The sequence below is a fragment of the Candidatus Limnocylindrales bacterium genome (assembly GCA_035626395.1).
In the GTDB taxonomy this organism is placed as follows: Bacteria; Desulfobacterota; Binatia; order UBA1149; family CAITLU01; genus DASPNH01.
The window spans coordinates 59,358-520,730 of the sequence record DASPNR010000002.1; the positions used below are offsets into that span (position 1 = coordinate 59,358).

A 461,373-nucleotide genomic window follows, 5' to 3' on the forward strand; every position below is an offset into this window, starting at 1 on the left:
TTCTCGCAGGCGCCGCTGTCGGTGCCGCAGGACGCGGTCGACAACAACCTGCCGCTGCAGATCTCGACGCGCTTCATCCTGAGCCCGTACAGCAACTACGTGCAGATGGCGACGACCGTCGAGAACATCGGCGCGACCGATCTGGAGCTCTACGTCGGCGACTTCATCAATCCGAGCGGCCAGCTCGAGCCGTTTGGTCCGGGCCAGGGCTACGGCGAGACGCTCATCCGCAACGGCGGCAGCTCCGCCTCGAGAGGACAGACCCTCGACTTCCTGGCGTTCCAGGGACAGTTCGACGCCGCGGGCGTCACTTACGGACTGGTGTTCCCGTCGACGTCGCCCGGCGGCGGCCTGTTGACGCGCAACACCAGCGCGTTCTCGCAGTCGGGCGTGTTTGCCTGGCTCAACAACCAGAACCTGTTCGACACCTTGTTCAACGATCCCGACGACAAGCCGCCGGGGACGTTCGAGGTTCCTGCTGGCGGCGAAAACACGCTGCGCCGGTGGTTCGTCATCGGCGAGACGGTGGCCGACGTGACCAAGGTGCGGACCGAGCTGTTCCTGCAGGACAAGGGCGCCGTGCAGGGGACGATCACGGTCGACGGGATTCCAGTTGCGGGCGCGCACGTCACGCTCGTCAACAATGATGCGAACTACGAAAACGCATGTCCGACCGGCGACAACTGCGTCAACGTCTTCTCCTCGACGCTGACCGACGAAGCCGGCTTCTATCGCATGTACGCCCCGGCCGGGCGTTATCGCGTCGCGGTTCGCTCCAAGGGAGCGCCGTTCGAGGGCAACCTTGCCGTTCCCACCGAGCACGCGTTCGACATCGAGTACAAAAAGACCGCCCTGCTGGACGTGGATCTGCCGGGGACGGCGACCGTTTCGGTTTCGGTCACGGATCAGGACAGCAATCCGGTGCCCGCCAAGGTCTCCATCGTCGGCGTGCCGGCCGCACCCGATCCCCTCAACACCGAGATGACAAAAGGCCTGGTCGCCATGGTCGGACGCTATTTCGGCTGGCCCGTCGAGGACAAGGGCGACATCTTCGGACTCGCCGACGTACGCTTCGCGGACGCCAGCGGCAGCACGGGCGATTTCCAGCTCGAGCCCGGCACGTATCAGGTCGTCACCTCGCGCGGCTACGAGTACGACGTCGACAGCCAGACCCTGGTCGTGGCCGCCGGGGATGACGTGAACGTTTCGGCGCAGGTCCGCCGCGTCATCGACACCACGGGCTTCGTCTCCATCGACACGCACGTGCACATGCTCAACAGCCCCGACAGCGCCGTCTCGCGCGAGCGCCGAATCCTGACGATGATCGCCGAAGGCGTCGATTTCTTCGCCAACACCGACCACGATTTCGTCCACGAACTCTCCGACGAGATCGCGGCGATGGGCGTGGGCAGCCTGATCGCCAATGCTCCCGCGCAGGAGATCACCACCAGCCAGTACGGCCACTTCAATACCTGGCCGATGACCGTCAATCCTGCCGAGGTCGACGGCGGCGCGCTGGACTGGGGGCGGGCAGGCGAGGTCAACGGCGCCGGCTATCCCAGCGACGGTAGCTACGATCTGTCGCCGGCGGAGATCTTCGGATCGTTCAATCCGGCCACGCAGGTGATTCAGATCAACCACTTCAACAGTGGCACGCTCGGGCACTTCAACTCGCTCGGCATCGACACCGATGCGGTGCCGCCGACATCGGCGACGACGGCCTACCGGTGCGTGGGCGGCAGCTTCGATGGAAATCCCTGCGAGATCCGCATCTGCCTGGCGGGCGCCAACGACGGCAACACGTGCACCGGCGCCGGTGATTGCCCCGGCGGCACCTGCTCGAGTCCGTCCTTCGGCCGCACCTGCCCAAGCGGCACGTGCATGCCCGCCGGACATCCCAACCAGTACCTGCGCCTGGACCCGGCCATCACCAATACGTTCGACGACGGGTTCACCGCGCTGGAGGTCTGGATCGAGGCCGGCCGCAGCCAGACCGATCTGCTGCGCAGCGACAACATGTCCGACTGGTTCAACCTGCTGAACCAGGGCATCTACAAGGCGGGCGTGGCCGATTCGGACACGCACAATTCGGCGGCCGTGCAGGCCGGCGGCCCTCGCACGTTCGTGGCGTCGCCGACCGACGACCCGGCCTCGATCGACGCCACCGTGCTCGCTGGCAACGTCAATGGCATGCGGGCCATCGGCACCAACGGTCCGTTCCTGGAGGTCACGCTCAAGAACAACTCCGGCGGTACCGCCACGCATGCCCTCGGCTCCTCGCGCACGGTGGAGTTCGACGGCGGCGGCACCGACAGCATCGATATCCACGTGGAGTCGCCGACGTGGGCCGAGTACGACCGCATCGAGATCTACGTGAACGCGGTGCCGTCGTGTAAGTCGCAGTGGACGTTCATGGGCGTGGTCAATCCGTCCTCGTGCACCGTTGCGCCGACGATGACGCTCAACAAGGGAACGGGGTTCACCGTCACCACCGCCACCGGCGCCTTCGGTGTCGGGCAGAGGCTGGTGACCGACGTCAACGTCCCGCTGACCGTCGCGGCCGACAGCTGGGTCGTCGTGGTGGTGCGCGGAACCGATGGCGTCTCGCATCCACTGTTCCCGATGCAGCCCCAGGACCTCGACGATGCCGGCAACACCACGCTGGCGGCCCTGACCGACAACGGAGGTCCGCTGCCGTGGAACCTCAACGAGCTGGGCGCGCTGGCGCTGGCGTTCTCGAATCCGTTGTTCTTCGACGACGGCAACGGCGTCTGCGTCGGTGGAGGCACCTGCCCGGGACTGTGAGGCATCACGGCTGCGCTCGCGCCAGAACGCTGCTAGAAGAAGCGGGGGCCAATGCGCCCCCGCTTTTTTTGAACGAGGTGATCATGCGCAGAATGAAACACGCCGCAGCAGCCTGCGCGCTCGTGCTGCTGCTCGCAGTGCCCGTGGGTGCTGCAACGGGCAACCAGCCCAAGACGATTTTCGAACATGCCGGCAAGGCCTGGGCCGTAGGCCGGATCGCCATCGGCAAGCCCCTCAAGTTCCGTAAGGGCAGGCTGCACGTGTTCACTGGTCGCATCGTCGAGCTGGTGTCGGCGGCGCAGGGGGAACCGCGCAACATCATGCTCACGTACGAGGTTGCGTCCGACGAAATGGCCAACCCGTTCTTCAAGGGCGACGAGGAGTTCTTCGCGCCCATCGAGCTGCTGCCCGAACATTCATACTGGCGCGACAACCTGCCGCAGACGCCGCGCCACGCGGTCGCGGGCGGCCGGCGCAACGTCTTTCGCGGAGAGGAGATGGCCGAAGCCAAGCGCGTGCTGGCTCCGTTCCTGGAGGGGCGCAAGCTCAAGGGCAAACAGCGCGCTACGCACGAGATCGCAGCGGCGGCCGCGGCGCTGGACAGCTCCATCGTGCGCCTTCGGGAGGATGCGGCCCGGTTCCTGGCCGCGCATCCGACCCTGGGGCGCGACTTCTCCGATGCCGCGCGTCCTCACGTCGCCAAGTACCTGGCCAGTGCTGCGCCGACGGTCGAGCGGGCCGCGCTCATCGGCGCCATCGGGCAAGGCAAGGTCGAGGCCATGACCGGCGACCTCGAAGCGCTATCGAAGGGAAGCGACGCCGTGGCGGTGGCCGCGCTGGCGGCGCTCGAGGCCATGGGCAAGCCGACGCCGGTGGACCGCCTGTCGGCAATGACCGAGTCCAAGAGCACGGAGCTTCGCGTGTTCGGTGCCGAACGGCTGGGCAGGCTCGCCGCGCGCGACGCTGCCGCCCTCGAGCGGTCGATCAGGATGATCGGCCCCGACAACCCCGAGGCCGTTCGCATCGCTGCCGCGCGCGGCCTGGGCGCCAGCGGCGCCGCCGCGGCCGTCGAGCCTCTCGTCAAGGAAATGCGCCGCGGCGACGGAGCCAGTCGCGCGGCCGCCGAAGCGCTGGCGGCCATCGGCGGCGATCCGGCACACGGGGCGCTCAAATCGGCTTTGACCGAGGGGCGGGGGGAGACCGCCGCGGCCGCCGTGCACGGCCTGCGCAGGGTGCGCGGCTGCTCCGACTGCGGGAAGCTGCTGGCGCAGCAGCATGAGCAGCACCCGGAGCAGGGCGTACGCGACCTGATCGCGGTGGTGATGGAGATGCCGGTCGAGCACAAGCACTGACGAAGGGTCGCGTTCTTTGCGCCCGGTTAGCGATTCCATTAAGGTGCCGCGCTTCAACAGACGCCGATATGACACTTTACGACTACCCTGGTTGCCCATTCGGTAAGAAGGTCCGGATCGTCCTGGCCGAGAAGGAGCTTTCCTTCGATACCGTCATCGTCGATCTGGCCAAGGGCCAGCAGCGCGGGGAGGAATTCCGGCGCCTCAACCCGTTCGGCAAGGTGCCGGTCCTGGTCGATGAGGGTAGCGTCGTCTACGAGTCGACCATCATCAACGAGTACCTGAACGACGAGTATCCGCACGATCCCGAGCTCCTTCCCGAGGATTCGGGCGAGCGCGCGCGTGTGCGGCTGCTCGTCGACTTCGCCGATCGCGCCTTCACGCTTCCCTCGATGGCCATCGAGCGCGAGCTGGCGGCAGCCGAGCGCGACGAATCGAAGCTTTCGATGGCACGCGAAGCCGTCACCAAGTGCCTGACGGTTCTGGAGCGCGAGCTGGCGGGCAAGGAGTTCCTCTCCGAGCAGTTCTCGCTGGCCGACGTCGCGTTCGCACCGACACTGGTCCAACTCGACCGCCTGGGCATCGTCGTCGACGGCTCGCTGCCGAGCGTGCAGGCGTGGCGCGGTCGTCTGACGTCGCGTCCGAGCATCGGGAACCTGCTCAAGCTGGTGGCCTGAGACTGTGCGCCGTCCCGAAGATCTCACCTTCAGCGAGCGGATCTTCGTTCCCGAGGTCGTCCGCGGCCTGCTGGTGACGGGCCGCCGCTTCTGGCGCAACCTCTTCCTCCATATTGCGCATCAGTTCGGCATCGCACGCGGCACCGAAGCCTCGGTGACGCTGCAGTATCCCGAACAGTACCTGAAGTACGGCGCCGGTTACCGCGGCAGCCATCGTCTGACGCTCAAGGAGGACGGCTCGGTGCGCTGCACGGCCTGCTTCCTTTGCGCGACCGCGTGTCCCGCACGCTGCATCCATATCGAGGCGGGTGAGCATCCCGATCCGACGGTGGAGAAGTTCCCCGTGCGCTACGAGATCGATACTCTGCGCTGCATCTACTGCGGCTTCTGCGTCGAGGCCTGTCCGTGCGATGCGATCCGCATGGATACCTCCGTGCATCCTCGGGTGTCCGGCTACTCGCGTGAGGACTTCATCGAGGACAAGCAGATGCTCATGAGCCGCTCGATCACGATGCGCGAGAAGGGCGAGGATGTGCTGATGGAAGAGCAGATCGATCTCTACCAGCGCGCCAAGGCGGGCGAGGCCGTCGCCAGGTCGTGATCTTCTACTACCTGTGGCGCGAGGGCCTGCTGGCCCGGACGGACGGGGAGAAGCTGCGGTTCTTTCTGGGTCTGACGACCAACGCGCTGTTCCTTTCGCGTCGGCGCCCGCTCATCCGTTCCATTTCCTGGCCGGCCGCGCTGATTTCGCCGACGTACGCGCGCGCAGTCGCCGGCTGGCTACGCTACCGCGCCGATCTCTACGACGGCGCTGCCGGCTGAAGCGCAGACCCCTGGCCGAAGTGCCGGCGGGGTTGCGCCGACGGCTACCAATCGCGCCCGGCCGCGTTTAGGATGCCCGGCCAAGCGGACGCCCGGGTGGTCCGCCTCGAGGTTGACGAACATGGCTTTGACGTTTCAGCAGATGCTCGACGAGGCCAAGCGCCTCGTCCCGGAAGTGACGGCGGACGAGGTTCGCAAGCTGTCGGAAAGCAGCGACCCTCCCATCCTCATCGACGTGCGCGAGAAGGAAGAGTTCCGCGACGGCCATCTGGCCGGCGCGATGAGCATTCCGCGCGGGTTCCTGGAAATGCAGGTCGAAGGAAAGGTTCCCGACAAGGCCGCCCCCGTCATCGCCTACTGCCAGGGGGGCACGCGATCGCTGCTGGCCGGCCGCATTCTCAAGGAGATGGGGTACTCCGATGTCCGCTCGATGAGCGGCGGATTCGGCGCGTGGAAGAACGGCGGCTTCCCCTGGACGCAGGACCGCCAGTTCACGCAGGACCAACTCGCGCGCTACAGCCGCCACTTCCTGCTGAGCGAAGTCGGCGAGGCCGGGCAGGCACGGCTCCTGGACGCCAAGGTGTTGTGCCTGGGCGCGGGCGGTCTGGGCTCGCCGGTGGCGTTCTATCTGGCTGCGGCGGGCGTGGGCACGCTCGGTATCGTCGACAATGACGTCGTCGACGTCTCCAATCTGCAGCGCCAGATTCTGCACACCAACGATCGGGTCGGCATGCTCAAGACCGAGTCGGCGGCGATGACGCTCAAGGCGCTCAACCCCGACGTTCGCATCCACGAGCACCGGACGCGTCTGGACTCGTCGAACATCCTCGAGATCATCAAGGACTACGACATCATCGTCGACGGCTGCGACAACTTCCCCACGCGCTACCTGGTCAACGACGCCTGCGTCATGACGGGCAAGACGAACGTGCACGGCAGCATCTTCCAGTTCGAGGGGCAGGTCACCGTCTTCAAGCCGCACGAGGGGCCGTGCTATCGGTGCCTGTTCCCCGAGCCTCCGCCGCCGGGCATGGCTCCGAGCTGCGCGGAGGCCGGCGTGCTGGGCGTGCTGCCGGGGCTGGTCGGCTGCATCCAGGCATTGGAAACCATCAAGGTCATCCTCGGTGTGGGTTCGCCGCTGATCGGAAAGCTCGCGCACATCGAGACGCTCGGCATGGAAGTGCGGATCATGAATCTGCGCCGCGACCCGCAGTGTCCGGTCTGCGGGGAGAACCCGACGATTCACGAGCTGATCGACTACGAGGAGTTCTGCGGACTGCGCGCTCCCGCGGGCAGCGACCGCAATGCCGCCTGAGGCTCCGCCGGCCGCGTCGATCCTGTTCTTCCTGCGGCACGGCGAGACCGAATGGAATCGCCAGCGGCGCATCATGGGCGACATGGACATACCGCTCAGCCCGCGCGGCCGCGAGCAATGCCACGCCACGGCGAGGCTTCTTGACGGCTTCGGCATCGAGCGCATCCGCAGCAGCCCGCTGCTGCGTGCGCGGCAGACGGCTGAGATCGTGGCGCAGGCGCTGCACGTTCCGATCGAATTCGATGAGTCTCTGGTCGAGGTGCGGTTCGGGGAGTGGCAGGGCAAGACCTACGATGAGGTGCGCGCCGACGCCCGGTTCGTCTCGTTCGCATCCGATCCGGTCGCGCACGCCACGCCTGGCGGCGAGACCATCGCCGACGTGCAGGCGCGCGGCCTGGCGTGCGCCGGCAGCATCGCCGCCGGCGAGCGCGTCCTGCTGGTCAGCCACGGCGACATCATCCGCGCGGTGCTGTGCCACTACATGTCGATCCCGCTGAGCGAGTTTCGCCGCATCCGCATCGACAACTGTGGGCTGGCCGCGGTGTCGGTGACGGGGGACGTGGCGGTGGCGCAATTCGTCAATCTCCTCTCCGACGTGACGCGCGTGCTCGAGCCTGTGCACTGGGATCGGACGCCGCAAAAATGATGTTGACTCCCCCCCGCGACGCGGGCAGTTTCGGGGCGCTTCCGTGACCTCTGTCGAAGAACTCCAAGCCATCGCCAAAGAGCTGCGCATCGAATCGCTGCGGATGATCCACGCCGGCGGCTCGGGCCATCCGGGTGGCTCCCTGTCGGCCGCGGAGATCGCGGCGACGCTGTACTTTCGCGTTCTGCGCTACCGCGTGGGCAAGCCCGACGATCCCTCGCGCGACCGCTTCCTGATCTCCAAGGGGCACGGCGTGCCGGTGATCTATGCCGCGCTGGCTCGGGCTGGCTGCATTCCGCGGGACGAGCTCAAGACCCTTCGCCGCATCGACAGCCGCCTGCAGGGTCATCCCGACCACGTCCGCCTGCCGTACGTGGAGGCGGCCACGGGCTCGCTCGGGCAGGGCCTCTCGGTCGCGGTGGGAATGGCGCTGGCCGAGCGCCTCGATGCCAGGCACGACTATCGCGTCTACTGCCTGCTGGGCGATGGCGAGTTGCAGGCAGGACAGGTGTGGGAGGCTGCGATGGCGGCCTCCAAGTTCCGCCTGGCCAAGCTGACGGCCATCGTCGACTACAACAAGGTTCAGCTCGACGGCCACGTGCGCTCGGTGATGGATCTGGAGCCGCTGGCCGACAAATGGGCGGCGTTCGGTTGGAACGTCCAGCAGGTGGACGGCCATTCGGTCGAAGCGTTGATCGCCGCCTTCGATGCCGCCGACGCGCAGACCGAGCGGCCCGACGTCATCATCGCGCATACGGTCAAGGGCAAGGGCGTGTCGTTCATGGAAGACACGCACGCCTGGCACGGCAAGGCGCCCACCGATGAGGAGCTCGAGCGTGCGATCGCCGAGCTGGAGGCGGCCTAGTCATGGGCAAGGCAACCAGAGTCGCTTTCGGGGACGCGTTGCTGCGCATTGGCGCGACGCATCCGCGCGTGGTCGTGCTGGACGCGGATCTGGCCAGTTCGGTGCAGACCAAGAAGTTCGGCGACGCCTTTCCCGACCGTTTCTTTCAGGTCGGCATTGCCGAAGGCAACATGGTCGGTATGGCCGCAGGGATGGCGCTTTGCGGCCTCACGCCTTTTGCCGCCAGCTTCGCCTGCTTCCTGACGGGTCGCTTCGAACAGATCCGGATGTCGATCGGCTACAACAACGCCAACGTGCGGCTGGTCGGAACGCATTCGGGAATCGGCATCGGCGAGGACGGCTATTCGCAGATGGGCCTCGAGGACATCGCGCTGATGCGGTCGCTGCCGAACATGGTGGTGCTGCAGCCGGCCGACTGCCGCGAGGCCGAGCGCGCCACCGAGTTCCTCGCGGACTATGTCGGCGGCCCGGCGTACCTTCGCCTGACCAGGCAGAACGTCGACGACGTCAACGGCGAGGGCTACCGCTTCGAGTTCGGCAAGGGCGTCGAGATCCGCGACGGCAGCGACGTCACCATCGTCGCCTCGGGCGCGGTCGTCGGCGAGTCGATTCGTGCGGCCGAGCGGCTTGCCAAGGACGGCATCAGCGCCGGTGTCGTCAATCTGCACACGATCAAGCCGATCGACAGTGCGCTGCTGCTCAAACTGGCCGGCAAGACCGGACGCATCCTGACGGTCGAGGATCACGGCGTCACCGGCGGCGTCGGCGGTGCAGTCGTCGAGGCGCTGGCCGAAGTTCCCGACGTCGTCGTGAGGATCCACGGAGTTCACGGCTACGGCGAGTCCGGAACCGGTGCCGATCTGTACGCGAAACACGGACTCGACGAGGCGGGGATTGCCCGCGTCGCGAAGGAGTTTGTGTGGGCGGATCAGAAGCGCGCCAAAGCCCACGCCTGAACGCAGGCCGCCGATAGCGGCCGATCTGCGCTGATTTCGCAGGCCGCCGATAGCGGCCGATCTGCTTCGTTGCGCTCCTCGGGGCTCACTTCAGCGGGCCTCCAGCCCGCTTGCGTTCGCTCCTCGTCGCGCGCCTCGCATCTCGACCACTCTCGGCGCCTGTGTGCGCTTGCTTCAGGGCTTGGCGAACGCGGCCTGGTGGATCTGGCGGGCTTGGGCTCGGTATTTCTTTTCGTAGGCGCTGCAGGCGGGGTCGTCGGCCCGGCCTCGCCAGGGCTCTTCGGCCAAACCGCTTTCGGTCAGGCGCTGGCGGATCTCGCCGAATGCCGGTGTCACGTCCGTGGCGACGTAGATCCTTCCGCCAGGCCGCAGGGTGCGGTGGACGGCCTGGCAGAACTCCGGCGTGAAGAGGCGGCGTTTGTGATGGCGTTTCTTCCACCAGGGGTCGGGAAAATAGACGTGGTACGCGTCGATGGTCTGCGCTGCCAGGAGGTGGCTGACCATCCACCGCGCATCCGTGCACAGCATTCGCAGATTCGCCGGAAGCTCGCCGCGGCGCGCGGCGCGGGCCGGCGACGCGGCTCGGATCTCGATGCCAACGAACAACGTGTCCGGCTGCCGCCGCGCCGCCTCGATGAGGAAGCCGCAGTTGCCGGGGCCGATCTCGATCTCGATACGCGAAAGCTCCGGTGTCTGCGCGAGCCAGTGCTCGCGCTCGACGCTGAAAGGCCTCAGGGGCACGTCAGGAGGCGGGGAGCGCGGGCGTGCCCATGCCGATGGCAACCCAGATCGTCCACAGCGTCAGTCCCACCACCAGCCATGCGCCCACGACCAACCGCCGGACGCGGCCGTCGAGCACGGCATCTTCGATCGGGATCTCGGCTTCGTCCTCGCGAACGGTGCGAAGGCACAGTCCCATCGTCAGGTACACGCCGAAAAGGATGACGAGAAAGGCCAGCGACAGCTTGCCCGCCAGGGCATAGCCGATCCTGGCGAAATACTCGGCGCCGAGCGCCTGCTTGTACGGCGTCAGCCCCCAGGCGCCTGTCATCAGCGCCACGCCAAGTGCTCCGACGGCCAGCGGACTGTAGGCGCGGAACAGGGGCAGGAGGCTGCGTCGGCGCTCGGCTGCGGGTCGATCGCCGGCAGCGAGGAGCGGTGTGGCGATGGCAAGAAGCACGGTCGCGCCCAGGTGCACCGCGATGCCCGCCAGATGGGCCAGCAGCAACGGCCGCGACATGCGCCGCGCTTCTAACGCCCTCGATGGCGCATTGCAACGCAGTGTTGAAAACGCGTGGTTCCGGCCTTAGATAGCCGTATGGCAAAGCCCATCTTGACCACCAGGAAGTCTCCGGGTCTCGGCGAAATACGAGGCGACGCGGGAATGATCTCCGATGCGGTGGTCGTCACGCGCGTCGATGCCGCTCTGGCGTGGGCTCGCAAATACTCGATCTTCCCGTATCCCTTTGCCACCGCCTGCTGCGCGATGGAATTCATGTCGCTGTCGATGGCTCCCTATGACATCGACCGCTTCGGGGCGCTGCTTCCGCGCTTCACGCCGCGTCAGGCCGATCTGCTCATGGTCATCGGGACGGTCACCGTTCGCCAGGCGCCGATCCTCAAGCGCGTCTATGACCAGATGGCCGAGCCGAAGTGGGTGATGGCTTTCGGTGCCTGCGCTTCCACCGGTGGTTTCTACGACAACTACTCGACGCTTCCCGGCATCGATCGGGTCGTGCCCGTGGATGTGTACGTTGCCGGCTGCCCGCCGCGTCCCGAAGGCGTGATCGATGCGCTGATGGCGCTGCAGCGAAAGATCCAGGGCGAGCCGCAGGCGACCGCGTTCTCGTCGGTCGCAGCGGAGAGCTAGCCGAGAAATCCGTTCGACTGCGCCGCCGTTCGGCGCGAAGTGACAGCAACACGAGATGTTCCAGAAGGTACTGCTTCATTACCGCGACGTCCCGGACGGCCTCGTCGCGATCGACAAGTACATCGCCGACGGCGGCTACAAGACGGCGCGGCGCGTGCTGTCGGAGATGGCGCCGGACGCCATCGTGGCGGCGGTCAAGGAGTCCAACCTGCGCGGCCGCGGTGGCGCCGGATTCCCTACGGGCCTGAAATGGTCTTTCGTCGCCAAGAACACCGGCAAGCCCATCTACCTGCTCTGCAACGCCGATGAGAGTGAGCCCGGAACGTTCAAGGATCGCGACATCATCGAGAACGATCCTCATCAGCTTCTCGAAGGGATCATGATCTCGGCCTACGCGATCGGCTGCACCGACGCGTACATCTACATCCGCGGCGAGTTCGGTTACGGCGCCGAGGTGCTCAAGACGGCGATCGCCGAGGCCTATGCACAAGGCTTCCTCGGAACCAACGCTTTCGGCACCGGCAGGACGCTGCACATTCACCTGCATCGAGGAGCCGGCGCCTACATCTGCGGCGAGGAGACCGGACTCATCGAGTCGCTCGAAGGCAAGCGCGCGCACCCTCGCATCAAGCCGCCGTTTCCGGCGGTCTACGGGGTTTTCGGCTGCCCGACCATCGTCAACAACGTCGAGACGCTGGCCTGCGTGCGGCACATCCTCGAGCGCGGCGCCGACTGGTTCAAGGCGATCGGACCGGAATCCGGGCCGGGCCCCAAGCTCTACTGCGTCTCGGGCCACGTGCAGAAGCCGGGCGTCTACGAGCTGCCCATGGGCACGCCGCTTCGCGAGATCATCGAGGTGCACGCCGGTGGCATGCTGCCGGGACGCAAGCTCAAGGCCGTCATTCCCGGCGGCTCCTCGGTTCCCATTCTTCGCGGCGACGAGATCGACATAGCCATGGACTTCGACTCGGTTTCCAAGGCGGGCTCGATGCTGGGCTCGGCCGGCATCATCGTCATGGACGATTCGACCGACATGGTGGCGGCGTTGCGTCGCATCGCGCACTTCTACCATCACGAGTCCTGCGGGCAGTGCACGCCGTGCCGCGAAGGCACGGGATGGCTCGAGAAGATCCTGATCCGTCTGGACGAGGGCGAGGGCACGCCCGACGACATCCGCGTACTGGACAATGTCGCCAAGGGGATGCTCGGCACCACGATCTGCGTGCTCTCGGATGCGGCGGCCATGCCCGTGCGCAGCTTCCTGGCCAAGTTCGCCGACGAGTTCCGCTCGGCCGCCGGCAGGAGCGGCGGCGCGGCCGCAGCCTGACCGGCGCGAGGTAACGACAGCACCATGGCCACAGTCACCATCAACGGAGTCGTCGTCGAGGTCCCCGACGGCACCAACGTCGTGCGCGCCGCCGAGATGGCGGGCCAGGAAATCCCGCACTACTGCTACCACCCCGGGCTGTCCGTGGCGGGCAACTGCCGCATGTGCCTGATCGACATCAAGGCCATGTCGGCCAAGCAGCCCAATCCGCTGCCCAAGCTGCAGATCGGCTGCAACACCATAGTGGCCGACGGCATGGTGGTGGAGACCAACAATCCGCGCGTCGAAGAGGCGCGGCGCGGCGTCCTCGAGTTCCTGCTGATCAATCACCCCATCGACTGCCCGATCTGTGATCAGGCAGGGGAGTGCAAGCTGCAGGAATACTACATGGATTACGGCCGCTACGACTCGCGCATGCTGCTCGAGGAGAAGCAGCACAAGGGCAAGGCCATGCCGGTCGGGCCCGACATCATGCTCGACCAGGAGCGCTGCATCCTGTGCACGCGCTGCATCCGGTTCCTGGACGAGGTCACGCATACCCACGAGCTGGTGATGAAGGAGCGCGGCGACCACAGCGAGCTGGCGGCGGCCGAAGGGCGCCAGGTGGACAACGCCTACTCGGTCAACGTCGTCGACATCTGTCCGGTGGGCGCGCTGACCAGTCGCGAATTCCGATTCCAGGCGCGCGTCTGGTACCTGGACCGCACCAATTCGATCTGCCCGGGCTGCGCCAACGGCTGCAACATCGAGGTCCATTCGCGCGAAGGCCGAATCTACAGGCTCAAGCCGCGCGCCAACGAGAAGGTCAACGGCTACTGGATGTGCGACGACGGCCGCCGCACCTGGCACGGCGTGCACACCAACGACAGGCTGACCGCGAGCTACATGCGCAGCGGCGATGAGTTCGTCGAGGTCGATGCGCGCGAGGCTGCCACGGCCGCTGCGGGCGGGCTGAGCGAGTGCGGCAAGGTCGCCGTGGTCGCCTCGGCATCGTTGTCGATGGAGGAGGGGTTCCTGCTGCGGGCCATCGCGCGCCGGCTCGGCGGCGCGCCGTGCATCATCGTTTCGCCCGCAACATCCGACATTCCCGACGACGGCTTCCTGATCTCCAGCGACCGCCATCCCAACCGTGCCGGCCTGCTCGCGCTCGGCTTCGTCGAGCAGGCCTCGCTGCCGCCCGGCACCGACGGTGTCATCCTGGCGCGCGCCGACACGGTGGCCGACGACGAGAAGGCATGGGGCGATCTCCTCGAGAACATGCACGAAGTGCTGGTGGTCGACGATCACGTCGGCAAGAGCATGGCCTACGCCAACCAGGTGCTGGCAGTGGCCACGCACTTCGAGGCACCCGGCAGCTTCGTCAACCGGCGCCAGCGGCTGCAGGCTTTCGAAGGTGCCGTTCCTGCGCCGGGACGCGCGGTTGCCGGCTGGGAAGGCCTTGCCGATCTGCTGGCCGAGCTCGGCGGCCCGCGTTACGCCGACGTGCAGGAGATCTTCGCGGCCATGTGTCTCGAGCTGGGACTGACCGGCGTCGCGAGCCACCAGGATCTCGGCAGCAGCGGGGCGGTTCTGGACGACCTGCGGAGCACGCGCGCTTCGAGCGGCGCAGCGGCCGCTGCATCGCCGGCGCCCGCCTGATGCCGATGCGTCGCGGCCGCCGCGGCAGCGCTCAGAACGGCAGGCCCGTTCGAAACAGCAGCCAGTGCGCGGCGATCTCGCCGACCGCCACGACCAGCGCCGCGATGTAGAAGAGTCCGGTCGCGGCCATCGTCTGCGGTATCGCGAGTGTACGGCGGATGAGCTCGGCCAGCACCAGCGCGAGCGCCCACAGCGCCACGCGTGCAAACACGAGAATGCCGAAGCGTTCGCCGAATGCCGCCTGCAGGCCTGCATCGAAGGTGTCGCCGCCAAGCCAGACAACGGTGATGGCGAAAAAAATCGCGACGATTTCTGCACGAAGGCTCGCGCGATAGAACGCCGTCATCCTGTGCAGAGGCTGCAGATCCAGCCCGGTGTCGATCAGGTACCAGTGTCCGAGCAGCATCCCGGTCGAGGACGCGCCCGTGACGAACGCGCCGCTTAGTGCGGCAACAGCAAAGGCGATCGTTGCAGACACGCCTGCTCCGGCCGGAACGTGTGAAGCGGCGGTGATGGCGAGCGCGAGCAGCCCGAGCAGCGAGGCGATGGCGAAGGCGCGCGCACGCAGCCACGCCAGGTCCAGAAAAAGACTCACGAAATACACGCCCAGAACGGCGCTGAACGCGCACCACGACAGCAGCGCTGCAATGGTGACGGGTGCATCGGCGCCATAGGTGGCTCGCAGCGTTGCTTGTCCCGCCACCAGCAGCAGCGCGCACAGCAGGTAGACGGCGCAGGTCGATTTGTAGAAGCCACGCTCCATTTCGGCGAAGGGCGGCACCGCCATGGCAATGAGCCCGCCCACGGCGAGCTTGCCGAAAAGAAGCAGATACGTATGCGCAAAAAGTGCTTCCACCGCCGCGCACGCTAGTGGCGCCGCAGCGGCGATTCAACGCCGAGCACTGCATCGAAACGAGACAGTGCAATTTGCTCGGCTGCGAATTTCGCGTGATGCCGTGCGATGATCCGCGTCGTTGTCCGCAACCGCTGTCCACACCGCGCACGCGTTGCTGTGCCCTCATTGCACGGTCTGAACCGTCGTTCCGAGTTATCGACAGCGATTGCGACGCGTAACAAAAACGCTCGGCAGAACGCGTACCTCGCGCAAGCCATTGCAGAGCATGCTGTGCACGGCGGCGCAATTCTCGTTAGAAAATAACACTGCCGTCATTCGTCCTTGCCTGAGACCGTGCGGATTTGTACATCCCTCGTGTCGCGCGGGATGCGCAGCGGCGCTCTTCGGCGCAAGCCAAGACGTCGTCGCAGCACGGTGGGTGCAAGCAGAGCGCGGCGATCCGGACAAGCGAATCATTCAGGCGCCGGGCCCGCACGTCATGCCTTCCGGCGAGGGCACTCGTGTTGGCGGCGGCGGATCATGCGGACGTCCTTTGAGGCTGGGTAAGGGGTCGAGATGATTGGAAGCAATGATACGGAGCGACTTTGGACGCAGGCCTGCTCGTACATCGAGGAGCGGGTTTCGGAGAAGGATTTTCAGACGTGGATCCTGGAGCTCAACGCGCGGTCGTTCGACGGGGAGACGCTGACGCTGGAGGCTCCATTCGGACTTTTTCGTGACAGGGTGCGACAGTCCTTCCTGCCCGCCATCGAGACCGCGGTGGCAACGGCAGCGAAGAAGCCGTGCCGCGTCGTCGTTGTCGTCGGCCAGTACGGCATGGCCTCCAATGCGCACCGGCTGCGCACGACCAGCGCCGGCCCGGCGCGTGGCTGCGCACCGGCCGCCAAGGCGAAGCCGGTGCGCGAGAAGACCTTCGACAATTTTCTTGTCGGCGACGGCAACCGTCTCGCCTATCTCGGCGCGCGACAGCTCGCCGAAGGCAGCGCCGGCGAGTCCGGCAACCCTCTGTTCCTCTATGGCGGCGTCGGCCTCGGAAAGACGCACCTGCTGATGGCCATCGCGCACGCGCTGCGCGCCGCCGGCAAGCGCGTCCTCTACTACCAGGGCGAGGATTTCACCCGCCGGATGGTCGAGGCGCTGCAGGGCGGCCGCATGGAGTCGTTCCATCGCGAGTTCCGCGGCGCCGAAGCCCTGCTCATCGACGACGTGCAGTTCCTGTCGGGAAAGAAGCGCACGCAGCAGGAGCTCTACCACGTCTTCAACCTGTTGCACCAAGCGGGCAAGCCGATCGCGCTGGCCAGCGACCGTCCGCCCGATGAGCTCGAGAACCTGGAGCGCGGGCTGCACAGCCGCTTTGCCGGCGGCCTGCTCGCCGACCTCGGTCCGCTCGACCGCGATCTGCGCCTGCGCATTCTCAAGGGCAAGCTGTCGGAGTCGGGCATCAACCTCGACGACCACATCCTGGAGCGCCTGGCCGTGCAGCTGCAGGGCAGCGTGCGCGAGGTCGAAGGCCTGGTGTCGCGCCTGCGGGCGGCCAGCAACCACCAGACGATGCCGCTCGACGACGGCGTCGTCGAGACGATGATCACGCCGTACCTGGCACGGCGCGGACCCATCGATCTCGACGTGGTCATCGACACCGTGGCGTGGGTGCACGGGCTGACGCGCGACGAGCTGCTCTCGCGCGACCGCAGCCGCCGCGTGGCCTGGCCGCGCCACATCGCGGCCTACATGTGCCGCAAGCTGACGGCGGCATCGCTGCCCGAGATCGGGCACGCGCTCGGCGGCCGCAATCACACCTCCATCCTGCGCGCGGTTCGCTCGGTGGGCGAGCGGCAGTCGGGCGATCAGACCTTCGCAGCACGCCTGCAGCAGATGGAGAAGATGCTCGGAACCTCCCCGCAGCTGCGCGGCCGCGTGCAGCCCGCCACCTGACGGAATGGGGCCAGGTCTTGCTTTAGAGCATTCTGCTCTGATGCAAGACCTGGCCCCGCGAGCGTGAGGCACGCAAGCGACGGCCACCTCGCGCTGCCCGACGCCGAAGGGCCGCAGTGCGGCGCAACGATCGGTCCGCGGCGATGAGCGAGCGGCTCGCAACCCGCCACCCTCTCTGCTAGCAGGGACGCATGTCGCGCAAGATGGCGGGAGTCATCGACGAAGCCTCGCGCCTGGAGGCGCTGGCCATGTCGATCTACACGCGCCTTGCCGCCACCTTCCGCAACGAGCCCGAGCTGCACCGCTTCTGGATGTCGATGGCCCGTCACGAGGCGGGCCACGTCGGCGCGTTGGCCCTGCTCAAGACCCTGTTGTCGCAGTCCACCGATGATCTGCGCCTGGAGATCGACGACAGCGCCGCCGTCGAGGCCGCCGCGGTCATCGAGAGGCTGCACGAGGAAACCGCCGCGGCGGTGGACGTGGAGCGCGCCTTCGCGATCGCGCTCGAGCTCGAAAGCCTGGAGCTCGAGGACCTGGTGCTCGATCTCATCCACGTGCTCTCGGACCCCGCCGCGCGCGCGCAGGCCGAGCAGATGCTGCTTCACGACCTCAGCGACCTTTCGCTCATGATCGAGAAGCACTGCAGCGGCGACGACCTGCTCGCCAGGGCGGACGCCCTCGTCGAGAGCAGGGTGGGTGCGGGTCGGAGCGGATCGAGCTTCGTGCGCAAGTGCTGACGGCTGCGCCGCGCGTCACGATCATCGTCCTGAACTGGAACGGCGCCGAGCTGCTTCCCGACTGCCTGACCTCGCTACGACGGCAGACCTGCCAGGACTTCGAGCTGCTCCTCGTCGACAACGGCTCCACCGACGGCAGCGCCGAACTGGTGGCGCGCGACTTTCCCGAGGCGCGCCTGATCGCGCTGCCGGAGAACCGGGGCTTCTGCGGCGGCAACAACGTCGGCTTTCGCGAGGCGCGCGGCGAACTGATCCTGCTGCTCAACAACGATGCCGAGCTGCGCGAGGACTTCGTCGCCAACGTCATCGCCGCGGCCGATCTGGAACCGGACTTCGGCATGTTCGCCGCCAACGTGCGCATGTACGATCGACGCGAGGTCTTCGATTCCACCGGCCTGCTCGTCTACGCCGACGGCGTGTGCCGCTCGCGCGGCTGGCTCGAAAAGGACGTGGGGCAGTTCGACAGGGCCGACGAGGTGCTGGCTCCCAACGGCTGCGCGGCCGTCTACCGGCGCGCCATGCTCGACGACGTGGGCCTCTTCGACGAGGCCTACTTCGCGTACCTCGAAGACCTCGACCTCGGGCTGCGCGGGCAGTTGCGCGGCTGGCGCTGCCGCTACCTGCCCGGCGCCGTCGCCTACCACAAGAAGTCGATGACCAGCGGCTATCATTCCGCCTTCAAGGCCCATCTGGTCGAGCGCAACCGGATCTGGAACGCGGTGCGCCTGCTGCCGCTTCGCCTGCTGGCGCTCAGCCCGTTCTGGACGCTGGCGCGTTACGTGGCCCAGGGCTTTGCCGCCGCCAGCGGCCGCGGCATGTCGAGCACGTTCTCGCGCGACTACACGCGCGGACAGCTCGCCGGCATCCTGCTGCGCGCCTACGTGGAAGCGCTCGCACGCCTGCCCGAGGTGTGGCGCCAGAGGCAGGAGATCCAGGGGCGCAGAAAGCTAGGCGCTCTGGCGGTTTACGTGCTTCTTCGCAGGCACCGCTTGCCGCTTCTGGAGCTGGCCTTCAAGGATTAGCGAGCGCGGCCTTGCGCGCGGCCCGCTTGGCGGCCGTCTCGGCGACGACCAGCGTCTGGCGGGCCGAATCGGACTCGGGCGCGGCCGCCACCAGGCGCTGCGCGTACGTCCACGCCTCCTGCGCCCGGCCCGCATCCAGCAACAGGCGCGTGATGTTGGTCAGGGCACCGGTGTCTTCGGGCATCGCTTGGAGGTAGCGCTCGTAAACCCGTATTCCATACGCGACATCGCCGGCGGCGGCCTTGCGCTCGGCCAGATAGAACGCAGCGCGCGAGAAGGCTGCGTGGATCGACAGGGCGCGCTCGAACGCCGCGAACGATTCATCCCGGCGTCCCTGCGCCCACAGCCACAGGGCCAGGTCATACTGCGCCTTGGCCGAACGGGGCGATGCGGCCGCCGAGGCCGGGAAGTAGGTCGCCGCAGATTCCCACACGGCCGCGCGTGCCTGGAACTGCGCGAACAGGATGACGACGGCGGCGCCGGTGACCGCAGCGGCCACGGCAGCGCCGCGCGCGATTCGCGTGGCAATCCTTTCGACCAGCAGGCCCGCGGCCAGGCAAGGTCCGACCGAAGGCAGGAAGAGCAGCCGCTCGGCCATGATCGTGCCGGTGGGGAAGGCGATGTTGGCCGTCACAGCGAAGGCGACGGCGAACCAGCCGACGCAGAAGAACAGGCGAGGGTAGCGGCGCAGGCCCGCGGTCGCGGCGGCTCCGCTCGCCAGCAGCACCGCCAGCGCCACCGCGCCGGCCGCGGTCGTTGGATCGGTCTGTGCGAAGGAGCGGTCCGGCAGCAGCGGATGCGGCCAGAGCGTCAGGCGCGCGTACTCGAGCAGGACCGCCGATGCCTTCAGGATTCGCTGCACGAAAGGCTCGTAGGCCAGTGGATTGTCGACGTATTGCGGGGTGACGACCTGCTGCGCCAGCGGCAGCACGTGCAGCGCCCAGGCCGCGCCCGCCAATGTCGCGCCCGCCAGAGCCGGCCACAGCCGCACCTGTCGCGGGAACGCCAGGCGCGCGAGCACCAGCAGTCCGGGCAGGCAAAGCGCGCTCTCCTTCGAATGGAATGCCGCGTAGGCCGCGGCCGCGCTGATCGCGGCAATGGCCAGGGCCTGCCGCGGGCTGGCTCTCTCGTCGCCGCGGGCGGCGATTGCCACGAGCATCACGATCAGAACACCGAGCGCGGCAAGCAGCTCGGCCCGGCCCACCAGCGAGGCCACGGCATCGACATGCACCGGATGGACGGCGAAGATCGCTGCCGCGGCCGCCGCGCCCGGCGTCGCAAGGCCGATCCGTAGCGCGAGCTTCAGCACGAGCAGGCTGATCAGCGCCGACAGCGCGACGTTGGTCGCATGAAAGGCGGCGGGGGAACCGCCGCCCCAGAGCCGATCGACGTCGAGCGAGATCAGTGTCGCGTGGCGTCCGGTGCCCCAATGCCGCGTGGTCGCAAACGTCGACAGGCCCTCGCTCCAGAATGGAGCGCGATCGACGATGACGGCCTGGTCGTCGTAGACGAAGTCGAAGCCGATCGAAGGCGCGCCTGCCGCGATGGCCAGGCATGCGACGAGCAGGGCAGGCCAGATCCGCGAGAGCCGCCGCACGGGCGGATGCTAGGGCCCTGAGCAGGGGCGCGCAAACCTCGATGCCTTGCCGGCATGCGAGGCGCACGCTAAGGCTGCTTGCAGCGCGCCCTGGTCTGCACGGCTCAGCGGATCGGCAGCGGCTGCGTGAAGCAAACTGGACGACGCTCGGAGGCTGACGATGTCGGACCCATTTCTTTCCGCCCGCGAAGTGGCTGCCGCCATTGCCAGCGGCGACCTCGACCCTCTCGACGCCGTCGATACCTGCCTCGGCCGCATCGACCGTCTCAACCCTCAGCTCAACGCCGTCATCTGGCGCGACGACGAGGCGGCTCGCGAGCAGGCGCGCTCAGCCCGCGAGGCCGTGGCGCGCGGAGAGGCGCTCGGCCCGCTGCATGGTGTGCCCATTCCGATCAAGGATCTGACGGACGTGGCCGGCTGGCCGACCACCTACGGCTGTCGCGGCGCGCGCAGCCGCGTCGCGACGGTGACGGCGCACGTCGCGCAGGCGTTTCGCGATGCGGGCGCGATTTTGCTGTGCCGAACCAACACGCCCGAGTTCGGCACAGTCCCCGTCACCGAGAACGACTGCTATGGGCCCACGCGCAACCCGTGGAACCTGCAGCACACGCCCGGCGGCTCCAGCGGCGGCGCCTCGGCGGCCGTTGCCTCGGGAATGGTTCCCATCGCGCACGCCAATGACGGCGGCGGCTCGATCCGCATTCCCGCCTCGTGCACGGGCCTGGTCGGTCTGAAGCCGAGCCGCGGGCGCGTTCCGATGGGGCCGCTGGTCTCGGACGTCATGCACGGCGGCGCGGTCGAAGGCACGGTCACCCATACCGTCGCCGACACCGCCATCGCGCTGGATGTCATCGCGAGATTCGATCCTCACGCCTGGTACAACGCGCCGGCGCCCGAGCGTCCGTTCGCGCAGGAAGTGGGGCGCGATCCGGGCCGTCTGCGCATAGCGTTCACGACGGCGGCGCCGACCGGCGTGCCCGTTGCGCCCGAATGCATCGCCGCGGTCGAGAAGACGGCCGCACTGCTCGAAGGTCTCGGCCATCACGTCTTCGAAGGCGCCCCGAGCTGGCCCGAGCCCTCCGATGTGCTTCCCTCGTTCATGGTCGTCTGGAACACCGGCTCGGCCTACTGGGACGTCGCCGACTGGTCGGCCATCGAGCCACTCAACGCGGCGCTGCGCGCTCAGGCCGCTGCCATGGACAGCCTGACCTACGTCCGCGGCCTCCTGCACCTGCAGATCCTCAGCCGACAGATCGTCGGGAGCTGGGGGCGCGACTTCGATGTGCTGGTGACGCCGACCATTGCCACCGAGCCGCCGCGCATCGGCGAGCTGTGGGAAGGCATGGAGAACGATCCGTCGCTGCCGCTGATGCGAGCCGGAGACGTGTGCCCGTTCACGCCGCTCTTCAACGTGACCGGACAGCCCGCTGTATCGCTCCCCATGCATTGGAGCCGGACCTCGGGCCTTCCCATCGGCGTTCAGCTGGTTGGCGGTCCGTGGGCCGAGGGCCAGCTGCTGCGCGTGGCCGCGCAGCTCGAGCAGGCGGCGCCCTGGCGTGACAGGCGGCCGCCAGTGTCGTAGGCGCGTGCTGTATGTGCGGCCGGCGCGAGTGTCCGGGCGCGAAGCGGGAAGCGACGAGAACCGCGATCGTCGTCGTTGCCGGCCGCGGGACGTCCAGCGCGGCGGGTTGCTGCCCTGCGGCCGTCTGCTAGAGGAGTGCCCTGAGCGGCGCATGACAGCGCCGATTCCATCTTCCGCCCCCGTAGCTCAGGTGGATAGAGCACAGGATTCCTAATCCTGGGGCCGCAGGTTCGAGTCCTGCCGGGGGCATTTCTCCGCTCAGCTCGGCCAGTGTCGAGGAAGGCCGCCGGCCTCTTCCGACTGTGCAGGGCAGGGATTTTGATATGCGCGGGTTGCGCGGCTAGGGTGCCGCTGCTCGTCGCGAAATCGTCCGCTTACACGCAATTTGGAGGGGCTTACGTTGCACTCGCGAACACCATCGGCTCGTCGTTTCACCTACCTCTCCCTCTGCGCCGGGGCCGGCCTGGCCGGCCTGCTGGCCGTCTCCGCCGGCGGCTGCGGCGGAGGCGGCGACCGTTCCAACCCTCCGCTGCCCCAGGTGGTCATCGATGCCCTGGCCGAATACGTCGACGTCGGGCAGCGCTTCGTGCTCGATGCCAGCCGCTCCACCGATCCCAACGGCGAAGGCGACGACCTGCAGTTCCAGTGGCGCATCATCCAGGGCGGCGACGACACCGAGTTCGACGATCACTGCCGCGACGATTTCGACGTCATCTGCGAGACCAACAACGACCCGTGCAGCAACGATGCGACGCGGGTCTGCAACGACGACGACGACTGCACCATTCCCGGCGACTGCGTCGGCGGCGTGTGCGCCGACGATCCCGAAGACGAATGCGCGCGCGACACCGACTGCACCGACTTCGGCATCTGCCAGATCAACAGCGGCGACAGCTCGCCCGACTGCGCGACCGGAATCTGCGGAGTCGGGGAGGGTGACGAAGGCGAGAAGGTCACGTTCGTTGCCGACGTGCCCGGTCCCTTCACCGTGCGTGTGACCGCCATCGGTGACCGTTCCAACGGCACCGGCACGATCGTGCTGAACACGTTCCCGTCGCTGTACGTGGTCGGCTCGATTTTCGCGTTCGGCGGCACCGAAGGCGCGCTCATCGGCGAGCTCGAGGATGCCGAGGAGTTCGCGGCCGAAGCGATCAAGGGCGTCTCCAACCCCGAGGACGGAAGCATCGTCGTGATCGACGAGGACCTGGGCGTGCTGCGCGTCTTCGACCTGGAGACCGGCGAGATTCGCGGCGCCTTCGGCGAGACCGACACGTTCGTCGAGGATCCGGCGGCGCTGACGTTCCGGCAGACCAACGGCCGCCTCTACGTGGCCGAGTCGGACGGGGATACGCGCATCTTCGACGGCTCCACCGGCCTTCTCATCTCCGACTTCGGCAATGTCGGCGACTCGCCCGATGCGATGGTCTTCTCGCCCGTCAGCGGAGACCTGCTCGTCGTCAACGGCCAGCCCGGCAGCGGCGTGCGCGTGTTCGGCAACGGCGGCAATGCCAAGGGCGTCCTCGGCGACACCGACACCGCGGTCTCGCAGCCGGTCGATCTGGACTTCCTCGGCGATCCGCCGACCGATCTGCTGATCGCGGACGCGGCCGGCGACGTCATACGCTGCGACGTCGACGGCACAGACTGCGACTCCTTCGGCGACGTCGGCGCGATGCTCGCGCCCGGCAGCCCCAGCGCGATCGCGGCCAACCCCGCCTTCGCGTTCACGAACAACGACGTGATGATTGCCGATCCGGAGGGCGAGCGCGTGATCGCCTGCAACTCCGACGGCACTTCGTGCGGCACGTTCGGCGAGACCGACGAGATCGATTCGGAGTACCGCGACATCTTCTTCGCGCCGCCGGTGCTGCCGACCACGACGACGACCAACAGCACGACGACGACGACGCTCGAAGACTGAGCGGCGGCGGGCAGGGCCGTGGCGAGACGCGATCGCAGCTTCTTCGAGAAGCAGGAACGCGAGCAGCTCGCCCCCTACGCCATGCCATCGTCCGCCAGCCGCGGCCGCGCGCATCCGGAGCCCGAGCATCCGTTTCGCCTGGCGTTCCAGCGCGACCGCGACCGCATCATCCATTCGACGGCGTTTCGGCGCCTCGAGTACAAGACGCAGGTCTTCGTCAATCAGGAAGGCGACTACTACCGCACGCGCCTGACGCACACGATGGAGACGGCGCAGATCACGCGCACCGTGGCGCGGATCCTGGGCCTGAACCAGGACCTCGCCGAGGCGGTGGCGCTGGCGCATGACCTCGGTCACACGCCGTTCGGGCACGCCGGAGAGCACGTGCTCGCCGATCTGATGCGCGATCACGGCGGCTTCGACCACAACAGCCAGAGCCTGCGCATCGTCGAGGAGCTCGAGCAGCGCCATCCGCACTTCGACGGGCTCAACCTGAGCTACGAAGTGCGCGAAGGCATCGTCAAGCATTCGGGCCGCTACGACCGCCCGCGCGTGGCCGACTTCGACGCCGGCTCGGCGCCGCCGCTGGAGGCGCAGATCGTCGATTACTGCGACGAGATCGCCTACAACGCCCACGACATCGACGACGGCATCCAGTCGGGCCTCATCTCGCTCGAGGACCTGGAGGGCATCGAGCTGTGGGACCGCACCTACGACCGCATCAGGAAGGCCTTTCCGAAGGCCTCGCTCTCGGTGCTGCGCTACCAGGCGGTGCGCACGCTGATCGATGAGCTCACCACCGATCTGCTGGACGCCATCGAGGCGCGGATCCTCGAGCACGGCATCGAGACCATCGAGGACCTGCGCCGGGTCAAGCCGCACCTGGCCGGCCCGAGTCAGGCCATGGACGTCCAGGTCCGGCAGCTCAAGGCGCGGCTGATGGAGCGCCTCTATCAGCACCACCGCGTGCGGCGCATGACCGCCAAGGCCGGCCGCGTCATGCGGGCGCTGTTCGAGACGTACATGGAGGACCCGCACCAGATGCCGCCGCACATCACGGCGCGCGCCGGCGCCGGCGTCTCGATGGCGCGGGTCATCGCCGACTACATCGCCGGCATGACCGACCGCTTCGCTCTCGAAGAGCACGGCCGGCTCTTCGATCCGTTCCAGAAGGTCTAGCGGCGGCGGCCGCACCCGCCGGAACGTCCGGCGAGAGCAGCCGCGCGCGTCCGGCAGGGGACGCGCCTCGGCGCTCGCACTCGCGCGTTTCCCGAGGGATTCGCGTAGCCAAGACGACATAATACATCTTATCGGACGTAGCTGGTCGAGCCGGATTGCCCGGCGCCGGCACGGGCGGCCGTGCGATTGGAGCGTCGTTCTCGGCTCCGCGGCCGCCTTGGCCCGGCCCGCTGCAGGATTTGCCTGCCGGTGCGTCTGTAAGTGGCATCCGGCAGGTTCGCGTGTAACCGTCCGGGCCTCGCATGGATTCGTCGCTGGCTCTTGCGCTGACCGTGGGATTGCCCGCGATGACGGCCGCCGTGCAGTTGCTGCTCGCGCGCCACGTCGGTCGCTTCGGCGCGTGGGCCATGTTCGCGGCGGCGGTATCGGCGTTCGGGCTGTGCCTGGGCCTCTTCCAGTCCGAGGAAGTCGCAGCGTTTTCCGTGCCGTGGATCGCCGAGCTGGGAATCTTCTTCAGCTTGCGCGCCGACCGCTTCGGTCTGTTCTTCGCGATGCTGGTCTCCGGCGTGGGCGCGCTGGTGGCGGCGTATTCCTTCGCCTACGTCGCCGATCTGCCGCCGGCGCGGCTGGGCCGCTTCTACGCGGCGCTGACGGCCTTCATGACGGCCATGCTCGGTCTGGCCGTCTCCGACGACCTCCTGACTCTGGCGCTGTTCTGGGAAGCCACAAGCGTCACGTCCTGGATGCTGATCGGCTTCTGGTACGAGGACGACAACGCGCGCCGCGGCGCCAATGTGGCGCTGCAGGTCACCGCGCTGGGCGGCCTGGTGATGCTGGTCGGCTTCCTGGTCCTCGGCGGCGCGGCCGGCACGTTCTCGCTCCACCAGCTGGCCACGCACGCGCCGGCAGCGGCAGCGCTGCAGACGTCGGGATGGATCGATGCGGCCCTGGCGCTGATCCTGGTCGGCGTGCTCACCAAGTCGGCGCAGGTGCCGTTCCACTTCTGGCTGCCTGGGGCGATGGTCGCTCCCACGCCGGTCTCGACCTACCTGCATGCGGCAACCATGGTCAAGGCCGGCATCTTCCTGCTCGGCCGGCTCTGGCCCATCTTCGCCGACTCGCCCCTGTGGATGCCGGTGCTGACCGCCGTCGGGCTTGCGACGTTTCTCGTCGGTGCCTGGCAGGCGCTGCAGCAGGACGATCTGAAGGCCCTGCTCGCCCGCACCACCGTCTCGGCCCTCGGCATGTTCACCATGATGTACGGGCTCGGCCTGGCGGCGCAGGACTCGCTGCAACTGCTGGCCCACGCCACGTACAAGGGCTGCCTGTTCCTTTGCGCCGGCGTCATCGAGCACCACACCGGCACTCGCGATCTTCGACTGCTCGGCGGGCTGCGACGCGAGCTGCCGATCACCTTCGTCGCCGCTTTCGTCGGCGTGCTGGGCATCTGCGGGCTGCCGCCTGCCATCGGCTTCCATTCCAAGGAGTTGCTCTACGGCGGGTTGCTGGAGACGCACGCGCTCCCGGAAGGTTTTCGCATGGCGATCGTTGGAGCCGCCGTGATCGGGAATGCGTTGCTGGCCGCTGCCGGGCTGCGGTTGCTGGTCGGCAGCTTTCTCGGTGAGCGCGCCGCTCGCGGCCACGGCGCGCCTCACGGCAGCCACGGCGCCAGCGACGGCGCCAACGCCCTTCACGACGCACACCACGATGTTGCCGGCGCGCACGGCGAGCGTGCGCTTCTGTGGGCGCCGCCGCTGGTGCTGAGCGTGCTCTCGGTGGCGCTGTTCGCGCTCAGCGCCACGCCGGTTACCGAGCATCTGCTGCGCGCGACCTCCTCGACCACGGCCGAGCCCGTGCACGTGGCGCTGACTGCGCTGCACGCGGGGCCGCTGGCGCTGTCGGTGGCGACGCTGGTGCTGGCGCTGGCGATCTACGCCGGGCGCGACGCCATCGTCGCCCGCGTCGTCGGCGCCGCCGACGTGCCCTTCTCTCAGCGCCTGTGGGAGAGCGGCGTCAAGAAGCTTCTCGTCTTCGGAGACGCGTTCTCGCAGCGATGGCAGAACGGCTCGCTGCACTGGTACTTTTCGGCCACCCTGCTCTTCGCCGCCGCGCTGCCGCTGCTGGCGCTGAGCCGGACCGATCTCGCCGAGGACGCGGTGGCAATCTCGCTCGCCAACGTCGACCCCTATGGCGTGGTCGTGTGCCTGATGGCCGCGACGGCATCGATCGCCGTGGCCACCGCAAAGACGCGCCTGGCCGCGGCCATCGCGCTGACGGCCGTCGGCTTTCTGGTTGCCGCGATCTTCGTGGTGTACCGCTCGCCCGACATCGTGCTGACGCAGATCCTCATCGAGACCGTCTCGACCATCCTGGTGCTGCTCGTGCTGTTTCGCATGCCGCCGTTCCGCCCCGAGCCGATCGCGCCGCAGCGACGCGCGTGGAACCTCCTGGTGTCGGTGGCCGTGAGCGTGTCGGTGTTCGCGACGCTGCTGCTCGCCAGCAGCCCCTCGCTGCGCAGCGCCCGCACGATCGCCACCGAGTACCTCACGCGCAGCCTGCCCGAGGCCGGCGGCACCAACGTCGTCAACGTCATCATCGTCGACTTCCGCGCGCTCGACACCACGGGCGAGATCACGGTGCTCGTGGTCGTGGCACTGTGCGTGTGGGGCGTGCTGCACTCGCGCCGGAGCGCCGCGTGAGCCAGCTCGGGTCGCCGGTGCTGCGCACGGTGGCGCGCTTTGCCGTGCCGCTGTCCGTGCTCGTCTCGATCCGGATCTTCCTGCAGGGGCACGACCTGCCCGGCGGCGGCTTCATCGCCGGCGTCCTGGCCGCTGCCGCCGGCGCCATTCATCTGCTCGCGTTCGGAGCCGAAGGCGCGCGGCGATACCCGTGGTGGCGCCTGGCCGTCATCGGCCTGCTCGTGTCGCTCGGCACCGGCGCCGCCTCCTGGCTGCGCGGCGGCGCGTTCATGGACCACACGATCTGGGACTTTCACGCGCCGCTGCTCGGACACGTGCACCTTCCCACGGCAACGTTCTTCGATCTGGGCGTCTATCTGATCGTGCTCGGCACGCTCATGACGTTCTTCCTGGAGCTGGCGGAGGAATCCTGATGGAGCTGGTCATGGCGCTGCTGATCTCGGTGATGTTCGGCGCGGGGACGTACACGATCCTGCGTCCGAGCCTGATCCGCATCGTCATGGGGTTCGGGCTGTATGGAAACGCCGTCAACCTGCTGCTGATCACCTGCGGCGGCTATTCCTTGCAGCTGCAGGCTCCATTCGCCGGCGACGGCGCCGACCCTTCACGGCTGATGGATCCCCTGCCGCCCGACATCATCCTGACCGCCATCGTGATCAATTTCGCCGTCACCGCGTTCCTGCTGGTGCTCTGCTACTGCGTCTACCGGGACTGCGGCAGCGACGACCCCTCGCAGATCAGGACGCAGCCGGAGCCGCGGTGAACGAGCTGATCCTGCCGCTGCTGGTTCCGTTCGTGACGGCGCTCGTGCTGGCGCTCCTGCGCGGCCACCATGCACTGGAGCGCGTGCTCGCCATCCTCTCGACCGGCGGCCTGGCGCTGTTCGCCGCCTGGCTGCTGGTGACGGTGGATCGCAGCGGCCCTGCGGCGATGTTCGTCGGGGGCTGGCCGGCGCCCTACGGCATCGTCTTCGTCGCAGACCGGCTCTCGGCGCTGTTCCTGTTCGTGTCGCTGGCGGTGGCAACCGCGGTGCTCGTCTACAGCCTCTTCAGCCTGGACGAGCTGCGGCAGAACCACTTCTTCCATCCCTTCTTCCAGTTCACGCTGCTCGGCGTGAACTGGGCATTCCTGACAGGCGACCTCTTCAACCTGTTCGTCGCCTACGAGGTGATGCTGATCGGGTCCTACGGCGCCATGTCGGTAGGCGGCACGCGCGACCAGGTTCGCGAGACGATGAAGTACCTGGCCATCAACAGCATCGGCTCGGCCTGCTTCGTTATCGGCATCGGCCTGGTCTACGCGACCACCAGTGCGCTGAACATGGCCGACATCGCTGTTCGCAGTCAGGAGCTGGCCGGACCGCAGGCGGCGGTGCTGACGGCGGGTTCGATGTTCCTGCTCATCGTGTTCCTGATGAAGGCCGCCGCGTTCCCGGTGACGTTCTGGCTGCCCGACTCCTACCCGGTCGTGCCGCCGGGCGTGATCGGATACTTCGGCGGGCTGCTCACCAAGGTCGGCGTCTACTCTCTTCTGCGCGTGTTCGTGCTGGTGCTGCGCCAGCCCGGCCACGAGCTGGCGCTCGAGATCCTGCTGTTCCTGTCGGGCCTGACGATGTTCCTGGGCGTGGTCGGCGCGATGTGCCAGTGGGAGATGCGCCGCCTGCTGTCGTGGCACATCATCAGCCAGGTCGGCTACATGATCATGGGAATCGGCATGGCAGTCACCGGACGCGTCGCCGAGCTGGCGCTGGCCGGCACGATCCTGCACGTCGTGCACAACATGCTGGTGAAGTCCTCGCTCTTCCTGGTGGGCGGAATTCTCGAGCGCATTGCCGGATCGCAGCGGCTGCTCAAGCTCGGCGGGCTCCTCGACGCCGCGCCGTGGGCCGCCGCCACCTTCCTGCTGGCCGCGCTCTCGCTGGCGGGAATCCCCCCGTTCTCGGGCTTCCTCAGCAAGGTCGTCCTGCTGCAGGCCGGCGTCGCCGGCAATCACTGGGTGGTCGTTTCCGTCTCGGTCCTCACGAGCTTCCTGACCCTGTACTCGATGGCGAAGATCTGGACCTGGGCGTTCTGGCGAGGCGATCCTGGCGAGCTGCCGCGGTCGCGTGCGCCGTGGCCGATGCTGCCGCCCGTCCTGGCCCTGGTGCTGCTTTCGGTCGCAATCGGCGTGGGCGCGACGCCAGCATTGCGATTCGCCGGCGGCGCAGCGCGCGACCTCCTCGATTCGACGGCGTACGTCAACGCAGTGTTTCCGGACCGGCACCCGGTGCTGGCGGCCGTCGAGGAAGCGCCGTGATCCTGCGCATCGGGTACGCGCTGCGCTACCTGTCGATCTTCCTGCGCGCGCTGATCAAGGCGAACATCGACGTGGCCAGGGTCGTGCTGACGCCCGGCATGAATTTCCGCCCCGGCTTCCTGTGCGTGCCGATGAAGGCCGAAACCGACTTCGAGATCACCGTTCTCGCCAACTCGATCACCTTGACGCCGGGGACGATCACGGTCCACGTGGCGCGATCGCAGCGCGAGATCATCATCCATGCGCTCGACCTGGGCGACGACCCGCAAGCGGTCCGCGACGACGTCATGCAGACGCTGGAGGCCAACATCCTGGCGTTCACGCGGCCTCGCCGCAGCGCAGCCGAGGAGCGCGAACGGGCATGAGCCAGTGGCTGAAGCTTCTGCTCGAAGGATGCATGGTGCTGCACTTTGCGGCCATGGCTATGTGCATCTACCGCCTTGTCGCCGGCCCTCTCGCCGCCGATCGTGCCATCGCGCTGGACACGCTGACGATCGTCTTCATCGGCATCGTCTCCATCCTGTGCATCGCCTGGCAATCGACGCTGTACTTCGACGCGATCTGGATCCTGACGCTGGTCGGCTTTCTCGGATCGGCCGCCATCGCCCTGTACCTGGACCGCGGGAGGATCTTCTGATGGGCGCCGCCGTGGTGGAGATCCTGACGGCGCTGTGCCTGATCGGCGGCACCTTCTTCACCGTGGTGGCGTGCGTGGGGCTGGTGCGCCTGCCCGACATCTATTGCCGCATGCACGCTGCCGGCAAGGCCGGCACGCTCGGCGTTGCGCTGATGATCCTGGCCGTGGCGATCTGGTTCGCTGCCGCCGAGCCCGGCACCGCCGTGCGGGCGCTGCTGGCGATCCTTTTCCAGTTCTTCACCACGCCGGCCGCCACGCACGTGCTGTCGCGCGCCGCCTATCTCACCGGCTATCCCCGCTGCGAGCTCACCATCGTCGACGAGCTGCGCTCACACTTTCCTGCCCATCCCTTCCCTACGCGCGGCGAGGAGTGAGCGGGCGACTGCGCAGCTCGTGCGCGGCCAGCGCCGCCAGGATCGCGTAGCACGGCGCCACCGGCACCTTGAAGCGAGGGTCGCCGAACACGAGCAGCGGCACCGCGGCGCTGGCGGCCGTAACGGCTAGCAGCAGCCAGCAGCCGGCCTCCGCGCTCGGACGCGCCGCCGCGCGCCGCAGAGCCAGCACCGCTCCGGCAAGCGCCGCCAGCATGACGAGGCCGTAGTAGCCGTTGGAGATCCACGTCAGCGCCGTTCGCACGGACGGCGCCAGGAACGGGTCGGCGCCGTACGCCTCGACGGCCGCCAGACCGCCGGTGTCGTTGCGGTAGGTGAAAAACAGCTTGCGCAGGCTGAGCGCGGGCAGCTCGGCGATGTTCTCACTCGCCCACGCCAGCGCGCGCCGCGTCGTCTCGCGGTCGCGTGCCAGCTCCGCCTGCGGCCCCTGCACGTAGAACGCCTCGCTGTCGCAGTAGGACGAGAGATGGAAGTCGCCGGTGGCGCCCGGGTGGAAGCCGATGCACATGTTGTCGCCGCCATTGGTGGCCAGTGGAACGAAGGCGCCGAGCTCGCGCAGGTTGCGCAGCGTCCACGGCGTCAGCGCGATCGTCACGCCGAGGACCAGAGCCATCACGGCCGAGGCCGCGGTTCGGGCGCGGCGACGTGCCAGCAGCCAGGCCAGGGCGGCGGCGGGAATGGCCAGCACGACCTGAGGCCGCACCAGCGCGGCGGCGCCGAGCGCGGCTGCGGCCGCGACCTGCGGTGCTCCGGTCCGCGCGCGCGTCATCGCTGCCGCTTCGCAAGCAAGGAAGACGCTGAAGCAGGCGAGGTAGAGCGATTCGCTCAAGAGCGTTGCGCTGTACAGGACCAGGCTCGGCCAGCACGCGATGATCGCCCCGGCCCACGCCGCTGCCGCCGGCGCAATCATGCGCGCGGCAGCCGAGGCCACGGCCGCCGCCGTGATGCCGCCGAGCGCCGCCTGTGCAACGCCGGCCAGCAGCGGAAGCGCATCGTGCATGCCCAGAGAATCAGCCAGCCACTGCAGCGCTCCGAGCGCGTACGGATAGCCAGGGGGATAGTAGGCGGTGGGATGTCCGAACAGCGAGACGTAGCCGCGGCCGGCGGCGATGTTCTCGGCAAAGCTCTGGTAGAGCGCGGGATCGGACAGCCCCGCCGGCGGCCGATGCGCGTACAGCACCCACGCGGCACGCAGGAGGAATGCCGCCACGGCGCAGCTCCAGAGGGCGCGGCGCGTGGCGTCCGGATTCAATTCAGCTGGCTTTGAGCGCTTCGATGCGGCGTTCGATGGCGGCGCCGGGGGCTCCGGATCCTTCGATCTCCAGGAGCTTCTGCAGTGCCGCGATGGCCGCGGCCTTGTCGCCCGCCTTCTCGGCGATCCGCGCGCGGTCGTTGAGCGCCGCCTTGCGATAGGGGCCTTCGATCTCGGCCGCACGATCGAGCACCGGCGCCGCTTCGGCTGGCCTGCCCGCCTGCTCCAGCGCGTAGGCCTTGCCCATCAGCCCGATCTGCTCGAGGTAGTCCGTTTCGGCGTTGGGGATGAACTCGTCGTAGAGCTTGATCGCTTCGTCGTAGCGCCCGCCGTCGGCGGCGAGGTTGGCGCGATAGAGAACGGCCAGCGATGCGTACGGCCCCGCATTGGCGCGGTCGCCGACGCGGCTCAGGCTGGCATCGGCGGCGCTCGGCGAATCGAACTCCAGGTTGGAGACGGCGCTGTTGAAGTCGGTGGCTGCGCTCGAGCGCGACGAGGAGAGGTAGCCGGTGACGCCGGCGATCAGCGCGATGACGGCCACGATCGCGGCCGCGCTTCCGAAGACCTGCGTGCGGTTCCTGTCGACGTACTGGCGGGCCGACCCAAACGCCTCGAAGAACGGATCGGGCTCCTTGAGCTCCTTGCGATCGAACCTGTCGGATGCAGCCATGCCGCGCTAATTAAAGGGGGTGCCAGGCAAAGCCAAACCGCAGCTTGGCGTTCTCACTACATCTTGTACTTGAAGTCGCTGGGATCGAGCTTTTCGAGGATCTCGTCCCATTCCTCGGGTGCGACCTCCGAGAGGTCCTGAGTCACCGGAGTCTCCGGCTCGCCTTCGGCCTCGTCGCTGGCACGCGAGGCCTCGATGACGGCGCGGGCCACGAAGATGGGGCTCTGCGTGCGCAGCGCCAGCGAGATCGCGTCGCTCGGGCGCGAGTCCAGCGTATGGCGCCGACCCGCGATATGCAGGTCGATCGAAGCGTAGAACGTGTTGTCCTTGAGCTCGGTGACGACGATGCGCTCGACGGTGGCCCCCACCTCCTCGACGACCCGCTTGAGGAGATCGTGCGTCATCGGCCGTGCCATCTTGACGCCCTCCAGCTCGGTGGCCATCGAGGTGGCTTCGAGAAGACCGATCCAGATCGGCAGCGTCACCTCGTCCTTGTCGTCCTTGAGCACCACGATCGGAGTCTTGGTGAGCGGATCGAGCGTCACGCCCCCCACCGTCATGCGGACCAGGTCTTCCTTGGCGTTCACGTGGGCGAATTGTGGCCCGGTGCTCCCTGCCCGTCAACCCGACCGACGGCCCGGTGTCAGGTGTTGTCGGTCTCCTCTTCGGCCGTCTCTTCCTCGGCTTCGGGCGGAATGATGCGCACGCGCCGAACCGCGCGCGGCGTCGCATCCTGGACGACGAGCGTCACGCCGTGGCCGGCCGCCAGGCGCGCGCCGCGATTGGGCATTCCGCTCGCGAGCTTGTTGCACAGGCCGCCGATCGTGGTGACACCGTCGCTTTCCTCGAGCTCCAGATCCATCTCTCGATTGATGTCGCGGATCGGAAAGTCGCCGCGCACGCTGACCGAGCCGTCGCCGAGCTCGACCAGCGCCGGCTGCATGCCTTCCTGCTCGAAGACCTCGCCGACGAGCTCATCGACCAGATCCTCGAAGGTGACCAGCCCCGAGAGCAGCCCGTGCTCGTCGACGGCAATGGCGATGCGCTGATTGTCGTCGCGCATGTACAGCAACACCTCGATGGCCGGCACCGTCTCGGGAAAGGCCTTGACCGCCCGCAGCAGCTCGCGCAGCACGATGGTGTTGCCGCGCGACATGACGCCGAGCACGTCCTTGACGCTGACGTAGCCGACGACGTTGTCGAGGTCGCCTTCATACACCGGGATGCGCGAGCGCCGGCGCTCCAGGAGGAACTTGCGGATGTCCTCGGATGTCGCATCGATGTCCAGGGCATCGATGCGGTTGCGCGGCACGATGACCTCCGCCAGCGTCAGCTTGTCGAATTCCAGCGCACGCGAGGCAATCTCGCTGGCGTGCTCGTGGAGGGCGCCCGTTTCGGCGGCCTCCTCCACCATCTGCTGCAGCTCCTCGGTCGAGACGCGGGTCTCCATGAAGTCGGTGCGATCGGAGAACGGCCGCAGCACGAGGTTCGAGGTAGCCGTCAGCAGCCAGACCGCCGGGCGAGCCAGCCACGACAGCGCCAGCAGCGGCTTGGCCATCAGCAGCGCGTAGGCTTCGCCGCTGCGCAGCGCCAGGGACTTCGGCACCAGCTCCCCCAGCACCAGCGACAGGAACGAGATGACGGCGACCACGATCGCGAACGCGACGGTGTCGGCGCGCTCGCCGATCCAGGAAACGGTGGCCAGCACCGGCGACAGCTCGGCGGCGATGGTCGAGCCGCCGAAAGCGGCGGCGGCCGTGCCCACCACGGTAATGCCCACCTGAACGGTGGCCAGGAAGCGCTCGGGATTCTCCCGCAGGGATTCGAGGGCCGCGGCCCCGCCGCGCCCGAGGTCGACGAGCTGCTGCAGGCGCGTGCGGCGCAGCGAGACGATGGCGATTTCGGCCCCGGCAAAGACGCCGTTGGTCAGGATGAGGGCCAGGATGATGATGATTTCGCCGAGTATGGTGTGGCCTCTTACCGAGTGGGTCCGATCGTCTTCCGCTGCTTCCGGTTGCGGCAGGCGCAGCGGCTATCCTGCCGGCGGCGCCGGCGCGCTCAGCTCGTGATCAGGATGTCCACTACCTTGTATAGTTGGCGCAGATTGCGGCACTCTTCGACCACGTTGCAGTGCTTGCCGTAAAGATTCATCTCGCTGTCGCCGAAGCCCCACGTGGACTTGTTCTCGGGGTTCAGCCAGATGACCTGCTTGGCCCTCTCCTGCACGTCGCGCAGCACCCAGTCCTGGGGCGCATTGTAGTTGTTGCGTGCATCGCCGAGCACGATGACGGTGGTGCGGCTGTCGATGGCTTCGATGTGGTCACGATGGAACTGCGTGAACGCGCGCCCGAAATCGGAGTGCGCGTAGACGTTGACGACGTCTCCGTTGATCGCCTTGTGGATCGCGGTCTGGATGTCGTTGTCCTTGAACAGGCGCGTGACTTCGGCGATGTCGGCGACGAAAACGTAGCTGCGCACGCGCGAGTACATGTCCTGCAGCGAATGCACGAACTGCAGCATGAAGCGTGAGACGTTGCGCACCGAGTCGGAGACGTCGCACAGGATGATGACCTGCGGCCGCTCGCGGCGCCGGTCGTCGAAGCGGATGCGGAACGGGACGCCGCCGAACTCCATCGACCGCCGCAGGGTTCCCTTGACGTCGAGGCGCCCGCGCTTGGCGTGCTTGTAGCGCACCGCCATGACGTTCTTGAGGCGTCGCGCCAGCGCCGCCACCGCGTCGCGCATCTGCTTGATCTCGGTGGGAGACAGATAGTAGAAGCTCTTCTCCAGCAGCCGCTCGCGGTCCTTCTCGCGCTCCTCGGCGCGGTGCTGCTGCTCCTTGTCCAGGCGAAGCAGGCCCTTGAGCAGGTCGTTCAGGTCCTTTCCGCGCCGCTCCAGGTACTTGCGCATCTGGTCGAGCTCGCCATCGTCGGCGCCCTCCTCTCGCATGCGCTCCAGGATGCGGTCGAAGTCCGACTGCAGCTCCCCTGCCCCGATCATGTCGAGCATCTGCTTGCCCACACCCGGCGGCACGTAGTTGCTCTCCATCCGCGGCAGCTTTCCCGACTCCATGAGCTCGCGCAGCATGCGCTCGATCTCGCCGGAGTCCTGCAGCGCCAGCGCCTTGGCGAGGTCGGAAATGTCGAGCTCGCCGCTCTGCAGCATCTGCGCCAGGCGCTCGAGCATGTCGCGAAGCTGTTCCTCGGTCAGACCTTCGGCCGGCGTCGAGGCTGCTGCGTTGGCGCGCACGAGATCGCCGACGCCCGAGAAGAAGACGTCGAAAAGCTCATCGTAGACCGCGACGTCCGTGGTGCGCTTGACCATCGCCGCGCGCAGCGCGTTCTTGAAGTAGCCGCGATCGGCAAGGCCCGACAGGTGCACGGCACGCAGCGCATCCAGCGTCTCGGCGGTGGAGACGCGCACGCCGCTGCGCCGCAGCAGGCCCGCGAACTCGATGATGCGTTCTTCCAACGCGTCCTCCCCTAATGAAGGAGGTCTTTGGTGTCGGCCGGCGCCGGCGCCGGGGCAGCCGCTTCCTTGGCCTTCTGCGCAGCCTCCTGCTTGGCCACGAAGGACGTCAGCTCCTTCTCGGCCTTCCGAAGGTCGCCTTCGTACTTGGCGATGGTCGAAAGCGTGCTGCGCACGACGTCATCGCCCAGGCCCTTGGCGTTCATGATCACCAGAGCCTTTGCCCAATCGAGAGTCTCGGAGATGCTCGGCTGCTTCTTCAGATCGAGCTTGCGCAGGTTCTGGATGAGCGAGGTGATGTCGCCGGCCAGGCTCTCGGTGGCCTCGGGGACCTTGAGGCGAATGATCTCGAGCTCGAGATCCGGGCTCGGGAAGTCGATGTACAGGTGCAGGCAGCGGCGCTTGAGCGCGTCGGACATCTCGCGCGCGTTGTTGCTGGTCAGCACGACGATCGGGATGTGCACGGCCTCGATCGTGCCGAGCTCGGGAACGGTGACCTGGAAGTCCGACAGGATCTCGAGCAGGAAGGCCTCGAACTCGGCATCGGCCTTGTCGATCTCGTCGATCAGCAGCACCGTGCGCTGGGTCGACTGGATCGCCTGCAGCAGCGGCCGCGGCAGGATGAAGCGGTTGGAGAAGAAGACGTCGTCCTGGTTGGTGATGCGGTCGACCGCCTCCGACAAGGTGGCGGCGCCGGCGGTGATCTCGCTGATCTTGTCCTTGAGGACCTGGGTGTACAGGAGCTGCTTGGCGTACTCCCATTCGTAGAGAGCCTTGGCCTCGTCGATGCCTTCGTAGCACTGCATGCGGATCAGCCTGGCGTCAAGGCTGGAGGCCACGACCTTGGCCAGCTCGGTCTTGCCGACGCCGGCGGGCCCTTCCACCAGGAGCGGCTTGCCCAGGCGCGTGGCCAGGTAGACGACCGTGGCGATGTTGTTGTCGCAGATGTACTTCTGGCCGGCCAGGCGGCTGCGAACGTCCTCGATGGAAGAAAAAGCTGCGTCCAATGGAACCAATTCCCTACTCCCAAGCCGGGGTCAGGTCTTGCATTCGAGCATTCTCGGCATGCAGCGCTGATGCGGCGAAAACTGCGGCCGGACGCTAACATGCGACCCCGACGCGTTCCACCGGCCTCGCCGGTCGCGTCGCACGCCGCGTCTGCGCCCGCGGCACGTGTTCGTTATAGGGTCGCGTGATGTGCACCCTGGCTGTCTACCGCGGAGTCTCCAGCGCATTCCCGCTGATCGTGGCGGCCAACCGCGACGAGTTTCTCGGCCGGCCCGCCACGCCGCCGGCGCCGCTGGCCACCGATCCCGCCATCGTGGCCGGGCTCGATCTGCAAGCCGGCGGCACCTGGCTCGGCTGCCGCACCGACGGCAGCGCGCGAATCGTCGGCATCCTCAACCGGCGCCCCTCTGCCGACCACGCCGCCTCCGGACCGGGCGAGCTTTCGCGCGGCTCGCTGTGCATGGAGACGCTGCAGGCCGCTTCCGTCGACGAACTGCGCTCGCTGCCGCCGCAGCAGGCACGCCGCTACGGCGGATTCAGTCTGTTCGTCGCCGATCTGGCGCAGGCCTTCGTCATCGACAACGGCGAGGGCGGCGTGCGCGTGACCGAGCTGGGACCGGGGCTGTCGGTCCTGACCAATCTCGATGTCAACGACCCGCGCTGTCCGCGGCTGTGCAGCGCCACGCAGAAGTTCTCCGAGCTGCTGCCGCTCGTGGAGAAGGCGCAGTCGTGCGGGCTGCTGGTGCCGGCGCTGGCGCGGGTGCTGGCCGACCACGAAGGCAGCGTGCAGGCCGAAGGAGGCGCCGGCAGCGTCTTCGGCAGGATCTGCGTGCACGCCGGCGACTACGGGACGCGCTCCTCGTCGATGATCTTTGTCGGAGGTGACGGCAGCGTGCGCTATTTCCACGCCGAGGGGCATCCGTGCAAGGTCCCCTTCGCCGCCGTCCACTAGCGGCTCGAGCTCGTGGCGGCGCGCCCGCGTCCGCTCAGGCCTGGTCACCCGCCGAGCTGTCGATGCTCGAGTACCACCGCATCCCCCGCCACACGTAGTCGCTGCCCGAGATCACGCTGGCCACGCCGGTGGCGAAGAAGACGAAGCTCATGAGCCAGCCCCACGGGTCGATCCAGTCGGCCACGTCGAACAGCACCAGCGTGACGCACAGGAGCTGGAAGAAGGTCGTCATCTTGCCCCAGATCGACGGCGCCATCTCCATCGACTTGCCGACCACGGCCGCCGTCAGCAGGAAGCCGCCGAGGATGACGACGTCGCGCGTGATGACGACGATCATGAGCGGGCGCGGCACCTCGCCCATGATGCCGAGCGCGATGAACGAACTGACCACCAGCAGCTTGTCCGCCAGCGGGTCCATGTGCGCGCCGAGCTCGGTGCGCATGTCCCACATGCGAGCGATCATGCCGTCGACGGCATCGGTGAGACCCGCGACCATGTAGACGATCAGGGCCAGGCTGAACTGCTCTTCGACGAGAAGGGAGAGGAACAACGGGACGGCCAGGATGCGCGCCAGCGTCAGGGCGTTCGGGATGTTGAGCACGCCGGAGTTCACGTGGCTTTCGGTATCAGGCGTGGCGCAGCTCGTATCCTTCGGTTCCGACCATCGCGGCCAGCTGGCCGGCGCTTCGAGGGCTCAGCCACACGACGATGCGCGTGCCCTGCTCGTCCTCGGTCTCCTCTACTACACGGCCGTTCTGATACAGCCAAGCCCGCGTGCGCCCGTCCATGTGAGGAATGCGGATCGACAGCTTCTCCTCGCTCGGCGCGAACTCCTGCTCGAATCTGGCCAGCAGCTCCTGGCATCCCTCGCCTGTCACGGCCGACACACCGAAGGCGCCGGGCGGCAGCGAGGAGGCGCCATCGGAGGCGCGCAGGAGATCGATCTTGTTGTAGACGTCGATGCGCGGGCGACCGGCCGCGCCCAGCTCCTGCAGGATCGCCTCGACGACCTCGATGCGCGCCTGGCGATCGGGGCCGGCGGCGTCGATGACATGCACGATAAGGTCGGCCTCCACGACCTGCTCGAGAGTTCCCTTGAACGCCTCGACCAGCTCGTGCGGCAGCTTGGAGACGAAGCCGACGGTGTCGACAAGGATGATCGGCTTGCCGCCGGGAAGCTCGAGCCGGCGCACGGTCGTGTCGAGCGTGGCGAACAGCTGATTGGCCACGTACACGCCGGCGTCGGTCAGCCGGTTCATCAGAGAGGACTTGCCGGCATTGGTGTAGCCGACCAGCGCCACCGTCGGATACGGCACCGCTTCGCGCTCGCGGCGGTTGAGGCGGCGCGTTCGGTCCACCTCTTCCAGGCGCTCGCGCAGCTTGTCGATCCTGACGCGCACCTGGCGCCGGTCGCTCTCGAGCTGGGTCTCGCCGGGGCCGCGCATGGCCACGCCGGCGCGGATTCGCGAAAGGTGCGTCCACTGCCGCGTCAGTCGCGGCAGCAGGTACTGGAGCTGGGCCAGCTCCACCTGCAGCTTGCCGGCTCGCGTCTGCGCGCGAAGAGCGAAAATGTCCAGGATGAGCTGGCTGCGGTCAATGACCTTGATCTCGAGCGCCTTCTCGAGGTTGCGGCGCTGCGCCGGGGTCAGCGGATCGTCGAAGACGACGACGTCGATCTTCTCGTCCTTGACCAGCGTGGTCAGCTCCTCGACCTTGCCCTTGCCGATGCGAGTGGCCGGCGAGAGCTGGCGAAGCGTCTGCTTGAGCCTGGCCACGATCTCCAGGCCGGCCGTGTCCCCGAGCTGCGACAGCTCATCGAGCGAATCATCGGCGTGCTGGGAGTCCTGCCCCGCCCACACCAGGATGGCACGCTCGCGGCGGCGTGCCGTCAGATGCTCGCGCGGCGGACGGTTACCGTCCTGGCGAGGGCGCTCATCTTCCTGGTCGGGATCCTTTCGCGGCGGCTCGCCGTTGCCTGGAGGCTCCTCGCGTGCGGGCTCCTCGTCCTGCGGCTCCTCCTCGGGAACGACGTCGTCCTGCTCAGGCTCGGTCGGCTTCTGGTTCTCTTCCTCGTCTAGGTGTTCCACCGTTTCTCCCGGACCGGGTCTTCGAGTACGCCCTCGAAGCTAACGCATCCCTCGCCGAATAGCGCCTCGGCGATCTGGATCAACCCATCCGTGGGATCGACGCTGAGCTCGTCGGGCAATTCGATTTCGGTCTCGGTCGAGCCCCGTGCGACCACGTTGAGGTAGGAGCGGCAGGTGCCGCGGTTGCGCTCCAGCGCCGACTTGAGCTGCGCGAAAGCGTCCGGGCGCACGGCGCTCGAATCGACGCGCAGGCGGATGCGCTGCGCAGCCCTGCGGCGCGCCTGCGGCAGCGGGATCACTTCGTCGGCAATGATCTGCGCCTTGCGCGAATAGTCCGGGCCGGCTTCCTCGTCGCCGTGGCCGTCGCTCGCGCCGCCGCCTTCGCCGTACTCGAGGCGGCCCATGACGATGACCGGCTCGCGGCCGATGATGGCCGCTTCGCAGCGGCGGTAGCAGTCGGGCCACGCGATCACCTCGATCAGGCCGTCGCGGTCCTCCAGATTGAACGTGGCATAGCGTTCGCCCTTCTTGCTGTTCTTGCGCTTGACCGTGTTGGTGACGCCGGCGACGCGGACGGTCGAGCCGTCCTTGGTGCCGGCCAGGTCGGCGGTGCTGACGAAACGCATGAAGGCGTCGTGCGCGTAGCGGTCCAGCGGGTGTCCCGAGATGAAGAAGCCGACGGCATCGTGCTCGTAGGCCAGCACCTCGAGCGGCTCGAACTCGGGCACGCTCGGCAGCTCGGGCTCGGGCTGCGTGCTGGTGGTGCCGTTGCCGAAAAGGCCCATCTGACCGGCGGCAAGATCGCTGCGCACGCGCTCGGCCCAGGCTATCGCGCCGTCGAGGCCGGCAAGCAGCCGCGCGCGATGGGGATCGATGCTGGCCAGCGCGCCGGCCTTGATCAGGCTCTCGATGATCCTGCGCGTGATCTGCGTGCCGTCGGCGCGCATGCAGAAGTCGCCGAGCGAGGTGAACATCCCCTCCTCTCGCGCCGCCACGATGATCTCGATCGCCTTCTGTCCGACGCCCTTGACCGCTCCGAGGCCGAAACGGATGGCGTCCTCGCCCACCGTGAAGTCGGCCTTGCTGTGGTTGACGTCGGGCGGCAGCACCTTGATGCCGTGCTCGCGCGCGTCGGCCAGGTTCTTGTAGGTGGATTCGGCCGAATCCATCTCCAGCGTCAGCAGTGCCGCCAGGAACTCCTTCGGATGGTGAACCTTGAGCCAGGCGGTCTGGTAGGTGACCAGCGCGTAGGCCGCCGAGTGCGACTTGTTGAAGCCGTAGGCGGCGAACGTCTCCATCTGCTCGAAGATCTTGACCGCCTGCTCCTCGTTGCGGCCGATGGCCAGGGCGCGGTCCAGAAAGATCTTGCGCTCCTTCTGCATCGTCTCGAGCTTCTTCTTGCCCATCACGCGGCGCAGGTTGTCGGCCTGTCCGAGCGAGTAGCCGGCGTAGACCTGCGCGATCTGCATGACCTGTTCCTGGTAGACGATCACGCCGTAGGTATCGCGCAGGATCGGCTCCAGCGACGGATCCGGATAACGCACCTGCATCTTGCCGGCCTTGCGCTGGATGTACTCCTCGACCATGCCGCTATCGAGCGGGCCGGGACGGTAGAGAGCCAGCGCCGCGATCAGGTCCTCGAAGCAGCTCGGCTTCATGCGCGTCAGCAGCTTGCGCATTCCGCCGGACTCGAGCTGGAAGATGCCCACCGTGTCGCCGCGCGTGATCATGCGGTAAGGCGCGGGATCATCGAGCGGCAGGCGCGACATGTCCACGTCCCTGCCGGTGGACTCGCGCACGCGCCGCACGGCGTCCGCGATCAGCGTCAGCGTCTTCAGGCCGAGGAAGTCGAACTTGATCAGGCCGATGGCCTCGATGTCCGGGCCCGCGAACTGCGTGATGACCGAGCCGTCCTTGTCGACGTACAGCGGCACGTCCTCGACCAGCGGCCGGTCGGAGATGACGATGCCCGCGGCGTGCTTGGAGACGTGGCGCGCCAGGCCCTCGAGCTTGAGGGCGTACTCGAAGAGCTTGGCCTCGCGCTCGCCGCTGTCGCGGATCTCGCGCAGCTTGGGCTCCTGCTCCAGGGCGTCCTTGAGCTTGACGTCGCGTCCCTGCTTGGCGGCCGGGTACAGCTTGCAGATGCGGTCGGTCTCGCCGAACGAGAAGTCGAGCACGCGCCCCACGTCGCGCAGCGCCGCCTTCCCCTTCATCGTCCCGAACGTGATGATGTGCGCGACCTTGTCGTCGCCGTACTTCTCGCGCACGTACTTGATGACGTCGTCGCGCCGCTCGTAGCAGAAGTCGACGTCGATGTCGGGCATGCTGACGCGCTCGGGGTTCAGGAAGCGCTCGAACAGCAGATTGTAGGGGATCGGGTCGATGTCGGTTATCCGCATCGCATAGGAGACCAGGCTGCCGGCGGCCGACCCTCGCCCGGGCCCGACCGGGATTCCCTGCCCCTTGGCCCAGTTGATGAAGTCGGCGACGATCAGGAAGTAGCCCGCGAACTGCATCTGCTCGATCATCGCGATCTCGGATTCGAGTCGCTCGCGATAGACCGTTTCGTCGAGCTGCAGGCCGATCTCGCGCGCCGCCGCCAGCCGCTCCTCGAGGCCCGCGCGGGCCTGCTCGGCGAAGACGTCGTCGATGCGGCGTCCCTCCGGGACGGCGTAGACCGGAAACTTGTTGCGCCCGAACTCGAGCTCGACGTTGCAGCGCTCGGCCAGGCGCGCGGTCTCGTTGACCGCGTCGCGCGCGTGCGGGAACGCCGCCAGCATCTCTTCGCGGCCTTTGACGAAGAGCTGGTCGGTGCCGAATTTCCACCGGTCCTCGTCGATCAGGCGCTTGCCGGTCTGCACGCACAGCAGCACCTCGTGCGCGTGGTGGTCGTCGTGGTCGAGGTAGTGGCAGTCGTTGGTGGCCACCAGCGGAATGCCGATTTCGCGGGACCAGGGGATCAGGACATCGTTGACCTTCTGCTGCTCGGGCAGGTGGTTGTCCTGAATCTCGAGGTAGTAGCGGTCGCCGAAGATGGTCGAGTACTCCTCGATGGCCGCACGCGCGCGGTCGAGGCGGTCGGCGGTGATGGCGGTGGCGACCTCGCCCGCCAGGCAGCCCGACAGGCAGATCAGGCCCTCGTTCCACTCGCGCAGGATCTCCTTGTCGATGCGCGGTTTGTAGAAGAAGCCGTCCTTGTACGACTGCGAGACCAGGCGCGAGAGGTTCTTGTAGCCGATCTCGTTCATCGCCAGTAGGATCAGGTGGTTGTTCCCGGCGCGCTCGTAGTCGCTGCTGGCCACGGCGGTGCGCTCGGTGCGCGAGCGCGGCGCCACGTACACCTCGCAGCCGATGATCGGCTTGATGCCCGCATCCTTGGCCGACTTGTAGAAGTCGACGGTGCCGAACATGTTGCCGTGGTCGGTCATCGCCACCGACGTCAGCCCCAGGCCTTTGAGCTTGGGCATGAGGTCGGAGATCTTGTTGGCGCCGTCGAGGAGGCTGTACTGGGTGTGGAGATGGAGATGGACGAAGCTCACGGCCTGCGCAGGCTCCATCGAAACACGGCCTGAATCAAAAACGGCCGTGCGTAGGAGACGGCGCGGCCGCTGCGCCTTCGGCGCCGGCGGACAGACGCGCGGCCGTCGCTAGCGCGTCGCGGTTCCGGGCTCGGCCATCTTTCGATGCTGCTCGGCCAGGAGCGAGGCAGGGGCGACGTTGGCAAGCGTCGTCATGAGCTTATTGCTCCAGCCCGAGACGACCTCCTGCTCGCCCTTCATCATCGCTTCGAAGCCTTGCCGCGCAACGTCCGCGGGGTCGTCCTTGTCGCTGCTGCCTACGTAGGTGTCCATCATGTCGGCGCGCGCGAAGAAGTTCGTCTCGGTGGCACCCGGGATCAGGCAGGTGACGGTGACGCCGCTGTCCTTGAGCTCGTTTCGCAGCGCGAACGAGAAAGAGTTGAGAAATGCCTTGGTGCCGCCGTAGACCGCCTGGAACGTGCCCGGGATGTAGCCCGCCACCGAGCCGGTGATGAGGATTCGGCCGTGCGCTGCCGCGCGCATGCGGCGTCCGATCTTGTGAATGAGATAGACGGTGCCGGTGACGTTGGTGTCGATGACGTGACGGATGTCGTCGAATTCCTGGTCGAGAAAGGCGCGGCCGAGACCGTGTCCGGCATTGGCGAGCAACGCATCGACCTTTCTGTCGCCGACGGCCGCGCACAGCTCGTCGACCCCCTCGATCGTCGCCAGATCGATCTGCACCGCATCCACCGATGCCCCGAGGGCGCGCAGATTCTCCGCCGCATCCGGGACGCCCGCATCATCTGCGCCGATGACCAGGTCGAAGCCGCCTTCGGCGCAGCAGCGTGCGAGCTCGTAGCCGATGCCGCTCGATGCCCCGGTGATGAGTGCCAGTGGTTTTTGCGTGCCCATGCCCAGTCTCCTCGTCGACGTTTCAGGAATCGACGGGAGGCGCGCAGCGGCATTCGACTCGACCGAAGCTTTACGGCGTGGCGGTGTGGCGCCGCCGGCGAGCTTCACGCTCGTCCTGCCGGCAACGGTCGTGCCCGGCAGTGCTCACGCCGGGCACTGCAGCGGTACCGGCTGCCCCACCGCCCTGCGCAGAATCACCAAGGAATCCGTGGCCGTAACGGTGCCCGACTCGTTGACGTCGCAGACGCGCAGGTCGCAGTTGGAGCTCTGCACGGCAGCTTTCAGCACGAACAGGGCGTCGCCCGCCTTGGGCACGGTCGCGTTTAGCCTGGTCGGGATGCCGCACTGGTAGGCGATGCAGTCGGCCGAGCAGTAGTCGCCGGCCGTATAGAGGAGGTCACCGTCGTCGCAGGTCTCCGGTGCCTGCACCGCCAGGTTGCCGCACTCCGGGTCGCCGTCGTCGTCCAGGATGAAGCCGTGGCCGATGTTGCCCGCGTAGCCTCCGGGCAGGAGCTGGCCGCTGACCATCAAAAAGAACACCTCGATGCCCTCGTCGGCGGCATCGCCGAGGATCGGCACCGAGACGGTCTTGGGGGCCTCGCCGGCCGCAAAGCTCATCGCAACGTCGATGTCCTCGTAGTCGAGGCCGGCCGTTGCCGTGCCGGCCGTGGTCCGCACATTGAACGTCACCGTATGGTCGGTGGGCGTCACCGAGACCTCGATTTCGAGGTTCTTGGTCCCGTTGTCTCCCTCGCTGATGGAGGCGCTCGAAATGTAGACGCCCGGAAAGTCGGTGCTGTAGTCGAACAGCAGGATCTCACTGGTCGCCTGCGCGCCAAGGGTGGCCCCGCCCGTCGGATTGGTGAGCAGCAGGTCGATGGTCTGGTCGGCGCCGTCGGGTCCGTCGAGCACCAGAGGCACGTCGAACGACTTCAGGAACTCGCCGTCAGCGAACGTGAGCGTGCCCGACACGTCCGTGTAGTCGGCGGGCGCAGTGGCGGTGTCGGCCATCGTTGCGTACTGCACCGAGACCGTGCCGGTGGCACCGCCGCTGCGCGAGACGAGGACGGTGACGAAGCCCTGCTCCTCGTAGCCCAGGAACTTCATCTGCGAGAACTGCAGCACGCCGGCATCCTCGCCGGCATCGATGACGGCGCAGGGCGAGAACTCGGAGGTGTCGCCCTCGGGGCTGGTCGCGGTCGCGGTGACCACGGTGTCGGCGCTCGAAAAAGGCACCGTCGCCTCGATCAGGCCGATGCCGTCCTCGTCCGTCATGACGGTGGAGCTGCCGAGGTAGGTCTGACCTTCGCCAAAGCCGGAGGGGTCGCAGGCCGGGCTCGAGTAGAAGTCGATGTCGTAGGTGGTGGCGGGACGGCTGGAAAGCTTGCCCGCGATGTCGATGTCGGCGCCGACCACGAGCACCGACGTCAGCGCCGGCATGTTCTGCCGCTCGTTGGCGCCGGTGTCGCCGTCGCGCGAGTCGTCGGCGGAGAGATTCGTCGGATCCAGGTCCAGGCCCAGACCGCCGTTCGAGAAAATGGAGTTGCCGCGCATCTGGTTGTGCGTGCCGAACCAGACGAAGGCGCCGGAGTTGACGGCCCCGGCGATGATATTGCCCGCACCGGGCTCGATGCCGCCGACGATGTTCCCCGAGGCGCCGTAGTAGACGATGTTGAACCAGTTGCCGCGAAGCGTGGTGCCGTCGGCGGCCACGCCGATGCGGTTGCCCTGCACCAGGTTGTTGGTCGCGCCAGGGCCGCCGAAGACGATGCCGTAGTACTGGTTGGAAGCGATGATGTTGCCGGCGCCGGGATCGGTGCCGCCGATGACGTTGTCGGCGCTGTAGATCTCCAGCCCCGAATCGTCGTTGCCCATCGGCGTCTGCCCGTCGGCAGCAAGACCGATGATGTTGCCCTCGAAGACGTTGCCGGGCGCGTCGGCGTCGAGCGTGACGCCGCGATTGTTGCCGGAGAAGACGTTGCCGGCGCCCGGGGCGGTGCCGCCGATGAAGTTGCCAGTGGCCGAGATCAGGCGCAGAGCATAGCCGCCATTGGGAATGGCGGCGTTGCCGCTGATGTTGGTGCCGACGTAGTTGCCCTGGATCGTGTTGCCCTCGCCGCCGATGATGGCCATGCCTCCGCCGCCGGAGATGACGTTGCGGGCGCCGGCCTCGGTGCCGCCGATGGTGTTGTCGCTGCCGTAGATGCGGATTCCGCCGACCCCGCCGAGCGCGGCCGTTCCGGCGGCGTTGGTCCCGACGAGGTTGCCCTGCACGACGTGCATCGTTCCGCTGACGTCGATGCCGCCGCCGTTTCCCGAGACGAGGTTGCTCTCGCCGGCGGCGGCTCCGCCGATGAGGTTGGACTCGCCGTCGACCGAGATGCCGATTCCTGCGTTGCCAATCGCGACCATGCCGGTCACGTCGGTGCCGATGTAGTTGCCCTGCACCGTGTTGCCATCGCCGGAGGTCGCCAGTCCCGCGCCGTTGCCGGAGATGAGGTTCCTGGCAGCGGCGACATTGCCGCCGACGGTGTTGTCGTGGCCGTAGATACGGATGCCGGTCCCGCCGCCTTCCTCGAGCAGCGCCTCGGTGCCTGTGGCGTTGGTGCCGACGCGGTTGCCCTGGACAACGTTGTTGATCCCGTTGACATCGATTCCGCCGTTGTTGCCGGAGACCAGGTTGGCCGCGCCGGCGACCGTCCCGCCGATCGTGTTGGAGTCGCCGTGGACGACGATTCCGACGCCGCCGTTGCCGAACGCGATCGTGCCGGTGGGATCGGTGCCGATGTAGTTCGCCTCGATCAGGTTGTTCACCTGCCCCTCGCGAACGACGATGCCCGAATGCGTGTTGCCCGAAATCACGTTGCGGTCGCCGGCAAAGGTGCCGCCGATGAAGTTGCCGTCCGAATACACCTCGATGCCATGGTAGCTGTTCGGTATTGCGGCGGTGCCCGCGGCGTTGAGGCCGATGATGTTGCCGCGAATGCTGGTGCCTTCCGGATTCTCCGACTCCAGGCTGATGCCGCGCGCGTTCCCCGAGATCAGGTTGCCGCCGCCGGCGGCGTTGCTCCCGATCGAATTGCCCGCACCGAAGGAGCGGATCGCATAGCTGCCGTTGCCGATGGCGGCGGTGCCGGCAGGGTTGGTGCCGAAGTAGTTGCCGAGAATGTCGTTGCTGGTGGCGTTGGCACCAATCGTCATTCCGTTGCCGCCGTTGCCCGAGATGACGTTGCGATCGGCTGCCGTGCTGCCGCCAACGGTTCCGAAGCTGCCGTCGACGGCGATTCCCGTGCCCGTGTTGCCGGCGCCGCCGGCACCGGTGGAATCGAGGCCGATGTAGTTGGCCTCGACGACGAAGAGGGCGCCCTCCATGCGGACGCCGGTGGCGAACGCGTGAATCGCGAGCCCGCGCACGCTGCTCAGGTTGCCGACCAATCGAAGCCCCGTGCCGCCTGCGGTGGTGCCCTTGAGCGTCACCAGCGGAACGCCGGCATACCCGGGCTGGCTGGTGCCGTTGATGTCGACGGGCGTGGTCATGACCGGCAGCGAGGTTGCCGGAGTGATCACGCGCTGGCCCGCGGGAAGGTTGAAGCGGATCTCGTCGAACGCCGGCGTGGCGTTGGCGGCCGTCATGGCATTGCGCAGCGAGCCGGCGCCGGCGTCGAGGTTGTTGGTGACGGTGAAGACGACGGCTGCCGCCGGATGCGCGGCGACGAGCACGCCGATGGCGGCGGCAACGACGGCGAGGCGGATCGCGAATGCGGACATGTCGAGCTCCCCCCGGGCCGCATTCCGGGCGCGGCGCGAGCCGTGCTAGTGGCCGGAAATGGGACTTACGTCAATCCTGGCGCTGCCTGGCGCGGACGCTCGGCGGCTTCTTTACTGCCGGACCAGCCTTGCGAGCCCGCCGCAGCGACGCGACACGCCAAACTGGCCTGAGCTCTCCCGGCTGAATATGCTCTGGTTGTGTCGACCCGGATCGTCTCTGTGTTGTTATCCCTCCTGGCTGCGATTGGCGATCCTGCGCCCGCCGCGCAGGCGGATGATGCATCCGACAGCACGGCCGGTTCGACCGTTGTCACCACCTCGAGCACTTCGTCGAGCCAACCGTATATCGGTGCGCTCTTCGTCGAGTGCACCTACGACCTGCTCATCGGCGATGACACCGACGCGCGCTCGATGACGTTTGACGCTTTTGGGATGGGCAGCGAGACCTGTGCCCTGCCGCCCGATGGGCCGCTGGCGACGGCGTCGCTGGATTACGGCTACGGCGAGTACGGCTGGCGGTTTTCCATCGACGGAGTCCCGGGCGCGGTCGCCGCCGGCACGCGCCTGCTGAGGTGCGAGGGCACCGAGCTCATCAGCAAGTTCGACGATCCGCAGACGCTGTCGCTCGTCGACCTGATGGCGTGGAGCACGAGCGGGGAAGGAGCCGACGGTGCGCCGATCCTGCCGCCGCGTCTGTGCTTCGCCAATCTGGAATGCGACGGTGAGCCGTACGGGTTCCAATGGAAGGCTGACCCCGTGTGCGGTGACGCCGATTATGATGAGGAGATCGATGCCAGCGATGCGCTGCACGTCCTGCGCACCGCCGTCGGAACGTCCGCGTGCTCCCCGGTGCCGACATCATGCGACGGCGACGGTGACGGCGTGGTGACCAGCCCCGACTCGCTCATGGTTCTCCGCAAAGCCGTCGGTCTTCCCGTCGAGACTGCATGCCGGCGACCATGCCTCCCCGGCACGATCGGCCCACCGCAGTCAGTCCGATATTTCGATGTAATGCTGACGTCGACGATGCCGCTGTCATCGGTGCAGATCGAGGTCGACTATCAGGGGCCCGGCGGATTCATCGTTTCCAGCTTCCCACCGGACCCCGAATGCTACGGACCCAAGGGTGGGTTCTTTACCAGAGACGATGATGCGAACGTGCAGGCATCGCTGTCGGCGACAGCCGCCGGTGACCTTGCGCGCTGCCGTATGCAGACCACCGGCACGTTCCCGGTGCCCGCAGACTTCTCCATCACGGTGTCCGACGACGGCGTGCCGCTGGAGAACGCGGTCGAGGTGACGTCGATTGTTGCTTGGTGAGTTCTCCGCGACTCTCAGGCGAACGAGGAAACGGCGCGGCGTCTCGGCTTACGTCAGCGGTGCCGGCAGGCCTTCCCGGCTACTCCCACTCCACCGTTGCCGGCGGCTTCGTCGAAACGTCGTAGACGACCCGGTTCACCCCGCGCACCTCGTTCGCGATACGCGACGCCGTGCGCGCCAGCACCTCCGGCGGGAATCGGAACCAATCCGCGGTCATTCCGTCCTCGCTGACGATCGCACGCAGCGCGACGACCTGGTCGTAGGTGCGATAGTCCCCTTGCACGCCCACGGTCCGCACGGGCAAGAGAACGGCAAAGGCCTGCCAGATCTGGTCGTAGAGCCCGGCTCGGCGAATCTCGTCGATGAACACCGCGTCCGCTTCGCGCAGCGTGGCAAGCGACACTTCCTCGATCGGCCCGAGCACGCGCACGGCAAGCCCCGGACCCGGGAACGGATGGCGCCACAGCAGCTCGTGCGGCAGCCCCAACACCGCGCCCGCCGCTCGCACCTCGTCCTTGAACAGCTCGCGCAGCGGCTCGACCAGCGCCAGGTTCATCTTCTCCGGGAGGCCGCCGACGTTGTGGTGGCTCTTGATCGTGGCTGACGGTCCCTTGACGGACACCGACTCGATCACGTCCGGATACAGCGTCCCCTGCCCCAGGAACGTCGCCTTGGCGCGGCCCGCACGCGGCTTCAGCGCCGCCTCCTCGAAAACCTCGATGAACACGCGCCCGATCGTCTTGCGCTTCTGCTCGGGATCCTCGATCCCGCGCAGCGCTCCGAGGAAGCGCTGAGACGCGTCGACGTAGACGAAGTCGTCGCCGAAGCGCGGGCCGAGCATCTGGCGCACCTGCTCGGCCTCGTCCTTGCGCAGCAGGCCGTTGTTGACGAACACGCACGTGAGCTGTCCCGGCACCGCCTTCTCGATCAGCGCGGCGGTGACGGTCGAATCGACGCCGCCGCTGATGCCGCAGACCACCTGTCCGTCCCCGACCAGCGCCCGAATGCGCGCAACGGCCGACTCGACGTAGCTCTCCATCGTCCAGTCGGCCTTCAGGCCGCAGATGCGGAAGAGGAAGTTCTCGAGCACCTCACGGCCGCGCTTTGTATGGACGACCTCGGGATGGAACTGCACCGCGTACTGGCGCTTGCCCTTGTGACGAAGCGCGGCCAGCGGAGAGTTGCCGCTGCGCGCGATGGCTTCCCAGCCTTCCGGTAGCTTCTCGAGCCGGTCTCCGTGGCTCATCCAGACGGTGGTGGGCTCGCCGGCACCGAAGCCGTGGAAGAGATCCTCGTCCACGTCCACGTGCAGCTCGGCATAGCCGTACTCGCGATGCGCCGAGCGCGCGACCACACCGCCGCCGGCCACGCCCAGGATGCCCATGCCGTAGCAGATGCCGAGCAGCGGAACGCCCTGCTCGAAGATCGCCGGCGACGGCGACGGCGCGCCTTCGTCGTAGACGCTGGCCGGGCCGCCCGAGAGGATGATCGCCTGCGGCGCGAGCTGGCGGATCTTCTCGGCGGGGATGTTGAAAGGATGGATCTCGCAGTACACCCGCGCTTCGCGCACGCGGCGCGCGATGAGCTGGGTGTACTGGCTGCCGAAGTCGAGGATCAGGACCATCGACACTGGGCTACTCTCGCTGATAGTTGGGCGGCTCCTTGGTCATCGTCACATCGTGGACGTGGCTTTCGGAGAGGCCGGCCGGTGAGACGCGCATGAAGCGCGCCTTGCTGCGAAGCTCCTGGAGGCTGGCGGCGCCGATGTAGCCCATGCCGGCCTTCAGGCCGCCCACGAGCTGATGAAGGATCGGCGCGATGTTGCCCTTGTAGGGCACGCGCCCTTCGATGCCTTCGGGCACCAGCTTGATGTCCTCGGTCTCCTGCTGCGAGTAGCGGTCCTTGCTCTGGCCGCCGCGCATGGCCTCCAGAGATCCCATGCCGCGATAGACCTTGTAGGTGCGGCCCTGGTACAGCACCGTCTCGCCGGGACTTTCCTCGGTTCCGGCGAGCAGGCTGCCAATCATCGTGGCGCTCGCGCCGGCGGCGAGCGCCTTGGTGATGTCGCCGCTGTAGCGGATGCCGCCGTCGGCGATCACCGGGACGCCGGCCTTGTCGGCGGCTTCGCACGCGTCGGCAACGGCGGTGAGCTGAGGAATGCCGACGCCCGAGATCACGCGCGTCGTGCAGATCGAGCCCACCCCCATGCCGACCTTGATGCCGTCGGCGCCGGCGTCGATCAGTGCCTGCGTGCCCTCGCGCGTGGCCACGTTGCCACCGATCACCTGAAGCTCGGGAAATGTTTTCTTGATCTCGGCCACGGTCTCCAGAACGTTCTTGGAATGGCCGTGCGCCGTATCGACGGCGACCACGTCCACGCCCGCTTCGTACAGCGCACGCACGCGATCCTGCCGATCGGGGCCGACGCCGACGGCGGCGCCGACGAGCAATCGTCCGTGCGTGTCCTTGGAGGCGTTGGGAAACTCGATCGACTTCTGGATGTCCTTGACCGTGATCAGGCCTTGGAGCCGTCCTCCCTCGTCGACCACCAGCAGCTTCTCGATGCGGTGGCGGTGAAGCAGCGCCGTCGCATCCTCCATGCTGATGCCGGCTCGCGTGGTGATCAGCTCCTCGCTCGTCATCAGCTCGCTGACCGGGCGCGACAGATTGCGCTCGAAGCGCACGTCGCGGTTGGTCAGGATGCCGACCAGGCGTTTTCCCTCGATCACCGGAAGGCCGCTGATGCCATGCTGGCGCATGATCTCGAGCGCTTCCGACAGCGGCGCCTGCGGCTCGATGGTGACGGGATCGCGCACCATCCAGCTCTCGCTCTTCTTGACGCGCGCCACCATCGCCGCCTGCTCGACCACATCCAGGTTGCGATGGATGAAGCCGATGCCGCCCGAGCGCGCCATCGAGATGGCGGTGCGCGATTCGGTCACCGTGTCCATGGCCGCCGAGACGAGCGGGATGTTCAGACGGATCTTGCGCGTCAGCCGAGTGCCGACGTCCGCCTGCGCAGGAAGGATCGAAGAGGCTCCCGGGACGAGGAGAACGTCGTCGAAGGTAAGCGCCTCGCGCAGATTCTCCAGGGGTTCCATGTTCTCTTGTAGCCAGGCGGGCGCCGCGTTGCAAAGAATGCAAGACCCTTGCGCACAACTGCGAAGCACCACCCCGCATGCTGGCGGGTGGCGCTGGCCTCGAGCCGCGGTCGCGGGTCGGGTCGCACTGGCGCTGCAGCAGCGTTAGGGATCGCGGCGATGATTCGCAGCTACGACAACCTCGCGCCTCGCATCGCGTTCTCGGCGTGGGTCGCGCCGACGGCGGTCGTCGTCGGCGATGTGGAGATCGGCGAGGACTCCTCGATCTGGTACGGCTGCGTCGTGCGGGGCGACGTCTTCCACGTGCGCATCGGCGCGCGCACGAACGTGCAGGACATGACGGTCATCCATGTCACGCACGAGCGCTATCCCACCATCCTTCACGACGACATCACGGTCGGCCACCGCGCGGTGCTGCATGGCTGCACCGTCGAGAGCCGCGCTCTGATCGGAATCGGCGCCGTGGTTCTGGACCAGGCGGTGATCGGTGAAGGCGCGCTGGTCGCGGCAGGCTCGCTGGTGACGCCCTCGACCCGAGTGCCGTGCGGGATGATGGTGATGGGGGCGCCGGCGCGAGTCGTGCGCGAGGTAACAGACGCCGAACGCGCCTGGATGGCGGAATCCTCGCGGAATTACGTCGAGTACGCGCGACGGCACGCGGCGGCGGGCTGACGGCTCATGCGTCCCGCCGCGGGCCGACCGCTGCGTCCCCGTGCCGCCGAGTGCGGCACGACGGGAGGCGGCGCGCTTCGGCGCAGGCATTTCGGGTCTTCAACGGGAAGCGCCGCTTCGCATAGATCAATCTGCATTGCAGGTTGTCAGAGGGGTTCCCCCCGCCCATACTCCCCGCACCTTCACCGCCGGCAATGGCGCATCGTGCGGTGACTGCGAGGTGCAACATGTATCGGTCCGTTCCGAGCGCGCTTGGCGCTGCGCTCACCGTCCTTTGCTTCGCCACGCTCGCCGCCGCCGATGACACCGTCCAATGCGACGCCGCACGCATGCGTCTTGCCGGCCAGCACAGCTCCTGCCTGGTCAAGGCCGAGGCCGTGGCGCTGCTGAAGGGCGAGACCGCCGATACCAGCCAGTGCGAGAGCAAGTTCACGGCCAAGTGCAACAAGATCCTCGACAAGTACGGCAGCGCCTGCACGCCGCCGCAGGACTGCGCAAGTCTTGCCGAGACGGCATCGTGCGTGGCCGATGCGCTGCCGTTCCCCGCACCGACCACCACCACGACTCTTCCCCCCGACTGCGATGCGGCGGGCGATCCCGACGGAGACGGATTCGACGTCGCGGCGGGCGACTGCGACGAGTGCAGCGCCTCGGTCAACCCGGGCGCCTACGACTTTGGGCAGAACGGCGTCGACGACGACTGCGACGGCACCGCCGACAATGCGGCCGCTGCCTGCGACTCCGGCCTGCCGCTGCAGGACGTCGACCCGATGAACGCGGCCCGTGCCATCGAGCTTTGCCAGCAGACCACCGGGATGGAGCTGAAATGGGGCGTCCTGAATGCCCAGTATGTGCGCGCCAGCGGCGCGCCCTACTCCTCGACGCTGCAGAACGGCCTGATCGAGGTTTTCGGCGACAACGTCACTCCCAGGGCCGGCGTGCGCATGCTCGCGCTCTCTTCGGGAAATGCGCGCGACGCCGGCGATCCCGGTGCCTGCGGCTCCCATACCTGCACGCACAGCACCGGCGGGACGCCTCCGCCCGGTTTTCCGCAGTATGTGCCGGGTTGCCCCGTTGCCGCCAACATCAACGACGACGTCGCGCTCGAGGTCCAGCTGCGCGTGCCCACCAACGCCGCGGGCTTCCGGATCAAGCTCGACTTCTACACGTTCGATTATCCGGAGTGGGTCTGCACCCAGTACAACGACCAGTCCATCACGCTGGTCACCCCGTTCCCGCCGGGATCGATCAACGGCAACGTCAGCTTCGATGCGTCGGGAACGCCGGTCAGCGCCAACATGGCGATGCAGGTCTGCGCCGGCTGCCCGCAGGGAACCTCCGCGCTGTCCGGCACGGGTTTCGACACCTGGAGCGAGGCCGCTGCCACGGGCTGGCTGACGAGCCAGGCGCCGGTCACGCCGGGCAGCACGATGACGGTTCGACTGGCGATCTGGGATGCCGGCGACCAGGCGACGGACTCGACGGTCCTGCTGGACGCCTTCGAATGGATCGAGCAGGGACCGGTGAACGTGCAGACGACGCCGGCGCCGTGAACCGCCAGAGCCGTTGCCGTAGAGACGCCGACGCAAGCGCAGTGAACGGCCAGAGCCGGTTGGCGTGAACGGCATGAGCGCCCGTAAGGGCGACGCCGCCGACCTGGTGCAGCGGTCTTGCGGCGGAGATGGGCGCGCGCATCGCTGCCCGGCGCCGATTGCACCGGCGCCGTCACGCGCTCGATGCAGAACTCGGGTTGCCTGAAGCCGCCCCCTTTGCTCAAAGGGGCCGATGGGGATTCTTCAGTACGACACATTCCGCAAGCATCTGGCAGTCGCCGTGACGGCGGCGGTCGTCTTCCTTCTGAGCGGCGCGGCCGGCGCCGGGGCGGCAACGCCTCGCATCGTCAATGGCCTGGCGACGCATGACTTCCCGACCACGGGGGCGCTGCTGCACAGTGCCAGCGATCCCATCACGGCGACCAATGCCGGCGCCTGGTGCAGTGGAACGCTGATCGGCTGCAGCACGTTCCTGACGGCTGCCCACTGCGTCGAAGACAACGGCAATGCCGCCTACTACTGGGTCTATCTGCAGCACGGCGGCATCTACACGGTCGCCAGCATCACCTCGCACCCGCTCTACGACGGCTCCAGTGGCAACGACGTGGCCATCGTCAAGCTGGCCGAGCCGGTCGAAGGCATCGACCCGACGACCTTCAACTCCACGCACGATCTGGATGCGATGGGAGTGGGCCTGCCCGGCAGCATCGCCGGCTACGGGCAGACATCCGGCAGCGGCAACGATTACGGCATCAAGCGTCACGGCGACGTCGTCACCGCCGACTGCGATACCTCCGAGACCGACGGAGAGGGCAACGACCGCCTGGTGTGCTGGGATTTCGCCGATCCGGTCGGCGCGCCCGGCGAGGACTCCAACACCTGCAACGGGGATTCGGGGGGGCCGCTGTTCATGGAGTTCAGCGGCGTTACCGAAGTGGTCGGAGTGACCTCGGCCGGCTCCTCGGCCGATTGCCTCGCGCACGACCATAGCTGGGACGCCAGCGTGTACTTCAATCGCACGTTCATCCAGGCGCAGCTCGGCGTCGATTCGACCTCGACGTGCGGAGGCCTGCCGCCGGTCGGCGATGGCGACGTCACCGTCACGGCCGACTCGGGCACGCTCAGCAGCGGCAACACGAGCGACGCGCACATCGTGAGCATCGCGCCCAATTCCCAGCTGGCCCGCTTCACGTTCAACGGCGAGGACACCGGCAGCTTCAAGGCCAGTTTCTACGTGAAGGCAGGCTCGGGGGGCGCCGGCCCCGGCAACTTCGATTGCAAGGCCGACGGCGGCGTGGTGTTCGCGGCATGCGAGTTCGAGAACCCGACGCCTGGCGACTGGTCCATCGCGCTCGTGCGCAGCTCGGGCGCAGGTGACTACCAGATCACGACCACGCAGTTCGGCGGCGATCCGCCGATGTGCGGCAACAACGTCGTCGAAAGCGGAGAGGACTGCGACGGCACCTCCGATGATGCCTGCGACGGGTTGTGCAGCGGCTGCGCCTGCCCGGCGCCCATGTGCGGCAACAACGTCGTCGAGAGCGGCGAGGAATGCGATGGCACCTCCGATGACGCGTGCCCCGGGATGTGCCTGGGCGGCTGCAGCTGCGACGGCGGGTGCTCCGAGAGCGACCTCTACGGCCTCTCGATCTACTCGACTGCCGACAAGTTCCGCTACAAGGCGTACCTGTACGATCCCGCCGGCGAGTATGCGGGGCTCGATCCGCGCGAAGGCTTTGCGCTCTCGATCACCGACGGCGGCGGCACTGCATCGATGGAGATTCCCGGCGGCGACATTGGATGGCTCAAGTCGCAGCCGGATCTCGGCAAATACAAGTGGAAGGGCGACGGCAGCATCGACGGGCTGCTGCGCGTCAAGTTCCAGCGCAAGGCCGGGTTCCCCCACGACTATTGGCAGCTTCAGGTGAAGGGACGCGCGGTGCCCGGAGGCGGCGACATCGACGTGCTGGCGGTGCTGGACTACCTCCTCACCGTCGATGGCACGTGCCATACGGAAAGCTGGTAGCAGCCATGCTGACGCGCCGGCGGTTCTGGACTGGCTGCCAGCCCTGAGGAAACGTGTCGCGTGAACTGTCAGGCGGTGCGGCGGCCAGTGCCGGCGCACCGCCGAGCGCGGCGAATGCTCAAATGCAAGACCGGACCCCGGTTCAGGCCGGACGCATCTCCGCCGGAACGTCGCGCTTGAAGAAGTTGCGCGCGGCGCCGCTCTTGTTGCGCAGGTAGGTCGAGGCGCTCGAGGCCAGGCGCAGCAGGAAGCGCGGCTCGCGGATCATCAAACCGGCGATGCCGCGCAGGACGTCGTGGCGCTGGTAGAACGTGCGGTAGCATTGCTCGAAGTACGTCTCGAGGATGTCGACCGACAGGCCGTGCGGGACGAACACGAAGTTCATCGCGTTCATCTGCTCCCAGTTCTCCTCGAAATGCCCATGCTGGTGAATCGTCGGATAGGCCGGGGTTCCCGGGTACGGCGTGAACTTCGTGATCTGGGCCATGTCGAGCTCGACCGTCTTCAGGAAGTCGAGCGTCTCGGCCAGGCTGTCCAGGCCCTCGGTGGGATGACCGAGCATCACGTAACCCTTGGCACGGATGCCGGCGGCCCGTGTCATCCGCAGCGTTTCGCGCATCTTCGGGATCTTCACCTCGTGCTTGACGACCTGCAGGATGCGCTGGCTGCCCGACTCGATGCCGTAGTTGATCTGCCAGCAGCCCGCCCGCTTCATGAGCTGCAACGCGGGAAGGTCGAGGAGGTTGGGATGGCTGGCGCAGCTCCACGTGAAGCGGAAGCCGTTGGCCAGGAACGCCTCGCACATCGCGATGACGCGGTCCTTTCGCACCGTGAAGAGATCGTCGACGAACAGGATGTGCCGGACGCCGAGGCTCTCGAGGTGGCGGCACATCTCGACGATGTACTCGACGCTGTGCATGCGGCCCTTGCGGCCCGAGGTCGAGCGGTCGCAGAACGTGCACGAGAACGGACAGCCGCGGGAAGTGATCAGCGACGCCACCGGCGTTCGCGGGTAGCTGAACAGCGTTGGCGAATAGTGGTGCGGAAAGTCGGCGAGCAGGTCCCAGGCCGGCATCGGCAGGCTGTCGAGGTCATCGAGAAACGGCGCGCGCGGATTGGCCACCACTCGTCCCTCGGGGGTGCGATAGGCCAGGCCCTGCACCGTCTCGATGGCGGCGCCGTCTTCGAGCCGCTCGAGCAGGTCGAACAGCGAGCTCTCCCCTTCGCCGACGATGCCGTAGTCGATATCGGGAAACGCCTCGAGCGTTCGCTCGGGCACCGCGCTGACGTGCGCGCCGCCGACGATGGTGACGACCCCAGGAACGGCCGCCTTGACGCGCGCCGCGATGCGCGCGGCGTTGGTGACGGAAATCGTGGTCGCCGACAGGCCCAGGTAGTCGGGCCGAAGCGCGGCGATCTGCGCGCTGACCTCCTCCAGAGGCCGGCCCTGCTCCTTGGCGTCGAGCAGATGGACGTTGTAGCCCCTGGCGCGCGCGACCGCGGCAAGGATCAGCACGCCCATACCGGGAATGGTCTCCTCGCCTTTTCGCAGACCGTCCAGGCTGCGATCCCAGAAGATGTAGGGCGGCTCGCAAAAGACGATGGTCTTGCCGGCTTTGGGGGCAGGTGCGGTTGCCATCATCGGTCCTGGCTATACCACGCGGCCGGGCTGGCAACATCTTGCGTTGCGCAGGTCTCGCTGCGCGCGGCAGATGAGGAAAGGGCGTTTGTGCATGCCCGGGCCGCCTCGAAAGCAGCACGTTTCGCCTGCCGGCACGCCCGTGTAGATAGGCGCGATGGAGGTCCCTATGAAGCGCTCTTACCCACTGTTTGTCGCAACCGCCTTCTCGATGGCCCTGGCCGCCGGCTGTGCATCCAGCAATCGGCCGGCACCCGAAGAAGAAGCACCGCCGCCGCCGCGCGCGGCCTCGGAGTCCAAGGCTTCACGGGCGGAGGCGCCGGCCAGGCCGGCTCCGGCAGCCAAGAAAGGTACCGCGGCCGCACCCGCAACCGGCAAGCTCTCCCAGGTCAAGGTGGGAATGGGTGAGGTCGAAGTGCGTGACGTCATGGGGCCACCCGACAACGAGCAGACGTACACGACGGGCAAGCAGTTCATCCCCGGCTACGTCGGCAGCGACACCGAGCGCACCGAATGGATCTACCGCGGCGAAGGCCGGGTGGTGCTGGTGCGCAATCGATGGTCGGGAAAGCTCAAAGTCACTCGCGTGCTACCCGATCCGAACCAGTAGGACGATCGGCGCGCTTCCGACGGTCGGCGCGAACGGCTCAGCCGTGATCGCGCTGGCCGTGGGAAGCGCGGCGAGTCAGCCGTAGGCGCAGGGGCGTGCCGGTCAGATCGATCTCCTCGCGAAAGCACCGCTCCATGAACCTCTGATACTCCTCGGGCACCTGCGCGCGGTTGGTGAAGATGTTGATCGTCGGCGGCCGCACCGCCGTCTGCGTGCCGTAGAAGAACTTGGCGCGCCCGGCGCCGAGCACGGGCGGCTCGCGCCGCTCCACCGCCAGCTTGATCAAGCGATTCACCTCGACCGTAGGAATGCGGCGGTTGTGCGCGCGGTGCGCCCGATCGATCAGCCGAAACGCCTCGTCGACGCCGCGGCCCTGCTTGACCGACATCGCGGCGATCGGCACCGGAGCCAGCGTGGGGTAGCCGCCGCGAATCTGACGCTCGACCGCGGCGACGCGGCCGGGTTCGACCAGATCGATCTTGTTGAGCAGCAGCACGAGCGCCCTGCCCTCGCTCCAGGCGCGGCGCGCGATGCGCGCGTCCTGGTCGGTCAAGCCTTCCGTGGGCTCGATGAGGAGTGCGACGACATCGGCCCGGTCGATCGCCTCGATGGAGCGCCGCACGCTGATCCGCTCCACGCCCTCTTCCACCCGTGATGGCCTTCGCATTCCGGCGGTGTCGAGCAGCACGTAGCGACGGCCGCGGCGCTCGATCTCGATGTCCACGACGTCGCGTGTCGTGCCGGGACGGTCATCGACGAGCGAGAGCTCGGCGCCGGCCACGTGATTGAGCAGGGAGGACTTGCCGACGTTGGGCCGGCCGACGAAGGCGACGCGGATCGGGTGCGTGGCGGCAGCAGCCTCGGCCTCGGCGGCGTCGGCGTCGGTGACTTCGCCAGTGACGCGAACGGCTGTGCGATCCTCGCCGGCGCTGCCGTCGTCATCGCGGGCTTGGCCGCCGTCATCGCCGGCGCGGGCGTCGGCATCGTCGGTACGGGCATCGTCATCGTCGGTACGGGGATTGTCATCGCCAGCGCGGGCGTCGGCATCGTTGCCGCTGCCGTCGTCGTCGCCGGCTACGTCGTCGTCGCCGGCGCGGGCGCCGTCACGGCAGGCACCGGCGTCGTCATCGTCGGGGACTACGGCAGCATCGCCGCGCGGCTCCCGGGGGTTGTCCGCGCGAGCCAGCAGCTTGCGGGCCTCGTCGAGGATGGCCATCTGCAGGTCCGTCATGCCCTGGCCGTGCTCGGCCGAGATGGTCAGCGGCGGATCGATACCGAGCGCGCAGAATTCCAGCGCCGTCTGCTCGCCGGCGCGTCCCTCGGCCTTGTTGGCCACATAGATCACGGGAAGGCCGCTGCGCGACACGAGCTCGACGGTCTCGCGGTCGAGCGGGCTGAGGCCATCCTTCGCATCCAGCAGCACCACGAGCAGATCGCTTGCGCCGATCGCACGCACGGTGTGCTCGTGCACGCGATCGGCCAGTGCGATCGTCTGCTCGCCTCCGAGGCCGCCGGTGTCGACGAGATCGAGGTCGATACCGTCCCACGAGACGGGCTCGGCGATGGGATCGCGTGTGACGCCCGGCGTATCGAGCGTGATCGCACGTCGCTTGCGGATCAGGCGGTTGAACAGCGTCGACTTGCCGACGTTGGGGCGGCCGACGATGGCCACCCGGAGGCGACTCCTGCTCATCGGCAGCCAAGCCGCTTCGGCGACACGATGCGTCGTGTGTAGGAGGACATGAAGCAGTGGTGAACGAGAAGGCGGTCGATGTCCACTTGCAGGGGGTCGTCGACTCGAGCCTGGCCGATGGAAGCTGCGCTTCGACTCACGAACGCGTCGCGGCTCCACGTTCGAGCGCCAGCGCCGCCGTCGGCGCTGCCAGCCCGTCCCCAACGCAAGCGACGTCGCCCCGGCCGTTCTGGCTCCCCTTTCTGCCGCGAGCACGCCGCCCGAATGCGTTCGCTGTGCCGTCTGCCGCCTCAGGATGAGATGTGGAGGCGTTGCTGGCGCCGGTACGGCAGCTAGCGTCGAAGGAATCCGGCAGGCTGCGCACGGCGCCGCGTGCGGAGGGGAGACGCAAATGAGGAATGCGATTCAAGCATGGCGCGCGATGGTGCCCACCATCCTGGCGCTCCTGCTCATGGCCATGGGCGGCCCCGCCCTGGCGCAGACGAGCTCCGATACGATCGGCGGCATGGGCGAAGCGACCGGTCCCGGAACCGACGACCGTATCCATCCGCGCAACCCGAACCCGGCCGTCAACGAGGCCAACGACAAGGCGCGCGAGACGGTGCTCGAACAGAATCGGGGCGTGAACACGAACACCGACTCGGGCCGTCCGAGCAGTGGCGCAAGGGAAGCGGCCGAGAAGAAGGCGGCGCAGTAATCGAACGGGACCGCGCGTGTCGACGCACCCGACGAAGACGATCGACAGCTTCCGCCTCCGACGGCGACCCGCACCGTTCACGCGAGGATCGCAAACACCCAGGTACGCGCGCCGATAAAAGCCGCGCCTGGCCGCGCGCCCGTCACCGCCCGCTCAGAGCCCGAGTTCCTCCAGAAACCGCGGATCGTCCTGCCAGCCGGGCTTCACCTTGACGAACAGCTCGAGGAAGACCGGGCGGTCCAGCAACTCCTCGATGGTCTTGCGTGCCGCGACACCGACGGCCTTTATGCGCGCGCCGCCCTTGCCGACGATGATGCGCTTGGAGGATTCGCTGTCGGTGAAGATGGTGGCGGTGATCGAGGTGTGCTTCTTCTTATCCTCGAAGACATCGATGACCACGGCCACGCGATAGGGCAGTTCGCGCTCGAGCTGCAGGAACAGCTGCTCGCGCACCAGCTCGGCCACCAGGAAACGCTCGGTCTGATCGGTGACCTGGTCGGGCTCGAAGAAGAAGTCGGCCTGGGGGAGCCTCGACGCCAGCAGATCGAACAGCTGCGGCACCCCATCGCCCGTCTTGGCGCTGAGCGGAAAGATGTCGGCTCCCGGCACGAGCCTGGCCACCTCCTCCATGATCGGCAGGAGCTTGGGCTTGGCGGTGACATCGGTCTTGTTGATGACGACGACCGTGCGCGAGGGGTCGAGGTTCTCCGCCTCGATGCGATCGACGGTCCGGATGCCGCGCGTGCCGTCGATGACCCACAAGACGACGTCGGCCTCGCGCACACCGGCGCGAGCCTGCGCGTTCATGCGATCGTGCAGGAGGCCCTCGCTCTTGTGCAGCCCGGGCGTGTCGCAGAAGACGATCTGGATGTTGCCGCGCGTCTCGACGCCGAGCAGGCGCGTGCGCGTGGTCTGCGGCTTCGGAGTGGCGATGGCCAGCGGCCGGTCGAGGATGCGATTGAGCAGCGTCGACTTGCCGACGTTCGGTGCGCCGGCAATGGCCACGTAGCCGGCACGGCGAGGCGAAGAAGCTGGCGCGTCCTGGTCCGACATGCATTCTCCTCGAGCGCTATTGCGAGCGACCGCCCACGTCGCGGCGGCGTCGTTCAAGCACTGGTCTGCTTGTCCTGGCGACGCTTGATTTCGGCCACCGCCGCCTGCGCCGCCATCTGCTCGGCAGACTTGCGGTTGGGGCCTTCGCCCTGGGCAAGAGACTCGCTGCCGAGGCGGATCGCAACCTCGTAGTGGCGGGCATGATCGGGACCCGATACCGAGATGACCGTGTACGTGGGAGTGGTCCTGTACAGGCGCTGGGTCAGCTCCTGCAGCTCGGTCTTGTAGTCGGTGCCGGAGGGGACGGCGTTGGCGATCTGATCCGCGAAGGTACGCTCGACCACCGCGCGCGCCGCAGGATAACCGCCGTCCAGGAAGACGGCTGCCACCACCGCTTCGTAGCAGTCGGCCAGGATGCGCGACTTGTGCTTGCCGCCGCTGCGCGCCTCGCCCTTGCCCAGGCGGACCCAGCGCCCGAGATCGAGCTCGCGCGCCACGTGCGAGAGGCCGCGCGCACTGACGAGGGCGGCGCGCATGCGGGTCAGCTCGCCTTCGGTGCAGCCCGGGTGCTGGCGCATGATCAGGTCGGAGGCGGCCAGGTCCAGAACCGCATCGCCGAGGAACTCCAGCGTCTGATTGCTCTCGGCGGCCTCTTCGGTCGCGGCCGAGCTGTGCATCAGCGCGCGCTCCAGCAGCGTTCGGTCGTGGAACTTGTAGCCGAGCGCCTGTTCGAGCGATTCGACGTCGCCGGGCGGCTCGTGCTCGTCGTGATGCCTGGTCAAGCCAACGCCCCCGTCGCACGTCTCTGCACGTGGTCCCGCAGGTTCACGCGAGCGTCCCCGTCATCCGCTCGCCGTTGTCGCCGTCGATGCGGACTTCGGCCAGGCGGTTCATCCAGCGGTCGTCGGCATCGCACGTCACCGGCAGATAGTGCTCGGAGTACCCTTCGAGCGATGCCGATTCGGGACGGCGGCGGTTCTCGAACAGGACTCGCACGTTGCGGCCGACGAAGCGGCGGCGGTAGCGCGAGCGCAGGTCGCGGTCCAGCTCGCGCATCTGCCTTGCGCGCTCGTGCACGAGCGAATCGGGCAGCGGGCGCCAGCGCTTGGCGGCCGACGTCGAGCTGCGCTGCGAGTACGGGAAGACGTGCAGGTAGGAAAGGCCGAGGTCGCAAAGGAAGGCCGCGGTGTTGGCGTACTCCTGCTGCGTCTCGCCCGGAAAGCCCGTGAGCAGGTCGGTGCCGATGCAGACGTCCTCGCCGACGCGATCGCGCAGGCGCCGCAGCGCCGCAGCCGCTTCGGCGGCCGTGTAACGTCGCTTCATGCGCGACAGGACGCCGTCATCGGCCGACTGCAGCGGCACGTGGAAGTGCGGGCAGAACAGCGAGGAGTCGGCGACGACGTCGAGAAAGCGATCGGTCAGCTCGGGCGGGTCGACCGAGCTGATGCGCACGCGCAGCGGCGGACGGCGCTCGGCGATGCATTCGAGCAGCCATGCCAGGTCCACCGGCGGGTCGAGGTCGGCGCCGTAGCCGCCAAGATGGACGCCGGTGAGCACGACCTCGCGAAATCCCCGCGCGGCCAGGCGCTCGATCTCGTCGAGGACCACGCGCGCCTCTACGCTGCGGCTCTTGCCGCGCGCTACCGGCACGATGCAGAACGTACAGAACAGGTCGCAGCCTTCCTGGACCTTGACGAACGCGCGGCTGCGGCCCGAGAAGCTGCTGATGCCCAGCGTGGCCACATCGCGGGCGTGGCGCAGATCGGAGACGGCGATGGTCTCGGTCATCTCGCCGGCAACGGCCGCGAGCAGGTCGCCGAGGCGGCCGAGGCCGACCACGTAGTCGACGTACTCGAGCTCGGCGATGGAGGCCGGGCTGACCTGCGCGTAGCAGCCGGTCATGATCACGCGCGCCTTGGGATTGGTGCGGCGGGCGCGGCGCGCCAGGCGGCGCGAGTCGGAGTCGGCGCGGTCGGTGACGGTGCAGGAATTGACGACGTAGGCGTCGGCCTGCTCATCGAAGTCGACGCGATGCCAGCCCTTGTCGCCGATGAGCTTCTCCAGCACGGCGCTGTCGTACTGGTTCACCTTGCAGCCGAGGGTGGCGATGGCTACGCGCATGCGACGCCCTCCGAGGCGGTGCTCGCCGGCACCGACCGCTCGATCCAGCCTCCGCCGAGGACCTCCTCGCCGCGGTAGAAGACGACGGCCTGTCCGGGCGTCACCGCTTCCTGCGGCGCCTGAAAGCGCAGCTCGACGTGGTCGGCCGCCACGCGCGCGAGCACGGCAGGCACGGCGCGATGGCGATGGCGGATGCGCGCTTCCACGGCCTGGCCCTCTTCCAACGGCGCGCCGCCGATCCACCGCACGTCGCGTGCGATCAGCCCCGGGCGCAGGAGGTCGCGACGGGGGCCGACGGTGACGGTGCCGGAGGCGGCGTCGATGCGCGAGACATAGAGCGGCTCGGCCGCCGAAACACCGAGGCCCCGGCGCTGGCCGACGGTGAAGTGATGAATGCCGCGGTGGCGCCCGAGCGAGCGCCCCCGCTCGTCGACGATTTCGCCGGCCGCGCCGGCAACTCCACTCATGCGCTCGACCACGTCGGCGTAGCGGCCGTCGGGGACGAAGCAGATCTCCTGGCTCTCGGGCTTCTCGGCGGTGGCGATGCCGCGCGAGGCGGCGTACTCGCGCACTTCCTGCTTGGTCATGTCACCGACCGGGAAGAGCGTACGCGCGAGCTCGGCGGCCGTGATCTCGAACAGGAAATACGACTGGTCCTTGGAGGAATCGCGCGCCTTGAGGAGGCGCGGCCGGGCTTCGCGGTCAATGCGCGCGTAATGTCCCGTAGCGATCCACTCGGCGCCGAGCTCGGCGGCGCGCTGGCGCAGCGTCCCGAACTTGATCGAGCGGTTGCACAGGATGCACGGGCTCGGCGTGCGGCCGGCCAGGTACTCGGAGACGAACGGATCGATGACGCTGGCGCGAAACTGCGCGCGCATGTCGAAGACGTAGTGAGCGATGCCGAGACTTGCCGCCACGCGCTCGGCGTCCTGGAAGTCCTCGAGGCTGCAGCAGCCGCTCGAGCTGCCGCCCGGCCGCTCCTCGGCAAGACGCAACGAGATGCCGACGACCTCGTGGCCCTGCTCGGCCAGCAGCGCCGCGGCCACCGAGCTGTCCACGCCGCCGCTCATGGCGACGACGACGCGCGTGCCGGCAGCCGGCATCCGTGCGGCTCGCGCGTTCATGCCGCTGCCGCCGCCTTGCGCGCCGCCGTCAGCAGCGCGGATGCCAGTGCCTCGACGTCGTCGGCGGTGGTGGACCAGCCCATGCTGATGCGCAGCACGCCTCCGTAGTAGCGCGGCTCGATGCCGAGCGCGCGCATGACGTGCGAGGGCTCGGGAGACCCGGCGGCGCAGGCCGAGCCGGAGGAGATGCAGAAGCCTGCGAGATCCAGCGCCGCAATCAGCGAATCGGCGTTGCCATTGGCCACGGCGATCGTGAGCGTGTTGGCGAGGCCTTCGGGCGGAGTGATGCGCAGCAGGTCGATGTTGGCCGCCGCCAGCGTCGACCACAGGCTCTCGCGCAGCGCGCACAGGCGGCGGTGCTCGCTGTCCATGTCGGCCAGCGCCGCATCGGCGGCCGCGCCCATGGCGGCGGCGCCGATGACGTTGGGAGTGCCCGCGCGAAGGCTCCATTCCTGCGGGCCTCCGGTCAGCAGCGGCCGAAGCAGCGAGCGCATGCGCGGCGAGAGCATCAGGGCACCGATGCCCGGAGGCGAGCCGAACTTGTGACCGGACATCGCCAAAGAATCGATGCCGTCGCCGAGGCGCAGCTTCATGCGCCCGGCCGCCTGCGCGACGTCCAGATGCACGAGCGTGTCGGGCGCGCAGGCGCTCACGACGTCGTCGACATCCAGGACGTGGCCGCTCTCGCCGTTGGCCTGGCCCAGGCACAGCAGCGAGGGGCCGCGCGAGGTCAGCGCGGCGATCTCGTCGCGATCGTAGCAGCCGTCGCTGCGCGGCTGCAGGCGCACGATCGCCGTGCCCTGCTCTTCCAGCGCTGCCGCCGTTGCCAGCACCGAGTGATGCTCGATCTGCGAGGTGAGGATGGTGACTTGCGGCACCGCGGCGGCGACCGCACGCATCACGGTGTTGTTGGATTCGGTGGCACCCGAGGTGAAGACGACGTCGCGCGGCGCGCAGCCATCGGCGAGCTCGGCCACCGATCGCCGCGCCGCCTCCAGCGTCTGCCGCGCGCTGCGGCCGCGTGCGTGCATGCTCGAGGGATTGCCGCCCCCCTCCTCCATCCACGCCGTCATCGCCGCCGCGGCCTGCGGGCGCAGAAGGCTGCTGGCGTTGTAGTCGAAGTAGCCGCGCGGCTGCACGAGAAACCTTCTTCAGGCCCCGCTGCGACGGGCCTGCACGGGACGCGAGCGTCCGGCGCCGACGCGGCGGCGCGAGCCGGACAGCTCATCCTGCAGGAGCTTGTAGACGACGCTGTCGACCAGAGCCTGCCAGCTCGCCTCGACCACGTTATGCGAGACGCCCACTGTGCCCCAGCGGCGCGCGCCGTCGCCCGACTCGATCAGCACGCGCACGCGCGAGTCGGTGCCGGCCTTGCCGTCCAGGACGCGCACCTTGTAGTCGTGCAGCTGCACCTGCTCGATGGCCGGATAGAACTTGGTCAGCGCCTTGCGCAGCGCGCGGTCCAGGGCATTGACAGGGCCGTTGCCTTCGGCCGCCGTGTGCTCGATGGCTCCCTCGGGGCCTTCGATCATGACGGTGGCCTCGCAGACCGTCTCGCCGTCCTCGTGTCGCTTCTCGTCGATCACGCGAAAGCCGATCAGCTTGAAGAAGCGCTGGAAGGGATGGAGGTTGCGGCGCATCAGCAGCTCGAAGGACGCCTCGGCGCCCTCGAACTGGAAGCCCGAGTGCTCGAGGTCCTTGAGGTGCCCGAGAAGCGAGGCCAGCTCGTCGTGGCGGCCTTCGACCTCGATGCCGAACTGCTCGGCCTTGCTGACCACGTTGCTGCGGCCCGACAGGTCCGAGATCAGCACGCGCTGCTCGTTGCCGACGACCATCGGATCGATGTGCTCGTAGGTCTCGCGGTTCTTCCGAACGGCCGCGACGTGCAGGCCGCCCTTGTGCGCGAACGCGCTGCGGCCCACGTACGGCAGGCGCCGCTCCAGCTCCACGTTGGCCAACTCCGCGCAGAAGCGCGAGACCTCGGTAAGATGCGCGAGCTGGCTGTCGCTGACGCACTGGTAGCCGAGCTTGAGCTGCAGGTTCGGGATGATGGTGCACAAATTGGCGTTGCCGCAGCGCTCGCCGAAGCCGTTGATGGTTCCCTGCACCTGCACGGCGCCCGCCTCCACCGCAGCCAGGGAGTTGGCCACCGCGCAGCCCGAATCGTTGTGGCAGTGGATGCCGAGCGGCGTGCCGATTCCGGCAGCCTGGCGCGTGATCTCGGCGATGCGGCCCGGCAGGGAGCCGCCGCGAGTGTCGCAAAGGCACAGCAGGTCGGCGCCGGCCTCGGCGGCCGCCCGCAGGCACGACAGCGCGTACTGCGCATTGGCCTCGTAGCCGTCGAAGAAGTGCTCGGCGTCCAGGATGACGCGGTCGGTGCGGGACTTCAGGTACTCGACCGACTGCGCGATCAGCTCGAGGTTCTCCGCGAGCTCGATGCGCAGGTCCTCGTGCACGTGCATGTCCCAGGTCTTGGCCACGATCGTGACCACCGGCGTGTTCGCTTCCAGCAGCGCGGCGATGTTGGCGTCGTCGGCCGCCGGCCTGCCGGGACGCTTCGTCGACCCGAATGCCGCGATCTTCGCGTTGCGCAGGCGGACCTTCTTGATGTCGTCGAAGAACGCGGCATCGCGCGGGTTGGAGCCGGGCCAGCCGCCTTCGATCACTGCCACGCCGAGCTCGTCGAGCTTTTCGGCGACCGCGACCTTGTCGCGAACGGTATAGGTGACACCCTCTCCCTGCGTGCCGTCGCGCAGCGTGGTGTCGTAGATCTCGATGCAGCGCGCCGTCATGAAGCCGCCACGGGCTCGATGGCCCGCGCCTCCGGGCCGAGGAACGTCGAGTGCAGCGCGCGCACGGCCGGATCGACCTGCTCGGTGTCGACGACGACCGAGATCTTGATCTCGGAGGTCGTGATCATCTGAATGTTGATGCCTTCGGCCGCCAGCACCTCGAACATGCGCGCCGCCACGCCGGCGTGATTGCGCATGCCCAGTCCCACGACGGAAACCTTGGCCACCTTGGACTTGGCGTTGACGCCGCGCGCGCCGATCTTTCCCTGGATCTGCTCGCAGATCTTGCGCGTGGCCTCCAGGTCGTTCTGCGCCACGGTGAAGGTGACGTCGGTGCGCCCGCCGGCGCTGACGTTCTGCACGATCATGTCGATGATGATGCCGGCCTCGGCCAGAGGAACGAAGATGGAGGCGGCAAGGCCGGGGCTGTCGGGAACGCCCTCGATGGTCACCTTTGCCTGATCGCGCTCGAAGGCCACACCGGAAACAAGGATCTCTTCCATCGTCTCGTCCTCGGGTACCACCCAGGTTCCCTCACTGTCGTCGAAGCTGGAGCGTACGTGCACGCGCACCTGGTAGCGCTTGGCGCATTCCACCGAGCGAATCTGCAGGACCTTGGCGCCGAGGCTGGCCAGCTCGAGCATCTCATCGTAGCTGATCGTGTGAAGCTGGCGGGCGTCGGGGCACACGCGCGGATCGGTGGTGAAGACGCCGGTGACGTCGGTCAGGATCTCGCAGACGTCCGCTTCGAGCGCGGCTGCCAGCGCCACGGCGGTGGTATCGGAGCCGCCGCGCCCGAGCGTGGTGATGTTCTGATCGTCGTCGACGCCCTGGAAGCCGGCGACCACGGCCACGCAGCGCTCCTCGAAGGCCTGCTCGATTCGCGAGCAGTCGATCGAGCGAATCCGCGCGCGGCCGAAGCTCGAGTCGGTCTGGATCTGCACCTGGTGGCCGAGCAGCGAGATGGCGGGCACGCCGATGTCGTTCAGCGCCATGGCCAGGAGCGCGCAGGAGACCTGCTCGCCCGTGGAGACGAGCGAGTCCAGCTCGCGCGGATGCGGCTGCGGGGAGACCTGGCTTGCCAGCGCCAGCAGGCGATTGGTTTCGCCGGACATCGCCGAGGCGACGACCGCGATCTGGTTGCCCTCGTCGTAGTAACGCTTGATGCGCCTGGCGACCTCGTGGATGCGCTCGGGGCTGCCGACCGAGGTTCCTCCGTATTTCTGAACGATGCGGGTTGTGTCTGCCATGAGCGAGCCTGCCGCTCGCGCGGCTTCCTCCATCCCAACGCCCCTGAATTCCAGGCGAATCGACCTACTGTCGCCGGATTCGCAGGCGACTTCAATGCGCACGAGGCGCTCGGGCTGCGGACCGACGTAATAGTCCCACCACTCCACCAGCGTCACCGCCGGCGAGTCGACGGCGTCGAGCAGGCCGATGCTTTCGTAGACGCGCTCGGCGTCGTCTTCGGTCACGCCCGCGAGGCGGTAGAGATCGGCGTGGACGAAGCGCTGGCGGCCTTCCTCGTATTCGACCAGATAGACGAAGGTCGGGCTGCAGACCGCCGATGGATCGATACCGAGGCCGTCGGCCAGGCCGCGGGCCAGTACCGTCTTTCCCGCGCCGAGCTGGCCGACGATGCCGATGACGACGGGACCGCTCAGGGTCCTGCCGAGGACGCGGCCGAGCGCCTCGGTCTGTCGTTCGCTCGTGCTGCGAAGCTGGAGCCGGTGCTCGGTCTGACCGTGCTGCTCGCGCGACGGGGTCACCGCTCGGATAGCCTTGCCAGAACGGCGGGCAAGGCGTCGGCAACCTCGCCCGCCAGGAAGCCGGGACCGCCGGTGATGCGCGCCATCTCGTCGCCAGCGGCGCCGTGGGCGTAGACGGCAAGCCTGGCGGCGTCCAGGTCATCGAGAATGCGACCGGCCACAGCGCCGCAGATGCCGGCCAGAACGTCGCCCATGCCGGCGCAGGCCATGCCGGAGTTGCCGCTGCTGTTGATGGCCACCAGCTCGCCGTCGGTCACGATCGTGCCGGCGCCCTTGAGCACCAGGACACAGCGCAGGTCCCGCGCGGTGTTGATGGCGATGCCGAGACGGTCTGCTTGAACTTCCTCGATCGACCGGTTGACGAGGCGGGCCATCTCGCCGGGATGCGGAGTGAGGATGGGGAACGGCGCGTCGGGGCGACGCGCCAGCAGCGAGATGCGCTGCTCGTGGTGCAGTGCCGACAGGACGTTGAGCGCGTCGGCATCAAGAATCACCTGCCCTTTTGCCGCGCGCAGGATCTCCGAAACCGCCTCAACGGCGCCGGGGCCGGTGCCGAGGCCGGGCCCGGCAACGATGGCATCGAAGTCATCGAGCATCGCATGCAGGGCCCGCACCGAACCCGTCGAGATTTCGCCTGTTTCGCCGTCATCGACGAGCGCCCGCGTCATCGCTTCGGGAAGCGCCGCGGCAACGTCGGGCTGGACCGAGGCCGGTGTGGCCACGGTGACCAGGCCGGCGCCGGCGCGCAGGGCGCCGCGAGCGGCCAGGATGGCGGCGCCGGACTTGCCGGGCGACCCCGCCAGGATCAGCACGTGGCCGCGGTCGCCCTTGTGGGCCATCGGCGACAGCAGCGGCAGTGCGCCGGCCATCGTCGCTTCGTCCATCAGGGTCGCCACCGGCTGAAGGCCGACCTGGCGCGGCGGCAGCAGGCCGATGTCGACGACGTAGACACGGCCGGCGTGCGCGGGTCCCTCGCCGACGAACAGGCCCGGCTTGGCGGCGCCGATGGTGGCGGTGGCGCGGGCACGCACGGCCGCTCCGAGCGGCCGGCCGGTGTCGCAGCAGAGGCCCGAGGGAATGTCGGCGGCCAGGACTGGCAGGCGCGCGTCGTTGAGGTGCTGGATCAGGTCGGCGGTGGGGCCGGTGACGTCCTTGTCCAGGCCGGTGCCGAAGATGGCGTCGAGCACGAGCATGCCGTCGCGCGCGGCGGCATCGATGGCGTCGTCGGCACCGGAGGGATCGATCACGTGCCCGCCGAGCTGGCGCCAGCGCGTCAGGTTGGTGCAGGCGTCGGTACCGGCACGCGGCTCGCGGCCGATCATCGCCACCGTGCATTGCCAGCCTCGCGCCGTCAGCTCGCGCGCGACGACGAAGCCGTCGCCGCCGTTGCTGCCGCTGCCGGCGAGCACCAGCAGACGGCGCCGGTCGGCCGCGGCGGCGAGACCGGCAGAGGCAAGGCGCAGCGGGTCGGTCAGCAGCTGCACGATGGCTTCGCCGGCGCGCTCCATCAGATCGAGTCCGGCGGTGCCCGAGGCGATGGTCTTCTCGTCGAGCGCGCGCACGTCGGCGCGCGACAGGACGAAGGAGGCTGCGCTGGTCGGCTCGAGCATCAGGCGCGTTCCTGCGGGCGCGGCGGCGGCGCAGGCGCTTGCTGCTGGCGCGCGCGCACGCAGGTCTCGAGCATTTCCGCGGTGGCGCGCTCGATGCCGACCATGATCGCGCGGGCGACGATGCTGTGGCCGATGTTCAGCTCGACCATCTGTGGGATGGCCGCAATGGGAACGACGTTGCCGAGAGTCAGGCCGTGGCCGCCGTTGACCTGCAGGCCGCGCCGATGCGCGTGCGCCGCCGCCGACTGCAGGGCTTCGAGATGGCGTGCCACCGAGGCCGGAGCGGTGGCGTTGGCGTAGGCGCCGGTGTGCAGCTCGACGACGGTGGCGCCGACCTCGCCGGCGGCGTCGATCTCGCGCGCGTCGGGCTCGATGAAGAGGCTGACGGTGATGCCGGCCGCACGCATGCGCTCGATCATCGGGCGCAGCGTGCTTTCGCGGCCGGCCACGGCGAGGCCGCCTTCGGTGGTCAGCTCTTCGCGTCTTTCAGGAACGATGCAGACATCGTGCGGGCCGATCTCGCAGGCGAGGTCGGTCATGGCGGGCGTCGCTGCCACCTCCAGGTTCACCTTGGTCGTGACGAGCTTCATCAGCCGGCGGACGTCGTGCTCCTGGATGTGGCGGCGGTCTTCGCGAAGGTGGACGGTGATGCCGCCGGCGCCGCCGCGCTCGGCGGCGAGGGCCGCTTCGACCGGGTCGGGATAATCGACGCCGCGGGCCTGGCGGACGGTGGCGACGTGGTCGACGTTGACGCCGAGCCGGATGAGGGGAGGTTGGCTCATGGTCATGGGGTTGGGCGCTACCTGGAACCTGACCCATCAGGCGTTGGTTGTCGAGTTGCGACGCGGCGTTGCGCTGGCGCAAGGGGGCACGTCCGGTGCGGACGGGCATGCCGGTGTGGCACGGAAATGGACGTGGACCTCGTCGTCACGAGCATGAGCCTTCAGGTCGAGCTCGGCTGTCGTCGCACCAGTGTCGCGCCGCTGCCGCGCGGCCTCTCGCCGGGCATCCAGCCGCATGGCCGCGCTGGGATTCGGGAGCCAGGCACTGGAAGCCGATCAACCCTCCATGCATCGGACAGATCCGTGCGTTCGACACCGAACTCCATAGCGAAGATCTGCCGAAAAATCACGCCATCTCGCCAAGAGTCCGGCGCGTCCTTTGGCGTGTCCATGCTGTTTTGGCGGTTCTTTGACGCTCGCAGCTTCGGCGAACTTCGCGATCGTCGCTTCGGCGCGTTCTGATCTGCGTCGACCTTACGGGCCGCCGTCGCGGCGGCGTTTCGAGACTGACGCGGCCCCGCAAAGCGTCGTGCGGCGCGAGCATGTTCACTCGCCAAACCCCCCGCCGGTTTCGAAATGATCGTCGCGGCCTGCAGAACGCCGTGATCCTACTCGCTGGCCGTGGTCGATGGTTTATCGTGGAGGCGACCGAACCGCTGTGGGGGATCGTCCATGATCACGTTTCGGGCTGCCGCGAACGCCGCGTCCGTTGACCGCCGCATCCTCTCGACCGTCGTTGCCGTGTCCGCCGACCTGCGCATCCTGTCGACCTTCGCTGCCGCGCTCGCCGTCTCGAGCCTGCTCGCCCTCCGTCCCGCCTCCGCGGCAGCCGGGGTGCAGACCTCCGACCAGCAGCGCTGCATCAACGTCCTGAACAAGGCGGCACGGCGCGTGTCGACGGCGCAGGCAGCAGTCCAACGGGCCTGCCTTGCCGACGTCGCCGCGGGCAAAGCCGTCGATGCGGCTTCGTGCATCGAGGCCGATGCGAAGGGAAAGGTCGCCAAGGCTCGCGCCAAAGCGATGCTGCAGGCGGCGAAGAAGTGCTCGGAAACGCCGGCCTTCGCATACACGGGAGCTGATCAGGCGTCGGCCGCGGCGCAGAGCCAGCGCCTGGCGCTCCTGAACGATATGCTCGACTCCGGCTCCGGCCTCACGATTCTTTCCCGCGACGCCGACGCGGCTGCCGCCAAGTGCCAGAAGAAGGTCGTCAAGGCGGCCGATGTCTTCACCACCAAGGCCCTCGCCACCTTCAATGCCTGCAAGAAGGAGACGCTGGCGGCCGGCGCCACGGATGCCGTGGCTCTCGTCAGCGCCTGCGTGGACCCGATGCCATCGCTCGCCGACGATCCGGACGCCGCGCTCGGGGCGGCGGCCGCTCGCATGCTGAGCGCACGGACGACGTCATGCTCCACCGTCGATCTGCCCACCGCGTTTCCAGGTGCATGCGCCGCTGAGTCCACGGCCGATGAGTTCGATCGCTGCCTGCGACGGCGTGCGCTGTGCCGCGTGTGTCTTGCGCTCGACACGATGGACGCCCTCGGTGCAAGCTGCGATCTCGTCGATGACGCCGTCGCCAATGCGAGCTGCGGCGGAACCTCGACGACGACGCTGGCCTCGACCACGACCACCGCCCCTCCGACCTCCACGACCGTGCCGGTGACGACGACGCTGCCCACGACCACGACCCTCGCGCCCACCACCACCGTCACGACGACCTCGACGACCCTGCCGCCGGAGTTCATCGTCATCGCCGTCGGCGACACGGTATCCAACGGCGTGCCGGAGCCGGGCGCGGGCAACATCGAGACGGCAGGCTCTCAGGACTTCTTCGCGTTCTTCGCCGACTCCGGTGAGGAAGTGTTCTTCGACGAGCTGGGCGGCAACTTCATCCCGTGGCGAACCGAGGACGGCGGGGAGAATCCCGTCTTCGGCCTGACGCACCTCAATGGCGGCCAGCCCGGTCGCATCGTGCTGAGCCGCGGCGGCTGGTACCGCATCTTCGTCGGCAATCCCGGCGATCCGAACACCGGCACGTACAGCTTCAAGCTGTGGGCGGTGCCGGCCGACCACAGCTTCGCCATCGCCATCGGCGATACGGTCAGCAACGGCGTGCCGGGCAGCGGCGCCGGCAACATCGAGACGCCGGGCGTGCACGACCTCTATACGTTCGCGGGTACCGCCGGAGACGAGATTTTCTTTGACGAGCTGGCGCAGAGCGGGCTGCTGAACCATCCGCTCACGCTGCGCGATCCCGACGGCGACCTCGTGTTTCAGAACAACCTCGCCGGCGGCGACCCGGGACGCCTGACGCTGGAGCTGACCGGCACCTACACCGTCGACGTCGGCTCCCACACCAGCGATGCCGTGGGCACCTACTCGTTCAAGATCTGGGAAGTGCCGGCCGACCAGACGTTCGCGATAGCCATCGGCGAGATCGTCTCCAACGGAAGCCCTTCCTCGGGCGCCGGCAACATCGAGGTGCCGAGCACACGCGACTTCTACACGTTCACCGGGGCGGCGGGACAGGAAGTGTATTTCGATGAGCTGTCGCTTTCGGGACTCCTCAATCTCCCCTACCGGCTGCTCGATCCGAACGGCACGGTCGTCTTCAACAACAACCTCGGTGGCGGCGAGCCGGGGCGCCGCACGCTGACGCTGACGGGCACGTACACGCTCGAGGTCGGCACCGACACCAGCGATGCCACCGGAACCTACTCGCTGCGCATCCTGTCGGTTCCCGCTGACGACGAGTTCGCCATCGCCATCGGCGATACCGTCGCAAGCGGTGCTCCGATGAGCGGCGCCGGCACCATCGAAACGCCCGGGGCACACGACATCTACACGTTCACCGCATCGGCCGGAGAGGAGATCTACTTCGACGAGCTGTCTCAGTCCGGCCTGCTCAATCTGCCGTACGTGGTGACGGACGAGGACGGCGCCACCGTCTTCTCCAACAACCTGGCGGGCGGAGAGCCCGGGCGGCGCGTCCTGACTCGCGGCGGCACCTACACGATCGACGTCGGCTCGGACACGTCCGACGCGACCGGTACGTACTCGTTCCGGATTCTCGCGCAGCCTGCCGATGACACGAGCTCCATCTCCATCGGCGACGTCGTCAGCGATGGTTTCCCCGAGACCGGCGACGGCAACATCGAGGTTCCCGGCGCGCACGACATCTACACGTTCAGCGCGGCCGCCGGCGAAGTGGTCTACTTCGACGAGCTGAGCCAGACCGGGCTGCTCAACCTGCCCTATCTCGTCACCGACGAGGACGGCGCCACCGTGTTCTCGAACAACCTTGCCGGCGGCGAGCCGGGCCGGCGCGTGCTGACGCGCGGTGGCGAGTACACCGTCGACGTCGGATCGGACACTTCCGATGCCACCGGCACCTACTCGTTCACGATCCGCGATCAGCCCGACGACGACGTGACGGCGATCGAGATCGGCGATACCGTCAGCAACGGCTCGCCCGAGTCCGGCGACGGCAACATCGAGGTGCCCGGCGCACACGACCTGTACACGTTCGAAGCCGAGGCCGGCGACGTCGTCAATTTCCAGGAGGGCGCGTTCTCGGGCGTGCTCAACCTGCCATGGAAGTGCACGCATTCCAGCGGCACGGTCGTGTTCACCAACAACATCGGCGGGGCCAGTCCGGGCAACAAGACGCTGACGCAGGCCGGCACCTACACGATCGACGTCGGCTCCGACACCAGCGACGCCACCGGAACCTACGGCTTCACGATCACGCTCGTGCCGTAGGGAGCCGGCGGGCGCCGTACGGTTTGCTGCCGTTGGCGCGGCGAGTGGCCGCCCGCAGCGCCGACGCGTTGCCCGCAGCAGCCGGCAGCCGCCGTTCGCCCGGAGCAAACATGGCGGGTCGCCTGCAGTGCCGGGCCCGCCCGCGGCACGTCGCGCAGTTGCAGCGGTCGACAGCGCCCGGCGACCTTTGTACGTTCTGCGGCCATGAGCACGAACGCTGAGAAGGCATACGCCGTTTTTCAATCGTCGGTGGGTCAGGAAGAGGGCGTCGGCGAGTGGTTCGAGATCGATCAGGCTCGGATCAACCAATTTGCCGAGGTCACCAACGATCACCAGTTCATCCACGTCGATCCGGAAGCCGCCAAGTCGACGCCGTTCGGCACGACCATCGCGCACGGCTTTCTGACTCTGTCGATGCTGACCTGGCTGGACGCCTCGATCCCGAAGGATCCGGCGCGCTACTCGGGAATGGTCATGGGCGTCAACTACGGGTTCGAGAAGGTCCGCTTCGTCAGCCCGGTCAAGGTCGGCAAGCGCATTCGCTGCCGCAGCGTGCTGGCCAATGTCGAGCTGAAGGAGCCCTGGGTTCAGACGACGCGCACGATGACCGTGGAGATCGAGGGCGAATCCAAGCCGGCGCTGGTCGCCGACTGGATCACTCGCATCATGTACGGCTGAGCGTCGCGCTCAGCCCAGCACCGCTTCGATGGCAGCCGCGATCCTGCGTGCGTGCTCTTCGACCGCGCCCGTCTCCTCGCCTTCCACCATGACGCGAGCCAGCGGCTCGGTGCCCGAGAAGCGCACGAGCACGCGGCCGCGGCCGCCGAGCGCGCCTTCGGCCTCTGCGATGGCGCCGACGACGCTGGGGATGCTCGTCAGCTCCTTGCGCTCGCGCACCCGCAGGTTGATGAGCCGCTGCGGATACGGGCGGAAAACGCTCTTGAGCTCCGAGAGCGGTCTGCCCGAGACCTTCATGCACGTGAGCACGGTCAGCGCCGTCACCATGCCGTCGCCGGTCGTCGTGTGGCCGAGGCAGACGATGTGGCCGGACTGCTCGCCGCCCAGGATGAAGCCGCCTTCGATCATGCGCTCGACGACGTAGCGGTCGCCCACCGGCGTGCGCTCGAGCTTGATGCCCTGCTCGCGCAGCGCGACCTCCAGGCCGAAGTTCGACATCACGGTCGCGACGACCGTGTCGCTCGGCAGCTCGCCGCGCTTCTTCATCGACGTCGCCAGGATCGCGAGCACGTGGTCGCCGTCGACCTCCTCGCCCTTCTCGTCGACGAGAATGCAGCGGTCGGCGTCGCCGTCCAGCGCGATGCCGACGTCGGCGCCCATCGCACGGACCTCACGCGACAACGCGTCCACGTGCAGCGCGCCGACACCGTCGTTGATGTTGAGGCCGTCGGGCTTGACGCCGATGGCCGTCACCTCCGCGCCGAGCTCGGCCAGCACCACCGGCGCGATGCGGTGCGCGGCGCCGTGCGCGCAGTCGATGACGATGCGCAGCCCGTCCAGCGTCAGCTCGCGCGGAAGGACGTTCTTGAGGAAGACGTTGTAGCGGCCGCTGGCGTCGTCGATGCGCGTGACGCGGCCGATCTCGGTGGGCGCCGGACGTTCCTTGTCCACCGCCTCGCCGAACATCAGCGTCTCGATGTCGGCTTCGGCCGAGTCGGCCAGCTTGAAGCCGTCGGGCCCGAAGAACTTGATCCCGTTGTCCTGGAAGGGATTGTGCGAGGCCGAGATCGCCACGCCGGCGTCCGCGCGAAGGCTGCGCGTCAGGAATGCGATGCCCGGCGTGGGCATCGGCCCGACCAGCAGCACGTCCACGCCCATCGAGGTCAGGCCCGCGCACAGCGCCGTCTCGAACATGTAGCCCGAGATGCGCGTGTCCTTGCCGATGACGATCTTGTGGCGGCGCGGGCTTTCGGTGCGGAAGTGAAGGCCGACGGCGCGGCCAAGCCGCATCACCGTCTCGGGCGTCATCGGCTCCTGGTTGGCGACGCCGCGGATGCCGTCGGTCCCGAAGAGCTTTCGCTCGACGGCTGCGCCGCCCGAGCCGTTGCCCGAGGTCTTGCGCATCGGGCCGGCGGCCGCGCTGCCAGAGCCCGCGTTGCCGTCGCCGGCGCGCCCGCCGTTGCCCGACTTCGCGCCGGCCACCTTGCTCAGGCTCCTGCCGGCAACGCGCACCCGCTCGAGCGCAGGATCTCGTCGATCTCCTTGCCGTCCAGCACCTCGCGCTCGAGCAGAGCCGAGGCCATCTTGTGCAGCGCGTCCAGGTTCGACTTCAGGATCGACTTGGCGCGCGTGTAGGCGTCGCTGAGGATGTGCTTCACTTCCTCGTCGATGTTGCGCGCGGTGTCCTCGCTGTACTCGCGCTGCTGATGCAGCTCGAGGCCGAGGAACGGCTCGTCGGCCGGGCGCTTGAACATGACCGGGCCGAGGTTCTCGCTCATGCCCCACTCGCACACCATCTTGCGCGCCAGCTGCGTGGCCTTCTCGATGTCGTTGCCGGCGCCGGTGGTGATCTCGTTCAGCACCAGCTCCTCGGCCACGCGGCCGCCGTACAGGATGGCGAGCGTGTTGAGCAGGAACGCCCTTCCATACGAGTGACGGTCCTCCTCGGGTAGCTGCTGCGTCAGGCCGAGAGCCATGCCGCGCGGAATGATCGTCACCTTGTGCACCGGGTCGGCGCCCGGGAGCATCTTGGCGACCAGCGCGTGTCCGGACTCGTGGTAGGCGGTGTTGCGGCGCTCCTCTTCGGAGAGCACGAGGCTGCGGCGCTCGCTGCCCATCAGCACCTTGTCCTTGGCGTCCTCGAAGTTGCGCTGCACCACGGTGTCTCGCCCTTCGCGCGCCGCCAGCAGCGCCGCCTCGTTCACCAGATTCTCCAGGTCGGCGCCGGAGAACCCGGGCGTGGCCTTGGCGAGCTGCTCGAGGTCGACGTCGGGTGCCAGCGGCACCTTGCGGGTGTGGACCTTGAGGATGCCGGTGCGGCCGCGGACGTCGGGGCGCGGAACCACCACGCGCCGGTCGAAGCGTCCCGGGCGCAGCAGGGCCGGGTCGAGCACGTCGGGCCGGTTGGTGGCGGCCATCAGGATCACGCCTTCGTTCGACTCGAAGCCGTCCATCTCGACCAGGAGCTGGTTCAGGGTCTGCTCGCGCTCGTCGTGCCCGCCGCCCAGGCCCGCGCCGCGATGGCGGCCGACGGCGTCGATCTCGTCGATGAAGATGATGCAGGGCGCGTTCTTCTTGCCCTGCACGAACAGGTCGCGGACGCGGCTGGCGCCGACGCCGACGAACATCTCGACGAAGTCGGAGCCCGAGATGGAGAAGAACGGAACGCCGGCCTCGCCCGCCACGGCGCGCGCGAGCAGCGTCTTGCCCGTACCCGGCGAGCCGACCAGCAGCACGCCCTTGGGAATGCGGCCGCCCAGACGCGTGAACTTCTTCGGATCGCGCAGGAAGGAGATGATCTCTTCGAGCTCTTCTTTGGCTTCGTCGATGCCGGCCACGTCGCTGAACGTGACCTTGTTGGTGTGTTCGTTGAGCAGCTTGGCCCGGCTCTTGCCGAACGACATCGCCTTGCCGCCGCCCATCTGCATCTGGCGCATGAAGAAGATCCACACGCCCACCAGCAAAAGCATCGGGAACCACTGGACGAGCATGATCACGTACCAGGGATCCTCGGCTTCGGGCTTGACCGAGAACGGAATCTTCTTGTCGATGAAACGCTTGATGGCGTCTTCGGAGGGGCCGTAGCTGCGGAAATCGCGATCGTCGGAGAGCTGGCCGCGGATGAGCTCACCCTGAACGGTAACGTTGCGGACTTTGCCGGCGTCGACTTCGGCGATGAGGTCGCTGTAGCTGATCTCCTGATCGCGGATCTGCTGGGCCTGGAACATGTTGAACAGCAACACGACCATCAGGCCGAGGACGAGCCACAAGGCGAGGTTTCTGGAGAACTGATTCATGCGAAACGGCTGATCGCTTCCTTCTGTTGGCACCCGGCCGGTTCCGGAGTGCGTGGTTCAAACGCTCGGATTTTCTACGAATTCTGCGTGACGCGCCGCAACCTAACACGCCCCTTGCCAGGCGGCAACACGCTGGATTGCCCGCTGTCGTCGCTGCCGGCCGTGGCATCGATGTCGGTGCGCGCGCTGCGCAAGCGCCCATTCTCGCACCAGACGCGCACGCCAGGAAGATCCAATCCGGTTGCGCCACGGGAGCCGTCGACCAGGCTCATCAGTTGCTCGACGTAGCTGGCATCGGGCGTGTTCACGCTGCTTACGCGTCCGAGCCAGCGCTGCAGCACCCTCGCGCGCAATGCCTCGTCGGCCTCGAGAAGCGAAGGCAGATCCAACTCGGGCCTGACGCCGCCGCCGGAGCGCCGGCAGTATGCCTCCAGTCGAGTCGCCTCGCTCTCCAGATAGCGATGGTCGCGGCGCCAGTGCCGGGCCGTGTCCAGCAGGTGCGAGAGCGCCCCTTCGCCGAATGCGCGCTCGATGGCCGGAAGGACGGCCGTACGGAGTCGGCCGCGCGCATAGCGCTCGGCGACGTTGCTGGCATCGTCCGCCCACGACCGGCCCTGCTCGCGCAGCAGCTCGCGCAGGTCCTGGCGACGCTGCTCGAGAAGAGGCCGCAGCAGGTTGCCCGCCACCGTCTGCATGCCGGCCAGGCCGCCCGGTCCGGCACCGCGAAGGAATTTGAGCATGATCGTCTCGATCTGGTCGTCGGCCGTGTGCGCGAGCACGATCCAGCGTGCCGCCCGCTGCTGCGCCAATGCCGCCAGGGCCGCGTGACGCGCGCGGCGGCAGGCGTCCTCGCCGGCGTCATCCGGATGAACACGCAGCAGATGGAAGGGAAAGCCCGCGCGCGCGCTGGCGCCGGCGGCGAGCTGCTGCTCGCGCGCCGCTTCCGCCCGCAGACCGTGATCCACGCATGCTACCTCGACCTGCAGCCGCAGCGGCGCGGCAAGGAGCTCCAGAATCGTGAGCAACGCCATCGAGTCGCCGCCCCCCGACACGCCGGCAAGCAGGCGGCAATCCGCGGCGCCTGCCTCCTCGAGGCTCGCGCGTACGTCGGCCACGATACGAAACGAGCGGCGCGAAAGGCGGTTCCGATGCGGTAGCGACATCTCGCCTCATCTTGCCGGGCGCCGATGGGGCAAACGAACCGTTTCCATCCTGGCAAACGCCGCACTCCGCTGGCAGCATCGCTGCCATGCGCCGCCTGAGGACTTTGGCTCCTCTACTCATCCTTGCCGTCGTGGCGGTTCCCAGCCGCGGCCGCGGGGGCCGGCTCGAAACCACCGAAGGCGCCGCCGGCGGTCCCGTTCCGGCGGCCGTCGAGGTCGCCCCTGTTCCTTCCGCCGATCTGCCGGCAGTCGCGCCGGCAGCCGTTCCGGACGAGCAAGGAATACCGCCGGCCGTTACACGCGAGAAGATGAACACTCTGGCCGCCGAGCTGCGGCGCATCGCCAGCGCCCACGGGCCGGACAGCGTCATCCTGCAGACCAAGCTCATGATGCGCAGCATCGCAGCCGGGGCGGTCGGTCCGACCGAAGTTCGCGTGGCGGGGCCATCCGCACGCCTCGGCCCGGAGTATCTGGAGATCGATGTCGACACCGGCATCATTTTCGCCGAGCCGGAAACGACGCAGAACGGCCGCACCGACATGATCTGGCGCCAGGTTGCCGGACCCGTTCTCGAGGAAATGGTCTCTTTCAACCTGGAGCCGCACGGCCTGGAGCTGGTCTTCCTGTTCGGAGTGCAGCAGACGAACGAGGATCCCGATCCGGCCAAGCCTTCACGCTTCGAGCGGTTCTCGATCTGGCTGCCGGCCGACAAGCTGGAATCGGCGGCGACCGAGAACCATACGGCCGATGCCATCCGTGGCGCTGCCGTCTTCGGTCATCTCTCGGCAGTCGAAGGTCGCGATCACTGATTCGCAAACACCTGCGGCGTCGAAACTTTCCTTGACACCAGTCCTCTCCCGCAGTTAGGGTGCCCCGCCGCCCGGACTCCAGCCGGGCACCAACACCCAGGGGAGGGTCCACATGAAGAAGGTTCTTTCGCGCGGCGCCGCGGTTGCGGTGTCGCTCGCTTTCGCTTCGGTCGCCGGGGCCGCCGCCGACGGTCCGACCTACTGCAAAGATCACGCTGCGCCGACCATCACGGCGCCCACGGGCGGGTCGGTCGCCTGCCAGAGCGCCATCACCAAGGCGTCGCAGAAATTCGTCAAGGCGGTGGTCAAGACGCGCGGCAAGTGCATCCTGAAGCGCGACTACACCGCCTGCCCCAACACCAAGGACGACGAGAAGGTCGCCAAGGCGGCGATCAAGGCGCAGGAGACCATCGCAGCAGCCTGCGGCGATACCTCCGGCCTCGGCAGCTCCTATGACGGCGTCGGGGGCTCCGACGTCGGCAGTTGCACCCTCTCCCAGCATCATGGCACGGCCGAAGTCTTCGTCGGCCTGACCCACGGCATTCCGGCAAACATCGTCTCGGCCAACGAGGATTGCGGCGCGGAGATCGGCAAGGTTGCGCAGAAGACGCTGGCCTCGGTCCTGAAGGTCGTCGACAAGTGCATCGAGGGCAAGATCAAGGCCGGCGACACCGGCGACATCGGCGAGGCGTGCGTCGGCTCGATTTCCGGCGGCGTCATCACTGCGCCGACCGACGGCGACACGGACGCGGCGCTGGACGCCCTGTTCGCCAAGTCGAGCGCCAGCCTGATCGACGCGTGCGGATCCCTCTCCGAGGCCAACATCGTGGCCTTGACTGCCTGCCCCGGCGCAACCACGGCCGAGCACGTCGCGGAGTGCGTCACCTGCAGCGTGTTCGACGCGGTCAACGAGATCGTCGATCAGCAGTACGCCGAGACCGGCACGCTCGTCACGAATGGCGCCGGCGCCATTCAGACCGCCGTCGATGCGGCCGCCACCGGCGACAAGCTGCTCGTCCAGTCCGGCACCTACAACGAGAGCGTTCACATCCCGTCTGCGACCTGCAATGGCGGCGACAACGACGGCTTGTCCTGTCTCGGCGACAGCGAGTGTCCTGGCGGCGGCGTCTGCGAGTCGCCGGCCGACAACCTGGCCATCGTCGGCTGCGGCGCGGCTGCCGACAACCGCCCGGTCCTGGAGCCGCCGCTGATGGGCGCCGATCCGAACGGCATCACCGCGGCCGGTGTCGACGGCCTGCACTTTCAGGCCCTGGAGCTGCGCGGCTGGGACGAGAACGGCGTGTTCGCCACCAATGCCGACGGCATCAGCTTCCGCGACATCTACGGCGACGGCGCCACCGCCGATGACGACTTCAGCGTCTATGCGGTCTTCCCGGTTGTCAGCCGCAACGTCGTCGTCGAGGGCAGCGAGGTCATCAACGTCCGCGATGCCGGCATCTACGTCGGCCAGTCCGAGGACATCACGGTGCGATTCAACGACGTGCACGACAACGTCACCGGCATCGAGATCGAGAACAGCCTGACGGCCGATGTCTACGGCAACACCGCCACGGCGAACACCGGCGGCATCCTGTCGTTCAAGCTGCCTGGCCCGGCGATCCAGACGCACGGCTTCCACAACTTCTTCGACAACCTGTCGTACGCCAACAACACGCCGAACTTCGCCATCCCCGGCAGCACCGTGTCGGCGGTGCTTCCCGGCACCGGCTTCATGATCATCTCGGATGACGACTCGGTGTATCGCCACAACTTCCTGCGCGACAACGACACGTTCGGCTTCGCGATCCTGGATCAGGAGATCATCAACGTGCTGGTCGAGGGCCCGGGACCCTTCGAGCCGACCAGCCCGGATCAGGACACGGAGCGGCTGCAGTTCCGCAACAACAACGTGCGCGAGAACGGCGGGAATCCGGACCCGAGCACCGAGGAGTTCAACTCCTATGGCAACTGGGTCTTCGCGCTGAGCACGGACACCAACGGGACATGCTTCGAGGGATCGACCATCAATCCTACGTTCACGCTCCACGAGGGCTCGGAAGCGTTCCCGGATTGCCCGTAGGCCGAAAAGGGGGATTCACTTGATCAGGCTTTCGATTTCGAAGGCCGAGCGGCGGCGGGAAGTGCGACGAGCGCTTCCCGCCGCTCTCGTTGTGGCTCTGGCGGTGTCGGGGGGGATTGCGGCGCAGGCCGCTCCCCTTCCCTCCACGCGAGAGGACTTCGAGGCGCCCGGCACGCAGCCGCTGACCGTCACCGACAACTTCGCCGTGCCCTCCGATTGCACGCCGTGCCACTCCGACTACGGCTCGCCGCAGATCGAGCCGTACCGCAACTGGCAGGGCTCGATGATGGCGCAGTCCGGACGCGACCCGCTGATGTACGCGGCGATGGCGATCGCCAATCAGGATGCGCCGCACGCCGGCGAGACGTGCATCCGCTGCCACATGCCCAAGGGCTGGCTCGAAGGCCGCTCGGCGCCCGAAGATGCCACGGCCACGACGGCCGACGACCGCCAGGGCGTCCAGTGCAGCGTGTGCCATCGCCTCGTCGATCCCGTCGGCGGCGCCGGCTCTCCCGCCGAGGACGCAGCGATCCTGGGCGCGCTCACGCAGCCCGTGACGACGATCGGCAACGCGCAGATGGTCGTCGATCCGCAGCAGCGGCTGCGCGGCCCCTTCGACATCGTCGCCGACCTCGGCGGCAACCCGCATCCCAAGAGCACGCTGGTGTCGCCGTACCACGAGTCCTCGGAACTCTGCGGCACCTGCCACAACGTCAAGAACCCGCTCTTCACTCGCAACATGGGCGGCGAGTACGAGCTCAACACGTTCGATCTGGCCGGCGATCTCAGCCTGGCCTTCCCGGAGCAGTCGACCTACGACGAATGGCTCAACAGCCAGTACGCCACCACCGGCGTCTACGCGCCGCAGTTCGCGGGCGCCGGCGCGGGCGTCGAGGGCGACTACACCGTCTCGACCTGCCAGAGCTGCCACATGCCGCGCATTCCGGGCAAGGACGCCAGCACCGGCATCTTCCGGCAGAACATGCCCCTGCACAGCATGGTCGGCGCCAACACGTTCGTTCCGCGCATCATTCCGCTTCACCCGGCTTTCGGCGGCGAGGTGGACGCCGACATTCTCGAGCAGGGAGCGCAGGCCGCCGAAGAGATGCTGCGGCGGGCGGCGACGGTCTCGGCAACGATCGAGAACGGCAACCTGACGGTGCGCGTCACCAACGAGACCGGCCACAAGCTGCCGACGGGGTATCCCGAAGGGCGCCGCATGTGGCTGCAGGTGCGCGCATTCGACGCCGAGCGCAACGTCGTGCTGAGCTCGGGCCGATACTCCTTTGCCGATGCGACCATCGCCGGTTATGGCGCCCACCCGCTCGACGAGGACTACGATCCGCACCTTCAGGTCTGGGAAGCGCTGCACGGCATGAGCGAGGACGTGGCAGCAGCCGCGGGCCTCGATCCCGAAGCGGACTTCCACCTGATCCTCAACAACGTGCGCGAGAAGGACAACCGCATTCCGCCGCGCGGCTTCACCAACGCGGCCTACGCGGCGGTCGATGCGCATCCGATCGGCGACACCTTCGCCGATGGCCAGTACTGGGACGATGTCGTCTATCCCGTCGGACCCGACGCCGTCGCGGCCGAGGTGACGCTGTACTACCAGACCACCTCACGCGAATACGTCGAGTTCCTGCGCGACGAGAACATCACCAACGCTGCCGGGCCGATCCTTTTCGACCTGTGGGACCAGAACGGCCGGGCGGCGCCGGTGGAGATGGCCAGGGTCTTCGTCGAGACCGACGAGGCCGTCGTCGCCGCTTGCCGCAAGAACGTCGACAAGCTGCAGGCCAAGTACTTCAAGACGTATCTCGGCGCATGGTCGGCCTGCTACGCCACCGAGGCCGCCAGCCTCCCGTGCGACGAAGGCGCGGTCGAGGACAGCGTCGAGGCAGCCGCGGCCAGGGTGCAGGAGCGCCTCGGCGGCATTCGTGACAAGCGTTGCGCAGGAGCCAGCCTGACGCCGGCGAGCATCGGCCTGGGCAGTTACTGCCCGGCGCCCTGCTCCACCGTCGCGCTGTTCGACCTGAGCGACGTCGCCTCGTGCGCGATCTGCCTCTCCGAAGCGGTTGCCGATACCGCGCTGTCGTCGGCCTACGGCGTCGCGCCGCCGGAGGTGCCCGACAACGTCGACTTCGGGGCGCCGGCGCAGTGTCAGCGCAACCTGGCTGACGCGGCGACCCGACTGGCAGCGTCGTGGACACGAACGCTGACGCGATGCGAGGCGGGCAATGCCAACGGCACCAACGTGCCGCCGCTGGATTGCTCGTCCGATCCGACCGGGAAGATCGCGGCTGCGCAGGACAGTGCCGCCGCGCGCGTCGATCACTGCGAGTCGTTCACCAGCATCGAAGGATGCGCAGACGGCGCCGCCGACAACGCGGCCGCCTACCAGTGCATCGAGGACGCGCTCGGCGCGGTCGTGCCGGCGTTCGCGGAGGTAGCCTACCCATGAGCCGTGCAAGCAGCACCATTGCCCGAGCGGGAGTGGCCGTGCTCGCGCTCGCTTGTGGCGCGGGCGTCGCCCAGGCGCGGCCGACCTATTTCGACAACTTCAAGGCGCACTACGGGGTTGCCGAGGCGAGCAACCTCGACACGTGCGGCGTCTGCCACTTCCGCTTCACCGGATCGGGAGCGCGAAATTCCTTCGGCACCTCGGTGGAGCAGCAGCTGTATCTCGGCAAGTCGGTGGTGCAGTCGCTGACCGACGTCGAGAACGCCGACAGCGATGGCGACGGCTTCACCAACGCCCAGGAGATCATCGACTACATGACGTTGCCCGGTTTCAACTGCGACAACTTCATGCAGGCGGTGGGCGCACCCGCAGGCTATGACACGTACATCACGCCTCTGGTGGACAGCTGCCTGGAACCGCTGGACATCCGTGTCTCGCCCGACTCCGCCGTCCTCGTGGCGCTGGTAGGCAAGGTGAAGACGTTCGACATCGCCGTCTACAACAACGGCAGCGAGAACCCGCTGCAGATCAGCAGCTACGAGCTGGTCGCGGGCGCGCCGGCCAGCCTTTCGCTCAGCGGCCCGGCGGCGCCGCTGTCCATTCCGGTCGGTGGCAGCGAGATCATCCAGATCGTGTTCGCGCCGGCGTCGGCGGCCTTCTCGGATGCGACGCTGCGCATCTTCTCCGACGACCCCGATGAACCGACGCTGGATCTGCCGATCACGGCGATCTCGACGCCCGATGCCACGGCCGAAGGCGCGCTGCGCGCTCCGTGCTTCGAGACCATCGGCAAGGCGATGGCGCGCTACACGAAGGCGCACCTTCGCGAGTGGAACCGCTGCTACCTCGAGGAGCTGGCCGGTCGCGCGTGCGACACGGGCGCCCGCGAGCTGCGCCTGGCCAAGGCCGCCGAGAAGCTGGCCGCCGTCATTGGCGGCGCCAAGGACAAGACCTGCGCGGGCGCGGGCCTGACGCGCGCCAGCCTGGGCTTTCCCACGCAGTGCAGCGGCGGATGCAGCCAGATGAGCGTGAGCAGCATCTCCAACATCGGCCGGTGCCTGCAGTGCGTGCAGGACGAGGTCATGACCGAGTACCTGCGCGCCGGCATCGGCACCGGGCCGCCCGACCTTCCGCCCAACGTCATCGCGGGCGAGGACGCATTCGCCTGTCAGGAGCGCATCCTGCGCGATCTGCAGAAGGGCATGGCTCGCATCTATGCGTCGCTGAACGAGTGCGAGCTGGCTGCGGTGCTGGCCGATGCGGAGGAGGATCCCGATTGCCTGACGGCGCAGGCGGCGCAGATCGCCGAGCTGCGCGCGACGGTGGATGCGTCGGTCGACAAGTGCCTCGACACCACCGGTCTGCTCGGGTGCCGCTTCGAAGGCATGGATGCGGATCCGCTCTGTCTCGGCAACGCGGCCGAGGACCTGGCGAGCGAGCTCAGCCAGACGACCTTCGGCACATACGGCGAGGAATAGGCGCCGCGCGTTCAGCGCGGCACGGCAGTCATGAGCGGCGCGGGACGACGATGGTCGTTCCGTGCCGACAAAGCAGGTTCGGTGGCGGCGTACGTTTGCGGCGGCCACAAACAGACACGCCCCGGCTCTTTCGAGCCGAGGCGTGCTGTGTTCGGAGTTGCCTCGTCCTTAGGTCTTAGCTGAGCGCCGTGGCGACCTCGTCGAGCTTGGCCGACAGGTTGGTGCCAACGGAGGTCATGGCCGTGATGGCCGCGATCGAGATCAGAGCGGCAAGCAGGCCGTACTCAATCGCCGTCGCGCCAGTCTCGTCCTTCATGAATGCAACAAAACGTCCCATTTTTTTGTGTCCTTCTTTGTTTAGTGAAGCCGCGGAAGTCGTTCGTCCCTACGCTCCAGCTCGCTCCCGGACCCTATAAAGCAATCGCGGTGCCAACTGCGGCGGGCGTGGTAAGTCCCTGAAATTCCACGGCAGTCATTGCGGGCTGCCGGCCGGGCGCCGGTACAGGCATGAACGCGTGCGGGAAAGACGCTGCAGTTGGTGCGACAACCGTCCCGCACAAACGCGGGCTCGATCACGCATAGGTCTGAAGTGTGCGGCCATTCCGGCAGCGCTGACGGCGCCTGCATCGCACATGCTGGCGGTAAGGACGCCGCGGTGGCCGGCGCCCGTCGTTCGCGCCGGCATCTCCACGCATCGGCGAAACACCGGGGCCTGAAAACGACTTCGCCCCGGGCCGTTGCCGGCGCCGGGGCGAATGATCCGAGGCTGCAGGACAGCTCGGATCAGCTGAGGGTCGTTGCCGCCTCGTCGAGCTTTGCAGCCAGATTGGTTCCGACGCTGCTCATGGCCGTGATGGCCACTACGGAGATCAGAGCCGCCAGCAGGCCGTACTCGATCGCCGTCGCGCCGGACTCGTCGTTCCAGAATGCAATCCAATCTTTCATCTTTCTCCGGTCCTTCTTTGTTGATTGAAGCGACGAGGCGGCGCAGTGCCCGCCCCGGAACCTCGCGCCAACGAAAGCAAACCGAATGCCAGCAGGAACGGGGTCAGGTCTTCCGATCGAGCACTTCGACGCAGTGCGGAAAATGCTCCTGAGCAAGACTGACCCCGTGCCGTCGTGCCGTCAGTTGGTGTTGCGGATGAGGAAGGCCAGCAGCGGGTCGTAGACCTGGTTGTGCGACGGGTCGTCTTCGGCCGAGACGACGTCGATGTGCGCGTAGCCCTCGCTGACATAGGCCTCGAAGCCGCCCGCGACGCCGCCGTAGATCGTGTCGATCGCATCGGTCATGACGACGCGCGGGCCGCCGCTGCAGCTGGCCGCCGTGCATGGCGCGATGCTGAGCGCGAACGGCTCCCACGCCGCCATCGTCGGCGAGATGCCATTGCTGCCGCCGAAGGCGATGACCGGAATGTCGATGTCCGCGCCTTCGGTCAGGTTCTCGATGTCGGGCCGGCCGCGGCCGACCGACAGTGCCGAGGAATCCAGGCCGCCGGTAAAGCCGCCGGTGCCGACGATCAGCTCGGCCGTGACGCCGAGGCCCGAGGACGCGAAGTACCAGTCACCGATGTTGCGGTCGCCGGTGCGCACCATCGTCAGCACGCTCTCCATGCGCGAGATCTCCTTCTCCTGTCCGTTGACGTCGAAGGTGCTGCCCGGCGCGCCGTTGTCCGGCACCGCCAGAGGCGGCATCGGCCAGTCGATGCCCTTCCAGTAGCGGTACGGGTCGGTCGTGGAGGCGGCGGCGAGCAGGAACGTGCCGAAGTTGAGGTTCGGCCCGTTGTCCGAAAAGCCCATCGACGACATGAACGAGACCTCGGGCGAGTAATCGTCGTCGAGGAAGAAGCCCACGGTGGCCTCGGCGCTGCCGGCCGGCAGCAGGTCGAGCAGCGCAAGACCGGGCACCAGTTCGACGGCGGAGCCCGAGCCGTAGTCCACCTGCGCGATCGAGAGCGAATCGGGATGGCGCCGACCCTGCAGGCTGACGGCGTCGCCGACGGCGTGAATCTGCGGTGAGATGACGCCGCCGGCGAAAGCATCCACCGGCGGAACGCACTTGTTGGTCAACGCGCCCGCGGCAAGCGGCAGCGCGGCGCAGTCGGAATCGCCGTTAGGACAAGGCGTGCCGTCGTAGCAGCTGGCCGCGCCGGTGCGGATCGCGTGATAGAGGCCGCCGTCGGCCTTGGCGATGACGAAGTCGAGCGCGTCGTCGCTAGGCGGCCCGAGCGGCAGCGAGTCGCCATTGCCCTCGAACAGCACCAGGCCGTCGACCTTCTCGTATCCCGGTACCACCGGCACCCCCGGATCGAGGTCGGTGGCCGCGTAGCGCGCGCTGAACAGCGTTCCCAGCGAGTGGCCGCCGAGGAAGACGTTGGGACTGCTCGGCAGCGCGCGCGCCGCATCGATGACGGCATCGATGTCGTGGATGAACATGTTGTAGGTGAAGTTGGCGATGAAGGGGATGTCCTGCCCCTCATGGAACACCGCGCGGCGGCTGAGACGGTCATCGAGCGTCAGCCCGAGCTCCTGGCCGAAGTACCAGTCCAGCGCGAGCTGCGGATCGTCCTCGAGCTCGGCGAAATGCGCGCCCGCATCGTCTTCGAGCTGGTCGGTGCGGCGATCGAACGCCCACACCTCGAGCACGATGTTCCCGTCGGCCGCGGCCTTGGCCACCATCTTTTCCGCGACGATCTTCAGCGAATGCGCTCCGCCGGCGAAGCCTGGAACGAGCACCAGGACAGCATCCGGATCGCCCGCGCCCGGCGCGAAGTAGCGCACGTAGGACGCATTGTTGAGGTTGAAGATCGTGCTGCCGAACTGGCGGTACAGCGAGCCGCCGACCTCCACCGCGTTGGCCGGCGTGCCGTCGGGAGTGTGAGCGGGATCGGCCGAGCTCGGGATGCTGACCGACTGCGAGTCGGTCGGCCCGATCTGACACGTATTCGTGCAGGTGTCCTCGTTGACGCGGTTGCCGTCGTCGCAGGCTTCGCCGGCATCGACGACGTTGTTGCCGCACTCGGGCGTGCAGAAGTCCGCGATGTTGAACAGCGACCACGGCGACTCGTTGCCGAGCTGGCAGGTGCGCGGCGCGATCTCGTCGATGGCGTAGAACATCGCCTGCTCGGCCGCGTCCTGAGCGCAGGTGATCGCGCCGCCGATGGTCAGCGAGCCCCCGCAGTGCGCGCCAAAACCGAGCCCGCCCAGCATCTGCTCGACCGTGACCCCCTCGCAGTAGCCGGCGGCCTTGGTCAGCGACGCGGAGCCGATGGCTGCCGAGACTTTGCCATGAGCTTTGGGGCATGCCTTGGAGCTGTCGTCGTTGACGTAGCAGGAAGGCGGCTGCGGGAGCTGCGTGATGACGCGGTCGCCGGTCAGGCGGCACTCGAACAGGCTGCCGAGGCACGGCGCCATGTCCTTGGGCAGCTTCCCGAAGGGCTTGAACATCGTCTTGGCCAGCCCGCGCTGGCACGCCGCCAGCGCCGCCGGATCCCCGCTGGTGGCCGGGGAATCGGGACGGACGCTCAGGCAGGAGGTGGCCTGCGGATGCGTGCCGGTCAGGCCGGCGCGGTCCATCAGCTCGAACATGCGCGGAGAGAGGTCCTCGGCGAAGTCGGCCGCGCGGCAGCGCAGACGCGACATCACGCAGGCGATCGCCTGAGCGCGGTTGGTGATGGCGCCGCAGGAGTCCAGCAGGCGGCGAAAGCCGAGGCCGACGCTGGTGGAATAGTCATAGGGGCGAACCTGCTGGCACGAGCCGGCGATCTTCTCGCCCACGGCCGCCTCTCCCTCATCGAGCTTGTCGAGCGTGTTGCTGCAGTAGGCGACGGCCGGCCCGCTGCATGCCTCGAAGCTGCCTCCCGACAGCTCCTCCTCCAGAGCGCATGCGAGCAGCTTGTCGGAGCATTTCAGCAGCGAGTCGATGCGCTTCTTCAGAAGCGTCGCCGAGTTCTTCAGGAAGGCTTCCTGGCAGTCGACGTAGACGCTGCGGGCTCGCACCTGTGCATGCGCCGCCGGAGTGCAGACGAACAGAAAGGCCGCCGTGGCAAGCCACGCGGCCGTACGATGAATCCTCATGTGGGGTCCCTCCCTCCGAGCGCCAATGTTTCGCGCCGCCGCAGGGCTGTCAACGAAGTTCCGGGCATGCGACGCAAGGAAACGCTGCTCCGAACATCCAGGAGATACGCGCGCGTCTGGCTGACGTGCGCGCATCGCTGGCGGCGGCGCGGGCGCGGCCAGCGCGCGGGCGTCGTCGTCGCGGTGCTTGACAGAGCCGGATGAGGAGGGCCTACGCTAGTGCATCCACAGATTCACAGGCGTGGTCGCAGTCTGCGCCGGAGGCACGTCATGGCCCGCACGCACCGTAATCTTGGCCGCTTCTCGCTGGTTCTCGCCCTTGTCTCCTGCGTCGGCCTGTCGGCATTCGCGGTCGCCCAGGACGAGCCGCCGGTGCCGCGACGAAAGCTCCTGCGCGCCGAGGTCGCCAAGTTGCGCGGCGAGGTCGCGCGTCTGGCCAGCCAGCTCGACTATCTGCAGCGTAGCGAGCGGGGCGACGAGGACGGCGACGCCGGGCCCGAGCCGGGCATGCCGCCGAGCCCGGGCGGCTATCCCGTCTACGGCCTGTGCTCCGACCCGTGTTCCTACGATTCGGATGAGGACGGTCTCGGCGACTGCGAAGACCCCTGCCCCTGCGACCCGAACACCGCCGACGACGACAACGACGGCTATCCCGATTGCTACGATCCGTGCCCCGGCGAGACCGACAACGCATGCGCCGACCCATGCAAGCAGGACTCGGACGGCGATCAGGTCGGTGACTGCGAGGACCCGTGCCCCTACGATGCCAACAATGCCGATGACGACGGCGACGGCTGGGCCGACTGCTACGACCCGTGCACCGGCGACGCAGAAAATCACTGCATCGATCCGTGCCACTACGACTCCGACGGCGACGGCACCACCGACTGCGAAGACCCTTGCCCGTACGATCCCGCTGAATCCAAGGACAGCGACGAGGACGGCACGGCCGATTGTCAGGACCCCTGCCCCGATGACATCAGCAACGCCTGCAGCGACCCGTGCCAGACCGATCAGGACGGCGACGGCACCGACGACTGCTGGGATCCGTGCCCGTGGTATCCGACGGGTCCCGCAGGCGGTGAGAACGGCGGAGGCGGCACCACGGACGATTGGTGCTGGCCGTCGCCCATGGCGCTGCGCGCGCGCTGACCGGAACGATCGGCGCGGTACTAGCCACCTTGACGTTCCAAGATTGAATCCGGCAGCGGGCCGGGAACCGCCGCGATCGCCGCGGCGGGCGTCGTCGCGGCGGCCGTAGCGCAGGCGGACTCGCCGCGGCCCGATCCTGCGATGCGCGGCGGCCATTGCCGACGCGTCCGCCCGATGGCGGACGGAACTCCAGTACAGCCGGCCTATAGGCGGGGTGCGGCCGATGGGCAACGCCGACCTGCCGGTCGGCACGCCGCGGGTGTTGACACACGGCGGACATGCGGGCAAATCCACATGGGGGGCAACCGCGTGACTGGCGCAAAAACGACGTTATTCGGGAGAGGTTTCGTGACCAAACCAGGCAAATCGTGGCTGGCGGCGGCGGCATGGGTCGCTGTCGTCTTGTGTGCGCGACCGAGCACGGGCGAAGCGCAAGAATACGATCATCTCGAGTGCTACCGAACGCGGGAGCTCCGGCGTGGAGCTTGGTCGGCAAATGCTCACCTTCTCGACGTTCTGTCGCTCACGCCCGATCCGCGGTTCGCGGGAAACTTCTCCGATCACTCAGGCTGCCGGATCAAGGGCACACAGCCCACGGAAATCTGCACGCCAGTCGTCAAGTCCCCGAGCGAAGCGCCCGCCGGACCGAACCTGACCAACCGTCTCGCGTGCTATGCGATGGTGTGTCCGGCTCCATCCGGACATCAAGACATCACACTGACCAACCAGTTCGGCTCGGGCACGGCCACGCTGCGGCAAGCAGCAACCCGTCGAAAGAAGACGGTCCGATCGCTGTGCGTCCCGATTGAAGGGGCACTGCGATGAACGGCGCGAGATTGGAAATGGACGACTTCACTCGCTGCCGAATCTCGCGAGGCAGGATTCGGCCGCTGGTCCGCGTCGCTGCGGTTCTGGTTGTCGCGGCTGCCGCGTTTCCCGCCACCGCCATCGCCCAGCCTTACGATCACCTTGAATGTTACCGGCTGCGCGCGCGAGGCGACCAATGGACGGTGAATACCGGCCATGCCTCGGAGACTCTTACGCTGACGCCATCGGATATACCGCCGTTCGCGGTCGATGAAGGCTGCCGCCTGCTGCCGGTGCGCAATCCGCGTCCACGCCAGCTTTGCGTGCCGGTCGACAAGGCGCCGAGGCAGGCGCCGGCCGGGCAGGCCCTGTCCAACCTCTATGCCTGCTACTTCCTCGAATGCACGGAGAACGACGATCTCGATCTCAGTGTGACCACGCAGTTCGGCGCGGGCGCAATCGGGATTCGGCGTGACACCGAATATCGCAAGCTCTGCGTCCCAACGCAGCTGGGATCGTTCGCGACGACAACGACGAGCACGACGCTTTCGAGCACGACCACGGCACCGCCGTCCACGACAACGACCACGGCCCCGCCGACCACGACGACGACGACCACGACGACGACGACGACCACAACGACATCGGTGACGACGACGACCACGACGACGTCGACCACGACGACGACGCTGCCGGCGACCACGACGACCATCATCGTGACGACGACCGTGGAAACAGGCACCACGATCAAGGCCCCTACGACTTCGGTGACCAGCACGACGAGCGCCGAGTGCATCCCGTTTCCATGCAGGAACGGAGGTACGTTCGTGCACGACCTGTGCGTGTGTGAGTGCCCGCCAAAGATTTCGGGCAATGCGTGCGAGAACTACAACTGCAGCGCTGGTCACCAGGACGAAGGTTACTGTATCGGCGTAACGCGTGAGCAGTGTCAGGACGAAGCCGTCGCGGGGCAGTGTCCGCAAAAATGTCTCTGCTGAACGCGCTGACGCCTCGTGTGCCGGACCGTTTTGGTCGGCGGGCACCCGAGACGAGATCGACGGCAGTCCTTCAAGCATCCGCTCCGGGCTTGCGGCTGCTCCGTTCTGTAGCGGCGGACGTCGTCACGGAAGCTGCGGAATACGGAGTGGAAAGCGAGTGGCGATGGGTGGACTCGAACCACCGACCTAGGGATTATGAGGCCCTCGCTCTAACCGCCTGAGCTACATCGCCACAAAGCCGCGTTTTCTCGCCACCGCGGCGCTGGATGTCAAACGTTTCCGCGCGAGTGCGGCGTCGCGTGCCGCCGCCCTTGCGCATTGGCTGCCTGCCGTCGCGCGCGCAGGAACGAATGCCTGCCCGCGACGCCCGGCCCGCAGCATCGATATGGCTCCCCGCCACGATGTGGACCGTTTGATTCAGGACCCGACGCCGTTCTTCCCTGCCAGCATCTGCGCCAGCCGCTCGCGGTCGCCGAGAATCTCGAGCGCCGCATGGTAAGGGTCCTGCTCGCCCGCGGACACGCGCGCGAGCGTCGTTTGCACCGCTTCGTTCGCGGCGCCGCTGCGCAGCCGTCGCATCACTTCCTCTTCGCAGATCTCGAAGACCTCGGCGCGCAGCCGCCGCGCAACGACGTCGCGCTGCGGATGCTCCTTGCGAAACTCTCGGTGCGTCATCGCCGCGTCGAGCACGGCCTCGGTTCCTTCGCCCGCCGACGCCTTGGTCAGCAGCACCGGCACTTTCCATGCGTTCGAATCGTCCGCGCTCTTCAGCGCCAGCATCATCTCGAGCTCGGTGCGCATCCGCGTGGCGCCTTCGCGGTCGGCCTTGTTCACCACGAAGACGTCGGCGATCTCGAGCAGGCCGGCTTTCATCACCTGCACCGTGTCCCCGGCCTCGGGCACCAGGATCACGACGACGGTATCGGCGACTTCCATGATGTCGAGCTCGGTCTGGCCCACGCCAACGGTCTCGATGATGACGACATCCTTGCCCGAAGCGTCCATCAGCCGAGCCACGTCGCGTCCCGAGCGCGTCAGGCCGCCGTGGCTGCCGCGCGTGGAAAGGCTGCGAATGAAGACGCCTTCGTCGAGGAAATGGCGCTGCATGCGAATGCGGTCGCCGAGCACCGAACCGCCGGAGAACGGACTGGAAGGATCGATGGCCACGACGCCGACGGTCAGCCCTCGCTCGCGGCAGTGGCCGATGATCGCGCTCGTCATGGTGGACTTGCCGGCGCCGGGCGGGCCGGTCAGGCCGATCGTGAAGGCATGACCGCAGTGCTTGTAGATGCGCGACATCACCTCGGCGGTGTGCGCGGCGCGGTTCTCGACCAGCGTGATGAGGCGGGCCAGTGCCACGCGGTCGCCGGCGAGCGTGGCTTCGGCGAGCGCGTGTGGATCGCGGTTGCGCGTGGACATCGATGACCTTCGTCAATCCCGAATCGCTGAGTACCTATGCGCGGCAGTCCGCTTGGCGCTGGCGCATGCGACGGATCGTGTGCGCGGTCAGCCGCTCGGAGGCTTGGTCGCAGGGCACGGTGGCGCCTGTGGTGGCCGAGATCGTGGTGACGCGCTCGCCGCCGACGCCGCAGGTGACGATACAGTCGAAGACCGAAGCATCCAAACCGACGTTGAGCGCCACGCCGTGGTAGCTGACGCCGCGCGCGATGCGCAATCCTATGGACGCGATCTTGCCGCCGCCCGTCCAGATCCCTGCCGTTCCGGGATGACGCTCGCCGACGATGCCGTAGTCGCGGAGCGTGTCGAGCAGCGCGCCTTCGAGCAGGCAGACCCAGTCCTTGACGCCGACCCCGAGCTCCTCGATCGATACGATCGGATACATCACGACCTGGCCCGGGCCGTGGTAGGTGGCCCGCCCTCCCCGATCGCTGCGCGCAATGGTGATGCCGCGGCGGTGAAGCTCGGAGGGATCGGCCAACACGTCGGTGGCGGGCGCGTGACGGCCGAGCGTGATCGTCGGCGGATGCTCGACGACGACCAGCGTGTCCGGAACCTGTCCGCGCAGGCGGCGCTCGTGAAGCTCGAGCTGGCGAGCCAGGGCCGCTGCGTACTCGAGGCGCCCCCAATGCTCCACGCGAGGATCGGCCACGATGTTGGGATGGGCGACCTCGGACCGCATCGGCCGACCATAGCCAGCCGGTCCCCGGGCCTCAACTTGCAAGGAACACGCTCCTGGCCCCATTTCCGGACATGGCGCGGGCCCACTCCAATCTGATGCTGATCGTCGGCGCCTCGCTGCTGGCGCTGGGTATCGGCAACACGCTGCTGGGCCTTTCCAAGCTGCCCGAGTACCGCGCCAAGAAGCACGCCGCCGTGGCCATCGCCGGCGACAGCGCGCGACGCATGACGCAGGGAACGGCGGCCATCCTCGATCCGGCAACCGATGCGCAACTGCTCTTCGACAGCGCCTTTACCAAGTACGAGTACTACCGCGTCGTCCTTCGCGGCGGCATCTGGCTGACTGCGCTCGGGCTGATCCTGATCGGCGGCGTGACCGTCCGGCGAATCTTTGTGCGCACTGGTGCCGTACAAAGTTGACCACAGGAACGCGCAGCCTGTATCCTCCTCACGTTGGGTCGCCGGAGCGCCTGCTCATGCAGCAGGGTGGCGGGCGGCGGAGGTGTGGATGCGGCGAGGCTCTGGCCGGCTCGGCTCGGCAATACAATTCGTGTGCGCACAAGCGGGCGGCGGCCATCGCCTCTGCGGTCGCCGGGGTGCGCCGTGAAGCCGCGGCGCCGCTTCGAGTCCCGCTACGCCGATCTCGCCTATGCCCTGGATCGCGCGCTGACCGACTCACCGACGGCGCATGACTTCGGCCGCGCGGCCATCGACGTGCTGCGCCTGGCGCTGCGCCCGTCCTACGCCGGCCTGGTCTATCGCATGGAATCGGGCGATTTCCGCTGCGGCGATCTGGCCGTCAGCACCGATCTGCACGCTCTGCAGCAGGCGCTGTCGCGCGCGCCGCTCTCCTTCATCGCGAGGCCCCGAGCGCTGGTTCGCAGCGACGTCGGCGGCGCCGGCCTGGCCGACGTTGCCCTGGCCATGACGGCCGCAGCCTTCGAGGTGTGCTTCCCGCTGACGCTCGGCGCCGAGGTGCGTGGGGTGCTGGCCCTGGGGCCGCGCCAGGACCGCAGCCCGTATGCCGAGGAGGACCTCGAGCTGTGCTCGCGCATCGGCGCGCGCATTGCCGCCGTGGCCGGGCAGCAGAGCCTGCAGTCGGAAGTGGAAAAGCTGCGCAGCCTGGCCACGCGCCAGGAGCGCCTGGCGGCGGTCGGGGAGATGGCCGCGGGCCTGGCGCACGAGATCCGCAATCCCCTCGTTTCCATCCGCACCTTCACGCAGCTTCTTCCGGAGCGGTACGGAGACGAGGAATTCCGCTCAGGGTTTCTCGATCTGACGCTGGCCGAGATCGACCGCATCACCGCGCTGGTGGGCGAGCTGCTGAGCTTCGCGCGCCCGGCCGCCGGCGGCGACGCCGCCGAGGCCGTCGATATCGCCGAGTGCCTGGAGCGGACGTGCGCACTCCTGCGCAACCAGGCGCGCAGCGCCGGCGTCGCGCTCGATCTGGAACTCGAAGTCGGCCTGGGAGCCGCAGCCATCGAAGAGGACCGGCTGCGCCAGATCGTGCTGAACCTGATCGTCAATGCGATCCAGGCGTGCAACGGACGCGGGCGCGTGGTCGTCAGCGCCGGCCGCAGCGATCGCGCGCCGCACCTGACCTGCATCCGGGTGCGGGACGACGGGCCGGGAATGGCCGCCGAGGTTGCGGCGCGGGTCTTCGAGCCCTTCTTCACCACTCGCAGCGAAGGCACCGGGCTGGGCCTGGCGCTGGTCAAGCGCATCGTCGAAGACCACGGCGGACGCATCGGCGTCTCCACCACGCCCGGCGCCGGCGCGTGCTTCAGCGTCGAGCTCCCTATTGCGGCGGCCGTCGACACTGTGATCGGCGGCGTTGGGATCCATGGCTAGGATCGCGCTCGTAGAGGCGGGTGCCGGGACGGCTACGGCCGTGGAGGCCGTAGCCGCCGGTCACGAGCTCGTTGCGTGCTCGTTGTCTGCCGTTCCCGACGGCGTCGATCTGGCCATCGTCGACTACAACAGCACCGGGCCCGTCGATCGCGGCGCGCTGGCCGGCCTGGAGGGGCGCGTTCCGGTCCTGCTGCTGGTCGACAGGCGCATGTACGTCGCCGAAGGGCTCTACGACGCCGCCGCCGTGGCCGTGCTGCGCAAACCCTTCGATCTCTTCGAGCTGCGCCTGAAGATGCGCGGCCTTCTGATCAGCGCCATCGAAAGCGCCGAGCCGAGCCCGATTCCTCCTCCCCCCGGACCGCGACGAAGCACCGACAGCGTTCCGACGCTGGACTGGCTGACGCCGCCGCTGCTGCCGGCGGCTGCCGCGGCCACGATGGCGGCAGCACGCCGCATGGCGACGTCGCTGTGGATCGTGGGCGAGATGGGCAGCGGCCGCGAGCAGGTCGCCATTGCGTTCGCGCGCCGCCATCAGCCGGCGCTCGAGCTCGTCACCTGGTTTGCCGGGCAGTCGCTCGAGGAAGCGCTGGCCGGTTGTCGCGCCGCGAGCGCCGCGCTTTTCGTGCCCGACGTCGAGACGCGCGCGCTGTCCGAGCAGAAGCGTCTGGAGACGTATCTGGCGCGCAACCCCGACCGCTGCGTCATCGCCACCTCCGCCGACGATCCGGCCGAGGCCGTGGTGGGCGGCGCGATGTCGCGGCGCCTGTATCATCTGCTGGCGCGAGTCTGCGTGCGGCTCCCGGCATTGCGCGAGCGACGCGCAGACATCGCACCGCTGGCCGCCGCCATGGCCTCGGCCACCGCGGGCAAGGCCTTCGCCGGCATGCGCGTGCGCCTGGCACCGTCGGCCGTGGAGCGCCTGGAGCTGTATCCGTGGCCTGGCAACGTCAGCGAGCTCGAAGGCGTCATCGCACGCAGCGTCCTCGCTCGCGCCGCCACCGCCGGCGAGGGCGTGTGCATGATCGAGGCGGGGGATCTCGTCTTCTCGCCTGCCCTGTCGCCGGCCGAGCTGCCGGCTTCGGTGCCGGTGCCGCGCGCCGGCGTGGTGGTGGCGCTGCCGACGGCCGCACGAAAACAGGAAGACGCGAGCGAGACGGTCGCGGCTTCGCAGGGCAACGCCGCAGCCGCGGCGGCGACGGCCATCGAGCCGGTGCTGGCGGGCCTCGCCCACGACCTGCGCAATCCGATGGCCACTCTCAAGACGTTCGCATCGCTGGCGGCGGCCGGCGCGGTGGCCGGCGGCGGTGAGGACGCCGAGCTGGCGCGGCTGGCTGCGCAGGCGTGCACCCGCATCGACGATCATCTCGACCTGCTGCAGCGCTACTCCGATCTGCCCGACGGCAATCCTGCGGCAGTCGATCTGATTGCGGTCATGTCGGAGGCGATCCAGAGCGCCGGCATCGACGTGGAAGTGGGAGCGCGGCGCGCATTGTGGGCTCGCGTCGATCCGCATCACGCGCGCTTCATGGCCGAGGCGATGCTCGAGGAAGCGCGCGCGCGAATCGCCGCCGGCGAGCAGGCGTGGCTGGATACGACGCCCGGCGCGGCGCTGGAGCTGCGCGTGCCGCTGGGGACGGCGGCGGTGGAGAAGCTCGGCAAGTGGGTTCGCGGCCAGGCGCTGCCATGGCGTCTGGCGCTGGCGCGCGAGGTCGCGCGGCGAAGCGGTGGAGATGTGGATGTCAGCGCGAGCGGCGAGGAGCTGCGCGTGGTGTGGAAGGCGGTAGAGGCGGAGGAGCAGAGACATGGCGACCAAGCCGGTAGTGCTGATCGTCGACGACGAAGCCGGAGTTCGTGAGTCGGTAAGAATGGTCCTGAAGGATGCCTACGAGCCCGTGGCCGTGGCATCCGGCGAAGCGGCGCTCGAATTTCTCGGCGGCCGCTCCTGCGACCTGATCTTCCTGGACGTGCTGATGCCGGGCATCGATGGCCTGGAGACGCTCGAGCGCATCCGCGCCAGGGACACGCGCGTGGCGGTGGTGATGCTGACGGCGACCAAGACCGTCAAGACGGCCGTCACGGCGATGAAGCTCGGCGCCTTCGACTATCTGACCAAGCCCTTCGACATCGAGGAACTGCGCCTGGTGGCCGAGCGCGCCACCGAGAACGCGCGGCTGAAGCAGGAAGTCGAGGTGCTGCGCGAGGCGGTCGGCCAGCGCTACAGCTTCTCCAACATCGTCGGGCAGTCCGAGCCCATGCAGAAGGTGTTCAAGACCGTGGCGGCAGTGGCGCCGATGAAATCGACGGTGCTGATCACGGGCGAGTCGGGCACCGGCAAGGAGCTGATCGCTCGCGCCCTGCACTATCACAGCCCGCGCGCCAGCCGGCCGCTGGTGACGCTGAACTGCGCGGCGATTCCCGACAACCTCCTGGAGAGCGAGCTGTTCGGTCACGAGCGCGGCTCCTTCACCGACGCCGTCGACAAGAAGGTCGGACAGTTCGAGCTGGCGCATACCGGCACGATCTTCCTCGACGAGATCGGGGAGATGAGCGCGGGGCTGCAGGCCAAGCTGCTGCGCGTGCTGGAGGAGGGCGAGATCCAGCGCGTGGGTGCGCCGCGGCCGATGAAGGTGGACGTGCGCGTGGTCGCCGCGACCAACCGCAACCTCATCGAGAACATTGCCGCCGGCCGCTTCCGCAAGGACCTCTACTTCCGGCTCAACGTGGTGACGGTGGAGCTGCCGCCGCTGCGGGCGCGGCGCGACGACATCCCGCACCTGATCGCCTACTTCCTGACGCGCAAGAGCCGGGAGCTCGGCATTCCCCGCAAGGAGCTCGCGGCCGCCACCGCCGATCGCATGCTGCAGCATTCCTGGCCCGGCAACGTCCGGGAGCTCGAAAACGTCATCGAGCGCATGCTCGTGCTCAGCGGCGACTCCCCGGTGCTGACCACCGAGCACCTGCCGAGCGACATGGGCATGGAGCTGACCGGCGACGGCAATCGCGACACCGCCCTGCAGGTGCTCTCCGGACTGAAGACGCTCTCCGACGCCGTCGACGAATTCGAGCGGGAGATCATCGCGCAGGCGCTGTCGCAGACGTTCTACAACCAGACGCGCGCGGCCGAGCTCCTCGGCACGACCCGGCGCATCCTGAAGTACCGCATGGACAAGCTCGGCCTGGACTGTCCGGATTCGGCCCCGCCTGCTGCGCGGATCGGCGCCTGACGAGCGACCGGCGGGCGCAGGTGCCGCGCTCCGCACACATGCTCGGCGACGTCGGCGCCGGGGACTACGGCAACGACGCTGCTTTTGGTCTCGATTCGGCGCGTCGATGCACGCCGCAGTCTATTTTGACAACCGGAGGGGGGCTACGTAGAAGCGAAAGCGTGAATCCGGGCGCGGCGATCTTCACCATCGGACATGGCTAATCCAGCCGACATCGCGCTCGAGAAGGCCGCCCGCGGCGAGCCGCTCGACGACGACGATGCCTATGCTCTCCTGCAACTCCCGCCGCATGATCTCGCCTCGCTGTGCGAGATCGCCGGCGCGATGCGCGACGCCTTCCACGGACGCACGCTGACCTATTCGCCGAAGGTCTTCCTGCCCGTCACCAATCTCTGCCGCGACCGCTGCACCTACTGCACGTTCCGCCGCGACCCGGGCGATCCGGGCGAATGGACGATGACGCCGCAGGAGATCGCGGACTGGTCGCAGCGCGGCCGCGCGCTCGGTTGCATCGAGGCTCTGATGTGTCTCGGTGACAAGCCCGAGATCGCCTTTCGCGGCTTCAAGAGCTTTCTTGCCGACCACGGCGCGCGCACCACGGCCGAATACGTCGCGATCGCCTGCCGCATCTCGCTTGCCGCAGGGCTGCTGCCGCACACCAACGCCGGCCTGCTCTCGAAGAGCGAGATGGAGATGCTGCGCCCCCTCAACGTCAGCATGGGACTGATGCTCGAGAACATCAGCCCGCGACTGCGCTGGCGCGGCATGCCGCACTTCCACGCGCCCGACAAGGATCCGGCGCCGCGCATCAGGATGATTGCCGAGGCCGGCCAGCTCCGCATCGCGTTCACCTCGGGCATCCTCGTCGGAATCGGCGAGACCGAAGCCGAGCGCGTCGCCTCGCTCCTGGCGCTGCGGCGCGTGCACGAGCAGTACGGGCACATCCAGGAGATCATCGTCCAGAACTTCCGCGCCAAGGAAGCGACGAAGATGGAGGGCGCTCCCGAGATCAGCGACGAGGAGATGGTGCGCACGGTCGCCATCGCGCGTCTGGTGCTCGGGCGGCAGATGAACCTGCAGGCGCCGCCGAACCTGTCCCCCGGCAATCTGCATCATTTGATCCGCGCCGGGATCAACGACTGGGGCGGCATCTCGCCGCTGACGATCGACTACGTCAATCCGGAGGCCGCCTGGCCGGCCGTCGCGCGCCTGGCAGCCGTCTGCCGCGACGAGGGCTACGCGCTGGCGGCGCGTCTGCCGGTCTACCGCGAGTACATCGACGACCGCTTCATCGACCCGGCCCTGGTGCCGTTCATCGATGCATTCCGCAACCGTGCGACGCAGGATCAAGGAGCTTGTCATGAGCTATGAGACCGAAGAGTTCGCCGACCGCGTCGACCACCTGCTGTTCGACGACCGTCCCCTGGAGCGGCGCATTTCCAGCGTCGACGGCTACACCGCCGGAATCCTGGCGCGCGCGCTCGAAGGCACCCGTCCGACCGTCGAGGAAGGCGCGCACCTGCTCACGCTGCGCGGCAATGAGCTGTCGGCCCTGGTGGCCGCCGCCGACCGCATCCGCGCCGAGGACGTCGGCGACGTGGTCACCTACGTCGTCAACCGCAACGTCAACTGGACCAACATCTGCTTCGTGGGCTGCAAGTTCTGCGCGTTCGCGCACCTGAAGGGCGACGCCCTGGCCTACGACCGTCCCATCGAGACGGTGCTGGCGCGCATCCGCGAAGGCGTCGAGCGCGGCGCCACCGAAATCTGCATGCAGGGCGGCATCAACCCCGAGATGCCGGCCGACGGCTACTTCCAGCTCCTGCGCGCCATCCGCGCCGAGTTCCCGAGCCTGCACATCCACGCCTACTCGCCGATGGAGATCTACTACGGCGCGCGCCGCGCCGGCATGGACTATCCCGAGTTCATCCGCGAGCTGGTTGCCAGCGGCCTCGATACCATTCCCGGCACCGCCGCCGAGATCCTCGACGACGACGTGCGCGAGATCCTCAGCCACAAGAAGCTGGACGTGGCCACGTGGGTTCGCATCATCACGACGGCACACGAGCTTGGCGTGCCGACGACGTCGACGGTGATGTACGGGCACCTGGAGACGCCCATGCACATTGCGCGGCACGTCGACCTGCTGCGCAGCATCCAACAGCGCACCGGCGGCTTCACCGAGTTCGTGCCGCTGCGTTTCATCTGGCAGGAGACGCGCCTGTACTCGGAGGGCCTGGTCAAGCCGATCCCGCAGGGACAGCTCGACCTGGCCGTGTATGCCACCAGCCGCCTGATGCTGCGCGGCCTGATCGACAACCTGCAGACCTCCTGGGTCAAACTCGGCCACGAGCTGTCCACGCTGTCGCTCGCGGCCGGCTGCAACGACGTCGGCGGCACGCTGATGGAGGAGAGCATCTCGCGCGAAGCCGGCGCCGATGCCGGCGAGTACACCTCGGTCGAAGAGCTGCAGGCGATGATCCGCCGCATGGGCCGCATCCCGCGCCAGCGCAACACGGTTTACGGCCTGATCGACGAGCCCGCTGCCGGCGCCGAGGCCGCGCCGTCCTACGCCGCATGGTCCTGAGCCGGGCCAGCAGTACGGCTACAGCGACGAACGCATCTTGATCACCCTGATCGCAGGCGGAGTCGGCGCCGCGCGTCTGCTGCGCGGCCTGGCGCGCGTCGTGCCGCACGAGCGGCTGACGGTCGTCGTCAACACCGGCGACGACGATACGTTCTACGGCCTGCACGTTTCGCCCGACATCGACACCATCATCTACACGATGGCCGGGCTCGCCCCGATCGATCGCGGCTGGGGCATCGAGAACGACACCTCGCGCGTGCGGGAAGCGCTCGAGCGCCTCGCCGGCCCCGGCTGGTTCGCCCTCGGCGATCGCGACATGGCCACGCACATCTATCGGACCTGGCGGCTGTCGGCCGGCGCGACGCTGAGCGAGGTGACGCGCGAGATCGCCACGGCACATGGCGTGGGCCTGCGCGTGCTGCCGATGTCCGACCAGCCGGTTCGGACCATCATCGACAGCGATCGCGGCGAGCTGGCGTTTCAGGAGTACCTGGTGCGGCTGCGCGGAAGGCCGCGCGTGCAGGCGGTGCGCTACCGCGGCGCCCGCAGCGCAAAACCCGCCGCCGGCGTGCTGCGCGCCATCGAACGTTCCACGCGCATCATCATCGCGCCCAGCAACCCCTTCGTCAGCGTCGGACCGATCCTGTCGGTGCCGGGAATTCGGCGTGCGCTGGCTGCCGCGCGCGAGCGGGTGGTGGCGGTCAGTCCGCTGATCGGCGGTCGCGCGGTCAAAGGACCGCTGGCCGCGATGCTGCGCAGCCTCGGCCACAAGGCGGAAGTGACTGCGATTGCCGAGCTTTATCGCGGCCTGGCCTCGCGCCTGGTAGTGGCGCCCGGCGACCGTCCGCGCCATTCTGCTCCGCCGGGCATGCAGATCGTCGAGCACGACATCCTCATTCTGGAGCCGCGCCGCGCCGAGCAGCTCGCGCGCTTCTTGTGCGAAGGCATCTGGCCGCGGCGCGGCGCCAAAGCACGCGCGGCCAAGCCGCCCGTCGGCAAGGCAGCCGGGTCGGCGACGTCGCCGCGCACGAGCGCCCGCAGGAAGCGCCCTTGAGCTCGGTCGTCCTGCTGCCCATCGGCGGCCTTCCATCCGTGCATCCGGGACAGGATCTTGGGGGCCTGCTCGGGGATGCGATCGAAGCCGCTCGATACGGCCTCAAGGACGGCGACGTCGTGGTCGTATGCCAGAAGGTCGTCTCCAAGGCCGAAGGACGCGTCGTCAAGCTGACGGACGTCGAGCCGTCCGCCCGGGCCCGCGAGTTCGCCGCCGCCTACGAAAAGGATCCGGCGCTGGTCGAGCTGGCACTGCGGGAGGCGACCGAGGTCCTGCGCATGGGCAACGGGCATCTCATCACCGCCACCGCCAAGGGCTTCATCTCGGCCAACTCCGGCATCGACCGCTCCAATCAGGCGCACGAAGGCGAGGTCACGTTGCTGCCCGTCGATGCCGACCGTTCGGCCGAGCAGCTTCGAACGCGTCTTCTCGAGCGCTTCGGCGTCGGCGTGGCCGTCATCATCACCGATACGTTCGGCCGGCCGTGGCGACTCGGGCAGATCGACTTTGCCATCGGCGCGGCCGGTCTGAGAGTGCTCGACGATCATCTGGGCCGGCGCGACTGGAGCGGGCGCGGCCTGGAGCACACGGTCATCGCGGTGGCGGATCAGCTGGCGGCCGCGGCGGGGCTGGTCATGGGCAAGGCCGCCGGCATCCCGGCCGTGCTCATCCGCGGCTATAGGTACGAAGCCGGTGATGGCACGGCGGGCGACCTGGTGCGTCCGCCGGGCGAGGATCTGTTCCGATAGTGCAACGCTTCTTCTGGCGGAACTTCTTCCGTCTTCTCGTCTTCACGGCCGCGCTCGCGCTGTGGGTGTGTCTGGCCTGGGTGGTGGTCGTCGTCGCCGACGTCCGGCTGCCTTGGTGGATGCACCTGGCAGGCCCGGTGGCGCTGCATTTCGTCAACCGCGCCGTGCTGCGGCCGGGAACGCCGCCGCGTGCGCTGACCTCACGGCTGCGGCGCGCGTATGTCGGCGTCGTGTTCACGTCCCTGTTCGGCATGGTCTTCCTGCTCCTGAACGGAACGTTCTGGGGCGTGGCCGGCGTGTGGCTGCACGTGGCCTCGCTGGCAGGGTTGCCGGTGGATGCCGGACACGCGTACGCCGCGGCCGAAGTCCTCGGCTCGCTCGGGCTGCTCGCGGTCACCGGCGCGCTGGCGCACGGCTATGGCAGCGGGCAGCGGCGCGTCGAGATCGTGCGGCTCGAGATCGCCCTGCCGGGCCTGGCGCCGGCGTTCGACGGCTACCGCATCGTCCAGGTCAGCGACATCCACCTCGGCAACTACATGGACGCCGATGCGCTGGCTCCGCACGTGGAGACCGTTCATTCGCTGGTGCCCGATCTGGTCGTGCTCACCGGCGACATCACCGACGGCGTCCATCACGCGCCCGTGACGTTCCCGGTGCTCGGCCGGCTGCGCGCGCGCGACGGCGTGCTGGCCATTCTCGGCAACCATGATTTCTATACCGGCGCCGACGAGGTGACGGCTCTGCTGCGGCGGTACACGTCCTTCACCGTGCTGCGCAACGACTCGGTCGCCATCGAGCGAGACGGCGCGCGCCTGCACGTTCTCGGCATCGACGATGCCGGCCTGGACTGGGCGCGCGGCGTTCGCGAGCACGACGCGCTGCCGCCGCTGGCGTCGCGCCTGCCAGCCGGCGCGGCGGCCATCCTGCTTTCGCATCGGCCCGACCTGTTCGAGCAGGCGTGCGCGCTCGGCATGGGGCTGGTGCTGGCGGGCCACACGCACGGCGGCCAGCTCGCCCTGCCCTGGCCGCGTGCCCGCCAGGCATCGCTGGCGCATTTCATGACGGCCTATCCGCGCGGCACCTACCGGCGCGGCAACAGCATTCTGCACGTCAACCTGGGGCTCGGCGTCACCGGACAGCCGGTGCGCGTGTTCTCGCCGCGCGAGATCACGCTGATCACGCTGCATGCGCCCCGGGATCGAGGAGAACACGAATGATCCGCAAGCCGCTCGCCGCCGTGCTCTTCGCCTCGCTGCTGCTCGCCTGCTCCGGCGCTCGCGCCGAGGAGGTGACGTTCCAGGTCGACAAGAGCCACAGCAGCGTCAACTTCCGCATCCGCCATCTGCTCTCGAAGGTGACCGGCCAGTTCCGCTCGTTCGGCGGCACCGTCGTTCTCGATCCGGTCAAGCGCGACACGGTCAAGGTGGAGGGGACCATCGACGTCGCCAGCATCGACACGGGCGACGCCAAGCGCGACGAGCATCTGCGCAACGAGGACTTCTTCGACGTGGCGCGGCACCCGAAGATCACGTTCAAGGCCGACAAGCTCACCGACGTCAACGACGACAAGACCGCCGGCAAGCTGCACGGCGAGCTCACCATGCACGGCGTGACCAGACCGATCGTCATCGAGGTGGAATGGTACGGAGTGGCCACCGATCCGTGGGGCAACTCGAAGGCAGGCTTTGCCGGAACCACGAAGCTCAACCGCAAGGACTACGGCATCGAGTGGAACAAGAGCCTGGACAGCGGCGGCCTGCTCATCGGTGAAGAGGTCGAGATCGAGCTTCAGATGGAGGCTGCGCAGTCGAAGACCTGACGGTGTGGCGGGGGCGGAGCCGTCGACGCGCCCACGCTAGCGGTGGCGCACGCCTGGCAGACGGATTCGCGCATCAGCGATGCATCACGGTCTCGCTATGACTGGCGCACGCTGGGAGTGCTCCACTCGGTCGGGATGCCACCAAGTCACGGGCGCACAAAGACGCAATGTCTATTGCGCCATTCCCTCAGCGCTGCCCGCCATCTTTAGGGGTCGCTGCGCATGTGCTCGCCAGGATGAGTTGCGGCGCGTGGAGCGCGCACGCTGGTATCGACGCGGCCGCGCAAGTTTCACCGGCCGTATTGCACGCAAAGTTGAATCGAGACTAGGCTCGCGCTGTCGAACGAATTGGACCTTGCACCAGGCAGGGTAAAGCAACCCCAACCCAAGGATCGAATTATGAAACAGTTGATTGCAGTGCTGATGATTGCAGGAGCCGTTGCGGCCTGCAGTGGACCGGAGGATTCGGATACGACGGGCCCGGGCATGAGATCGGCCGACAGCGGCGATGATCGTGGCCTCGTCAAGGGAGACTCGGCCGACGATCAGCGCACCGCCAATGCGGCACGCGACGTCGAGGGAAGAAACGCCAATCCCGCACAGGCGCCGACGGGCGACCAGCGCACGCCGGGCAGTGACCGGCTCGCCGCCAATTCGCCTACGGCGCCGGGCGGAACGCCGCCTACCGGCACGGCCGGTGCCACCGGTACGGGCACGGCTACCGGGACGGGCACCGCGACCGGCACGGGCATGGCCGGAACCGGCGCAGCGCAGGATCAGCGACGTGCGATGGCTCCCGCGCCGGGGACGGGCGGCGATCCCAATCGTTACGCGGCCGACAACTCGGGCAAGAACGTGCGCGATCGCAGCGATGCCTCGCTGACCGCGGATGATCAGTCCAACTCCCGCGCCGACGTGACCATCACGCAGGAAGTGCGCAAGGCCGTCGTGGCGAACGATTCGCTGTCGACCAACGCCCGCAACGTCAAGATCATCACCGAAAACGGTGTGGTGACGCTGCGCGGACCGGTGGCGAGCGCCGAGGAAAAGGCGGCGGTCGCCGCGGCGGCGCAGCGGGTCGCCGGCGTCAAGCGCGTCCAGAACGAGATCGAGATCGCGACGAGCAACTGAGGTTCCCGACGTTTCGTCGCGACCAGCATCCCGTCTGCGAAGGGCAAGACGGCAGGAGGTTTGGCATGAAGAAAGCAGTGTTCGGTATCGCGGATAGCGAGTCTCAAGTGGTCCGCATCGCCAATGCGCTCAAGGCTTCGGGATTTTCCGGTGACGACATCTCGGTGCTGTTTCCGGACAAGACCGGCACGCGCGATTTCGCGCACGAGCAGCACACGAAGGCTCCCGAAGGCGCGACCACCGGCGCGGGCGCCGGCGGTCTGCTCGGCGGCGCACTCGGCTGGATGATCGGCATCGGTTCGCTGGCCATTCCCGGCGTTGGCCCGTTCATCGCGGCCGGCCCGATCATGGCCACGCTGGCCGGCGCGGCGGTCGGCGCGGCCGCCGGAGGCCTGACGGGCGCGCTGGTCGGGCTCGGCATGCCCGAGTACGAAGCCAAGCGCTACGAAGGCAAGGTCCGGGAAGGCAATGCGCTGATCTCGGTGCACGCCGACAGCGGCGACGAGATCAGCCGTGCCAAGGACATCCTGGAGCGCGAGGGCGCGCATGACATCTCCTCCACGGGAGAATCCTCGGTGGGCTCCGATCAAGCCCATGGACGCCGCTCGGCCTGAAGGCACCTGATACCTGAACGAGCGCGTGGAGAGCGCGGTTGGCAACCACCAGCCGCGCTCTTTTTTTCGCCGCTCACCGTGGTTGCTCCTACGTGGCTGTCTCAGTAGATAGCGGCGATGGATTCCGCGGTTCGGCATGATTGGACGTTGGCGGATGCCCGGGGGGTGCACGACCTTCCGCTGACGGATCTGGTTTTCCGTGCGCAGGCCGTGCACCGGCAGTTTCACGCAGCCAACGAGGTGCAGCTGTGCACGCTGCTGTCGATCAAGACGGGAGGTTGCCCCGAGGATTGCGCGTACTGCCCGCAGAGCGCGCACTACGAGACCGGCGTTGCGCGCGAGCCGCTGATGCAGGTGGATGCGGTGCTGGCCGCCGCGCGTGCGGCCAAGGATGCCGGCGCCAGCCGCTTCTGCATGGGAGCCGCCTGGCGGGAGGTCAAGGACGGCGAGCCGTTCGATCGCGTCTGCGACATGGTTCGCGGCGTCACCGACATCGGCCTGGAAGCGTGCGTGACGCTGGGAATGCTGACCGGAGAACAGGCGCGTCGACTGAAGGACGCCGGCCTGGTCGCCTACAACCACAACCTCGACAGCTCGCGCGACTTCTACGAGAAGATCATCACCACTCGCACCTACGAGGAGCGGCTGACGACGCTGCGCCACGTGCGCGAGGCCGGCATCACCGTCTGCAGCGGCGGCATCCTGGGCATGGGCGAGTCCATCGACGATCGCTGCGCCATGCTGGTGGAGCTGGCAAACCTGCCCGTGCATCCCGAGAGCGTTCCGATCAACACGCTGATGGCGGTCGAGGGTACGCCACTGGCGAACGCCGAGCCCGTGCCGGCGCTCGAGCTGGTGCGGATGATCGCCACCGCACGCATCATGATGCCCGCATCCATCGTCCGGCTGTCGGCCGGTCGCACGAACCTGACCGACGAAGCGCAGGCGCTCTGCTTCCTGGCGGGCGCCAACTCCATCTTCTACGGCGAGAAGCTGCTGACCACCGGCAATCCCGACTGCGATCACGATCGCAGCCTTCTCGAAGAGCTGGGCGTCCAGCCGCTGGTTCCGGAGCACCTGCGCGCCCGCGAGCGCGCGGCCTGATTCGCTGGCAGCGATGACGCCGCAGCAGGCCCAGGCGCACGTCGAGCGGATCGCCGAGCACGGCTACACCATCGTCGAGAACGCAATCGAGCCCGACCTCGTCGAGGAGCTGAACGAGACGCTGGCGCGCCTGGAGCGCGAGCTGAACGCGGCGCCGGCCGGCAACTCCTTCGAAGGCGCCAACACGGTGCGCATCTACAACCTGCTTGCGCGCGGCCGCTGCTTCGAGAAGGTGCCGGTGCACGAGAACGTTCTGCCGGTGGTCGAAGGCGTGCTGGACCCGGGGTGCCTGGTGTCCTCGCTTTCGTCGATCGCAATCGACCCGGGCGAGATGGCGCAGCCCATTCACGCCGACGACCAGCTCATCCCCATTCCCAAGCCGCACCCGCCCACGGTGTGCAACTCGATGTGGGCGCTGACGGACTTCACCGAGACCAACGGCGCCACCCGCATCATCCCCGGCTCGCATCGGAAGGACCGCTCGCCGGCCTACGGGAAGCATTACGATTCGATTGCGGCCGAGATGGCCCGCGGGTCGGTGCTGATCTGGCACGGCAGCCTGTGGCATGGCGGCGGCGCCAACCGCAGCGACCGGCGGCGCATGGGTCTGGCGATGAACTACTGCGCCGGCTACATCCGCCAGCAGGAGAACCAGCAGCTGGGCATTCCGCTCGAGATCGCGCGCGGATTCTCGCCACGCCTCAAGGAACTGTGCGGCTTCGGCGTCTACTGCGGCCTGATCGGCCACATCGACAAACGCTCGCCCGCCGACCTCCTCCTGTCGGAGAACACCGGCCGCAGCATGATCTGGGACGCCTGACTCGCCGCTGAAGTCCGCTCGAAAACGTCCACCGCCTCGACAGCCGACTCAGCTCGGTCAATCGCGGATCGGCCGCGGCACCTTGTACGCGCGCGCCATCACCTCTTCGTAGCAACCATTGGCAGTGCTGCAGCAGCGCTGCAGGAGCGAGCAGTCCTCGGGCTGGTAGAGGAACTCGCGAAAGTGCACCTCGTAGTAGGCCATGACCTGCTGCTGGCCGAGAACGTTGAAGCCCGGCACCAGCTCGCAGTCGGTACGGAAGGCTGCTGCGCGGCCGTTGCCGTTGATGGTGGCGTAGTCGTTGGTGCATCCCTGCGTTCGCGTGATCCAGTGGACGCGATTGCGGCCGGTGAAGCGCACGATCTCGCTGTTACCGTCCGCGTTGTGCGGACCCGGCGGCCCGATCTTGGTGCCGCGCTCGACGTCGGACGGCTCGCCGGTGGTCTCGAAGAATACGGCGGAGCTGCCGTCGCTGACCGTGGGCCGGCGGTGGCCGCCGGCGGGGTCGCCGGTGACCTGCCGCAGCAGGCCGGTCAGCGTGGCCATCTTGTAGATGTGGAATCCGCTGCTGCCGTTGTCGAAGAGGTTGGCGTCGCTGGCGAAGACGACAGAGGGCCCGCCGGTGGCCAGCCCTGCTCCCGACATGATGGGCTCGATGCTGGCGCCGCCGAGATTGTTCGGCAGCGACACCTGCTTGGTCAGCGCCTCCTGCCGGAAGAACTCATAGACGTTGGTGCCGGTGGAGCCGTTGCCGAGCTGATCGTGGTCGGACTGGTAGGTCAGCGTATGGCACTGGTTGAAGTAGAAATATCCACCCACGCTTCCATGGGAGCTGGTGGTGCCGGCCGGCCCGTTGCTCATCTGCGTGAAGTGATAGTTGTCGAAGCCGTTGTCGCGGAAGTCGAGGTAGAAGACTTCCTGACTGCCGTCCATGTTCGAGTAGCCGCTGGGGCCCGAGGTACCGAAGCCCCCGTCGTTGTTGTCGAGGTCGCCGGTGGACTCAAAGACGATGCAATCGCCCGTATCGCTCGGATGCGGCAGCGCGTTGACGACCGGAGCCGAGGTCTGCGTCAGCTGCCGAATCTCGCCCGTCTCGACCGCCCACAGGAACAGCTCGGGGTTGCCGTCGGCGTTGCCGACACCGGGCACCAGATCGCCAGTGGAAATGAAGGCGATGTAAGGCTGCCGCTTGCTGCGAAAATCGTCGGTTACGCGCGATGCGTCGTAGCTTTCGCCGCCTGGAGTGGTCGTCGCGCGTTGCAGCGCGTCAGTCGCGAACGTCCACAGGTACACCTCGCGCTGGCCGAGATGCGCGCTGCCCGGCCCCAGCACGTCGCCGTCGGAGACGAAGCTTACGAGCTCGCCCCGAACCTGCTGGATTCGCGGTCTTTCGACGATTCCCTGCGTAAGCTGCGTGACCTGCTTGATGACGTGGACCCGGCGCGCCAGGCCCTGCTCCGGCCACAGAATAGAGGCCGCCATGAGCGCGGCCGACGACAGAACTCGATATCGCATGCTCCCCCACTCCCCGTGCCGACCACGGTGGCAGCGCCTTGTAGCCGATCGCGGAAGATCATGACAGGGCCGTTCTTTTTCGGAGCCCGAACGACGAATAGATTGCCGTCACAGGGGTTGGCAACCCTCCGGAAGTATGTTTAATTATCCCCAGGATGCGGTGTTTGTTACCGCGGCTGTCGTACTGATTCTCCTGCCGAAGCGAGTTATCTCCTCCTCAGAGCTCATGCCCTCAGCCTCCGCTCCACCACAAGCATCGCACCTGTGACCGCCTCGAAAGCCCGAGCCTTATGACCGAGTTCGCGCCATGAGGGTGGCGCGAGTCCAAGGAGCACGATGTCCAAGAAGATCTACGTAGGAAACCTTCCCTTCCGCACCACGGAAGAGACCATCCGCCAGCTCTTCGCACAGCACGGCGAAGTGCACTCCGTCTCCCTCATCACCGACCGTGACACGGGCCGCCCGCGCGGATTCGGGTTCGTGGAGATGGAGGCCGCCGGTGCGGCCAAGGCCATCGAGGCGCTGGACCAGTACGAGCTCGAAGGCCGCAATCTCAAAGTCAATGAAGCCAAGCCGCGCGAAGGCGGCGGCGGTGGCGGCGGCGGTCGCGGGGGCGGCGGCCGCGGCGGCGATGATCGCGGCGGCGGCGGCCGCGGCCGCTGGTAAGACCGGTCATTCGAAACGATTGCATTCAGGAGCATCTCTCGGCGCGGGGCCGCGGCTGCTGCGGCCCCGCCTCCGATCCCCTTCCCGTCCAACCCACCCGATCAACCCCGTCTCTGGGTTCTTCACGCAGGATCACGAGACCAGACCACGCACCTCGGTTGCGAGCGCGTGCCAAGGAAGACCATGTCCAAGAAGATCTACGTAGGTAACCTCCCGTTCCAGACCACCGAAGAAGCGCTGCGCAAGCTTTTCTCCCAGCATGGCGACGTGCATTCCGTGTCCGTCGTGATCGACCGCGACACGGGCCGCTCGCGCGGTTTCGGCTTCGTCGAGATGGAAGCATCGGCTGCTGCGAAGGCCATCCAGGCCCTCGACCAGACCGAGCTCGATGGACGCAGCCTGCGCGTCAACGAGGCCAAGCCTCGTGAGCGCGACGGCGGCGGCGGCCGCCGCGGCGATGACCGCGGCGATCGCGGCAGCCGCTGGTAGGAGTTGCCTGCGGGGTACCGGACGACCACCCGCGTCCGGTACCCCGAACGCCTCGCTCGCTCCCCCGCCTTTCCCGTCATCCTTTCGCGAAGACGATTCCGATCTCAGTTCGGCTGCTGCAGAGCACCGGCCGTCCATTCGTGCGTCGCATTGGACGTGCGATTGAACCCGCCGCTGACGCTGGCCCAGTTGGCCGTGGCATTGTTCTTCTGACCGCCACTGACGTGCGCGAAGGTATGCGTGGCGGTGTTCTCACAGCCGCCCGCGATCGCAGAATGTTGTCCGCTGGCGGTATTGTCGAAGCCGCCCGCGACGGACGCATACGTCGCTGTAGCCTGATTGTCGCTGCCGCCGCTGACGGCTGCATAATCGCCGCTGGCGGTATTGGTGTTGCCACCGCTGACGCTGGCGGCGCTGCCGCTGGCCAGGTTGTTCCTGCCGCCAAGGACCGTGGCCTCGGGCCCGTCGATGGTGTTGGTGTTCCCGGCCACGATGCCGCCGAAGCTGGTGTACTCGTGCTCGCGCCCCACCACGATGTTGTGCGAGCCGGTGCGCTCCTGCGCTCCCACGCCTTCGTTGTATCCGACGATCAGGTTGCCGAGACCGTTGGTCTCGCCGGCCGTGCTGCCGCTCCCGCTGACGATCTGCAGGTTGACGCCCGTCACCACCACCGTGTCCCCGACGAGGCTGAAGCTCGCCAGCAAGGTCTCGAGCTGCTCGATGCGCTCCTGAAGATCGGCGACCTGCGGCTCGAGCGAGGCGCACTCGCCTTCGCAAGTCAGCTCGACGTTCTGGCCCACGGCCTTCTTCAGCACGAGCAATGCGTCGGAGGCAACGACGCTGTCGCTGCCGTCGACGTCCCCGCAGGTCTGTGCGACTGCGGGAACGGACAGGCCGAGAAACATGGCGGCGCTCAGCAGCGCCAGGGAAATGGGACGGGACGATCGCAGCATCGAGCTCCTCTTGATGATCAGCGCAGGTATTGACGGAGACGCACGCCAGCCTCGAGCAGGCCGAACGTCCCGGCCCACACGAAGATGGCCAGCCACCAGATTCCGGGCGGCACGCCGTTCTCCGTCAGATAGAAAACGAATTCCCAGCCGGCCCAGCCTACCAGCAGGCCCACGGCAGCGAAGAGCGGAAGGTAGCCGTTCACCCAGTCGGGCGGTCCGGTGCGCCGCAGCACGGCGCGATGAATCACCGCGACCAGAGCGAACGTGAAGATGCCGGCAACGACCAGGGCCACGGCCCCGATCGTCACGAGCTTCAGGACGACGTCGAAAACATCGTCGGCGCTCTGGGCGTTGGCGATGCCGTCGGGAAACGCGCGCTCCAGCGCGAACAGCGCCAGCACCAGCGCTCCCCAGACCTTCGGACGAGCGAACCAGGGACGATTCCGCTGCGGCGCCGCCATCGTCCCGATCTATGGGCCTAATCCCGGGCCAGGTACAATCGCCCGTTACGCTCCGTGCATCTCCTTGGAGCGCCGCTGCATCTCCTCGGCCGACACGTCCTCGACGTGCGTATGGACGTGCCACTGATGGCCGAAGGGATCCTCGAAGCTGCCGGCGCGGTCGCCATAGAACTGGTTGCTCACCTCGCGCACGCATTTGGCGCCGGCCGCCACCGCCTGCCTCGCCACCGCATCGACGTCCTCGACGTAGAGCATGATGCTGACCGGCGAGCCGCCGATGGTGCGCGGGCTGCGCGCACCGACCTCCGGATGCTCATCGGCCATCATCATGATCGAGTTGCCGATGCGCAGCTCGGCATGGCCGATCTTGTTGCCCGGTGATGGGATGCGGAACAGCTCGGTGGCACCGAACGCCTTCTTGTAGAACTCGATGGCCGCGGATGCGTCATCGACGATGAGGTAGGGGGTGATGGAGTGATAGCCTTCGGGGATGGGACGAACGTTACCAGCCATCGGCAGGCTCCTTTGGTGATGGGTTGTGGAGGCCCGATGCAGTCACAGGCCCCGCGAAGATGCCAGCGGCCCGAGTCTGCTCGCGCCCAAGCGCAAGACGGCACGCCGGTTTTTGCCGCGCCGTGCGTCGCTCGCCTGAGTAGCGGACGGCATGGCAGTGACAGGGCCGTGTAGCGCGCCTGTGTCACGGCGGACCCTGCCGCCTGCCATCCGCTACATCGACCGCTCGCAGAGAACCATCCACGGAGTACCAAAACGGTCGACGAGCATGCCGAAGCGCAGCGCGAAGAACGTCTCCCCGATCGGCTCTCGCACCACGCCCTTCTCGGACAGGTCGGCGAACATCCGCTCGGCCTGCTCGATGCTTCCGGTCCGGATGGCGACGAAGAAGCCCTGCGGCCTGTTGTAGCGCTCCGGCGGCGCATCTCCGCCCATGACGGAGCTGCCGTCGATCTCCATGTGAAAGTGCATGACCTTGTCGTGCAGCGCCTTGGGCATCTGGTCGGCCATTGGCGCTTCGGCCCACGTCATCCTGGCCAGGATTCTGGCCCCCAGGCACCGTTCGTACAGCTTCAGGGCCTCGGCGCAGTCTCCGTTGAAGAACAAATAGGGCGTCAGTTGCATGGCTTCCTCCTGCGGAATGTCGTTGTCGCGTGCCGAAGCGGCCGCTTTGCCCATAGTCGCCGGCGGCCGGCCTATTCGACATGGCCCGATTGAATTCGTCACGGCCAGGATCGGCCGCCCCGCGCGGCCCGCACGCATCGCCGCGTCAAGGATTGCCTCGACCACTCCGGGCTTTGCTGCGGTTGCCGGCGACGTTCCCGCGCGCGCGGATGTTCTGCGATGCGAGCCGAGCCGTCTCTTCGATCCGGCGCGCGCGCGTCTCCGGCTTCTTCGCCTCCAGGATCCAAGCCAGGATCATTCGCTTGACCGATGCGGGGAACATCTCGAAGTGGACGCCGGATCGGCGATGGCGCCGGAATGCGGCCGCCAGGTCGCGTGGAATCTCGAGCGCCTCGACGCCGTCGAGGCGGCTCCACGATCCATCCGCCTGCGCCGCCGCCACCTTGGCCAGCCCGGCTGCAGTCATCCGGCGCTGCGCGATCATGCGTGCGACGCGTTCCTTGTTCAGCGCGGACCACCGGCTCCCGGACTTGCGTGGACTGAACCACTGCATCGATCGAGTCGCGTCGAGCGTCATCGCTTTGCTGTCGATCCAGCCGTAGCAGAGCGCCTCTTCGACGGCGTGTGCGTACTCGACGCGAGGCTTGCCCGTCTCACGCCGATACCAGACGAGCCAGACGCCGGTCGTGCGCCGGTGATTTTTCGCCAGCCAGGCGCGCCACTGAGCGCGAGTGAAGGGATGAACGGCGTTGGCGGGAAGCCTGGGCATGCGGTGGTGCGATGTCTCGGTTCCTGGCCAGGCAGCTCGGCAATGGTTCGTGCCACGCGAACGCAGCGTCAGGCTCGTGTGCGAGCGGAAGGTCGCATGCACGCCCTGCTCGAAGTGCCGGGACCGGGACTCGAACCCGGACGGCCGTTGCCGGCCAGGGGATTTTAAGTCCCCAGTGTCTACCAGTTCCACCATCCCGGCGGATCCGAGCGTGACGTAGCCACGTTCGGAGGAACCTTCGGAGCGCGCAGTCTAGAACGCAGCACGGCGCCGCGCGACCGGCACGCCGGCGGCTCCTATCTCAAGACACCTGCAGCGGAGGCCGCACGCGCCGCTCCCCGACGCTACACGCGATGCTCGAGACTTGAGCGCATGCCCTGCTGCGGAGGTCAGCCGCAGCCAGAATGCCCAAAGCAAGACCTGACCCCATTGCGGCGCGGGGGGCGGCCTTGGAGCGGGCGATTTCTGCCATTGGCGCGGCGGTAGCCGGTGCAGGCTGGCCCACCCCTGGCATCCGCGGTACATCCTCGGAAGAAGTCCGGCGGCCATCGTGGTCAGGGCCGGCAAGGAGCGGACCATGGCAGCTACCGCCGCAAACATCGCCTTCGACACCGACGCCCGCGACCGCATCGCCGCAATCCCTGCCCGTCTTCGCGAGACGTTCCGCACGGGCAGGACGCGTCCGGCAGCCTGGCGCAAGGAGCAGCTTCGAGCGATCGAGCAACTGCTCAAGGAGAACACGCAGCGCTTCGAGGAGGCGCTGCGCAAGGACCTCGGCAAGCCGGCCTTCGAAGCCTACACGACCGATCTCGGATTCCCTTTGGGCGAAGCCGCGCTGGCGCTGAAGAACCTCGATTCGTGGATGCGGCCGCAGCGCGCGCCTCTGCCGGCGATCCAGAAGCCCGGCAAGGCCTGGATCCAGTTCGACCCGCTCGGAGTGGTTCTGATCATCGCACCATGGAACTACCCCGTGCAGCTCACCTTCAACCCGCTGGTCGCGGCCGTTGCGGCCGGCAACTGCGCGGTGGTCAAGCCGTCGGAGATGACTCCGGCGACCTCGGCCCTGATCGCCGAGCTCATCCCCAGGTACATGGACAACGACTGCATCGCGGTCGTCGAAGGCGCGGTCGAGGAGACCACGCTGCTTCTGGAGCAGCCGTTCGACCACATCTTCTACACCGGCAACGGCCGCGTCGGACGCGTGGTGATGGCGGCGGCCGCGAGGCACCTGACGCCGGTGACGCTGGAGCTGGGCGGCAAGAGCCCGTGCATCGTCATGCCGGACGCCGATCTGGACGTGGCCGCGCATCGCATCGCCTGGGGCAAGTGGACCAACGCCGGCCAGACCTGCACCGCTCCCGACTACGTGCTCGTGCACAGCGAGGTCGAGGAAGAGCTGGTCGAGAAGCTCAAGGAGACGCTGGCCGAGTTCTACGGCGACGATCCCAAGGCTTCCGACAGCTACGGCCGCATCGTCGGCGACCGTCACGTGGAGCGGCTTGCGAGCGTTCTGCAGGACGACGTCGAAGTCGTCGCGGGCGGACAGATCGACCGCGCCCAGCGTTACGTCGCGCCGACCATCGTTCGAGCAAAGCCTACGGCCAAGGTGATGGAGGATGAGATCTTCGGCCCCATCCTTCCCATCCTCACCGTCGAAAGCGAGCAGGAGGCGATCGACTTCATCAACGAGCGCGAGAAGCCGCTGGCGCTCTACGTCTTCACCTCCGACAACACGCTGGCGCAGCGCGTGCTCGGCGAGACGAGCTCGGGCGGCGCGTGCGTCAACGCCACGCTCTGGCATGTGGCGAATCCGAACCTGCCCTTTGGCGGCGTCGGGCCCAGCGGCATGGGCTCCTATCACGGGCGCTGGGGCTTCGAGTGTTTCAGCCATCGCAAGGCGGTGGTGCAAAAGCCGACGCGGATGGATCCCAAGGTCGCCTACCCGCCCTACACGCGCATGAAGGAGTGGCTGGCCCGCAAATTCATGTAGGCCGCAAGACGAAGTGACGGCAACGTTTGGCGGCGCGCTCGCGCTCGCATCCCTTCTGCTGACGGCGCGCGCGCTGGCGGCGCCGGCGGCTCTGCACGCGCAGGCCCTGGCGGCGCACGCCGACATGCATCTTCCTGGCAGAGCTGCGCCGCACGAGCCGCAAGCCGATGCGGTGGTCGCGCAGGCATCGGCAACCGGCGCGGTTGCAGCGCCGGCCTCTTCGACCGCAACGCCGTTGAACGGGCAACGCCCGCCGGCATGGGTCGACACGCAGCGGCTCGAAGCGGCCGATACCGAGCCGGGACAGTGGCTCGGCCACGGCCGCACCTTCTCCGAGCAGCGCTTCAGTCCGCTCGCCAGGATCGACAAGAGCAACGTTGCGCAGCTCGAGCTGGCCTGGTTCTACGATGCCGGCACCACGCGCGGCAACGAGACGACGCCGCTGGTGATCGACGGCGTCCTCTACGCCACCGGCGCATGGAGCAAGGTCTACGCGCTGGATGCCGCCACGGGAAAGCAGCTGTGGATGTACGATCCTGCCGTGCCGGGGGCCAAGGCCCGCGACGCGTGCTGCGACGTCGTCAATCGCGGCGTGGCCGCGTGGAAGGGCCGCCTTTATCTCGGCGCGCTCGATGGCCGCCTGATCTGCCTGGACGCTGCAACCGGCAAGGTCGTCTGGGAAGTGCAGACCACCGACACCGCCCGTCCCTACACCATTACCGGCGCGCCGCGCGTGCTGAAGGACAAGGTCATCATCGGCAACGGCGGCGCCGAGTTCGGGGTGCGCGGCTACTTCAGCGCTTACGACGCCGACACCGGCCGGATGCTGTGGCGCTTCTACACGGTGCCGGCAAGCAAGACCGGGCCGTTCGAACATCCCGAGCTCGAATTCGCGGCAGCGACGTGGTCGTCCGATTCGCTGTGGGAGTCGGGCCTCGGCGGAACCGTCTGGGACTCGATGTCCTACGACCCGCAACTCGACCTCCTCTATGTCGGCGTCGGCAACGCCTCCGTCTACAACCGCGAGCAGCGAAGCCCCGGCGGCGGAGACAATCTGTTCGTCGCCTCGATCCTGGCCGTCGATCCGGACGATGGATCGCTCCGATGGCACTACCAGACCACACCGGGCGAGGCGTGGGACTACACGGCCACGCAGCACATGATCCTGGCCGACATCGTCATCGGTGGCGCCGCGCACCAGGTACTGCTTCAGGCACCGAAGAACGGCTTCTTCTACGTGCTCGACCGCAAGACGGGCGACCTGATCTCTGCCGCGCCCTACATCGACGTCTCCTGGGCCAGCGGCATCGACATCAAGACGGGCCGGCCCATCGAGCGCGCCGAGGCGGCCTGGAACAAGGGCCGTTCACTCGTCACTCCCGGCATTCCCGGTGGCCACAACTGGCATCCGATGGCCTACAGCCCGCTGACCGGGCTCGTCTACATTCCGACTTTCGAATCGGTGTACGCCTACCTGCCCGACGCCAGGTACAAGTACGCGCTCGGCCACTTCAACACGGCCGAGGATCTGCCGTCGGTGGCGGCCGAGGTCGAAGGCTTCGAGGAGCTGGCACGCTACAACGTCCGCACGCATCTGACGGCGTGGGATCCGGTGCGCAACGCGCAGGCCTGGCAGATCGATCATGGGCACGGCATTCCTGCCGGCGCTCTGGCAACGGCCGGCGGCCTGGTCTTTCAGGGCCGGACGTCGGGAATGTTCGCGGCGTATGATGCCACAAGCGGGCAGCTGCTGTGGGAGCGCGATGCCGGCACCGGAATCATGGCATCGCCGGTCACGTACGAAGTCGCCGGTGAGCAGTTCGTCGCCGTCATGACGGGCCTCGGCGGCTCCGCCGGCGGTCATTACACGCGCGTGCCGGCGCCGAACACCGGCCGCATCGTCGCGTACAAGATCGGCGGCCAGGCGGTGTTGCCCTCGCCCCCCGAGCCCGCAGCCAAAACCATCACCGCTCCAGCCATTCCGGCCACTGCCGAGCAGCTCGAGCGCGGACGCGCGCTCTACAGCATGCACTGCGCCCGCTGCCACGGCGTCGGCACGATCAGCTCGGGCCTTTATCCGGACCTGCGCTTTTCGGCCGCCGAGATCTACACCGTCTGGAACCAGATCGTCCTTGGCGGCGTGTTCGCGAGCAGAGGCATGGCTTCCTTCGCCGACGTTCTGAGCGAGCAGGACGCGCAGGACATTCGGGCGTACGTGGCCTCGAGAGCACGGCACGAGCCGGGCTGGCTCGAGTGGCTAGGCCAGGCACTCGCCGGCCGGCTCCAGCTGCCTGCACGGTGGCTGGCGCAATAACCGGACGCCCTGCGGGCGATGGCGCTGCCGCGGACGCTCTTGCGGCCTGGCCGCGCGCTTCCGTTGCAGTGCAAGGCTGTGGCTCGCGCCCCTCGATGCGCGGGAGGTTTCTTCTGCCATTCGGCTTTGGTCGCACTTCTGCGTGTTGACACGAGTGTAAGGTGCACCTACGCTGCAAATAACCGGGCCGAAGTAGCGGAGAGGCGGCAAAGGAGACAGCGCGATGAACGGTGTCAGAGGCCGAGGCGTCCTGAAGCGAAGGATCGACCCCAAAGAGGCAAATCGAGCCATCAAGCGGCTCTTGAACAATCCCGACGATACCGCCCAGGTTTTCGCGATCATCCGCGCGCTTACCGGTGATAGCTTCGAGCGTCTCTTCCAGAGGACACTGGCCGATCCGGAAGGTCGCCGGGTTCTGGAAACGCGCACGGATCTGGTGGGCGTGCTCGAGGACCGCGAGCGGCTGCGCTCGATGCCGATCGGATCGCTTGGCCGCACGTACGTCGAGTTCGTCGAGCGCGAGCACATCTCCGCATCCGGCCTCGTCGACGCCAGCGACCAGCACATCGAGGAGAGCGTCTTCCTCGACCCGCGCGCCAAGAACCTGTCCGACCGCCTGCGCGACGCGCACGACATCTGGCACGTCGTCACCGGCTACGGGCGCGATCTGCTCGGCGAAGGCTCGCTGCTGGCGTTCACGTGCGCGCAGGTACGCAATCCCGGCGTGGCCTTCATCGTCATCGCGGGCCTGATCAAGCTCTACGCCAACGGGCACAAGGACGCGCCGCGGCTGTTCTGGCAGGGATTCCGTCGCGGTCTCAGGGCGCGCAACATGACGGCCGTCGACTGGGAAGGCTGGCTCGAGCGGCCGCTCGAGGAGATTCGCGCCGAGCTGCGGGTGGATGCGCCGCCCGTTTATGAGCCTCTGTTCTCGGAGGCTGCGGCGGCGCTGCACTGAGGCCTGTCGCTGTTCTGGAAGAGTGGAGGCGGCGAGCGGATTTGAACCGCTGCATGGAGGTTTTGCAGACCTCTCCCTTAACCACTTGGGTACGCCGCCTGGAGCTTGCGAGTATGTCAGCGTCGGGGTCGATTTCAACCTGCGCGCGCATGCGCCGGTCGGCTTGTAGCGCAGCGATTCTCCGCTAATATCCGCGCGATTTTCGGGCCGACGACGGGTCATCGCAGGCCCGTCGCGCAGGCCGCGCAGGCGGCCGATGCCCTTCCTCCAAACCAATCGCAGGAGTCCCGCTTTGCACAAGATTGCCGTCATTCCCGGCGATGGCACCGGCCCCGAGGTCGTTGCCGAAGCTCTCAAGGTCCTCAGCGCGGCCGCCGACAGCTGCGGCTTCAAATACGAGACTACCGAGTTCGACTTTGGCGGCGACCGCTACCTGCGCACGGGCGAGGTGCTGCCGGAGACGGCAGTTGCCGACCTGCAGAAATTCGACGCGATCCTGCTCGGAGCCATCGGACACCCCGACGTCAAGCCGGGTATTCTCGAGAAGGGCATCCTGCTGCGCCTGCGCTTCGAGCTGGACCTGTACATCAACCTGCGACCGGTCAAGCTCTATCCCGGTGTCGAGACGCCGCTGGCCGACAAGGGGCCCGAGCACATCGACTTCGTCGTCGTGCGCGAGAACACCGAAGGCCTCTACGCCGGCGCCGGCGGCTACCTGCGGCGCGGCACGCCGCACGAAGTGGCGGTGCAGGAGTCGGTCAACACCCGCCACGGCGTCGAGCGATGCCTGCGCTACGCGTTCGAGTACACGCGCAAGCGCGGCCGCCGCAACACGCTCACGCTTTGTGGCAAGACCAACGTCCTCACCTATGCGTTCGACCTGTGGGAGCGCGCGTTCCACGAAGTGGGCAACGCCGACTATCCCGACATCAAGCGCGAGTACGCGCACGTGGATGCCACGTGCATGTGGATGGTGAAGAACCCGGAATGGTTCGACGTGATCGTCACCGACAACATGTTCGGCGACATCATCACCGACCTCGGCGCGATGATCCAGGGCGGCATGGGCATCGCCGCCGGCGGCAACATCCATCCCGGCAAGGTCTCGATGTTCGAGCCGATCGGCGGCTCGGCGCCCAAGTACACGGGGCAGAACGTCATCAATCCGATGGCGGCCATCGCCGCCGCGCAGATGCTGCTGGCCGAGCTCGGCGAGACGCGGGCGGCCGATCAGATCGAGAAGGCCATCGCGCACGTGGCGGCCGAGAAGCTCGAATCGATGAACGCCGGCCGGATGGGCTACAGCACCACGCAGGTCGGCGACCTGGTCGCCGACGCCGTCGCCACGCTGTCGTAGCGCCGCCGCAGCTATTGGTCGAAGAACGGGTCGCGCAGCCGATCCACGGGCTGGCCGCCGATCATGTGCCGCTGGACGATTTCGGGAACGTCGGCTTCGGTGACGCCCGTGTACCAGACGCCTTCGGGATAGACGACGATGGAGGCGCCGCGCACCGGGCACGGTCCGAGGCAGCCGGTCGCGGTCAGGTTGACCTCGGCCGACAGCCCCCGTCGTTCCCTCTCCTCCCGAAGCGCGAACAGAACGGACTCCGAGCCGTTGACGGCGCAGGATGCCTTGGGGCCGCCTTCGGAGCGTCGATGAGTGCAGACGAAGAAGTGTCGTTTCACGTCGATGCTCCAGCTGCGATGACAACGCGAAGGAACAAGGCTGTCAATCCTTCAGGCGCCCGCGAAACGTGGCGTAACGTCCGCGGCGCACCAGCAGCGCGATGATCCTGCTAAGGATCGGGTATTTGGCCGCGATGGCGGCGCGATACCGCGCGGTGCCCTCCGCATCGGTGACCGGCTCGAACGTGCACTCCAAAGGGCCGGTGCCGAAGTCGACTTTGGCGCGGCCGGAGGCCCGCACGTTCTTTACCCAATTCCGGTTGCCGTCCATGCTGCCGATCCAGAGCTCGCCGTCCACGTCCGCGTACCAGATCTTGACGTTGAATGGCTTGCCCGAGCGCCGCCCGTAGTGCGTCAGGATCAACGTGGCCTGCTTCGGCAGCTTCACGGCCGGTCCTTTGCGCGGCGCGACTTCATCGAGGGCAGGCTTCGGGCCGACGGCTTCACGCGCGATCCTTGCCGAACTTTCGCGCCACGGCGGCAAACCCGGCCTCGGCCGCCGCGAGGCCCGCATCGATGTCGGCATCTTCGTGCGCGGCCGAGACGAACCAGTTGTGGTGCGGATGGAAGAACGCGCCATTGGCCGCAGCCTCGCCGGCGAAGAGGCGGTTGCGATCGAAGCCGCCGGCATCGGCCACGAAGCTCATGAACGGAATGGCCGGCGGTCCGCTGATCGTCACTTCCAGGCCGTAGCCGCGAGCGCGCTCGATCAGCCCGTCGCACAGCCGCTGGCCGGCCCGTTCCATCCTGGCGATGGCGCCGCGCTTTTCGATCTCGGCCACCGTCGCGATGGCGGCGGCGATGGGAACGGCCTGTGTGAAGAAGGTACCCGTGACGAACACGGCCCGCGCCGCATCACGGAGCGAATCGCGGCCCATCATGACGGCCAGCGGATACCCGTTGGCCACCGCCTTCGAATACACGAGCATGTCCGGTGTCACGCTCCAGCGCTGCGTCGAGCCGCCGATGTGCAGCCGGAACCCCGCGCGCACGTCGTCGACGATCATGACGCTGCCGTGGCGGGTGCACAGATCGCGCACCGCCTGCAGGAACCCCGGCGCGGGCATCTCCTGATCGTGCATGGCCTCGTGACGAAACGGTGTGACGATCACGCCGGCCACGCGGCCGTCATTCTGCGCGAACGCGTGCTCGAGCGAGCCGACATCGTTCCAGACGAAGCTGGCGATGTTGGCGCGGTCGGCGGCGGGAAAGCCACGGCCGAACGAGTTACACCAGCCGTGCACGCCGTGGTAGGTGCCCTGCGCCATCACGACGACGTCGCGGCCGGTGGCGTGCCGCGCCACGGCGAGCGCCCAGGTGCAGACGTCGGAGCCGTTCTTGGCGAACATCGCCCAGTCCATGCCGACCGTGATCGCAACCAGCTTCTCGGCCAGCTCGACCATGTTCGGCGGCGGAACGTTTCCGCTGTCGCACTGACGGCGCTGCTCCTCGGCCGCGGCCTCGACCACTGGATCGAGATAACCGAGCACCATGGGACCATACGCGCACAGGAAGTCGACGTACTCGTGCCCGTCCGGATCCCAGACGCGGCAGCCGCGCGAACGCGACAGGAAGCGCGGAAAGATGCCTTCGACGAGGAAGGATGGGCTCTGGTGGCCGTAGATGCCGCCGGGGATGACGCGCTCGGCACGCGCCATCAGGGCATCACCGACGGGATGCTCGAATCTGCTCATGGGTTCTCCATCGAGGAGTCGACTCTATGCGAATGCGCAGCCGAACGGGAAGCGCGTCCGTGCCCGCTGGACCCGGCGCCCTCGGTGCGATCACGACCGGCGAACGCGCAGAAGCCGCCAAGGAGCGCAGCGATCAGCCCCGTCGCCACTTCCACCGGTGCATCGGCTGGCGGCGCGAAGATCTCTCCTACGCGAGGCGCGAGCAGTGCGAGCACGATGGCAGCCCATCCCGTCATCGTCGCCTGCAACCACGCCGGCGTCGGCGCCGCGGCGGCACGCGCCGTGGCCACGGCCAGCGCGACGACGGCAAGCGCCATGGCCAGCACCGCCAGGCTCGGCGCGATCGCGTAGCTGGGCGCGGCGCCATAGAGCAGATCGATCTGGTAATAGACGACGCCGAGCCAGCACGCGCTGGCGGCCAGAGCGGCCCGCGGCGCCAGCCACGGCGCCACTCGCGAGAGCAGCGGCGCTGCCGGCAGAGCCGAAATGCCGAGCACCGCGACCAGTGCGACCAGTGCGCCCCACCCCGCTCCGCCGCCGGAGACGTACGCCAGCACCGCCAGCCCCAGCATCGCCGCTCGCGCAAGCTCGGCGGCGGGCGGCCGCGACCTCGTCAGCGTGCGAAAGGCTGCGGGAACCGAGATGGCGAAGAACGCGATCAGCGCCGGCAGCAGCACGAAGGACGCATGCATCGCTCCGACGGTGGATGGGGCCAGGAGCCTGGCCAGCAGCGACTGCGAGGCCCGGCCGCTTACGGCCAGCAGCAGGAAGCCGGGCGCGGGAAGCAGCACGGTCAGCGCAAGAAGCCCCGCATAGAAAAGCTCCCGGTTGCGCAGGACCAGCGGCATCTATCTGGGCGCTGCTTCCTCGGGCGTCAGCGTCGTCAGCGCCAGCGCATGGACGCTGCCGCCCATCTCGTTGCTGAGGGCCTGATAGACGAGCCGGTGACGCGCAACCGGTCCGAGACCGGCGAAGCGGTCCGAAACCACGCGCACGAGGTAGTGGCCGCCGCCGCCGCTGCCCTTGTGTCCGCGATGGCGGCCGCTGTCGTCTTCGATAACCAGCTCGGTCGGCGCCAGCGCTGCCGTCAGCTTTTCGCGGATGACGTCGACGGTGTGCATCCGGCCAACCATGTGGCACGCTCGGTCCATGAGCAACCCGACGGCCCGCACCGTCTTGCGTGCGGGCCTCAAGACCCACCAGGCGCAGCAAGCGGTCATCCTCCTGCTGGCAATGGGCCTGGATGCGCAGGCGCGCAATCAGCCGCCGCTTGGCTGGGAAGTCAGCGTGCCCGAGGAGCAGGCCGAGCGGGCCGAAGCCCTGCTGCGCGAGAAGGAGCCCGAGCGCCCGGCGCCGCCGCCGGCGCCGACGCTGTTTCCGCACGGCGCATGGTCGGGAAAGGCCGCGTACGCAGCGGCGGGCCTGGGCGCGTTGTGCGTGGCGATCCACCTGTACGTGCACGAAGGCGTCGGGCCATCGCCGCGCTCACGGATGATCGAAGCGGGCGCGGTGGTGCCCTATCTCGTCGCGCAGGGCGAGTGGTGGCGGCTGCTGAGCGCGGTCTTTCTGCACTTCGACATACGCCACTTGGTCAGCAACATGTCGGCGCTGGCCATCCTCGGCCCACCGCTCGCCGCCGAGCTGGGCGTGGGGCGGTTCCTGGCGGCCTTCGTCATCAGCGGCGTTGCCGGCAACGTCCTCAGCCAGCTGCTGAACGCCAGCGCTGCGGTCAAGGCCGGCGCCTCCGGCGGCGTGTGCGGCATCCTCGGCGCGCTGGCAGGGACGGCGCTGCCGTATGCCGCCGGAACCTATGAGCAGCGGCGTCCGGCGTGGCAGACGCTCGGTGCTCTGGCGGCGTTGTTCGGGATGATGGTGGGGTTCGAGCCGGGTCGCGATCACTATGCGCACGTCGGTGGCGTGCTGGCGGGCGTGGTGCTGGGGCGCTGGCTGAGGCCGGCAAACTCACGCATCCTGCCGGTCCCCGACCAGGACGCCGGATGAGGCCGCCTTCACTGATCGTTGCCGCGATGTCGATGCTGGCTGCGCTCGCTGCCCCAGCCGCTGCCGACGAGCCGCCGGTCGGCACCATCATCACCGGTCAGAACTACCAGGCGTATACCGACCACATCGGCCCATCGATCCAGTGGTCATTGGATCGCGGGCTGCGCATCGAGGTCATCGCACCCGAGTATGTTCCGCTCGAGCCCGCGCGGCTCGAGGCCACGCAGAAATACCACGCGCAGTGCAAGCTCTCGAAGGACAAGAACAGGGTCGAGAACTACATCGCGGGGCTGCCCTTCCCCTTCGCCGACGAGAAGGATCCGGATGCGGCCGTCAAGCTGATGTTCAACTACGAGAACCGCATCGTCGTCGACGACCTCGACGTGCGCAATTTTGAATGCGACACAGGGAGCCTCGATCCGAAAAGCGGCCTGCGCATCGAGCGTCATTTCGTGCTCGGGCACTTCCGGCGCCTCTACTACGTCAGCCGCCTCTACCATGATCCCAAGCCGACGTGGGTGACGCCCGACGGCATCCGCTATCGCGAGGTGCTCCATCCGATCCTGGAGCCGTTCGATCTCAAGGGCGTCGGCCTGACCTACAACCGGCACCAGGACCCGTTCCGACAGGACGACAGCTGGCTCTACTACCCGCTGCTCAAGCGCGTGCGCAGACTGTCGTCGGCGCAGCGCTCGGACGCGTTGTTCGGCCAGGACGCCGACATCGACAGTTACGGCGGCTTTGCCGGCAACCCTGCCTGGATGGAATGGCGCCTACTCGGCACGAAGCGCCTTCTGGCGCCGCTGCACACCAGGAACTTTCCCGCCCGATGGGCCGCCGGCGGCGCGAATTTCCTGTTCGACGACACCTGGGAGATGCGCGACGTCTACGTCATCGAAGGGCGCTCGCGTCTGCCCGAGTACGCGTACTCGCGGCGCGTGATCTACCTGGACCGGCAGAGCTTCGTCATCGCCTACACCGAGCTGTACGACAAGAAGGGAGCGCTGTGGAAGGCCTGGGTCAATCAATGGAAGATCGGCCGCAAGCCCTTCCCTGCCGCCAAGCGCGCCGTCTATGACTACGAGCAGCAGTTCATCCCGGCTCTGAGCATGTTCGACATGCAGCTCGACCACGCCACGCGCTGTCTGCTGCCCTCGCCATCGATCGCCGGCGAGGAAGGCTGGTACTTCAACTTCGGCGCGGCCGAGGGCACGACCGAGGACGTCTTCCTCATTTCCAACATCATCGCAGGCGGCCGCTGAGGCGCCGACGCGCCGAGCGCGACGAGGCGTGCCGCGCGTCGGGCAGCCGCAGCAGTCGTGGGCATCGGGGCAGGCGGTGCCTTGGCGCTTTGCCCTTGTGCGGGCCGCTGGCGTCCCTGTCCCTGGCGCGCTATAGGTCGGGCAACCCGGGGACTCGGGAATTTCCCATCTTTTCTGCAGCGAAGGAGAGCACCAGATGAGCTATCTCGACCCGTACCTGCGCTGGATTCACATCATCGCGGGCATCGTTTGGATCGGTCACCTGTACTTCTTCAACTTCGTCAATGCGCCCTTCCAGACCACCATCGGTGGTGACGTCAAGAAGGCGGTCAATCCCGAGCTCCTGCCGCGTGCGCTGTGGTGGTTCCGCTGGGGCGCCGCCTGGACATGGATCACCGGCGTGCTGATGGCGATGATCCTCTTCTATCACGGCCGTCTTGCGCTGGAGGGCGAGGCGAGCTGGTCGATCGCCGCGCTGGTGGCCATCCTGCTGACCTTCGGCGGCTTCCTCGTCTACGACATGCTGATCTCGTCGGAGGCCATCGGCGACGTCAAGATCAAATACGCGGTCGGGTTCGTGCTGGTCGTCATGGTGATGCTCATCATGCGCTGGGCCGGCTTCAGCTACCGCGGCACGCTCATCCACGTCGGCGCGATGTTCGGCACGATCATGGCTTTCAACGTGTGGTTCCGCATCTGGCCCGCCCAGCAGAAGATCATCACCGCGGTCAAGAACGGAGAGGCGCCCGATGCCAAGCTCGTGGCGCTGGCGGGCCTGCGCTCACGGCACAACACCTATCTGTCGGTGCCGCTGCTGTTCACGATGATCAATCAGCATACGGTTACCGCCTTCCCGGACTCGGTGCCGCGCGAGGTGGGGCTGGGGATCATCATTCTGGTCGGTTGGCACGTGGTGTGGCAGCTGTACAAGCGGTCGGGCGCGGTCAAAGGCTTCTAGGGCGGCAGGCCGCGCAGGGCGTTCTGCGGCGTCTCGCGTGCTCGCTCCGGCGGGCCTCCAGCCCGCCTGCGCTGTGCACGCGGCGCGCGCCTTGCATCTCACCCGCTCTGCGCGGCCTGGTCGGCGTGGGCTCGTCGCTTCCCGCCTCGCCGTCACGCGCCGGCTGAAGGCCGCGACTTCATCGCTTCGTGCCACCTGGCGAGATTCGTGAGGCTGGGGTCATAGCCTTCGCCGACCAGGCCGCCGAAGTCGATGGTGCAGAAGAGCGTGATGTCGGCGATGGTGTAGCGGTCGCCGGCGACGTAGGGCCGGCTACCGAGGATTTCGTCGATCCATGCAAGGCGCTTGCGGGCGGCAGCTCGGCTCGGCTCGACCATGCCTTCGACCTGCGTGATGCGGCCCTTGAAGAAGGGACTGCCGTGCCGGAACGCGCCGAGCAGCGGGAACATCACCTCGAGCTCCATGCGCCGCTCCCACATCCTGGTGAACGCGCGCTCTTCGGGCGTCCGGCCGATCAGTGCCGGCTCCGGATGCAGATCCTCGAAGTACTCACAGATGGCAAGGCTCTCGGCCAGCACGCGGCCGTCATCGAGCTCGAGCGCCGGAAGCGTTCCGATCGGGTTCTTCGCCAGAAACTCGCGCTGGCGGTTGGCGCCCGAGCGGATGTCGACCTGCTCCAGCGGCACGGTAATGCCCTTCTCGGCCAGGAAGATGCGCACGCGGCGCGGGTTCGGTGCGATGGTCGAGTCGTACAGTTTCATCGTCGGCTCCTGTGTCTCGGCGCATCCGGAGCGGGCAACCTAGCCGGTGACGCGATCAGTGCAAGAAGTGCAGTCGCTGCGGCGGGGACGATGGCGGCCTGAGCCGGCGCGACATCGACGACGACGTGCGAAGCGTTGCAAGGCGGGTGCGGCGAAGAGTTTGCGGCAGCTGGCGGACGGCCGCGCTGCTATCGCGGTGGCAGACGCGACGAGATGACGGCGTCGCGTTCGAGCGCAGCCACTTCTTCCGCCGACAGGCCAAGCAGCCGCGACAGGATCTCCGCATTGTGCTCGCCGCGAAACGCGGCGCTTCCACGCACACCGGCCTCGGCGTCCGAGAAGCGATACGGGCTGTTGAGCACGTACGTCGTCCGCCCGCTGCGGTCGTCGACGGGAACGGTCATGCGCCGGGCGCGCGTCTGCTCGGACTGCAGCGCCTCGGCCATCGTCACCACCTTGGCCGCCGCCATCCCGCGCGCGTGCAGCGTGGCCACCGCCGCAGCGGCGCTCGGCTGGCCTTCCACCCAGTCCTGCACGTGCGCCTCGAGCTCGGGCAGGCACGCCTCGCGCTTTTCGTAGGTGTCGTAGCGGGGGTCGGTCAGCAGCTCGGGCGCCTTCATGAGCGCGACGAGCTCGGCCCACTGCGCGCGCGGATCGGCGGGAATCACCACGTGCTCGCCCTTGCAGCGATAGACCCACGCACACAGGAAGTCGGTGTCGGAGCCGCCGTCGCCGAAGAGATGAAAATTGGCCGCCTCCTGGATGGCCAGCAGCGCATCATGCATGGCCATGTCGATGAACTGCCCTCGCCCCGTCCTTTGCCGAAGCTGGAGCGCAGCCAGGATCGCGATCGCCGCCTGCAGGCCTGTCACGGTATCGCCGACCGCCAGCACCGAGTCTTCGGGCTCGTGATGCCAGGCAGCCGCCTGACGGTGGAGCATTCCCGTGGCGGCGTGCACGACGCCTGCGAACGCTCGGCGACCGCGCTCAGGGCTGTCGTGGCCAAAGCCGCTGATCGAGCAGTAGATCAGCGCCGGATTGCGCGACCGCAGCGCCGCCTGGCCGAGCCCGAGGCCGTCCATGACACCGGGACGGAAATTCTCCACCACCACGTCGCACGCCGCGGCCAGAGATGCGGCCAGCTCGCGGCCGGCGGCCTTCTTCATGTCGATGGAGACGTTGGCCTTCCCCGCGTTCTGCTGCAGGAAGTAGCCGCTCATGCCGCCGCGCCGGCGGCCCAGCCGGCGCGACAGATCGCCCTCGGGCGTCTCGACCTTGATGACCTCGGCGCCCAGGTCCGACAGGATGCGGGTGCAGAACGGTCCGGCCAGCACATGGCTGAAATCGGCGACGCGGATGCCGGTCAGCGGCATCCGCGTCTTGTCGGGCGGAGAATCGGGAAAAGCTGCCAAGCAGAGACGGGGGCGGAAGACGCAGCCGCGCCTGCCGCCCCGACTTGGCTCTAGTTGCGGACGAACCGATCGGTGCCGGCGATGCTGCCGCCTTCCTCGGCGCCCGGAGTCGGGTTGAACTCGCGGAAGCGCTTCACGGGCAGGTTGGTGCCCTCGTACGCCAGCACTTCGTGCCCGCCTTCGGGTCGCGGGATCAGCACCAGGATCTCCTGACGCTCGTCCAGATCGACGTCGGCGGCGGCCACGCGCGCTCCGCCGGTGTAGCTGACCGGACGCGCCAGGATGCTGATGAGGTCGTCGTCGCGGCCGAACGTCACGCGATTGCCCTGATCGTCGAACACCTTGATCAGCGCGTTGCCCTGTCGCGGCGCCGTCACGATGCGCTTGTCGCCGCTGCCGGCCAGGTCGATGACCGCGACGTCCACACCCGAGAACTCGACGGGGTCGTACGCCAGGAACTGGCTGAGCAGAGCGCCCTCGCGGTTGAACACCTTGACGATCGGAACGCCGCGCGTGGTGCCGACGACGATCTCGTCCTCGTTGCCGCCGACCACGTCGCCGACGGCCACAGTGGCGCCGCCTGCGTTGATCGGGATGAACTCGTTGTAGACGTCGGTCGAGGCAAAGGCCTGGAACTCGTCGATGATGAAGAACGGGTCTTCCTCATCGAGGCGCTTGAAGATGCGCACGACCACGTTGCCGTCGGTCGAATCGGACTGCGCGCAGACCAGGTCCTCGTTGATTTCCTGGTCGATCTCGCCGCCGTCGCACTCGGCGCCCGACTGCACCTCGATCGGGAAGACGCGGAAGCGGTCCACCAGCTTGTCGCGGCGGCCCAGGCGGTAGACCTCGACCGTGGAGTCGGTGGAGCCGTGGCCGGTCGAGATCGCGGCCTGCACGGCCTTGGGAGCCGGCACATTGGCGCCGCGATCGTTCAGGACCGTCACGTCCAGCTCACCGAGCTGGATGCCGTTGAGGGCGACCGTGTCCATCTCGAGGCGGCGGCCGTTGCGGTTGAAGGAGCGCAGGCGCGCGCGCGTGGGCGTCTCGGGCAGCGCGGTGACGATGCGCGTCTCGAGGCCGCGGCGCCCCGCGAAGCGGAACAGCTCCTCGCCGTTGACGCCCGAAAGAATGCGTACCGTGCCGGCCCCGCGACGACCGAAGGGCGCGTCGCCGAGCGTGCCGACGAGGACATCCGGGACCTCGTCGAGGTTGAAGTCGAGGCCGCCTTCGAGCGCCCAGCCGAACTGCTCTTCGCGCCGGTCGCCCTCGAGCTCCCAGATCTGCGAGCCGTCCACGCCAGAGAGCGTGACGACGCGGCCGGCATCGGGCGCCTTCAGCTCGTTCACGAAGATGTCGAACTGCGAGGCCGCAGCCGCGAAGTCGGTGACGAGGTCGCCGTCGATGTCGCCGATGGTGGCCACGGCGTCGCCGAAGCGTGCGCCTTCCTGCACCTCGGTGTCGGCCTTGACCCAGTGTCGCTCGCCGTCGACGCCGAACAGCGTCACCAGACCCGACAGCCTCACGCCCGTGTCGTCGGAACCGTCCGAGCCGGCGATGAAATCCTTGATGCCGTCGTTCTGGACGTCACCTGCGTAATCGATCGACTTGCCGATGCCGTCTCGGCGCGCGCCGACGACACGGAAGAGCTCCTCGTCCAGATTGGTCGGGGAGACCAGGTCGACCACGCCGGCGCGGCGAACCTGGAAGATGTTGACCTCGTCGCTGCCGACGAGGAAATCGGTCACGCCGTCGCCGTCGATGTCCTCGGCGGCGGAGAGGCTGCGGCCGTAGTTCTTGCCGGCCTTGGGACCGACCTTGAATCCGAGGAAGTCGCCGTTGCGGCCCGATACGATCCAGACGCGGCCAGGCTGGCTGCGGCCGTCGGGAAGGCTGTCGGTGGAGGCGCTGACGACGAAGTCGTGCTTGCCGTCGTCGTTGACGTCGTTGAGAGGCTGGATCTTTTCGCCGAAGCCCGAGTGCGCGTTGGTGCCGAAGACGACCATGCGGCGCTTGCGGCGCTGCCACACGTCGACGCGCCCGGCCTGGTCCTTGGTGCGAACGAGCGGATCGCGCTGGTCGTAGGGGGTGACGTCGTAGCCGGGCGAGCCGACCGCAAGCTCATCGCGACCGTCGCCGTTGACGTCGCGGATGAAGGAGACCGCGGCGCCCATCCACTGACCGTCCTGGCTGCCTCTCTTGGTGAAGAGCTTCTTGCCGTTGCGCCCGTCCAGGACGACGACGCGACCCGCCTTCGGATGAAGACGGGCGAAGGTGCATGGCGCGCCGACGGCGATGTCATTGACGCCGTCGCCGTTGAAGTCGCCGTTGGCCGCGATCGCGAACCCCATCTGGTCGCCGCCGGTCTGGCAGGGAACATGAAAGGGTTGTGCGAAGGCCGCAGCAGGCAGCATCAGCATGACGAGCGACGCCAAGCCGAGGCCGGCGTGCAGCTTGCACGAAGTGGAGTTCACGATTCTCATACGCAGGGCTTCCCGTTCAGAGTCAGACGCCGCGTTGCGGCCCCCCGATACTATCGACATTCCAAGCCTTTACTAAAAACCGCGACCAGTGCGACCCACGCCCGTGAGTCGAGCGAAGGGGGCGAAGGGTTCCGCGGAACGAGCCACCACCAAAAGCCGCCGCTGCAATCTGGTCGAAGCATGCGGCCCCTTTGGCCGTTCCATAAGGCAGTCCCCCCTGAAAGCTCAAGCGTGAGACGGCATTCTAACAGAACGACCTGGGTATGCTACGGTTTCGGGCTCTCGAATTGAAGCCGAAAACCGAACGGCCATCGAGAGATAAGTTGGAGCGGGTGACCGGGATCGAACCGGCGACCTTCTGCATGGCAAGCAGACGCTCTAGCCAGCTGAGCTACACCCGCCCAAAGCGGAAAGACGGGCAGTTTGTAACCGAATCCGGCGTCCATGCAAGTGGGCGGTCGGGTGAAAAGGCCGCGATTTCACGGCCGACCCCGCATTTCCGCCACATTCACCCCCAGCGGGCCGGCCGCAGCCGGAGCCGTGCAAAGACCTGGAGGTGATAGTCCACGGCCGACCACGTGCCCACCACCGCCGACAGCACCAGCAAGGTCAGGCCGACGTCGTGGAAGCTGACCCCGAGGTACCGGTAATGAACGATCAGGAAGTGCACGCCGAGCGTCTGCAGGAGCATCTTCGTCTTGCCGGTGACCTCGGCGCCCATGACGATCCCCTCCACGGCCGCGATGCTGCGCAGGCCCGTCACCGAAAGCTCACGGCCGATGATGACCACCAGCAGCCAGCCCGGCACGCCGGGGTCTCGCTCGAGAACGCCGAGCATGACCAGCGCCGAAACCACCAGCAGCTTGTCGGCCAGAGGATCGAGCAGCTTGCCGAGCGGGGTGACCAGCCCGTAGCGCCGCGCGATCCAGCCGTCCAGAAAGTCGGTCATGGACGCCAGGAAGAACACGCCCATTGCGGCCACCGACTCGCGCGGCCCCGGATAGCTGAGCAGCCATACGAGCAGGGGAATGGCCAGGATGCGTAGCAGGGTCAGAATGTTGGGAAGCTGGCGGAACAGCTCGCTTCCGTCCTGCGCGTCGCTTCCGTCGTGTGGCATTACGCAACCCTACCGTGGCACGAAGAGTGCGCGCCGCGCAGCAGAGCGCGCTCAAGGTAGCCCTTTCCCCGCTGCGCCGCCACCCGCTGACAGGTGCTTTGGCCCCGTTCCGGTGAGCGAGTAGACTTTGCCGTCCATGCCCCACTTCGACTACCTCGTCATCGGCAGCGGCATCGCAGGAATGACGTTCGCCGTGCGTGCGGCGGTGCAGGGACGGGTTGCCATCCTGACCAAGCGCGCGCTCGAGGACTCCAACACGAACTGGGCACAGGGCGGTGTGGCTGCAGTGTGGGCTGCCGACGATTCGGTCGAGCAGCACGTCCGCGACACCATCGAAGCCGGCGCCGGGCTGTGCAATCGCGACGTCGTCGAGCTGGTCGTCTCCGAAGGGCCGGCGCGCATTCGTGAACTCATCGCTCTCGGCGTGCAGTTCTCGCTGAAGAACGGCGAAGGCTCGGCCGGTGGCGCAGGCGACTATGAGCTGGGGCTGGAAGGCGGCCATTCGCGGCGCCGCATCCTCCATGCCGCCGATCACACCGGAAAGGAGATGGTGCGGGCGCTGTCCGCCGAGGTGCGGCGCAATCCGAATATCGACGTCTTCGAGAGCCGCTTCGCGATCGACCTGCTGATCGACGAGAAGTTCGGCTACTCGCACGGCCAGCCGCAGTGCTGGGGAGCCTACGTGCTCGATACCACCACCGGCGCCGTCGACGCGTTCACCGCCGGCGCTACGCTGCTGGCAACCGGCGGCACCGGCAAGGTCTACCTGTACACGTCCAATCCCGACATCGCCTCGGGCGACGGCATCGCCATGGCCTGGCGCGCCGGCTGCCGCGTGGCGGACATGGAATTCATCCAGTTCCATCCCACGTGTCTGTACCATCCGCAGGCCAAGTCTTTCCTGGTCACCGAGGCCATGCGCGGCGAAGGTGCCGTCCTGCGCCGGCCCGACGGGCAGCCGTTCATGGCCAACTACGATCCGCGCGGCGAGCTGGCGCCCCGCGATATCGTTGCACGCGCGATCGATCACGAGATGAAGATGGCCGGCTTCGACAACGTGCTGCTGGACGTGACGGCGCGCGGTGAGGATTTCATCAAGCGGCGCTTCCCCGCCATCTACGAGCGCTGCCTGACCTACGGCATCGACATCACCAGGCAGCCGATCCCGGTCGTGCCGGCGCAGCACTACATGTGCGGTGGCGTGATGACGGGGCTGGACGGCGAGACCTCGGTGGATCGCCTCTACGCCGCCGGCGAGGTCGCGATGACGGGGCTTCACGGTGCCAACCGGCTCGCCTCCAACTCGCTGCTCGAGGGCCTGGTGTTCGGGCACCGCGCCGCCGAGCACGCGCGCCGGCGCCTCGCGCAGGATCCGCAGCCGCCGCCGAGAATCCCCGCCTGGAGCTCCGGGCGTGCCACCGACATCAACGAATCGGTGGTCATCGCGCACAACTGGGACGAGATCCGCCGCCTGATGTGGAACTACGTCGGCATCGTCCGCAGCGACCGGCGCCTGGCGCGGGCCGCGGCGCGCATCACGATGATCCGCGAGGAGATCCAGCAGTACTACTGGGACTTCCTGGTCACCCGCGACCTGCTCGAGCTGCGCAACATCGCGCTGGTGGCTGACCTGATGGTACGGTCGGCGCGGACGCGGCGGGAGAGCCGCGGGCTGCACTACAACGTCGACTGCCCGGAGCGCGACGATGCGCATTGGCTCCGGCACACGGTGATCTGACTCAACTGCCGGCTTTGCCGGTTCGCTGCATCTCGTTGGCGTGGAACAGCCGCATCTGTCGCGGCTCGCCGTCGTGGTTCACCGTCACCGGATATTCCTTGGAGAAGCACGCGTCGCAGAAACCCTGCCCCGGCGGCTCGGCGCTATTGCGGAAGGCGTAGAGGCCTTCGCGCGAAAGATAGGCCAGCGAGTCAGCGCCGATGTATTCGCGGATACCCTCGAGGTCGAGGTTGTTGGCGATCAGCTCGCCGTGCGTCGGCGTGTCCACGCCGAAGTAGCACGGGCTGATGGTCGGCGGCGCGCTGATGCGCAGGTGCACCTCGGTGGCTCCGGCGCTCCGGATCATGCGCACGATCTTGCGGCTGGTGGTGCCGCGTACGATCGAGTCGTCGATGACGATGGCCCGCTTGCCTTCGAGCACGTCGCGCTGCGCGTTGAGCTTCACCTTGACGCCGAAGTTTCGGATCGAGTCCGACGGCTCGATGAACGTCCGGCCGACGTAGTGGTTGCGGATCAGCCCGAGCTCAAAAGGCAGTCCGGACTCCTCCGAGAACCCCAGCGCGGCAGGAACGCCGGAGTCGGGCACGGGCACGACGATGTCGGCCGGCACCAGCGACTCGCGCGCGAGCTGGCGTCCCATCTCCTTTCGCACTTCGTAGACGTTGCGGCCGAAGACGCGGCTGTCGGGTCGGGCGAAGTAGACGTATTCGAAGATGCAGGCCCGCGTGGGCACGTGGCCGAAGGGGCGGATGGATTTCACCTCCCCGCCCTTGAACTGCACCACCTCGCCCGGCTCGATCTCGCGCACGTACTCGGCCTCCACCAGATCGAGCGCGCAGGTTTCGGATGCGACGACCCAGCCTCCGCTGGCAAAGCGCCCGAGCACCAGAGGCCGGAAGCCGTGCGGATCGCGGGCGGCGATCAACTCGTCCTCCGACAGGAACAGCACGCAGTACGCCCCTTCGACTTCGCCGAGTGCGTCGATGACGCGCTGGAGCAGCTCGGGGCGCTTGGACTGCGCCACCAGATGCACCAGCACCTCGGTGTCGGAGGTGGACTGGAAGATCGAGCCGTCCTCTTCGAGACGGCGCCGAAGGTCACCCGCGTTGACGAAGTTGCCGTTGTGGCACACCGCCAGGCTGCCGAGCGAGTATTCCGCCACCAGCGGTTGCGTATTGCGCAGCAGCGTCTCGCCGGCGGTGGAGTAGCGGTTGTGGCCGATGGCGTTGTTGCCGGCCAGCCGCCGGATGATGTTCGCATCGAAAACGTCGGCGACCAGTCCCAGCTCGCGGTGGCTGATCAGCGCCTGCCCGTCGCTGGAGACGATGCCGGACCCTTCCTGCCCCCGGTGCTGCAGCGCATACAGGCCCAGGTAGACGAGGTTGGCCGCCTCGGGCTGGCCGTACACGCCCACGACCGCACATTCCTCATGGAACCGGTCGAGCTCGGCCGTCGAGCGGCCGTGGACCTGAGGAATGCACGAGATCTTCGACATACTAGGTACGCTTCGCGACGGACGACAGGGCACGCTGCGCGCGCGCCGCACGAGTCTGTTCGTACTCGCCCAGGGCGATGGCGGGCAGCGTCTCGCGCCACGCGTCGCCAAGCTCGAGCACCGACACGTCCACGAGCGAGCCGCCGGCGGTGCTTCGTATCCGGAGCCGGTCGCCGCCGCTGGACCCCAGGTGCGTCGCCGCGATGCCGGCCGCCTTCGCTCGCGCCAGCACATCTTCGGTGCGCGCGCCCGCCACTGCTACCAGGATTCGGCAGCCGCTTTCTCCGAACAGGGCCGTGTCGGCGCGCCCGGGGACGTCGACTTCCACGGTCGCGCCAACGTCGCCGGCGATGCACATCTCAGCCAGCGCGATTGCCACGCCGCCGTCGGAAACGTCGTGGGCGCAGGTCACGGTGCCCTCGGCGATCAGGGCCCGGCACAGCTCGCCGAGAGCGCGCTCGGCGGCCAGATCGACGGGTGGTGGCCGGTCGCCGGTCAGGCCGTGGCGAAAGGCCAGATACTCCGATCCCTCGAGAACGGGCGTTCCCCCGCCGAGCAGGAGGATGTCGGCCGATGGCGGCAAGGCAATCCTTGCCACTGCGCGCGCGTCCTCGATGAGACCGACGAGCGAGACCGTCGGCGTCGGCGGGATCGAGGCGCCCTGCGTGTCGTTGTAGAAGCTGACGTTGCCGGAGATGACGGCGATCTCCAGCGTCCTGCACGCCTCGGCCATGCCGTCGATGGCGCGCGCGAACTGCCACATCACTTCCGGTTTTTCGGGGCTGCCGAAGTTGAGGCAGTCGCTGATGGCCAGCGGCCGCGCTCCCGTCACGTAGACGTTGCGCGCCGCCTCCACCACGGCATGCTGCGCGCCGACGAAGGGATCGAGCGAGCAGTAGCGCGCGTTGCAGTCAGTGCTCATCGCCAGCGCCCCGCCCGTCTCGCGCACCCGGACCACCGCGGCGTCGCCGCCCGGCTGCACGACCGTGTTGGCGCCGACGTAGGAGTCGTACTGGCGATAGACCCAGCTCTTGCTGCACAGGTTCGGCGCGACGATCAGGTCGAGGAGCTCGCTCGACAGATCGTGCGGCAGCGGCAGCGCTGCCTCGTCCAGCCGCGGCGGGCGGCTTCGCGGCTCCTGGATCGGCCGCTCGTACTTCGGCGCGGCGTCCGTAAGCGCGGCGATCGGGATCGATGCGACCTGCTGCCCGTGATGGAACGCTTCGAAGCGGCCGGTGTCCGTGATCTCCCCGACCTCGACGCAGTCCAAACCCCAGCGCGTGTAGACCTCGCGCACCGCGGCCTGGCGCCCCTGGTGCACGACCAGCAGCATGCGCTCCTGCGACTCGGACAGCAGCATCTCGTAGGGAGTCAGGTCGGCTTCCCGCAACGGGATGCGATCGAGATCGAGGCGAATGCCGACCTCGCCGCGTGATGCCATCTCCACCGACGAGCTGGTCAGGCCGGCGGCCCCCATGTCCTGGATGGCCACGACGTCGTTGCCGCGCAGCACTTCCAGGCACGCTTCGATGAGCACCTTCTCGGTGAACGGATCGCCGACCTGCACGGTCGGCTTCATCTGCTCGGACTCTTCCTTGAACTCCGAGGACGCCAGCAAGCTGGCGCCGTGGATGCCGTCGCGCCCCGTCTTGGAGCCCACGTACAGCACCGGATTGCCGGTGCCCTTGGCCACGGCCCGGAAGATGCGGTCCGCGCGCACGATGCCGAGGGTGAACGCGTTGACCAGGATGTTGCCGTTGTAGCCGGGATCGAAAACGACCTCGCCGCCCACCGTTGCCACGCCCACCGAGTTTCCGTAGCCGCCTACGCCTGCCACCACGCCTTTGAGCAGGAACGGCGTCTTCTCGTGGTCCGGCGATCCGAAGCGCAGCGAGTTCATGCTGGCGACCGGCCGAGCACCCATCGTGAAGATGTCGCGCAGGATGCCGCCGACGCCGGTGGCCGCGCCCTGATAGGGCTCGATGTAGGACGGATGGTTGTGGCTCTCGATCTTGAAGATCGCCGCCATGCCGCCGCCGATGTCGACCGCGCCGGCGTTCTCGCCCGGTCCCTGCAGCACCGCCGGCCCGCTCTGCGGCAGGCGCCGCAGATGAACGCGCGAGCTCTTGTAGCTGCAGTGCTCGGACCACATGACCGAGAACACGCCGAGCTCTTCGAACGTGGGCGTGCGGCCCGACAGGTGCTCGAGGATGCGCTCGTACTCCTGACTGGTCAGGCCGTGCTCGAGCGCCAGGCTTTCGTCGACGGGCCGGAGTTTGGGCGCTGCGCTCACGCCCTGCTCTCCTGCGCGGCGCCACGCGCCGCGCGCTCGAGCCACAGCGCGGCGGAGCGGAACAGATAGGCGCCGTCGGTCGAGCCGAGGACCGCATCGACGGCATGCTCGGGATGCGGCATCAGCCCGACGACGTTGCCGGCGTCGTTGGCCACCCCGGCGATGTCGCGCATCGCTCCGTTGGGCGCGTCGGCGGTGTAGCGGAAGATCACCCGGCCTTCGCGCTCGAGGCGGTCCAGCTCATGAGGTGGCGCCACGAAGCAGCCCTCACCGTGCTTGACCGGAATCTCCAGGAGCTGGCCCGGAAGGCATGCGCCGGTGAAGGCGGTCTCGGTGTTCTCCACGCGGATGTGGACCGGCAGGCAGAGGAAGCGCAGCGAGCGGTTGCGCACCAGCGCGCCCGGCAGCAGCCCGGCCTCGCACAGGATCTGGAAGCCGTTGCAGATGCCGAGCACGGGCCCGCCGGCGCGGGCATGCGCGGCGACCGCACGCATGACCGGCGAGAAGCGCGCCATGGCGCCGCAGCGCAGGTAGTCGCCGTAGGAGAAACCGCCCGGCAGCACGACCGCGTCGGCGCCTCGAAGGTCCTCGTCGCCGTGCCACAGCGGCACCGCCTGATCGCCGAGCAGCGAGACGGCGTAGCAGGCGTCGCGGTCGTCACAGGTTCCGGGAAAGGTGACGACGCCCCACTTCACGACCTCTGCTCCTCGACGTCGAAGCGGAAGTCCTCGATGATCTCGTTGGCCAGCAGCCGCCGGCACATCTCGTCCACCCGCGTGCGCACCGCCCCGGCGCTGTCGCCGTCGACGTGGAGCTCGATGAGCTTGCCGATGCGCGCGTCGGCCACCTCACGGAAGCCCAGCGAATGCAGCGACCCCTCCACGGCCTTGCCCTGCGGATCCAGGATCGAAGGCTTGGGCATGAGGTAGATCCGGGCCAGGAATCGCAACGTCCGCTCTCCTACTGCGCGATGCGCCGGTCGATTTCGTAGTACGCCTCGGCCACGTCGCCGAGGTCCTGGCGGAAGCGGTCCTTGTCGAGCTTCTTGCGTGTGGCCGCGTCCCAGAAGCGGCAGGTGTCGGGGCAGATCTCGTCGCCGAGCAGCACCTTGCCGTCGCTGGTGCGCCCGAACTCGAGCTTGAAGTCGACCAGGATGATGCCGCGCTCGAGCATGAACGGCTTGAGGAACGCGTTCACCGCCAACGTCTGCCCTCGGATCTCGGCGAGCTCCTGCGCCGTGGCCCAGCCGAAGCCGGTTGCGTGATCGTCGTTGATGAGCGGATCGCCGAGCTCGTCGGACTTGTAGCAGAACTCGATGATGGGATTGCGCGGCTCCTCGCCCTCCGGACGCGCCAGGCGCTTGCCGAGGCTGCCGGTGACGAGGTTTCGCAGGATCGTCTCGACGGGGATGATGGTGAGGCGCCGCACCAGCATCTCGCGCTCGTTGAGCAGCTCGAGAAAGTGGTTGTCGATGCCGCGCTCGCGAAGCAGCGTGAAGAAGCGCGCGGAGATGCGTGCGTTGAGCATCCCCTTCGACGTGATCTGGTCCTTCTTCTGTCCGTTGAACGCGGTGGCGTCGTCCTTGAAGAAGAAGATCAGCTTGTCGGGGTCGGTCGTCGCGTAGATCTTCTTGGCCTTTCCTTCGGCGATGAGCTCTGTCTTTTGCGGTGCAGCCACGGTCTTACTCCTCGAGCACTCGGTCTATGATGGTCTGGACGTGCGTCAGCGCGTGGCGCACATCGAACGCATCCTCCATTTCCGCCCGGCTCAGGTGCCGGGAAATGTCGACATCGCTTGCCACATGCGCGCGGAAGTCCCCATCGCTCAGCGCACAGCGCTGCACCCACCCATACGCCTCCTCGCGCCGGACGCCCTTGTCGACCAGCGCCAACAGTAATCTCTCCGAGGACAGGCGCCCGCCGGTCAGGTCGAGATTTTTCGCCATGGCTGCGGGCCGGACCTCCAGGCCCTCCACCACCCGCGTCAGTCGCGCGAGCATGAAGTCCAGAGCGGTGGTGGCATCGGGCCCGATCACCCGCTCGGCGGCGGAGTGGCTGATGTCGCGCTCGTGCCAGAGCGCGATGTTCTCGAGCGCGGCCAGCGAACTGGCGCGGACGATGCGGGCGAGGCCGCACAGGTTCTCCGAAAGGATGGGGTTTCGCTTGTGCGGCATCGCCGACGATCCCTTCTGCCCCTTGGCGAAGGGCTCCAGGGCCTCGAGCAGCTCGGTGCGCTGCAGGTGGCGGATCTCGGTGGCGAAACGCTCGATGCCGCCGGCGATCACCGCCAGCGTCGTGAAGAAGGCGGCGTGGCGGTCGCGGGGGACCACCTGCGTGGCCATCGGCTCGGGCCTCAGCCCGAGCTCGGCCAGGACTTCGGCTTCGATGTCGGGGCCGTTGACGGCGTAGGTGCCGACCGCTCCCGACAGCTTGCCGAAGGAGATGTCTTCCCTGGCCGCGAGCAGCCGCCTGCGCGCCCTGCCGAGCTCCGCGTACCACCCCGCCAGCTTCAGGCCGAACGTGATGGGCTCGGCATGGATGCCGTGGCTGCGGCCGACCATCACCGTGTCGCGATGGGCGAGCACCTGCCTGCGCACGGCCGCGCGCAGGCCATCGACGCCTTCGAGCAGAATGCCGCTGGCCTCCTTGAGCTGGAGGGCGAAGGCCGTGTCGACGACGTCCGAGGAGGTCATGCCGAAGTGCAGGAAGCGCCCGGCCTCGCCCACCGTCTCGGCCACGGCCGTGACGAAGGCGATGACGTCGTGGTGCACCTGCGCCTCGATCTCCGCGACGCGATCGGCGTCGACCCTGGCCCTGGCGCGAATCTCCTCGACCGCCTGGTCGGGAATCGTGCCGCGGCGGGCCAGCGCGGCGCAGACGCCGATCTCGATGGCGAGCATCAGCTCGTAACGATGCTGATCGCTCCACAGAGCGCCCATGGCCGGGCGCGTGTAACGGGGTATCATCCGGTTGCCCTCGCGGTTGCCCTGGCGGTGCCGTCGGCGTCGCACCTCGCTGCCGCGAGTCGCGGTGCAAGCAGGCGACGGGAAGACGGGAGCGGCCGCGCGACGATCAGGAGGATGTGTGGCCGAAACCGCCGCCGCCACGCCCGGTCTCGCCGAGGCTTCCGACCTCTTCGAGGCGGCACCGGGCCACGGGGCAGATCACGAGCTGCGCGATTCTCTGTCCCGGCTCGACGGTGACGGGCTCGGTTCCGATGTTGATCAGGATGACGGCGACTTCGCCGCGGTAATCCGGATCGATCGTCCCCGGAGCGTTCGGAATGCTCAGACCGTGCTTGAGCGCGAGCCCGCTGCGCGGGCGAACCTGGCCCTCGTAGCCACGGGGTATGGCAATCGCAAATCCGGTGGGAACCAGTGTGCGCTCGCCGGGAGCGAGCGTGATCGGCGCCTCCAGCGCGGCAGGCAGATCCATTCCGACCGCACCTTCGGTCATGTAGCGCGGCAACGGCAGCGTCGTGTCGCGCACGCGCGTGATGGCCACGCGCACCTCGCGTTCATCGCTGCTCATGCGTCAGGTGGCGGGCAGTGCCATGAGGTCGCCTTCGACGTCGCCGAGCAGAACGGCGGCGGCGCGATCGAAGCTGAACAGCTCGCGCGCCAGCGCGACGATGTCGTCGTTGGTGACGGCCTCGATCGCCCTCGTGATCTCTTCGATCGCCAGCGGGCGATCGAAGTAGAGCATGTTGCGCCCGATGCGCGACATGCGGCTGTCGGTGGTCTCCAGCGAGAGCGGAATGCTGCCCACGAGCTGGTTCTTGACGCGGTCGAGCTCGCCGGCACCGAGGCCGTCGCGGCACACCGAGCGCAGCTCCTCGAAGATGATGTCGCTGACTTCGGCCACCGACTCGCGCGCGCAGGCCGCGTAGACGCCGGTGTAGCCGATGTCGTGGAACGGATCCTGGAACGCGTAGATGGAGTAGGCCTTGCCGCGCTCCTCGCGGATGCGCTGGAAGAGGCGTGAGCTCATTCCACCGCCGAGCGCGGCGATGAGAACTTCGGCGGCTTCGCGCCGAGGATCGATCACCGACAGGCCGGGCATGCCGATCAGCACGTGCGCCTGCTCGATCTCGCGCTTGACGACGTAGAGGCCCGGCCGGAAGTCGGGCCGGTCGATGCGGCGCTCGGCACCGTTCTGCGGTTCGAGCGATCCGAAGATGGCGCGGCAGCGCGCCACCAGGTCGTCGTGATCGAGACGCCCGGCCGCCGAAATGACGAGCCGGTCGGGACGGCGGAACTCGCGCAGGAAGCCGACCACGTCCTCACGCGTGATGCGCTCGACGCTGGCCAGCGTGCCCGCCACGGGCCAGCCCAGCGGATGGCCGGGCCAGTAGCAGGAGAGGAAATGGTCGTGGCAGTACTCTTCGGGATCATCCTCGACGTCGAGGATTTCCTGGATGATGACCTCTCGCTCGAGCTCCACGTCCTGCGCTCGCGGCTCGGCGTGCAGCACCAGATCGGAGAGCACCTCCAGCGCCACGTCCCCGTGCTCGTGCAGCACGCGGGCGTGGTAGCAGGTGTACTCCTTGTCCGTGAACGCATCGATGCTGCCGCCGCGGCGCTCGATGGACTCGGCGATCTCGCGCGCCGAGCGGCTCGGCGTTCCCTTGAAGAGCAGATGCTCGGCGAAGTGCGCGATGCCGATCGTGCGCTCCTCTTCGTAGCGCGATCCGGTATCGACCCACACGCCGAGCGCCAGCGATGGTACGTCACGGACCGTCTCGGTCACGACGCGGACGCCGTTCTCGAGACGCGTGACGCGCAGGAGCTCGCTCAAGCGTTATCCCCGCTGGCCTGTTCCTTCTCCGCCATCTCCCGGCGCGCTTCCTTCAGGCTCAGGCGGATCTTCCCCTGCCGGTCCACTTCCAGGACCTTCACGGGAATCTTGTCGCCTTCCTTGACCACGTCGCGCACGCTCTCGACCCGCCGGTCCTCGAGCTGCGAGATGTGCAGCAGGCCGTCGGTGCCGGGCAGGATTTCGACGAAGGCGCCGAAGTCGGTGATGCGGCGGACCGTGCCGTGGTAGATGCGTCCGACCTCGGGGCTGGCGGTGATGCCGTGGATGATGTCGAGCGCGCGCTGCATAGCCTCGCCATCGCTCGATGCCACCAGGACCGTGCCGTCGTCGGAGACGTCGATCTTGCAGCCGGTCTGATCGACGATCCCGCGGATGACCTTGCCGCCGGGGCCGATGAGGTCGCGGATCTTGTCGGGATGGATGCGGATGGTCTCGATGCGCGGAGCGTGGATCGACATGACGTCGCGCGCCTGGGGCAGCGCCTTCGCCATCTCCGCAAGGATGTGCAGGCGCGCCGTGCGCGCCTTGTGCACGGCGTCGCGCATGACCTCGCGAGGCAGGCCTTCGACCTTGATGTCCATCTGCACCGCGGTGATGCCCTTTTCGGTGCCTGCGATCTTGAAGTCCATGTCGCCGAGATGGTCCTCGTCGCCGAGGATGTCGGTGAGCACGTAGAATCCGTCGTTCTCGGCGATGAGGCCCATGGCCACGCCGGCAACCGCCGCCTTGATCGGGACGCCGGCATCCATCAGCGACAGCGACGCGCCGCACACCGTGGCCATCGAGGAGGAGCCGTTGGATTCGGTGATCTCCGAGACCACGCGCAGCGTGTACGGGAACTCATCGGGGCTCGGCAGCACCGCGCTGACCGCCCGCTCCGCCAGGGCGCCATGACCGATCTCGCGGCGGCCGGCCGAGCGCAGCATCTTGGCCTCGCCCACGCTGTAGGGCGGGAAGTTGTAGTGCAGCATGAAGCGCTTCTTGGTGTCGCCGAGCAGCGAATCGATGCGCTGCTCGTCGGCCGAGGTACCGAGAGTGGCCACGACGATGGCCTGCGTTTCACCGCGCGTGAACAGCGCGCTGCCGTGCGTGCGCGGCAGAAAACCGCATTCGATGGCGATCGGCCGTACCGTGTGCAGGTCGCGGCCGTCGACGCGGAGCCCCTTGGTGACGATGTCGCCGCGAACGATGTCTTCCTTGACACGGCCGTAGGCCGCACCGACCTCGCCCATGCGCTCGGAGAGCTCGGGCGGAATCAGCGCCTTGAATTCCTTCTTGGCGACCTCGAGTTGCGCGTAGCGCTCCTGCTTGACCGTGATCGAGTAGGCCTTTCGCAGCAGCGGCTCGGCGATCTCGCGCACGCGGCTGAGCACGTCCTCGGGTATGGTCGGCGCGGTGAACTCGCGCTTGGGCTGCCCCGCCAGGCGGCGCAGCTCCTCCTGCATGTCGATGATCGGGATGATCTGCTCGTGCCCGAAGTACAGGGCCTCCAGCAGCTCGTCCTCGGGCACCTGCTGCGCGCCGCCCTCGACCATGACGATCGAATCGCGCTTGGCCGCGACCAGCAGGTTGATGTCGCACGCTTCCAGCTCATCGACCGTCGGGTTGGCGATGAGCTTTCCGCTGAGGCGCCCGACGCGCACGCCGCCGATGGGGCCGCCGAAGGGAATGTCCGAGATGTGCAGCGCCGCCGAGCTGCCGATCAGGCTGATGACGTCGGGCGCGCCGGCGCGGTCCGCCGACAGCACCGTGGCGATGATCTGCGTCTCGTTGCGGTAGCCCTCCGGGAACAGAGGGCGGATCGGACGGTCGATGCAGCGGCAGGTCAGGATCTCGTCGGCGCCGGGACGGCCCTCACGCTTGAAGAAGCCGCCGGGGATCTTGCCGGCGGCAAATGCCTTTTCCTGGTACTCGACCGTGAGTGGAAAGAAATCGACGCCCTCTCGCGGGCTGTCCTGGGATACTGCGGTGACGAGGACGACGGTGTCGTTGTACGAGACCACCACCGCGCCATGGGCCTGCTTGGCGATCCGACCCGTCTCCAGGACGAGCCGACGCCCACCGATTTCGAGGGCTACTTCATGCCTCATTTCAAGAACTTCTCCTGACCTATGATGTTTCGCGGTCGGGAGAAGAGGCAGGGAGACTGTGCGCTACTTACGAATGCCGAGCCGTTCGATGACGTTCACGTAACGGTCGTGGTCCGTCCTCTTGAGATAATCCAAGAGGCGGCGTCGCTGACTGACCAGCTTGAGCAAGCCGCGGCGCGAGTGATGGTCCTTGGCGTGAACCTTGAAATGCTCCGTGAGATGCGTGATGCGCGTGCTCAACAGAGCGATCTGCACTTCGGGCGAGCCGGAGTCGGACTCGTGCCTTCGGTAGGCCGAGATGAGTTCCTGCTTTGCTTGCTTGTTTTCGGCGATGCTGGTCACGGACGTGTCGCTTGTTCCTTTCCTCTTCTTCCGTCTGAGCCGCAGGCAGTTAACACGGGCCGGCGAGGTTGGCAAGGCAAGCGAGGGCCTTCACGAGGCCGCGGCGCGAGGCGCCGCGAACACTCGTTCGAGCGTCCACAGCTTTCCCTGTGCCACCGCCACCGCCACCAGGTCGGAGCCGGCGGCGATGCGGATACGTTCGCCCGCCGCAAAAGCCGGCCCCAGACGAGAAAGAGGATGCTGGCGCCCCAGACGAAGATCGGCGGCGTCCGCTGGCGCGATGCGGACGAGCCGGAGATGAGCGGCCGCTTCGATCAGCGGCACGATGGCGGCCTCGGCCTCGGGCCGGCCGTCCTCATCCATGATACGGGACAGTGGAATCGCCGCGTCGACGCGCAGCGCGCCGACGCGGGTGCGGCGCAGGCTCTCGAGCACGGCGCCGCAGCCGAGCGCTTCGCCGATGTCTCGCGCCAGCGAGCGAACGTAGAAGCCCTTGGAGCAGTCGATCGTGATCTCCAGCCGGCGATCCTCGAGCGCGGTCAGCTCCAGGCGGTCCACGCGCACGGGTCGCGGCTGCAGCTGCGGAGCCAGGCCGCGACGGGCCAGCTCATACATCGGCCGCCCGCCGACCTTGATGGCCGAGAATGCGGGCGGCACCTGCAGGACCTCTCCGGTATGCTCCGCCGCCAGCGCATCCAGCCGCGCCTGGTCCAGCGCGGGGAGGGGCCCACCGGCCTCGACGTTGCCGGTGATGTCGAGCGTGTCGCTGCGCACACCCAGGCGGATGACGCCTTCGTAGGTCTTGTCCGAATCGGTCAGGTAGCCGGCGAGCTTGGTGCCTTCGCCGAGGCACAGCGGCAGCAGCCCGGTGGCGAACGGATCGAGCGTTCCGGCATGGCCCGCCTTGACGCCGCCGAGCACGCGCCGCACGCGCGCGACCACGCCGGCCGACGTCACGTCGATCGGCTTGTCCACCAGCAGAAGACCGCTGGGACCGTCGCCGCCGCCCCTTCGTCGCCCGCGCATCGCTCTCACTCTCCCTGCCCTGCGCCGCCGCCGCCCTTGAGCAGCTTCTCGATGCGCTCGGCGCGCGCCAGGCTCTCGTCGTACTCGAACACCAGCGCCGGAATCGATCGCAGCGCCAGGCGCGTTCCCAGCTCACGCCGCAGATAGCCGCTCGCCGCCGTCAGTGCGTGCGCCGCCTCGGCCGCTTCCTCCTGGCCGCCGAAGCAGCTGAAGTAGACGCGTGCGTGCCTGAGGTCGTCGCTCATGCGCGCGTCGGTCAGCGTCACGCGCGACAGGCGCGCGTCGTGCGTGCCCTCCTCCAGGATCGACGCCAGCGCCTGAACGACCTGACGCGCGACGCGCTCTGCCCTTCTGACTGCCATGATGGTCCGTGCGCGTGAGCCCGCGGCTCAGTAGTTGGCGAACTCGTAGCTCTCGCGTCCCGGCTCGGCCAGGCCGAGCGCCGAAACGAACGTGGATACTTCGCGAAGACAGCGGTCGACGTGATCGCGATCATTGCCGATCTGCGCCACGCCGAGCGTGATCTTCTGCCAGTTGTCGAGGTCGTCGCATTCGGCGACCGAGACGTTGAACTTGTTGCGTACCCTCTGCTTGATCGAGCGCAGCACCGCCCGTTTGCCCTTGAGCGAGTGGTTCTCGGGCAAGTACAGGATCAGGTGCAGAACACCGACGACGACCACGGCCAGACGCTCGAGGCTTGCGCGATCACTCGCGCGCCGCCTGCTCGCTGCGCGGCTGGAGCGTGCGCTTGACCGCGTCCTGCCGGAACGTCTCGATGATGTCGCCCACCTTCACGTCGTTGAAGCGATCCAAGCCGATGCCGCACTCGTAGCCGGCCGCCACCTCGCGTGCATCGTCCTTGAAGCGACGCAGGCTGCCGACCTTGCCCTTGTAGACGACCACGTTGTCGCGCAGCAGCCGGCAGTCGTGGTTTCGGATGATGCTGCCGTCGAGCACGTAGCAGCCGGCAATGGTGCCGCCGGGCACGGTGAAGGTGTTTCGCACCTCCGCGCGGCCCTCGAACACTTCCTTGTACTCGGGCGCCAGCATGCCCTCGAGCGCCGCCTTCACCTCGTCGATGAGCTCGTAGATCACCGAGTGCAGGCGGATGTCCACGGTCTCGCGCTCGGCCAGGGCGCGCGCCTTGGCCTCGGGCCGGACATGAAACCCGACGATGATGGCGTTGGACGCCATCGCCAGCTGCACGTCCGACTCGTTGATGGCGCCGACGCCGCCGTGGATCACGCGCAGCGTGATCTCGTCGTTGGAGAGCTTCTCGAGCGCCGCCTTGATGGCCTCGACCGAGCCGTCCACGTCGGCCTTGATCACGATTCGCAGCTCGAGCGCACCGGTGCTGCTGAACTGCCGCTGCAGGTCCTCGAGGGACATGCGCGTGGTCGCGACGAGCCCCGACTTTCGCGTCGCCTCGCGCCGCATTTCGGCAACCTGCGCGGCCTTGGACGGATCCTCGACGACGACGAAAGCGTCGCCCGCCGACGGCACGCCGTCCAGGCCGATGATCTCGACCGGAGTCGACGGACCGGCCTGCTTGACGGGCCGTCCGGCATGATCGTTCATCGCGCGCACGCGTCCGACGATCTCGCCGCACACGAAATGGTCGCCGTGCTTGAGCGTGCCCTTCTGCACCAGCACCGTGGCCACCGGGCCGCGTCCGCGGTCGAGGCGCGCCTCGACGACGGTGCCGAGCGCGCGCGAGTCGGCCGGCGCGCGCAGCTCGAGCAGCTCGGCCTGCAGCGAGATGGCCTCGAGCAGCTCGTCGATCCCGGTGCCCTTGAGCGCCGAGACGGGCACGAACTGGGTCGTGCCTCCCCACTCCTCGGGCTGCAGACCGTAATCGGTCAGCTGCTGCTTGACGCGGTCGGGATTGGCATCGGGCTTGTCGATCTTGTTGACCGCCACGATCACGGGAACATCGGCAGCCTTGGCGTGATTGATGGACTCGATGGTCTGCGGCATCACGCCGTCGTCGGCGGCAACCACCAGCACGGCGATGTCGGTTACCTGGGCGCCGCGCGAGCGCATGGCCGTGAAGGCCGCGTGACCGGGAGTGTCCAGGAAGCAGATCGGGCCGATGCTCGATTCGACCATGTACGCGCCGATGTGCTGGGTGATGCCGCCCGATTCGGTGGCGATCACGTTGGCCTTGCGGATGGAGTCGAGCAGCGAGGTCTTGCCGTGGTCGACGTGGCCCATGACGGTGACCACCGGCGGCCGCACCTCTCCCTCTTCGATCTCGGTTCCTTCCTCGCCGCCGATGTTCAGAAGGGTATCGACGTCCACGGCCGTGTTCTCGACCGTGTAGCCGAACTCTTCGGCCACCAGCGTGGCGGTGTCGATGTCGAGCAGGTCGTTGGCGGTGCGCATTTCACCCGCGCGCATCAGCGATCCGAGAACCTCGCCCACCTTGATGCCCATGGCCTTGGCCAGGTCCGATGCGGTGGCCGCGGCGTTGATGCGGACGACGCGCTTGCTGGCCTTGGGAACGGTGACCTCGGTCTTGCGCAGCTTCTGGCCGGGCGCCGCGCGCTTCTTGCGCGGCCGAACCTGGTAGGCACGCTCGAGCGCGTCGAACATGTCCTCCTTGCGGACGACCTTGCGCTTCTTCTTGCGACCCTTGTCGGCCTCGCTCTCGCCTTCCTTGGCGGGCTTGGCGGGGGCCGTTCCCGGCGCGGCCTGAGCCGGCTGCTGAGCCGGCCGGGCTGCCGCGGGCTTGCGCGTCAGATCGATGCGGCCGAGCACGCGTGCGCCGCCGCGGCGGGCGCCTTCCTCGGGCGCTTCGACCGGAGGCGCGGCCGGAGCTTCGGCGCGGCTGAGCAGGGCCTCGGTGTAGTCGTCGGTGATGCGCTGGGCTTCGTCCGGCGAGACCTTGTCGGAGAAGTCCTCTTCCTCGACCGGCGGCGCTGGCGGCGGCTCGTCGATGACCGGCTCCAGGATCGGATCGGGCTCGATGATGGGAGCGGGCTCCGGCGGTGCGGCCTCGAGCGTAGGCGTCGTCTCGGCGACCGGTGTTGCAGCCGGCGTCGCTTCCTCGGCGCGTGCGGGCGGCGCCGGTGGCGGCGCGGGAGTCTCGGCCGGTGCCGGCTCGGCCGCGACCATCACGGGCAGCGAGGCGTACGCGAACGGATTGGGGTCGAACAGCGCCAGCGCCTCCGGCGTCAGCTCGATGGCCGTGGCCACCCGGCGGTTGCCGATATTGAGGCTCGGCATGCCGGGCGGTGTCGGCTTCTCCTCGGGCCGCTTGCGCGCGCGGCGGATGACGACCGCGGCCGGCGCGGCTTGCGTGCGGGAAGCCGCGGCGCCGCCGCGACCCTTGCCTACTTCACTGACGTTGCGGCTCTCTGCCATACCTTCTCGTCTCACTGGCCGCGCTCTGCTGCGGCCTCTGCCATCTGCGGCCCTGCAGGACCGATGCGCTCTTCGATGCTGCCGCGAAGCTGCAGGCGCTGCGGCGCCGCCAGCTGTGTGCGCAGCGAGCGCGTCAGTCCCCTGCTCTTCGGAAGTGCCGCCGCGCACGCCGCCGCCGGGTGCACGTAGGCGCTTCTTCCCGTGCGGGCACGGTCGACGATCACGGCCTGGCCGCGCTCATCGAGCTGCACGCGCAGCAAGGAATGCTGCGCATCGCGCCCGCCGCATCCGACGCACGTGCGCACGGGTCTGCCGCCGCTGCTCATGCCTCGACGACCGCCTCCGCGCTCTCGCCGGCATCCTCGGCGGCCGCCGCGGCTGCGGCGGCTGCGGCGGCCGCGTCCTCACGGCCGCGAGCCAGCACCGCCTCGGCGGCTTCCGTCACGGCTCGCGCGATGCGAGCGACGATCTTCTCTCGGCGTTCGACTTCGTCGGCCGCCTTGGCCGAAGCGATCATGCGCTCGGCCTCCTCGCGCGTGCACTCGAGCACGCCGGCGATGTCGTCGGGATCGGAGCCGGAAAGCTCGCCGGCCGACTTGTACCCATCGGCCAGCAGCAGCTCGGCGCGCAGGTCCGACAGCCCTTCGACGCGGCGCAGGGAGCGGCGCGACTCGCGCTGCCAGCGCTCGTATTCGCTCTCGGAGTGGACGTCGAGCTTCCAGCCGGTCAGCTTGCCGGCCAGGCGCACGTTCTGTCCCTTGCGGCCGATGGCCAGCGAGAGCTGGTCGTCGGGCACCACCACTTCCATCGAATGGTCGGCCTCGTCGATGACGATGCGCGAGACCTTGGCCGGCGACAGCGCACGGCAGACGAATTCGGTCTCATCGGGCGTCCACGGGACGATGTCGATGCGCTCGCCGCGAAGCTCCTGAACCACGGCCTGCACTCGCGAGCCGCGCATGCCCACGCATGCGCCGACCGGATCGACGTCGCTGTCGTGGCTGACCACGGAGATCTTGGCGCGACCACCGGGCTCGCGCACGACTTCCTTCACTTCGACGATACCCTCGTAGACCTCGGGCACTTCCTGCTCGAAGAGCTTCTTGACCAGCTCCGGATTGGTGCGCGACAGCACGATCTGCGGGCCGCGCGCATTCTCGTCCACGCGGACGATGAGGGCGCGGATGCGGTCGCCCTGGCGGTAGCGCTCGCGCGGAATCTGCTCGCGCTCGGGAAGGATGGCATCGACGTTGGGACGCAGCTGGACGATCAGGTTGCGGCGCTCGAAGCGCATCACGATGCCGGACTGGATGGTCCCCTCGTGCTGCTTGAACTCGTTGTAGATCATGGCCCGCTCGTAGTCGCGGACCTTCTGGACGATGTTCTGCTTGGCGGCCTGGGCGGCGATGCGCGAGTCGGGCGGGCCGAGCTTGGTCAGGAGCTCGTCGCCGATCTGCGATTCCGGATCGTACTTCTCGCGCGCGGTCTCGAGCGTGATCTCGGCGTCGGGGTTCTCCACCTCCGCCACCACGGTCTCGATCTTGTAGATGTCGATCTCGCTGGTCTCGGGGTTGAACTTCGCCTCGATGTTGAGATCGGCGCCGTGGGTCTTCTTGGCGGCCGACTTCATGGCCTCCTCGAGCGCCTCGATGACGAGCTGGCGATCGATGCCCTTTTCTTTGCTGACCTGCTCGATGACCCGAAGTAATTCTTTTTGCATCATATCGTCTGCCTCAGCGGCGCCGGCGCCGGGGTGGCTCCTTCTTTTCGAACTCGTACTCGAGGTTGGCTTTCTCGACGTCGGCCACCATCAGCCGCGTCGTTCTGCCGCCCTCCTCGGTGACCGTGATCGAATCCTCCGCCACCTCGTCCAACCGTCCGAGGAAATTGCGCCGCCCGTCGACCTCGTTCCTCATCCGCACCCGAACCTTCTTGCCGAGCACGCGCTCGAAGTGCTCGACTCTCTTCAGCGGGCGATTCAGGCCCGGAGAGGACACTTCCAGCATGTAGTTGCTCCGCACGGCCTCATGCGCCTCCAGGGCGTCCCCCAGGCGTCTGCTGACGGCCTCGCAGTCCTCGAGGCTGACTGCTCGCGCCGGGTCCGGGCTGTCCAGGAAGATCCGCACGAGCTGGCGCGAGCCGCTGCCGGCCAGCTCCACGTCGAGCAACTCGAGCCCACGCTCAGCCGCAAGCGGCTCGGCGATCGCCCAGATCTTCGAGCCGGTCGTGCTCACGCGTACCTCGGTCATCAGGGCGATCCGCCGCGGCCGGTCCGGCCGCGAGAGGATCAAACAAAAAGAGGCGGGCGAAGGGCCCACCTCCTCCACTGCCCTGACTCCGCGGGGAAGTACCACGCGCATCGCGGCGCCGCAAGAAAACGCCGACCTTGTTTCCCCGGGCGTGCGGGCAGGTCCGGGGCGGGTTCCGGGCGGGACCTCGGTTCCTGCGCAGACCTGGCCGGGACATGCCCCGATCTGCGACCTCGACGAATCTTCAGAGATTGCGGTCGTGGAGGGTGGTGACGGAGACGACGGCGTAGGTCTTGCGGCCATTGGGCAGCTGGATGGTCACCTCGTCGCCCTCCCGCTTCTTGAGCAGGGCCTGCCCCACCGGCGAGCTGAGCGAGATGCGCCCGGCCGAGGCGTCGACCTCCTCGGCGAACACCATCTCGTAGCGCACCACCTCGCCGCTGTCGGCGTCCTCGAGCTCCACGATGCTGCCGTAGCCGATGCCGTCGCGGGGAATCGAGGAAATGGTGTACAGCGACAGCTCCTTCAGGCGCGACTCCAGGGCGCCGGCGCGCGCGCTCAGCATGCCCTGGCGCTCCTTGGCCGCGTGGTATTCGGCGTTCTCGCGCAGGTCTCCGTGCTCGCGCGCGGTCTCGATGACCTTGGGCAGATCGATGTTGAGCTCGCGGCGGATGTCCGCGAGCTCGTTCTGGAGCTTCTCGACGATGGGCAGCTTCTTCATGAGAGCGGCGGAGACTAGGGGCGCCTGCACCGGCTGTCAACGCGCCATCCGTTCGGGTGCCGGCGGCTTCAGGTCCCGAGAATCGCCCGGATGAGCTCGCTCGCGCGCTTGCCGTCGTAGCGCCCCGCATAGCGGTCGCCGAGCGTCTTCATGACGGGGCCGATGCTGGTGGCGGAGGTCTCGGCCACGATGGCCAGGATCGCCTGCCGCAGCTCCTCTTCGCTCAGCGCTTGCGGCAGCAGCGTCTCGATCTCGGTCAACAGCGCCTGATGCTCGGCGACCTGATCGTCGCGCCCTGCCTTGGTGGCGAAGTCGAGCGTCTCGCGGCACTGCTTGGCCTCGCGCTGGATGATCGTCGTGATCTCCTTTTCCGGCACCTCGCCGCGCAGCTCGATGCCGCGGTTCTTGACGCCCGCCAGAATCGCTCGCAGCGCCCGCATGCGCATCGGCTGCTTCTCGCGCATCGCGGCGCTGAGGCGCTCGCGCAGCTCTTTCTCGGTCATCGGTTGCTCCTGTGGACCTGCAGGCTCTCCTGCAACCGCAGCACGAAGTCCTCGAGCTCCGGCCAGCGCGGACCCCGCAGCACCCACCGCTCGCGGCCGCCGCGCCCGCGCATCTCCGTGCGGATGAAGCCCAGCTCCTCATAGCGGCTGAGCGCGTTGCGCAGCGTGACGTCGCCCGATCCTTCGGATTTCACCACCTCGCCCAGCAGAAGACACGTCTTGTAGTGACGGCGGATCTCTTCGAGCAGCGCCTTCTGCGTCGTGCCTTCGTTGGACAGCTGGCCGTGCAGCGTCAGGGCGACGACGTAGTAGGATTCGCGGAAGTTCTGCAGGACGTTCAGCGTCGCGGCCGCGAGCGGATGCGAGTCCACCAGCTCATCGCCTCGCACCGCCCCCTTCTCGCGATAGAACGTCAGAAAGCGCTCGACCATGCCGGGAATCTCGTCGCGGGCAGGCAGCGGGAACTCGTAGCGGAACAGGTCGAGCCACCACCAGACGCGATCGGGAAGCCGCGCGACGGGATCGCCCTCTCTCATGCACGAGGTCAGCAGCGAGGGCAGCAGGAAGGCGTGGATGAGGTTGTTCTTGTAGAAGTCCAGCGCCAGGCGCCGGCCCTGCCGCACCACGAGCACCTCTTCGCGCCCGCGCTGCAGCACCTCGATCAGGCCGTTGGAGCTGAGAAAGCCGATGCTCTCGCGGAAGTCGCCGACGTTGCGCGCCAGCGAGGCCGTGGGAATGATGTTCTGGAAGCGCGTCAGATCGACCAGCGCGTTGGCGCGCTCGCGAAAGTCCCGGTAGCGGAATCCCCAGTGCGGCGACCCCAGCAGCACCGTTGCCGACACCGAGGTCGCGCCCGCGACTTCGGCGCCATTGACCTCGCGCAGGATGCGGAACCCCAGACGCTGGATGAAGCGCCGCTTCTCCTCCTCGACCTCCGGGTTGCTCTCGGCCTCCCCGAAGCGCTGCTTGCGCTCGCCCAGGACGTCGCTGAGCGAGATCGGGTCGGCGAAGGAGACGTAGGCCGTGCCGTATTTCTGCTGGAGGAAGCGGCGCGCGCGCACGAGCGCGAAGACGTTCTCCGGCTCCTTCTCCTCGCCCGTCAGCTCGGCCTGATACGCCTCCTCCTCCACGATGCGGCCGTAGTGGATCGAAACGGGCACCAGGTACAGGTCGCGCCGGATGCCGCTGGCGTAGGCGCTGACGATGGCGGACAGCATGCCCAGGCGCGGCGTCATGATCTTGCCGGTTCGGCTGCGACCGCCTTCGATGAAGAACTCCTGCGTGTAGCCCTCGCGGATCAGGAACTGCAGGTAGCGCCGGAAGACGTACTTGTAGACGTCGTCGTGGCCGAAGGTGCGGCGGATGAAGAACGCGCCGCTGCCGCGGAAGATGGGTCCCATCGGCCAGAACGACATGTTCACTCCGGCGGCGATGTGCGGCGGGCTGACGAAGTGGAGATAGAACAGGTAGGAGAGGATCAGATAGTCGAAGTGGCTGCGGTGACACGGCACCAGCACGATCGGGTGGTGCTTGGCTTTCTCGATCACCTTCTCGAAGCCGATCGGCTCGAGCCCCTGGAACATGCGGTTCCAGATCTTCTTGAACGCCCATGCCACCACCGCGAAGACGGCGGCATTGTACTCGGCCGCCATCTCGTCGAAGTAGGCCTCCGCCTGCTTGCGCAGCTTGGCCTCCGGCGTCCCCGTCTTCTGCGACGTCTGCGACAGGAAGACGCGCGTCTCCTCGTCGTCGAGGACGAGCGACTTGACCTTGCGGCGGGGCATGATCGCCGGTCCCATCACCACCCTCTCCTCGCGGTTGAGGAAGATCTGGATGGCACGCGTCAGCCGCCGCACGAGGCGGTCTTCGGTGTCGTTCTGGTAGCGGCGCGTGAAGTCGCCGACGCTGACCTCGGTGCCCACCGTCAGGAAGAGGTCGTTGCGGTAGAACCAGTAGGTCAGCAGTTTGCGCCACTCGCTCGGCACTTCGTGCACGCTGTAGACGAGCGCGGTGATGCCGGTTTCGCGCTTGCGGAAGCTATGGCCGCGGAACGGCGCCAGCGGGACGATGAAGCGCTCGCGCTCGCCTTCGCGCGCGCCGTGCACGATCTCGCGCAGATAGTCGTTGCCGACTCGCGGCGCCGCTCCCGCCTGCGCCTGCACGGGCACCGTGCGCCGGCGCGGCCCGCGCATGAAGATGAGGACCGACTGTCCGTTTCGCACCGCACGCGCACAGTAGTCGTGGCTGTTCTCGGCAGGACGGCCGCGCCCGAACATCCTGGCGATGCGATCGCGCAGCAGGCCGAGCGCGTCGCTCATCGGTGCCAGGGCGATCGAAGAGATGCCGTTGGCGAACACGGGCAGCGGCAGGCCCTCGCGTCGCAGCACCCAGTTGACCATGAAGTAGTCGACGAACGAGCGGTGCCGCAGGACGTAGATCACGGTGCCGCGCTGCGAGAGGTCGCGGATCTTCTCGACCAGGCTCTCGTTGACGACGGCCTTCTCGAACAGGCGCCGGCCCACCAGCTCGGCCAGCGTTCCGAACCGGCGTCGCATCGCCGAGCGGTGCGGGCGCTGGCGCGAAGGGGCTCCTTCGGCAATGGCCTCCGCAGCGACGCTTTCGACACGGCTTGGCTCGGCGCTCACAGCAGCTCCCGCAGCTTGCGCAACTTCGGATCGTTGGCGGCTCTGGCGTCGCCGAGACGGGCGACGACCTGGCGTACATCTTGGCACCGGGAGCGTGGACAGACGAGGAGCGCATCGCCGGCATCCACGACGACCAGATCACGCACGCCGAGCAGCGCCACGGGTTTGCCCCGCGAGGCCACCACGTTGCCGCTGGCATCGATGGCGACGAGGGGATCGCGCGAGGCGTTTCCGGCGTCGTCGGCGGGCCACAGCCCGGCCGCTGCGTCCCAGCTGCCGATGTCCGACCACGGGAAGGCCGCAGGGATCACCGCGACCGAGCTGCTCTTCTCGAGGACGCCGTGGTCGATGGAAATGGCCGGCAGCGCCGGAAAGGCCTTGGTCAGCTGCGCGGCAGGAATGCGACCATTTCGCCGCCTCTCCTCCATCGCCGACAGGCCGCGGGTCAACGCGGGCAGGTGCTCGCCCAGTTCCTGCCAGATTCGCGCAGCCTTCCAGACGAACATCCCGCTGTTCCAGTAGTACTTGCCGCTGGCCACGTATCGCTTGGCCACGGCAAGAGTCGGCTTCTCGACGAAGGCATCGACGGCCAGCGCCTTGGCGTGTCCAGGCAGAGGCTTGACGGCGCGGATGTACCCGTAGCCCGTGGCTGGCTCGGTCGGTCGGATGCCGAACGTGATCAGGTGCTCTCCGGACGCCGCGATCTCGTAGGCCTGGCGCAGGTTGCGGCGGAACGCTTCGGCATCGCCGATGACGTGATCGGCGGGCAGAACCGACATGACGGCGTCCGCGTCGCGCCGCAGGATCTCCAGGGCGGCCCAGCCGATGCATGGTGCGGTGTTGCGCCCCACCGGCTCGCCGAGAACCGACGATCGCGGCACCTCCGGCACGGCCTCGGCCACGGCCGTCACCAGCTGCCGGTTCGTGACGATCAGGATGTTGGAAGGGGCGACGACTCCTCGCAGTCGCGCCACCGTCTCGGCCAGCATCGACTGCGGGCCAACGAGCGACAGCAGCTGCTTGGGCATGCGCTGGCGGCTCCATGGCCAGAAGCGCGTGCCCGTGCCGCCGGCCATGATGACTGCATAACGGCCGCCGCCGCCCTGACGGGCCCTCTTGTCGGATCGGGGCGAATTGCGCAGCGCGGAGGAAGGGGGACGTGGAGCCACGGGCCTGGAATCCTCGTGGCCCGTGACGCGAAAAGCAAATCGGCCGCGCTTTGCCTCACATCGAAGCCCTCCGTAAATCACGCGCGTGCCGTTGCTGGTGATCCTGCTCGTGCTCGTGGTGCTCGCGCAAGGCGGCGCGCATCTGCTCATGATCTACGAGTCTCGCCGAGCCTGCGCCGGCGCGCGCGAGAAGCTGCCCGCGCAAATGTGGTGGCCGTTCCTGTTCGAATGCGTGCTGCTGCCGGTGGCGCTGCTGTGCTGGGCGTTCGGCGAATTGATCCCGCGCTCGCGGCGCTGGGACGGTGACGGGACCGGCAGCGGAAACGTGGTCGCGCTCGTGCACGAGTTGTCCACATCCCCCGTCACGATGCGTCTGCTGGCGCGCCGGCTGGCGGCCTGCGGTTGGCGCCCGGTGATCGTCGAATTCTCGAGCGAAGGCGCCGATCTGTACGCCAAGGCTTCGGACGTCGGTGCCGCTCTGGCGCGGCTCTGCCAGGATCACGGCGTCACGCGCATCGACGTGGTCGCGCACGGAGTCGGCGGATTGCTGGTGCGCGCGGCGGCGCGTTTCGACGGCGCCGGCGGACTCCTCGGCAACGTCGTCACGCTCGGAACGCCGCATCAGGGCACGGCGCTGGCCTCGCTGATCACGGGGCCGCGCTTTGCCCAGCTTCGGCCCGGCTCGCCGTTCCTGCAGCGTCTGGCTGCGGGCGATGACGTACCGGGCCACGCGCGCGTCACTGCCATCGCCTCCAGCTTCGATGCCGTCGTCTTTCCGCTCGAGAGCGCCTACTACCCCGGCGCGTTCAACATCACGGTCGATGGCGTGGGCCACCTGGCGCTGCTGGTCTCCTCGCGCGTCTGGGAGCTCGTTCTCGAGAATCTCGAGGATCGCGGCCCTTCGGCCAGCCAGGCGGCGTGAAGCTGGTCGTCGCCCGGGGCGGAGTCCGCCTCGACAAGCTCATCGCCGACATGACCGGCTGCGGCCGCCGGCGTGCCGGGCAATGGATCCGCGCCGGCCAGGTGCGCATCGATGGCCGTCCTGCGGCGGCCTCCGCCGTGCCGGCGCGTGGGCAGACCATCGAAATCCTCGAGTCGCAGCCGCGACCGACGGCCGTGCCCGCCGAGCCGGTCCGCATCCTGTGGCAGGGCGGGAACGTCCTTGCCGTTGCCAAGCCGGCAGGCCTGCACACGCAGCGAGGCCGTAGCGGCGGCAGCGTCGCCGAATTCCTCGAGCAGCGCTTCAAGGGGATCGCTCAAGTCGGCAAGCGGCCAGAAGAAGGCGGCACTGTCCACCGGCTCGACCGGGACACCTCCGGGGTCCTGTTGGCGGCCACGACCGCCGCCGAATATGCCCGCCTTCGGGCGATGTTCTCCGCCGGCCAAGCCGCCAAGGAATACCTGGCGCTGGTTGCGGGAACCCTGGAGGAGGAAGTGTCGATCGACCGGCCGTTGGCGATGCGCGGTTCGCGAGTCGGGCCGGCCTCGCGAGGCGAGCGCGCGCGGAAGGCATGGACCCGGGCCCGGCCGCTCGACGTGGGCAGAGGCTGGTCGCTGGTGCACGTGCACATGCACACCGGAGTGCGCCACCAGGTTCGCGTGCATCTGGCGCTTTGCGGCCACCCGCTGCTCGGCGATCCTCTCTACGGAGGACCGGTCCTGCCATCCGCACGCGCCGGACATCTCCTGCACGCGCTGCGGATCCGCATAGACGAGGAAATCGACGTGACCGCGCCAGCGCCGGCCGACTTCGTCTCAGTCTACGCTGCTTTGAAAACGGGGATCGAGCGGGTCTAGCGGCGGCCGCTCTTGGCGGGTTTTTTCGCTGCTGCAGCGCCGGCTTTGCCTACCGCTTTTACGGCTTTGGCTGTCTTGGCGCCCTTGGCGGCCGGGCTCGACCGTGGCGGCGCGGCCTTCTTGGCCGGCGGTGCCTTCTTCGCCGGCTTGGGCGGCTCGTTCACGGTCTTGTGGCAGTTGGTGCAGAGGTTGTTGGCGTTGCCGCTGTCCTCGACCAGACCGTCATCGAGGTTGTGGCAGACCTTGCGGCAGCGCCCGCAAATGAAGTAGACGCCCTCGAGCGTCTTGTTGATGCGCTCGCGGTTGAGGATGCGACCGGCCAGCTTCTGAACGCGGATGCCGAGCAGCTCGACGTACTGCTGCTTGATCTTGGCGCGGCCGGCTTCGTCTTTTGGAAGATCCTCCTCGGCGTCGGTGTCCGGCGCATCGCTCTCGTCGAAGAGGCTGAACTCGCCGCTCCCGGCCGAGCCCTTCTTCTTCGCCCGTCCCACGGACGATCTCAGCGGGTGCGCTGCTTGTAGCCGCAGCTCTTGTCGCAGACCCAGAACAGGCCGCGTTCGCCATATCCTGCGTACATCACGACTCGAGCTTCGGCGCCGCAATCGGGGCAGGCCTGCTTCTTGGACGGTCCAGCCTTCTGGGCTGTTTTTGCTTTCTTCGCTCCCATGACTCTCTTGCGACTCGAAAACAGCGCGGGCCAGGATTGCTCCGCGTCAGTGCCGGGTGGGTCGGCCCTCCAGTCGAACGGCGAATCTAATGGCCGCCGAAGAGGCAGTCAATCCGCTGTCGTCGAGGAAGCCCGCCCTTGCATCGCGGCCAGGATTGGGCCAAGCGGCCGCAGCCATGACCTCGGTTCTACGAGACGGCGAGCCCGTCATCCTTCACGACCGCCGCGGCCGCCGCTACCTCAAGCGCCTGCGCGCCGGGCACCGCATCACCATTCGTTCCTCGGTGCTGGCAAGCGACGCCTTGATCGGCCGCACCGAGGGTTCACGCGTCGTCGCCGACGATGATGAGCCGTTTCGCGTCTTCCGCCCCTCCTACGCCGAGGTCGTGCCGCTGCTCGAGCGCTCCGCCGAGCCCATTTTCGCCAAGGACGCAGGCCTGATCGTCATGCGCGGGGACATCCGGCCCGGCCAGACGGTGGTCGAGATCGGGGTGGGCTCGGGCGTGCTTTCGATGGCTCTCCTGCGCGCGGTAGGCCCGGCCGGGCACCTGTTCAGCTACGAGATCCGTGCCGACATGGCCGAGGAGGCCCGCGCCAACGTGGCGCTGTACGAAGGCGCCTGTCCGCAATGGACGCTCAAGGTTCGCGACGGCCGCGCCGGCGTCGACGAGCAGGACGTGGATCGCGTCGTCATCGACGTGCTAGATTCGGTGGCCGTGCTGGAAACGGCCACGCAGGCGCTGCGCGATGGCGGCATCCTGATCGCCTACGTCTGCGGCGTGCTGCAGCTCAAGGCGTTGCACGATGCCATCGAAGCTTCGCGCGGGCTCGGGCTGGCCGAAAGCTACGAGGTGCTCGAGCGAGGATGGCACATCGAAGGGCCCAGCATCCGTCCCGAAGCGCGCATGGTCGGACACACCGGGTTCATCACCGTTGCGCGGCGCCTGGCGCGCTGAGCCTCCGTTGCCGCTGCCGTCGGCGGGCGGCCGGGCCAACCGCTGCGCACACAACCGCTCTACCAGCCTCGAAGCTCGAGCCATCGCGGCAGCTCGTTCGCATCGCCGATGCGGCCGAGCGCAGGCGGATCGGCCCGTGCCTCGGAAGTGACCCACACGGCGGCGAGGCCGGCGCCGGTGGCTCCCTCGATGTCCTCGCGCCAGGTGTCGCCGACATAGAGACACTGCTGCGGCGCCAGCGACATCCGTGCGCACGTGCGCGCGAAGATCTCCCGCGACGGCTTGCGAAGACCGACGTCGGCCGAGATCACCGCGGTCTCCAGCATCGGTGTCAGGCCGTGGGTGTCCAGGATGCGGCGTGCGGTGGCGCCGTCGTCGAAGTTGGACAGCAACGCCAGGCGATGGTGCCTGCCGAGCTGGCGCAGCAGCGGCACGCGGTCGGCTGGACAAAGGACGGCGGCGAACAGGCTGTCCATGTGCTCGCGCGCCATCCTGAGCGCGATGTCGGCGGCATCCTGCTCGGGCACGCCATGCCGCAACAGGGCCCGCTCGAAACGAACGTGCGTCAGGATTTCGATGCCGGCGCGGCGCTTGACCTCGGCCAGCTCGGCTCCCACCTCCTGCAGCGTCGTCAGGAACAGCGGCATCGACGCGTGCGGACATGCGCGCCGCAGCAGCTCGGGCATCGATCGTACGGTCATGACGACGGAGCGGCCGCCGACCTCCATGCGCGGCAGGCGGTCATCGTCGAAGAAGACGAGCGTGCCGAAGAGATCGAAGAGGATGGCGTCGGGCCTAGCGTTCACGGCGTCCGAGCAGGAGCACCCCGCTCGACAGAAGCAGTGCCATGCCCGCGGCCAGCACGACGTTGTTGAGCTGGACCGAGCGGCGATGCAGCGCCTGGAAGCGCTCGACGTGCTCGGGCCTGCCGCGCAGGCCGGCCATCTCCGGATGCAGCAGCAGTGCAGAATAGGCCTGCACCGCCGCCATAACGGCCACCACCAGGACCGCTGCCTGCCACAGGCGCCCTGCCCCTCGCGCCAGCACCAGCGCCAGCACGAGCGCGATGAGCGAGCACGCCAGACCGGCGCGGAAGTAGATGGGGAACAGGAGCGCGGCAACCGCGCCGGCCTCCGAGGGCGAGGGCATGTTGATGAACAGCACCGGCAGGACCAGCGCCGAGAAGAAGACCGAGCCTCCGATCCACAATGCCATCACGGTGACGAAGGCAGAGACGAGGGCACGGGAGGGTTGCGTTGCAGCGGCCGCCTCGGACATCGACGCAGGCTAACCGGGGATGCGGCCGCAGTCGATCATGCAAGGCCTTGAGCGTGGCTCGTTAGCGGCAGCGCTCACGGCAGCATGGCGGCAATGCGGGCGGCGGCGGCCCGTGCACCGTCGACGGGCGTAGCCGGCGGCGGCGGCGACTGCGACAGCGCATCGAGCGCGCGCGCCCACTCGCCGGCTGCCAGCGAGTCGCGATCGATGCGGGCGGTGCCGCTGCGGCCCGACAGCCATTGCTCGAGGACTTCGTTTTCCGGAAAGCCCGGCCGCGCAATGTAGAGAAAGCGGGCACGTGCGGCCGTGACGTCGCCGATCAGACCGTAGCCCGGCTTGCCGACGACGATGTCGCTGGCGGCAACCGCATCGACGTACGGCATATCGTCGGGAATGCGCACGACATCGCTGCGCGGGTCGCGGAGCGGCCAGGATCGCTCGAGGATGTAGCGGACATCGCGGCGCGGCGGCGGCAGCGTCACCAGCGAGCTCGAGCTCGCCCGCAGCGCCAGCAGCACCAGCCGCTCGCCGTTGCTCGCGCCGAGCCGCGAGCGGCACTGCTGGCGAGGCAGCGAGCTGGCGCGAGCGATCATGCCGACGCACTGCCGCGCAGCGAATGCCGGCATCGGCGCCGATGGCGTGGCCTCCAGGAGCAGGTCTGCACGCGCGTAGCCGGCCGCCGCCGCAGCCGCCGCCTGGCGGTGCCCGAGACGGTCGTAGATCCAGTCCCAGGTGAAGTTGGCCAGAGCCACCGACGGAACGCCCGCGTGGGCCGAGGCCCGGAAAGCCAGCGGCGGCACGTCGCCAAGCACCAGATCGACACCGGCGCGCAGCCGCTCGGTCTCGCGCGCCAGCACGGCTTCGTGCTGCGTGGCCCATTCCCGCAGGCACGCCGCGGTGGCGTTCGCGTCGACGGTGACGTCATCGGTCTGGACGATGCCGGCGTCGGTGGCGGCGTCGATCCAGGTCGTTTGCGACTGCAGCTGCGGCGGCCACAGCGAGGGCGCGATGGGCGAGACGAGCGTCAACCGCAGCGGGAAATGATCGAGAAGCTGCTCGAGCACTGCCCCGGCACGGACCAGATGCCCGTAGCCATGGCGCGAGACGTAGACGGCCAGATGCCGGTGGATCGGGAAGGCCGGGCTCAGTCTTCGGCCGCCGCGAAGGATGCGCCGCAGCCGCAGCTATGGGAGGCGTTGGGGTTGACGAACTTCAGCCCGGCGCCGTGAAGCCCGTCGGTGTAGTCGAGCACCGTTCCGCGCAGCAGCTCGGCGCTGTCGCCATCGACGAAGACCGCCAGCGCACCGACGGTGTAGGTGAGATCGCCTTCCTTGGGTGCGGCCGCGAACTTGATGGAGTACTCGTAGCCGGAGCATCCGCCCTTCACCACCGACAGACGCAGGCCGTAGTCAGGGCCGTGCCCCTCGGCAGCGCGCGCGGCCACGACCTTGTCGATGGCTTTGGGGGTCAGTTGGACGATAGGCTCGGTGACGAAATCGCTCATGACACAGCGTGCTGACTCTAGCATCGAATCGCCCGTGCGCAATGATCGGCGTGCAGCGCGATCGAGGCCGCTCTCCGGCGTCGAGGACATCCTGCGAGCGGAGGCCCGTCGCCTCGGCTTCGTTGCCTGCGGGATCACGGACGCGGAGGATCTCGATTGCGGACCGACTCTCGAGCAGTGGCTGCAGTCGCAGCGTCACGGGCTCATGGACTACCTGGCGTCGCAGCCGATGCAGCGGGTGCAGCCGGCGGCTCGCCTGCCCGGCGCGCGATCGGTCGTCGTCGTGGCCTGGCCCTATGCGCTGCCGGCGGCGCCCGATCCGCACTGGCGGCAGCGCTTGACCGGCCGCATCGCCGCGTACGCGGCCGGCACCGACTACCACACGCACATTGCAGAAAAGCTGGAGCTTCTGGCCCGTTTTCTGCGCCAGGCAACCGGCTGCGAGGCGGTCGCACACGTCGATGCCGGGCCGCTGGTCGAAAAGGATCTGGCGCGGCGAGCGGGCCTGGGCTGGTACGGTCGCAACACGAACCTGCTCATGCAGAACGCCGGCTCGTCGTTTCTTCTCGGCTGCCTGGTCACGACCGCCGACCTTGCGGCCGATGCGCCTTTCACCGCCGACCACTGCGGTACCTGCCGCGCGTGCGTGCCGGCATGTCCGACCGGCGCGCTCGACGATGGGCCGACCATCGATGCGCGGCTGTGCATCTCCTACCTGACCATCGAGCTGCGCGGGCCGGTGCCGCCTGCGCTGCGTGAGCGCGTCGGCAACTGGATCTTCGGCTGCGACCTGTGTCAGGAGCCGTGTCCGTGGACTCCTGCCTCGCCGGTCACCCACGCTTTTCTGCAGCCCTATCTGCCGGGGCTTCTGGAGCTGACGCCGCAGCAGTTCCGCGAGACGTACGCAGGAACCGCGGTGATGCGGGCCAAGCGGCGTGGCCTGGCACGCAATGCCGCGGTTGCGCTCGGCAACACCGCCAACCCGGCGGCCGTGCCGAGCCTGGCTCGCGCGCTGCGCGAGCATGATGAGCCGCTGGTGCGCGCGCACTGCGCCTGGGCGCTGGGGCGACTGGCTGGAGCCGAAGCGGGTGCCGCACTCGAGCAGGCGCGCAAGCGCGAGCAGGTGCCGCCGGTGAAATCGGAGATCGACGAGGCGATCACGACGCTGCGCCAATCCGGGTCGAAGATCCAACCTGGCCACGATCGGGTGGCTTGACCCCGCGCCATCGCGGAGCCACCTTGCGGAAATGGGCATCGCGCAAGGCCGTCCTGCCGAAGAGCTGTTCGAGCAGTTTCGCGCGCTCGGGCAGGAAACCGTCTACGACGCCGAGAGCTGCAAGCGCATCGAAGCGCTGGTGGCCGAGATCCAGGAGCTCAAGCGCGAGAAGAACGCGGTCATTCTGGCGCATAACTACCAGCGGCCGGAGATCTTCGAGGTCGCCGACTTCGTCGGTGATTCGCTCGAGCTGGCGCGCCACGGACGCGACGTCGCACAGGACACCATCGTGCTGTGCGGGGTCCATTTCATGGCGGAAACGGCCAAGATCCTTTCGCCGCAGAAGCGGGTGCTGATCCCGGATGCGCGTGCAGGATGCTCTCTTGCCGAGAGCGTGGACGCGGACGCGCTGGTGGAGCGCCGCGACGAGCTTCGCAAGGTGTTCCCGGACCTCAAGGTCGTCTCCTACGTCAATACGACGGCGGCGGTGAAGGCGGTGACGGACGTCTGCTGCACGTCGTCGAACGCGGTCAAGATCGTCAACGCCGTTGACGCCGACAACATCCTGTTCGTGCCGGATCGCAACCTGGCAGCCTACGTCTCGCAGAACACGACCAAGAACGTGATCGCGTGGGACGGAGACTGTTACGTGCACCAGCAGATCCGTCCCGACGTCATCCGCAAGGTGCGCGAGGCGCATCCGGGCATCCGCGTCGTCGCGCACCCCGAATGCCGCCGCGACGTGCTCGAGGAGGCGGATGCGGTGCTGTCCACCAGCGGCATGATCAAGTACGCCAAGGAGACGGAGGCGCCCGAGTTCCTCATCGTCACCGAGTGCGGCCTCTCCGACCGCCTGCTCATGGAGGTTCCCGAGAAGCGCTTCTACAAGGCGTGCCAGCTGTGCCGTTACATGAAGATGATCACCCTCGAAGGCACGCGCGACTCCCTCGTCCACGACAAGGACGAGGTCATCCTCAGTCCGCAGCTGTGCGAGCAGGCGCGGCGTTCGCTGGACCGGATGCTCGAGCTGAGCTGACGCCGCGGCGCATTGCGGCATACTCGCCCGGGCGGTGCGACGCACGCGTCGGCGAACTTGCGAACACTTAGGGAATTGGAAGCCGGCAAACGGCCCCATACAATATCCTCCACCAAGGGTTGATGGAGGACGTTGTCTTGGACTCGGAAGGATCAGACGTCTCGGCCCGCCTGCTGCTTGCGGAGCTGGTTCATCAGGCTCTGGCGCGCACCGCGGTATCCACCACCGATCTCACCGAAAGCTATCTGGCCGGCCTGCTGGCCGACTTCCTGCGCAGCGAGCCCGACCGCCTCGGGCAGACCTTCGGCGTGGAGTGGCTGCGTGCGGCGTCGCTGCCGCCGATGGAGCGTTACCGTCGCCTGAAGGACATCGCCGATACCACGCTGTTCCTATCGGGCGTCTTCGCCGACTACGTCGAAGGCACGCTGACCGGCGCCGACTATTTCTCGCAGCTCGGCAGCCGCGCCTATCTCGACCTCGGCGATCTCGGCAACAACGAGCGGGACGCGTTTTCGGAGACCTACCACGACCTCGGGCGCCGCTTCGAAGACTTCGCCGCGGTCCTGGCCGTGGTCGCCGACCGAAACCTCTTCCCCGCCAACGACCGTGTCCTCGGCATCTACCGAAGCTGGCTGGAAAGCGGCTCCAAGCGAACCGCCCGCCGCCTCTACCATCTGGGAGTCATCCCGCAACGCCCGTCCAACCGTCAGAACTGACGAGACGGCGAGAAGCCGATGGCGCCGCGCGAACCGGCGGCCATCGGCGTCTGTGGCGATCGACCAGCGGCCGCTATCGTCGTCCGTCGGCCGATTCCGCTGAAGCGTTGGGTGCCTTGCGCGCCTGGACGATCGTGAACAGCGACCATGGCGACGTCTTGTAGCGCTTCTCCAGCACCATCACGCCTGGGTCCAGAATCTCGTGCAGCCGCAGCCGCGTGCTCCATCCGAGATAACGCGTGATCGGATCGATGCGATCGACGACGAAGCGCACCAGCGCGCGCTCGCTCGAGAAGTGGTTGATGATGACGATCTTGCCGCCCGGCTTGCACACCCGCACCATCTCGTCGACCATCGCCTTGGGGTCGGGGACCACGGTCACGACGTGAAATGCCATGACGTAGTCGAAGCTCTCGTCGGGGAACTCCAGATGCAGCGCATCCATCTGCCGCAGATGGATGTGCGCGTGGCGTCGCGGGTCCATCTTCTGCTGGGCGTGGTCGAGCATGTCCTGCGACAGATCGATGCCGGTCACGTCGCTGTGCGAGGGATAGGCGTCTAGCGACAGGCCGGTGCCGATGCCGACCTCCAGCACCCTGGCGCCCGGAGGGATGTTCAGGCCTTTGATGACCAGATCGATGCGTTCGGCAAAGACGCGGGTGAAGACGTGGTCGTAGATGCCGGACAGGTCCGAGTAGATCCGGCTCCGGTGCGGAAGCTCCTTGGCGCGCTGGCCGTTGGCCGCGTTTCCCTTGCTGGTGTCCAAGGTTGAGCCTGCTGCCTTTCGCGACGACACCTGCCTATACGCACGGCGTCCTTCTCTCAACCCGAACGGACTTCCGGACCGCTGCGCTTTCATGCCTTTCCTTGGCTGGGGGCGCCACCCTTCCACAGCTCCACGATGGGGCTGGCAATGAAGATCGAGGAATAGGTGCCGATGAGCAGGCCGACGATCAGGGTATAGGCGAAGGCGTGGATGACCCCGCCCCCGATGAAGAAAAGAACCACCAGCACCATGAAGGTGGTGCCGCCGGTCAGAACGGTGCGCGAGAGCGTTTCGTTGAGGCTGCGGTTGATGAGGTGGCGCAGGTCCTCCTTGGGCGACTCGAACATGTTCTCCCGGATGCGGTCGGAGACCACCACGGTGTCGTTGACCGAGTAGCCGACGCAGGTGAGCAGGGCCGCCACCACCGTCAGGTCCACCTCGAAGTTGGCCAGCGCCAGCGCCGATACCGTCACCAGGACGTCGTGGAACAAGGCCACCGCAGCGCCCACGCCGAAGCGCAGGTCGAAGCGGAAGGCGATGTAGATGCCCATGATGACGGTGGATGCGAGCACCGACAGGATGCCGCGCTGGCGAAGGTCGGCGCCGACTTTGGGGCCGACCATCTCCGTGCGCAGGTCGCGGAAGCTCTTGTCCGCAAACTTCGCCGCCAGCTTCTCCTTGATCTGCTGTCCGGTCCCCTGCGCCAGCGATTCATCCGTGACCGCGAGGCGCAGCAGGTATTCGCCGGGCTGGTTGCCGAAGTCCTGCACGGACGCGCCTTCGGCGGCCTCGCCGAGCTCGTCGACCGCGGCGCGCATCTCCGAGATCGTCACCGAAGGGTCGACGCCGACGTGCAGCAGAAGGCCGCCGGTGAAGTCGATGCCGTAATTGGGGCCGCCGCGCGCGAACAGCACGATGAGGCCGAGCACCGTCAGCACCGCGGAGAACGCGAACGCGTACGGGCGCAGCTTCATGAAGTCGATGCGAGTGTCGGGTTTGATGAGCTCGAACATCGGCTCCCTCCTCAGATGCTGGCGGCTGCTCTGGGCCGCAGATAGGCGACCAGCTCGTGAATGGCACGGGAGCAGAACACGGCGGAATACATCGTGGTCAGGATTCCGATGCAGAGCGTGAGCGCGAAACCTTTGACGGGTCCCGAGCCGAACTGGAACAGGATGAGCCCGGCCAGGAACGTAGTGACGTTCGAATCGATGATCGCCGGCAGCGCGCGGCTGTAGCCAGCCTCCAGCGCGGCGTGCGGTCCGCGCCCGGCGCGCAGCTCCTCGCGGATGCGCTCGTTGATCAGCACGTTGGCGTCGACCGCCATGCCGATGGTCAGCACGATTCCCGCAATGCCCGGCAGGGTCAGCACGCCGCGGAACAGCGCCAGTGCCGCCAGCAGCAGGATGACGTTGATGAGCAGCGCAAGATCGGCCACCCCGCCGGCGAGCCGATAGTACAGGAGCATCGACAGGATCGTCAGCGCGCCTCCGACGATGAAGGAGCGCATGCCGGCGCGGATCGAATCCTGCCCCAGCGACGGTCCGACCGTGCGCTCCTCGGCGATCGTCACCGGCGCCGGCAGTGCGCCGGCGCGAAGGACGATGGCGAGGTCGCGCGCCTCGTCCAGACTGAAATTGCCGGTGATGATGGCGCGGCCGCCGCCGATGCGTTCGTTGATCCGCGGCGCGCTCTGCACCTTGCCATCCAGCACGATGGCAAGCAGGCGGCCGACGTTGTCGCCGGTGATGCGCTCGAACAGGCTGGCTCCGGGGCCATTGAGCGTGATCGCGACGTAGGGCGCTTCGCCCATCTCGCCGGGCCGGTGGCGGGCGTCCGAGATGACCTCGCCGCTCATCAGGATGGTCGGCTCCAGGAAATAGGTCTGCTCGCGCGGACGCTGCGTGACCGGATCGATCTCGGCGCCCTGCGCGCGAACGACGCCGGGCTTCTGCGGGTCGTCGGCGACGAGCTGGAACTGGAGCTGGGCGGTGCGGCCGATCAGGCTCTTGGCCCGGGCGACGTCCTGAACGCCCGGCAGCTGGATGAGAATGGCGTCCTCGCCCTGCTTCTGGATCGTCGGCTCGGCCACGCCGAACTGGTCGACGCGGTTGCGGATGGTCTCCAGGGCCTGATCGACGGCCAGCGTTCTGACCTCCTCGATCGCGTCAGGATGCAGCTTGTACTGCAGTCGCCCGCCGGCCGGCGCCCCGGTGGGCTGAAGGTTGCCGTAGCGGTCGGCAACCAGCCTCTCCATCTCGCCGACCTTGGCATCGCCGACCACGCCGAAGCTGAGACCGTCATGCCCCTCGCGCTTCCAGTCGCGCGTGGCGATCTCCGCCTCGCGCGCCGCGCGACGCAGGTCCTCGATGGTCCGGTCCACCGAGTTCTCTACGGCCTTCTCGGTCTGCACCTCCAGCACCAGATGAATGCCACCGCGCAGGTCCAGGCCGAGGGGAATCGGATCGCTTGGCAGGAAGGACTTCCACCACTGCGGCAGCTCGCCACCGGTAAAGCTCGGTACCAGTGCCATGATGCCGATCAGCACGCTGGCCGCGATGGTCAGCAGCCGCAACAACAGTCCCCGGTCCACTCTTCAGTCCTCCTTCTTCTTGCGGCCGGCCTTGTCCACGGCGGCGATCTTGCTCCGATCCTGCTGGACGACCACGCGCGGCGAGCCGCTGATCTCCAGGCTGACGTCGTTCTCGCGCAGCTCGACGATCTTGCCGTAGATGCCGCCGTTGGTGACGACGCGGTCGCCGATGGCCAGGTCCGCCAGCATCTGCTCGTGCTCTCGGGCTTTTTGCTGCTGCGGGCGAATGAGCAGGAAATAGAAGACGCCGAGAATGAGGACGAGCGGGATGAGCTGCGTGAAGGCATCTGCGCCGGGCGCCTGGGCCAGCACCAGCTCGACGGCTGGCGGCGCATTCATCTCCAGGGCCAGCTCTGGCGCGCTAAGCATCGGTACCTCCTCGATAACGAGCACGGAAGGCCGTGCGGAACCCGTCGTACGCGTTCGCGGCCAGCGCAGCGCGTATGTCGGCCATCAGGCGTTGGTAGAAACGTACGTTGTGCAAGCTGCAGAGGATGGCTCCGAGCATCTCTCCGCGCTTTGCGAGGTGGTGAAGGTAACCGCGCGAAAAACCGTTGCAAGCTTCGCAGTCGCAGCCCTCTTCGAGCGGCTCGTCCACGCTGGCGTGGCAGGCGTTGCGGATCGAGAAGGGGCCCGAGCGCGTGAACAGGCTGCCGTTGCGGGCGTTGCGAGTGGGAAGGACGCAGTCGAAGAGGTCGTATCCCTGGCCGCACAGCTCGACCAGGTCCAGCGGCGTCCCCATGCCCATCATGTAACGAGGCTTGTCGTCGGGCAGCATCGCCACGCTGGCGGCGGCGGTGGCCATCGTCTCCTCGCGCGCCTCGCCGACCGAGAGGCCGCCGACGGCATAGCCGGGGAAGTCCAGCTCGATCAGCGCCTCGGCCGCTTCGCGACGGAGGTCCTCGAAGAGGCCGCCCTGCTGGATCGCAAAGATGGCCGTGCTCGCGTCCTCTCTCAGCGCCTGCCGGGTCCGGCGCGTCCAGCGCAGCGTCCGGGCTGCGCCGTCGGCCGCCGCCTTGCGATCGCCCGGCTTGGCCACGCACACGTCGAAGGCCATGCCGATGTCGACGCCCAGCCGGTACTCCAGGTCGACGACGCCCTCGGGCGTCATGCGCACGGGCGAGCCGTCCAGGTGCGAGCGGAAGACCGCGCCCTCCTCGTCGACCTTGACGCTGGCAGCCAGGCTGAAGACCTGGAATCCGCCGCTGTCGGTCAGGACCGGAGCGCTCCAGCCCATGAAGCGGTGGATGCCGCCGAGGCGCTCGATCGTCTCGACGCCCGGCCGCAGCGCCAGGTGGTAGGCATTGGAGAGCACCATCTGCACGCCCGCCTCCGAGAGCTGCCGCGGTGTCAGACCCTTGACCGTTCCGTACGTGCCCACCGGCATGAACGCCGGCGTGGCGACGCGCCCGTGCGCGAGCGTCAGCACGCCGGTGCGGCCGCCCGTCCGGTCGCGCGCGGTGATCTCGAAGCGCAGCCCGTGTCTCATCGAATCAGCATCGCATCGCCGTAGCTGTAGAAGCGGTAACGCTCGGCGATGGCTTCCTCGTAGGCGCGCTCGATGGCCTCGCGGCCGGCCAGCGCCATCACCAGCGCCAGCAGCGTGGAGCCGGGCAGATGGAAGTTCGTCACCATCGCGTCGACTACACGGAAACGATGGCCGGGCCGAATGAACAGCCGCGTGGCGGATGCGCCGGTGGCCAGAACCCCGCCCTCGTCGGCGGCGCTTTCGAGCGCGCGCACGGTGGTCGTTCCCACTGCCACGACCGCGCGGCCCTCGGCTCGTGCGGCCGCCACGGCGGCGGCTGCGCCGGGCAGGATCGTGAAGCTCTCGCTCTCCATCTCGTGCTCGTCGATGGAGCCGCGCACGGGGACGAAGGTGCCCGGGCCCACGTGCAGCGTGACGGTTGCGAGCTCGAAGCCGTGCTCGCGCAGCTGCGATAGCAGCTCCTCGGTGAAGTGCAGGCCCGCGGTGGGTGCAGCCACCGAGCCCGGCGCCTGCGCGTAGACCGTCTGGTAGCGCTCGTGGTCCTGGCTGCGCGGCCCGCCCGGCCGTTCGATGTAGGGCGGCAACGGGATCTCGCCGATGCGCTCGAGCACTTCCTCGACCGCCAGCGGAGAAAAATCGAGGAGACAGCGGCCGCGCTCCACCGGCCCCTGCACCCGCACGACGATCCCGTGCGCGAGCTCGATCGTCTGCCCGTGGCTGAGCCCTTTGGACGACCGCGAAAGCGCCGGCGCGCGGTGCCCGTCGCCGAGTCCGAGCACGAGCAGTTCGACGGCGCCGCCGCTGCCCTGCTTGTGCCCGCGCAGCCGCGCGCGCAGGACGCGCGAGTCGTTGGCCACCAGCAGTGCACGCGGCGGCAGGAATGCGCCGATGTCGCGAAAGCGCGCGTGCGTGAGCGCGCCGCTGCGGCGGTCGAGCACGAGCAGGCGCGAGTCCTGCCGGTGCGGCGCCGGCTCCTGCGCGATCAGCTCGGAAGGAAGCTCGTAGTCGAGCAGGCCTTTCCAGCGCCCGCCGCCGCCGGCCGAACTCAAGTCGCGGATGCCTCGGCTCGCTCGGCCGTCTTGGCCGAATGCGTGAAGAAGGGCGTGAGCAGATCGACCGGGATCGGCAGCACGATGGTCGTGCTGGTGTCGGAGGCTACCTCCACCAGGGTCTGCAGGAAGCGGAGCTGCACGGCGATGGGCTGGTCGGCCATGATCTCCGCCGCTTCGCGCAGGCGCGTGGAGGCCTGGAACTCGCCTTCGGCGGCAATGACCTTGGCGCGCCGCTCGCGTTCGGCCTCGGCCTGCCGCGCCATCGCGCGCTGCATCTCCTGCGGCAGGTCGATGTGCTTGAGCTCGACGGCCACGACCTTGATCCCCCACGGATCGGTCTGGTCGTCCAGGATGGTCTGGATCTGCTGGTTGATGCGCTCTCGGTCCGAGAGCAGATGGTCCAGCTCGGCCTGCCCGCAGATGCTGCGCATCGTGGTCTGCGCCATGAGCGAAGTCGCAAACAGGAAGTTCTCCACTTCCACCACCGCGCGGCTCGGATCGACGACGCGGAAATACAGAACCGCGTTCACCTTGACCGAAACGTTGTCGCGCGTGATCACGTCCTGGCTCGGCACGTCCATGGTGATGGTGCGCATGTCGATGCGGACCATCTTCTCGATCCCGGGGATCACGTAGATGATGCCGGGACCGCGGTGCGCCACCAGCCGGCCGAGCCGCAGGATCACCGCACGCTCGTACTCGCGCATGACCTTGACTCCGCTCGCCAGTAGAAGGACCACGGCCAGAACGACGTACAGTCCGATCATTTCGTTTCTCCTCTGGGCTGGGGCACCACGCGCACCTTGAGCCCGGTCACCGATTCGATTCGCACGCTGGTGCCGGCCGCGATCGGCGCGGTGCTGCTGGCGTTCCACAGCTCGCCGTGGACACGCACCTTGCCGCTGGGCCCGACATCGGTTACCGCCACGCCGATCTCGCCGATCAAGCCTTCGGCGCCGAGCGCCGGCCGGCGCCTGCGGTCGCGCAGCAGCAGCGAGCCCACGGCCAGCATGATCGTGGTCGCCATCACGACGGTCGTCGCGATCAGGCGCCGGTCCACGTAGAGCGAGGATTCGGGCGTGTACAGAAACAGCGAGCCGAGCGCGAGGGCGACGATGCCGCCGAAGCCCAGAATGCCGAAGCTCGGCACGAACAGCTCGGCCACCAGAAACGCCGCGCCCAGCAGCATGAGGAGTGCGCCGCCGCCGCTGATCGGAAGCACCTGCGAGGCCAGCAGCGCCAGCAGGAGCGCGATGGTCCCGACCACGCCGGGCACGACCGCGCCGGGCTGCGACAACTCCATGTACAGGCCGAGCATCGCGACCATCATCAGCAGGTAGGCGATGTTGGGATCGCTGACGAAGGACAGCACGCGCTGCCGCAGCGTCATCTCCACGTCCACGACTCGCGCGGTGCCATCCTCGCCGATGGCGCGGTGCAGGTTCAGGACGACGTCGTGGCCTGCCACTTCGACCCTGCGCCCGCTGGCCTGCTTCAGAAGATCAGTCAGGCCGCTGGCGACGAAATCGACGACCCTCAGCTCCACCGCTTCCTTCTCGGTCACGGCCACGCTCTCGCGCACGGCCTTCTCGGCCCACTCCACGTTGCGCCCGCGTCGCTGCGCGATGGCGCTGCCGAAGCTGGCGGTGAAGTTCTCGACCTTCTTGCGCATGTCGCCCTCGATGTCCTTGCCCTGCCCCGCCACCGGATGCGCGGCGCCGATGGACGTGCCCGGCCCCATCGCCGCGACGTGCGCGGCCATGGTGACGAAGACTCCGGCCGACGTGGCGCTGGCGCCGCCGGGCCAGACGTGGACCAGCACGGGCAACGGCGCCGCGAGCAGCGCCTTGACCATCGTCTTGGTCGAATCGAGGAGGCCGCCGGGCGTGTCGAGTTCCACCACCAGCGCAAGGGCCTCGGCCGCAGCGGCCTGCTCGATGCCCGCTGCCAGATAATCGGCAGCGGCGGGCGTGATCGCGCCGTCGATGCGGATGCGAAAGACGCTGGCGGAAGGCGCCGCCAGATCGGCGGCGGCCTCGTGCGACGCTGCGTCAGCGGCAGGGCGATCGCCCGCGCCGTCGTGTCTGCGATCCCTGTGCGCGGGCGCCCGCTCCGCCGCCTTCTCGTCCGCAACCTTCGGCGCCTTCTCGGCCAGCACGGTCGCGGCCGGCAGGGCCGTCAGCGCTGCCAGCGCGGCGGCAAGCGCGACCGCGCCCGCCGTGCGACGTGCCAGTGGCATGCTCATCTCACCCGCCACCGCGCTGCGGCAGCGGCAATCCGAGGCGCGCCATCACCTGCTTGATGTCGTCCCACACCAGGCGCTTGTCCGACGGGTTCCGCAGCAGGTAGGCGGGATGGAACGTCGGCATCAACGGGATGCCGGCGAATTCGTGCCACTGCCCGCGGCGGCGCGTGATGGAGGTGCGGTCTCGCAGCAGTGCCTGCGTGGCGAAGTTGCCGAGGCTGACGAGAACTTTCGGCGAGACCAGCTCGACCTGACGAAGCAGGAACGGCTCGCATGCAACGATCTCGTCGGGCTCGGGGTTGCGGTTGCTCGGCGGCCGGCACTTGACGACGTTGGCGATATAGACGTCGCTGCGCTTCAGGCCCATGCCGCGCGTGATGATGTCGGTGAGCAGCTTGCCCGCTTTTCCGACGAACGGCTCGCCCTGGACATCTTCGTCCTCGCCGGGCCCTTCTCCGACGAACATCAGATCGGCGGCGGGATTGCCCACGCCGAAGACGATGTTGGTGCGGCCGCTGCACAGCTTGCAGCGCGTGCACTCGCCGAGCACTCCGCGAAGCTGCTCGAGCGAGACCGCCTCGACGATCGCCTGCTCCACCAGCGGGCCGCCGAGGCGGGTACCGGCCGCGGCAGAGGAGACCGCCGGCGCCTGCGGCGTGGCGCCCGCCGCTGCCGTTCGCGCGTCGGCCGGAGCGGGCCCCGGTGCCGCAACGGTCGCGCCGGACCGAAGCGCGGCAATGTTCGCCGCCGCGCGTGCCTCGGCCGCCGGAGCACCCGCGCGCGGTAGCAGCTCCAGGCCCAGAGCCATCTCGCGCTCCAGGTAGACCCGTGCGAGCCTCAGTGCGTCCGGGTCCATTGTCCCATCACTTCGACCGCTGTACGGTGAGCGCTGTTTTGATTGCGTTCGTGCTGATGGCCGTGGCTCTCGTGCTCGTCGCACCCGGCGATGCCCTCGCCTGGGGCCCGATCACGCACATCGTACACGGGAGCGCCGTCCTGGCCAGCATCGAGCTGTTGCCGGAGGCCATGCAGGCGCTGCTTTCCGCCAACGCCGGCTGCTACCTCTACGGCTGCGTCGGCGCCGACATCATCCAGGCCAAGGCCTACACCCGCGACGTTTCGACACACTGCCACCGCTGGCCCGTGGCGTGGCGCATCGTCGAGGAGGCATCGACGGACCGCGAGAAGGCGTTCGCCTGGGGCTACATGACCCACCTTGCCGCCGACATCGTCTCGCACAACCATTTCGTGCCCAGCAGCCTGCTGCGGTCCTTTCCCTCGCCTGCCCTGGGGCACGCGTACTGGGAGGCTCGCGCCGATGCGCTCCAGGACCCGGAGCACCGCGGGATGGTGCGCCAGCTCCTGGCCGGCAGCTACCGCGACTGTGACGCGCTGGTGGGACGGGTCGTCGAGCACACGCTGCTGTCGCTGAAGACCAACAAGCGCATCTTCGATTCGATGCTGGCGCTGAGCAAGCTCGACCGCTGGCAGAGCTTCCTCAAGACCGTCAATGAGCGGTCGCGCTACTCGTTGGGCGTCGACACCGTGCACCGCTACAACTCGGCCTGCATTGCCGCCGCGCAGGATCTGCTCGGCAACCAGCGCGAATCCTACACCCAGAGCTACGATCCGACCGGCCACGAGGTGCTGGCGCGCGCCATCGCGCTGCGGCGCCGGCTGCGCGCTCTCAAACGCGCACGCAAGCTCGATCCGGGGCTGGAGAAGGAGATCGAGCGCCAGATCGGCCCCGACGAATCGTTCTGAGACTCAGGCCGAGGTGACGGCGCGGCGCGCCCGCGGCCGCGCGCGCAAGGCCACCACGCGATCCAGAATCCGGTCGGCGAGCTCGTCCTTCGTGACGAGGCCGGTTTCTTCGTCCTCACCGGCGGCATCCAAAAGCACCGCCGCGTTGGTCTCGGTCTCGAAGCCCGCACCGGCGCGCGTGACGTCGTTGGCGACGATGAGGTCGACGCCCTTGCGCACGAGCTTGTCGCGGCCGTGCCGGACGACGTCGTTCGTCTCGGCAGCAAAGCCGACGACGATCGCATCGGAAGACCTGCGCGCCAGCGCTGCCAGGATGTCCTCGTTCTCGGCAAGCTCGAGCACCATCGGCTCGCCCGCCTTCTTCTTGATCTTGGCCTCGGCAACGCGCGACGGGCGGTAGTCGGCAACGGCCGCGACCATGACGATCACGTCGCTGGCATCGGCGTGCGCTTCCAGCGCTTTTTTCATTTCCGCTGCGGTGCCGACGTCGATGCGCTCGACGCCGCGCGGCGCCGCCAGAGAGGTGGGGCCGCTGACCAGCGTGACGCGCGCGCCGCGGCGCCAGGCGGCCGCGGCAACCGCGTAGCCCATGCGTCCGCTCGAGCGGTTGGTCAGATAGCGCACCGGATCGAGCGGCTCGCGCGTGGGCCCCGCCGACACCAGCACGCGGACGCCCGTCAGGTCCTGCGGCGAGAGCGCCGCGCTCAACTCGGCCAGCAGCACCTCGGGATCGGGCAGACGTCCCAGCCCCTCGTAGCCGCACGCGAGCTCGCCGTGATCGCTGTCGACGATGCGATGGCCGAAAGATGCGAGCGCTGCGATGTTCCGGGCGGTAGCGGGATGCGAGAGCATGTGCGTGTTCATCGCCGGAGCGACGACGACGGGTGCGCGCGTCACCAGCAGCGCCGCGGTCACGATGTCGTCGGCCATGCCGGCGGCCATGCGCGCGATCAGGTCGGCCGTGGCCGGCGCGACCAGGACCGCATCGGCGTCCTGGGCGATCTTGATGTGTCCGATGGTGGCGTCCTCGCCCGGATCCAGGAGGCTGGTGGCGACGGGGCGGCGCGAGAGCGCCTGCAGCGTCAGCGGAGTGATGAACTCTCGCGCCGCCTGCGTCATCGCCACCTGCACGTCGGCGCCTGCAGCCAGCAGCCGTCGGACCACCTCGGCGGCCTTGTAGGCGGCGATGCCGCCGCCCACGCAAAGAAGAACGCGGTTGCCGGCCAGGCGATGCATCAGGCGCCCTTGGATACCTTTTCTTCCATTTTGCTGAGCTCGCGGAAGCTTAGTCCCTCACGGGCCAGGCAGACAACCCCAAGTATGACGGTGATCGCGAACTGACTGGCATGGACGAGGATGGCATAGCCGATGGCGCCCTCGGTGACGCCGAAGACGCCGAGGCCGACCTTGCAGCCCCACTCGAACTGGCCGACGAAGCCGGGCGCGCCCGGTACCGCCACCGCCAGCGCGACGACGGTGGCCACGGTGACGCCGCCGCCGATGTAGGGCACGTCGATTCCGGTTGCCGCAAAGCCGAGCGCGAACGTCAGCCCGATGAAGAACCAGATGTAGAGCGACCAGGCCACGGTGCGCAGCACCGTGGAGAAGTCGGATACGGTGCTCATGCTGTCGATGAACTCGTGCTGCAGCCGCACCACCATCGGGCCGATGCGGGGGATACGCGCCCAGAGTCGGTCGAGCACCGGCAGCAGCCGCTCGCGCTGGATCGTGATGACGTAGGCGCCGCCGAATCCGGCGATTGCCAGCATCGCCGCCAGCCCTGCCATCCACGACACCTCCGGCGCCACATCGACCGACGAAACGATGATCACGCCGAAGATCGCCAGTGCGACCAGGTCGAGCACGCGCTCGATCGCCACGGTGGCCACGGCCGATGCCATCGACAGCTCCAGGCTGCGCGCCACCAGGTAGGGACGGGCAATCTCTCCGACACGGAACGGCAGCACCATGTTGGCCATGAACCCGATGGCCGAGGCGGAGTAGATGGGCATCATCGGCAGCGGACGCCCGGCCGAGCGCTCGAGCAGGATGCGCCAGCGCTGGCAGCGCGTGTACAGGCCGTAGGCCCCGGCCGGGAACATCAGCGCGATGAAGCGGTAGTCGGCCCGTGCGATCTCCTGTCCGACCTGCCCCCAGTTCTCGCCGCGCACGGCCAGCCAGAGGAACAGGGCGGACAGCCCGAGCCCCACCGCCAGCTGGACGCTGCGCCGGCCGCGTGTGGTCATGGGTTAGGGCTCGCCGCTACCTCAGCGGCGGAATCGCGACGGAGGCGGCTCGGGGATCTGCACGTCGGGGTGCAGAGTCTTGGCGCGCTCCAGCAGCACGTCCTCGGTCTCGGGGATGTTGGGGTCGGGCACGCAGCAGTCCACCGGACACACCGCCGCGCACTGCTCCTGGTCGAAGAAGCCGACGCACTCGGTGCACTTCACCGGGACGATGTAATAGATGTCCTCGGCGATGGCCTCGTGCATCGAGCCGTCCGGAGCCTCCCACTGCACGCCGCCCTCATAGATGGCGGTGTTGGGACATTCGGGCTCGCAGGCGCCGCAATTGATGCATTCTTCTGTGATCAGCGTGGCCATACCACGTCTCTCCTGCCCCGGTGCGAAGTGAGCGGGACTCTGGCACAGCCAGACCTCGTAGTAAAGTTTGCCTCGAGCATTGTGGAGGCATCCATCGCAGCGGCGGCGGGTTTCGATTTGATCGCCACATGTGATTGAAGACCGATCCGCCGTGAGCGCCCACTCGCCCGAGAATTCCGCACCTGTGGGCAGTCCGCTCCGCCTCATCGACGGTGATCTGATGCGGGTCGAGGCGCGCATCGCCGAGGTGATCCGCGCGCGTGAGCCGCTCCTGACCGAGATCTCCGACTATCTCATCAACGCCGGCGGCAAGCGCGTGCGCCCGGCGGTGGCGCTGCTGGTGTTTCGCGCCTGCGGCGGCACCGACGTCACCGACATGGTGGACCTGTCGGTGTCGCTGGAGCTGATCCACACGGCCACGCTCCTCCACGACGACATCATCGACTCCAACGACGTGCGGCGCGGCAAGGACGCGGCGCCCGTGCGCTTCGGCATCGCCGACACGCTGGTGACCGGAGATTTTCTCTTCTCGCGCGCGTTCCAGGTGTGCGGACGGTTCGAGGAGAGGATCGTCGACTGGGCGGCCGACGCCTGTGTCCAGCTCACCGAAGGCGAGATCATGCAGGCCCGCTTCCGCCGCAACGCCGCGGTAACCGAAGACGATTATCTGGAGATCATCGCGCGCAAGACCGCCTCGCTGTTCGCGGCCGGCACACGCATCGCCGCGCACCTGGCCGGCCTCGATTCCGCACGGATCGATCGCATGAACGAGTGCGGACGCCAGATCGGCCTCGCGTTCCAGATGATCGATGACGTCCTCGATATCGAGGGCGACCCGCGCAAGACCGGCAAGCGCGTGGGCACCGACCTTCTCGACGGCAACCCTTCTCTCCCCGTCGTGTGGGGACTGGCCTTGCCGGCGGTGCGACGCGCGTTTCTGGAAGAGGGCTGCGGCGCCGACGTCGTCGAACAGGCGCTGAGCGAGCTGCGGTCAGCCGCGATCGGCGCGCGCGTTCGCGAGCGCGCCGTCGAGCATGCGCGCGTGGCCGCCGCGCTGGTCGACGAGCTGCCCGCTTCGGCATTTCGCGATGCGGTCCGTCAGCTCGTCTCCGAGCTCGTGGACCGCCAGCTGTAGGGAGGCGTCAGCAGGGTGCGGGGCGATCGGAGTGATTGGCCTGCCAGACGGCGCGGATGACCTGCTCGACTGCGACAAACTGCCGATTCATCGACACCAGATTGTCCAGTGCGCGCACCAGCTCGGCGCGGTCCTGTCCAACGGGCTCGGCGGGATCGCACACACGTGCCAGACGCTGTGCCGCGGTCAGCAGCTCCTCGGACGCGTGACGCAGGTGCACCGCCATGTCGATGAAGCTCTGCTCGTCGATGATCATGCTCTGTTCCCCTTGCCGTTCTTCCGTGCCCGAACGGCGATCCCATATCGCAACCCTCGTGCCAGCATCCAACACATTCGCCGCAGCCGGCTGGAAAAGGCGCTGCCGAGGCTGCTTTTTTGCGGGCGGCATCATGGCGGGCGACGCGCGGCCAGGTGCGGGGACGGCGCCGGCGCCGGGACGGCAGTGTCCGGCGGCGGTCAAATCGGTGCGCGGCTACCATCGGCGTCGGTCCTCGCCTAGGAGACGCGGATCGATGACCCGGGGCGTCGTGGCAGCGCCCGCCCGTCGCCCGACCGGCGCAACAACTGGAGGACCTCGATGATCAAGCTCGATACCGCCTTCGTCGGCGGGTCCATCGCCAAGGTGGCCGAGACGGCGCGCGCCGCCGAGCGCCTGGGCTTCGACGGCATCATGACCGCCGAGACCGCCCACGACCCCTTCCTGCCGCTGATGATCGCCGCCGAGCACACCAGCACGATCGAGCTGGGGACCGCCATCGCCGTGGCCTTCCCGCGCAGCCCGATGATCACCGCGCACATGGCGTGGGACCTCCAGCACTACTCGGGCGGGCGCTTCCTGCTCGGGCTCGGCACGCAGGTCAAGGGACACAACGAGAAGCGCTTCAGCGTGCCGTGGGTCGCGCCCGGACCGCGCCTGCGCGAGCTCGTCGAGTCGCTGCACGCGATCTGGTCGTGTTGGCAGGACAACCGGCCGCTGTCCTACCACGGCAAGTACTACTCCTTCAGTCTGATGACGCCGTTCTTCAACCCGGGACGCATCGAGGAGGGCCGGCCGCCGGTCTACATCGCCGGCGTCAATGAATACATGTGCCGCCTGGCCGGCGAGCTGTGCGACGGCTTCCACATCCACCCGCTCAACAGCACGCGCTATCTCGATGAGGTCATCCGGCCGCTGATTGCGGAAGGCGCCGCCAAGGCGGGGCGCAAGATCGAAGACATCACCCTGGCCGCTCCGTGCTTCGTCGTCATGGGTGACAGCGACGAGGAGCGCGAAGGCGCGGCGGCGGCGGTTCGCCAGCAGATCTCTTTCTATGCCTCCACGCGCACGTATTGCGCAGTGCTCGACACGCACGGCTGGGGCGAGGTGGGACCGCAGCTGCACGAGCGCTCGCAGCGCGGCGACTGGAGCGGGATGGCCGATCTGATCACGGACGAGATGCTCCAGGCCTTCGCCGTCATCGGGCGGCGCGACGAGATTCCGGGGCTGCTGAAGAAGCGCTTCGAAGGCCGTGTGCAGCGCGTGGCGCTGTATCTACCGTTCGTTCCAGGCAGCGATGACGATTGGTGGCAGCAGGTGATCCAGACTCTGCACGCGTGACCGGGGCCGACGAAGACGCGACTGTCCGTGATGGTCGTAGTGTGCGGTCGGCAGACTACCGAAGAGGCAGGCACCTTCTGGGCCGAAAGGTGCCTGCCCCGGGTTCCCCACCCTAGAAGATCTGGCTGCGCAGGTAGGTCGTGAAGCCGGCGCGTCGCAGCGAGGCCTCATGCGCAGCGGCGTCCTTGCGATTGTCGAAGGCGCCGCTGAGCACGCGGAACAAGCCGGCGTCGTTGACGATGCGCACCCGGCGTCCGCCCAGGCGCGACACCAGCTCCTCGGCATTCGCGCGCGTCCGGAACGCTCCGAGCTGGATCGTGTACAGCGTGGTGCCGCCGGTCTTGGCCGGCGCCTTGGCCGTCGCAGAGCCGACCTCCGGCTTCCGCGCCGGGGGCGCCGACGTCTTCTGCTTCGAGCGCGTCGACGGCGGCGGAGTCAGCACGGCGGCCTTGGCCTGAATGATGCGCGGCGCCTTCTCCTCGTACGCTTCCATGGCGGCCGGCATCTCTTCGTCGTCGGCGCCCATGGCCTCGTCCATGCCGAGCGTCGCATCGTCCTCACCGCGCGAATGGATGCTCGGGTCCGGCGGGATGGCGGTGGCGCGCGCCGTCTGCTGGGCGGCTGCGGCCCTCTCTCGCGCATCCGCCTCGCGCGCCTGGCGGTCGACGGCGGCTCGCTGTTGCTCCATCGCTGCGCGCTCGTGTTCGACCGCTGCGCGCTGAGCCGCCTCGCGATCGGCACGCTGCCGGGCCATTGCGTCGCGCTTGGGGAAGTTCGGCTTCTCGCGGTCGGCGGTGCCGGGCTCGTCGCCCCACATCACCTCGCCGTCATACTCGTGCGCCTCGGCATCGAGCTCACGGATCTCGAAATCGTCCTCGGAATGGGTGTCGATTCGGGTATCGCGCGATGACCACACGGCCAGATGCGCATCGGCATCCAGGCGCGGCTGTTTGCCTTCGTTGCCTGCGGCCTGGTCGTCGGACACGCGGCGCGGCGGCGCAACCGGCAGCCGTACGATCTCGGTCGGCTCGGACGACACCGGCTTGGTGAAGAGCTCGGTGGTTCGCCCCGGCGCGGCATCACGCTCGGGCGATTCGATGCTGTTGGCCGCCCACGTCAGCAGCACGCACGCGGCGACGCTGAACAGGCCCATCGCGATGAAGCTGCCGCGCCGTGAGTCGCGGCCGCGCACCGGCGCACGCCGATCCTCGTCTTCGTCGTCATCCTCGGCCCCGGCATCGAAGGTGATCTCGTCCTGATCCTCCTCGTCCTCGCCCGTGCTCCACGACAGGCGCACTTCGTCCTGTGCATCCTCGTCGGAGGTCCAGTCTTCCTCTTCGTCGGTCTCGTCACCCCAGAGGACCTCGTCCTCGTCAACGACCGTCTTTGCCGTGCGCTCCAGACGCAACTTCTGCTGCTCTCCCGCCATGGCTGATCCCTCCGCTCCACTCCACGTGTGGACGTGCTCGCTGCGAACCTGATCGCAACCTGCTCGCGCCGCTCGTTCCAGCGCCGCCAGCGTCAGCGATTCCAGCCGCATGAGACGGCCGCCGCTGGCCACGATGAGATCGTCGATCGCCTCGGGCGCGAACATCCTGCCGAGCTCGCCGGCGGCAGCGGCCAATCGCCGCTCCAGGTAGCGAATGCAGTCGCGCACGCTGAGCGGCTCGATGCGGCAGATCTGCAGAAGGTGCTCGAGCAGCGCGCGATCGGTCGTCGCATTCATGCGATCCAGAAGATCGGGACGCCCGAACAGGAACAGGTGCAGCGAGGGAGGCTCCTCGGCATCGTCGCAGAAAAGCCGTGCCAGCCCCGCCAGCGTCTGCGGCGAAAGTCGGTGCGCGTCGTCGATGACGATGGCGGTGGAGCCGCCGGCGGCCGATCGCCTGGCGGCGACGTCGATGAACGTATGAATGAGCTCGTCCTCGCAGGAGCCGTCCGTCCGATCGACGCCGAGCTGCGCCAGTGCCTCACGAACCAGACTGGAGATGGAAGAACCGGGCGAGGTGATCAGCGCGGCACGCGCGCGCCCGGCCAGTCGGCGCGCGAAAATGCGGGCCAGAAGGGACTTGCCGCTCCCCTCGTCGGCAATGAGAACGCTGAGCCCGCGAGGTGAGCGAAGGCCCGCCTGAAGCTCCGACAGCAATGCGGCCAGCGCGTTGGGCAGGCACTGCTCGTCGGCGTCACTGTTTCTTGGAAATGGGTCGCGAGAAAGCCCGAACACCGCCGCCACATCCATCCGCCTCACCTCCCGGCGGGCGGCCGACGATCTCGCCCCCGAGATCAGCCCCGCCCTCTCCTCCCGTCGTCGCATGGGCGCGTACGACGCTGCCATGCGTTGCGGCAGGCCGCAGCCTGCGCGCCACCCCATGACGCTAGCACACAGCCGCCTGTTTGCAATTCAGGCGCGGCCGCGTCCGTGAGCCGGCGCCCGGCACGAGCTCTGTAGCAGGCGGGAGAACAGCAGCAGCGGCTCGACTCGCGAGCTCTTGAGCGCAAGGTCGAGCTGAACGACTTCACGGTGCAGACGCAGCAGCTCGTCCATCTCGAAATTGGATGCAGCCTTGAGACGGAAGTAGCCGCGCCAGGAAGGATGCCGGCGGCGGAAGCTCTCGGGCAGCGACTGCATGGGACCGAACAGCAGCTTGTCGGCCTTCATCTGCATGGCCCCTCGCGGTAGCAGATCGAGCATCGGCCGCACTTCCATGAGCTCGCCGATGTGGGTGGCGAGCAGCGCCGTCAGGCGGAGCGGAGGCTCGCCGTCGGCGAGCAGGCGCTCGATCATCCTTTCGGCGTCGGCCAGGCGCCGCTCACTGACGGCGCCCGTGAAGTCGAAGACCCAGGTCTGCGCCAGGTCTCGCATCCCGCGCCGGACGTGCTCGACCTCGATGCAGGCCGGATCCGCGATCGTCAGGGTCAGGCGATCGACCTCCTGCAGCAACTCGCCGATGTTGGTGCCGGCGCGCGAGACGATCTCGCCGATGGCACCGGCACCGATGCGCGTGACGCCCGCGCCGCGAAGGCGCGCCTCGACGATGGTGGCGAGTTGCGCGGGATCGATGCGGCCTTCGCGCGTCGTATCGAGCCGAAGATCTTCGATTTTCGCGTGCTTGGCCAAGTACTTGTATAGCCGGCTTCGAGCATCGATGGAGGTGGCCGAGACGAACAGGAACGTCTCGGCGGGAAGGCCTTCTTCCAGGATGCCCAGAAGAGCCTCCTGTCCGCTGTCGCCGCTCTCTTCGCCGTCGCGCTCCTCGCCCGTCTCCGGGTCGGCCGCCTTGCCGCGCGCTCTCGGCGGCGACCATCCGCGAATCCACACGCAGCGGCGCGAGGCGAACATGCCGACCTGGCGAAGCGCGAGCAACGCCTCCGCCAGCGGCCGCTCGCCGCCACGAAACACTTCCAGGTTGAGCGACTGGGCCGATCGGTCCAGCACCTGGTCGATGGCAGACTGCACGAGCGGATCGACGAGCGAGGGCTCGCCGACAAAGAGCGTCACGGGCAGAGCGGCCTGGGCCGCCTTCGCGCTCACGCTCGCGTTCCGGGCCGTACGCGGCCGGTGCGTACCGGCGCCCACTCGCCGATCGCGGACGCGAGCAGGCGACCGCGATCGTCGTGGACGCCGGCTTCGATGACCACGCTGCGAGTGCCGTCGCCGCCGGTGATGCGTGCGCGGATCGTCAGCGGCCGACGCACGGTGACGGGTCGGCGGAACTCGACTTTCAGCGAGCGCGTCACGCCATAGCGGCCCGCCAGCTCGAGCAGCGCCCACCCCATCGCCTCATCCAGCATCGTCGCGACCACGCCGCCGTGCACGAGCCCTTCGTAGCCTTCGTACGCGCTGGTCATGCTCGCCTCGGCCACGACGGAGTCGCCGTCCCGGCGGAACGCCAGCTGCAGCCCGCGTTCGTTGCCGGGCGAGCAGCCGAAGCACCCGGCCTTGCCTTTGCCGTTGCCGCTCGATGTCCCCTCCGCACTCATGCCTGCAGGCGGGCTTCTCGACGGGGCGCGGGTGGCAGTCAAGTCTGGGCAGTGGCGCACGGATCCGAAGCGGGCAACTGCGTCGGACGCGGCGCCGTCGATGACGCGCCAGGGCGGCGGGCACCGGCAGGCGGCAATCCAGGTCCGGCCATGGCAAGCGAGGCCAACGTGGCGGCGGCAGGCGGCTGGCGTCGAAAATTGGAACCTGTTCTAATTCCGCCATGAACCCGAGGGCGCGGCGCATCGTCGACACCGCCATCGACCTTGCCGAGAAAGGCGGTTTCGAAGCCGTTCGGCTGCGCGACGTCGCCTCCGAGGCCGACGTCGCCCTTGGCACGCTGTACCGGTACTTCCGCAGCAAGGAAGACCTGCTCATCGCCGCGCTCACCTCGGAGGTCGAACAGCTCGAAGCGCGCATGCAGGCCAAGGCCACGCCCGGTGCGACTCCGCTCGAGCGTGTCAACGCATTCTTTCGCGGCGCCACCAAGGGCCTCATGCGCCGTCCGCGTCTGGCCCGCGCGATCCTGCGTGCCGCCGCCTCCGGCGATCACGAGCTTGCCGAGAAGGTCGCGTCCTTCCACGAACGGATGAGCGCGATGATCCTTGCCGCCATGCACGGTGTGACGGTGGGCGCCATCGCCGCGGCCGCAGCGCCGGGCGAAGCAAGCAACGGCGGCGCGGCGCCTGCCGTACCGACCGCGGACGAAAGGGCCGTTGCCGCTCTGCTGCAACACGTCTGGTTCTCCTGCCTGGTCGGCTGGGCCGGCGGCCTGATGGTGCAGAACCAGGTCATCGACCAGATGAACACCGCAACCTCACTGCTGATGCGCGCTGCGCACGAGGGATGAAGCCATGACCACGTCTCGCTATCCGATGCCGCCTTATCCGAACGGCTGGTACCAGGTCGCGTACACCGACGAGTTGGAAGTGGGCTCGCCGCAGCCGCTGCACTATTTCGGGCGCGAGCTGGTGATCTATCGCGGCGAGGACCGCCGCGCGCGCGTGTTCGACGCCTTCTGTCCGCACCTCGGCGCGCACCTCGGCTTCGGCGGCAAGATCGAGGGCAACGACATCCGCTGCCCCTTCCATGGCTGGCGCTACGACGGTGAAGGCAAGTGCAACGAGATCCCCTACGGCAAGCGCATTCCGCCGTCGGCCAGGCTGCGCGCGTGGGAGGTGATCGAGAAGAACGGCCTGATCATGGTCTGGCACCACGCGGGCGGGAGCGCGCCGGAGTGGGAGATTCCAGACGTGCCGGAATACGGGCACGAGGACTGGACGCCGTACGTGAAGCGGCGTTGGAAGATCAAGGCGCACAACCAGGAGATGGCCGAGAACTCGGTGGACATCGCACACTTCCGCTACGTGCATGGCACCCTGACGGTTCCCGAAAGCGTGGCCACGGCCGAAGGCGCGTGCCTGCACGTGGATTCCAAGATGAAGCTCGGCACGCCCATCGGCGAGGTCGAGGGCGGCATCGAGTCCAAGGCCTATGGCTTCGGCTTCAGCACGGTACGCTTCCGCGGCATCGTCGACACCCTGCTCGTAACTTCCGTCACGCCCATCGACGGTCAGTACGTGGACGTGCGCTTCTCGTTCAGCGTCAAGAAGATCGGCGACGCCGGCACCACGCGCGGCGTGGGCAAGGCGCTCATTGCCGACATCGACAAACAGATGAGCGAGGACATTCCGATCTGGGAGAACAAGGTGTTCCTGGAACGCCCGATGCTGTGCGACGGCGACGGGCCCATCGGCGTGTTCCGCAGCTGGTGCAAGCAGTTCTACAGCGCGGCTGCCTAGCGCCGCCGCTCGTCGCAGCGCCGGCGACGCGCGCGCATCGCGTCTTGGCACCGCAACCGGTCGGGCCGGCGCGCCGCGTCCGCGTGCTGTACCTGCCGTCTCTGCCGCCGACGACCCGTCAGCGTGCGGCGAGCTTCATCCCGGGTCCCTCCTGCCCCGCCAGCTCCATTCTGGCCGCCTTCTGAAGCTGGACGAAGGATTCCCGGATCGCCTCCACGAACACGTGCAGATCCGGCACCAGGTCCCAGTCCGCCAGCACGCCCCAGTACAGAGTTCCCATGTAGCTGAAGAGCGCGACGCCGAGGCCCTGATTCTCGAGCAGGTTCACCATCGGATAGATCTGCCGCAGCGGAGCGTCGAGCAGGTAGAGCTCGAGCTGCGGCCCCGGTACGTTGGTCACCACCAGATTGAACGGCCGCGAGCGCGTGGACAGGCGCACGGCCAGCGACAGCAGGCGCCAGGTCGTCATGTCGCTGACGCTGGCCAGGACCTGCGCGCCGAGCGCCTGTTTCGATTCCTTCAGGCGCGCCGTCGTCGCGCGTATGCGGTCCAGGCGCGTCACCGGATCCGCCTCATCGACCGGCAGATCGGTCATCCACAGCGCGATCCTGTTGCCGAGATGTCCGCGCTCCTCCGTGGATCGCACGCTGACCGGTACGTTCGCCCGGATGCGCAGAAAATCGGGATTGATGCCTCGGTGCTCGAGGAACGTGCGCACCGCGCCGGCGACCGTGGCGAGCACGACGTCGTTGACCGTGCCGCCGAGCGCATTCTTGACGGCCTTGATGTCCTCGAGCGGCAGCGCCAGCCAGTCCAGCCGCCGGTGCGGGCCGATGGGCTGGTTCCATGGCGTCGGCGAGGCAGGTCGGATCGTGGACGTCAGCGTCTCGGCCACGCCTTCGACGCCATCGACGACTTCGCGCACCACCTGCGACGGGTCCGAAAGCAGAGCCGGCACGCTCGCGAGCGCTGCCACGGGTCGCGCCACGCGCCGCCACAGCTCTTCGGCGGCAAGGACGACCGGGGACGGCGCGGGCCTGGGCACGAACGCGCGGGGCGGAAGGAACGTGGTGGTGGGAAACGGGTTCAGCAGCACCGCCATCAGATCGACGCCGGAGATGCCGTCGATCATGCAGTGGTGGACCTTCTGGATGACGGCGAAATGCCTGCCTCCTTCCAAGCCTTCGACGACCCAGAACTCCCACAGCGGCTTGCTGCGATCCAGCCCCTGCGAGTCGATGCGGCCGGCCAGCAGCTTGAGCTGCTCCGTCGTGCCGGGCCGCGGCAGGCTGGTGTGGCGCACGTGGTAGGCGATGTTGAAATGATCGTCGTCCACCCAAACCGGCAGCCGCTCGATGGGAACGTAGTCGAGGCGCTGGCGATAGCGCGGAATCTGGTCGAGGCGCGATGCAACGTAGGAGCGGATGCGCCCGATGTCGACGCCGCCGGACTCGTTGGCAAGCGAGGCGGTTTCGAAGACCGTCACCGCGCCGATGTGCATGTGCGCGTTGCCGTCCTCGAGGGCGAGGAAGGCGTTGTCGGCGGCGGTCAGCGGCTCGTAGGCGTAGCGGGCCATGGATCAGGAAGCTCCTTCAGTCGTTGCGGCCGAGCAGGCCTGTGCGGCGGCTGGCGGCGAGCGCATCGATCGCGTCGACGCGGCGGATCACGCGCCGCAGCTCGGCGGCGAATGCTCGGCGCTTCTCCGCAAGATCACTGCCGTCGCTCGCGAGCAACCCGCGGTTGCCGGCTAGCCGCAGCGCCGTCTGGAACAGCACCTTCGAGACCGACTCGGCGCGCGCCACGCGGCGCTGGAGCTGGTACTGCTTTCCGAGCGCCAGGCACTGCGCGACGAATCTTGCCTCGTCGAGCTTCTCCTTCGGATCGACCTTGGTCAGCGCGTCGGCGACCACGCGGTACGCCTCCAGGAACGGCCGCAGCACGCGGTGCGAATTGAACGGCTTGATCGAGAGCAGCAGCTGCTCGGTCTCCTTGCCGCCTGCGCGCAGCCTGCTCTCCCATTCCGGGTCGTGGAAGGCCATTTCCTCGCTCATCTCGGCGCGGAAGGTGGCGCGATCGGCGAAGAAGAACTCGAACTTGAGCAGATCGCGCAGCGCCATCGCCTCGTTCCAGAACAGCTCGAGCCTGTCGCCCGCTCCCGCCTCCGCCGCGGCCACGACCGCGAGCTCGGCGATGGAGCCGGTGACGAAGAAGTGGATGATCGTGTTGCGGTAGTACGCAGCCGTCAGGTACTCGTCGGAGCGGATGGCGTAGACGGCGTCGGCGCCCTCGGCAAAACAGGTGACGACGCCATTCTCGACCAGGTGCTCGAGCACGCGCTGCACCGAATCGGGCCGGGTCAGGTCCAGGTCCTCGGTCATCGGAAGCTTTCGGCGCCGTACGTAGGCCACCAGGTTGGTCAGCGCGGCCACCGTCTCCTCGACCGTCAGGGCCCGGTCGCCCACGCCGAGCAGCGCCAGCGTCACCAGCGAGGTGGGCGTGATGGGCGTGGCCTTGTTGATGCGGAAGCAGACTTCGAACGCGAGCTTCTGCAGATCCAGGCTGTTCTCGGCGATCTCCTCGGCGGTATCGGCCGTGCCGCGCTCGCCTAGCTGCTCGTTGAGCGAGATCGGCTCGCCGAACTCGATGTGGATGCCGCCGTAGCGGCGCCGCAGGCGGCGGATCACGCGCAGGAACCAGCCGAAGCTCTCCGACTCCTTGGCCGACCCGCGCTGCTCGGCCACGTACTCGCCGACGTCCTGGATCTGATCGTACGCGATCGCGACGGGCAGCAGCACGACGTCTTCGCTCTTGCCGCGCCGCCACGCATCCACGACGTAGGCAAGCATGCCGAAGCGCGGCGGCAGCATCTTTCCCGAGCGCGAGCGGCCGCCTTCGATGTACCACTCGAGCGAGAACCGCTTCTCGATCAGGTAATCGATGTAGTGCCGCAGCACGAACTTGTAGACCGGATTGTCCTTGAACGTGCGGCGGATGAAGAACACGCCGGCGCGCCGCACCAGCGGTCCGACCGGAAAGAAGTTCATGTTGATGCCGCCGGCCGTGTGGTTGGGCGGATGCCCGTTCTCGTGCAGCACGTACTGCAGGACCAGATGGTCCAGATTGGACTTGTGCGTGGGCAGGAACACGACCGGATGGCGCTGGGCCAGACTGTAGATCTGCTCGAGCCTCTTCTTGTCGTAGTGGATGATGTCGCCGTAGCCGCGCCGGTACAGCGAGCGGATGATGAAGGCGACGACGTCGATGACGAAGGGATCGTGAGTGGCCGCGATCTCGCGCAGATACCGCTGCGCATCCTCGGCGACCTTGGCCTCGGGCTTGCCCAGCTCGCGCGCCAGGCGTGCCAGACCTCCGCGAAATGCCGGCCGGCCCAGGATGTCCTGCTCGACCATGCGCGGGACCTTGTAGCGTGCGCCGCGAAGGCGACGCTCGGCCCGCTCCAGCGCCAGCGTGGCCTGCCGCGCGATGAACTCGGCCAGTCCCGTCGTCTCGCCGATGTCCTCGCCGCCGGCGCTGCGCCACCGCGCCCTCAGCTCCGAGAGGCGCGCCGGCTCGCCCGCCACGACCCGGCATCGCTCCGGATGACGCGCGATCGTCCATCGCTGCCGCACGCGTCCCGGATCGCGCGGATCGCTCATGGTCAGCATGTCGAGCGTGGAGAGCGTGCGTAGGCCGTCGGTCTTGCCCGAGAACCACGCCACGCGCAGCGGGGCCATCAGCGGATCTCCGCCCGAGGCGACCGCCGACTCGAGCGCCGCGTGGCTTCCCCTGCGGCGCCTGGCGGGGCCGCGCGTGGGAGGAATGGAGACGACATCGACCGCCGCGTCGGGGAATTCCCCGGGACGCTGGCGCGCGATCCAGTCCTTCAGCAGCCTGCGTTCGAGCTCGGTGCAGGCGTCGAGAAGGAAGACGATCCGCTCGGCACTCGCGCTCGGCCATGGCGGCTCGATGGACCCGGTGTCGGCGGAAAGGGCGGCCAGGCTCACGGCGAGTCTTGTAGGCCAGTGGCCGCTCACAACGCAACGGCGGCGTGCTATGGTGCGCGCCCCCATGAGTAGTAGGGCACTGATGACGCGGGACATCGAGGAAGGACCGTCCGGCCCTTCCATCGGTGCGTTCTTCGACCTCGACCGCACCTTGATCGCCGGCTTCTCGGCCTCCGCATTCGTGCGCGACTGGCTGACCAGCGGCAGGGCCGCCGCCGTCGACGTCGCGACCTCAGCCGCAGCCGCCCTTTCCTTTCAGCTCGGCCAGAAGAACTTCTCGGCCTTCGTGTCGGAAAGCCTGCAGATGGTGCGCGGCCTGACCGAGGCCGAGCTCGAGGAGATCGGCGAGCGCCTGTTCGGGCAGACGATCGCCGCCAGCATCTACCCCGAATCCCGTGCGCTGGTGGAAGCGCATCGCGCCAAGGGGCACACGCTGGCCGTCGTCTCTTCGGCCACGCGCTTCCAGGTCGCTCCCGTCGCGCGCGAGCTAGGCATCGAGCACGTCTTCTGCACCGGCCTGGAGGTGGCCGACGGCAAGCTCACCGGCAACGTGGTGCGGCCGACCTGTTACGGCCCGGGCAAGGCCGAGTTCGCCGAAGCGTTCGCGCGCGAGCGCGGCATCGACATGAGCCAGAGCTACTTCTACACCGACAGCGACGAGGATCTTCCGCTGCTGCTGGCGGTGGGGCGGCCGCGTCCGGTCAATCCGAGCAGGCGCCTGGCGGCGATCGCGGCCAAGCGCGTCTGGCCCGTGCGCACGTTCACCAGCCGCGGCATGCCGAGCATCACCGATATCGTGCGCACGTCTCTGGCCGTGGGTTCGATGATCCCCTCCTTCCTGCTCGGCCTGCCGGCGGCGATCCTGGACGGCGACTTCCGCCAGGCCATCAACCTTGCCGCCACGACCTGGGGAGAGCTCGGAACCGCGCTGGCCGGCATCCACATGACGGTGCATGGCGAGGCCAACATCTGGACGCAGCGGCCGGCCGTGTTCATCTTCAACCATCAGAGCGCACTGGACGTCCTGCTGGTATGCAAGCTGCTGCGTCGCGACTTCGTCGGCATCAGCAAGCAGGAGGTGCGCACGGTGCCTATCCTCGGGCAGGCGTTCGAGCTGGCCGGCACCATCTTCATCGACCGCTTCAATCACGCCGAGGCCATCAAGGCGCTGGAGCCGGCCACCGAGGCGCTCCGGCACGGGCTCTCGATCGCCATTGCGCCCGAAGGCACGCGCAGCGTGGGCACGCGCCTGGGCCGCTTCAAGAAGGGGGCCTTCCGCATCGCGATGGCGGCTGGCGTGCCGGTGGTCCCGATCGTCATTCACAACGCGGTGGATGCGCTGCCCAAGCACGGCCTGGTCATCCGCTCCACCAGCGTGGAGGTGACGGTGCTGGCGCCGATTGCCACCACCGGCTGGACGCACGAGAACCTCGACGAGAACATCCGCAGGATCGAGGAGCAGTACCGGCGCGTGCTGGCCATCCACGACCACGAATGAGGAGGACGACATGAGCGATGCACCGGCGCCTGCGCGCAACTTCAACCACATCGCCTTCCCCACCGCCGACACCGAAGCCACTCGGCGCTTCTACACCGAAGTGCTCGACATGAAGCTGGTCGGTGCCGTGCGGCCCGACATGAGCGGCACGACACGCCAGGAGCACCCGCACATCCATACGTTCTTCGCGACCGGCAGCGGCGAATGCATCGCGTTCTTCGAGATTCCTGGCTTCCGGCCGCAGCCCAACAAGGATGGTGCGCCCGATTTCACCCGCCACATCGCCTTCGGCGTCGATTCCGAGGAGCAGCTTCTGGCGTGGCGGCGGCGCCTGCAGGAGAAGGGCGTGGAAGTCAGCGGCGTCATCGAGCACGAAGGGATCTGGAAATCGATCTACTTCCGCGACCCCAATCACCTGGTGCTGGAGCTGACGTGGCAGACGCGGCCGCTGTCGGCGGAGGACGCCGACAACGCACGGGCAATGGTGGAGGATTGGAACAGGACCCACGGCGGCTGGGCAGCAGGAAACGTCGGATGAACATGACGCTGGACGGAAAGGTCGCGGTGGTCACGGGCGGCTCGCGCGGGATCGGCAAGGGCATTGCGGCGGCGCTGGCGCAGGCAGGAGCTCGCGTGATGATCACCTCGCGCAATGCCGAGAGCTGTCAGGCGGCGGCGGCCGAGATCGGCGCCGACTGCCTGTTCGAGCCGGGCCACGTGGGACGGCAGGAGGACGCCGAGCGCGTCGTGGCCGCCACGATGCAGCGGCTCGGACGGCTCGACATCCTCGTCAACAACGCCGCCACCAATCCCTACGCCGGCCCCACCATCGACGTCGACATCCCGCGCTGGGAGAAGACGATCAGCACCAACCTGACGGCGCCGCTGGTGTGGACGCAGCTAGCCTGGCGCACCTGGATGAAGGAGCACGGCGGCTCCATCATCAACATCTCGAGCGTAGGCGGGCTGGCGACCAACCCGATCCTCGGCGTCTATGACGTCACCAAGGCGGCGCTCATCCATCTGACCAAACAGCTGGCTGCCGAGCTCGGGCCCAAGGTGCGCGTCAACGCAATCGCACCGGGCCTGATCAAGACCGACTTCGCGCATGCACTTTGGGCAGAAGGACGCGGGGACGCCGTAGCGATGGCTTACCCGCTCAAGCGCCTCGGAGAGCCACGAGATATCGCTCAGGCTGCCCTCTATCTTGCCGACGACGCCGCCAGCGGCTGGATGACCGGCAACACGCTCGTCATCGACGGCGGCGGACTGGTCAGCTTCGGCAAGGTCGGCTGAGACCATCGTCGCGCGCGAGGCGCGCAGCAACGCGCGCGTCTTGCGCGACGAAAGTCTGGTCTTCGTGCTTCGCGCCCACAGGCGCCGGCCAAGTCCGAATATCAGCAGATACATTGCCCTGTCCTCTTGGCGGGAAGGTCGCTGCCTTCCCGCCGGTCGCAAAACCGATCCTCCATTGGATGCATGCAGCTCGAGACGCTCGCGCATCACACCAGACGCAGCCGCGCACGGCCCATGGCGCTGGATTGCAGCAGCATCCACAGCGCCATCGCACTGGCCAGGGCGCCGGCGGCGAACACCGCGCCGTAGCCCGAGGCCTCGGCCAGCACGCCCAGAGCGGCGGCGCCGCCCCACGCGCCGAGATTGAAGGCGCCGGCGAAGAGCGTCATCAGCCGCCCGCGCTCGCTCGGTAGCGAGTACTCGATTGCCAGCGCATTGAGCGACGGAAAGAACACTCCGTGCGCCAGGCCGAACACCGCGCCGATGCCGATTAGCGAGGTGGCGCCGAACAGCGCCACGTACGCGACGATGGCCACGTAGAGCGTCAGCGCCAGCAGTGCCACGCGCTTGCGCCCGAAGCGGTCGGGCAGCCAGCCGCAGAACAGGCGCACCGCCACCGCCGCCGAAGCGTACGCGACGAAGAAGCTGCTGACGTCGCGATAGCCCTCGGCCAGCGCCAGCGGCTGCAGGAACGTGAACATGGCCGCGAACGCCACTGCGATGAGGAACACCACGCTCATGTACAGGCGGCTCTGCGCGCGGCGCGCCACCTGCATCAGCGTCCCGCGACGACCTTCCTGCACCGGCGTTCGCCCGTCGGCGCAGCCGGCGAGCACCGCCGCCACCAGCGACGCGACCACGGCCAGCGCGAACACGCTCGGCCACCCCGCCGCCTCCGCCAGCGGCTCGTCGATGGCCGGAGCGATCGCATTCATGATCAGCATGCTGCTGCCGGCCAGCCCGACGGCTTCGCCGAGGCGCGAGGTCGGCGCCATGTCGGCGATCAGCGTCGAGTACGACGCCATCTGCATCGTGAAGGCGATGCCCTGCACCACACGCAGCGCGTACAGGAGAAACCCGACTTCGGTGACGTAGGTGAAGCCGAGCGAGCTGAGGGCCAGCAGCAGCGCGGATCCGACGAACAGCGCGCGCCGCGAGACGTGATCGATGCAGCTTCCCACGGCCACCGTTGCGGCCACCGAAGCTGCGCCGAAAACGCCCGCGACCCAGCCGATCTCGGCAGGACCCGCACCCAGCTCGAGGGCCAGGTACTTGGGCAGCAGATGAAAGCTCGAGAATGCGAAACCGAAGGCGCTGCCGGCACTCAGCAGCAGTGCGAACGGGCGCGTCCAGAGCACGTCGGCAGTCGCGACGCGCACCGAGGCGCCGCTGGCCAAACCGCCGGCTGTTCCTGGTCCCTGCTCTAGGATCGTGTCTCGCATCGTCTCTCTCCAGCCTTCTCCGAAGAGGCCGAGGAGCGATGCGGTTTCCGCGACACCCTTCGGCCTGGCTCCGGCGAAGGGTTGCGGTTGCTGCGTCTTACGACTTCAGGCGGACCACAACGCCTTCTCGCCATGCCAGTGCATGAGCGAAATGAACGTCGGATTAGCCTGTTTGCGTACGCGCAGCATCGGGAGCTTCGAGTTGTAGTCGCCCATTGCTTCGCGGTCAAGCCTGGCGGACGAGAAACTCACTCCTCGATGAGATCTTCGATCCAGGAATAGACTGCGACGGCCGAGGGAAGGCCGATGGTGCTTGCCGCAAGGGCAACGACATGGCGAATCGCCTCCGGTGTGCAGCCGGCTGCGCGCGCCTTGCGCACGCAGGAATGGACGGCGCCTTCGCGACCGGCGCCGACGGCCACGGCCAGCTTGAGCAGGCGCAGCGTCTGCTCGTCGTAGGGACCGGCCTCTTCGGCCTTTCGCATCATGTCCCATGCTTCGCCGAGCTTGGGAAAGTGTCGTACGAAGGAGCTGTAGGTTCTGGGCGGCTTGGCTGGCTGGTTGCTCATCACGAACCTCTCCTGTCGTTGCCGCGCGCGGGCCCGACAACGACGTTGCGCGGCGTCCCATCCAGGAACGCGCGCACGTTCTGCGCGGTCTCCCGCATTAGACGCTGCCGAGCCGCGAGAGTCGACCACGCCATATGCGGGGTGATCCAGCAGGCAGGCGCCGAGAGCAGCGGATGATCGGACGGTGGCGGCTCGGCCGACAGTACGTCGAGCGCTGCGGCGGCGGGTCGCCCGCTTGCAAGCGCGCGTGCGAGCGCGGCCTCGTCGATGAGGCCGCCGCGCGCGGTGTTGATGAGGATGCTTCCGCTGCGCATGCGCCGCAGAAGGCTCGCATCGACGAAGCGCTCGTTGTCGTCGGTCAGCGGGCAGTGCAGGCTGACGATGTCGGCCTGCTCGAAGATCTGCTCCACCGATGCCCACGCAAAGCCGCGGTAGCTGCCGGGGCGGCTGCGGCTGGGGCTGTGCGCGAGGATTCGCATGCCGAAGGCGCTGGCGATCTCTCCTACGCGGCAACCGATGCGGCCATGCCCGACGATGCCGAACGTCTTGCCGGCAAGCTCGGTCGTCGTGCGCAGCCAGAAGCTGAAGTCCGCGCTCCTGGACCAGGCGCCCTCGGCCACGGCCATGGCGTGCGCGCCCACCGCGTTCGTCACCTCCAGCAGCAACGCGAACACGTGCTGCGCCACCGACTCGGTCGAATACTCGGGCACGTTGCAGACGACGATGCCGCGTGCGGCGGCCGCCTCCAGATCGACCACGTTGGTGCCGGTGGCCAGCACCGCGATCATGCGCAGCTCCGGCAGCGCATTCAGCGCGTCGGCGGTGATGAGCGTCTTGTTGGTCAGGATGATCGCGGCGCCGCGTGCGCGCTCGACCACGGCCTCGGGCGAGGTGCGTTCGTGGACGACGAGCGTGCCGAGGGCGGCGACGTCGGTCCACGGATTGTCGCCCGGATCGAGGGTGGCGCCATCGAGGACGACGATTTTTCCCGCGCGCCCGTTGTGCTTTGCTTCGCTCAACGGCGCCGTTGTGGTCCGTCGCCTTTTGCGACGCAACACGGCCATCAGGAGCCCATCATGCCGCTCGAGCCCATCGTCCTGGACAGCGTCAAGAAGATCGGCCTCGGTCTGCAGCGCCCCGAAGACGTCGTCGTCTCCCGGGACGGACGCGTGTGGGCCTCGGATCAGGCCAGCGCCTGCGCCGAGATCCTTGCCGACGGCAGCCTTCGGCGCCTCGGCAAGGCCGGCGGCGCGCCCAACGGCATCAACATGGACCTGGAAGGCAACATCATCATCGCCAATTTCTTCGACGGGCCCCTTCAGAAGCTCGACGTAACGAGCGGCGACGTCACGACGGTCTGCAACGAGGTGGAGGGCGTGCGCCTGACGCACGCGAACTACCCGCTCGTCGACAGCCGCGGCAACATCTGGTGCACCAACTCGACGTACGCCGACCCGTGGGAGACGGCGCTCGATGGCCGCTCCGACGGCTTCCTGTTCCGCGTCGCTCCCGACGGCACGGGCACCATCCTCGCCGACGGCATCCAGTTCGCCAACGGAATCGCGCTGGATGCCGAGGAGCGCTTCCTCTGCGTGTGCCAGACCACCGGCTGCAACGTCCTGCGCTATCCCATCCATGGCGATGGCAGCCTTGGCCCGGCCGAGCTGTACGGCCCGGTGCTCGGCGAGCGTATTCCGGCCGGTGTCACGCCCGATCAGCTGCCGCCGCCCGAAGTGCTGCGCACGCTCGGCCTCACCGACGGCTGCGCCTTCGACGCCGAAGGCAATCTGTGGGTCACGCTGGTCACGGCCAACAAGATCGTCGCCATCACGCCGGCGCTCGAAGTCGTCACCATCCTCGAGGATCCCACCGGTGCGGTGATGAACCATCCCACCAACGTCAGCTTCGGCGGCGCCGACATGAAGGACCTCTACATCGGCAGCATCGCGGTCGACTACGTCCTGAAGGCGCGCAGTCCGGTCGCGGGCATGCCGCTGGTGCACCAGCGCTGACCCGCAACGCCGCGCTATCGCGGGGACGGGATCGAAACGGCCTTCGGTCCGGTCAGATCCTCGAGCATCTCACCGTACATGCCGCGCTTGAGCACGCGGCACGCATCGCGGCTCTTGCCGGCAAGCGGCCGAAGCCGCTCCACTGCCGCCGGCACGACACCCGCCTCCGGCTCGATCGCATCGACGATGCCCAGGCGCAGGCTCTCATCGGCCGAGAAGCGTGCGCCGGTCAGAACAGCGTCGCGGAAAACCCGCTCGCCGAGCTTCTCCTTGATGAGCGTGCGCATGCCCAGCACCAGCGGCATGCCAAGATCGATCTCGGGCAGGCAGAAGTAGCCGCGGTCGCTGCGCATGACGCGCCAGTCGTGCGCCAGCGCCAGCATCGCGCCGCCCGCGAAAGCATGCCCGTTCATCGCCGCGCAGGTCGCGACGGGGAACGCCACCAGACGGGCGAACAGCGCGAGCACCTGCCCGATGAACTTCATCGACGCCTCGTGCTCCTGCGTCGTCAACCAGTCCAGGTCGAGGCCGTTCGAGTAGAACTTCCCCTCCCCGGTCGTCACCAGCGCCGCCGCGCCCTTGCTGCTCTCGACTTCGTCCAGCGCCTGGTTCATCGCCCCGAGGAATGCCGGGTTGAACCGGTTCTCCCCGCACTTCATCTGCAGGATGAAAACATCCCCATCACGCGTCAGCTCGACATCGGCCATGAAAAACCCCGCGGTTAAGATGCAACTCCAAAAGCGACGTCAGGCCATCGCAACGCCACAACGCGGGCGACGAGAGTGCCCGAGATGCGAGGCAGCGGCCCGGGCCGCGAGCGGAAGCGTACTTCCTGTACGCTGAGCACGCAGGCCGGGCCGCAACGAAGCAGATCGGATGCTATCGTCGGCCGCGCATCCAGCGGCGCAGTCTCAGTCGCGACGGTACATCGTAACGACAGCCGCCCCGCCCAAGCCGAGATTATGCTGCAGTGCGACCTTGGCACCCGGCACCTGCCGCTTCTCCGCCTGTCCCCGCAGCTGCCAGTTCAGCTCCGCGCACTGCGCAAGCCCGGTGGCGCCCAGCGGATGTCCCTTCGAGATGAGGCCACCGGACGGATTGACGACCCACTTGCCGCCGTAGGTGACGGCGCCCGAATCGATCAGCTCTCCGCCCTTGCCCGGCTCGCACAGGCCGAGGCCCTCGTACGTGATGAGCTCGTTGCACGAGAAGCAGTCGTGCAGCTCGATCACCTGCACGTTCTCCGGGCCCATGCCCGACTGCTCGTAGACCTTCTCGGCGGCCTTGCGGGTCATGTCGGCGCCGACCAGCTTGATGCACGACTTCTCCTCGAACGTGGAGGGGAAGTCCGTGGTCATCGCCATGCCGGCGATCTCGACGGCGTTCTTCTGGAGGCCGTGCTTCTTGACGAAGTCCTCGCTCGCAAGGATCGCCGCACCGGCGCCGTCGCTGGTCGGGCAGCACTGCAGCTTGGTCAGCGGGCCGTAGACGGTCGGAGCGTTCAGGATGTCGTCGAGCGAATACTCGTCCTGGAACTGCGAGTACGGGTTGTTGACCGAGTGCTTGTGGTTCTTGTGCCCGATCTTGGCGAACTGCTCCCTGGTCGTGCCGTACTTCTCCATGTGCTCGATGCCGGCGTTGCCGAAGAACTGCGGTGCGCCGGGCGCATTGGCAAAGCCGCGCAGCGCGACCATCTCCGAGAAATGCTTGTCCATGGGGTTGGTGCGGTCCTGGAACTTCATTCCAAGGCTGCCCTTCTCCATCTTCTCGAAGCCGAGCGCCATGGCGCACTCGGCCAGCCCGCCCTCGATGAACTGCTTGGCCATGAACAGCGCCGTCGAGCCCGTGGAGCAGTTGTTGTTGACGTTGTAGATGGGCACGCCGGTGATGCCGATCTCGTAGACGGCGCGCTGGCCGGCGGTGGAGTCTCCATAGCAGTAGCCCACGGCCACCTGCTCGACCTTGTCGAAGGAGAGTCCGGCGTCGGTCAGGGCCTTGGTCCCTGCCTCCCTGGCCATGTCGGGGTAGTCCCAGGCCTTGCTGCCCGGCTTCTCGAACTTGGTCATGCCGACCCCGACGACGAACACTTTCCTGCCCATTTCGCTGCTCCTGTGGTTGGTTGGTGCCCGGCCCCGTCCTGCCAAGGGGCCGGTGCACGATCTTGCAGTTAACCGAGGCGCAGCGGAGAAGCGAGCGCCGCGGCGTGCCGGGGCGGTCTACGCCAGAAACCCGTCGACTGTGCCCGCGAGGCCGAGGCGTCAGACCGGGCCTGGGTTCAGGAACTCCAGGATCAACGCGTTGACCTGCTCGGCCGCCTGGATGTGCGCGCAGTGGCCGGCGCCGGGCAGCACCGCAATCTGCGCGCCCGGAATGCGGTCGGCCAGGATGCGCGCGTTGCCCGGCGGCACCAGCACGTCGTGCTCGCCGGTGACCACCAGGGTCGGGTGCGCGATCTGCGCGAGGCGTTCCCACGTGTCATGCCCCATGACCGCCGCCATCTGTGCCGCCAGCGTCGGTGCGCCAGCAGGCGTGAAGCCCGTGTCCGCGAGCAGTCCCTTGATCTCGTCGAAATTGGTTTCGAGATAGTCGCCGGGGAACAGCGTGGGCCCGATCTTGCGGATGACCTCGGCAGGATCCTCGGGCTGCTCGAGCATGAGCGTGCCGAGAAGGTCGCCGATGATCTCGCCGTCCGGCTGCTCGGTGTGCGCGCCGCCGCAGTTGGTCTCCAGAAGAATGAGCTTGTCGACGCGCTCCGGGTGCATCAGGACGAGCTCCTGCGCGATCATGCCGCCGTAGGACAGGCCCACGACGTGTGCGCGCTCGATGTCGAGATGATCGAGCACGGCCACGGCATCGGACGCGAGCAGCCCCATGGACACGGTGCGGTCGTCGCACTCGGACTTGCCGATGCCGCGGTGATCGGTCGTGATCACCTGGAAGCTGCGCGACAGCACCGGCACCTGCGGGAACCACCATCGCATCGGTGCGCCGAAACCCATCAGCATCAGGACGGGCGGCCCCTGACCATGTGTCTCATAGTAGATGCGACCGCCTTCGATCGGTGCGTACGGCATGTCTGTCTCCTGCCCTTCTCGTGCAATGCGCGTTGCTCTGCCCGCAACTCGCTGGTTCAATGCGCCTCTCGCGGCGACCCGACGCCGCGCGTTCTACCAGAGGAGCACGTCATGGCCGAGCAGTTCGAGCTGACCGACGAGATGAAGGCCCAGATCGGCAAGCAGTCGCCGCCCTGGGACTACGAGGTGACCACGACCAGCGTGCGCATGTTCGCTCGCGGCGTCGGCTACACCGATCCCGTCTACTATGACGTGGAGGCGGCCCGGAAGGCGGGCTACCGCAGCCTGCCGGCGCCGCCGACCTACCTCGGCACCGCCGTCTTCATCCCCGGCCGCTGCAGCGACACGTTCAGCGGGCCTTCCGAAGGGCTGCCCAGCGTCCATCACGGCCTCAAGGGCCTGCTCGACGGCGGCACCGAGACCGAGTACGTCGACGACATCTGCGCCGGCGACACGCTGACGGCCGTGCAGAAGCTGGCCGATCTCAAGGTCGCCAGCAGCGGCGCGCTCGGCAGGATGCTGCTGGTCACGTTCGAGACCACCTACACCAACAAGGCCACCGGCAAGGTCGTCGCCAGGCAGCGCGGCCAGGCCATCTACTACTGAGCAGGGAGGCGAGCATGCCGCGATTCGAAGAGATCGAGGAAGGCCAGGCGCTGCCCGAGCTGCGCAAGACCCCGACCCTGCAGACGCTGGTGAAGTACTCGGCCGGCAGCGGCGATTTCAATCCGCTGCACCACGACTACGATTTCCCGCAGTCCAAGCAGATCGGCTCCATCATCGTCCACGGGCGCTTCAAGTACGCGTCGCTCGGACAGCTCGTTTCGGACTGGCTGGGCCACGCCGGACGCATCGAGAGGATCTCGTGCCAGTACCGCGGCATGGACCTCCCGAACGCGACGTTCGTCTGCAAGGGCGTCATCAAGAAGAAGTCGGACGAAAACGGAAAGAGAACGGTGGAGATCGACGTTTGGACCGAGAACGCCGAAGGAAAGAAGACGACGCCCGGCTCGGTCACCGTCGCGTTTCGATGAGGAGGTCTTCGTCACGCTGGATCTCGGCCCACTTTTGCACCTTCCAGCGCTCGAACTCCTCGCCTTCCCACGCACGATGATCGCCCCGCCGGTAGGCCTGCGCATTGCGATGGTAGAGCCAGGCGTTGAGGCGATTCTCGCGTGCGGAGTCGCGCTGCTTGATGGCCTTGGCCGGAATGCCGGCGATGATCGAGCCGGGCTCGAAGGTCGAGCCTTCCTTGACCACCGCGCCGCCGGCCACGATCGAGCCCGCGCCGATCACCGCACCGTCCATCACAACCGCCCCTACGCCGATCAGGCAGGCATCGCCGATCGTCGCACCGTGCACGGTGGCGTGATGGGTGATCGAGCAGAAGTCGCCGATGATCGTCGGCACGTCGTAGCCGACGTGGATCATCACGAAATCCTGCAGGTTGGTCATGCGGCCGATGCGGACGTGGCAGCACTCGCATCGGATCACCGAGTTGAACCATAGCGAGGAGCCTTCGCCGATGGTGACTTTGCCATGGACGGCGGCCGTCGGCGCCAGGAAGACGCTGTCGTGAATCGATTGCACGAGGCCACAGATGCCGGCTGCGGCGATTCGGAGCAAGAACGCGCCGTCGCGGCGGAAGCCGAGGTGCGAAAGCGCGGCCACATCGCACTGGCATCGATGGTGGCCGTCGCGTGCCTCCTCTTCGCGTTCGTCTACCCGCCGTTCGACGTCGGCACCATCGCGCTGGTGGCGGTGGCGCCGGTCGCGCTGGTCCTGCTCGATCCCAGCCTGCGATGCTCGCTGGCGGCTGCCGCCGGCTCCGGACTGGCGTTCGGGTGGCTGGCGGCGCTGATGATCGTGGGCCCGTGGATGTACCAGGCGGCGGCGCAGTACTTCGACAAGCCCGCCACCTTCGCCGCCGCCTTCACCGTTGCCGTCAACGGCGGCTACGTGGCGGTCTTCTATGCCGCATTGTTTGCGCTGCTGCGGCTGCTGGCCGCGGCCTCGCCGGTGCAAGCGGTGCTCGGCACGGCCTCGTTGTGGACGGGCCTCGAGTACGTGCGCGCTGCCGCTGCCGGCAATGCCTGGGCGCTGCTCGGACAGGGCCTGCATGACGTGCCGGTGCTGCGCGAGGCTGCCGGCGCCGGCGGCGTCTGGCTCCTGACCTGGGCTTGCGCACTGACGGGAGCCGCCATCGGCGTGGCGCTGCGGCGCGACATCGATGCGCGCGCGCGACGCCTGGCCATCGATCTGGCCGTTGCCGGTCCCGTCGTTCTGGCGCTGCTGGCGTGGGCGACCCGGCCGGCGCCCGCTGGCCGCGCGCTGCTGCCGCTTCGCGTGGCAGGCGTGCAGGCCGACATCGCCGGCACCGATCTGTGGAAGCCCGAGCTGCGCATGGCGCATCTGCAGCGATACGTCGAGATGACGCGAGAGCTCGAGCCGGGACGCGTCGACCTGGTGGTGTGGCCCGAGAACGCGGTTCCCCTACTTCTGGACGCGGACAAGGCCGTGCGCGAGCGCCTCGCCGACCTGGCGCGCACGCTCGGCAGCGCCTTGCTCGTCGGTGCGCCGCGCAGCAGCTCGGGCGGGGACGGCACCGCACGCTTCTTCAACAGCGCCTGGCTGTTCGCGCCGGACGGCTCGGTCGCGCACTACGACAAGCTGCATCTGCTGCCCTACATCGAGACCTCTCCCGCCTTCATGCCCGTCATTGCTCCGAGCGCGCAGTACGATGAAGGCGACGGTGTCGTGCTGTTCGACGTCGCCGGATGGCGAGTCGCCCCGCTCATCTGCCTGGAGGCGATCCATCCCGGCTATGCGCGCGCGGCGGCCATGACGGGCGCGGACGTTTTCGTCAACATCTCCAACGATGCCTGGTTCGGCGCCGGATACGGCCCCGAGCAGCATCACGTGATGAGCGTGCTGCGCGCAGCCGAAAGCCGCCGCCCGATGGTGCGAGTGGCCAACGGAGGGGTGACGGGCGCCGTCGATGCGCGCGGCGCGCCGATCGGCGAGCGCAGCGTGCGATCGACGGGCGTGCGTCTGTTCGAGGTGGCGCCCGCGGACAAGCCGCTGTCGTTCTTTCACCGGTGGGGAGACTGGGCGGCCTGGGCTGCGCTCGTGCATTCGGCGCTGCTGTGCGGGCATGCGCTGCGCCGCCGCCGGCAGGCCGCGAACCGTGCCTTCCGCGACGAGAAGCCGGCGAACGCGTGACGGTCAGCGCCGGCGCCAGGTGCCGCCTGCGTCCTGCACCCACCAGCCGGGCTCCGCCTTGGCGACCCATGTTTCGGCGAAGATCTGCTGGATGTCGCGCACGCGCTCGCTTCCGTAGCCGTTGGCCGCCGCGATCTCGCGGTAGAGCTGCGTGCGGTCGCGGTTCTCCGCTTCGACCAGCCGTCGCACTGCCGCCTTGCCCGCCAGGTCCAGACCCGCAAGATCGCGCGCGACCAACACGCCGCCGCGGTCGATGCCCACCGCGCCGCTGTTCATGTACGGACGCAGCTGCGCGGAGCGAGCCTTGATGGCGTCCTTCAACGCGCGGATGGCGGGCGTGGAGACGTTGACGTCCGGATCGGCAGCGTGCGCATCGGCGACGAGGAGAGACGAAGCCATCGCCAGCAGCCTCCCAGGCGACAGGCTGCTGCGCGGCTGCACGGAAGCGTCCTTTGCGGCATCGCCCCACGTCTCCTCGACGATCTGCTCGGCGGCCTCGCGTACCTGCGGCGCCGGAAAGTAGATGTTGACCGTCACGCACGCGCTGGCGGCGGCCATCGCGAACATGAGGGCGAGCGATCGGATACTATTGCGACGTTGCATCACGCGCTTCTCCTTCCTCCTCGCCTAGGCTGCGCAGGCGCGACAGCATTTCCGAGAACGACATCCGCTGCGTATGGCTGATGACGTTGACCGTGGGCGGGAGCAAGCTGCCCTTGACCAGGTATTCGCCGCCGTCGTCGGCGCGCTCGACTCCGTGCAGTTCGAATTGATCGTTTCTCAGGCTGCCGCGCACGCCCAGCCTGGAATAGCGGAACTCGTTGACCAGCCGCAAAGCGATGCCGCCGAGCGAGGCGTCGGCGCCGCCGAGCGCGCTCAGCTTCGACAACGCCCGAACGCTGATCGTCTGGGCGACGCCCGGCCGCGGCACCGAATGCAGGTCCACGTCGAACGACTGGAGCTGGCCGGCCGCGATTTCGAGGTCGTTGACGTGCCCTTCGAGCACGCCACGTATGTGCCCGAACGGCAGCGCCTGCGTCATCTCCGCCAGCTGCAGGTCTTCGGCGACGGCATCGAGCCGGAACACCGACACGCGCGAGAAGGGCGTGCCGATGGACATGTCTCGCAGGTGCACCCTGCCGCCGAAGACGTGCGCGGTGGCGGCGCCGGTAACGCTCAGTGCCACCGGATCCATGGCCATGCCGCCAAGGTCACCTTCCAGGCGCCCCTGCACCGCAGGCCAGCCTGCATCTTGCAGCAGCCTCGAAAGATCGACGTCGCGCAGCAGACCACGCGCGCGCAGTTGCAGCGTGCGCTCCTCGCGCTCGACCAGCGCGAGGTCCTCCAGCGTCAGCGCGCCGCCCCCTACCCTCAGCGTCACGGGCGCGGTCGCATCGAGGCGCCCGGCGCGAGCGATCGACTCGATGCGAAAGGGGCCGAAGCGGATGCCGCCGATGCGCAGGTCGGCTGCCGCGAGCGTTCCGCCGATGTCGACGACGGGCTCGGCATTGCGAGAAAAGAACGGGATGCGTGCCGTCAGGTCGTCGAGCAGGAAAGCCGGCGAGCTGGCGCGCAGCGACTGCGCATGGACGACGCCAGAGATTGCCGGCGCGTCCGAGCCGGCGCCCGTGATCGTCATGCGCACGGAGGACTTGCCGGTGACGGTGAGATTGGCGAGCGCCGGATAGGCGGCGCCGAAGGGCTCGCGCACGAGCTTGTCGAAGGATCGCTCGAGGTTTTCGGCGCTCAGATGCAGTGAGCAGCGCGAGAGCTCGTCCTGCAGCGTCCAGGTGAACGCCGCCTGCATCTTCAGCAGGCCGCGCAGCTCGGCGCTGGCAATGTCCAGATCCACCGTCTTGGCCGCGGCGGTGGCGGTCGCGGCAGCCGAGACGGGAAACGCGCCCAGGTCCACGAGCACCTCGTCCCACAATGCAGAGCCGCTGCCGATCTGAAGCTCGAGCGCGTAGCGCTGATCCGTGGAGGCGGCTTCGCGCGGCAGCCTCTCGAGTCGCAGCCGACCCGCCAGCTTCTCGGCGGCGCGCGTCGCCGACGGATCCGAGATGTCGAGCGTCGTGGCGGTAATGCCCAGCGCGCCGGCGTGCTGATCCAGGACCAGGGTTCCCCTGGCGGTTGCCGCATCGCCGATCCGCACGGCGCCCTCCTCGATCTCCAGGCGCTCCAGCGGCGCCGGCAGCGCCGTGGCAAGAAGGCTGCGCAGCACGCTGCCGTCCTCGCCCGTGCGGTCGATGGACAGCCGCGGCCGGATGAGGCGCGCCGTGGTGACGAGGTAGGGCGGCTGCAGGCGCAACGTGTTGAACACCTCCACCAGCGGCGCGGCGGCCACCTCGCGGCCGCCCGCGTCGCGAATCACGACGTCGGTCGCCGTCACCGACAGCTCCCGATCCATCCGCACCGAAGCCGCCTGCACGTCGTAGCCCGCCAGCAGGAGCTGGCGTTGCAGCTCGCTGCGTACGAGCTCGGTGCCGCTCCACAGCGGAAGCGTCGCGTACAGCGCAACGACGAGCAGCAGGACCGTCGCAACGAGAACGCCGGCGGCAAGAATGGCGCGGCGCATGTCAGTGCATGGGAACCTGGGCCGTCGCCGCCCAGGTCAGACGGCGTCGCGCGGAGGAATCAGGAGATGCGTGATCTTGCGCAGGAATGCCGTCTGGCGGGCCAGACCTTCGGGCGAGGTCGCGTCGAGGTCGAACATCTGCTCGAGCAGCGGCGCCATCGCGAAGTAGCCGAGGATCAGGCTCTGGAACGCGACCATCAGCAGCGGCAGCTCCTGCGCCTCCCACTGCTCGACGGCGCGGCTGCGCTGCAGCGCCTCGATGCCGCGCATGTAGATGGGGCCGAGCCACTTGCCGCCGATGCGCGCCAGCCTCTCGCCGCCCGCCAGCGTCTCGTAGGTGATGAGCTTGGCCAGGTTGGGGCTGCCGGCGAGATGGGTGACGACCCGATCGATGGCACGGTCTTCGGTGTCCCGCGTCTGCTCCCCGCTGGCCAGCTCGACGAGCAGCTCCATGACCGGCTGCAGGCCGCGCTCCAGGACCGCTTCATAGAGGAGGTCCTTGCTCGGAAAGTGATTGTAGAGACTTGCCGGGTTCAGCCCGACGCCGGCTGCGATATCGCGGACCGCCGTCCCGGCCAGCCCGCGCTCCGCGAAGAGCTGCTCGGCGGCGTCGAGGATCCGCTCGCGCGTGGACTTGGTCTCCGACTGGATTGGCGCCGTCTCTGACATTCGTGGCCTTGCCGCCTTGCGGGGAAAGTGCTACCCAACAAACGTTCGTTTCATGGAACCGTTCGACTCCATCGCGTCTATCGCCGCCTCGTCAGCTTCGTCCGGTCTCATTGCCGCTCGCTTCCATCATCGCCAGGAACCGCGCCGGCTCCACCGAGACGAAGATTCCTTCGGCTTCGGCGGTGACGGTTTCGCCGGCGAACAGCTTGCCCGACGTGAAGATCTTGCGCCCCTCGACGCGGTCGACCCCGGCGTCGAAGCGCAAGGGCGTGTGCAGCGGCGTCGGACGCCGGTAGCGCACCGTCAGCGTGCCGGTCATTCCGGGATTTCCGCTGAGCGACTGCGCAAAGCCGAGCACCTCGTCGAAGGCGGCGGCGACGAAGCCGCCATGCACGTGTCCGGGCGGCCCTTCATAAGCGGCTCCGAACACCCCCGTGCCGTGAATGCGTCCCTCGCGCGCCTGCAGCGTCAGCGGCGGCGCAAGCGGATTGGACAAGCCGATCATCGGGCTCTGGTCGAAGAAGGCGCCGACGTCGCCGGCATTGGCGCTTTCGGCAAAGCCCCACTGCCCTTTGCGCTGGACGTGCTCCTCCAGAGTGACCGCATAGCGTTCGGCCGCCTCCGCCGCCCGCGAGAGCTGTTCTTCGGGAGCTGCGCTCAGCACCAGGCGATCGATGATCCTGCGCAGCGCAGCAGCCAGGCGCCGCTTCTGAGCCCATGCACCGCTGGCCGGCATCGTGGCCGCCTCGAAGTACAGGCTCCCTCTCTTCTCTTGCACGCCGCCGACTCTATGCAGAGCGGCGCGGCGAAACCAAAAGGACTGTGGCCGTCATGAAGCCAGGCACGCTCGATCTCTCCAACCCCGACAACTTCAACCACGGCTTTCCGCACGAGTACTTCCGCATGCTGCGGCAACAGGACCCCGTCCACTGGAGCGAGTGCGGCTTCGAGCCCGACCGCAACGGCAAGGGCTTCTGGTCCATCACCAAGTACGAGGACGTCAAGATGATGTCGCGTACGCCGCTTACGTTCTCGTCGCACGAGGGCGGCACCAACATCTTCGAGCTGCACGGCGACGACCTGATCGGGGCGCGCTCGATGATGCTCAACATGGATCCGCCGCAGCACGCCAAGTACCGGCGCCTGGTCGCGCACAACTTCACGCCGCGCCAGATCGAGAAGCTGCACGGCCACATCCGGGAGCTCGCCACCCGGATCGTCGACGACATCGCCACCCGCGGCGAGTGCGATTTCGTGGCCGACGTCGCCGCGCTGCTGCCGATGCGCACGATCATGGAGATCGTCGGCGTGCCCGAGGAGGACCAGAAGGCGGTCTTCGACCTGAGCAACCGGCTGATCGGCTTCGACGATCCCGAGTACCAGTGCTCCTTCGACGAAGGGAAGATGGCGGCGGCCGAGATGTGCATGTACGGCAACAAGCTGCGAGAGGCCGTGGCCGAGTGCCCGCAGGAGAACCTCGCCAGCGCGCTCTACCACGGCAAGGTCGACGGCGAGAGCCTGGACGCGTTCCAGTACAACTACTTCTTCCTGATGCTGATGATCGCCGGCAACGAGACGACCCGCACGATGACGTCGCACGGAATGCGGCTGCTCATGGAGCATCCGGCGCAGCGAAAGCTGCTCGTGGACGATCCGTCGCGTGTTCCGGCGGCCGTCGAGGAGATCCTGCGCTACAACCCGGCCGTCATGTACTTCCGGCGAACGGTGATGGAAGACGTCGAGCTGCGTGGCAAGAAGCTGAAGAAGGGTGACAAGGTCGTGCTGTGGTACCCGTCGGCCAACCGCGACGAAGAGATCTTCGAGGATCCCGACCGCTTCGACGTGACCCGCCCGATCCATGAGCACCTGGCTTTCGGAATCGGCGAGCACTTCTGCATCGGTGCCAGCTTCGCGCGCGCACAGCTGACGTCCATCTTCACCGAACTGCTGACGCGGCTGCCCGACATGGAGCTGGTCTCGCCGCCGCGCTACCTGCGGTCGAACTTCATCGACGGCATCAAGGAGATGCGCGTGCGATTCACGCCCGAGGCGGCCAGGCCGCGCGCGACGTGTCCGCATGCGGCGGCTGCCGCGGCGGCGGCGGAAGCCGGGGCCGAGGCTCAGCCCGCCGCGGCGGCGCAGGTATCGCAGGCCTCGCAGAGCTGAGCGGCCGACCGACGAACGCGCTCGCGGCGGGCGCCGGCGTGCACGGAGGGCGGTGCGCAGCAGGCACGCGCGGCGTGTACCGCCACTGCGCGCGGTCGGCAATCTCCTGTTCCCGATCACTTCGTGCTGTCAGCGGCCGATCGCTGGCGGCGCGTTTCCCAGAACTCGCTGCTGCCGCTAAATACGGAGCATCATGAAAGTCATCGTCGATTACGATCTGTGCGAGGCGAACGCGATCTGCATGCGCGTGGCTCCCGAGGTGTTCAAGGTGGATGAGAAGGACAACCTGCACGTCCTTCAGGAGAACCCTCCGGAGGAGCTTCGCGCCAAGGTCAAGGAAGCGGTGCGGCTGTGTCCGCGGCAGGCGTTGTCGATCCAGGATTGAAGCGGCTCGCGCCGCTGCGGCGGCGCAAAGATTCCATCCTGTCGCCCAGGCTCCTCCGCACGGCGTCGAGGCTTCGGACTCGCGCCTTTCAGAGATGCGCGGGGATGGAGCCGATCCCTCCGCTCTCGAGCCGCGGCAGCTGACTCCACGCGTGGCGGGAAAACGTCCCGCTACCGCCCCTTGAACTGCGGCTTCCTCTTCTCCTTGAACGCCCGTGGCCCTTCCTTGGCATCTTCGGTGCCGAAGACTTCCATGCCCAGGCGCATCTCGACCTCGCGCGCCTGATCCTCGGTCATGCATTCGGCCTCCAGCACCGCGCGCTTGATGTTGCGCACGGCCACAGGGCCGTTTTCGGCAATGCGCTGCGCGATCTCGCGCGCGGTTGCCAGTGCCTGACCCTCGGCGACGACGCGGCCGATCAGGCCCATCTCGCGCGCCTCGGCGGCGCTGTAGTGATCGCCGGTCAGCAGCACCTCCATCGCACGCGTGAAGGGAATCTGCCGCGGCAGGCGCGTGGTCGAGCCGCCCTGCGGAAACAGGCCCCAGCGCACTTCGGAGACGCCGAGCCGCGCGCCCTCGCCTGCCACGCGGATGTCGGTGGCCTGCAGGATCTCGACGCCGCCGGCGATGCACGAGCCTTCGATGGCCGCGATCAGCGGCTTGACCGTGCGCCGGCTGCGCAGCAGGCCGCGGAAGATCACCTGGTAGTCGTCGCGGATGCGCTGCTCCCAGTCGCTCTCGGGCGGCAGGCCCTTGAGTGAACGCGTCACCAGCTTGTCCAGATCGGCGCCCGCGCAGAAATGTCCGTTGCTGCCGGTCAGGATGACCACGCGCACGTCGTCGTCGGCGTCGGTTTCGTCCCACGCATCGGCCAAGCGGCAGATCATCTCGGGATTGAGGGCGTTGCGCGCCTCGGGCCGGTTCATGGTCAGGGTGACGACGTGGCCGTCGCGCTCGACGAGAAGGGCGGGCTGTTCAGACACTGCGTTGCTCCTGGTTCAGCTGACGGAGAATGGTTGGTGCGCGCGGTCCGATACGCGTCGTCGCCGGTCGCTCCGCACGCACCTCGTCTGGATCGACGGGGCACCGGGCCGGCCGGTCGTGGCGGCGGGAGCGCCGACGGCGCCGATTCCGTGCGCACGGCGGCGCTGCGGCAGGAACCGTGAGCTCAAGACGGGACCCCAATGCCGGCGGCCTGGGAGGCGTAGGTCTTCGCCCACCGGTAGTCGGGCTTGCCGCTGGGATGGCGTTCCATCTTCTCGACGAACTCGACGAAGCGCGGGACCTTGTAGCCGGCGACCTTGGTGCGGCAGTGCGCTTCCAGGTCGCCCGATGTCGGCTGCTTGCCGGGCCGCGGCTGCACCAGCGCCGCCACGCGCTCGCCCCAGCGGTGGTCGGGAATGCCGACGACGACGGCATCGAGCACGTCCGGATGCGCCTTGAGCGCCGCCTCGACCTCCTCGGGAAAGATCTTCTCGCCGCCGCTGTTGATGCACACGGTGCCGCGCCCGAAGACCCGGATCGTGCCATCGCTCTCGACGGTGGCCAGGTCGCCGGGCATCACCCAGCGCTTGCCGTCGATCTCGAAGAACGTCGCCGCGGTCTTCTCGGGGTCGTTGTAGTAGCCCACGGGGATGTGGCCGCAGCGCGCGAGCTTGCCGATGACCCCGGAGCCGGGCTCCACCGGCTTGCGGTTCTCGTCAAACACGCAGTTGGTCTCGTTCATCATGAACAGCGGCCCGCTACCGGCGCCGTGTCCGGTGCCCGCCATCATCGAGCCCTGATGTCCGGTCTCGGTGGCGCCGAAGCTGTCGACGATCATGACGTTGGGGATGGTCGCGCGAAGCTGCTCCTTGACCGCCTCCGACAGCACCGCGCCCGCCGAGCCGATGACGAAGAGCGACGAGACATCGGCCTCCTCGCCCATTTCGGCGATGGCTTCCACCAGCGGCCGCGCCATCGCATCGCCGACCATCGTCAGCGTGTTGACGCGCTCCTCCTTGATCAGCCGCGCCACGCGCCGCGGGTCGAAGCTCTTGCCTCGCTGCAGCACGGCCTTTCCACCGCCGAAGAACGCGATGATGGATGCCCATTCGGCCGCACCATGGATCAGCGGCGCGGCCGGCAGATACGTCAGCGCCATCCCGTTGCGGACGATGTCGGCCAGCTCCTCGCCCTTCTGGATCGGCGGCCCGCCAGGATTGCCGCCCTGCAGCCCCGCATAGAAGACGTCCTTGTGCCGCCACATGACGCCCTTGGGCATGCCCGTCGTGCCGCCGGTGTAGATGATGTAGATGTCGTCGCCGGAGCGTGGAGCGAAGTCGCGCTGCGGGCTGCCCGACGCGACGGCCTCGTCGTAGGCTACCGCGCCCTCGACGGTGCCGGCCGGCGCATCGCTGGTGTCCTCGCATTCGACCAGCACCTTCAGCGTCGGCACCTGGTCGCGAACGCCGGCCACGCGCGAGGCCAGCTCGCGCTGGAAGAAGACCGCCACGAGATCGGCGTCGCGCATCAGATACATCAGCTCGTCTTCGACGTAGCGGTAGTTGATGTTGACCGGCACCGCCCGCAGCTTGAACGTCGCCAGCATGGAGACGAGGTATTCCTCGCCGTTGTAGAGGTACATGCCGACATGATTGCCCGGCTGGACGCCGCGCGCGGCCAGGAAGTGCGCCAGACGATTGGCCTCCTCGTCGAGCTGGCGGTACGTGAAGCGCCGCTCGCCGCAGACCAGCGCCTCGCGATCGGGCGCGGTGTCCACGACCAGCTCGAAAAGGTCGGCGATGTTCAGCTCCATGAATCGGGCTCCTGGCGTCGGTGATTCGTTCGGCGCATGCGATGGCGCCGGCGCCATTTTCGGCTGCCTGCCTGTCGTCTACGGCTTCTCCGTACCCACCATCCACATCGAGAAGAACTGGCTGCCGCCGCCGTAGGCGTGCCCGAGTGCCTTCCTGGCACCGTCGATCTGATGCTCCCCGGCGGTGCCGCGCACCTGCATCGCAGCCTCCGCGAAGCGGATCATGCCGGAGGCGCCGATGGGATTGGACGAGAGAACGCCTCCCGACGGATTGATCGGCATGTCGCCGTCGATGGCCGTGGCGCCTTCCAGCGTCATCTTCCAGCCTTCGTTCTCGCCAGCGAAGCCGAGGTTCTCCATCCACATCGGCTCGTACCAGGAGAACGGCACGTAGACCTCGGCCACGTCGATGTCCTTGCGCGGATTGGTGACGCCGGCCTGCCGGTAGACCTCGGCCGCGCACTCGCGGCCGGCGCGCGGATTCATCTGATTGCGGCCCGGAAACATCGTCGGCTCGCTTCGCATCGCCGTCCCCAGCACCCACGCCGGCTTTCCCGCCGAGCGGCGCGCGCCCTCCTCGCTCGTCAGCACCATCGCACAGGCGCCGTCCGAGGACGGACAGCAATCCAGGTAGTGGAGCGGATCCCAGAGCAGCGGCGAGTTGGCCACGGTCTCCAGATCGATGTCGGGAAGATGCAGGTGTGCGTACGGGTTCTTGAGCGCGTTCTTCCTGTCCTTGACGGCCACGTGCATGCCCACGTCGGCCGGCGCCTTGGACCGGTCGATGTAGGCGCGAATGATCGGGGCGAAGTAGCCGCCGGCGCCCGCCACCAGCGGCGGCTGGAACGGGATCTTCGGCGTGATCGCCCACGTCGCCTCGCTCTCCGACTGCTTCTCGAAAGCGACCGTCAGCACGCGCTCATACATTCCCGACTGCACCAGATGCGCAGCGACGATGGCGGTGGTGCCGCCGACGCTGCCGGCCGTGTGCACGCGGATCATCGGCTTGCCCACGGCGCCCAGCGCCTCGGCCAGGAATAGCTCGGGCATCATCACGCCTTCGAACATGTCGGGCGCCTTTCCGATGACCAGCGCATCGATGTCGCCCCAGGCCGTGCCCGCGTCCTCGAGCGCGCGCAGCGCAGCCTCGCGCACGAGGCCGGTCATGGAGACGTCGCCGCGCTTGGCGGCATGCTTGGTCTGACCGATTCCGACGACGGCACAAAGGCGAGACATCACTCTCCCTCCAGGACGCAGACGAGGTTCTGCTGCAGGCACGGGCCCGAGGTCGCATGCGCGAGCGTGCGCCGCGCCTCGCCGCGATGAATCCAGGCCGCGGCCTCGCCGATTCGGATGAGGCCGGCGGCCATCATCGGATTGCCGGCCAGGACTCCGCCCGACGGGTTGATGCGGGTGTTGCCGTCCAGGCCGAGCTCGCGGCGCAGCAGGATCTCCTGATGCGTGAACGGCGCGTACAGCTCGGCGACTTCGATCGCTCCCTTGCCGGTGCCGGCGTTCTCTCCGGCGATGCGCGTCGAAGGCGACTGCGTCAGATCGCGGCTGCCGAGGTTCTGCGAATCGATGCGATGATCGATGCCGCGAATCCACGCCGGCCGCTTGCACAGCTTGCGCGCCAGATCGCCGACCGCGAGCACGACCGCGGAGGCGCCGTCGGAGATGGGCGCGCAGTCGTGCTTGCGCAGCGGCGAGGAGATGTAGGGCTGTCCGAGCAGCGCGCGCGGGTCGGAGTCGCCCTTGACCTGCGCGTACGGATTGCCGATCGCATCGCGCCGGCTGCGCGCGGCCACCTCGGCCATCTGCGCCTCGGTGCAGATGCCTGCATCGATCATCGCGCGTGCCTGCAGCGCGGCCATGGAGATGGAATCGCAGCCGAGCGGCGCGACCACATAGGGATCGGTCTGGAGGTTCATGACGTCGGGCAGGTCGCCCACGGACGACTTGCCGAACCCGTACACCAGCGCCGAGTCCACGTCGCCGTGCTGCAGCCGCACGAACGCCTCTGCCAGCGCCCACGCCCCATCCATCTCGACGTGCGATTCCTGGATGGGCGGCCAGGCGCCGACCCCGTCGAGCGCGGTGACGAACGAGAAGGGAATGCCGCCCATGTAGTCGCAGCTTCCCGAGACCGTGAAGCCGATCTCGGCGCGCGGAATGCCTGCGCGCTCGACGGCCTCGGCCACCACCGGCATGAGAATTTCAACCTCGTTGCGCAGCACGTCGCGCCGCACCGACGGTGCCTGTGCGAAGGAGATGACGGCGACCTCGCGCATCACAGGTGCTCCTTGTAGCTCTCGTACGGCATGTCCGGCTCGCCGGTGGGCTTGAAGTACTTGATGCTCTCGAGCGACGGCTTGCGCTCGGCCGGGTCGCACCACACCGCCTCCACGCGCATCCCCATGCGCACCTGTTCGACGGGCACTTCGGCGATCATGCTGAAGAAGGGAAGATCGGCGCCGTCGAGCACGATCGACGCGCAGACGTAGGGAATCTCGACGGCCTGCCCGTAGAACGGCAGATTGACGATGCAGAACGTCGTCACCGTTCCGCGATTGGACAGCTCGACCTCCTCCTCGGTCGGCACTGCGCACGTCGCGCACGATCCGCGCGGCGGCATGTAGACCTTGCGACATTTCGGACAGCGCTGACCGAGCAGGCGGCCCTCCATGATGCCCTTGAGGAAGCGCGCCGTGGCCTGCCCCGGAGTGATGTAATAATCGAGACTGATGGGCGTCGTGATGCCCTTGAGCGGCTGGATGTCGCTGGCGTCGCTCATGGTCAGCCCTCCACCGGCACGAAGCATTCGATGTCGTTGATCGACCCGCTGCGGCTGTCGCGCCAGCGTGCCTTGACGCGCATGCCGGCCTTCATCCGAGCGGGATCGCCGGCATCGACGGCGTGCAGCATGGCGGTGTCGGCGCCGTCGAGCCTGATCAGCGCCCATGCGAAGGCGTGCCTGAGCGGATGCTTGGCGCGCGGCTCGGGCACCCATGCCCAGGTGGTCACCGCGCCGGTGTCGGAGACTTCGGCGATCTCGGTCAGATCGGCACCCGTCTCCGGATCGAACTCGGAGGGTGGCACGAGAACCTTGCCGGAGGGCGTGCGGGTGCCGAGCACCCTTCCCTCTTTCAGCCCGGCCAGGAACGTGCCGATCACCTGGCCGACCGAGCGCGTGTACGGGTACTCGAGCGTATGGACCGCCCAGAGCACCCCTTCGTAGTGCTTCGCCTTGTCTTGCGTCATGGTCCTCTCGTCGGCTCCGGAGCGTCGCCGCGTGCTGCACGCCGGCTCGCACCGAAGGCCGTCCACGAAAAGCTGGGGCCGCGAAAATTGAAACGCGTTCTAGCACGGGCCGGCGCGCGGTTTCAAAGCGCCGCTCGCGCTGTGGACGCCACGCCGGTGGTTGCCGACGCAGCCTGCGCGCGGGGCCACGGCACTGGTGCCAGGCGCGGCCGGCTCGTCGCGACGGCGGGTCTGCGACGCGCTGCGCAGCGGCTCTTTTGCGCCCAAACCGGGTTTGCTTTCCGGTAGGCCGGCCGTTAACACGGCGCGGTTTTGTAGCCCTTCGCCGCGGGCAGCTCGTGAGCCAGTGAAAGGATTGGGAGCGTGACCTCGCACCTCGAAGAGAAGCTCCACAACGACATCGCCCGCATTCGCGACAAGGTCCGCGAGATGGCCGATCTCGCGCTGCGGGGGCTCGAAGACTCCATCCGTGCCCTGACCACGGCCGATACCAAGCTGGCCTACGCCGCCATCCTGCGGGACTCGCGCGTCGACGATCTCGAAAGCCTCATCGACGGGATGTGCGTGGAGTTCATCGTCCGCCACATCCCTGTGGCGACCCACCTCCGCTTCGTCCATTCCGTGGCCAAGATCGTCTCGGAGCTGGAGCGGGTCGGCGACTACGCCGAAAGCATCAATCGCCAGGCGATCCTGCTTGCCCGCAGCGAAAAAGAGCGCGACTTCGGCAAGTTCGAGCAGCTTGCGCACGTAGCGGTCGACATGATGCGCCAGGCCGTGCGGTCGTTCCTCGACGAGGATCTGGAGCTGGCCCGCCGCACCATCGATCTGGAGGGCAGGGCCAACGCCATTCATCAGGACATCTACAAGGAGCTGGAGTCGGAGATCCCGGTCAGCTCCGAGGAGCTGTCCCGACTGTTCTCGCTGCTGTCGGTGGCCAACCGCTACGAGCGCGTCGCGGACCAGGCCGTCAACATCTGCGAAGAAGTTTTTTACATACTTACCGGCGAAATCGTAAAGCATCGATCGAAGGCCGATGCGAGCATTCTGTTCGTGTCTTCGGGCGCTTCGGCGATGGCGCCGATCGTCGAGGGCATGGCGGCCATGGTCGCCGGCAACCAGTTCGCGTTCGCCTCGGCCACCACCGGCCCGGGCCTGCCCTCACCTCGCCTGCTCGAGTTCATGGCCATCCGCGGGATCAACGTGGCCGGGCAGGCCTCGCCCGTGCTGGACGAGATGGGCGACCTCAGCCGCTTCCGCGTCGTCGTGGCCATCGACCGCGAGGCGGCGCGCGCGCTCTCGACGCGAACCTTCGGCTTTCGCACCGTGATCGTGGAATGGGACATCGAGGACCCGACGCTGACCGGGACCGGCGAGGAGACGCCGGCTCAGGCGATGACGCGCACGTTCGACGACCTGCTCGAGCGCATCACCCAGCTCATCCAGAGCCTGCACGGGACCGTCGCCAGCCTCGGCGCGCCCAGCTAGGAGGGAGACCATGACCAGGAGGAGACAGCAGACGGCGCCGCGCAGCGCCAGCGCCACATCCCTGGCCGGCGCGACCACGACCATCGCGGCACGCGCCGCCGGCGTTCCCACGGCCGTCGCGGCCGTGGCGTGCGCGCTGCTGTGGTCGTGCGCGGGCGGCGATTCCTCGCGCACGCTGATCCAGAACAAGGGCTCGGACACGCTGGTGAACGTGGCGCAGGCATGGGCCGAGAATTACCGGCGGGTCAGGCCCAGCGTGGCCATCGCCGTCAGCGGCGGCGGCAGCGGCACCGGCATTGCGGCACTGATCAACGGCACCGTCGACATCGCCAACTCTAGCCGCGACATCCACACCGACGAACGCGAGAAGATCAAGGCGCAGACCGGCAAGGACGTGGTCGAGCACAAGGTGGCGCGCGACGCCATCGTCGTCTACGTGCACAAGGACAATCCGATCCAGAAGATCACGCTGGCCAATCTCGCCTGCATCTACGGCGAGAAGGGCACCTGCGACACGTGGACGTCGGTGGGCGTGGATGTGCCGGGCTGCGCCGACCAGAAGATCATCCGCGTCAGCCGTCAGTCCAATTCGGGCACCTACGAGTACTTCCGCGAGGCCGTGCTCGGCACGGAGAGCGACTTCAAGCTGGGCTCGCGTGACATGCAGGGCAGCAAGGACGTGGTCGACCTCGTTTCCAAGACGCCGTGCGCGATCGGCTACAGCGGCATCGGCTATGCCACGCCCGAAGTTCGCACGGTCTGCCTGGCCAAGGACGATGCGGCCCCGTGCGTGCCTCCCACCATCGAAAGCGCCAAGTCCGGCGAGTACCCGCTGTCGCGATGGCTGTACATGTTCACGGCCGGCGAGCCTGCAGGAGAGACGAAGGCCTATCTTGACTGGATCCATTCTCCCGAAGGTCAGAAGATCGTCGCCGACAGCGGCTTCATTCCCTCGAGCTGACGCGAGCGAAACCGTGCCCGAGCTTACCGAGCACGCACCGATAGCGGCCCGCCCCGGCCGCAGCCTGGCCGCCCTGGCCGCCGAGCGCGTCCTGGAATTGCTGGTCCGCATCTGCGGCTACAGCGCGACGTTCTTCGTCTTCTCGATCTTCCTGTTCGTGCTCCTGTCGGGCTCCGACTTCATCCTGAACCGCCTGAATCCGGGCGAGTTCCTCTTGAGCACCGAGTGGGTCCCGACCTCGGTGACGAACAAGCGCTACGGGACGCTGGCGCTGACCCTCGGTACGCTGAGCGTCACGTCGCTGGCAATGCTGATCGCGGTCCCCTTCGGCCTCGGCGCGGCCGTCTACGTCTCCGAGTTCACCACCGGCCGCACCAAGGAGATCCTCAAGGTCATCATCGAGCTGCTCGCGGCAATCCCGTCGGTCGTATGGGGCTTCATCGGACTGGTGATCATGAACCCGCTGATCATCGACTGGTTCGGGGCGCCCATCGGGCTCAACGTTCTCAACGGCGGCGTGCTGCTCGGGCTGATGAGCGTGCCCATCATCGTCTCCATCGGCGAGGACGCGCTCAAGGCCGTGCCCGACTCCTATCGCGAAGCGTCGCTGGCGATGGGTGCCACTCGCTGGCAGACGGTCGTGCACGTGCTGTTTCCGGCCGCGCGCAGCGGCCTGCTGGCTGCGGTCCTGCTGGGCGTCGGTCGCGCCATCGGCGAGACGATCGCCGTGCTGATGGCCACCGGGCACTCGGTGCAGATCCCGCACAGCGTGCTCGACTCGGTGCGCACGCTGACCGCCACCATCGCCTCCGAGCTCGGAGAGACCGCGCGCGGCAGCGACCACTACCAGGCGCTGTTCGCCATTGGCGTGCTGCTCTTCACGCTGACGTTCATCGTGAACCTGTCGGCCGACCTGATCGTGCGCGGCGCACGGGGGCAGCGCTGATGGACGAGGCCGTCCAGCTGCCGTTCGCACCCACCGATGCCACGCGCAGGAGCCGCCGGCGCGAGGCGATTGCACGCGTGTTCCTCGGCGCCATGACCGCCATGCTGGTGGTGCCTCTGCTCGCCATCCTCGGCCTGCTGGTCGCCGAAGGCCTTCCGGCGCTGACGTGGGAGTTCCTGCTCACCTCGCCGGCGGCCGGCATGACAGCCGGCGGGATCTTTCCCGCCATCGTCGGGACGCTGTGGCTGGTGGGCGTGTCGCTGGCGGTGGCCGCGCCCATCGGCGTGATGGCGGCGATCTACCTCAACGAGTACGCCACCGACAACTGGGGAACGCGCATCATCAACCTGGCCATCGTCAACCTGGCCGGCGTTCCCAGCATCGTGCACGCGCTGTTCGGCGTGGGCGCGTTCGTGCTGTTCCTCGGCCTCGGCACCAGCATTCTGGCGGCGTCGCTGACGCTTGCCGTCATGACGCTGCCGGTGATCATCGCCAGCACCAAGGAAGCGCTGGCCGCGGTCCCCCTGTCCTTCCGGCAGGCGTGCTGGGTGCTGGGCGCTTCGCGCTGGCAGACGATCCGCCACGTCGTTCTGCCCAACTCGATCCAGGGCATCCTGACCGGCGTCATCCTGCAGGTTTCGCGCGCGGCCGGCGAAACCGCGCCGATCATGTTCACGGGCGCCGCTTTCTACCTGCCCTTCCTGCCGCAGTCGGTGCAGGACCAGTGCATGGCGCTGTCGATGCATCTGTTCACGCTTTCCACGCAGGTGCCGGGCGTGCCCGAGGCGATGCCGTACGCGACCGCGCTGGTCCTGCTGGCGCTGGTGATGACGGTGAACCTGACCTCGATCCTGGTGCGCAGCTACCTTCGCGCGCGGAGAAAGTGGTGAGCGCCAAGATCGAGATTCGCGGCCTGACGGTGCGCTACCGCGGCAAGGTCGCGCTGCAGGACGTGTCGCTGACGGCCGAGGAGAACGAGATCCTGGCCATCATCGGCCCTGCCGGCGCCGGCAAGACGACGCTGCTCAACTGCATCAACCGCATGTCCGACATGATTCCGGGGATGGAGGTCGAAGGCACGATCCTCATCGATGGCATCGACGTGCGCAGCATGCGCGATGCCGCGGCGCTGCGCCGGCGCATCGGCGTCGTCTTCCCGCTGCCGGTGGGCCTTCCGATGTCGATCTACGACAACGTGGCGTTCGCGCCGCGCATGGCCGGCATCCGCGACAGGAAGAGGCTCGACGACCTGGTGGAGCGATGCCTTCGCCAGGCGGCGCTCTTCGAGGAGGTCAAGGACAGGCTCGACGACCTCGGCACCCGCCTTTCGGGCGGGCAGCAGCAGCGACTGACCATTGCGAGGGCGCTCTCGCTCGAGCCCGAGATCCTCTGCCTCGATGAGTTCTCGATCGCCGTCGATCCGGTGACCACGATGAAGATCGAGGAGGTCATCAAGCAGCTCAAGAAGGACATGACGGTGCTGCTGGTGACCAACCTGGTGCTGCAGGCGCGCCGCCTGGGTGACCGCACTGCGCTCTTCCTGGACAGCCGCCTGGTCGAGGTCGGACCGACCGAGACCATCTTCTCGCGCAATACCGCCGATGCGCGTACCTTCCAGTACGTGCAGGGGCTCTTCGGATGATCAAGGACGTCGCCGGTGCCGGCCAGCCCGTCATCGTCACACGCGGTCTTCGGTTGAGCTACGGCAGCGTCGAAGCGCTGCGCGGCATCGACCTGGACGTCACGCGCGGCCGCATCACCGCGCTGATCGGCCCCTCCGGGTGCGGCAAGTCGACGCTGCTGCGCTGCTTCAACCGCATCAACGAGCGCTACGACAACGTGACCACCAGCGGCGAGGTCGTGATCTCGGGCCGCAACATCTACGACGACGAGGTCGATCTCATCGAGCTGCGCAAGCAGGTGGGCATGGTGTTCCAGCGCCCCAACCCGATGCCGATCTCGGTGCGGGACAACGTCCTGTACGGTTACCGCCTGCATTCGCCGCGGCGTGACCGCGGCGCCAGGCTCGAGCAGGAACAGCTCGAGAGCGCCCTGCGTGCCGTGCGTCTGTGGGACGACCTCAAGGACCGGCTCGACGAGAAGGCGACGCGCCTGCAGCTCGAGCAGCAGCAGAAGCTGTGCATCGCCCGCCTGCTGCCCCTGAAGCCGTCCATCATCCTGATGGACGAGCCCTGTTCGGCGCTCGATCCCAACGCCACCGCCGCGGTCGAGGACCTCATGCGGGCGCTGGCCGGCGCCTTCACGATCGTGGTGGTGACGCACAACATGGCGCAGGCGCGCCGGGTCAGCGACGAGTGCGTCTTCATGCTGCTCGGCGAGATCATCGAGCATCGGCGCACCGAAGACCTCTTCATCGCGCCGCACGACAAACGCACCGCCGACTATATCGAAGGGCGCTTCGGCTGAGGCCGTACCAGGCGGCCGTACTGCCGCGTAACATTGGATCCGGCCGTCGCACCCTCGGTACGGCGGCGCACCAGACACGTCACGAGGAAGGCGACATGGATCAGGCCCTGCGCACCCGCCTCGACAAGCTGGCCGCCGACTGCGCCGCCACTCTTGGCAGCCGCCTGCGCGGCGTGATCGTGTACGGCGACGCGGTCTGGGCCGCGGCAGCGCCGACGACCGTGGCGCTGCTCGTGGACGCAGTCACGATGACGCTCGTGCGCGACGTGACGGCGGTGGCCGCACGCTGGCGCCGCGCGTTTCCGCCGCCGCTCGTGCTCGACGACGAGTATCTCGCCACCTCGTGTGACGTCTTTCCGCTCGAGCTTCTGGCCTTGCGCGACACGCATGAGGTGGTTGCGGGTGATGCCAGCCGCCTCGAGGGGCTCGTGCTCGACCTCGAGCACCTGCGCCTGGAGGTCGAAGAGCAGCTCAAAGGAAAGATCCTCCACCTCCGGCAGGCGTTCATCGAGGCAAGAGGGCGCACGCGGCTGCTGACGCAGCTGCTTCAGGACAGCTCCACCGGCTTCGAGACCGTCATGCGCGGCCTGCTCTATCTCGACGGACGCGAGCATCCGCGCAAGCCCGACGAGGTGCTGCGCGCGGTGCAGGAAGCCACCGGCGTGTCGCTGCCGGCATTCGAGCGCATCCAGAGCGCGCGCATGCACGGAGGCCTGCGTGCCGCCGAAGCTGATGGCCTGTTCGAGCGCTACCACGACGAGCTGGTCGAGCTGGCGCGCGCCGCCGACCGCGTCACGCGAGGCTGAGGTGGCACCGAGCCCTGCGGAGATATTTCGCGTGCCGGCGGCACCGGCGCATGCGGCAGGAGACGCCGGCGCGTGGCGCCATCGTCTCGCGCGCGCTGGCGCATGCCTGGCGGTGTCCATTCTCGTGGCACTGGCGGCAGCGCCGGCGCACGCCGCGCGCGTCACCGGCCCTGGCGCATCCGCGGAGGCACCCTCCTCGGGCACGCCGGCCATTCCGGCGCTCTCCGGTCCGGTCGTCGACGAAGCCGACGTAATGGAGGCACAGGAGGAAGCTGCGCTGGAGCGGCTGGCGATCGACGTCAAGGAGCGTACCGGCGCCGAGATCGCGGTGCTGACCGTGGCCACGACGGCGCCGCTCGACGACTTCAGCTACGGCATGAAAGTCGTGGAAGCCTGGAGGCTCGGCAGCAAGGAACGCGACGACGGCCTTCTGCTGCTGATCGCGGTCAACGACCGCCGTGCACGCTTCTTTACCGGCTACGGCCTGGAGGGCGTCCTGCCCGACGGCCGCACCGGCGCGATCCTGGACGCGGCAGTGGTGCCGCGCTTCCGAAGCGGCGACTTCGGCGGCGGCGTGATCGCCGGCATGCGCGAGGTCTCCCGCATCCTGCTGAGCGAGTACGACCACGGCACGGTCAAGCGGGCGCAGCGTGCACGCGGCCGGCAGACCGGCTTGCTCGGCCTGCTGCCCCTGCTGTTCCTCATCGGCATGATCATGCTTACCACCAGAGGACGGCGCCGCCGCTACCATCCGATCTTCTGGGGCGGCGGCTTTGGCGGACCCATGGGCGGCGGCTTCGGCGGCGGCTTTGGTGGAGGCGGAGGTTTCGGCGGATTCGGCGGCGGCGGTGGCGGCTTCGGAGGCGGAGGCGCGGGCCGCGGTTGGTAAAGGCGCAGACACAAGGAGAGCGACGATGATGAACCGACGAAGACTGCTCGCGCTGGCGGCGGCAACCCTGGCCTCGATGCTCACCCTGCCCGGCTGCGGCTACAACACGCTCGTCAAGCAGAACGAGGCCGTCGACGCCGCCTGGAGCGAGGTGCAGAACCAGCTCCAGCGCCGCAACGATCTGATCCCGAACCTGGTCAACACCGTCAAGGGCTTTGCGCAGCAGGAGAAGGACGTGCTGATCAAGGTCACCGAGGCGCGCAGCCGCGTGGCCGGGGCCGGCACGCCCCAGGAAGCGATGCAGGCATCGAACGAGCTCAGCGGCGCGCTCTCGCGCCTGCTGGTGGTGGTCGAGCAATATCCGCAGCTCAAGAGCGACCAGAACTTCCTGCGCCTGCAGGATGAGCTGGCCGGCACCGAGAACCGCCTGTCGGTGGCGCGCATGCGCTACAACGAGCAGGTGCAGGGCTACAACGCGCAGGTGAAGAGCTTCCCAACCAACCTCATGGCCAAGATGTTCGGCTTCGACGCACGTCCGTATTTCGAGGCGCCCGAGTCGGCGCGCGCGGTGCCGGAAGTGAAGTTCTGACGGCGGCGACCGGCTGCACGCGCGGGGCGCCATGACCGGGCCCAGCCCGCTGCCGTGTCACCAGCGCACCGACGAGAACGTCGTGATGGAATCCTGGCCTGTCTTCGTCGCCTGTGCGCCGGGACTCGAGCCGTTGCTCAACGCCGAGATCACCAGCATCGGCGGGGATGCCACGGCCTCGAGCATCGTCGAGGGCGGCGTGGAGCTGCACGCGGACGCGGCGACGCTTTATCGCCTGCACCTCGAGCTCGGGCTCGCGCTCAAGATCCTCGTGCGCATCGGCACCTTCCGCGCCACCGGTTTTGGCGAGCTCGAGCGCCGGGCGGCGGCGCTGCCGTGGGAGCGCTGGCTGACCCCGCCGGTTTCGGTGTTGGTGCGTGCGACGTGCCGCCACTCCCGGCTGTGGCACAGCGATGCCGTGGCGGAGCGCGTTCAGGGCGTGATTGCCGAATGGGCCGTCGCTTCGGCAGCGACGCCGTGCAGGCGCGGGCGCCGCGCGCGCAGGCGTGGCGGCGCTGAATCCGATGCGCCGGCAGGGACGACCGGCGTAGCCATGGCCAATGCGCTCGAAGTCCAGGTCCGCCTCATGGATGACGTCTGCACGATCTCGCTCGACACCGCCGGCGAACTGCTCTCGCGCCGCGGCTACCGCGAGGCGGGAGCCAAGGCGCCGCTGCGCGAGGACCTGGCGCGGGCCCTGGTGATCGCGTCCGGCTGGGACATGCGCAGTCCGCTCGTCGATCCCTTCGCCGGCTCCGGAACCATCGCCATCGAGGCCGACTGGCTCGCGCGACGCGTGCCACCCGGGCACCTTCGCCGCTTCGCGCTCTTCGAGATGCCGGCTTTCGATCCGCGACTATGGAGCGAGCTGCGCGACGCCGCCCTGCAGCGCTCGACAATCGAGGGACCGCCGATCTTCGCGAGCGATCGCGATGCAGGCGCAGTAAAAGCCGCACGCGCCAATGCCGAGCGTGCGACATGCAACAATGTTCACGTCGATGAGGCGGCGCTGATGTCGGCGCCCGCGCTGGCGGCGCCGCCCGCCGAGCGCGGCGCCATCGTCACCAATCCGCCCTGGGGCCGCCGCGTGCGCGGCCGCGACCCGCTGGCCAACCTGTACGCGGCCTTCGGCAATGCCGCACGAAAGCTGCCGGGCAGCTGGCGCGTGGCGATGGCGGTGGCTTCGCCGCAGCTGGCGCGCATGACGGGGCTCGATCTGCAGCCTGCCGTGATGACCGACAGCGGCGGCGTCAAGGTCTACTTCGCCGTCGGCGCTGCGCACGCATTGCCGCCGCGCCGCCGGCGGCCAGCTAGGCGCCCTTCTCGACCTCGGCAAGGTACTCGCTGACCGAGCGCGCGACCGCACAGACGGTGTCACCGTCCTCGCGCTCGGCTGCGCGCTCGAGCTCGGCGCCGAGCGCGGAGAGCCTGGCGAAGCCGTAACCGCCGCCGGTGCCCTTGAGCTGATGGCCGATGCGTCGAACGTCCTGCATGCGGCCGGTGGACGCGAGCTGCGGCACCTGCTCGACCTCCTCGCCCACCTCCTGCAGATAGCGATTCACCAGCGACTGAAGACCGGCCTCGCGCGCTGCGGACCAGTTGCCGCCATTGCCGTTGCCGGTGCGTGCGCCGCTGTCCGCGTCCGCAGCGACCTGAGGATCATTGTCCGACACCGGCGCCGGCCGGCGCGACAAGGGCCGTGCGCTCTCCAGAACATCGCGAGCCTGCTCGAGCGCGCGTGCGAGCGAGATCGCGGCTTCGGGCACCGACAGCGACAGGTCGACGTACGGCCGCGCTTCGCCGGATAGCGCGACCGACTCGGGACCGCGGCCGATGAGAACCACCGGGACCACGCGCTCACGAGCCTGCCGCAGCAGATCCTCGAGCACCGATACCTCGGCTGCCGACGAGCGGCCGGCCGCGATCAGGAGCGCGGCAACGGTGTCGGAGTGGATCGCGGCGCCGGCATCTTCCGTGCGCCGCGACGACAGCAGCCGATGCGTTCCCATCTGCTCGACCGCCGCGGCCAGGCGATCGACCACCGGCGTCGCCTCGTCGAGCAGGAACAAGGCCGGACGCGGGTCGCACCAGCGCTCGACCACTTCGAGCAGCGCGCGACGGCCCTGGATCGGCTTGGTGACGTAGTCGTTCATGCCGGCGGCCAGGCAGCGGTCGCGAAAGCCGGCCACGGCATGCGCCGTCAGCGCGACGATGGGAACCGGAGTGCGGGCAAAGCGCGCCTCGAAGTCGCGGATCGCCGCAGCCGCTTCGAAGCCGTCGAGCTCGGGCATCTGAAGATCGAGGAACGCGAGGTCGTACAGTCCGGCGCGGATCGCGTCGACCGCCGCTCGTCCGTCGCCGACAACCTCGACGATGTGGCCTGCGCTCTCGAGGATGCGGGCGGCCAGGAGTCGATTGAAGCGATTGTCCTCGGCAACCAGGATGCGCCGCGCCGGGGCCACGGCACCGTCGCGCGTGTCCTTGCGGACGCCGGGGCGCGCGATCGTCACGTTGGTCAGCGATGCCAGCAGATCGGCCAGCAGCGACAGGCGCACCGGTTTGCTCAGCTTTCCCGCAAGCCGGATCTCGCCGCGGCTGACGTCGCCCGCAACCGACGCGGCTCCCACCAGCACCACCGGCGGCGGGTTGGCACAGCGCGCCGACAGCACGCGCAGCAGAGCCACGCCATCCAGCTCGGGCATGGCCGTGTCGGCGAACACCGCCATCCAGTGCTCGGGCGCCTCGGCGATGCGCGCCAGCGCGCGGTACGCGTCGGGCTCGGTCTCGACGCTGAAGCCGAGGCGTTCGATCATCGCGGCCAGCGCACCGGTGGCCACCGCGCTGTCGTCGACGACGAGCACGCGCGCGCCTTCGGGCGCGAACGGCTCGTAGCGGCTGGGCGCGCCGACCACGGAGGCGAACTCGACATCGATGCGGAACGTCGTTCCTTCTCCGGGCGTGCTCTCGAGACTGATCCTGCCGCCCATCAGCTCGATGAGGGAACGGGTGATGGAAAGGCCCAGGCCGGTGCCGGGCTCGGGCTCGGCCTGGCGCGGATCGATGTAGCGCACGAAGCGCTCGAACACGTGCGCCTGGCGCTCCAGCGGAATGCCGGGTCCGGAGTCGCTGACGCGGAAGCGCACGTGCGTGCGCAGCCCTTCGGCATCGCCGCGCTCGGCGCCGAGATAGACGTGTCCCCTGGAAGTGAACTTGATGGCGTTGCCCACAAGGTTGGTCAGGATCTGACGGACGGCTCGGCGGTCGCCGGTGACCTGCGCCGGCAGCATCGGATCGATCCACAGCACCAGCTCCAGGCCCTTGCGCGAGGCCTGATCACGCAGCGCCAGGGCAACGCTCTCGACGACCTCGCACAGATCGAACGGCGCATGCTCGAGCTCCAGGCGCCCTTCGTCGATCTTGGCGAAGTCGAGCACGTCGCTGAGCAGCTCCGAGAGCGAGCGCGCGTTGACGCTGATGGCTTCGACGTACTCGCGCTGTGCCTCGTTCAGCGCCGTCTCGGCCAGCAGCTCGCTCATGCCGACCAGCGCGTTGAGCGGAGTGCGCAGCTCGTGGCTGACGGTGGCCAGGAACCGGCCCTTCTCCTGATTGGCCAGCTCGGCGCGCTCCATCGCCGCCCGCAGCTCGTCGGCAACCTTGTGGCGCTCGCTGATGTCGCGCACGTACACCGTCATCAGCTGCTGGCCGCCTTCGCGCACCTGGCTGACGCTGAGCTCGACGGGGAACGTGGTGCCGCCGGACCGGATCGCATCCAGCTCGATGCGACAGCCCTGCGTCGATGCCTTGGCGGACTTCAGACAGTTCTCCACTCCGAGCTTGTACGTCTCGCGCTCGGCCGCCGGAACGATCGTCTCGGTAAGGGAGCGCCCGATCACGTGCTCGCGCAGATAGCCGAAGAGGCGGCATGCGGCCGGATTGAACTCGAGAATCCGATCCTTCTCGTCGACGATGATGACGCCGTCGAGGGCCGTATCGACCACGCCGCGCAGCCGCGCCAGGCTGCGGCGCAGGCTCTCCTCGGCCTGCCGGCGGCGCCGCTCGATGTCCGCCCGGTCCACCAGCGCGGCACACGTGGTCAGCACCGGCGCCAGCAGCGTGCGCAGCGAGGCCAGCGAGATCTCCTCTTCGATTCCCGCCAGCAGCAGCACGCCGGCCTCGCCCGACTTGCCGTGGAACGAGCCGACCACGGCGATGCCGGGCGGGAGATTGCCCGCCATGTACGAGAACGCCTCCGGCAGCCCTTCGCGCTCGTCGAGCACGACCAGGCCGCCGCGCCGCTCGATGTCGCCGACGTCGCCGAGCGCGGCGCTGGAGTAGAGCCCGGCGCGGCACTGCTCGCGGTAGAATTCGCGCACGTCCTGCGGCCACGACGAGGACGCCAGCGCGTGCAAAGTCGCCGTCGCGCCCGGCTCGCCATTGGTGGGCACGCTCGAGAGGCTGGCGTAGCGCCCGCCCACCGCCGTCAGCACCGGCTGCAGCAGCGCGTCCCAGTCGCAGCGGTCGGCGCCGAGCATGACGAAGTCGGTCTGCGCGCGCCGGATGGCATCGAGGACGATGCGCAGCCGCTCGAGCTCGCGCTGGTTGGCGCGCTCGCCGGCAAGCGCATCGGCGAGCTCCTCTTCGCGCGCCTCGCGAAGGATCTGCTCGCGCGCGCCGCGGTGGCGCTGCATCTCGCGAACCCGTGCGATGACGACGCTGAGCAGGAAGGCCGTCCCCATCGCGAAGCGATAGGTCGTCCATGTCTCGCCCGCCTGATCCCACGACAGCGCCAGCCACGTCAGCACCGCGGCCCCGCCGAGCGCGATGGCCAGGCGAATCGAAGGCACGAGGCCGCCGCACGCGAAGAGGAACAGGATGAACAGGATCGACTGCTCGGGGACGCGCACCAGGAAGAAGTGCGCGGTGATGTTGACGAGCACGCTCAGCGCGACGAGCGTAGCGGTGACGTAGGGGCGCTGGCGCCCGATGCCGCCTTCGCGCGAGACGTGCGCCAGCCACAGGTTGATCAGGGACGCGGCCGCCGCCAGCGGCAGCATGACTCGCGCGATGGCAGGCTCGAGCAGAAGCCAGTGCGCGACCGCGTAAAGCGCGTACAGAACCGACAGGCCCAGGCACAGAAGCGGCAGCGACTCGGCTACTTCGCGATCGCGCCGGCTGCGCACCTCGCGCTCGAGCTCGGCCGCGTCGAGCGTCCTCATCGTCCTCGCGACTCTCGCGTCAGCCCCAGGCGATCCATCCGGCGATACAATGTGGCGCGGCCGATCCCCAGCCTCTTGGCCGCCACCTGCACGTTCCACTGCGTCACTTCGAGGGCGCGGCAGATCAGTCGCTTTTCGACCTGCTCGAGCGGTTCGATCACGCCGGCGCCGTTGCTGCCGTCGTGCTCCGCCGTCGCGCCCGCTGCGGCGCCCGCCTGCTGCGGCGGAGGAGACAGCCAGGTCGCCGGCTCGACGCCTTCGAGCAGCTCGTCGTCGAGCGCACCCAGGCACAGCGTGTCCGATTCTTCGAGGATGACCGCGCGCTCGACCACGTTGGCGAGCTGGCGGACGTTGCCCGGCCATGAGTACGCCTCGAGAACGCGCATGGCCTCATCGGAGACCTTGGTGATCGGACGGTTGTGGCGCGCCGCGAAGCGCTCGACGAATGCGGCCACGAGCACCCGCACGTCACCCTCGCGCTCGCGCAGCGGAGGCAGCCGGCACGGAAACACCGCCAGGCGGTAGTAGAGGTCCTCGCGGAATCGGCCCGCCTGCGCGTCGGCACGCAGGTCGCGATTGGTGGCGGCGATGACGCGCACGTCGACATGGATCTCGCGCGTCCCCCCGACTCGCTGGATCGTGCGCTCCTGGAGGGCGCGCAGCAGGCGCACCTGCAGGTCCACTCGCAGCTCGCCGACCTCGTCGAGGAAGAGCGTGCCGCGATCGGCGCGCTCGAACACGCCCACGCGCTCGGCCACTGCGCCAGTGAACGCGCCGCGCTCGTGTCCGAACAGCTCGCTCTCGATCAGGCTCTCCGGAATGGCGCCGCAGTTCACCGTCACGAATGGGCCGGCGCATCGGGCGCTCTCGGCATGGATTGCGCGCGCCGCAACCTCCTTGCCGGTGCCGCTCTCGCCTTCCAGTAGAACCGTCACCTCGCTGCTGGCCGCCTTGGCCAGGAGACGCTTGGCGGCAACCAGCGCCGGCGACTCGCCGATCATCGTCCCGAAACCGTGACGGCGGCGGAACTCCTGGGAAACCGACGCAAGTCGGCTCTCCAGAACGCCGCGCTCGCACGCATTCCGGACTGCCGTGATCAGGCGCTGGGGATCGATCGCCTTGGGGACATAGTCGATCGCGCCGGCGCTCATGCACTCGACGACGCTCTGAACGCCTTCGTCGGCAGTGGCGATGATGACCGGCAGCGATGGGTGCTCGGCGCGGATGCGCCGCAACGCCTCTTTGCCCGACATGTCGGGCAGGCCGAGGTCGAGGACGACCGCCGAGGCACGGTTGCCGCGCAGCCACTCCAGGGCTGCGGCGCCGCGATCGGCGAAGGTCACTTCGAACCCTTCGCCGAACAGCATGTGCTGGACCAGGCGGGCGAATTTTAGATCGTCCTCCACCACGAGCACGACGGGCTTCACTCTATTCTCCTCGCTAGCGCGGATCCGGCTTTGGTACCGCATCAGGGTGCAGTACGGATCGCTGCGCGATCTTAGAACCAAGCCTAGCCGCGAGTCTGTAGCAAATGTGTTTCATATCGGGACACGCTCGGCGCCGCTTCTCTCCATGAGGCGTTGCATTACGGGAAGCAGCAAGCGCCTCCATCGAGCAAAGATGACTGGTGTTGCAGGGTTGCCGGCCGTGCCGGTCTTGGCCCACGCCTTGCTGTCGTTCCAGGCAGTCCGACAACGCCGGTGCGGGGAGCACCGGGCGGACGGCGGCGGAGCAGAGTTGGGAGCGCGGTTCGCGGGGGCGAAGCAGCGCAGGCCGCAAAACCGGTCAGGGCAATCTGGGGAGATTGCCGCGCCGGCGGGAGCGGGTTCACGGGGAGGAATGACGGTCGGTCACGGGGTGGACTGGGCCGACGGTCAGACGGGGGACAACCCCGCGCTTTGGCTCGCAGCGTGTAGGCGACCCAAAGCGCGGGGTTTCTTTTTTTCAGCTCCCGGATCGAGCGGAGCCCGCCAGGCTGGCGACCACCGCCACCAGCTCGCCCGGCTCCACGGGCTTCGGCACGAACATGTTGAACCCGGCCGACAGCGCCCGGCGCCGGTCCTCGACGCGCGCATAAGCGGTCAGCGCCACCGCCGGGATCTGCTTGCCTGCCCTCGCCTCGCGCGCGCGCAGCCGCGCGATGAAGCTGAAGCCATCCTCGCCGGGCATGGCCAGGTCCGCGATCAGCACCGCCGGGTTGAACCACTGCAGCACCTCGAAGGCTTCGGCCGCCGAAGATGCCGTCCGCACCGTCGCCCCGTTCTCCTTGAGCATCGCATACAGGACGTTGAGCGTGTCGCGGTCGTTGTCGATCACCAGCAGGCGCATGCCCTCGAGCGCCGTGACCGTATCGCTGACCGGAGGCGCGGGCGCGCGTGATGCCGCACGCCTCTGCACGCCCGCTTCGGGAGCCGGAGCCAGGGGAAGGCGGACGGTGAAAGTGGCGCCGCGGCCACGACCCAGGCTTTCGGCGACCACCGCCCCGCCGTGCAGTTCCACCATGTGGCGGACGATGGCCAGGCCCAGCCCGAGCCCGCCGTGGCGGCGTGCGCTGCTGCCGTCGGCCTGCCGGAAACGATCGAACAGGAACGGCGCGAAGTCGGCATCGAAGCCCTCGCCGCTGTCGCTGACGCGCACGCAGACGTGCGACCCGGCACGCTCCATTCGCAGATCGATCGTCCCGCCGGCAGGTGTGAACTTGATCGCGTTCGACAGCAGGTTCCAGATCACCTGCTGCAGCCGGTTGGCATCCCCGAGCACGCGCTGCTGCGTCCTCTCCACGGCGACGGTGACGGAGAGGCCCTTGGACTCGGCCGCAAGCTGAACCGAGGCGACGGCCGCCTCGACCACCGCACTCATGTCGACCGGCTGGATGTTCAGCCGCAGCTTGCCCGTGATGATACGGGAAACGTCGAGGATGTCTTCGACGAGCTGTGCCTGCGTGGTGGCAGCCCGCTCGATGGTCTCGATCGCTCGCGCGCTGGTGGCTTCATCGAGACCGTCGTGCCTGAGCATGTGCGCCCAGCCGATGATCGCGGTCAGCGGCGTGCGCAGCTCGTGACTGACGGTTGCGAGGAACTCGTCCTTGAGGCGGCTGGCGCGCTCGGCCTCCTCGCGCGCACGCTGCTCGCGCAGCAGGAGCTGCGTGCGATCCTCGAGCTCGCGCCGGTCCTGCTCGTGCAGCCGGGCGTTCTCGATGGCGTCGGCCGTCATGCGGGCGTAGAGGTCCATCAGCCGCATCTCGCGCTGGGTGACGCGCCGCGGACTGCGGAAATGAACGGTCAGAACGCCGAGGATCTGGCCGGCGCGATTGATCAGGGGCGTGCAGTGGCACGCTCGAAAGCCCGCCATCCGCGCAGCATCGCGGTAGCCGTCGAAGATGGCATCCATGTCCACGTCTTCGACCACGACCCGGCGCCGTTCGGCGTAGCTGGTGCCGCAGGCGCCGCCGCGGCAAGGCACCCATGCGATACGGCGCAGGAAGTCCTCCTCGAAGCCGGCATGCGCCCGCACCAGCAGGCCGTCGCCCGTCGCGCCCGCAGCCGAGACGGCCGCACACCCCGCGTCCGCCGTCGTCGTGGCGGCGCACAGCGAGATCAGCCCCATGTCGGTGCCGTGCACGTCGAGCGCCGCGCGCAGCACGCCCTGCAGGACGGTCGTCAGATCGTCGCGGCCGCTCAGGCTCAGGCTGATTTCGTGCAGCCGGCGCATGTCTTCGACCTGCTGCTGAAGGTCACGCTGGACCGCGCGCAGGGCGTGCTCGACCTCACGGCGTTCGCGAACCTCCTTTTCCAGGAGCGTCGCCTTGTGCTGCCATTCGACCACGGCGCGCATGCGCTCGTCCTGGTTGCCGAGCCGCGCCAGGCTCTCGGAGGGCAGCACGTGCGAGTGCCGCGAGCAGATGCCGGCGATGTCGCCGGTGGCGTCGGCGCGGCCGAGCGCATCGAACCCGTAGGCACAGAAGAGCGTGAACGAATGCGTCTGCTGCAGCTCGGACCAGAGCCCCTCCAGCCGCAACGCCTCTTCGCGGCGGCCCGCGCTCCAGAGGAGCGCGACCATTTCTCCAAACACTCGCACCCGCTCGCCGGCGCGTTCCAGCAGCGCGCCGACGATGTCGGTGAAACGCGTCGCGTCGATTCTTCCGCGCACCTGCAGCGACTCCAGCGTCTGCGAGGCATCGAGGATGACGAGCTCGCCGGCGGCCGCGGCCGCATCCGGATCGATGCCCTGCCGGCGCAGCAGGTCCTGAAGTGCCCGAGCGCGGTGCGCTGTGGCAACGACGATGCAGGTGGCTCCCTCGCCCAGACCGACAGCCACGTAGCTTGCCAGCGAGCGGTCGAGAAACGGCTCCTGCTCGTAGAACTGGACGTAATGATCCGACGGCCGGACCCCCTCCCAGGCGTAGCCCGCGTCGGCGGTCTCCATCGCGAACGTGGGCATGCTCGAGACGGACTGCATGCTGCTCGATGGCGAAATCACGTAGCCTCCGTGCGGCTGCGGACCACGATGGCGGAGAGTGGAGCGGCTGGTGCCATCCGTTTCCGTCGACAGGACGAAACCGGGTGTGTGCGCGGCGCGTGACGGATATTAGCCGCCTTGGGCGACCCCAAGAAGATGGTCTGCGTCGACTGCGCGTCCGACAGCAAAAAAAATTCAGCCTGCCGGGCAGTCAAGCTCGGTAAGAAGGCCGACCGCTGCGCGCAGGACCGCCAGGGCATCGGATGCCAGCACGTGACCATTCGAGTCGACGTCGCATACCGTCGCCGCACACGAGCGCTGCCCGACCGCCGCTGCCAGCGTGAACAGCGCGTCACTGCCGACCGGGACGGCTCCCGGTGAATTGGTGGGCTTACCGCAGGGCACGCGTGTGCAGTTGCCTCTACAGGGGTCGCCGAAGTGAAAGTCGTTGTCGCCGTCGTCGCAGTCCTCGCCGTCGTCGAGCACGGCGTTGCCACACTGCGGCGAGGCCGATGTGGTCGTGGTCGGATCGGCCGGCGTGAAAACAGCAGTGTAAGTGGTGGAGCCCGGCGGGACCTGGATAAGGTGCTCGAGACCGCCGCCATCCGACCAGTGGTCGAAGACGTAATCGGTTCCCAGCAGCGTCTGCTCGGGCTCGACCGCCAGCTCGCGCGTCAGCCCCACGACGCCGTCGAACTCGGCGCCGCTCGCATAGGGGCGACCGTCGACGACGACCTCGAGCCCGGCCGGCTGCGTCTGCACGGTGAAGGTGGCGACTTCGGGAAGGACGTCTTCGTAGACGGTGGTGGTGCGGCCGCCCGAGTCGGTCACGCGCAGGTTGACGCGATACCAGACGTCGGTGGCGGTCTCGCCGAGCGTGGCGACGCTGAAGCTGCCGCCCGCCACGCCGGGCGTCGGCGGCAGATACGGATGGAAATGCGAGTTGTGGTGGAAGTCCACTCGCCACGAAAACGAGGAGGGCGGCATTGGCCCGTCTTCCGGGTCGGTTGCGGCTCCCGAGAACTCGATCAGATCGCCGCCGTGGTAGAGCTCACGCGGCCTGGTCAGCACGATCGACGGCACGGGCAGCTGGTTCGTCGTCGCCGTCAGCACCGCCGGCGCCGAAACGGTTTCACCGAAGCCGTTGTGCACGACGACGCGGAACTCGTCCTGGTCGTCTTCGGCGGTGACCGCGTCCAGCGTGTAGCTCGCACCGACGGCGCCATCGATCGCCATGCCGTTGCGCCGCCATTGATATCCGTCGGCCCCGATGCTCTCGACCGCGAACGTCACCGGATCGCCGATCAGCACCGTCTGCGACTCCGGCTGCACCGCGATCTGCGGCGCCAGCGAGCCTGTGTAGAAGATGCGATAGATCGCGCCGGGATCATCCTGGCGAACGCCGCCGGCCGGCCGCACCAGAACGAAGAGGCTGCCGTCGGGCCCGACGTCCAGATCGGTGGGGTTGCCGGCCAGCATGCGCACGAAGTCCGACGGCTGATGCGTGCCGGTGTCCAGCCATCGGATCCAGCGGCCGCAGAAGTCGGCGAAAAAGTAACCGCCTTCGTAGGCTTGCGGGAACTGCGCTGCCGCCGGCGAATAGAAGACGCCGGCGGTGATGGCGCATCCTCCCACCGGATGTCCGCCGTGCTCGTAGGCGTAGATGGGATCGATGAACGCCGGGTTCTCCGATGGCCCCTCGGCCTGCGGCCACCCGTAGTTCCCGCCGGGCGTTCCCTCGTCGATCTCCTCCCAGTCCACCGCGCCCACGTCGTTGATGAACAGGCGGCCACTGGCCGGATCGAATGCCATCGTGAAGGGATTGCGAAGCCCGTAGGCCCAGATTGCGCGATTGACGCCGGTGGCGGTGGCGTAGAACGGATTGTCGGTGGGAATCGAGCCGTCCGGATTGATGCGCAGGATCTTGCCGAACGGCACCGTCAGCTTCTGTGCATTGGTGTTCAGGCTGTGATCGCCCACGCCCAGATAGAGCTTGCCGTCGGGGCCGAAGTGCATGGCGCCACCGAAGTGGTAGCGAGCATTGACGCCATAGGGGGGAAGCTCGAACAAAAGTGTCTCGGAGCCGGGCTTTGCCTGATCGCCTTCGGCGGTGAAGCGTACGATGCGATAGGCGCGCGGGCCGGGAGACGCGAAGTAGACGTAGACGTACCCGTTGCTGGCAAAGGCCGGATCCAGCGCGATGCCGAGCAGCCCGCGCTCATAGATGTTGTCGACCGTCAGCTGGACGAACGGCTCGTCCAGCAGCGCGGCGTTCTTGACGATGCGGACGCGGCCATCCTGCTCGGCGACGAAGAGCCGACCGTCGGGCGCCAGCGCCATGGCCGTGGGGCTGACCAGATCGTCGACGACCGCAGTCTCCACGAACCCGAGCGGCAGAATCGTGGCCCCGGCCTGGGACGCCGCAGCCGCCAGCGCAAGCGACGCCGCAGCCGCCATCCACAGCCTTTTGCCGAGAGCCCTCATGCTGTCTCCTTGACGCGCCACCGCCTGGCAGCAGCGCCGTCCTTCATGCCCGGAAAGCGCCGGCAAGAAAACAGGCATTCTTGCGCCGGCCCTGCTCGATCCGCTGCCGCTCAGGCTCCATCATCGTCCATCAACGGCCTGGACATCCGCGGCGCCAACCGCTTCGAGCTCATGACAACCCCACAAACATCACCCTGACCGTCGTCCCGGACGGACGCATAAAAAAATCCCCTTTCCGACAACGATCGGAAAGGGGACTTTTTCAGCAACCACGCAGGACGAGCGAAGCGACGTCCGTCACCTTCGGACCGCGCGCAACGGGTCAGCGGCAAGGCGCGCGGCGCGGGCGCGGCGCAGGCGGGCCGGCGGCCACGGGACGCGCAACGCAACCGGTCGCCCGTTCCGCTCGTGTCCGCCCGCGCGAAGCGCGCTACAGGCGCTCAATGATCGTGGCGTTCGCCATCCCGCCGCCTTCGCACATCGTCTGCAATCCCCAGCGTCCGCCGGTGCGCTCCAGGTAATGCAGCATCGTGGTCATCAGACGGGCGCCGCTGCATCCGAGCGGATGGCCGAGCGCGATCGCGCCGCCATGCGGATTGACCTTCGACATGTCGGCGTCGTGTTCCTTCGCCCACGCCAGCACCACCGGCGCGAAGGCCTCGTTGATCTCGACCGCGTCCATCTGCGACAGCTTCATGCCGGCGCGTTTCAGCACGTTGGTGGTGGCGGGAATCGGAGCGGTCAGCATGATGACAGGGTCGCAGGCGCCGAGCGCGAAGGCATGAAAACGAGCGCGGGGCTTGAGACCGAGCGCCTCGGCCCGGCTCTTCTCCATCACCAGCACCGCGGCCGCGCCGTCGGTGAGCTGGCTCGAGTTGCCGGCCGTGATGACGCCGTTCTCGTCGAAGGCGGGGGCGAGCGACGAGAGCTTCTCGATGCTGCTGTCGGGACGGATGCCTTCATCGTTGGTGATCTTCTCGGTGCCGCCGTCGTCGTGCCGCTTCTCGATGGGCTCGATCTCCTGCGCGAACCAGCCGTTCTCGGTAGCGGCGGCGGCCTTCTTGTGGGAGCCGACCGAGAATTCGTCGAGCTCGGAGCGCTTCAGGCCCCACTTCCTGGCGATGATCTCGGCCGAGATGCCCTGCGGCACCAGACCGTGCTTGTCGTAAAGGTTGGCTTCCTCGTAACGCTGGATCATGCGCGGCCCGAAGGGCGCGCCGCCTACCGCAGCCGACGTTCCCATCGGCAGGCGGCTCATCGACTCGACGCCAGCGGCGATCACGCAATCATACGCGCCGGCCATCACACCCTGCGCCGCGAAGTGCAGGGCCTGCTGGCTCGAGCCGCACTGGCGGTCCACCGACGTGCCGCACACCGTCTCGGGAAGGCCGGCGGCGAGCGCCGCGTTGCGCGCGATGTTCAGCCCCTGCTCGCCGACCTGACCGACGCATCCCATGATCACGTCCTCGATGAGCGCGGGATCGATCCCGGTGCGGCGCACGATCGCCTTGATGGGCTCCGACGCCAGGTCCACCGCATGCCAACCGGCCAGTGCCCCGTTCTTCTTCCCGCGCCCGAGCGGCGTACGCACCGCTTCGACGATGACGGCTTCACGCATCTTGATTCCTCCTGGCCTCGGCGCCGCGTAGGGTCGCCGGCCGCTGTGATGCCGTCACAATGGCAAGACCTTGCAATACGTCAAGCGAGCGCGAGCGTCGCCCGTTCGCATCGGAAAGCGCGAGCTCAGCGCGCGATGGTCAGCGTGAAGTAGAACGACGCGCCCATGCCCGGCTCGGCCTCGGCCCACGCCCGGCCGCCGTGACGGGCGATGATGCGCCGGACGTTCGCGAGGCCGACGCCGGTTCCTTCGAACTCATCGATGTGGTGAAGCCGCTGGAAGACGCCGAACAGCTTGTCGGCGTACTGCATGTCGAAACCGACGCCGTTGTCGTGCACGGCGATGATGGCGCGACCGTCGTCTTCGCCGACGCAGCCGATCTCGATGCGCGCCAGCGGCTGCGGCTGCGTGTACTTGATCGCGTTGTCGATGAGGTTCGCGAAGACCTGGCGGATCATCGAACGGTCGCCCACGACCCTCGGCAATGGCTCCACCTTCCATTCGATGGCGCGATCGCCGCCGCCCGCTCGCATCGCGCGCACGACCTCGCTCACCAGCTCGTCCAGATCGAGCTCACCCTCGGCAGCTTCGGTGCGTCCCGCGCGCGAGAAGCTCAGCAGGTCGTCGATCAGCCCTCCCATCTGCCTGCTGGCGTCGGAGATGGATCGCAGGTGCTGCTCCGCCTGCGGCGGCATCTGCCGTGCGCAGTCCTCGGCCAGCATGGCCGCGTACCCGTTGATGTGGCGCAGCGGGGCACGCAAATCGTGCGAAACCGAATAGCAGAATGCTTCGAGCTCGGCATTGGCTTCCAGCAGCGCGTGCGTTCGCTCGTGCACGCGCGCCTCCAGCTTGGCGTTGAGCTCTGCCAGCTCCAGCTCGGCCCGCTTCCGATCGGTCACGTCCTGGACCTGCGACACGAAGTAGAGAAGCTCACCATCCTTGCCCCGAACCAGCGAGACGGTCAGCAGGCACCAGATCACGTGTCCCTGCTTGTGGATGTAGCGCTTGTCGAGCTGATAGCTGTCGAGCTCGCCCGACAACACCCGGCGCAAGAGCTCGAGGTCGGAGGCGAGGTCGTCGGGATGCGTGATGGACTGGAAGTCGCGATCGAGCAGCTCGGCCGGTGCATAGCCGGTGATCCGGCACAGCGAGCGGTTGACCGACAGGAAGCGGCCCTCGGTGCTGACCAGGCACATGCCAATGGCCGAAAACTGCATGGCGCTGCGAAAGCGGTCCTCGCTTTCCGCCAGCGACTCTTCGACCATCTTGCGATGGGTGACGTCGCGGCCTTCGGCGATGACGTAGAGCAGGCGGCCGTCGTCGTCGTACGCCGGCTTGGTCGAGACGTCCACGATCAGGCGGCCGCCGTCGCTCCGGCGGCCCTCGTGCTCCTCGCGCACGAACTCGCCCCTGGCCGCGGCCTCGGCAGCCGCGCGCAGCCGTGCGAGCACGTCGTTGCCGGCCGGCCAGGGAACCTCCCAGAACTTGCTGCCGATGGCCTGACTGTCACTGGTCAGGCCGCAGATGCCGAGCGCGGCCTGGTTGATCTCGAGAACCGTCCCATCGGCCGCCAGCAGAACCGTGAACTGGAACATCGAGTCGAAGAGCGCGCGAAAGCGGCGCTCGCTGTGCCGCAATGCCGCCTGGGCATCGCGCACCTCCTTCTTCTGGACCGCTTGCACGCCCCCCGAAATCCGCGGCGCAGTATCGCCGAACCTCCTGCTCAACCGAAGCGGATTTGTGAGGCGCGCCAAAGAAAAAGGGCGCGTCAGTACCCGACCGCCTGGCCGTCCTTGCGCGGCTCGGTCGCTGCGACGTAGCCGCCGTTCATGCGCTGGATGAGTTGGGCGCCCCCGAACATCCACGTCGCGCCGACGGCGACGTGATGACCGAGCTCGGCAAGGGCGGCGATGGTTCTTTCGCCGGCGGCCTCCTCGATGAGCACGGCGCCGTCTTCGGTCACCTGCCAGCGCGGTGCGTCGGCTGCAGCCTGTGGGTTCTGGCCATGAGCGAAGACGCGCAGCACCATCTGCACGTGTCCCTGCGGCTGCATGGGACCGCCCATGACGCCGAATGCCATCTCGGCCATGCCGTCGCGCGTGACGAACCCGGGGATGATCGTGTGGAAGGGGCGCTTGCGAGGACCTACGCAGTTGGCGTGTCCCAGTTCGAGATTGAAGCCGGAGCCGCGGTTTTGAAGGCTGATGCCGGTGCCGGGCACGACGATTCCGCTGCCGAACGAGAAGTAGTTGGACTGGATGTACGAAACCATCGTGCCGCCCGCATCGGCGGCGCAGAGATAGACGGTGTCTCCCTGCGCCAGCGGCCCCGGCGCCAGCGGCAATGCCCTCCGTGCATCGATCTTTCGCGCACGCGCGGCCAGATACTCGTCGTCGAGCAGCTCGGCGGCGGTCACCGGCATGGCCGCCGGATCCCCGACGAGGCGCTGCACGTCGGCGAGCGCCAGCTTCATGGCCTCGATCTGGAAATGCAGCCACGGCGCCGTATCCGGCGCGTGCTCCAGGACCGGCGTGTGCGCGAGCAGCTTCAGCGCCATCAAGGCGGCGATGCCCTGGCCGTTGGGTGGAATCTCATGCACGCGAACGTTCGAAAACGCCGCGTCGATCGGATCGACCCAGTCCGCGCGATGCTCGTCCAGATCGGCGGCCGTCAAGGCTGCGCCGCACTCTGCCGCATGCGCCGCAACGGCCTGCGCCAGCGCGCCGCGGTAGAACGCTTCGCCTCTGGTGCGCGCGATCTGCTCGAGGCTGGCGGCGAGATCGGGCAGGACGAAGCGCTCGCCGGCGTGCGGCGGCCGTCCCAGTGGTAGGAAGACCCGCGCGAACTCCGGAAAGGATCGGAACAGATCTGCCACCAGCGCCCACTGCTCCGCAACGACCGGCGAGACCAGATAGCCGTCGCGCGCATAGCGGATGGCCGGCTCGAACAACGCCTCGAACGGCAGGCGCCCGAAGCGCTGCGACAGCTGCACCCATGCCGAGACCGCGCCAGGCACCGTGACCGAGTCCCAGCCGAGCGCCGGCATGCGCTGCTGGCCGCGCATGCGATCGAGCGTCATTGCAGCGGGTGCTCGCCCCGAAGCGTTGAGGCCGTGCAGGGCGCCGTTGCAGGCAACGATGGCGAAGGCGTCGCTGCCGAGGCCGTTGTTGGTCGGCTCCACCACCGTCAGCGCGATGGCGGTGGCCAATGCGGCATCGACGGCGTTGCCGCCGCGGGCCAGCATCGCCAGGCCGGCCTGCGCGGCCAGCGGCTGGCTGGTGGCCACGACGTTGTCTGCCAGCACCGGCATGCGCCGCGAGGCGTACGGCATGTCCCAACGACCGTCGCTCACGCCGCTCCCGCGTGCTCGTCTGTCCAACGCGGAACCGGCCTCGGGTGCCGCTCCATGCGATAGATCGTCGGACCGTCGGGCATCGTCAGCGGCGCCACGACGCGGAAGCCGAAGCGCTCGTAATAGGGAACGTTCTCCGGGCGTGACGCCTCCAGGTACGCGAGCAGCCCTTCACGGTCGCAACGCTCCAGGATCGGCCGCAGAAGGGTCCGCCCCACCCCGCTTCGCTGCCGGAGCGGATCGGTGCCGAGAATGGAGAGGTACCAGTGCGGGGCGGTCGGATGCAGGCCGACCATCGGCTTCATTCCGCGCGCGATCCGGCCGGCGCGCGAGCCGAACACGGGCAGCACACGCACGGCGAACTCGAGCATCTCGCCCAGCGACGGCCCCGACTCCCGCGGCGGATCCCAAAGGGCGGCGCCAGCACCGTCCACGGTCGTGAAGACCTTGCCGTTGCGCAGATAGAGCGAAAGAACTCGATCGAAGAGCTTGCGCTGCCGCTGCGGACGGGTGGCCGCGTCCGGGAACAGCCATTGGTGGAACGGATCGCCGGCGAAGGCGCGGGCCAGCACCTCGGTCAGCCCCGCCAGGTCCGCGCCCGTCGCCGCCCGCATGCTCGACTCCACGGCCACGCCTTTAGCCCCGCCCAAACGCCCATCAAAGCCGCCGGCGGCCGCCCCAGCCATCTCAGTCTGATAGCGCGTGCGCTTCGCAAGCCAGCCAGTGCTAGACCACCCTCAACGCCACACCGGACCGCGCGCAACGGGCCAGTGGCAAGGCGCCTGGCCGTGAAGCGAGCGCAGGCGTACCTCCTGTACGCCGGAGCGAGCGTACGGCCAGGCAACGCAGCCAATGGCCCGTTCCGCGCGCGTCCGCGACTCAAAAGGAGGAAACAGATGGCAGATAACCCAACACGCGCCCTCGTCACCGGGGCCTCCTCCGGCATCGGCCGGTCCTTCGCTGCCGCGCTTGCCGCGCAGGGCTGCGACCTCGTCCTGACCGCGCGCAACCAGTCCCGCCTGGAGGAGCTGGCCGGCGAGCTCCGGTCCAGGCACGGCCGCAGCGTGGACGTCCTCGTCGCCGATCTGGAAGCGCCGCAGGACCTGGCGCGCGTGGAGGAGTACGTTCGCAACGACACCCGCATCGATCTGCTCGTCAACAACGCCGGCTACGGCGTCACCGGCAACTTCGCCGATCTGCCGCTGGAGCGGTCGCAGGGCCAGATCGACCTCAACGTCGTCGCCCTGACGCGGCTCAGCCATGCGGCGCTCTCGCACATGAAGCCGTCGCGGCGCGGCGGCGTCATCAACATCGCCTCCGGCGCCGCCTTCCTGCCCACGCCGGCGCTGGCGGTGTACTCGGCGACCAAGGCCTACGTCGTCAACTTCAGCCTGGCGCTCGCCGAGGAGACCAGGGGGCACGGCGTGCAGGTGCTGGTGGTCTGTCCCGGCTTTACGCGCACCGAGTTCCAGACCCGTGCCCAGTACGACACCAGCGCCCTGCCCGCGTTCGTCTGGCAGACGGCCGACGACGTGGTGCTCGAGTCCCTGGCGGCCTATCGCAAGGGTCAGACGATGCTCGTCCCCGGGGTGCAGAACCGGGTGACGATGGCACTGACGAACCTGGTGCCCAAGACGCTTCTGGTGTCGCTGGCCGGCCGCTTCAGCAAACAGCCGGCGGCATAGGCGCCGCGATTCGACTTCGCGCCTCGCCTGGCGTACCCGGCCCGAGTTTGGCAAAGCTTTCCGCGCGTCAGGAAGGGGCTCCGGGCGCCGTGGCTCGTCACTCGTGCCGGCCGTGCGTTCTCCATGGCAGACCGGTGCGGACGTCAGGGCCTCCCCGCTCTTGAGACGGCGCGGACTCGGGCGTAGGCTCCGCGCGCTCTACGGCCAAGCGTACGAAAGATATTGGATGGTAAAGGTTTTCGAAGCCTTGTGACCGCCGGCCGGGGCTGGGGCGGATGACCGTCGCCTACCTCCCCCGCGCCCGTCGTCGCACCCGGATCGAGAGCCCGGTCAACGCAACGTCAGGCTGAACCGAAACAGGAAAAGGAACGTCGATGGCGATCGATTACGAGGTCCCCGCAGACAAACGGCTGCTCTACTGGCTCGGCGACAAGCTGATCGATTACCGCCACCCGGTCTCGATCCTTGTCCTCATCATCACGGGCCTGTTCGCGTACTGGAGCTTCCAGCTCCAGCTCGTGACCAGCTTCGGAGAGCTGCTCCCGCAGACCCACCCTTACGTCCAGATCCACAACAAGTACTCGAAGGACTTCGGTGGGGCGAACAACATCGTGATGATGATGGAGGTGGAAGAAGGCCACCTCTTCAATGTCGAGAACCTCGCTCAGATCTATCTGATGACCGAGGAGATCGACAAGGTCTACGGCGTCAACCACAACCAGATCGATTCGATCGGCCACCGCACCACGCGCCATCTGCGCGTCGCTGCAGCCGGAACGCTCCGATCCGAGCCGATCATGGTCGACCTTCCGCGCAACGAGACGGAAGCGGCCGACATACGGCGAATCGTCCACAGCTCCGAGAACGTCTTCGGCATCCTGGTCTCCCTCGATGACCGCGCCGCCATCATCCGCGCGAACTTCATCGAAGGACGCCTGGACTACCGGCGCATCTTCGACGAGATGAACGAGCGCGTGATCCGGCCCTTCACCGACGGCTGGATCGGTGCTGCGCTAGAGGAAGTCGATCCCGACCGGGCCGAGGCCTTCGGCGTCGAGAAGGGCAAGGGCATCCTGGTGGCCCGCCTCTTCCCCGACAGCGTCGCCGCCGCCGCAGGCCTCAAGCAGGACGACGTCATCACCAAGGTCAACGGCAAGGAGGTCGTCAAGCGCTGGGAGGTCAGCAACGCCGTCGCTGCCAAGGACCCTGCCGGCGTGCAGATCGAGTACCTGCGCGACGGCAAGCCGGGCAACCTCGTGCTGCAGGGCGGCGGCTCCGACATCAAGCTGTGGGTGGCCGGCGAACCGCGCCTGTACGGCTGGGTCTACAGCTACGCCGGCGACGTGTTCTTCATCCTGGTCATCACCTACTGCATCGAGTGGGTGCTGCGCTGGATGTACTTCCATGACTGGCGCGGCGCGCTGCGTCCCACCATCACCGGCCTGATCGCGGCCTTCTGGGGCCTGGGCTTCATCTATCTGATCGGCCTTGCGCTGGACCCGCTCATGCTCGTGATGCCGTTCCTGATCACGGCCCGAGCAGTCAGTCACGCCATCCAGATGCACGACCGCTACTACGAGGAGTTCGAGAAGTGCGGCTGGAACAAGCGCCGCGCCATCGTCGCCTCCTTCGCTGAACTGTTCGTGCCGACGTTCTCGGGCGTGGTCACCGACGCCATCGGAGTGCTGGTGATCCTGCTGGTGCCTGTGCTGATGCTGCAGAAGCTCGCGCTGACGGCGTCGTGGTGGATTCTGGCCATCACCGTCTCCGAGATGCTCCTGAACCCGATCGTCTACTACTACCTCAAGGCGCCCGAGCCCGAGCTCGTCATGCTGCGAGAGCGCGGCGCGTTCCGCTACTACACCGAGCGGTTCGTCGACAAGCTGCTGACGCCGATGGGGCGGCGCGTCACCATCATAGGCTGGGTCGTCGTCATGGCCGTGGCCGGCTACAACCTGCAGGGCCTGCAGATCGGCGACCCCGGCTCCGCCTCGCCGCTGCTGTTCGAGGACTCGCCCTACAACCGCTCGCACGGAGCCATCCAGGGCAAGTTCGGCGGCGTCGAGCCGCTGATCATCGTGGCCGAAGGCTACGACAAGAACGCGATGAAGGACCCGCACACGCTCAAGACGATGGAGAGCTTCCAGCGCTACCTCGAGCGTGATCCGAGCGTCGGCTACAGCTTCTCGCTCTCGGACATCCTTCGCGCCGTCAACTCGGTCTTCCACGAGCTGGAGCCGAAGTGGGGCGTGATCCCTGGCAACTGGGTCGACATCGGCGGTCTCTTCTTCATCTTCTTCTCCGGCTCGCCGCCGACCGAGACGGCGAAGTACGTGTCCACCGACTATTCGACCGCGCACGTCACGTTCTTCTGCCGCGACCACAAGGGCAGCAACATCCGGCGCGTCATCGGGCGCAGCAAGGAGTTCATCACCAACGCCCAGCTCGAAGACATGGGCATCGAGGTGGCGGAGGAGAACGAGCAGGTCGTGGTCAAGGGCGAGCTCGATGCACCGTCCTGGATCAAGGCCGGGTCGACGTGGCAGGGCTCGCGCCTGGTGCTCGGCGAGAAGAAGGAAGGCCCCTTCAAGCCCGGGGACAAGATCGTGGCCATCGGCGACCACGAGGTCACCGACTTCCACAGCCTCGAGGACGCTCTGCAGGCCGAGACGTCGCAGTCCAAGAGCCTGTCGGTCAAGGTCGACCGCGGCGGCCAGACCGTCGAGGCGATGGTCGCCCCGCCCTGGAAGGCTCAGTTCAAGCTGGCCGGCGGTCTGATCGGCGTGCTCGCGGCCGCCAACGAGGAGCTCGTCCGCAACGACCTGCTGATGAACTTCCTCGGCTTCTTCACCATCTGGATCATCCTGCTGTTCACGTACCGTTCCTTCCGCTGCGGCCTCTACCTGCTGGCGCCGATGGTGTGCTCGAACGTCATCTGCAACGCGGTGATGTCGCTGCAGGGCACCGGCATCAACATCCACACCCTGCCGCTGGTGACCGTGGGCGTGGGCTTCGGCGTGGACTACGGCATGTACATGGTCAGCCGGATCATCGAGGAGATCCGCATCCGCAACGACATCGTCGACTCCACGCGCGAGGCGCTGATCACCACCGGCAAGGCGATCACGTTCACCGCCGTGACGATGGTTGTATCGACGGCGTTCTGGATCAGCTCGGAGATCCGCTTCAACGCCGAGATGGGACTGCTCCTGGCCATCTGGATGGGCATCGGCTACCTCGGGGCCCAGACGCTGCTGCCGGTCCTCCTCGTCACGATGAAGCCCGCCTTCATCATGCGCGAAGCCGGCAAGCCGCCGGAAAGCGTAGCAGCCATCAAGTAACGAACAGCAACCTCACGGCTGCATGATAAAGGGCTGGCCCGAAAGCCAGCCCTTTTTCTTTTCCCCCGCGACGCAAGCGACAGCGGCCGAGGGCCGCGGGCGACATCGAACGACGGCCAGGCGCTCCGTCGGCGTCTACTGCAAAGGCGTAAACGGCAGCACGAGCGGGATCATGGCGATCGCGATGATCGCGCACAGGATGTCCATCGGCACGCCAATCCGCAGAAAATCCGTGAAGCGGTATCCGCCCGCGCCGTACACCATCATGTGCGTCTGGTAGCCGAGCGGTGTGGCAAAACCGAGCGAGCCCGCCACCGTCACCGCCGCGACGAAGGGCATGTAGCCGACGCCGAGATTGGCCGCCGTCTGGATCGCGATGGGAAAAGTCAGCGACACGGCCGCGCTGTGCGAGACGAGCTCGGTCAGCAGCAACGTGCACAGATAGATGCCGGCCAGGCTCATCCAGGCGTCGCCCTGCGCGACCTCCGTCAGGCTGAGCGCGAGGGCCTTTGCCACGCCCGTCTTCTCGATGGCGATGCCCAGAGCGAAAGCGGCGGCCACGGCAATGATCACGTTCCACTCCACGCTCTCGCGCGCCGCGGTGGAGGTCATGCAGCCGGTCAGCAGCAGGAGGCCGGCCGCCAGCATTGCCGCGTGCAGCATCGGCAGCCACTCCAGGCTGGCGATGACCATCATCCCGATGAGGATGGCGATGGCGAGGAAGGCCCGGTCGTAGCGGACGGGCGTGGAGCCCTCGACGCGGCTGACCAGATAGAAGTGGTGCGAGTTGTGGTGCTGCTTGGCAAAGCCCTGGTGCGCTTCCAGCAGCAATGTATCGCCGCCGCGCAGCACGATGTCGCCGATCTTGCGGCGGATGCGTTCTCCCCGCCGCGCCACCGCGATCACCGCCGCGTTGTAGACGGACCGGAACTGCGCATCCCGGATCGAACGGCCCACCAGCGGCCCGTCGTCGGCAACCACGGCCTCGATCAGGCTGCGGTAGGAGCGCGGCGCGTCGAGCTTGAAGATCTGGTCGGTGGCGGGGCTCAGGCCGCGAATCCGCTGCAGATCCACCATCGCATCCACCACGCCGACGAAGATCAGGCGGTCGTTGGCGTGCAGCCTCTGGTCCGGCCCCACCGCCGCCAGGATCTCCCCTTCGCGCTCGATCTCGGCCAGGAAGCACTGGGGGAGCTGGCGCAGGCCGGCTGCCTCGATGGATTTTCCGACCAGCGGCCCGTTGGGATCCACCGACATCTCGATCGTGTACTCGCGCGGGTCGCCGAAGGTCGAGAGCGCGGGCCGGCGGTCGGGCAGCAGCCACCGATGCGTGGCGATCACGAACAGACAGCCGCCGATGGTGATGGGCACGCTGATCCAGAACAGCTCGAACATGTGCATGCCGTGGCCCTTGGTCTGGCGCAGCATGCCGTCCACGAGAAGGTTCGTGGCGGTGGAGATGATGGTGATCGTGCCGCTGAGGATGGCCGCGTAGCTCAGCGGGATCATCAGCTTGGAGACGGGGATGTCGTTCTTCTTGGCCCAGTCGTTGACGGCCGGCATGAACATCGCCACCACCGGCGTGTTGTTCATGAACGCGCTGATGAACGTCACCGGAAACATCATCTTGGCCAGAGCGCCGGTGATGGTGCGCGGCCGGCTGAGGAACTTCTCGGTGATCAGGACGTTGCCGCCGGTGGCTTCCAGGCCGGCCACGACCACGTAGAGCACCGTGATCGTCATGATGCCCTGGTTCGAAAGGCCGGCGAACGCCTCGCCCGCCGCCAGTACACCCGTCAAGAGCAGCAGCCCGACGCCGCCGACCAGGACGAGGTCGGTGGCGAGTTGCGTCAGCGCCAGCACCAACAGCACCGCAACCACCACGCCCATGGTCAGCCAGGCCTGCCAGCCCAACCCTCCCCAGATTGACCAATCCATCTCGTCCGTCCTCTTTGGCTCTCGTGAGCAGGTCGGGCTGAGCGCCCGGCTCGGCCACCTTTTACATGACCTTCGCATCCATTGCCGAACGCGCAGGTGCCGGTGGCACCCGGACCTCGCCCTGTGTATGCATGCCGTCCGGACGCGCACCCGCGTCGCTGCAACCTCAAACCCGACAGCTGGCGGAATGAAGTACTTCTACAACTCCTTCCTCGTCACCTTTCTCGGTCTGATCGCTGGCGCCTGGCTCGGCTGGGACCAGAGCGGCACCCTCGCGGGCGTCCTCACCACCGTCTTCATCGTGGCGGTGCTGGGCGTCCTGGAAGTGTCGCTGTCCTTCGACAACGCCGTCGTCAACGCCACCGTACTCGAGCACATGGACCCGGTGTGGCAGCGCCGCTTCATCACCTGGGGCATCGCCATCGCCGTCTTCGGTATGCGCATCGTGTTTCCGGTCGTGATCGTGGCGATCATCGCCCGCATAGGCCCGATCGATGCGGTGATGATGGCCGCGACCGATCCGGACGAGTACTCGCGCGTGCTGACGAGCGCCCACGTCTCGGTGTCCGCGTTCGGAGGCTCGTTCCTGGCCATGGTGGGCCTCAAGCACTTCTTCGATGCCGAAAAGGAGGTGCACTGGATCTCCGTCATCGAGCGGCCTCTGACCCGCCTCGGCCGCATAGCGTCCGTCGAGCTCGGCCTGTGCATGCTGCTTCTGTGGGCGATCGGACGGGAGCTTCCCGAACACGAGCAGATGACGTTCATGGTCTCGGGCATCTTCGGCCTTCTCACCTACATCGCGGTCGATGGGCTGTCGGCCATTCTCGATGCGGAGTCGGCCGCAACGGCCGACGTGGCGGTCCGCTCCGGCTTCGCCTCTTTCATGTACCTGGAAGTGCTCGATGCCAGCTTCAGCTTCGACGGCGTGATCGGCGCCTTCGCGCTGTCGAACAACCTCTTCATCATCGCGATCGGCCTCGGAATCGGCGCGATGTTCGTACGCAGCCTGACGATCATGCTGGTGAACAAGGGAACCCTGACCCAGTACCGCTACCTCGAGCACGGCGCCTTCTACGCCATCATCGCGCTCGGCGTCATCATGTTCCTGAAGACTCTGATGCACATCCCCGAGGCGATCACGGGCCTGATCGGCGCCAGCTTCATCGGCCTGGCCTTCTGGGATTCGGTGCGGCACAACCGGCGGCAGGCCAGAAGCCAGCTCGGCATCTGATCGACTGGCGGCGTCGCTGCGCGCCAGCGACGCGTGCGTGACCGTCAGGGAACGGCGGTGCCGTCGAAGAACTGCTTGGCCAGCAGCCAGGCATCCTGGCCGATGGCAGCCCCCATCGTCCGGCCGGCGTAATCGTCGGCCCATACGTGGATGCCCGAGAGACGGCGCGAGATGCCGGCGTCGTCGGCCGCATCGAAGTAAGTTGCCCACTGCAGCGAGATGTCCTCGGCAGGGCCTGCCTCGAACGCCAGGCCTCCCTCGGGCACGTGCACCTCGTGAATCCCGCCAGGGAAGAACGAATCGCCGGTGATGGCCGTCATCACCTCGGCGGCGGCACGGCTGAACGTGCTGTGGCCCGAGACGTAGCCAGGGAACGCCGGGGAGACGAAAGTCGACAGCTGGTACGGCACCCAGTCGATGGCGCGGATCCAGTCCGCACCCGCATACTGCGTGTCGGGATTGGCGGGATTGCCGCCCCAGGCAAGGATCGCGATCTGCCCCTCGTTTCCGGCAAGATGCGCATGCCGCTCTCCGGGCGCCGTCGTCAGCGGCGTGATCAGCTCGACCAGCCCCGGCTCCAGCGGCAGGCCTTCGGGGTCGTAGTTGTCGCTCATGGGGTCGGAGGACTGTCCCTTGCTCGCCATGTAGCGGATCATCGAGATGGGCCGCGGGTAGTCGTAGACGCGCTTGACGTTCCAGGCGGCCACGGCCGCGTCGTGCAGAGCGCCGTTGAGAGCCAGATACAGCTTCACGTCCCACTCCAGCTCCTCGATGAGCGGACCGGCTCCTTCGAACCGCCGCTCGAAATCCGGATGCGACGAGACCTCGTTGGCGATCGTGTTCCAGTGTCCTGGAGGCGTCTCGGACGCCGGACCATCGGCCCAGAACTCGGCCGTCACTCGCGTCCAGTCCGCACGCCGCACCACGTTGGCGGCATAGGGTGCGCCTGTGGCCGGATTGAGCGGATGTCCGGTGCCGTCGTCGGTGCCCAGGCTGCTGTTGCCGCGCGCGCCGGGCGAGATGTCCATCGTCGTCGCGTCGCCGCCGTCGACGTGGCTGCTGTAGCGGATGACCTCGAGCACGGCCTCCTTGAACTCCTCATCGCCGACGCCGCCGAGGTACGGAGGGTCGCCCGGATCCTGGTAGACGTCGGTCGGAAGCGCGCGGGTGAGCGCGAACGGAGCGACGTCGCCCCAGTGCGGGCCGAGGAAGCTCTGCGTATTGCTGGCGATCGGCGTGCCGTTTTGCGCCAGGATCACCGACAGCGTCAGGGGCTGCCAGCGATTGGGATCGTCCATGTCGGCGCCCGGCTGCTGGACGATCAGCGGCTCGTTGACCGGCGCGTAGCCCGTCGTGTCGTTGTAGGCGGCGCTTTCGTTGGAGCCGTCGGTCACGCCGTAGTCGATGACGGCCTGCCCGATGCGGTTGCCGACCGCGACGGGGCCGTCTCCGGTGGTCGTCGTATCGGAGGGATCGTAGCCGTAGACGGCCATGCGGTAGTCGAACAGCGTATGCGCGGTGAACGCTGCTATCGAGGATGCGAACCGGTGGCGCAGGAGCCGGTAGGCTGCGTGGCTGATCGCCTGGTGCCTCTCGCTCTGCAGATCGAACACTGCCGGCGTCTCGCTGACGAGGTAGGGATCGCCGGAGCCGTTGTACGCCACCCATGCATCGTACATGGCCACGGACAGGTGGAAGAGGTTTCGCGCATGCACGGTCGGCCGCGGCGTGTCGCGGCGAATCGCTTCGAGCAGCGTCTCGTCCCACACGTGCGCGACCGACTCGGCCGGCGGCGCAGGAAAGAAGCAGGAGCCGTTGACGGCCGCGTCGTCGTAGAGATCGCACAGACCTTCGACGTCGTCGGCCACTCCGAGGCCTTCGCATTGCGCGCACGATGCACGCTGATCGATGCACGCGGCCAGCGCCGAAAGCGCGACGCCCGCGCAGTCGCCGGGCGCCGCATCGGCGACGGCCGTGCCCGCGCAGGCCGCCGAAATCGAGCTCTGAGCCTTGGCGACCGCCTTGGCGATCTTGCCCTGCGGGTCCGTGTCGAGGCAGGTGCTCTGTGCAATCCCATTGAGGAACTGCGCGCTCTGCAGCCCCTTGTCGACGCAGCGCTGATGCTCCTTGAGCCGGACCTTGAGGATCTGCGCCATCGCCTTGGCAATGGCCGTCTGACACAGCGCACCGCCGGGATCCGTGCTGGCGTCCAGGATGGCCGCGTCGACGTCTGCGCCGAACACGGCCTCGACGGGGACGACCTGCTGATAGCCGGCCACGACGTCGGCGGCCGAGCGTGCGCCGAAGCTCGGCGCGGCGGCGCACCGCGAATCCTGCGCCGCCTGAACCTTGGCGGCAGCGGCGGCAATGCGGCCGTCGGGGTCGGAGGACAGGCACAGGGCGGCCGAGCCCGCGCCCTCGGTCGCATCATCGATGCATGCGACCATGTGCTTGCCGACCACGCCCGACAGCTTGGCGCCCGCCTTGTGGAGGGCGTTCTGGCAGGCCTGCTGCGCCGAACTCTGCCGCTGCGCGAGCGCATTGGCCGGCGCCAGCATCAGCGCGAGCAGACCAATGGCAAGCAGACTTTTGGAACCTCGGAACGGATGTGAAGACACGCCGCAGCCCCCCGTGCGTAGGAGACTCCCCATACCACGGGCAAGGTGGTGCACGGAAGACGGCTTCTTCGTCCCGGCCGAGGTCGGCGGCGCAGTGCGCCCCCGCGCCGGCCGCGGCGGCCGATCGTGGCTTCAGCCGCGCGCGAGCGCGCCGTACGCGGCGGCCGCGAGGCGATCGCTGCCGCAGGCTAACGGCCTGCGGCGATGATCGCCGACAGCTCGAAATAGCTCTCGGTCGTCCCTTCCTTGTCGCCCAGGTTCACGTACCAGCCCTGCTCGCCGGGGAAGCGGGCGCTCGGCAGCGCACAGTAGGTCGCGTGCTCGAGCTGCATGTCCACCATCGTGATCGATGGATTGTAGCTGACCTCGTAGTCGAACCCGTACTTGGCGCCCGGGAAGGGGTGCGTGGCGTACATGAAGTTGTTGATCCACACCTTCCAGAGCTCGTTGTTGGTGTCGTAGATGTCGGTGAACGGGATGCGATAACTGTCCTGGTCCAGATAGATCACGCGCTTGCCGTAGGCGTACTGCGGAAACTTCGCCTTGCCCTCCACCACCCAGACCTTGCGCGGCTCCCACGCACTGCTGTGCATGAAGTCGCCCGACGGCTCCTGCCAGGCCACCGGAATCTTCTCGGCGTGGAACGACCCCAGCAGGGTCTTCTCGCCCAGATACTTCCAGTTGAACCAGCCGACGTTGCCCGCATAGCCCGCATAGCTGTCCTGGTCGGTGTCCTGCCCGAACAATGCATCGGACCGCTGCGCGCTCGACAGCCGGCGCACGCGCCGCAGCTGCGGCAGATACAGCCACGTATCGTCCTGGCGGGTATGATCGATGTAGCGGTTGAACGTGAAGCCGGTGCCCTTGAGATCGAAGGGCTCGATCAGCGGATACAGCGCTTCCTTGTATCGCACGTTGTCGCGGTTGGGCATCTCCGGCTTCGGATCCACCTGGACGCGCTCGCGGAAGTAGAGCCGGCGGATGTGATCGATCAGGAAGTGCCGCTCCACGCGCACCGGATCGCCGCCCTTGCCCACCGCGCCCGTGTCGCAGTCGAAGTTGCGCAGGTCGAGGTCGTCGACCGCAATGGCGGCGTTGAAGTTGAACATGTGCTTGGCGCCGGCCTGCGGGTCCTCCGGCGACACCGTCGTGAACGGCAGACCCGCCACGTGATTGATCAGGTGCGTCGAGTCCGGGGAGATCTTCACCTGCGCCGAATACTGCTCGGTGGCGGCGACGAAGGGCGGCGGCATCTCGACCTTCTTGTACGGGCCGACCTTGATCTCGGCGCCACGCTCGACGATCCATTCGATGGAGGGGCTGATGACATCGCTGTACTCCTTGACGTTGCCGGCGTCGATGACGGTCCCCGGCGGAGGGACGCCGGCTTCGGTCGACGGCGCCACGAACGCGGCAAAAATCAGGGATGCGATAAGAAGCGGGCCGGTGGTCGGTCGGCCCGCGCGGTTGGGCGGCTGATTCACGCGAGTTCTCCTTCTGAAAAACACGGGCGCGCCAGGGTCGGTGCGAGAGCGCGACCTCTGGTCACGTGCCTCGGTGACACTCCTGGAATAGCTGCATCTTTGAATGCCCATGCCAGGTTGGCAATGGGGAGATGCGCGGGTTGGGGGGCGCGCCCGGCCCGATTCGAACGGGCGACCTACGGGTTCGAAGCCCGGTGCTCTATCCAGCTGAGCTACGGGCGCGCAATCGTTCGGAAGCTAGAAAGGACGCTGCGCGTTGGCAACGCACGCCCCTCACAGGCGGACGAGGATCGTGACTGCCACGCCGAGAGCGAGTCCCCACATCACGTCCTTCTCGGTCGCCGAGGCACGGCTCGGAAGGATCTCGAGCGCGACGGCCCGCAACACGAACAGCACGCCCAGGACGCCGATGGCCCACAGCATGCCCGGAAGATCGTCATTGCCGCGCGCGCGGCTGGCCTCGCGCGACAGATGAAAGAGGAAGGCCAGGATGCCGGCAACCCCGCTGATGCGAATCAGACGAATGACGATCATCGCGGGCTCGGGCCTTGGGCGTGGCGCCGCGTCGGCACGGCAGCGGACACTGTCAATGGAAAAGGCGAAGGACGCCCGGTCGGCGCCTACTCTTCGACGACTTTGGCCGAGGCGGCCAGACGCAGGAGCTCGGCCTTCTCCTTGTCGCCCGATGCGGCCAGCTTCTCCCAGTGCCGCTGACGCCACGGCTTGAGCACGTACTCGTCGAGGAAGATGACCAGAAAGCTGAAGCCGAGGACGATGACCGTCGAGCTCCATATGTCGAGTTCGTACATTCGCGCGTCTCCTGAGTGCTCCGGCAGTGGACCTGCGGCGGGACCGCCGGCGGGTCGCTCCTCTTAGTCGCCGACCGCTGCAATGTCCATGCGGGATCAGCAGTTTTTTCCGACCGGCGGATCCTGGTGCTCGCCCTGCAAGGCGGCCGCAGTGCCGTGCAGCGGGCTCAGGCGCCACTGCCGCGTCGAATGGCTCCCTTCCCGAAGCGGCCGACGATATCGTCCAGCGCCTGGTTGAGCGCCTTGCTGCGCCGGTCCTCCTCCCCTTGGAACAGGCCGAGCTGGACGGGGCGCTCGCCGTCCAGGTTGCTGATCTGGACGCCGATCAGCCGCACCGCCGTCCGCTCGGCCTCGGCCCGCCACAGCGCGATGGCCGTCTGGGCGATGGTCGGGCCGTCGTCGGTCGGCCGAGGCAGGGTCTGCGCCCGCGTGAAGAGCTTCCATTGTGCCCGCGGCCCCGATGGCCGCCATTTCACCGTGACGGTGCGTCCGGCCAGACCGTCGGCGCGCAGCCGGCGTGCGACGGTCTCGGCATGCGCCAGGATGGTGGCCTCCAGCAGCTCCGGGTCCAGCGCGTCCTCGGGAAAGGTGTTCTCCTCCCCGTACGACTTGCGGCCGCGGTCGGCTTCGACCGTCCGCAGGTCGTCGCCGCGCGCGAGGCCCTGCAGCAGCGGCGCCCACGAGCCGAGCTCGCGCTCCAGACGCTCGCTGTCGAAATCGGCGAGCTGGCCAATGGTGGCGATGCCCAGGGAATGAAGCCGCTTCTCGGTGGTCGGCCCGACGCCCCAGATCTCGCCCACCGGCAGCGGCCGCAGGAATGCGTCCGCCTGCTCGGGCGCGACGAGCAGCATCCCGTCGGGCTTGGCACGCGCCGAGGCGATCTTGGCGACGAGCTTGCCGGGGCCTCCGCCGACCGACACCGGCAGCGCGAGCTCGGCTCGGATGTCGCGGCGGATACGCTCGGCGATGGCGGCCGGTGGCCCGAACAGCTTGCGGCAGCCCGTCACGTCCAGATACGCCTCATCGAGCGACAGCGGCTCAACCAGCGGCGTATAGCGATAGAAGATCTCACGCACGGCAGCCGCGATGCGGCCGTAGTGCGACATGCGCGGCGGCAGGTAGACGCCCTGCGGACACAGGCTGCGGGCCTTGGCGGTGGGCATCGCCGAGCGCACGCCGAAGCGCCGCGCTTCGTACGAGGCGGCGCAAACGACGCCGCGGCGGCCCGTGCCGCCGACGATCACGGGCTTGCCGGCCAGCTCGGGCCGGTCGCGCTGCTCGACGGACGCGTAGAACGCATCCATGTCGGCATGAAGGATTGCAGGGCTGGAGCCGCGTGGTTCGGTCGAATTGCTCAGCGCAGCAGCACCAAAGCGATCAGCCAGCTCGAGATGAAAACCGAGGCGATCAGCGACAGGCCCACGAAGCGCCAGAACAGCGGGCTCGGCCATGCGAAGCGCGGATCGCCCAATGTCGAGCTTCGCGGCGACGAAGGCCGAAACGGCGCGTGCAGGCGCCGGACGACGGGATCGTTCCCGCCAATGCTGCCGAAGCGGCGGGCCGAAGACGAAAAGGTGCTACGACTTCTACGGTCCATGGCGTCACCCCAAGAGGTTGGGTCGGTCTGCGCCCCCGAGCCGTGCGGCCCCCTTACATAAACACCAGATCCCGCCCCGGTGGAAGACACCCTGCGGGGTAAATGCTGCTACGTCCGCACAGGCAGAGACAGCAGGCCGTGTGCCCGAGTCATCTTCTCCCGGATCGGCACCTGGAACGGGCACGCGGCCTCGCATGGCGCCGAGCACGAGGCACAGATCGAAGCGCGCCGGTCCTGCGGCAGCCGGTCGTACTTGAGCATGGCCAGGCGCTCGCTGCGGTAGCTCTCGAAGTACATGGCGTAGCGCAACACGTCATCGATGGGCAGCCCCGCCGGGCACGACTCCAGGCACTCCCCGCAGCCCGGGCGGCAGTACTCGCGGGCGATGGTCCGCTCGTACTTCTGCAGCAGCGCCAGGTCTTCGGGCTGCAGCGTCTTGCCGGATGCGTACAGGTACTCGTCGAGCTGCTCCTTGCGAGAGATCGACACCACCAGGCCGCTGACCTTGGCATTGCTGTGCACCCATTTGAATGCGGCCTGGGTAAAGCTGTTGCGCTCATCCGGCGTGAAGTCGGCAAGGGCCGTATGATAGGCGCCCTTGAGCGTCTTCATCGCCACGAAGCCGACGCCGCGGGCATGCGCCTTCTCGATGATGTTGCCGAGCTCGGGCCAGCTCTCGAAGTTGTAGGCGACCATGATGACGTCGAAGCGGTCGCTGTCGATCGCCGCGTTCATCACGGTCTCGAGGTTGGGCGTGTGGCTGGACACGCCCATGAAGCGCACCTTGCCCTGCTCCTTGAGGCGGTCGAACGCCTCGTGGAACGTCGGCGCCATCAGCCGCTCCAGATCATCGCAGGCGTGGATGTGGCACAGGTCGATATAGTCGGTGGACAGGCGCTTGAGGCTCGCTTCCACCGCTTCGATGATGCTGGCCACGCTGGCGTCGGCGGGCAGATGATCGCTGGTTGTACAAAACTTGGACGCGACGAAGACCTTGTCGCGGCGCCCGGCGATGCCCTGCCCCACCACTTTCTCCGACTCTGCGTCCGAGTAGTCGGGCGACGTGTCGATGTAGGTGATGCCGCGATCGATAGCCTCGCGAACCACGTCGGCGCTGCGCGTGTGCGCCGTGCCGAAGGAGATGTCCGACATCTTCCATCCGGTGCGGCCGAGCGTGCGGTAGGCCTGCACGCGCGAGCCGGTCCATTGACGGAGAGGCGTCTCTGCCTGCGTTGGCGCGCGCGGAATCAGGAAGTACTGGGTGCCGTACTTCTGAAGGACGCTTCCGAGGCCAAGAAAGCTCGAGAACAGGCCGGCGCGGCGCAGGAAGTCGCGACGGCCGTGGCCGGAGGACGTGCGCGGGTCGGCGACAGCCGGCGCGCAATCGCCGCTGGCGGGCTTGCGCTTGCCGGTGTCGTCGCCTTCCACGCGCGTCGTCTCCGTTCAGGTCTGCTCGTTGTCGGGCTTGGGCTTGGGCTCGCCAGGCTTCTTGTCGCCGGGCTTGGCCGGATCGGCCGGCTTGGCCGCGTCGCCAGGCTTGGCCGGCTCGGCAGGCTTGACCGCCGGAGCCGCGTCGGGCTTGGCGGGTTCGGCCGGCTTGGCAGCTGGTGTCGGTGAAGGCTCGCCAGCCTTGGGAGCCGTAGCCGCCGGAGGCGTCGACGTCGCAGGCTTCGTCTCCTCCGACTTCGTACAGGCCCCGACGCCAAGGATCAGCGCCGCAGCCAGCGAACCGGTAAGGATCCTGTTGGACATGTTGTTCCCGGACCTCCTTCTAGGGCCCCGCAGGAGTTGCGGGTCCACGACTTCTAGCATCGAAGCCAGTCAGGCCAAACAGTTCCGCACATGGGTCTGTGCCCGATGAGCATCAGCCCCGTCTCCAGGTCGTGCCGCCGGCACCGTCCTCGAGCACGATGCCCTGCGCCAGAAGCTCGGCGCGGATCTCGTCGGCGCGTCCGAAATCTCGACGGGCACGCGCGGCTGCGCGCTCGCCGATCAGCCCTTCGATCTGCTGGGCCGAAAGGCCGGCGGCCGAAGCCGCACGGGCATTGTACTCGCCGAGGAATTCGCTCGGCACGCGCATCAGCAGGCCCAGGCCCTTGCCGGCCGAGCCGATCAGGCCGGCGGCCTCGGCGGCACGCGCAATGTCACCGGCGTCGAGCGCCCGATTCGCCTCGCGCACCGCTTCGAAGATCACACCGACCGCGCGCGCCGTATTGAGGTCGGCATCCATTGCCTCGAGGAACGGCCGCGCGCCGGCGGACTCGAAATCGTACTGCGGAATCTCGGCACCGGCCTCGGCCACGCGCGCCAGTGTCTCGTACGCCCGCACCAGCGCCTTGGTGGATTCCGCGATTCCCGTCGGGCTGAAATCGAGCGGGCTACGGTAGTGGGTGGACAGCAGATGAAGGCGCAGCCCTTCGGCCTCGACCTCCCGCAGCACGTCCTCGATGGCAAAAGCGTTGCCGAGCGACTTGCTCATCTTCTCCTGATCGATGCGCACGAACGCGTGATGCACCCAGTACCGCACGAAGTCGGTGTCGAAGGCGCCGGCCGACTGCGCCAGCTCGTTCTCATGATGCGGGAAGATCAGATCCTCGCCACCGCCGTGGATGTCGAAGAGGCGACCGAGGTAGCGCATGCTCATCGCCGAGCATTCCAAATGCCAGCCCGGGCGTCCCTCGCCCCATGGGCTCGGCCACGCCGGCTCGCCCGGCTTGACCGCCTTCCACAGCGCGAAGTCCATGGGGCTCTTCTTGCGCTCGTCGATGTCGACGCGCGCGCCGGCCATCATGTCCTCGAGGCAGCGGTGCGAGAGCGCGCCGTACGGCTTGAACGCTTCGACCGAGAAATAAACGTCGCCGTCGCCGACGCGGTAGGCGATGCCCTTCTCTTCCAGCGCCGCGATCAGATCGACCATGTCGCCGATGTGATCGGTGGCCTGCGGCTCGATGTCGGGCGGCAGGCAGCCCAGGGCCGCAACGTCACGATGCATCGCCTCGATGTAGCGCGCGGTCAGCTCGCGAAAGTCCTCGCCGTTCTCGAGCGCCCTGTTGATGATCTTATCGTCGACGTCGGTGATGTTGCGGACGAACCGGACTTCGAAACCGCGCCAGCGCAGGTAGCGCACCAGCGTATCGAAGAAGACCAGCGAGCGCGCATGCCCGACGTGGCAGCGGTCGTAGACCGTGATGCCGCAGACGTAGAGCGAGACCTTGCCCGGCTCCAGAGGCTCGAACGGCTCTTCGCGGCGCGTGCGCGTGTTGTACAGGACCAGGCCCACGTGCGTCCCGCCCTACTCTTCGCTCTCGCGAAGACGTGACAGCACGGTGTAGTCCTCGAGCGTGGTCGTGTCGCCCTTGCTGTCGCGCCCGGCGGCGATGTCGCGCAGCAGCCGGCGCATGATCTTGCCGCTGCGCGTTTTCGGCAGCGCATCGGTGAAGCGGATGTCGTCGGGTTTGGCGAAGGCGCCGATCTCCTTGCCGACGTGGCTCTTGAGCTCGGCCTCCAGCTCCATGCTGGCGCTGTGGCCGGGGCCGAGCGTGACGAAGGCGGCGATGGCCTCGCCCTTGAGATCATCGGGCCTTCCCACCACGGCGGCCTCGGTAACGGCCGGATGGCTGACCAGCGCGCTTTCGACCTCCATCGTCCCGATGCGGTGGCCCGAGACGTTCATGACGTCGTCGATGCGGCCCATGACCCAGAAGTAGCCGTCCTCGTCGCGGCGCGCGCCGTCGCCGGCGAAGTACATGTCGCCGTAGCGCGACCAGTAGTTCTGCACGTAGCGATCGGGATCGCCGTAGACCGTGCGCAGCATGCCCGGCCACGGCCGCCGGATGACGAGGAAGCCGCCCTGATTGACGCCGACCGCGTTGCCTTCGGCGTCCACGACCTCGACGTCGATGCCCGGCAGCGGAATCGTGCACGAGCCGGGCTTGGTGGCCACCGCTCCCGGCACCGGGGAGATCATGATTCCGCCGGTTTCGGTCTGCCACCAGGTGTCGACGATCGGGCAGCGGTTGCCGCCGATCTTTTCGCGGTACCACATCCACGCTTCGGGATTGATGGGCTCACCCACCGTGCCGAGCAGGCGCAGGCTGGACAGATCGTGCGCGGCCGGATGCTCGTCGCCCCAGCGCATGAAGGAGCGGATGGCGGTGGGCGCGGTGTAGAGAATGGTGACCTTGTACTTCTCGATGATCTCCCAGAAGCGGTCGGGCCTGGGGGTGTTGGGCGCGCCCTCGTACATGACCGTGGTGGCGCCGTTGCTGAGCGGTCCGTAGACCAGATAGCTGTGCCCGGTGACCCAGCCGCAGTCGGCGGTGCACCAGTAGATGTCGTCGTCGCGCAGATCGAAGACCATGCGCGAGGTCTGGAAGACGTGCGTCATGTAGCCGCCGGTGGTGTGCACGACGCCCTTGGGCTTCCCGGTCGTGCCCGACGTGTACAGGATGAACAGCGGGTGCTCCGAATCCAGCGGAACGGCCTCGGCGACGGGCGCGGCATTGGCGACGGCGTCGTGCCACCACACGTCGCGGCCTTCCTTCCAGAGCACGTTGTTGCCGGCACGCTTGAGCACGACCACCTTTTCGACGGTCGGACATTCGTCGGCGGCCGCATCCACGATCGCCTTGAGATCGAGCACGCTGCCGCGGCGGTAGCCGCCATCGGCGGTGACGATGAGTCTTGCCTGCGCATCGTTGCAGCGGTCGCGCAGCGCATCGGCCGAGAAGCCGCCGAAGACCACCGAGTGCGTCGCGCCTATGCGAGCGCACGCCAGCATCGCGATCGGCAGCTCGGGCACCATCGGCATGTAGATGCCCACGCGATCGCCGCTGCTCACGCCGAGGTCGCGCAACGCGCCGGCGAAGCGGCACACTTCGTGGTGAAGCTCTTCGTAGGTCAGCGAGCGAGTGTCGCCCGGCTCGCCCTCCCATAGCAGCGCCGTCTTGTGCCGGCGCGGCCCGTCCAGGTGACGGTCCAGGCAGTTGTGGCTGAGGTTGGTCGTGCCGCCCAGAAACCACTTCGCGAATGGCGGCTTCCACTCCAGGACCTGCGTCCAGGGCGAGAACCACGTCAGCTCGCGGGCGACCTCGGCCCAGTAGCCTTCGGGATCGGCGGCTGCGCGTTCGCGCAGGCGGTCGTACTCCTGGCGGCTGCCGATGCGCGCGCCCGACGCGAACTCGGCAGGTGGATCGAAGAGACGCGACTCCTGAAGGAGAGACTCGATGTTCTGCGACATAGCGCTCCCGGTCTGCGGATGGTGTGGCCGGCGCCGCTCGCGTGCCGCATCCGAACGGCGCCGCTGCCGCCCGGCCTCGGACCGGCTCGTGTCGCGTCTGCCAGCGCCGCGCGCAACTTAACGGCCGCCGCCGTCAATGTAAACGTTGCGGGGCGTCGAGCGCACGACCGAATTCGACTCGAATTTCTTTTGCCGTTAAGCACTTGATGACGGCTGCTCCAGTGAATCCCGAAGCCTCGCAACACAGCCACGACCACGTGCGCCTGGAGCATGTGGAGATGGCCTACAACGGCCGTCCGGTGCTCCGTGACCTTACCTGCCGTTTTCCCAGGGGCCGCATTTCGGTCGTGCTCGGCGGCAGCGGCAGCGGCAAGAGCACGATCCTCAAGCTGATCGGCGGGCTGATCCACGCCCGCGACGGGGCCGTCTACGTCGGCGAACGCGACATCGGTCGCCTCAGCGAGCGGGCGCTCTACGAGGTGCGGCGCGAGCTCGGAATGATGTTCCAGAACGGCGCGCTCCTGGACTCGCTCAGCGTCTTCGACAACCTGGCCTTTCCCCTGCGCGAACACACGCGCCTTTCGCGCGACGAGATCGAGCGCCAGGTGCACGAGCGCCTGCAGGCGGTGGGCCTGGAGGACGTCGACGACCTGCTGCCGCGCGAGCTCTCGGGCGGCATGGTCAAGCGCGTCGCCCTGGCCCGAGCGCTCATCCAGAGCCCGCGGGTGCTGCTGGTGGACGAGCCATTTTCGGGGCTGGACCCGCTCTCGACCAAGCTGATCGAGGCGCTGCTGGTGCGCATCAACCGCAAGTACGGCATGACGATGATCGTGGTGTCGCACCACATACCGTCCACCCTGCGGATGGCGGATCACGTGGTGCTGCTGCTGCCGGGCGGCCCGGTGCAAGGCAGCCCGGAACAGCTGCTGGCCAGCGCCGACCCGCGCGTGCGCCGCTTCCTGACCGAAGACACCGATGCCTCCGAAGACGTCCTGGCGCATGCCGAGGAGTTCGAGGCCGGCGAGCACCGTCCGCTGCTCGAGCAGCGCCGGGGACGGAAAAGGCCGTAATGGGTGTGACGAGCATGATTCGTGCGCTGGGCCATGGGACCGGCGACATGGTGGAGAGCCTCGGACGCCTGGCAGTCTTCACCGGCCACATCCTGCGCGTGACGCTGCGGCCGCCGCTGCGCCTGCGGGAGTTCGTCGATGAGCTGTTCAAGGTCGGCGTCCTCTCCATCCTCATCATCTGCATCTCGGGACTGGCCGTGGGCATGGTGCTGGGCCTGCAAGGCTACAACACGCTGGTGCGCTTCGGCGCCGAAGGATCGCTCGGCGCCGTCGTGGGTCTGAGCCTGATCCGCGAGCTGGGGCCGGTGCTGACGGCGCTGCTGACCACCGGCCGGGCCGGCTCGGCCGTCACCGCCGAGATCGGCACGATGAAGGCGACCGAGCAGCTCGACGGCCTGCGGATGATGGCGGTCGATCCGATCGACTACGTGGTGCGCCCCAAGGCCTGGGCGATGATCTGCGTGATGCCGCTGCTTTCGGCGCTGTTCATCGTCACCGCCATCTTCGGCGGCTACCTGGTGGGCGTGGGCCTGATGGGAATCGACGGCGGAACCTACATGTCCAGCCTGGAGAATGCGGTCGACTTCGGCAATGACGTCGCCGGCAGCATCCTGAAGGCGGTCATCTTCGGAGTGCTGGTGGGCCTGATCGCCACCTACCAAGGTTTTGCCGCCGCACCGACATCGGCCGGCGTCAGTGCCGCCACCACCTCGACCGTGGTCATCGCGTCCGTGAGCGTGCTGATCTTCGACTATTTCATCACGGCGTTGTGGGGAGTTTGAGCGGATGAACGAATCGGCGACGCGCGACTTCCTGGTCGGCCTGTTCGTGCTGGCGGGGCTGGCTGCGCTGGCTTTCCTCTCCTTCTCGATCGGTGGGCTGCGTTACACGGGCAAAGGCGGCCTGCCCGTCTATGCGACCTTCGACCAGATCGCAGGGCTCAAGCCGAAGGCGCCCGTCGAGATCGCGGGCGTCAAGGTCGGAGCCGTGACGGGCATTTCCCTGGACGAGACCTACCGTGCCCGCGTCGACATGGATCTCGACGCGGACCTCAAGCTGCCCGTGGACAGCTCGGCGGCCATCGTCACCGCCGGTCTGCTGGGCGATCGCTACATCCAGCTTTCGCCCGGCGCAGAGGACCGTCATCTGGCGCCGGGCGAGCAGATTCCATACACAGAGAACGCGCTGGTAATGGAGAGGCTGATCGGCAAGTTTCTCGTCAACGTCGGCGACTCCGGCAGCGAAAAGCCGGCAGGCGGCGGCGGCACGGGCGCTCCGACGGCGCCAGCCGAGTAGAGCCGACGCCCCACGCCGCACCAGGAGATGGTTATGACAGCTCATTGTCGAGGTCGGGCGGCCGCGCGCCAAGCGGTGGCGATGGTGACCATCGTCGCCGTGCTCGCCGTGCTCTCGCCGGCAGCTCGCGCTGCCGAGCAGGAGGAGCCCGGCGCCGAGGCCGATACCTATGCAACGCCGACGACCGACAACGATCCGTTGCGCGCGATCAATCGGCCGATCTTCGCATTCAACGAAGCTGCCGACCGCTACGTGCTCGAGCCGGTGGCGCGCGGCTATGATTTTTTGCTGCCCGACCGCGTCCAAGGCTGGGTGAACAACTTCTTCTGGAACCTGCGCTTCCCGATGGTGGCCACCAACTGCCTGCTGCAGGGCAAGCCCGACGAGGCCATCACCAGCATGAGCCGGTTCATCATCAACACGTCGGTCGGCGTCCTGGGCTTCGGTGATCCTGCCACGCGGCTCGGCATGCCCCAGCCGTGGGAGGACTTCGGCCAGACGCTCGGCGTGTGGGGAGTGCCCACCGGGCCGTACCTGGTGCTGCCGCTGTTCGGCCCGTCCAACTTCCGCGACGGTGTCGGCATCGCCGCCGATTCTGCCGCGCGCATCTGGCCCTACTACGTCGACTGGTGGGTCAGCCTCGGCGTCAGTCTGGTCGAGGGCATCAATCTGCGTTCCGTCTATCTGGACGAGGTCGAGCAGGCGCGTGAGCGCGCGCTCGACTACTACGTCTTCACCCGCGACGCGTACCTGCAGCGGCGGCAGGCGCTGATCGACGACCGGCTGAAATTCGGCGAATACAACGAATACTCGGCGCCGCCGCCTGCGGCCGGCGACGACCTCTACACATTGCCCGAGGAGAACTGATCGATGCGAAGCTTTCTGTGCGCGATGACGGGCCTGCTGCTGGCGGGCGTTCTTTCCGTCAATGCCACCGCCGCCACGGCGGCGGGCCAGAGCCCCGAGCAGTTTGTCGAGCAGACGGCCGCGCAGGTGCTCGAGATCCTGCGCGGGACGGCAAGCAAGCAGGAGAAGCTGGTCAGGCTCGAGGCGCTGCTCGATACCAAGAGCGATATCGACACGGTGACCAAGCTGGTGCTGGCGTCGAACTACCGCACGTTCTCCGAGCAGCAGCGCGGCGAGTTCCAGAAGCTGTTCAAGCAGTATCTGTCGGCCACCTACGGAGGGCAGATCGACAAGTACTCGAACGAGCGGGTGGAGGTGACGGGCGGGCGGCCCGAAGCGCACGGCGATTACACCGTGCAGACGCGCTTGAAGCGCACCAACGGGCAGCCCGACATCCTGGTCGACTACCGCCTGCGCCAGAAGAACGGCCAGTGGCTCCTGATCGACGTCATCGGCGAGGGGGTCAGCCTCATCGCCAACCTGCGCTCGCAGTTCCAGGAGATCCTGTCGCAGGGAGGACCCGAGCGCCTGCTCAAGGTTCTGCGCGAGAAGAGCGCGGCCTGAGCGCGCTGGACCTCGCTGACGATTCCACTACGCTCGGCTCATGAGAATGAAAACATCGTTCCTGCTTTCGCTTCTCCTGCTCGCCGCGCCCGCGGCGGCGGCCGTCGCCGTCGGCGAGCGGGTGCCTGCGTTCACCGCCAGGACCGCCGACGTCTCGGCGGCCGAGCCGAAGACGACCGAGCTCGACTCGCAGAAGATCAGCAAGCCCACGGTGCTGTTCGTGCTCGGCACCACGTGCGGGGCCACCAACGCCTACGTGGATCGCGTGCGGGAGCTCGAAGAGGCGTATGCGGGCAAGGGCGTCGACTTCGTCTACGTCTATCCGAACCGCACCGACTCCAGCGAGACGAAGATCAAGTATCACAAGGAGAAGGGTCTCAAGGGCCCGATCATCGACGCAGAGGGCGGCGCGGTGGCCAAGGCGCTGGGCGCGCAGCGAACCACCGAAGCGTTCGTGATCGGCAAGGACGGCACGCTGCTGTACCACGGCGCCGTCGACGACAACAAGGATGATCCGAGCGCAGTCAAGAACCGATACGTCGCGGCGGCCCTGGACGAGCACCTGGCGGGCAAGCCGGTGACGACGGCCCGATCGAACGTCTCGGCTTGAGGGATCAAGTTCTGACGCTGCCGGTCGGCAGCGCACAAACCGAAAAGGGACGGCCCCGGCCGTCCCTTTTTTTTGTTGACGAGCGGCGAGCGCGGCGCGTGCTCAACCGACCAGCTCAAGGCTGCGCGCGACCTGCTCGCGATTGGCGGTGGCATCGCCATAGGTCAGCTCGTCGGCTTTGACCCGCTTGAAGTAGATGTGCAGGTCGTGCTCCCACGTAAAGCCGATGCCGCCGTGAAGCTGCACGGCGTCTGCGACCACGCGCGGGCATGCGTCGCTGGCGAACGCTTTGGCCATGGCCGCAGCCAGCGCAGCACCGGGATCACCGCTGTCGATGGCCCAGGCGGCGAAGTACGTCAGCGACTTCGCGTTCTCGACGTCCACCTTCATGTCTGCGCAGCGATGCTGGATGGCCTGGAACGTGGCGATGGCGCGACCGAACTGCTCGCGCACTGCGGCGTACTCCACCGTCATCGTCAGAGCGCGCTCGGCCGCTCCGGTCATCTCCGCCGCCAGGCCGACCTTGGCCGTATCGATGATCCGGTCGAGCACGGAAGCGCCGTGCGCGCGGCGCCCGAGCAGACAGTCGCTCTCCACGCGCACCGACTCGAGCGTGACGGCGCCGAGGCGGCGCGTGAGGTCCACCGTCTGCATCGGCCGAACCGCCAGGCCCGGCAGCGTCGCGGGCAGAGCGAAGAACCCCAGACCATCGTCGAGCCGCGCAACGAGGACGATGGTGTCGGCGACGCCCGCGTCCGGAACGAAGAGCTTGCAGCCGTCCAGCACGTAGCCGCCCTCGTCGCGGCGCGCCGTGGCGGCGATTCCGGCAGCGTCCCAGAGGCCGCTGCGCTCGGCGATCGCGCAGGCAACGCGACGCACGCCCGTGGCGATCTCGGGCACGAGCGCGCCGAGCTGATCTTCGTCGGCAGTGGCAAGGATGGCGGGCAGCGACAGCGATACCGTGGAAACGAACGGTCCAGGCAGCGCGACGGCACCGGCTTCCTCGAGCACCAGCACCAGGTCCAGAAGCCCGAGGCCGCTGCCGCCGAAGCGCTCAGGCGCCGTCAGGCCGAGCCATCCGAGCTCCGACAGTCCCTTCCACGCCTCTTCGGTGAAGCCGGCGGCATCCTCGAGCATGGCCCGAGCGAAGGACGCAGGAAGCTCCGTCCGCAGATACTCGCGCGCGGCTGCACGAAGCTGCTCCTGTTCCTGGCTGAAGCCGAAGTCCATGCAGTCAGCGCCCGCGCGCAGGATCGTTGCCCGGCGATGCCGGCGCAAGTGGCGCGGCGCCGGGAATCGGCGCCGTGCCCGGCGTCGAGGCGCCTGCGGCAGGCGCCGGCGGCTGCACCGGAGGCGGGCCGAGCGCGGCAGCAGGGCGCGGCGCCGGAGCGAGCGCATCCAACGCCGAGGGCGCGCCGTCTTCGGGCGGCACGATGGGCTCGGGCATGGCCGCGCCGGTTGATGCCAGCTGGCGGCGAACGTTCTCGAAGATCAGGTCCAGGTAGTACTGCGAGTTGAGCCCGAGAAGGTAGACCTCGTCCTTGCCGGCCTTCTTGGCGTAGACGGCGGTGCGCGTGGGGTTGAGCTCGCCGAATGCGATGGTGGACAGCACTTCCCCGGCCTGCTCGACGCGTAGGCGAATGCGCGGCGGATTCAGGCCGTACTGGCCGTGCCGCTCCACACTGTCGGCGACGATCTCGATGGGCGGCGTGGCCACCAGTCCGTCGAGCAAGGCATCGACGATGTCGCTCGGCGATGCCAAGCCGACCGGTTCCGTGATCGCCCAGCGTCCCTGCTGGCGCTGGAACTCGACGGCGGCATCCGCCCTCTCCGCGCGCACGCGGTCGATGCGCTCGGGCACCGCCGCCAGAAACGGCTCGTTGGTGGCCGCCGGCTTGGCCTCTTCGACCGTGCGGGCCGAATGCACGCTCCACAGGTGCGCGCCGAGCACGAAAGCCAGAGCGTAGTACGCGAGGATGCGCGGCCAGGTCACGGCCCGAATCTCCGGTAAAGGAACAGGCCGAAGCCCGCGAGCAGGAACAGCCCCGGCTGCACGACGACCGCGCTCCAGAAGACGCCGTCGGCATCTTCCTGGCTGACGAAGAGCTGGTTCTTCCCGCCGACCTTGCGCTGCGGGCGCGTGGCCATGAGCGTGTCCTCGCGCGCCAGCCAGTTGACCGAGTTGACCAGCAGGTCCTTGTTGCCGAGGTAGTCGAGGAAGCGGTTGCCGGCGAAGTCGGAATCGCCGAAGGCGACGATGCGCGTCTCCACGCCCTGCTCTTTTGCGGCGGCGGCCGGCTCGGTGACCGCGACGCCCACCGGCAGCGGCCCATTGATGTCGCGGCCGGCCACGAACTCGGCGGCGCCGCCTTCGAGAATCGTCGGGTCGTAACTGGCCCAGCTTCGCGGGCCCGTCTTGAGCAGCGTCTCCGCCATGCGGCCCTTGTCTTCGTCGGTGCGCGCCGTGACGACGGCGGCCAGGGAGAACATCGGCGGAGACTTCAGCGTCGAGCTGATCAGATGCTGGCGATTGACGTCGGCCACCGCGGTCGAGAATTGCTCGCCGCCGGCCAGACGGTTGCCCGCGTCCAGGACGATGTTGGCGCCCACTTCGATCCCGTACTGCCCGAGCAGCGCGACCAGACGCGGCGCTCGGAACGGGTCGAGCAGCGCCAGCATCTTTCCGCCGTTGTCGAGCCAGCGGCCGAGCGAGCGCGCCTCCGGCTCGAGCAGATCGCTCCTGGGGCCCGGGATCACGAGGATGTCGGCGTCCTCGGGCACCTCGGCGCCGCCGAGCAGGCTCAGCGGCTCGATCGTGTAGCCTTCCATCGACAGCGCCTCGCGCAGAAGCGAGCAGCCGACGTTGCGATCGGTGTTCTCGATCGAGCACTCGCCGTGCCCGGTCATCGAGTAGACCTTCTTGGCCTCCTGCATGACGCGCAGGATCGAGGACATGAGCAGGCTTTCCGTGGGATTGCTGAAATCGGCGCGCTTGGTGCCGCTCTCGACGACGGTGGAGCCGTAGGTGCTGACGCCGTACTGCGCCGCCAGCGCCGGATTGCGGTTGACGTCGACGACGTCGTAGCTGATCAGCGGCTGCTCGCGCGAGACCTGCCAGAGCAGGTCCTTGATGTAGGGATTGCGCGGGTCCTCGGTGCGGATGAACGACAGGATCTTGATCGGCTGCGTCACCTTGGCCAGCACCTGATGGGCGTGGTCGGAGAGCGTGAAGCGGTTGCCGGGGCTGAGATCGAAGCGGACGTTGTAGATGTAGGCCGCCGTCACCAGCGTGGCCAGAAACGCGGTCAGGCCGACCGTGGCGACCACGAGCTGCAGCCAGCGTCGGGTGGTGATGGAGATCATCGCCGGCCGCTCCACTGGCGCGACTCCATCGACCGCATCGTCAGCCAGCCCATCAGCGCCGTCAGCGCCACGAAGTAGGCCACGTCCTTGAGGTCGACGACGCCGCGCGCGAACGGCTCGAAGTGGTCGTAGGCGCAAAGCTGGGAGACCAGCCCCAGCCAGTCGCCCGGCACCGCGGCTTCGTTCCAGGACAGGTTCCACAGCAGCAGCACGGCGCCGAACGTGAAAACTGCGGCGATCAGCTGCGTCTCGGTCAACGACGACAGGAAGATGCCGATCGAGACCATCGCGCCGATGAGCAGGAACAGCCCGAGGTAGATCGCGGCGACGTGGCTGAGGTCGAACGGCTCGACGCGGTAGATCAGGATCGGATAAAGCGCGGTGGCGCCGATCAGCAGAGCGAACACGCCCATGCATGCCAGGAACTTCGAGGCCAGGATCTCGAAGTCGCGAAGCGGCGCCGTGTACAGGAGCTCCACCGTTCCCAGATGCTTCTCCTCGGCGTAGACGCGCATGGTCACGAGCGGGATCACCGTGATGACGACGCGCACGATGTCCGCGTACAGGCGCTGCCACAGGTGCTCGACGATGCTCTCGCCGAAGCCGAAGGTGATGAACGCGTTCAGGTTGGTGTAAAAGTAGTAGCCCGACAGCGCCAGGAAGACGGCACCGACGAAGTACACCAGCGGCGAGGCGAAGAAGCCGCGCAGCTCCTTGGCCAGCAGGGCCAGGAATGGTCTCATGACGCCTGCTCCGCGTGGCCCGAGCGCTCCAGGATTTCCACGAACAGATCCTCGAGGCTGAGCAGCTTCGGGCTGACTTCGTGAACCGACCAGCCGTGCTCGACGAGCACGCGCACCAGGTGCGAGCGCACCGCCGCGCCGCTTCGCGACCGCACCGCCAGCGACAGCACGCCGCCGCGTGCGCGCTCGATGAGCTCGGCGGCCTCCACGCCCGGCGCTGCGCGCACGGCGGCCAGCACGGCCGCCTCCGGCCCGGTCACCCGCACCAGCGTCTCGCCGCGGCCGGCCGTCTTTTCGGTCAATCCTTCGACGGTGTCCTCGGCGATGAGCTTTCCCTGGTCCAGGATCAGGACGCGCCGGCAGGTGACGCTGACCTCGGGAAGGATGTGCGTGGACAGCAGCACCGTGGCCAGGCCCGACAGCGTGCGGATGAGGCTTCGAATCTCCACGATCTGGCGAGGGTCCAGGCCGACCGTCGGCTCGTCGAGAATGAGAATCTGCGGCTGATGGATGATCGCCTGGGCGATGCCGACGCGCTGCTTGTATCCCTTGGAGAGCTTGCCGATCTGGCGCCGCCGCATCGAGGTCAGGCCGCACACGTCCATGGCCTCTTCGACCGCGCTGGTGACCCTGCCCTCGACGCCGCGCACCTTGGCGATGAATGCGAGGAAGCCCTGCACCGACATGTCCGGGTAGAGCGCGACGCGCTCGGGAAGGTAGCCGATGAGCCGGCGGGCCTGCAGCGGATTCGTCCGGATGTCGACGCCGTCGATGCTGCAGCTTCCCGAGGTCGGCGCGAAGAAGCCCGTCAGCATGCGCATGATCGTCGTCTTGCCCGAGCCGTTGGGTCCGAGCAGGCCGACGATCTCGCCGCGCTCGACGTTGAAGGAAACGTCGTCGACTGCGCGGAACAGACCGTATTCCTTGGTCAGATGCTCTGCTTGGATCACCAGCTACGCCCCGAGCAGAAACGAAGACGCCGGCCCGGAGGCCGGCGTCGTGGATTGTTGCCGAAACGGAAAACGGTCTCCAGTTTCCCGGCAAGGAAACCGGAGGATCCGCGAGCTAGCCGATGCGTCGGAACCAGGTCTTGCCGCCGTCGTTCGTGTTCATGATGAACCCGAAGCCGCCGACCATCCAGCCGACCTTCTCGTCGTAGAACTTGACCTCGCGGATCCAGTTGTTGACCTGCGTCCCGAGGTTGCCCTTGCCGAGCGGGCCGCCCGGCGGCGCATAGACCGCCTGGCCCGAAGCTCCCACCGCCCACACCGAGCCATCCGGAACCAGCGCCACCGAATAGAACGGCGCATCGTATTCCTTGATGTTGTGGGCAACCCACGTCCAGCTCTCGCCGCCGTCGTTGGAAGTGGCCACGCGGCCGTCGAGGCCCGCCACATAGGCCGTGTTGCCGCGAACCTCGACATCGAAGAACGTGGGCAGATCCATGATGTCGATGTACTCCTCGCCCACCAGCGAGGACTGCTTCTCGGTCCAGGACTTGCCGCCGTCGGTGGTCTTCATGATCTTGCCGAACTCGCCTACGACGAAACCGGTCTGCCCGTCGACGAACTGGACGTCGTAGAGGACGGGATCCTCGAACGCGATCATCGCATTCTCGTCGAGCTCCTCCGTCAGGGTGGGCTTGAGCGTGGTGGCGGTCCAGGTCTTGCCGCCGTCGGTGGTTCTGGCCACCGTGGAACGGTCGCCGACCGCGATGGCATTGTTCTCGTCGATCACGCTCAGCGCGAAAAGAGGCGCCAGCGGGCACTTGTTCGACTCTTCGGTCGCCTCGGGATCGCCGCCTTGCTCGCGGCACTCGTCGTTCATGTACATCTTGGCATCCTGGCGCTGCCAGGACTTGCCGCCGTCGGTCGTGCGCAGGATCGTCGATTCCTGACCGACGATCCAGCCGGTCTTCTTGTCGGGCGCCATGTCGATGCTGTAGAGCGCCGCCTCGGTGCCGCTGTCGATCACGTTCCAGCTGGCGCCCATGTCGGCGGTGGAAAGGAGCTTGCCGTCATAGCCGATGACGATGGCCTCCTTGGGTCCGAGCATGACGAGATCGTAGAAGCGGTCGGCGACGTAGATTTTCTGGGTCGCCATCGGCTCCCAGTCCTCATTGCCGTGGCAGGCCGCGACCGAGAGCGAGGCCAAGGCGGCAAAGGCCAGCGCCCAACGTCGACCCGAGAGGTCAATGCGATTCATTCTGCACTCCTGAAGACTGAAACGCGGGGAATTTCGGCCGCTTCCGGTCCGGCGGTCGGGCCCGCAAACCGAGCCCCTTTAACGGCCAGGGTGGTGCAAGTCAAAAACGTCCCGGTCCGCGGCGTGCGGCCGCAGCCCTAGTCGGCCACAGCATCGGCCGGGAAGTACTCGCTGCGCTCGGCGCCTTCGACCAGGGTCTGGTTGTCGATCTTCCAGACGCCGTCCTCCTTGACCAGCTCGTAGAGCTCGTACTCGTCCAGCCCGAGCTGATTCAGGAACTTGTCCTGGGACTTCAGGATATTGGGAACCTTGGCGGTGCCGTCGGCGGCAACCGCGGCGGGAAAGACCTTGTAGCCGAAGATCTTCACCTCGCCCATCTGCACGATGTACTGCTGCTCCTTGCTCCACTCCTCCTTGCTCTTGCCGGCCTTGAGCGCCTTGGAGACGAGCTCGTAGGCATCGCCGAACTTCTGTTCCTGCATCGCCTTCAGATAGCCTTCGACGGTCTGCTCGGGCGTGCGCGCCGACGGCGAAGCGGCAGGCGCCGAGGGAGCCGCCGGCTTCGCTTCCGGCTTGGCCTCGTCGGCCGCCGTGGCCGTCATGGAGGAAAGCGCGAACAGCAGCGAGGCAAGGATGGAAGTAGAAATGGCTTTCATGCCGGCATCGTAGCAACCGGCGACTCCAAGGCAACAGGGGTTTCCGGCGGTTTGCCCACCCGCTCCCGGCGGACTACATACATTCGATGAGCACGCCCAATACGGCCGCCACGCAAGGCACCCTTTCCGAACGACTCAGCCAGATCTTCGACGCATTCGTCGCGTACGGTCCCGGCGCCGCCACCACCACCACGCGCTATCTGTTCCGCCTTACCGGGCAGGCTCCCGGCTCCTACATGCTGGTCGTGTCGCCGGAGGGTGTGAGCTGGGAGGGCGGCGACGCGGCGCCGCCGGATGTCACCATTCGGATCGATGCCAACGACCTGGTCGCGATCGCCGATGGAAGCCTGGACGGGCGGCTCGCCCTGGCCAGCGAGAAGATGGAGCTGGCCGGCGATCTGGAGGCGGCGGCGCGGATGGTGGCGACGATCTGCCCGGCCGAGGCGGAGAGCTAGAGCGTCACCGGCAGCCCGTCGAAGACCTGCCGGATGACGTTGAGGACCACCTCGTCGTCGAACGGTTTGGACAGGTAGAGGTCGGCGCCCATTTCGAGAGCCCGCGTTTCATCGGATTTCTGGCCCTTGGCCGTCAGGATGATCAGGTAGGTGCCGAGCAGGTTGGGGTCCTGGCGCACCGCGCGACAGACCTCGTAGCCGTCCATGCGCGGCATCATGACGTCGACCAGGATGACCTTGGGACGCACGCGGCGCACGACCGCCAGGCCCGAGATCCCGTCGGCGGCCGTGGCGACCTCGACGCCTTCGGCTTCCAGAATGAACGCCACCGTCTCGCGAATGTTGGGCTCGTCGTCGATGATGACCACGCAGTTTCGAAGATGCGCGTTGCGTGCCGGAGGCGTCATGCTCCGCCTCCCCCGCCGCGCGGCACCCAGGCCGCCGGGCGCTTTTGAAGGAACGCGGCGATGCCCTCGGCGGCCTCGTCGGAGATTCGCAGGCGCGCGATCATCTCGGCCGTGTACTCCAGCGCGTTCTCGATGCCGAGCCGCGCTACCGTATCCACCAGTTCCTTGGCGGCGATCAGCGCATTGGGACCGGCCTTGCCGAGATCGGCGGCGGTCTTCTCCACCGCTGCATCGAGGTCGCCTTCGGGCGCCATGACGTCGATGAGCGAGTACGCCAGCGCCTGTCTCGCATCGATCGGCTCGCCGGTCAGGAAAAGGCGCTTGGCCACGGTCGGGCCGAGGCGCCGGATGCAGAACGGCGAGATCACGGCCGGCACGATGCCGAGCCTCACCTCGGAGAACTGGAAGCGCGCCTTCTCGGTGGCCACCACGATGTCGCAGGCAGCCATCAGGCCCACTCCGCCTCCGATGGCCGGTCCGTTGACGCGCGCCACCACCGGCTTGCGACAGGCGGCGACACGGTGGAACAGGCTTCCCATGCGATACGCATCGGCGCGGTTGGCGTCGTCGCTGGCGTCGCGCGCGCTCTGCATCGTGCGCAGATCGGCGCCCGCGCAAAACGCACTGCCCGCACCGGTGATGACGATGGCGCGCACGTCGTCGTCGGCCTGGTGACGCTCGATCGCCTCCCCGATCGCCTCCATCAGCTCGCCGCTGAGCGCGTTGCGGACATCGGGACGGTTGAGCGTGATCCAACCGAGTGCGTCATGAATCCGTGTTTCTACGACCACGTTGCCGCCCTCTTCCGCGCGCCCTCGAGCAGCGAGCTCGCCACCTCGATCTCCATCGTCAGCAAGCCCTGCGATGCGGTCTTGCCCTGGTTGTCGAGCTGCAGCGAGATCGTGCCGCCGCCGCCGAGCGCGTTCTGCAGCGTGAAATTGAGCGCGCACAGGTTGTCGAGCCGGAACCTGCGAACCGGTCCTTTGGCCAACGAGGCGAAGAAGGCCGCCACGCGCTCGGCCGTCACCTCGCGCACCAGCTCCGGATACAGCTCGGGCCGCAGCGCCGCCACGCCGATATTGCAGGTGTCGCCCTTGTCGCCCGAGCGCGCGTGCGCGATCACGCCGAGCGGCACCTTGACGCGCGGCCCCTCCGCGCACATCGGCGCGGCCGCTTCCTCGCCGGTCGCGATCGGACCGCTCGGCCCGCTCTCGCACGGGAGCTCGAGTTGCTCGCCTTCCATGAACATGCGCTGCACGACGTGCCTGCGCTCGATCAGCGCCGGCCAGTAGCCGAACGCCGGCTGCGGCGAGGGACGGCCACCGGCGCCGCAGATGCCCGGAGGGCCGGCCAGCGCAATGCCGGCCATCTCGCGCGAGAACGCCTCCAGCGCGCGCTTGTCGCTGCTGCGGCAGGCAAAGCGCAGCACGACCTCGTTGGGATCGACGTGCGGCGCCGCCGACTCGCCCCAGCAGCCGTTGTAGCCGAGCAGCTCGGTGCGCGTCTCCTCGAAGCTCCCGCGCACGCGGCTCCAGAAGATCTCGGCGAACTTGCGCGCCTTGGCGACGGCCTCGGGGCCGCTGACGACCACCATGCCGATCGATCGCATGCCGGCCTCGTACGTCATCGACACCTTGAGCGAGCCGGTCGGCATGCGCCCGCGCACGCCGCGAATGCGGACCCGGTCCTGGCCCTCCTCTTCCATCGTGAAGGAGGTGAAGTCGGCGATGACGTCGGGGCTGGCGTAGGCGCGCGGATCGCCGATCTCGTAGAGGCACTGCTCGGTGGCGGTGCGGCGGCTGACCAGGCCGCCCGTGCCGGGGTGCTTGGTCAGGACGAAAGAGCCGTCCGCGGCGACCTCCACCAGCGGGTAGCCCATGTTCTCGAACGAACCGACGTCGCGCCACAGCGTGTAGTTGCCGCCGGTGACCTGCGCGCCGCATTCGATGAGATGGCCGGCAAGCAGGCCGGCGGCCAGGCGGTCGTAGTCCTGCCAGTCCCAGCCGAACTCGTGCACCATCGGGGCCAGCACGCTGGCGGCGTCGTAGGTGCGTCCGGTGACCACGATGCGTGCGCCGCGGCCCAGGGCCGCGGCGATGGGCCGGGCACCGATGTAGGCGTTGGCCGAGTTGACGAGCGAGAGGCGATCGCCGATCGGCTCGCCGGTGTCCAGATGCGTGAAGGGAACGCCCGCGGCGGCAAGGTCCTGCAGGCGCGGCAGGAGATCATCGCCGTCGACGATGGCCACCGGCAGATGCACGCCCGCATCGGCAACGGCCGCTTCGAGCGCGCGCCCGCAGGCACCGGGGTTGATCCCGCCGGCGTTGCAGATGACGGTGATGCCGCGCTCGGCCACTTCGCGCAGCAGCGGCCGCATGTAGGCGACGAAGTCGCGCGCGTAGCCGGCGTCCTCGCTCGCCGCCTTCTGGCGCGCCATGATGATCATCGTGATCTCGGCCAGGTAGTCGAGCGTCAGATAATCGATCGGCCCGCCGCGCACCTGCCGTGCGATGGCCGCGCCTTCGTCGCCCCAGTACCCGGAGGCGTTCGCAATGATGATCTGGTCTTTCATGTCCCCTCCGGGGCCCCGTCCCGATTTTCCCGTCTTCGTGCGTGTTCGGCAGGCGGCGAGGACCGGGCTCGCAAACGCCGACGAATGCGCAGCCCGTAGGCGAAACACCGTAGGTTCAAGACCTGCCTCCTACATCCGGAAGACGCCGAACCTGGTTTCCGCGACCGGCTCCTGCAGCGTCGCCTCGAGCGCCAGGCCGAGCGCGGCGCGGGTCTGCAGCGGGTCGAGGATGCCGTCGTCCCACAGGCGCGCGGTGCTGTAGTAGGGGCTGCCCTCGGCTTCGTAGGTGGAGACGACCTGGTCATGGATCGCCTTCTCCATCATCGGGTCCATCTCCTGCCCGTCGCCCGCAAGCTGCGCCTTCTTGACCTGCAGCAGCACGCCCGCCGCCTGCTCGCCGCCCATCACCGAGATGCGCGAGTTGGGCCACATGAACAGGAAACGCGGCCCATAGGCGCGCCCGCACATCGCATAGTTTCCGGCGCCGTGGCTGGCGCCCACGATCACCGTCAGCTTGGGCACGTCGGCGTTGGAGACGGCGTGTACCATCTTGGCGCCGTCCTTGGTGATGCCGCCGTGCTCGTACTTCCTGCCGACCATGAAGCCGGTGATGTTTTGCAGGAACAGGATCGGCACGCGCCGCTGGCAGCACAGCTCGATGAAGTGCGTGGCCTTGAGCGAGGCCTCCGAGAAGATCACGCCGTTGTTGGCGATGATGCCGATCGTGTGTCCGTACAGGCGCGCGAAGCCGGTAACGAGCGTGGTCCCGTAGCGCTGCTTGAACTCGTGGAAGCGGCTGCCGTCGACCAGGCGCGCGATCACCTCGCGGCAGTCGTAGGGCGTGCGCGTGTCCTTCGGGATGATGCCGTAGAGCTCGGCCGGATCGTAGAACGGCTCTTCGGGCGTTTCGCGGCCCGGCTGCTCGTGCGGCCTGCGCACTAGGTTCTCGAAGATGTCGCGCGCGATGGACAGCCCTTCGCGATCGGAGCCGGCCAGATGATCGACGACGCCCGAAATGCGCGAGTGCACGTCGCCGCCGCCGAGGTCTTCGGCCGTCACTTCCTCGCCGGTGGCCGCCTTCACCAGCGGCGGCCCACCGAGGAAGATCGTGCCCTGCCCGCCCACGATCACGTTCTCGTCGCACATCGCCGGCGTGTAGGCGCCGCCGGCCGTGCACGATCCCATCACCACCGCGACCTGCGGAACGCCGGCTGCCGACATGCGCGCCTGCATGTAGAAGCCGCGCCCGCCGTTGTGCGCGTCCGGGAAGATCTCCGACTGCAGCGGCAGGAACGCGCCGCCCGAATCGACGAGGTAGACGGTGGCGATGCGGTTCTCGAGCGCGATGGTCTGCGCGCGGATCGTCTTCTTGACGGTGATCGGATAGACGGTGCCGCCCTTCACTGTCGCGTCGTTGCAGATGATCATCGCCAGACGGCCGCGGATGCGGCCGATGCCGGTGATGACGCCCGCGCACGGCGCGTCGCCGTCGTACATGTCGTAGGCCGCCAGCGTCGACAGCTCGAGGAACGGCGATCCGGGGTCGAGCAGCCCCTCGACGCGGTCGCGCGGCAGCAGCTTGCCGCGCGCGACGTGGCGCTGGCGCGCCTTCTCCGGCCCGCCCAGGCGAATCTTCTCCTGGCGCCGATTCAGCTCGGCCACCAGCTCCTCGTTCACGCGCCTGTTCTCGGCGAACTCGGCGGTGTCGGTGCGGATCTGCGAGACCAGCCGCTGCATGCTCAGTGGCCGTGCCCGGAGTGGTCTTCGCCGGCCGGCGCCGAAGGTGACGCCGGCGCCGGTGGCGGCGGCGGCACTGCCGGAGCGGGCGGCGCCGGCGGCGTCACCGGAGCAGGCTTGCCGTCGGAGGGAGCAGCATCACCGGCAGCCTTGGCATCACCGGAAGTGCCGCTTGCGCCAGGCGCAGCACCGGCAGCGTCGGCCTGGTACCGGATCGACGACAGCGTCGCGTAGAACTGCTGGAAGTAGAGCTGGTTCTCGTAGGTCTTCTCCTTGGTGATGCACTGGACGACGAGGTACTGCTTCTCGTCCGGCGACATCGTCACGTAGTAGACCTCGTAGGCGTCGGGCTCGGCGGCTCCCGGCGGCGTCTTGGCCAGGAAACGGTACGTGTAGATGTTGGTCGTGCCGGGCACCAGCAGGATCGGCGAGACGCCGGTGATCTCGTCCTTGCGCGCGTCGGCCTGCTGTTTGCGGCTGAGCTCGGCCAGCCACGACGGCGACGGGATCTGCGTGCCGGCGGGAATGTCGTGCGCCTCCATGACCACGCCGAACTTGGTGTTGATCTGATCGCTTCCCGGCGTCTGCTCGACGTACACGAGCTGCAGCGACTGCGTCGAGTTGGCGATCTGGCGCCAGCCGTCATGCCTGGGCGGCGTGTATTGGAAGCGGCCCAGCGTGTACTCGGGCGGGATGGGGTCCAGCTGCAGCAGCCCCTGCGCAAGGGCGTGGTCGGGCGCAAGCCCGAGCCAGAGAGCGGCCGCGGCGATCACCGAGGCGGGAACAAGGAGCTTTCGGTCAGACGGACGCATCGGGTGTTGTCTCCTCTGTCTCCGCCGCCGGTGGCGGAGCTTGGCGATGTTGGAGGACGGTGCGGTCGTGAATCTCATCGGCCAGCGCAGCGATGCCGTGGGCGTCGGTGACGATCTGGCAGGGCTGGCCGAAGCGCTGCCGCAGCTCGAGCTCCAGGTCGCGGCCGCGCGGCCACGGAGCCAGCACCAGAAGAGCGCCGCCCTCGCCTTCCCCTTCACGCGCAGCGCGCGCATGCCCCTGTCGCAGGAGGGCGACGTCGCGCTCGATGATCTCGATCAGATCGCGCGGCGCATCGTGACGGATCAGCACCACATCGGGCTGGCGCGCGAGCATGCGCCCGGCGCCGGCGGCATCGCCGGAGGCTAGCGTGTGGATGCCTTCGTGCTCGAGGCTGACGCACAGATCGCAGCGACGCCGGCAGTCGGTGTCGACAACGAGCGCGACCGGAACGCGTGCCCTTTGCTGCGTCGGCTGGGCTGCACGCGCCAGCTCACGCAGGCGATGCTCGATGCCGCCGAGGCGCTGCTCGCACCGCTCGATGCCGCTGCGCAGCCGTGCATCGACCGAATCGTCGGGGTCGCCGAGCTGCATCTCCACCGTCTCGAGCCGCTCGAGGCCGGCGTCGAGGAGGTCGGCAACTTCTTCGAGCGAAGAGCTCAGGCCATCGAGCCGGCTGGCAAGCGAAGCGACGGCGCTTGCATCCGCGCCCACTGCGCGGCCGGCCGCGCTTTCGGCGGCGCCGGAGCTCGTGCCGCCCGGGGCGTGGGATGCGGCGCTCTCGTCGGCGCCGGCAGAACTGTTCTCGCCGCCGGTGCCGACATCGCCGGCCTCACCGGCCTCGGCCATCTCGGCCGCGGCCCGGCGCACATCGGCCATCAGCTCGCGAGCCTGCTCGCGCAGCTCCGCGATGGCTTCGCCCGCGCCCAGCTGCGACGCGGCCGAGGCCAGCGTGTCGAGCCAGCTCTCCGATCGTTCCTTGTCCGATGCTGCTTGCGCCATGGGCCAGCTCTGCAACCTGCCGTGGCAGGACCGGGCTTGCTCGGAGCCTGCCCTGCAGGTCCGGCGGCGCGCGCCTGGTGCTCTCTATGCGCCCTCGCGCTCGCGCGCGTAGTTGGCCCGTGGCCTCGGCGGAAGGTTGAGCACGCTCTTCGGGAAGAACCCTACGAGGTAGCCGACGATGTCCTTGACGGACACGACGCCGACCGGCGCGCCCGCCTTGTCTACCAAGGGGATGTGGCGGTATCCACCGAGGCCCATCAGGTTCAGCGCGAACGCGATCGAGTCGGTGGGGCGCAAGCATTCCGGCTTCGGCGTCATCACGCGCCGCACCGCCATCTTGCTCGGGTCCAGGCCGGCGGCGACCACGCGCGAGACCACGTCACGGTCGGTGAAGATGCCCTTGAGCTTACCGCTGCGCACCACCAGCACGCATCCGATGTGACGCTCGTGCATCAGCTCGATGGTCTCCAGGACCGACGCCGGCGTCTCCACCGTCACCGGCACCGCCGGCGGCAGCACCGCAAGCGGCTGGCGCAGCATGTTCTCGTCGAACGTGCGGGCTCCGTCGCCGGTCTCCAGGTCGGCAATGCTGTCGCGAATGAAGCCGGCGATCGGATCGACGCTGTCGGGGCGCGCGGTCACGCAACCGTCCAGGTCTCGCCGCTGCGATAGAGGCGATCGAAGCTGCCCTCGCCCTTGGCCGCACGTGCCTGCTCGATCTGCGCGTGCACGCTCTGCTCGTAGAGCGGGTGCGAAGCGCCCTGGACCGCGCGCAGGACGCCGAGCGGCACCGGCAGCCCGTCGCGTCCGAGGCGCGACAGGAGCTGGGTCACCACCGGATTGGTTTCGTCGTGCACGACCAGATCGGACGCAGGCACGGCATCGACGCGGACCACTTCGGGCGACAGGTCGGCGCGCAGGCGGATGCCCTTCTTCAGGCCTTCGCCGAACACGAGCGGCTTGCCGTGCTCGAGCAGGAGCTGGTGCTCGTTCTTGGTGAGGCGATTGCTGAGGTCGTCGTAGACGCCGTCGTTGAACACCGGGCAGTTCTGGAGGATCTCGACGAAGGAGGTGCCCTTGTGCGCGGCAGCGCGCATCAGCACCGCCTGCAGGTGCCTGGTCTCCACGTCGACCGTGCGCGCGATGAAGGTCGCGCCGGCGCCGAGCGCGAGCGCGGCGGGCTCGAAGGGCGGATCGACCACGCCCATCGGACTCGACTTCGTGGCCAGACCCAGCCTGGAGGTCGGCGAGTACTGGCCCTTGGTCAGACCGTAGATCTCGTTGTTGAAGAGCAGGATGTTGACGTCCAGGTTGCGGCGCAGGATGTGGATCAGGTGGTTGCCGCCGATCGAGAGGCCGTCGCCGTCGCCGGTGACGATCCACACCGACAGCTCCGGACGCGCCAGCTTCAGGCCCGTGGCCAGCGCGGGTGCGCGGCCGTGGATGCCGTGGAAGCCGTACGTGTTCATGTAGTACGGAAAGCGGCTCGAGCAGCCGATGCCCGAGATGAACACGATGTTCTCGCGCGCCACGCCGAGCTCCGGCATCACCTTCTGCACCTGGGCAAGGATCGCGTAGTCGCCGCAGCCCGGGCACCAGCGTACGTCCTGATCGCTGGCGAAGTCCTTTCTTCCCGGCGCCGGCCTGGCGCCGCCTTCGAGATTCTCGCTGCCGACCGTGCTCACCTGCTCGCCTCCCGTCGCCGCTCCTCGATGAGCGCGCCGATCCTGGTCACCAGTTCGGCGGCCGTGAATGGAAGCCCCTGGATCTTGCTGACGGGCACCGCGTCCACGAGGAGCTCGTCACGCAGCACGCGCACGAGCTGGCCGGTATTCAGCTCCGGCACCAGCACGGTGCGATAGCGCCGCAGCACCTTGCCGAGATCGCGCGGAAGCGGATTGAGCCAGCGAAGGTGCACGTGGCCGACGGCCGTGCCCGCCGCGTTCAGGCGCGCGACCGCCTCTTCGATCGCACCGAAGGTCGACCCCCATCCCACCACCACCGCCTCGCCCAGCTCGCTTCCGCTGACGCGGGTTGCCGGAAGCTCGTCGGCGATGCGGGCGATCTTGCCCGCGCGCACCCGAACCATGCGCTCGTGGTTGGCCGGCGCGTAGCTGATGTCACCGCTGTCGTAATCCTTCTCGATGCCGCCGATGCGATGTTCGAGCCCCGGCGTGCCCGGCCGCACCCAGGGCCGTGCCAGCGTGTCCTCATCGCGCAGGTACGGCTGGAAGCCGACGGTCTGGGTCCAGAACCGGACCGGCTCCATCGCCACGTCTTCGTACGTGGGCAGGCGCCATGGCTGGGCGCCGTTGGCGAGATAGCCGTCGGAGAGAAGGATGACGGGTGTCATGTACCGGGTCGCCACGCGCACGGCCTCGATGGCCGCGTCGAAGCAGTCGACCGGCGTCGATGCGGCCAGCACCGCCACCGGGCATTCGCCGTTGCGGCCGTAGAGGGCCTGCAGCAGGTCGGCCTGCTCGGTCTTGGTGGGCAGCCCGGTGCTCGGGCCTCCGCGCTGCACGTTGACCACGACCAGCGGAAGCTCGGTCATGACGGCCAGGCCGATGGCCTCGGCCTTCAGGGCGATGCCCGGGCCGCTGGAGGCCGTGACACCGAGCGCACCGCCGAAGGAGGCGCCGACGGCCGCGCCGATGGCCGCGATCTCGTCCTCGGCCTGGAACGTCACCACGCCGAAGTGCTTGTGCGCCGACAGCTCGTGGAGGATGTCGCTGGCCGGCGTGATCGGGTACGACCCGTACACCAGGCGCAGGCCTGCCTTGGCCGCCGCCGTCATCAGTCCCCAGGCCAGCGCCTGATTGCCGGTCACGCTGGTATACAGGCCCGGCTCGATCGTCGCCGGTGCCACCGAGTAGCGACTCGTGAACAGCTCGGTGGTCTCGCCAAAGTTCCAGCCGGCCTTGAAAACTCGCGTGTTTGCCTCGACCAATGCAGGGCTTTTCTTGAAGCGCGCCTCGATCCATCGCAGCGTCTCCTCGATCGGCCGCTGGTAGAGCCAGCTGCACAGGCCGAGCGCGAAGAAGTTGCGGCAGCGCACCACCGTCCGCTGAGGCAGGTCCATGTCCGAGACGGCCTGGGAGGTAAGCTTGGTCATCGGAACTTCGAAGACGCGCCAGCGGCCGAGCTCTCCGCTCTTGACCGGCGAGTCCGTGTAGCCCGCCTTGGAGAGGTTGGATTTGGTGAACGCGTCGGCGTCCAGGATCAGCGTTCCGCCTTCGCGCAGATCCTCAACGTTGACGCGCAAGGCCGCGGGATTCATTGCCACCAATACGTCGGGCTGATCGCCAGGCGTGAACACGCGCTTGCTGGAGAAGTGGAGCTGGAAGCCGCTGACCCCGGCAAGGGTTCCGGCGGGCGCGCGAATTTCGGCGGGGAAGTCCGGGAGCGTGGCGATGTCGTTGCCGGCCAGCGCGGATTCGGTGGTGAACTTGGTTCCCGTCAGCTGCATGCCGTCGCCGGAGTCGCCGGCGAAGCGGATGACGACGGTCTCAACGGTCTCGAGTCTCTTGGGCGTGCCGCCGGATGGCGCGGAGTCCGTGGACGGCGGTACGCCGGATGCCTGGGACATGCTGTGCCTCCTCGCTCCTCGGCGCCGGGCAACCCCACATGATGCTACGCCGCGAAATGAGGGCTGACAATGGATGCTTCAAGGACCGTGCAGGGATTCTTATTTCATGAGGCGCAGGCAGCGGCGGCGCAAGTGCTGTCGCCTGCGGATTGCCACGTGCCTGCGTGGCAGGCCGCGATGCGACGCGCATCTCGGACCATGCGCCGCGCAGGTCTCATTCCGTCAGCGCTTCGATGTCCGCCTGCAGCGAGGCGTCGTCTCCGCTCGGCTCGGGCTGGGTCTTCCAGCGCCGGTGCGCCCAGTTCCACTGCTCGGGATGCCGGCGCACGAAAGTCTCGATCAAACGCGTGTATCGCTGCGTCAGCTCACGCACCACTTTGGGCCTGTCTGCGGGCGCGGGCGCCGGCGAAGGCGGCCAGATCGGGCGGCCTGAGACGGGAATGGTGTGCTCGCCGTGCCAGGCGCCAAAGACCGGCAGGACCGGCGCACCGGTGGCCAGCGAGAGGCGCGCCAGCATGGTCGAGGTGCAGGCGGGCCGGCCGAACATGTCGACGAAGATCCCGTGGCCGGGCCGCTGGTTCTGATCCAGCGCCACCGCCACGCAGGTGCCGGTCTTGATCAGCCGCAGCGCCTCGCGCACGGAGGCGCCGCGGCCGATCGACGTGACGTTCATGGCGCGGCGGTCGGCGATGACGAAGCGGTCGATCGGGTCGTTGTGGATGCTTCGGTGGAACACGGCCACCGGCCCGATGCGCACGCCCCAGGTGCGCGCCAACAGCTCGAAGTTGGCGGTGTGGGCGCTCAGGACCAGCAGCCCCTTGCCCGCCGCGCGCGCCTGCTCGGCCCGCTCGGCGACGCGCTGCCACGGCGCCGCCGGCGTGGCGGCGACGAGGTCGCGGCCATGGATGATCTCGGCTGCGATGCGCCCCCAGTTCCGGAACGCCACGCGAGCCAGATGCTCCACGCTGGCTTCGTCCATTTCCGGGAACGCGATCGAGAGATTCTCGCGCACCACTTCGACGTGGCGCCGGTCGAAGCGTGCGAACAGGTCGGCCACGTTCTGCAGCGCCCCGCGCGCAGCGGCCGGCGAGACGCTCCCGAGCACCGCCCAAAGGCCGCGCAGACCGGCGTAGACGAAATAGTTGGCGGTGCGGGCGATCGCGCCGTCGCGTTGCGCCGCAGGCGCCGCCGGCAGACCGGCGGCCGGCGCGTGCACGGGCGGCAAAGCCGGACCCTGTTCTCCTGATTGAGCCACCTGACCTGCCCTGCTACTGGTTCCCGCCGTCATGGAAAAGCGCGATCAGGCCCCGAAGAAAGACGCTCCCTGGATCATTCGCACCTACTCGGGCTACAGCTCGGCCAGGCTCTCCAACGAGCTCTACCGCAGCAACCTCGCCAAGGGTCAGACCGGCCTGTCGGTGGCCTTCGATCTGCCCACGCAGACCGGTTACGACAGCGACCATCCGCTCGCGCGCGGCGAGGTCGGAAAGGTAGGCGTGCCGATCTGCGGCATCGCGGACATGGAGACGCTGTTCGAGGGGATTCCCCTCGACCGCATGAACACCTCCATGACGATCAATGCGACGGGCGCCTGGCTGCTCTCGCTCTACATCGCGGTGGCCGAGAAGCAGGGGGTCAAGCCCGCCCAGCTCTCCGGCACCATCCAGAACGATCTGATCAAGGAATACCTTTCGCGCGGCACGTACGTCTTTCCGCCCGAACCCTCGATGCGGCTGACCACCGACATCATCACCTACACCGTGCGCGAGATTCCCAAGTGGAACCCCATCAACATCTGCAGCTATCACCTGCAGGAAGCGGGCGCGACGCCGGTCGAGGAGCTGGCGTTCACACTCGCCAACGCGCAGGCCGTGCTCGACTCCGTGCGCGCACGCGGCGTTGCCGGCGAGGACATGGGACAGGTGTTCGCGCGCATCTCCTTCTTCGTCAACGCGTCCATCCGCTTCGTCGAGGAAGTCTGCAAGATGCGCGCGTTCACGCAGATGTGGGACGAGATGGGCGCGCAGCGCTACGGCGTCACCGACGCCAAGCAGCGCCGCTTCCGCTACGGCGTGCAGGTGAATTCCCTCGGGCTGACCGAGCAGCAGCCCGAAAACAATGCCATCCGCATCGCGCTCGAGATGCTCGGCGTGGTGCTCTCGCGCGACGCTCGCGCGCGCTCCATCCAGCTGCCGGCTTGGAACGAGGCGCTCGGCCTTCCGCGGCCGTGGGATCAGCAGTGGTCGCTGCGCACCCAGCAGATCATGGCTTATGAGACCGACCTGCTGGAGTACCCGGACATCTTCAACGGCTCCAAGGTCATCGAGGCGCGCGTGCGCGAGCTGATCGAGGAAGCGCGCGCGGAGATGGCCAGGATCGACGAGCTCGGCGGCGCCGTGGCGGCCGTCGAGTCGAGCTACATGAAGCAGCGCCTGGTCGAATCCAATGCGCGCCGCGTGCGGCGCATCGAAGCCGGCGAGCAGAAGGTGGTCGGCGTCAACTGCTTCACCGAAACCGTGCCCTCGCCTCTGATGGCGGATGCCGAAGGCGCCATCATCAAGGTGGATCCCAAGGGTGAGGCCGAGCAGATCGAGCGCCTGCAGGCGTTCCGCAGCTCGCGCAACAAGGCCGAGGTCGACGCCGCCGTGCGCGGCCTGCGCGACGCGGCCATCGGTGGCGACAACATCATGAACGCCTCCATCCGCTGCGCGCTGGCTGGCGTCACCACCGGCGAGTGGTCGGATACGCTGCGCGAGATCTTCGGCGAGTACCGCGCCCCGACCGGCGTCTCGGGCCAGGCCGCGCCTGCCAGCGAAGACCTCGAGGGCGTGCGCGGCCGCGTAGCCGCCCTGACGCAGCGGCTCGGGCACGTGCCGCGGCTGCTGGTGGGAAAGCCCGGGCTGGACGGCCACAGCAACGGCGCCGAGCAGATCGCGGTGCGCGCACGCGACGCCGGGTTCGACGTCATCTACCAGGGCATCCGCATGACGGTCGAAGAGATCGTGGCCACGGCCCAGGAAGAGGACGTCGATGCCATCGGGCTGTCGATCCTGTCGGGCTCGCACATGTCGCTGGTGCCCGAGACGCTCTCGCAGCTGGCCAAGGCCGGCATGGGCGACGTGCCGCTGATCATCGGCGGCATCATTCCCGAAGACGATGCGCGCGAGCTGCGAAAGAGCGGAGTGGCCGGCGTCTACACGCCGAAGAACTTCGAGCTGACCCGCATCATGAGCGACATCCTCGAGATCCTGGAGCAGAAGCAGGCGGCATAGGCGGCGCCGCCGACGGCGACGCAACCTCCGGGATGCGATCGCCGAGGCCGGAATTGCGCCACGTCCGATCCCGGATCGTCCGTGCGCCGGTGCTGCAAAGCAGCTCGCCGGCGCGCGTGTCATCACAGTCACAGGCCATTTCAGCCTTGACCGCTCCAGTACGGCAGTGATTGGATGCCACATGCCATCCTTGCCCGCTGCCCTCCTCCTCGTCCTTGGCCTGTGGTTCGTGTCAGCCTGCGACGACGGCGGAGGATCGGCGCCGGCCTTGCGCTTCCTTGGTGTTGCCGACGATGCAGGCTGCGAGCGCCTGCGCATCGAGATAGACCGAGAGGAGGCCGGTGCCGCGTCGGGCCAGGCTGCCTCTGCAGAAGCCGTGTCCTGCACGCTGACTGCGACCGCGCAGGCTGCCGGCTGCACGCTGACACACCAGCGAGCCGAGATGGACGTAATCGTCGCGATCATCGAAGGCTGCGACGTCGGCGGCGATGCCCTGCTGGCGTGCTCGTTCGCTGGCGAGGCTCCGGCGGCCAGCGCGCTGGAGCAGGCGACGACGACGGTGTGCGCCTGCCCCTGCGACGAAAGCTGCGAGGCCGCGCCATCGGTGTGCGCAGGCGAAACGCTCGACCTCCTCTGCCCCTCCGCGCAGGCAACGACCGTGACCGCGGGCGCCAGGGCCGCGCAAGACAGCCGCGGCACGGCCAGTGGCGTCGATCCGCCGACGCGATGCGAGGTCGTCTTCTCGGTGACATCCGGCGAAGAGATCGGCGCGCTGCAGGTCGAAGTGAACTCGACCGACCCGGGCGTGCAGTTTCGCGGCACTGGCCCGTCGGTGGAGTGCGTGGGGCTCGCGCAGGGCGGAATCACGTCGTTCAACGAGCTGGGCCAGTCCCTTTATTACGGAGTGATCTCGCTCAACGGCATTCAAGGGCCGGCCGATCTCTTCCAATGCATGGTGGAAGGAACGGGCTCCCGTGACGCGGACGACTTCGACGTCTTCGTGATCGAGGTCGTCGATGCGACCGATCCTTCGTTGCGGCCCATTTCCCCGACCGTCGAGCACACGGGCACGCGTGACTGCCATCCGCTGACGCCGCCGACGACCATCGGCTGCGATGTTGCCGCGTGCTCGAGCACGACCAGCTCGAGCACGTTGACGACCTTGTGCCCTGACTGCACGACGACCACGACGATCCCGTGCGTGGATTGCCCGAGCACGTCCTCGACCGTCACCTCGACCTCGACCCCCACCAGCAGCACCACGAATACCTCGAGCACCACGTCGACGGTGCCTGCTGCTGCAACATTGCGGATTTCTGTCAGCAGCGAAGCAGCATTGAGTGCCGCCACCGTTGACGCCCGCGTGTCCAATACGAACCTGACCTCCTGCGAGGTCCTGATCGGCGCGAGCGCGGTCAGCCACGACCAGGACGATCTGTCCGCATGCCTGTACTTCGATTCGCCGCTGGCCGCCGGCACGCACGCCGTCATCGAGTGCAGCCTGAGCAATGTCGACGGCGCCGAGGTCAGCGCCGGCATCGTCCGGGCGCTCAACGAGCGACTGGAGACGGTCGAGGACGCCGAGGTCGACGTCCAGATCTTCGACTAGGAGCGTGGCGGTGCCTAGGGGCCGCGCCGTCGCGGCCGCTTGCGCATCGCTCCTCCCGGTGTAGCAGGAGCCATGAGCAACCCGTCCTCCGACTGGCGCACCATCGATCAGACTATCAAGGCCGCAGCCGATTCGGGCGCCGTTCCCGGCGCGGTGGCGATCATCATCGGACGCGACGGCGTCCTGCACGAGGCCGCCGCCGGAACACCGCACGGCACCGGCACGATGTTCCGCATCGCATCGATGACGAAGGCGGTCACGAGTGTGGCCGCTCTGCAGCTCGTCGAGCAGGGCCGGCTCTCCCTCGATGCGGCGGTGGCGAGCATCGTGCCCGAGTTCGGCGAGCTGCAGGTGCTCGAAGGTTTCGACGGCAATCGCCCGCGCCTGCGGCCGCCTGCGCGTCAGGCGACGATCCGCCAGCTCATGACGCACACCGCCGGGCACGGCTACTGGTTCAGCAACGCCGACCTGCTGCGCTACCACGACCTCACCGACACGCCCACCGTCATCACGGGCCGGAAGATCTCCATCCGCACGCCGCTCGTCAGCGATCCGGGCACGCGCTGGGAATACGGCGTCAACACCGACTGGCTCGGCCTGGTGGTGGAATGCGTGAGCGGCAAGACGCTCGACCGCTACTTCGCGTCGCACATCTTCGAGCCCCTTGGCATGAAGGAAGCCTCCTTCACGCCGACGCAGGAGCAGCGCTCACGGATGATGCCCGTGCATCAGCGCGTGGGAGCGCAACTCGAGCTCAATGGCTTCGAGTTCGAAGGCCGGCCCGAGTTCTGGGCCGGCGGCCACGGCGTCTACGCGACCGCGGGGGACTTCGGCCGCTTCCTTCGCGCCCTGCTGCGAGGCGGCGAGCTCGACGGCGCGCGCATCCTGCAGCAAGACACCAGCGACCTCATGTTCAGCGATCAGCTCTCGGGCATCGCGCTGCCCGAGCAGATGAAGTCGGCCGTGCCCGAGCTGACCAACGACGTCGCCACGCCGCCCGTGCGGCAGACCTGGGGCCTTGGCCTGCACGTCGTGCTCGAGGATCTGCCCGGCATGCGGCGCGCGGGCACCGGCGACTGGGCGGGTCTCTTCAACTCCTACTACTGGATCGATCGCACCAGCGGCATGGCCGGAGCGTTTTTCACGCAGATCCTGCCCTTCTTCGACCTCGGCGCCGTGCAGACCGCGATGAGCGTGGAGGCGGCGGCCTACGCGCAGCTCGGCATCGTCTGAGCAGGCCACTGCCGTTGCCCGTTCCGGCGGGAGCCGGGAAGAGGGACGCCGGCCTATCTTGGCGGGCGGAGGTTGGTGCGGCCGCCCTGTCGCGTGCTGACCGCGCCCTTGGCGTTGTCCTCGACGACGACGCCGCTGACCTGCACGTTGGCATCACCCGAGGCCACGATGCCGAAGCCGCCGTTGGAGGCCACGCTTCCGCCGCGCAGCTCGGCCATCGATCCGTCGATGGCGACGACACCCGAGTCCCCATTGGCATCGATGTGGGTGTCGGTCAGGACGGCCTTGGCCGCCAGCGACAGCCGCAGGCCGTCGCCGTTGGGCACCTTCTCGGCGAACTCCTCCCCGGTCCCGTTGGCCACGATCAGATTGCCCGTGCCGGTTATGCGTGCGTCACCCGCGCCCAGTCCCTTGTCGAAACTTCCGGCGATGATGCTGCGCTCCAGGCGCACGTGACTGTTCTTGGTGACGGTCACGCCATCACGGTTGGCGACCACCACGCTGTCCCGCAACGTCGCTTCGGCGTGGTCGAATACCAGCAGCCCCTTGCCCTTGGTGCGAAAGCCGTTGCCCATGAGGAGGCAGCGATCCACGAGCACCGGCCCGGCGGCGGCCGAAACCCCGACGCCGTCATCGAGATTGTCGAGCGCGACGACGTCCCGGATCGTGACGTGGTTCGCCTTGGCGCCTCGCACGGAGACACCGTCGAAGGTGAAGCCGGCCGCCGTCAGATTGCGCACCGTCACGTGCGCGGCGGTGATGGCCAGGCCATCGCAGCCGGCCTTACCGCCGGGCCGCACGCAGCCGGGACCTTCGCGAATGGTCGCGCCGCCGCCGTCGATCACCGTGCCGTCGGCCGTGATCTCGGGCAGCGCGCTCTCGACGATGATCGCGTCAGCGGCGTCGATGGCGATCGAGATCGTCGCAGGCTCTTCGGCCAGGTTGGCTTCCTCGATGGCTGCGCGAAGCGAGCCGGCGCCCGAATCCGCCGCCGACGTCACCCGCAGCGTCTCGCCACTCGATGGCGCGGCCGCCAGCACGCATGCACACGCAGCCGCGGCCGCGATTGCCCGCGGCAATCTTCTCATTGCGACATGTAGATGCCGCCGTTGGGCGACAGGACCTGACCGGTGACGAACGTCGAGTCGGGGCCGGCAAGGAACAGCGCGGCGGCTGCGATCTCCTCGGGCCTGCCCAGCCGCTGCAGCGGGGTCTGCATGGCGATGAAGCGCTTCTGCTGCTCCTGCAGCGGATCCAGGAGCGGCGTCTCGATGTACCCGGGCGCGATCGCGTTGATCAGGACGCCGTAGCTGGCGGCCTCGCGAGCCGTCGCGCGCGTGAACGCCAAGATCGCACCCTTGGCGGCGCAGTAATCCGGTGCACCCTGCAGCGAAGCGGTCCCCATGATCGAGCCCATGTTGATGATGCGCCCGCCCTGCCCCCGCCGCCTCATGCGCGGCAGCGCCTCGCGCGTGCAGTAGAACGTGCCGTACAGATGGATCCTGAGCATCCGGTCGAACATCTCGTCGGTGATGCGATCGACGCAATCCAGATGCGTGCTGATCGTGCCCGTCGACATCAGCTCCATGACCTGCGCCTGCGACTGCTCCTGCATGGTCTGGATGTAGTCGGGATCGGTGTGGATGATGCCGGCATTGTTCACCAGGATGTCGACGTCGCCGACCTTCTCGTCGAAGGCGGCGAACGCATCGCGCACCGAAGCCGAGCTCGCAACGTCGCACCGCAGCGCAACCGCGTCCGGGCACTGCGCGGCCACGGCGGTTGCGGCGGCCAGATCGATGTCGGTGACGCACACCCGCGCCCCTTCGCCGGCGAACGATCGGGCGATGGCCGCGCCGAGACCCGATCCGCCGCCGGTGATGAATGCGTTCTTCCCCGCCAGCTTCATCACACCAGGCTCTTGGCGTAGTCCCAGGTGAAGCGGCTCGTGATCGTCATCTCCAGCAGCACGGTGCTGTCGAAGCCGTCGGCGGTCATTTCCAGGTATGCATCGCCCATGTCGGCGCCCAGATAGTGGTGGGCGGTGCTTCGGCGGATGCCGTCATCGGGCGGCAGCATGCGCACGGTTCCATGCAGGATGGCACCCTTGTACGGCGCCACCCGCGTATCCAGCGTCAGGGAGACGTGGGGATTGGCCGCCACGTTGCGCGCCTTCTTGGAGGTACCGTCGACGTGGATGTAGATCTTCTCGTCGTTGTACTCGAACCACACCGGCGAGCCCTCGGGCCGCCCCTGCGCATCCACCGTGCACAGCACGCCGATCTCCGGCAGGGAGAGGAACTCGCGCAACTCGCTAGCGGTCAGTTTTCCTGGCATCTGGACCTCCGCGGCCGACTGTAGGAACGGGAGGCACGCAAGACAAGGCGTGCGTCAGGCGGCAGCGCTCCCGTTCCCCGCGTGGCGCATCACGACCACGGTGATGTTGTCGCGCCCGCCAGCCGAGTTGGCGGCGTGGATGAGCCAGGTGGCGGCCTCCGCCGCCGAGCCGGCGTGCGCGAGCAGCCTCGCCATGCCTTCCTCGTCGACCGCCTCCCACAGACCATCGCTGCATAGGACCACCACGTCGCCGTCCTCGAGCCCGACCGTGTCGACGTCCACATTGTAGCCTTCGGGAATGCCCAGCACCTCGGTGACGATGTTGCGGTCGGGCCGGTGGCGCACGGCCTCGCGGGTGAGGACACCTTCGCGCACGAGCGTGCCCAGCCGCGAATGGTCGACGGTGACGAAGGCGGCGCGGCCCTGGCGCCAGACATAGCCGCGCACGTCGCCGACATGGGCGATCACGGCGACATGGTCTTGGATGGCCGCGCCGATCAGTGTCGTGGCCATCGTCAGCTCCGCGGCTGCCGGCCGCGGCTGCGCAAGAACCCTTTCCTGCGCAGCGGCGAACGCGTCGCCGAGATCGGTGCCGAGCTGCCGCGCCACCGTTTGCGGCCGCGAGGGAACGGCCGGCGCGCTCGAGCGCGCATCGAAGCGGCTCTCCAGCAACTGCGCCGCCGCCACGACGGCGACGCGGCTGGCGATGTGTCCATCGGGCAGGCCGCCGAGCCCATCGGCCACCAGCGCGAAGCGCTCGCGCCGGTCCACCCAATAGGCATCCTCGTTGCGACGGCGCACGCGGCCCACGTCGGTCGCGCCTGCGGCCGCGTCGCTGCAGCGGGTCAGTGCCGCCCGGACGCGAGCTTCGTCATCGAGGAGATCAGCCATCGTTGAAGGTTAGCCTCTTCAGAACGGGCGAGGTACGGTCAGCGTCCTTTGTCCCAGAATCCATGACCCTGTCGAGGATCGACTCGTGAAACGCAAGCCCGTCAAGCCGCTACTGCGTACGGCTGCCACCGCCATTCATCGCCTGCACCTTCGCAGCTACGAGGTCTATCAGCCGGTTTTTACGCCCGGGGGTTACGTCCTTGGCGTCCGCGACTGCGAAGTGCGGTGGGATGCGATCGCCCCGGTTCTGACTGCGGTCGGGGCCAGGAGCCTGGTCGATCTCGGCTGCTCGGAAGGCTACTACGTCGTGCGTGCCGCCCGCTCGGGCATTCCCTTCAGCGTGGGCGTGGACTTCGATCAGCGCCGGATCTTCACCTGCACCAGCCAGGTCGTCCTCAACGATCTACAGGGTGCCGGCTTTTTGATGTCGGCCGTCGACGAGAAGCTCCTCGAGGCCCTGCCGAAGTTCGATGCCGTCATCTTCCTGTCGGTCATCCATCACATGATGTACCAGAACGGCGTCGAGTACGCGCAGCGGATCCTTCGACTCGTGGCGCAGAAGACCGGCAAGGTCTGTCTCTTCGAGATGGGCCAGTCCGACGAGCACAAGGAAAGCTGGGCCAAGAAGATGCCGGACATGGGGCCGGATCCGCACGAATGGGTCCGCCGCTTCCTGCTCGAGAACGGCTTTACCCGCGCCGACAAGATCTCGCAGGCGAGGTCGTTTGCCGGCGAGAGCCAGCGCGCGCTGTTCGCGGCCTACCCGTGAACATCGGTCTCAGGCCTCGGCGGAGCAGCCGGCGTTGACGCTCTGGCCCACCGCCCGCTTCAGCGTCGACAAGGCGTCGGAGGCGGCGATGGTGCCGCTCCCGTCGAAGTCGCAGCGCGAAGGCGGACACGCCACGCTCAGCCCCACCGCGGCGTGAAGGACCGTCAGGGCATCGGAGGCCACCACGCTTCCGTTGCCGTCGGCATCACCGCACAGCTCCTGCGATAGCGTCGTGGTCGTGGTGCCCGCCACGCGCATCACCGCATCCAGGCAGTCCAGACGCGGGATCGAGCGTCCCGTCAGCGGATCGAAGATTCTCGTGGGCGAATCGACCATCGCCGTCAGCATCTGCGACGGCGAGAGATCCTCGTCGGCCTGCCTCAGCGCGGCGGCGCAGGCGGTCACCATTGGAGCGGCCTGCGAGGTGCCGAAGAAGGTCGAGACGGTGCTGCCGAGCCCGGTCGACGTCACGGGAGCTCCGGGCGCCAGCAGATCGGTCAGCTGATTGCGGTTGCTGAAGCAGGTGATCTTGTCGGGCGCGGTCGATGGCTCCTGGCAGAAGACGTCGGGCGAGCCGACGTTGGCGTCCCACACCGCGGCCACCGACGCCACGTCGCTGATGCACGCAGGCGCAGCCATCATGGTGCCGCTCCCGTTGTTGCCGCTGGCGGCCACGGGAAGAACGCCGATGTCGCGGATGGCGTCGGCGGCCTGCGCCAGCGCGATGAACGTGCTGTCGCAGTTGCCCTGGGACAGCAGATTGGTCGCCAGGCTCATGTTCACGGCGGCGACGTCTTCGTTGTTGGCGTCGCTCCATTGCCGAACCCAGTCCAGTGCCATCGCGATGTCGGCCGTGGTGCTGAAGAACCCGTCATCGTCGAGCACACGCACCGCGACGATGTCGACGTCGGGCGTCGCGCCCACCGGAGCCCCGGCGCCGCCACCGGATGCGATGATCCCGGTGACGTTCGTGCCATGACCGTCGCCGTCGGCGGCAGCACCCGATCCATGCTGCTCCGCGTTGCCGTTGGGGCAGCAGTCCTCCGAGCAGTAGCAGGCCTCGGCCACGACGCTGCCGACCAGCGCCGGGTGCGACTTCTGCACGCCGCTGTCGATGACTGCCACCGTGACTCCGGCGCCGGTCAGGCCTGCCGCGCGGGTGTCGCTCAGATTGGCCAGCGGCAGCGACTGCAGCAGCGCCTTGCTGCCGCCCGAGTCGGGCAGGATGCGCCGCACGAGCGGATGGCGCAGCGCCGCCGCCGAAGCCTGCGAATCGATCCACCCGGCCACGAAGCTCAATCCTTCGAAGCGGTGCGTGATGTGGAAGCCCTGCGGCGCCAGATCCGAAGCGACGACCTCGCGGGTGGCCTGCACCCAGGGCCTGCGTCCCTGCCAGCTCTGCTCTTCGTGCGCTCCGGCGCCTGCCGCCTTCAGGTCCAGCTCCAGGAATACCCGCACGCGGTCGGCCTGCCCGAGCTGCTCGAGCACGAGCGGATGCACGCGGCCGCTACTCGCCAGCTCGGCCAATACACCGGCATCGGCGCCGTAACCGAGCGTTGCCGCCGTCGCGAGGAAGGCGGCCGCAAGGGTCAGAACGAAGCGCGCGTGCATCACTGCAGCGGAGAGTTCGCCTTGACCGGCCACGTCACCGCCTCGCGCGTCCAGGCCGCCTCCGATCCGGCTCGCCGCCACTCCACGGCGACCCGAAACTGACCCGGTTCGGGAATGGCCAGCCCACCGATACGCACGCGGTGTCGCTCGCCTGCCGGCTTGACGGCGACCGAGTCGGAGGCGAATACGATCTCGGCGCCGCGAAGAAGCAGCAGCCTCACTTCCAGGTCCGCGCCGATCTCGTCGGCGTCGACTTCGAAGAACGCATGACTGTGCACGGCCAGACGCGCCGGATAGTGCGGCGGGCGGAACTCTTCGAGCAGGAAGAAAAGGCTGAAGTTGTTGGTGTAGCGGTCCAGCGTCGAAGCCTGCGCCACCGCCAGCATGAAGCATCGCACGGTCCAGGAAATGTATTCGAGGCGCAGCGCGGAAGACAGTCGCGCCGCCGCGCCGCGCCGCGGATGTCACCGACTTGCATGCGCGTGGCGCGGTCCAGAGAATCGCCCGCCCTTACGAGGAGGCCGCCGTGTATCCAGCCGCCCATGCCGCCGAGAATCCCGACAAGCCCGCCTACATCATGGCCGACAGCGGCGAGGTGGTGACGTACGGCCAGCTCGATGAGCGTTCCAACCGATGCGCGCAGATGCTCTGGTCGCTGGGCCTGCGGCGCGGCGACGGCATCGCGATCATGATGGAGAACCATCCGCGCTTCCTCGAGATCTGCTGGGCGGCGCAGCGCTCCGGCCTCTACTACACCGCCATCAGCTCGCGCCTGACGCCGGCCGAGGTCGCCTACATCGTCGGCGACTGTGGCGCCAAGGTGATGTTCACGTCGGCGGCCAAGGCCGACGTGGCCTCCGAAGCGGCCGCTTCGTGCGGCGGGCTCCTCGCGCGCCTGATGGTGGATCAACCCCTGCACGGCTTCGACTCGTATGAAACGGCCGTGGCCCGCTTTGCGCCCGAGCCGCTGGCCGAGGAGCTCGAAGGCGCCGACATGCTGTACTCGTCGGGAACGACGGGAAAGCCCAAGGGCGTCAAGATACCGCTCAGCGGACAGCCGGCAGGCACGCCCAATACGATGGTGGCGTTCGTGGCGGGCCTCTACGGCGTCGGCGCCGACAGCGTCTACCTGTCGCCGGCGCCGCTCTACCACGCCGCTCCGCTGCGCTTCAACATGACGGTGCACCGTCTCGGCGGCACCTGCGTCATCATGGAGCACTTCGACCCGCAGCAGGCTCTCGCGCTCATCGAGAAGTATCGCGTCACGCACAGCCAATGGGTGCCCACGATGTTCGTGCGCATGCTCAAGCTCGACCAGAGCCAGCGGCGCGCGCACGACCTGTCGAGCCTCAGGGTCGCCGTCCATGCCGCGGCGCCCTGCCCGATTCCCGTCAAGCAGCAGATGATCGAATGGTGGGGGCCGATCCTGTTCGAGTACTACGGCGGCACCGAGGGCAACGGTCTTTGCGCGATCACCTCGGAGGAATGGCTCCGGCACAAGGGGTCGGTGGGCAAGCCGATCCTGGGCAAGCTCCACATCGTCGACGATGACGGCAACGAGTTGCCGTGCGGCGAACCGGGCACCGTCTACTTCGCCGAAGGCGGCCGCTTCGAGTACCACAACGATCCCGACAAGACGCGCCAGGCGCACAACGACAAGGGCTGGAGCACTCTCGGCGACGTCGGCTACGTCGATGAGGAAGGCTATCTGTACCTGACCGACCGCAAGGCGTTCATGATCATCTCGGGCGGCGTCAACATCTATCCGCAGGAGGCCGAGAACGTGCTCATCACGCATCCGAAGGTCGCCGACGTGGCCGTCTTCGGCGTTCCCAACGAGGACTTCGGCGAAGAGGTCAAGGCCGTGGTGCAGCCGATGGACATGGCCGACGCGGGCCCGGAGCTGGAACGCGAGCTGATCGACTTCTGCCAGCGCCAGCTCGCCAAGATCAAATGTCCGCGCAGCATCGACTTCGAGGCCGAGCTGCCCCGCCATCCCACCGGCAAGCTCTACAAGCGGCTGCTTCGCGATCGCTACTGGAGCGGACGGCAGTCGCGCATCGCCTGAGCGGCCGGGCGCGGGACCTCATCGGGCGCGACGCGTGCGTCGCTCTTCGCGTCGAGCGATCGGGCGCCGCGGCCGAGGTGGTTTTCCGGCAAGCGCTTCAGTTCTCGGGAGCGATGGGTGGTGCCGCGCTGTCGCCGCCCTTGCCAGCCGCAGCCGCTCCCGCGCGCGGCGCCGGCGGCGGCGGTATGCCATCGGCGTCGAACTTGCGCGCGAACACTCGCACGTTGTGAACCTGGAAGCGCGGCGGCGTCACGTCCTGGTACTCGTGCCGGCGCCATCCTGCCTGGCCGGGCACGATGCCGCGGCCGCTGACGATGATGTTGGGCATGCGCCCGTCGCGCAGCGGGCGGTAGGCATCGGTGTCCATGTGCCGGTTGAGATCGTCCCAGAAGAAGCCGTAAGGCACCCAGTTGTTCTGATGCAGCAGCGCCAGCAGATGCATGGGCCCGAGCATCCAGACGGTACGGCGGTGGTCGTAGTAGAGGCGGATGGCATCGGCCATCGCACGCTGATCCGCAAGGCCGAACGCGGCGCCCGGGCCGATCAGGCGGGCGATCAGACGTCCCTGCATGTAGCCCCAGCCCAGCAGCAGCATCACCACTGCCCAGGCCACGGCAATGCGGCGACGTGAGGGGCTGCCGAGCAGCAGCAGCTCGCCGAGCAGCCATCCGCATGCCACGGCGTAATACGGCTGCACCAGGAGCAGGTCGGGATGCGCCTGGTGCTCGTAGACCGTGAACGCGAATCCGAGATGCGCGGCGATCCAGAAGGCGGTGACCTCCGGCCGCGCGCGCACGGTCTCGACGACGGCGCGCGGCCGTGCCAGAGCACCCGCCCAGCGCACGAGCACCACGAGCAGGAACAAGGCCGGCAACAGCCGCGGCCATGCGCGATAGGCGCGTGCGTCGGTGACGACGAACCAGAAGTTCTCGAAGAGGCTGTCCATCCGGTGGATGCTGCCGGTGGGCAGCACGAACTCCTGGAACAGCTGCTCGCCGGCGACGCCGTGCCAGACGAAGTAGGCCTCGTACGCTGCGGCCGCGATCGCCGCGCCGAGCGCCACCAGCGTCGCCCGACGCAGCGGCGCCTCGCGCGACAACAGCAGGGACAGTCCGATCGACCCGAGCACGATCGCCGATGGCTGCCAGCACAGCAGCGCGCACGCAGCGGCGAAACCGCTGGCGATGTACCTTCGCGCGATCATCAGCACGTGTGCCGCCAGCATGGCCGTGACCGTGAACACGTGGGGCCGGCCGCCCGAGGCTCCCTCCAGGAACAACCCTTCGACCACCATCAGCGCCGCGCCAGCTGCCACGCCCGCCACCGCATGGCCCGACAACATGGTTGCGAGCCGGTACGCGAGCCATACGCTCATCAACACCGAGGCCACGCTCAAGGCGCGGAAGGACATGACCGGGTCGATGCCCGCGATCGCACCGGCGGCAATGGCGGCGCCCGACAGGAGCGAGCTGAGCTGCGTCTTCGGATCTGCCATCGAAACGTGCGGCGGCACTCCCGCCGCCGCGCGCTCGGACAGGAAGAAGAAGATCTGGTTGTCGGCCAGAATCGCGCGGCCGGTGATGTCGTAGGCCGCGCAGACGCTCAGTGCCGCTGCGAGCAGCAGAGTCACCGCGATGGCGCGCACCGCTTTCACGACGGCCCCCGCTGCGAGGGCGACGCCGGCCGATTCTGCGGCCGCGCCGGAGAGCGCCGGAGATTTTCGAGAATGCTCCGCTCGTCTTGCCGCTCAGGGACGGCAGCGCCGCGGCTCTTCGGTGCCGGCGCGCGGCGCGTATCGCGTGGCGGCGCGGCCGCATCGCTGCCCCTGCGCGGCGGCGCGGCCTCACTTCGTGGAGCGGCGGACTTGTCACTGGCCTCCGCAGGCTGCGTCTTCGGCTTGGGCTTTTCGGGAACCGCCGAGACGGCAACGCCGAGCAGAGCACCGATCTCGACGCGCCCGCCGGTTTCGGCCAGCGTCGCGGCGGACTCGCCGTGCTCGTCCTGAAGCGACTTGTCGGCGCCGGCGTCGAGCAGCTGCGCAACGAGGGCACCGTGCCCGTAGAGCGTCGCCACCATCAGCGCCGTGCGGCCGGCTGCGCTGCGATGATTCACGTCGGCTCCTGCTTGGAGCAGCTCGCCGGCCGTGCGGGCCTGCCCGGCGGCGGCGGCGAGCATCAGCGCGGTCCAGCCGTCGCTCGGCCGTTGCGCCTCGGCGTCGTCGGCGAAGAAGTTGGCGCGATCGGCAATCGATGCGCTGGCCGCCGGCACCCATCTTTGCGCATCGACGGCGGCGCCGCGCTCGAGCAGCGCGCGCACCATCGTCACCACGCCCGACTGTGCAGCGCGCATGAGAAGCGTCATGCCTTCGGTATCGCGCCGATCGATGGCGCCGGCTCGCTCGAGCGCGAGCACCACGGCGCCGTCGGCGCCGCGAAGCGCCATCCGCGCCCGTCGCGCCAATGTGTTCTGCCCGGTGCGCTCCCACGAAGCGCCGGCAAGCGTCAGGGTCGCGACCATGTCGAGGTCGTCCTGCCGAACGGCAAGATCGAGCGGCGTCGCGGCGCCCCTGGCACGCGCGTCCGGCGCCGCACCGTGCTCGAGCAGCAGCCTGGCAAGCGGAGCGTGCCGGGCAGTGACGGCAGCGAACAATGCGCTCTCGCCGAACGCCGTCGCCTGCGCGCGCGCGCCGAGCTCGAGCAGCTCGGCGACGCGGTCCTGCCGTCCGGCGGCCGCGGCGCGCACGAGCATCGCGTCGAGCACCGTCTGGCGAACCGGCGCCTCGCCGACGGCCTGCACGAGCGTCTCGAACGACCGGCTCCTGGCGCGCGCCGCCGCGATCTGCACTGCCGAACGCGCCGGACCGCCAGCGAGCGGATCGGCGCCGGCTTCGATGAGCGCCCTCGCCGTCTCCACGCGCGCCTGAAGAACGGCCAGCGCAAGCGGAGTGCGGTTTGCCTTTGCCGGCGTGTCGGCTGCGGCGCCGCGTTGCAGGAGAAGGCGCAGGCTCTCGACGTTGCCGCGTTCGGCCGCCTCCCCAAGCGGAGTCTGTCGGGCCCGGGAGCGGACGTCGACGGGCGCGCCGTCGTCCAGGAGCGCGCGCAGCCGGCCGGCATCAGCGCCTGCCGCCTCGATGACGGCGCGCGTGAGGCCACCACGTTCGCCACGCTGGCATCGCGCGGCCGGCGGCTGCGCAATCGTCAGGGCAATGGCCACCAACGCCGTCGTTGCGCCCAGAGGAACTTTCCGCACTTGCGTCAGCCTTTGGTCACGGACGGACCCGACGGCAGATCCTGCAAGGAGAAACCCCACTCGGCCAGCATCGCTTCCTCGTCTTCGGCGGACGCGGCCTTCTTGTAGCGGGCGCCCGAGCGTCCCTTCACGCGGCGTTCGCACTCGGCCCACGTCGCGTGGCGCGCCGGAACGCCGTCGACGACGCTCAGATACGAATAGGCTTTCTTGGCTTTGGCGGACTCTTTCGGCGACGGCGCCGCGCCGGGCTGCGGGATCGCTGCCAGATCGTGCGCGTATCCGCGGTACGCGCCCTGATAGAGATCGACGTGCTTGCCGCTGGCAAAGCCGGTGGCGATGGCATCGGCCCGCTCGTTGCCCGGCGTTCCCACGTGTCCGCGCACGTAGCGCCACTCGACCTTCGCGCACCGGGCGAGCGCGATCTCCAGGGCCTCCCACAGATCGCGATTGGCGACATCCCCGCCTTCGGCAGTCTTCCAACCGCGGCGCTTCCAGCTCTTCGTCCAGACCGTCACGCCGCGGATCAGATAGGTCGAGTCGGTCAGGATCGTCGTGCGCGATGCCGCAGCGCCGGCCGCTGCGCCGATCCATTCGAGCGCACGCAGGGCAGCCGTCAGCTCCATGCGATTGTTGGTCGTATGGCCGCCGCTGCCACCGAGCTCGCAGACGGTCGATCTGGCCACCCACAGCACGGCGCCCCAGCCGCCGGGGCCGGGATTTCCTTTGGCGGCACCATCGGTGAACGCCCACACTTCGATGGTCTCGTCCACCGTCGCCAGCGTCAGGGTTCGTCGAGATCCAGGGCCAGCGCGATGCCGGCGAGGTTGAGACCGTAGTACCGGCTCAGGCGGATGATGGCTGCCAGACGATCGAGCACGTGCGACGGAATGACCACGTCCGACCCGACGCGGCGGCCGCTGCCGAGCAGGCCGAATTCGTAGACCTCGCGAACCCACGACACCTCGCAGTGGTAGCACTCGGCCACGGTCTCCAGGCTGAGATAGCTCTCGCCTTCGATGACGACTCGCACCTGCCGCGTCACTGCTCCAGCTCCTCGCGGGCGCCGCCCGTCACCTTGCCCGGTGTGACCTCGGCCAGCCTGCGGAGCTGCTCGAGCTGTTTGGGCCCGAGCTCGGGCAGCGCCAGGCGCACAATGGCATAAAAGTCGCCGCGCTGCCCGCGGCTGTCTTCGAGCCCCTTGCCGCGAAGGCGCAGCCTGGCGCCGGCCTTGGTTCCCGGTTTCACGCTGAGGCTGACCTTGCCGGTGGGCGTGCGCACGCCCACGCGTGTTCCGAGCTCCGCCTCCCAGGGCGCCAGCGGGAGATCGGCCTCGACATCCTCGCCGTTGAGGCGGAACACCTCGTCGGAGGACAGGCGTATCGTCAGATACAGGTCGCCGGCCTCGCCTTCGGTGTCGCCGGCTTCGCCCATGCCCTTGAGCCGCATCGTCATGCCGTCGCGCACGTTCTTCGGAATGGCGACGTCGATCGTTCGCCGCTCGCGCACGCGGCCGACACCGACGCACGCCGGGCAGACGTGCTCGCCGATGAAGCCGACGCCTCCGCAGCGGTCGCAGGTCTTGTTGACGGGGATGTCGAAGCGGCTCTTGCCGCCGGCGAGCGCCTGGCTGATCGGCAACGACAGCTCCGCACGCACGTCGGCACCACGATGGCGGAAACGGCCGTGGCGGGCGTGCCCGCCCTGCTGGCGGCGAAGCTGCTCGCCGAACAGGGACTCGAAGAACTCGGAGAAGCCGCCGCGGCCGAAGGCGGCCTCGAACTCCTCGGGCGACATGCGCTGCTCGCCCGGCGGCGGCTGGAAATCCTGGCCGTGCTGCCAGTTCTGCCCGAAGCGATCGTACTTGGATCGCTTTTCCGAGTCCGAAAGCACCTCGTAGGCTTCGGCGATGCGCTTGAACCTCTTCTCCGCCTCGTCGCGGTCCTTGCCGTCCTTGTGGCGGTCGGGATGCCACTTGAGCGCCAGCTTGCGGTACGCCTTCTTGATGTCGTCGGCGCTGGCGTCACGAGGAACCCCGAGCACGGAGTAGTAGTCCTGGAATTCCACGAGGCCATCCTAATGCCGAGGGCGCGTCGCACAAGGCGCGGGCGGCCCGGATGCGGACGGCGGTGCGGAGCAACGTTCGCCCCGCAGGCCGTCGCCCGGCGCGCACGCGTCAGTCGTCGTCGGGCGCGATCTCCTCGAGTTCGCGTCCCGCCGTCTCCGGCACCAGGGTCAGGAGCAGCAGCGGCGCCGCCAGCGAGCACCACGCCATCGCGGTGATGGCGGCCGAGTGGCTGCCCAGCGCGTCGTAAAGCAGGCCCTCGGCGGCCAGGCCCGCTGCGATCGCCACCGTGGCGACGATGCTGCGCGCGGCCGAGGCGGTGGAGCGATAGGAGGTCGGAAACAGCTCGCTGCCGAGGGCCGCGAACAGCACGTCGATGCCGAACTGGGTGAAGATGACCATGATCCAGAACATCGGCAGCACGTAGCCCGCCGTGTTGTAGAGGCCGACGATGCCGATGGCATTGATGACGATGGCAGCCGACAGCACCGGACGGCGCCCGAAGCGATCGCTGGCGCGCCCGCACAGCAAGCCGCCGGTGATGGCCAGCAGCCCGCCGAGCAGGAACAGCATGCTGACGTTGGCGGGTGTGTAGCCGTGGATCTCCTGCAGGTACTTGGACTGGAACTGCAGGGCGCTGCCGACGGCGAACGAGACGGGGATCAGCGCCATGGCCAGGCCCAGCAGGCGCCAGGGGTAGCGCGTCAGCAGCTTGCGCAACGGGTCGAGCATCAGTGTGGGCACCTCGGCCGCCGCGCGCCGCCGCGCCTGCTCGGTGAACCGGTGCGTCTCTTCGAGCGTGCGGCGAAACCACACGATGAGCAGCAGCGGCAAGGCGCCGATGAAGTAGAGCGCGCGCCAGCCGTACGGCAGCACGTCGACCTGCGAGAACACGAGAGCGGCTACGCCGTGGCCGAACGCGCCGAAGGCGACCATCAGACCGATGCCCCAGCCTCGGGCATGGGAGTCGAGCTCCTCGGTCACGACGACGATGGCCAGCATCTCCTCGGAGTAGATGAACATGCGCGCCAGGAACTGCAGGACGGCGAACTCCACCGGGGTGCGGCAGAACGCGGTCAGGAACGTGCAGATGGTGAAGCCGAGCAGCGTCACCAGCAGCAGGCGCCGCCGCCCGATGCGGTCGGCCAGAATGTTCAGCGCCAGCGCCGGCAGCACGCCCAGGCGCACGATGCCGGTCAGATTGCCCAGACCGCTCTCGGTGACATCGAGCCCCTGCTGAATCTGCGGCAGCGCCAGACCCAGCAGGCCAAGGTCATACGAATTGACGAGATAGGTAAGACCGAGGGCGCCGAGCACCTTCCACTGCCGCTGCGTGACGCCCTCGGGCGTGCGGGAGTAGAAGAACAGCCACGACCACCACGGCTTGGCCGCCACTCAGCACGTCACCGCGCCGAGCGACGCGCTCGACACCAGCTTGGCGTACTTGGCCAGCACTCCGGTGCGGTAACGCGGCTCGGGAGCCTTCCACTGTGCGCGGCGGCGAGCCAGCTCCTCCTCGTCCACGTGCAGCTCGAGCAGATCCTTCTGCCCGTCGATCGTGATCATGTCGCCGTCCTGCACCAGCGCGATGGTGCCGCCGACGGCGGCCTCGGGCGCCACGTGCCCGACGACCAGACCGTAGGTGCCGCCCGAGAAGCGGCCGTCGGTGATCAGGCCGACCGAGTCGCCGAGGCCCTTGCCGATGATGGCCGAGGTCGGCGAGAGCATTTCGCGCATGCCCGGGCCGCCCTTGGGCCCCTCGTAGCGGATCACGACGACGTCTCCCTTGACGATGCGGTCGTTGAGGATGGCGCGCATGGCGTCCTCCTCCGAATCGAAAACGCGCGCAGGCCCGGTGATCTTGCTGCTCTTGAGACCACTGATCTTGGCCACCGCGCCTTCGGTGGCCAGATTGCCGCGCAGGATCGCCAGGTGCCCGTCCTTGTAGATCGGGTCGTCGAACGGACGCACCACGTCCTGGCCCGAGGGCGGATCGGCGGGCACGTGCTCGAGGTTCTCGGCGATCGTCCTTCCCGTCACCGTCGGGCAGTCGCCATGGATGAGGCCGCGCGCGAGCAGCATCTTCATGATCAGCGGAATGCCGCCGACGCGGTGCAGGTCGACGGCGACATAGCGGCCCGACGGCTTCAGATCGGCGATGACCGGGACCTTGCGACGGATGCGCTCGAAATCCTCGAGCGTCAGGTCGACCTCGGCGGCATGCGCGATCGCGAGCAGGTGCAGGACCGCGTTGGTCGAGCCGCCGACGGCGAAGTTGACGGCGATGGCGTTCTCGAAGGCCTTCTTCGTCAGGATGCGGCGCGACGTCACGTTGGCGCGAATCATCTCGACCAGCGCACGCCCGCTCTCGTAGGCGCTCTCGGCCTTCTCCGCATCCTCGGCCGCCATGGTGGAGGACCCCGGCAGGCTCATGCCCATCGCCTCGAAGGCGCTGCTCATGGTGTTGGCGGTGTACATGCCACCGCAGGCGCCCTTGCCGGGAATGGCGGCGCGCTCGACGGCGCAGAAATCCTCGTGCGAGATCCGTCCGGCATCGTACTCGCCGACGGCCTCGAACACGCTGACCACCGTCAGGTCCCTGCCGTTGAGATGGCCCGGCTTGATCGTGCCGCCGTAGACGAACACGGCGGGGATGTCGAGACGGGCCATGGCGATCATCGCGCCCGGCATGTTCTTGTCGCAGCCGCCGATGGCCAGGATGCCGTCCATCATCTGGCCGCGGCAGACGGTCTCGATCGAATCGGCGATGACCTCGCGGCTGACCAGGGAGCACTTCATGCCCTCGGTGCCCATGGAGATGCCGTCGCTGATCGTGATGGTGCCGAAGGTCTGCGGCATCGCCCCGCTCTCGCGCAGGCCGCGCGCCGCCTCGACGGCCAGCTCGCCGATGCCGGCGTTGCAGGGCGTGATGTCGCTGTGGGCGTTGGAGATGCCGACGATGGGCTTGCCGAAGTCCTCGTCGCGAAACCCGACCGCGCGAAGCATCGAGCGGTTGGGTGCGCGCTCGGTGCCCTCGGTGATGTGGTGGCTGTTGCGGTTCAGTCCGGTGGTCTGCGTCGATTGCGACATCGGCCGTGCTCTCCGGCACGGCAGCATACCCGAAAAGAATGACGGGGCGAGCGAGGCGCGCCGCTCCGCCGCTCTTCAGTCGGGAGGCATCGTCGTCGTCGTCGACGTGGTGGTTGAGATTTCGGCGCCGGCGGCCGATCCCTCGCAGTTCAGCTCGACCGGCTGCCCGACGGCGGCCTTGAGAATGGCCAGGGCGTCGCTGGCCGTGATGCTGCCGCTGCTGTTGACGTCGCAGACCGACAGCTCGCACTGGCCGCTGCCCACTGCCGTCTTCAGCGCCGCCAGCGAATCGCTGGCCTGGACGATACCGTTGCCCGTGGCGTCACCGCACACCGTCTCTGGCATGGTCGTGGTCGTCGTGACCGGGCACTGCGGCAGGCCGCTCGGCTCCTTGACGCAGCCCATGCCGACCTCGCAGCTGTTGATGGTGCACTCGTTGCCGTCTTCGCACGCGGCGTCGTCGGTGGCGTGATCGCAGCTGTCGCTCGTCTCGTTGCACGTGTCGGTCGTGCAGGCGAAACCGTCGCTGCAGTTGCGCGTTGCCGGCTGCGCCGGAATGCACCCGAGCGTGGCCGAGCAGAGCTCGTCGCCGTTGCAGAACGTGGTGTCCGCGCACATCGCGTGCACCGGCGTATTGGTGCACGCACCGAGCTGCATGCTGCAGGCGTCCGTCGTGCACGCGATGCTGTCGTTGCAGTTCGGCGCCGTCCCCTCGACGCAGCCGCTTTCGAGGTCACACACCTCGGTGCCGTCGCAGAAGTTGCCGTCGCTGCACGAGCCGTTGTTCGGGGTGTGCACGCAGACGGTGCCCTGGCACGTGTCGACGGTGCAGCTGACTTCGTCGCTGCAGTCGGTGACGTGCGTGCAGGTCGCGTTCTGGACGTCGCACGTGTCGACGGTGCACTCGCTGCCGTCACTGCAAAGCGGATTGGCGGGATAGCCGCCGACTGTCTGGGCGACGCAGCCGGCGAGCTGGCAGTCGGCCGTGCAGGCATCGTTCGGCGCCGTGTTGCCGTCATCGCAAGTCTCGCCCTGGTCGATCTCGCTGTTGCCGCACACCGGGCAGCCGAGCAGGTTCGCATTCACCTGCAGGACCGGCGCCGGAGTGATCGTGCCGTTGCGCACCGGCGGCTTGGCCGCATCACGGTAGATGAGGACGTTCTCGCCCGCGGTGGCGCCCGTGCGCGCCAACAGGAAGCTGCCTGCGTCCAGGCGCATGCTCTCGCGTGCGATCAGCGTGTTGACGCCATCCTGCGAGTTGTTGTTGTAGTTGGCGGTAGAGGTGAAGTGGATGCGGCAGGCTTCCAGCTCGACCTCCGCCGATATGCGGTTGGCGGTGAGCGTGCCGCTGACGGTCATGTCGCCGCTGCTGCGCGCCGAGAAGAAGCCACCGAAGCCGCCCTGGCGGCCGATCAGGCTGATGGCCCCTGCCAGCGTCATGTCTTCGCCGGAATTGATCTCGCCGATCCCTACGTTGCCGCCGTCCACGCTGAGCAGAGAGGTCGCCGACGCGTTGACGATGCCGTCCGCACTGACGTCGACGAAGCCGCCGTCACCGCTGAGCCCGTCCGACAGCGCCTCCAGCGTCCCGTGCACGGTGGCGTCGCCGCCCGCGTTCAGTGCGACCTCGCCACCGTAGCCGTCAGGGACCGATCCGCGCGAGACGAGGCTGACGAACTGGCCGACGACGATGTCGCGGCCCGCAAAGAGCAGGTGATCGCCGCCGTCGCCCGCAAAGTTGGTGACGTCCGTGTGGCCTTCCGACAAGAGGACGACGCGGTCGGCCCCGGAGCCACCGGAGAGCACGATGTCGCGCCCGGCCGTCATGTCGGTGAAGCCGCCGCTGCCGCTGCCGCCGATCGAGCTGACGGTGATATCGGCGTCGATGAGAATGTCGCGGCCGGCATTCATGGTGATCTCGCCGCCGTCGAAGTCGCCGCCGGTGGCGCTGACCGCGGTCCCGATGTCGATGTCCGTGCCGGCCGTGACGTTGAATTCTCCGCCATAGGCGAAAATGCCGCTGTCGACCTTGACGGCTCCGGTGACGTTGACGGCGCCGATGTAGGAACGGACCGTGACGCGCCCGCCGTCCGACTCGGCCTGGCTGCCGCTGAGGTCGATGCTGGAGGCAAGGGCGAGATCGCCGGTCGCGTTCAGGAAAAGATCGCCGGGAGTGACGGTCTTGCCCGTCACGGGTGCCGTCACGCTCAGGTTGCCGCTGCCCACCGAGCACGTTCCCGCCCCGCACTCGGCGTGCTGCAGGCACGGCATGGCGACGTTGTTGGAGCAGGCGCGGCGGGCGGTAACCGTGCCGCGAAAGCCGACGCCGCCCGCCTGAAGATTGATGCCCTTGCCGCCGACGGTGGTCGTGCCGGCCAGCACGGTGCCGATGTCGGCGCCGAAATCGAGCTGGCCATTGCCCGTCACCACGAGCTCGCGCACGCCAAAATCCAGGGTCGCATTGTCGACGACGATGACGCGGTCGGTGACCACGCAGGGATTGGCCGCGGGCGCGCAGACGTCGTCGGCGTGGTCGGCGGTGATGACGGCGAATGCGACGCGCGCGGAAGCGGCCGCGATCAGGGCCGCGGTGGGAAGGGTGAACCGAAGCAGATGCATTCCGGGATCAGCTCGCTGGCGCCGAAGCCTGCTGCTCGGCTGCCTCCGTGGTCTGGATGACCTGGTGAATCTCGAGAACGTTCGGGCCGGCGAACATCTCGGCCGGCGGGCGGTTGGAATGGGCTATGCGGAAGCTTTCGCTCTGGGTCCAGGCCCAGAACGCTTCCTCCGACTCCCAGTATGTCTGCACCAGGTAGTAGCCCTGCTCGGAGGATTCCTTCCAGCCGCCGGTGGCATGATCGAAGCGCCGCTGCACGGGCTTCAGGATCAGGTTCTTGATGAAGCCCGGCGAGCGGTCGATCAGGTGAGCGCGCTTGCGAAACCGATCCTCGAAGTCGGCCTCATGGCCCGCAGCGACAGGGATTCGGTTGGTCACGACAAACATGCGTCTCACCTCGCTCGTGGATTACGGACCCGGCGAGACTAACGACGAATGCCCCGGCGCACAACGCGCTTTCTCCCATTGTTTCGCGCTATCTTCGTGCCGTCGCGGCGCGTCTTGCCGTCTCCCCTTGCGCGCCCAGCGACAGCGCCAGCTCCTCGAGCAGAGCGGCCGTCTCCTCCCACCCGATGCAGGCGTCGGTGATGGACACGCCGTAGGAGAGCCTGCCGGAGACCTTCCAGTCCTGGCGCCCGGGGAACAGGTTGCTTTCCAGCAGCAGTCCCATCACGCGGCCCTCGCCCCCTTGCATCGTGGCGAGGACGTCGCGCGCAACCGCGGTCTGCCGCGCCGGGTCCTTGCTCGAGTTGCCGTGCGAGCAGTCCACCATCACCGGCCGAGCCACGCCCTCGGATGCCACCAGATCGGCAGCGGCCGCGATGTCGGCGGCCGAGTAGTTGGTGCGTCCGCCGCCGCCGCGCAGGACGATGTGGCGGTCGCGATTGCCGCGCGTCTTCATCACTGCGGTGACGCCGTCGGCGTTGATGCCGAGGAAGCTGTGGGGATGGCGCGCCGAGATCATGGCGTTGAGCGCGACGTCGAGGCCGCCGTCGGTGCCGTTCTTGAATCCGACGGGCATCGAAAGGCCGCTGGCGATCTCGCGGTGCGTCTGGCTTTCGGTGGTCCGCGCGCCGATGGCCGCCCACGAGACCACGTCGGCAACGTACTGCGGTGTGACCGGATCGAGCACTTCGGTGCCGCACGGGACGCCGAGCTCGTTGATCTCCAGCAGCAGGCTGCGCGCGAGCTCCAGGCCCCGCTCGATGTCGCACGATCCGTCCAGATCCGGATCGTTGATCAGGCCCTTCCATCCAACCGTGGTGCGCGGCTTTTCGAAGTAGGTCCGCATCACGATGAGCAGCTCATCACGCATGCGGTCGCGGATTGCGCCGAGCTTGGCGGCATATTCGAGCGCCGCTTCGGGATCGTGGATGGAGCACGGTCCCACCACGACCGCCAGGCGCCGGGCGTCACGGCCGTGAATGATGTCACGCAGCTCCTTGCGCGTGCGCGCGACCACCTCGGCCGCCCGCTCGCTCAGCGGCAGCTCCTTCTTGAGGTCCCTTGGCGGGCGCAGTGGCTTGGTCCCGATCACGTTGATGTCTTCCAATGTCTCTTTCATCGCCTGTCTCGCCTTCTCGTCCGTCGGCCGAGCCGCGAGCCGAAAAAGAAAAAGCCCCGGGAGGTCATCTCCCGGGGCTCGTCTTCCGCGTCTCGCGGCAAGGATGCTTTGCCGTTTACGCGCAGGGGGTCGGCCCGGGAGCTCTCCAGAGGCTAAAGTACCAAAAGAAGATGGAGGTCTTCGGGTTCATGCGCGTTCGCCTGGCCGGACCATAGCCGACGGTCCACGGGCCGGCAAGCGCTCGTTGCGACATCGGAACGCGAATCAGCCCACCCGAAGGAGCAGGACGGAGCCGGACATCGAAGACGGCTCGGGAGTGCGACATAGCCTGCATCGCATCGAGCGAGTGTCGGATCCGCTTGGAAGGCGTATCCGTCGCTCGCTCAGCCGATGCCGAGCTTGCGGCGGCCTTCCTCCGAAATCATCTGCGGGTTCCAGGGCGGGTCCCACACGATGCCAACGTGCGCCTCGGCCACGCTCGGTATCGAGCGCAGCTTCTCCTCCGCATCGCCGGCAATCGACGTCCCCATTCCGCAACCGGTTGCGGTCAGGGTCATCTTGACGTCGACGCGGTATCTGCCTTCGCCGGCTTCGGTGATGCGGGTGTCGTAGACCAGACCGAGATCGACGATGTTGACGGGAATCTCGGGGTCGTAGCAGGTGCGCAGCGCGGCGGTGACGAGGTCCTCGATGGGCCCCTCCCCGCTGGCAAGCACGCGCGCTTCCTCGGGAACATCCTTGCCGAGTGCGTCGGCGTCCAGGCCTGCGATCCGGAACAGCCCTCCGTAGGCCGGCGCCTGCACCGTGAAGGATCCGCCGAGCGACTGCGTAACGTAGACCTCGGTGCCCTTGGCGAGCTCGATCCGATCGCCCATCGGGATGCGAACGGCTTGCGTGTCTCGCGTCAGATCCAATCGTTCCATCGCGGCTCCCTTTGACGGGCCGGCGCGACGCGATGGCGACGCAGCGGCTCGCTCGTCTCTTCCGCCCCATCCATAGACCCGCCCTCGCCGGCCGACAAGCCGCGCGTCGGCGTCCGCACGACCGGCCGGCGCAATGGACTCGCACGGCGGCCGTGACCATGATGCGCCATGCGCGACCGAGGCAGCGCCGCGTCCGAGCGCCAACCCACCCTGGATACACGCGGCCGGCCGCTGCGCGACCTTCGCATCTCCGTCACCGACCGTTGCAACTTCCGCTGCCCCTACTGCATGCCGGCCGAGGTCTATGGTGAGCGCTACCGTTTCCTCCCACGCGAGGAGCTGCTCAGTTTCGAGGAGATCGTCCGGCTGACGCGCCTGTTCGTGGAGTCGGGCGCGGTCAAGATCCGTCTGACCGGAGGCGAGCCGCTGGTGCGCGCCGACCTGGCCTCGTTGATCGAGGGCTTGTCGGGAATCGAGGGAGTGGCCGACCTGACGCTGACGACCAATGGCGTGCTGCTCTCCGAGCAGGCTGCGGCGCTGGCGGCTGCGGGGCTTCGTCGCATCACCATCAGCCTCGACAGCCTGGATGAAGAAGTCTTCGGCCGCATGGCGGGCCGCGATGCAAAGCCCGGGATCGTTCTGGATGCGATCGAAGCGGCCCGTGCCGCGGGTCTGTCGCCGATCAAGATCAACTGCGTGGTGCAGCGCGGCGTCAATGACCACACGATCGTCGACCTGGCGCGACACTTCCGCGGCAGCGGCCACATCCTGCGCTTCATCGAATACATGGACGTCGGCACGCTCAATCGCTGGGATGCCGCCGACGTCGTCAGCGCTGCCGAGATCGTCGAGCGCATCGCAGCCCACTTCCCTCTCGAGCCCGTCCAAGCCAGCTACCGAGGGGAAGTCGCGCGACGCTGGCGGTATGTGGACGGCGCTGGCGAGATCGGAATCATCGCCTCGGTGACCCAGCCGTTCTGCGGCGACTGCACGCGCGCCCGTCTGACCACCGACGGCAAGCTCGTCACCTGCCTGTTCGCCTCCGGCGGCACCGACCTGCGCGCACCGCTGCGCAGCGGCGCCAGCGACGATGAGCTGCGCGCCCTGCTGCAAAAGGTCTGGACCGCGCGAACCGATCGCTACTCCGAAGAACGGTTCGAGGCACGCGCGCGACCCCGCGAAAAAATCCAGATGTTCCAGCTCGGCGGCTGAGACCGCGAAGCACGCGCGCACCGAGCTTACGGCGCGCGGCGGGCCGCTCCAAAACGGCAGAAGCAGAACGCCGGCCCGTCAGGTGGTCGCCGGGCGTGGCGACGTCTCTAGGAAGCGAGTCGTTCCCCCAGCTTCTCGAGATGCTCCTGCGCCCCGCCGAGCGTCAGCTCGATCTGCTTCGACAGCAGATAGTACCGATGCAGCGGATAGTCCTTGTCGACGCCGATGCCGCCGTGCAGGTGCTGCGCGGCGTAGCAGGCGCGCTGGCCACCTTCGCTGGCCCAGAACTTCGCGATCGACAGCTCGCGCGTCGCGGGCAAACCCGCCGACAGCCGCCATACGGCCTGCCACGTCGCCAGGCGGATGGCCTCGACGTCGATGTAGGCGTCGGCCGCGCGCTGCGCGACGGCCTGGAAGGTGGCGATGGCCTTGCCGAACTGCTTGCGCTCGGCCGTATACTTCGCCGTCATCCGCAGCGCCCGCTCCGCCACGCCGAGCTCCATTGCGCAAAGCCCGGCGATGGCGTGTTCCACCATCCACTGCAGCGCGGCGCTTCCACTGCCCGGGCCCGCAAGAACGTCGTCGGCGTCGACGACGACGCCCTGCAGCGTCACCCGGTGATGGATATCTCCCGTGGTGACCTCCTGCGCCTCCAGCGTCACGCCGAGCGCGTCCGGCGCGACCATGACGACGATCACCGAGCCGTTGCCGAGCCTCGCCGGCACCAGAATGCGCTCCGCCACGCGCGCCGCCGGCACGCACGTCTTGATGCCGTCGAGCACGAAGCCCTCGCCCCGCACCTCGGCGCGGGTGTTCGGCTCCAGCGCATCGCGCGAGTCGGGCTCGATGAGCGCCGCCGTCAGCACGGCCTCGCCGCGGATCACCCGCGGCAGCAGCCGCCTGCGCTGCGCGTCGCTGCCGAGCTGCAGGACGGGCGCGGCGCCGAGCATCAACGTCGGTAGCAGCGGCACGGGCGCGACGAAGCGGCCGGCCTGCTCGAGCAGCACGGCAAGCTCGGCGATGCCGAAGCCCATGCCGCCGAGCTCCGCCGGCAGCGCGACCCCGAGCAGGCCGGCCTTGGCCAGCTCGCTCCACAGGCGCGTGTCGAAATGCTCGGTCGCCTTCTCGAAATCCGGCAGCCGCTCGGGCGCGCACAGATCGGCGAAAATCTTTTCGGCAACGGTGCGGATGTCTTCCTGGTCGGCGCTGTAGGCGAAGTCCATCTCGTTCTCCTTGCTCAGCGCAGCGAGCGCGGCATCTCCAGACCGGCCATGGCGATGATGTCGCGCTGGATTTCGTTGGTGCCGCCGCCGAAGGTCAGGATGAGCATCGAGCGGTACATGCGCTCGATGCGGCCGCCGAGCAGCGCTTCGGGCGAGTCGCGCCGGATGGTGCCGGCGGCGCCGAGAACCTCGAGCATCAGGTTGTAGCCTTCGATGTAGAACTCACTGCCAAAGACCTTGACGGTGGAGGCCTCGGCGAAGTTGAAGGTGCCGTTCTCCATGTTCCAGGCCTGCCGCCAGTTGAGGAGGCGCAGGATCTCGAGCTTGGCCTCGGTGCGAGCCAGATTGTGGCGAACCCAGGGAATGTCGAGGACGCGGCTGCCGTTGGCCAGGCGCTTCTCGCGCGCCCACGCCACCGTCTCCTCGAACAGGCGCCCGATGATGCCGACGCTCATGAGCGAAACGCGCTCGTGGTTGAGCTGGTTGACGATCAGGCTCCATCCGTTGCCCTCACCTCCTACCAGCGCCGAGGCCGGCACGCGCACGTTGTCGTAGAACGTGGCGTTGGTGCGCACGCTGCCGATGGTGCGGATGGGCGTGATGCCGAAGCCGGGGCTGTCGGTGGGCACGATGAACATCGAGATGCCGGCGTGCTTGGGCGCGTCGGGATCGGTGCGCGCCGCCAGCCAGATGTAGTCGGCGAAATCGGCCAGGCTCGTCCACAGCTTCTGTCCGTTGATGACCCAGTCGTCGCCGTCGCGCACCGCGCGCGTCTTGAGCGAAGCCAGGTCCGTTCCGGCATCCGGCTCCGAATAGCCGACGGCAAACAGGCACTCACCGGCAAGGATGCGCGGCAGGAATTCGCGGCGCTGCTCTTCGCTTCCGTACTGCTGGAGCGTGGGGCCGACGGTGTTGAGCGTCAGGAAGGGGAAAGGGAAGAACGCGCGCTGCGCCTCGTCGGCAAACAGGAACTGCTCGATGTGTCCGAGGCCGCGCCCGCCGTACTCCTTGGGCCAGCCCACACCGAGCCACCCGTCGCGGCCCATCTTCTTGAGCGCCTCGCGAAACAACGGGCCTCCGCCCTCGCTGTGCGCGACTTCCTCGACCAGGTCGGGAGTCATGAGCTGCTCGAAGTAGCGGCGCAGCTCGTCGCGCAGGGCTCGATGCTCGGGACTGAGGTCGAAATGCATGCGTCACCTCGCTGCGAGGCACGCCGTCGCGCCCTCGTCGGATACCGTGCTCGAACGCCGCCGCGCCGAGCCTGCTGGCCGGCCGGCGCCGCCCGCCGAACGGACGAGGTTATGCGCGAAACTAGAACCGGTTACAAAACGGCCAAAATTCCGCAGTCTGAGCGCGGTTTTTGCGGCCGCTACTTCTTCTCGGCCGTCTTCCTGGCCGCCTGCCCGGCGGCCTTGTCGCCTGCCCTGTCACGGCAGCAGCGCACGCCGACGGTGCCCGACTGCAGGGTGTTCTCGTTGCCGGAGCAGACGTCGCCGCAGCCGGCGAAGTACTCGACGGGCTCGTTGCCCGCGTAGGCCGCGCCCCGGAACTTGCAGTAGGTGCCGTTGCAGTCCGAAACCCACTCGCTGACGTTGCCGCTCATGTCGAACAGCCCCGGAATCCCGCCCTGACAGTCCTTCATGCTGCCCGCGGGCACGGTGCCGCGGCCGCCGGCAGCCGCATGTTCATAGGAACCGGTCTGGCACGCGGCGGGCTCGAAGGCCGCGCCGTAGGGAAACGCGCGGTCCTCGCCGCCGCGGCACGCGGCCAGCCACTCGGTGCTGCTGCAGAGGCGGCCGCCGAGATGTTCGCACAGCGCCGTGGCGCCGCCGTGATTGATGCAGTTGACGGGGTGCTGCGCCTTGGCGGGATCGGAGACGTTGCACTGGCTGTCGACGGCGGCCGCATCGCATTTGCCCGCCTTCACGCAGGCCTGGAAGTCGGCGACGGTGGCCTCGGTGGAAAGGATCTCGAAAGGCTGCGTGGGATGGACCACCCACCGGCTGCCCTTTTCGGCAGCGAGGGCAGCCGTCGAGGTCAGGGTCAAGACGCAGCACGCAGCGACGCGGAACATTCTCATGACGGACGCACTCTCCCTATGATGGCGGCGACGCGGCGGTACAATCCCTTCATGGGACTGTGGGACTGGTGGAAGCGCCGGCCGCGCGCGAACACGTCCGGACAGGCTAGCGGGGACCGCGCCAGAGTCGAGCCGCGACCGCCGGAATTCCAGCCCGAGCCAGGGTTCTCGGATGCTCCAACGCCGCCGGATGGGCCCGATGCGCTCCCATCCCAGCAGTTGCGCGCCGATGCCGAGCCTTCACCGGGCGCACAAACCACGCAGGATGCAGCCGATGCAGAAGAGACGCTCGCACGCGCGGCCGTCGATGCCACCGAAGCGGCAACGGCACGCGCGGCGCTGACCGGCATCCGTGCCGAACCGTTGCTGGCCACGGTGGCCACGCGCGCCTGTCTGCCCGAAACCGCACGCCTGGCCACGAAGCGGGTGCAGTCGCCGGCCTTGCTGGCGGAGATCGCCGAGCAGGCACGCGACCGTGACGTCGCGCAGCTTGCCCTCGGTCGTCTGCGCGACCCCGAGTTGCTGATGCGGGTGGCCACGGGCGCTCGCGACGTCGTCGTCGCCAAGGCGGCGGTCAAGGAGCTCGAAGACCCGGGCATCCTGCTGCGCATCGCATTGTCGGATGCCAGTCCGCTCGTATGCCGGCTGGCGGTCAAGCGAATCGCCGACGAAACGTTGATTGCACGGGTAGCGGCCGGCGCGGCGCATCTCGAAGTGCGGCGCGCGGCCGCCGAGCGCGTTCGCGAGCAGGGACTGCTGGCAGGACTGACCGGGGCCGATGTCGAAGACGAGGTGCGTGCCGCCTCCGTTGCCAACCTCGTCGATCCTGTCGCACTTGCGCACGTGGCGAGCGAAGACCGCGACCCGGCGCTTCGCCGCCGCGCTCTCGACCGCATCGACGATCCGGCGTTGCTCGCCGACGTCGTCAGCCGCTCTCCGCATTCGGACGTGCGGCGCGCCGCCATTGCGCGCGTCGACGATCCGGCCGTTCTCGTCGATCGGGCCCAGCACGACGCGGATCATCTGGTGCGGCGAGCCGCCCTGCGCAGGATTCGCAGCAAGGCGCTGATGCTGGCCATCGTCCGCGACGGCGAGCACGCCGACGCACGCGCCGATGCCGTCCGCCGTCTCGACGACGTCACGCTGCTCGACGTCCTGGCGCTGCAGGACCGCCACTGGCAGGTGCGCGCGGCGGCAGCCCGAAAGGTGCGCAATCCAGGGGTGCTCGCGTCTCTTGCGCGTCGCGATCCGGCCTGGCAGGTGCGCGAGGCGGCGCTCGCGCATCTTCGCGACGAGGCGATCCTGGCCGAAGCCGCTCGCAACGACGACTCGTGGGAGGTGCGTCGGGCTGCGGTTGTCGCGTCCCGCGAGCCCACGCTCCTCGCTCACCGCGCGCGGTGGGACAAGGCGTGGCAGGTGCGAAAAGCCGCCGTCGCCAGACTCGATGACGAAGCGATCCTGGCCAACCGTGCCAAGAACGACGAGGACTGGGGCGTGCGGCGCGAAGCCGTCCGGCGTCTCCACGATGCCGAGCTGCTGGCCAATCGCGCGCGCTGGGACTCTTCGCCCAAGGTTCGCGCCGCCGCCGCGCGCCGACTGGGCTCGCTGGCGACGCTCGAGACGATCGCGCGAGAGGACATCGACGAGGAAGTGCGCGCGACCGCGCGGGCGCGCATCGACGAGCTGCGCGGCGAACCGACCACGCCTTCGGTGCAGGCGGGTGACGCCGATGCCTCGACTGTGCCGCACTGATCCCTAAGCTGCGCCGCATTCCACGTCGAAGCCGGCGAATGGCGATGCTGTCCGCGTCGGAGCCGTGCACAATATGCGATGTACCCGCGGCGGCGCCGGTCGCGCGAGGTGTACGCGCGTGCATCCGCACGACTGCCCGCAAGGGATCATCTTCAGAGTCCAAGGAGCGATGAGGTCATGGCACAAGTGATGGAAGCGGACGTCCGCAACGAGGATTTTTCCGAGAATCGCGCCAGCCACACCAGTCACCAGCCGTCCAGCAAGGACATCAACGTCGGCGGCCTCGACCGGCTGCTTTCCATCGTGGGCGGAGGCGCGCTGGCCATCTACGGCCTGTCGCAGGTCGCGCGAGGGCGGCGCTCGGGCGTCCCGTTCGGACTGCTCGGTGGAGCGCTCCTCCAGCGCGGCGCCACCGGCCACTGCATGATCTACCAGAAGCTGCGCATCACCACCGCCGACCTCGGCCCGCGGCCCTACAACGTGGCGGTTCCCGATCGCCTCGGCATCAAGGTCGAGCGCAGCATCGTCATCGAACGCTCGCCGGAGGAGCTCTACCGATTCTGGCGCAACTTCGAGAACCTGCCGCGCTTCATGGATCACCTCGAGTCGGTGCACGTCGATCCCGATGGCGTCTCGCACTGGACGGCGACGGGCCCGGCCGGCACCTCCTTCCACTGGCAGGCCGAGGTCTATAACGAGAAGGAGAACGAGATGATCGCGTGGCGATCGCTGCCGGGGTCGGACGTCGATCACGCCGGCAGCGTCCATTTCGAGCCGAGCGCGCAGGTCGGGGCGACCTGCGTCCGCGTCTATCTCAAGTACGATCCGCCTGCCGGCCTGGTCGGAGCCGCCGTGGCCAGGCTCTTCGGCGAAGAGCCCGGACAGCAGATCGAGGAGGACCTTCAGACGCTCAAGCGCGTGATGGAGTCCGCTGACTGGGCCACGCCGGCCGACACGCGCCAGCCGGGAAAGGAACGCGGCGGATGGGGCTCGGTCTTCAAGCTCGGCAAGCACTAGCGGCAGCGCTCGAGATCGGCGCCTCGTAGACAACGAAGTAGACGCCAGCCAAAGACCGGGGACAGCTCAAGACGGTCGTTTGATGGTCTGCTCGAGCAGCGCGCGTGCCCGGGCCAGCTCGCCGAGCCGCAACGAGCGCGCGATGCGCTCGCGCAGCGCCGCGGCATGGGCAACGCCGGCATCGGCCGCCAGCGCCGCATAGACGTAGGCGCGCAGCGAATCACGCTGGCCGCCGCGCCCCTCGCCCAGCATCAGCGCGAGATTGTGCTGCGCCTGGGGGATGCCGGCATCGGCGGCGCGCCGATACAGCTCACGCGCGCGACCCTCGTCACGCTCGACGCCGGAGCCGCTCTCGAGAGCGAGAGCCAGGTTGAAGGTCGCCTGAACATTCCCGCCGTCGCACGCACGAGCGTAGTGCTCGGCGGCTTTCGCGGCGTCACGCGCCACGCCCACGCCGCGCTCGTAGAGCACGCCCAGACCGAGCTCGGCCTCGGCACTGCCCTGCTCGGCCGCGCGCTGCAGCCAGGTCCTGGCAGCGGCCGCGTCGGGCCGCAGGCCCCGGCCGATGCAGAGGAGTCGGGCCAGCAGCAGCTGGGCCTGCACGAGCCCCTGCTCCGCCGACAGGCGGCAGAGCTCGACTGCGCGCTCGACATCGCGCCGTCCGCCGCGCGCTTCCAGCAGCATGGCCGCCAGGTTGTAGCGCGCGACCGCATCGCCGCCGCCCGCAGCGCGGTCGTACCATTGGCGAGCGGCCGCCGGATCGCGCTCGACGCCCTGGCCGCGCTCGAGCAGGTACCCGAGCATCGCCTGCGCCTGCACGTTCCCGCGCTCGGCCAGTTGGGAGAAGATCGCCGCCGCCGCGACCTCGCGGCCGGCCGACAGCTCGGCCGTCGCCCGCTCGAGCGCGCGCTCGGCCGTTTCTGGTTCGCCTTGCGCAGCGCTCTGCTCGGCCGTGGATCGTTCGCTGGCAGCCGGCAAGTCCGGCTCGCGCTCGTGCGGTGGAACGCTGCTCATGCAGGCAGCTCGAGGATCCGAACCATGGCCGTCACGACCTCGGCAATGTAGGCCTCCACGCGGCGCGCTCGACGCCCGGTGCCGGCATCCGAACGTCCATCGGCATCCTCGCCGTCGATGCGATCGACGAAGCATGCCCGCAGCGCCGCCTCCACGAGGCCGAAGAGCAGCTCGGCAACGATGCGCCCATCTCCGACGTGCACCAGCCCGAGCGCCGACCACTGCTCGAGCACACGCTCGACCTCCGACGTGACCGCGCGCCGGTTGGCTGCGTGCACGGCAGGGCCGAGTGCGGCGTGGCTGCTGAGCAGGAACAGGCCGAAGCCGCCGTGGCTCGCCTCCACGAACGCGAACGCGCGCCGCACCATCCCGTCGATGATCGCCCGGCTCGCGGCAGGCTCGACGCCTTCGAACATCGCGGCGGCAAAGTCGCGGCCCCACCGCGCGCCCACCTCGCACAGCAGGTTCTGCTTGGAGCCGAAGTAGTGAAAGACGTTGCCCTCGGCCACGCCGGCCGCCGCCGCGATCTGACCGGTCGTCACTGCCGCATAGCCGTTGCGGGCGAACAGCCGCGCCGCTTCCGCCAGCACGCGCTCGCGGCGTCCCTGCGGATCCTTCTGCCACGATGCACCCGCGCGACGTGGCCGTCGCGCGCGCGCGTCGCCTCTGGCCGGGGATGCGCTCATGGTCGCGCTTGCCGCGCTGGCGTCGTGCGCGCGTCGCGGCGACGCGCGCGAGCCGCTCGCACCCGCCGCAGCGTGCGGCGCACCATCCACGCCAGGCGATGCCGCCATGACTCGCCCGTCTCCAGCGCGAAGATGCGCGGGAACTGCAGGAACAGCGCCTTGTGCCCGCGCAGGACGACCTGGCCCGTCAGCAGCGCCCATGGAGCGCTGCGCACGCCCTGCTGGATCTGCAGGAACACCTCGCCGCGAGCGCGAATGGTCAGATCGGCATGCTCGCTCGTACCGGTGCGGATCTGGCAGCGCCCGTCCTGCACTCGCATCACCCACTGACCGGCGCCCGGCTCGCGGAAATCGAACTGGCACGTGAAATCCATTCCAGCGGCCTCATCGCTTCGGAAGAAGTGCGGCATGTTGCGCATCATCGAATCGACGTCCAGCGAGCACACGCGCTGCAACGGCACCAGGCGCACCGTCTGGGAGACCGGCTTGCCCGCGTGCGTCGGCGTGCGCCACTGTCCCGGCGCGATGTCGTACTTCGCGCGCGCGGCCGGAGTGTCGATGACGAACTGTTCCTCGTCGCGGCTGCGGCATTGCGTCAGGGGCTTGAGCGTCTCCTCCAGATACAGCCGCCGCACGCCGCGGTCCTCGTGGAAATCGGTATGAATTTCGGCCGGACACGTCGCCACGCAGTTGAAGCAGCGATACTCCACCTTGAACGCCATTGCCTGCCACAGCGCGGCCAGCTCGGCGTTGGTCCACCGCTTCCAGAAACGCCTGCGGCTGCCCCGCGCAAGATCGTGCACGAGATCGAGGAAGCCGGGGATGGAGTCGCGATAGGTGTGGTTGTAGCAGGCGAAGAAGTCGAAATCGCCGTCCGACTTGATGGCCTGCGTAGGACAGGAGGCCACGCACAGGTTGCAGGACAGGCATGGGTTCCAGGGCTGCGGCGAGTCGTAGGCGTCGAACTCCAGATTGGTGACGACGGTATCGAGGAGGCAGTAGGCGCCGAAGCGCCTGTGCAGGAAGTTGCGGCTGGTCCCGATCACACCCAGCCCCGCCGCCTGCGCCACCAACTTGTGGCTGAGGGGCCAGATCTTGTCGGCCCAGCGCTGGCTGACCTCCTGCGGCCATCCGATCGTCGTCGTCAGCGACTCTCCTCCGAGCGTGCGGATGTACCCGACGGTGCGGTGCCCCATCGCGAAGATGCGTTCCTCGCACGAGTAGAGCTCGTGGTTGGCGGTGGGGAGGTAGCGCGACTGCATCGCCGCCTTGTTCTCCTCGCCGATGAGGCAGACCAGCGAGCGTGCGTGCGGGTAGACGTAAAGCACCTCGTCGCGCTCGTGCGCGACGCCAGGATCCTCGATCGAGATCACGCCGACGTCGTCGGCCCAACCGAGCACCGCCTTCTTGAAATCGGCAAGCGCGACGGGGCTTCGAACTGCGCGGGCGCGGATCCCGCCGGGGTCGACGGTGCGATACGGCCACAGGTGGGCGGTGCGTGGCGGCAGGCGATCGGGCTGCTCGCGCCGGGGCTTGCCCGGCGCGGGAAACGGGAAGGCCCAGTCGGCGTGCGTGGTTGGCTTCATGGGCCCTCCGACTTGAGTAGCCCTCAAGTACCGCCCGCAACCATTCCCGTCAAGGGAACGCGGCGGCCCGCACGGAGGCGGTCTCCCAAGCCGCACGGCGCTCGCGTGAAAGCCTTCGGGTCGAGGCGGCGCGGGGCCGGCGGCCGAACCCGTTGCGTCAAGGCGGCGCGGCGGGCGGCGCGCAAAAGAAAAAGGGCCGCGACGTTCTCCGTCGCGGCCCTTCCGGGTGCAGTTGCACGGCCGCCCTACCCGCGCGCAGCGCTGGGTAGTGTGGCGGGCGCTGCCATTGCGATCCGCGGGACCTAGCGCCCCGCAGCGATGATGGCCGACAGCTCGAAGAAGCTCTCGACCGTGCCTTCCTTCTCGCCCACGTTGATGTACCAGCCCTGCTCGCCGGGGAATCGGTGCGAAGGCAGAGCGCAGAACGTGACGTGCTCGAGCTGCATGTCGATCATCGTGATCGACGGGAAGAAGCGGCGCTCGTACGGGAACTCGTATGCGGCCTCGTCACGCGGCTTCTTGGAGATCTTGAACTCGTTGAGCCACATCTTCCACAGCTCCCCCGCCTGATCGTAGATGTCGGAGTAGGCGATGAAGTAGCTCTCCTTGTCCAGGTAGATGACGCGCTTGCTGTACGCGTACTGCGGCAGCTTGGAGACGCCCTCGACGACCCAGACCTCACGCGGCTCCCACAGGTCGGCGTGAACGAAATCGCCCGACGGCTCGCCCCACACCACCGGCAGCTTCTCGGCATGGAACGATCCGAGGATCGTCTTCTCGCCGAGGAACTTCCAGCTCATCCAGGCGATGTTGCCGGCATAGCCGCCGTAGCTGTCCTGGTCGGTGTCCTGACCGAACAGCGCGTCCGACCGCTGCGCCGAAGACAGGCGGCGAACGCGGCGAAGCTGCGGCAGGTACAGCCAGCTGTCGTCCTGGCGCGTGTGATCGAGATAGCGATTGAAGGTGAACCCGGTGCCCTTCAGATCGAACGGCTCGATCAGCGGATACAGCGCTTCCTTGAAACGAACCTGGTCACGGTTCGGTTCGAGGCGCGGCTTGGGATCGACTTCGAGACGACCGGTGAAGTACAGACGCCGGAAGTGGTCGATCAGGAAGTGCCGCTCCACGCGCACCGGATCGCCGCCGCTGCCCACGGCGCCCGTGTCGCAGTCGAAGTTGCGAAGGTCGAGGTCGTCCACCTCGATGGCGCCCTCGTAGTTGAACATGTGCTTGACGGCCTTGTGCGGGTCGTCCGGAGCGATGGTGGGGAAAGGCAGGCCCGCCACGTAGTTTTCGGTGTGCGTGCCGTCGGCGGACAGCTTGACCTGCGCCGAATACTTTTCGGTCGCCTCGGCCACCGGCGGCGGAAGCTCGATCTTCTTGTACGGCCCGACGCGGACTTTGACGCCGCGGTCGATGGACCACAGCATCGCGGGGCCGAAGAAGTCCTTGTACTTGTCGACGTTGGTGCGGTCGATGACGGTGCCGGGCGCAGGATTTTCGGCAGCTACGGCTGGAGCGGCGAGTGCCGAGACGATCAATCCAAGCGAGAGAGCGGCCGCCGAAGTTGATTTCATGCCAGGTCCTCCTCGTAAGCTAAGCGGGCCAAGTGAAGCCCGAGGCGCGATAGGAGACATGGCCGAAGCAGGCCGCGCAAGCGAGCACGCATTCGACAACACCAGCCTGGCCGCAACGTCGAGCCTGGAAATTATGCCTGATTGCGCTGCCGGGTCCAGCCCATCGGGCCGCTGCGTTCGCCATCGAGCAAGGGAGAAGATTGGGTGCGGGGGAGGGATTTGAACCCTCGACCTGCGGGTTATGAGCCCGCCGAGCTACCAGACTGCTCCACCCCGCGAAGGCCTATTAGGTGCAGCGGTACAGGTTGTCAACTTTACGGCGGCGCAAACAGGCGGCAGATTCGCGGTCAGATCCGAACGCGCGACAGCCTCAGCGCGTTGGCGATGACGGAGACCGAGCTCAAGCTCATTGCTGCAGCCGCGATCATGGGGCTGAGCAGCCACCCGAAAAGCGGGTACAGAGCTCCCGCCGCCACCGGTATGCCCAGCGCGTTGTACGCGAACGCGAAGAAGAGGTTCTGGCGGATGTTGGCCACGGTCGCCGCGCTCAGTCGCCGGGCGCGCGCGATGCCGCGAAGATCGCCCTTGACCAGAGTGACATCGGCGCTCTCCATCGCCACGTCGGTCCCCGTGCCCATCGCGATGCCTACCTGAGCCTGCGCCAGTGCCGGCGCGTCGTTGATGCCGTCGCCTGCCATGGCCACGCGCCTGCCCTGCTCCTGCAGCCGCACGACGTGATCGCGTTTCTCTTCGGGCAGCACCTCGGCCACGACGTCGTCGATTCCCACCTCGCGCGCGACGGCCTCGGCCGTCGTGCGGTTGTCGCCGGTCAGCATGACCACGTGCACGCCCTGGTCGCGAAGCGCGGCGACGGCCTCGGCGCTGCCGGTCTTGACTGGATCGGCAACGGCAATGAGGCCGACGAGCTCCGTTCGGCGCGCGACGAACAGCACCGTCTCGCCGCGAGCTCGCCGCTCGCTCGCGCGCTCGAGCACGCGCGCAGGCACCGTGATCGCGCGCTCCGCGAGCAGCGCGGCACTGCCGAGCAGCAGCTCGGCGCCCTCGACATCCGCGCGCACGCCCTTTCCGGCGATCGCCTCGAAGTTCGCTGCCGTCGGAACCGCCAGGCCGCGCTCGCGCGCGGCAGCAACGACGGCGGCGGCGATCGGATGCTCGCTGCCGCGCTCGACGGCCGCAGCCATCGCGATCAGATCACTGTCGCTCAGAGGCGGCGCCGGCTCGGCCGCCACCAGCGTCGGCTTGCCGGCAGTGAGCGTGCCGGTCTTGTCGACGACCACCGTGTCCACCGTACGCAGCGCCTCGATCGCTTCGGCGTTGCGAAACAGGATGCCGGCCGAGGCACCTCGTCCCATCGCCACCATGATCGACAGCGGCGTGGCCAGACCGAGCGCGCACGGGCAGGCGATGATGAGCACCGAGACCGCGCTCAGCAGCGCATGCGCCATCGCCGGCGGCGGGCCGAAGAGCGCCCATGCGGCAAAGGCCAAGGCTGAGGCGACCAGCACGGCGGGAACGAACCATGCCGCCACCTGGTCCGCCAGACGCTGAATGGGCGCGCGGCTTCTCTGCGCCTGCGCCACCATGTCGATGATGCGGGCGAGCAGCGTCGCGCCGCCGACCTTCTCGGCGCGCATGAGGAGCGTGCCGCGGCCATTGACGGTGGCACCGACGACGCGATCCTGCGCCTTCTTCTCCACCGGCTCGGGCTCGCCGCTGATCATCGACTCGTCGACGAAGCTGGAGCCCTCCAGGACGACGCCGTCCACCGGCACCTTCTCGCCCGGACGGATGCGCAGCACGTCGCCCTCCTTCACCTGCGCAAGCGGCACGTCTTCTTCCTGGCCGTCGCCGGACACCCGCCGCGCCGTCTGCGGCGCCAGACGAAGCAGTGCGCGGATCGCCTCGCCGGTGCGGCTGCGCGCGCGCAGCTCGAGCACCTGTCCGAGCAGCACCAGCGCGACGATGACGGCGGCGGCCTCGAAGTAGACGCCGACCTCGCCGTGCTCGTCGCGGAACGCGCGCGGAAAGATCGCCGGAGCGGCGGTGGCGACGAGGCTGTAGACGTAGGCCACGGCAACGCCGATGCCGATCAGCGTGAACATGTTGAGGCTGCGCGCCCTCACCGATGCCACCGCGCGCTGATAGAAAGGCCACGCGGCCCACACGCACACCGGCGTGGCCAGCACGGCCTCGGTCCACACGCGCCAGCGCCCCGCCAGCGCATGCGCGAGAGAGCCGAGCGGCAGCATGTGCCCCATCGCCAGCACGAGCACGGCCGCGGCGAGCACGCCGGAGATCGCGAAGCGGCGGGTCATGTCGCGCAGCTCGCTGTCGTCTTCGTCGGCGCTCGGCATCATCGGCTCCAGCGCCATGCCGCACAGAGGGCACGGGCCCGGGCCGTCCTGGATGATTTCCGGATGCATGGGGCAGGTGAAGCTGGCGCCTGCCGCAGCGGCCGCAGCCTGCTCCTGCTGCGCGCGCGCCACGCGCTCCGGATCCAGGAACGCGCCGGGATCGGCGCCAAAGCGCTCCGCGCATTTGTCCGAGCAGAAGAAGTACGTTGTGCCGCCGTGCTCGAGTCGGCGCGGAGAATCGGCTGCCACGCTCATGCCGCAGACCGGATCGCGATGCGGCTTCTCGGGCGTCAGCTCGAATTTATCGGCGCCGGCCATCGCCTCAGCGCACCGCGCGGGAGCGTCTTGCGTCGTCCATGCCGACGGCGGCCTTGAGCGCGGCCACCTCGCTCTGCCGCAAGCGGCGCGCGTCGCCTGTGGGCAGCGAGCCGAGCGTGAGCGGACCGAGCGCCTCGCGCCGCAGCTTTTCGACGCGGATTCCGAAGGCCTCGAACATTCGCCGCACCTGCTGATTGCGGCCCTCGCGGATGCGCACATCGACCCATGCCGTCTGCGAGCCGCGCCGCTCCACTTCGCGCACGTAGGCCGGGCCGGTGTAACCGTCGCGCAGACGAACGCCCGAGCGCAGGTGATCGATGATTTCGCGCGAGGGTGCCGGGCTCACCTTGACCGCATACGCCTTCTCGATGTGGAAGCTGGGATGGGTCAGACGCTGCGCCAGCTCGCCGTCGTTGGTCAGAAGCAGCAGCCCCGAGCTCGCGTAATCGAGCCGACCCACTGGAAATAGCCCGTGTCCGCCGATGGCTTCGACGACGTCGCCGATGCAGAAGCGGCCCTCCGGGTCTTTCATCGTCGTCACGCAGTTGACGGGCTTGTGGTAGGCCCAGTACTCGCGCGGACGCTCACTGCCAAGCAGTCGGCCGCGCACCTTGACGTGGTCCCGCCCCGGAACGGCGCGCGCGCCCGGCTCGGTGATCACGCGTCCGTTGACCGTGACCTCGCCGTCCTCGATGAGCTGCTCGGCCTGCCGCCGCGACGCGAGACCGGCGCGCGCGATCAGCACGTGAACGCGGACGCCCTCGGCGGCCGCCTCGGCAGTCTCGGTGCGAGACGGCTTCGGTCGCGACCGCGGCGGAGCACCGGCGCGACCCGTCGTTTTCTTTCTGGCAGGAGCGGCCTGCGCGCGCCCGCGGTCAGGCCTCTTCTTCTTCGGCGCGGCCTGGCCCGCCGCCGGCTTGTTGACCGTCGCGCTCTTCGTCGCCCTCGCCTTCTGCGGCGGCGATGTCTTCGCGCGTCCCTTCGGCGGGCTGGCTCCCTTCCTGTCCGGTGGCCGCTGCGGCATCGTCGTTCTCCAGCGGCAGGATACGCGCGCTTTCTGCCTCGGTGAAACCGCCCTGCTCCGACATCCGCTCGAAGTCGCTGCCGAGCTCGGGCAGCGTCGGCATGTCGCGCAGGCTGCGCAGGCCGAACAGCTCGAGGAACTCCTTGGTGGTGGCGTAGACGAGCGGACGGCCCGGAACGTCCTTTCGGCCGATCACCTTGACCAGGCGCCGCTCCACGAGAGATTCCAGCACCGCCCCGCTGTCGACGCCGCGCACCGTCTCGATCTCCATCCGCGTCACCGGCTGCTTGTAGGCCACGATGGCGACGGTCTCGGTCGCTGCGCGCGTCAGGCGCTGGGGCCGCTCGCGAAACAGCTTGCGAACGTAGCGCTGGTGCTCGGGCGCGGTGCGAAGCTGCCAACCGCCGGCCACCTCGACCAGACGGATGCCGCGCGTCAGCAGGTCGACCGAGAGATCCTGCAGGGTGGCCTTGACCTCTTCGACGGTGGTGCCTTCGACGATGTCGCAGACCCTCTTGGCCGGAAGCGGATCGCCGGACGCGAACAGCAGCGCCTCCAGCACCGGACGCAGCCGGTCCACCGGCCACAACCCGCCGGTCCCCTGCTCCTGGCCGGAAAGCTCGTCTTCCTGCACTTCCTGCTCGTCGCTCACGTCATCTGCTCGCTCGGTGGTTGCTCGTCCTCGCCGTTGCCGGCGGCGATCAGCCCCTGCATGGCCGCGCTGGCAGGTCCGTACATCTCGGTGAGATCGGCGATGGTCTCATCGATGTCGTCGCCGACCAGCGTGACGTAGATGGGGCCGAAGCGGCCTTCCTGCTCCGCGACCAGCACGCCGAGCTTGGCCAGCTCGAGCACGCCCAGGAACGTCGCGATGATCAGCCCGCGCGGCGCCTCGTGCACGAACAGGTCGTGGAACTCCAGACGGCCGCTCTCGCGCAGCCGTGCGACCATCGTGCGGACAGCGTCGGAAACGCTGTACTGCTCGGCCGAGATCGTGTGCGGGCGGCGGGCGGCCGCCTTGGCCAGGACGCGGCGCAGGGCCTCGAACAGGTCGGCCAGCTCGAGGCGGCGCAGCGGCGCCGGCTGATCGTCGGCCGAGGGCTCGGGCGGCGTGGGCGCGCGCCGGAACACGTCGCGGTCCAGGAGCAGGCGGTCGCGCAGCTCTTCGGCCACCTCGCGGTAGCGCTGATATTCGGCGAGCTGGCGGACCAGGTCCGCGACCTCCTCGTCCTGCTCCTCCTCGTCTTCGTCGTCGCGTGGAAGCAGCAGACGCGACTTCATGTACATGAGCGAGGCGGCCATGACGAGATATTCGCCCGCGACGTCGAGGTTGAGTTCCTCGAACATGCCGAGGTAGGCCAGGTACTGATCCGTGATCTGCGCGATGGGCAGGTTGTAGATGTCGAGCTCGTTGGTGCGCACGAGGTGCAGCAGCAGGTCCAGCGGGCCTTCGAAGGCATTGAGCCTGACCGTGTAGGTAGGCGCGACCATCAAAGCCCCATCGCCTCGCGCACCTGTGCCATCGTCTCCTTGGCGACCTGCGTGGCGCGCGCGCAGCCGTCGGCGAGCACGTCCTCGGCCGTGCCCGGTTTTTCACCGAACCGGCGGCGTCGCTCCTGGATCGGCGTCAGCTCGGCGATCACGTGCTTGATCATCACCTTCTTGCAGTCCACGCAGCCGATGGAGGCGGTGCGGCAGCCCACGGTCAGCTCGGCCTTCTCTTCCTCGGTGCAATAGATCTCGTGCAGGCGGAACGCGGGACAGTCCTTCGGGTCGCCGGCGTCGGTGCGCCGCACGCGGCGCGGATCGGTCATCATGCGGACGAGCTTGTTGTAGACCGTGTCGGCGTCGTCGCCGAGCGAGACGGCGTTGCCGTAGCTCTTGCTCATCTTGCGCCCGTCCGTGCCGGGCACGCGCGCCGCCTGCACGACCATGCCGGCGGGCTCGGGGAAGACGTTGCCGTAGAGATGATTGAAGCGGCGCGCGACCTCTCGCGTAAGCTCGATGTGCGGGAGCTGGTCCTCGCCCACCGGCACGGCATCGGCCTTGTAGAGCAGAATGTCCGCCGATTGCAGCAACGGATAGCCGAGAAAGCCGTAGGTGGAGAGGTCGCGGCCTTCGAGCTGCTGCTGCTGCTCCTTGTAGGTGGGCACGCGCTCCAGCCACGGAACCGGGATGATCATCGAGAACAGCAGGTGCAGCTCGGCGTGCTCGCGCACGTGCGACTGCCGGAAGATCACGCACCGCTGCGGGTCCAGGCCCACGGCCAGCCAGTCCAGCACCATCTCGCCGGTGCTGTGGCGGATATTCTTCGGATCGGCGTAGTCGGTGGTCAGTGCGTGCCAGTCGGCAACGAAGAAGAAGCAGCGTGACCTCTGCTGCAGCGCCACCCAGTTCTTGAGCGCACCATTGAGGTGTCCCAGATGAAGCGCGCCGGTCGGGCGGGTGCCGGAGACGACGACCGCCGGAGCGACCGCTGCCTGCGTGCTGTCTGGCTGACCGTTCACGACGTTCCGAAGACGAGGCCGATGGCGCCGAAAACGAGGCCCATGACCGGATCGATCACGCGATGCAGGACGTTGGTCAGCAGCAGCGTCAGAACGATGAGGAAGCCGTACGGCTCAACCTGCGCGAGCGACTCGCCGAGCTGGCGCGGCAGCAGGCCGACCGCCACCCGCCCGCCGTCCAGCGGCGGGATCGGCAGCATGTTGAAAACCGCCAGCAGGACGTTCAGCTGCACGCTCATCTTGCACATGAGCGCCACCGGCTCGGCCACCTGAAAGCTGCCCTCGCCGCCGTCGGCGCCGCCCGTGGACAGCGACGCCACCGCCGTCAGGAGGCCGGCGCTGAGGAACGCCAGCGCCAGATTCATGCCGGGGCCCGCCGCGGCCACATAGATCATGTCGCGCAGCGGATTGTTGAGGCGATGGAAGGCCACCGGCACCGGTTTTGCCCACCCGAACAGGAAGCCGGCGCCGCTGAGCAGCAGCAGCCCCGGCAGCAGGATCGTGCCTAGCGGATCGATGTGCACGAGCGGATTCAGCGTCAGGCGTCCTTCGACCGCCGCGGTGTCGTCGCCCAGACGATTGGCCACGAAGCCGTGCGCCCATTCGTGGAACACCACGGCCATGAGAAAGGGCACGACCCAAAGGGCGAGCATCGCTGGATCGAAGTGCATGAGGTGCAGGTCTTGCCGCCGGCAGACCGTGTGCCGAGCCATACCAGCGGCTCTACGGGGCGGCAACTCGGCAAATCTGCGCAAAACCGACGCCGGTGGCGCAAGTTGCGGCGTCACCCTCACCGTGATTGTTGCGCGGCCGTGACCCCGGCGATCCGCCGCAGCGCGATCCCCTTCGCCATTCTCTTCGCCGTGGCCGCGTTCTCGCTGGTCGCCGCGCGACTGACGTGGACGGCGGCTTCCGTGCGCGACCAGGCGCGCTTCGAGAATGCCATCAGCAGCACCAAGGACCGCCTGGAAGGACGCGTTCAGGTATACATCGATGCGCTGACCGCCGCAGCGGCCTACGTCGATGCCAATCCCGATGCCGGCGTCGAGGGGCTGTCGGCCTTCCTCAAACGCCTCGGCGTCCACAGACGCTATCCGGGCGTGCAAGGGCTCGGCTTCGCCGAGCGGATCGAGCCGGAGCGGCTGGCCGAGCGCACGGCCGAGATGCGAGCGGGGGGATTTCCGACCTTCCGCGTATGGCCCGACACGCCGCGCGACCGGTACACGGCCATCGTCCTGCTGGAGCCGCTCGACCGCCGCAACAGGGCGGCCATCGGCTACGACATGTCGACGGAGCCGGTGCGCCGTGAAGCGATGGATCGCGCCCGCGACACCGCCTCCCCGGCGATGTCCGGCCGGGTGATGCTCGTCCAGGAGATCGATCAGGCGAAGCAGGCCGGCTTCCTGATCTACGTTCCCGTCTACCGCACCGCCTCGGTGCCAACCACCGTCGAGGAGCGCCGGCGCGAGCTGCGCGGGTATGTCTATGCTCCCTTCCGGGCCGGCGACCTGCTGCGCGGCATCTTCGGACGCGAGCGCGAGCCGCGGGTCGCCTTCCGCGTCTACGCAGGCGACGCCCCCATGGCCGAGAGTCTGCTGGCGCGAGAAGAGCCGGCGCAATGGCAGGACGAGCATTCGCTCTACCGCGCAACGACCACTCTGACGATCGCCGGGGCGCCCTGGACGCTCGAGTTCTCTTCTCTCCCTGCCTTCGACCAGGTGTCGGGACGGCCTCTGGCCTGGCTCGTAGGCATCGGCGGCACGGGCATCGGCCTGCTGCTGTTCGGCCTGGCGCGCGCTCAGGAGCACCGCCGACGCTATGCCGAAGACGTTGCCGCTACGCGCAAGCGCAGCGAGGACCGGCTGCGCATGATCACCGACACGCTGCCGGTGCTGGTCGCGTATGTGGACGCGGCCGAACGTTACATTTTCGCCAACGGCACCTATCGCTCCTGGCTCGACCTGGAGCCGCATGAGATCGAAGGCAGGACTCTTGCCGAGGTTCTCGGTCCGGATGCCTACGCGATCGTCGCGCCACGAATGAAGGCTGCGCTCGCCGGCGACATGCAGGCCTTCACCGTCGAACTGCCCTACCGCACCGGCAAGCGCCACGTGCGCGTCGAGTACGTTCCGCACCGAGAGAATGATGCCGTCGTCGGCGTCGTCAGCCACGTCAGCGACGTCACCGAAGCCGCCCAAGCCGCGCGAGAGCGCATGGAGCTGCTGGCGCGGGAACGCGCGGCACGCAACGAGGCCGAGACCCTCAACCGGATCGGCCGCAGCCTCGCCGCCGAGCTCGAGACCGAGAAGCTGGTCCAGATCATCACGGACGAGAGCACGCGCATCACAGGAGCCCAGTTCGGCGCTTTCTTTCGCAACGCGGTGGACGCGCAGGGCGGCCACTACCTGCTGCACACGCTGTCCGGCGCGATGCGCGACCGCTTCGACCACCTGCCTCCTCCTCGGGCGACGGCGATTTTCGCGCCGACCTTCGCCGGCGCCGCGCCCGTGCGACTCGACGATGTGCGCAAGGATCCCCGCTTCGGACGCAACGCTCCATACTTCGGCCTTCCCGAGGGGCATCTTCCGGTGGTCAGTTATCTTGCGGTGCCCGTCGTCTCCTCGACCGGAGAGGTGTTTGGCGGCTTGTTCTTCGGCCACGCCGAGCCGGGAAAGTTCACCGAAGAGCACGAGCGCATCGTCGTCGGCATCGCGGGCCAGGCATCCATCGCACTGGACAACGCGCGTCTGTACGAGGCTGCCAAGGAGGCCGACCGACGAAAGGACGAGTTCCTGGCGATGCTGGCGCACGAGTTGCGCAACCCACTGGCGCCCATCGTCAACTCGCTGCAGGTGATGAAGCTCAAGGAAGGCGACGCGGAGGCGCGAGCGCACGCGCGCAGCGTCATCGATCGGCAGGTCCACCGTATGGTGCGCCTGGTGGACGACCTGCTCGACGTTTCGCGCATCACCAGAGGCAAGATTCAGCTACGGCGGGAAGTGGTCGATCTGCGCACCATTGCCGAGCGCGCGGTCGAAGCTACGCGCAGCGTGGTCACGTCGCGGCGGCACCGGATCGATGCGAACCTGTCGCCGAAGCCGGTCCTGGTCCTGGCGGATCCGGTTCGGCTCGAGCAGGTTCTGACCAACCTTCTCGACAACGCCGCCAAGTACACCGAGTCTGGCGGGCAGATCACGATCAACGTGCGGGACGAAGAGAGCCAGGCGGTCGTGGAGGTACGCGACACGGGCATCGGCATTCCGCGTGCGAGCCTGCCCCACATGTTCGACCTCTTCGTTCAGGCGGACCGGACTCTGGACCGGGCCGCCGGCGGCCTCGGCATCGGGCTGACGCTGGTGCGACGCCTGGTCGAGCTGCACGATGGCCGCGTCGATGCGCACAGCGACGGCCCCGGCACCGGCAGCACGTTCGTCGTGCGTCTGCCGTTGGCCAGGGCCGTCATGGCGCCGGCCGCCGCGGCGCCGGACGCACAGCGGCCGGCGCCGCGCCGGCGGCTGCGCGTGCTGGTGGTCGACGACAACGCCGACATCACCGGGACGTTCTGCGAGCTGCTGTGGACGCTGGGGCACGAGGTGCGAACTGCCGACTCGGGGCCTGCGGCACTGGAAGTCGCGCGCGAGTTCGCGCCCCAGCTCGTGCTCCTCGACATCGGTCTTCCCGGCATGAGCGGGTACGAGGTTGCGCAGCGCCTGCGCCGACAGCCCGAGCTCTCCACGGCCCGCATCGTGGCCGTGTCCGGCTATGCACAGGAATCCGATCGGCGGCAGGCGCGCAGCGCCGGCTTCGACGACCACCTCGCCAAGCCCGTCGATTTCGCCCGCCTCGAGCAGATCCTGAGCGACGTGCAGGAGCGCGCGGCTGAAGGCTAACGCAGCTTCATCCGCGAGCGCGGATGATGCTCCTTGTGCACTTCCTGCAGCCGTGCCGTGGCGACGTGGGTGTAGATCTGCGTCGTGGTGATGTCGGCGTGTCCGAGCAGGAGCTGCACCGAGCGCAGATCGGCCCCGCCTTCGAGCATGTGCGTGGCGAAGGAATGTCGCAGCACGTGCGGCGAGACCCGCTCCACGCCGGCGCGCGCGGCGAGCGTGGTCAGCCGCTTCCAGAAGCCCTGACGCGTCAGCTTCCTTCCGCCGCGCCCCAAAAACAGCGCGTGCGAGCGTCCGAGCGGATCGAGCTCGGGGCGCCCGCGCTCCAGATACTCCTCGAGCGCGGCGAGTGCGGCCGATCCGATCGGCACCGCCCGCTGCTTCGAGCCCTTGCCGATGACCGTCAGATAGCCGTCGCTCAGATGCAGCGCCGCGGCCGTCAATCCCACCAGCTCCGAGACGCGCAGGCCGCAGCCGTAGACGAGCTCGAGCATGGCACGGTCGCGCAGAGCCAGCGCGTCGTTGCCGGCCGCCGCTGCGAGCAGCTCGAGGATCTGCTCGAGCGAAAGATACTTCGGCATCGGACGGCTGCGCCGGCCCGGCCGCAGGTCGCGCACCGGGCTGACCGCGAGCCTGCCTTCGCGAACCAGGAACTTGAACAGGCCGCGCACGGCCGACAGGCATCGTGCGCGTGAGGACGGCGCCAGGCCTTCTTCGGCCAGCGATTCGAGAAACATCACCAGATCGTCGCGCTCGACCTGATCGGCCTGCGTGCGCCCCGCCTTCGTCATGGCGGCGAGGAACCGCCTGAGGTCGTTGGCGTAGGCGTCGAGCGAGTTGCGCGCCAGTCCCTTCTCGGACGCCAGATGATCCATGTACTCGTCGGCTGCGGCGTTCAGCGGCGAGTCGGCCATGGCTCAGATGCTGACCTGATAGGGCGCCGCCTGCGGGCGCGGCGTCGCCGCGTCCGTGGTCAGCGCGGCAATGATCGAGTCTCCGATCGCATTGAGCCGATCCTGGTCCTCGACCTTTCGTCCGTGCGAATCGGTGACGTAGAAGACATCGAGCACCTCGGTCAGATGTGTCGAGATCTTGGCCATGTGGATGTCCAGGCCCACGCGGAACATCTCGTTCGACACCAGGAACAGGAGCGCCGGACGGTCGGCGGCATAGACGTCGATGACGGTGAAATCCTTGGAGAGCCGGTTGTCGATCTCCACGCGTGCATACGTGCGCCGCGCCGCCTTCTCGCCGACGCGGCGCGTGCGCCCCATCAAGGCCTTGCGCACCATCTCCTCGACGTCGACCACTCCGGCGAAGACGCCCTCGAGCGTCTCGCCGACCTGCTCCCACAGCTCCGGCGAGGTGGCGTCGGCGCCGGTGGCCAGATGCTCGATGCGAAAGACGTCCAGCGCCCAGCCCTCGGAGGTGGTGACCAGCCGCGCATTGAGGATGTTGAGGCCGTGCGCCGAAAGCGCTCCGACCATGTCCTTGAACAGGCCGCGGCGGTCGTGCGCGCAGATCGTGAACTCGGTGAAGCCGCGTTCGGGGAAGTGCTCGACGCCGTAGCGGAAGAGCGCGTTGCCGACCGATTCGTAGAGCCGCCAGTGGTCGATGATCCTCTCGTCGGGATTGCCGAGGAAGTAGGACGTGGGAAGCGTCTGCAGGAACGAGGACAGACGCGCGCTCTCGGCCTGGCCGGCCGCGCGTTCGATCAGGCGGCGCCGCGTGCGCTCGGCGCGGCTTTCCATGTCGGCTTCGGTGATCTGCCCCTTCTCGAACACCTCGACTGTGCGCCGGTACAGCTCGGCCAGAAGATGGTCCTTCCAGCCGTTCCAGATCTGCGGGCCCACCGCACGCATGTCGGCGAACGTCAGCAGGTAGAGCAGGCTCAGGTTCTCGGCGGTGCCGACCTGCGCGGCGAAGTCCATGACGAGCGCCGGATCCTCGATGTCGCGCGTCTGCGCGAGCATCGACATCGTCAGGTGGTTGCGCACCAGGAATTCGAGCGTGCCGCGGTCGTCCTCGTGCATGGAGAGGCGGTCGGCGATGTCGCGCACCATCAGCGCGCCGCGCTCATCGTGGTCGCCGCCGTAGCCCTTGCCTAGGTCGTGGAACATCATGGCCAGGAAGAGCAGCTCGGGCCGGTCGCAGTCACGCATGGTCTGCGTCAGGAACGGGCTCTTGTGCGCAAGCTCGCCGTTTCGCAGCGCCTCCAGCTCGCGGATGCCGATCAGCGAATGCTCGTCCACGGTGTAGACGTGGTAGTAGTCGTGCTGGACCATGCAGAAGAGGCGCCCGAACTCGGGAATGAGCTTTCCGAGCACGCCCAGCCGGTTCATCTGCGCCAGCGTGTCGTAGACGCCTTCCTTGGCCCTCAGGATGTCGAAGAAGATGTCGACGGCGGCCTTGGACTGCGCCACTTCGGGCGTCAGCGTCGCCGCCTTCTGTCGCACCAGCTCGCGCGTGCGCGATGCCAGGCGCACGTCGTGGCGCTGGCAGTCGCGGAAGATCGCGATGAGGTTCACCGGGTCCGCATCCAGCACCTTCTCGTCGACGACGAGTCGGTCGTTCAGTATGCTGACGCCGCTGCGCAGGTTGCGCTGGCTGACCAGGCGCCGCAGCAGGCCCGTCCGCCGCTCCGGTGCGCTCAGCAACCGGTCGACGATGTCGTCGGTGATGCGCGCCATCACCGCCGCGTGATGGTAGTAGTCGCGCATGAACATGTCGCCGATGGAGTTGTTGCCCTCGGCCTGGTAGCCGAACCGCTGCCCCACCGCCAGCTGGCGCTCGAACGTCAGATGATCGTTCTTGTTGCTGGTCAGGAAGTGCAGCGAGTTGCGCGTGCGCAGGAGGAACTCGCGCGACGCCGACAGCTCCTCGTACTCCTTGCTCGTGACGATGTCCTGCTCGCGAAGCCCCTCGAGGTCGCCGACGTCGCGGATGACGCGCGCGATCCACAGCGCCGCGTTCAGGTCGCGAACGCCGCCGTGCCCTTCCTTGACGTTCGGCTCCAGGATGAAAACCGAGCCCCCGTAGCGCGACCGCCGGCTGCGGGACTCCTCCATCTTGGCGGCGGTGAAGCCCTCGACGTCGGTCGACGCCAGCTTTCGGCGCACCGCCGTCTCGTAGTCGCCGGCCAGCTCCGGACTGCCGCACAGGAAGCGGCCGTCCAGAAGCGCCGTCTTGATGGTCAGATCGCTCTGGCCGAGGCTGACGCATTCGGCCGCATCGCGCACGGCATGGCCGACCTGCAGGCGCGCATCCCACAGCGTGTACAGCAACGATTCGGTGACGGTCTCCACGAACGGCGTGACGCCGCCCGAGTGCAGCACCAGCAGGTCCACGTCCGAGTAGGGGCACTGCTCGCGGCGGCCGTAGCCGCCGAGCGCGAAGACGGCGCAGTGCTGGCGGGTGCGCGCGTAGCGGCGCGCGTAGCGCTCGATCGAGGCGTCGAAAAGAAAACGGATGAGATGGTCGAGGCTGGAGGCCAGCCGCGTGACGGTGTCGATGCCGTTGGCGCCGGCCCAGTGCGCGGCCTCGAGCTCGGCACGCACCGCTTGGACGTACTCGCGAGCGACGTCGGAGAGCTTGCCGCCGACGCTGCCGGGCGCGGGCAGCAGCATCGCACGCGTACCGCCTGCGTCCGTGATCGCCATCAGCAGCTCACCTCACAGCGGCGAGGCGACGCTGGTGGACAGGAAGTTGGCGATGCCGCCGACGATGCCTTCGGCGGCCATGTCGCGATAGCTTTCGGAACGGATGCGCAGACCTTCTTCACGATGCGTCAGAAACGCCGCCTCGACGAGCACGCTCGGGACGTCATTGTCCGTCAGAACGTAGAAGCGTCCTTCCTTGACGCCGAGGTCGCGCACGGCCTTGTAGCGCATCCCCAGATGTCGCACCAATTCCTCTTGAATGCTGCGGGCCAGCCGGGGACTGGCCGCATTCCTGCCCGCGCGCGCAGATCGCACCCCTGCTCCACCCCGCTCCGCCTTCGGCGCGGACCGGCCCGCGCGCGCGTAGTACGTCTCCACCCCGCTCGCGCCCGCATTGCCGCTGGCGTTGGCGTGGATCGACACGAACAGATCGGCATTCCACTTGCGTACCATCGCGCGCCGCTCCTTCAGCGGAACGAAGACATCGGTCGTGCGCGTCATGACGACGTCGACGTCCAGGCGCTTGCGCAGCCGCTCGGCCACCATGTTGGCGATGGCCAGCACGATGTCCTTCTCGTACTCGCCCGCCCATACCCTGGCTCCCGGGTCCTTCCCGCCATGCCCGGGATCGATGACGATGAGCGGGCGCGCCGACAGGCCGGCGGGAACGGCCTCGTGCGGCTTGCGCCGAGCCGGCGCCGGCTCGATCGACGGCCGGGGCGCTCCGGGCATCGTGCGCGTCAGACGCACGAGCAGCTGTCCGGCGCGCGAGCCCGGCTCGACGGACGCATCGACATGGTCGGGATGATGGATGCGGATGCGAACGAGGCGCCGCTCCGGCACCGCGATGATGGAAACACCGTCGACCAGCGAGTCGGCCACCGGCACCAGCCGCGGCGTTCGCGCATCGAGCTCGGAATCCTGCAGCTCGAGCAGGTAGCCGCCGTCGGCGGCGCCGGCGCGATAGGCGACCTCGCCGTCGCACACGACGACGACGGCGGTGCCCGCGGCCGTGCGATCGACCGCGACCGAGCGCACGAGCGCCGCCTCGCTGGTAACCGCCGTCAGAGAGAGAAGAAGAACGCTCCCACGCGCGAAGGCCGGGAGCGCGGGAAGGAAACGCCGCCGCACCTCCACCTCCACCGCAACCTCGCGATTATGGCGCCGGGGCGCGCTCCGGCACAAGGCTGCGGCCCTCCGTGCGCCGCTCCTTGATCGGATCGAGTCATGGCGCGCCCGATCGATGCGGCTGGCGAACCGCGACTCGGTCCAGTCGGAAGGCGCGGCTTTACTGCGCCGCCTTGGCCTCCTCGACCAGCCGTGCCAGCAGGTTGAGCGCTTCGAGCGGCGTCATCGCGTTGGCATCCAGCGCCGCCACGCGTGCGGCAAACGCCTCGGCCGCCTCGGCGCCGGCGGCCGTGGCGGAAGACCTGGCGCTGGAGAAAAGACTGAGCTGGCTGCTGCTTGCAGGGCCGATTCCCTGGCCGCTCTCGAACCTGGCCAGAATTGTACGGGCCTTCTCGATCACCGGCTCGGGCACGCCCGCAAGACGGGCGACCTCGATGCCGAAGCTGCCACTGGTCGGCCCCGGAACGATGCGGTACAGGAAGATCACGCCGCGCTTGTAGCGCCGCACCGCGACCGAGAAGTTCTCGACGTGGTCGTGCTCGGCCTCCAGCGCCGCCAGCTCGTGGTAGTGCGTGGCGAACAGGGTCTTGGCGCGCGCCTTGCCCATGGCCTCGGCCACGGCCCAGGCAATCGAGATGCCGTCGAAGGTGGAGGTTCCGCGGCCGATCTCGTCGAGGACGACCAGGCTGCGCTCGGTCATGTCCCGGAGGATCGCCGCAGTCTCGCTCATCTCGACCATGAACGTCGACTGGCCCGCGGCCAGATTGTCGCTGGCACCGATGCGCGTGAAGATGCGGTCGACCAGAGGAATGCGCGCCGCCGTGGCCGGGACGAAGGAGCCGCAGTGCGCGAGCAGCACGATGAGCGCGACCTGCCGCAGGTAGGTCGACTTGCCGGCCATGTTGGGGCCGGTGATCACCATCAGCAGGCGTGAGTCGGCGCCGAGCCGGCAGTCGTTGGGCACGAACGTCGCGCCTAGCCGGGCCTCCACCACCGGATGCCGCCCGCCGACGATGTCGAGCTCGCCGCTCTCGTGGAGCTGCGGACGCACGTAGCCGCGCTGATGCGCGACCTCGGCCAGACCAGCGAGCGCGTCCAGCGCCGCCAGCGCGGCGGCGGTGCGGCCAAGGCTCGGCTGCACCGGCGCAAGCTCGGTCATCAGATCGCGCAGCAGGTGCGCCTCGAGCGCATTCAGCCGCTCCTCGGCCCCGAGCACCTCGTTCTCGCGCGCCTTGAGCTCGGGCGTGATGTAGCGCTCGGCGTTGGCCACCGTCTGCTTGCGTGTGTAGGAGGCCGGCGCCAGGTGCTGGTTGGCCCGTGTGATCTCGATGTAGTAGCCGAACACCTTGTTGAAGCCGACCTTGAGCGAGCCGATGCCGGTCCTTGCACGCTCCTCGGCTTCGAACGCGAGGATCCACCCCTTGCCGTCGCGGCTGATCGAGCGCAGACGGTCGACTTCCTCATGGAAGCCGCCGCGAATGACTTCGCCCTTGCCCACCATCGCGGCCGGCTCGTCGACGAGCGTGGCGCGAATACGCTCGGCAACCTGCGGCAGCGGATCCAGCTCGCCGGCGTAGGGCGCGAGCGCTTCGGCGCGCTCGGCCCCCTGCAGTCGCTGGCGCACCAGATCGACCAGAGCGAGCGCGTCGGCCAGGCGTGCCACGTCGCGCGGGCCGCCGGTGCCGGCGCCGATGCGGCCGATCAGGCGCTCCAGATCTCCGATGCGCCGCAGCGAGTCGCGCAGGTCGCTGCGGAGCGCGTAGTCTTCCACCAGCGCCTCCACCACCGACAAGCGCGCGCCGATGGCGTCGAGGTCGGCAAGCGGGCGCAGCAGGTAGGAACGCAGCGCGCGCCTGCCCATGCCGGTGGAGCAGCGGTCGAGCACCGACACCAGCGCGCCGCGGGCGCTGCCGTCGTACGCTTCGAGGATCTCCAGGTTGCGGCGCGTGGCCGCGTCCAGATGCAGAAAGCCGCGCGGGTCATAACGCACCGGCTCGCGAAGGTGCGAGACGTTTCCGCCCTGCGTGGCGGCCACGTACGCGCGCAGCAGCTGGCAGGCGGCACGTTCGGCTCCGCGCGCGGCCTCGCTTCCTCGTGCGACGCGATCGACTGCGGCCGCAGCGCCGGCTTCGACGTCCGCAGCCGCGAAATCGCCGATCAGACAGCGCGGCAGCGCCGTGCGCAGGCGCTCGATGAGCGCAGCGTCTTCACGCTCGCGCATGACCAGCTCGGTCGGCGACAGCGCCGCCAGCTCCTCGACCACCGCCTCGACCGAGGACAACTCGGTGGCCCGCACCTCGCCGGTGGAGAAGTCGGTGATGGCCAGGCCGAACCCCGCGCCGTGCGACACCAGCGCGGCAAGGAAGTTGGCGCGCTCGGGCGCCAGGCTCTCTTCGTCCAGATTGGTGCCGGGCGAGATGATGCGCGTGACCTCTCGCCGCACCAGCGCGCCCTTCTCGGGCGGATCGAGCTGCTCGCAGATCGCGACCTTGCGTCCCGCCTCGAGGAGGCGGGCCACGTAGGGACGCACCGAATGATACGGCACGCCGCACATCGGGATGGGGTGCTCGTCGTTGCGGTTGCGCGAGGTCAGCGTCAGGTCCAGCAGCTCGGCCGCCTGCTCGGCATCCTCGAAGAACATCTCGTAGAAGTCGCCCATGCGGAAGAAGACGAGCGCGTCCTCGTGCTGCCGCTTGACGTCGAGGTACTGCTGCATGGCCGGCGTCAGCTTGCCCTGCCACAACGCCCGGCCGGCTTTGGACGGCGTCGGGGCCGGCTCCGGCGCGGCGGGGGCTGCCCCTCCCACGCCCGAGCGCTGGCCGGCGCGCGCCGGCGTCACGTTCCCGGACGCCGCGCTCATACGACCTTCTTGCGCTTGGCCACGTGGTCGACGAGCACGAAACGGCCGAGCTGGTCGGGCGTGGTGTAGAAGGCCCGTCCCTTGTTGATCGCCGTCATGCGCTGCACGAACGAGCGCAGCGGCGGGCTGTCGTCGAGCATGAACGTGTTGATGCGAACGCCGCGCCGCGTGACGCGTTCGACTTCCTTGAGCGTTTCCACGGTCGCGCGCGTCGACAGGCCGCCGATGCTCATCGGCCACTCGCAGAACAGGCGGCCCTCGTGGAAGTAGGCGGTGGGTTGGCCGTCGGTGATGACGATCATCTGTTGCGTGGCCGCCGGATGGCGCGAAAGCAGGTCGGCGCCCAGGCGCAGCCCGTCCTGCAGGTTGGTGAACGGGTCGCCCATGTTCCAGGTGACCTCGGCCAGATCGGCGGGCCGCAGCTCGACCGCGCGCGTGTAGAAGCCGACCAGGCCGAAGTAGTCGCGCGGGAAGCGCGTGCGCATCAGCGTTTCCATCGCCAGCGCGACCTTCTTGGCCGCGGCGAAGCGTCCTTCCCAGCTCATCGACCAGCTCATGTCGAGCAGCAGCACGGTGGCGGTGCGCGTCAGGCGGTGGCTTTCCTTGACGTGGACGTCGGCCGCCTGCACGGCAACCGGCGTGCCGGTGCCGCGGGACAGCGCCGCACGGACGGTGGCGGCCACGTCCAGGACGAAAGGATCGCCGAACTCGTACGGCTTCGCGTCCTCGGTGTGCATCTCGCTGGCGCCGCGCTTGCGCGTGTCGTGGCGGCCCGAGGCGTCGGCGAGCAGATCGTGCAGGATTTCGCGCAGCGCGATCTGCCCCAGACGCCGCGCGCCCTTGGGCGAGAGAACGTAGCGGCCGCCCTTGGTCACGACATAGCCAGCGTCGGTCAGCGCGCGGGCGAGCTGCTGGAGGCGCAGGATCTGCTCGGCGATCTCCTGGCCGAGCATCTCGCGCACCGCATCGGGATCGATCGAATCGAAGTCGCGCTCGAGCAGCGCGCGCTCCAGCTCGCGCAGGCGCTCGTAGAACTCGAGCATCTCCAGGGTCTGCTCGAAGTCGAGGCTGTCGGGGCCATGGAACTGATCGCGGTAGCGGCGCTGGAAGCGCTCGACCCGCCGGATGTCGTCGCCGCGCTCGGAGAGGTCCTCGAACGCCGCGCGCGCGTCGCGGTCGTCGAAGGGCCAACGCGACATCTGCATGAGCGCCTCTTCGAGGATGCGCGAGAGGCCCTCCAGGTCCTGCTGGCGCCGGCGCTTCTTCTCGCCCGGCGGCATCCGCTCGGTCGCCTCCTGCTCCATCCCGGTGATCTCGTCGAGATCGTTCCACGGCTGCGCCAGCGATCGCTCCAGGTTGTACTTGTTGTGGAACTCCTCGATCGCCTCGCGCACCTTGGCCGCCAGCTCGTCGATGCCGGCGACCTCGAACTCCTCTCCGGCCATTCCTTCGCGCAGCAGACGGTCGAAGGCCTCGGCGAGGTCGTCGCTGTAGCCGAGATGCTCGGCGAGGCGGTCGAAGACCGCATCCGGATCGAGACGGACGCGCTGGGTGCCGTCCCAGATGGTGTAGCGCAGCCGCATCGAGGCTAGGCCGCGTAGGAGAGGCGCCCTCCCTGGCGCTCTCGGTTGAGCTTCTTGAGAAGATGCAGCCCCTCGAACACGAACTCGATGGCCGCCGCGGTCAGCCCCGGGCTCTCGAAGGGGCCGAGATGCTCGATGACTTCGCGAAGGCCGGGAATCGAGGAGAGGCCTTCGAGGTAGTCGGCGGCCGGCATGCTGTCGGAGACGGCCACGCCCCAACCCTGCCCCATGTACTCGAGCACGGGCTGGAGCTGCGCCACGCTCAGGCGCGAATCGAAGACCGTCTTGACCGCCACCGACAGCAGACGATCGACGACCGCGGCCTCCTTGGCGGAGTCCAGACCGTATTCGAGTTCGAGCTTGCCGTTGGTGGAGGCGAAGAGCGCGTGCAGGTCGCTGATGCGCGGGACGATCTCGCTCTCGCCGCAGCGGACCGCGCGCTTTTCGGCGTTGGCCAAAATCGTCTCGTAGTTGTTGATGCTCACGCGCACGCTCACGCCCGAAGACTGGTTCACCTCGGGCGCCTTGCGCGCTTCCATCGTCATGCGCGCGATGACTTCCTTCATGAAGTCGGGGACGCGCACGGGCCGGCCGCTGCGATCGGAGCCGGCCACCTCCTGTTCCATGATCGCGATCTCTTCGGCGACGGTGCGCGGGTAGTGCGTCCGGATCTGGACGTCGAAGCGGTCCTTGAGCGGCGTGACGATGCGGCCGCGGCTGGTGTAGTCCTCGGGATTGGCGGTGGCCACGACCACGACGTCCAGCGGCAGCCGGATCTTGTGCCCCTTGATCTGCAGGTCGCGCTCTTCCATCAGGTTGAACAGGCCCACCTGCACCTTCTCGGTCAGGTCGGGCAGCTCGTTGATGGCGAAGATGCCACGGTGGGTGCGCGCGATGATGCCGAAGTGAATCGCCTCCTCGTCGGACAGGTAGCGGCCCTCGGCGATCTTGATCGGATCGATCTCGCCGATGAGGTCGGCAACCGTCACGTCGGGCGTCGCCAGCTTCTCGCCGTAGCGCGCATCGCGCGCGATCCAGACCACGGGCAGTTCGCCGCCCTCGGCGGCGGCGCGGCGCCGGCACACGGCGCACACCGGAGCGAAAGGATCATCGTGAATCTCGCAGCCGGCGATGGCGGGAACCTGCTCGTCGAGCAGGTTGATGAGGGCGCGAATCAGACGGGTCTTGGCCTGACCGCGCTCTCCGAGCAGCACCATGTGATGGCCCGACAGAACCGCGTTCTCGATCTCGGGGATGACCGTCTCTTCGTAGCCGACGATGCCGCCGAAGACCGCGCGCGCGCCCTCTTCGCTTGCCAGCAGCGCCAGGAGGTTCTCGCGCATCTCGTCGCGAACGCTGCGCGTCCGGTAGCCGCTGGCCTGGAGCTCGGCGAGGGTGGCAGGGCGCTGCATCGGGGCGGACTATAGGCGCGGCCCCGGGCACCGGCAACGAGGCTGGTGCGCAGGCGGAGGGCCTCAGATCGAATCCACGATCAGCCGCATCATCTCCTTGTGCCAGCGACCGAGTGGAGCGCTGCGCCTCTCCCGGACCAGATCCAGTCGCGCGTCCACGTCACGGGCGGAATGCTGCAGCGGATCACCGGCGCCGGCGCCGAAGAAGCGATCGAGCTCGACGCACTGGTGACAGGCGCCCTTCCTGGCCACCAGCGCGCAGGACTCGGAGTAGATGGCCGTCAGGCGCGCCCGTGCCGACTGGATCCAGCCCTTGGCCTGCCCGAACGTCGCCCCCATCGCGTCGGCCACTTCCTCGACCGTGAAGCCGTACACCTCCTTCATCAGCAGGGCCGCCGACTGCTCAGGGCCCACATTCTGCAGCGTGCAGGCGAAGCAGACCGTCAGATGCTCGACGGCGATCGAGCGCGTTTCCGGCGAGCCGTGGAGCGCGCGCGAGGATTCGATGAACGATGGCGTGTTCTCCGCGCGCTTTCGGCATTCCCCGAGCACCGACTCGTGCCGGGTCGCGTGGCGGCGGCGGTGGTCGATGCCGAGGTTGGTGGCAACGCGAAAGAGCCACGCGCGCAGCTCCGATGCCGTGCTCGGAACGTTCTCCGCTTCGAGCATGCGCACGGCGGCCTGCTGCGCGATCTCTTCGGCGACGTCCTCGCGCAGCACCAGCCGCGTCAGGTACGCCGTCAGCTCCGGGCGCGCCGCCTCGTAGGCGGCCGCCAGCGCCTCGGCTCGGCTCGGCTCGCTCATGCGCACATCTCCACGATCCTGTCCTTGCCGCCCAGCCCGACCTCTTGCCACCACGCCACGAAATGCGCGAGGCATTCCTCGAATGCCTCTTCCTGGAAGTAGTGCCCGGCGTTGGCGAGCACGTGCGTGCGATGGCGCGGGAAGACCGCCTCCAGCCGCTGGCGCTCGCTCGCCCGGAACGCGATGTCGCCGTCCGGCCACAGCAGCAGCAGCGGCAGGTGACGCAGCCGCGCCAGGCCCGACTCCACCTCGCGCAGGAACGCGCTGCTGGCGCGGATCTCGCGCGGGAAGACGTGCGTGGGAAGACGCGACTGCGCGGTGGGAAAGGGGCCGCGATACGCGCGCATGACGCCGGCGGGAAGCCTGCCGCGCCGCAGTCCCATGGGAATCATGACGTTGACGAAGAAATTGAAGTTGCGGATGAGCCAGCCACCGAACGGCCCGCCCATGAAGCTCGAGAAGCGCTCGAAGTGCGGGTCGCCGTCGATCGGCCATGCCCACGTGTTGCCGAGCACGAGCGCATGGAAGCGATCGGGCATGCGCGAGGCCGCGCCCAGGCCGATGGGGCCGCCCCAATCGTGCGCGAACAGCGTCAACTCGCGGAGCTCGAGCCGTTGCACCAGCTTCTCAACGACGGCGCTGTGGCTGGCGGGGCGGAAGTCGTAGCCGGCCGCGGCGCGCGACAGGCCGAAGCCGGGATAGTCCAGCGCAATGCAGCGAAAGCTTCCGCGCAGCTCGCGGACCAGCCTCCGGTACACGAAGGACCACGTCGGGTTGCCGTGCAGGAACAGGATGGCCGGCCCCTCCCCTTCATCGACGTAGTGGACGACGTGGCCGTCCAGCGGGACGAAACGGCTGAGGAAGGGATAGTCGCGGCGGTCCAGCCATGAAGGATCGTCGTTCATGTTTCTTTCTCCACGCCGGGAGTCGGGTCTGGACGAACCGGTTGGCGTCATTCCAGAAACGACTCCTCGACCGTACAACGATCGAACAGCGTGTTTCGGATGGGCCGGAGGAGAAAAAAGAGCGCGCGTGCCGATCGTGGCGCGCTGCCGCGACTGGAGTGCCGGTCGAGGGCTACTGCGCCGGCGTGATGTCGGGCAGCGCCGGAATGTCCGCGTCGGCAGCGGCGGCGGCCGCTTCGGCCTGCGCCGCCAGCTCCTCGGCCCGCGCGCGATGGCGCGCCGCTTCGAGCTGCGCCTTGGTGGCTTCCTCTTCGGCGCGGTCCGCTCGGGTCTGTGCCGCCGCCAGCTCGACCTGCTTGGCCTCGAGCGCGGACCTGGCCTGATCGAGCTCGCTCGTGAGCCGCTCGACGTCGGCGCGCAGCTTGCCGTTGACCTTGGCCTGGCGCCGCACGGCAAAACGCAGTCTGGCGTGCTCGACGAACGTGCCGGTGCCGGCAATCAGCGCGCCGGCCACCAGCGCCGCCAGAAGCAGCAGCGCGAGCGGAATGTCGATGGCCGCGCCCTCGGGCCGCGGCATGAACTGGAACGGCGGCAGATAGAAGAATTTGACCGGCGCCATGTTGACGCTGGCCAGAGCGATGCCGGCCACGATGAGGATGAGCAGCAGGATGGTGCGCAGGATCTTCACGCTTCCTCCGTAAAGAGCGGCAACAGACGCTCGTAGGTATCCTGCAGATGTTGCGGGATCACGCGCGTATCAGCGAGCATGGGCATGAAATTCGTGTCGCCTTCCCACCGGGGAACGATGTGCCAGTGGAGGTGGTCGGCGATGCCGGCCCCACCGCAGCGGCCGAGATTCATTCCGATGTTGAAGCCGGCGGGCGAAAACGCCTTCTGGAGCACTCGCACCGAGCGCTGCAGGTCGGCGTGGACGGCGGCGGCGACCGCAGGCTCCAGCGCCGCGAAGTCTGCAGTGTGCGTTCGCGGGGCCACCATCAGATGCGCGTTGGCGTACGGATAGAGGTTCATCAGCACGCTCGAATGCTCGCCGACGCGGAGCACGAGGCCGCTTGCCCGCTCCTCCTGCGACACCAGCCTCGGCTTGTCACAGAAGATGCAGCCCGGCTTCGAGTCGCCCTTCTCGATGTACGACAGGCGCCAGGGCGCCCACAGAACACGCACGCGTCAGCGCATCCGTCTCGACGTCAGGAGCGCACCGAGCTGAGGCCTGCCTCGGGAGCGGAAGCGGCCAGCTCGTTCTGCTCGTTCTCGTAGCCGTCGTCGACGCGCTGCTTGAGCTCCTTGCCGACCTTGAAGAACGGCACGCGCTTGGAGGCGACGGCGACCAGGTCTCCGGTCTTGGGATTGCGTCCCTCGCGCGCCTGTCGCTGCTTGACCACGAAGCTGCCGAAGCCGCGAATCTCGATGCGGTCTCCCTTGCAGAGCGCCTCGGTCATGCTTTCGAACACGGAGTTGACGATGACTTCGGCATCGCGCCGCGAATAAGCGGGATACAGCCGGACAATCTCGTCGATCAGGTCTCTCTTGGTCATCTGATCGGGCCCTCCAGCCGGCCTACTCTCCCTTGCCGGTTTCCTCGCGACTACCGCGCCGCGCCAGCTTTTCTTGGATCATATCGCCCAAGGTGACGCTACCCCCGCGGCCACTGCCCGAGGCCTCCGAGGACATGTAGGCCCGCATCTCCTCCTTCTCGGCCGACTGCATCAGCGACCGGATGGACAGCGAGATGCGGCGCTCGCGGATATCGACCTGGGTCACCTCGGCCTCGATCTGCTGGCCGGGCTGGAAGAGGTCGCGCGGGTTCTCGACCCGCTCGCGGCCGATCTGGGAAACGTGGACCAGGCCCTCGACGCCCTCCTCCAGCTCCACGAACACGCCGAAGTCGGCGATGTTGGTGACCTTGCCGTGGATGCGCGTGCCGACCGGATAGCGCTCGTTCATGCGGCGCCACGGGTCTTCGGTCAACTGCTTGAGGCCGAGCGAGAGGCGTTCGTTCGGGATGTCGATGCCGAGGACGACGCACTCGAGCTCGTCGCCCTTCTTCACCATCTCCGAAGGATGATGGACCTTCTTGGTCCAGTGCATGTCGGAGATGTGCACCAGCCCGTCGATGCCTTCCTTGACGTTGACGAACACGCCGAAGTCGGTGACCGAGGTGACCTTGCCCTTGACGCGCGTTCCCACCGGATGCTCGATCGGCAGCATCTCCCAGGGATTGGGCGTCACCTGCTTCAGGCCCAGCGAGATGCGCCGGTTCTCGGGATCCAGCGACAGCACGACCACGTCGACTTCGTCGCCGACGCTGAGCACCTGCGAAGGATGCGTGACGCGTTTGGTCCAGCTCATCTCCGAGACGTGCACGAGGCCCTCGATTCCGTCTTCGATTTCGACGAACGCGCCGTAGTCGGTCAGGCTGACGACCTTGCCGTGCACGCGGCTGCCCGGGAAGAGACGGTCGGCAACCGTCAGCCAAGGATCCTCGCTGAGCTGCTTGAGCCCGAGCGAGATGCGATGCGAGGTCGGGTCGTACTTGAGAACGACCACGCGGATGACTTCGCCCGGCTTGACGACTTTGGAAGGATGGCTGACGCGTCCCCAGCTCATGTCGGTGACGTGCAGCAGGCCGTCGATGCCGCCGAGGTCGACGAAGGCGCCGTAGTCGGTGACGTTCTTGACGGTGCCTTCGAGGATGACGCCTTCTTCGAGAACCTTGAGGGTCTCCGCGCGCATGACCTCCTGCTCCTTCTCGAGCAGGGCCTTGCGGGAGACGACGACGTTGCCGCGGGCGCGGTTGAACTTGAGAATGGAGAACTGGGTGGTCTCTCCGATGTAGCGATCCAGGCTGCGGGTGGGACGGGTATCGACATGGGAGCCGGGCAGAAACGCGAACACTCCCACATCCACTTTGAGGCCGCCCTTGACGCGGCCGACTACGGTGCCTGTGACCGAGCCGCCGGAATTGTAGGCTTCCTCGATGGCCTTCCACACGACGTTCTGGCGGGCGCGCTGGAAGGACAGGTGCATCTCACCGCCGTCGCCGCCGGTGGACTCCACGTAGACATCGACCTCCTGACCTTCCTTGACGAGCAGGTTGCCCTGGCGGTCCTGGAACTCCGAGATCGGGATCATCCCTTCGGACTTGTATCCGATGTCGACGGTGACCATCTCGTTGTCGATCGACACGATATGGCCTTTGACGATCTCGCCCTGCTGAACGGGACGGACCGAGGCTTCGAACATGTCTGAGAAGCTCTCCGACGCTGCGTCGCGCTGGGTCATCTCATGCTGGGCCTTCTCCTGCTGCATCAAAAAGGAATCCTCCGGTTGATTGACGCCCGAACGGGCAACCACCTGCATAACGCGCTGCGGCTGCCAGTTCAAGGGAACGGCAGGATTTACGCCTACTTCGACGACGAGCGGCGCAGCGCGACCTCGGCGAGAATTTTGGACACGACCTGATCGATCTCGAGCCTGGTGGTGTCGAGAACGACCGCATCGGGCGCGGCTGCAAGTGGAGCGACGGGCCTGGTGCTGTCACGCCGGTCCCTTTCTGCCATTTCGCGCGCCACGGTGGCCGCGGCGGCGTCACCCGACTGCTTCGCGGCCAGCTCGAGGCTGCGCCGGCGCGCCCTTTCCTCGGGATCGGCATCGAGGAAAACCTTCAGGTCGGCATCGGGAAAGATGACGGTGCCGATGTCGCGGCCCTCGACGACCGTGCCCGGAGGATGCGCCGCATTCCTTTGCCATTCCACAAGCAGCCGGCGCACCGTGGGGCACGCCGAGCTCTTGGACGCCGCCTGGCTGATTTCGGGGGCACGGATTCTGTCGGTGACGTCGCGTCCGTTGAGAAGAAAGCGGCGGCCGCGCTCGATCGATTCCACCTTGATGCGCGCGACGAGCTCGCCGAGCGCAGCGTCGTCGTCGAGCGCCACACCGTCTTCGAGCGCCGCCACGGCCACGCAGCGATACAGAGCGCCCGAGTCGAGGTAGCCGAAGCCGAGCGCGTCCGCCACGCGCTGGGCGGTCGTCGACTTGCCCGCACCGGCCGGGCCGTCCAGTGCGATCAGGAACCCGCGCTGCGCCTCGTGCGATGATGGTTCGCTCATGCTCCCAACCTCTCCAGCGACGAGAAGAACTCCGGAAACGATACGGCAACCGCGCCCGCGTCGTCGAGCATGAGCGGACATCCGGCGGCCGCCGCGCCCACGGTGGCGGCCATCGCGATGCGATGATCGCCGCGGGTGGCAATCGCGCCGCCTTCGCTTTGCACGCGCAGATGCGCCGGCTGACCGTGGATGATCATTCCGTCTTCGCGCTCCTCCACCTGCACGCCCAGCGTCCTCAGCAGCGCCGCCGTCGTGGCGATCCGATCGCTTTCCTTGACGCGAAGCTCGGATGCGCCCGAAAGCACGGAGGTGCCGTCGGCGAAGGCTGCGGCAACGCACAGCAGCGGAAGCTCATCGATGCACGCCGGCACCTCCGGCGCCGTGATCTGGAACGGTCGCAGCGCCGATGCGCGCGCGCGCAGCGTGCCCACGCTCTCGCCGCCCTGCGTTCCCGTGACCGTTGCGGTGATGTCGGCGCCCATGCGCTGCAGCACGTCCAGGAATCCGGTGCGCGTCGGGTTGAGGCACACCTCCTCGACCGTCACTTCGCTTCCGGCGATGAGCACCGCGGCCGCGAGCAGGAAGGCGGCCGAGGACGGATCGCCCGCAACCGTCACGTCGCACGCCGACGGCACCACGGGCCCGTCGACGCTGACGCGAACGCCGCTGGTGCGCACGGCAACGCCCATGGCCGCGAGCATGTTCTCGGTGTGGTCGCGCGTCTTCTCGGGCTCCGTGACGCCGGTCGTGCCGGCGGCCTGCAGGCCGGCCAGCAACACCGCGCTCTTGAGCTGTGCGCTGGCCACGGGCAGCACCACGTCGGCGCCGCGGAGCGCACGGCCCTGCACCGTCAGCGGCGCATGGCCGTCGGTCGTCTCGACGAGGCCGCCCAGGCGGGCCAGCGGCTCGGCCACGCGACGCATCGGCCTTCGCGACAGCGACCCATCGCCCGACAGCCTGGCCGTCAGCCCTTCCTGTCCCGCCAGCAGCCCGCACAGAAGCCGCATGGTGGTGCCCGAGTTCTGACAATCGATCTCGATACTGCCGCGCGCCAGCTTCATGGCGCGGCCTCGTACACGCACGGCGTCGGCGTCGATGCGCTCGATGGCGGCCCCGAGACGCTGCATGGCCGCCATCGTCGACAGCACGTCCTGGCCGCGCGGCAGTCCGCGCACGAGCGCCTCGCCCTCGGCGACGGCATTGAACATGAGCGCGCGATGCCCGATCGACTTGTCGCCCGGCACGCGCACGCGCCCGCGCAGCGGTCCACGCGCGGCGCCTGCCAGGTGCGAACCGGTCATCGCGGCAGGTCCCCGCGCAGCTTCTGCGCCTTCGCGAAGACGGCGCGAAGCCACGTCTCGTCGCCTTCCTCGATGGCCGCCTGCAGCCCTCCCAGCGCAAGCTCCATCTCGCTCAGCGCCTCCAGGATCGGCTCGCGGTTGGCCGTGATGATGTCCAGCCACATGTCCGCATCGCTGGCGGCCAGACGGGTCATGTCGCGAAAGCCGCCGGCGGCGAGCTGCAGCACGCGATCGCGATTGGCTGCGTCATCGGCGGCCGCGGCCAACGCGTACGCGACCATCTGCGGCAGATGGCTGCACATCGCCACCGCCTCGTCGTGCTCGGCCGCGTTCATCACCACCACTTCGGCGTCGAGCGCGGTCCACATCGCGCGAATGGCGGCGGTCAGGGATTCGGGCGTCGCCGAATCCGGCGTCAGCACGACACGCGCGCCGCGAAACAGATCGACGTCGGCCGCGCCTGCGCCGCTTTCGGCCTTGCCCGCCATCGGATGCGCGCCAAGAAAGCGGGAGGAAAGGCCGAGGCGCGCCGCTTCGGCGACGATGGGCGCCTTGACGCTGCCGACGTCGGTGACGGCGCAGTGTGCGGGAAGCAGGTCGGTGAGCTCGCCGAGCTGGCGCAGCGCCGTCTGCACGGGCGTGGCCAGCACGACCAGATCCGCATCGGCCACCGCGCTGGCAAGGTGGCTGGTCGTGTCGTCGACCAGACGCCGCGCTCGCGCTGTCTCCAGGTTGGTCGTGCTGCGGCCCACGCCGGTCGTGCGTGCGAACAGGCCGCGTGCCTTGCCGGCACCGGCAAGGGAGGCACCGAGAAGACCCGTGCCGACCACGACACAGTGGGACCACTGGGCGGTCATCGGCTGCGCTCCGCCATCACGGCGCCGATTCCGTCGATGGCTCGCTCGTCCTCTTCACGGGTTCCGAGCGTGATGCGGACGTGATCGGGAAAGCCGTAGGCGTCCATCGGACGGACGATGATGCCGCGTCGCACCAGTGCGTCCGTCATTGCCGCACCGGCGCCGACCCTGACCAGCAGGAAGTTGGCCTGGCTCGGAACGTATTCGACGTCCATCGCGGCAAGCGCCGCGTACCAGCGCCGGCGGCTCTCGTGCACGAGAGCGCGCGAGGCCTGCACGTGTTCCTCGTCGTCGAGCGCGGCCGTGGCCGCGACCTGTGCCAGCAGATTGACGTTGAACGGCTGACGCAGCCGCGAGAGCCCGTCCATCATCTCCAGCGATCCGACGCCGTAGCCGATCCGCAGACCCGCCAGCCCGTAGATTTTGGAGAAGGTGCGCGAAACGACCAGACCAGGATGCGCATCGATGTAGCGCAGGCCGTCCGGGTATTCGGGGTCCTCGACGAATTCGAAGTACGCTTCGTCCAGCACGACCGCCACGGTCTCGGGGACCGATGCAAGGAAGCGTTCCCACTGGCTGCGGCGAAAGATCGTGCCGGTCGGATTGTTGGGATTGGCCAGGAAGACGACGCGCGTGCGAGGGCCGATGCGGCCGGCGATCGCGTCGAGGTCGTGCTCGAAGCCGTGCGCCGGCACCGCAACCGGAGTGGCGCCGACGGCGATCGTCACCAGCGGATAGACCAGGAACGCGTCGGCCGAGAAGACCACTTCGTCGCCCGGGCCGGCGAGCATGCGGCAGACCAGCTCGAGAACTTCGTTGGAGCCATTGCCGAAAACGATGCGCCGGGGGTCGACGCCGATCCTGCCCGCCATCTTCTCCGTCAGCACGACCGCACCGCCGTCGGGATAGCGATGGATATCGTCGATCGCCTCGCGCAGCGCCGCCAGCGCACGTGGCGACGGACCGAGCGCGTTCTCGTTGGACGCGATCTTGATCGATCCGTGGATGCCCAGCTCGCGCTCCACCTCTTCGATGGGACGGCCCGGCTTGTACGGTGTCAGCGAACGGATGCGCTCTGGAATGACGGGCCCTGGCACGCGCGCTAGCTAGCGGGAACGGGGGTGAATCGCCACCTTCTCCTGTTGCAAAGCCGCGTCATGCGGTTGCCGGCGTCGATGCGACGACGTGCACCGCCTCCCAAACACCGCGAGCACCCTCATCGCTGTGCGTAAGCAGCGTCATCATCGAACGCGGATCGCGAAACCGCATTGCGAGCCGAGCCGGCCGATCGCAACGTGGATGAACTTCCAAACCCTGCTCGACTCACGATGACCGGGGACGCTTCGGTTTCCCCAAGGAGGTTCGCAACGATGAATCGACCTTCCCACACACATGTGTGGAACGCTGCGCTGGCCGTGACGGCCTGCGCACCTCTTGCTGCTGTCGCACTGGCTCCGAACGCAACGGCGGGACTGCTGAGCTCCGTCACTTCGGCAGCCCCTGATCTGAACTGGACGCTCGGAGGCCACCGTGTGCATCTGATCGAAGTCCCGGCCGCGGCTCCCGTCGGCGCCGGACCGTGTGCCGGCGTAAGGCCGGGCGCCATCGTTGAAAGCGACACCGGACAGTGCACGTTCAATTTCCTCTTCACCGGAAGCGACGGCGCCACGTACATGGGCACCGCCGGCCACTGCATCCTCGGCGAATCACCGGTTGGCGGCGATGTCGGCGAAGAGACGTGGCCGGTGGGCGAAGGTCCCGAAGCCCGTGATTCCACGGGCGCCCGGATCGGCGAATTCACCTACGCGATCCTCGAGGACCCCAAGGACTTCGCTCTGGTTCTGCTGGATCCAGGCGTGGCCGCCAATGCGCAGATGTGTCACTTCGGCGGACCGACCGGCATCAACGACGATCGGACGTCGAACCCGGTGTTGCTGCATCACTTCGGCAACGGCCTCGCCATCGGCAGCGTGCTGCCGGCTCGCACGCACGTGGCCACGGGAATGCCTCATTCCGACCATGTGTTCGCCGACGGCGCCGCCCTTCCCGGCGACTCGGGCAGCGGCGTGATCAGCGAGGACGGCCGCGCCGTCGGCGTGCTCGTCACCGTCGGCGTTCATCTGGGCGGCATCGGGACGGCAGGCGTCGATGCCGGCGTCGTCGGCATCACGCGCCTGACGCCGCAGGTCGAGCGCGCCGAGCAAGTGCTCGGCATCGATCTGACGCTGGCGCCGGCGCCGGCCTTGTAGCCAGCGCCTGCGCAAGGCGGCGGCGGCGTGCTCGGGAGGCACGCCGTCGCCGCCATGCTCCCAAGCCCCGCCGACCTTCGTGCGCGCGCGCCTCGACCACGGCCAGCGCGTCGGTAACAATCGCGCGATGAATCGCATCGCTTCGACCCTGGGATGGCTGCTGGTAGCGGCGTTCGGCGCCGGCGGCCTTGCGTACGTGGCCCTGCACCGCGGCGAGAGCGTCTCGAGCCTGTGGTTCCTGATCGCGGGCCTGTGCGTCTACGCCATCGGCTACCGCTACTACTCGGCCTTCCTGGCGTCGCGCGCGCTGATGCTCGACGACTCGCGGCCGACGCCCGCGCACCGGCTAGCCGACGGCCGCGATTTCGTTCCCACCAATCGCTGGGTCGTCTTCGGGCATCACTTCGCCGCCATCGCCGGGCCGGGGCCCCTGGTCGGTCCGATCCTGGCGGCACAGTTCGGCTACCTGCCCGGCGCGCTCTACATCGTCATCGGAGTCGTCCTCGGCGGCGCGGTGCAGGACTTCACCGTGCTGGTCGGGTCGATGCGCCGCGGCGGCCGCAGCCTGGGTCAGATCGTGCGCGACGAGATCGGACCGGTCGGCGGCGCGGCAGCGCTGATCGGCGTCCTGGCGATCATGCTGATCCTCATCGGCGTGCTTGGCCTGGTGGTCACCAACGCGATGTTCGGCAGCCCCTGGGGAACGTTCACGATCGCGATGACGATTCCGATCGCCCTGGCCATGGGCGTGTACATGACCAGCATCCGTCCCGGACACGTGCTGGAAGCGTCGCTCGGCGGGCTGGCGCTGACGCTGCTGGCGGTCTGGGGCGGCCGCTTCATCCACGAGCACGAGACGCTGCGCGTCTTCTTCGATCTGTCCAAGACGCAGATTGCCGTCAGCCTGATCATCTACGGGTTCACGGCGAGCGTCCTGCCGGTGTGGCTGCTGCTCGCGCCGCGCGACTACCTGTCGGCGTTCATCAAGATCGGCACGGTGGCGCTGCTGGCGCTCGGGCTGCTGTGGGTACGGCCGGACGTTCACATGCCGGCGCTGACGCAGTTCATCGACGGCACCGGCCCCGTCTTTGCCGGAAAGCTGTTCCCCTTCTGCTTCATCACCATCGCCTGCGGCGCGATCTCCGGATTCCACTCGCTCATCGCCAGCGGCACCACACCCAAACTGCTGGATCGCGAGAGCGATGCCCGCTTCATCGGCTACGGCGCCATGCTGATGGAGAGCTTCGTGGCCCTCATGGCATTGATGGCGGCCACCGTGATGGACCCGGGCGTCTACTTCGCCATGAACGCGCCCGCTGCGCTTCTCGGCAGCACCGCCACCGAAGCGGCGGCGAGGATCGCCAGCTGGGGCTTCACGCTCGATCCGGCGGGGTTCGAGGAGCTGACGCGGCAGGTCGGCGAGTCGACGCTGCTGTCGCGCACCGGAGGAGCGCCGACGCTGGCGGTGGGAATGGCCGAGATCTTCTCGAGCGCGCTAGGCGGTCCCGCTTTCAAGGGCCTCTGGTACCACTTCGCCATCATGTTCGAGGCGTTGTTCATCCTGACGACCCTCGATGCGGGCACGCGCGTCGGCCGCTTCATGATGCAGGACGCGCTCGGCAACCTCTGGGAGCCGCTCGGGCGCACCTCGTCGCTGCCGGCCAACGTCTTCTCCTCGGCGCTGATCGTGGGCGGCTGGGGCTACTTCCTCTATCAAGGCGTGGTCGATCCTCTCGGCGGCATCAACTCGCTCTGGCCGCTGTTCGGCATCGCCAACCAGTTGCTGGCCGCCACGGCGCTGGCCGCCGTCACAACGATCTTCATCAAGTCGTCCCGCCCTGCGTACGCGCTCGTGACGCTGATCCCGCTGCTGTGGCTGCTGGTGGTGACGATGACGGCGGGCTTCCAGAAGATCTTTTCGGCGGATACGCGCATAGGATTTCTCGCGCAGGCCGCGCACCTGTCGGCGCAGCTCGAGAGCGGGAGCGTCGCCGCCGACAAGCTCGCGCAGACGCAGGCGGTGATCTTCAACAATCGCCTGGATGCCGTCGTCACCGCAGTGTTCATGGCGCTTGTCACCATCGTCGTCGTCGATGCCGCACGCGTGTGGTGGAAGACGCTGTCGCGGCCGCGCCTGGCCGCCGGTCTGGAGGAGGCGCGCGCATGAATGCGAGGAACCGGCGGCTGCATACGGCCAGGGCAATGCAGCGGATCCGGCACGGTGCGGCCGCGCTTCGAATGTTCGTGCAGGGCTTCGTCGGCGTGGCGGGCGCAACTATTGCACCGCCCGCCGCCGGCGACCCCAAGCTCGACGCCCGCGGCACGCGCCGTACCCTGGAACAGACTGCGGCGCGCCGGGGGCGCTGTTGCTGAGCGGACCCGGCGTGAATGAACCTGCCGGCCGAGGTGTCTCTTGGCCAAGGCAGCGATCTCATGCCCGAGGGACCCGAAGTGCGACGGTACGCCGACCTGCTGGCGGCCTCGCTCACCGGCAGCGCCATCCGCAAGGTCTCGGCGCGTACGCGTCAGGCACGCTCGTGGCTCGATGAGCACGGCGAGTCGCTGGACGGGCGGCGTCTGACGACCATCTGCTCGCGCGGCAAGCACCTGATCGGCTACATCGAGGGGAACGTCTACTTCCACTCGCACCTCATGATGTGGGGACGATGGCGCGTTGACCCGAGCGAGCCCGAGTTCGACCGCCGAGAGCGGGCGCGCATCGTCACGGAGGCGGGAACCGCGGTCCTGTCGTCAGCGCCCGTCTTCGAGATTGGAAGCGGCGACCCTTTCGAGAACGTCGAGCACCTTCGAAGCATCGGCCCCGACATCCTTCCCTACGAAGGCATCGCAGCGTTCGATCGGGACGTGTTCCGCCGTCGCCTGCTGTCCCCCGCACACTGCCGCTACACCATCGGCGCGGCGCTCCTGGATCAGCAGCTGGTGGCCGGCATCGGCAACTATCTGCGCTGTGAAATCCTCTACTGCTGCGGCATCAACCCCTGGCGCACGGTCTCGGCGCTGAGCGAGCCGGAGATCGGATGCCTCTCGGCAACCATCCCGCTCCTGGCACGGCGCGCGTACGAGCGCAGCGGAACCACCGTCTCGGACGAAGAAAAGCAGCGTCTAGGCAGCGAGCCGGGGCTCGTCTATCAGGCGGGGCGCGAATACGGCACGCGCCACTACGTGTTTCGCAGGACCAATCTTCCGTGCCTGCGCTGCGGCAGCACGATCCGTCAGCAGCGCCAGGTGACGCGCTTCGACGAAGAAGGCGAACACACGCGGATCACGTACTTCTGCCCGGACTGTCAGGGAGTGGACGTCGAACCGCGTGCGGCCGCGCGAGCTGCGAGGAGCTCGAGCGGCCGCCAGCGCCGCGCGTAATCGTGGGGGAGGAACTTACGCGCGAGCCCGGTAGGTGCGGCGAATTGCGGCTGCCGGCACCAGCGACGGCGCCAGATTCTTCTTCATGCGCGTGGCGCGCTCGAGCTTGCGCAGCCCTGCACGCATGTAGTCGGAATCGATTCCCAGGCTCGCGCAGATGCTCTCGAAGGAATACAGCCACTCGCAGTCGCGGCTGGCGAACCAGCGCGAGACCTCGAAGTAGCGCTTGCGGCGCTCGGGACTGCCGGAGTCGACGCCGAGCCGGAAGGTGGCGAGCGCCTCCTCCAGCACCGCAGCCATCAGCCGGTGCTCGGCCGTGGAATCGAGGTCCGAGTCGCTCGTCGCGTCGAAGGCCTCGGTGAAATTCATGATCGCATGACCTCCCTTTGTCTGGATGCGCGCGACAACCCCGGTCGCGGCCCCTTCTCCAGATGCCGGATGATCCCACACGGAGGTCGGCGCGTCACGGGGCAAAAGTCTTAAGAATTCTACAGATACGGCCGCCGTTGCGGCGTCTTGAAGCCACGCTCCTCCGACCCTAAGAGCGTGGTCGTGCCGGCGCAGGGACAATATGACCTCGACGAGATCCGGGCGCGGCTGCAGGCCTGGCTGGCCGCCGAGCTCGATGACGCCAGCGACGTTCGCGTCGGCGAGATCGGCGCGCCCGGCACGACCGGCTTTTCCAGCGAAACGATGCTTTTCGACGCTCGCTGGCGCCACGACGGCCGCGAGCACGAGCAGCGCTACGTGCTTCGCACGCGGCCTACCGAGCATCCGGTGTTTCCGGACTACGATCTGTACGCGCAGTTCCGCTGCATGCAGATCGTCGGCGCCGTCAGCAGCGTGCCGGTTCCCAAGGTGCGCTGGTGGGAGCCCGACGAGTCGGTGCTGGGCCAGCCGTTCTACGTGATGGAGCACGTCGACGGGGAGGTGCCGAGCGACAATCCGCCCTACACCGTTGCCGGCTTTCTCGCCGACGCCTCGCCGCAGCAGCAGCGCGCGCTGTACACCGCCGAGATCGGTCTGCTCGAGCGCCTGCACGCCATCGACTGGAAAACGGCCGGGTTCGACTTCCTGGATCGGCCGCAGTTCGGGCGTACCGGTTTCGAGCAGCAGCTCGGCTACTACCGGCACTTCCTTGCCTGGGCGGCGCAGGGCCGGCCGCAGCCGACGGTCGAAGCGGGGCTCGATTACCTCGAGCGGCATTGCCCCGCCGGCCGCGACATCGTCGTGCTGAACTGGGGCGATGCGCGGCCTTCGAACATCATCGTGCGAGATTTCCAGCCGGTAGCGGTGCTGGATTGGGAGATGGCCACGCTCGGCCCGCCCGAAGTCGACGTGGCCTGGTTCCTCTATCTGAACCGCTTCCTGAGCGAAGGTGTCGGCGCTCCTCCCCTGCCCGGCTTTCTCGGCGAGGTCGAGACGGCCGAGTTGTACGCGTCGCTCAGCGGGCGACGGCTGCACGATCTCCACTACTACCAGGTCTGGGCCGGCGTGCGCTTCAGCATCATCTTCATCCGCATCATCCAGCGCATGGACAAGCAGGGAGTGCTGGTCCCGGGATGGACCGAGCAGAACAACATCTGCACGCAGTTCCTCGCCAGAGTCGGCGGGTTTCCGCAGCCGCGCTGATCATGATCGCTGCGCGTACGGTGCTGCCGCTGCTGCGTGAGCTGGCGCAACCGCCGTCGGAAGAGCTGTTCGAGGCGCGTGTGGAAGGCGGCGACTGACCCTTCCGCTACAGCGGATCCACCAGCGTCACCTCCATCGCCGGGAACTCCTCCAGCGGCATCGTCTCCACATCGCTGGCATCGGCGACTTCGACTTCGAAGCTGTCTTCGTCGAGGACGTCGCGGGAGCGGAAAACGCACCGAACCACGGCACTGGGCGTCGGAATGCCGTCGAGGCTGACGAGCCCGACCTTGACGCTTCTTGCGCCTGGATAATTGGTGGCGGCAAGGCCGGCGGTCAACGCCTCGCAAATCACGCTGGCGCCGCGGCCGGCCCATCCTCCAGATTCCCCGAGGTAGCGGATCTCGAACTGAAGCGCTCCCACAAGCCCGACAGCGTCGACGACGCTGGCCGTGACCTCGTATGCAGGGGCACCCTGATCGTCGCCGTCGCTGTCATCGAACGAGCCACCCGACCCATCGCCGCACCCGCCGGCCGAGAAGAGCAGAAGCGCAAGCGCGTACGGAAGGAGGAAACCGAAGGATCGCGTCGGCATTGAGGACCTCGCCCGTCTGGGCACGTGCAGGGAATTGGATGAGCAGCATGATCGTGACGAGGGCGCATGCTCGGCGTGGCCCAACGTTCATGCAAGAGCGGCCATGGTCGCGGCAGTGGCGAGCCTCACCGACGGCAGAGCCGTCACGTCGCCACCGGATACGATCCCAGCACCTTGACCGACAGCGCGATGCGCTCCAGCGACGCGAGCGCCTTGGCCACCGGCTCCTCGCTTGCGTGCCCGCTGACGTCGACGAAGAAGCGATACTCCCAGGAGCGTCCCACCAGCGGCCGCGACTCGATCATCGACAGGTTGACCTTGTTGCGAGCGAACTGGCGGATGATGCGCTCCAGGATGCCTACCCGATCCTTGACGGTGACGACCAGCGAGGTGCGGTCGCGGCCGGTGGGCTTGGTCTTCTGGTCCGCGCCTATGACGAGGAAACGCGTGACGTTGGAGGCGTTGTCCTGGATCGACCGCGCAACCGTCTTCAGGCCGTTGAGCTCGCATGCCAGGCGGCTTCCGATGGCGCCGGTGCCGCGCTCGGTGGCAGCCAGCCTGGCGGCCGCGGCCGTGCTGGCCACCGGCAGCAGCTCCACTCCCGGAAAGTTCTCGGCCAGATAGCGGCGGCACTGCGCCAGCCCTTGCGGATGCGACGCGATGCGCTGGAGCTTCCTGCGCTCGCCGTCACGGGACATCAGGTAGTGGTCGATCTTGAGCACAACCTCGGCCAGGATCTTCGCGCTCGTCTCGGCCAGCGCGTCCAGCGTCGGCGTCACCGCTCCTTCGGTGGTGTTCTCGACCGGCACGATGCCGAATGAGGCTCGTTCGGTTTCCACCGCCGCGAAGATCTCGGCGATCGTCTCGCACGGATCGAACACGGCGCTGCTGCCGAACTGCTTGACCGCCGCTTCGTGCGTGTAGGTCCCGGCCGGGCCGAGATAGGCCACGGTCGTCTGACGCTGCAGCGCACGGCATGCGGAGATGAGCTCGCGAAACACCGCCTCGACGGCGTCGTCGCGAAGGGGGCCCGGATTGGCCTTGCGGATGCCGGTGAGCACCTGCTTCTCGCGCCCGACGTCGAGGACGCCGCGGTCGCTCTGGTTCTTGGCCTCGCCGACGGCCACGCACAGCCGGGCGCGCTCGGCGATCAGCTCCAGCAGCCTCCGGTCGATCTTGTCGATGGCCGCGCGCAGCTCGGTCAGGCTCTTTCGTGATGGCACCGATGTCTCCGGAACGCCGCGCGATGCGAGTGCAGCCAGCGGCGGTCCTGCTGCTTACCACCATTCCTCATGCATCGGAAAAGAACTGCGCCGCATGATGGAGCGCATCGGGCACCGCCCGCGCGCCGACGGGCGTGGTCGATGCCTGGCCCCGCAGCCACGTGCGCTGGCGCTTGGCGTACTGCGAGGTGGCGCTGGCGACGGCATGGACCAGGTCCCTGGCGGCCAGCTTGCCGTCGAGCACCATCGCGGCCTGGCGGTAGCCGATGGCATCGAAGGCGCGCGCGCCGGCACCGAAGCGCACGCGCAAGCCCGCCAGCTCCTCGACCAGCCCCTGCGCGACCATGTCGGCGGCGCGAGCGTAGATCCGCTGCGCCAGCTCGCCGCGATCGATGCGCACCTCCAGCATCAGCGTCTCGAACGGTCGCTCGCCCAGCGCGTGCTCGGCGTGGTGCGCGGACAAAGGACGGCCGGTGGCCTCGTAGACCTCCAGCGCGCGCACCAGGCGCACCACGTCGTTGCCGTGGATGCGCGCGGCCGAGGCCGGATCGACGATGGCCAGCCGCTCGCGCAGAGCGCCGGGACGGCGCCGTTCCTGCTCTTCGAGCCGTGCGCGCAGTTCCGGATTCGCGCTGGGGCCGGCGAACAGCCCGCGTGTCAGGCTGCGCAGATAGAGCCCGGTCCCGCCGCAGACGATCACGCGGCGGCCGCGCGAGTGGCTGGCGGCGATCGCCTCCATCGCCTGCGCCCGCCATGCCGACACGTCGAAGCTCTGATCGGGATCGACCACGTCGATCATGTGGTGCGCGACGCGCGCGCGCAGGTCGGGCTCGGGCTTGGCGGTGCCGATGTCCATGTAGCGGTAGACCTGGCGCGAGTCGGCGCCGACGATCTCGGCGCCAAGCTTCTCGGCCAGCGTCACGGCCAGCGCGCTCTTTCCCGAGGCGGTGGCTCCGGCAACGAGCAGTACGCGCTGTGGCAGCGGGCCTGGCACGCGCCTCAGCGGCCGAACATGCGCTCGATCTGCGCGCGCGTCAGCGTGCGCGCCACGGGACGCCCGTGCGGACAGGTGGAGTGGTAGGAGACGGTGGCCATCTCGCGCAGAAGCGCGCGCGCGGCGGCCAGATCCAGGTGCTTGCCCACGCGCACGGCCGAATGGCATGCGACGCTCGCCATGACTTTCTCGGCGACACGCTCGGCGCTGGCGATCCCGCGCGAGCGTGCCAGGTCGGCGGCCAGTGCTTCGACCAGCGGCTCGACGGCAATGCCGGCCGCCACGGCCGGCAGCGCGCGCACCAGCACCTCGTCGTCGCCGAACTCGTCGATCTCCCAGCCCAGCGCCAGCAGCGAATCGCGCTCGCGCTGGAGGTCCTGCACGGCGGCGGCGCCCACGCGCACGGTGACCGGCAGCAGCAGAGGCTGGCGCGCGACCTGCCGCTCGCCGAACGCCTGCATGAGCCGTTCGAACAGCGCGCGCTCGTGCGCGGCATGCTGATCCACCAGCACCACCTCGCCTCCGCCCTGGCAGACGAGGTAGCCGTCGAGCACCTGCCCGATGATCTGGAAGCGTCCAAGCGCCTCGTCCGATGTATCGCTGCCGAGGTCGAGAGAGACCTGGTCTTGCGGCGTGGGCGCCGGCGGCATCGAGGGTGCGGCCGAAACGTACCCGGGTATGGCCGTCTCGTAGACGGCCTCCGGCACCGGCGTCGCATCCGCGGGCATTGCAGCCGCGGCCGTCGTCTCGTCGCGTGAGGCGGAGGCGCCGGGCTGCACGAGCGTTCCCGCTGGCCCGGCGTGTCGTTGGTACGCCGCGCTGCCACTGGCGCTGCCACCGCCCTGCTCGCGCTGCCACGTGCGCTGCTGCGGGACCGCGCGGCGCCGCAGCGCCTCCTCGGCGCTCAGTCCCCAGCGTCCGAGCGGGCTGGCCGAGCGGCGAAGCGTGTCGCGCACGGCTTCGGCAACGAACCGATGGACGGCGTCGGGCTCGGCAAAGCGAACCTCGAGCTTGGCCGGATGCACGTTGACGTCGACCGATCCCGGCTGGCAATCCAGGAACAGCGCCACGGCGGGAAAGCGCCCGCGCAGCAGATGGGTCTGGTAGCCTTCGAGGACGGCGCGATACAGCAGACGATCGCGCACCCAGCGCCGGCCCACGAACAGCGCCATGCGCCGCGACGAGCCGTGCGCCTCGCCGGGTGCGCTGACATAGCCGGTGAGCTGGAGGCTGCCGTAGCGCGCGTCCACCTCGAGAAGACTGGCGGCGACGTCGCGGCCGAGCACCTGCCGCATGCGCGCCGCACCGTCGGCCACCGGCGCGGCGTCGAGCACGATGCGACCCGACACCACCAGCGTGAAATGCACGGCCGGAGACGCCAGCGCGAAGCGCCGAACGACATCGCCCACCATGGCGGCCTCGGCCGCGGGCGACTTGAGGAACTTGCGCCGCGCCGGCACCGAAGCGAACAGGTCGCGCACTTCGATGCTGGTGCCGGGCCGAGCCGCAGCGGCACTGCGCTCGATGATGCGGCCGCCGCTGGCCAGGACGCGCACGGCTGAGTTCGCGCCGCGGGTGGAGGTGACGATCTCGACGTCGCTGGCCGAGGCGATGCTGGCCAGTGCCTCGCCGCGAAAGCCGAACGTGGCCACCGCCTCCAGCTCCTCGAGCGTGCGGATCTTGCTCGTGGCATGGCGGCGCAGCGCCAGCTCGATCTGCTCTTCTTCGATGCCGCAGCCGTCGTCGGCCACGAGTATGCGCAGCGCAGGCTTGTCGTCGTAGTCGATGCGGATGCGGCGCGCGCCCGCATCGATTGAGTTCTCGACAAGCTCCTTGACGACCGAGGCCGGTCGCTCGACGACTTCGCCGGCAGCGATGCCCGCCACGACCGAATCGTCGAGCAGCGCGATGCGAGGGGCGGCGTCAGCCAAGGACGAGCTCGTCCTTCTTGCGCTGCAACATGGCGCGCACGCGCTCGGCATCGGCCGCGTAGCCTTGCCGGCCCGCCATCGCGAAGGTCAGCCGCTTGCCGGCCTCGACGCCGGGCTGGTCGAGCGGATCGATGTTGAGCAGCGCCCCCGCCACCAGCGTCTGGACCTCGAACATGTACAAGAGGTAGCCGAGCGCGGCCTCGTCGACGCGCTCGAGCTCGATGAGGCTCGTCATCCGGCCGGCTTCGGCCAGGGCCAGCTCGGTGGCGCGCTGCTCCATGTTCAGCAGCTCGCCGAGCGTGTGGCCGGACAGATAGTCGAGCTCCTCGAGGCCGTACGGCGACGCAGGGATGGGCACGTCCTGATGCGGCTGCACAACGCGCACGAACGTGACGACCTTGTCGCGCGGCCCCTCCACGTACAGCTGCACCTGCGAGTGCTGATCGGTGGCGCCGAGCGCGCGTACCGGCGTCTGCCCTACCTCGACGACGGCGCCGTCGAGCGCGCGCGCCTTGCCGAGGCTCTCGGCCCACAGCTGCGCATACCATTCCGCGAGACGCAGCAGCGAGTCGTTGTACGGCATCAGCACGTGAATGTTGCAGCCGCGCTCGCGCAGCGCCAGGAACAGCAGGCCGGCGTGCAGGGCGGCAGGGTTGTGCCACGGGTCCTGCTGCGAGCAGAAGGTGTCGGCGTGCTGCGCTCCCTCGCACAGGGCTTGGATGTCGATACCCGCGGCGGCGATCGGAAGCAGGCCAACGGCGGTCAGAACGGAGAAGCGGCCGCCGACGCCCGGCGGCACCGGCAGCGAACGCAGGGCTTCGCTGTCCGCGAGAGCGCGAAGCGGACCACGCTCGGGATCGGTGGTGATGACCACGTGGCGCTGCCAGGCGCGCTCGCCCACCGCGGCGATCAGCCATTGGCGCACGATGAGCAGCTGCGCGAGCGTTTCGGCCGTGCCTCCCGACTTGGAGATGACGTCGACGGCGGTGCGCTCGGGGTTCAGCGACGCCAGCAGCGTTGCGAACGAGTCGGGATCGACGTTGTCGGCAACGTGCACGCGCAGGCCGCGTGCGCGCCGTGCCGGCGCGATCGCATCCAGAACGGCTTTGGTGCCGAGAGCCGATCCGCCGATGCCGAGCACCAGCAGATCGTCGAACTCGGCGATCAGGTCACCGGCCAGGCTGCGGCACTGGGCGATGGCCTGTTCGTCGTAGGGCAGATCGTAGAACGCGAGCTCGCCGGAACGGCGGCGCACTTCGAGCCCTTCCAGGACGGTGGCGAGACGGGGAATGACGAGCTCGAGATCGCTGCTGGCGATGCCGCCTCTGCCGATCATGTGCGAAAAGAAACCGTTGACGTCGAGCCGGACGGGACGAGTGGCGCTCGCGTGCATAGGCGCGCTTAACACCCGTCCCGTGCCGGTTCCAGCATGTGGCGCCGCGTATCCGCCATGCCACGGGGCGCGTGACGTGCCGTCTTTTCCGGCAGCGCTGCTGCGCCGTTTGCGCGATCCTCATCCCGCGCGGGGGCCAATTGGCGAATTGCGAAGCCTGCGCCTGCGTCTCAATAAAGATCGTGCGGACGCGAGTCCGAGCGGCACGATCCGGAGGTGCCCGATGAGAAGCCCCATTTCATGGTCCGTCGCACTCGGTGTCGCGCTGGCGCTCGCGCCTGCAGCCAGCGCGCAGAGCAACAGCCCCGCCATGGGCGAGACCGCAACGCCGCCCGTTGGCGCGACCACACCGTCGTCGGCAGGAGGCCGCGAAGGCGGCACGCCGCCGGCCGCGCTCAATATGGAAGGCGTGCCTGCGCCGGTGCGCACGCCGCCCGCGGCGCGCGATGGCGATCTCGGCAACCCGCCATCCAATCTCGGAGAAGGTACCATTGGCGGCCCGCCCGCGATTCGCGAGGAACGCGTGGCGCCGGCAGCCAATCCCCGCAGCGACGCCACGGGTCGCGAACGGCCAGGATCCGAAGTGACGCGCGAGGTGTTCACCGATCAGACACGGACGGCGATCACGTCCTTTTACCGTGACAACTTCGAGCGTACCGGGACGTGCCCGCCAGGCTTCGCCCATGGCGCCAACACCTGCGCGCCCGATGCGCGAACCGCGCGAACGATCCGCGTCGGCGAGCCCATCCCCGCCTCCGTCACGGTCGAGCCGGTCCCTCGCGAGCTCGTCACCCTGCTCCCCCCCGCCCCGGCCGGCTTCGTCTATGGCTACACCAACGGCGAAATCGTCCTCTACGAGCTCGATACCCGAGAGGTAGCCGACTCCGTCTCGGTAGCATTCTGAAGCCCATCTCCGGCGGGCCGTCAGGCCCGCCGGCAGCGCGACGTCTGCGAGCGAAGGCGGCCGCAAGAAGCGATGCGCCTGGTCACCATCGCGCCAAGAGCGGGCGCCATGCCGTCCGCCTCCGATTCGCCACGACGTTGACGCTCCACACGTCGCATGTTACTGACCGCCGCTTACGGAGGTTCCCCAGTGGCTCGTACGTGCGACATCTGCAGCAAGCGGCGCGGCATCGGCAACAACGTCTCGCATGCCAACAACAAGACGAAGCGCTCCTGGCAGCCCAACCTCCAGAAGGTCCACGCGCAGGTGAAGGGCGCGAGCGTGACGCTGACGGTGTGCACGCGCTGCATCCGCAGCGGAAAGGTCACCAAGGCCGCCTGAGTCCGTTCCCGATCTTCTTCCAACCCTCTTTTCCGTAACTTCCTGAGCTCGCGCACCCGCTGGAGCCGCGCTCGTGCATTGCGATCATGCACGACCGCCGCCTGCGCCGGCTTGCGATCACGCAACCGCGCAAAAAACGCCGCGTCCCCCTCCCTCCGGGGTCTGTCGCGCCGAATGGCCGCCCGCCGCCAACGTCACAAAGCCGGAAGCTGGAACCCCGCATGACGGGAGACCAGCGCGCGGGAGGCCGCAGGCACGGGCGCTTCCGGTGGAGCGACGAGAGCCAGTGGCCGTTGGGGAAAGGGAGTTGCAGTCATGCAGACCAAACGACCCAGGAACGAACGTACATCCACGAAAGCTGTTTTCATCGCCGCCGCGGCCGCTTCTCTGCTGGCGCTGCCCGCCGGTTCCGCGGCGCTCGATCTCGACGTCGACGTCGATGTCGATTCCCGAATCGATGTCTCGACACGCAAGGTGTTCAACCAGGAGCACAGAGCGACCGTCCGCCGTTACCTGCACCAACGCACCGACGATTGCCCCGAGGGCATGGAGAGCAGGGATGACATGTGCACTCCGATCCAGCCCGAACGAATGTGGCTGATCGGCAAGCCGCTGCCACTGAAGATCCAGATCGTCCCGCTGCCGCCCGCGCTCGCGGAGACGCTGCCCTCTCCCGGCGCCGGCAACGATTATGGCTTCGTCAACGGCGACATCGTTCTGTACCGCAAGGACACGCGCACCGTCATCGATGCCGTGGTGTGGAGCTCCTGAATATGCGTACCGGTCCAGCCTTCCGTGCGGCAAAAGCGCGCGCCGCGGCCTCGAATCAGCAGAACGGGACGTTGGTGGCGATGCAGGCGCTGGCCATCCTCGCGCTGCTGGCGCTGGCATCGGGCGCACGCGCGGACATGCCGATCATCGACGTGGAGACGGGCGTCCGCGCCACGGAACGAATCGCGCTCGGCGTCGGCGCCTTGGACGTTCAGACGGTCGAGTATTCGCCCGGCGATCCCGACGATCGCGCGGATGCCGATGTCGATGTCGACGTGAAGGCCGATCTGGAGCCGGGCGATGACGACGCCCGCAAGGTTTTCAACGAGCAGCACCGCACCGCGGTTCGCCAGTACTTCAAGCAACCCGCGGACGGATGCACAGCGGGCATGGAAAAGAAGGACGACGGCTTTTGCGGCCCGCGCCAGAGCGAGCGCGTCTGGAGCATCGGAAAGCCGCTCGCCGAATCGGTCCTGCTCGACCCGGTGCCCGCCGCGCTGATCGGCGAGCTGCCCAACGCGGCGCCGGGGCAGGCCTACGGCCTCATCAACGGCGACATCGTCCTCTACGACCTGAAGTCGCGCGTGGTGATCGATGCCGTGACCTGGGACTCCTAGCTGCGATTCGGCCGACGCCGGCGCTCGACGACGACGTTACGGCGCGGCGGCGGTCCGCTGGTCCGTCGGTGCGGGTGTTCCTCTGGGTCGCACCCGCACCGACCGACCAGCCACGGCGCGGCGGCGGATAGCGCACGATCTGCTGCGTTGCCATTGCTCGTCGTTTCCTACGGCGGGCCTCCAGCCCGCCTCCGCTCGCTCCTCCCCCGGCGCCTTGCATCTCGCGCGCTCCCGGCCGCGCGCAGTCACGGCTGGATTCCATCGCATAGGCGGCGAGTGTTTTCGGTTCAGCGCTCGCGTACGGCGATCAAGTCGATTTCGACGAGGGCGTTTCTGGGCAGGGCGGCGACCTGGACGGTGGCGCGGGCGGGATGAGGCTCGGGGAGGAGCTCGCCAAAGATGGTGTTGAGCGCGGGGAAATTGGTGAGGTCGGTCAGGTAGACGGTCAGCTTGACGACTTCGGCGAAGGTCATGCCCGCTTCGTGCAGAACGGCTTCGAGATTGGCCAGGACGCGCCGGGCTTGGGCTTCGAAGCCGCCGGCAACGAGGTCGCCGCTTTGCGGATCGAGGCCGATCTGGCCCGAGCAGTACAGCGTGTCGCCCGTCATGCGCGCCTGCGAGTAGGGACCGATGGCTGCGGGAGCGCCTTCTGCGCGGATGACCTTGCTCACGACAGAACCTCCTGCGATCAGCCGAACAGTCGGCGCACTTCCTTGACGCCGCTGACGCGGCGCAGGTTGCGCTGCACGCGCGCCAGCTCGTCGGCCGAATGCAGCGTCACTTCGAACACGTTCATGGCGCGGTTGCCGAGCGTGCGCACGTGCGCACGATCGATATTCACGCCAGCCGACGCGATCGCCTGGCTCATGTTGGCGAGCAGGCCCGGCCGGTCGCGCGAGACGATCTCGAGGCGCACGCGGCGCGGCACCGTGGCGCCGCGCTGCCAGCTGACGGTGACCATCCGCTCGCTCTCGCCTTCGGCCAGGCGCGGGCAGTCCCTCGCGTGCACCGTCACGCCGCGCCCACGCGTCAGGAAGCCGACGATCTCCTCGCCCGGCAGCGGCTCGCAGCACTTGCCGAAGCGGATCATGCCTTCGTCGAGATCCTCGGCCATGACCAGAGGCTTGGGCGAACGGTCGAGCAGACCGAAGAGCGTCTTGAAGCTGCGCCGCGGCCGGTCGGCGTCCAGGTTCTGATCGGGCAGCAGGTGCGCCAGCACCTGGCGGCTGGTGATGCGGCCGTAGCCGAGGGCTTCGAGGAAGCCCTCCTCGTCGCGGCGGCCGAAATGATTGATGAGCTCGTTCATGCGGCCTTCGCGATGAAGGCGCGCAAGGTCGAGCTGGAAGCGCGCGAGGTCGCGCTCGAGAAGCTCGCGCCCCAGAGCGACGGCCTTCTTGCGCTCCTCGGCGCGGATCCAGCTCACGATGCGCTCTCGCGCGCGCGGCGAGCGCACGAACTTGAGCCAGTCGCGGTTGGGCGCAGCGTCTTCCGTCGTGATGACCTCGACCGTATCGCCCTGCTGCAGGGCGTAGCGCAGCGGGACCAGCCGGCCATTGACGCGTGCGCCGGCGGCATGGTTGCCGACCTCGGAATGGATGCGGTAGGCGAAGTCGACGACGGTGTCGCCCTTGTTGAACGTGAGCGTCTCGCCCTTGGGCGTGAAGACGTACACTTCCTCGCCGAACAGGTCCTCCTTGATCGAGGACAGGAACTCGCGCGGGTCGTCCAGGTGCTGCTGCCACTCCAGGATCTGGCGCAGCCACGTGTAGCGCTCGACCTCGCTCTGGCTGTTGTCGCCGTCGGCGCTCTTGTACTTCCAGTGGGCGGCCACGCCGTACTCGGCGACCTTGTGCATCTCGTGCGTGCGAAGCTGGACCTCGAGGCGTTCGCCGTAGGCGCCGATCACGGTGGTGTGCAGGGACTGGTAGCCGTTGGCCTTGGGCAGCGCCACGTAGTCGCGAAAGCGGCCCGGCACCGGGCGCCAGTACATGTGCACGACGCCGAGTGCGTCGTAGCACTCGCGGTCGCTGCCGACCACGCACCGGAACGCCACCACGTCGTAGACGTCGTCCAGCCGCAGGCCCTGGTCGCTCATCTTGCGCCAGATCGAATAGGTGCTCTTGGTGCGTCCCGAGACTTCGGCCTCGATCCCGCTGGCCTCCATCCGCTTGGACAGCAGGCCGGTGACTTCCTTGATGTAGCCTTCGCGCTCGAGCTTCTGCAGCGACAGGCGCTCGCGGATGTCCTCGTACTCGGCCGGATGCAGGATCCGGAACGAGAGCTCCTCGAGCTCGTGCTTGAGCCAGTTGATGCCGAGGCGGTTGGCCAGCGGCGCGTACAGCTCGAGCGTCTCCTCGCAGATGCGGCGCTGCTTTTCGTGCGAGAGGTGCCCGATCGTGCGGATGTTGTGGGCTCGGTCGGCCAGCTTGACCAGCAGGACGCGCACGTCCTTGGCGCTGGCCACCAGCATCTTGCGCACGTTCTCGGCCTGCGCGTGCTCGTAGGGCGCCGACTCCAGGCGGCTGATCTTGGTGACGCCGTCGACAAGGGCAGCCACCTCGGGTCCGAACAGCGTACGGATGTCTTCGAGGGTGGCCGAGGTGTCCTCGACCGCGTCGTGCAGGAGCCCGGTGACGACCGTGGGGACGTCCAGGCGCATTTCGGCGATGATCGCCGCCACGGCCAGCGGGTGCGTGACGTAGGCTTCGCCCGAAGCGCGCCTCTGTCCCTGATGCATGCGGGCCGAGTACTGATAGGCGTCGGCGACCAGACCGGCGTCGGCGCCGGGGTCGTATTCCTTGATGCGGGCGATGAGCTCGCCGACGTTCACGTCTTCTCCGCCACCGTCGCTTCGTCGAAGCTGGCGACGAGGTCGCGCAGCCCCTTCTCGGTCATGTGCGCGGTGCGCGCACGCTCGCCGCGCAGGATCGCCACGAACTGCCGGATCGCATCGTCGCGGTCGGTGTTGACGACGATGAAATCGTAGTCGGGCGCCGAGGCGATCTCGCGGCAGGCGTTGCGCAGGCGCCGCCGCACGGTCGCTTCGTCGTCGGTGCCGCGGCCGCGCAGGCGCGCTTCGAGCGTGCCACGGTCCGGCGGCAGCAGAAACACCGAGATCGAGTCGGGATAGACGTCCTTGATCTGCCTGGCGCCCTGCACGTCGATGTCGAGCAGGATGTCGCGACCTTCGGCCACGGCCTTCTCGATGGGGGCGCGCGGCGTGCCGTAGCGATGGCCATGCACCTCCGCCCACTCCCCGAGCGCGCCGTCGGCGATCATCCGATCGAAGCTCTCATCGCTGACGAAATGATACTCGACGCCGTCGCGCTCGCCGGTGCGCGGCGACCGCGTCGTGCATGAGACGGACAGCTCCAGGCCCTCCTCGAAGGTACGAAGCGCCGCGTCCGACAGAGTGGTCTTGCCGGCTCCGGAGGGGCCCGAGACGATGAACAGAATGCCGCGGCGTGGAATCATCCGTGGCTACTCGACGTTCTGGATCTGCTCCCGCAGCTTTTCCACCTCGGCCTTTCCAGAAACGACCAGGTTGGTGATCGACAGATCGGAGGCCTTCGAGCCGATCGTGTTCAGCTCGCGATTGACCTCCTGCAGCACGAAGTCGATGCGCTTGGCCACGGGCTCGGTCGAACGCAGCAGGCTCTCGAGCGACTTGAGGTGGCTCTGCAGGCGCACCAGCTCTTCGTGCACGTCGGAGCGGTCGGCCAGCAGCGCCACCTCCTGGACGACCCGCGCGGGCTCGAGGGTGGCGGCGCCGAGCAGCTCCGACAGCCGCTTCTCCAGGCGCGCGCGCAGCTTCGGCACGACCGTGGGCGCGATCTTCTCCAGGTCCTTGGTCACCGCGAAGAGCGCCTTGAGGCGGCCCTGGATGTCCTTCTTCAAGTTGGCGCCTTCGCGCTCGCGCTCCTTCTTGTGCGCCGCCAGCGCCTTGCCCAGGAGCTTCTCCAGCTCCTTCATCTCGGCGGCCGGGTCCCCGCTGCCGTCGGCGGAGGTGAACAGGTCGCTGCGGTTGGCGAACAGTGACAGGTCGAGCTGGCCAGCCAGATGGAACTCGCGCTGGAGCTGCTTCCACGCCTTGACGTAACCGGCCGCCACGTCCTTCTGCAGCGACACGCTCGCGCTGCGCGGCGGCAGCGTGCGCGACACGTGCACTTCGACGCGGCCGCGATCGATCACCGACGCCACGGTTCTCCGGATGTCAGCCTCCCACGGCGCATACTCGCGCGGCGCGTTGATCTTCAGATCGAGGAACCGCTGGTTGACCGAACGCACTTCCACGCTCAGGCGGCAGCTCCCCGCCTGACCACTGGCCGCTCCATACCCCGTCATGCTGCGCATCGGGCCATCCTATCAGGGCGTCGAAAAAAGACGCCAGCACACCAAGAGCCTGCGCCGCTGCGCTCGCCAAGTCGGCCAGCCTGGAGAGTGCCCGCGCCGTGAGCGACTCGCGTCATGGGAGCGCCGCGGGCGGCGGCGATGGATCGTGCCCCGGCTCCACCCTCGGCGTCTGCCAGGCGCGGCCGGCAATGGCCTCGGCGATGCTTCGATAGCCGGTCTCCGAAGTGCGGATTGCCGCATCGCCCGCGCGCGTCGCCCACTCGAGAAGCACGCGACGAACGCCGAGCAGGCCGCGGCTGAGCCCGCCCAGCGTCCAGTCCACCGGCGTCATCGGCGTGAACCGCTCCGGCCACGGCTCGCCGAAGGGATCGTTGAGCACGCGTCGCACCCAGTCGATGACCAGCGCGACCCGATCGACGTGCTGCAGGCTCTGGACCGGATCGATGAGCTCGCCGACGGTGATGTTGTGCAGGCGCAGCGCCTCGATGAGCTCGGCCGGTCGCCGCTTCAGCTTGCTCTCGGGCAGGCGGCCGTAGCCGTGAGCGATCTCGGTCAGCGTCGCCTGCACGGGCCGGATCTCCTGTCCCGGCAGCAGCGCATCGTAGCTGCGGTCGATCAGTCGCAGCACTTCCTGACTCGTCAGCGTGGCTGCGGTGGCCGCCAGGTTGTGCAGGTCGTACCAGCGGCGGATGTCGTGGCCGAGCGGCCCGTGGACCCGCGCGGTGCTGATCGGCGGCATCGTCAGGCCATGGTCCCAGTGCAGCGGGACGTCCTGCGGAGCAACGTCGCGCGCGCGGCCGGCGTCCTGCCAGATCCCGCGCACCGGACGCCCATCCATCGAGAACGGATCGTAGGCGATCCGGGCCAGCTCGAGAGTCGTCGGAAGGACGTCGATTATGCGTGAGGGCCGATCCAGCCGAACGCCGCGCGGCAGGCCCGGCCCGGCCACGAGGAACGGGATGCGCTTCTCGTCGCGATGCGGGCCGCCGTGGTCGGGCGCCGGCGCATGAGGTCCGGGAGCGAAGTTCCAGCCGGGCGCGGCCACGACCATGAGGTCGTAGCGAGCGCGAGCATCGATACGAGGGTGCTCGGGATCATCGAGCAGCATGTGCGCGTAGGCGACGACCGCGTCGGGGTAGAGCGAATCCGCGGTGGCTCGCAGCCATTCGCGCTCGTCGTACCATCCGCCGCGCTCGCCCGTCTGGACCAGCGGCCGCGCCGCAGGCTCCTCGAGATAGCCGAAGGGATCGTGCCTGCCACTGCGCGGCGGCAGGATCCGATACTCTCCGCCGGCGACTTCGATCCCGCCGATCACGCGATAGCGGTATTCGAAGGCGCGCGGATCCAACGATGCGCGGCGGCGACGCTCGATGAGCGCCTGCGAATCCCGCGTCCTCACCAGCACCGCATCGGGCGCCAGCGGCAGGATGACGAATCGTACGGGGTGCTCGCCGGCATCGGGGCCGGCGGCGTCGCTGCGCGGTTCGCGCGCGTCGAGCAGACGCTGCAGAACGTCGACCGGCTCGAACTCGCCATGGACGCGGTAACGGACCAGATCGGCGTAGCTGTTGGGCACGCTCCAGTCACGCGAATCGGCGGAGGCCTTGGGCAGCGCAACCCAGGCGATGTCGTAGGCCTGAGCTGCCGCGACGACGAAGTCGCGCGCGGGCATGTCGGTGTGATCGCGCTGGACGGTGAAGTCGTCGAGCAGGAACAGAACGTTCAGGCCCAGCCCGCCCGAAGCGTCCGGCACACGGTCGCCGTCGGCATCGCGGATCGAGGCGTAGAACAACTCGTTGGCCACGTCCCAGGACTGCGGGATGAAGTCCCGGCCGCCGAGCGAGCCATGATCGGCGTACAACAGCCAGTACGTCCGGTCGTCTAGGCCTTCGCGCTCGAGCTCCGCGCGCAGGCGGCCGACGTCGCGGTCGATGCGAACCAGGTCGCGCCGCGACTCGCCCCACAGCCCGCGCGGCGAGCGGTGCGAGGCGACGTCGACACCGGAGTAGTAGACGAACATGACGCGCGCCTCGTGCTCGACCACGTCGCTCAGCGCGTACGCCGTCTCCGCCGCGTCGAAATAGCGGTCCTTGAGGCGATGCGTACCGAGCAGCGGAAGCTCGTTGGCCACGCGCTGCGGATAGCGATCGGGCGGATAGTCGGGCATCACCGGAACGACGGTGGAGCGAAACACCTGCGCCGCCTGCTCGACGCGACGCTTGAGCAGGGGCGGACGTTCGGCATCCGTCACCGCCCTCTGCCACCACGCTGCCTCCAGATGCTCGGCGGCTTTCACCGGCCCGTCGGGTGTGGCCAGGTAGTTGATGTCGCCGTCGCTGCGGTCGAACACCATCTGCGTGAACAAGCCCGTGCGGTCGGGCCAGGAGCCGGTAAGAGAGGCGGCGGTGGCCACGATGGTGTTCGACGGGGCCACGGTGAACGTCGGCCCGATGTCGATTCCGCCATCGAAGAACAGCGACCGGATGTTCGGCAGATAACCGCCGTACGCCATTTCGCGCAGCGTCTCGTAGCCGAGCCCGTCGATGAACAGCACCAGCACGCGTGCATCGCCGACGGGCGCGGGCGACGGATCGGCGTCGGCCAGCAGCGGGCGCGCGTCGGTCCCACCAGGACCGACGGGCACGCGATGCGAGCCCTCCTCAGGGCGACCGAGCTCGACCCGCCATGCTCCGGAGTTGTCGGTGACGTCGAAGTCGTTGACGCCGAGCTGCAACCGGCCGGCCGCAGGAGCCCGGACCACTCCACCATTGCCGATGGGAAATGGAGCACCGTTCTCGCCGATCCGTCCGATCAGGCCGAACGGCGGCAGCGGCCCACGGCCCGCCGCGGCCAGCGGATAATCTCGGTACGTCTCATCGGCCGGATATTCGTACGTTCCGGCGGGGCCGACCTGACGGGGACCGTCACGATGGAAGTAGGACCATCGGGCGACCGTGATGCGTCCGGTGGCGCGGACGTCGATGAGCTGGCCCGGACGGACCGCGATGTTCGTGTCCGTCCACGCCGCGTTGCCCGCGACCGCGACGCTGCCGTCAGCCGGCGCCGGCGCAGGCTCGATCGATGTCGCCGCGGTGCAGGCAGCAAGCAACGCCGGTGCGAACACGGCGGCGGCACGCGCAACGAGCCGGATGATGAGCATGGAGCGCACCTTGCGTATGGGCGGCCGCGACCGCGTCGAGCGCGACCGTCATAGACGCCGCGGTGTCCGAACTCCAAGCACGCCCGGCGCAGCGGCGGGCATCCGGCACGCACCTGCTCGGCTGAGGCGCGCCTGTCCGCCCTGCGCCCGCCTACTTTCCGGCGTTCATGTAGCCGCGCTCGAACCACCGCCGCTCCTCATCGTCGAGCGGCCAGCCGCCCGCGTTCGAGAGCTTGCGCAGCGAACGCCAGAAGCGGTCGCGCCCGCGCTCGCCGAGCCGGTAGCGACGTTCGGACGACAGAACCGCGCGGTCGAAGTCGATGACCGCGACGCGGCCATCGGCATCGACGAGAAGATTGTGGCCGTTCAGATCGACGTGGTAGACGCCCGCCTCGTGCAGCCCGCGAATCGCCTCGCCTGCCGCCGACAGCAGCGACTGCCGCTCGGCAGCGCCGGCTTCTGCCAGCACATCGACGAAAGCGGTGGCTCCCTGGATGGCCGATGTGACGATCCAGCCGCGATAGAACGGCCCCACCTCCTCGACCGCCACCGCGTGCACGATCGGAACCAGGCAGCCGGAGGCGCGCGCCTGTTCGGTGGCCAGCATCTCGCGCACCGGACGCGCCGGCCGCAGCAGGTAGAGGTCGCGCGCCAGGTGGCGGGCCATGCCGCCGCGCAGGTACTTGCGAACGAAGACCTTCTTGCCGCCCCGCAGGGCGATCTGCTGGGTGCCGCCGCGGCCGTTGCGTGAGGGATCGCCCTGGAGCGTCCCGCTGCGCGCGGCCTCCAGCAGCTTGACCATCTCGGCCAGCTCGAGGCGGGCGGCGACCACGCGCCATCGGCCCCGGTCCAGATCGACGTAGCCTTCCGGGAGCCCGATCAACAGGAGTCTTGCCGAAGCGGGCTAGTTGGCGGGCAGAGGCGTGGCCTGATCGACGAGCATGACGGGGATGTCGTCCACGACCGAGAAGCGCAGCTTGCAGCGCGGGCAATCCAGCGCATCCAGCGCTGGTGTCGGCCGCAGCTCCCCCTTGCAGGCCGGACACACCAGAACATCGAGTAGTTCCTTGCTGACGGGCATCGAATCTTCCTCCCGGAGCCGCATCCCCTGGCCGCATCTTGCGCTGCGGCCGCGGCTCGCTCTACGGCGTCGTTAATCCCTGCGCACCCGTTTGCCAAGCGGCCTGACGTGCCAGCCCGTCGGCCAGCTGGACCTGGGGCGCAAAGCCAATGGCGCGCTGGGCGGCGCTCATGTCGGCGGCGGTGTGGCGGACGTCGCCGCGCTGCACCTCGCGCCGGTCCACCTGCGGCGTCTTGCCGAGAATGTGGCCGATGGTGGCGATGACTTCGTTGACGGTGGTTCGGCTTCCGCCGCCGATGTTGAGCACCGCCCCGGCGATCTTGCCCTCGGCCGCCGCGATGTTGGCGCGCACGATGTCCTCGACGAACGTGAAGTCGCGGGACTGCTCGCCGTCGCCGTACAGCACGATGGGCTTGTCGGCCGCGACGCTGTTGATGAAGCGGTGAAAGGCCATGTCCGGGCGCTGGCGCGGCCCGTACACCGTGAAGTACCGCAGCGAGACCGTCGGCAGCCCGTAGCTGATGTGGTAGAGCCACACCAGGTGCTCGGCCGCCAGCTTGCTTACGCCATACGGCGAGACCGGGCGCGGCATGCCGGTCTCGCGCATGGGAAGATCGGTGGTGTCGCCGTAGACCGAGGAAGAGGAGGCGTAGACGAGCTTGCGCAGCGGTCGCTTGCGGCACGCTTCGAGAAGCCGCTGCGTGGCGAAGATGTTGTTGTCGCTGTAGATGCGAAACTCTTCGCCCCAGCTCGACCGCACGCCGGCCTGCGCGGCCTGGTGGAAGACGTAGTCCACGCCCTCCAGCAGTGCATCCAGATTCGCAGTGACCAGATCGTCTTCGACGAACCTGTAGCGGTCGTTGGCACGCGCGGCCTCCAGGTTCCGTTCCTTGACGGCGCGCGGGTAGTAATCGAGGAAGCAGTCGATGCCGACCACTTCGTGGCCGGCGGCGAGAAGCGCCTCGCTCAGCGTCGAGCCGATGAAACCGGCGGCGCCGGTGACGAGCGCTCTCATCTCATGCCGTCCTTCGAAATCATTCGGGGAAGCCTCCGCGAGACCGCGGATGATGCTCAGGGGCGAAGGAGCGGTCAAGTTGTCGCGCGGCGCGCTCGAGCAGGCGCTCCTCGCCATCCACCTCGACGTCGATTCGCAGCGCGCGCAGCCACGAAGGCACCGCAGGGGCGAATGCCGCCAGCTTGACCAGGTCCTTCTCGGTCGTCACCACACGATCGACGCTGCGCGCGAGCTGCTCGATCTGGTGCCAGTCGGCGGCGCTGTAGGGATGATGATCGCGCCGCAGGATGGTGGCGGTGACGTCGGCGCCGGTGGCGCCGAGCATTGCGACGAACCGCTCGGGCCTCGCGACGGCGGCCACTGCCGCCACGCGTCTACCCGCGAGCGAGGCCACGGGCTCGCCGGCGCTCTCGCCGAGAGACGCGACCAGCGACGTCGCAACCGTGCGCGACTCGAGCAGCCATTCGGGCGCAGCGCTGGCGCGCAGCCATGGCGCGATGCCGCCGCTGGTGACGATGACGTGCGCCCGTCGCAGCGCCGAGGGCCGTTCGCGCAGCGGCCCCGCCGGCAGCAGGCGCTGCTCCTTCTCGGCGCCGTCGACGAGCACGATGTCGAGGTCGCGCGCCAGACCGCGGTGCTGGAAGCCGTCGTCCAGCACGAACACGTCGGGACGGAAGCGCTCCCACGCCGCATTGCATGCATCGATCCGCATCGGCGAGGTGGCCACCACCGCCCCACTGCGCGCCGCCAGCAGCGCCGCTTCATCGCCGCATTCGGCCACCGTCGTCTCGGTCAGCGCGTGCTCGGGCGTGACGAGGTGGGTCTGTCGCGAGCGGCCGCCGTAGCCGCGCGTGACGATGCAGGGCCGCAGGCCGCGCTGCTGGAGGCGGCGGGTCAGCCACAGCACGAAGGGCGTCTTGCCGGAGCCGCCCGTGGTCAGCGCGCCCACGCTGATGACCGGCGCCGGTGCCTGCCGGCTCCGCAGGATGCCCAGATCGTAGAGAAGGGAACGCGCCGAGGCGGTCACGCCGAAGGCCGCGGCCAGCGGCCACAGCAGCGCGCGCGTGGAGGCGGCGGCCGGCTCGCGGCCGTACCAGAGCTGCTCGATCACGTGTCCTCTGCCGTCTCGGCCATCAGCCATCGAGCAGCCTCGACCACCCCTCGTCGCAATCAGCCATTGAGCAGCGCGGCCAAAGATTCGACCGTTCGCGCCATGGCGCCGCGTCCTTCCAGGATCGCCGCCTGCGCGCGCCGCACGCCCGCCTGGTAGGTACCGCGATGCGTGAGCATGTCCAGCCAAGCCGCCGCCAGCTCGGCAGGATCGCGCGCGATACGAAGTGCCGAACTGCGATCCAGCAGGGCGCGCTGCTCGCTTACGTTCGTCAGATGCGGGCCCGTCACCACCGGCGCTCCGCAGGCCACGGGCTCGAGGAGGTTGTGGCCGCCGGGGCCGGGCGCCAGGCTGCCGCCGACGAACGCCGCTGCCGCGCAGGCATACAGGCCAGGCAGGCGGCCGATCTCGTCCATCACCAGCACGTCCCAGCCCGAGCATTGGCCCTCGCCCTGACTCCACATCCGCATGTGCACGTCCGTAGCCTCGACGGCCCTCTTCACCGCCGCGGCGCGAGCCGGATGGCGCGGTGCGAGAGCCAGGCGCACGCCCGGCAGTTGCCGGCGCAGGATGCGGAATGCCTGCATGACGATTTCGTCCTCGCCGTCGTGCGTGGAGCCGGCGACGACCAGCGGCCGCTTCGCGTCGCACATGAACAATGGCGCGCAAGCCTCACGAGATTGCGAGCTTAGGATGTCCAGCTTCAAGTCACCCGTAATTTCGACGGCGCCGCCTCGGGCGCCGAGCTCGATCAGCCGCTGGGCCGAGACCGCGTCGCGGGCGCACACCCGCGCCAGGCTCGAAAGTGCCGGCGCCACCAGCGGCCGTATCCATCGATAGCGCGGCATCGCAGCATCCGAAATGCGGGCGTTGGCGATCGCCGCCGGCACGCCGCGGGCCGCGAGCATCCGCAGCAGGCATGGCCAGATCTCGGTTTCGATGGAGACGAACAGGGCCGGGGCGCGGACGAGCACGTGCTTCAGCGCCGCCTCGTGATCGAGCGGGAAGTAATGAGCGGGGCCGTCGTGGATCTCGGTCAGGCGCCGCCGGCCCGTTGCCGTCTGGCAGGTGACGACGAGGCTGCGGCGGCCGGCGTGCGGCCGCAAAGCGCGAGCCAGCGCTGCCGCGATGGCAACTTCGCCCACCGATGCAGCATGGAGCCAGATCCAGGGCGAGGCCGGCGCCCCGCCCTGCCACAAACCGAGCCTTTCACGGCGGCGTGCCCGCTCCTCTTCGGTCCCGGCGCGGGCGCGGGCTCGCAACCAGCTCGCCGCCGCGGCGCCCGCGACGCGATAGGCCGCCGACAGCGCGCTCACGTCTCCTCGATGGCCGGCGCGCCGGCGGCGCGATCGGCCGCGACGCACGCTGCGCGCAGGCGCCGCTCGAGCTCGGCGCGCAGCCGCTCGCGGCGCTGCGCGCCGCTCTCACCGCTCTCGCCGCCGGCCGGCTGCCGATCGGCGCGCAGCGGATCACCCACGTACAGCACCGCGCGAGAGAAAGGACGCGGCAGCATCATCCGATCCCAGGTCGGCAGACGCATCGGGCTGGAGCAGCCGACGGCGAGCGGAAAGATCGGAGCGTTGGTCAGCATCGCCAGCTCCACCGCGCCCGCCTTGGCCACGCCCGCCGGCCCGCGGGGGCCGTCCGGGATCAGGGCCAGATCGAGGCCGCGCCGCTGCGCGCGCAACAGTCCGCGCAGTCCTGCCACGCCGCCGCGCGTGGAGGAGCCGCGCGTGCTCGAGATGCCGAACCGCTCCAGCGCGCGCGTGACGATCTCGCCGTCGCGGTGCGCGCTGTTCATGATGCAGGCGCCGCGGCCGCGGTAGAAGAACGGCAACATCAGCGAGCGGCCGTGCCAGAACGTCATCAGCACGGGCTGGCCTTCACGCCAGCAGCGCTCCAGCGCCTCGGCGTTGCGTGATTCCAAGCGCACGGTCAGCCGCACCGCTCGCAGCACCACGACGATGGCCGCCGCCGCCGCGGTGATTTCCAGCCTGGCGAAGCGCTCGTTGTTTCGCAGCCGCCGCAGCAGCCCGCTGCGGCGCTCAGGCACGAAGGGCGACGTCGCCATGGCCGTTGTCTTCATGGAGCTGCAACTCGTGCAGCCGCTGGTACAGGCGCCCGCCCGCCACCAGCTCGGCGTGCGTGCCGCATTCGACGATGCGGCCGTCGGCCACCACCACGATCTGATCGGCGCGACGCACGGTCGAGAGCCGGTGGGCGATGACCAGCGTGGTGCGCCCCGCCATCAGGCGCTCGATGGCCGATTGCACCAGCCGCTCCGACTCCGAGTCCAGCGCGCTGGTGGCCTCATCCAGGATCAGGATGGGCGCGTCCTTGAGCAGCGCACGGGCGATGGCGATGCGCTGGCGCTGGCCGCCGGAAAGCTGCACGCCCATCTCGCCGACCTGGGTGTCGTAGCCCGCCGCCAGCTTCTCGATGAAGTCGTGTGCATTGGCGGCGCGCGCCGCCGCGATGATCTCTTCGTCGTTGCGCCCCGGATTCCCGTAGGCGATGTTGGCACGCACGCTGTCGTTGAACAGGAACGTCTGCTGCGTCACCACCGCGATCAGCGACCGCAAGCTGCGCAGCGAGATCGTCCGGATGTCGATGCCGTCGAGCGTGATGCGGCCGTCATGGACCTCGTAGAAGCGCGGGATGAGGTCGGCAATCGTGCTCTTGCCGCCGCCGCTCGGCCCGACCAGCGCCACCACCTGGCCGCAGCGAATCGTCAGATCGACATCGCTCAGCACGTTCTGGTCGCCGTAGGCGAAGCAGACGCCTTCGAAGCGGATGCAGTCGGTGAACCGTTCGACCTCGAGGCCGTCCTGGCCGCGACCGCCTTCCTCGGGCTGATCCAGGAGCGCGAACACGCGCTCGGCCGCCCCAAGGCCCGCCTGCACGATGTTGTTGGTGCGCGTCAGCTTCTTGAACGGCTCGTAGATCAGGACCAGCGCCGTCATGAAGGCCAGGAACCCGCCGGCGGTGCGCCCGCCGGCGAACACGGACTCGCCGCCGTACCACAGCACCGCAGCGATGCCGACGGCCGAGAGCACCTCGGTCATGGGCGCGGTGAACGCGCCGATGCGCGCGGCCTTCATGTGGAGGCGTCGAAGGCGCAGGTTCTCCCGCTCGAATCGCCGCGACTCGTAGTCCTCCATGCCGAACGCCTTGACGACGCGGTTGCCCTGCACGCTCTCCTGCAGCAGCGAGGACAGGCCGCCGAGCGTGTCCAGGCCGCGATGGCTGAGCGTGCGCATGCGGCGCGACAGCGCCTGCAGCGGCACGATGACGATCGGCAGGACGATGAACGCGATGACGGCAAGGCCCGTGTCCAGGTAGAACGCCACCGCCACCAGCACCAGCAGCGTAGTGACGTCGCGGATCATGGCCGCGGCGCCTTCGGTCAGCGCCTGGCGCACCAGCAGGACGTCGCTGGTAACTCGCGAGACGATGCCGGCCGACGTGGTGCGGTCGAAGAAGGAGACGGGCAGATGTTGCACCTTCTCCTGCAAGCGCGCGCGCAGGTCGTAGACGATCCTCTCCCCTACCCACTCGCCGAGATAGGCCTGACCGAAGTTGACGGCTGCGCGAATCGTGAAAGTGGCAAGGATCAGTGCCGGCAGCAGCACCAGCATCTCATGGTTGCGCTTGGAAAAGATGTCGTCGATCAGGCTGCGCACCAGATACGGCACGGCGCCGGCGGTGCCGCTGTAGACGACCATGCACAGCAACGCACCGGCAAAATGCGGCCACACATACGGGCGCAGATAGGCGAGCAGGCGCCGCCCGGTGGTCGGAAGCGCATCCATGACGGGCCGGGTGGCGGGTGGCAGCGAACGCATGCTCTCCACGACAGCCGCCTTTCTCACGCAAGTGTCTCCAGCACCAGCCGGGCCGCTGCACGCACCGATCCCGGCCGCCGCAGCGAGCCTCGCACCTTGCCGAGGGCTGCAACGGTCCGGGCGCGATAGTCCGGCTCGTCGAGGTATCGTGCCACCTCCTGCGTCATGCGCGGGCCCGTCACCTCGTCCTGGATCAGCTCGGGCACGACCGTCCTGCCGAGCAGCAGATTGGGCATGGCGATGTGCGGGACCTTCACCAGGCGCCGCGCGATGGCGTAGGTGAAGGCCGACATTCGGTAGGCCACGACCATGGGGCAGCCGAGCAGCGCCGTCTCCAGCGTCGCGGTTCCCGACGTCACCAGCGCCACGTCGCTGGCGGCGAGCAGGTCGTAGGTGTCGTCGCGCACGACGGCGATGCGGCGGCCGCCGCTCCCGAGCCTGGATGCGAGAAAGCCCGGCGGCAGTGAGACCGCTTCGGCCGCGGCGCACTGCACGCGCGCCGACAGCGCGCGTGCGGCCTCCAGCATAGGCGGCAACATGATGTCGACCTCCCGGCGGCGGCTGCCCGGCAGCAACGCCAGCAGCGGCGCGTCGCCGGTGAGGCCGTAGCGCCTGCGCGTCGTTGCCGGGTCCGCACGAGCCGTCACGTCCTCGGCCAGCGGATGCCCGACGAAGTGCGCGTCGATTCCGGCCTTGCGATAAAGCTGCTCTTCGAACGGGAACAGCACGATCATTCGGTCGACGGTGGCGGCGATGGTGGCGATGCGGCCGCGCCGCCACGCCCACACCTGTGGGCTGACGTAGTAGGCGACCTTGACGCCGGCGCGGCGCGCGGTGCGGCACAGCGGCAGGTTGAAGTCGGGGAAATCGATCGGAACGAAGAGATCGGCCGCGCCTGACCTCAGCTCGCGGCGCAGCCGGCGAAGCAGCCCGATCGCACGGCCCAGGCCGCGACCGAGCTCGGCAAAGCCCATCACGCCCAGCTCGGAGATGTCGGTCAGGATCTCGACGCCGGCGCCGCGCATGCGCGGCCCGCCGACTCCGAAGAGATGCAGCGCAGGGTCGCACTCGAGCAGCGCGGCGGCCAGGCGTGCTCCGAGCGCGTCACCCGAGGCCTCGCCGGCGACCATGAGAATGCGCCGGCTCATCCTCCATGCCGCTCCCGCTCGCGCTCGAGCGCGACCAGCACCGCATCGGCCAGCTCCAGCGCCGTCATGGCTTCGCGCGCGCTGACCGCGGGCTGTCGCTCCCCGCGCACCGCGGCCACGAATGCCTCGATCTGTGCGCGCAGCGGGTCGGCATCGTCGAAGGAGCGCTCGTCCAGCGACAGCGCCTGCATCGGCGAAGCCGGATCGACGGCGCCGCCTTCCTGCCTGCGTCGCATGACGCGCAGGCTGCGCGAATCGAAGTCCACCGCCACGTAGGCGTCTTCCTGAAAGATGCGCAGCCGCCGCTCGCGCTTGAGCGAGACGCGGCTGGCGGTGACGTTGGCGATGCAGCCGCCTCGGAAGCGCAGGCGCGCGTTGGCGATGTCGGCGTGCTCGCTGAGCACGGGCACGCCGATCGCCTCCACGCTCTCGAGCTCGCGCCCGACGATGTAGGCGATCAGGTCGAGGTCGTGGATCATGACGTCGAAGACGACGTCGATGTCGGTGCCGCGGCCGGCAAACGGCGACAGCCGGTGGCATTCGATGAAGCGCGGGTTCGCGACGATCGCCGGCAGGTCGGTGAAGGCGGGATTGAAGCGCTCCAGGTGTCCGACCTGCACGAGCAGGCCCGCGCGCTCGGCAGCTTCGACGATCTCATCGCCTTGCGCGACGCTGGCGGCCAGCGGCTTCTCCACCAGCACGTGCACGCCGGCGGCCACAGCGGCGAGCGTGACCTCATGGTGCGCGACGGTGGGAACGGCGATGCTGACGCAGTCGGCGTCCGCCAGCAGCTCGTGGAGCGAAGCCATGGCGCGACAGCCGCACTGCTGCGCGACCGACCGTGCGCGTGCGGCATCGATGTCATGGATGCCGACGAGCTCCACGCCGGCCATTGCCGCGTACTTCTCCGCGTGGAAGCTGCCGAGATGGCCCGCGCCGATCACGCCGGCGCGAATCACGCTGGCGCGCGCACCGCTCATGGCCGCCGCCCGCCTGGCGCGCCAGCCGGACGCGCGAGCGCTGGCACGGGCCACGGATCATTCATGGGAAAGCCCGCTGACGACGCCGCTGGCCGTGCATCCGAGGATGCTGATGCCGTTCTGCGCCGCCAGCTCCGCCATGCGCTGGCTGTCGAGAAGGATGGTGGCGCCGGCCTGCACGGCAAGCACGCACGCGTGCGCCTTCGTCATCGTCTCGATGGTCGTCGGTCCGACGGCGGGAACGTCGAAGCGCATGTCCTGGCCGCGCTTGGCCATCTTGACCACGACGGCGCCGCCGCGGCCGATGCGCCCGGCGCGTCGCACCATCTCGTCGGTGCCCTCGACGGCCTCGATGGCCAGTACCACCCCGCGCTCCACCACGATCCCCTGCCCCACGTCGAACGGTCCGAGCGCGGTCAGCACCCGGCAGCCCAGCCGCACGTCGTCGAGACAATGGCGCGAGGGCTTGGGCCCGGCGATGAGGCCGGGATGGGCGAGGATGCGCTCCAGGAACAGCGTCGAGGGAAGGACGCGAATTCCCTCGGTCTCGAGCTCGTCGGCCAGCGCGCGCAGAATCGAGTCGTCGCCCATGCCGGACACCTTGCGCAGGAACATGAGCCCGCGAAGGTCGGGACGAAGCGAGGTCAGCGAGGCGACCTTGTTGATGCCGCCGGCCATCACCGCGCGCGTGACGCCGGCGCGATGAAACGCCTTGATCATCTTTCCGAGCTGCCCGACGCGGATCCAGGTGACCGAGTCGGCAAAATCCTCGAGCGACTCGTCGGTCTCTCCGCGATGCGCCACGGCGACGATGCGACAACCGCGCGCGCGCGCCTCGCGCGCCAGCAGCAAAGGAAAGCTGCCGTTGCCGGCCAGCAGCCCGAGCGTGTCGCCCGCCGCCACGGCCAGGTCGTCGCCGCCGGCGGCGTCGCCTGCGGACACGTCCTGCTGTCCCGGCCCCGCGCTCACCGGCAGATCCCTCGCTCCGAGGCTTCGATGAAGGAGACCAGCCGCTCCACCTCCGGCTGGGCCGGCGTCTGCTCGCGCAGCAGCCGCAGGGCCTCGCGCAGCTTGTGCCCGGTCTGGAACAGCGTGCGATAGGCGGCACGCAGTCCCTTGATCGTCTCTTCACTGAAACCACGCCGGCGCAGGCCCACGAGGTTGAGCCCGTGCAGGCTGGCGCGGTCGCCGGCGGCAAGACAGAACGGCGGCACGTCCAGCGTCACCATGGCGCCGCCGCCGAGGATCACCGATTCGCCGATGCGCACGAACTGATGGATCGCCACGAGGCCTCCGACGATCGCGAAGTCTTCGATGGTGACGTGTCCGGCAAGCGTGGCCGCATTCGCCATCACCACCTGATCGCCGATGCTGCAGTCATGCGCGACGTGCGCGTAGGCCATGAACATGCAGCGGTTGCCGATGCGCGTGACGCCGCCGCCATGCTCGGTCGCGCGATTGAGAGTGACGAACTCGCGAACGATGTTGTCGTCTCCCATCTCCAGCCGCGTCGGCCCCCCCGCATACTTCAGATCCTGCGGCGGCGTCCCGATCGAAGCCTGCCCCACGATCCGGCACCTAGCGCCGATGCGCGTATGCCCATCCACGACCACATGCGGCCCGATCTCCGTCCTGTCCCCGATCTCGACGTTGGCGCCGATGATCGAATAGGGACCGACGACGACGCCGTCGCCGAGACGCGCCCCGTCCGCAACGATAGCGGTCGGATGAACCTGTGTTCCTCTATCGACCAAGCGCGACGGCGCAGAGCGGCCCAGATGCTAGGCGGACGCCGGTCAAGCGAACGCAAGCGGGCTGAACGCCCGCTGGAGTGAGCGTACCGGCGTCCAACGACGCAGATGGCCCGCTATGCGTCGTCGTCGGTGGATTGAGCAACAACCTCATCTTCATCGACCAAGCGCGACGGCGCAGAGCGGGCCAGATGCTAGGCGGACGCCGGTCAAGCGAACGCAAGCGGGCTGAACGCCCGCTGGAGTGAGCGTACCGGCGTCCAACGACGCTGATGGCCCGCTATCCGCGGCCGCCCGCGTCCCGGGCACGATCTCACTTCGCCTTGTCGGCGGCGGCGAGGATCTCGTCCGTGACGTCCCCGTCCCCCGACACATAGAGCGTGACGCTGGCATCCAGGATCAGGTCGTATCCGTTCTCCTTCGCGAACTTCTCGATCACGCCGCGCAGCTTCTGCGTCATGTTCCCCATGACTTCGGCTTCGGCCTTGGACAGGTCGCGCTGGTAGTCCTCCTTCATCCGCTTGGCTTCGCGCAGCTGCTTCTCGTACTCGTCGCCGAGCTTCTTCTTCTCGTCCTCGTTGAGAACCGCCATGCGCTTCTCGACGTCGGCTTCCAGCTTCTTGACGCTTTCGAGCTTGCCGTCGAGCTTCTTCTGCGCGTCCTCGAGGCGGCCCTTGAGCGTGGCCTGCGCATCCTTGCCGAGCTTGGTCTCCTGCATGAGACGCTGCGTGACGATGTAACCGATCTTGAGCTCGGCGGCGGCCGGAGCGGCCGACGCCACGACCAGAAAGGCGGCGGCCGAGAAAACGAACTTCTTCATCACTACTCCTGTTGGCAAATCAGAACGGGGTGCCGAACGAGAACAGCACCAGGCTCTCCTCGTCGGCCTTCTTCGCGTTGAACGGGAAGCCGACCTCGATGCGCAGCGGGCCGAAGGGCGACAGCCATCGTACGCCCAGACCGGCCGACAGCCGCATCTCGCTCAGCTCGATTCCTTCCTCCTGGCTGAAGGCGTTGCCGGCGTCGAAGAAGATCACGCCCTTGACGCCGGCGTCCTGGATGATGGGGAAGATCAATTCGTTGTTGAAGATCAGCTCGCTGCTGCCGCCGACCTCTTCGTCCTCGCAGTCGGTGCCGTTGCGCTCGCAGAACTCCTCGCGCGGGCCGAGCGAGCGGGCCTGGAAGCCGCGCACGGTGTTGATGCCGCCGGGGAAGTAGCGCTCCGACAGCGGCAGCTCCTTGCCGTTGAGGCCGGCATCGCCGATGCCCCAGCCGAACGTGCCGGCGGTCGAGTACACCAGCTTCCAGCCGGCCTCCGAGCGGTAGATCGGCCAGTACCAGCGCGAGCTGACGTCGACCTTGATGAAGTCCTGCGCTCCGCCGAGGCCTGCGAACTCGGCCGACACCGTATTGAGCGATCCTTCGGTCGGGTCGAAAGGCTGGTCGATCGTGTTGCGCGAGATCGATGGACGCAGGCTGCTGGTGAGCTTGGTGCCCTCCTCCTCGAACATGTGCGCCGGCGCGCTGCGGCTGACGCCGTCGATGCGGGAGTTCTCGAGCCGGTACTCCAGGCCGATGCGGATGTTGTCGAGCGAGGCGCCCATCAGCTCGCGCAGGCCGAGCTCCCACAGCGGATAGCTCGCGCGGATCGAGCCACCGGTGCCGCCGCGCTCGAAATTGTCGAACTCGTACTGCCAGTGGAAGATGTCGAAGCCGAGCGTCAGCGGGATGTTGAACGCCCACGGCTCGGTAAAGCCGAGGCGGAAGTTCTGCCGCTGCGTTCCGAAGTCCACGTTGAACGTGGCGATCTGTCCGCGGCCGAACAGGTTGCGCTCGGTGATGCGCGCGTTGGCCAGCAGCGCGTCCTCGGAGCTGAAGCCGGCGCCGGCCGCGAAGGTGCCCGTGCGCGCCTCCTTGACCGTCACCTGCAGGTTCACCTTGTCGGGCTCCTCGGCGCGAGTGCTGGTGACCTCGACCTCGTCGAAGATGCCGAGGCGCTTGGTGCGCTCGCGGCTCTCGCGCAGGCCCTTGCCCGAGAAGCGCTCGCCTTCCTGCAGGCGCAGCTCGCGGCGCACGACGTAGTCGCGCGTCTTGGTGTTGCCCTTGATGTCGATGCGGCCGACGCTGACGACCGGGCCGCTGCTCATCTTGAAGGTGACGTCCACCAGCTTGGTATCCGGGTGCACCTCGGTGTCGGGCACCGCCTCGGCGAAGGCGTGGCCCAGGTTTCCGTAGGCCTCCGTCAGCCCGAAGATCGACTCGCGAAGGCGGCTGGGACGGAAGATCTTGCCGCTCTCCAGCCGCGACGCCTCGAGCAGCTCCTCCTCGGGCAGCAGAACCTCGCCGCCGAACTTGACCTGCCCGATGCGGTACTGGTCGCCCTCCTCGATGCGGATCGTCAGCTCCAGGCCATCCTCGGTGCGCGTGACCTCGGGCTCGTCGACGCGCACCTGGATGTAGCCGTTGTCATAGTAGAACGCCGTCAGGCGCTCGACGTCGGTGGCCAGCTCCTCTTCCTTGAGGATGCCGGCGCCGGTGAACCAGGAAAGGATCCACGCACGGCGCGTCGACATGACGCTGCGCAGCTTGCGCTCGCTGAACGCGTTGACGCCCTGGAAGTGGATCTCCTCGACCAGCACGCTGTTCTTCTCGTCGATCTTGTAGCGGACCTTCGCGTTGCCGGCGGCGTCGGCCTCGACGGTGTATGTGACTTCGGCGTCCGGATAGCCCTCGCCGGCATAGGTCTTCTTGATCTGCCGGATGCCCTCCCATGCCTTCTGCGGATCGAACACCGTGCGCGGGCGGATGCCCACCACGGCCTCGAGGTCGGCCTTCTCGACGTTTTCGTTGCCCTCGAACTCGACGGCGATGACGTACGGCCGCTCCTGCACGTTGTAGGTGAGCACCACGCCGCCCGGAGCCGGCTCGGTGGTCACCCACACGTTCTCGAAGAAGCCCATGCGGTAGACGTTCTTGACGTCCGCGTCGATGAGCGCCTGGTCGAGCCTGCCGCCGACCGGCTGCGTGATGTGGATGCGAATGGCGGCTTCCTCGACGCGCCTCGGGCCTCGCACCTGGATCTGCTTGACCACGGGCGCATCGGCCGCCGGCTGCGCCGCCGCCTGGCACGGAGCGAACGCGATCAGGAAGCACAGCGGCACGATCAGCAATGACCTTCGCACGTTCACGACCGCTCTACCTCCTTCAACACGCCGTCCTGCATTCGTAGCGTTCGGCCGAGCATGCCGGCCAACGCGATGTTGTGCGTTGCGACCACGAGCGCCGCACCCTCCTCTCGCTGCACGTCCATCAGCAGGCCGTGCACCTCGTCGGCCGTGGCCGGGTCCAGATTGCCCGTCGGCTCGTCGGCCAGCACCACCGAAGGCCGCAGCGCCAGCGCGCGCGCCACGGCCACGCGCTGCTGCTCGCCTCCCGACATCTCGCTCGGCCGATGGCTGCGACGGTCCCGCAGCCCCACCCTGTCCAGCAGCTCGTTGGCGCGCGCGCGCGCCCTGCCTGGCGGGTGACCGGCGACGAGCAGCGGCATCATCACGTTTTCGGTCGCATCGAAGTCGCCGAGCAGGTGGTGGAACTGGAAGACGAAGCCGATGCTTCGGCCGCGCACCGCGGCGAGCTGGCGCGCCGGAAGCGCGTACAGATCGGCTCCACCCACCCGCACCACTCCGCCGTCGGGCTTGTCGAGGCCTCCGAGCAGATGCAGCAACGTGCTCTTTCCGACCCCCGACTCTCCGATGACCGCCACCGACTCTCCTCTACCCACGCTGAGCGACAGACCGCGCAGAACCTCGATCACGCGCTCGCCGTCGTGGTAGCGGCGCTCCAGGCCGGCGGCCTCCACCGCCGGCGGCCCGCCGCCCGTGCCATCGGACGCGGGCGCCAGACCGCCTCGACCATCGGACGCGACGCTACTCATAGCGCAGCACGTCCACGGGGACGACTCGGGCGGCCTTCCAGGCCGGGAATAAGCACGCCCCGAAACAGATGACCATCGAGGCCGCCATCACCGCTGCAAAGTTGGGCGCCTCGATCCGCACAGGCAGGGTGGAGACGTAGAAGACGCCCTCGGGCAGCTCGAACAGCTCCCATCGCGCCAGCGCAAGGCAGGCCAGGTAGCCGGTCAGAGCTCCCAGCCCGGTGCCCACGCCGCCGATGAGCAGCCCCTTGAGAACGAAAATCCGGGCGATGCTCGAGTCGGAAGCGCCCATGGTCTTGAGGACGGCGATGTCGCGCCGCTTCTCCATCACGACCATGTAGAGGGTGGAGACGATCGTGAACGCGGCGACCAGGATGATCAGCAGCAGGATCAGGAAGTAGGCGGTCTTCTCCAGCTGCAGCGCCTCGAAGACGTTGCGGTGGGCCTCGGTCCAGCTCTCGACCCAGTACGGCATGCCGATGCGGTCATTGAGCGCGGCCGCCACCTCGGGCGCGTCGTACGGATCGTGGATGCGCGCCTCGATCCCGGTGGCGATGCGATCGACGTCGAACAGCGCGCGCGCCTCGTCGATGTTCATGAAGACCAGCGCGGCGTCGTACTCCACCATTCCCGAGTCATAGATCGCGGCCACCACGAAGCGGCGGCTGCGCGGCATCGCGCCCATCGGGCTGGCCGAGAACTTCGGCGACATCAGCCGGATCACGTCGCCGCGCTGGACCATGAGCTTCTTGGCCAGCTCGCGGCCGATCATGACCGTAGGCAGCTCGGCGCCGTCGACCTCGACGCGGCGTCCGATGTCCTCGATGGCGCCCTCGACGAGGTAGGACTCCAGCCCTGCGGTGCTGCTGGGCGTGACGCCGTCGACGCCGCGCCCGAAGACGCCGACCATGTATTCGCCGGCGGACACCAGCATCTGCGACTGCACCACCGCCGCCGCGTCGATGACGCGCGGATCGCTGCGCATGGCCTGCACGATGTCGTCGGGATTGTCGATGAGGCCGTTGCCGATCTTCTTGGCCACGCGAAGATGCGGATGCAGGCCGAGGATGCGCGCGCGCAGATCCTCCTCGAACCCGGTCATGATCGACAGCGCGATCGTCAGCACCATCACGCCGAGCAGCACGCCGAGCGTGGAGATGACGGTGATGACCGAGACGAACGCCTCGTTGCGACGCGAGCGCAGGTAGCGAAAGCCGACGAACAGTTCCCACGACATGCGCGGCGACGCCCTTACCTGCGCGCGGTCTCTGGGCGCAGGTGCGGAAAGGCGATGACGTCGCGGATCGACGGCGAATCGGTCAGCAGCATGACGAGACGGTCCACGCCGATGCCCTCGCCGGCCGTGGGCGGCAGGCCGTACTCGAGCGCGCGCACGTAGTCCTCGTCCATGTCGTTGGCTTCGACGTCGCCGGCCTCCTTGCGCCGCATCTGCTCGAGGAAGCGCGCATGCTGGTCTTCGGGATCGTTGAGCTCGGAGAAGCCGTTGGCGATCTCGCGGCCGGCCACGTAGAGCTCGAAACGGTCGACGAAGCGCGGATCGGCGTCGTTGCGCCTTGCCAGCGGCGAGATCTCCAGCGGAAAGCCGGTGACGAACGTCGGCTGCACCAGTGTCTCCTCGCACAGCGCTTCGAAGACGTCGGCGAGCAGGCCCAGGCCCGGCTGCCACTTGACCGGCTCGATGCCGAGCTCGTCGGCGATGCGCTCGAGACGGGCGCGGTCGGTCGCCTCCTCGCGAGTGATGCCGGTGGCCCTGGCCACCGCCTCCGCCATCTCCACGCGCCGGTACGGCGGCGAGAAGTCCAGCTCGAGCTCGCCGTACTTCACGCGCGCGCTGCCGGTGGCCTCCACCGCCAGCTGCGAAAGCATCCGCTCGGTCAGCGCGATCAGATCCTGGTAGGTGGCCCAGGCCTGGTAGAACTCGCACATCGTGAACTCGGGATTGTGCTGCAGCGAAATGCCCTCGTTGCGGAACATGCGCCCGATCTCGAACACGCGCGGCAGCCCGCCCACCACCAGCCTCTTCAGATACAACTCGGGCGCCACGCGCAGGTACAGCTGCATGTCCAGCGCATTGTGGTGGGTGATGAACGGCCGCGCAGTGGCGCCGCCGGCAATCGGCTGCATGAGCGGCGTCTCGACTTCCAGGTAGCCTTCGTCGGTCAGGAAGCGGCGGATGCCGGCGATGACTGCGGCGCGGCGGCGAAACGTCTCGCGCACGTCCTGGTTGACGATCAGGTCGACGTAGCGCTGGCGGTAGCGCGCTTCCTTGTCCTGCAGGCCGTGCCACTTCTCGGGCAGCGGCCGCAGCGATTTGACCAGCAACCGGATGCTGCTCAGGCGAAGCGTCAGCTCGTTGGTGCGGGTCCGGAAGAGCCTGCCCTCGACTCCGACGATGTCGCCGGTGTCCAGGCCCTTGACCATGCCGTGCATGTCCGGGCCGAGCTCGCCGGCGTTGGCGAAGAGCTGAAGCCGCGCGCTGCCGTCGTCCAGGGCAAGGAACGTGGTCTTGCCGAAGTCGCGGATGGCCATGATGCGGCCGCCGAGCCGATAGGTCCTCGAAGCCGCCTCGACCGCCGCACCGTCGGCGTTCTGGAACTCGGCGACGAGCTCGGCGCAGCGGGCGTCGGGCGTGAAGTCGTTGGGAAAAGGGTTGGAGATCCCGCGCAGCTCGGCCAGCTTGCCGCGCCGGACGCGAACCTGCTCGCTGTCGCCGGCCGGCTCGGCCACGGGCGAGCCGGACTGGCTGTGTGGGCTCTTCTCGGTCATGTTCGAGGACGCTCGCGGCCATGGGGCAGGCTCGCCGAGCGGGCGACGTTTAACCCGCGAGTTTCAGGCAGTCAACCGAACCGGTGCGATAAGTACGCGCAAAACTTGAACTTCTTACGTGATATCCATACGCTTCGCGCGGTGTTGCGCACAACTGGACTGCGGCGGGCCCTGCGGCTTACCCAATACGTGCTCGTCGTCGTCACTGCCTATGCGGGCGCCCTCGTTGCCGTCAAAGCTGCCGACCTGGATCTGGAGCCGGATCTTCCCGAGGTCTCCACGCAGCCGGCCGCGGCGATCGAGAGCGAGCAGCGGCGTGTCGGCGAAGGCGTGATCCTGCGCCGCAATCTGTTCGGCGTGGCCGGAATCGAGACCGACGACGATGTCGTGGTGGCGGCGCGCGCCGACCTTCGCCTGCGCGGCGTGGCCCAGGGCGAGCGCGGCGCGTTCGCCGTCTTCGAGGACAAGGCTTCGGGCAAGCAGAACGTTTTCGCCGTCGGCGACAAGATCTTCGATGGACCGCGCCTGGTATCCGTCGATGGAAGAAGCGCCCTGGTGGCGTACAAGGGAAAGAAGCAGCGCTACGAGATCGAGGACGAGTCGCAGGCCGACGGCGGCGACGCCAGGAAGAGCCGGGACAAGTCGGGCAAGCCGGCCGCCGCGGGCTCGGGGAGCACGGGCGGGATCCGCAAGACGGGCGAGGCGGCCTACCTGGTGGACCGGCGCGAGGTCGACCACTCGGTGGCCAACCTCAACGCGGTCATCACGCAGGTTCGCGCGGTTCCGGTCCTGAAGGACGGGCAGAGCTCGGGCTTCAAGCTGTTCAACATCCGCAGCGGGTCCATCTTCGAGAAGATGGGGCTGCAGGACGGCGACGTCGTGCAACGGGTCAACGACACCGAGCTTTCGGACCCGGCGCGCGCAGTCGGTTTGCTCGAGGAGGTGCAATCGATGGGAGAGGTTCGCGTGGATTTCCTCCGCGGCGGCAAGCCGCACTCCTACAAGTACACCATCCAATGATGGCGCCGTTGCCGGGCGTTTTTCGTCGGCGGCTGGGCCTGGCGCAGCCGGCGATGTCGTGGCCGCGGCTTCTGGCGCGACGCGCGAAGTTCTCGCAGCGGCTTCTGGCGCGACGCGCGTGCGTGACGCTGGCCGCCGCGCTGCTGGCGGTAGCCTCCGCCGCCCTGCCCGCTGGCGCGCAGGATCAGGACCTGGAGCCGCCGGCCGATCCGAATCAGATCGTGATGAACTTCGAGGAGGTCGAGCTGACGGCCTTCATCAAGTTCATCAGCAAGGTCACCGGCAAGAACTTCGTCTTCGGCGACAAGATCACCGGCACCGTCTCGGTGGTCTCGCCGACGCCGGTTACGCCGAACCAGGCCTATCAGCTCTTCCAGTCGGTGCTGGCCACGCAGGGACTGACTACGGTCGACGAAGGCGTGGTCACGCGCATCGTTGCGACCAAGGACGCGCGCACCGCCGGCGCCACGGTGATCTCCGAGGGCGGCGAATATCCGGGCGGCTTCGGCACGCGCCTGATCTCGCTGCGCTACGTCGGCGCGGGCGACGTAGCGCGCGTGCTCGCGCCGCTGGTCAGCAAGGACGGCTCCATCGTTCCCTACGAGGGAACCAATACGGTCATCGTCAGCGATACCTCCTCCAACCTGGCCCGCATCTCCGAGATGGTCCGGGCCATGGACATCCCCGGGCACGAGGAGACCATCGCGGTCATTCCGCTGACGCACGCCGATGCTGCGCGCACGGCCGAGCAGATCATCGAGATTCTGGTAACCGGCGAAGGACGCAGCGGCGGCGGGCGTCGCCGCGGCGGCGGCGGCGGCGATGACAAGAAGGACACCTCGCCCTCGCCCTCCCCGACGTCTGGCGCCCCGCAGCCCACGGGCTTCAAGATCACACCGGACGAGCGCACCAACTCGCTGATCGTGCTGGCGCCGGCAGTGGAGATGCGACGCATCCGCGCGCTGGCGGCGAGCCTGGACGTTCCGCTGCGCCCCGGCGAAGAACGCGTGCACGTCTATTATGCCAAGCATGCGGACGCTGAAGCCCTGGTCGAGGTCGTCTCGGGCATGCTGCTCGGCGGGAGAAGCCGGAGCCGGCGCGATCGCAAACAGCCCGACGACAGGCTGCAGCAGACGCAGGGCCTGCAGCCCACGCAGGCCGGATCTCCTCCGGCGGCGCAGACCGAAGACATCTCGATCACCGCCGATCCGGCGACCAACGCGGTCGTGGTCGATGCCGCGGCGCAGGACTGGAAGATCATCGAGGGCCTGCTGCTCAAGCTCGACATTCCGCGCCCGCAGGTCTTCATCGAAGCCATCATCGTCGAGGCCTCGGCCGACAAGGCCAAGGCGCTCGGCTTCGACTTCCGCGGCGGCGTCGACATCGGCGGCGGCGTCCTCGGCACCCAGACGAACCTCGGCGCGCTGGCGCAGGGCTTCGTCAATCCGCTCTCGCTCGGCGGCCTGGCGCTGGCGGCCGCCAGCAACGACACCATCGAGCTGCCCGACGGCAGCGAGATCCCCGCGCAGATCGCATTGTTCCAGGCGCTCGAGAACACGAGCGACATCGAGGTACTGTCGGCGCCGACGCTGCTGACGCTGGACAACCAGGAGGCCGAGATCATCGTCGGCCAGAACATTCCGTTCGTCACCGGCCGCGCCGCCGACATCAGCAACGTCGAGAACATCTTCACGACCGTGGAAAGGCGCGACGTGGGCATCAAGCTGCGCGTCAAGCCGCAGGTGGCCGAAGGCGACGTCATCGTGCTGACCGTGCAGGAGGAAGTCTCGGCTCTGGTCAGTGATCAGTTCTCCGACGACGTCGTGGCGCAGGTCGGGCCGACCACCACCGTTCGTTCGGCCAACACGACCGTCAGCGTGCAGGACGGCCGCACCGTCGTCATCGGCGGCCTGATGAGCAACCGCGTGCTCGACGGCAAGGGCAAGGTGCCGCTGCTCGGCGACATCCCGGGCCTGGGCCGGCTCTTCCAGTTCCGGCGCAAGGACGGCGAGAAGGTCAACCTGATCGTGTTCCTGACGCCGCACGTGATCCGCTCGCCGCGCCAGCTCGCCGAGATCAGCGAGGAGCGCCGCCTGCGCTTCCGCGCCGAGCTCAAGGACCCGATGCGTCCCCTGCCCGGCGATCCGGAGTTCGACGCGGTGCCGGTCATCGTCGAGACCATCGAGGCCGCGCCCGATGCCGACGCGGTCATCATCGAGGAGCGAACGGCGCCGGCGCGCGCGCCGGTCAAGCTGCGCGAGAAGGAGACGCTGACGATCGAGCCGGTCGCGCCGCCGCCTCCGCCGCCGATGCCGCAGAGCAAGGGCGCGCCGGCAACGCCTCAGGCAAAGTCGTCCGCGCGGCCCGCCGCGGTGGCCAACGTGCCGGCGCCGCCGCCCGAGCGGCAGGCCGCCGCGCAGGCGTCGCCGTCTGCATCCGCTTCGGCCGCGGCGAAGACGGCCGCGGCGGCATCCGCGCGCGAGGCCGCGGCGCGCAAGCAGGCCGAGACCGATCGCACCGAGAGCGCCTACCGTCACAACATGCGCGAGAAGAACAACCGCATCTATCCGCTCAATCGCGACACGCGCGAGCGCACTGCGTTCTGAGGTGGCTTTGACGCCCGCACCGCTCGCGCACGCGCTGGCCGAAGCCGGCATCGGACCCGAACAGCTCGAGACCGCACGCCGCAAGGCCGGCAGCGACGGCGATCTGGGCCCGCACCTGGAAGCCATCGCCGGCTTTCCGCAGCAGCGCTTCGCGGAGCTGCAGGCGCGCGTGCTCGGCCTGACCTTCGCCGACACCATCGACACCGATGGCATCGATTCGCAGCTGCTCTCGGTAGTGTCGATGCAGCAGTGCCGGCGCGGGCGCGTGCTGCCGCTGTCGCTCGAGGACGGCCGCCTGCTGGTGGCCACGGCCGATCCGTTCCGCCTGGGCCCGCTCGACGACCTGCGCGTCATCTACGGCGTGGAGATCGAGCCGGTGGTGGTGCCTTCCTCGGTGCTGCTCGAAGGCATCAATCGCGCCTTCGACCGCGCCGCCACCGGCGCCTCGCGCCTGGTCGATGACATGGAAGGCCACAACTCGCTGGCGATGAGCGCGGCCGAGCTCTCCGAAGCTCCCGACCTGCTCGAGGCCGAGGATGCCGCCCCGATCATCCGCCTGGTCAACTCGCTGATCTTCCAGGCCGCCAAGGACGGCGCCTCCGACATCCACATCGAGCCGTTCGAGCGTGTCACGTCCATCCGCTTCCGCGTCGACGGCATGATGAGCGAGGTTCTTGCGCCGCCGCGCCGCATCCATCCCGCCATCGTTTCGCGCATCAAGGTGATGGCCTCGATGAACATCGCCGAGAAGCGCCTGCCGCAGGACGGCGGCATCCGCACGCGCGTTGCCGGCCGCGAGCTCGACATTCGCGTCTCGACCGTGCCCACGGCCTTCGGCGAGCGCGTCGTGATGCGACTGCTGGATCGCAGCGCCACGCTGCTCGGCCTCGAAGAGCTGGGAATGTCGGGCGGCAACCTGTCGGCGCTGCGGCGCCTGATCGTGCAGAGCCACGGCATCGTGCTGGTGACCGGCCCGACCGGAAGCGGCAAGACGACGACGCTCTACGCCGCGCTCTCGGAGATCAACTCGCCCGAGAAGAACATCATCACGATCGAGGATCCCATCGAGTACCAGCTCCGGGGCGTCGGGCAGATCCAGGTCAATCCCAAGATCGACCTCACCTTCGCCAGCGGCCTGCGCTCGGTGCTGCGACAGGACCCGGACGTCATCATGGTCGGCGAGATTCGCGACGTGGAGACGGCGCGGATCGCGATTCAGGCGGCGCTGACAGGCCACCTGGTGTTCTCCACGCTGCACACCAACGATTCCTTCAGCGCCATCACGCGTCTGCTGGACATGGGCATCGAGCCCTTCCTGGTCTCCTCTTCGGTGATCGGCATCGCCGCGCAGCGCCTGGTGCGCAAGCTGTGCCCGGCATGCGCCGTTCCGGCCTCGGCCAGCGATCCGACGCTGGCGGAGCTCGGCATCGCGCGCGACCGCAAGCGCGCCAGCATTGCCGGCCCCGGCTGCGCGCACTGCCGTCACAGCGGCTATCGCGGGCGTCTGGCAATATCGGAGATCCTGGTGACGGACGATTCGCTGCGCGCCGGCATCATGGAGCGCACCGACGCCGCCACGCTGCGGGATCGCGCGCTGGCGCGGGGCATGTCGACGATGCGCGGCGACGGAGCGACCAAGGTGCAGGCCGGCATCACCACCGCCGCCGAGGTCCTGCGCGTCACGACCGAAGACGCCGAATAGAGCTGCATGCCATCCTTCCGCTACAGCGGTGTCTCGGCCTCCGGTCGCACGGTGTCGGGCACCATCGAAGCCGACAACCCGCGCGCGGCGCGTGCACGCCTGCGCGAGACCGGCATCTTCGCATCCTCGATGCAGGAGACCGCGCAGGGCCAGCAGGCGAGCGCGCTGTCGCTGCAGCGGCGGGTATCGCCTTCGCAGCTGGCGCGCACGCTGCGGCAGCTGGCCACGCTGCTGCGCGCGGGCGTGCCGCTGGACGAAGCGGTCGAGACGCTGCGGCGCCAGCGCACGGCGCCCGCGCTCGGGCAGGCGCTGGAAGCGGTGCGCGTGCAGATCCGCGAGGGCTCGACGCTGGCGGCGGCCATGGCCCGCCATCCTTCGGTCTTCCCTTCCATCTATACGGGCATGGTCGAGGCCGGCGAGGCGAGCGGCGCACTCGACACGGTGCTGGACCGCGTCGCCGACCACGCCGAAGGCCAGGCTCGCCTCCGAGCGCGCGCGATGGCGGCGCTGATGTATCCGGCCATCATGACGGTGGTCGGCGGTGCCATCGTGCTGTTCCTGCTCGCCTATGTCGTCCCGCAGGTCACGCGCGTGTTCGTCGAGGCACGCCAGGAGCTGCCGCTGCCGACACGGCTGCTCATGGGCATGGGATCGTTCCTGGCCAGCTACGGCCTGGTGCTGTTCGTGCTGGTGCTGGGCGGCCTCATCGGCCTGCGGTACGCAATGACGGGTGAGGCCGCTCGGCGGCGTGCCGAGCGAATACTGTTCGCCATACCTCGTCTAGGAGAGATGGTGCGCGACATCGCGGTTGCGCGCTTTGCCCAGACCCTGGCGACGATGGTCAACGGCGGCCTGCCGCTGGTGGAAGCGCTGCGCATCAGCCGCACCTCCAGCGGAAGCCTGCTGCTGTCGGACGAGCTGGCAAAGGCCGAAACCTCGGTGTCCGAAGGCGCCTCGCTGGCGGCTTGCATCGGAGCCAGCCCGCTGTTCGATCCGCTGGTGGTCGACATGATCGCGGTCGGCGAGCGCAGCGGCGAGCTCGAGACCATGCTCGGGCATGCGGCCGGCGCCATCGAGGAACAGGTCAAGCAGCGAATCGAGACCATGGCGGCGCTGCTCGAGCCCGTGATGATCCTGCTGATGGCCGGTGTGGTGCTGTTCGTGGTGCTGGCGATCCTTCTACCGGTGTTCGACATGAACCAGCTCGTGAAGTGAGGGCGGCGTAGATGAAAATTTGGCAGAGCGTCAACGACATCGACGAATCGCAGCCCGTCCTGGCGCGGCCGCGGGCGTGTCTGCGGCGGACCGCGTCGCGTCTCGCGCTTCGTGTCCGCCGCGGACATGCCCGCGGCCGCGCCCCAGCAGTTGGCCGGCCCCCGACACCGCGGGCGTGTCTGCGGCGGACCGCGTCGCGTCTTGCGCTTCGTGTCCGCCGCGGACATGCCCGCGGCCGCGGCTCGGCGCAGCGGGGCTTCACGCTCATCGAGATCCTGGTGGTCGTGATGATCCTGGGCCTGCTGATCTCGCTGGCCGCGCCGCGGCTGATCGGACGGACCGATGATGCCAAGGTCGTCAAGGCCAAGGCCGACATCACGGCCATCGAGCAGGCTCTCAACATGTACAAGCTGGACTCGGGCTACTATCCGACCTCCGAGCAGGGCCTGGAGGCGCTCGTCGAGGAGCCCACGCGCGGCGACGTCCCGCGCAACTACAAGGAAGGCGGCTATCTCGAACGCGTGCCCAAGGATCCGTGGGACAACGACTTCCTCTTCGCCAGCGACGGCTCCAGCTACGTCCTGCGCAGCCTCGGAGCCGACGGCAAGGAAGGCGGCGAAGGTTACGAAGCCGACATTGATTCGCGCGACTTCTAACCGGCGCCAGGCGCGCGCCTCGACTGCCTCGGCGCAGGCGCCCGCGGCATCCGGTTCGCCGCAGGCGCCGCCGTCGGGCCGCGCGCCTGCGGCACGCAAGCGCCCTGCCCCTGCGCGCCGCTCGCGCGGCTTCACTCTGATCGAGCTGGCGCTGACGCTGCTCATCGCCTCGATCCTGTTCTCGCTGCTGCTGCCGCGCCTGCCCGCGTTGACCGCGGCCCAGCTCGACGCCAGTGCCGACCGGCTCTCGGTGCTGATGACCTACCTGGCCGACGAGTCGGCGCTGCGCGGGCGCATCTACCGGCTCCTGCTCGACCTGGATCGCGACAGCTGGGAGATCACTTCCATCCGTCCCTACGTCACGCGCAAGGATGAGCCGCCCGAGTTCGAGGAAGAATGGGACGCCATCGCCGAAGACGGCGTCCTGCCCGAGGGCGTCCGCTTCGAGACCCTGATAACGCCCGAAGGCGAGCACATCAGCGGCCGGCAGCCGATCTATTTCCTGCCCGAAGGAGCGCCGCAGAGCGTGCGCGTGCGTGTGGCCGAAGACGACGGCGGCCTTCGCGAGATCGAGTTCGACGCGGCTTCCGGCGCCGCACGCGTGCTGACCGAGCAGGAGATGGAAGCATGGTGAACGTGCTGCGGCGCGGCCCGCGCGTGCGAGCGACCGGCGGCTTCACGCTCCTCGAGGTGCTGATCGCGGTCACGATCCTCGGCGTCGCCATCGTCTCGCTTCTGGGCCTGCACGCGCGCGACGTGCGTCTGATCTCGGAGGCGCAGGACATCACCGTGGCCGGAGCCTTGGCATCGGACATTCTGGCGGCCGCGCGCGTCGATCCCGACCTGGAAGAAGGCATCCTGGAGGGATCGTTCGTGGGGGATCCGCGACGCGCCGACGGCAAGCAGCTGATCTATGGCGGCCCTGACGCCGAGCGCTTCGTGTGGGTGCGCCAGGTCCTGCCGACCGCGCTGCCGACGCTGCGGCAGGTGCGCGTCATCGTGCGGCCCGCCGGCGAGGGTCGCACCGTGGCCGAGCTGTGGAGCGTGGTCCGCCTGGACGTGGAGGTGCCGCGCCTGTGAGAGCTGCGCGCGCCGAGTCCGGGCTGACGCTGCTCGAGCTGATGGTGGCCGTGGCGATCTTCGCGGTCGTCGGCTCGGGCATCTACTCGACGTTCATGACGGCCGTGATCACGCGCGACCATGCCACGCAGCGGGCGCGTCGCTACGCCGACGCACGCAATGCGCTCGATCGCCTGGAGCAGGACTTGCGCGGCGCATTCGACTCGCAGATCCGCGGCAATCTCGTGCCGCCGCTGCTGCGTGCCCCGCTGCCCGAGAACTCTCCGCTCGGCGATGATCGCGTGCTGCTGGAAATGACGACGATCTCGGCCCGTGGCGTGCTGGCCGCCGATGCGTTCATCGAGCACCCCGAGTTGCAGGAGCTTGCCGGCATCGCCGCCGATCGCGGTGAGCAGGCGCACGTGCGCTGGGTCGTGGACGAGGACGGCGACCTGCTGCGCTACGAGCTGCGGCCCGTGCGCGCCGAGCAGGTGGACTGGACGCTTGCGCCGTTCGAGATCATCGCTCGCGATGTGGCGGTCGCGTTCGAATTCTACGACCGGACGCAATGGTTCGGCTTCTGGGACTCGAGCGAGCCGGGCGACCAGCGCAATCGCCTGCCCACACTCGTGCGCACGCGCCTGGAGACCCACGACGAGGGCCAGCAGCCGGTCGTGCTCGTCAGCTCTGTGATCGTTCCCATGGCCGTGGAGACCGAAGCGCGACGCCGCAGCCCCTTCTTCCGCCAGCGCGAGCGCGACGGCAGGGACAGGAGCGGCGAGAAGGCCGACGAGGGCGACGGCGATGAGAGCTGACCGGCGACAGCGCGGGGTCGCGCTCCTTCTGGCGCTCTTGACGATGGTGCTGCTGACCGTCGTCGTCGTCGAGTTCACCTTCGCCACGCAGGTCGGCTACCGGCGCGCGGCCACCTGGCTGCTCGCCAAGCGCGCAGCGCTGGTGGCCGAGGGCGGGGTCATGGTCGCGTCCGAGGTCCTTGCGCAGGACTACCTGCTCAACCAGTACGACGCGCTGACCGACCTGTGGGCGCGCGAGCTGCCGCCCATCGACACCGGAAGCGGCCGCCTGCTGGTGCGCATCGAGGACGAACAGGGCCGCTTCAACGTCAACTCGCTCATCTCCGGCGCCAACTCGCTCCAGGGCAGGCGCTTCCAGACGCTGCTCGGCATCGTCAACCTCGACGCCTCGCTGGTGGCGCCGCTGGCGGACTGGATCGATCGCAACAAGGAGCCCAACGCCGGCATAGCCGGAGCCGAGGACGGCTACTACGCCACGCTCCCGCGGCCGTACACGGCGCGCAACAATCAGGTGCAGAGTTTTGCCGAGCTGGCGCTGGTGCGCGGGTACGAGCCGCGCGTGCTGGCTGCGCTGCGGCCTCTGATCAGCGCGCTTCCGCTCGACGACACCAAGGTCAATCCCAACACGGCGCCGGGGCCGGTGCTGCGCAGCATCGATCCTCGTCTGGCCGACGAGTCGCTGGTTTCGCGCCTGATGGAGCGACGCGTTCGCGAGCCGTTCCGCAATGCGGCGGCCATGCGCGCCGCGGAGGGCATGGATGCGTTCGCCGAAGGAGAGCTGGAGCGGCTGTTCACGTTCTCGAGCAGCTACTTCCGTGTGCGCTCGACGGCCGAGGTCGACGGCGTTTTCCAGTCGGTCGAGGCCCTGCTGTACCGCGAAAACGGCGAGGTCTTCGTGCTCCACCTGCTGCCGCGACGCGGCCCCAACATCGTCGGGGTCGATCTTGCAGCCACTGCTCGTATCGACGATACGAGCTTGATCGGAGCTTATTGAAGTGGGCAGCAAGACCCTGATCATCCAGATCGGCGCGCGGCGCGCTTGCGGAGCCGTCATCGAGTCGAGCATCGGCTCGCTGCACGTGACGCAGATCGTGGACCGGCCGTCGGTCGAGGAAGGACTGGGCGCGCTTGCCGCATTTGGTCCCTTCGATCGGGTGGTGGCCTCGCTGCCCGCCGAAGACGCTGCGTTCCGCATCCTGACCCTGCCCTTCCACGACCGGCGCCGCATCGCGCAGGCGGTGGGCCCTGCTCTCGAAGAGCACGTTCCGCTCTCGCTCGATGAAGCCGCGGTCGCCTGGGACTACAGCGGCCCCCAACGAAGCGGCGACGTCATCGCCGCCATGGCGCCGATCGCCCGGATCGAAGAGGTTCGCGCGCGAATCGAAGCGGCCGTCGGACAGCCGCGCCGTCTGCTGTGGACGCCGTCGGTGGTGCTCGCCGCCTACCGTCAGGCCATGGGCGAGAACGCCAGCTTCGTCGCCCTCGACGTGGGTCCCGACGGCGCCATCGTCGCATCGGTGCAGGAGGGCGCGTTGCGTGCCCTTCGCATGGTCGCGCCGTGCGAGCTGGATCTGATGAAGCGCAACGTCGTGTGGTCGGTGCGGACCATCGCCGCGCCCGGCGATCGCATCGTCATCGGCGGCCCGTGGGCTTCGCGGCTTGGCACGATGCTCGAGAAGGAGTTGACGGACCTTCGTCTGGAGCCGCTTCCGGCCGCCTCGCCCGTCGCAGGCTTCGGCGACCGCGACTGGCGCGAGCTGACCGCCGTCGCCGGCCTGGTGCTCGCGGCAGCCGGCGAGCACGCGCCGCCGTCGATCGATTTCACGCCGGCCGGCGGCGGCCTGCTCGGCATCCGCTCCCTTTCGGAGCTTCCTGACGAAGCGCGACCGGTGCTGCGATGGGGCGCGGCAGCTCTGGCACTGCTGGCCCTGTCGATAGGCCTGGACTACTTCGAGCTGATTTCGCAGCGCAACGCTGTCGCCGACCGCGCCGAAGAGATCTATGTCACGGCAATGCCGTCGGGCAGCGGCGGCACCGGCCGCAAGCTCAAGATGGAGATGCGGCTGAACGAGCTCACGACGCGCGCGGGCAGCATCGGCACGGGCGCCTCCGCCTCGCCGCTGCAGGTGATGGCGGTGCTCTCGCAGTCGGTTCCGAAGAGCCTGGCCGTGGAGCTCTCGCAGCTCGAGCTGCTGCCGCCCAACGTCAAGATCAGCGGCAACGCCGAATCCTTCGAGGCGGTGACCAAGCTGCAGGAAGCGTTGCGCAAGAGCGGCAGCTTCAACCGCGTCGATGTCCGTGAGGTGCACGCGGCCGTCAGCGGCGGCGGCGTCGATTTCCTGCTCGACCTGGGCATCGGCGAGGGCGAGCCGCGTGCGACCGCGACGGAGGCGCGCACAACAGCGCCCGCGCCTGCCGCGCGTGAAACGGCCCCGCCGCCATCACCGCCGCCGAGCCCCGATGCAGCAGCGGCCGGCGACGATGCGGGCGGCGAAGAAGCGGCCGACGCTGCGCCCAAGGACGCAGCGAAGGTCGATGACAATCCGCGGCGGGATGGCGGCGAACGCAGCGCCAAGGCGGCCGCCAAGGCCGCAGCCAAAAAGGAAGCCAAGCTGGCGGCCAAGACCGCGCTCAAGGCGGAGCGGCAGGCTCAGCGCGAAGCCGAGAAGAAGGTCCGCGCCGAGGCGAAGGCGCGCAAGAAGGCCGAGCGGGCCGCCGTCGGAAAGAAGCCGCGCCAGGGCAAGACCGGCGGCGCCAAGGATGCGCGCTCCGACAAGCCGCGCCCGGCCAGGCCGCGCGCGGACAAGGCGACGGACGGACGAGATGGCGGCTCGATCCGCGACGCGGGAGGCGATGCGTGAAGCAGTTCCTGCATCAGATCGAGCTGGCGCTTTCGCGGCTGAGCCCGCGCGAGCAGCGGCTGGTCGCCATCTTCGGCGGCCTGCTCGCCGTCGTGGTGGTCTGGTCGTTCCTGCTCGCACCGGTGCTGGCGGGACGCCAGCAGCTTGCCGAAGAGATCGTCACGCTCAGCGAGGACCTCGCCGACCTCGAGAAGCTCAGCCGGCAGATACGCGCGGCGCAGGCCGGCGGCGCCGCCAAGGCGCGGCCGACCGAAAGTGACGCAGGCTTCTCTCTGCTGGCGTTCGTCGACAAGGCAGCGCGCGCATCGCTTCGAGCCGAGTCGATCGCCGCGATGAGCCCCGGACAGCGTGCGCTCGATCAGGGCCGGCAGGAAAGCATGGTGGAGCTTCGGCTGTCGGCCGTCACGCTGCCGGAGATCGTCGAGCTGCTGCGCAGCATCGAGGACGACGACAGCGCCGTCTACGTCAAGCAGTTCCACATGAAGAAGCGCTACGAGGATCCTTCGCAGTTCGACGTCACGCTGGTAACGGCCACCGTCACGCGCATCTGATCCGTCCGGCCGATGCGCATTCTGGCCTTCCTGATCCTGTTCCTGATCTTCGTCGCCGTGACCGCGCCGCTCGAAAAGCTCATCACGCCCTACCTCAGCTCGCTGGCCGCAGCCGGCGTCGACGTGCGCATCGGGAGCGCACGGCTGGCGCTTCCCGCCGGCCTGCGCGTGAGCGACGTGCGGGCCAGCAGCGAGGACTTCGACTTCGATGTCGGGCTGGACTCTGTCTATGTCGGCATCAACCGCAGTTTCGACATCGACGCCTGCGGCGGCACCGTTCGCGGCCGCCTTCAGGGTGACCGCCTGGAGATGTCGATGCGCGGCTTCGACCCGTCACGGTGCCTGCGCATCGGACAGGTGACGCTGGAAAGCCCCATCGACGGCACCGTCGAGCTCCAGGGCCTGTCCGTCTTCGACCTGCGGCTGCGGCCCGACAGCCGCGCCAGCATCGACCTGCGCTCGGCCGGCGGGATCTTCGGCGGGCATCTGCCGTTCATCGGACCGCAGGGACCGACGCTGGTGCCCGTCGGCGACTGGGAGTTCGGCGACGTCGTCATGCGCGGACGGTTCGAGGGCGGCAGATTGCTGGTCGAGGAAGGCCATGCGCTGACGAGCGGCGTGCAGTGGGAGCTGACGGGCGCCACGCTCAAGCCGGCCGATGGCGATACGGAGGAGCTGCGCATCGATTTTCGCGCACGCATGGTCGAGGAGTCGCCGCGTGCGAACATGCTGATGGGCCTGTTGCCCAAGGCCACGGCGGACGCCGACGGATGGCGTCGCTACCGGCTGGTCACGACGGCAGGCGGACCCAAGCTCATCGGTCTGCAGTAGCGCGCACGTCCGTCGACCGTCGCCATCGGCCGCGCGCCTCCCTGTTGTCCCCCGGATACACACACGCGCAGTCATGACACGCCGTATGCAACTTTGCGGCTAAAGAAAGCCGTTGCCATCCCGGCAACCTCGCCCCCACTCAAGACGAGCGTGCTCGCGATGTGGCCGCTGCACTACGACCGGCCGCGCACAGCCGCTGAGCGTCTCTGACTGCCCAACAACTTTCGCCTGTCGAGTTGCGACCGCAGCAGTACGTGGCGGCGGTCGTTGCCCACATCGCGGATCGTACCCGTTGACGGTGACACCACGGCAGACTAGCGCGGGACCTCGACAGGGCTTGTCATGCCGCGAGCCCGGAGGGTCTCGTCATGATGGATCGTTTTCCGTGGGCGCGCTCGGCGTGGCGCGATGCGGCTGTGGTGGTCGTGCTGCTCGCTTCTGCTTCGCCTGTTTCGGCCAGCTGTCCCGAGTTCCGGCGTTTGGCCGAAGCGGCGCTTCCGTCGCAGGTCGGCAACCGTCTGGCTCTCGCCAAGCTGCTCAACCCGCCCGTCCATCCGCAGCTGCCGGACTTTCTGGCAGAACCGGCCAACATGCGGCGCACGCTGATCGGCCTTCGCACCGTCGGCCTGAAGCCCGACCGCAAGAGCTGCGGCCTGAGCAAGGGCAGCCGTCGCTCGGCATCCGCGTCCACCGAGTGCCTGCTGCGCAGCGCCAGGACCGGGGACTCCGGCCGCATCCGTGTCGCCGAGGGCGAGATCGCGGTCGCCGGCTCGCCGCCGGTGCATGTGGCTTTGCACGGCATCGTCAGCCTCACCAGCGATGCCGCGGTGATCAACACGGCGCGCGCCGCCGCTCGTTCCTGGGGCGTGCCGGTGGAGGAGATCCAGCGAAGCGATCAGGGGCTGATCGTGCAGCGCCATACCACCGTCTCCGCCCAGCCATCCGCTCATGCCGTGCAGGCGCGGGATTCCCCGGTCCGTAGCGTCGCACCGCTCGTCGAGCTGCAGCCGGGGCAGGTTCGTGTGCTCGCCGGCCGGCAGGTAGCCGGCGTGCCCGTGCTCGGATCGGGGCTGGAGGCCGTGCTGGACGGCGAAGGCCGAATCGTTCGCACCAACATTCGCTGGCCGCGCTTCTGCATCGACCCTCAGCTCGTGACCAGGCTGGACGAGAAGCTGGCTGCGCGCCAGCAGGTGATCCAGAAAGTCGTCGACTCGCTGACGGAGAAGAACGCATGCGGCTCGCTCAGCCGCCTCGGCGCCAGCATTCTCTACGTGCGGTCGGCCTCCGGGCGCTGCTATGTGCCGGCGCTCGCCCTTCATCCCGTGCAGAAGGACGGCGTCAACGCCGCCCTGGAAGGCGAGCCGCAGTATCTGATTCCGCTGCTGCGCGAGGATCCGCCAAACGGTCAGGAGAATATCGCGCAGCCGCGCAAGGAAGAACCGATGCTGGCGAGCGGCACTACACAGCAGCAGCCGATCAAGTGATGAAGAGGATCGCGGCGGATGACCGCACGACGACTCGCGCCGAACGATGCCTGGCGACGATGCTCTCCCCCGTCGAGAAAACGGGATCCGCGCGACCGGCACCGCGCGACGGCAGGCACGCACCGACCGTCATCGCATCGGCCGCTCTCGCCCCCACGCAAGAAGTCGAGTCGTCGTTCCGAGCCGCCTTCGGCTGTTCTTGCGCGGCGCGCCGGCGACGGCGGCGGCTGAAGCCTGCTGAAGTTTCGCTTCGGCCCGCCCGGCTGTTCCTGCTCCGTTTCGCGATGTCACGTCACGGGATGATTGACGGCAACAGCGCAGCGCAGTAGCCGCGAGCACTGGAGGGGCGCGCATTTTCGGCGGGCCCGGTGGGTTTCAAGGAGGGTTTGTCCATGACGATCCTGCATCAGTGCGTGCCACGCACGGCGTGGCACGTCCTTCTCGCCATCGCTTCTGTCTTCGCTTCCGCTTCCCCCGCTCTCGCAAATCATCTCGAAGCGAAGATGTACGGCGTCGACAACTGGGACCTCGACTGTTCGGGCAACAGCCTGAACTGGAGCGCACAGGTCGACCGCTGGTACAACGAGATGGACGATCACGGCTGGTACACTCGCGACGGTCGCTTCGTCGACACCGGCATGGACCGCAGCCCCTTCTGCGATCCGGACAGCGGCGCCTCGCCGTGCGTCGACCACAACCGCATGGACGACGGCGACGCCGTGATGGTTTTCTATCACGGCGGTGACAGCGGCAATCACTGGCGCGCGCTCGTGCGCAGCGACGGCGGCGCCGCCGTCAACGACTGCTACATCGACTCGCCCGAATCCTCGACGGAAGGCGGCAACGGTGCCGAGCTGTTCGCCGGCGACATGGACATGGAGTTCCTGCACCTCTCCTCGTGCCAGAGCCTCGACGACGACAACCTCAACCACGCCTGGCGCATGATGCGCGATCCGATCGATTCCCCCGCCAGCGGACAGCGCCTGCATCAAGTCGGCGGCTTCCACGGCTGCATGTGGATCGGTTCGAGCTGGCGCGACGACTACGAGGATTTCGCGGACGATGCCTTCTCGACCTCGATCAAAAACGCATGGCTCGACAACCACTACCGCAACAACGTCGGCGAGGACGACGAGGAGCAATGCCCCGTCGCCATGGCCATCGGCACCAGTGAGGCCGACTGCTTCAACCGCATAGACAACGAGCGTTACAACAACATCTTCGGCGACCCCGCCGGCAATAACTACTACTGCTACTACTTCTTCGACGGCTGTAACCCCGCCTGCGAAGATGCGTTCAACGATCCCAACGACTGAGGGGAGGAAGCCATGAAGACTGTCGTGACCGTCGCGTTTCTCTTCTCCGTGGCGCTTCTCGGGTCCGCTCCGGCCGCAGCGCAGCAGAGCTGCGAGGACTTCCGCACGCTCGCCGAAGGCGCCGTTCCATCCACCGTCGGCGACCGTAGCGTGATGGACCAGCTCCTGAATCCGCCCATCGCCAAGCCACAGCTTCCCGACTTCCTGGCCGACCCGACGAACATGCGACGAGCCCTCAAGCTGCTCGGCTCCCGCGGCCTGAGAGCCGACCCGAGCGACTGCAGGTTCGCCGGCAAGCTCCGGAAAGGTGCGGTCGGCCAGGATCCTGGACAGGAGATCGACTGCACGCTGCGCAGCCGGCGCGCGAATGAGGCCGCGCGTCTGGATCTCGCCCGAGGCAAGGTCACCTATCTGAATTCGGACCGGAACCACGATGGCGCCGCGGGCATCGAGAACACGACCAGCGACCAGGACGCCGTCGCGCGCACCATGCAGGCCGCGCTGGCTTGGGGTGTTCCCGGCGAGGAGATCCGCCCGCCGGGCAACGGCCTGCTGGTTCGTCACTTGATGGCGTCCAGTGTGCCGCTGGTCGACGAGCGGCCGATCACGGAGCAGGCCAAGACGCACACGGCGGAGATTCACGTGATCACGGGCCGCCACGTCGGCGGAGTACCGGTCTTCGGATCGCTGCTGAAGACGGCGATCGACGTCAACGGGCAGGTCGCGCGCACGCACATCCGATGGCCGCGCTTTTGCCTGGTGCCGGGCCTGCAGCAGAACCTCGACGAGACGCTGATGAGCCGCGAGGAGGTCATCCAGAAGGTCGTCGAAACGCTGGGGGCGCAGAACAAGTGCGGGACGCTGAGCAAGCTGCGCGCGAACATCATGTACGTGCGCACGTCGCAGGAGTCGGAGGCGGAGGTCAACGACTCGCGCGACGAGTCGAATACGACGCGCGGCGACGACGATCGCGGCGTCGCCGGCGAGGACCCTGCCGACGGCGGCGAGCCCTGCTACATGCCGGCGCTGACGCTGCACGCATTTCCAAATGAGCCGGAACCGGACAGCGGACAGATCGGCATGGGGGCGCCGGAGTACGTCGTGCCCTTGATCCGGGCGGATCCGACACGGGGGTAATTCAGGCGGATCCGCCGCCGAGCGCGCCAGGAGCGGCCGAGGAGGAGAGCGGTGCTTCTGGCGCGCGGTCGGCCTGGGGCGGCGCGAATCGGCACGGCCGATGCAGCCGCGTGCAGCGCACCGCGCTCAAACACCGGCGACATTTCCTACGCGCTCGGCAATCGCCCGCACCATCGCCACGTTGTGCGAATGCCCGGTCTTGCGCGCGTGGATGTGCGCCCGGATCGGCGCGCCCAGCAGATAGAAGTCGCCCAGGATGTCGAGGATCTTGTGGCGGGCCAGCTCCTCGGGAAAGCGCAGCTCGGTGTTCACGATGCCGGTCTCGCCGATGAGGATGAAGTTGCTGAGCTGACCGCCCTGCCCCAGCCCCGCGCTCTCCAAAGCCCGAATCTCGTCGACGAAGCCGAATGTTCTGGCGGGCGCGATCTCGCGCTTGAAGTCCTCGACGCTGCGCATCTCGAAGGTGTAGGTCTGATCGCCGATCGGCGCCGGGTAGGACAGCTCGTAGGTGATGCGAAGGCCGTCGTAAGGCCGCACCGACAGGAACTGCCCCGGCGCCGGATCGATTCGGATCTCTTCGAGCAGCCCGACCGCGGCAATGTGCGAGTCCTGCTCTTCGATCCCGGCCTGCTCGACCAGCTCGCACAGCTCGACGGCCGAGCCGTCGAGGATCGGCACTTCGCCTTCGATCTTCACCAGCAGGTTGGTGATGCCGTAAGCATGCAGCGTGGCCATCAGGTGCTCGACCGTGCGCACCGCCAGACCCTTCTTGTACAGGGTGGTCGCGTAGCCGGTGGAATCGACGTTCCCGACGACGGCTTCGACCTCGCCGCCACCGGAGACGCTGCTGAAGACGATGCCGCTGCCGGGCGGCATCGGATGCAGGATGATGCCGGTGCGCACCCCGCTGTGCAGGCCCAGACCGGCGCCGACCACCGAGCGCGCCACCGTGCATTCGCGGACTCGCGGCTCCCAGGCCGCGCCGGATCGCGCAAGCGACGCGACGGCCTGTGCCGCGCGCGCCGCCTCACGCTTGCGGCCTCGATCCAGCGCGTTGCCGACCGCATCGACGAGCGCCTCGATGCTGAAGGGCTTCTCGATGAAGTCGGCCGCGCCGAGCTTGGTCGCGCGCACGGCCGTTTCGATGCTCCCGTGTCCCGAGATCACGATCACCGGAAGGCGCGCGTGCTCGTGCTTGAGCTTCTCGAGCACCTGGATGCCGTCCATGCCCGGAAGCCACACATCCAGCAGCACCAGGTCCGGACACTGCACGCGCGCCGCGGCCAGCGCCTCCAGGCCGTCGCGCGCATAACGGACGCGGAAGCCCTCGTCCGTCAGCACCGCGCCGATGGTGTCGCGAACGGTGGAGTCGTCGTCGACGACGAGGATGCTGCGATACACCGGCGCTGCCCTCATGCCCGATGCTGGCCGGACGAAGCCGGGAACTCAATCACGAAGCGCGTTCCCTGCGGCTGATTGGGGCGCACGCGCAGGTAGGCGTGATGGTCGGCGGCCATCGAGGCGACGATCGCCAGGCCGAGGCCGGTGCCTTCGGGCTTGGTGGAGAAATACGGCTCGAAGATGCGCGAGCGCGACGACGCGGGAATGCCGGGGCCGGTGTCGCCAACCTCGAGCACGACCCGCGAAAGATCGGCGTCGTGACGCGTGGTGACCTCGATCGCCCGCGGCGAGCCATTGTTCGAGGAGACCGCCGAGACGGCGTTGTCGAGCAGATTCATCAGCGAACGCTTGACCGCATCGCGATTGATGCGCACCGGCGGCAGGTCCGTGCCGGCGTGGAAGCTGAGCGAAATGTCGGGGCGCGACTGGCGGTACAGCGGCAGCGTCTCCTCGACCAGCGGGTTGAGGTCCTGCACCGTCTTGTCGGCGCTGGCGGACTGGGCGAATTGCGAGAACTCGTTGACGAGCTGCTTGAGGCCGTCGACCTCGTTGACGATGGTGGCCACGCACTCCCGCACCAGCTCGGCATCGCCGCCCGGGAGTTGCGTGCTCAGGCGCCGGCCCAGGCGCTGCGCGCTCAGCTGGATCGGCGTAAGGGGATTCTTGATCTCGTGCGCGACGCGGCGCGCGACCTCGCGCCAGGCCTCCATGCGCTGGATCTCCTGGATCTGCGAGACGTCCTCGAAGAACAGCACCGAGCCCATCGGCTCGGCGCGGCCGCGGCGCAGGTTGGCGGCGGTCACCAGCAGCGTGCGCTCCTGATCGAGCAGCTTGACGTTGATGCCGCTGCCCGGGACCAGCCGTCCCAGCTGCACCTCGCGCAGCATCGTGACGACCTCGCCGAAGCCTGCCTCCTCGAACACCTCCTCGGCGCTGCGTCCGACGCTGCTCTGCTCGCGCAGACCCAGGAGCTGGAGCGCCGCCGGGTTGATCGTGCCGATGCGGCCGTCGGGGCCGATGGAGACGACGCCGGCGGCGATGTTGGCCAGCACGTTCTCGATGTACAGCCGCCGCTCCTCCAGCGCGTCGCGGCTGCGCTTGAGCTCGGCGGTCATGGCGTTGAACGATCGCACCAGCGTGGCCACCTCGTCGCCGCCCTCCTCGGGCAGCGCCACGTCCAGGTGCCCGGCCGCGACCTCGCGCGTCGCTTCGGCCAGATGTCCGATCGGATCGGTGATCCCACGCGCCATGTAGAGGCCGAGCCAGGTGGCCGAGAACACGACGACGAGCGAGGCCAGCAGCATCGTCATCAGATAGATGTTCTTGAACGGCTGCTTGTTGAGCTTGAGGCGGCGGAACTCGCGGAAGGAGTCGAGAATCTGCGCGGCCCACGCCCGCGGGCTTTCGCCGATCACCTTCTCGACGATGACGACGCCGAGCAGGCTCTCGTCGCCGCCGCGAATGGGCGCGGAGCCGCGGATGATGTCCGTCGTTTCCTGGCTGTCCACGCGCGTGAGCACCTCGCCGCGGCGCGCCGCCGCCAGCATCTCCTCCTCGCCATGCAGCGGATTGACGTTCGCCGATTCGGCCGCGCCAACGACCACCATCGGTTTGCCATTGGCATCCAGGACCTCGATGCGCGCCAGCCCATGCACCTGCTGCTCGGCGCTGAGGCGTGCCCGCAGGCCCTCCTTCTTGTTGCGGTCGATGAGACCGCCCTGCGAGATGTCGCGCGAGAGCGCCCGCGCATGCGCCACCGCATCATCGGCGGCGTCGCGATAGTAGGAGCGCGCCATGCCGTAGGCGCCGTCGAGAGCTTCTTCGACTTCGGTGCCCAGCCAGTCGTCGATGCCGTTGGCGACGAACTGATACGACATGATCACCATCACGACCGCAGGGAACAGCGCGATCGTGACGAAGGCCAGCACCATCGAGGTCCGAAGGTGGCTTCCCATGATGCCGCGGCGGCGCTCGAGCAGCAGCCGCAGCACGTTGCGCACCGTCAGAAAGGCGACCAGCAACAGCAGGACGATGTTGAGATTGACGAGCAGGAACGAGAGGACGTTGCCGGCCGCGCCCCGCGTCTCGGGATTGCCGATCTCCCAGATCGCGAAGGCGGCCACGGCCACGCCCGCGGCCACCACCGTCCACATCTCGCGGCGGCGGCGGCGCTGCTCGGAAGTTGGCTCGTTGCCGCCGTTGCTCATGGCTGCGAACTGGTCAGTCGAAAAGGGAGCGCTGCTCGCGTCGCGGCGTCACGCCGAGGTGCTGGTAGGCGCGCGCGGTGGCAACGCGTCCTCGCGGCGTCTTCTGCAGGAAGCCGCAGCGGATCAGGTACGGCTCGTACACTTCCTCGAGCGTGTCGGCGTCCTCGCCGAGCGCCGCGGCCATCGTCTCGATCCCCACGGGGCCGCCTTCGAACTTCTCGACGAGGATCGAAAGGAACCGCCGGTCCATCGCATCGAAGCCGGCGGCGTCGACGCCGAGGGTCTGCATCGCGGCCTCCGCCACCTCGGCGGTGATGTGGCCGCGGGCCTTGACCTGCGCATAGTCGCGCAGACGGCGCAGCAGCCGGTTGGCGACGCGCGGCGTGCCGCGCGAACGCTCGGACACCAGGCGGGCGGCATCGTCATCGATACCGATACCGAGCCGGCGCGCCGAGCGCCGCACGATCTCGGCCAGCTCGAACGGCTCGTAGAACTCGAGTGTGAACGTGTTGCCGAAGCGTGAGCGCAGCGGGCCGCTGAGCATGCCCGAGCGCGTGGTGGCTCCGATCAACGTGAAGCGTGCCAGCGACAGCGAGATCGACCGAGCCGACGGCCCCTCGCCGATGACGATGTCGATGCGGTAGTCCTCCATGGCCGGGTACAGGATCTCTTCGATCGCCTTGCCGAGCCGGTGGATCTCGTCGATGAACAGGACGTCGCCGCGCTCGAGCGAAGTCAGGATCGCCGCCAGATCGCCCGCCTTCTCGATGACCGGTCCGCTGGTGGGGTGGATGCGCCCGCCCATCGCGCGCGCCACGATGTGCGCCAGAGAGGTCTTGCCGAGACCCGGTGGTCCCACCAGAAGCAGATGATCGAGCGTCTCGCCGCGTGCCCGGGCTGCCGCGATCGCGATCTCCAGGTTCCGGCACACCGCGCCCTGCCCCACGTAGTCGGAGAGTGACTCGGGGCGCAGGCTGACTTCGCCGGGAAGCTCTTCGGCGGCGGCGACGGGTGTGTTCGGTTGCTGCGTGGTCATCGGCTAGGCCGCGCTCGGTGGCTGCTTGCTCAGCGCGCGACGAATCAGGTCCTCGATGGTCCCGTCGCTGCTGGCGGCTGCCACCCGCACCATGCGTTCGGCCTCGCCCCGCTTGTAGCCGAGTCCGACGAGAGCCGACACCGCATCCTCTTCTATACCGTGCGCAGCCGCCGCGCCCGCTGCCGGCTCGGGCGACATCTTGCCGCGAAGATCGAGCAGCACCCGTTCGGCCGTCTTCTTGCCGATGCCGGGGACGGCGACGAGCTTGGCAAGATCGGAGGCAGCCACGGCCTTGGCCAGCTCGTCGGGGGCGATGCCGGACAGGATCGAGATGGCCAGGCGCGGGCCGATGCCGCTGACGCCTCGCAGCAGATTGAAGGCGCTGCGCTCCTCGGCGGTGGCGAACGCGAACAGCTCGAGCGCGTTCTCGCGCATGTTGGTGATGGCGAGCAGTTCCACCGGCGCACCCGCCGGTGGCAGCGCGTAGAACGTCTGCAGGGAGATCTGGGCCTGGTAGCCGACGCCGCCGCAGTCGATCAGCACCTCGCCCGGCTGTTTGGCGGCAAGGGTGCCGCGGAGGCGGCCGATCATTGGTAATCGCCTCCGCCGCAGGCGTCGGCTGTTGGGTAATCGCCTCCGCAGGCGGCGGCTGTTCGGTAATCGCCTCCGCAGGCGTCGGCTGTTGGGTAAGCGCCTCCGCAGGCGTCGGCTGTTGGGGCGGCGGGTGTTGTTGCGGCGGGGACGCGGGCGCTGCCTGCTCCCCAGCGGCGGCGGGCGGGGCTGCTCATAGCCTTGCCGTGCGCCAGCTGCGGCCGCGACCTCGGGTCAGGCCTCGCAGGGACAGGGCGTCCGAGACGCGGGCATCGAAGCGGCCGCTCAGGCCATGGCACAGAGCGGCGGCAAGAGCGTCGGCGGCATCCGTCCTGGGCAGCTCGGCCAGGGAGAGAAGTCGCGCGATGGCGGCCTGAACCTGTGCCTTGTCGGCCTTCCCATAACCGACGACGGCCTTCTTGATCATCATCGGCGTGTACTCGTTGACGCGAATGCCGCGGGCGGCAGCGGCGGCCATGGCCACGCCGCGCGCTTCCCCGATGCGAAAGGCGCTCTGGACGTTGCGGGCGACGAAGTTGCGCTCGAGGCTGACGTCGGTCGGAGAGTGCTGGTCCACGACGGCCAGCAGTTCGGCGTAGACGAGGGAGAGGCGGCAGGCGACGTCGCCGCGTCCGGCCTCGATCGTCCCCGACGCGACGTGCGTCAGCCGGGCGCCGTCGAGCTCGACGACTCCCCACCCACAAACAATCGTTCCGGGATCGACCCCGAGTACCCGCATCCCCACCCTCCTCGCCGCCGCACCGAATCTCGCCGGCGCCGGCCGCTGCCCTGGCGCCGCGCAGTTCGGGCCGGCATCGTGCTACTCCTACGCCTGCTCCGGCACCGTGCGAAACCGCGACCTGTCCGCAGATTCCACCAACGACGCGGTCATGCCGACAGCCGGCTCAGCTCGTCCTCATCTATATCGAAGTTGGCCGATACGCGCTGCACGTCGTCGTGATCCTCGAGCGCTTCGATGAGCTTGATCGCCTTGGCGGCATCGGCGCCCGCCAGGCGCACCGTGTTCTGGGGTACAAGAGTGATCTCGGCCTGATCGACCGCGATGCCCGCAGCCTCCAGGCTGGCGCGCGCATCCTCGAGCGCATCGACCGGAATCGTGATTCGAAGGGCGTCGTCTTCGCCGACGATGTCGGTCGCGCCGGCCTCGAGCGCGAGCTCGAACACGTGCTCTTCGCCGACGCTGCTCGCGTTGGCCACGACGATCTGACCGACCCGTTCGAACATCCAACGCACGCAATTCGCTTCACCGAGATTGCCGCCGTGCTTTTGGAAGACGTTGCGCAAGTCCGCGACCGTCCTGTTCTTGTTGTCGGTCAGAGCCTCCAGCATGACGGCCATCCCGCCGGGCCCGTAGCCTTCGTACGTGGCTTCCTGGTAGTCGCCCTCCAACCCGCCTGCGCCCTTTTTTACAGCCCGTTCGATATTTTCATTCGGCATCGACTGGGCTTTGGCGGCCGCGATGGCCGTGCGTAAACGCGGGTTGGCACTTGCATCCGCGCCACCCATCCTGGCGGCAACCGTGATCTCGCGAATGAGTTTGGTAAAGACTTTTCCGCGCTTAGCGTCCTTCGCCGCCTTCTTGTGCTTGATGGTGCTCCACTTCGAGTGGCCCGACATTTTTGCCTCTTATTCGGGCACTCCCCCTTGCCCTGGTGGCTAAATACGCCCTGCAGTTGATGGTTGCACGCCGCTTTTCGATCAGGAACCTTGAGGCAACCCGGAGGCCGGGGGGCAACGAGGAGGGATGGGATGTGCGGCGGGGCCTCAAATTCTCGGGCTAGGAAAAGGGGCGACTCTCGCTACCGAACCAACACTCGATGAAAGTACTCACACTGCTACCACTGCTCTCGTTGGCAGTAGGCTGCGCTGCGTCAACGTATCCGCTGCGACCTGCCAACACCCTGTTAACAACGGCTCGCGCCACTCACTCCAAGATCTCGCCAACGACCGGCGCCAGTACCAAAGGAACAGCGGTCCTCCGACAGCAAGGCCACTGTTCCTGGTACGGCAGCGAATTCCACGGCCGCCGCACTTCCAACGGTGAACGCTTCGACAAGCACGAGCTCACCGCCGCCCACCGCACTCTCCCCTTCGGAACCCTGGTTGAAGTCACCGATCTCGAAACCGGTCGTGACGTCCGCGTTCGCATCAACGACCGCGGGCCCTACGCCCGTGGGCGGGTCATCGACATCTCGCATGCAGCTGCCGCCGAGCTCGGCATCCTTCACAAGGGTGTTGCCAAGGTTGAGGTGCGAGTGGTCGAGCCGCACAAGTCGGACTGGAGCGGTCAGGGCTACGCTCTTCAGGTCGCCAGCTTCGACAGCAGGGCCGAGGCGGAGGGTTTCGTGGCAGGGCTGACCGACAAGCAGAAGGCGGCGGCGGTCCATTACATCAAGCCGCCCGACCCGACCGCCAAGGCCTACCGCGTCCGCTTCGGCCCGCTGGCGTGCGAGCAGACGGCCAAGAAAGTGGCCGAGAAACTGCGTCTGGCCGGGCTGGAGTCCAGCGTCATCCAGGAGCAGTTCGTCTCGCAGCGCGTCGTCGCCGACGCGAAGCATTGAGATCGGCTAGTTCGGTTCTTCGTCCGCTACGGCGTCGATGAGCCAGGAGAGGTAGTGTGACTCCACCTCTTCCGCGCCGAGCGCGACGATTTCGGGTGTCTGGTAGGTGTGGAGCTCGCGAATGCGACGCTCCAGCTCCGGCCAGCGGCCGGCGGTGGTCTTGATGACCATGAGGACCTCGGGCTCCGACACCACGCTGCCCTCCCAGCGATAGGTCGAGCCTACGGGCGTTCGGCTGACACAGCCTGCCAGGCGCTCTTCGACCAGGGATTTCGCCATGACGTCGGCGGCTTCGCCGTCGGCCGCCGTGGTGAGCACCACCAGCACGCCATCCCCTTCCACGCTCCCCGCCGTCGCCGCACCTGCGTCACTCTTCACTGCCATGAACGTCCCGGGCCTCCTTGCGTCCTCTATGAGACCACAACGACACCACCCTCTCATAGTCCGGAATTGCATCTGCCTGCGGAAGTCGCAACGGCGGCCGACCCAGACGCGTCCGCAGCCATACCAGGCCTCGCGGGCCGGCGCCGCCGGGCAGGACGCGTTCGACGAGGCCGGCCTTCATCAGCCGCGTTCGGGCCAGCGTCAGGTGCTCGCGCCGCAGCCACGGCCAGCGTGAAGCGACCGAATCGAAGCTGGCGCTGAGCTCGCCGATCTCCAGACCGGACGCCAGGGCCACCTCCACCACCCCGTCGGCGCGCAGGTAGCCGATGGCGTGCAGGATCAGGGCGCACTCGAAGTAGTTGTCGAACCACAGCAGCCGCCGGCCGAAGGCTTCGAGCTCGGTGGCGGCACGACCACGTGCGCGCAGAATGAAGATGCCACGAACGTAGCGTGGCGGGCGCCGCTCCTGCAGCGCCCGATGGATGACGTCCCGGTAGTGGGCGTGGACGCCGGCGCTCGCCAGCCACGGCTCGAGCTGCTCCCAGCCGATGTTGCCGGCCATCAGATCGGCATACAGCGAGTAGATGAGCGGGTCCGACTCCCAATCGTCCCCGAACAGCAGCTCTTCGGCGCGGCGCGCGGCGGCGCTGGCGCTGCGCGTCAGCTCCGCGAGCTTGTAGCCGATCTGCTCGCGCAGGACGTCGAAGTGCCCGCGCACCAGATGGTGAACCTGATCCTTGAACCGGATCTCCTCGTACTCGATGCCGTCGAGCTCGAGCTTTTCGCGGATCGCCCTACCGATCTGCGGCGGAGAGGCCGAGACGAAGCAGACCGCCGTCTCCATGCCGCGCTGATCGGCGCTGCGCCGCACCGCCTTGATCAGCGCCACGACGCCCGGCACCGCCCGCTTGTCGGCGGCGCGCTCGAAGGGAATGCGCAGCAGACCGCGCAACGACTCGAAGTTGGAGACGAGGTAGGTCTTGTCGAGGTCCCAGCGCAGGACGGTGAGGTTTCTCAGAACGTCACTCCCCGGCTGGCCCAGCGCTCCAGCAGCTCCGCGGTCGATTCGGCTTCCGCCAGCCCGTCGCGCAGCCGCAGCGACAAGCGCAAGAGCGCGCCGGCATCATCGATGTCCTCCCATGCCGGCAGCAGGAAGGGCCGGATCGACTGCTCCTCGAGACGCCGCACCGTAGCCGCAAGAACGCCGGCGCTGCTCCATGCGGCATCGATGTCGAACAGGCCGGGCACTGGCGAGCCTGCTCCCACCAGGTAGTAGCCGCCGTCACGGCTCGGCCCCAGGACCACCGGCTCGCGCGACAGGCAGTCGACCGCCATGGCCACATAGGCGATGGGTAGGTCGGGAGTATCCGCCCCCACCAGCAACACCGGTCTCCCGCTGCCGTGCCCGCGCGCCATGAGCCCGCCCATCCGGTTCCCCAGATCCCCCTGACCCTGCTCAACCCGTGCCAGACGGAATCGGACGCAAAGCGCATCCAGAATCGGCCCGCCGCCTGCGGGATCGACCGCCAGCACGACTTCCCACGCAGCACCTGCACAAAGTCGCGCCACCGTGTCGGTCAGAAGCGCCTCGGCGAGCTCGGCAGCCTGCTGCGGCGTCAGCGGCGGACAAAGCCTCGTCTTGACGCGTCCGGGCTCGGGCTCCTTGGCCAGCACATACACGACCCCGCGCACGCTGGCGCACTACCATGAAACCACGCCGAGCCGCGAGCCGCAGTGCGCGCGGCTTACGTTGACATCACGATGGGACCGGGCTACTTCGCTGCGCTTTCGAGGAAGACGAACGATGTCGTATGCGGTGATCAGAACTGGTGGCAAGCAGTACCGAGTCAGCCCGGGCGCACGCGTGACCGTCGAGAGGCTCGCGGGCGAGCCGGGCCAGGACGTGGAGTTTCACGAGGTCCTCCTGCGCGGCGTCGCCGAGCGGGTGGACGTCGGCACCCCGCTGGTCGACGGCGCATCGGTCAAGGGCGTCATCGTGGCGCAGGACCGCGGGCACCGGATCCTGGTATTCAAGAAGAAGCGCCGGAAGAACTATCGCCGCCGTCAGGGCCATCGGCAGTACGAGACGACGGTCCAGATCACCTCGGTCGACTAGGCCCGGAGACACCGACCCATGGCTCACAAGAAAGGACAAGGCTCCTCCAAGAACGGCCGCGACTCTCGCGGCCAGCGCCGCGGCGTCAAGGTCTTCGGCGGCCAGACCGTGGTCGCGGGCAACATCCTGGTCCGCCAGCTCGGCACCAGGATCCATCCTGGCAAGGGCGTGGGCATGGGGCGCGACTACACGCTGTTCGCGCTCAGCGACGGCATCGTCAAGTACGAGCCGTTCGGCAAGGACAGAACCCGCGTCAGCGTCTACCCGGCTTAGCCAAGAACCATGAACTTTGTCGACGAGGCGCGCTTGCGCATCGTCGCAGGCGACGGAGGCGACGGTTGCGTCGCATTTCTGCGGGAGAAGTACCGCCCCAAGGGCGGTCCCTCCGGCGGTGACGGCGGCAACGGCGGCAGCGTGTACGTCGTCGGAGACCTCGGTCTTTCGACGCTCCTCGATCTGCGCTTCCGCAATCTGGTCAAGGCCGGCCGCGGCGAGGACGGTCGCGGCAAGAACCAGCACGGCAAGAACGGCGGCGACGAGGTTCTGAAGGTCCCGGTCGGGACGATGATCTTCGACGCCCAGACCGGCGAGCTGCTGGCGGACGTGACCGTTCCCGGCGACATCATTCGGATCGCCGCCGGCGGCGTGGGCGGGCGCGGCAATGCGCGCTTTGCCACGGCCACGCACCAGGCGCCGCGCCGGGCGGATCCCGGCACGCCCGGTGTCGAGCTGGAAGTGAGGCTCGAGCTGCGCCTGCTCGCCGATGCGGGTCTGGTCGGGCTGCCCAACGCCGGCAAGTCGAGCCTGCTCGCGCGCCTGTCGGCCGCCCGTCCCAAGATCGCCGACTACCCTTTCACGACGCTGGTCCCCGTGCTCGGCGTCGTCTCGTGGGCCGACGAGAAGAGCTTCGTGCTGGCCGACATCCCCGGGCTCATCGAAGGGGCGCACGAAGGCGCAGGCCTGGGCGACCGCTTCTTGCGCCACGTGCAGCGCACTGCTCTGCTCGTCCACCTGATCGACTGCACCGGCATCAGCGCGCAGGAGGCGCTGGCGAGCTTCGACACCGTCAACCGTGAGCTGGCGGCGTATTCGAACGAGCTGGCCGAGCGGCCGCAGATCGTCGTCGCCACCAAGATGGATCTGCCCGAAGTGGCGGAGCGCGTCCCCGAGCTGCGCGCGCTGCTCGAGCGGCGAGGACTGGAGCTGCACGCGATCTCTTCGGCGACCGGAGCAGGCACGCGCGAGCTGGTCCTTCGCATCGGGCGCGAGGTCGAGAAGCGGCGCAAGCTGCAGGCTGCGGCTGCGGCCACGAACGAACCCGGCGAGTAAGCGGAGCTGGACACGACATGCGCGGCGACGGCACACAGCACGCGAGCCAGAAACGAGCGGCGATCCTCGCGCGCGCCCGTCGCGTGGTCGTCAAGCTCGGCAGCTCGGTGCTGACGACGACCGGCGGCGTGCGCTCCGATCAGGTCGGCCGCATCAGCGCCGAGATTGCCGCACTGGCCGATCAGGGCCTGCAGGTCATCGTGGTCACATCGGGAGCGCGCGCCGCCGGCCTGGCGCGCCTCGGCCTGAAGAGCATTCCCAAGAAGATTCCGGAGCAGCAGGCCGCGGCGGCCATCGGGCAGATCGCGCTGATGGCGCTGTACGAGCGCTACTTCTCCGACTTCCACAAGCACGTGGGCCAGGTGCTGCTGACGGCCGACGATCTGCGCGATCGCACGCGCTATCTCAACGCCAAGCGCACCTTCGCGCATCTGCTACGACACGGCATCGTTCCCATCGTCAACGAGAACGACTCGGTGGCCACGCACGAGCTGAAGTTCGGCGACAACGATCGTCTCTCGGCGCTGGTGGCCGGGCTGGTCGACGCCGATCTGCTCGTGATCCTCAGCGACGTCGAGGGCCTCTACGCCACCGATCCACGCCTGGGCGCCGCGCCGCTGATCGAGGTCGTCGAAGACGTCGATGCGATGATCGCCTCCGGAATTGCCGGCGGCTCGGGTTCGGCGGTCGGCACCGGCGGGATGTCGAGCAAGCTGGCCGCCGCGCGCAGCGCCGCGCATCGCGGCATCGCGACCATCGTCGCCAGCGGCATGGAGCCGGGCGTTCTGCCGCGCATCTTCGAAGGGCCCCCAGGCGTCGGGACCCTGTTCCTGCCCTACGACAGCCCCATCCGCAGCCGCAAGCACTGGATCGCCTACGGGCTGCCGCTTCGCGGCGCGCTGGTGCTCGACGACGGCGCGGCGCGCGCGGTGGCACACAAGGGCAGCAGCCTGCTCGCGGCGGGCATCGCCGAGGTGCAGGGCAATTTCGCCAGCGGCGACTGCGTCAGCTGCCTGGCCATGGACGGCAGCGAGCTTGCGCGGGGGCTGGTCAACTACGACTCCTCCGAGTGCAGCCGCATCCGCGGCCACGCCAGCGCGCGCATCCAGGAAGTGCTCGGTTACCACGCCGGCGATGAAGTGATACACCGGGACGACCTCGTCCTTCTCTCCGACATCGAAGAGGAGCGGGAGACGGCATCATGAGCACGAGCGCCACAGCGCAGAGCGAAGAGCGCACGACCGACGAGAGCGCCCGCATCGAGGCCGACGTGCGCGAGCTGTGCCGCGCCGCCAAGGCCGCGGCGCGGAGGCTCGCGCTGGTCGGTGATGCCGAGCGCAGCGCGCTGCTGCGAGCGATCGCCGCACGCATCCGTCAGGATCAGGCACGCATCCGATCCGAGAACGAGGCCGACGTCGCAGCCGGACGCCACGCAGGATTGACCTCGGCGCTTCTCGACCGGCTGACGCTGACGCCCACGCGCATCGAAGCAATGGCCGCCGGCGCCGAGGCCGTGGCCGCCCTGCCCGATCCGCTGCGCGAACCGATGAACGAGTGGACCACCCAGCGCGGCCTGCGCATTGCGCAGGTGCGCATCCCGATCGGCGTGGTCGGCATGATCTACGAATCTCGACCCAACGTGACCATCGACGTGGCGGCGCTGTGCCTGAAATCCGGCAACGCCTGCGTCCTCAAGGGCGGCAAGGAAGCATTGCGCTCCAACGCCGCGCTCGCCGACATCGTTGCCGCGGAGCTCGTCGCGGCCGGTCTGCCCGCGGCCGCGGTCCAGCTCATCCGCTCGACCGACCGCCGCGCAACCGAAGCAATGCTGCGTCAGGAAGAGTCGCTCGACGTCATCGTGCCTCGCGGCGGGCCCGGCCTGGTGCGCGCGATCGCGGAGCATTCCCGCGTGCCGGTGATCCGCCATTACGAAGGCGTCTGTCACACCTATGTCGATGCCGACGCCGATCTGGCCATGGCCGCCGACATCGCCGTCAACGCCAAGTGCGATCGCCCCGGCGTCTGCAACGCGATGGAGAACCTGCTGGTCCACTCGGCCGTGGCACGGCCCTTCCTCGACGTGCTGGCGCCGCGCCTGCTCGAGAAAGGCGTGGAGCTGCGCGGGGACGAGCGCGTGCGTGCGCTCGTGCCTGCGGCCAGGATCGCCAGCGAAGAGGACTGGCGCACCGAGTATCTCGATCTGATCCTGGCCATCAAGGTGGTGGACTCGGTGGAGGAAGCCATCGACTTCATCAACACCCACGGCTCCGGCCACTCCGATGCCATCGTCACTCGCTCGCGCGAGAACGCCGATCGTTTCCTGAGGGAGGTGGATTCGGCCGCCGTCTACGAGAACGCCTCCACCCGCTTCACCGACGGTTACGAGTTCGGCTTCGGAGCCGAGGTCGGCATCTCCACCAACCGCATCCACGCGCGCGGCCCGATGGGACTGCGCGAGCTGACGACGTACAAGTACGTGGTGCGGGGTCAGGGGCAGACGCGCTGAGCGATCCCAGGCGCAGCGGGCCGACGGAGCGACGGCCGCGCATCGGCGTGCACGGCGGCACCTTCGATCCGGTACACATCGGTCACCTCACCAGTGCACGCGAGCTGGCGGCGGCCTTCGACCTGCAGAAGGTGCTGATGGTGGTGTCGGCCAATCCGCCGCACAAGCCGCAGGAGCAGGCGCCGGCCGAGCTTCGCCTGGCCATGCTCGAGGCGGCGGTGCGCGGCGATCCCGTGCTGGAGCCTTGCGGTATCGAGCTCGGACGCCACGGCCCTTCCTACACGGTCGACACGATCGCGCAGATCGCGCGAGAGCATTCCGATGCGGAGCTGTTCCTTTCGATGGGCATCGACGCCTACGAGGAGATCGATACCTGGAGCCGGCCGCACGAGCTCCTGGAGCTGTGCAACATCATCGTCACCAGCCGACCCGGATGCGAATTTTCGGAGAAAGCGCTCCGACCGCCCGTTGCCGCCCACCAGGACGGTTGTTATGATCCGGCCATCGGCTGTTTCGTTCACAAGAGCGGTCACGTCATCGTCGGCCACAGGATCACCGGAGTCGAGGCTTCCTCGTCCGAGGTCCGGCGGCGCGTGCGGCTCGGCCTCCCCTTCGAGGGGCTCACCGGCTTCGCCGTCGCTCGTATCATTCGCGAACATTGCCTCTACGGAGCACCAGCACACACGACATGCTGAACGTCGCCTCGCGCGAGCTCGCCACCACTGCGGCCGACATGGCCGCAGATCGGAAAGCAAACGACATCGTCGTCCTGGAACTGGGAAGCGTTTCGTCGCTCGCCGACTACTTCGTGGTCTGCAGCGGACGCTCGCACATCCAGGTGGACGCGATCTGCCAGCGTGTCGACGAGGGCATGCAGGAGCGCTTCGGGCTGACGCCCCTTTCGGTCGAGGGCCTGGAGAACGGCCGCTGGGCGGTGATCGATTACGGTGCCGTGGTCGTGCACGTCTTCCAGCAGAGCGTGCGCGAGATCTACGACCTGGAGCGACTGTGGAGCTCGGCACCGCGTTGGAACTACACGGAGGGGTTCGATAAACAATCGGCTCAGGCCTAGCCGATGCTGCGTCGAACCCTGACTTTCCTGGCAGCCGTCGCGCTCATCGCGGCTGTCGCCACTCTCGTCTGGTTCAATTCCCAGCCCACCACGTTCAAGCTCGCGCCCGACCGCGAATACACGCTTCCTCTGGCATGGCTCCTTGTCGGCGCCGTCACCGCCGGCCTGCTGCTCGGCCTGATCGCGCTCATCGCACGCGAAGGACACTGGGCGCTGCGGCAGTGGCGCGTCGAGCGCGCGCGGCGCAGCGCCGAGCGAGCCATCGCCCGCAAGACCGAAGCACGCAGCCTGGTGCTGGCCGGACAGTACGGCAAGGCGCGCGCGCTTCTGACCAAGGCCGTCAAGAGCCCTGGGGCCGACGTCGGAGACGTCGTCGATCTGGCCGACAGCTACGTGGCCGAGGGCGACTGGACGCACGCACGACAGGTTCTCGAGGAGGGACTCAAGGATTTCGGCAGCGATCCGCTGCTGCTGCATGCTCTGGCTCGCTGCTGCCGCGCACTCGGTGACGACGCGGCGGCAGCGTCGGCGCTCGACCGCGCCGTCGATGCCTTTCCCGCCAGCATCACGCTCAACCGCATGCTGCGCGACACGCTCGTCGACCTGCAGCGCTGGAAGCGCGCCGAAAAAGTGCAGCAGCGGCTGGTCGAGCTGCTGCCCGACGATCCGCGCGAGCGGGCATCGCTCGTGGAGATCCGCATGGAAGCCGCCGGCGTCGACGAGCCCGCGCAGCGCGAGGCCAGCCTGCGCTCGGTGCTCGCGCTCGATCCGGCCTTCGCGCCAGCGGCTGCCGAAAGCGCACGCATACTGGACACGCAGGGGCGCCACCGCGCGGCGGTGAGGCTGCTGTACAAGGCTGCCAAGCGCCGTCCCGACACCAGGACGCTGGCCGCGCTGGACGAGCTGCTCGCGGAGAAGGAGCTGCCGCGCCTCCTCAAGATCTACGGCAAGCTGCGCGCACGCCATCCCGGCAACGGCGAGCTGCAGCTGCACTACGCCCAGCTGATGATGAGCCTCGGACGCGAGGACGACGGCGAGCGTGCGCTCGATCAGCTCGACGGCAGCGGCGGGCCCTACGCCGTGGCAGCCGAGAGGCTGCGCGCCGAGCTGTACCGCAAGCGCGAGGACCTCGAACATGCCAACGAGGCGCTGCAGCGCGCGCTCGAGTGCTCGTTGCGCACCGGCTCCAAGAGCTAGTCTTTCAGGAACTCGCCGAGCCGGGCCAGCTCGGCCAGGTCGTGCACGTCGCCGCGCTGCTCGGGAACCACGGTGACGAGCACGTCGGTCGGAAGGTTGGCCTCGAAATCCTCGCGCCGCACCTCTTCGGCCGCCGCCTGCACCATGAGGTTGCGCACGGTGTGCCCGAGCCACTCGCGGATCCTGACGTTGTCAGCCGCCACCAGGTCCAGCACACGCTCGATGGCCGCGCCTGCCTCGGCACCGTCCAGCCCCGGCGGCGGAAGGTGGACGCGGTTCATGACCACGCCCTTGAGCGGCATGCCGAGGCCGCGCATCTTGGCGTAGAGGTCGTCGGCCTCTTCGAGCACCTGCTCATCGGGTCCCGAGACCAGCACGAAGGCCGTCTTGTCGCCCTGAAGGAGCGCGCGCACCCTGCGGCCGCGCTCGGTGATGCCGTCGACCAGATGCTCGATGGCCGTGAAGAAGTCGGCGATCTGCGCCAGCGCCTGCACGCCGGTGGCTTCCTCGACCTTCTCGAACAGGAAGCGGACGCCGCGGCTGGCCGTCTTCCAGGCCATCCACCCTGCCGTCATCGACGGGCGCAGCAGCCAGGAGAGCATGCCGCGATCGAAGAAGTCTTCCAGTCGCGCCGGCGCCTCCAGGAAATCCAGCGCATGGCCGGTCGGCGGCGTGTCCAGGACGATGAGGTCGAACTGCCCCGACTCGTCGATGCGCGCCAGCTCCTCGATGGCCATGTATTCGGTGGATCCGGCAAAGGAGCGCGACAGATGCTGGTAGAACTCGTTCTGCAGAATCGTCTCGCGCACCTGCTCGTTCGGCGAGTGGCGGGCAATGAACTCATCCCATGCGCTCTTCTGGTCGAGCATGCCGGCCGACAGGGAGCCCCGGATGTCGAGTCCTTGGGCGCTGAGGCGCTCGGGCGCGATCCGCTCGCCGCCGGCGCGCAGCGTGTCCAGGCCCAGCGACTGCGCCAAACGTCGCGCGGGATCGATCGTCAGAACCATCGCGCGCTTTCCCGCCAATGCGCCCTGCAGCGCCAACGCCGCCGCCACGGTGGTCTTGCCGACGCCGCCGCTTCCCACGCACACGACGATGCGGTGACTGTCGAGCAGGCGCGCGACGCTCATCGCTGCACCTGGCCCATGAGCGCGGCGGCAATCGAGTCCACTTCAGGAAGCCCGAACTCCTCGCGCACCAGGAGCGGCACCCGCACCGGCGCAAGCGCGGTTTCCTCGGCCAGCCGCGCCAGTCCCTGGTCCTGGATGCGATGCCATCCAAGGGCCACCTGCGCGGCGTCGACCACGGCCGCACGCACGGGCTCGTCGCCGGGAGACACGCGGGCATTCTCGAGGCTCGCTACCGCCCGCTCGATCCCTTCCGGCGCCGGCGGTCGCACGCGATTGACGAAGAGCGTGCCGATCGGCAGCGCAAGCGGCGTGCGCAGGCGCTCGACGATGCCGACGGCTTCGGTGATGGGCATCTCCTCGGGAATGGCCACCACGTGCACGCAGGTCGTGGACGCGTCACGCAGCAGCGCGAGCACTCGTAGGGATTCGCGATGGACCAGGCCGCTGCGGAACGTGTCGGCAGCCGCCGCCGGCATCTGCAGGTACTGCAGACTGTGGCCCGAAGCGCCGGCATCCACGATGATGCGCTCCCACAGCGGCCGCCCGTCAGGGCCCTTCTTCTGCGCCTCGTACCAGATCTTGCCGATCGTCATCAGCTCCTTGAGGCCGGGCGCCGCAGCCACGAAGACTCGGTAGAAGCGATTGCCGAGCACGGTGCGGACCAGACGCTTGATCGGCAGCGCCAGCGTCAGGTACTCGGCCAGCGCCGTCTCGCCCTGGATGCACAGCAGGCTCAGTCCGGGCCGCACCGGGACCGGATCGGTGGAGCATTGATCGGCGATATCGAACAGGCGCGCGAGCCCGCCAGGCGATCCGATCTCGACCACGAGCGTGCGCAGGCCGCGACGCGCGCATGCCACGGCGAGCGCGGCGGTGATGGTGGACTTGCCGACGCCACCCTTGCCCACCACGAACTGCAACCGCACGTCGGGTATCACCGTGCGAGCCTGCCCGCGGCCGTGGACGTTGGCAATCACGACGGCATGCGGCAGACTCGCGCCACTTGAGGCTTCGTCGCCAACGTCAGCGCGCGTGCGCGCTCTTTCTTGTCGCGCTCACCTGCGCAGTGGCGATCGCGCCGGGTTGCGCGCGCGAGCCCAAGCCGGCGGGCAAGCCGCCGCGCGTGGTCGTGCTCGGCCTGGATGCGGGCACCTGGCAACTTCTCGACAAGTACTTCGCCCGCGGCATCCTGCCCAACCTCGCGCGCCTGCGCTCACAAGGCGCCAGCGCCGTCCTCAACTCGATCGAGCCGAGCAGCTCGCCGGTCATCTGGACATCGATCGCCACGGGCAAGGTTCCCGACAAGCACGGCATCACCTGGTTCGTGCGCTTTCCCCAAGGAGCCGGCAAACCGGTGCCGGTCGACCGGCGCATGCGCAAGACCAGCGCGATCTGGAACATGCTGAGCGAGCGCGGCTTCGATGTCGCCGTCGTCGGCTGGTTCGTCACCTGGCCGGCCGAGGCGGTCAACGGCCGCATGATCAGCGACATCGCCCACTACGGCGACGTCGAGGAGGAATCGTTCCCGCCCTTCTATCTTCGACAGCTGGCGCCGGTGGAGCAGAGCGAAGCGATTCGGGCGATGCCCTCGTTCATGGATTTTCCGTACGACGCGCGGCGGGCCAATAAGCATCCGGCCGGGCAGCCGCCCGAGCTCGACTATCTCGTCTACGACAGGTTCATCCGCGCCTACACGCGCGACCTCTTCTACCTGCGCGCCACCGAGAGGATCCTGAGCGAGCCGCCGCTGCCCGACGTCCTGTTCGTCTATCTGCGCGGCACCGACGACGTGCAGCACGGGTTCTGGAAGTTCATGGACCCCGAACCGTTCGGCGACGTTCCTGCCGAGCAGGTCCGCCAGCTCGGCAAGGTCATCGAAAACTACTGGATCTGGGTCGACAAGCGCGTCGGCGACATCCTCTCGCGCTACAAGCAGGATCCTCTGGTGCTGGTCGCCTCCGATCACGGAGCCGGTCCCGCCGTGGGCCAGTTCGCGGTGGAGGTGCCCGAGTACCTGCACCTGTCGGGCTCGCATCGCTCCGACGGCATTCTGATCCTGAACGGCCCGGGCGTCCGAAAAGGCGCGCGCCTGGAGCCGGCCTCGATCATGGACGTGACGCCGACGCTGCTCCACTACCTTCGCCTGCCGGTCGGCGAGGACATGGACGGCACCGTGCGTACCGACTTCTTCGAAGATTCGCTGGCCGAGCGCGAAATCGAGCGCATCAAGACGTACGACAAGACCGACGCGGCCGCGGCCCCCGGGCCCGCCCCCATGGAGCCGGCGGTCGAGAACAAGGTCCTCGAGCACCTGCGGTCGCTCGGCTACATCGAATAGCGGTCAGGCGCGGTGTGCACGCGGGCCGGTGGAACCGCCCCGACGCCGCCGCTAGGTTCTGGCGACATGACGAAAATCGCGTCCCTGCTCCGAACCGGTCTGGTCCTGCTGGCGACGGCCGGCACCTTGAGCGCCTGTGGTGCCGGGCCCGTGCGGCCCGAGGACGAGCTGTATCGAGAAGCCTCGCTGGCCTTCGAGGAGGAGAGCTACAACTCGGCCATCGAGGACTACAAGAAGATGCTCGAGGAGTACCCGTTCTCGGACAAGGCCGAGACGGCGGGCTTCAACATCGCCTACGCCTACTACGTCACCGAGAAATATCCGGAGGCCATTGAAGCGTTCAGCGACTTCGAGCGCCTCTATCCGGTGAGCCCCCTGCTGCCGTTCGTCAGCTACACGATCGGCATGTGCTATCTCGGACAGGCCAAGTCCGATGACCGCGACCCGTCGGCCTCCGAGGCTGCGCTGCGCCAGTTCGAGCGTATGGCGCAGCAGTTCCCCAAATCGATCTACGCCGACCTGGCGCGCTACCGCGCGCACGAAGCGCGCGAGAACCTGGCGCTGCACGAGCTGGTGGTGGGCGACTTCTATCGCGAAAAGCAGCGGCACGACGCCGCCGCCGCGCGCTATCGCTACGTGCTCACGCACTATCCGACGACCGAAGCCGCGGCCCGCGCCAATCAGCGACTCGGCGAGCTGAGCGCCAATCCGCCGGCGCAGGCGGCCGGGGACGCTTCAAAGGGCTCCTGAGCTAGCCGACCAAGCGTCTGCGCAGGCGCGCGAGCGTCTCGGCGCGCACGCCGATCTCGGCCAGATAGCCTTCCGCCGATCGCCAGCGCACGTCCATGCCCGTCAGCATGTGCACCATCCGCTCGGGCGGGCTGCCGAACAGGTACAGTACGGCCGCAGGATCCAGGCCGCCCGCCATCAGCTCGTCGCGGTAGGTGGCGTGCAGCGGCTCGAGGTTGCGCTCGGACTGCGCGTAATCCTCCACGATGATCTCATCGGGCACGCCGAGCGCGCGCAGCAGGACGGCCGCGACCACGCCGGTGCGGTCCTTTCCGCCGGTGCAGTGAAAGACGGTGGGCGGCGCCTTATCATCGGCCAGGTGCTCGATGAGTGCGCGAATGGCGTGCGCGCCCTGCTCGAGCATCTCGAGGTAGCGGTTCTGCAGGTCGATCTTCTTCCAGTCGATGGTCTGGTCGCCCGGGTGGAGCGACACCTCCACCAGAGGAAGGTGGCGGTGAAACGGCGAGCCGATGCCGAACTCGCACTGCGTATCGGCGGCGAGCTCGGCCTGGCTGCGCAGGTCGAAGACGCTGCCGATCTTGAGCTCGCGCAGCAGGGAGAGATCGGCAGCAGTCAGACGGCTGAGCCGGTCGGACCGGAACACGAGCCCCTTGGCCACGCAGCGCCCACCGCCGCAGGCAAGACCGCCGAGGTCTCGGAAGTTGTACGCGCCTTCCAGTGGAATCAGTCGGGTCAAGATGTGGTTCCCGTTCGTGCAGGATGAAGGAGCACTTCGTGACACGGCCGGGCGGCGTAAGGAAGCAGCAAACTTCGACGCACCCGGCTGGCACGGCCGTCGCAATTTTGACAGCCTCTGCCCCGCCCGTTATAAGCGCCGCAACCTTATTGCGAGTGGCTGAGGGATCGGGCCCTACGACGCCACAGCAACCGGCCGGCCGCAAGGCTCGGAGGCAGGTGCTAAATCCCACATTCGGATCGAGAGGTTCGAATGGAAGATAAGGTCGAGCTCCAGCGCCTCCTGCTGAACCTCTTCCTCATCTTCCGGAAGAGGTTTTTTTGTATCGCACGGCCATGACAGACACGCCGAACGTCCTGCTGATCGGAGCGGGCGCTCTCGGCTGCGCAGCGGCGCGGGCTCTGGCCGCAACGCGTACCGTCGCGCTGACGCTCGTCGATGACGACGTCGTGGAGCTCTCGAACCTGCAGCGCCAGGTCCTCTACGACGGGGGTGACATCGGCGAGCCCAAGGTCGAGGCCGCGGCGGCACGGCTGCGAACCGAGTTCGGCACCGCCGTCACGGCTCGCAACGAGCGCGCGGGTGCCTCCAACGCCGCAGCGCTGCTGGCCGGCGCAGACATCGTCATCGATGCCTGCGACGACCCCGACACCAAGTTCCTGCTCAACCGCGAATGCGTCCAGGCACGCCTTCCGCTGATCTACGGCGGCGTCGCGCGCACCGGCGGCCAGTGGATGCTCATCGAGCCCGGCCGCTCGTGCTGCCTGGCGTGCGTGTTCCCGCCGCAGGGCAGCGAGAGCGCGCAGGGATGCTCGGCGATGGGCATCCTGGCGCCGGTGGCGGGCCTGGTCGGAACCATGCAGGCGTTGATGGCGCTGAGCTGGCTTGCGCGGCCGTCGCGCAGCCGCTCCGGACGCCTCTTCCTCTACGAGCTGACGCGCGCACGGCTGCGCTACGTCGATTTCCCGCGAAGCCCCGGCTGCGACTGCCGCGCGGCCGCGAGCGATCCGTGTGCCCGATCAGACAGAGGACTTTCATGACGGTGCGGCTCGCTCGAGAGCCGCGGGGCGGCGGCGGGCGCGGCCTAGAGTTGTTCGACCGCTGGTGCTACGCGGGGGCGAGCGCACAAGGCGCAGGAGGTAATGCAGAATGTCGGTTCGGGTGAGAATTCCTACTCCCCTTCGAAAGTACACGGGCGGCAAGGACGCCGTCACGGCCGAAGGCACCTCGATCGCTGCCGTGCTGGCCGATCTCGACAGATCGTGCCCCGGCCTCCGCGAGCGCATCTGCGAAGCGGACGGGTCGGTGCGGCGGTTCGTCAATCTGTACGTCAACGGCGACGACATCCGCTTTCTCGACAACGTCAACTCGCCGGTCAAGGACGGTGACGAGGTGAGCATCGTCCCGGCCATCGCCGGTGGCACGCCGGCGATGACGGGACGTGCGCGGTAGCGCCCGATCGTGAGCACCTCCGCCCTTGCCGACGCACGACCGTGCCAGCCCGGCACGGGTCCGCACGGCTATCCGCGGATCGTCGACCTGATCGGCAATACGCCGCTCGTGCAGCTCAACTGCCTGCGCGGACGCATTCCCGAAGGCGTGCGGATTTTCGGCAAGGTCGAAGGGTTCAATCCGGGCGGATCGGTCAAGGCACGCGCAGCATGGAACATGCTGCGCCGCGGCCTCAACAGCGGTGCGCTTCGGCCCGGCAAGACCATCCTCGATTCGACTTCGGGCAATACCGGCATCGCTCTGGCGATGATCGGCGCTGCGCTCGGCTATCCGGTGACGCTGGTGATGCCCGAGAACGTCTCGCTCGAACGAAAGCGCGTACTCGCCGCCTACGGCGCCCGCATCGTCTACTCGAGCCCGTTCGAAGGCAGCGACGGTGCGATCCTGCTGTGTCGCGAGCTGCTCGCCGAAGATCCCGACCGCTACTTCAAGCCCGACCAGTACAACAACGAGGCCAACGCCGAGGCACACTACCTGACCACCGGCCCCGAGATCTGGCGGCAGACGCAAGGCACGGTCACGCATCTGGTCGCGACCATCGGCACCAGCGGCACCGTCATGGGCACGGGCCGCTTCCTCAAGGAACTCAACGCCGGCATCGAGGTGGTCGCCGCCGAACCGGAAGACGCGTTTCACGGCATCGAAGGCCTCAAGCACATGGCCAGCTCGATCGTGCCGGGCATCTGGCACCGGGATCAGGTCGATCGCGTGATCGGCGTGGAGACCGAAGGCTCCTACGACATGGTCTACCACATCGCGGCCAAGGACGGTTTGCTGCTGGGCCAGTCCTCCGGCGCAGCGGTGCTGGCGGCCCTGGAGGTGGCGCAGGGCCTGAAGGAAGGTTGCATCGCCGTCATCCTGCCCGACTTCGGCGATCGCTACCTTTCGACCAATCTGTGGGTCGGCTGGCGCGATCGCCATCAGCTGGCGTCCGGCGCTTGACGCGCCTGACCCCATGGAACGCCACGCATGCCGTTGAGCAATGAGGACATCGAGCGATACGCGCGTCAGATCGTCATTCCGGGCATAGGCGCGAGCGGACAGGAGGCGCTGCTCGCGGCAACGGTGGCGGTGGTCGGCGATGAGGCCGGCGTCGAGCAGGTCGAGCTGTATCTGCGCGCGGCCGGACCGCGGGTGGTTCGAGACATGGAGTCGGCGACTGGCGCGGTCGTGGTGGCAGGCGTGTCGTCCATCGACGACCGAACGCGCGAGCGCATCCTGCGCAGCGGCGTGCCCGCACTCTGGTACGAGCTCACCGGCCGCGGCTTCGTCTGCGGCGTGCATCCAGATGCACGCCTGGAAGAGGCGGCGACTTCGCGTCGAGCGGCCGATGACGGGACGAGGGCGACGCAGCATGTGGCGACGCGAGATGACGCAACGACGTCGACGCAGCATCGAGCCCCCGCAGACGATGACGCGGTCAGGTCGCTGCTGCACCGCGTGGCGGCGTGTGATGCCGCTGCCGCGGCGTGCGCGGTCATTCTGCGCCTGCCCTTTCGCAGCGGCCGGCAGACGGTCGATGTTCTTGGGTGATAGCGCTCAGAACCGAGCGTCAGGATTGAGCGCCAGCTCGTAGCCGAAGACTTCGCTGAGAAGGAACCAGATCAGCGCCAGCGCGGCCATCATCACGGCAAACGCCGCGATGGCCACGCCGCAAAGCGCGATCATCGCTGCCGCGCCCGCAGCGCCGATAATGGGCGCGAGAAACGACCAGCGATTGTAGGGCTCGACCGGCCGCAGCAGCGTCGAGAGACTTGCCGGCCGGCCCGTATCGTCGGTGGCGCCACCAGCCCACGAAAAGGTGGCGCCAAATGCATCGAAAGCGCCGTTTCGCGCGTTGCGCAGGAACTCTTCGAAGCTCACGTCCATCGTCGCTCAGTTCGAGGGCTTGGCTGCCTGCGCGGGCATCGGAGCCGTCGCTTCGTTCTTCTTCTCGGCCTTCTCACCGGCCTTGTCGCCGCCACCGGCGGCTGCCGCCTTCTTGCCGCGGCCCGAGCGCGCGTTGCGTCCCCTCGGCTCCTCGGCGGCCTGCTTGGCACCGATGGTGATGATGAGCGTGCCGTCGGGCCCGCGCGGCCCGCCCAGCAGCACGACCGATCCCGGCTCCAGCTTGATGTCGGTGTTGATGAGCGGCCGGTTCGATTCGTTCAGCAGCACGTGCATTCGCAGGTGATCGCGCGTGTGGTCGCGGGTCGTGATGTGCAGGTAGCGGTCGTGCGGCAGCTGGATGCCGCACTGGTCGCCCGTGCCCTTGATCAGGCGCGACTCGGTGTCGACCAGGCGGTAGCTCTTGAAGCGCAGCGAGCGCAGCTCACTGCGCAGGTCGGTCAGCTTCGGATCGAAGTTGCGGCTCTGGTTGGACGCCAGAACCGTCGAGATCGTGATGACGGTGCGAGGCTCGCCGCCGGAGGCTCCGGTGGCGAACGTGGCGGCCAAGGCCGCCGCCATCGCGACCCGAGCCGCCGAAATCATCTGCCGAAGTCCACGTTCTCGATCGGTGTACGGTTCTCCACCCAGATCACCCGCGCCTTGCTCCTGGGATGGACCCAGGTCGAAACCATGTGGCCGGGTGCCGCTTCGATGGCATCGACGTCCGTGGCCTTCTCGTCCACCGCAGGCGGCGAGTAGTCGGAAGATGCCAGAGCGATCGTGGACTCGATGGGCTCGGGAGCTTCGGCGAGCCTGACCGGCGTCTTGACCGGGCTCATCAGCACGACGAACAACGCCGCGGCGGCAGCCGAAACGCTCGCAGCCGCTCCCACCCGCCACCATGCCGAGCCCGAGCGCGCCGAACGCTGCGCTGCCACGCGTCCGGCGCTGCGGCCGGAGCGGCTCGACGGAGCGCGGTCGTAGGCAGCCGGACGGACGGAAGAGCCGCGATCCGGATCGAGTGCTGCGTGTACGTGAGACGCGAGATCGGAAACGTCAACGGCCGTGGCAACTTCTGCTACGGCCGTCGAAAGGAGGATTCTCGTCTGCTGCCATCGGGTGACCGAGCGGTCGCACGTCGTGCAGCACGCCAGGTGGGCGCGGGCGGCGGCGGCCTCGGTCTTGTCGAGAAGACCGTCTACGTAACGGTCGAACGATTCTTCGAACTGAATACAGGTCATCGGCGGAGAGGCTCCTACACGCGTCGTCAAGCCAAGGTCACATCATCTCCTGCAGACGCGCCTGAAGCTTCTTGCGCGCGTAGTGGAGACGACTCATCACTGTTCCCATGGAGCACTGCAGGACTTCGCTGATTTCTTCGTAGGAAAGGCCGTCGATCTCGCGCAGAAGTATGACCGCGCGGTGGTCGGGCGTCAAACTTTCGATCGCCTCGAAAATCTTCTGTCCGAGCTCGCGACTACGCACCCTGTCGAAAGGATCCGTTCCGATGACCGCCGATCCCCGCCCCACCGATTCTTCGGTGTGAGCGACGCCCTCGTCGAACTCGACGGAAGGACGCTTGCCTTCACGGCGCTGGTGGTCGATGGCCAGGTTCATCGCGATACGGTACAGCCACGTGTAGAACGACGAATCGCCTTTGAACGAGTCCAGGCTCCGAAAGACTCGTACGAAGGTCTCCTGAATGATCTCTCTTGCATCATCCGGGTTGCGGACCATGCCGACGACAACGCCGAGAAGCCGGCGCTGATATCGCTGCAGGAGAACGTCAACCGCTTCACGGTCCCCGGCTCGGGCCCGCTCCACGAGTTCGCCGTCGGTCGGCTCCACACGCCGTTCTCCATGGTCCTGGGCCATAGACGGGACCCTGCCCAGGCGTATTCAGCGAGGACCGGGACTAACTCCGCTTTCGATCAAAGAATTCTGCCGGGCTCAGTGCGCCTCGGCCCAGCTCCGCCCGCTGCCGACGTCGACGACGACCGGCACCAGAAGGTCCGCTGCCTGGACCATGGTCTTCGCGACCAGGGCCGAGGCATCTTCCACCTGATCGGCAGGGCTTTCGAGTAACAATTCATCATGAATCTGTAAAACCAGCCTCGCCGCCAGCTTGCTCGCCGACAGGGCCTCGTCCAGCGCGACCATCGCGCGCTTGATGATATCGGCGGCGCTCCCCTGGATTGGGGTATTGGTGGCGACCCGCTCTGCCAGCTGCCGGCGGCCGCCGTGCTCGCTGGCGATGTCCGGCAGATAGCGGCGCCGGCCGTAGAGCGTGGCCACGTAGCCGTTGGAATGCGCACACTCGAGCATTCTTCCGTAAAACCGCCTCACTCCAGGATACCGATCGAAGTATCGCTTGATGTAGTCTTCCGCGTCGGCCCGGCTGATGCCGAGCTCGCGCGACAGCCGCACCGGCCCCATGCCGTAGACGATGCCGTAGTTGACGACCTTGGCGTCGCGGCGCATCGAAGGCGTGACCTTGTCGGCCGGCAGGTCGAACAGCTCGGCCGATGTGGCCGTGTGGATGTCGAGGCCGCTGCGGAACGCTTCGATCAGGCTGGCGTCCTCGGACAGATGGGCCAGGACCCGCAGCTCGATCTGGTTGTAGTCGGCCGAGATCAGCCGGCAGCCGTCCGGGGCGATGAATGCCCCGCGGATCAAGGCGCCCTCCTCGGTCCGGATCGGGATGTTCTGGAGGTTGGGATCGCTCGAGGACAGGCGGCCGGTGGCCGCCACCGTCTGGTTCAGGCGCGTATGAATGCGGCCGGCTCCATCGACCATGCGCCCGAGCGCATCGACGTAGGTCGATTTCAGCTTCGACATTCCCCGGTACTCCAGGACCAGGGCCGGCAGCGGATGCAGGCGAGCCAGCAGCTCCAGGGAATCGCTGTCGGTGGAGGGGCCGGACTTGGTCGTCTTGATCCCTTTGACCGGCAGCGCCAGGCGCTTGAAGAGCACGTCGCGCAGCTGGACCGGCGACAGGATGTTGAACTCACAGCCGGCGGCCTCGTAGACCCTTTCGACCAGCGTGGCCATGCGCCCTTCCAGGCTCTTGGACATGCGCGCCAGGCTGCCCGTGTCCAGCAGCAGGCCGTAGGCTTCCATTCCCGCCAGAATGCTCAGGAGCGGATGCTCGAGGGCGCGGTAGAGCTCCATCTGCTCGCGCGCCGTCAGCTGGGCCTCCAGCATCTGTGCGGCCCGCCGTACCTGGTCCAGCGCCGCCTCGCCGTGCCCCGGCTCGGCCGGCTGCTCGTGCAGGAAGCGTCGCACCACGTCGAAGCGGCTGTGATCGCCGGCTTCGGGATCGCAAAGGTAGGAGGCAAGACCGAGGTCGAGGCCGCGCCGACCTGGAACCGCGCCGAGCTCGCGCGCCAGCACCTTGAGGTCGAATCCGACCAGTGACGCGCCGGCAGCGGCCAGCCCTTGCAACGCCTGGCGCGCATGCGCTTCGCCGTGAACGCGCACGACGGCGGCGTCGCTGGCGAGCGTCAGCGACCATTCCTCGAGCGGCCCGCGCGACCACGCGACGTAAAGCGCTCCCGAACCGAGATCGCGCCAGTCGCCGACCGACTCCGGCTCCGGCGCGGCGGCGATCTGCTCGGCGCGTGCCGCGGCCTCGGCCGCCGCGCGCGCGCGGCTGCCGCGGCGTGGCGCGGGAGCCGCAGGATCCTGCGCGCGCAGCGTGAGCACCTCGCCCGACTCGGCCGCACCGCCGAGGATGCGCATGCGCTGCACCAGGCGGGGCATCTCCAGCTCCTCGGCCAGCCGCTCCAGCTCGTCGGTGGCCAGGCGCCCGAGCTGCAGTTCGTGCGGCTCCACTTCCACGGGCACGTCGCTGCGGACCTTGGCCAGCTGGCGGCAAAGACGCACCAGATCCGCGCATTCCTCGATCTTCCTGCGCACGCCGGCGGCGCCCCGCAGCCCCGGGATCTTCTCGATCTCCTCGCTGCGCTCGAGCATCGCGTCGACCGAGCCGAAATGCGCGATGAGGCAGCTCGCGGTCTTCTGCCCGATGCCCTTGACCCCGGGAATGTTGTCCGAGGAATCGCCCATCAGGCCGAGCACGTCCGGCACGGCGCGCGGCGGCACGCCGAATTTCTCGAGCACCTCCTTCTCGGTGATGCGGCCCTCGCGCATGGGGTCCAGGAGAGAGACCGACGCCGTCACGCATTGCATGAGGTCCTTGTCGGCGGTGACCAGAATCACGTCGTATCCGGCCTCCTCGTACTGCCGCGCCAGCGTGGCCAGGATGTCGTCGGCCTCGAAGCCCTCGCGGTCCAGGATCGGGATCTGCAGCGCCGAGATCAGGCGGCGGACGTAGGGAAACTGCACCTGCAGGTTCTCTTCGGGCTGGATTCGGTTCGCCTTGTACTCGGGGTACAGCGTCTGGCGGAAGGTATCGCGCGTCGTGTCGAAGCAGCAGCCCATCAGGCACGGCTTCTGCTCGCGGATCAGCTTCTCCAGCGTGGTGGCCACGCCGTGGATGGCGTTGGTCGGCAGCCCCTTGGAAGTGCTCAGCGGCGGCAGCGCGTGATAGGCCCGAAAGATGAAGTAGCTCGTGTCCAGCAGGTAGACGCAGCGCTCCGGAGGTCTGGGCACGGCGGCACGGTCGGCCAGTCGCGCGGTCGATGCAACTGCTGGCATGCGCAGCTTCAGCATGCTCGCACGATGGGCCGGTGTACGGCCGACGTCATGCACGCGGGCCTGGAGCGAGCCGCGCACGCGCCCGAGCCGCAGCCACGTTGACAGCGGTTTTCACCGTGTTTAGATGGCGCGCGTTCGCGGGCGATCTGCCTGCGATACGAACCAACGCATGATCGAAGTCTCCAACCTGACGAAGACCTACGGGTCCATCACCGCCGTCGACGGCGTTTCCTTCATGGTCGCCACCGGGCAGGCCGCGGGCTTTCTGGGCCCCAACGGCGCGGGCAAGACCACGACCATGCGGATCATCACCGGGTTCATGCCGGCGACCGCCGGCACGGTGACGGTCGACGGCTTCGACGTCTTCGACGATTCCTTCGAGGTACGCCGGCGCATCGGATACCTCCCCGAAACGCCGCCGCTGTACCTGGAGATGACGGTGCGCAGCTACCTGCGCCACGTCGGCAAGCTCAAGGGCATCGTCCGCAACCGCATCGCCTCGGCTGCCGACCGCGCCATCGAGGAGTGCAGCCTGGAGAACGTGGCCGGCCGTCTCTGCGGCCATCTCTCCAAGGGCTACCGCCAGCGCGTCGGCCTGGCACAGGCGCTCATCCACGAGCCGGCCGTGCTGATCCTGGACGAGCCGACGATCGGCCTGGATCCGGCACAGATCATCGAGATTCGCGCGCTGATCCGGCGCCTGGCCACGGAACGCACCGTCATCCTGTCCACGCACATCCTGCCCGAGGTGGCGCAGATCTGTCAGAAGGTCGTCATCATCAACCAGGGACGCATCGCGCTGGAGTCGGACATCGCCGACCTGGTGCGCGAGCGCAGCCTCGAAGAGGAATACCTGCGCCACGTCAGCGGTGAGGCGCTCGGCGCCGGCCAGCCCGAGGCGAGCACCGGCGGAGGAGGCATCTGACATGCGCAACGTTGCCGCCATCGCGTGGCGCGACATCCGCGCCGTCTTCGTCTCGCCGATCGCCTACGTCGTGCTGACGGGCTTCACGCTGCTGTCGGGGTGGTTCTTCTTCAACATGCTTGCGCAGTTCAATCGCCTCGTCGCGCAGTACTCGATGCTGCAGGGCATGGACACGACCTGGCTGAACCTGAACGACGCCGTCATCACCCCGCTCCTGCACAACATGCTGGTGGTTCTGCTGATCGTCATTCCGATGATCACGATGCGAAGCTGGTCGGAGGAGAAAGGAGCGGCCACGTTCGAGCTGCTCTTCACCTCGCCCGTGCGCGTGGGCGAGATGGTGCTCGGCAAGTACCTGGCGGGCGCCGCGCTGGTGACGCTGATGCTGGCGCTGGCCATGATCTTTCCCGCACTGCTGTTCTGGTACGGCAATCCGGAATTCGGCATGACCGCCGCCGGCTTCCTCGGCCTCTACCTGACGGCCCTGGCGTTCGTCGCGGCGGGCAATTTCACGTCGTCGCTGACTTCCAACCAGATCATCGCCACCATCAGCGCGCTCGTGATCCTGCTGCTGCTGTTCGTCATCAGCTGGCCGGCCGAGGGCGCCAACGAGACGCTGCGAGGCATCCTGACCTATCTCTCGGTCACCGAGCACTTCCGCAACATGGCCAAGGGGACGATCGAGACGCGCGACTTCGTCTACTTTCTCAGCCTGATCGCCACGTTCCTGTTCCTGACCCACCGCGCGGTGGAATCGAATCGGTGGAAGTAGTGGGCAAGCGCGCTCCCATTCTCGGCATTCTCGGCCTGGTCTTCATCCTGTTCGGCGTCATCGAACACTGGATGACGCTGATGCCGCAGCAGGGCTTTTTCGAGTTCGGCTGGTTCGCGCTGTCGCACATCCTGGCCGGCGTCGTCTGCATCATCTGGTACCTGTCCTCGGGCAGCGGGTCGCTGCTGGAGTTCGTCCAGCGCCGCTCCACCCGCTACGGCACCAACGCCATCGTCTACTCGATCGTGTTCGTGGCGGTGGTGGCGATGCTCAACTTCATCGGCGTGCGCTACAACAAGCGCTGGGACCTCTCCTCCGCCGCCGTCAACAGCCTGACCGATGCGTCGCGACAGGTGCTCGACAAGATCGAGGGCGAGGTCGAGATCCTGGCCTTCGTCGGGCCGCAGGACAAGGACTTCGTGCGCGAGGTGTCGGAGACCTACGGCTACTACACCGACAAGGTGAAGTGGAAGATCATCGACCCGCAGGTCAGCCCGGAGATCGCGCAGCGCGAGCTGATCTCCACGATTCCGACGATCAAGATCAAGCACGGCGAGCGCAATACGACCGTCTCCAAGATCGATGAGGAATCGATCACCAACGGCATCCACAAGGTCGTCAGCAGCGAGCAGAAGAAGATCTATTTCCTCGAAGGGCACGGCGAGCCGCCGATGGAGGACAAGCAGGGCCCCGGCGGCATGGGCATGTTCGCCGACACGCTGCGCAACCAGAACTACGAGGTGGCCAGCCTCTTCGCGGCCGAAAAGCCCATCCCCGACGACGCCGCGGCGATCATCGTCAGCACCGGCAACCGCGATCACTTTCCCGCGGAGATCGCGCAGATCAAGGAGTACCTGAAGAAGGGCGGCAGCATGCTGCTGCTCCTGGAGCCGCAGAAGGACGCCGAGCTGGTCAACTTCGCTCGCAGCTTCGGCGCACTCATCGGCGACGACGTCGTGCTCGATCAGCAGATGCGGCTGTTCCAGGGCGTCACCATAGGCGTGGACGTGGTCGTCACCGAGTACGGCAAGCATCCGTCGACCTCGGCGATGACCGATCGAACGCTGTTCACGGTGGCGCGCTCGACGGCGCCGGCGCCGACGCCCGTCCAGGGCATCACGCTGGAGCCGCTCGCGTTCAGCTCGCACGCGAGCTGGGCCGAGACCGACGTCGCCGGCATCTTCGATCGCGGCGAGGCCGAGCTGCAGCAGGGCCAGGACACCCCGGGCCCGATCCCGCTCGCGGTCGCGGGCGGAGGCGCCGCCAGCGCCCTCGGCGGCGCGCCCGACAAGCAGTTCAAGATCGCGATCTTCGGCGACACCAGCTTCCTGACCAACCAGTACCTTCGCCAGCTCTACAACGACGCGCTCGGCCAGAGCGTGATCGGCTGGCTTGCCGGTGAGGAGGAGCTGATCTCGATCGCGCCGCGAGTGGTGCGCGCCTCGCGCGCCTACCTGGACGAAGACTCGGCGCGCACCGTCTTCTACCTGTCGGTGCTGGTGCTGCCCGAGCTGATCCTGCTCGTCGGCATCGCCGTCTGGTGGAGGCGCTCCTCGCTGTGAGCTTCGTCCGCACGCTGATCTTCGCGCTCGTCGCGGTCGCGCTCGGCGCCTACATCTACCTCTACGAAACGCCCAAGGCGGAGAAGGAGGCCAAGGGCGAAGGCGTGGTCGAGTTCGACGCGGCCAAGGCCTCCAGAGTCCGCCTCTCCTACCCCGACGACAGCACCATCGAGCTCGAGAAGGATGGCGGGCAGTGGAAGCTGGTGGCGCCCATTGCCGCGCCCGCCGACAACAATGCGGTCGACCGCTTTCTCGAAGGCGTGCGCGATACCAGAATCGAGCGCCGCCTGAAGAAGGAGGAGGTCGAGAGCCTGGCCGCCTACGGCCTGGACAAGCCCACCGGAACCCAGGGCCGCCTGGAGATCACGCTCGAGGACGGCACAACCGTGCCGCCGGTGATCATGGGCAACACCACGCCGGTCGATCACTTCGCGTTCGGCCGCGTCGAAGGCAGCGATGACGTGCTCGTGACGCCGCTGCTCATCCACACTTCGATCAAGAAGACGCCGTTCGATTTCCGGAAGAAGCGCCTGTTCGACGTGCAGCCCGACCAGATCGGCCGCATCAGCATTCACAAAGGCGCCGATCGCATCGAGCTCGAGCGCAGCGGCGAGAAGAACTGGAACCTGATCCTGCCCAAGAACGACGCGGCCGATTCGCAGGCGGCCGAGTCGATCGCGGGGGCCTTCGATACCATCGAGGCGCTGGCCTATTTCGACGGCCCCGGCGTCAATCTGGACAGTCTCGGCCTGTCCGAGCCGACGCTGACGGTGACGGCGCATCTGGCCGGCGGCGAGCAGGTGGGATTCAAGCTCGGCAAGGAGGCGGCCGATCAGCCTGCCGGCTTCTACCTGCAGCGCAGCAGCGACGGCCAGGTCGCCAAAGTCGCCGATTGGGTTGCGCAGAAGTTCGGGCCGTCCCTGGACGATCTGCGCAGCCGCGCTCTGACGGCTTGCAAGCCCGATGACGTCGTCAAGATCACGTTCACGCAGGGCCAGGACAGCTACTCGCTCCTGCGCGAGGCAGCCGGCAAGGCGTGGACGATGGAGCCGGCGCCGCAGGAGGGACACACGGTCAAGCAGCGCATCGTCGACAACCTCCTGCGCGGCCTCGTCGACATGAAGGGCGACAAGATCGCGGGCGACGCGGCCGGCGACGCCGACAAGGCGCGCTTCGGGCTGGACGCGCCGCAGGCACGCGTGGAGCTCGCCACCAAGACCGGCGTCTGCGGCGTCATCACCGCGGCCAAGGCACCGGAGGCAAAAGCGGAGGCGGCGGAAGGTGCTGCGGCGACGGCCGGCACCAAGGACGCGAGCGCGCCCGCCGATGCAGCCGATCCCGCCGCAGCGACCGAAGACGAAGCGCTGGCGCAGGCCCTTGGCCGCGCAGCACCGCCGCCCAAGCCCGCCGCTCCGGCGCCGCAGTACTATCTGCAGGGCCGAGACCGCAGCGCGGTCGTGACGGCAGGGGCCCACCTGTTCTCGCGCCTGGCCATGAAGCGCGACGAGCTCGTCGATGCGCCGCCCGAGCCGGCGCCCGCCAAGCAAGACGCCGGCGACTGAGCGCATGTCCGTCGCCATGACCGGCGCCGGTCGCTAGAATCCGGCGTTCCCATGGCCGACAGCAGCGAGCAGACCAGCTTTCAGGCAGGACAGCGTGCGGCACGGCGGCTTCGCCGCATCGGCCTGATGCTGTCGGCGGCGGTGGTGCTGGCCGGCATCTCGGCCATCGTCAGCGACCCCGCCATCGATCTGGTCATGTCGATCCGCAACGCCGTGTTCGACGGCTACCAGCGCTCGATGCCGCGCAAGTACGAGCCGGCGCCGGTGCGAATTCTCGACATCGATGAGGAGAGCCTCGCGCGCCTTGGCCAGTGGCCTTGGCCGCGCACACGCATCGCGGAGATCGTTGCGCGGCTGCGCGAGCTCGGGGCGGCTTCGATCACGTTCGACATCCTGTTCGCCGAGCCCGACCGCATGTCGCCGCGCCAGCTGGTGAGCGAGTGGGCCGAGCGCGACGACGTCCGCGCCGTCCTCGAGCATCTTCCCGACAGCGACGAGGTGCTGGCAGCCGAGCTGGCACGCGGCAACGTCGTCACGGCCTTTGCACTGACCGAAGGCGGCGGGCCCGAGCGGCCGCCGCTCGAGAAGGCCCGCTTCGTGCGCATCGGCAGCGAAGGAAAGCTGCTGCTCAGCCATCATCAAGGCGCGGTGGCGACGCTGCCGAACCTGGAAGCGGCCGCCTCGGGGAATGGCGCCATCAATTTTCAGCCCGACCGCGACGGCGTGGTGCGGCGCGTGCCGCTCCTCCTGGAGATGGGCGGCAAGACCTATCCGAGCCTGCTCGTCGAAGCGCTGCGCGTGGCCGTCGGCCAGGGCAACGTCACGGTCCTGACTGCACCGGGCCGGTCCGAGTCGACCGCTCAGCTGACGGGATTGCGAATCGCCGAGCACGTGCTCCCGACCGACTCCACGGGTCGCATGCAGGTCTACCTGACGCGCCCGATGCCCGAGCGCTACGTTCCTGCGTGGAAGGTGCTGTCGGGCCAGGCCGAAGGGCTCATTCCCAAGGGGGCGATCGTCTTTCTCGGGTCTTCGGCGACCGCGCTCATGGATCTGCGCTTCAGTCCGCTCGGTACGGCGCTGCCCGGAGTGGAGATTCATGCGCAGCTGGTCGAGCAGATCCTGCACAAGGTGCACTCGAGCCGGCCCGATTGGGCGCGCGGCAGCGAGGTGCTGCTGGTGGTCCTGAGCTGGCTCGGCATGCTCGCCGTCGGCAATCAGCCGCGCGTGCTGCCGCTGGCGCTGGTGACCGCGCTCGGCGTGGCGCTGGCGTTCAGCGTCTCCTGGCAGTCCTGGAACCTCAGCCTGCTGCTGGTCGATCCGATCACGCCGTCGGTGACGGTGCTGGCCGCGTTTCTGGCCTACGTCGTGCCCCGACAGCTCGCCACGGAGAGCGAGGAGCGCTGGATCCGCAGCGTGTTCGCCAACTACCTCTCTCCCAACCTCGTCGAGCACCTGATCCGCAATCCCTCGGAACTGCGCGTCGGAGGCGAGCGCCGCGAGTGCTCGTTCGTGCTGACCGACGTCGCCGGCTTCACCAGCGTCGTCGAGAACATGGATCCGGCCGAGCTGACCGGAGTCATCAACGATTATCTCGACGGCATGGTGCGCATCGCATTCTCCCACGACGCCACGCTCGATCGCATCGTCGGCGACGCCGTGGCGGTGCTGTTCTCGGCCCCGGTGACGCAGGCCGACCACGCCCAGCGGGCAGTCGCGTGCGCGCTGGACATGGACGCGTTCGCCAGCGACTACGCCAGGCGCTGCAAGGAAAACGGCATCGACTTCGGCCACACCCGCATCGGCGTCCACACCGGGGAAGTGGTGGTGGGAAACTTCGGCGGCAGCCAGCACTTCGACTATCGCCCGCTCGGAGATCCCATCAATACGGCGGCGCGGCTGGAGACCGCCAACCGCCAGCTCGGCACGCGCATCTGCATCAGCGCGGCGACCGTCGCCGCGTGCACCGGCAACGGTGTTCCGCTGCGGCCGGTCGGCAGCCTGCTCCTGAAGGGAAAGACGCGGGGCGTGGACGTTTTCGAGCCGGTGCGCACCGACGCCAACGGCGTGGCGCCATTCGACGCGTACAAGCACGCGTTCGACATGCTCGAGAAGGACGGCGACGGGGCTCTGCAGGCGTTTCGCAAGCTGGCCGAGCAGCATCCCGAGGACGGGCTGGTTAGCTTCCACCTGCGGCGCCTGGAACGCGGCGAACGCGGGACGCTGATCGTTTTTACCGAGAAATAGCGGTGAGCGCTCCAGCCACCGCCGTGGCTCGGTGGCGTCCGGCGGCTCGTTCCGTCAGCGGATCATCACTTCGACGCGACGGTTCCTCGGTTCTCGCACGCCGTCGGGCGTGGGAACGACCGGTCGGGTCTCGCCGTAGGAACGGACGTCGATCTTGATGATGTCCATTCCCGCGTTGACCAGAATGCCGCGGACCTTGAGGGCGCGGGCGTAGGAGAGCGCATCGTTGGTGCGCTCGTCGGCGAACAGGTCGGTGTGGCCTTCGACGTCGGCGTCGGGTGCGGGCCGCGCCCGCACTGCCTCGATCATCGCTCGCACCGTGGCCTCGGACTCTTCGGTCAGCTCGACGTTGTCCTGCTCGAAGTAGAGCGTGAAATGCTCGGGCCGGTCCGGACGCGCACCGAAGGCGCGGGCGAATACCTCCTCGAGCTTCTCCCATTCCACGCGCCAGGGCTTGCTCGGCGCGCGGTTGGCGCGGTTGATGGTGGTGGCGTCGTTGGCGTTGTTGAGAACGCGCTCGCCCTTTGCGGTGCTGACGGTGACTTCGCCGGTGCCGCCCTCGGGGTTTTCCAACAGGACTACGTAGTTTTTCGGGGCGCAGGCCGCGGCACAGAGCGCCACGGCCAGCACCCAACCCGACAGGAGCGGCTTGTGCATGCGTCTCAGCTTTCCGACTTCTCGGTCACTTCCGCAAACTTCTGGCCCGGGGCCACCTTGACGACGAAGTGGGTTCCGCGAAGGCCGATGACGCCGGTCGGCGTGACCACCGATACCGTCTCGGGTGCCATCTTGCCGATCAGGCCGGAGACGAAATCGAGCGTGCCCTGCGAAACGCGGGCGATCAGGCCGAGCTGCTGGTCGTGCGGAGCGTAGGCGTAATCGTCCAGCGACAGGACCGTGTCAGGGCCGGCAGCCAGGGTCGTCCCGTCCTTCAACGTGACGCCGAGGGAGCTTTCGGCCCTGGTCTTGATGGTATCGTTCTCGAACACAGGATCGCCGACCGCGATCGGCTGCTCGGCGCCGCCGCGAACCACCGTCGTCGCGCCGGTGGCGGTCTTCACGTAGCCGATCGGCTCGGCGGCCAGGGCATGGATCGGTGCTGCGAGGATCAGCAGCAGGGCAAGCTTGGTCGACATTTGCATGAGAGCCTCCTTACGGCCCGCGCCTCGAGGCGCTGCACCGGATCGGCCTTGCCGTCCGGATTCGGAGCACCCCGCCAGTCCGGTGCTCGGCTGAACCACCCATACGACCTATAGCGGTCCCCGAAGACTTGGCCAAGGGGCGCAACCCACCTACGATGCAGAGGCGTGCGGGAGGGCCGGCCCGAGACGACGGGAGGGAACCAGGGCATGAGTCAGAGGGAATCGGGCGGAGGACGGGGCGGAGACCTGGAGCGACTCTCCATCCACCATCCGCTGGCGACGTATCTCGAGGAGCTTCACCGCCGCCACGCCGGCTGCAGCGACGGGGAGGTCGCCAGCTACATTCCGGAGCTGGCCAAGGCCAATCCTGGCCATTTCGGCATCGCCCTGGCCACCATCGACGGCCAGGTCTACGAAGCCGGCGACAGCCGGGTCCAGTTTTCCATCCAGTCGATCTCCAAGCCGTTCGTCTACGCGCTGGCGCTCCATGACGAAGGCCTGGAGCGCGTGCTCGAGAAGATCGGCGTGGAGCCGACCGGCGACGCGTTCAACTCGATCAGCCTGCACGAGGATACGGGGCGGCCGTTCAACCCGATGATCAATGCAGGTGCCATCGCGTCCACCGGGCTCATTCGCGGCAAGGACGAGAACGAGAAGATGCAGCGCATCCTCGAGATGTTCTCGCGCTGCGCCGGCCGCGAGCTGTCCATCGACGATTCGATCTACCACTCCGAGCACGACACGGGCTACCGCAACTTCGCGATCGGCTACATGCTGCGAAACTTCGGCATCGTCGGCTCGGCGCCGGAGCCGGTGCTCGACCTTTATTTCCGGCAGTGTTCGATCACCGTCACCTGCCGCGACCTGGCCATCATGGCCACGACGCTGGCCAACGGCGGGATCTGTCCACTGACCGGCGAGCGGGCGATCGACGCCGCCTACGTCCCGCGCGTGCTCAGCGTCATGGCCACCTGCGGCATGTACGACTACGCCGGCGAATGGATCTACCGCATCGGCATGCCGTCCAAGAGCGGCGTGGGTGGCGGCATCATCGGCGTGCTGCCGGGCCACATGGGCATCGCCGTCTTCTCTCCGCCGCTGGACGCGCGCGGCAACAGCGTGCGCGGCATCCGCGTGTTCAACGATCTTTCGGAGGATTTCGGGCTGCACCTGTTCCAGACGCCGAGCCCGGTCAAGTCGGTGGTGCGACGGCGCTTCGATGCGGCCTCCGTGGCCTCCAAGCGCATCCGGCGCCGATCGGACGCCAACGCGCTGGCCGAGCATGGCCATCGCATCGTCGTCTTCGAGCTGCAGGGCGAGCTGACGCTGTTCTCGGTCGAACGCGTCGTGCGAAACATCCTGACGCTGCCGGAGGCGGTCAGCTACCTCATCATCGACTTCAAGCGCGTGTTCGGCGCCGACCGGCCGGCCCTCGATCTGTGGGTGACGTTCCTCGAGAGCATCGAGGGCCGATACAAGGAAGTCATCCTGACCGAGCTCGACAGCAACCCCACCCTGGCCGCGTACTTCGAGATGGCGCTCGAGAACCGGCCGCCCTCCTCGCTCGGGATCCTGCGTGAAGCCGACGCCGCACTGGAGCTGTGCGAGAACAGGCTGCTCCAGGAGCTCGGCAGCGCCACCGATCCGGACGCGACGGTGCCGCTCGACGAATTCGAGATCTGCGACGGCCTGGACGAATCGCGCATCGAGACGCTGCGCAGCTACCTCGAGAAGCGCTCGTATCGGCAGAGCGAGATGATCTTCGAGATGGGCGACGATGCCAACGCGCTCTACTTCCTGACGCGAGGCCAGGTCAGCATCACCATCGACGTGCTACCGGGCACCTCCAAGCGTCTGACCACCTGCACGCCGGGCATGCTGTTCGGCGAGATGGCGATCCTGGAGCGGCAGCCACGCTCGGCCGCCGTGCGCGCCGACACGCCGGTGGAATGCTACCTGCTGTCGATGGAGAACTTCGATCGCCTCACCGAAGCCCACCCCGACATCAAGGCCAAGCTGATGGAGAACTTCGCACGCTCGCTCTCCCTGCGCGTGCGCAGGTTGACCGAAGAGGTGCGGGCACTGAGCGAGTAGGCGGCGACGAGCCGGCCATCGCTGCGGCCTTGCGCCCGCGCAGGCGGCTCAGAAGTGCCATGACAGCCCTCCGCGCAGCCGATAGTCGGCCACCACCTGCCGCCCCGAGTTGTTCTGGATCACCGGAAGCTCGGCCACCAGGTCGAACGACAGCGACTGCTTCCACGTCAGCGACACGCCGGGTCCGAGATTGACGGACGTCAGCGCCGTGTCGCCGAGCGTGGCGGCGCCCTGCCTGTCATTGCCCTTGGTTTCGCCGCTGACGACCAGCTGCAGCGCGGTCGTGTAGTCATGGCCGAGCAGCGGGTAGACGCCGGGGCCCGCCGACCACAGCAGATCGTCGGCGTACTCGTAGCCGAACGCGCCGTTGCCACGCAGCGCGTATTGCGCAGCGGCCGAGAAGAACAGTCGCTTCCAGCTCGCAAACAGCGACAGGCCGAAGGACCCGTCGACCGATCCGGAGCCCAGCGCCAGGTCGTGCCCGTGGACACCGCTGGCGTGCTCGTGCTCGTCGTGGTGCGGCCGGTGCGGCGGCCGCGCCATCGCCGCGCGGGCCGGCACCGAGCGAGCAAGCGCGTGGTGTTCGTCCTCATCGTCGTGGTCGTCTTCGGCAAGCTCCTCGGCCAGGCGGTCGGAATCGCCGGTGGGCAGCTTGACGCCGGCCAACACCTCGGCGTGCAGCACGCCGTACGTATAGGCGCGCGTCAGCGGCACCAGCCGCAGCAGCACCGACAGGTCGCCGAGGCCCCCTTCGTCTCCACGCGTGGCAACGCCATCTTCGAGCCGTCGGTATTCGCGCGAGATCAGCGGGACGCTGACCTGAACGCCGATCCACGAGGCGAACGTGTAGCCGCCGACGATCTGCGTGATCGAGCTGCGCATCCATTCGTCGTCGGGATTGGCGATGTCATCGCCGTCTTCCTTGAGGTTTCCGTAGTGCGTGTACTGCTCGGCAATGCCGATCCAGGCCCCGGTTCGGTCGGCCCGCATGATGGTGCCCGTGTAGATTGCGCACAGGTCGCAGGCCGCCGCCGGCTGGGCGACGGCTGCAGCCGCTGCGAAGGCGGCCGCGGCCACGACACGCACGATGAGCGCACGGGCGCCGGCCCGTACGCATTTCCAGTTGCTCACGATCTGTCTCCTTTCCTGCGCCGATGCGGCGGCGCGCACGCTCGCGCACACGCCGGATCGACGGCAGCGCGCACGGGCAAGCCTGCGCTCGCACCACGCGCGACACCACGGCCGGCGACGCCGCACGGCAATGCCGGCAACGTCTCGTCTTCAGGCTGAAAGGGACAGATTCGGCTCGGGCGGAGGAAGTTCGGGAGGATCCGCTCCGATCGGCACCACGACCTCGTGCCGCACGCTCAGCGCCTGGGCGCCGGACGGCGTCGCGGCCACGCCGTCCAGGCGCGCGGGCATGGCCTGATCGCGCACGACCGGCCACGCGCCCTCGCCGCCGTGATGGCAGCCGCAGTTGCGCGCGGACAGCGTCGGAGTGCGCTTGCAGCAGCATCCCTGCTTTGCGGCTTGCGACTTGTCGCTCTTGTCTTCGTGGCAGCGAAGCTGCGGCTTGGCGGCCGCCTTGGAAGTGCCGGCGGCAAGGCAGGTGGCGCGGCCGATCGGCGCCAGCGGCACCCACAGTGCGAGGAAGAGCGCACAGACGGCGCGCAAGGCTGACCCTGTCCGGATCGGTCGCACTTCGAAGCCTTGTACCGGCGGGAGGGCCTGGTGCAAGCCGCTGCGCGCGCCATCGCCGAGCCGGTCGCTCCGGCGTGCAGACGCACCCGCCGCGAGCACGTCACGTCAGCGCAGCGCCGAACCTCTCCCCGAACACGATCTCGTCCAGAGGCTTTCGCGCCAGCTTCTTCGGGAACCCGTGCAGCGGGTAGCCCATGGGAATCATGGCCGCGGTCAGCATCCCTTCCGGGATGGCGAGCAACTCCTTCACCTTCGGCTCGACCGCGCACAGCAGCGTGGTCAGCGCGGTGCCGAGCCCCTCGGTGCGCGCCGCGACAAGGAGGTTCTGCACCGCCGGATAGACCGATGCGCCCGCCACGATCGAGACGCGATCGAGATGACGATCGGTGGCCATGAGATCCGAGGTCTGTGCGCAGACCACGACGTGCACCGGGATCTCGTGCAGATGCCGCGCCATGTGGTCGGCATTGGCGAGCAGGGCCGGCAGCGGCGCACCGGGCCGGGCCGTGGCGCGCGAGGCGTACTGCTCCCACAGCGGCAGATACAGGTCGCGAAGCGCACGCCGCGTGGCCTCGTCGCGGACGACCAGGAAGCGCACGCCCTGGCGGTTGCCGCCGGTGGGTGCGTACCGCGCCGCATCCAGCACCCGCCGCAGCACATCGAGCGGGACGGGATCGCGGCGATAGAAGCGGCACGTGCCGGTCGTCGATATCGCCTCGCGAAATTCCATGGCTGCTTTCTCCTTGGCCGTGATCTCAGCCGTCTTCGTCGGCGTGGTCGTCGAGGCGGCCCGACCACAGATACCTGTCGGTCTCGCTGACGAGGACGCGCTGGAGCACCAGCAGCGAGATCAGGTTGGGCACGGCCATCAGGCCATTGGCGATGTCGGCGAATGCCCACACCGACGGCAGCGACGCCACCGATCCCACCATCACCGCAGCCACCCACAGCCAGCGGTACGGAACGATCGCGCGGGGCCCGGCCAGATATTCGGCCGCCTTCTCGCCGTAGTACGACCAGCCGAGGATCGTCGAGAAGACGAACGTCAGCAGGCCGATCGTCAGTACGATGCTGCCCACGTACGGGACGTCCTCGAACGCCGCGTTGGTCAGGGCGGCGCCCTTGAGGCCCTTGGTCCAATCGCCGGAGTTGACGACGACCAGACCGGTGAGGGCGCAGACGACGACCGTGTCCCAGAACGTGCCCGTCGACGACACCAGCGCCTGTCGCACCGGGTTCCGGGTCTGTGCCGCGGCCGCCACGATCGGCGCGCTGCCGAGCCCCGATTCGTTCGAGAAGAGGCCGCGCGCGATGCCGAAGCGCATCGCTTCGCGCACGCCGGCGCCGACAAACCCTCCAGTGGCAGCCTGCGGCGTGAACGCGCCGCTGACGATGAGATAGAGCGTCTCCGGAATCTGCGCGAAGTTCATCACCAGCAGCACGGTGCAGCCGGCGACGTAGAAGATCGCCATGAACGGCACCAGCGCTTCACACACCGCCGCGATCGACTTGATGCCACCGAGAATGACGAATGCAGTCAGTGCCGTCATCACGATGCCGCTGAGCCATGGCGAGACTCCCATGGAGTCGTGCAGCAGCGAGCTGATGGAGTTGGCCTGCACCATGCAGCCGATGCCGAAGGCGGCAACGGCCGTCAGCGCAGCGAAAACCAGCGCAAGCCAGCGCTGGCCCGTGCCCCGCTCGAGCGCGTACATCGGGCCGCCGGCCATCGTGCCGTCGGCGGTGCGGACGCGGTATTTCACCGCCAGGAGCGCTTCGGCGTACTTGGTGGCGATGCCGAACACGCCGGTCAGCCACATCCAGAACACGGCGCCGGGCCCGCCCGCGGCAACGGCGGTGGCCACGCCGACGATGTTGCCGGTGCCGATCGTGGCGGCCAGAGCCGTGGCCAGCGCACCGAACTGGCTGACGTCGCCCTGCCCTTCGCCCGATGTCTTCCACGACAGGCGGATCGCCGTGCGAAGATGACGCTGGATGAAACGCAGGCGGAAGGTCAGGAAGACGTGCGTCCCGAAAAGCAGGATCAGCAGCGGCGGCCCCCAGACGAAATCGCTGATCGAACCGAGCAGCTTCTCGAGTCCTTCCACCGTCAACCTCCCCCGGCGATCACGCCGTTCGTCGCGCTACGCCGCCGCCAGCACCGACAGGGCACGGTCCATCTGGTCGTCGGTTCCGATGCTGATGCGAATCCCCTCGCGCAGACCTTCCTGATCGAAGAAGCGCACGAGCACACTGGCCTGTCGCAGGCGCTCATAGATGGCCTTGCCGCCACCGTGGGCGCTGCAATCGATCCACAGGAAGTTGGCGCTGGAGTCGCGCACGCCGTAGCCCGCCGCGCGTAGCCGCGCCGTGACGCGAGCACGCGTGGCACGCACGCGCGCGACGTTGCTGCGCATCCAGTCGTAGTCCTCGAGAGCGGCAACGCCCGCGGCGATGGCCAGCCGCGAGACGTTGTAGGAGTCCTTGATCTTGACCAGCTCCTCGACGAGCTCCGCGTGCGCGAAGCCGAGGCCCAGTCGCAGGCCCGCCAGCGAGAAGGACTTCGAGAACGTGCGCAGCACCATCATGTTCGGATGCTGCTGCAGGATGGACAGCGCAGTGGCGTCGCCGAAATCGACGTACGCTTCGTCGACCACGACCACGCCGCGAGCCTGGCGGGTAAACGCCGCGATCTCGTCGAGAGGCAGCGCAAGACCGGTTGGCGAGTTGGGCGAGCACAGGAACGTCAGGCGTGCATCGGCCTCGGCGAGCGATGCCGGCAGCGCCTGCCCCTGCCACGGCAGCTCGATCGTGCGGGCGCCCGCCGCTTCGGCCAGAGTGCGATACAGCGAGTACGTGGGCACCGGATACGCCACCGCGTCGCCGGGCTGCGTGCAGGCGCGCACCAGGATCGAGAGCAGCTCATCGGAGCCGTTGCCGACCAGGACCTGATCTTCGCGCACGCCGTAGATCTGCGCGGCCTTGCGGCGCAGCGCATCGGCGCACGGCGACGGGTACAGGTGCAGCCGGCGCGCCTCGGCCTGGATCGCCTCGGCCACCAGCGGCGAGCATGCGTAGGGGTTCTCGTTCGTGTTGAGCTTGACGAGCCGCGCATCCGACGGCTGCTCGCCGGGCACGTAGCCCTGCATCGCCGCCGTGCGCGGCGAGACCAGATCCTTCCCGCGCGTCATCTCAGCGCCCTCCCGGCCCGGGCAGGCGGCGGCTCGGCGGAGGAATGCCCGGCTCGAGCGTGCCTTCGCGGCGCCGCTCTTCCCTCTCCTCGCGGATCTCGTCGCCGAGCTCCTTGCCGCGCTTGACGATCTTCTCGCGCAGCGGGTCGTCGGCGGGCAACGCGTCCATGGCGCGGCGGTAGTAGACCATCGCCTGCGGGAGCTGTCCCTGGATCTCGGCCGTGCGAGCGAACCAGTAGAAGCCTGCGCCCTCCTTTCCGGTCTTGCCGAGCGCGCGCGCCAGGGTCTGCAGAACGTCGGGCCGGTAGCTTTCGGCGTCCACCGACGCCTGCAGCCGCTCGACGGCCTGCTTCATGCGGCCTTCCTGGTAGTCGATGGTTCCGAGCTCGGCGAGAACGTCCCAGTCGGCAGGGTCCTTCTTGTGCGCCCGCTCCAGGCGCGTCCTGGCCTCATCGAGCCGGCCGCTGCGCAACGCGACGCGCCCCATTTCTCGGTCGACGTTGCGGCCGGCCGCTTCGGCCTCGCGAAGATACTTCTCGGCCAGGCCCCAGTCCTCACCCGCCGTCATCAGCACGCCGATGAGCTCGAGCGCTTCGGGCCGCTGCTGCGGCGTGGCCTGCGCCAGCGCGCGCTCGTAGTCGGGAATGGCCTCTTCGCGCGTCTGCGCGTATCCGCGCGCGATGGCCTGCGCGCGCTTCAGGCGCAGCGTCGGCTGCAGGCGCTCGGCCGAATATTCCTTCTTGCCGAGCACCGCCTCCAGGTTGGACAGGCGCTCTCCCGAGAGCGGATGCGACTGGAAGTAGGGCGGGATCAGCGTCGGGTTGAGCTGCTGCTCGGTGTAGATCTTGCGCAGCAGGTGCGTCAGCGCGATCGGCTCGTAACCGGCCTTGCGCGCGTACTCGATGCCGAGAAAGTCCGCCTCGCGCTCGAAATCGCGCTGATACTTGAGCTGCGCCGCCTGCCCCGCGGCCAGTGCGCCGGCGGCGAGCACCGGATTGATGATGCCCAGGAAGATTCCGAGCAGCGAGGCGTAGCCGGCGGCCGCACCCTTCTGCTGCTGGCGCACCATGTGATGGGCATGCGCGTGGCCGATCTCGTGCCCCATGACGCCGGCCAGCTCGTCCTCGCTCTCGGCGCGCGCGATCAATCCGGCATGGACGAAGACCTTGCCGCCCGGCACCGCGAACGCGTTGATGCTGTTCTCGCGGATGACGAAGAACTCGAAGTCGAAGGGCTGCGGGCCCAGCGTCTTCACCATCTTGTTGCCCATCGACCGCACGAAGCTGACCACTTCGTAGTCGTGGATGAGCGGCAGATGCGGCATGGCCTGCGCCATGAACTCGGCAGCGAGCTTCTTCTCCTCGGCCACCGACGCCAGCGCGCGGCCGACGAGCGCCGGAGGCGCCGCCAGATTGATCGCCAGCACGATCGCCAGAAGTCGGCGCATGCGCTCGCTCAGAGCCGGCCCGCCACGGACAAGGCGAAATAGGTGATGATGAAATCCGC

405 protein-coding genes, 7 tRNA genes and 1 riboswitch (2 of these 413 running past the window's edge) are annotated in these 461,373 nt (G+C 68.1%); of the genes, 159 read left to right on the top strand and 253 right to left on the bottom strand.

What is annotated here, in order from left to right; translation table 11 throughout:
- The 9 genes from VEC57_00655 to VEC57_00695 all read left to right on the top strand — a co-directional run.
- Positions 1-2,805 carry the 3' portion of a hypothetical protein gene (locus VEC57_00655; protein ID HYB97620.1) on the top strand. 1,053 nt of this gene lie to the left of the window's left edge, so the window shows 2,805 of its 3,858 coding nt (coding positions 1,054-3,858); the start codon falls outside the window, past its left edge; its stop codon occupies positions 2,803-2,805.
- Between the two features lie 83 nt (positions 2,806-2,888).
- The gene (locus tag VEC57_00660; GenBank protein HYB97621.1) at positions 2,889-4,157 is read left to right on the top strand and encodes a hypothetical protein; all 1,269 of its coding nucleotides are present in this window, start codon (positions 2,889-2,891) and stop codon (positions 4,155-4,157) included.
- A 68-nt stretch (positions 4,158-4,225) separates the two neighbouring features.
- Entirely contained in the window at positions 4,226-4,834 is a 609-nt protein-coding gene (locus VEC57_00665) for a glutathione S-transferase family protein (GenBank protein ID HYB97622.1), read from the top strand.
- Between the two features lie 4 nt (positions 4,835-4,838).
- The gene (locus tag VEC57_00670; protein ID HYB97623.1) at positions 4,839-5,435 is read left to right on the top strand and encodes an NADH-quinone oxidoreductase subunit I; all 597 of its coding nucleotides are present in this window, start codon (positions 4,839-4,841) and stop codon (positions 5,433-5,435) included.
- Positions 5,432-5,656: a hypothetical protein gene (locus VEC57_00675; protein HYB97624.1), complete on the top strand. Its 225-nt coding sequence runs from the start codon at positions 5,432-5,434 to the stop codon at positions 5,654-5,656. The genes VEC57_00670 and VEC57_00675 overlap by 4 nt, the downstream gene beginning before the upstream one ends.
- Before the next feature lie 121 nt (positions 5,657-5,777).
- A complete protein-coding gene (gene moeB / locus VEC57_00680) occupies positions 5,778-6,971 on the top strand; it encodes a molybdopterin-synthase adenylyltransferase MoeB (protein ID HYB97625.1) in 1,194 nt (397 codons plus the stop codon).
- Positions 6,961-7,617, top strand: coding sequence for a histidine phosphatase family protein (locus tag VEC57_00685; protein HYB97626.1), 657 nt, complete (start codon positions 6,961-6,963; stop codon positions 7,615-7,617). The genes moeB and VEC57_00685 overlap by 11 nt, the downstream gene beginning before the upstream one ends.
- Before the next feature lie 43 nt (positions 7,618-7,660).
- The gene (locus tag VEC57_00690; protein HYB97627.1) at positions 7,661-8,482 is read left to right on the top strand and encodes a transketolase; all 822 of its coding nucleotides are present in this window, start codon (positions 7,661-7,663) and stop codon (positions 8,480-8,482) included.
- 2 nt (positions 8,483-8,484) lie between these two features.
- Positions 8,485-9,438, top strand: coding sequence for a transketolase C-terminal domain-containing protein (locus tag VEC57_00695; GenBank protein HYB97628.1), 954 nt, complete (start codon positions 8,485-8,487; stop codon positions 9,436-9,438).
- Positions 9,439-9,612: 174 nt separating this feature from the next.
- On the opposite strand, the gene VEC57_00700 is transcribed toward VEC57_00695, so the two are convergent.
- On the bottom strand, positions 9,613-10,179 hold the full coding sequence (locus VEC57_00700) for a hypothetical protein (protein HYB97629.1): 567 nt from the start codon (positions 10,177-10,179) through the stop codon (positions 9,613-9,615).
- Position 10,180: 1 nt separating this feature from the next.
- Positions 10,181-10,678: a hypothetical protein gene (locus tag VEC57_00705; GenBank protein HYB97630.1), complete on the bottom strand. Its 498-nt coding sequence runs from the start codon at positions 10,676-10,678 to the stop codon at positions 10,181-10,183.
- A gap of 78 nt (positions 10,679-10,756) precedes the next feature.
- On the opposite strand from VEC57_00705, the gene nuoB reads away from it, so the two are divergent.
- Genes nuoB through VEC57_00720 form a run of 3 tightly spaced genes read left to right on the top strand, consistent with a single transcriptional unit; the run spans position 10,757 to position 14,273 of the window.
- Complete coding sequence (nuoB, locus tag VEC57_00710) at positions 10,757-11,308, top strand: NADH-quinone oxidoreductase subunit NuoB (protein HYB97631.1); 552 nt, start codon at positions 10,757-10,759, stop codon at positions 11,306-11,308.
- A gap of 55 nt (positions 11,309-11,363) precedes the next feature.
- Positions 11,364-12,635 (top strand): NADH-quinone oxidoreductase subunit NuoF, encoded by a 1,272-nt coding sequence (gene nuoF, locus VEC57_00715; GenBank protein HYB97632.1) that lies wholly within the window; start codon positions 11,364-11,366, stop codon positions 12,633-12,635.
- Positions 12,636-12,659: 24 nt separating this feature from the next.
- A complete protein-coding gene (locus VEC57_00720; GenBank protein ID HYB97633.1) occupies positions 12,660-14,273 on the top strand; it encodes a 2Fe-2S iron-sulfur cluster-binding protein in 1,614 nt (537 codons plus the stop codon).
- Between the two features lie 31 nt (positions 14,274-14,304).
- Here the strand turns inward: VEC57_00720 and VEC57_00725 are convergent, their stop codons facing one another.
- Positions 14,305-15,129, bottom strand: a complete 825-nt coding sequence (locus VEC57_00725; GenBank protein HYB97634.1) for a hypothetical protein — start codon at positions 15,127-15,129, stop codon at positions 14,305-14,307.
- A 555-nt stretch (positions 15,130-15,684) separates the two neighbouring features.
- Between VEC57_00725 and dnaA the strand changes: the two genes are divergently transcribed.
- The 3 genes from dnaA (at position 15,685) to VEC57_00740 (ending at position 18,823) form a co-directional block, all read left to right on the top strand.
- On the top strand, positions 15,685-17,064 hold the full coding sequence (dnaA, locus tag VEC57_00730) for a chromosomal replication initiator protein DnaA (GenBank protein HYB97635.1): 1,380 nt from the start codon (positions 15,685-15,687) through the stop codon (positions 17,062-17,064).
- A gap of 191 nt (positions 17,065-17,255) precedes the next feature.
- Positions 17,256-17,801, top strand: a complete 546-nt coding sequence (locus VEC57_00735; protein ID HYB97636.1) for a hypothetical protein — start codon at positions 17,256-17,258, stop codon at positions 17,799-17,801.
- Positions 17,795-18,823, top strand: a complete 1,029-nt coding sequence (locus VEC57_00740) for a glycosyltransferase family 2 protein (GenBank protein HYB97637.1) — start codon at positions 17,795-17,797, stop codon at positions 18,821-18,823. Before VEC57_00735 ends, VEC57_00740 begins: the two co-directional genes overlap by 7 nt.
- Here VEC57_00740 and VEC57_00745 read toward each other — a convergent pair.
- Positions 18,813-20,420: a hypothetical protein gene (locus VEC57_00745; protein ID HYB97638.1), complete on the bottom strand. Its 1,608-nt coding sequence runs from the start codon at positions 20,418-20,420 to the stop codon at positions 18,813-18,815. The two genes, VEC57_00740 and VEC57_00745, sit on opposite strands and share 11 nt — an antisense overlap.
- 160 nt (positions 20,421-20,580) lie before the next feature.
- Here VEC57_00745 and VEC57_00750 point away from each other — a divergent pair, with 160 nt between their 5' ends.
- The 11 genes from VEC57_00750 to mnhG all read left to right on the top strand — a co-directional run bounded on the left by VEC57_00750 (position 20,581) and on the right by mnhG (position 31,107).
- On the top strand, positions 20,581-22,002 hold the full coding sequence (locus VEC57_00750) for an amidase (GenBank protein HYB97639.1): 1,422 nt from the start codon (positions 20,581-20,583) through the stop codon (positions 22,000-22,002).
- Positions 22,003-22,177: 175 nt separating this feature from the next.
- A tRNA-Arg gene (locus tag VEC57_00755) sits at positions 22,178-22,251 on the top strand.
- A 151-nt stretch (positions 22,252-22,402) separates the two neighbouring features.
- Complete coding sequence (locus VEC57_00760; protein ID HYB97640.1) at positions 22,403-23,923, top strand: hypothetical protein; 1,521 nt, start codon at positions 22,403-22,405, stop codon at positions 23,921-23,923.
- Between the two features lie 18 nt (positions 23,924-23,941).
- Entirely contained in the window at positions 23,942-25,102 is a 1,161-nt protein-coding gene (locus VEC57_00765; protein ID HYB97641.1) for a deoxyguanosinetriphosphate triphosphohydrolase, read from the top strand.
- A 302-nt stretch (positions 25,103-25,404) separates the two neighbouring features.
- On the top strand, positions 25,405-27,801 hold the full coding sequence (mbhE, locus tag VEC57_00770) for a hydrogen gas-evolving membrane-bound hydrogenase subunit E (protein HYB97642.1): 2,397 nt from the start codon (positions 25,405-25,407) through the stop codon (positions 27,799-27,801).
- Positions 27,798-28,214: an MnhB domain-containing protein gene (locus VEC57_00775; protein HYB97643.1), complete on the top strand. Its 417-nt coding sequence runs from the start codon at positions 27,798-27,800 to the stop codon at positions 28,212-28,214. Before mbhE ends, VEC57_00775 begins: the two co-directional genes overlap by 4 nt.
- Positions 28,214-28,564: an NADH-quinone oxidoreductase subunit K gene (locus tag VEC57_00780; GenBank protein ID HYB97644.1), complete on the top strand. Its 351-nt coding sequence runs from the start codon at positions 28,214-28,216 to the stop codon at positions 28,562-28,564. Before VEC57_00775 ends, VEC57_00780 begins: the two co-directional genes overlap by 1 nt.
- Positions 28,561-30,096 carry a proton-conducting transporter membrane subunit gene (locus VEC57_00785; GenBank protein HYB97645.1) on the top strand — a complete coding sequence of 512 codons (1,536 nt, stop codon included), beginning with the start codon at positions 28,561-28,563 and terminating at the stop codon, positions 30,094-30,096. Before VEC57_00780 ends, VEC57_00785 begins: the two co-directional genes overlap by 4 nt.
- On the top strand, positions 30,093-30,461 hold the full coding sequence (locus VEC57_00790) for a Na+/H+ antiporter subunit E (GenBank protein HYB97646.1): 369 nt from the start codon (positions 30,093-30,095) through the stop codon (positions 30,459-30,461). Before VEC57_00785 ends, VEC57_00790 begins: the two co-directional genes overlap by 4 nt.
- The gene (locus VEC57_00795) at positions 30,458-30,733 is read left to right on the top strand and encodes a monovalent cation/H+ antiporter complex subunit F (protein HYB97647.1); all 276 of its coding nucleotides are present in this window, start codon (positions 30,458-30,460) and stop codon (positions 30,731-30,733) included. The genes VEC57_00790 and VEC57_00795 overlap by 4 nt, the downstream gene beginning before the upstream one ends.
- Entirely contained in the window at positions 30,733-31,107 is a 375-nt protein-coding gene (gene mnhG, locus VEC57_00800) for a monovalent cation/H(+) antiporter subunit G (protein HYB97648.1), read from the top strand. The genes VEC57_00795 and mnhG overlap by 1 nt, the downstream gene beginning before the upstream one ends.
- On the opposite strand, the gene VEC57_00805 is transcribed toward mnhG, so the two are convergent.
- From VEC57_00805 to VEC57_00830, 6 genes are read right to left on the bottom strand one after another with little or no spacing between them, the layout of a single operon-like run.
- Positions 31,088-32,335: a hypothetical protein gene (locus VEC57_00805; GenBank protein ID HYB97649.1), complete on the bottom strand. Its 1,248-nt coding sequence runs from the start codon at positions 32,333-32,335 to the stop codon at positions 31,088-31,090. The genes mnhG and VEC57_00805 overlap by 20 nt on opposite strands.
- A gap of 43 nt (positions 32,336-32,378) precedes the next feature.
- Entirely contained in the window at positions 32,379-33,047 is a 669-nt protein-coding gene (locus VEC57_00810; GenBank protein HYB97650.1) for a tetratricopeptide repeat protein, read from the bottom strand.
- A gap of 56 nt (positions 33,048-33,103) precedes the next feature.
- The gene (locus VEC57_00815; protein ID HYB97651.1) at positions 33,104-33,634 is read right to left on the bottom strand and encodes a bifunctional nuclease family protein; all 531 of its coding nucleotides are present in this window, start codon (positions 33,632-33,634) and stop codon (positions 33,104-33,106) included.
- A gap of 56 nt (positions 33,635-33,690) precedes the next feature.
- Positions 33,691-35,076, bottom strand: coding sequence for a hemolysin family protein (locus VEC57_00820; GenBank protein HYB97652.1), 1,386 nt, complete (start codon positions 35,074-35,076; stop codon positions 33,691-33,693).
- Positions 35,077-35,105: 29 nt separating this feature from the next.
- Positions 35,106-36,518 carry a VWA domain-containing protein gene (locus VEC57_00825; GenBank protein ID HYB97653.1) on the bottom strand — a complete coding sequence of 471 codons (1,413 nt, stop codon included), beginning with the start codon at positions 36,516-36,518 and terminating at the stop codon, positions 35,106-35,108.
- A gap of 11 nt (positions 36,519-36,529) precedes the next feature.
- Entirely contained in the window at positions 36,530-37,522 is a 993-nt protein-coding gene (locus VEC57_00830) for a MoxR family ATPase (protein HYB97654.1), read from the bottom strand.
- Between the two features lie 188 nt (positions 37,523-37,710).
- Here VEC57_00830 and VEC57_00835 point away from each other — a divergent pair, with 188 nt between their 5' ends.
- Positions 37,711-38,475 (top strand): NRDE family protein, encoded by a 765-nt coding sequence (locus VEC57_00835; protein ID HYB97655.1) that lies wholly within the window; start codon positions 37,711-37,713, stop codon positions 38,473-38,475.
- A gap of 34 nt (positions 38,476-38,509) precedes the next feature.
- Here VEC57_00835 and VEC57_00840 read toward each other — a convergent pair whose 3' ends face one another.
- The 5 genes from VEC57_00840 to VEC57_00860 form a co-directional block, all read right to left on the bottom strand.
- On the bottom strand, positions 38,510-39,088 hold the full coding sequence (locus VEC57_00840; GenBank protein HYB97656.1) for a CDP-alcohol phosphatidyltransferase family protein: 579 nt from the start codon (positions 39,086-39,088) through the stop codon (positions 38,510-38,512).
- A gap of 13 nt (positions 39,089-39,101) precedes the next feature.
- Positions 39,102-40,562, bottom strand: coding sequence for a GTPase HflX (gene hflX, locus VEC57_00845; GenBank protein ID HYB97657.1), 1,461 nt, complete (start codon positions 40,560-40,562; stop codon positions 39,102-39,104).
- Positions 40,550-44,101 (bottom strand): DNA polymerase III subunit alpha, encoded by a 3,552-nt coding sequence (gene dnaE / locus VEC57_00850; GenBank protein ID HYB97658.1) that lies wholly within the window; start codon positions 44,099-44,101, stop codon positions 40,550-40,552. Before dnaE ends, hflX begins: the two co-directional genes overlap by 13 nt.
- Before the next feature lie 108 nt (positions 44,102-44,209).
- A complete protein-coding gene (locus VEC57_00855) occupies positions 44,210-44,995 on the bottom strand; it encodes an SDR family NAD(P)-dependent oxidoreductase (GenBank protein ID HYB97659.1) in 786 nt (261 codons plus the stop codon).
- A 144-nt stretch (positions 44,996-45,139) separates the two neighbouring features.
- Complete coding sequence (locus tag VEC57_00860) at positions 45,140-48,763, bottom strand: Calx-beta domain-containing protein (protein HYB97660.1); 3,624 nt, start codon at positions 48,761-48,763, stop codon at positions 45,140-45,142.
- 222 nt (positions 48,764-48,985) lie between these two features.
- Here VEC57_00860 and VEC57_00865 point away from each other — a divergent pair, with 222 nt between their 5' ends.
- Positions 48,986-50,083 (top strand): hypothetical protein, encoded by a 1,098-nt coding sequence (locus tag VEC57_00865; GenBank protein HYB97661.1) that lies wholly within the window; start codon positions 48,986-48,988, stop codon positions 50,081-50,083.
- Positions 50,084-50,162: 79 nt separating this feature from the next.
- Here VEC57_00865 and guaA read toward each other — a convergent pair whose 3' ends face one another.
- Both guaA and guaB read right to left on the bottom strand, forming a co-directional pair.
- Positions 50,163-51,707 carry a glutamine-hydrolyzing GMP synthase gene (guaA, locus tag VEC57_00870; GenBank protein ID HYB97662.1) on the bottom strand — a complete coding sequence of 515 codons (1,545 nt, stop codon included), beginning with the start codon at positions 51,705-51,707 and terminating at the stop codon, positions 50,163-50,165.
- A 10-nt stretch (positions 51,708-51,717) separates the two neighbouring features.
- Complete coding sequence (guaB, locus tag VEC57_00875) at positions 51,718-53,184, bottom strand: IMP dehydrogenase (GenBank protein ID HYB97663.1); 1,467 nt, start codon at positions 53,182-53,184, stop codon at positions 51,718-51,720.
- Between the two features lie 159 nt (positions 53,185-53,343).
- Between guaB and VEC57_00880 the strand changes: the two genes are divergently transcribed.
- The 3 genes from VEC57_00880 to VEC57_00890 all read left to right on the top strand — a co-directional run bounded on the left by VEC57_00880 (position 53,344) and on the right by VEC57_00890 (position 57,435).
- The gene (locus VEC57_00880) at positions 53,344-53,856 is read left to right on the top strand and encodes a gamma carbonic anhydrase family protein (protein HYB97664.1); all 513 of its coding nucleotides are present in this window, start codon (positions 53,344-53,346) and stop codon (positions 53,854-53,856) included.
- 227 nt (positions 53,857-54,083) lie between these two features.
- Positions 54,084-55,409, top strand: a complete 1,326-nt coding sequence (locus tag VEC57_00885) for a choice-of-anchor L domain-containing protein (GenBank protein HYB97665.1) — start codon at positions 54,084-54,086, stop codon at positions 55,407-55,409.
- A gap of 232 nt (positions 55,410-55,641) precedes the next feature.
- Positions 55,642-57,435 carry a trypsin-like serine protease gene (locus tag VEC57_00890; protein ID HYB97666.1) on the top strand — a complete coding sequence of 598 codons (1,794 nt, stop codon included), beginning with the start codon at positions 55,642-55,644 and terminating at the stop codon, positions 57,433-57,435.
- Positions 57,436-57,577: 142 nt separating this feature from the next.
- Here the strand turns inward: VEC57_00890 and VEC57_00895 are convergent, their stop codons facing one another.
- Positions 57,578-59,077 carry a radical SAM protein gene (locus VEC57_00895; GenBank protein HYB97667.1) on the bottom strand — a complete coding sequence of 500 codons (1,500 nt, stop codon included), beginning with the start codon at positions 59,075-59,077 and terminating at the stop codon, positions 57,578-57,580.
- Positions 59,078-59,243: 166 nt separating this feature from the next.
- Here VEC57_00895 and VEC57_00900 point away from each other — a divergent pair, with 166 nt between their 5' ends.
- Positions 59,244-59,684, top strand: a complete 441-nt coding sequence (locus tag VEC57_00900; protein HYB97668.1) for a hypothetical protein — start codon at positions 59,244-59,246, stop codon at positions 59,682-59,684.
- 37 nt (positions 59,685-59,721) lie between these two features.
- On the opposite strand, the gene VEC57_00905 is transcribed toward VEC57_00900, so the two are convergent.
- Entirely contained in the window at positions 59,722-61,356 is a 1,635-nt protein-coding gene (locus VEC57_00905) for a ribosome biogenesis GTPase Der (GenBank protein HYB97669.1), read from the bottom strand.
- A gap of 412 nt (positions 61,357-61,768) precedes the next feature.
- Here VEC57_00905 and VEC57_00910 point away from each other — a divergent pair, with 412 nt between their 5' ends.
- The gene (locus VEC57_00910; GenBank protein ID HYB97670.1) at positions 61,769-62,074 is read left to right on the top strand and encodes a hypothetical protein; all 306 of its coding nucleotides are present in this window, start codon (positions 61,769-61,771) and stop codon (positions 62,072-62,074) included.
- Between the two features lie 153 nt (positions 62,075-62,227).
- On the opposite strand, the gene era is transcribed toward VEC57_00910, so the two are convergent.
- From era to VEC57_00955, 9 genes are read right to left on the bottom strand one after another with little or no spacing between them, the layout of a single operon-like run.
- Positions 62,228-63,127: a GTPase Era gene (era, locus tag VEC57_00915; protein ID HYB97671.1), complete on the bottom strand. Its 900-nt coding sequence runs from the start codon at positions 63,125-63,127 to the stop codon at positions 62,228-62,230.
- Between the two features lie 53 nt (positions 63,128-63,180).
- On the bottom strand, positions 63,181-63,909 hold the full coding sequence (rnc, locus tag VEC57_00920) for a ribonuclease III (protein ID HYB97672.1): 729 nt from the start codon (positions 63,907-63,909) through the stop codon (positions 63,181-63,183).
- Positions 63,910-63,952: 43 nt separating this feature from the next.
- Positions 63,953-65,248 (bottom strand): tRNA (N(6)-L-threonylcarbamoyladenosine(37)-C(2))-methylthiotransferase MtaB, encoded by a 1,296-nt coding sequence (gene mtaB / locus VEC57_00925; protein HYB97673.1) that lies wholly within the window; start codon positions 65,246-65,248, stop codon positions 63,953-63,955.
- Complete coding sequence (gene mnmA, locus VEC57_00930) at positions 65,239-66,372, bottom strand: tRNA 2-thiouridine(34) synthase MnmA (GenBank protein ID HYB97674.1); 1,134 nt, start codon at positions 66,370-66,372, stop codon at positions 65,239-65,241. The genes mtaB and mnmA overlap by 10 nt, the downstream gene beginning before the upstream one ends.
- Positions 66,369-67,511, bottom strand: a complete 1,143-nt coding sequence (locus VEC57_00935; GenBank protein HYB97675.1) for an aminotransferase class V-fold PLP-dependent enzyme — start codon at positions 67,509-67,511, stop codon at positions 66,369-66,371. The genes mnmA and VEC57_00935 overlap by 4 nt, the downstream gene beginning before the upstream one ends.
- Positions 67,512-67,523: 12 nt before the next feature.
- Positions 67,524-69,164 (bottom strand): citramalate synthase, encoded by a 1,641-nt coding sequence (gene cimA, locus VEC57_00940; GenBank protein HYB97676.1) that lies wholly within the window; start codon positions 69,162-69,164, stop codon positions 67,524-67,526.
- Entirely contained in the window at positions 69,161-70,933 is a 1,773-nt protein-coding gene (locus VEC57_00945) for an aspartate kinase (GenBank protein HYB97677.1), read from the bottom strand. Before VEC57_00945 ends, cimA begins: the two co-directional genes overlap by 4 nt.
- Positions 70,930-72,543 (bottom strand): NAD(P)H-hydrate dehydratase, encoded by a 1,614-nt coding sequence (locus VEC57_00950; protein HYB97678.1) that lies wholly within the window; start codon positions 72,541-72,543, stop codon positions 70,930-70,932. The genes VEC57_00945 and VEC57_00950 overlap by 4 nt, the downstream gene beginning before the upstream one ends.
- Positions 72,543-73,325, bottom strand: coding sequence for a pyridoxine 5'-phosphate synthase (locus VEC57_00955; protein ID HYB97679.1), 783 nt, complete (start codon positions 73,323-73,325; stop codon positions 72,543-72,545). Before VEC57_00955 ends, VEC57_00950 begins: the two co-directional genes overlap by 1 nt.
- A gap of 132 nt (positions 73,326-73,457) precedes the next feature.
- Between VEC57_00955 and VEC57_00960 the strand changes: the two genes are divergently transcribed.
- The 3 genes from VEC57_00960 (at position 73,458) to VEC57_00970 (ending at position 77,762) form a co-directional block, all read left to right on the top strand.
- Positions 73,458-73,787, top strand: a complete 330-nt coding sequence (locus tag VEC57_00960; protein ID HYB97680.1) for a hypothetical protein — start codon at positions 73,458-73,460, stop codon at positions 73,785-73,787.
- Between the two features lie 210 nt (positions 73,788-73,997).
- Positions 73,998-77,084 carry a hypothetical protein gene (locus VEC57_00965; protein HYB97681.1) on the top strand — a complete coding sequence of 1,029 codons (3,087 nt, stop codon included), beginning with the start codon at positions 73,998-74,000 and terminating at the stop codon, positions 77,082-77,084.
- Positions 77,085-77,288: 204 nt separating this feature from the next.
- A complete protein-coding gene (locus tag VEC57_00970; GenBank protein ID HYB97682.1) occupies positions 77,289-77,762 on the top strand; it encodes a MaoC family dehydratase in 474 nt (157 codons plus the stop codon).
- A 9-nt stretch (positions 77,763-77,771) separates the two neighbouring features.
- Here the strand turns inward: VEC57_00970 and glmM are convergent, their stop codons facing one another.
- The 3 genes from glmM to tilS form a co-directional block, all read right to left on the bottom strand.
- Positions 77,772-79,244: a phosphoglucosamine mutase gene (gene glmM / locus VEC57_00975; GenBank protein HYB97683.1), complete on the bottom strand. Its 1,473-nt coding sequence runs from the start codon at positions 79,242-79,244 to the stop codon at positions 77,772-77,774.
- A 5-nt stretch (positions 79,245-79,249) separates the two neighbouring features.
- Positions 79,250-81,058, bottom strand: a complete 1,809-nt coding sequence (ftsH, locus tag VEC57_00980) for an ATP-dependent zinc metalloprotease FtsH (protein ID HYB97684.1) — start codon at positions 81,056-81,058, stop codon at positions 79,250-79,252.
- A 74-nt stretch (positions 81,059-81,132) separates the two neighbouring features.
- The gene (gene tilS, locus VEC57_00985; GenBank protein HYB97685.1) at positions 81,133-82,173 is read right to left on the bottom strand and encodes a tRNA lysidine(34) synthetase TilS; all 1,041 of its coding nucleotides are present in this window, start codon (positions 82,171-82,173) and stop codon (positions 81,133-81,135) included.
- A gap of 179 nt (positions 82,174-82,352) precedes the next feature.
- Here tilS and VEC57_00990 point away from each other — a divergent pair, with 179 nt between their 5' ends.
- From VEC57_00990 to VEC57_01005, 4 genes are all read left to right on the top strand, one after another.
- Positions 82,353-83,030 carry a hypothetical protein gene (locus VEC57_00990; GenBank protein HYB97686.1) on the top strand — a complete coding sequence of 226 codons (678 nt, stop codon included), beginning with the start codon at positions 82,353-82,355 and terminating at the stop codon, positions 83,028-83,030.
- 112 nt (positions 83,031-83,142) lie between these two features.
- On the top strand, positions 83,143-85,110 hold the full coding sequence (locus VEC57_00995) for a parallel beta-helix domain-containing protein (protein ID HYB97687.1): 1,968 nt from the start codon (positions 83,143-83,145) through the stop codon (positions 85,108-85,110).
- Positions 85,111-85,213: 103 nt separating this feature from the next.
- Positions 85,214-87,574: a multiheme c-type cytochrome gene (locus VEC57_01000; protein HYB97688.1), complete on the top strand. Its 2,361-nt coding sequence runs from the start codon at positions 85,214-85,216 to the stop codon at positions 87,572-87,574.
- Complete coding sequence (locus VEC57_01005) at positions 87,571-89,052, top strand: hypothetical protein (protein ID HYB97689.1); 1,482 nt, start codon at positions 87,571-87,573, stop codon at positions 89,050-89,052. Before VEC57_01000 ends, VEC57_01005 begins: the two co-directional genes overlap by 4 nt.
- 175 nt (positions 89,053-89,227) lie before the next feature.
- On the opposite strand, the gene VEC57_01010 is transcribed toward VEC57_01005, so the two are convergent.
- The 3 genes from VEC57_01010 to VEC57_01020 form a co-directional block, all read right to left on the bottom strand.
- Positions 89,228-89,389, bottom strand: coding sequence for a Flp family type IVb pilin (locus VEC57_01010; protein HYB97690.1), 162 nt, complete (start codon positions 89,387-89,389; stop codon positions 89,228-89,230).
- A 446-nt stretch (positions 89,390-89,835) separates the two neighbouring features.
- Positions 89,836-89,997, bottom strand: coding sequence for a Flp family type IVb pilin (locus VEC57_01015; GenBank protein ID HYB97691.1), 162 nt, complete (start codon positions 89,995-89,997; stop codon positions 89,836-89,838).
- 180 nt (positions 89,998-90,177) lie between these two features.
- On the bottom strand, positions 90,178-93,126 hold the full coding sequence (locus VEC57_01020; protein ID HYB97692.1) for a hypothetical protein: 2,949 nt from the start codon (positions 93,124-93,126) through the stop codon (positions 90,178-90,180).
- Positions 93,127-93,396: 270 nt separating this feature from the next.
- On the opposite strand from VEC57_01020, the gene VEC57_01025 reads away from it, so the two are divergent.
- Positions 93,397-94,278: a hypothetical protein gene (locus tag VEC57_01025; GenBank protein ID HYB97693.1), complete on the top strand. Its 882-nt coding sequence runs from the start codon at positions 93,397-93,399 to the stop codon at positions 94,276-94,278.
- Between the two features lie 842 nt (positions 94,279-95,120).
- A complete protein-coding gene (locus tag VEC57_01030) occupies positions 95,121-96,083 on the top strand; it encodes a hypothetical protein (protein ID HYB97694.1) in 963 nt (320 codons plus the stop codon).
- Between the two features lie 158 nt (positions 96,084-96,241).
- Here the strand turns inward: VEC57_01030 and VEC57_01035 are convergent.
- The 3 genes from VEC57_01035 to lipB form a co-directional block, all read right to left on the bottom strand.
- Positions 96,242-96,315, bottom strand: a tRNA-Met gene (locus VEC57_01035).
- A 185-nt stretch (positions 96,316-96,500) separates the two neighbouring features.
- Complete coding sequence (gene meaB / locus VEC57_01040; protein HYB97695.1) at positions 96,501-97,502, bottom strand: methylmalonyl Co-A mutase-associated GTPase MeaB; 1,002 nt, start codon at positions 97,500-97,502, stop codon at positions 96,501-96,503.
- 34 nt (positions 97,503-97,536) lie between these two features.
- A complete protein-coding gene (gene lipB, locus VEC57_01045) occupies positions 97,537-98,223 on the bottom strand; it encodes a lipoyl(octanoyl) transferase LipB (protein ID HYB97696.1) in 687 nt (228 codons plus the stop codon).
- A 71-nt stretch (positions 98,224-98,294) separates the two neighbouring features.
- On the opposite strand from lipB, the gene VEC57_01050 reads away from it, so the two are divergent.
- From VEC57_01050 to VEC57_01115, 14 genes are all read left to right on the top strand, one after another.
- Positions 98,295-98,642 (top strand): hypothetical protein, encoded by a 348-nt coding sequence (locus tag VEC57_01050; GenBank protein HYB97697.1) that lies wholly within the window; start codon positions 98,295-98,297, stop codon positions 98,640-98,642.
- A gap of 183 nt (positions 98,643-98,825) precedes the next feature.
- On the top strand, positions 98,826-100,073 hold the full coding sequence (locus VEC57_01055; protein ID HYB97698.1) for an ATP-binding protein: 1,248 nt from the start codon (positions 98,826-98,828) through the stop codon (positions 100,071-100,073).
- Positions 100,066-101,928, top strand: coding sequence for a hypothetical protein (locus VEC57_01060; protein HYB97699.1), 1,863 nt, complete (start codon positions 100,066-100,068; stop codon positions 101,926-101,928). The genes VEC57_01055 and VEC57_01060 overlap by 8 nt, the downstream gene beginning before the upstream one ends.
- A complete protein-coding gene (locus VEC57_01065) occupies positions 101,876-103,297 on the top strand; it encodes a sigma-54 dependent transcriptional regulator (GenBank protein HYB97700.1) in 1,422 nt (473 codons plus the stop codon). Before VEC57_01060 ends, VEC57_01065 begins: the two co-directional genes overlap by 53 nt.
- A 195-nt stretch (positions 103,298-103,492) precedes the next feature.
- Entirely contained in the window at positions 103,493-104,668 is a 1,176-nt protein-coding gene (gene cofG, locus VEC57_01070) for a 7,8-didemethyl-8-hydroxy-5-deazariboflavin synthase CofG (GenBank protein ID HYB97701.1), read from the top strand.
- Positions 104,658-105,884: a 5-amino-6-(D-ribitylamino)uracil--L-tyrosine 4-hydroxyphenyl transferase CofH gene (gene cofH / locus VEC57_01075; GenBank protein ID HYB97702.1), complete on the top strand. Its 1,227-nt coding sequence runs from the start codon at positions 104,658-104,660 to the stop codon at positions 105,882-105,884. Before cofG ends, cofH begins: the two co-directional genes overlap by 11 nt.
- 37 nt (positions 105,885-105,921) lie before the next feature.
- Positions 105,922-106,938, top strand: a complete 1,017-nt coding sequence (gene cofD, locus VEC57_01080) for a 2-phospho-L-lactate transferase (protein HYB97703.1) — start codon at positions 105,922-105,924, stop codon at positions 106,936-106,938.
- Entirely contained in the window at positions 106,935-107,687 is a 753-nt protein-coding gene (cofE, locus tag VEC57_01085) for a coenzyme F420-0:L-glutamate ligase (protein HYB97704.1), read from the top strand. Before cofD ends, cofE begins: the two co-directional genes overlap by 4 nt.
- A complete protein-coding gene (locus tag VEC57_01090; protein HYB97705.1) occupies positions 107,687-108,904 on the top strand; it encodes a metallophosphoesterase in 1,218 nt (405 codons plus the stop codon). The genes cofE and VEC57_01090 overlap by 1 nt, the downstream gene beginning before the upstream one ends.
- A complete protein-coding gene (locus tag VEC57_01095) occupies positions 108,901-109,506 on the top strand; it encodes a YceI family protein (protein HYB97706.1) in 606 nt (201 codons plus the stop codon). Before VEC57_01090 ends, VEC57_01095 begins: the two co-directional genes overlap by 4 nt.
- 399 nt (positions 109,507-109,905) lie before the next feature.
- Complete coding sequence (locus VEC57_01100; GenBank protein ID HYB97707.1) at positions 109,906-110,637, top strand: BON domain-containing protein; 732 nt, start codon at positions 109,906-109,908, stop codon at positions 110,635-110,637.
- A 65-nt stretch (positions 110,638-110,702) separates the two neighbouring features.
- Positions 110,703-111,251, top strand: coding sequence for a hypothetical protein (locus VEC57_01105; protein ID HYB97708.1), 549 nt, complete (start codon positions 110,703-110,705; stop codon positions 111,249-111,251).
- Between the two features lie 117 nt (positions 111,252-111,368).
- Positions 111,369-112,355 (top strand): biotin synthase BioB, encoded by a 987-nt coding sequence (bioB, locus tag VEC57_01110; GenBank protein ID HYB97709.1) that lies wholly within the window; start codon positions 111,369-111,371, stop codon positions 112,353-112,355.
- Between the two features lie 13 nt (positions 112,356-112,368).
- A complete protein-coding gene (locus VEC57_01115) occupies positions 112,369-113,175 on the top strand; it encodes a phytanoyl-CoA dioxygenase family protein (protein HYB97710.1) in 807 nt (268 codons plus the stop codon).
- Positions 113,176-113,232: 57 nt separating this feature from the next.
- Here VEC57_01115 and VEC57_01120 read toward each other — a convergent pair whose 3' ends face one another.
- Positions 113,233-114,690, bottom strand: a complete 1,458-nt coding sequence (locus VEC57_01120; protein HYB97711.1) for a hypothetical protein — start codon at positions 114,688-114,690, stop codon at positions 113,233-113,235.
- Positions 114,691-115,026: 336 nt separating this feature from the next.
- Between VEC57_01120 and VEC57_01125 the strand changes: the two genes are divergently transcribed.
- Both VEC57_01125 and VEC57_01130 read left to right on the top strand, forming a co-directional pair.
- Positions 115,027-115,356, top strand: coding sequence for an RNA-binding protein (locus tag VEC57_01125; protein HYB97712.1), 330 nt, complete (start codon positions 115,027-115,029; stop codon positions 115,354-115,356).
- Positions 115,357-115,539: 183 nt separating this feature from the next.
- Positions 115,540-115,845: an RNA-binding protein gene (locus VEC57_01130; GenBank protein HYB97713.1), complete on the top strand. Its 306-nt coding sequence runs from the start codon at positions 115,540-115,542 to the stop codon at positions 115,843-115,845.
- Between the two features lie 104 nt (positions 115,846-115,949).
- On the opposite strand, the gene VEC57_01135 is transcribed toward VEC57_01130, so the two are convergent.
- The 6 genes from VEC57_01135 to VEC57_01160 all read right to left on the bottom strand — a co-directional run bounded on the left by VEC57_01135 (position 115,950) and on the right by VEC57_01160 (position 119,366).
- Positions 115,950-116,798 carry a hypothetical protein gene (locus VEC57_01135; protein ID HYB97714.1) on the bottom strand — a complete coding sequence of 283 codons (849 nt, stop codon included), beginning with the start codon at positions 116,796-116,798 and terminating at the stop codon, positions 115,950-115,952.
- A 17-nt stretch (positions 116,799-116,815) separates the two neighbouring features.
- Positions 116,816-117,259: a hypothetical protein gene (locus tag VEC57_01140; protein HYB97715.1), complete on the bottom strand. Its 444-nt coding sequence runs from the start codon at positions 117,257-117,259 to the stop codon at positions 116,816-116,818.
- A gap of 45 nt (positions 117,260-117,304) precedes the next feature.
- On the bottom strand, positions 117,305-117,772 hold the full coding sequence (locus VEC57_01145; protein HYB97716.1) for a VOC family protein: 468 nt from the start codon (positions 117,770-117,772) through the stop codon (positions 117,305-117,307).
- A 213-nt stretch (positions 117,773-117,985) separates the two neighbouring features.
- Positions 117,986-118,396: a VOC family protein gene (locus tag VEC57_01150; protein ID HYB97717.1), complete on the bottom strand. Its 411-nt coding sequence runs from the start codon at positions 118,394-118,396 to the stop codon at positions 117,986-117,988.
- Positions 118,397-118,541: 145 nt separating this feature from the next.
- Complete coding sequence (locus VEC57_01155) at positions 118,542-119,165, bottom strand: YdeI/OmpD-associated family protein (protein ID HYB97718.1); 624 nt, start codon at positions 119,163-119,165, stop codon at positions 118,542-118,544.
- 115 nt (positions 119,166-119,280) lie between these two features.
- Positions 119,281-119,366: transfer RNA gene (locus VEC57_01160), tRNA-Leu, on the bottom strand.
- A 376-nt stretch (positions 119,367-119,742) separates the two neighbouring features.
- Between VEC57_01160 and VEC57_01165 the strand changes: the two genes are divergently transcribed.
- From VEC57_01165 to VEC57_01175, 3 genes are all read left to right on the top strand, one after another.
- Positions 119,743-121,155, top strand: a complete 1,413-nt coding sequence (locus VEC57_01165; GenBank protein HYB97719.1) for an aldehyde dehydrogenase family protein — start codon at positions 119,743-119,745, stop codon at positions 121,153-121,155.
- A 13-nt stretch (positions 121,156-121,168) separates the two neighbouring features.
- Entirely contained in the window at positions 121,169-123,469 is a 2,301-nt protein-coding gene (locus tag VEC57_01170) for a PQQ-dependent dehydrogenase, methanol/ethanol family (protein ID HYB97720.1), read from the top strand.
- 223 nt (positions 123,470-123,692) lie between these two features.
- The gene (locus VEC57_01175; GenBank protein ID HYB97721.1) at positions 123,693-124,427 is read left to right on the top strand and encodes a Coq4 family protein; all 735 of its coding nucleotides are present in this window, start codon (positions 123,693-123,695) and stop codon (positions 124,425-124,427) included.
- Positions 124,428-124,450: 23 nt separating this feature from the next.
- Here VEC57_01175 and VEC57_01180 read toward each other — a convergent pair.
- Positions 124,451-124,526 (bottom strand) — tRNA-Cys (locus VEC57_01180).
- A 193-nt stretch (positions 124,527-124,719) separates the two neighbouring features.
- Here VEC57_01180 and VEC57_01185 point away from each other — a divergent pair.
- Positions 124,720-125,784 (top strand): 3-isopropylmalate dehydrogenase, encoded by a 1,065-nt coding sequence (locus VEC57_01185; protein HYB97722.1) that lies wholly within the window; start codon positions 124,720-124,722, stop codon positions 125,782-125,784.
- An 11-nt stretch (positions 125,785-125,795) separates the two neighbouring features.
- Here VEC57_01185 and VEC57_01190 read toward each other — a convergent pair whose 3' ends face one another.
- The 5 genes from VEC57_01190 to VEC57_01210 are packed head-to-tail and all read right to left on the bottom strand — an operon-like array spanning position 125,796 to position 128,928.
- The gene (locus VEC57_01190; protein ID HYB97723.1) at positions 125,796-126,113 is read right to left on the bottom strand and encodes a (2Fe-2S) ferredoxin domain-containing protein; all 318 of its coding nucleotides are present in this window, start codon (positions 126,111-126,113) and stop codon (positions 125,796-125,798) included.
- Positions 126,114-126,156: 43 nt separating this feature from the next.
- Entirely contained in the window at positions 126,157-126,501 is a 345-nt protein-coding gene (locus tag VEC57_01195; protein ID HYB97724.1) for a nitroreductase family deazaflavin-dependent oxidoreductase, read from the bottom strand.
- Positions 126,502-126,556: 55 nt separating this feature from the next.
- Positions 126,557-127,807, bottom strand: coding sequence for an aminotransferase class III-fold pyridoxal phosphate-dependent enzyme (locus VEC57_01200; GenBank protein ID HYB97725.1), 1,251 nt, complete (start codon positions 127,805-127,807; stop codon positions 126,557-126,559).
- Positions 127,804-128,655, bottom strand: coding sequence for a hypothetical protein (locus VEC57_01205; protein HYB97726.1), 852 nt, complete (start codon positions 128,653-128,655; stop codon positions 127,804-127,806). Before VEC57_01205 ends, VEC57_01200 begins: the two co-directional genes overlap by 4 nt.
- Positions 128,656-128,928: a BolA family protein gene (locus VEC57_01210; protein HYB97727.1), complete on the bottom strand. Its 273-nt coding sequence runs from the start codon at positions 128,926-128,928 to the stop codon at positions 128,656-128,658.
- A 28-nt stretch (positions 128,929-128,956) separates the two neighbouring features.
- Between VEC57_01210 and VEC57_01215 the strand changes: the two genes are divergently transcribed.
- From VEC57_01215 to VEC57_01225, 3 genes are all read left to right on the top strand, one after another.
- Complete coding sequence (locus tag VEC57_01215; protein ID HYB97728.1) at positions 128,957-129,808, top strand: rhomboid family intramembrane serine protease; 852 nt, start codon at positions 128,957-128,959, stop codon at positions 129,806-129,808.
- Entirely contained in the window at positions 129,805-131,070 is a 1,266-nt protein-coding gene (locus VEC57_01220) for a DUF1329 domain-containing protein (protein HYB97729.1), read from the top strand. Before VEC57_01215 ends, VEC57_01220 begins: the two co-directional genes overlap by 4 nt.
- Before the next feature lie 196 nt (positions 131,071-131,266).
- The gene (locus VEC57_01225; GenBank protein ID HYB97730.1) at positions 131,267-132,028 is read left to right on the top strand and encodes a urate hydroxylase PuuD; all 762 of its coding nucleotides are present in this window, start codon (positions 131,267-131,269) and stop codon (positions 132,026-132,028) included.
- 152 nt (positions 132,029-132,180) lie between these two features.
- Here the strand turns inward: VEC57_01225 and VEC57_01230 are convergent, their stop codons facing one another.
- The 5 genes from VEC57_01230 to pgsA all read right to left on the bottom strand — a co-directional run bounded on the left by VEC57_01230 (position 132,181) and on the right by pgsA (position 137,801).
- Positions 132,181-132,789, bottom strand: a complete 609-nt coding sequence (locus tag VEC57_01230) for a glutathione S-transferase family protein (GenBank protein ID HYB97731.1) — start codon at positions 132,787-132,789, stop codon at positions 132,181-132,183.
- 188 nt (positions 132,790-132,977) lie between these two features.
- Positions 132,978-134,201 (bottom strand): CoA transferase, encoded by a 1,224-nt coding sequence (locus VEC57_01235; protein ID HYB97732.1) that lies wholly within the window; start codon positions 134,199-134,201, stop codon positions 132,978-132,980.
- Positions 134,202-134,251: 50 nt separating this feature from the next.
- Entirely contained in the window at positions 134,252-136,675 is a 2,424-nt protein-coding gene (locus VEC57_01240; GenBank protein ID HYB97733.1) for an integrin alpha, read from the bottom strand.
- 333 nt (positions 136,676-137,008) lie between these two features.
- Positions 137,009-137,085 (bottom strand) — tRNA-Gly (locus VEC57_01245).
- Between the two features lie 107 nt (positions 137,086-137,192).
- Entirely contained in the window at positions 137,193-137,801 is a 609-nt protein-coding gene (gene pgsA, locus VEC57_01250; protein ID HYB97734.1) for a CDP-diacylglycerol--glycerol-3-phosphate 3-phosphatidyltransferase, read from the bottom strand.
- A gap of 136 nt (positions 137,802-137,937) precedes the next feature.
- Between pgsA and nadB the strand changes: the two genes are divergently transcribed.
- Positions 137,938-139,539 carry an L-aspartate oxidase gene (nadB, locus tag VEC57_01255; GenBank protein HYB97735.1) on the top strand — a complete coding sequence of 534 codons (1,602 nt, stop codon included), beginning with the start codon at positions 137,938-137,940 and terminating at the stop codon, positions 139,537-139,539.
- 1 nt (position 139,540) lies between these two features.
- Here the strand turns inward: nadB and purF are convergent, their stop codons facing one another.
- The 21 genes from purF to VEC57_01360 form a co-directional block, all read right to left on the bottom strand.
- The gene (gene purF, locus VEC57_01260; protein HYB97736.1) at positions 139,541-141,034 is read right to left on the bottom strand and encodes an amidophosphoribosyltransferase; all 1,494 of its coding nucleotides are present in this window, start codon (positions 141,032-141,034) and stop codon (positions 139,541-139,543) included.
- A 1-nt stretch (position 141,035) separates the two neighbouring features.
- A complete protein-coding gene (gene purL / locus VEC57_01265) occupies positions 141,036-143,327 on the bottom strand; it encodes a phosphoribosylformylglycinamidine synthase subunit PurL (protein HYB97737.1) in 2,292 nt (763 codons plus the stop codon).
- Positions 143,324-144,022 (bottom strand): phosphoribosylformylglycinamidine synthase subunit PurQ, encoded by a 699-nt coding sequence (purQ, locus tag VEC57_01270; protein ID HYB97738.1) that lies wholly within the window; start codon positions 144,020-144,022, stop codon positions 143,324-143,326. The genes purL and purQ overlap by 4 nt, the downstream gene beginning before the upstream one ends.
- Positions 144,019-144,276, bottom strand: a complete 258-nt coding sequence (purS, locus tag VEC57_01275; GenBank protein HYB97739.1) for a phosphoribosylformylglycinamidine synthase subunit PurS — start codon at positions 144,274-144,276, stop codon at positions 144,019-144,021. The genes purQ and purS overlap by 4 nt, the downstream gene beginning before the upstream one ends.
- An 11-nt stretch (positions 144,277-144,287) precedes the next feature.
- Positions 144,288-145,004, bottom strand: a complete 717-nt coding sequence (gene purC / locus VEC57_01280; protein HYB97740.1) for a phosphoribosylaminoimidazolesuccinocarboxamide synthase — start codon at positions 145,002-145,004, stop codon at positions 144,288-144,290.
- Positions 145,005-145,008: 4 nt separating this feature from the next.
- Positions 145,009-146,292: an adenylosuccinate lyase gene (gene purB / locus VEC57_01285; GenBank protein ID HYB97741.1), complete on the bottom strand. Its 1,284-nt coding sequence runs from the start codon at positions 146,290-146,292 to the stop codon at positions 145,009-145,011.
- Positions 146,293-146,398: 106 nt separating this feature from the next.
- A complete protein-coding gene (dut, locus tag VEC57_01290) occupies positions 146,399-146,857 on the bottom strand; it encodes a dUTP diphosphatase (protein ID HYB97742.1) in 459 nt (152 codons plus the stop codon).
- Between the two features lie 3 nt (positions 146,858-146,860).
- A complete protein-coding gene (locus VEC57_01295) occupies positions 146,861-148,123 on the bottom strand; it encodes a pitrilysin family protein (GenBank protein ID HYB97743.1) in 1,263 nt (420 codons plus the stop codon).
- On the bottom strand, positions 148,120-150,234 hold the full coding sequence (gene pnp / locus VEC57_01300) for a polyribonucleotide nucleotidyltransferase (GenBank protein HYB97744.1): 2,115 nt from the start codon (positions 150,232-150,234) through the stop codon (positions 148,120-148,122). The genes VEC57_01295 and pnp overlap by 4 nt, the downstream gene beginning before the upstream one ends.
- A 63-nt stretch (positions 150,235-150,297) precedes the next feature.
- The gene (gene rpsO / locus VEC57_01305) at positions 150,298-150,567 is read right to left on the bottom strand and encodes a 30S ribosomal protein S15 (GenBank protein ID HYB97745.1); all 270 of its coding nucleotides are present in this window, start codon (positions 150,565-150,567) and stop codon (positions 150,298-150,300) included.
- A gap of 99 nt (positions 150,568-150,666) precedes the next feature.
- The gene (gene truB, locus VEC57_01310; protein HYB97746.1) at positions 150,667-151,602 is read right to left on the bottom strand and encodes a tRNA pseudouridine(55) synthase TruB; all 936 of its coding nucleotides are present in this window, start codon (positions 151,600-151,602) and stop codon (positions 150,667-150,669) included.
- 5 nt (positions 151,603-151,607) lie between these two features.
- On the bottom strand, positions 151,608-151,964 hold the full coding sequence (rbfA, locus tag VEC57_01315; protein ID HYB97747.1) for a 30S ribosome-binding factor RbfA: 357 nt from the start codon (positions 151,962-151,964) through the stop codon (positions 151,608-151,610).
- A 27-nt stretch (positions 151,965-151,991) separates the two neighbouring features.
- Entirely contained in the window at positions 151,992-152,282 is a 291-nt protein-coding gene (locus VEC57_01320; GenBank protein HYB97748.1) for a DUF503 domain-containing protein, read from the bottom strand.
- Between the two features lie 25 nt (positions 152,283-152,307).
- The gene (gene infB / locus VEC57_01325) at positions 152,308-154,968 is read right to left on the bottom strand and encodes a translation initiation factor IF-2 (protein HYB97749.1); all 2,661 of its coding nucleotides are present in this window, start codon (positions 154,966-154,968) and stop codon (positions 152,308-152,310) included.
- An 11-nt stretch (positions 154,969-154,979) separates the two neighbouring features.
- Positions 154,980-155,294: a YlxR family protein gene (locus VEC57_01330; protein ID HYB97750.1), complete on the bottom strand. Its 315-nt coding sequence runs from the start codon at positions 155,292-155,294 to the stop codon at positions 154,980-154,982.
- Positions 155,291-156,691, bottom strand: coding sequence for a transcription termination factor NusA (nusA, locus tag VEC57_01335; GenBank protein HYB97751.1), 1,401 nt, complete (start codon positions 156,689-156,691; stop codon positions 155,291-155,293). Before nusA ends, VEC57_01330 begins: the two co-directional genes overlap by 4 nt.
- A 10-nt stretch (positions 156,692-156,701) precedes the next feature.
- Complete coding sequence (gene rimP, locus VEC57_01340; GenBank protein HYB97752.1) at positions 156,702-157,217, bottom strand: ribosome maturation factor RimP; 516 nt, start codon at positions 157,215-157,217, stop codon at positions 156,702-156,704.
- 244 nt (positions 157,218-157,461) lie between these two features.
- Positions 157,462-157,938, bottom strand: a complete 477-nt coding sequence (greA, locus tag VEC57_01345) for a transcription elongation factor GreA (protein ID HYB97753.1) — start codon at positions 157,936-157,938, stop codon at positions 157,462-157,464.
- 68 nt (positions 157,939-158,006) lie between these two features.
- Positions 158,007-158,441, bottom strand: coding sequence for a GatB/YqeY domain-containing protein (locus tag VEC57_01350; protein HYB97754.1), 435 nt, complete (start codon positions 158,439-158,441; stop codon positions 158,007-158,009).
- Positions 158,438-161,086 carry a 1-acyl-sn-glycerol-3-phosphate acyltransferase gene (locus VEC57_01355; protein HYB97755.1) on the bottom strand — a complete coding sequence of 883 codons (2,649 nt, stop codon included), beginning with the start codon at positions 161,084-161,086 and terminating at the stop codon, positions 158,438-158,440. The genes VEC57_01350 and VEC57_01355 overlap by 4 nt, the downstream gene beginning before the upstream one ends.
- Entirely contained in the window at positions 161,083-162,255 is a 1,173-nt protein-coding gene (locus VEC57_01360; GenBank protein HYB97756.1) for a mannose-1-phosphate guanylyltransferase, read from the bottom strand. Before VEC57_01360 ends, VEC57_01355 begins: the two co-directional genes overlap by 4 nt.
- A gap of 85 nt (positions 162,256-162,340) precedes the next feature.
- Between VEC57_01360 and VEC57_01365 the strand changes: the two genes are divergently transcribed.
- A complete protein-coding gene (locus tag VEC57_01365) occupies positions 162,341-163,177 on the top strand; it encodes a hypothetical protein (GenBank protein ID HYB97757.1) in 837 nt (278 codons plus the stop codon).
- Positions 163,174-164,052 carry an RluA family pseudouridine synthase gene (locus tag VEC57_01370; GenBank protein HYB97758.1) on the top strand — a complete coding sequence of 293 codons (879 nt, stop codon included), beginning with the start codon at positions 163,174-163,176 and terminating at the stop codon, positions 164,050-164,052. Before VEC57_01365 ends, VEC57_01370 begins: the two co-directional genes overlap by 4 nt.
- Here VEC57_01370 and VEC57_01375 read toward each other — a convergent pair.
- Entirely contained in the window at positions 164,049-164,543 is a 495-nt protein-coding gene (locus tag VEC57_01375) for a hypothetical protein (GenBank protein ID HYB97759.1), read from the bottom strand. The genes VEC57_01370 and VEC57_01375 overlap by 4 nt on opposite strands.
- A gap of 8 nt (positions 164,544-164,551) precedes the next feature.
- Positions 164,552-164,719, bottom strand: coding sequence for a hypothetical protein (locus VEC57_01380; protein HYB97760.1), 168 nt, complete (start codon positions 164,717-164,719; stop codon positions 164,552-164,554).
- A gap of 176 nt (positions 164,720-164,895) precedes the next feature.
- On the opposite strand from VEC57_01380, the gene VEC57_01385 reads away from it, so the two are divergent.
- Positions 164,896-165,675 carry a hypothetical protein gene (locus VEC57_01385; GenBank protein HYB97761.1) on the top strand — a complete coding sequence of 260 codons (780 nt, stop codon included), beginning with the start codon at positions 164,896-164,898 and terminating at the stop codon, positions 165,673-165,675.
- Between the two features lie 59 nt (positions 165,676-165,734).
- Here VEC57_01385 and VEC57_01390 read toward each other — a convergent pair whose 3' ends face one another.
- The 4 genes from VEC57_01390 to VEC57_01405 form a co-directional block, all read right to left on the bottom strand.
- The gene (locus VEC57_01390; GenBank protein HYB97762.1) at positions 165,735-166,481 is read right to left on the bottom strand and encodes an HAD family hydrolase; all 747 of its coding nucleotides are present in this window, start codon (positions 166,479-166,481) and stop codon (positions 165,735-165,737) included.
- Positions 166,471-166,890 carry a DUF4149 domain-containing protein gene (locus VEC57_01395; protein HYB97763.1) on the bottom strand — a complete coding sequence of 140 codons (420 nt, stop codon included), beginning with the start codon at positions 166,888-166,890 and terminating at the stop codon, positions 166,471-166,473. The genes VEC57_01390 and VEC57_01395 overlap by 11 nt, the downstream gene beginning before the upstream one ends.
- Before the next feature lie 137 nt (positions 166,891-167,027).
- A complete protein-coding gene (locus tag VEC57_01400; protein HYB97764.1) occupies positions 167,028-168,017 on the bottom strand; it encodes a hypothetical protein in 990 nt (329 codons plus the stop codon).
- A gap of 80 nt (positions 168,018-168,097) precedes the next feature.
- Positions 168,098-168,457: an iron-sulfur cluster assembly accessory protein gene (locus tag VEC57_01405; protein ID HYB97765.1), complete on the bottom strand. Its 360-nt coding sequence runs from the start codon at positions 168,455-168,457 to the stop codon at positions 168,098-168,100.
- On the opposite strand from VEC57_01405, the gene queG reads away from it, so the two are divergent.
- The 3 genes from queG to VEC57_01420 all read left to right on the top strand — a co-directional run bounded on the left by queG (position 168,456) and on the right by VEC57_01420 (position 171,425).
- Positions 168,456-169,673 (top strand): tRNA epoxyqueuosine(34) reductase QueG, encoded by a 1,218-nt coding sequence (gene queG / locus VEC57_01410; GenBank protein HYB97766.1) that lies wholly within the window; start codon positions 168,456-168,458, stop codon positions 169,671-169,673. The two genes, VEC57_01405 and queG, sit on opposite strands and share 2 nt — an antisense overlap.
- Positions 169,674-169,704: 31 nt before the next feature.
- Entirely contained in the window at positions 169,705-170,709 is a 1,005-nt protein-coding gene (nadA, locus tag VEC57_01415; GenBank protein HYB97767.1) for a quinolinate synthase NadA, read from the top strand.
- A gap of 137 nt (positions 170,710-170,846) precedes the next feature.
- Entirely contained in the window at positions 170,847-171,425 is a 579-nt protein-coding gene (locus VEC57_01420) for a hypothetical protein (GenBank protein ID HYB97768.1), read from the top strand.
- A 73-nt stretch (positions 171,426-171,498) separates the two neighbouring features.
- On the opposite strand, the gene VEC57_01425 is transcribed toward VEC57_01420, so the two are convergent.
- The 9 genes from VEC57_01425 to VEC57_01465 all read right to left on the bottom strand — a co-directional run bounded on the left by VEC57_01425 (position 171,499) and on the right by VEC57_01465 (position 180,426).
- Entirely contained in the window at positions 171,499-172,191 is a 693-nt protein-coding gene (locus VEC57_01425; protein ID HYB97769.1) for a class I SAM-dependent methyltransferase, read from the bottom strand.
- 89 nt (positions 172,192-172,280) lie between these two features.
- The gene (gene secF / locus VEC57_01430) at positions 172,281-173,204 is read right to left on the bottom strand and encodes a protein translocase subunit SecF (protein ID HYB97770.1); all 924 of its coding nucleotides are present in this window, start codon (positions 173,202-173,204) and stop codon (positions 172,281-172,283) included.
- A gap of 11 nt (positions 173,205-173,215) precedes the next feature.
- Positions 173,216-174,784 (bottom strand): protein translocase subunit SecD, encoded by a 1,569-nt coding sequence (secD, locus tag VEC57_01435; GenBank protein ID HYB97771.1) that lies wholly within the window; start codon positions 174,782-174,784, stop codon positions 173,216-173,218.
- Between the two features lie 3 nt (positions 174,785-174,787).
- Positions 174,788-175,153, bottom strand: a complete 366-nt coding sequence (gene yajC, locus VEC57_01440) for a preprotein translocase subunit YajC (GenBank protein ID HYB97772.1) — start codon at positions 175,151-175,153, stop codon at positions 174,788-174,790.
- Complete coding sequence (gene tgt / locus VEC57_01445) at positions 175,146-176,273, bottom strand: tRNA guanosine(34) transglycosylase Tgt (GenBank protein HYB97773.1); 1,128 nt, start codon at positions 176,271-176,273, stop codon at positions 175,146-175,148. Before tgt ends, yajC begins: the two co-directional genes overlap by 8 nt.
- Positions 176,270-177,322, bottom strand: coding sequence for a tRNA preQ1(34) S-adenosylmethionine ribosyltransferase-isomerase QueA (gene queA / locus VEC57_01450; GenBank protein HYB97774.1), 1,053 nt, complete (start codon positions 177,320-177,322; stop codon positions 176,270-176,272). Before queA ends, tgt begins: the two co-directional genes overlap by 4 nt.
- Complete coding sequence (locus tag VEC57_01455) at positions 177,319-178,092, bottom strand: slipin family protein (GenBank protein HYB97775.1); 774 nt, start codon at positions 178,090-178,092, stop codon at positions 177,319-177,321. Before VEC57_01455 ends, queA begins: the two co-directional genes overlap by 4 nt.
- Positions 178,089-179,570, bottom strand: a complete 1,482-nt coding sequence (locus VEC57_01460; protein ID HYB97776.1) for a nodulation protein NfeD — start codon at positions 179,568-179,570, stop codon at positions 178,089-178,091. The genes VEC57_01455 and VEC57_01460 overlap by 4 nt, the downstream gene beginning before the upstream one ends.
- A gap of 1 nt (position 179,571) precedes the next feature.
- Positions 179,572-180,426, bottom strand: coding sequence for a uracil-DNA glycosylase (locus tag VEC57_01465; GenBank protein ID HYB97777.1), 855 nt, complete (start codon positions 180,424-180,426; stop codon positions 179,572-179,574).
- A 26-nt stretch (positions 180,427-180,452) separates the two neighbouring features.
- Here VEC57_01465 and VEC57_01470 point away from each other — a divergent pair, with 26 nt between their 5' ends.
- Positions 180,453-181,334 carry a zinc dependent phospholipase C family protein gene (locus VEC57_01470; protein HYB97778.1) on the top strand — a complete coding sequence of 294 codons (882 nt, stop codon included), beginning with the start codon at positions 180,453-180,455 and terminating at the stop codon, positions 181,332-181,334.
- Between the two features lie 3 nt (positions 181,335-181,337).
- Here the strand turns inward: VEC57_01470 and coaBC are convergent, their stop codons facing one another.
- The 3 genes from coaBC to VEC57_01485 are packed head-to-tail and all read right to left on the bottom strand — an operon-like array spanning position 181,338 to position 183,937.
- A complete protein-coding gene (coaBC, locus tag VEC57_01475) occupies positions 181,338-182,570 on the bottom strand; it encodes a bifunctional phosphopantothenoylcysteine decarboxylase/phosphopantothenate--cysteine ligase CoaBC (protein HYB97779.1) in 1,233 nt (410 codons plus the stop codon).
- Complete coding sequence (locus VEC57_01480; protein HYB97780.1) at positions 182,570-183,580, bottom strand: lysylphosphatidylglycerol synthase transmembrane domain-containing protein; 1,011 nt, start codon at positions 183,578-183,580, stop codon at positions 182,570-182,572. Before VEC57_01480 ends, coaBC begins: the two co-directional genes overlap by 1 nt.
- Positions 183,581-183,601: 21 nt before the next feature.
- The gene (locus tag VEC57_01485; GenBank protein HYB97781.1) at positions 183,602-183,937 is read right to left on the bottom strand and encodes a YfhL family 4Fe-4S dicluster ferredoxin; all 336 of its coding nucleotides are present in this window, start codon (positions 183,935-183,937) and stop codon (positions 183,602-183,604) included.
- A gap of 184 nt (positions 183,938-184,121) precedes the next feature.
- On the opposite strand from VEC57_01485, the gene VEC57_01490 reads away from it, so the two are divergent.
- The gene (locus VEC57_01490) at positions 184,122-185,072 is read left to right on the top strand and encodes a polyprenyl synthetase family protein (protein ID HYB97782.1); all 951 of its coding nucleotides are present in this window, start codon (positions 184,122-184,124) and stop codon (positions 185,070-185,072) included.
- A gap of 7 nt (positions 185,073-185,079) precedes the next feature.
- On the opposite strand, the gene VEC57_01495 is transcribed toward VEC57_01490, so the two are convergent.
- Positions 185,080-185,463, bottom strand: coding sequence for a hypothetical protein (locus tag VEC57_01495; protein HYB97783.1), 384 nt, complete (start codon positions 185,461-185,463; stop codon positions 185,080-185,082).
- 186 nt (positions 185,464-185,649) lie between these two features.
- Between VEC57_01495 and VEC57_01500 the strand changes: the two genes are divergently transcribed.
- Complete coding sequence (locus tag VEC57_01500; GenBank protein ID HYB97784.1) at positions 185,650-186,669, top strand: TIGR03617 family F420-dependent LLM class oxidoreductase; 1,020 nt, start codon at positions 185,650-185,652, stop codon at positions 186,667-186,669.
- A 112-nt stretch (positions 186,670-186,781) separates the two neighbouring features.
- Here the strand turns inward: VEC57_01500 and VEC57_01505 are convergent, their stop codons facing one another.
- From VEC57_01505 to VEC57_01515, 3 genes are all read right to left on the bottom strand, one after another.
- On the bottom strand, positions 186,782-188,908 hold the full coding sequence (locus tag VEC57_01505; GenBank protein ID HYB97785.1) for an AAA family ATPase: 2,127 nt from the start codon (positions 188,906-188,908) through the stop codon (positions 186,782-186,784).
- 162 nt (positions 188,909-189,070) lie between these two features.
- Positions 189,071-190,201, bottom strand: a complete 1,131-nt coding sequence (gene holA, locus VEC57_01510) for a DNA polymerase III subunit delta (protein HYB97786.1) — start codon at positions 190,199-190,201, stop codon at positions 189,071-189,073.
- Positions 190,198-190,650, bottom strand: coding sequence for a PaaI family thioesterase (locus tag VEC57_01515; protein ID HYB97787.1), 453 nt, complete (start codon positions 190,648-190,650; stop codon positions 190,198-190,200). Before VEC57_01515 ends, holA begins: the two co-directional genes overlap by 4 nt.
- Before the next feature lie 221 nt (positions 190,651-190,871).
- Between VEC57_01515 and VEC57_01520 the strand changes: the two genes are divergently transcribed.
- Both VEC57_01520 and VEC57_01525 read left to right on the top strand, forming a co-directional pair.
- On the top strand, positions 190,872-191,498 hold the full coding sequence (locus VEC57_01520; protein ID HYB97788.1) for a helix-turn-helix domain-containing protein: 627 nt from the start codon (positions 190,872-190,874) through the stop codon (positions 191,496-191,498).
- 4 nt (positions 191,499-191,502) lie between these two features.
- Positions 191,503-192,450, top strand: a complete 948-nt coding sequence (locus VEC57_01525; GenBank protein ID HYB97789.1) for a Rieske 2Fe-2S domain-containing protein — start codon at positions 191,503-191,505, stop codon at positions 192,448-192,450.
- A gap of 118 nt (positions 192,451-192,568) precedes the next feature.
- Here VEC57_01525 and VEC57_01530 read toward each other — a convergent pair whose 3' ends face one another.
- Both VEC57_01530 and VEC57_01535 read right to left on the bottom strand, forming a co-directional pair.
- Positions 192,569-194,026 (bottom strand): wax ester/triacylglycerol synthase family O-acyltransferase, encoded by a 1,458-nt coding sequence (locus VEC57_01530; GenBank protein ID HYB97790.1) that lies wholly within the window; start codon positions 194,024-194,026, stop codon positions 192,569-192,571.
- 16 nt (positions 194,027-194,042) lie between these two features.
- The gene (locus tag VEC57_01535; protein HYB97791.1) at positions 194,043-196,454 is read right to left on the bottom strand and encodes a glycerol-3-phosphate 1-O-acyltransferase; all 2,412 of its coding nucleotides are present in this window, start codon (positions 196,452-196,454) and stop codon (positions 194,043-194,045) included.
- A 64-nt stretch (positions 196,455-196,518) separates the two neighbouring features.
- Between VEC57_01535 and VEC57_01540 the strand changes: the two genes are divergently transcribed.
- From VEC57_01540 to VEC57_01550, 3 genes are read left to right on the top strand one after another with little or no spacing between them, the layout of a single operon-like run.
- Positions 196,519-197,952, top strand: coding sequence for an HAD-IB family hydrolase (locus VEC57_01540; GenBank protein ID HYB97792.1), 1,434 nt, complete (start codon positions 196,519-196,521; stop codon positions 197,950-197,952).
- 10 nt (positions 197,953-197,962) lie between these two features.
- Positions 197,963-198,490: a VOC family protein gene (locus tag VEC57_01545; protein ID HYB97793.1), complete on the top strand. Its 528-nt coding sequence runs from the start codon at positions 197,963-197,965 to the stop codon at positions 198,488-198,490.
- Positions 198,487-199,248, top strand: a complete 762-nt coding sequence (locus VEC57_01550; protein ID HYB97794.1) for an SDR family oxidoreductase — start codon at positions 198,487-198,489, stop codon at positions 199,246-199,248. The genes VEC57_01545 and VEC57_01550 overlap by 4 nt, the downstream gene beginning before the upstream one ends.
- Before the next feature lie 206 nt (positions 199,249-199,454).
- On the opposite strand, the gene VEC57_01555 is transcribed toward VEC57_01550, so the two are convergent.
- The 3 genes from VEC57_01555 to VEC57_01565 form a co-directional block, all read right to left on the bottom strand.
- The gene (locus VEC57_01555) at positions 199,455-200,606 is read right to left on the bottom strand and encodes an MFS transporter (protein HYB97795.1); all 1,152 of its coding nucleotides are present in this window, start codon (positions 200,604-200,606) and stop codon (positions 199,455-199,457) included.
- A 332-nt stretch (positions 200,607-200,938) separates the two neighbouring features.
- The gene (locus tag VEC57_01560; protein HYB97796.1) at positions 200,939-201,259 is read right to left on the bottom strand and encodes a carboxymuconolactone decarboxylase family protein; all 321 of its coding nucleotides are present in this window, start codon (positions 201,257-201,259) and stop codon (positions 200,939-200,941) included.
- Complete coding sequence (locus tag VEC57_01565; GenBank protein ID HYB97797.1) at positions 201,259-202,278, bottom strand: D-2-hydroxyacid dehydrogenase; 1,020 nt, start codon at positions 202,276-202,278, stop codon at positions 201,259-201,261. Before VEC57_01565 ends, VEC57_01560 begins: the two co-directional genes overlap by 1 nt.
- A gap of 57 nt (positions 202,279-202,335) precedes the next feature.
- Here VEC57_01565 and VEC57_01570 point away from each other — a divergent pair, with 57 nt between their 5' ends.
- Positions 202,336-203,271: an SMP-30/gluconolactonase/LRE family protein gene (locus tag VEC57_01570; protein ID HYB97798.1), complete on the top strand. Its 936-nt coding sequence runs from the start codon at positions 202,336-202,338 to the stop codon at positions 203,269-203,271.
- A gap of 14 nt (positions 203,272-203,285) precedes the next feature.
- Here VEC57_01570 and VEC57_01575 read toward each other — a convergent pair whose 3' ends face one another.
- From VEC57_01575 to VEC57_01585, 3 genes are all read right to left on the bottom strand, one after another.
- Positions 203,286-203,978, bottom strand: a complete 693-nt coding sequence (locus tag VEC57_01575; GenBank protein ID HYB97799.1) for an enoyl-CoA hydratase-related protein — start codon at positions 203,976-203,978, stop codon at positions 203,286-203,288.
- A gap of 204 nt (positions 203,979-204,182) precedes the next feature.
- A complete protein-coding gene (locus VEC57_01580) occupies positions 204,183-205,370 on the bottom strand; it encodes a lipid-transfer protein (GenBank protein HYB97800.1) in 1,188 nt (395 codons plus the stop codon).
- A gap of 159 nt (positions 205,371-205,529) precedes the next feature.
- Complete coding sequence (locus tag VEC57_01585; protein HYB97801.1) at positions 205,530-206,345, bottom strand: alpha/beta fold hydrolase; 816 nt, start codon at positions 206,343-206,345, stop codon at positions 205,530-205,532.
- A gap of 111 nt (positions 206,346-206,456) precedes the next feature.
- On the opposite strand from VEC57_01585, the gene VEC57_01590 reads away from it, so the two are divergent.
- Positions 206,457-206,951 carry a MaoC family dehydratase N-terminal domain-containing protein gene (locus VEC57_01590; GenBank protein ID HYB97802.1) on the top strand — a complete coding sequence of 165 codons (495 nt, stop codon included), beginning with the start codon at positions 206,457-206,459 and terminating at the stop codon, positions 206,949-206,951.
- Between the two features lie 14 nt (positions 206,952-206,965).
- Positions 206,966-207,379: a MaoC/PaaZ C-terminal domain-containing protein gene (locus VEC57_01595; protein HYB97803.1), complete on the top strand. Its 414-nt coding sequence runs from the start codon at positions 206,966-206,968 to the stop codon at positions 207,377-207,379.
- Here VEC57_01595 and VEC57_01600 read toward each other — a convergent pair.
- Positions 207,360-207,935, bottom strand: a complete 576-nt coding sequence (locus VEC57_01600) for a gamma carbonic anhydrase family protein (GenBank protein HYB97804.1) — start codon at positions 207,933-207,935, stop codon at positions 207,360-207,362. The two genes, VEC57_01595 and VEC57_01600, sit on opposite strands and share 20 nt — an antisense overlap.
- Here VEC57_01600 and lnt point away from each other — a divergent pair.
- Positions 207,921-209,567 carry an apolipoprotein N-acyltransferase gene (gene lnt / locus VEC57_01605; protein ID HYB97805.1) on the top strand — a complete coding sequence of 549 codons (1,647 nt, stop codon included), beginning with the start codon at positions 207,921-207,923 and terminating at the stop codon, positions 209,565-209,567. The two genes, VEC57_01600 and lnt, sit on opposite strands and share 15 nt — an antisense overlap.
- Positions 209,568-209,570: 3 nt before the next feature.
- Here the strand turns inward: lnt and VEC57_01610 are convergent, their stop codons facing one another.
- From VEC57_01610 to VEC57_01625, 4 genes are all read right to left on the bottom strand, one after another.
- Positions 209,571-210,170 carry a YdbL family protein gene (locus tag VEC57_01610; GenBank protein ID HYB97806.1) on the bottom strand — a complete coding sequence of 200 codons (600 nt, stop codon included), beginning with the start codon at positions 210,168-210,170 and terminating at the stop codon, positions 209,571-209,573.
- Positions 210,154-212,142 (bottom strand): hypothetical protein, encoded by a 1,989-nt coding sequence (locus VEC57_01615; protein HYB97807.1) that lies wholly within the window; start codon positions 212,140-212,142, stop codon positions 210,154-210,156. Before VEC57_01615 ends, VEC57_01610 begins: the two co-directional genes overlap by 17 nt.
- Before the next feature lie 36 nt (positions 212,143-212,178).
- Complete coding sequence (locus VEC57_01620; protein HYB97808.1) at positions 212,179-212,811, bottom strand: TetR/AcrR family transcriptional regulator; 633 nt, start codon at positions 212,809-212,811, stop codon at positions 212,179-212,181.
- 91 nt (positions 212,812-212,902) lie between these two features.
- Entirely contained in the window at positions 212,903-213,589 is a 687-nt protein-coding gene (locus VEC57_01625; protein HYB97809.1) for a PaaI family thioesterase, read from the bottom strand.
- 53 nt (positions 213,590-213,642) lie between these two features.
- On the opposite strand from VEC57_01625, the gene VEC57_01630 reads away from it, so the two are divergent.
- Together VEC57_01630 and VEC57_01635 are read left to right on the top strand one after the other, a co-directional pair.
- On the top strand, positions 213,643-214,977 hold the full coding sequence (locus tag VEC57_01630) for a cytochrome P450 (GenBank protein HYB97810.1): 1,335 nt from the start codon (positions 213,643-213,645) through the stop codon (positions 214,975-214,977).
- 193 nt (positions 214,978-215,170) lie between these two features.
- On the top strand, positions 215,171-215,362 hold the full coding sequence (locus VEC57_01635; protein ID HYB97811.1) for a ferredoxin: 192 nt from the start codon (positions 215,171-215,173) through the stop codon (positions 215,360-215,362).
- 170 nt (positions 215,363-215,532) lie between these two features.
- Here VEC57_01635 and VEC57_01640 read toward each other — a convergent pair whose 3' ends face one another.
- From VEC57_01640 to VEC57_01665, 6 genes are all read right to left on the bottom strand, one after another.
- The gene (locus VEC57_01640) at positions 215,533-216,345 is read right to left on the bottom strand and encodes a crotonase/enoyl-CoA hydratase family protein (GenBank protein HYB97812.1); all 813 of its coding nucleotides are present in this window, start codon (positions 216,343-216,345) and stop codon (positions 215,533-215,535) included.
- Between the two features lie 185 nt (positions 216,346-216,530).
- On the bottom strand, positions 216,531-218,159 hold the full coding sequence (locus VEC57_01645; protein ID HYB97813.1) for an acyl-CoA synthetase: 1,629 nt from the start codon (positions 218,157-218,159) through the stop codon (positions 216,531-216,533).
- A 78-nt stretch (positions 218,160-218,237) separates the two neighbouring features.
- Complete coding sequence (locus VEC57_01650) at positions 218,238-219,395, bottom strand: thiolase domain-containing protein (GenBank protein HYB97814.1); 1,158 nt, start codon at positions 219,393-219,395, stop codon at positions 218,238-218,240.
- The gene (locus VEC57_01655) at positions 219,395-220,450 is read right to left on the bottom strand and encodes a thiolase domain-containing protein (GenBank protein HYB97815.1); all 1,056 of its coding nucleotides are present in this window, start codon (positions 220,448-220,450) and stop codon (positions 219,395-219,397) included. The genes VEC57_01650 and VEC57_01655 overlap by 1 nt, the downstream gene beginning before the upstream one ends.
- Positions 220,450-220,953, bottom strand: coding sequence for a Zn-ribbon domain-containing OB-fold protein (locus tag VEC57_01660; protein ID HYB97816.1), 504 nt, complete (start codon positions 220,951-220,953; stop codon positions 220,450-220,452). The genes VEC57_01655 and VEC57_01660 overlap by 1 nt, the downstream gene beginning before the upstream one ends.
- A 2-nt stretch (positions 220,954-220,955) precedes the next feature.
- Positions 220,956-221,420, bottom strand: coding sequence for an OB-fold domain-containing protein (locus VEC57_01665; GenBank protein HYB97817.1), 465 nt, complete (start codon positions 221,418-221,420; stop codon positions 220,956-220,958).
- Between the two features lie 363 nt (positions 221,421-221,783).
- Here VEC57_01665 and phoU point away from each other — a divergent pair, with 363 nt between their 5' ends.
- The 10 genes from phoU (at position 221,784) to VEC57_01715 (ending at position 230,871) form a co-directional block, all read left to right on the top strand.
- Complete coding sequence (gene phoU / locus VEC57_01670) at positions 221,784-222,905, top strand: phosphate signaling complex protein PhoU (protein HYB97818.1); 1,122 nt, start codon at positions 221,784-221,786, stop codon at positions 222,903-222,905.
- Between the two features lie 10 nt (positions 222,906-222,915).
- Positions 222,916-223,866: a phosphate ABC transporter substrate-binding protein gene (locus tag VEC57_01675; GenBank protein HYB97819.1), complete on the top strand. Its 951-nt coding sequence runs from the start codon at positions 222,916-222,918 to the stop codon at positions 223,864-223,866.
- A gap of 13 nt (positions 223,867-223,879) precedes the next feature.
- Positions 223,880-224,812 carry a phosphate ABC transporter permease subunit PstC gene (gene pstC, locus VEC57_01680; protein ID HYB97820.1) on the top strand — a complete coding sequence of 311 codons (933 nt, stop codon included), beginning with the start codon at positions 223,880-223,882 and terminating at the stop codon, positions 224,810-224,812.
- Positions 224,812-225,702 carry a phosphate ABC transporter permease PstA gene (pstA, locus tag VEC57_01685; protein HYB97821.1) on the top strand — a complete coding sequence of 297 codons (891 nt, stop codon included), beginning with the start codon at positions 224,812-224,814 and terminating at the stop codon, positions 225,700-225,702. Before pstC ends, pstA begins: the two co-directional genes overlap by 1 nt.
- Positions 225,699-226,454: a phosphate ABC transporter ATP-binding protein gene (locus tag VEC57_01690; GenBank protein ID HYB97822.1), complete on the top strand. Its 756-nt coding sequence runs from the start codon at positions 225,699-225,701 to the stop codon at positions 226,452-226,454. Before pstA ends, VEC57_01690 begins: the two co-directional genes overlap by 4 nt.
- Entirely contained in the window at positions 226,451-227,239 is a 789-nt protein-coding gene (locus tag VEC57_01695; GenBank protein HYB97823.1) for a phosphate ABC transporter ATP-binding protein, read from the top strand. Before VEC57_01690 ends, VEC57_01695 begins: the two co-directional genes overlap by 4 nt.
- Positions 227,240-227,334: 95 nt before the next feature.
- Entirely contained in the window at positions 227,335-228,045 is a 711-nt protein-coding gene (locus VEC57_01700; protein ID HYB97824.1) for a hypothetical protein, read from the top strand.
- A 112-nt stretch (positions 228,046-228,157) separates the two neighbouring features.
- Positions 228,158-228,934, top strand: a complete 777-nt coding sequence (locus VEC57_01705; GenBank protein HYB97825.1) for a TPM domain-containing protein — start codon at positions 228,158-228,160, stop codon at positions 228,932-228,934.
- Positions 228,935-228,959: 25 nt separating this feature from the next.
- The gene (locus VEC57_01710) at positions 228,960-229,523 is read left to right on the top strand and encodes a LemA family protein (protein ID HYB97826.1); all 564 of its coding nucleotides are present in this window, start codon (positions 228,960-228,962) and stop codon (positions 229,521-229,523) included.
- Positions 229,524-229,554: 31 nt separating this feature from the next.
- Entirely contained in the window at positions 229,555-230,871 is a 1,317-nt protein-coding gene (locus VEC57_01715; GenBank protein ID HYB97827.1) for a hypothetical protein, read from the top strand.
- Here the strand turns inward: VEC57_01715 and VEC57_01720 are convergent.
- The 8 genes from VEC57_01720 to VEC57_01755 all read right to left on the bottom strand — a co-directional run bounded on the left by VEC57_01720 (position 230,834) and on the right by VEC57_01755 (position 247,265).
- Positions 230,834-234,739, bottom strand: coding sequence for a response regulator (locus VEC57_01720; GenBank protein HYB97828.1), 3,906 nt, complete (start codon positions 234,737-234,739; stop codon positions 230,834-230,836). The genes VEC57_01715 and VEC57_01720 overlap by 38 nt on opposite strands.
- Positions 234,736-236,166: a sigma-54 dependent transcriptional regulator gene (locus VEC57_01725; protein ID HYB97829.1), complete on the bottom strand. Its 1,431-nt coding sequence runs from the start codon at positions 236,164-236,166 to the stop codon at positions 234,736-234,738. The genes VEC57_01720 and VEC57_01725 overlap by 4 nt, the downstream gene beginning before the upstream one ends.
- A 517-nt stretch (positions 236,167-236,683) precedes the next feature.
- Complete coding sequence (locus tag VEC57_01730; GenBank protein ID HYB97830.1) at positions 236,684-239,218, bottom strand: ATP-binding protein; 2,535 nt, start codon at positions 239,216-239,218, stop codon at positions 236,684-236,686.
- Between the two features lie 174 nt (positions 239,219-239,392).
- Positions 239,393-241,681 carry a PQQ-dependent sugar dehydrogenase gene (locus tag VEC57_01735; GenBank protein ID HYB97831.1) on the bottom strand — a complete coding sequence of 763 codons (2,289 nt, stop codon included), beginning with the start codon at positions 241,679-241,681 and terminating at the stop codon, positions 239,393-239,395.
- A 430-nt stretch (positions 241,682-242,111) separates the two neighbouring features.
- Positions 242,112-243,299 carry a thiolase family protein gene (locus VEC57_01740; protein HYB97832.1) on the bottom strand — a complete coding sequence of 396 codons (1,188 nt, stop codon included), beginning with the start codon at positions 243,297-243,299 and terminating at the stop codon, positions 242,112-242,114.
- A 125-nt stretch (positions 243,300-243,424) separates the two neighbouring features.
- On the bottom strand, positions 243,425-244,981 hold the full coding sequence (locus VEC57_01745) for a PAS domain S-box protein (protein ID HYB97833.1): 1,557 nt from the start codon (positions 244,979-244,981) through the stop codon (positions 243,425-243,427).
- Between the two features lie 86 nt (positions 244,982-245,067).
- Positions 245,068-246,651, bottom strand: coding sequence for a gamma-glutamyltransferase family protein (locus VEC57_01750; GenBank protein HYB97834.1), 1,584 nt, complete (start codon positions 246,649-246,651; stop codon positions 245,068-245,070).
- Positions 246,648-247,265 carry a GNAT family N-acetyltransferase gene (locus VEC57_01755; GenBank protein HYB97835.1) on the bottom strand — a complete coding sequence of 206 codons (618 nt, stop codon included), beginning with the start codon at positions 247,263-247,265 and terminating at the stop codon, positions 246,648-246,650. The genes VEC57_01750 and VEC57_01755 overlap by 4 nt, the downstream gene beginning before the upstream one ends.
- Before the next feature lie 282 nt (positions 247,266-247,547).
- Between VEC57_01755 and VEC57_01760 the strand changes: the two genes are divergently transcribed.
- Positions 247,548-248,336, top strand: coding sequence for an SDR family oxidoreductase (locus VEC57_01760; GenBank protein HYB97836.1), 789 nt, complete (start codon positions 247,548-247,550; stop codon positions 248,334-248,336).
- 374 nt (positions 248,337-248,710) lie between these two features.
- On the top strand, positions 248,711-251,677 hold the full coding sequence (locus VEC57_01765; protein ID HYB97837.1) for an MMPL family transporter: 2,967 nt from the start codon (positions 248,711-248,713) through the stop codon (positions 251,675-251,677).
- 135 nt (positions 251,678-251,812) lie between these two features.
- On the opposite strand, the gene VEC57_01770 is transcribed toward VEC57_01765, so the two are convergent.
- On the bottom strand, positions 251,813-253,615 hold the full coding sequence (locus VEC57_01770; protein ID HYB97838.1) for an SLC13 family permease: 1,803 nt from the start codon (positions 253,613-253,615) through the stop codon (positions 251,813-251,815).
- A gap of 187 nt (positions 253,616-253,802) precedes the next feature.
- Between VEC57_01770 and VEC57_01775 the strand changes: the two genes are divergently transcribed.
- The gene (locus VEC57_01775; GenBank protein HYB97839.1) at positions 253,803-254,846 is read left to right on the top strand and encodes a DUF475 domain-containing protein; all 1,044 of its coding nucleotides are present in this window, start codon (positions 253,803-253,805) and stop codon (positions 254,844-254,846) included.
- Between the two features lie 44 nt (positions 254,847-254,890).
- Here the strand turns inward: VEC57_01775 and VEC57_01780 are convergent, their stop codons facing one another.
- From VEC57_01780 to acs, 10 genes are all read right to left on the bottom strand, one after another.
- The gene (locus VEC57_01780) at positions 254,891-257,404 is read right to left on the bottom strand and encodes a vanadium-dependent haloperoxidase (GenBank protein ID HYB97840.1); all 2,514 of its coding nucleotides are present in this window, start codon (positions 257,402-257,404) and stop codon (positions 254,891-254,893) included.
- Between the two features lie 248 nt (positions 257,405-257,652).
- A complete protein-coding gene (locus tag VEC57_01785; GenBank protein ID HYB97841.1) occupies positions 257,653-258,948 on the bottom strand; it encodes a DUF1329 domain-containing protein in 1,296 nt (431 codons plus the stop codon).
- Between the two features lie 148 nt (positions 258,949-259,096).
- Positions 259,097-259,170: transfer RNA gene (locus VEC57_01790), tRNA-Arg, on the bottom strand.
- A gap of 51 nt (positions 259,171-259,221) precedes the next feature.
- Complete coding sequence (locus VEC57_01795) at positions 259,222-259,482, bottom strand: hypothetical protein (GenBank protein HYB97842.1); 261 nt, start codon at positions 259,480-259,482, stop codon at positions 259,222-259,224.
- 86 nt (positions 259,483-259,568) lie between these two features.
- Entirely contained in the window at positions 259,569-259,757 is a 189-nt protein-coding gene (locus VEC57_01800; protein HYB97843.1) for a hypothetical protein, read from the bottom strand.
- 167 nt (positions 259,758-259,924) lie between these two features.
- The gene (locus VEC57_01805; GenBank protein ID HYB97844.1) at positions 259,925-261,142 is read right to left on the bottom strand and encodes a DNA polymerase IV; all 1,218 of its coding nucleotides are present in this window, start codon (positions 261,140-261,142) and stop codon (positions 259,925-259,927) included.
- Positions 261,143-261,462: 320 nt separating this feature from the next.
- Positions 261,463-262,782 (bottom strand): aldo/keto reductase, encoded by a 1,320-nt coding sequence (locus VEC57_01810; protein HYB97845.1) that lies wholly within the window; start codon positions 262,780-262,782, stop codon positions 261,463-261,465.
- 15 nt (positions 262,783-262,797) lie between these two features.
- Positions 262,798-263,106, bottom strand: a complete 309-nt coding sequence (locus tag VEC57_01815) for a hypothetical protein (protein HYB97846.1) — start codon at positions 263,104-263,106, stop codon at positions 262,798-262,800.
- Between the two features lie 112 nt (positions 263,107-263,218).
- Positions 263,219-264,634 carry a cysteine--tRNA ligase gene (cysS, locus tag VEC57_01820; GenBank protein HYB97847.1) on the bottom strand — a complete coding sequence of 472 codons (1,416 nt, stop codon included), beginning with the start codon at positions 264,632-264,634 and terminating at the stop codon, positions 263,219-263,221.
- 12 nt (positions 264,635-264,646) lie between these two features.
- On the bottom strand, positions 264,647-266,593 hold the full coding sequence (gene acs / locus VEC57_01825; GenBank protein HYB97848.1) for an acetate--CoA ligase: 1,947 nt from the start codon (positions 266,591-266,593) through the stop codon (positions 264,647-264,649).
- Between the two features lie 206 nt (positions 266,594-266,799).
- On the opposite strand from acs, the gene VEC57_01830 reads away from it, so the two are divergent.
- Genes VEC57_01830 through VEC57_01855 form a run of 6 tightly spaced genes read left to right on the top strand, consistent with a single transcriptional unit; the run spans position 266,800 to position 271,039 of the window.
- Positions 266,800-267,663 carry an ATP-binding cassette domain-containing protein gene (locus VEC57_01830; protein HYB97849.1) on the top strand — a complete coding sequence of 288 codons (864 nt, stop codon included), beginning with the start codon at positions 266,800-266,802 and terminating at the stop codon, positions 267,661-267,663.
- A 14-nt stretch (positions 267,664-267,677) separates the two neighbouring features.
- The gene (locus tag VEC57_01835; protein HYB97850.1) at positions 267,678-268,445 is read left to right on the top strand and encodes an MlaE family lipid ABC transporter permease subunit; all 768 of its coding nucleotides are present in this window, start codon (positions 267,678-267,680) and stop codon (positions 268,443-268,445) included.
- A gap of 4 nt (positions 268,446-268,449) precedes the next feature.
- A complete protein-coding gene (gene mlaD / locus VEC57_01840; GenBank protein ID HYB97851.1) occupies positions 268,450-268,959 on the top strand; it encodes an outer membrane lipid asymmetry maintenance protein MlaD in 510 nt (169 codons plus the stop codon).
- 33 nt (positions 268,960-268,992) lie between these two features.
- A complete protein-coding gene (locus VEC57_01845) occupies positions 268,993-269,826 on the top strand; it encodes a VacJ family lipoprotein (protein HYB97852.1) in 834 nt (277 codons plus the stop codon).
- A gap of 3 nt (positions 269,827-269,829) precedes the next feature.
- Complete coding sequence (locus VEC57_01850; GenBank protein HYB97853.1) at positions 269,830-270,429, top strand: ABC transporter substrate-binding protein; 600 nt, start codon at positions 269,830-269,832, stop codon at positions 270,427-270,429.
- A gap of 40 nt (positions 270,430-270,469) precedes the next feature.
- Positions 270,470-271,039 carry a redoxin family protein gene (locus VEC57_01855; protein ID HYB97854.1) on the top strand — a complete coding sequence of 190 codons (570 nt, stop codon included), beginning with the start codon at positions 270,470-270,472 and terminating at the stop codon, positions 271,037-271,039.
- 102 nt (positions 271,040-271,141) lie between these two features.
- On the opposite strand, the gene VEC57_01860 is transcribed toward VEC57_01855, so the two are convergent.
- The 7 genes from VEC57_01860 to VEC57_01890 form a co-directional block, all read right to left on the bottom strand.
- On the bottom strand, positions 271,142-272,269 hold the full coding sequence (locus tag VEC57_01860) for an acyl-CoA dehydrogenase (protein ID HYB97855.1): 1,128 nt from the start codon (positions 272,267-272,269) through the stop codon (positions 271,142-271,144).
- 4 nt (positions 272,270-272,273) lie between these two features.
- Positions 272,274-273,032 carry a DUF4340 domain-containing protein gene (locus tag VEC57_01865; GenBank protein ID HYB97856.1) on the bottom strand — a complete coding sequence of 253 codons (759 nt, stop codon included), beginning with the start codon at positions 273,030-273,032 and terminating at the stop codon, positions 272,274-272,276.
- Positions 273,029-274,402 (bottom strand): GldG family protein, encoded by a 1,374-nt coding sequence (locus VEC57_01870; GenBank protein ID HYB97857.1) that lies wholly within the window; start codon positions 274,400-274,402, stop codon positions 273,029-273,031. The genes VEC57_01865 and VEC57_01870 overlap by 4 nt, the downstream gene beginning before the upstream one ends.
- A complete protein-coding gene (locus VEC57_01875) occupies positions 274,399-275,145 on the bottom strand; it encodes an ABC transporter permease (GenBank protein ID HYB97858.1) in 747 nt (248 codons plus the stop codon). The genes VEC57_01870 and VEC57_01875 overlap by 4 nt, the downstream gene beginning before the upstream one ends.
- On the bottom strand, positions 275,142-276,095 hold the full coding sequence (locus VEC57_01880) for an ABC transporter ATP-binding protein (GenBank protein ID HYB97859.1): 954 nt from the start codon (positions 276,093-276,095) through the stop codon (positions 275,142-275,144). Before VEC57_01880 ends, VEC57_01875 begins: the two co-directional genes overlap by 4 nt.
- Before the next feature lie 115 nt (positions 276,096-276,210).
- A complete protein-coding gene (locus VEC57_01885; protein HYB97860.1) occupies positions 276,211-277,350 on the bottom strand; it encodes a YCF48-related protein in 1,140 nt (379 codons plus the stop codon).
- A gap of 137 nt (positions 277,351-277,487) precedes the next feature.
- Complete coding sequence (locus VEC57_01890) at positions 277,488-278,006, bottom strand: hypothetical protein (GenBank protein ID HYB97861.1); 519 nt, start codon at positions 278,004-278,006, stop codon at positions 277,488-277,490.
- Between the two features lie 86 nt (positions 278,007-278,092).
- Between VEC57_01890 and VEC57_01895 the strand changes: the two genes are divergently transcribed.
- Positions 278,093-278,461, top strand: a complete 369-nt coding sequence (locus VEC57_01895) for an SCP2 sterol-binding domain-containing protein (protein ID HYB97862.1) — start codon at positions 278,093-278,095, stop codon at positions 278,459-278,461.
- Here VEC57_01895 and VEC57_01900 read toward each other — a convergent pair.
- From VEC57_01900 to VEC57_01945, 10 genes are all read right to left on the bottom strand, one after another.
- Positions 278,458-278,868 (bottom strand): response regulator, encoded by a 411-nt coding sequence (locus tag VEC57_01900; GenBank protein HYB97863.1) that lies wholly within the window; start codon positions 278,866-278,868, stop codon positions 278,458-278,460. The genes VEC57_01895 and VEC57_01900 overlap by 4 nt on opposite strands.
- Positions 278,865-279,659 carry an enoyl-CoA hydratase-related protein gene (locus VEC57_01905; GenBank protein ID HYB97864.1) on the bottom strand — a complete coding sequence of 265 codons (795 nt, stop codon included), beginning with the start codon at positions 279,657-279,659 and terminating at the stop codon, positions 278,865-278,867. Before VEC57_01905 ends, VEC57_01900 begins: the two co-directional genes overlap by 4 nt.
- A complete protein-coding gene (locus tag VEC57_01910) occupies positions 279,650-281,440 on the bottom strand; it encodes an acyclic terpene utilization AtuA family protein (GenBank protein HYB97865.1) in 1,791 nt (596 codons plus the stop codon). The genes VEC57_01905 and VEC57_01910 overlap by 10 nt, the downstream gene beginning before the upstream one ends.
- Before the next feature lie 129 nt (positions 281,441-281,569).
- Entirely contained in the window at positions 281,570-283,177 is a 1,608-nt protein-coding gene (locus VEC57_01915) for a carboxyl transferase domain-containing protein (protein ID HYB97866.1), read from the bottom strand.
- Between the two features lie 2 nt (positions 283,178-283,179).
- The gene (locus tag VEC57_01920; GenBank protein ID HYB97867.1) at positions 283,180-283,989 is read right to left on the bottom strand and encodes a hypothetical protein; all 810 of its coding nucleotides are present in this window, start codon (positions 283,987-283,989) and stop codon (positions 283,180-283,182) included.
- Positions 283,976-284,989, bottom strand: a complete 1,014-nt coding sequence (locus VEC57_01925; GenBank protein HYB97868.1) for a hypothetical protein — start codon at positions 284,987-284,989, stop codon at positions 283,976-283,978. The genes VEC57_01920 and VEC57_01925 overlap by 14 nt, the downstream gene beginning before the upstream one ends.
- A gap of 84 nt (positions 284,990-285,073) precedes the next feature.
- Positions 285,074-285,631 (bottom strand): CBS domain-containing protein, encoded by a 558-nt coding sequence (locus tag VEC57_01930; protein HYB97869.1) that lies wholly within the window; start codon positions 285,629-285,631, stop codon positions 285,074-285,076.
- Positions 285,628-286,674, bottom strand: coding sequence for a 2-oxoacid:ferredoxin oxidoreductase subunit beta (locus VEC57_01935; GenBank protein HYB97870.1), 1,047 nt, complete (start codon positions 286,672-286,674; stop codon positions 285,628-285,630). Before VEC57_01935 ends, VEC57_01930 begins: the two co-directional genes overlap by 4 nt.
- Positions 286,671-288,578, bottom strand: a complete 1,908-nt coding sequence (locus tag VEC57_01940; GenBank protein ID HYB97871.1) for a 2-oxoacid:acceptor oxidoreductase subunit alpha — start codon at positions 288,576-288,578, stop codon at positions 286,671-286,673. Before VEC57_01940 ends, VEC57_01935 begins: the two co-directional genes overlap by 4 nt.
- 214 nt (positions 288,579-288,792) lie before the next feature.
- A complete protein-coding gene (locus VEC57_01945) occupies positions 288,793-289,794 on the bottom strand; it encodes a lysophospholipid acyltransferase family protein (GenBank protein ID HYB97872.1) in 1,002 nt (333 codons plus the stop codon).
- 70 nt (positions 289,795-289,864) lie between these two features.
- Between VEC57_01945 and VEC57_01950 the strand changes: the two genes are divergently transcribed.
- The 3 genes from VEC57_01950 to VEC57_01960 all read left to right on the top strand — a co-directional run bounded on the left by VEC57_01950 (position 289,865) and on the right by VEC57_01960 (position 294,692).
- Positions 289,865-291,850 carry a protein meaA gene (locus VEC57_01950; protein ID HYB97873.1) on the top strand — a complete coding sequence of 662 codons (1,986 nt, stop codon included), beginning with the start codon at positions 289,865-289,867 and terminating at the stop codon, positions 291,848-291,850.
- A 190-nt stretch (positions 291,851-292,040) separates the two neighbouring features.
- The gene (locus VEC57_01955; GenBank protein HYB97874.1) at positions 292,041-293,459 is read left to right on the top strand and encodes a hypothetical protein; all 1,419 of its coding nucleotides are present in this window, start codon (positions 292,041-292,043) and stop codon (positions 293,457-293,459) included.
- A 72-nt stretch (positions 293,460-293,531) separates the two neighbouring features.
- On the top strand, positions 293,532-294,692 hold the full coding sequence (locus VEC57_01960; GenBank protein ID HYB97875.1) for a serine hydrolase domain-containing protein: 1,161 nt from the start codon (positions 293,532-293,534) through the stop codon (positions 294,690-294,692).
- Positions 294,693-294,745: 53 nt separating this feature from the next.
- Here VEC57_01960 and VEC57_01965 read toward each other — a convergent pair whose 3' ends face one another.
- The 4 genes from VEC57_01965 to VEC57_01980 are packed head-to-tail and all read right to left on the bottom strand — an operon-like array spanning position 294,746 to position 297,920.
- Positions 294,746-295,780 carry a right-handed parallel beta-helix repeat-containing protein gene (locus VEC57_01965; GenBank protein HYB97876.1) on the bottom strand — a complete coding sequence of 345 codons (1,035 nt, stop codon included), beginning with the start codon at positions 295,778-295,780 and terminating at the stop codon, positions 294,746-294,748.
- Complete coding sequence (locus tag VEC57_01970) at positions 295,777-296,601, bottom strand: SDR family oxidoreductase (GenBank protein HYB97877.1); 825 nt, start codon at positions 296,599-296,601, stop codon at positions 295,777-295,779. Before VEC57_01970 ends, VEC57_01965 begins: the two co-directional genes overlap by 4 nt.
- On the bottom strand, positions 296,601-297,029 hold the full coding sequence (locus VEC57_01975) for a pyridoxamine 5'-phosphate oxidase family protein (protein ID HYB97878.1): 429 nt from the start codon (positions 297,027-297,029) through the stop codon (positions 296,601-296,603). Before VEC57_01975 ends, VEC57_01970 begins: the two co-directional genes overlap by 1 nt.
- Before the next feature lie 54 nt (positions 297,030-297,083).
- Positions 297,084-297,920 carry a protein phosphatase 2C domain-containing protein gene (locus VEC57_01980; protein ID HYB97879.1) on the bottom strand — a complete coding sequence of 279 codons (837 nt, stop codon included), beginning with the start codon at positions 297,918-297,920 and terminating at the stop codon, positions 297,084-297,086.
- A gap of 85 nt (positions 297,921-298,005) precedes the next feature.
- Between VEC57_01980 and VEC57_01985 the strand changes: the two genes are divergently transcribed.
- Entirely contained in the window at positions 298,006-298,689 is a 684-nt protein-coding gene (locus VEC57_01985; GenBank protein ID HYB97880.1) for a DUF1698 domain-containing protein, read from the top strand.
- A gap of 9 nt (positions 298,690-298,698) precedes the next feature.
- Here VEC57_01985 and VEC57_01990 read toward each other — a convergent pair whose 3' ends face one another.
- Positions 298,699-300,333 carry a S8 family serine peptidase gene (locus VEC57_01990; GenBank protein ID HYB97881.1) on the bottom strand — a complete coding sequence of 545 codons (1,635 nt, stop codon included), beginning with the start codon at positions 300,331-300,333 and terminating at the stop codon, positions 298,699-298,701.
- Positions 300,300-300,698 carry a hypothetical protein gene (locus VEC57_01995; protein ID HYB97882.1) on the bottom strand — a complete coding sequence of 133 codons (399 nt, stop codon included), beginning with the start codon at positions 300,696-300,698 and terminating at the stop codon, positions 300,300-300,302. Before VEC57_01995 ends, VEC57_01990 begins: the two co-directional genes overlap by 34 nt.
- A 128-nt stretch (positions 300,699-300,826) precedes the next feature.
- On the opposite strand from VEC57_01995, the gene VEC57_02000 reads away from it, so the two are divergent.
- Positions 300,827-302,368, top strand: a complete 1,542-nt coding sequence (locus tag VEC57_02000) for an AMP-binding protein (protein ID HYB97883.1) — start codon at positions 300,827-300,829, stop codon at positions 302,366-302,368.
- A gap of 97 nt (positions 302,369-302,465) precedes the next feature.
- Here the strand turns inward: VEC57_02000 and VEC57_02005 are convergent, their stop codons facing one another.
- From VEC57_02005 to sufT, 11 genes are all read right to left on the bottom strand, one after another.
- Positions 302,466-304,022 carry a hypothetical protein gene (locus VEC57_02005; GenBank protein HYB97884.1) on the bottom strand — a complete coding sequence of 519 codons (1,557 nt, stop codon included), beginning with the start codon at positions 304,020-304,022 and terminating at the stop codon, positions 302,466-302,468.
- Positions 304,019-305,581 carry an ankyrin repeat domain-containing protein gene (locus tag VEC57_02010; protein ID HYB97885.1) on the bottom strand — a complete coding sequence of 521 codons (1,563 nt, stop codon included), beginning with the start codon at positions 305,579-305,581 and terminating at the stop codon, positions 304,019-304,021. The genes VEC57_02005 and VEC57_02010 overlap by 4 nt, the downstream gene beginning before the upstream one ends.
- 41 nt (positions 305,582-305,622) lie before the next feature.
- Positions 305,623-306,387 carry an RNase H family protein gene (locus tag VEC57_02015; protein HYB97886.1) on the bottom strand — a complete coding sequence of 255 codons (765 nt, stop codon included), beginning with the start codon at positions 306,385-306,387 and terminating at the stop codon, positions 305,623-305,625.
- An 11-nt stretch (positions 306,388-306,398) separates the two neighbouring features.
- Complete coding sequence (locus tag VEC57_02020) at positions 306,399-306,659, bottom strand: chaperone modulator CbpM (protein ID HYB97887.1); 261 nt, start codon at positions 306,657-306,659, stop codon at positions 306,399-306,401.
- The gene (locus VEC57_02025; protein ID HYB97888.1) at positions 306,656-307,681 is read right to left on the bottom strand and encodes a DnaJ C-terminal domain-containing protein; all 1,026 of its coding nucleotides are present in this window, start codon (positions 307,679-307,681) and stop codon (positions 306,656-306,658) included. The genes VEC57_02020 and VEC57_02025 overlap by 4 nt, the downstream gene beginning before the upstream one ends.
- Before the next feature lie 109 nt (positions 307,682-307,790).
- Entirely contained in the window at positions 307,791-309,074 is a 1,284-nt protein-coding gene (locus VEC57_02030; protein HYB97889.1) for an MFS transporter, read from the bottom strand.
- Positions 309,075-310,769, bottom strand: a complete 1,695-nt coding sequence (gene ilvD / locus VEC57_02035) for a dihydroxy-acid dehydratase (GenBank protein ID HYB97890.1) — start codon at positions 310,767-310,769, stop codon at positions 309,075-309,077.
- A gap of 75 nt (positions 310,770-310,844) precedes the next feature.
- Entirely contained in the window at positions 310,845-313,388 is a 2,544-nt protein-coding gene (locus VEC57_02040; protein ID HYB97891.1) for a hypothetical protein, read from the bottom strand.
- 7 nt (positions 313,389-313,395) lie between these two features.
- On the bottom strand, positions 313,396-313,773 hold the full coding sequence (locus VEC57_02045; GenBank protein ID HYB97892.1) for an antibiotic biosynthesis monooxygenase: 378 nt from the start codon (positions 313,771-313,773) through the stop codon (positions 313,396-313,398).
- An 88-nt stretch (positions 313,774-313,861) separates the two neighbouring features.
- On the bottom strand, positions 313,862-314,950 hold the full coding sequence (locus VEC57_02050) for a 3-deoxy-7-phosphoheptulonate synthase (GenBank protein ID HYB97893.1): 1,089 nt from the start codon (positions 314,948-314,950) through the stop codon (positions 313,862-313,864).
- A 383-nt stretch (positions 314,951-315,333) separates the two neighbouring features.
- Positions 315,334-315,873: a putative Fe-S cluster assembly protein SufT gene (gene sufT / locus VEC57_02055; protein ID HYB97894.1), complete on the bottom strand. Its 540-nt coding sequence runs from the start codon at positions 315,871-315,873 to the stop codon at positions 315,334-315,336.
- Positions 315,874-316,041: 168 nt separating this feature from the next.
- Between sufT and moaA the strand changes: the two genes are divergently transcribed.
- On the top strand, positions 316,042-317,085 hold the full coding sequence (gene moaA / locus VEC57_02060; protein ID HYB97895.1) for a GTP 3',8-cyclase MoaA: 1,044 nt from the start codon (positions 316,042-316,044) through the stop codon (positions 317,083-317,085).
- Positions 317,086-317,192: 107 nt separating this feature from the next.
- Here the strand turns inward: moaA and VEC57_02065 are convergent, their stop codons facing one another.
- From VEC57_02065 to VEC57_02075, 3 genes are all read right to left on the bottom strand, one after another.
- Positions 317,193-318,308, bottom strand: coding sequence for an acyl-CoA dehydrogenase family protein (locus VEC57_02065; GenBank protein ID HYB97896.1), 1,116 nt, complete (start codon positions 318,306-318,308; stop codon positions 317,193-317,195).
- Between the two features lie 14 nt (positions 318,309-318,322).
- Positions 318,323-319,498, bottom strand: a complete 1,176-nt coding sequence (locus VEC57_02070; GenBank protein HYB97897.1) for an acyl-CoA dehydrogenase family protein — start codon at positions 319,496-319,498, stop codon at positions 318,323-318,325.
- Positions 319,499-319,677: 179 nt separating this feature from the next.
- The gene (locus VEC57_02075; protein HYB97898.1) at positions 319,678-320,388 is read right to left on the bottom strand and encodes an SUMF1/EgtB/PvdO family nonheme iron enzyme; all 711 of its coding nucleotides are present in this window, start codon (positions 320,386-320,388) and stop codon (positions 319,678-319,680) included.
- 51 nt (positions 320,389-320,439) lie between these two features.
- Between VEC57_02075 and VEC57_02080 the strand changes: the two genes are divergently transcribed.
- Positions 320,440-322,140 (top strand): hypothetical protein, encoded by a 1,701-nt coding sequence (locus tag VEC57_02080; protein ID HYB97899.1) that lies wholly within the window; start codon positions 320,440-320,442, stop codon positions 322,138-322,140.
- 177 nt (positions 322,141-322,317) lie between these two features.
- The gene (locus VEC57_02085; GenBank protein ID HYB97900.1) at positions 322,318-323,157 is read left to right on the top strand and encodes an SRPBCC family protein; all 840 of its coding nucleotides are present in this window, start codon (positions 322,318-322,320) and stop codon (positions 323,155-323,157) included.
- A 66-nt stretch (positions 323,158-323,223) separates the two neighbouring features.
- Here VEC57_02085 and VEC57_02090 read toward each other — a convergent pair whose 3' ends face one another.
- The 11 genes from VEC57_02090 to VEC57_02140 form a co-directional block, all read right to left on the bottom strand.
- Positions 323,224-324,171, bottom strand: coding sequence for a tetratricopeptide repeat protein (locus VEC57_02090; GenBank protein HYB97901.1), 948 nt, complete (start codon positions 324,169-324,171; stop codon positions 323,224-323,226).
- Positions 324,168-324,857: a TetR/AcrR family transcriptional regulator gene (locus VEC57_02095; GenBank protein ID HYB97902.1), complete on the bottom strand. Its 690-nt coding sequence runs from the start codon at positions 324,855-324,857 to the stop codon at positions 324,168-324,170. Before VEC57_02095 ends, VEC57_02090 begins: the two co-directional genes overlap by 4 nt.
- On the bottom strand, positions 324,854-326,443 hold the full coding sequence (locus VEC57_02100; protein ID HYB97903.1) for an SCP2 sterol-binding domain-containing protein: 1,590 nt from the start codon (positions 326,441-326,443) through the stop codon (positions 324,854-324,856). Before VEC57_02100 ends, VEC57_02095 begins: the two co-directional genes overlap by 4 nt.
- 302 nt (positions 326,444-326,745) lie before the next feature.
- The gene (locus VEC57_02105; GenBank protein ID HYB97904.1) at positions 326,746-328,020 is read right to left on the bottom strand and encodes a DUF1329 domain-containing protein; all 1,275 of its coding nucleotides are present in this window, start codon (positions 328,018-328,020) and stop codon (positions 326,746-326,748) included.
- Between the two features lie 201 nt (positions 328,021-328,221).
- A tRNA-Met gene (locus VEC57_02110) sits at positions 328,222-328,298 on the bottom strand.
- 69 nt (positions 328,299-328,367) lie between these two features.
- Positions 328,368-330,713 (bottom strand): heavy metal translocating P-type ATPase, encoded by a 2,346-nt coding sequence (locus VEC57_02115; protein HYB97905.1) that lies wholly within the window; start codon positions 330,711-330,713, stop codon positions 328,368-328,370.
- Between the two features lie 4 nt (positions 330,714-330,717).
- The gene (locus VEC57_02120; protein ID HYB97906.1) at positions 330,718-331,458 is read right to left on the bottom strand and encodes a pseudouridine synthase; all 741 of its coding nucleotides are present in this window, start codon (positions 331,456-331,458) and stop codon (positions 330,718-330,720) included.
- Between the two features lie 130 nt (positions 331,459-331,588).
- A complete protein-coding gene (gene scpB / locus VEC57_02125; protein HYB97907.1) occupies positions 331,589-332,389 on the bottom strand; it encodes an SMC-Scp complex subunit ScpB in 801 nt (266 codons plus the stop codon).
- A complete protein-coding gene (locus tag VEC57_02130; GenBank protein HYB97908.1) occupies positions 332,386-333,228 on the bottom strand; it encodes a segregation/condensation protein A in 843 nt (280 codons plus the stop codon). Before VEC57_02130 ends, scpB begins: the two co-directional genes overlap by 4 nt.
- The gene (gene trpS, locus VEC57_02135) at positions 333,228-334,244 is read right to left on the bottom strand and encodes a tryptophan--tRNA ligase (protein HYB97909.1); all 1,017 of its coding nucleotides are present in this window, start codon (positions 334,242-334,244) and stop codon (positions 333,228-333,230) included. Before trpS ends, VEC57_02130 begins: the two co-directional genes overlap by 1 nt.
- Positions 334,241-334,915 carry a site-2 protease family protein gene (locus VEC57_02140; protein ID HYB97910.1) on the bottom strand — a complete coding sequence of 225 codons (675 nt, stop codon included), beginning with the start codon at positions 334,913-334,915 and terminating at the stop codon, positions 334,241-334,243. The genes trpS and VEC57_02140 overlap by 4 nt, the downstream gene beginning before the upstream one ends.
- Positions 334,916-335,056: 141 nt before the next feature.
- Here VEC57_02140 and VEC57_02145 point away from each other — a divergent pair, with 141 nt between their 5' ends.
- Entirely contained in the window at positions 335,057-338,134 is a 3,078-nt protein-coding gene (locus tag VEC57_02145) for a CHASE domain-containing protein (GenBank protein ID HYB97911.1), read from the top strand.
- Here VEC57_02145 and xerD read toward each other — a convergent pair.
- From xerD to hisC (VEC57_02225), 16 genes are all read right to left on the bottom strand, one after another.
- The gene (xerD, locus tag VEC57_02150; protein ID HYB97912.1) at positions 338,131-339,045 is read right to left on the bottom strand and encodes a site-specific tyrosine recombinase XerD; all 915 of its coding nucleotides are present in this window, start codon (positions 339,043-339,045) and stop codon (positions 338,131-338,133) included. The genes VEC57_02145 and xerD overlap by 4 nt on opposite strands.
- Positions 339,046-339,048: 3 nt before the next feature.
- Entirely contained in the window at positions 339,049-341,790 is a 2,742-nt protein-coding gene (glnD, locus tag VEC57_02155; GenBank protein ID HYB97913.1) for a [protein-PII] uridylyltransferase, read from the bottom strand.
- Between the two features lie 12 nt (positions 341,791-341,802).
- Positions 341,803-342,921 (bottom strand): N-acetylmuramoyl-L-alanine amidase, encoded by a 1,119-nt coding sequence (locus tag VEC57_02160; GenBank protein HYB97914.1) that lies wholly within the window; start codon positions 342,919-342,921, stop codon positions 341,803-341,805.
- Positions 342,922-343,078: 157 nt separating this feature from the next.
- Positions 343,079-345,778 (bottom strand): DNA mismatch repair protein MutS, encoded by a 2,700-nt coding sequence (gene mutS / locus VEC57_02165; GenBank protein HYB97915.1) that lies wholly within the window; start codon positions 345,776-345,778, stop codon positions 343,079-343,081.
- Positions 345,775-347,361 carry a VWA domain-containing protein gene (locus VEC57_02170; GenBank protein ID HYB97916.1) on the bottom strand — a complete coding sequence of 529 codons (1,587 nt, stop codon included), beginning with the start codon at positions 347,359-347,361 and terminating at the stop codon, positions 345,775-345,777. The genes mutS and VEC57_02170 overlap by 4 nt, the downstream gene beginning before the upstream one ends.
- A gap of 5 nt (positions 347,362-347,366) precedes the next feature.
- Positions 347,367-348,773, bottom strand: a complete 1,407-nt coding sequence (locus VEC57_02175; GenBank protein ID HYB97917.1) for an AAA family ATPase — start codon at positions 348,771-348,773, stop codon at positions 347,367-347,369.
- Positions 348,774-348,836: 63 nt separating this feature from the next.
- A complete protein-coding gene (locus tag VEC57_02180) occupies positions 348,837-349,577 on the bottom strand; it encodes an RNA polymerase sigma factor (GenBank protein ID HYB97918.1) in 741 nt (246 codons plus the stop codon).
- A complete protein-coding gene (locus VEC57_02185) occupies positions 349,574-350,482 on the bottom strand; it encodes an alpha/beta fold hydrolase (protein HYB97919.1) in 909 nt (302 codons plus the stop codon). Before VEC57_02185 ends, VEC57_02180 begins: the two co-directional genes overlap by 4 nt.
- A 172-nt stretch (positions 350,483-350,654) precedes the next feature.
- Positions 350,655-351,170 (bottom strand): lipopolysaccharide assembly protein LapA domain-containing protein, encoded by a 516-nt coding sequence (locus VEC57_02190; GenBank protein HYB97920.1) that lies wholly within the window; start codon positions 351,168-351,170, stop codon positions 350,655-350,657.
- Complete coding sequence (locus VEC57_02195) at positions 351,167-351,664, bottom strand: HIT domain-containing protein (protein ID HYB97921.1); 498 nt, start codon at positions 351,662-351,664, stop codon at positions 351,167-351,169. The genes VEC57_02190 and VEC57_02195 overlap by 4 nt, the downstream gene beginning before the upstream one ends.
- A 23-nt stretch (positions 351,665-351,687) precedes the next feature.
- Positions 351,688-352,035: an integration host factor subunit beta gene (locus tag VEC57_02200; GenBank protein HYB97922.1), complete on the bottom strand. Its 348-nt coding sequence runs from the start codon at positions 352,033-352,035 to the stop codon at positions 351,688-351,690.
- A 22-nt stretch (positions 352,036-352,057) separates the two neighbouring features.
- Positions 352,058-353,809, bottom strand: coding sequence for a 30S ribosomal protein S1 (locus tag VEC57_02205; protein HYB97923.1), 1,752 nt, complete (start codon positions 353,807-353,809; stop codon positions 352,058-352,060).
- 95 nt (positions 353,810-353,904) lie between these two features.
- Complete coding sequence (gene cmk / locus VEC57_02210; protein ID HYB97924.1) at positions 353,905-354,609, bottom strand: (d)CMP kinase; 705 nt, start codon at positions 354,607-354,609, stop codon at positions 353,905-353,907.
- Positions 354,606-355,910, bottom strand: coding sequence for a 3-phosphoshikimate 1-carboxyvinyltransferase (gene aroA, locus VEC57_02215; GenBank protein HYB97925.1), 1,305 nt, complete (start codon positions 355,908-355,910; stop codon positions 354,606-354,608). The genes cmk and aroA overlap by 4 nt, the downstream gene beginning before the upstream one ends.
- A complete protein-coding gene (locus VEC57_02220) occupies positions 355,907-356,767 on the bottom strand; it encodes a prephenate dehydrogenase/arogenate dehydrogenase family protein (protein ID HYB97926.1) in 861 nt (286 codons plus the stop codon). Before VEC57_02220 ends, aroA begins: the two co-directional genes overlap by 4 nt.
- Positions 356,764-357,864, bottom strand: a complete 1,101-nt coding sequence (gene hisC / locus VEC57_02225) for a histidinol-phosphate transaminase (GenBank protein HYB97927.1) — start codon at positions 357,862-357,864, stop codon at positions 356,764-356,766. The genes VEC57_02220 and hisC (VEC57_02225) overlap by 4 nt, the downstream gene beginning before the upstream one ends.
- A 273-nt stretch (positions 357,865-358,137) precedes the next feature.
- On the opposite strand from hisC (VEC57_02225), the gene VEC57_02230 reads away from it, so the two are divergent.
- The 3 genes from VEC57_02230 to VEC57_02240 all read left to right on the top strand — a co-directional run bounded on the left by VEC57_02230 (position 358,138) and on the right by VEC57_02240 (position 362,397).
- Entirely contained in the window at positions 358,138-359,016 is an 879-nt protein-coding gene (locus VEC57_02230) for a hypothetical protein (GenBank protein ID HYB97928.1), read from the top strand.
- Between the two features lie 127 nt (positions 359,017-359,143).
- Positions 359,144-361,183 (top strand): carbon starvation CstA family protein, encoded by a 2,040-nt coding sequence (locus VEC57_02235; GenBank protein HYB97929.1) that lies wholly within the window; start codon positions 359,144-359,146, stop codon positions 361,181-361,183.
- A gap of 221 nt (positions 361,184-361,404) precedes the next feature.
- Positions 361,405-362,397: a DNA-formamidopyrimidine glycosylase family protein gene (locus VEC57_02240; GenBank protein ID HYB97930.1), complete on the top strand. Its 993-nt coding sequence runs from the start codon at positions 361,405-361,407 to the stop codon at positions 362,395-362,397.
- Positions 362,398-362,412: 15 nt separating this feature from the next.
- Here VEC57_02240 and VEC57_02245 read toward each other — a convergent pair whose 3' ends face one another.
- Positions 362,413-362,766, bottom strand: coding sequence for a hypothetical protein (locus tag VEC57_02245; protein HYB97931.1), 354 nt, complete (start codon positions 362,764-362,766; stop codon positions 362,413-362,415).
- Positions 362,767-362,949: 183 nt separating this feature from the next.
- Between VEC57_02245 and VEC57_02250 the strand changes: the two genes are divergently transcribed.
- On the top strand, positions 362,950-364,029 hold the full coding sequence (locus tag VEC57_02250; GenBank protein HYB97932.1) for a phosphotransferase family protein: 1,080 nt from the start codon (positions 362,950-362,952) through the stop codon (positions 364,027-364,029).
- Between the two features lie 106 nt (positions 364,030-364,135).
- Here VEC57_02250 and VEC57_02255 read toward each other — a convergent pair whose 3' ends face one another.
- From VEC57_02255 to VEC57_02275, 5 genes are all read right to left on the bottom strand, one after another.
- Positions 364,136-364,624 (bottom strand): hypothetical protein, encoded by a 489-nt coding sequence (locus VEC57_02255; protein HYB97933.1) that lies wholly within the window; start codon positions 364,622-364,624, stop codon positions 364,136-364,138.
- Positions 364,625-364,767: 143 nt separating this feature from the next.
- The gene (pheA, locus tag VEC57_02260) at positions 364,768-365,847 is read right to left on the bottom strand and encodes a prephenate dehydratase (GenBank protein HYB97934.1); all 1,080 of its coding nucleotides are present in this window, start codon (positions 365,845-365,847) and stop codon (positions 364,768-364,770) included.
- Positions 365,848-365,914: 67 nt separating this feature from the next.
- Positions 365,915-366,841 (bottom strand): tRNA (adenosine(37)-N6)-dimethylallyltransferase MiaA, encoded by a 927-nt coding sequence (gene miaA / locus VEC57_02265; protein ID HYB97935.1) that lies wholly within the window; start codon positions 366,839-366,841, stop codon positions 365,915-365,917.
- Positions 366,842-366,846: 5 nt separating this feature from the next.
- On the bottom strand, positions 366,847-368,772 hold the full coding sequence (gene mutL / locus VEC57_02270; GenBank protein ID HYB97936.1) for a DNA mismatch repair endonuclease MutL: 1,926 nt from the start codon (positions 368,770-368,772) through the stop codon (positions 366,847-366,849).
- Positions 368,765-370,108, bottom strand: coding sequence for a glucose-6-phosphate isomerase (locus tag VEC57_02275; GenBank protein ID HYB97937.1), 1,344 nt, complete (start codon positions 370,106-370,108; stop codon positions 368,765-368,767). Before VEC57_02275 ends, mutL begins: the two co-directional genes overlap by 8 nt.
- 280 nt (positions 370,109-370,388) lie before the next feature.
- On the opposite strand from VEC57_02275, the gene VEC57_02280 reads away from it, so the two are divergent.
- The 4 genes from VEC57_02280 (at position 370,389) to VEC57_02295 (ending at position 372,838) form a co-directional block, all read left to right on the top strand.
- Complete coding sequence (locus VEC57_02280; GenBank protein HYB97938.1) at positions 370,389-371,069, top strand: DUF1236 domain-containing protein; 681 nt, start codon at positions 370,389-370,391, stop codon at positions 371,067-371,069.
- 189 nt (positions 371,070-371,258) lie between these two features.
- The gene (gene rpmB / locus VEC57_02285) at positions 371,259-371,450 is read left to right on the top strand and encodes a 50S ribosomal protein L28 (protein HYB97939.1); all 192 of its coding nucleotides are present in this window, start codon (positions 371,259-371,261) and stop codon (positions 371,448-371,450) included.
- A 315-nt stretch (positions 371,451-371,765) separates the two neighbouring features.
- Complete coding sequence (locus tag VEC57_02290) at positions 371,766-372,221, top strand: hypothetical protein (GenBank protein HYB97940.1); 456 nt, start codon at positions 371,766-371,768, stop codon at positions 372,219-372,221.
- Positions 372,222-372,223: 2 nt separating this feature from the next.
- Complete coding sequence (locus VEC57_02295) at positions 372,224-372,838, top strand: hypothetical protein (GenBank protein ID HYB97941.1); 615 nt, start codon at positions 372,224-372,226, stop codon at positions 372,836-372,838.
- Between the two features lie 287 nt (positions 372,839-373,125).
- Here VEC57_02295 and VEC57_02300 read toward each other — a convergent pair whose 3' ends face one another.
- From VEC57_02300 to lysS, 21 genes are all read right to left on the bottom strand, one after another.
- Positions 373,126-373,509, bottom strand: coding sequence for a Rid family detoxifying hydrolase (locus tag VEC57_02300; protein ID HYB97942.1), 384 nt, complete (start codon positions 373,507-373,509; stop codon positions 373,126-373,128).
- Positions 373,510-373,526: 17 nt separating this feature from the next.
- Positions 373,527-375,668, bottom strand: coding sequence for a bifunctional (p)ppGpp synthetase/guanosine-3',5'-bis(diphosphate) 3'-pyrophosphohydrolase (locus VEC57_02305; protein ID HYB97943.1), 2,142 nt, complete (start codon positions 375,666-375,668; stop codon positions 373,527-373,529).
- Positions 375,665-376,312, bottom strand: a complete 648-nt coding sequence (gmk, locus tag VEC57_02310) for a guanylate kinase (GenBank protein HYB97944.1) — start codon at positions 376,310-376,312, stop codon at positions 375,665-375,667. The genes VEC57_02305 and gmk overlap by 4 nt, the downstream gene beginning before the upstream one ends.
- Before the next feature lie 6 nt (positions 376,313-376,318).
- Positions 376,319-377,191, bottom strand: a complete 873-nt coding sequence (locus tag VEC57_02315; protein ID HYB97945.1) for a YicC/YloC family endoribonuclease — start codon at positions 377,189-377,191, stop codon at positions 376,319-376,321.
- Positions 377,192-377,303: 112 nt separating this feature from the next.
- Positions 377,304-380,351 carry an alkaline phosphatase family protein gene (locus VEC57_02320; GenBank protein ID HYB97946.1) on the bottom strand — a complete coding sequence of 1,016 codons (3,048 nt, stop codon included), beginning with the start codon at positions 380,349-380,351 and terminating at the stop codon, positions 377,304-377,306.
- 151 nt (positions 380,352-380,502) lie between these two features.
- Positions 380,503-381,234 (bottom strand): lipopolysaccharide kinase InaA family protein, encoded by a 732-nt coding sequence (locus VEC57_02325; protein ID HYB97947.1) that lies wholly within the window; start codon positions 381,232-381,234, stop codon positions 380,503-380,505.
- Between the two features lie 21 nt (positions 381,235-381,255).
- Positions 381,256-381,432 (bottom strand): Trm112 family protein, encoded by a 177-nt coding sequence (locus VEC57_02330; protein HYB97948.1) that lies wholly within the window; start codon positions 381,430-381,432, stop codon positions 381,256-381,258.
- Between the two features lie 61 nt (positions 381,433-381,493).
- Positions 381,494-382,447: an NAD-dependent epimerase/dehydratase family protein gene (locus tag VEC57_02335; GenBank protein HYB97949.1), complete on the bottom strand. Its 954-nt coding sequence runs from the start codon at positions 382,445-382,447 to the stop codon at positions 381,494-381,496.
- Positions 382,448-382,466: 19 nt separating this feature from the next.
- A complete protein-coding gene (gene lpxK / locus VEC57_02340) occupies positions 382,467-383,588 on the bottom strand; it encodes a tetraacyldisaccharide 4'-kinase (GenBank protein HYB97950.1) in 1,122 nt (373 codons plus the stop codon).
- A 29-nt stretch (positions 383,589-383,617) separates the two neighbouring features.
- Positions 383,618-384,874 carry a glycosyltransferase N-terminal domain-containing protein gene (locus VEC57_02345; protein ID HYB97951.1) on the bottom strand — a complete coding sequence of 419 codons (1,257 nt, stop codon included), beginning with the start codon at positions 384,872-384,874 and terminating at the stop codon, positions 383,618-383,620.
- Positions 384,871-385,644, bottom strand: a complete 774-nt coding sequence (locus tag VEC57_02350; protein ID HYB97952.1) for a lysophospholipid acyltransferase family protein — start codon at positions 385,642-385,644, stop codon at positions 384,871-384,873. Before VEC57_02350 ends, VEC57_02345 begins: the two co-directional genes overlap by 4 nt.
- Positions 385,604-387,430: an ABC transporter transmembrane domain-containing protein gene (locus tag VEC57_02355; GenBank protein HYB97953.1), complete on the bottom strand. Its 1,827-nt coding sequence runs from the start codon at positions 387,428-387,430 to the stop codon at positions 385,604-385,606. The genes VEC57_02350 and VEC57_02355 overlap by 41 nt, the downstream gene beginning before the upstream one ends.
- Complete coding sequence (gene lpxB, locus VEC57_02360) at positions 387,427-388,551, bottom strand: lipid-A-disaccharide synthase (GenBank protein HYB97954.1); 1,125 nt, start codon at positions 388,549-388,551, stop codon at positions 387,427-387,429. The genes VEC57_02355 and lpxB overlap by 4 nt, the downstream gene beginning before the upstream one ends.
- A complete protein-coding gene (locus tag VEC57_02365) occupies positions 388,548-389,585 on the bottom strand; it encodes a Gfo/Idh/MocA family oxidoreductase (protein ID HYB97955.1) in 1,038 nt (345 codons plus the stop codon). Before VEC57_02365 ends, lpxB begins: the two co-directional genes overlap by 4 nt.
- A 3-nt stretch (positions 389,586-389,588) precedes the next feature.
- Entirely contained in the window at positions 389,589-390,500 is a 912-nt protein-coding gene (gene lpxI, locus VEC57_02370) for a UDP-2,3-diacylglucosamine diphosphatase LpxI (protein ID HYB97956.1), read from the bottom strand.
- Positions 390,497-391,285, bottom strand: coding sequence for an acyl-ACP--UDP-N-acetylglucosamine O-acyltransferase (lpxA, locus tag VEC57_02375; GenBank protein HYB97957.1), 789 nt, complete (start codon positions 391,283-391,285; stop codon positions 390,497-390,499). The genes lpxI and lpxA overlap by 4 nt, the downstream gene beginning before the upstream one ends.
- 310 nt (positions 391,286-391,595) lie before the next feature.
- A complete protein-coding gene (locus VEC57_02380) occupies positions 391,596-392,102 on the bottom strand; it encodes an OmpH family outer membrane protein (protein ID HYB97958.1) in 507 nt (168 codons plus the stop codon).
- 19 nt (positions 392,103-392,121) lie between these two features.
- A complete protein-coding gene (bamA, locus tag VEC57_02385) occupies positions 392,122-394,470 on the bottom strand; it encodes an outer membrane protein assembly factor BamA (protein HYB97959.1) in 2,349 nt (782 codons plus the stop codon).
- Complete coding sequence (locus VEC57_02390; GenBank protein ID HYB97960.1) at positions 394,467-395,216, bottom strand: ABC transporter ATP-binding protein; 750 nt, start codon at positions 395,214-395,216, stop codon at positions 394,467-394,469. Before VEC57_02390 ends, bamA begins: the two co-directional genes overlap by 4 nt.
- Complete coding sequence (locus VEC57_02395) at positions 395,209-396,453, bottom strand: ABC transporter permease (GenBank protein ID HYB97961.1); 1,245 nt, start codon at positions 396,451-396,453, stop codon at positions 395,209-395,211. The genes VEC57_02390 and VEC57_02395 overlap by 8 nt, the downstream gene beginning before the upstream one ends.
- Before the next feature lie 14 nt (positions 396,454-396,467).
- Complete coding sequence (gene lysS / locus VEC57_02400; protein ID HYB97962.1) at positions 396,468-398,003, bottom strand: lysine--tRNA ligase; 1,536 nt, start codon at positions 398,001-398,003, stop codon at positions 396,468-396,470.
- Between the two features lie 144 nt (positions 398,004-398,147).
- Here lysS and gspC point away from each other — a divergent pair, with 144 nt between their 5' ends.
- The 15 genes from gspC (at position 398,148) to VEC57_02475 (ending at position 415,256) form a co-directional block, all read left to right on the top strand.
- Positions 398,148-399,023 (top strand): type II secretion system protein GspC, encoded by an 876-nt coding sequence (gene gspC, locus VEC57_02405; protein HYB97963.1) that lies wholly within the window; start codon positions 398,148-398,150, stop codon positions 399,021-399,023.
- A complete protein-coding gene (gene gspD, locus VEC57_02410) occupies positions 399,020-401,629 on the top strand; it encodes a type II secretion system secretin GspD (protein HYB97964.1) in 2,610 nt (869 codons plus the stop codon). The genes gspC and gspD overlap by 4 nt, the downstream gene beginning before the upstream one ends.
- A 1-nt stretch (position 401,630) precedes the next feature.
- Positions 401,631-403,331 carry a type II secretion system ATPase GspE gene (gspE, locus tag VEC57_02415; protein ID HYB97965.1) on the top strand — a complete coding sequence of 567 codons (1,701 nt, stop codon included), beginning with the start codon at positions 401,631-401,633 and terminating at the stop codon, positions 403,329-403,331.
- A gap of 6 nt (positions 403,332-403,337) precedes the next feature.
- Positions 403,338-404,546: a type II secretion system inner membrane protein GspF gene (gene gspF / locus VEC57_02420; GenBank protein HYB97966.1), complete on the top strand. Its 1,209-nt coding sequence runs from the start codon at positions 403,338-403,340 to the stop codon at positions 404,544-404,546.
- 179 nt (positions 404,547-404,725) lie between these two features.
- A complete protein-coding gene (gene gspG, locus VEC57_02425; GenBank protein HYB97967.1) occupies positions 404,726-405,202 on the top strand; it encodes a type II secretion system major pseudopilin GspG in 477 nt (158 codons plus the stop codon).
- Entirely contained in the window at positions 405,183-405,836 is a 654-nt protein-coding gene (locus VEC57_02430) for a type II secretion system protein (GenBank protein ID HYB97968.1), read from the top strand. The genes gspG and VEC57_02430 overlap by 20 nt, the downstream gene beginning before the upstream one ends.
- A complete protein-coding gene (locus tag VEC57_02435; GenBank protein ID HYB97969.1) occupies positions 405,830-406,282 on the top strand; it encodes a prepilin-type N-terminal cleavage/methylation domain-containing protein in 453 nt (150 codons plus the stop codon). Before VEC57_02430 ends, VEC57_02435 begins: the two co-directional genes overlap by 7 nt.
- The gene (locus tag VEC57_02440; protein ID HYB97970.1) at positions 406,279-407,076 is read left to right on the top strand and encodes a prepilin-type N-terminal cleavage/methylation domain-containing protein; all 798 of its coding nucleotides are present in this window, start codon (positions 406,279-406,281) and stop codon (positions 407,074-407,076) included. The genes VEC57_02435 and VEC57_02440 overlap by 4 nt, the downstream gene beginning before the upstream one ends.
- On the top strand, positions 407,066-408,070 hold the full coding sequence (gspK, locus tag VEC57_02445) for a type II secretion system minor pseudopilin GspK (protein HYB97971.1): 1,005 nt from the start codon (positions 407,066-407,068) through the stop codon (positions 408,068-408,070). Before VEC57_02440 ends, gspK begins: the two co-directional genes overlap by 11 nt.
- A gap of 1 nt (position 408,071) precedes the next feature.
- The gene (locus tag VEC57_02450; GenBank protein HYB97972.1) at positions 408,072-409,937 is read left to right on the top strand and encodes a PilN domain-containing protein; all 1,866 of its coding nucleotides are present in this window, start codon (positions 408,072-408,074) and stop codon (positions 409,935-409,937) included.
- On the top strand, positions 409,934-410,488 hold the full coding sequence (gspM, locus tag VEC57_02455; protein ID HYB97973.1) for a type II secretion system protein GspM: 555 nt from the start codon (positions 409,934-409,936) through the stop codon (positions 410,486-410,488). Before VEC57_02450 ends, gspM begins: the two co-directional genes overlap by 4 nt.
- Positions 410,489-410,500: 12 nt before the next feature.
- Positions 410,501-411,319, top strand: a complete 819-nt coding sequence (gene gspN / locus VEC57_02460) for a type II secretion system protein GspN (GenBank protein HYB97974.1) — start codon at positions 410,501-410,503, stop codon at positions 411,317-411,319.
- Positions 411,320-411,687: 368 nt separating this feature from the next.
- Positions 411,688-412,803 carry a hypothetical protein gene (locus VEC57_02465; GenBank protein HYB97975.1) on the top strand — a complete coding sequence of 372 codons (1,116 nt, stop codon included), beginning with the start codon at positions 411,688-411,690 and terminating at the stop codon, positions 412,801-412,803.
- Positions 412,804-413,195: 392 nt separating this feature from the next.
- Positions 413,196-414,119 carry a DUF6345 domain-containing protein gene (locus VEC57_02470; protein HYB97976.1) on the top strand — a complete coding sequence of 308 codons (924 nt, stop codon included), beginning with the start codon at positions 413,196-413,198 and terminating at the stop codon, positions 414,117-414,119.
- A gap of 12 nt (positions 414,120-414,131) precedes the next feature.
- On the top strand, positions 414,132-415,256 hold the full coding sequence (locus VEC57_02475; GenBank protein HYB97977.1) for a hypothetical protein: 1,125 nt from the start codon (positions 414,132-414,134) through the stop codon (positions 415,254-415,256).
- 126 nt (positions 415,257-415,382) lie between these two features.
- Here the strand turns inward: VEC57_02475 and lpxC are convergent, their stop codons facing one another.
- The 6 genes from lpxC to VEC57_02505 all read right to left on the bottom strand — a co-directional run bounded on the left by lpxC (position 415,383) and on the right by VEC57_02505 (position 422,129).
- Complete coding sequence (gene lpxC / locus VEC57_02480; GenBank protein HYB97978.1) at positions 415,383-416,672, bottom strand: UDP-3-O-acyl-N-acetylglucosamine deacetylase; 1,290 nt, start codon at positions 416,670-416,672, stop codon at positions 415,383-415,385.
- Entirely contained in the window at positions 416,669-418,864 is a 2,196-nt protein-coding gene (locus tag VEC57_02485; GenBank protein ID HYB97979.1) for an ATP-binding protein, read from the bottom strand. The genes lpxC and VEC57_02485 overlap by 4 nt, the downstream gene beginning before the upstream one ends.
- Before the next feature lie 13 nt (positions 418,865-418,877).
- Positions 418,878-419,900, bottom strand: a complete 1,023-nt coding sequence (ruvB, locus tag VEC57_02490) for a Holliday junction branch migration DNA helicase RuvB (GenBank protein ID HYB97980.1) — start codon at positions 419,898-419,900, stop codon at positions 418,878-418,880.
- 3 nt (positions 419,901-419,903) lie between these two features.
- Positions 419,904-420,491 (bottom strand): Holliday junction branch migration protein RuvA, encoded by a 588-nt coding sequence (gene ruvA / locus VEC57_02495; protein ID HYB97981.1) that lies wholly within the window; start codon positions 420,489-420,491, stop codon positions 419,904-419,906.
- A 193-nt stretch (positions 420,492-420,684) separates the two neighbouring features.
- Entirely contained in the window at positions 420,685-421,230 is a 546-nt protein-coding gene (gene ruvC, locus VEC57_02500; GenBank protein HYB97982.1) for a crossover junction endodeoxyribonuclease RuvC, read from the bottom strand.
- A gap of 149 nt (positions 421,231-421,379) precedes the next feature.
- On the bottom strand, positions 421,380-422,129 hold the full coding sequence (locus tag VEC57_02505) for a YebC/PmpR family DNA-binding transcriptional regulator (protein HYB97983.1): 750 nt from the start codon (positions 422,127-422,129) through the stop codon (positions 421,380-421,382).
- Between the two features lie 200 nt (positions 422,130-422,329).
- Here VEC57_02505 and VEC57_02510 point away from each other — a divergent pair, with 200 nt between their 5' ends.
- The gene (locus VEC57_02510; GenBank protein HYB97984.1) at positions 422,330-423,073 is read left to right on the top strand and encodes a septal ring lytic transglycosylase RlpA family protein; all 744 of its coding nucleotides are present in this window, start codon (positions 422,330-422,332) and stop codon (positions 423,071-423,073) included.
- 6 nt (positions 423,074-423,079) lie between these two features.
- Here VEC57_02510 and cutA read toward each other — a convergent pair whose 3' ends face one another.
- The 3 genes from cutA to VEC57_02525 are packed head-to-tail and all read right to left on the bottom strand — an operon-like array spanning position 423,080 to position 425,149.
- Entirely contained in the window at positions 423,080-423,457 is a 378-nt protein-coding gene (gene cutA / locus VEC57_02515) for a divalent-cation tolerance protein CutA (protein HYB97985.1), read from the bottom strand.
- Positions 423,441-424,523: a phosphatase domain-containing protein gene (locus VEC57_02520; protein ID HYB97986.1), complete on the bottom strand. Its 1,083-nt coding sequence runs from the start codon at positions 424,521-424,523 to the stop codon at positions 423,441-423,443. The genes cutA and VEC57_02520 overlap by 17 nt, the downstream gene beginning before the upstream one ends.
- On the bottom strand, positions 424,472-425,149 hold the full coding sequence (locus VEC57_02525) for a TIGR04282 family arsenosugar biosynthesis glycosyltransferase (GenBank protein ID HYB97987.1): 678 nt from the start codon (positions 425,147-425,149) through the stop codon (positions 424,472-424,474). The genes VEC57_02520 and VEC57_02525 overlap by 52 nt, the downstream gene beginning before the upstream one ends.
- Positions 425,150-425,273: 124 nt before the next feature.
- Between VEC57_02525 and rplU the strand changes: the two genes are divergently transcribed.
- Genes rplU through VEC57_02565 form a run of 8 tightly spaced genes read left to right on the top strand, consistent with a single transcriptional unit; the run spans position 425,274 to position 431,677 of the window.
- Entirely contained in the window at positions 425,274-425,573 is a 300-nt protein-coding gene (gene rplU / locus VEC57_02530) for a 50S ribosomal protein L21 (GenBank protein HYB97988.1), read from the top strand.
- Between the two features lie 18 nt (positions 425,574-425,591).
- A complete protein-coding gene (gene rpmA / locus VEC57_02535) occupies positions 425,592-425,846 on the top strand; it encodes a 50S ribosomal protein L27 (protein HYB97989.1) in 255 nt (84 codons plus the stop codon).
- A 9-nt stretch (positions 425,847-425,855) separates the two neighbouring features.
- Positions 425,856-426,902, top strand: coding sequence for a GTPase ObgE (gene obgE, locus VEC57_02540; protein ID HYB97990.1), 1,047 nt, complete (start codon positions 425,856-425,858; stop codon positions 426,900-426,902).
- A gap of 17 nt (positions 426,903-426,919) precedes the next feature.
- Positions 426,920-428,107, top strand: coding sequence for a glutamate 5-kinase (gene proB, locus VEC57_02545; GenBank protein ID HYB97991.1), 1,188 nt, complete (start codon positions 426,920-426,922; stop codon positions 428,105-428,107).
- The gene (locus VEC57_02550) at positions 428,104-429,408 is read left to right on the top strand and encodes a glutamate-5-semialdehyde dehydrogenase (GenBank protein ID HYB97992.1); all 1,305 of its coding nucleotides are present in this window, start codon (positions 428,104-428,106) and stop codon (positions 429,406-429,408) included. The genes proB and VEC57_02550 overlap by 4 nt, the downstream gene beginning before the upstream one ends.
- Before the next feature lie 47 nt (positions 429,409-429,455).
- Complete coding sequence (nadD, locus tag VEC57_02555; GenBank protein HYB97993.1) at positions 429,456-430,103, top strand: nicotinate (nicotinamide) nucleotide adenylyltransferase; 648 nt, start codon at positions 429,456-429,458, stop codon at positions 430,101-430,103.
- Positions 430,097-430,480 carry a ribosome silencing factor gene (gene rsfS / locus VEC57_02560; GenBank protein ID HYB97994.1) on the top strand — a complete coding sequence of 128 codons (384 nt, stop codon included), beginning with the start codon at positions 430,097-430,099 and terminating at the stop codon, positions 430,478-430,480. Before nadD ends, rsfS begins: the two co-directional genes overlap by 7 nt.
- Positions 430,481-430,483: 3 nt before the next feature.
- Entirely contained in the window at positions 430,484-431,677 is a 1,194-nt protein-coding gene (locus tag VEC57_02565; protein ID HYB97995.1) for a tetratricopeptide repeat protein, read from the top strand.
- Here VEC57_02565 and VEC57_02570 read toward each other — a convergent pair.
- Positions 431,674-432,807 (bottom strand): ArsA-related P-loop ATPase, encoded by a 1,134-nt coding sequence (locus VEC57_02570; protein ID HYB97996.1) that lies wholly within the window; start codon positions 432,805-432,807, stop codon positions 431,674-431,676. The two genes, VEC57_02565 and VEC57_02570, sit on opposite strands and share 4 nt — an antisense overlap.
- Positions 432,804-433,784, bottom strand: coding sequence for an ArsA family ATPase (locus VEC57_02575; GenBank protein HYB97997.1), 981 nt, complete (start codon positions 433,782-433,784; stop codon positions 432,804-432,806). The genes VEC57_02570 and VEC57_02575 overlap by 4 nt, the downstream gene beginning before the upstream one ends.
- Positions 433,785-433,873: 89 nt before the next feature.
- On the opposite strand from VEC57_02575, the gene VEC57_02580 reads away from it, so the two are divergent.
- A complete protein-coding gene (locus tag VEC57_02580; GenBank protein ID HYB97998.1) occupies positions 433,874-435,145 on the top strand; it encodes an alkaline phosphatase family protein in 1,272 nt (423 codons plus the stop codon).
- Between the two features lie 66 nt (positions 435,146-435,211).
- Entirely contained in the window at positions 435,212-435,895 is a 684-nt protein-coding gene (gene bamD / locus VEC57_02585) for an outer membrane protein assembly factor BamD (GenBank protein HYB97999.1), read from the top strand.
- Position 435,896: 1 nt separating this feature from the next.
- Here the strand turns inward: bamD and VEC57_02590 are convergent, their stop codons facing one another.
- On the bottom strand, positions 435,897-436,631 hold the full coding sequence (locus tag VEC57_02590; protein ID HYB98000.1) for a tyrosine-protein phosphatase: 735 nt from the start codon (positions 436,629-436,631) through the stop codon (positions 435,897-435,899).
- Positions 436,632-436,774: 143 nt separating this feature from the next.
- Positions 436,775-436,897: riboswitch (SAM riboswitch) on the top strand.
- 69 nt (positions 436,898-436,966) lie between these two features.
- Here VEC57_02590 and VEC57_02595 point away from each other — a divergent pair.
- The 4 genes from VEC57_02595 (at position 436,967) to VEC57_02610 (ending at position 439,676) form a co-directional block, all read left to right on the top strand.
- Positions 436,967-437,671, top strand: a complete 705-nt coding sequence (locus VEC57_02595; protein HYB98001.1) for a HesA/MoeB/ThiF family protein — start codon at positions 436,967-436,969, stop codon at positions 437,669-437,671.
- A 121-nt stretch (positions 437,672-437,792) separates the two neighbouring features.
- Positions 437,793-438,083: a MoaD/ThiS family protein gene (locus VEC57_02600; protein HYB98002.1), complete on the top strand. Its 291-nt coding sequence runs from the start codon at positions 437,793-437,795 to the stop codon at positions 438,081-438,083.
- Between the two features lie 9 nt (positions 438,084-438,092).
- Complete coding sequence (locus tag VEC57_02605) at positions 438,093-439,085, top strand: cysteine synthase (protein HYB98003.1); 993 nt, start codon at positions 438,093-438,095, stop codon at positions 439,083-439,085.
- Between the two features lie 27 nt (positions 439,086-439,112).
- Complete coding sequence (locus VEC57_02610; GenBank protein ID HYB98004.1) at positions 439,113-439,676, top strand: hypothetical protein; 564 nt, start codon at positions 439,113-439,115, stop codon at positions 439,674-439,676.
- A gap of 6 nt (positions 439,677-439,682) precedes the next feature.
- On the opposite strand, the gene VEC57_02615 is transcribed toward VEC57_02610, so the two are convergent.
- The 5 genes from VEC57_02615 to polA form a co-directional block, all read right to left on the bottom strand.
- A complete protein-coding gene (locus tag VEC57_02615; protein HYB98005.1) occupies positions 439,683-440,006 on the bottom strand; it encodes a hypothetical protein in 324 nt (107 codons plus the stop codon).
- A 12-nt stretch (positions 440,007-440,018) separates the two neighbouring features.
- Positions 440,019-440,615 carry a hypothetical protein gene (locus VEC57_02620; protein ID HYB98006.1) on the bottom strand — a complete coding sequence of 199 codons (597 nt, stop codon included), beginning with the start codon at positions 440,613-440,615 and terminating at the stop codon, positions 440,019-440,021.
- The gene (locus tag VEC57_02625; GenBank protein HYB98007.1) at positions 440,612-441,253 is read right to left on the bottom strand and encodes a zf-HC2 domain-containing protein; all 642 of its coding nucleotides are present in this window, start codon (positions 441,251-441,253) and stop codon (positions 440,612-440,614) included. Before VEC57_02625 ends, VEC57_02620 begins: the two co-directional genes overlap by 4 nt.
- Before the next feature lie 37 nt (positions 441,254-441,290).
- On the bottom strand, positions 441,291-441,860 hold the full coding sequence (locus tag VEC57_02630) for a sigma-70 family RNA polymerase sigma factor (GenBank protein HYB98008.1): 570 nt from the start codon (positions 441,858-441,860) through the stop codon (positions 441,291-441,293).
- Positions 441,861-441,962: 102 nt separating this feature from the next.
- The gene (gene polA, locus VEC57_02635) at positions 441,963-444,686 is read right to left on the bottom strand and encodes a DNA polymerase I (GenBank protein ID HYB98009.1); all 2,724 of its coding nucleotides are present in this window, start codon (positions 444,684-444,686) and stop codon (positions 441,963-441,965) included.
- A gap of 154 nt (positions 444,687-444,840) precedes the next feature.
- Between polA and VEC57_02640 the strand changes: the two genes are divergently transcribed.
- Genes VEC57_02640 through VEC57_02660 form a run of 5 tightly spaced genes read left to right on the top strand, consistent with a single transcriptional unit; the run spans position 444,841 to position 451,739 of the window.
- On the top strand, positions 444,841-445,596 hold the full coding sequence (locus VEC57_02640) for an ATP-binding cassette domain-containing protein (GenBank protein ID HYB98010.1): 756 nt from the start codon (positions 444,841-444,843) through the stop codon (positions 445,594-445,596).
- Between the two features lies 1 nt (position 445,597).
- A complete protein-coding gene (locus tag VEC57_02645) occupies positions 445,598-446,368 on the top strand; it encodes an ABC transporter permease (GenBank protein ID HYB98011.1) in 771 nt (256 codons plus the stop codon).
- Positions 446,368-447,930, top strand: coding sequence for a Gldg family protein (locus VEC57_02650; protein ID HYB98012.1), 1,563 nt, complete (start codon positions 446,368-446,370; stop codon positions 447,928-447,930). Before VEC57_02645 ends, VEC57_02650 begins: the two co-directional genes overlap by 1 nt.
- The gene (locus tag VEC57_02655) at positions 447,927-449,492 is read left to right on the top strand and encodes a DUF4340 domain-containing protein (GenBank protein ID HYB98013.1); all 1,566 of its coding nucleotides are present in this window, start codon (positions 447,927-447,929) and stop codon (positions 449,490-449,492) included. The genes VEC57_02650 and VEC57_02655 overlap by 4 nt, the downstream gene beginning before the upstream one ends.
- 51 nt (positions 449,493-449,543) lie before the next feature.
- A complete protein-coding gene (locus VEC57_02660) occupies positions 449,544-451,739 on the top strand; it encodes an adenylate/guanylate cyclase domain-containing protein (GenBank protein HYB98014.1) in 2,196 nt (731 codons plus the stop codon).
- Positions 451,740-451,793: 54 nt separating this feature from the next.
- Here the strand turns inward: VEC57_02660 and VEC57_02665 are convergent, their stop codons facing one another.
- A complete protein-coding gene (locus VEC57_02665; GenBank protein HYB98015.1) occupies positions 451,794-452,396 on the bottom strand; it encodes an OmpA family protein in 603 nt (200 codons plus the stop codon).
- A gap of 5 nt (positions 452,397-452,401) precedes the next feature.
- Positions 452,402-452,881, bottom strand: a complete 480-nt coding sequence (locus VEC57_02670; protein HYB98016.1) for a FecR domain-containing protein — start codon at positions 452,879-452,881, stop codon at positions 452,402-452,404.
- 207 nt (positions 452,882-453,088) lie between these two features.
- Between VEC57_02670 and glsA the strand changes: the two genes are divergently transcribed.
- Positions 453,089-454,975: a glutaminase A gene (glsA, locus tag VEC57_02675; GenBank protein HYB98017.1), complete on the top strand. Its 1,887-nt coding sequence runs from the start codon at positions 453,089-453,091 to the stop codon at positions 454,973-454,975.
- A gap of 48 nt (positions 454,976-455,023) precedes the next feature.
- Here the strand turns inward: glsA and VEC57_02680 are convergent, their stop codons facing one another.
- The 7 genes from VEC57_02680 to hemB all read right to left on the bottom strand — a co-directional run.
- Positions 455,024-456,106, bottom strand: a complete 1,083-nt coding sequence (locus VEC57_02680; protein HYB98018.1) for a hypothetical protein — start codon at positions 456,104-456,106, stop codon at positions 455,024-455,026.
- A 150-nt stretch (positions 456,107-456,256) separates the two neighbouring features.
- Positions 456,257-456,649 carry a hypothetical protein gene (locus VEC57_02685; protein HYB98019.1) on the bottom strand — a complete coding sequence of 131 codons (393 nt, stop codon included), beginning with the start codon at positions 456,647-456,649 and terminating at the stop codon, positions 456,257-456,259.
- A gap of 127 nt (positions 456,650-456,776) precedes the next feature.
- Complete coding sequence (locus VEC57_02690) at positions 456,777-457,406, bottom strand: nitroreductase family protein (protein HYB98020.1); 630 nt, start codon at positions 457,404-457,406, stop codon at positions 456,777-456,779.
- Positions 457,407-457,431: 25 nt separating this feature from the next.
- On the bottom strand, positions 457,432-458,784 hold the full coding sequence (locus tag VEC57_02695) for a sodium:alanine symporter family protein (protein HYB98021.1): 1,353 nt from the start codon (positions 458,782-458,784) through the stop codon (positions 457,432-457,434).
- Positions 458,785-458,820: 36 nt separating this feature from the next.
- Positions 458,821-459,867 carry a histidinol-phosphate transaminase gene (gene hisC, locus VEC57_02700; GenBank protein ID HYB98022.1) on the bottom strand — a complete coding sequence of 349 codons (1,047 nt, stop codon included), beginning with the start codon at positions 459,865-459,867 and terminating at the stop codon, positions 458,821-458,823.
- A gap of 1 nt (position 459,868) precedes the next feature.
- Positions 459,869-461,314 (bottom strand): M48 family metalloprotease, encoded by a 1,446-nt coding sequence (locus VEC57_02705; protein HYB98023.1) that lies wholly within the window; start codon positions 461,312-461,314, stop codon positions 459,869-459,871.
- Between the two features lie 8 nt (positions 461,315-461,322).
- Positions 461,323-461,373: the final stretch of a porphobilinogen synthase gene (gene hemB, locus VEC57_02710; GenBank protein ID HYB98024.1), read on the bottom strand. 918 nt of this gene lie beyond the right edge of the window; 51 of the gene's 969 nt are visible here — the last part of the coding sequence; its start codon lies beyond the right edge, outside the window; the stop codon is at positions 461,323-461,325.

Bases quoted from the DNA above. Each gene is read 5' to 3' on its own strand.
- VEC57_00665 (HYB97622.1), top strand. From the start codon at position 4,226: ATGACACTTTACGACTACCCTGGTTGCCCATTCGGTAAGAAGGTCCGG.
- mbhE (HYB97642.1), top strand. From the start codon at position 25,405: ATGGATTCGTCGCTGGCTCTTGCGCTGACCGTGGGATTGCCCGCGATG.
- VEC57_01620 (HYB97808.1), bottom strand. From the start codon at position 212,811: ATGTCAGAGACGGCGCCAATCCAGTCGGAGACCAAGTCCACGCGCGAG.
- purB (HYB97741.1), bottom strand. From the start codon at position 146,292: ATGATACCCCGTTACACGCGCCCGGCCATGGGCGCTCTGTGGAGCGAT.
- glsA (HYB98017.1), top strand. From the start codon at position 453,089: ATGAGTCAGAGGGAATCGGGCGGAGGACGGGGCGGAGACCTGGAGCGA.
- VEC57_02470 (HYB97976.1), top strand. From the start codon at position 413,196: ATGACGATCCTGCATCAGTGCGTGCCACGCACGGCGTGGCACGTCCTT.
- VEC57_01975 (HYB97878.1), bottom strand. From the start codon at position 297,029: ATGCCAGGAAAACTGACCGCTAGCGAGTTGCGCGAGTTCCTCTCCCTG.
- VEC57_01205 (HYB97726.1), bottom strand. From the start codon at position 128,655: ATGCCGCTGGTCCTGCGCAACCGGGAGCTTTTCTATGCGGGGCTTCTT.
- VEC57_01135 (HYB97714.1), bottom strand. From the start codon at position 116,798: ATGCTGCGATCGTCCCGTCCCATTTCCCTGGCGCTGCTGAGCGCCGCC.
- VEC57_02290 (HYB97940.1), top strand. From the start codon at position 371,766: ATGCAGACCAAACGACCCAGGAACGAACGTACATCCACGAAAGCTGTT.
- VEC57_01175 (HYB97721.1), top strand. From the start codon at position 123,693: ATGAACGGTGTCAGAGGCCGAGGCGTCCTGAAGCGAAGGATCGACCCC.
- greA (HYB97753.1), bottom strand. From the start codon at position 157,938: ATGAAGAAGCTGCCCATCGTCGAGAAGCTCCAGAACGAGCTCGCGGAC.
- VEC57_00735 (HYB97636.1), top strand. From the start codon at position 17,256: ATGTCGCGCAAGATGGCGGGAGTCATCGACGAAGCCTCGCGCCTGGAG.
- VEC57_01145 (HYB97716.1), bottom strand. From the start codon at position 117,772: ATGGCTGGTAACGTTCGTCCCATCCCCGAAGGCTATCACTCCATCACC.
- VEC57_00900 (HYB97668.1), top strand. From the start codon at position 59,244: ATGAAGCGCTCTTACCCACTGTTTGTCGCAACCGCCTTCTCGATGGCC.
- secF (HYB97770.1), bottom strand. From the start codon at position 173,204: ATGTTCGAGCTCATCAAACCCGACACTCGCATCGACTTCATGAAGCTG.
- VEC57_01760 (HYB97836.1), top strand. From the start codon at position 247,548: ATGGCAGATAACCCAACACGCGCCCTCGTCACCGGGGCCTCCTCCGGC.
- VEC57_01515 (HYB97787.1), bottom strand. From the start codon at position 190,650: ATGAGTGCGGAGGGGACATCGAGCGGCAACGGCAAAGGCAAGGCCGGG.
- VEC57_01895 (HYB97862.1), top strand. From the start codon at position 278,093: ATGAGCACGCCCAATACGGCCGCCACGCAAGGCACCCTTTCCGAACGA.
- pnp (HYB97744.1), bottom strand. From the start codon at position 150,234: ATGAGGCATGAAGTAGCCCTCGAAATCGGTGGGCGTCGGCTCGTCCTG.
- mlaD (HYB97851.1), top strand. From the start codon at position 268,450: ATGAACGAATCGGCGACGCGCGACTTCCTGGTCGGCCTGTTCGTGCTG.
- VEC57_01380 (HYB97760.1), bottom strand. From the start codon at position 164,719: ATGGGAGCGAAGAAAGCAAAAACAGCCCAGAAGGCTGGACCGTCCAAG.
- meaB (HYB97695.1), bottom strand. From the start codon at position 97,502: ATGTCCACGCGCAACCGCGATCCACACGCGCTCGCCGAAGCCACGCTC.
- hisC (HYB98022.1), bottom strand. From the start codon at position 459,867: ATGACGCGCGGGAAGGATCTGGTCTCGCCGCGCACGGCGGCGATGCAG.
- VEC57_01580 (HYB97800.1), bottom strand. From the start codon at position 205,370: ATGGGCAGGAAAGTGTTCGTCGTCGGGGTCGGCATGACCAAGTTCGAG.
- VEC57_01095 (HYB97706.1), top strand. From the start codon at position 108,901: ATGATCCGCAAGCCGCTCGCCGCCGTGCTCTTCGCCTCGCTGCTGCTC.
- VEC57_02505 (HYB97983.1), bottom strand. From the start codon at position 422,129: ATGTCGGGCCACTCGAAGTGGAGCACCATCAAGCACAAGAAGGCGGCG.
- VEC57_01920 (HYB97867.1), bottom strand. From the start codon at position 283,989: ATGCGTCCGTCTGACCGAAAGCTCCTTGTTCCCGCCTCGGTGATCGCC.
- VEC57_01350 (HYB97754.1), bottom strand. From the start codon at position 158,441: ATGACCGAGAAAGAGCTGCGCGAGCGCCTCAGCGCCGCGATGCGCGAG.
- VEC57_01860 (HYB97855.1), bottom strand. From the start codon at position 272,269: ATGGACTTCGGCTTCAGCCAGGAACAGGAGCAGCTTCGTGCAGCCGCG.
- VEC57_02510 (HYB97984.1), top strand. From the start codon at position 422,330: ATGAAAGTACTCACACTGCTACCACTGCTCTCGTTGGCAGTAGGCTGC.
- VEC57_02350 (HYB97952.1), bottom strand. From the start codon at position 385,644: ATGAAGACAACGGCCATGGCGACGTCGCCCTTCGTGCCTGAGCGCCGC.
- VEC57_01520 (HYB97788.1), top strand. From the start codon at position 190,872: ATGAACCCGAGGGCGCGGCGCATCGTCGACACCGCCATCGACCTTGCC.
- VEC57_01655 (HYB97815.1), bottom strand. From the start codon at position 220,450: ATGCGCGAGGTCGCCGTCATCTCCTTCGCACAGGCACCGTCGGTGCGG.
- bamD (HYB97999.1), top strand. From the start codon at position 435,212: ATGACGAAAATCGCGTCCCTGCTCCGAACCGGTCTGGTCCTGCTGGCG.
- era (HYB97671.1), bottom strand. From the start codon at position 63,127: ATGTCGGACCAGGACGCGCCAGCTTCTTCGCCTCGCCGTGCCGGCTAC.
- VEC57_01635 (HYB97811.1), top strand. From the start codon at position 215,171: ATGAAAGTCATCGTCGATTACGATCTGTGCGAGGCGAACGCGATCTGC.
- mutS (HYB97915.1), bottom strand. From the start codon at position 345,778: ATGAGCGCGGCGTCCGGGAACGTGACGCCGGCGCGCGCCGGCCAGCGC.
- VEC57_01220 (HYB97729.1), top strand. From the start codon at position 129,805: ATGAGGCCGCCTTCACTGATCGTTGCCGCGATGTCGATGCTGGCTGCG.
- rimP (HYB97752.1), bottom strand. From the start codon at position 157,217: ATGACCGAGGTACGCGTGAGCACGACCGGCTCGAAGATCTGGGCGATC.
- cmk (HYB97924.1), bottom strand. From the start codon at position 354,609: ATGAGCGAACCATCATCGCACGAGGCGCAGCGCGGGTTCCTGATCGCA.
- VEC57_02315 (HYB97945.1), bottom strand. From the start codon at position 377,191: ATGCGCAGCATGACGGGGTATGGAGCGGCCAGTGGTCAGGCGGGGAGC.
- VEC57_01735 (HYB97831.1), bottom strand. From the start codon at position 241,681: ATGAGGGCTCTCGGCAAAAGGCTGTGGATGGCGGCTGCGGCGTCGCTT.
- lysS (HYB97962.1), bottom strand. From the start codon at position 398,003: ATGACCGAGAAGAGCCCACACAGCCAGTCCGGCTCGCCCGTGGCCGAG.
- VEC57_02050 (HYB97893.1), bottom strand. From the start codon at position 314,950: ATGAAAGAGACATTGGAAGACATCAACGTGATCGGGACCAAGCCACTG.
- VEC57_00750 (HYB97639.1), top strand. From the start codon at position 20,581: ATGTCGGACCCATTTCTTTCCGCCCGCGAAGTGGCTGCCGCCATTGCC.
- VEC57_01885 (HYB97860.1), bottom strand. From the start codon at position 277,350: ATGAATCGCATTGACCTCTCGGGTCGACGTTGGGCGCTGGCCTTTGCC.
- VEC57_02240 (HYB97930.1), top strand. From the start codon at position 361,405: ATGAACCTGCCGGCCGAGGTGTCTCTTGGCCAAGGCAGCGATCTCATG.
- VEC57_01480 (HYB97780.1), bottom strand. From the start codon at position 183,580: ATGACCACACGCGGCCGGCGCAGCGTCCAGCTGGCGGTGGGGCTCGGG.
- VEC57_02625 (HYB98007.1), bottom strand. From the start codon at position 441,253: ATGACCTGTATTCAGTTCGAAGAATCGTTCGACCGTTACGTAGACGGT.
- VEC57_01695 (HYB97823.1), top strand. From the start codon at position 226,451: ATGATCAAGGACGTCGCCGGTGCCGGCCAGCCCGTCATCGTCACACGC.
- VEC57_01910 (HYB97865.1), bottom strand. From the start codon at position 281,440: ATGAAAGACCAGATCATCATTGCGAACGCCTCCGGGTACTGGGGCGAC.
- VEC57_01850 (HYB97853.1), top strand. From the start codon at position 269,830: ATGCGAAGCTTTCTGTGCGCGATGACGGGCCTGCTGCTGGCGGGCGTT.
- VEC57_01795 (HYB97842.1), bottom strand. From the start codon at position 259,482: ATGATCGTCATTCGTCTGATTCGCATCAGCGGGGTTGCCGGCATCCTG.
- VEC57_01005 (HYB97689.1), top strand. From the start codon at position 87,571: ATGAGCCGTGCAAGCAGCACCATTGCCCGAGCGGGAGTGGCCGTGCTC.
- VEC57_01925 (HYB97868.1), bottom strand. From the start codon at position 284,989: ATGGCGCAAGCAGCATCGGACAAGGAACGATCGGAGAGCTGGCTCGAC.
- VEC57_01720 (HYB97828.1), bottom strand. From the start codon at position 234,739: ATGAGGACGCTCGACGCGGCCGAGCTCGAGCGCGAGGTGCGCAGCCGG.
- coaBC (HYB97779.1), bottom strand. From the start codon at position 182,570: ATGCATCGCCTGGCCGGCAACCGCGTTCTTCTTTGCGTGGGCGGCGGC.
- VEC57_02335 (HYB97949.1), bottom strand. From the start codon at position 382,447: ATGAGAGCGCTCGTCACCGGCGCCGCCGGTTTCATCGGCTCGACGCTG.
- VEC57_02205 (HYB97923.1), bottom strand. From the start codon at position 353,809: ATGCAGCAGGAGAAGGCCCAGCATGAGATGACCCAGCGCGACGCAGCG.
- rbfA (HYB97747.1), bottom strand. From the start codon at position 151,964: ATGGCAGTCAGAAGGGCAGAGCGCGTCGCGCGTCAGGTCGTTCAGGCG.
- VEC57_01030 (HYB97694.1), top strand. From the start codon at position 95,121: ATGGACGACTTCACTCGCTGCCGAATCTCGCGAGGCAGGATTCGGCCG.
- VEC57_02295 (HYB97941.1), top strand. From the start codon at position 372,224: ATGCGTACCGGTCCAGCCTTCCGTGCGGCAAAAGCGCGCGCCGCGGCC.
- VEC57_02085 (HYB97900.1), top strand. From the start codon at position 322,318: ATGGCACAAGTGATGGAAGCGGACGTCCGCAACGAGGATTTTTCCGAG.
- VEC57_01980 (HYB97879.1), bottom strand. From the start codon at position 297,920: ATGGCTGATCTCCTCGATGACGAAGCTCGCGTCCGGGCGGCACTGACC.
- VEC57_00855 (HYB97659.1), bottom strand. From the start codon at position 44,995: ATGGGCACGCAAAAACCACTGGCACTCATCACCGGGGCATCGAGCGGC.
- VEC57_02570 (HYB97996.1), bottom strand. From the start codon at position 432,807: ATGAGCGTCGCGCGCCTGCTCGACAGTCACCGCATCGTCGTGTGCGTG.
- VEC57_00880 (HYB97664.1), top strand. From the start codon at position 53,344: ATGATTCGCAGCTACGACAACCTCGCGCCTCGCATCGCGTTCTCGGCG.
- VEC57_02045 (HYB97892.1), bottom strand. From the start codon at position 313,773: ATGTTTGTCGTGACCAACCGAATCCCTGTCGCTGCGGGCCATGAGGCC.
- VEC57_02185 (HYB97919.1), bottom strand. From the start codon at position 350,482: ATGAACGACGATCCTTCATGGCTGGACCGCCGCGACTATCCCTTCCTC.
- VEC57_02200 (HYB97922.1), bottom strand. From the start codon at position 352,035: ATGACCAAGAGAGACCTGATCGACGAGATTGTCCGGCTGTATCCCGCT.
- lpxC (HYB97978.1), bottom strand. From the start codon at position 416,672: ATGAGGGCAGCGCCGGTGTATCGCAGCATCCTCGTCGTCGACGACGAC.
- VEC57_00705 (HYB97630.1), bottom strand. From the start codon at position 10,678: ATGTCGCGGCCGTTGCTGCTGGCCCATCTGGCGGGCATCGCGGTGCAC.
- VEC57_01700 (HYB97824.1), top strand. From the start codon at position 227,335: ATGGATCAGGCCCTGCGCACCCGCCTCGACAAGCTGGCCGCCGACTGC.
- lpxK (HYB97950.1), bottom strand. From the start codon at position 383,588: ATGGCTGATGGCCGAGACGGCAGAGGACACGTGATCGAGCAGCTCTGG.
- VEC57_00835 (HYB97655.1), top strand. From the start codon at position 37,711: ATGTGCACCCTGGCTGTCTACCGCGGAGTCTCCAGCGCATTCCCGCTG.
- VEC57_01645 (HYB97813.1), bottom strand. From the start codon at position 218,159: ATGGAGCTGAACATCGCCGACCTTTTCGAGCTGGTCGTGGACACCGCG.
- VEC57_01915 (HYB97866.1), bottom strand. From the start codon at position 283,177: ATGCAGCGGCTGGTCTCGCAGATCCGCACCGACACCGCCGAGTTCGCC.
- VEC57_01025 (HYB97693.1), top strand. From the start codon at position 93,397: ATGGCCCGCACGCACCGTAATCTTGGCCGCTTCTCGCTGGTTCTCGCC.
- VEC57_01165 (HYB97719.1), top strand. From the start codon at position 119,743: ATGGCAGCTACCGCCGCAAACATCGCCTTCGACACCGACGCCCGCGAC.
- purF (HYB97736.1), bottom strand. From the start codon at position 141,034: ATGTCGAAGATCTCGTGCATTCCTCAGGTCCACGGCCGCTCGACGGCC.
- VEC57_00910 (HYB97670.1), top strand. From the start codon at position 61,769: ATGAGGAATGCGATTCAAGCATGGCGCGCGATGGTGCCCACCATCCTG.
- VEC57_02130 (HYB97908.1), bottom strand. From the start codon at position 333,228: ATGGTCGCGCCTACCTACACGGTCAGGCTCAATGCCTTCGAAGGCCCG.
- VEC57_01900 (HYB97863.1), bottom strand. From the start codon at position 278,868: ATGACGCCTCCGGCACGCAACGCGCATCTTCGAAACTGCGTGGTCATC.
- VEC57_01125 (HYB97712.1), top strand. From the start codon at position 115,027: ATGTCCAAGAAGATCTACGTAGGAAACCTTCCCTTCCGCACCACGGAA.
- VEC57_01500 (HYB97784.1), top strand. From the start codon at position 185,650: ATGATCAAGCTCGATACCGCCTTCGTCGGCGGGTCCATCGCCAAGGTG.
- VEC57_01830 (HYB97849.1), top strand. From the start codon at position 266,800: ATGACGGCTGCTCCAGTGAATCCCGAAGCCTCGCAACACAGCCACGAC.
- VEC57_02640 (HYB98010.1), top strand. From the start codon at position 444,841: ATGATCGAAGTCTCCAACCTGACGAAGACCTACGGGTCCATCACCGCC.
- ilvD (HYB97890.1), bottom strand. From the start codon at position 310,769: ATGTCGCAATCGACGCAGACCACCGGACTGAACCGCAACAGCCACCAC.
- VEC57_02065 (HYB97896.1), bottom strand. From the start codon at position 318,308: ATGGACTTCGCCTACAGCGCCGACCAGGAAGACATCCGCACCGTTGCC.
- VEC57_01015 (HYB97691.1), bottom strand. From the start codon at position 89,997: ATGAAAGATTGGATTGCATTCTGGAACGACGAGTCCGGCGCGACGGCG.
- VEC57_00995 (HYB97687.1), top strand. From the start codon at position 83,143: ATGAAGAAGGTTCTTTCGCGCGGCGCCGCGGTTGCGGTGTCGCTCGCT.
- VEC57_01120 (HYB97711.1), bottom strand. From the start codon at position 114,690: ATGCGATATCGAGTTCTGTCGTCGGCCGCGCTCATGGCGGCCTCTATT.
- VEC57_02380 (HYB97958.1), bottom strand. From the start codon at position 392,102: ATGAAGAAGTTCGTTTTCTCGGCCGCCGCCTTTCTGGTCGTGGCGTCG.
- VEC57_01385 (HYB97761.1), top strand. From the start codon at position 164,896: ATGACCTCGGTTCTACGAGACGGCGAGCCCGTCATCCTTCACGACCGC.
- cutA (HYB97985.1), bottom strand. From the start codon at position 423,457: ATGGCAGTGAAGAGTGACGCAGGTGCGGCGACGGCGGGGAGCGTGGAA.
- VEC57_02170 (HYB97916.1), bottom strand. From the start codon at position 347,361: ATGCGGCTGCGCTACACCATCTGGGACGGCACCCAGCGCGTCCGTCTC.
- VEC57_01100 (HYB97707.1), top strand. From the start codon at position 109,906: ATGAAACAGTTGATTGCAGTGCTGATGATTGCAGGAGCCGTTGCGGCC.
- VEC57_01950 (HYB97873.1), top strand. From the start codon at position 289,865: ATGGAAAAGCGCGATCAGGCCCCGAAGAAAGACGCTCCCTGGATCATT.
- VEC57_01855 (HYB97854.1), top strand. From the start codon at position 270,470: ATGAGAATGAAAACATCGTTCCTGCTTTCGCTTCTCCTGCTCGCCGCG.
- VEC57_02075 (HYB97898.1), bottom strand. From the start codon at position 320,388: ATGAGAATGTTCCGCGTCGCTGCGTGCTGCGTCTTGACCCTGACCTCG.
- VEC57_02255 (HYB97933.1), bottom strand. From the start codon at position 364,624: ATGCCGACGCGATCCTTCGGTTTCCTCCTTCCGTACGCGCTTGCGCTT.
- VEC57_00660 (HYB97621.1), top strand. From the start codon at position 2,889: ATGCGCAGAATGAAACACGCCGCAGCAGCCTGCGCGCTCGTGCTGCTG.
- VEC57_01610 (HYB97806.1), bottom strand. From the start codon at position 210,170: ATGCAACGTCGCAATAGTATCCGATCGCTCGCCCTCATGTTCGCGATG.
- VEC57_00720 (HYB97633.1), top strand. From the start codon at position 12,660: ATGGCCACAGTCACCATCAACGGAGTCGTCGTCGAGGTCCCCGACGGC.
- VEC57_01225 (HYB97730.1), top strand. From the start codon at position 131,267: ATGAGCTATCTCGACCCGTACCTGCGCTGGATTCACATCATCGCGGGC.
- VEC57_00895 (HYB97667.1), bottom strand. From the start codon at position 59,077: ATGATGGCAACCGCACCTGCCCCCAAAGCCGGCAAGACCATCGTCTTT.
- VEC57_01455 (HYB97775.1), bottom strand. From the start codon at position 178,092: ATGATCGGACTGTACGTCGTTCTGGCCGTGGTCCTTCTACTGGCGAGC.
- VEC57_01890 (HYB97861.1), bottom strand. From the start codon at position 278,006: ATGAAAGCCATTTCTACTTCCATCCTTGCCTCGCTGCTGTTCGCGCTT.
- VEC57_01115 (HYB97710.1), top strand. From the start codon at position 112,369: ATGACGCCGCAGCAGGCCCAGGCGCACGTCGAGCGGATCGCCGAGCAC.
- VEC57_01800 (HYB97843.1), bottom strand. From the start codon at position 259,757: ATGTACGAACTCGACATATGGAGCTCGACGGTCATCGTCCTCGGCTTC.
- VEC57_00965 (HYB97681.1), top strand. From the start codon at position 73,998: ATGATCACGTTTCGGGCTGCCGCGAACGCCGCGTCCGTTGACCGCCGC.
- VEC57_01570 (HYB97798.1), top strand. From the start codon at position 202,336: ATGCCGCTCGAGCCCATCGTCCTGGACAGCGTCAAGAAGATCGGCCTC.
- VEC57_01835 (HYB97850.1), top strand. From the start codon at position 267,678: ATGATTCGTGCGCTGGGCCATGGGACCGGCGACATGGTGGAGAGCCTC.
- ruvB (HYB97980.1), bottom strand. From the start codon at position 419,900: ATGACCACGCAGCAACCGAACACACCCGTCGCCGCCGCCGAAGAGCTT.
- VEC57_01775 (HYB97839.1), top strand. From the start codon at position 253,803: ATGAAGTACTTCTACAACTCCTTCCTCGTCACCTTTCTCGGTCTGATC.
- VEC57_00950 (HYB97678.1), bottom strand. From the start codon at position 72,543: ATGCTCGAGCCGACCAGCGCAGCCTCCTTCGTCCTGTCGCGCGCCGAC.
- mtaB (HYB97673.1), bottom strand. From the start codon at position 65,248: ATGCGCGTAGCCATCGCCACCCTCGGCTGCAAGGTGAACCAGTACGAC.
- VEC57_01065 (HYB97700.1), top strand. From the start codon at position 101,876: ATGGCGACCAAGCCGGTAGTGCTGATCGTCGACGACGAAGCCGGAGTT.
- proB (HYB97991.1), top strand. From the start codon at position 426,920: ATGCGCGGCGACGGCACACAGCACGCGAGCCAGAAACGAGCGGCGATC.
- VEC57_02665 (HYB98015.1), bottom strand. From the start codon at position 452,396: ATGCACAAGCCGCTCCTGTCGGGTTGGGTGCTGGCCGTGGCGCTCTGT.
- dnaA (HYB97635.1), top strand. From the start codon at position 15,685: ATGATTGGAAGCAATGATACGGAGCGACTTTGGACGCAGGCCTGCTCG.
- VEC57_01870 (HYB97857.1), bottom strand. From the start codon at position 274,402: ATGATCTCCATCACCACCCGACGCTGGCTGCAGCTCGTGGTCGCCACG.
- VEC57_02220 (HYB97926.1), bottom strand. From the start codon at position 356,767: ATGACCGCCCAGTGGTCCCACTGTGTCGTGGTCGGCACGGGTCTTCTC.
- VEC57_01215 (HYB97728.1), top strand. From the start codon at position 128,957: ATGAGCAACCCGACGGCCCGCACCGTCTTGCGTGCGGGCCTCAAGACC.
- VEC57_01140 (HYB97715.1), bottom strand. From the start codon at position 117,259: ATGGCGGCGCCGCAGCGGAATCGTCCCTGGTTCGCTCGTCCGAAGGTC.
- dut (HYB97742.1), bottom strand. From the start codon at position 146,857: ATGAGCAGCGATGAACGCGAGGTGCGCGTGGCCATCACGCGCGTGCGC.
- VEC57_01765 (HYB97837.1), top strand. From the start codon at position 248,711: ATGGCGATCGATTACGAGGTCCCCGCAGACAAACGGCTGCTCTACTGG.
- VEC57_01150 (HYB97717.1), bottom strand. From the start codon at position 118,396: ATGCAACTGACGCCCTATTTGTTCTTCAACGGAGACTGCGCCGAGGCC.
- VEC57_02645 (HYB98011.1), top strand. From the start codon at position 445,598: ATGCGCAACGTTGCCGCCATCGCGTGGCGCGACATCCGCGCCGTCTTC.
- VEC57_00685 (HYB97626.1), top strand. From the start codon at position 6,961: ATGCCGCCTGAGGCTCCGCCGGCCGCGTCGATCCTGTTCTTCCTGCGG.
- guaB (HYB97663.1), bottom strand. From the start codon at position 53,184: ATGGAACCCCTGGAGAATCTGCGCGAGGCGCTTACCTTCGACGACGTT.
- VEC57_02475 (HYB97977.1), top strand. From the start codon at position 414,132: ATGAAGACTGTCGTGACCGTCGCGTTTCTCTTCTCCGTGGCGCTTCTC.
- VEC57_01845 (HYB97852.1), top strand. From the start codon at position 268,993: ATGACAGCTCATTGTCGAGGTCGGGCGGCCGCGCGCCAAGCGGTGGCG.
- VEC57_00970 (HYB97682.1), top strand. From the start codon at position 77,289: ATGAGCACGAACGCTGAGAAGGCATACGCCGTTTTTCAATCGTCGGTG.
- VEC57_01545 (HYB97793.1), top strand. From the start codon at position 197,963: ATGAGCGATGCACCGGCGCCTGCGCGCAACTTCAACCACATCGCCTTC.
- nadA (HYB97767.1), top strand. From the start codon at position 169,705: ATGGGCATCGCGCAAGGCCGTCCTGCCGAAGAGCTGTTCGAGCAGTTT.
- VEC57_01965 (HYB97876.1), bottom strand. From the start codon at position 295,780: ATGAGAAGATTGCCGCGGGCAATCGCGGCCGCGGCTGCGTGTGCATGC.
- VEC57_01010 (HYB97690.1), bottom strand. From the start codon at position 89,389: ATGGGACGTTTTGTTGCATTCATGAAGGACGAGACTGGCGCGACGGCG.
- VEC57_01530 (HYB97790.1), bottom strand. From the start codon at position 194,026: ATGGCCCGCTACGCCTACGAGCCGCTGACCGCCGCCGACAACGCCTTC.
- VEC57_02115 (HYB97905.1), bottom strand. From the start codon at position 330,713: ATGGCCGGCGCCGATAAATTCGAGCTGACGCCCGAGAAGCCGCATCGC.
- nadB (HYB97735.1), top strand. From the start codon at position 137,938: ATGCCCCACTTCGACTACCTCGTCATCGGCAGCGGCATCGCAGGAATG.
- VEC57_02140 (HYB97910.1), bottom strand. From the start codon at position 334,915: ATGCACTTCGATCCAGCGATGCTCGCCCTTTGGGTCGTGCCCTTTCTC.
- nusA (HYB97751.1), bottom strand. From the start codon at position 156,691: ATGATGCAAAAAGAATTACTTCGGGTCATCGAGCAGGTCAGCAAAGAA.
- bioB (HYB97709.1), top strand. From the start codon at position 111,369: ATGGATTCCGCGGTTCGGCATGATTGGACGTTGGCGGATGCCCGGGGG.
- VEC57_02330 (HYB97948.1), bottom strand. From the start codon at position 381,432: ATGCCCGTCAGCAAGGAACTACTCGATGTTCTGGTGTGTCCGGCCTGC.
- polA (HYB98009.1), bottom strand. From the start codon at position 444,686: ATGCTGAAGCTGCGCATGCCAGCAGTTGCATCGACCGCGCGACTGGCC.
- VEC57_01050 (HYB97697.1), top strand. From the start codon at position 98,295: ATGGCGCGGGCCCACTCCAATCTGATGCTGATCGTCGGCGCCTCGCTG.
- VEC57_00780 (HYB97644.1), top strand. From the start codon at position 28,214: ATGGAGCTGGTCATGGCGCTGCTGATCTCGGTGATGTTCGGCGCGGGG.
- VEC57_01780 (HYB97840.1), bottom strand. From the start codon at position 257,404: ATGCTGGCGCCGGCCAATGCGCTCGCGCAGCGGCAGAGTTCGGCGCAG.
- VEC57_01550 (HYB97794.1), top strand. From the start codon at position 198,487: ATGAACATGACGCTGGACGGAAAGGTCGCGGTGGTCACGGGCGGCTCG.
- ruvA (HYB97981.1), bottom strand. From the start codon at position 420,491: ATGATCGGCCGCCTCCGCGGCACCCTTGCCGCCAAACAGCCGGGCGAG.
- VEC57_01405 (HYB97765.1), bottom strand. From the start codon at position 168,457: ATGAGCGATTTCGTCACCGAGCCTATCGTCCAACTGACCCCCAAAGCC.
- rpmA (HYB97989.1), top strand. From the start codon at position 425,592: ATGGCTCACAAGAAAGGACAAGGCTCCTCCAAGAACGGCCGCGACTCT.
- gspF (HYB97966.1), top strand. From the start codon at position 403,338: ATGCCATCCTTCCGCTACAGCGGTGTCTCGGCCTCCGGTCGCACGGTG.
- VEC57_01505 (HYB97785.1), bottom strand. From the start codon at position 188,908: ATGGATGTGGCGGCGGTGTTCGGGCTTTCTCGCGACCCATTTCCAAGA.
- VEC57_01595 (HYB97803.1), top strand. From the start codon at position 206,966: ATGCCGCGATTCGAAGAGATCGAGGAAGGCCAGGCGCTGCCCGAGCTG.
- VEC57_02465 (HYB97975.1), top strand. From the start codon at position 411,688: ATGATGGATCGTTTTCCGTGGGCGCGCTCGGCGTGGCGCGATGCGGCT.
- VEC57_02670 (HYB98016.1), bottom strand. From the start codon at position 452,881: ATGCAAATGTCGACCAAGCTTGCCCTGCTGCTGATCCTCGCAGCACCG.
- truB (HYB97746.1), bottom strand. From the start codon at position 151,602: ATGCGCGGGCGACGAAGGGGCGGCGGCGACGGTCCCAGCGGTCTTCTG.
- VEC57_01330 (HYB97750.1), bottom strand. From the start codon at position 155,294: ATGAGCAGCGGCGGCAGACCCGTGCGCACGTGCGTCGGATGCGGCGGG.
- ruvC (HYB97982.1), bottom strand. From the start codon at position 421,230: ATGCGGGTACTCGGGGTCGATCCCGGAACGATTGTTTGTGGGTGGGGA.
- VEC57_01210 (HYB97727.1), bottom strand. From the start codon at position 128,928: ATGCACACCGTCGACGTCATCCGCGAAAAGCTGACGGCAGCGCTGGCG.
- VEC57_02230 (HYB97928.1), top strand. From the start codon at position 358,138: ATGAATCGACCTTCCCACACACATGTGTGGAACGCTGCGCTGGCCGTG.
- gspK (HYB97971.1), top strand. From the start codon at position 407,066: ATGAGAGCTGACCGGCGACAGCGCGGGGTCGCGCTCCTTCTGGCGCTC.
- rsfS (HYB97994.1), top strand. From the start codon at position 430,097: ATGCTGAACGTCGCCTCGCGCGAGCTCGCCACCACTGCGGCCGACATG.
- VEC57_01575 (HYB97799.1), bottom strand. From the start codon at position 203,978: ATGGCCGATGTCGAGCTGACGCGTGATGGGGATGTTTTCATCCTGCAG.
- VEC57_01755 (HYB97835.1), bottom strand. From the start codon at position 247,265: ATGCGGGCGGCGACGGGCGCGGACCTGGCGGGGCTGACCGAGGTGCTG.
- VEC57_01770 (HYB97838.1), bottom strand. From the start codon at position 253,615: ATGGATTGGTCAATCTGGGGAGGGTTGGGCTGGCAGGCCTGGCTGACC.
- VEC57_02080 (HYB97899.1), top strand. From the start codon at position 320,440: ATGGGACTGTGGGACTGGTGGAAGCGCCGGCCGCGCGCGAACACGTCC.
- VEC57_02280 (HYB97938.1), top strand. From the start codon at position 370,389: ATGAGAAGCCCCATTTCATGGTCCGTCGCACTCGGTGTCGCGCTGGCG.
- VEC57_02620 (HYB98006.1), bottom strand. From the start codon at position 440,615: ATGATTTCGGCGGCTCGGGTCGCGATGGCGGCGGCCTTGGCCGCCACG.
- mnhG (HYB97648.1), top strand. From the start codon at position 30,733: ATGGGCGCCGCCGTGGTGGAGATCCTGACGGCGCTGTGCCTGATCGGC.
- VEC57_01540 (HYB97792.1), top strand. From the start codon at position 196,519: ATGAGTAGTAGGGCACTGATGACGCGGGACATCGAGGAAGGACCGTCC.
- VEC57_01665 (HYB97817.1), bottom strand. From the start codon at position 221,420: ATGACGCAAGACAAGGCGAAGCACTACGAAGGGGTGCTCTGGGCGGTC.
- VEC57_02390 (HYB97960.1), bottom strand. From the start codon at position 395,216: ATGAGTAGCGTCGCGTCCGATGGTCGAGGCGGTCTGGCGCCCGCGTCC.
- VEC57_00885 (HYB97665.1), top strand. From the start codon at position 54,084: ATGTATCGGTCCGTTCCGAGCGCGCTTGGCGCTGCGCTCACCGTCCTT.
- VEC57_02175 (HYB97917.1), bottom strand. From the start codon at position 348,773: ATGCAGCGCCCTGCCACCCTCGCCGAGCTCCAGGCCAGCGGCTACCGG.
- VEC57_01970 (HYB97877.1), bottom strand. From the start codon at position 296,601: ATGAAGCTGGCGGGGAAGAACGCATTCATCACCGGCGGCGGATCGGGT.
- pgsA (HYB97734.1), bottom strand. From the start codon at position 137,801: ATGCCACACGACGGAAGCGACGCGCAGGACGGAAGCGAGCTGTTCCGC.
- nuoF (HYB97632.1), top strand. From the start codon at position 11,364: ATGTTCCAGAAGGTACTGCTTCATTACCGCGACGTCCCGGACGGCCTC.
- cofH (HYB97702.1), top strand. From the start codon at position 104,658: ATGAGCTATGAGACCGAAGAGTTCGCCGACCGCGTCGACCACCTGCTG.
- VEC57_00795 (HYB97647.1), top strand. From the start codon at position 30,458: ATGAGCCAGTGGCTGAAGCTTCTGCTCGAAGGATGCATGGTGCTGCAC.
- VEC57_01230 (HYB97731.1), bottom strand. From the start codon at position 132,789: ATGAAACTGTACGACTCGACCATCGCACCGAACCCGCGCCGCGTGCGC.
- VEC57_01560 (HYB97796.1), bottom strand. From the start codon at position 201,259: ATGAGCAACCAGCCAGCCAAGCCGCCCAGAACCTACAGCTCCTTCGTA.
- VEC57_02180 (HYB97918.1), bottom strand. From the start codon at position 349,577: ATGAGCGAGCCGAGCCGAGCCGAGGCGCTGGCGGCCGCCTACGAGGCG.
- acs (HYB97848.1), bottom strand. From the start codon at position 266,593: ATGTCGCAGAACATCGAGTCTCTCCTTCAGGAGTCGCGTCTCTTCGAT.
- mnmA (HYB97674.1), bottom strand. From the start codon at position 66,372: ATGAACGCGCGAGCCGCACGGATGCCGGCTGCCGGCACGCGCGTCGTC.
- VEC57_01465 (HYB97777.1), bottom strand. From the start codon at position 180,426: ATGGACCCGGACGCACTGAGGCTCGCACGGGTCTACCTGGAGCGCGAG.
- VEC57_01650 (HYB97814.1), bottom strand. From the start codon at position 219,395: ATGTCTCGCCTTTGTGCCGTCGTCGGAATCGGTCAGACCAAGCATGCC.
- cimA (HYB97676.1), bottom strand. From the start codon at position 69,164: ATGACGGCGCGCTGCATCGAGATCTACGACACCACGCTGCGCGACGGC.
- moaA (HYB97895.1), top strand. From the start codon at position 316,042: ATGCGCGACCGAGGCAGCGCCGCGTCCGAGCGCCAACCCACCCTGGAT.
- VEC57_01485 (HYB97781.1), bottom strand. From the start codon at position 183,937: ATGGCCACGCTGATCACAGAAGAATGCATCAATTGCGGCGCCTGCGAG.
- VEC57_02095 (HYB97902.1), bottom strand. From the start codon at position 324,857: ATGAGCGCATCCCCGGCCAGAGGCGACGCGCGCGCGCGACGGCCACGT.
- VEC57_01590 (HYB97802.1), top strand. From the start codon at position 206,457: ATGGCCGAGCAGTTCGAGCTGACCGACGAGATGAAGGCCCAGATCGGC.
- VEC57_00890 (HYB97666.1), top strand. From the start codon at position 55,642: ATGGGGATTCTTCAGTACGACACATTCCGCAAGCATCTGGCAGTCGCC.
- VEC57_01525 (HYB97789.1), top strand. From the start codon at position 191,503: ATGACCACGTCTCGCTATCCGATGCCGCCTTATCCGAACGGCTGGTAC.
- VEC57_01615 (HYB97807.1), bottom strand. From the start codon at position 212,142: ATGCGCCGCGCCATTCTTGCCGCCGGCGTTCTCGTTGCGACGGTCCTG.
- VEC57_01585 (HYB97801.1), bottom strand. From the start codon at position 206,345: ATGCCGTACGCACCGATCGAAGGCGGTCGCATCTACTATGAGACACAT.
- lipB (HYB97696.1), bottom strand. From the start codon at position 98,223: ATGCGGTCCGAGGTCGCCCATCCCAACATCGTGGCCGATCCTCGCGTG.
- VEC57_01630 (HYB97810.1), top strand. From the start codon at position 213,643: ATGAAGCCAGGCACGCTCGATCTCTCCAACCCCGACAACTTCAACCAC.
- VEC57_01130 (HYB97713.1), top strand. From the start codon at position 115,540: ATGTCCAAGAAGATCTACGTAGGTAACCTCCCGTTCCAGACCACCGAA.
- VEC57_02105 (HYB97904.1), bottom strand. From the start codon at position 328,020: ATGAAATCAACTTCGGCGGCCGCTCTCTCGCTTGGATTGATCGTCTCG.
- VEC57_02245 (HYB97931.1), bottom strand. From the start codon at position 362,766: ATGAATTTCACCGAGGCCTTCGACGCGACGAGCGACTCGGACCTCGAT.
- gmk (HYB97944.1), bottom strand. From the start codon at position 376,312: ATGATTCCACGCCGCGGCATTCTGTTCATCGTCTCGGGCCCCTCCGGA.
- aroA (HYB97925.1), bottom strand. From the start codon at position 355,910: ATGACCGGTTCGCACCTGGCAGGCGCCGCGCGTGGACCGCTGCGCGGG.
- VEC57_02550 (HYB97992.1), top strand. From the start codon at position 428,104: ATGAGCACGAGCGCCACAGCGCAGAGCGAAGAGCGCACGACCGACGAG.
- VEC57_01940 (HYB97871.1), bottom strand. From the start codon at position 288,578: ATGTCCCAGGCATCCGGCGTACCGCCGTCCACGGACTCCGCGCCATCC.
- glnD (HYB97913.1), bottom strand. From the start codon at position 341,790: ATGGCGATCACGGACGCAGGCGGTACGCGTGCGATGCTGCTGCCCGCG.
- VEC57_02435 (HYB97969.1), top strand. From the start codon at position 405,830: ATGGTGAACGTGCTGCGGCGCGGCCCGCGCGTGCGAGCGACCGGCGGC.
- VEC57_02660 (HYB98014.1), top strand. From the start codon at position 449,544: ATGGCCGACAGCAGCGAGCAGACCAGCTTTCAGGCAGGACAGCGTGCG.
- infB (HYB97749.1), bottom strand. From the start codon at position 154,968: ATGGCAGAGAGCCGCAACGTCAGTGAAGTAGGCAAGGGTCGCGGCGGC.
- VEC57_02610 (HYB98004.1), top strand. From the start codon at position 439,113: ATGCCGTTGAGCAATGAGGACATCGAGCGATACGCGCGTCAGATCGTC.
- VEC57_02320 (HYB97946.1), bottom strand. From the start codon at position 380,351: ATGCTCATCATCCGGCTCGTTGCGCGTGCCGCCGCCGTGTTCGCACCG.
- xerD (HYB97912.1), bottom strand. From the start codon at position 339,045: ATGGCCGACTCGCCGCTGAACGCCGCAGCCGACGAGTACATGGATCAT.
- moeB (HYB97625.1), top strand. From the start codon at position 5,778: ATGGCTTTGACGTTTCAGCAGATGCTCGACGAGGCCAAGCGCCTCGTC.
- VEC57_01675 (HYB97819.1), top strand. From the start codon at position 222,916: ATGACCAGGAGGAGACAGCAGACGGCGCCGCGCAGCGCCAGCGCCACA.
- VEC57_02690 (HYB98020.1), bottom strand. From the start codon at position 457,406: ATGGAATTTCGCGAGGCGATATCGACGACCGGCACGTGCCGCTTCTAT.
- ftsH (HYB97684.1), bottom strand. From the start codon at position 81,058: ATGAATCAGTTCTCCAGAAACCTCGCCTTGTGGCTCGTCCTCGGCCTG.
- VEC57_00860 (HYB97660.1), bottom strand. From the start codon at position 48,763: ATGTCCGCATTCGCGATCCGCCTCGCCGTCGTTGCCGCCGCCATCGGC.
- VEC57_01200 (HYB97725.1), bottom strand. From the start codon at position 127,807: ATGAGCAGATTCGAGCATCCCGTCGGTGATGCCCTGATGGCGCGTGCC.
- VEC57_01105 (HYB97708.1), top strand. From the start codon at position 110,703: ATGAAGAAAGCAGTGTTCGGTATCGCGGATAGCGAGTCTCAAGTGGTC.
- VEC57_02705 (HYB98023.1), bottom strand. From the start codon at position 461,314: ATGCGCCGACTTCTGGCGATCGTGCTGGCGATCAATCTGGCGGCGCCT.
- yajC (HYB97772.1), bottom strand. From the start codon at position 175,153: ATGCTTAGCGCGCCAGAGCTGGCCCTGGAGATGAATGCGCCGCCAGCC.
- VEC57_02395 (HYB97961.1), bottom strand. From the start codon at position 396,453: ATGTCGTGGGAACTGTTCGTCGGCTTTCGCTACCTGCGCTCGCGTCGC.
- VEC57_02090 (HYB97901.1), bottom strand. From the start codon at position 324,171: ATGAGCAGCGTTCCACCGCACGAGCGCGAGCCGGACTTGCCGGCTGCC.
- gspD (HYB97964.1), top strand. From the start codon at position 399,020: ATGATGGCGCCGTTGCCGGGCGTTTTTCGTCGGCGGCTGGGCCTGGCG.
- VEC57_01960 (HYB97875.1), top strand. From the start codon at position 293,532: ATGAGCAACCCGTCCTCCGACTGGCGCACCATCGATCAGACTATCAAG.
- cofG (HYB97701.1), top strand. From the start codon at position 103,493: ATGGCTAATCCAGCCGACATCGCGCTCGAGAAGGCCGCCCGCGGCGAG.
- VEC57_00955 (HYB97679.1), bottom strand. From the start codon at position 73,325: ATGAGCCAACCTCCCCTCATCCGGCTCGGCGTCAACGTCGACCACGTC.
- VEC57_01715 (HYB97827.1), top strand. From the start codon at position 229,555: ATGACCGGGCCCAGCCCGCTGCCGTGTCACCAGCGCACCGACGAGAAC.
- nuoB (HYB97631.1), top strand. From the start codon at position 10,757: ATGGCAAAGCCCATCTTGACCACCAGGAAGTCTCCGGGTCTCGGCGAA.
- VEC57_02040 (HYB97891.1), bottom strand. From the start codon at position 313,388: ATGCATCTGCTTCGGTTCACCCTTCCCACCGCGGCCCTGATCGCGGCC.
- guaA (HYB97662.1), bottom strand. From the start codon at position 51,707: ATGGTCCTGATCCTCGACTTCGGCAGCCAGTACACCCAGCTCATCGCG.
- VEC57_01660 (HYB97816.1), bottom strand. From the start codon at position 220,953: ATGAGCGACGCCAGCGACATCCAGCCGCTCAAGGGCATCACGACGCCC.
- VEC57_02485 (HYB97979.1), bottom strand. From the start codon at position 418,864: ATGAGCAACGGCGGCAACGAGCCAACTTCCGAGCAGCGCCGCCGCCGC.
- VEC57_01495 (HYB97783.1), bottom strand. From the start codon at position 185,463: ATGATGCCGCCCGCAAAAAAGCAGCCTCGGCAGCGCCTTTTCCAGCCG.
- VEC57_01740 (HYB97832.1), bottom strand. From the start codon at position 243,299: ATGCGTGAAGCCGTCATCGTCGAAGCGGTGCGTACGCCGCTCGGGCGC.
- queG (HYB97766.1), top strand. From the start codon at position 168,456: ATGACACAGCGTGCTGACTCTAGCATCGAATCGCCCGTGCGCAATGAT.
- VEC57_02070 (HYB97897.1), bottom strand. From the start codon at position 319,498: ATGCATTTCGACCTCAGTCCCGAGCATCGAGCCCTGCGCGACGAGCTG.
- VEC57_00810 (HYB97650.1), bottom strand. From the start codon at position 33,047: ATGGCTGCATCCGACAGGTTCGATCGCAAGGAGCTCAAGGAGCCCGAT.
- VEC57_01020 (HYB97692.1), bottom strand. From the start codon at position 93,126: ATGAGGATTCATCGTACGGCCGCGTGGCTTGCCACGGCGGCCTTTCTG.
- VEC57_00695 (HYB97628.1), top strand. From the start codon at position 8,485: ATGGGCAAGGCAACCAGAGTCGCTTTCGGGGACGCGTTGCTGCGCATT.
- VEC57_01460 (HYB97776.1), bottom strand. From the start codon at position 179,570: ATGAGCATGCCACTGGCACGTCGCACGGCGGGCGCGGTCGCGCTTGCC.
- VEC57_02275 (HYB97937.1), bottom strand. From the start codon at position 370,108: ATGATCGGCAGAGGCGGCATCGCCAGCAGCGATCTCGAGCTCGTCATT.
- VEC57_02565 (HYB97995.1), top strand. From the start codon at position 430,484: ATGCTGCGTCGAACCCTGACTTTCCTGGCAGCCGTCGCGCTCATCGCG.
- VEC57_02100 (HYB97903.1), bottom strand. From the start codon at position 326,443: ATGAAGCCAACCACGCACGCCGACTGGGCCTTCCCGTTTCCCGCGCCG.
- pstA (HYB97821.1), top strand. From the start codon at position 224,812: ATGGACGAGGCCGTCCAGCTGCCGTTCGCACCCACCGATGCCACGCGC.
- VEC57_01395 (HYB97763.1), bottom strand. From the start codon at position 166,890: ATGGCATTGTGGATCGGAGGCTCGGTCTTCTTCTCGGCGCTGGTCCTG.
- VEC57_02235 (HYB97929.1), top strand. From the start codon at position 359,144: ATGAATCGCATCGCTTCGACCCTGGGATGGCTGCTGGTAGCGGCGTTC.
- sufT (HYB97894.1), bottom strand. From the start codon at position 315,873: ATGGAACGATTGGATCTGACGCGAGACACGCAAGCCGTTCGCATCCCG.
- VEC57_01875 (HYB97858.1), bottom strand. From the start codon at position 275,145: ATGAGACCATTCCTGGCCCTGCTGGCCAAGGAGCTGCGCGGCTTCTTC.
- lpxB (HYB97954.1), bottom strand. From the start codon at position 388,551: ATGAGCCGGCGCATTCTCATGGTCGCCGGCGAGGCCTCGGGTGACGCG.
- VEC57_01815 (HYB97846.1), bottom strand. From the start codon at position 263,106: ATGTCCAACAGGATCCTTACCGGTTCGCTGGCTGCGGCGCTGATCCTT.
- gspN (HYB97974.1), top strand. From the start codon at position 410,501: ATGCGCATTCTGGCCTTCCTGATCCTGTTCCTGATCTTCGTCGCCGTG.
- obgE (HYB97990.1), top strand. From the start codon at position 425,856: ATGAACTTTGTCGACGAGGCGCGCTTGCGCATCGTCGCAGGCGACGGA.
- VEC57_02595 (HYB98001.1), top strand. From the start codon at position 436,967: ATGACAGACACGCCGAACGTCCTGCTGATCGGAGCGGGCGCTCTCGGC.
- VEC57_01060 (HYB97699.1), top strand. From the start codon at position 100,066: ATGGCTAGGATCGCGCTCGTAGAGGCGGGTGCCGGGACGGCTACGGCC.
- tgt (HYB97773.1), bottom strand. From the start codon at position 176,273: ATGAGACACGGGCTGCGCTTCGAGATCACCGCGCGCGACCGGACGGGC.
- VEC57_01155 (HYB97718.1), bottom strand. From the start codon at position 119,165: ATGCCCAGGCTTCCCGCCAACGCCGTTCATCCCTTCACTCGCGCTCAG.
- VEC57_01710 (HYB97826.1), top strand. From the start codon at position 228,960: ATGATGAACCGACGAAGACTGCTCGCGCTGGCGGCGGCAACCCTGGCC.